This is a genomic window from Weizmannia sp. FSL K6-3076 (assembly GCF_038007245.1).
Classification (GTDB): Bacteria; Bacillota; Bacilli; order Bacillales; family Bacillaceae_C; genus Weizmannia; species Weizmannia faecalis.
Genome location: NZ_JBBOWU010000001.1, coordinates 3,049,225 through 3,510,597 on the forward strand (window position 1 = coordinate 3,049,225; position 461,373 = coordinate 3,510,597).

Annotated in this window: 401 protein-coding genes, 15 tRNA genes, 6 rRNA genes, 15 pseudogenes and 4 riboswitches (2 of these 441 cut by a window edge); of the genes and pseudogenes, 127 read left to right on the forward strand and 310 right to left on the reverse strand. The window is 45.2% G+C overall.

The features are described 5' to 3' along the window. The 6 genes in view from NSS95_RS14430 to gnd are tightly spaced (at most 29 nt apart) and all read right to left on the reverse strand, a layout consistent with a single transcriptional unit that may run on beyond the window. Positions 1-501 carry the 5' portion of a PTS system mannose/fructose/N-acetylgalactosamine-transporter subunit IIB gene (locus NSS95_RS14430; RefSeq protein ID WP_061577249.1) on the reverse strand. It extends 6 nt beyond the left edge of the window, so only the first 501 of its 507 coding nucleotides appear in the window; the start codon lies at positions 499-501; its stop codon lies beyond the left edge, outside the window. 29 nt (positions 502-530) lie between these two features. Then, entirely contained in the window at positions 531-1,406 is an 876-nt protein-coding gene (locus NSS95_RS14435; protein WP_340713999.1) for a PTS system mannose/fructose/sorbose family transporter subunit IID, read from the reverse strand. Positions 1,407-1,432: 26 nt separating this feature from the next. Then, complete coding sequence (locus NSS95_RS14440) at positions 1,433-2,260, reverse strand: PTS mannose/fructose/sorbose/N-acetylgalactosamine transporter subunit IIC (RefSeq protein ID WP_340714000.1); 828 nt, start codon at positions 2,258-2,260, stop codon at positions 1,433-1,435. Positions 2,261-2,274: 14 nt separating this feature from the next. After that, positions 2,275-3,375 carry an iron-containing alcohol dehydrogenase family protein gene (locus NSS95_RS14445; RefSeq protein ID WP_340714001.1) on the reverse strand — a complete coding sequence of 367 codons (1,101 nt, stop codon included), beginning with the start codon at positions 3,373-3,375 and terminating at the stop codon, positions 2,275-2,277. Positions 3,376-3,387: 12 nt separating this feature from the next. Next, positions 3,388-4,389, reverse strand: coding sequence for a D-isomer specific 2-hydroxyacid dehydrogenase family protein (locus tag NSS95_RS14450; protein WP_340714002.1), 1,002 nt, complete (start codon positions 4,387-4,389; stop codon positions 3,388-3,390). A 12-nt stretch (positions 4,390-4,401) separates the two neighbouring features. Next, positions 4,402-5,298: a phosphogluconate dehydrogenase (NAD(+)-dependent, decarboxylating) gene (gene gnd / locus NSS95_RS14455; RefSeq protein ID WP_340714003.1), complete on the reverse strand. Its 897-nt coding sequence runs from the start codon at positions 5,296-5,298 to the stop codon at positions 4,402-4,404. Positions 5,299-6,209: 911 nt separating this feature from the next. Between gnd and NSS95_RS14460 the strand changes: the two genes are divergently transcribed. The 3 genes from NSS95_RS14460 to NSS95_RS14470 all read left to right on the forward strand — a co-directional run bounded on the left by NSS95_RS14460 (position 6,210) and on the right by NSS95_RS14470 (position 8,891). Beyond that, on the forward strand, positions 6,210-7,088 hold the full coding sequence (locus tag NSS95_RS14460; protein ID WP_340714004.1) for a MurR/RpiR family transcriptional regulator: 879 nt from the start codon (positions 6,210-6,212) through the stop codon (positions 7,086-7,088). Continuing rightward, entirely contained in the window at positions 7,085-8,011 is a 927-nt protein-coding gene (locus tag NSS95_RS14465; protein WP_340714005.1) for an HAD family hydrolase, read from the forward strand. The genes NSS95_RS14460 and NSS95_RS14465 overlap by 4 nt, the downstream gene beginning before the upstream one ends. 538 nt (positions 8,012-8,549) lie before the next feature. Continuing rightward, on the forward strand, positions 8,550-8,891 hold the full coding sequence (locus tag NSS95_RS14470) for a hypothetical protein (protein ID WP_340703024.1): 342 nt from the start codon (positions 8,550-8,552) through the stop codon (positions 8,889-8,891). A 490-nt stretch (positions 8,892-9,381) separates the two neighbouring features. Here NSS95_RS14470 and NSS95_RS14475 read toward each other — a convergent pair whose 3' ends face one another. From NSS95_RS14475 to adhP, 6 genes and pseudogenes are all read right to left on the reverse strand, one after another. Continuing rightward, the gene (locus NSS95_RS14475; RefSeq protein ID WP_035183366.1) at positions 9,382-9,987 is read right to left on the reverse strand and encodes a class I SAM-dependent methyltransferase; all 606 of its coding nucleotides are present in this window, start codon (positions 9,985-9,987) and stop codon (positions 9,382-9,384) included. Positions 9,988-10,029: 42 nt separating this feature from the next. Beyond that, positions 10,030-11,151, reverse strand: coding sequence for an NAD(P)/FAD-dependent oxidoreductase (locus tag NSS95_RS14480; protein ID WP_340714006.1), 1,122 nt, complete (start codon positions 11,149-11,151; stop codon positions 10,030-10,032). 3 nt (positions 11,152-11,154) lie between these two features. Continuing rightward, positions 11,155-11,570, reverse strand: a pseudogene (hepT, locus tag NSS95_RS14485) (type VII toxin-antitoxin system HepT family RNase toxin). 47 nt (positions 11,571-11,617) lie between these two features. Next, the gene (locus NSS95_RS14490; RefSeq protein ID WP_340714007.1) at positions 11,618-11,824 is read right to left on the reverse strand and encodes a nucleotidyltransferase domain-containing protein; all 207 of its coding nucleotides are present in this window, start codon (positions 11,822-11,824) and stop codon (positions 11,618-11,620) included. After that, on the reverse strand, positions 11,818-11,946 hold the full coding sequence (locus NSS95_RS14495; RefSeq protein WP_230951708.1) for a nucleotidyltransferase domain-containing protein: 129 nt from the start codon (positions 11,944-11,946) through the stop codon (positions 11,818-11,820). Before NSS95_RS14495 ends, NSS95_RS14490 begins: the two co-directional genes overlap by 7 nt. 123 nt (positions 11,947-12,069) lie before the next feature. Next, the gene (gene adhP / locus NSS95_RS14500; RefSeq protein ID WP_017551576.1) at positions 12,070-13,092 is read right to left on the reverse strand and encodes an alcohol dehydrogenase AdhP; all 1,023 of its coding nucleotides are present in this window, start codon (positions 13,090-13,092) and stop codon (positions 12,070-12,072) included. Between the two features lie 200 nt (positions 13,093-13,292). Between adhP and NSS95_RS14505 the strand changes: the two genes are divergently transcribed. Then, positions 13,293-13,658, forward strand: coding sequence for a hypothetical protein (locus NSS95_RS14505; protein ID WP_014096950.1), 366 nt, complete (start codon positions 13,293-13,295; stop codon positions 13,656-13,658). A gap of 1,132 nt (positions 13,659-14,790) precedes the next feature. Here NSS95_RS14505 and NSS95_RS17020 read toward each other — a convergent pair. Next, positions 14,791-15,163 (reverse strand): annotated as a pseudogene (locus NSS95_RS17020) (DUF2750 domain-containing protein). A 480-nt stretch (positions 15,164-15,643) separates the two neighbouring features. On the opposite strand from NSS95_RS17020, the gene NSS95_RS14520 reads away from it, so the two are divergent. Further along, the gene (locus NSS95_RS14520) at positions 15,644-16,417 is read left to right on the forward strand and encodes an acetoin reductase (RefSeq protein WP_014096948.1); all 774 of its coding nucleotides are present in this window, start codon (positions 15,644-15,646) and stop codon (positions 16,415-16,417) included. A 521-nt stretch (positions 16,418-16,938) separates the two neighbouring features. Beyond that, positions 16,939-17,769: a DUF1835 domain-containing protein gene (locus NSS95_RS14525; RefSeq protein ID WP_061086800.1), complete on the forward strand. Its 831-nt coding sequence runs from the start codon at positions 16,939-16,941 to the stop codon at positions 17,767-17,769. A 270-nt stretch (positions 17,770-18,039) separates the two neighbouring features. Here the strand turns inward: NSS95_RS14525 and NSS95_RS14530 are convergent, their stop codons facing one another. Beyond that, positions 18,040-18,744, reverse strand: coding sequence for a glycoside hydrolase family 172 protein (locus NSS95_RS14530; RefSeq protein WP_014096946.1), 705 nt, complete (start codon positions 18,742-18,744; stop codon positions 18,040-18,042). 81 nt (positions 18,745-18,825) lie between these two features. Between NSS95_RS14530 and NSS95_RS14535 the strand changes: the two genes are divergently transcribed. Beyond that, positions 18,826-20,511 (forward strand): IS1634 family transposase, encoded by a 1,686-nt coding sequence (locus tag NSS95_RS14535; RefSeq protein ID WP_265115552.1) that lies wholly within the window; start codon positions 18,826-18,828, stop codon positions 20,509-20,511. A 111-nt stretch (positions 20,512-20,622) separates the two neighbouring features. Here NSS95_RS14535 and NSS95_RS14540 read toward each other — a convergent pair whose 3' ends face one another. The 11 genes and pseudogenes from NSS95_RS14540 to NSS95_RS17025 all read right to left on the reverse strand — a co-directional run bounded on the left by NSS95_RS14540 (position 20,623) and on the right by NSS95_RS17025 (position 30,533). Continuing rightward, complete coding sequence (locus NSS95_RS14540) at positions 20,623-21,114, reverse strand: DUF2961 domain-containing protein (protein WP_225620946.1); 492 nt, start codon at positions 21,112-21,114, stop codon at positions 20,623-20,625. A 44-nt stretch (positions 21,115-21,158) separates the two neighbouring features. After that, positions 21,159-22,778, reverse strand: a complete 1,620-nt coding sequence (locus NSS95_RS14545) for a hypothetical protein (protein ID WP_014096943.1) — start codon at positions 22,776-22,778, stop codon at positions 21,159-21,161. Positions 22,779-22,952: 174 nt separating this feature from the next. After that, complete coding sequence (locus tag NSS95_RS14550; protein WP_014096263.1) at positions 22,953-24,263, reverse strand: transposase family protein; 1,311 nt, start codon at positions 24,261-24,263, stop codon at positions 22,953-22,955. A 185-nt stretch (positions 24,264-24,448) separates the two neighbouring features. After that, entirely contained in the window at positions 24,449-25,126 is a 678-nt protein-coding gene (locus NSS95_RS14555; protein WP_014096941.1) for a hypothetical protein, read from the reverse strand. Positions 25,127-25,148: 22 nt separating this feature from the next. After that, a complete protein-coding gene (locus tag NSS95_RS14560; RefSeq protein WP_014096940.1) occupies positions 25,149-25,970 on the reverse strand; it encodes a PTS system mannose/fructose/sorbose family transporter subunit IID in 822 nt (273 codons plus the stop codon). Beyond that, positions 25,967-26,767, reverse strand: a complete 801-nt coding sequence (locus NSS95_RS14565; RefSeq protein WP_014096939.1) for a PTS mannose/fructose/sorbose/N-acetylgalactosamine transporter subunit IIC — start codon at positions 26,765-26,767, stop codon at positions 25,967-25,969. The genes NSS95_RS14560 and NSS95_RS14565 overlap by 4 nt, the downstream gene beginning before the upstream one ends. Before the next feature lie 12 nt (positions 26,768-26,779). Beyond that, the gene (locus NSS95_RS14570; RefSeq protein ID WP_014096938.1) at positions 26,780-27,271 is read right to left on the reverse strand and encodes a PTS sugar transporter subunit IIB; all 492 of its coding nucleotides are present in this window, start codon (positions 27,269-27,271) and stop codon (positions 26,780-26,782) included. 11 nt (positions 27,272-27,282) lie between these two features. Then, positions 27,283-27,723: a PTS sugar transporter subunit IIA gene (locus NSS95_RS14575; RefSeq protein ID WP_014096937.1), complete on the reverse strand. Its 441-nt coding sequence runs from the start codon at positions 27,721-27,723 to the stop codon at positions 27,283-27,285. A gap of 173 nt (positions 27,724-27,896) precedes the next feature. After that, positions 27,897-28,469: a PRD domain-containing protein gene (locus NSS95_RS14580; RefSeq protein ID WP_179234739.1), complete on the reverse strand. Its 573-nt coding sequence runs from the start codon at positions 28,467-28,469 to the stop codon at positions 27,897-27,899. 38 nt (positions 28,470-28,507) lie between these two features. Continuing rightward, positions 28,508-30,114: pseudogene (locus NSS95_RS14585) on the reverse strand (sigma 54-interacting transcriptional regulator). Then, positions 30,105-30,533 (reverse strand): HTH domain-containing protein, encoded by a 429-nt coding sequence (locus NSS95_RS17025; RefSeq protein ID WP_081092977.1) that lies wholly within the window; start codon positions 30,531-30,533, stop codon positions 30,105-30,107. The pseudogene NSS95_RS14585 and the gene NSS95_RS17025 overlap by 10 nt, the downstream one beginning before the upstream one ends. A gap of 134 nt (positions 30,534-30,667) precedes the next feature. Between NSS95_RS17025 and NSS95_RS14590 the strand changes: the two genes are divergently transcribed. Next, positions 30,668-32,029, forward strand: coding sequence for an IS4 family transposase (locus tag NSS95_RS14590; protein ID WP_043052472.1), 1,362 nt, complete (start codon positions 30,668-30,670; stop codon positions 32,027-32,029). Between the two features lie 160 nt (positions 32,030-32,189). On the opposite strand, the gene NSS95_RS14595 is transcribed toward NSS95_RS14590, so the two are convergent. Next, positions 32,190-32,414 carry a hypothetical protein gene (locus NSS95_RS14595; protein ID WP_013860568.1) on the reverse strand — a complete coding sequence of 75 codons (225 nt, stop codon included), beginning with the start codon at positions 32,412-32,414 and terminating at the stop codon, positions 32,190-32,192. Between the two features lie 255 nt (positions 32,415-32,669). On the opposite strand from NSS95_RS14595, the gene NSS95_RS14600 reads away from it, so the two are divergent. From NSS95_RS14600 to NSS95_RS14610, 3 genes are all read left to right on the forward strand, one after another. Then, entirely contained in the window at positions 32,670-32,873 is a 204-nt protein-coding gene (locus tag NSS95_RS14600) for a hypothetical protein (protein ID WP_014096932.1), read from the forward strand. 14 nt (positions 32,874-32,887) lie between these two features. Beyond that, positions 32,888-33,424: an isochorismatase family cysteine hydrolase gene (locus NSS95_RS14605; protein WP_017550765.1), complete on the forward strand. Its 537-nt coding sequence runs from the start codon at positions 32,888-32,890 to the stop codon at positions 33,422-33,424. A gap of 184 nt (positions 33,425-33,608) precedes the next feature. After that, positions 33,609-34,115, forward strand: coding sequence for a S4 domain-containing protein (locus NSS95_RS14610; protein ID WP_013860569.1), 507 nt, complete (start codon positions 33,609-33,611; stop codon positions 34,113-34,115). A gap of 221 nt (positions 34,116-34,336) precedes the next feature. Here the strand turns inward: NSS95_RS14610 and NSS95_RS14615 are convergent, their stop codons facing one another. The 5 genes and pseudogenes from NSS95_RS14615 to rlmD form a co-directional block, all read right to left on the reverse strand. Then, positions 34,337-35,236: a hypothetical protein gene (locus NSS95_RS14615; RefSeq protein WP_340714008.1), complete on the reverse strand. Its 900-nt coding sequence runs from the start codon at positions 35,234-35,236 to the stop codon at positions 34,337-34,339. Between the two features lie 210 nt (positions 35,237-35,446). Then, on the reverse strand, positions 35,447-36,757 hold the full coding sequence (locus NSS95_RS14620) for a transposase family protein (protein ID WP_014095824.1): 1,311 nt from the start codon (positions 36,755-36,757) through the stop codon (positions 35,447-35,449). A 170-nt stretch (positions 36,758-36,927) separates the two neighbouring features. Next, a complete protein-coding gene (locus NSS95_RS14625) occupies positions 36,928-37,074 on the reverse strand; it encodes a hypothetical protein (protein WP_340714009.1) in 147 nt (48 codons plus the stop codon). Between the two features lie 426 nt (positions 37,075-37,500). Next, positions 37,501-37,998, reverse strand: a pseudogene (locus tag NSS95_RS14630) (LURP-one-related/scramblase family protein). Between the two features lie 362 nt (positions 37,999-38,360). Continuing rightward, positions 38,361-39,734, reverse strand: coding sequence for a 23S rRNA (uracil(1939)-C(5))-methyltransferase RlmD (gene rlmD, locus NSS95_RS14635; protein ID WP_014096928.1), 1,374 nt, complete (start codon positions 39,732-39,734; stop codon positions 38,361-38,363). Positions 39,735-39,925: 191 nt separating this feature from the next. Between rlmD and putP the strand changes: the two genes are divergently transcribed. Then, positions 39,926-41,404, forward strand: a complete 1,479-nt coding sequence (putP, locus tag NSS95_RS14640; protein WP_014096927.1) for a sodium/proline symporter PutP — start codon at positions 39,926-39,928, stop codon at positions 41,402-41,404. 440 nt (positions 41,405-41,844) lie between these two features. Here the strand turns inward: putP and NSS95_RS14645 are convergent, their stop codons facing one another. Then, a complete protein-coding gene (locus NSS95_RS14645) occupies positions 41,845-42,759 on the reverse strand; it encodes a diacylglycerol kinase (RefSeq protein ID WP_014096926.1) in 915 nt (304 codons plus the stop codon). A 357-nt stretch (positions 42,760-43,116) separates the two neighbouring features. Continuing rightward, positions 43,117-43,917, reverse strand: a complete 801-nt coding sequence (locus NSS95_RS14650; RefSeq protein ID WP_014096925.1) for an arylamine N-acetyltransferase — start codon at positions 43,915-43,917, stop codon at positions 43,117-43,119. A gap of 658 nt (positions 43,918-44,575) precedes the next feature. Here NSS95_RS14650 and NSS95_RS14655 point away from each other — a divergent pair. Next, positions 44,576-44,962: a con-10 family general stress protein gene (locus NSS95_RS14655; RefSeq protein ID WP_035183339.1), complete on the forward strand. Its 387-nt coding sequence runs from the start codon at positions 44,576-44,578 to the stop codon at positions 44,960-44,962. 236 nt (positions 44,963-45,198) lie between these two features. Here the strand turns inward: NSS95_RS14655 and NSS95_RS14660 are convergent, their stop codons facing one another. From NSS95_RS14660 to NSS95_RS14725, 14 genes and pseudogenes are all read right to left on the reverse strand, one after another. Further along, on the reverse strand, positions 45,199-45,405 hold the full coding sequence (locus NSS95_RS14660; RefSeq protein ID WP_013860577.1) for a hypothetical protein: 207 nt from the start codon (positions 45,403-45,405) through the stop codon (positions 45,199-45,201). A gap of 102 nt (positions 45,406-45,507) precedes the next feature. Continuing rightward, the gene (gene gatB, locus NSS95_RS14665) at positions 45,508-46,941 is read right to left on the reverse strand and encodes an Asp-tRNA(Asn)/Glu-tRNA(Gln) amidotransferase subunit GatB (protein WP_014096922.1); all 1,434 of its coding nucleotides are present in this window, start codon (positions 46,939-46,941) and stop codon (positions 45,508-45,510) included. Between the two features lie 12 nt (positions 46,942-46,953). Continuing rightward, positions 46,954-48,411 carry an Asp-tRNA(Asn)/Glu-tRNA(Gln) amidotransferase subunit GatA gene (gene gatA / locus NSS95_RS14670; protein WP_340714010.1) on the reverse strand — a complete coding sequence of 486 codons (1,458 nt, stop codon included), beginning with the start codon at positions 48,409-48,411 and terminating at the stop codon, positions 46,954-46,956. Positions 48,412-48,423: 12 nt separating this feature from the next. Then, a complete protein-coding gene (gene gatC / locus NSS95_RS14675; RefSeq protein ID WP_013860580.1) occupies positions 48,424-48,714 on the reverse strand; it encodes an Asp-tRNA(Asn)/Glu-tRNA(Gln) amidotransferase subunit GatC in 291 nt (96 codons plus the stop codon). Positions 48,715-48,957: 243 nt separating this feature from the next. Beyond that, the gene (gene aceA / locus NSS95_RS14680; RefSeq protein WP_340714011.1) at positions 48,958-50,235 is read right to left on the reverse strand and encodes an isocitrate lyase; all 1,278 of its coding nucleotides are present in this window, start codon (positions 50,233-50,235) and stop codon (positions 48,958-48,960) included. A 212-nt stretch (positions 50,236-50,447) separates the two neighbouring features. After that, the gene (aceB, locus tag NSS95_RS14685) at positions 50,448-52,043 is read right to left on the reverse strand and encodes a malate synthase A (RefSeq protein WP_328229389.1); all 1,596 of its coding nucleotides are present in this window, start codon (positions 52,041-52,043) and stop codon (positions 50,448-50,450) included. A gap of 175 nt (positions 52,044-52,218) precedes the next feature. After that, positions 52,219-53,385: a CamS family sex pheromone protein gene (locus NSS95_RS14690; protein ID WP_035190011.1), complete on the reverse strand. Its 1,167-nt coding sequence runs from the start codon at positions 53,383-53,385 to the stop codon at positions 52,219-52,221. A gap of 42 nt (positions 53,386-53,427) precedes the next feature. After that, positions 53,428-55,434: an NAD-dependent DNA ligase LigA gene (gene ligA / locus NSS95_RS14695; RefSeq protein ID WP_061577488.1), complete on the reverse strand. Its 2,007-nt coding sequence runs from the start codon at positions 55,432-55,434 to the stop codon at positions 53,428-53,430. 72 nt (positions 55,435-55,506) lie between these two features. Beyond that, positions 55,507-57,048: pseudogene (locus NSS95_RS14700) on the reverse strand (3'-5' exonuclease); the annotation flags it as partial. Between the two features lie 909 nt (positions 57,049-57,957). Next, positions 57,958-58,641, reverse strand: a pseudogene (locus NSS95_RS14705) (UvrD-helicase domain-containing protein); the annotation flags it as partial. Positions 58,642-58,678: 37 nt separating this feature from the next. Further along, a complete protein-coding gene (locus tag NSS95_RS14710; RefSeq protein WP_179234839.1) occupies positions 58,679-59,374 on the reverse strand; it encodes a heptaprenylglyceryl phosphate synthase in 696 nt (231 codons plus the stop codon). Between the two features lie 302 nt (positions 59,375-59,676). Continuing rightward, entirely contained in the window at positions 59,677-60,009 is a 333-nt protein-coding gene (locus NSS95_RS14715) for a YerC/YecD family TrpR-related protein (RefSeq protein ID WP_071452148.1), read from the reverse strand. 68 nt (positions 60,010-60,077) lie between these two features. After that, the gene (locus tag NSS95_RS14720; protein ID WP_017550751.1) at positions 60,078-61,085 is read right to left on the reverse strand and encodes a DUF3048 domain-containing protein; all 1,008 of its coding nucleotides are present in this window, start codon (positions 61,083-61,085) and stop codon (positions 60,078-60,080) included. Positions 61,086-61,216: 131 nt separating this feature from the next. Continuing rightward, positions 61,217-62,959, reverse strand: a complete 1,743-nt coding sequence (locus NSS95_RS14725) for an adenine deaminase C-terminal domain-containing protein (protein WP_017550750.1) — start codon at positions 62,957-62,959, stop codon at positions 61,217-61,219. A gap of 105 nt (positions 62,960-63,064) precedes the next feature. On the opposite strand from NSS95_RS14725, the gene NSS95_RS14730 reads away from it, so the two are divergent. Beyond that, positions 63,065-63,295, forward strand: coding sequence for a YgaP family membrane protein (locus NSS95_RS14730; RefSeq protein ID WP_014096909.1), 231 nt, complete (start codon positions 63,065-63,067; stop codon positions 63,293-63,295). Positions 63,296-63,390: 95 nt separating this feature from the next. Here NSS95_RS14730 and purD read toward each other — a convergent pair whose 3' ends face one another. The 14 genes from purD to NSS95_RS14800 form a co-directional block, all read right to left on the reverse strand. Continuing rightward, on the reverse strand, positions 63,391-64,641 hold the full coding sequence (gene purD / locus NSS95_RS14735; protein WP_017550749.1) for a phosphoribosylamine--glycine ligase: 1,251 nt from the start codon (positions 64,639-64,641) through the stop codon (positions 63,391-63,393). Between the two features lie 262 nt (positions 64,642-64,903). Further along, on the reverse strand, positions 64,904-66,433 hold the full coding sequence (gene purH / locus NSS95_RS14740) for a bifunctional phosphoribosylaminoimidazolecarboxamide formyltransferase/IMP cyclohydrolase (RefSeq protein WP_017550748.1): 1,530 nt from the start codon (positions 66,431-66,433) through the stop codon (positions 64,904-64,906). Next, positions 66,430-67,023, reverse strand: a complete 594-nt coding sequence (gene purN / locus NSS95_RS14745) for a phosphoribosylglycinamide formyltransferase (RefSeq protein WP_017550747.1) — start codon at positions 67,021-67,023, stop codon at positions 66,430-66,432. The genes purH and purN overlap by 4 nt, the downstream gene beginning before the upstream one ends. Further along, positions 67,016-68,059 (reverse strand): phosphoribosylformylglycinamidine cyclo-ligase, encoded by a 1,044-nt coding sequence (gene purM, locus NSS95_RS14750; protein ID WP_017550746.1) that lies wholly within the window; start codon positions 68,057-68,059, stop codon positions 67,016-67,018. The genes purN and purM overlap by 8 nt, the downstream gene beginning before the upstream one ends. A gap of 19 nt (positions 68,060-68,078) precedes the next feature. Continuing rightward, a complete protein-coding gene (purF, locus tag NSS95_RS14755) occupies positions 68,079-69,503 on the reverse strand; it encodes an amidophosphoribosyltransferase (protein WP_328229388.1) in 1,425 nt (474 codons plus the stop codon). Continuing rightward, positions 69,488-71,737 (reverse strand): phosphoribosylformylglycinamidine synthase subunit PurL, encoded by a 2,250-nt coding sequence (gene purL / locus NSS95_RS14760; protein WP_328229387.1) that lies wholly within the window; start codon positions 71,735-71,737, stop codon positions 69,488-69,490. The genes purF and purL overlap by 16 nt, the downstream gene beginning before the upstream one ends. Next, complete coding sequence (purQ, locus tag NSS95_RS14765) at positions 71,721-72,404, reverse strand: phosphoribosylformylglycinamidine synthase subunit PurQ (RefSeq protein ID WP_110134243.1); 684 nt, start codon at positions 72,402-72,404, stop codon at positions 71,721-71,723. The genes purL and purQ overlap by 17 nt, the downstream gene beginning before the upstream one ends. After that, a complete protein-coding gene (gene purS, locus NSS95_RS14770; RefSeq protein WP_013860601.1) occupies positions 72,401-72,655 on the reverse strand; it encodes a phosphoribosylformylglycinamidine synthase subunit PurS in 255 nt (84 codons plus the stop codon). The genes purQ and purS overlap by 4 nt, the downstream gene beginning before the upstream one ends. Beyond that, positions 72,648-73,358 carry a phosphoribosylaminoimidazolesuccinocarboxamide synthase gene (purC, locus tag NSS95_RS14775; RefSeq protein ID WP_110134244.1) on the reverse strand — a complete coding sequence of 237 codons (711 nt, stop codon included), beginning with the start codon at positions 73,356-73,358 and terminating at the stop codon, positions 72,648-72,650. The genes purS and purC overlap by 8 nt, the downstream gene beginning before the upstream one ends. Positions 73,359-73,446: 88 nt before the next feature. Then, on the reverse strand, positions 73,447-74,742 hold the full coding sequence (gene purB / locus NSS95_RS14780; protein ID WP_026684439.1) for an adenylosuccinate lyase: 1,296 nt from the start codon (positions 74,740-74,742) through the stop codon (positions 73,447-73,449). Next, positions 74,735-75,895: a 5-(carboxyamino)imidazole ribonucleotide synthase gene (gene purK, locus NSS95_RS14785; protein WP_328229386.1), complete on the reverse strand. Its 1,161-nt coding sequence runs from the start codon at positions 75,893-75,895 to the stop codon at positions 74,735-74,737. Before purK ends, purB begins: the two co-directional genes overlap by 8 nt. Then, the gene (purE, locus tag NSS95_RS14790; protein WP_429895601.1) at positions 75,876-76,352 is read right to left on the reverse strand and encodes a 5-(carboxyamino)imidazole ribonucleotide mutase; all 477 of its coding nucleotides are present in this window, start codon (positions 76,350-76,352) and stop codon (positions 75,876-75,878) included. The genes purK and purE overlap by 20 nt, the downstream gene beginning before the upstream one ends. A 141-nt stretch (positions 76,353-76,493) precedes the next feature. Further along, positions 76,494-76,594, reverse strand: a riboswitch (purine riboswitch). Between the two features lie 48 nt (positions 76,595-76,642). Then, a complete protein-coding gene (locus NSS95_RS14795) occupies positions 76,643-76,855 on the reverse strand; it encodes an NETI motif-containing protein (protein WP_014096897.1) in 213 nt (70 codons plus the stop codon). After that, positions 76,852-77,394, reverse strand: coding sequence for a DUF2179 domain-containing protein (locus NSS95_RS14800; protein ID WP_017550737.1), 543 nt, complete (start codon positions 77,392-77,394; stop codon positions 76,852-76,854). Before NSS95_RS14800 ends, NSS95_RS14795 begins: the two co-directional genes overlap by 4 nt. Before the next feature lie 151 nt (positions 77,395-77,545). On the opposite strand from NSS95_RS14800, the gene NSS95_RS14805 reads away from it, so the two are divergent. Further along, positions 77,546-78,274, forward strand: a complete 729-nt coding sequence (locus tag NSS95_RS14805) for a DsbA family oxidoreductase (protein WP_014096895.1) — start codon at positions 77,546-77,548, stop codon at positions 78,272-78,274. Positions 78,275-78,426: 152 nt separating this feature from the next. Here NSS95_RS14805 and rrf (NSS95_RS14810) read toward each other — a convergent pair. From rrf (NSS95_RS14810) to NSS95_RS14820, 3 genes are all read right to left on the reverse strand, one after another. Next, positions 78,427-78,542 (reverse strand): 5S ribosomal RNA (gene rrf, locus NSS95_RS14810). Between the two features lie 372 nt (positions 78,543-78,914). After that, a 23S ribosomal RNA gene (locus NSS95_RS14815) occupies positions 78,915-81,847 on the reverse strand. Between the two features lie 318 nt (positions 81,848-82,165). Further along, positions 82,166-83,733 (reverse strand): 16S ribosomal RNA (locus NSS95_RS14820). The 16S, 23S and 5S rRNA genes sit together here, the layout of an rRNA operon. A 370-nt stretch (positions 83,734-84,103) precedes the next feature. Between NSS95_RS14820 and NSS95_RS14825 the strand changes: the two genes are divergently transcribed. Further along, positions 84,104-85,354 carry a dicarboxylate/amino acid:cation symporter gene (locus NSS95_RS14825; RefSeq protein ID WP_328228172.1) on the forward strand — a complete coding sequence of 417 codons (1,251 nt, stop codon included), beginning with the start codon at positions 84,104-84,106 and terminating at the stop codon, positions 85,352-85,354. Positions 85,355-85,543: 189 nt separating this feature from the next. Here the strand turns inward: NSS95_RS14825 and NSS95_RS14830 are convergent, their stop codons facing one another. The 3 genes from NSS95_RS14830 to NSS95_RS14840 all read right to left on the reverse strand — a co-directional run bounded on the left by NSS95_RS14830 (position 85,544) and on the right by NSS95_RS14840 (position 90,232). After that, positions 85,544-87,526, reverse strand: coding sequence for a beta-glucoside-specific PTS transporter subunit IIABC (locus tag NSS95_RS14830; protein WP_340714012.1), 1,983 nt, complete (start codon positions 87,524-87,526; stop codon positions 85,544-85,546). Between the two features lie 416 nt (positions 87,527-87,942). Then, a complete protein-coding gene (glcT, locus tag NSS95_RS14835; RefSeq protein ID WP_035183309.1) occupies positions 87,943-88,788 on the reverse strand; it encodes a glucose PTS transporter transcription antiterminator GlcT in 846 nt (281 codons plus the stop codon). Positions 88,789-88,903: 115 nt separating this feature from the next. Then, entirely contained in the window at positions 88,904-90,232 is a 1,329-nt protein-coding gene (locus NSS95_RS14840; protein WP_340714013.1) for an NCS2 family permease, read from the reverse strand. A gap of 131 nt (positions 90,233-90,363) precedes the next feature. After that, a riboswitch (purine riboswitch) is annotated at positions 90,364-90,465 on the reverse strand. A 259-nt stretch (positions 90,466-90,724) separates the two neighbouring features. On the opposite strand from NSS95_RS14840, the gene NSS95_RS14845 reads away from it, so the two are divergent. After that, positions 90,725-91,186 (forward strand): hypothetical protein, encoded by a 462-nt coding sequence (locus tag NSS95_RS14845; protein ID WP_035183308.1) that lies wholly within the window; start codon positions 90,725-90,727, stop codon positions 91,184-91,186. 140 nt (positions 91,187-91,326) lie between these two features. Here the strand turns inward: NSS95_RS14845 and NSS95_RS14850 are convergent, their stop codons facing one another. The 3 genes from NSS95_RS14850 to NSS95_RS14860 all read right to left on the reverse strand — a co-directional run bounded on the left by NSS95_RS14850 (position 91,327) and on the right by NSS95_RS14860 (position 96,031). Then, the gene (locus tag NSS95_RS14850) at positions 91,327-93,039 is read right to left on the reverse strand and encodes an ABC transporter ATP-binding protein (protein WP_035183306.1); all 1,713 of its coding nucleotides are present in this window, start codon (positions 93,037-93,039) and stop codon (positions 91,327-91,329) included. Positions 93,040-93,060: 21 nt separating this feature from the next. Continuing rightward, entirely contained in the window at positions 93,061-94,278 is a 1,218-nt protein-coding gene (locus NSS95_RS14855) for an MFS transporter (RefSeq protein WP_328229379.1), read from the reverse strand. Between the two features lie 337 nt (positions 94,279-94,615). Further along, complete coding sequence (locus NSS95_RS14860; RefSeq protein ID WP_211062258.1) at positions 94,616-96,031, reverse strand: ISLre2 family transposase; 1,416 nt, start codon at positions 96,029-96,031, stop codon at positions 94,616-94,618. Between the two features lie 243 nt (positions 96,032-96,274). On the opposite strand from NSS95_RS14860, the gene NSS95_RS14865 reads away from it, so the two are divergent. The 5 genes from NSS95_RS14865 (at position 96,275) to NSS95_RS14885 (ending at position 101,348) form a co-directional block, all read left to right on the forward strand. Next, positions 96,275-96,931: a response regulator transcription factor gene (locus tag NSS95_RS14865; protein WP_340714014.1), complete on the forward strand. Its 657-nt coding sequence runs from the start codon at positions 96,275-96,277 to the stop codon at positions 96,929-96,931. After that, entirely contained in the window at positions 96,916-98,019 is a 1,104-nt protein-coding gene (locus tag NSS95_RS14870) for a sensor histidine kinase (protein ID WP_035183302.1), read from the forward strand. The genes NSS95_RS14865 and NSS95_RS14870 overlap by 16 nt, the downstream gene beginning before the upstream one ends. A 118-nt stretch (positions 98,020-98,137) precedes the next feature. Beyond that, entirely contained in the window at positions 98,138-99,073 is a 936-nt protein-coding gene (locus tag NSS95_RS14875; protein WP_035183301.1) for an ABC transporter ATP-binding protein, read from the forward strand. A 14-nt stretch (positions 99,074-99,087) separates the two neighbouring features. Beyond that, positions 99,088-100,203 (forward strand): ABC transporter permease, encoded by a 1,116-nt coding sequence (locus tag NSS95_RS14880; protein WP_043052466.1) that lies wholly within the window; start codon positions 99,088-99,090, stop codon positions 100,201-100,203. Then, positions 100,203-101,348: an ABC transporter permease gene (locus NSS95_RS14885; RefSeq protein ID WP_035183299.1), complete on the forward strand. Its 1,146-nt coding sequence runs from the start codon at positions 100,203-100,205 to the stop codon at positions 101,346-101,348. Before NSS95_RS14880 ends, NSS95_RS14885 begins: the two co-directional genes overlap by 1 nt. A gap of 276 nt (positions 101,349-101,624) precedes the next feature. Here NSS95_RS14885 and NSS95_RS14890 read toward each other — a convergent pair whose 3' ends face one another. Genes NSS95_RS14890 through NSS95_RS14900 form a run of 3 tightly spaced genes read right to left on the reverse strand, consistent with a single transcriptional unit; the run spans position 101,625 to position 104,198 of the window. After that, on the reverse strand, positions 101,625-102,737 hold the full coding sequence (locus tag NSS95_RS14890; protein WP_035183297.1) for a cupin domain-containing protein: 1,113 nt from the start codon (positions 102,735-102,737) through the stop codon (positions 101,625-101,627). 16 nt (positions 102,738-102,753) lie between these two features. Beyond that, entirely contained in the window at positions 102,754-103,251 is a 498-nt protein-coding gene (locus tag NSS95_RS14895; protein ID WP_014096881.1) for a DinB family protein, read from the reverse strand. Continuing rightward, a complete protein-coding gene (locus NSS95_RS14900) occupies positions 103,251-104,198 on the reverse strand; it encodes a fumarylacetoacetate hydrolase family protein (RefSeq protein ID WP_035183295.1) in 948 nt (315 codons plus the stop codon). The genes NSS95_RS14895 and NSS95_RS14900 overlap by 1 nt, the downstream gene beginning before the upstream one ends. A 266-nt stretch (positions 104,199-104,464) precedes the next feature. Here NSS95_RS14900 and NSS95_RS14905 point away from each other — a divergent pair, with 266 nt between their 5' ends. Beyond that, entirely contained in the window at positions 104,465-105,250 is a 786-nt protein-coding gene (locus NSS95_RS14905) for an IclR family transcriptional regulator (protein ID WP_035183293.1), read from the forward strand. A gap of 506 nt (positions 105,251-105,756) precedes the next feature. Here the strand turns inward: NSS95_RS14905 and NSS95_RS14910 are convergent. From NSS95_RS14910 to NSS95_RS14955, 10 genes and pseudogenes are all read right to left on the reverse strand, one after another. Then, entirely contained in the window at positions 105,757-105,888 is a 132-nt protein-coding gene (locus tag NSS95_RS14910; protein WP_257737701.1) for a hypothetical protein, read from the reverse strand. Between the two features lie 58 nt (positions 105,889-105,946). Then, positions 105,947-106,315 carry a hypothetical protein gene (locus NSS95_RS14915; protein WP_052042138.1) on the reverse strand — a complete coding sequence of 123 codons (369 nt, stop codon included), beginning with the start codon at positions 106,313-106,315 and terminating at the stop codon, positions 105,947-105,949. Positions 106,316-106,341: 26 nt separating this feature from the next. Then, positions 106,342-107,571, reverse strand: coding sequence for an FAD-dependent monooxygenase (locus NSS95_RS14920; RefSeq protein ID WP_035183292.1), 1,230 nt, complete (start codon positions 107,569-107,571; stop codon positions 106,342-106,344). A 17-nt stretch (positions 107,572-107,588) separates the two neighbouring features. Further along, positions 107,589-108,002: an acyl-CoA thioesterase gene (locus NSS95_RS14925; RefSeq protein ID WP_035183291.1), complete on the reverse strand. Its 414-nt coding sequence runs from the start codon at positions 108,000-108,002 to the stop codon at positions 107,589-107,591. A 4-nt stretch (positions 108,003-108,006) separates the two neighbouring features. After that, positions 108,007-109,596 carry a class I adenylate-forming enzyme family protein gene (locus NSS95_RS14930; RefSeq protein ID WP_035183317.1) on the reverse strand — a complete coding sequence of 530 codons (1,590 nt, stop codon included), beginning with the start codon at positions 109,594-109,596 and terminating at the stop codon, positions 108,007-108,009. A gap of 342 nt (positions 109,597-109,938) precedes the next feature. Next, positions 109,939-111,114 carry an acetyl-CoA C-acetyltransferase gene (locus NSS95_RS14935; protein ID WP_035183290.1) on the reverse strand — a complete coding sequence of 392 codons (1,176 nt, stop codon included), beginning with the start codon at positions 111,112-111,114 and terminating at the stop codon, positions 109,939-109,941. A gap of 11 nt (positions 111,115-111,125) precedes the next feature. Then, a pseudogene (locus NSS95_RS14940) lies at positions 111,126-111,879 on the reverse strand (enoyl-CoA hydratase/isomerase family protein). Then, positions 111,876-112,748 carry a 3-hydroxyacyl-CoA dehydrogenase family protein gene (locus NSS95_RS14945; RefSeq protein WP_035183289.1) on the reverse strand — a complete coding sequence of 291 codons (873 nt, stop codon included), beginning with the start codon at positions 112,746-112,748 and terminating at the stop codon, positions 111,876-111,878. The pseudogene NSS95_RS14940 and the gene NSS95_RS14945 overlap by 4 nt, the downstream one beginning before the upstream one ends. Before the next feature lie 266 nt (positions 112,749-113,014). After that, positions 113,015-115,192: a helix-turn-helix domain-containing protein gene (locus NSS95_RS14950; RefSeq protein WP_326244458.1), complete on the reverse strand. Its 2,178-nt coding sequence runs from the start codon at positions 115,190-115,192 to the stop codon at positions 113,015-113,017. A 262-nt stretch (positions 115,193-115,454) separates the two neighbouring features. Further along, positions 115,455-116,809, reverse strand: a pseudogene (locus NSS95_RS14955) (MFS transporter). 235 nt (positions 116,810-117,044) lie between these two features. Between NSS95_RS14955 and NSS95_RS14960 the strand changes: the two are divergent. After that, entirely contained in the window at positions 117,045-117,830 is a 786-nt protein-coding gene (locus NSS95_RS14960) for an IclR family transcriptional regulator (protein ID WP_014096871.1), read from the forward strand. Positions 117,831-117,903: 73 nt separating this feature from the next. On the opposite strand, the gene NSS95_RS14965 is transcribed toward NSS95_RS14960, so the two are convergent. Then, positions 117,904-118,740: a fumarylacetoacetate hydrolase family protein gene (locus tag NSS95_RS14965; protein ID WP_014096870.1), complete on the reverse strand. Its 837-nt coding sequence runs from the start codon at positions 118,738-118,740 to the stop codon at positions 117,904-117,906. A gap of 15 nt (positions 118,741-118,755) precedes the next feature. Then, positions 118,756-119,868: a cupin domain-containing protein gene (locus NSS95_RS14970; RefSeq protein WP_014096869.1), complete on the reverse strand. Its 1,113-nt coding sequence runs from the start codon at positions 119,866-119,868 to the stop codon at positions 118,756-118,758. Between the two features lie 573 nt (positions 119,869-120,441). On the opposite strand from NSS95_RS14970, the gene NSS95_RS14975 reads away from it, so the two are divergent. Next, positions 120,442-121,923 (forward strand): DASS family sodium-coupled anion symporter, encoded by a 1,482-nt coding sequence (locus tag NSS95_RS14975; protein WP_014096868.1) that lies wholly within the window; start codon positions 120,442-120,444, stop codon positions 121,921-121,923. Between the two features lie 156 nt (positions 121,924-122,079). Then, complete coding sequence (locus NSS95_RS14980; protein WP_174719647.1) at positions 122,080-122,283, forward strand: hypothetical protein; 204 nt, start codon at positions 122,080-122,082, stop codon at positions 122,281-122,283. A gap of 61 nt (positions 122,284-122,344) precedes the next feature. Here NSS95_RS14980 and NSS95_RS14985 read toward each other — a convergent pair whose 3' ends face one another. From NSS95_RS14985 to NSS95_RS15010, 6 genes are all read right to left on the reverse strand, one after another. Next, positions 122,345-124,033: a hypothetical protein gene (locus NSS95_RS14985; RefSeq protein WP_340714015.1), complete on the reverse strand. Its 1,689-nt coding sequence runs from the start codon at positions 124,031-124,033 to the stop codon at positions 122,345-122,347. A gap of 170 nt (positions 124,034-124,203) precedes the next feature. Beyond that, positions 124,204-124,845 carry a hypothetical protein gene (locus NSS95_RS14990; protein WP_328229341.1) on the reverse strand — a complete coding sequence of 214 codons (642 nt, stop codon included), beginning with the start codon at positions 124,843-124,845 and terminating at the stop codon, positions 124,204-124,206. Between the two features lie 213 nt (positions 124,846-125,058). Continuing rightward, on the reverse strand, positions 125,059-125,889 hold the full coding sequence (locus NSS95_RS14995; protein WP_328229340.1) for a hypothetical protein: 831 nt from the start codon (positions 125,887-125,889) through the stop codon (positions 125,059-125,061). 12 nt (positions 125,890-125,901) lie between these two features. Further along, positions 125,902-126,600, reverse strand: a complete 699-nt coding sequence (locus tag NSS95_RS15000) for an ABC transporter ATP-binding protein (RefSeq protein ID WP_026684635.1) — start codon at positions 126,598-126,600, stop codon at positions 125,902-125,904. Between the two features lies 1 nt (position 126,601). Continuing rightward, entirely contained in the window at positions 126,602-126,967 is a 366-nt protein-coding gene (locus NSS95_RS15005) for a GntR family transcriptional regulator (RefSeq protein WP_029142962.1), read from the reverse strand. Between the two features lie 236 nt (positions 126,968-127,203). Next, positions 127,204-127,764 (reverse strand): PadR family transcriptional regulator, encoded by a 561-nt coding sequence (locus tag NSS95_RS15010; protein ID WP_340714016.1) that lies wholly within the window; start codon positions 127,762-127,764, stop codon positions 127,204-127,206. A gap of 113 nt (positions 127,765-127,877) precedes the next feature. Here NSS95_RS15010 and NSS95_RS15015 point away from each other — a divergent pair, with 113 nt between their 5' ends. Then, positions 127,878-128,381 (forward strand): phenolic acid decarboxylase, encoded by a 504-nt coding sequence (locus NSS95_RS15015; protein ID WP_017550974.1) that lies wholly within the window; start codon positions 127,878-127,880, stop codon positions 128,379-128,381. Positions 128,382-128,552: 171 nt separating this feature from the next. Here NSS95_RS15015 and NSS95_RS15020 read toward each other — a convergent pair whose 3' ends face one another. Further along, positions 128,553-129,194 (reverse strand): NAD(P)-dependent oxidoreductase, encoded by a 642-nt coding sequence (locus NSS95_RS15020; protein ID WP_014096858.1) that lies wholly within the window; start codon positions 129,192-129,194, stop codon positions 128,553-128,555. Positions 129,195-129,341: 147 nt separating this feature from the next. Between NSS95_RS15020 and NSS95_RS15025 the strand changes: the two genes are divergently transcribed. The 8 genes from NSS95_RS15025 (at position 129,342) to NSS95_RS15060 (ending at position 135,729) form a co-directional block, all read left to right on the forward strand. Next, a complete protein-coding gene (locus NSS95_RS15025) occupies positions 129,342-129,779 on the forward strand; it encodes an Rrf2 family transcriptional regulator (RefSeq protein ID WP_029142964.1) in 438 nt (145 codons plus the stop codon). A gap of 169 nt (positions 129,780-129,948) precedes the next feature. Next, positions 129,949-130,098, forward strand: a complete 150-nt coding sequence (locus NSS95_RS15030) for an epipeptide YydF family RiPP (protein WP_029142965.1) — start codon at positions 129,949-129,951, stop codon at positions 130,096-130,098. A gap of 925 nt (positions 130,099-131,023) precedes the next feature. Continuing rightward, entirely contained in the window at positions 131,024-132,007 is a 984-nt protein-coding gene (locus NSS95_RS15035) for a YydG family radical SAM peptide epimerase (RefSeq protein ID WP_029142966.1), read from the forward strand. Beyond that, entirely contained in the window at positions 131,988-132,746 is a 759-nt protein-coding gene (locus NSS95_RS15040; protein ID WP_035181029.1) for a hypothetical protein, read from the forward strand. The genes NSS95_RS15035 and NSS95_RS15040 overlap by 20 nt, the downstream gene beginning before the upstream one ends. Positions 132,747-132,864: 118 nt before the next feature. Beyond that, positions 132,865-133,494 (forward strand): ATP-binding cassette domain-containing protein, encoded by a 630-nt coding sequence (locus NSS95_RS15045; RefSeq protein ID WP_029142978.1) that lies wholly within the window; start codon positions 132,865-132,867, stop codon positions 133,492-133,494. A 21-nt stretch (positions 133,495-133,515) separates the two neighbouring features. Continuing rightward, positions 133,516-134,238 carry a peptide ABC transporter permease gene (locus NSS95_RS15050; protein WP_029142979.1) on the forward strand — a complete coding sequence of 241 codons (723 nt, stop codon included), beginning with the start codon at positions 133,516-133,518 and terminating at the stop codon, positions 134,236-134,238. A 165-nt stretch (positions 134,239-134,403) separates the two neighbouring features. Continuing rightward, the gene (locus NSS95_RS15055; RefSeq protein WP_029142980.1) at positions 134,404-134,598 is read left to right on the forward strand and encodes a hypothetical protein; all 195 of its coding nucleotides are present in this window, start codon (positions 134,404-134,406) and stop codon (positions 134,596-134,598) included. Positions 134,599-135,513: 915 nt separating this feature from the next. Then, the gene (locus NSS95_RS15060; protein WP_029142982.1) at positions 135,514-135,729 is read left to right on the forward strand and encodes an IS66 family transposase; all 216 of its coding nucleotides are present in this window, start codon (positions 135,514-135,516) and stop codon (positions 135,727-135,729) included. 619 nt (positions 135,730-136,348) lie between these two features. Here NSS95_RS15060 and NSS95_RS15065 read toward each other — a convergent pair. The 4 genes and pseudogenes from NSS95_RS15065 to NSS95_RS15080 all read right to left on the reverse strand — a co-directional run bounded on the left by NSS95_RS15065 (position 136,349) and on the right by NSS95_RS15080 (position 139,618). After that, positions 136,349-137,047 (reverse strand): Crp/Fnr family transcriptional regulator, encoded by a 699-nt coding sequence (locus NSS95_RS15065; protein WP_029142983.1) that lies wholly within the window; start codon positions 137,045-137,047, stop codon positions 136,349-136,351. Between the two features lie 471 nt (positions 137,048-137,518). Next, positions 137,519-137,733: pseudogene (locus NSS95_RS15070) on the reverse strand (sulfurtransferase TusA family protein); the annotation flags it as partial. An 18-nt stretch (positions 137,734-137,751) separates the two neighbouring features. Next, positions 137,752-138,103 (reverse strand): annotated as a pseudogene (locus tag NSS95_RS15075) (YeeE/YedE thiosulfate transporter family protein); the annotation flags it as partial. A gap of 51 nt (positions 138,104-138,154) precedes the next feature. Further along, entirely contained in the window at positions 138,155-139,618 is a 1,464-nt protein-coding gene (locus NSS95_RS15080) for an aminotransferase-like domain-containing protein (protein ID WP_029142985.1), read from the reverse strand. A 165-nt stretch (positions 139,619-139,783) separates the two neighbouring features. On the opposite strand from NSS95_RS15080, the gene NSS95_RS15085 reads away from it, so the two are divergent. Further along, positions 139,784-140,407 (forward strand): LysE/ArgO family amino acid transporter, encoded by a 624-nt coding sequence (locus NSS95_RS15085; protein WP_026684643.1) that lies wholly within the window; start codon positions 139,784-139,786, stop codon positions 140,405-140,407. Positions 140,408-141,131: 724 nt separating this feature from the next. On the opposite strand, the gene NSS95_RS15090 is transcribed toward NSS95_RS15085, so the two are convergent. The 5 genes from NSS95_RS15090 to NSS95_RS15110 form a co-directional block, all read right to left on the reverse strand. Then, positions 141,132-141,323 (reverse strand): hypothetical protein, encoded by a 192-nt coding sequence (locus NSS95_RS15090; protein WP_234969536.1) that lies wholly within the window; start codon positions 141,321-141,323, stop codon positions 141,132-141,134. 33 nt (positions 141,324-141,356) lie between these two features. Then, the gene (locus NSS95_RS15095; protein WP_237682111.1) at positions 141,357-141,572 is read right to left on the reverse strand and encodes a hypothetical protein; all 216 of its coding nucleotides are present in this window, start codon (positions 141,570-141,572) and stop codon (positions 141,357-141,359) included. Between the two features lie 33 nt (positions 141,573-141,605). Further along, positions 141,606-142,550, reverse strand: a complete 945-nt coding sequence (locus NSS95_RS15100; protein ID WP_328229339.1) for an Rpn family recombination-promoting nuclease/putative transposase — start codon at positions 142,548-142,550, stop codon at positions 141,606-141,608. Positions 142,551-142,922: 372 nt separating this feature from the next. Further along, entirely contained in the window at positions 142,923-143,147 is a 225-nt protein-coding gene (locus NSS95_RS15105) for a sulfurtransferase TusA family protein (RefSeq protein ID WP_014096852.1), read from the reverse strand. Between the two features lie 13 nt (positions 143,148-143,160). Continuing rightward, positions 143,161-144,222, reverse strand: a complete 1,062-nt coding sequence (locus NSS95_RS15110) for a YeeE/YedE family protein (protein WP_046721781.1) — start codon at positions 144,220-144,222, stop codon at positions 143,161-143,163. A 276-nt stretch (positions 144,223-144,498) separates the two neighbouring features. On the opposite strand from NSS95_RS15110, the gene NSS95_RS15115 reads away from it, so the two are divergent. Continuing rightward, entirely contained in the window at positions 144,499-145,701 is a 1,203-nt protein-coding gene (locus NSS95_RS15115; protein ID WP_014096849.1) for an AGE family epimerase/isomerase, read from the forward strand. A gap of 105 nt (positions 145,702-145,806) precedes the next feature. On the opposite strand, the gene NSS95_RS15120 is transcribed toward NSS95_RS15115, so the two are convergent. After that, positions 145,807-146,706 (reverse strand): SDR family oxidoreductase, encoded by a 900-nt coding sequence (locus NSS95_RS15120; RefSeq protein WP_061577785.1) that lies wholly within the window; start codon positions 146,704-146,706, stop codon positions 145,807-145,809. Between the two features lie 229 nt (positions 146,707-146,935). On the opposite strand from NSS95_RS15120, the gene NSS95_RS15125 reads away from it, so the two are divergent. Continuing rightward, the gene (locus tag NSS95_RS15125) at positions 146,936-147,151 is read left to right on the forward strand and encodes a DNA-binding protein (RefSeq protein WP_017551808.1); all 216 of its coding nucleotides are present in this window, start codon (positions 146,936-146,938) and stop codon (positions 147,149-147,151) included. Between the two features lie 81 nt (positions 147,152-147,232). On the opposite strand, the gene NSS95_RS15130 is transcribed toward NSS95_RS15125, so the two are convergent. The 7 genes from NSS95_RS15130 to NSS95_RS15155 all read right to left on the reverse strand — a co-directional run bounded on the left by NSS95_RS15130 (position 147,233) and on the right by NSS95_RS15155 (position 153,992). After that, entirely contained in the window at positions 147,233-147,424 is a 192-nt protein-coding gene (locus tag NSS95_RS15130) for a YbxH family protein (RefSeq protein ID WP_017551807.1), read from the reverse strand. Between the two features lie 263 nt (positions 147,425-147,687). Beyond that, on the reverse strand, positions 147,688-149,427 hold the full coding sequence (locus NSS95_RS15135; RefSeq protein ID WP_340714017.1) for an ABC transporter ATP-binding protein: 1,740 nt from the start codon (positions 149,425-149,427) through the stop codon (positions 147,688-147,690). Between the two features lie 41 nt (positions 149,428-149,468). Further along, a complete protein-coding gene (locus tag NSS95_RS15140; RefSeq protein ID WP_168986136.1) occupies positions 149,469-150,227 on the reverse strand; it encodes a hypothetical protein in 759 nt (252 codons plus the stop codon). Between the two features lie 3 nt (positions 150,228-150,230). Then, a complete protein-coding gene (locus NSS95_RS15145) occupies positions 150,231-151,115 on the reverse strand; it encodes an ABC transporter ATP-binding protein (RefSeq protein WP_211161999.1) in 885 nt (294 codons plus the stop codon). Further along, positions 151,102-151,545 (reverse strand): Msa family membrane protein, encoded by a 444-nt coding sequence (locus NSS95_RS17030; protein ID WP_368027835.1) that lies wholly within the window; start codon positions 151,543-151,545, stop codon positions 151,102-151,104. Before NSS95_RS17030 ends, NSS95_RS15145 begins: the two co-directional genes overlap by 14 nt. A 6-nt stretch (positions 151,546-151,551) precedes the next feature. Next, entirely contained in the window at positions 151,552-152,127 is a 576-nt protein-coding gene (locus tag NSS95_RS15150) for a type II CAAX endopeptidase family protein (protein WP_168986137.1), read from the reverse strand. Positions 152,128-152,681: 554 nt separating this feature from the next. Next, positions 152,682-153,992 (reverse strand): transposase family protein, encoded by a 1,311-nt coding sequence (locus NSS95_RS15155; protein ID WP_014095824.1) that lies wholly within the window; start codon positions 153,990-153,992, stop codon positions 152,682-152,684. Positions 153,993-154,171: 179 nt separating this feature from the next. On the opposite strand from NSS95_RS15155, the gene NSS95_RS15160 reads away from it, so the two are divergent. Continuing rightward, positions 154,172-155,515 (forward strand): IS4 family transposase, encoded by a 1,344-nt coding sequence (locus NSS95_RS15160; RefSeq protein WP_340714058.1) that lies wholly within the window; start codon positions 154,172-154,174, stop codon positions 155,513-155,515. A gap of 1,179 nt (positions 155,516-156,694) precedes the next feature. Then, positions 156,695-158,380, forward strand: a complete 1,686-nt coding sequence (locus NSS95_RS15165) for an IS1634 family transposase (protein WP_260832243.1) — start codon at positions 156,695-156,697, stop codon at positions 158,378-158,380. Between the two features lie 341 nt (positions 158,381-158,721). On the opposite strand, the gene NSS95_RS17035 is transcribed toward NSS95_RS15165, so the two are convergent. From NSS95_RS17035 to NSS95_RS15185, 4 genes are all read right to left on the reverse strand, one after another. Further along, complete coding sequence (locus tag NSS95_RS17035) at positions 158,722-158,961, reverse strand: DUF5370 family protein (protein WP_429890436.1); 240 nt, start codon at positions 158,959-158,961, stop codon at positions 158,722-158,724. Positions 158,962-159,094: 133 nt separating this feature from the next. Then, positions 159,095-160,102 (reverse strand): ABC transporter substrate-binding protein, encoded by a 1,008-nt coding sequence (locus NSS95_RS15175; RefSeq protein ID WP_014096845.1) that lies wholly within the window; start codon positions 160,100-160,102, stop codon positions 159,095-159,097. A 15-nt stretch (positions 160,103-160,117) separates the two neighbouring features. Then, positions 160,118-160,819 (reverse strand): ABC transporter ATP-binding protein, encoded by a 702-nt coding sequence (locus NSS95_RS15180; protein ID WP_205421988.1) that lies wholly within the window; start codon positions 160,817-160,819, stop codon positions 160,118-160,120. A 65-nt stretch (positions 160,820-160,884) separates the two neighbouring features. Further along, a complete protein-coding gene (locus NSS95_RS15185) occupies positions 160,885-161,958 on the reverse strand; it encodes a FecCD family ABC transporter permease (RefSeq protein WP_014096843.1) in 1,074 nt (357 codons plus the stop codon). 231 nt (positions 161,959-162,189) lie between these two features. On the opposite strand from NSS95_RS15185, the gene NSS95_RS15190 reads away from it, so the two are divergent. Continuing rightward, entirely contained in the window at positions 162,190-162,750 is a 561-nt protein-coding gene (locus NSS95_RS15190) for a hypothetical protein (RefSeq protein ID WP_013860643.1), read from the forward strand. A 194-nt stretch (positions 162,751-162,944) separates the two neighbouring features. Here NSS95_RS15190 and NSS95_RS15195 read toward each other — a convergent pair. Together NSS95_RS15195 and NSS95_RS15200 are read right to left on the reverse strand one after the other, a co-directional pair. Continuing rightward, positions 162,945-163,251 (reverse strand): annotated as a pseudogene (locus NSS95_RS15195) (hypothetical protein); the annotation flags it as partial. Between the two features lie 115 nt (positions 163,252-163,366). Then, positions 163,367-164,215, reverse strand: a complete 849-nt coding sequence (locus tag NSS95_RS15200; RefSeq protein ID WP_052749699.1) for an MFS transporter — start codon at positions 164,213-164,215, stop codon at positions 163,367-163,369. A 248-nt stretch (positions 164,216-164,463) separates the two neighbouring features. On the opposite strand from NSS95_RS15200, the gene NSS95_RS15205 reads away from it, so the two are divergent. From NSS95_RS15205 to NSS95_RS15220, 4 genes are read left to right on the forward strand one after another with little or no spacing between them, the layout of a single operon-like run. Next, on the forward strand, positions 164,464-164,976 hold the full coding sequence (locus tag NSS95_RS15205; protein ID WP_258435362.1) for a DUF6431 domain-containing protein: 513 nt from the start codon (positions 164,464-164,466) through the stop codon (positions 164,974-164,976). 42 nt (positions 164,977-165,018) lie between these two features. Then, the gene (locus NSS95_RS15210) at positions 165,019-166,371 is read left to right on the forward strand and encodes a DDE-type integrase/transposase/recombinase (RefSeq protein ID WP_328229178.1); all 1,353 of its coding nucleotides are present in this window, start codon (positions 165,019-165,021) and stop codon (positions 166,369-166,371) included. Continuing rightward, positions 166,364-167,164, forward strand: a complete 801-nt coding sequence (locus NSS95_RS15215; RefSeq protein WP_326242890.1) for an ExeA family protein — start codon at positions 166,364-166,366, stop codon at positions 167,162-167,164. The genes NSS95_RS15210 and NSS95_RS15215 overlap by 8 nt, the downstream gene beginning before the upstream one ends. Beyond that, positions 167,161-167,394 carry a DUF5348 domain-containing protein gene (locus NSS95_RS15220; RefSeq protein WP_052123382.1) on the forward strand — a complete coding sequence of 78 codons (234 nt, stop codon included), beginning with the start codon at positions 167,161-167,163 and terminating at the stop codon, positions 167,392-167,394. The genes NSS95_RS15215 and NSS95_RS15220 overlap by 4 nt, the downstream gene beginning before the upstream one ends. A gap of 145 nt (positions 167,395-167,539) precedes the next feature. Here NSS95_RS15220 and NSS95_RS15225 read toward each other — a convergent pair whose 3' ends face one another. The 3 genes from NSS95_RS15225 to NSS95_RS15235 are packed head-to-tail and all read right to left on the reverse strand — an operon-like array spanning position 167,540 to position 171,644. After that, positions 167,540-169,159, reverse strand: coding sequence for a glycoside hydrolase family 13 protein (locus NSS95_RS15225; RefSeq protein WP_151681018.1), 1,620 nt, complete (start codon positions 169,157-169,159; stop codon positions 167,540-167,542). A 21-nt stretch (positions 169,160-169,180) separates the two neighbouring features. After that, on the reverse strand, positions 169,181-170,059 hold the full coding sequence (locus tag NSS95_RS15230; protein ID WP_151697918.1) for an ROK family protein: 879 nt from the start codon (positions 170,057-170,059) through the stop codon (positions 169,181-169,183). A 28-nt stretch (positions 170,060-170,087) separates the two neighbouring features. Further along, positions 170,088-171,644 carry a PTS beta-glucoside transporter subunit IIBCA gene (locus tag NSS95_RS15235; RefSeq protein ID WP_340714059.1) on the reverse strand — a complete coding sequence of 519 codons (1,557 nt, stop codon included), beginning with the start codon at positions 171,642-171,644 and terminating at the stop codon, positions 170,088-170,090. A 167-nt stretch (positions 171,645-171,811) separates the two neighbouring features. Between NSS95_RS15235 and NSS95_RS15240 the strand changes: the two genes are divergently transcribed. After that, a complete protein-coding gene (locus NSS95_RS15240; protein WP_013858128.1) occupies positions 171,812-173,122 on the forward strand; it encodes a transposase family protein in 1,311 nt (436 codons plus the stop codon). A gap of 187 nt (positions 173,123-173,309) precedes the next feature. Here NSS95_RS15240 and NSS95_RS15245 read toward each other — a convergent pair whose 3' ends face one another. Continuing rightward, complete coding sequence (locus tag NSS95_RS15245; RefSeq protein WP_340714018.1) at positions 173,310-173,768, reverse strand: glucose PTS transporter subunit EIIB; 459 nt, start codon at positions 173,766-173,768, stop codon at positions 173,310-173,312. Between the two features lie 213 nt (positions 173,769-173,981). On the opposite strand from NSS95_RS15245, the gene NSS95_RS15250 reads away from it, so the two are divergent. Further along, the gene (locus NSS95_RS15250; RefSeq protein WP_328229177.1) at positions 173,982-175,463 is read left to right on the forward strand and encodes a sucrose-6-phosphate hydrolase; all 1,482 of its coding nucleotides are present in this window, start codon (positions 173,982-173,984) and stop codon (positions 175,461-175,463) included. Between the two features lie 16 nt (positions 175,464-175,479). After that, complete coding sequence (locus NSS95_RS15255; protein WP_328229176.1) at positions 175,480-176,475, forward strand: LacI family DNA-binding transcriptional regulator; 996 nt, start codon at positions 175,480-175,482, stop codon at positions 176,473-176,475. A 241-nt stretch (positions 176,476-176,716) separates the two neighbouring features. Here the strand turns inward: NSS95_RS15255 and guaA are convergent, their stop codons facing one another. The 5 genes from guaA to NSS95_RS15280 all read right to left on the reverse strand — a co-directional run bounded on the left by guaA (position 176,717) and on the right by NSS95_RS15280 (position 182,751). Further along, positions 176,717-178,270 carry a glutamine-hydrolyzing GMP synthase gene (gene guaA, locus NSS95_RS15260; protein WP_328229175.1) on the reverse strand — a complete coding sequence of 518 codons (1,554 nt, stop codon included), beginning with the start codon at positions 178,268-178,270 and terminating at the stop codon, positions 176,717-176,719. Between the two features lie 271 nt (positions 178,271-178,541). Further along, on the reverse strand, positions 178,542-179,372 hold the full coding sequence (gene nadE / locus NSS95_RS15265; RefSeq protein WP_328229174.1) for an ammonia-dependent NAD(+) synthetase: 831 nt from the start codon (positions 179,370-179,372) through the stop codon (positions 178,542-178,544). A gap of 175 nt (positions 179,373-179,547) precedes the next feature. Further along, positions 179,548-181,014, reverse strand: a complete 1,467-nt coding sequence (locus NSS95_RS15270) for a nicotinate phosphoribosyltransferase (protein WP_061565641.1) — start codon at positions 181,012-181,014, stop codon at positions 179,548-179,550. Between the two features lie 28 nt (positions 181,015-181,042). Continuing rightward, complete coding sequence (locus NSS95_RS15275; RefSeq protein WP_014096834.1) at positions 181,043-181,597, reverse strand: cysteine hydrolase family protein; 555 nt, start codon at positions 181,595-181,597, stop codon at positions 181,043-181,045. An 89-nt stretch (positions 181,598-181,686) separates the two neighbouring features. Further along, a complete protein-coding gene (locus tag NSS95_RS15280; RefSeq protein ID WP_014096833.1) occupies positions 181,687-182,751 on the reverse strand; it encodes a dipeptide epimerase in 1,065 nt (354 codons plus the stop codon). 213 nt (positions 182,752-182,964) lie between these two features. Between NSS95_RS15280 and NSS95_RS15285 the strand changes: the two genes are divergently transcribed. The 3 genes from NSS95_RS15285 to NSS95_RS15295 are packed head-to-tail and all read left to right on the forward strand — an operon-like array spanning position 182,965 to position 186,097. After that, entirely contained in the window at positions 182,965-184,641 is a 1,677-nt protein-coding gene (locus tag NSS95_RS15285) for a DUF6044 family protein (protein ID WP_061565642.1), read from the forward strand. 30 nt (positions 184,642-184,671) lie between these two features. Beyond that, positions 184,672-185,676, forward strand: a complete 1,005-nt coding sequence (locus NSS95_RS15290; RefSeq protein ID WP_014096831.1) for a glycosyltransferase family 2 protein — start codon at positions 184,672-184,674, stop codon at positions 185,674-185,676. A 31-nt stretch (positions 185,677-185,707) separates the two neighbouring features. Then, entirely contained in the window at positions 185,708-186,097 is a 390-nt protein-coding gene (locus tag NSS95_RS15295) for a GtrA family protein (protein WP_014096830.1), read from the forward strand. A 453-nt stretch (positions 186,098-186,550) separates the two neighbouring features. Here the strand turns inward: NSS95_RS15295 and groL are convergent, their stop codons facing one another. Together groL and groES are read right to left on the reverse strand one after the other, a co-directional pair. Further along, the gene (gene groL / locus NSS95_RS15300) at positions 186,551-188,176 is read right to left on the reverse strand and encodes a chaperonin GroEL (protein ID WP_014096829.1); all 1,626 of its coding nucleotides are present in this window, start codon (positions 188,174-188,176) and stop codon (positions 186,551-186,553) included. A gap of 53 nt (positions 188,177-188,229) precedes the next feature. Beyond that, the gene (gene groES / locus NSS95_RS15305) at positions 188,230-188,514 is read right to left on the reverse strand and encodes a co-chaperone GroES (protein WP_014096828.1); all 285 of its coding nucleotides are present in this window, start codon (positions 188,512-188,514) and stop codon (positions 188,230-188,232) included. A 368-nt stretch (positions 188,515-188,882) separates the two neighbouring features. Between groES and NSS95_RS15310 the strand changes: the two genes are divergently transcribed. Both NSS95_RS15310 and NSS95_RS15315 read left to right on the forward strand, forming a co-directional pair. After that, positions 188,883-189,611, forward strand: coding sequence for a CPBP family intramembrane glutamic endopeptidase (locus NSS95_RS15310; RefSeq protein ID WP_014096827.1), 729 nt, complete (start codon positions 188,883-188,885; stop codon positions 189,609-189,611). After that, complete coding sequence (locus tag NSS95_RS15315; RefSeq protein ID WP_013860661.1) at positions 189,608-189,805, forward strand: YdiK family protein; 198 nt, start codon at positions 189,608-189,610, stop codon at positions 189,803-189,805. Before NSS95_RS15310 ends, NSS95_RS15315 begins: the two co-directional genes overlap by 4 nt. Before the next feature lie 36 nt (positions 189,806-189,841). Here the strand turns inward: NSS95_RS15315 and tatC are convergent, their stop codons facing one another. The 3 genes from tatC to NSS95_RS15330 form a co-directional block, all read right to left on the reverse strand. Then, positions 189,842-190,606 carry a twin-arginine translocase subunit TatC gene (gene tatC, locus NSS95_RS15320; RefSeq protein WP_014096826.1) on the reverse strand — a complete coding sequence of 255 codons (765 nt, stop codon included), beginning with the start codon at positions 190,604-190,606 and terminating at the stop codon, positions 189,842-189,844. A gap of 150 nt (positions 190,607-190,756) precedes the next feature. Further along, positions 190,757-191,440: a redox-sensing transcriptional repressor Rex gene (locus NSS95_RS15325; RefSeq protein ID WP_014096825.1), complete on the reverse strand. Its 684-nt coding sequence runs from the start codon at positions 191,438-191,440 to the stop codon at positions 190,757-190,759. A gap of 517 nt (positions 191,441-191,957) precedes the next feature. Beyond that, on the reverse strand, positions 191,958-193,373 hold the full coding sequence (locus NSS95_RS15330) for an ISLre2-like element ISBco6 family transposase (RefSeq protein WP_043052495.1): 1,416 nt from the start codon (positions 193,371-193,373) through the stop codon (positions 191,958-191,960). Positions 193,374-193,585: 212 nt separating this feature from the next. Between NSS95_RS15330 and NSS95_RS15335 the strand changes: the two genes are divergently transcribed. Beyond that, the gene (locus tag NSS95_RS15335; RefSeq protein ID WP_035190160.1) at positions 193,586-195,505 is read left to right on the forward strand and encodes an ABC-F family ATP-binding cassette domain-containing protein; all 1,920 of its coding nucleotides are present in this window, start codon (positions 193,586-193,588) and stop codon (positions 195,503-195,505) included. A 302-nt stretch (positions 195,506-195,807) separates the two neighbouring features. On the opposite strand, the gene tsaD is transcribed toward NSS95_RS15335, so the two are convergent. The 21 genes from tsaD to NSS95_RS15440 form a co-directional block, all read right to left on the reverse strand. Further along, positions 195,808-196,824, reverse strand: coding sequence for a tRNA (adenosine(37)-N6)-threonylcarbamoyltransferase complex transferase subunit TsaD (gene tsaD, locus NSS95_RS15340; RefSeq protein WP_017550684.1), 1,017 nt, complete (start codon positions 196,822-196,824; stop codon positions 195,808-195,810). Next, a complete protein-coding gene (gene rimI / locus NSS95_RS15345; RefSeq protein ID WP_014096821.1) occupies positions 196,825-197,280 on the reverse strand; it encodes a ribosomal protein S18-alanine N-acetyltransferase in 456 nt (151 codons plus the stop codon). A gap of 2 nt (positions 197,281-197,282) precedes the next feature. Further along, the gene (gene tsaB, locus NSS95_RS15350) at positions 197,283-197,984 is read right to left on the reverse strand and encodes a tRNA (adenosine(37)-N6)-threonylcarbamoyltransferase complex dimerization subunit type 1 TsaB (RefSeq protein WP_035190162.1); all 702 of its coding nucleotides are present in this window, start codon (positions 197,982-197,984) and stop codon (positions 197,283-197,285) included. Further along, positions 197,981-198,436, reverse strand: a complete 456-nt coding sequence (tsaE, locus tag NSS95_RS15355; RefSeq protein ID WP_014096819.1) for a tRNA (adenosine(37)-N6)-threonylcarbamoyltransferase complex ATPase subunit type 1 TsaE — start codon at positions 198,434-198,436, stop codon at positions 197,981-197,983. The genes tsaB and tsaE overlap by 4 nt, the downstream gene beginning before the upstream one ends. Positions 198,437-198,631: 195 nt before the next feature. After that, positions 198,632-198,705, reverse strand: a tRNA-Met gene (locus NSS95_RS15360). A gap of 16 nt (positions 198,706-198,721) precedes the next feature. After that, positions 198,722-198,837: ribosomal RNA gene (gene rrf / locus NSS95_RS15365) — 5S ribosomal RNA — on the reverse strand. 267 nt (positions 198,838-199,104) lie between these two features. After that, positions 199,105-202,037: ribosomal RNA gene (locus NSS95_RS15370) — 23S ribosomal RNA — on the reverse strand. A 165-nt stretch (positions 202,038-202,202) separates the two neighbouring features. Next, positions 202,203-203,756 (reverse strand): 16S ribosomal RNA (locus NSS95_RS15375). Positions 203,757-203,876: 120 nt separating this feature from the next. Next, positions 203,877-203,950: transfer RNA gene (locus NSS95_RS15380), tRNA-Gly, on the reverse strand. A 7-nt stretch (positions 203,951-203,957) separates the two neighbouring features. Continuing rightward, positions 203,958-204,031: transfer RNA gene (locus NSS95_RS15385), tRNA-Pro, on the reverse strand. 136 nt (positions 204,032-204,167) lie between these two features. Continuing rightward, positions 204,168-204,241, reverse strand: a tRNA-Arg gene (locus NSS95_RS15390). Between the two features lie 5 nt (positions 204,242-204,246). Then, positions 204,247-204,331, reverse strand: a tRNA-Leu gene (locus NSS95_RS15395). 62 nt (positions 204,332-204,393) lie between these two features. Next, positions 204,394-204,468, reverse strand: a tRNA-Gly gene (locus tag NSS95_RS15400). A gap of 15 nt (positions 204,469-204,483) precedes the next feature. After that, a tRNA-Leu gene (locus tag NSS95_RS15405) sits at positions 204,484-204,565 on the reverse strand. A 7-nt stretch (positions 204,566-204,572) separates the two neighbouring features. After that, a tRNA-Lys gene (locus NSS95_RS15410) sits at positions 204,573-204,648 on the reverse strand. A gap of 5 nt (positions 204,649-204,653) precedes the next feature. Then, positions 204,654-204,728 (reverse strand) — tRNA-Gln (locus NSS95_RS15415). Between the two features lies 1 nt (position 204,729). Then, a tRNA-Asp gene (locus NSS95_RS15420) sits at positions 204,730-204,805 on the reverse strand. Positions 204,806-204,829: 24 nt separating this feature from the next. Beyond that, positions 204,830-204,901 (reverse strand) — tRNA-Glu (locus tag NSS95_RS15425). A gap of 21 nt (positions 204,902-204,922) precedes the next feature. Next, positions 204,923-205,013 (reverse strand) — tRNA-Ser (locus tag NSS95_RS15430). A gap of 4 nt (positions 205,014-205,017) precedes the next feature. Continuing rightward, positions 205,018-205,092: transfer RNA gene (locus NSS95_RS15435), tRNA-Asn, on the reverse strand. Between the two features lie 111 nt (positions 205,093-205,203). Then, a complete protein-coding gene (locus NSS95_RS15440; RefSeq protein ID WP_017551126.1) occupies positions 205,204-205,695 on the reverse strand; it encodes a SprT family protein in 492 nt (163 codons plus the stop codon). Positions 205,696-205,844: 149 nt separating this feature from the next. On the opposite strand from NSS95_RS15440, the gene cmpA reads away from it, so the two are divergent. Further along, entirely contained in the window at positions 205,845-205,961 is a 117-nt protein-coding gene (gene cmpA / locus NSS95_RS15445; RefSeq protein ID WP_088775937.1) for a cortex morphogenetic protein CmpA, read from the forward strand. 22 nt (positions 205,962-205,983) lie between these two features. On the opposite strand, the gene NSS95_RS15450 is transcribed toward cmpA, so the two are convergent. The 14 genes from NSS95_RS15450 to acpS all read right to left on the reverse strand — a co-directional run bounded on the left by NSS95_RS15450 (position 205,984) and on the right by acpS (position 217,226). Continuing rightward, the gene (locus tag NSS95_RS15450; protein WP_071452165.1) at positions 205,984-208,161 is read right to left on the reverse strand and encodes a Tex family protein; all 2,178 of its coding nucleotides are present in this window, start codon (positions 208,159-208,161) and stop codon (positions 205,984-205,986) included. A 74-nt stretch (positions 208,162-208,235) separates the two neighbouring features. Beyond that, positions 208,236-208,829, reverse strand: coding sequence for a PP2C family serine/threonine-protein phosphatase (locus NSS95_RS15455; protein ID WP_026684338.1), 594 nt, complete (start codon positions 208,827-208,829; stop codon positions 208,236-208,238). Between the two features lie 5 nt (positions 208,830-208,834). Next, positions 208,835-209,614, reverse strand: a complete 780-nt coding sequence (sigB, locus tag NSS95_RS15460) for an RNA polymerase sigma factor SigB (RefSeq protein ID WP_014096815.1) — start codon at positions 209,612-209,614, stop codon at positions 208,835-208,837. Continuing rightward, positions 209,592-210,062 (reverse strand): anti-sigma B factor RsbW, encoded by a 471-nt coding sequence (rsbW, locus tag NSS95_RS15465; RefSeq protein ID WP_014096814.1) that lies wholly within the window; start codon positions 210,060-210,062, stop codon positions 209,592-209,594. Before rsbW ends, sigB begins: the two co-directional genes overlap by 23 nt. Positions 210,063-210,065: 3 nt before the next feature. Then, on the reverse strand, positions 210,066-210,401 hold the full coding sequence (locus NSS95_RS15470) for an anti-sigma factor antagonist (RefSeq protein WP_026104587.1): 336 nt from the start codon (positions 210,399-210,401) through the stop codon (positions 210,066-210,068). A 69-nt stretch (positions 210,402-210,470) separates the two neighbouring features. Continuing rightward, on the reverse strand, positions 210,471-211,481 hold the full coding sequence (locus tag NSS95_RS15475) for a PP2C family protein-serine/threonine phosphatase (protein WP_017551130.1): 1,011 nt from the start codon (positions 211,479-211,481) through the stop codon (positions 210,471-210,473). Between the two features lie 14 nt (positions 211,482-211,495). Continuing rightward, positions 211,496-211,897: an anti-sigma regulatory factor gene (locus NSS95_RS15480; protein WP_061565065.1), complete on the reverse strand. Its 402-nt coding sequence runs from the start codon at positions 211,895-211,897 to the stop codon at positions 211,496-211,498. Positions 211,898-211,901: 4 nt separating this feature from the next. Then, the gene (locus tag NSS95_RS15485; protein ID WP_014096810.1) at positions 211,902-212,258 is read right to left on the reverse strand and encodes an STAS domain-containing protein; all 357 of its coding nucleotides are present in this window, start codon (positions 212,256-212,258) and stop codon (positions 211,902-211,904) included. A gap of 3 nt (positions 212,259-212,261) precedes the next feature. Further along, complete coding sequence (locus tag NSS95_RS15490; protein ID WP_014096809.1) at positions 212,262-213,089, reverse strand: RsbT co-antagonist protein RsbRA; 828 nt, start codon at positions 213,087-213,089, stop codon at positions 212,262-212,264. Between the two features lie 490 nt (positions 213,090-213,579). Continuing rightward, positions 213,580-213,930 (reverse strand): type II toxin-antitoxin system PemK/MazF family toxin, encoded by a 351-nt coding sequence (locus NSS95_RS15495; protein WP_013860680.1) that lies wholly within the window; start codon positions 213,928-213,930, stop codon positions 213,580-213,582. Between the two features lie 4 nt (positions 213,931-213,934). Further along, positions 213,935-214,213, reverse strand: a complete 279-nt coding sequence (locus NSS95_RS15500; RefSeq protein WP_014096808.1) for a CopG family ribbon-helix-helix protein — start codon at positions 214,211-214,213, stop codon at positions 213,935-213,937. A 152-nt stretch (positions 214,214-214,365) separates the two neighbouring features. Further along, positions 214,366-215,517: an alanine racemase gene (gene alr / locus NSS95_RS15505; protein WP_014096807.1), complete on the reverse strand. Its 1,152-nt coding sequence runs from the start codon at positions 215,515-215,517 to the stop codon at positions 214,366-214,368. Between the two features lie 201 nt (positions 215,518-215,718). Then, positions 215,719-216,735 (reverse strand): LolA family protein, encoded by a 1,017-nt coding sequence (locus NSS95_RS15510; protein ID WP_014096806.1) that lies wholly within the window; start codon positions 216,733-216,735, stop codon positions 215,719-215,721. 140 nt (positions 216,736-216,875) lie between these two features. Further along, positions 216,876-217,226 carry a holo-ACP synthase gene (gene acpS, locus NSS95_RS15515; RefSeq protein WP_328229069.1) on the reverse strand — a complete coding sequence of 117 codons (351 nt, stop codon included), beginning with the start codon at positions 217,224-217,226 and terminating at the stop codon, positions 216,876-216,878. A 280-nt stretch (positions 217,227-217,506) separates the two neighbouring features. Here acpS and NSS95_RS15520 point away from each other — a divergent pair, with 280 nt between their 5' ends. After that, positions 217,507-218,106, forward strand: a complete 600-nt coding sequence (locus NSS95_RS15520; protein WP_014096804.1) for a rhomboid family intramembrane serine protease — start codon at positions 217,507-217,509, stop codon at positions 218,104-218,106. 323 nt (positions 218,107-218,429) lie between these two features. Here the strand turns inward: NSS95_RS15520 and NSS95_RS15525 are convergent, their stop codons facing one another. Together NSS95_RS15525 and NSS95_RS15530 are read right to left on the reverse strand one after the other, a co-directional pair. After that, on the reverse strand, positions 218,430-219,857 hold the full coding sequence (locus NSS95_RS15525) for a DEAD/DEAH box helicase (RefSeq protein ID WP_014096803.1): 1,428 nt from the start codon (positions 219,855-219,857) through the stop codon (positions 218,430-218,432). A 233-nt stretch (positions 219,858-220,090) separates the two neighbouring features. After that, complete coding sequence (locus NSS95_RS15530; protein WP_017551134.1) at positions 220,091-220,447, reverse strand: hypothetical protein; 357 nt, start codon at positions 220,445-220,447, stop codon at positions 220,091-220,093. A gap of 401 nt (positions 220,448-220,848) precedes the next feature. On the opposite strand from NSS95_RS15530, the gene NSS95_RS15535 reads away from it, so the two are divergent. The 11 genes from NSS95_RS15535 (at position 220,849) to NSS95_RS15585 (ending at position 236,088) form a co-directional block, all read left to right on the forward strand. Then, entirely contained in the window at positions 220,849-221,469 is a 621-nt protein-coding gene (locus NSS95_RS15535; protein ID WP_014096801.1) for a LysE family transporter, read from the forward strand. Between the two features lie 366 nt (positions 221,470-221,835). Further along, entirely contained in the window at positions 221,836-222,519 is a 684-nt protein-coding gene (pgmB, locus tag NSS95_RS15540) for a beta-phosphoglucomutase (protein WP_328228206.1), read from the forward strand. Between the two features lie 6 nt (positions 222,520-222,525). Beyond that, positions 222,526-223,482: a LacI family DNA-binding transcriptional regulator gene (locus NSS95_RS15545; protein ID WP_276210656.1), complete on the forward strand. Its 957-nt coding sequence runs from the start codon at positions 222,526-222,528 to the stop codon at positions 223,480-223,482. A 160-nt stretch (positions 223,483-223,642) separates the two neighbouring features. Then, a complete protein-coding gene (locus NSS95_RS15550; protein WP_328228205.1) occupies positions 223,643-225,337 on the forward strand; it encodes a glycoside hydrolase family 13 protein in 1,695 nt (564 codons plus the stop codon). Positions 225,338-225,356: 19 nt separating this feature from the next. Continuing rightward, positions 225,357-227,162: an alpha-glycosidase gene (locus NSS95_RS15555; RefSeq protein ID WP_328229070.1), complete on the forward strand. Its 1,806-nt coding sequence runs from the start codon at positions 225,357-225,359 to the stop codon at positions 227,160-227,162. A gap of 195 nt (positions 227,163-227,357) precedes the next feature. Then, complete coding sequence (locus NSS95_RS15560) at positions 227,358-228,629, forward strand: extracellular solute-binding protein (protein ID WP_328229071.1); 1,272 nt, start codon at positions 227,358-227,360, stop codon at positions 228,627-228,629. A gap of 382 nt (positions 228,630-229,011) precedes the next feature. Continuing rightward, positions 229,012-230,319 carry a carbohydrate ABC transporter permease gene (locus NSS95_RS15565; protein WP_014096795.1) on the forward strand — a complete coding sequence of 436 codons (1,308 nt, stop codon included), beginning with the start codon at positions 229,012-229,014 and terminating at the stop codon, positions 230,317-230,319. A gap of 1 nt (position 230,320) precedes the next feature. Next, positions 230,321-231,172, forward strand: coding sequence for a sugar ABC transporter permease (locus tag NSS95_RS15570; RefSeq protein WP_061577677.1), 852 nt, complete (start codon positions 230,321-230,323; stop codon positions 231,170-231,172). Positions 231,173-231,269: 97 nt separating this feature from the next. Then, complete coding sequence (locus NSS95_RS15575; protein ID WP_328229072.1) at positions 231,270-232,112, forward strand: DUF1189 family protein; 843 nt, start codon at positions 231,270-231,272, stop codon at positions 232,110-232,112. Positions 232,113-232,141: 29 nt separating this feature from the next. Beyond that, positions 232,142-234,424, forward strand: coding sequence for a glycoside hydrolase family 65 protein (locus tag NSS95_RS15580; protein WP_104851677.1), 2,283 nt, complete (start codon positions 232,142-232,144; stop codon positions 234,422-234,424). Beyond that, entirely contained in the window at positions 234,421-236,088 is a 1,668-nt protein-coding gene (locus NSS95_RS15585) for a glycoside hydrolase family 13 protein (RefSeq protein ID WP_104851678.1), read from the forward strand. Before NSS95_RS15580 ends, NSS95_RS15585 begins: the two co-directional genes overlap by 4 nt. Positions 236,089-236,769: 681 nt before the next feature. Here the strand turns inward: NSS95_RS15585 and NSS95_RS15590 are convergent. The 4 genes from NSS95_RS15590 to NSS95_RS15605 form a co-directional block, all read right to left on the reverse strand. Continuing rightward, a complete protein-coding gene (locus NSS95_RS15590) occupies positions 236,770-237,945 on the reverse strand; it encodes an IS256 family transposase (RefSeq protein ID WP_017551449.1) in 1,176 nt (391 codons plus the stop codon). Between the two features lie 776 nt (positions 237,946-238,721). Beyond that, positions 238,722-240,098 carry a UDP-N-acetylmuramoyl-tripeptide--D-alanyl-D-alanine ligase gene (locus NSS95_RS15595; protein WP_017551146.1) on the reverse strand — a complete coding sequence of 459 codons (1,377 nt, stop codon included), beginning with the start codon at positions 240,096-240,098 and terminating at the stop codon, positions 238,722-238,724. Positions 240,099-240,225: 127 nt separating this feature from the next. Then, on the reverse strand, positions 240,226-241,293 hold the full coding sequence (locus tag NSS95_RS15600; RefSeq protein WP_017551147.1) for a D-alanine--D-alanine ligase: 1,068 nt from the start codon (positions 241,291-241,293) through the stop codon (positions 240,226-240,228). A gap of 419 nt (positions 241,294-241,712) precedes the next feature. Continuing rightward, positions 241,713-242,486, reverse strand: coding sequence for a hypothetical protein (locus tag NSS95_RS15605; protein ID WP_014096788.1), 774 nt, complete (start codon positions 242,484-242,486; stop codon positions 241,713-241,715). A 433-nt stretch (positions 242,487-242,919) separates the two neighbouring features. Here NSS95_RS15605 and NSS95_RS15610 point away from each other — a divergent pair, with 433 nt between their 5' ends. The 3 genes from NSS95_RS15610 to NSS95_RS15620 all read left to right on the forward strand — a co-directional run bounded on the left by NSS95_RS15610 (position 242,920) and on the right by NSS95_RS15620 (position 246,288). Beyond that, on the forward strand, positions 242,920-244,233 hold the full coding sequence (locus NSS95_RS15610; protein ID WP_014096787.1) for a hemolysin family protein: 1,314 nt from the start codon (positions 242,920-242,922) through the stop codon (positions 244,231-244,233). A 161-nt stretch (positions 244,234-244,394) separates the two neighbouring features. Beyond that, positions 244,395-244,823 carry a MerR family transcriptional regulator gene (locus NSS95_RS15615; RefSeq protein ID WP_017551150.1) on the forward strand — a complete coding sequence of 143 codons (429 nt, stop codon included), beginning with the start codon at positions 244,395-244,397 and terminating at the stop codon, positions 244,821-244,823. Between the two features lie 82 nt (positions 244,824-244,905). Then, entirely contained in the window at positions 244,906-246,288 is a 1,383-nt protein-coding gene (locus NSS95_RS15620) for a hemolysin family protein (protein WP_014096785.1), read from the forward strand. 97 nt (positions 246,289-246,385) lie between these two features. On the opposite strand, the gene NSS95_RS15625 is transcribed toward NSS95_RS15620, so the two are convergent. Continuing rightward, positions 246,386-246,529: an Lmo0850 family protein gene (locus NSS95_RS15625; RefSeq protein WP_013860706.1), complete on the reverse strand. Its 144-nt coding sequence runs from the start codon at positions 246,527-246,529 to the stop codon at positions 246,386-246,388. A 337-nt stretch (positions 246,530-246,866) separates the two neighbouring features. Between NSS95_RS15625 and NSS95_RS15630 the strand changes: the two genes are divergently transcribed. From NSS95_RS15630 to NSS95_RS15640, 3 genes are all read left to right on the forward strand, one after another. Continuing rightward, on the forward strand, positions 246,867-248,282 hold the full coding sequence (locus NSS95_RS15630) for an ISLre2 family transposase (protein WP_340714019.1): 1,416 nt from the start codon (positions 246,867-246,869) through the stop codon (positions 248,280-248,282). Positions 248,283-248,710: 428 nt separating this feature from the next. Then, positions 248,711-250,309 (forward strand): SWIM zinc finger family protein, encoded by a 1,599-nt coding sequence (locus NSS95_RS15635; protein WP_168985767.1) that lies wholly within the window; start codon positions 248,711-248,713, stop codon positions 250,307-250,309. Further along, a complete protein-coding gene (locus NSS95_RS15640; RefSeq protein ID WP_017550307.1) occupies positions 250,293-253,094 on the forward strand; it encodes a DEAD/DEAH box helicase in 2,802 nt (933 codons plus the stop codon). The genes NSS95_RS15635 and NSS95_RS15640 overlap by 17 nt, the downstream gene beginning before the upstream one ends. Positions 253,095-253,112: 18 nt before the next feature. Here NSS95_RS15640 and NSS95_RS15645 read toward each other — a convergent pair whose 3' ends face one another. Beyond that, a complete protein-coding gene (locus NSS95_RS15645) occupies positions 253,113-253,535 on the reverse strand; it encodes a YwpF-like family protein (RefSeq protein ID WP_014096780.1) in 423 nt (140 codons plus the stop codon). A 306-nt stretch (positions 253,536-253,841) separates the two neighbouring features. On the opposite strand from NSS95_RS15645, the gene NSS95_RS15650 reads away from it, so the two are divergent. Both NSS95_RS15650 and NSS95_RS15655 read left to right on the forward strand, forming a co-directional pair. After that, positions 253,842-254,201, forward strand: a complete 360-nt coding sequence (locus tag NSS95_RS15650) for a single-stranded DNA-binding protein (protein ID WP_014096779.1) — start codon at positions 253,842-253,844, stop codon at positions 254,199-254,201. Positions 254,202-254,207: 6 nt separating this feature from the next. Further along, positions 254,208-254,372 (forward strand): hypothetical protein, encoded by a 165-nt coding sequence (locus tag NSS95_RS15655; RefSeq protein ID WP_013860712.1) that lies wholly within the window; start codon positions 254,208-254,210, stop codon positions 254,370-254,372. Between the two features lie 184 nt (positions 254,373-254,556). Here NSS95_RS15655 and fabZ read toward each other — a convergent pair whose 3' ends face one another. From fabZ to rpoE, 46 genes are all read right to left on the reverse strand, one after another. Continuing rightward, a complete protein-coding gene (gene fabZ / locus NSS95_RS15660) occupies positions 254,557-254,982 on the reverse strand; it encodes a 3-hydroxyacyl-ACP dehydratase FabZ (RefSeq protein WP_014096778.1) in 426 nt (141 codons plus the stop codon). 127 nt (positions 254,983-255,109) lie between these two features. Next, positions 255,110-255,940 (reverse strand): flagellar hook-basal body protein, encoded by an 831-nt coding sequence (locus NSS95_RS15665; protein WP_014096777.1) that lies wholly within the window; start codon positions 255,938-255,940, stop codon positions 255,110-255,112. A gap of 27 nt (positions 255,941-255,967) precedes the next feature. Beyond that, a complete protein-coding gene (locus NSS95_RS15670; protein ID WP_014096776.1) occupies positions 255,968-256,756 on the reverse strand; it encodes a flagellar hook-basal body protein in 789 nt (262 codons plus the stop codon). A 38-nt stretch (positions 256,757-256,794) separates the two neighbouring features. After that, on the reverse strand, positions 256,795-257,796 hold the full coding sequence (locus NSS95_RS15675; RefSeq protein ID WP_014096775.1) for a rod shape-determining protein: 1,002 nt from the start codon (positions 257,794-257,796) through the stop codon (positions 256,795-256,797). A 428-nt stretch (positions 257,797-258,224) separates the two neighbouring features. Further along, positions 258,225-259,640: an ISLre2-like element ISBco6 family transposase gene (locus NSS95_RS15680; RefSeq protein WP_340713910.1), complete on the reverse strand. Its 1,416-nt coding sequence runs from the start codon at positions 259,638-259,640 to the stop codon at positions 258,225-258,227. 377 nt (positions 259,641-260,017) lie between these two features. Further along, complete coding sequence (gene spoIIID, locus NSS95_RS15685; RefSeq protein ID WP_014096774.1) at positions 260,018-260,284, reverse strand: sporulation transcriptional regulator SpoIIID; 267 nt, start codon at positions 260,282-260,284, stop codon at positions 260,018-260,020. Positions 260,285-260,612: 328 nt separating this feature from the next. Continuing rightward, on the reverse strand, positions 260,613-261,383 hold the full coding sequence (locus NSS95_RS15690) for a M23 family metallopeptidase (protein WP_014096773.1): 771 nt from the start codon (positions 261,381-261,383) through the stop codon (positions 260,613-260,615). Between the two features lie 82 nt (positions 261,384-261,465). Beyond that, positions 261,466-262,476, reverse strand: a complete 1,011-nt coding sequence (spoIID, locus tag NSS95_RS15695; protein WP_017550311.1) for a stage II sporulation protein D — start codon at positions 262,474-262,476, stop codon at positions 261,466-261,468. 396 nt (positions 262,477-262,872) lie between these two features. After that, positions 262,873-264,186, reverse strand: coding sequence for a UDP-N-acetylglucosamine 1-carboxyvinyltransferase (murA, locus tag NSS95_RS15700; RefSeq protein WP_014096771.1), 1,314 nt, complete (start codon positions 264,184-264,186; stop codon positions 262,873-262,875). A 32-nt stretch (positions 264,187-264,218) separates the two neighbouring features. Continuing rightward, positions 264,219-264,959, reverse strand: a complete 741-nt coding sequence (locus NSS95_RS15705) for a YwmB family TATA-box binding protein (RefSeq protein ID WP_061577332.1) — start codon at positions 264,957-264,959, stop codon at positions 264,219-264,221. 232 nt (positions 264,960-265,191) lie between these two features. After that, complete coding sequence (locus tag NSS95_RS15710) at positions 265,192-265,428, reverse strand: DUF1146 family protein (RefSeq protein ID WP_014096769.1); 237 nt, start codon at positions 265,426-265,428, stop codon at positions 265,192-265,194. Between the two features lie 133 nt (positions 265,429-265,561). Then, complete coding sequence (locus tag NSS95_RS15715) at positions 265,562-265,972, reverse strand: F0F1 ATP synthase subunit epsilon (RefSeq protein WP_014096768.1); 411 nt, start codon at positions 265,970-265,972, stop codon at positions 265,562-265,564. A 22-nt stretch (positions 265,973-265,994) separates the two neighbouring features. Next, positions 265,995-267,416, reverse strand: a complete 1,422-nt coding sequence (atpD, locus tag NSS95_RS15720; RefSeq protein WP_014096767.1) for a F0F1 ATP synthase subunit beta — start codon at positions 267,414-267,416, stop codon at positions 265,995-265,997. 75 nt (positions 267,417-267,491) lie between these two features. After that, entirely contained in the window at positions 267,492-268,349 is an 858-nt protein-coding gene (atpG, locus tag NSS95_RS15725; protein ID WP_014096766.1) for an ATP synthase F1 subunit gamma, read from the reverse strand. Between the two features lie 146 nt (positions 268,350-268,495). Next, the gene (atpA, locus tag NSS95_RS15730) at positions 268,496-270,010 is read right to left on the reverse strand and encodes a F0F1 ATP synthase subunit alpha (RefSeq protein ID WP_014096765.1); all 1,515 of its coding nucleotides are present in this window, start codon (positions 270,008-270,010) and stop codon (positions 268,496-268,498) included. 23 nt (positions 270,011-270,033) lie between these two features. Beyond that, positions 270,034-270,570: a F0F1 ATP synthase subunit delta gene (locus NSS95_RS15735; protein ID WP_014096764.1), complete on the reverse strand. Its 537-nt coding sequence runs from the start codon at positions 270,568-270,570 to the stop codon at positions 270,034-270,036. After that, a complete protein-coding gene (gene atpF, locus NSS95_RS15740; RefSeq protein WP_014096763.1) occupies positions 270,567-271,088 on the reverse strand; it encodes a F0F1 ATP synthase subunit B in 522 nt (173 codons plus the stop codon). The genes NSS95_RS15735 and atpF overlap by 4 nt, the downstream gene beginning before the upstream one ends. A 183-nt stretch (positions 271,089-271,271) precedes the next feature. Then, on the reverse strand, positions 271,272-271,484 hold the full coding sequence (atpE, locus tag NSS95_RS15745) for a F0F1 ATP synthase subunit C (RefSeq protein WP_026104500.1): 213 nt from the start codon (positions 271,482-271,484) through the stop codon (positions 271,272-271,274). Between the two features lie 65 nt (positions 271,485-271,549). Next, positions 271,550-272,266 (reverse strand): F0F1 ATP synthase subunit A, encoded by a 717-nt coding sequence (gene atpB, locus NSS95_RS15750; protein ID WP_014096761.1) that lies wholly within the window; start codon positions 272,264-272,266, stop codon positions 271,550-271,552. Between the two features lie 16 nt (positions 272,267-272,282). Continuing rightward, positions 272,283-272,657 carry an ATP synthase subunit I gene (locus NSS95_RS15755; protein WP_014096760.1) on the reverse strand — a complete coding sequence of 125 codons (375 nt, stop codon included), beginning with the start codon at positions 272,655-272,657 and terminating at the stop codon, positions 272,283-272,285. 491 nt (positions 272,658-273,148) lie between these two features. After that, positions 273,149-273,778 (reverse strand): uracil phosphoribosyltransferase, encoded by a 630-nt coding sequence (gene upp / locus NSS95_RS15760; RefSeq protein WP_061577331.1) that lies wholly within the window; start codon positions 273,776-273,778, stop codon positions 273,149-273,151. Positions 273,779-274,027: 249 nt separating this feature from the next. After that, a complete protein-coding gene (glyA, locus tag NSS95_RS15765; protein ID WP_061577330.1) occupies positions 274,028-275,272 on the reverse strand; it encodes a serine hydroxymethyltransferase in 1,245 nt (414 codons plus the stop codon). 135 nt (positions 275,273-275,407) lie between these two features. After that, positions 275,408-275,971 carry a TIGR01440 family protein gene (locus NSS95_RS15770; protein WP_014096756.1) on the reverse strand — a complete coding sequence of 188 codons (564 nt, stop codon included), beginning with the start codon at positions 275,969-275,971 and terminating at the stop codon, positions 275,408-275,410. Positions 275,972-275,985: 14 nt separating this feature from the next. Beyond that, complete coding sequence (gene rpiB, locus NSS95_RS15775; RefSeq protein WP_014096755.1) at positions 275,986-276,426, reverse strand: ribose 5-phosphate isomerase B; 441 nt, start codon at positions 276,424-276,426, stop codon at positions 275,986-275,988. A 268-nt stretch (positions 276,427-276,694) separates the two neighbouring features. After that, positions 276,695-277,984, reverse strand: a complete 1,290-nt coding sequence (locus NSS95_RS15780; protein WP_061577327.1) for a methyl-accepting chemotaxis protein — start codon at positions 277,982-277,984, stop codon at positions 276,695-276,697. Positions 277,985-277,987: 3 nt separating this feature from the next. Next, positions 277,988-278,437, reverse strand: coding sequence for a low molecular weight protein arginine phosphatase (locus NSS95_RS15785; protein ID WP_081106229.1), 450 nt, complete (start codon positions 278,435-278,437; stop codon positions 277,988-277,990). A gap of 117 nt (positions 278,438-278,554) precedes the next feature. After that, positions 278,555-279,106: a manganese efflux pump MntP gene (locus NSS95_RS15790; protein WP_061577326.1), complete on the reverse strand. Its 552-nt coding sequence runs from the start codon at positions 279,104-279,106 to the stop codon at positions 278,555-278,557. Between the two features lie 144 nt (positions 279,107-279,250). After that, on the reverse strand, positions 279,251-280,312 hold the full coding sequence (locus NSS95_RS15795) for an L-threonylcarbamoyladenylate synthase (RefSeq protein ID WP_340714020.1): 1,062 nt from the start codon (positions 280,310-280,312) through the stop codon (positions 279,251-279,253). A 199-nt stretch (positions 280,313-280,511) separates the two neighbouring features. After that, positions 280,512-281,273: a stage II sporulation protein R gene (gene spoIIR, locus NSS95_RS15800; protein ID WP_340714021.1), complete on the reverse strand. Its 762-nt coding sequence runs from the start codon at positions 281,271-281,273 to the stop codon at positions 280,512-280,514. A 74-nt stretch (positions 281,274-281,347) separates the two neighbouring features. After that, entirely contained in the window at positions 281,348-282,199 is an 852-nt protein-coding gene (gene prmC / locus NSS95_RS15805; RefSeq protein WP_340714060.1) for a peptide chain release factor N(5)-glutamine methyltransferase, read from the reverse strand. A gap of 11 nt (positions 282,200-282,210) precedes the next feature. Further along, positions 282,211-283,281: a peptide chain release factor 1 gene (prfA, locus tag NSS95_RS15810; RefSeq protein WP_026683928.1), complete on the reverse strand. Its 1,071-nt coding sequence runs from the start codon at positions 283,279-283,281 to the stop codon at positions 282,211-282,213. Positions 283,282-283,431: 150 nt separating this feature from the next. Continuing rightward, complete coding sequence (locus tag NSS95_RS15815) at positions 283,432-283,821, reverse strand: hypothetical protein (protein ID WP_014096747.1); 390 nt, start codon at positions 283,819-283,821, stop codon at positions 283,432-283,434. Positions 283,822-283,886: 65 nt separating this feature from the next. Further along, positions 283,887-284,459: a thymidine kinase gene (locus NSS95_RS15820; RefSeq protein ID WP_029142835.1), complete on the reverse strand. Its 573-nt coding sequence runs from the start codon at positions 284,457-284,459 to the stop codon at positions 283,887-283,889. A 116-nt stretch (positions 284,460-284,575) separates the two neighbouring features. Then, complete coding sequence (rpmE, locus tag NSS95_RS15825) at positions 284,576-284,776, reverse strand: 50S ribosomal protein L31 (RefSeq protein ID WP_013860746.1); 201 nt, start codon at positions 284,774-284,776, stop codon at positions 284,576-284,578. Between the two features lie 159 nt (positions 284,777-284,935). Beyond that, entirely contained in the window at positions 284,936-286,216 is a 1,281-nt protein-coding gene (rho, locus tag NSS95_RS15830; RefSeq protein WP_061086448.1) for a transcription termination factor Rho, read from the reverse strand. 434 nt (positions 286,217-286,650) lie between these two features. Then, entirely contained in the window at positions 286,651-287,616 is a 966-nt protein-coding gene (gene glpX / locus NSS95_RS15835; protein WP_014096744.1) for a class II fructose-bisphosphatase, read from the reverse strand. Positions 287,617-287,725: 109 nt separating this feature from the next. Further along, a complete protein-coding gene (locus NSS95_RS15840) occupies positions 287,726-289,012 on the reverse strand; it encodes a UDP-N-acetylglucosamine 1-carboxyvinyltransferase (protein WP_014096743.1) in 1,287 nt (428 codons plus the stop codon). 179 nt (positions 289,013-289,191) lie between these two features. Continuing rightward, positions 289,192-289,839, reverse strand: a complete 648-nt coding sequence (gene fsa, locus NSS95_RS15845; protein ID WP_014096742.1) for a fructose-6-phosphate aldolase — start codon at positions 289,837-289,839, stop codon at positions 289,192-289,194. Between the two features lie 301 nt (positions 289,840-290,140). Further along, positions 290,141-290,998 carry a class II fructose-bisphosphate aldolase gene (locus NSS95_RS15850; protein WP_014096741.1) on the reverse strand — a complete coding sequence of 286 codons (858 nt, stop codon included), beginning with the start codon at positions 290,996-290,998 and terminating at the stop codon, positions 290,141-290,143. Between the two features lie 211 nt (positions 290,999-291,209). After that, the gene (locus NSS95_RS15855; RefSeq protein WP_013860752.1) at positions 291,210-291,575 is read right to left on the reverse strand and encodes a response regulator; all 366 of its coding nucleotides are present in this window, start codon (positions 291,573-291,575) and stop codon (positions 291,210-291,212) included. A 191-nt stretch (positions 291,576-291,766) separates the two neighbouring features. Further along, positions 291,767-292,915 (reverse strand): hypothetical protein, encoded by a 1,149-nt coding sequence (locus NSS95_RS15860; protein ID WP_035183228.1) that lies wholly within the window; start codon positions 292,913-292,915, stop codon positions 291,767-291,769. 12 nt (positions 292,916-292,927) lie between these two features. Further along, entirely contained in the window at positions 292,928-293,761 is an 834-nt protein-coding gene (locus NSS95_RS15865) for a hypothetical protein (protein ID WP_035183226.1), read from the reverse strand. Then, positions 293,758-294,447: an ABC transporter ATP-binding protein gene (locus NSS95_RS15870; RefSeq protein ID WP_035183224.1), complete on the reverse strand. Its 690-nt coding sequence runs from the start codon at positions 294,445-294,447 to the stop codon at positions 293,758-293,760. Before NSS95_RS15870 ends, NSS95_RS15865 begins: the two co-directional genes overlap by 4 nt. Then, positions 294,444-294,845: a GntR family transcriptional regulator gene (locus NSS95_RS15875; RefSeq protein ID WP_035183223.1), complete on the reverse strand. Its 402-nt coding sequence runs from the start codon at positions 294,843-294,845 to the stop codon at positions 294,444-294,446. The genes NSS95_RS15870 and NSS95_RS15875 overlap by 4 nt, the downstream gene beginning before the upstream one ends. Positions 294,846-295,116: 271 nt before the next feature. After that, positions 295,117-296,718, reverse strand: a complete 1,602-nt coding sequence (locus NSS95_RS15880; RefSeq protein WP_026683935.1) for a CTP synthase — start codon at positions 296,716-296,718, stop codon at positions 295,117-295,119. A 230-nt stretch (positions 296,719-296,948) separates the two neighbouring features. Further along, positions 296,949-297,533, reverse strand: coding sequence for a DNA-directed RNA polymerase subunit delta (gene rpoE / locus NSS95_RS15885; protein WP_014096735.1), 585 nt, complete (start codon positions 297,531-297,533; stop codon positions 296,949-296,951). 1,011 nt (positions 297,534-298,544) lie between these two features. On the opposite strand from rpoE, the gene NSS95_RS15890 reads away from it, so the two are divergent. Both NSS95_RS15890 and NSS95_RS15895 read left to right on the forward strand, forming a co-directional pair. Beyond that, entirely contained in the window at positions 298,545-299,225 is a 681-nt protein-coding gene (locus NSS95_RS15890; RefSeq protein ID WP_035183217.1) for an ABC transporter ATP-binding protein, read from the forward strand. Next, entirely contained in the window at positions 299,218-301,683 is a 2,466-nt protein-coding gene (locus NSS95_RS15895) for an ABC transporter permease (protein WP_328228485.1), read from the forward strand. Before NSS95_RS15890 ends, NSS95_RS15895 begins: the two co-directional genes overlap by 8 nt. A 258-nt stretch (positions 301,684-301,941) precedes the next feature. Here NSS95_RS15895 and icmF read toward each other — a convergent pair whose 3' ends face one another. The 6 genes from icmF to NSS95_RS15925 all read right to left on the reverse strand — a co-directional run bounded on the left by icmF (position 301,942) and on the right by NSS95_RS15925 (position 312,301). Further along, positions 301,942-305,196, reverse strand: coding sequence for a fused isobutyryl-CoA mutase/GTPase IcmF (icmF, locus tag NSS95_RS15900; protein ID WP_340714022.1), 3,255 nt, complete (start codon positions 305,194-305,196; stop codon positions 301,942-301,944). A gap of 65 nt (positions 305,197-305,261) precedes the next feature. Continuing rightward, the gene (locus tag NSS95_RS15905; RefSeq protein WP_035190054.1) at positions 305,262-305,897 is read right to left on the reverse strand and encodes a TetR/AcrR family transcriptional regulator; all 636 of its coding nucleotides are present in this window, start codon (positions 305,895-305,897) and stop codon (positions 305,262-305,264) included. 19 nt (positions 305,898-305,916) lie between these two features. After that, on the reverse strand, positions 305,917-307,059 hold the full coding sequence (locus NSS95_RS15910) for an acyl-CoA dehydrogenase (RefSeq protein ID WP_035183210.1): 1,143 nt from the start codon (positions 307,057-307,059) through the stop codon (positions 305,917-305,919). A 33-nt stretch (positions 307,060-307,092) separates the two neighbouring features. Further along, positions 307,093-308,229 carry an acyl-CoA dehydrogenase gene (locus tag NSS95_RS15915; RefSeq protein WP_013860764.1) on the reverse strand — a complete coding sequence of 379 codons (1,137 nt, stop codon included), beginning with the start codon at positions 308,227-308,229 and terminating at the stop codon, positions 307,093-307,095. Positions 308,230-308,270: 41 nt separating this feature from the next. After that, the gene (locus NSS95_RS15920; RefSeq protein ID WP_035183208.1) at positions 308,271-309,449 is read right to left on the reverse strand and encodes an acetyl-CoA C-acetyltransferase; all 1,179 of its coding nucleotides are present in this window, start codon (positions 309,447-309,449) and stop codon (positions 308,271-308,273) included. A 734-nt stretch (positions 309,450-310,183) separates the two neighbouring features. Beyond that, entirely contained in the window at positions 310,184-312,301 is a 2,118-nt protein-coding gene (locus NSS95_RS15925; RefSeq protein WP_340714023.1) for a (Fe-S)-binding protein, read from the reverse strand. Positions 312,302-312,539: 238 nt separating this feature from the next. Here NSS95_RS15925 and NSS95_RS15930 point away from each other — a divergent pair, with 238 nt between their 5' ends. Then, positions 312,540-313,739, forward strand: a complete 1,200-nt coding sequence (locus NSS95_RS15930; protein ID WP_179234776.1) for a phospholipase D-like domain-containing protein — start codon at positions 312,540-312,542, stop codon at positions 313,737-313,739. 278 nt (positions 313,740-314,017) lie between these two features. Here NSS95_RS15930 and argS read toward each other — a convergent pair whose 3' ends face one another. The 3 genes from argS to speB form a co-directional block, all read right to left on the reverse strand. Further along, a complete protein-coding gene (gene argS, locus NSS95_RS15935) occupies positions 314,018-315,688 on the reverse strand; it encodes an arginine--tRNA ligase (RefSeq protein ID WP_035190068.1) in 1,671 nt (556 codons plus the stop codon). Then, entirely contained in the window at positions 315,685-316,125 is a 441-nt protein-coding gene (locus NSS95_RS15940; protein WP_035190070.1) for a DUF1934 domain-containing protein, read from the reverse strand. Before NSS95_RS15940 ends, argS begins: the two co-directional genes overlap by 4 nt. Positions 316,126-316,280: 155 nt before the next feature. After that, positions 316,281-317,153, reverse strand: coding sequence for an agmatinase (gene speB / locus NSS95_RS15945; RefSeq protein WP_017552682.1), 873 nt, complete (start codon positions 317,151-317,153; stop codon positions 316,281-316,283). 180 nt (positions 317,154-317,333) lie between these two features. On the opposite strand from speB, the gene NSS95_RS15950 reads away from it, so the two are divergent. Beyond that, entirely contained in the window at positions 317,334-319,385 is a 2,052-nt protein-coding gene (locus tag NSS95_RS15950) for a transglycosylase domain-containing protein (protein WP_035190088.1), read from the forward strand. A 102-nt stretch (positions 319,386-319,487) separates the two neighbouring features. Here NSS95_RS15950 and NSS95_RS15955 read toward each other — a convergent pair whose 3' ends face one another. Together NSS95_RS15955 and NSS95_RS15960 are read right to left on the reverse strand one after the other, a co-directional pair. Then, positions 319,488-320,000 (reverse strand): YwhD family protein, encoded by a 513-nt coding sequence (locus NSS95_RS15955; RefSeq protein ID WP_340714024.1) that lies wholly within the window; start codon positions 319,998-320,000, stop codon positions 319,488-319,490. A 30-nt stretch (positions 320,001-320,030) separates the two neighbouring features. Continuing rightward, the gene (locus tag NSS95_RS15960; RefSeq protein WP_179234777.1) at positions 320,031-320,693 is read right to left on the reverse strand and encodes a site-2 protease family protein; all 663 of its coding nucleotides are present in this window, start codon (positions 320,691-320,693) and stop codon (positions 320,031-320,033) included. A 145-nt stretch (positions 320,694-320,838) separates the two neighbouring features. Here NSS95_RS15960 and NSS95_RS15965 point away from each other — a divergent pair, with 145 nt between their 5' ends. After that, positions 320,839-321,024: a 2-hydroxymuconate tautomerase gene (locus NSS95_RS15965; RefSeq protein WP_035190072.1), complete on the forward strand. Its 186-nt coding sequence runs from the start codon at positions 320,839-320,841 to the stop codon at positions 321,022-321,024. A gap of 14 nt (positions 321,025-321,038) precedes the next feature. Here NSS95_RS15965 and NSS95_RS15970 read toward each other — a convergent pair whose 3' ends face one another. Together NSS95_RS15970 and NSS95_RS15975 are read right to left on the reverse strand one after the other, a co-directional pair. Then, on the reverse strand, positions 321,039-321,557 hold the full coding sequence (locus tag NSS95_RS15970) for a YwgA family protein (RefSeq protein WP_035190074.1): 519 nt from the start codon (positions 321,555-321,557) through the stop codon (positions 321,039-321,041). Positions 321,558-321,574: 17 nt separating this feature from the next. Beyond that, positions 321,575-322,891: an HD domain-containing protein gene (locus NSS95_RS15975; protein WP_017552678.1), complete on the reverse strand. Its 1,317-nt coding sequence runs from the start codon at positions 322,889-322,891 to the stop codon at positions 321,575-321,577. 598 nt (positions 322,892-323,489) lie between these two features. Between NSS95_RS15975 and NSS95_RS15980 the strand changes: the two genes are divergently transcribed. Further along, the gene (locus NSS95_RS15980) at positions 323,490-324,200 is read left to right on the forward strand and encodes an RsfA family transcriptional regulator (protein WP_168985776.1); all 711 of its coding nucleotides are present in this window, start codon (positions 323,490-323,492) and stop codon (positions 324,198-324,200) included. A 445-nt stretch (positions 324,201-324,645) separates the two neighbouring features. Here NSS95_RS15980 and NSS95_RS15985 read toward each other — a convergent pair whose 3' ends face one another. The 3 genes from NSS95_RS15985 to pta form a co-directional block, all read right to left on the reverse strand. After that, entirely contained in the window at positions 324,646-325,479 is an 834-nt protein-coding gene (locus NSS95_RS15985) for a lipoate--protein ligase family protein (protein ID WP_013860779.1), read from the reverse strand. 31 nt (positions 325,480-325,510) lie between these two features. After that, the gene (locus tag NSS95_RS15990) at positions 325,511-325,690 is read right to left on the reverse strand and encodes a hypothetical protein (protein WP_017550341.1); all 180 of its coding nucleotides are present in this window, start codon (positions 325,688-325,690) and stop codon (positions 325,511-325,513) included. Between the two features lie 383 nt (positions 325,691-326,073). Further along, on the reverse strand, positions 326,074-327,075 hold the full coding sequence (pta, locus tag NSS95_RS15995) for a phosphate acetyltransferase (RefSeq protein WP_100228779.1): 1,002 nt from the start codon (positions 327,073-327,075) through the stop codon (positions 326,074-326,076). A gap of 140 nt (positions 327,076-327,215) precedes the next feature. Between pta and hemQ the strand changes: the two genes are divergently transcribed. Continuing rightward, a complete protein-coding gene (gene hemQ / locus NSS95_RS16000) occupies positions 327,216-327,971 on the forward strand; it encodes a hydrogen peroxide-dependent heme synthase (protein WP_014096713.1) in 756 nt (251 codons plus the stop codon). Between the two features lie 160 nt (positions 327,972-328,131). After that, the gene (gene gerQ, locus NSS95_RS16005) at positions 328,132-328,578 is read left to right on the forward strand and encodes a spore coat protein GerQ (RefSeq protein WP_014096712.1); all 447 of its coding nucleotides are present in this window, start codon (positions 328,132-328,134) and stop codon (positions 328,576-328,578) included. A 42-nt stretch (positions 328,579-328,620) separates the two neighbouring features. On the opposite strand, the gene NSS95_RS16010 is transcribed toward gerQ, so the two are convergent. From NSS95_RS16010 to NSS95_RS16020, 3 genes are all read right to left on the reverse strand, one after another. Then, positions 328,621-328,992: a DUF423 domain-containing protein gene (locus NSS95_RS16010; RefSeq protein WP_017550344.1), complete on the reverse strand. Its 372-nt coding sequence runs from the start codon at positions 328,990-328,992 to the stop codon at positions 328,621-328,623. 163 nt (positions 328,993-329,155) lie between these two features. Next, the gene (locus NSS95_RS16015; protein ID WP_017550345.1) at positions 329,156-329,401 is read right to left on the reverse strand and encodes a YwdI family protein; all 246 of its coding nucleotides are present in this window, start codon (positions 329,399-329,401) and stop codon (positions 329,156-329,158) included. A gap of 344 nt (positions 329,402-329,745) precedes the next feature. Beyond that, positions 329,746-330,432, reverse strand: a complete 687-nt coding sequence (locus NSS95_RS16020) for a uracil-DNA glycosylase (protein ID WP_017550347.1) — start codon at positions 330,430-330,432, stop codon at positions 329,746-329,748. Between the two features lie 149 nt (positions 330,433-330,581). Between NSS95_RS16020 and NSS95_RS16025 the strand changes: the two genes are divergently transcribed. Then, entirely contained in the window at positions 330,582-330,929 is a 348-nt protein-coding gene (locus NSS95_RS16025) for a general stress protein (protein ID WP_017550348.1), read from the forward strand. A gap of 124 nt (positions 330,930-331,053) precedes the next feature. On the opposite strand, the gene NSS95_RS16030 is transcribed toward NSS95_RS16025, so the two are convergent. Continuing rightward, entirely contained in the window at positions 331,054-331,326 is a 273-nt protein-coding gene (locus NSS95_RS16030) for a helix-turn-helix domain-containing protein (protein ID WP_017550349.1), read from the reverse strand. A 542-nt stretch (positions 331,327-331,868) separates the two neighbouring features. Between NSS95_RS16030 and NSS95_RS16035 the strand changes: the two genes are divergently transcribed. The 9 genes from NSS95_RS16035 to bshB2 all read left to right on the forward strand — a co-directional run bounded on the left by NSS95_RS16035 (position 331,869) and on the right by bshB2 (position 341,066). Beyond that, positions 331,869-333,227, forward strand: a complete 1,359-nt coding sequence (locus tag NSS95_RS16035; protein WP_179234778.1) for an IS4 family transposase — start codon at positions 331,869-331,871, stop codon at positions 333,225-333,227. Positions 333,228-333,375: 148 nt separating this feature from the next. Further along, positions 333,376-333,603, forward strand: coding sequence for an uberolysin/carnocyclin family circular bacteriocin (locus NSS95_RS16040; protein ID WP_017550351.1), 228 nt, complete (start codon positions 333,376-333,378; stop codon positions 333,601-333,603). 74 nt (positions 333,604-333,677) lie between these two features. Further along, on the forward strand, positions 333,678-335,303 hold the full coding sequence (locus NSS95_RS16045) for a hypothetical protein (protein ID WP_017550352.1): 1,626 nt from the start codon (positions 333,678-333,680) through the stop codon (positions 335,301-335,303). 45 nt (positions 335,304-335,348) lie between these two features. Continuing rightward, on the forward strand, positions 335,349-335,867 hold the full coding sequence (locus NSS95_RS16050; protein WP_017550353.1) for a stage II sporulation protein M: 519 nt from the start codon (positions 335,349-335,351) through the stop codon (positions 335,865-335,867). Positions 335,868-335,884: 17 nt separating this feature from the next. Next, positions 335,885-336,550 (forward strand): ATP-binding cassette domain-containing protein, encoded by a 666-nt coding sequence (locus NSS95_RS16055; RefSeq protein WP_035316509.1) that lies wholly within the window; start codon positions 335,885-335,887, stop codon positions 336,548-336,550. A gap of 722 nt (positions 336,551-337,272) precedes the next feature. Then, positions 337,273-338,562 (forward strand): IS1380-like element ISBco1 family transposase, encoded by a 1,290-nt coding sequence (locus NSS95_RS16060; protein ID WP_315958905.1) that lies wholly within the window; start codon positions 337,273-337,275, stop codon positions 338,560-338,562. Positions 338,563-339,083: 521 nt separating this feature from the next. Further along, complete coding sequence (gene pdxK / locus NSS95_RS16065; RefSeq protein WP_017550998.1) at positions 339,084-339,902, forward strand: pyridoxine/pyridoxal/pyridoxamine kinase; 819 nt, start codon at positions 339,084-339,086, stop codon at positions 339,900-339,902. 119 nt (positions 339,903-340,021) lie between these two features. Beyond that, the gene (locus NSS95_RS16070) at positions 340,022-340,369 is read left to right on the forward strand and encodes a YojF family protein (protein WP_017550997.1); all 348 of its coding nucleotides are present in this window, start codon (positions 340,022-340,024) and stop codon (positions 340,367-340,369) included. A 13-nt stretch (positions 340,370-340,382) separates the two neighbouring features. Beyond that, complete coding sequence (gene bshB2, locus NSS95_RS16075) at positions 340,383-341,066, forward strand: bacillithiol biosynthesis deacetylase BshB2 (protein WP_019720390.1); 684 nt, start codon at positions 340,383-340,385, stop codon at positions 341,064-341,066. Positions 341,067-341,183: 117 nt separating this feature from the next. Here the strand turns inward: bshB2 and NSS95_RS16080 are convergent, their stop codons facing one another. The 4 genes from NSS95_RS16080 to NSS95_RS16095 form a co-directional block, all read right to left on the reverse strand. Further along, positions 341,184-342,050, reverse strand: a complete 867-nt coding sequence (locus tag NSS95_RS16080; protein WP_017550996.1) for a Cof-type HAD-IIB family hydrolase — start codon at positions 342,048-342,050, stop codon at positions 341,184-341,186. After that, positions 342,043-344,229 carry a DNA helicase RecQ gene (gene recQ / locus NSS95_RS16085; protein WP_168985778.1) on the reverse strand — a complete coding sequence of 729 codons (2,187 nt, stop codon included), beginning with the start codon at positions 344,227-344,229 and terminating at the stop codon, positions 342,043-342,045. Before recQ ends, NSS95_RS16080 begins: the two co-directional genes overlap by 8 nt. 101 nt (positions 344,230-344,330) lie before the next feature. Beyond that, the gene (locus NSS95_RS16090) at positions 344,331-345,602 is read right to left on the reverse strand and encodes an alkaline phosphatase (protein WP_340714025.1); all 1,272 of its coding nucleotides are present in this window, start codon (positions 345,600-345,602) and stop codon (positions 344,331-344,333) included. Positions 345,603-345,728: 126 nt separating this feature from the next. Then, positions 345,729-346,577: a MurR/RpiR family transcriptional regulator gene (locus tag NSS95_RS16095; RefSeq protein ID WP_168985780.1), complete on the reverse strand. Its 849-nt coding sequence runs from the start codon at positions 346,575-346,577 to the stop codon at positions 345,729-345,731. Positions 346,578-346,830: 253 nt separating this feature from the next. Here NSS95_RS16095 and NSS95_RS16100 point away from each other — a divergent pair, with 253 nt between their 5' ends. Then, positions 346,831-347,697 carry an alpha/beta hydrolase gene (locus NSS95_RS16100; RefSeq protein WP_168985781.1) on the forward strand — a complete coding sequence of 289 codons (867 nt, stop codon included), beginning with the start codon at positions 346,831-346,833 and terminating at the stop codon, positions 347,695-347,697. 977 nt (positions 347,698-348,674) lie between these two features. On the opposite strand, the gene NSS95_RS16105 is transcribed toward NSS95_RS16100, so the two are convergent. The 5 genes from NSS95_RS16105 to NSS95_RS16125 form a co-directional block, all read right to left on the reverse strand. After that, positions 348,675-348,851 (reverse strand): SE1832 family protein, encoded by a 177-nt coding sequence (locus tag NSS95_RS16105; RefSeq protein ID WP_164931355.1) that lies wholly within the window; start codon positions 348,849-348,851, stop codon positions 348,675-348,677. Positions 348,852-348,927: 76 nt separating this feature from the next. Then, a complete protein-coding gene (gene ybaK / locus NSS95_RS16110; protein WP_035183165.1) occupies positions 348,928-349,407 on the reverse strand; it encodes a Cys-tRNA(Pro) deacylase in 480 nt (159 codons plus the stop codon). Between the two features lie 107 nt (positions 349,408-349,514). Then, on the reverse strand, positions 349,515-349,661 hold the full coding sequence (locus NSS95_RS16115; protein ID WP_164931356.1) for a hypothetical protein: 147 nt from the start codon (positions 349,659-349,661) through the stop codon (positions 349,515-349,517). Between the two features lie 69 nt (positions 349,662-349,730). Further along, the gene (locus tag NSS95_RS16120; RefSeq protein ID WP_026684575.1) at positions 349,731-350,414 is read right to left on the reverse strand and encodes an LrgB family protein; all 684 of its coding nucleotides are present in this window, start codon (positions 350,412-350,414) and stop codon (positions 349,731-349,733) included. Beyond that, the gene (locus tag NSS95_RS16125; RefSeq protein ID WP_013860811.1) at positions 350,404-350,781 is read right to left on the reverse strand and encodes a CidA/LrgA family protein; all 378 of its coding nucleotides are present in this window, start codon (positions 350,779-350,781) and stop codon (positions 350,404-350,406) included. The genes NSS95_RS16120 and NSS95_RS16125 overlap by 11 nt, the downstream gene beginning before the upstream one ends. Positions 350,782-350,883: 102 nt before the next feature. Here NSS95_RS16125 and NSS95_RS16130 point away from each other — a divergent pair, with 102 nt between their 5' ends. Then, positions 350,884-351,825 (forward strand): LysR family transcriptional regulator, encoded by a 942-nt coding sequence (locus tag NSS95_RS16130; protein ID WP_035190683.1) that lies wholly within the window; start codon positions 350,884-350,886, stop codon positions 351,823-351,825. A 149-nt stretch (positions 351,826-351,974) separates the two neighbouring features. Here the strand turns inward: NSS95_RS16130 and asnB are convergent, their stop codons facing one another. Continuing rightward, positions 351,975-353,822, reverse strand: coding sequence for an asparagine synthase (glutamine-hydrolyzing) (gene asnB, locus NSS95_RS16135; protein WP_026684578.1), 1,848 nt, complete (start codon positions 353,820-353,822; stop codon positions 351,975-351,977). Positions 353,823-354,176: 354 nt separating this feature from the next. Between asnB and NSS95_RS16140 the strand changes: the two genes are divergently transcribed. Then, positions 354,177-355,190, forward strand: a complete 1,014-nt coding sequence (locus tag NSS95_RS16140; RefSeq protein WP_014096687.1) for a DUF1646 family protein — start codon at positions 354,177-354,179, stop codon at positions 355,188-355,190. A gap of 850 nt (positions 355,191-356,040) precedes the next feature. Here the strand turns inward: NSS95_RS16140 and NSS95_RS16145 are convergent. The 14 genes from NSS95_RS16145 to NSS95_RS16210 form a co-directional block, all read right to left on the reverse strand. Next, positions 356,041-357,402 carry an IS4 family transposase gene (locus NSS95_RS16145; protein ID WP_340714026.1) on the reverse strand — a complete coding sequence of 454 codons (1,362 nt, stop codon included), beginning with the start codon at positions 357,400-357,402 and terminating at the stop codon, positions 356,041-356,043. Positions 357,403-358,174: 772 nt separating this feature from the next. Continuing rightward, entirely contained in the window at positions 358,175-358,621 is a 447-nt protein-coding gene (locus NSS95_RS16150; RefSeq protein WP_014096684.1) for a threonine/serine exporter family protein, read from the reverse strand. A gap of 75 nt (positions 358,622-358,696) precedes the next feature. Next, positions 358,697-359,446: a threonine/serine exporter family protein gene (locus tag NSS95_RS16155; protein WP_014096683.1), complete on the reverse strand. Its 750-nt coding sequence runs from the start codon at positions 359,444-359,446 to the stop codon at positions 358,697-358,699. Positions 359,447-359,899: 453 nt separating this feature from the next. Then, entirely contained in the window at positions 359,900-360,973 is a 1,074-nt protein-coding gene (locus NSS95_RS16160) for a branched-chain amino acid aminotransferase (RefSeq protein WP_014096682.1), read from the reverse strand. Positions 360,974-361,312: 339 nt separating this feature from the next. Beyond that, positions 361,313-363,115 (reverse strand): carbon starvation protein CstA, encoded by a 1,803-nt coding sequence (gene cstA / locus NSS95_RS16165; protein ID WP_035183153.1) that lies wholly within the window; start codon positions 363,113-363,115, stop codon positions 361,313-361,315. Between the two features lie 267 nt (positions 363,116-363,382). After that, a complete protein-coding gene (locus NSS95_RS16170) occupies positions 363,383-364,696 on the reverse strand; it encodes an IS1380 family transposase (RefSeq protein ID WP_340713771.1) in 1,314 nt (437 codons plus the stop codon). Between the two features lie 225 nt (positions 364,697-364,921). After that, positions 364,922-365,638: a LytR/AlgR family response regulator transcription factor gene (locus NSS95_RS16175; protein ID WP_035183151.1), complete on the reverse strand. Its 717-nt coding sequence runs from the start codon at positions 365,636-365,638 to the stop codon at positions 364,922-364,924. After that, entirely contained in the window at positions 365,613-367,394 is a 1,782-nt protein-coding gene (locus tag NSS95_RS16180) for a sensor histidine kinase (protein ID WP_328228969.1), read from the reverse strand. The genes NSS95_RS16175 and NSS95_RS16180 overlap by 26 nt, the downstream gene beginning before the upstream one ends. Before the next feature lie 234 nt (positions 367,395-367,628). After that, the gene (locus NSS95_RS16185; RefSeq protein WP_328228968.1) at positions 367,629-368,471 is read right to left on the reverse strand and encodes a MetQ/NlpA family ABC transporter substrate-binding protein; all 843 of its coding nucleotides are present in this window, start codon (positions 368,469-368,471) and stop codon (positions 367,629-367,631) included. A 60-nt stretch (positions 368,472-368,531) separates the two neighbouring features. Next, positions 368,532-369,194: a methionine ABC transporter permease gene (locus NSS95_RS16190; RefSeq protein ID WP_071452180.1), complete on the reverse strand. Its 663-nt coding sequence runs from the start codon at positions 369,192-369,194 to the stop codon at positions 368,532-368,534. Continuing rightward, positions 369,184-370,224, reverse strand: a complete 1,041-nt coding sequence (locus NSS95_RS16195; RefSeq protein WP_061565294.1) for a methionine ABC transporter ATP-binding protein — start codon at positions 370,222-370,224, stop codon at positions 369,184-369,186. The genes NSS95_RS16190 and NSS95_RS16195 overlap by 11 nt, the downstream gene beginning before the upstream one ends. A gap of 72 nt (positions 370,225-370,296) precedes the next feature. Beyond that, a riboswitch (SAM riboswitch) is annotated at positions 370,297-370,404 on the reverse strand. Positions 370,405-370,485: 81 nt separating this feature from the next. Then, positions 370,486-371,265, reverse strand: a complete 780-nt coding sequence (locus NSS95_RS16200) for an ABC transporter ATP-binding protein (RefSeq protein WP_061565295.1) — start codon at positions 371,263-371,265, stop codon at positions 370,486-370,488. Positions 371,266-371,324: 59 nt separating this feature from the next. After that, positions 371,325-371,897, reverse strand: coding sequence for a hypothetical protein (locus NSS95_RS16205; RefSeq protein WP_061565296.1), 573 nt, complete (start codon positions 371,895-371,897; stop codon positions 371,325-371,327). Between the two features lie 11 nt (positions 371,898-371,908). Next, positions 371,909-373,087, reverse strand: coding sequence for a ParM/StbA family protein (locus NSS95_RS16210; protein ID WP_061565297.1), 1,179 nt, complete (start codon positions 373,085-373,087; stop codon positions 371,909-371,911). A gap of 417 nt (positions 373,088-373,504) precedes the next feature. On the opposite strand from NSS95_RS16210, the gene NSS95_RS16215 reads away from it, so the two are divergent. The 3 genes from NSS95_RS16215 to pepT all read left to right on the forward strand — a co-directional run bounded on the left by NSS95_RS16215 (position 373,505) and on the right by pepT (position 377,138). Beyond that, a complete protein-coding gene (locus tag NSS95_RS16215; protein WP_061565298.1) occupies positions 373,505-374,866 on the forward strand; it encodes an MATE family efflux transporter in 1,362 nt (453 codons plus the stop codon). A 182-nt stretch (positions 374,867-375,048) separates the two neighbouring features. Further along, positions 375,049-375,843 (forward strand): glycosyltransferase family 8 protein, encoded by a 795-nt coding sequence (locus NSS95_RS16220; RefSeq protein WP_061565299.1) that lies wholly within the window; start codon positions 375,049-375,051, stop codon positions 375,841-375,843. A gap of 62 nt (positions 375,844-375,905) precedes the next feature. Beyond that, complete coding sequence (gene pepT, locus NSS95_RS16225) at positions 375,906-377,138, forward strand: peptidase T (RefSeq protein WP_061577768.1); 1,233 nt, start codon at positions 375,906-375,908, stop codon at positions 377,136-377,138. Between the two features lie 520 nt (positions 377,139-377,658). On the opposite strand, the gene NSS95_RS16230 is transcribed toward pepT, so the two are convergent. Beyond that, positions 377,659-379,161 (reverse strand): DHA2 family efflux MFS transporter permease subunit, encoded by a 1,503-nt coding sequence (locus NSS95_RS16230; protein WP_328228967.1) that lies wholly within the window; start codon positions 379,159-379,161, stop codon positions 377,659-377,661. A gap of 1,121 nt (positions 379,162-380,282) precedes the next feature. Here NSS95_RS16230 and uraA point away from each other — a divergent pair. Continuing rightward, on the forward strand, positions 380,283-381,563 hold the full coding sequence (gene uraA, locus NSS95_RS16235; protein WP_046721054.1) for a uracil permease: 1,281 nt from the start codon (positions 380,283-380,285) through the stop codon (positions 381,561-381,563). Between the two features lie 207 nt (positions 381,564-381,770). Here the strand turns inward: uraA and poxB are convergent, their stop codons facing one another. Then, positions 381,771-383,495: a ubiquinone-dependent pyruvate dehydrogenase gene (gene poxB / locus NSS95_RS16240; RefSeq protein WP_071452182.1), complete on the reverse strand. Its 1,725-nt coding sequence runs from the start codon at positions 383,493-383,495 to the stop codon at positions 381,771-381,773. A gap of 426 nt (positions 383,496-383,921) precedes the next feature. Between poxB and deoC the strand changes: the two genes are divergently transcribed. Together deoC and NSS95_RS16250 are read left to right on the forward strand one after the other, a co-directional pair. Continuing rightward, the gene (deoC, locus tag NSS95_RS16245) at positions 383,922-384,626 is read left to right on the forward strand and encodes a deoxyribose-phosphate aldolase (RefSeq protein WP_260832158.1); all 705 of its coding nucleotides are present in this window, start codon (positions 383,922-383,924) and stop codon (positions 384,624-384,626) included. A 142-nt stretch (positions 384,627-384,768) separates the two neighbouring features. Continuing rightward, a complete protein-coding gene (locus NSS95_RS16250) occupies positions 384,769-386,514 on the forward strand; it encodes an ABC transporter ATP-binding protein (RefSeq protein ID WP_340714027.1) in 1,746 nt (581 codons plus the stop codon). A 519-nt stretch (positions 386,515-387,033) separates the two neighbouring features. Here NSS95_RS16250 and NSS95_RS16255 read toward each other — a convergent pair. The 3 genes from NSS95_RS16255 to NSS95_RS16265 all read right to left on the reverse strand — a co-directional run bounded on the left by NSS95_RS16255 (position 387,034) and on the right by NSS95_RS16265 (position 390,685). Beyond that, positions 387,034-387,690, reverse strand: a complete 657-nt coding sequence (locus NSS95_RS16255) for a queuosine precursor transporter (RefSeq protein ID WP_014096662.1) — start codon at positions 387,688-387,690, stop codon at positions 387,034-387,036. Between the two features lie 11 nt (positions 387,691-387,701). Continuing rightward, positions 387,702-388,202, reverse strand: a complete 501-nt coding sequence (gene queF, locus NSS95_RS16260; protein ID WP_014096661.1) for a preQ(1) synthase — start codon at positions 388,200-388,202, stop codon at positions 387,702-387,704. A 278-nt stretch (positions 388,203-388,480) separates the two neighbouring features. After that, a complete protein-coding gene (locus NSS95_RS16265) occupies positions 388,481-390,685 on the reverse strand; it encodes an MMPL family transporter (RefSeq protein WP_340714028.1) in 2,205 nt (734 codons plus the stop codon). A gap of 288 nt (positions 390,686-390,973) precedes the next feature. Here NSS95_RS16265 and NSS95_RS16270 point away from each other — a divergent pair, with 288 nt between their 5' ends. Next, on the forward strand, positions 390,974-392,437 hold the full coding sequence (locus NSS95_RS16270) for an alpha-amylase (protein WP_061086813.1): 1,464 nt from the start codon (positions 390,974-390,976) through the stop codon (positions 392,435-392,437). A gap of 38 nt (positions 392,438-392,475) precedes the next feature. On the opposite strand, the gene NSS95_RS16275 is transcribed toward NSS95_RS16270, so the two are convergent. Then, a complete protein-coding gene (locus tag NSS95_RS16275; protein WP_110134276.1) occupies positions 392,476-392,736 on the reverse strand; it encodes a diguanylate cyclase domain-containing protein in 261 nt (86 codons plus the stop codon). A gap of 26 nt (positions 392,737-392,762) precedes the next feature. Between NSS95_RS16275 and NSS95_RS16280 the strand changes: the two genes are divergently transcribed. The 5 genes and pseudogenes from NSS95_RS16280 to NSS95_RS16300 form a co-directional block, all read left to right on the forward strand. Continuing rightward, a complete protein-coding gene (locus tag NSS95_RS16280) occupies positions 392,763-393,488 on the forward strand; it encodes a GntR family transcriptional regulator (RefSeq protein WP_014096657.1) in 726 nt (241 codons plus the stop codon). 140 nt (positions 393,489-393,628) lie between these two features. Beyond that, positions 393,629-396,013, forward strand: a complete 2,385-nt coding sequence (locus NSS95_RS16285; protein WP_153013161.1) for a phosphoketolase family protein — start codon at positions 393,629-393,631, stop codon at positions 396,011-396,013. A 243-nt stretch (positions 396,014-396,256) separates the two neighbouring features. Continuing rightward, positions 396,257-397,081, forward strand: a complete 825-nt coding sequence (locus NSS95_RS16290) for an STAS domain-containing protein (protein ID WP_035188747.1) — start codon at positions 396,257-396,259, stop codon at positions 397,079-397,081. A gap of 606 nt (positions 397,082-397,687) precedes the next feature. After that, on the forward strand, positions 397,688-398,887 hold the full coding sequence (locus NSS95_RS16295; RefSeq protein WP_340714029.1) for a saccharopine dehydrogenase family protein: 1,200 nt from the start codon (positions 397,688-397,690) through the stop codon (positions 398,885-398,887). Next, positions 398,887-399,282, forward strand: a pseudogene (locus NSS95_RS16300) (carboxynorspermidine decarboxylase); the annotation flags it as partial. The gene NSS95_RS16295 and the pseudogene NSS95_RS16300, both read left to right, overlap by 1 nt. Before the next feature lie 154 nt (positions 399,283-399,436). On the opposite strand, the gene NSS95_RS16305 reads toward NSS95_RS16300, so the two are convergent. Then, a complete protein-coding gene (locus NSS95_RS16305) occupies positions 399,437-401,122 on the reverse strand; it encodes an IS1634 family transposase (RefSeq protein ID WP_260832243.1) in 1,686 nt (561 codons plus the stop codon). Between the two features lie 110 nt (positions 401,123-401,232). Between NSS95_RS16305 and NSS95_RS16310 the strand changes: the two are divergent. The 3 genes and pseudogenes from NSS95_RS16310 to NSS95_RS16320 all read left to right on the forward strand — a co-directional run. Then, positions 401,233-401,970, forward strand: a pseudogene (locus tag NSS95_RS16310) (carboxynorspermidine decarboxylase); the annotation flags it as partial. A gap of 275 nt (positions 401,971-402,245) precedes the next feature. Continuing rightward, entirely contained in the window at positions 402,246-403,322 is a 1,077-nt protein-coding gene (locus NSS95_RS16315) for a DUF1611 domain-containing protein (protein ID WP_061565307.1), read from the forward strand. Beyond that, positions 403,322-404,482: an alanine/ornithine racemase family PLP-dependent enzyme gene (locus tag NSS95_RS16320; protein ID WP_014096651.1), complete on the forward strand. Its 1,161-nt coding sequence runs from the start codon at positions 403,322-403,324 to the stop codon at positions 404,480-404,482. The genes NSS95_RS16315 and NSS95_RS16320 overlap by 1 nt, the downstream gene beginning before the upstream one ends. A 34-nt stretch (positions 404,483-404,516) precedes the next feature. On the opposite strand, the gene NSS95_RS16325 is transcribed toward NSS95_RS16320, so the two are convergent. The 5 genes from NSS95_RS16325 to NSS95_RS16345 all read right to left on the reverse strand — a co-directional run bounded on the left by NSS95_RS16325 (position 404,517) and on the right by NSS95_RS16345 (position 409,549). Then, entirely contained in the window at positions 404,517-405,359 is an 843-nt protein-coding gene (locus tag NSS95_RS16325) for a cysteine ABC transporter substrate-binding protein (protein ID WP_046721059.1), read from the reverse strand. Positions 405,360-405,386: 27 nt separating this feature from the next. Further along, the gene (locus tag NSS95_RS16330) at positions 405,387-406,124 is read right to left on the reverse strand and encodes an amino acid ABC transporter ATP-binding protein (protein WP_014096649.1); all 738 of its coding nucleotides are present in this window, start codon (positions 406,122-406,124) and stop codon (positions 405,387-405,389) included. Next, on the reverse strand, positions 406,117-406,806 hold the full coding sequence (locus NSS95_RS16335; protein WP_014096648.1) for an amino acid ABC transporter permease: 690 nt from the start codon (positions 406,804-406,806) through the stop codon (positions 406,117-406,119). The genes NSS95_RS16330 and NSS95_RS16335 overlap by 8 nt, the downstream gene beginning before the upstream one ends. Beyond that, positions 406,787-407,446 (reverse strand): amino acid ABC transporter permease, encoded by a 660-nt coding sequence (locus NSS95_RS16340; RefSeq protein ID WP_026683527.1) that lies wholly within the window; start codon positions 407,444-407,446, stop codon positions 406,787-406,789. Before NSS95_RS16340 ends, NSS95_RS16335 begins: the two co-directional genes overlap by 20 nt. Before the next feature lie 600 nt (positions 407,447-408,046). Continuing rightward, positions 408,047-409,549 (reverse strand): malate:quinone oxidoreductase, encoded by a 1,503-nt coding sequence (locus NSS95_RS16345; protein ID WP_035183112.1) that lies wholly within the window; start codon positions 409,547-409,549, stop codon positions 408,047-408,049. Positions 409,550-409,922: 373 nt separating this feature from the next. Between NSS95_RS16345 and NSS95_RS16350 the strand changes: the two are divergent. The 7 genes and pseudogenes from NSS95_RS16350 to NSS95_RS16380 form a co-directional block, all read left to right on the forward strand. Continuing rightward, a pseudogene (locus NSS95_RS16350) lies at positions 409,923-411,235 on the forward strand (IS1380-like element ISBco1 family transposase). A 332-nt stretch (positions 411,236-411,567) separates the two neighbouring features. Next, positions 411,568-412,899 carry an MFS transporter gene (locus NSS95_RS16355; RefSeq protein WP_061577823.1) on the forward strand — a complete coding sequence of 444 codons (1,332 nt, stop codon included), beginning with the start codon at positions 411,568-411,570 and terminating at the stop codon, positions 412,897-412,899. A 187-nt stretch (positions 412,900-413,086) separates the two neighbouring features. After that, positions 413,087-413,443 (forward strand): PadR family transcriptional regulator, encoded by a 357-nt coding sequence (locus tag NSS95_RS16360; RefSeq protein ID WP_061086809.1) that lies wholly within the window; start codon positions 413,087-413,089, stop codon positions 413,441-413,443. After that, positions 413,427-413,693: a DUF1048 domain-containing protein gene (locus NSS95_RS16365; protein ID WP_328229026.1), complete on the forward strand. Its 267-nt coding sequence runs from the start codon at positions 413,427-413,429 to the stop codon at positions 413,691-413,693. The genes NSS95_RS16360 and NSS95_RS16365 overlap by 17 nt, the downstream gene beginning before the upstream one ends. A 103-nt stretch (positions 413,694-413,796) precedes the next feature. Beyond that, a complete protein-coding gene (locus NSS95_RS16370) occupies positions 413,797-414,150 on the forward strand; it encodes a DUF1048 domain-containing protein (protein WP_061577824.1) in 354 nt (117 codons plus the stop codon). Next, on the forward strand, positions 414,147-414,479 hold the full coding sequence (locus NSS95_RS16375) for a DUF1048 domain-containing protein (protein WP_061086807.1): 333 nt from the start codon (positions 414,147-414,149) through the stop codon (positions 414,477-414,479). The genes NSS95_RS16370 and NSS95_RS16375 overlap by 4 nt, the downstream gene beginning before the upstream one ends. Positions 414,480-414,667: 188 nt before the next feature. Then, positions 414,668-415,047 (forward strand): annotated as a pseudogene (locus NSS95_RS16380) (ABC transporter permease); the annotation flags it as partial. A 693-nt stretch (positions 415,048-415,740) separates the two neighbouring features. On the opposite strand, the gene NSS95_RS16385 reads toward NSS95_RS16380, so the two are convergent. The 25 genes from NSS95_RS16385 to NSS95_RS16505 all read right to left on the reverse strand — a co-directional run bounded on the left by NSS95_RS16385 (position 415,741) and on the right by NSS95_RS16505 (position 439,888). Beyond that, entirely contained in the window at positions 415,741-416,916 is a 1,176-nt protein-coding gene (locus NSS95_RS16385) for an IS256 family transposase (protein ID WP_017551449.1), read from the reverse strand. A gap of 317 nt (positions 416,917-417,233) precedes the next feature. Further along, positions 417,234-417,713 carry a 23S rRNA (pseudouridine(1915)-N(3))-methyltransferase RlmH gene (gene rlmH, locus NSS95_RS16390; protein WP_340714030.1) on the reverse strand — a complete coding sequence of 160 codons (480 nt, stop codon included), beginning with the start codon at positions 417,711-417,713 and terminating at the stop codon, positions 417,234-417,236. A 297-nt stretch (positions 417,714-418,010) separates the two neighbouring features. Beyond that, the gene (locus NSS95_RS16395) at positions 418,011-419,273 is read right to left on the reverse strand and encodes a S1C family serine protease (RefSeq protein WP_026683520.1); all 1,263 of its coding nucleotides are present in this window, start codon (positions 419,271-419,273) and stop codon (positions 418,011-418,013) included. Positions 419,274-419,490: 217 nt separating this feature from the next. Continuing rightward, positions 419,491-420,285, reverse strand: a complete 795-nt coding sequence (locus NSS95_RS16400; protein ID WP_026683519.1) for an MBL fold metallo-hydrolase — start codon at positions 420,283-420,285, stop codon at positions 419,491-419,493. 16 nt (positions 420,286-420,301) lie between these two features. Continuing rightward, a complete protein-coding gene (locus NSS95_RS16405; protein ID WP_026683518.1) occupies positions 420,302-421,084 on the reverse strand; it encodes a two-component system regulatory protein YycI in 783 nt (260 codons plus the stop codon). Continuing rightward, a complete protein-coding gene (locus NSS95_RS16410) occupies positions 421,071-422,354 on the reverse strand; it encodes a YycH family regulatory protein (protein WP_035188740.1) in 1,284 nt (427 codons plus the stop codon). The genes NSS95_RS16405 and NSS95_RS16410 overlap by 14 nt, the downstream gene beginning before the upstream one ends. Then, entirely contained in the window at positions 422,351-424,171 is a 1,821-nt protein-coding gene (gene walK / locus NSS95_RS16415; RefSeq protein ID WP_035188742.1) for a cell wall metabolism sensor histidine kinase WalK, read from the reverse strand. The genes NSS95_RS16410 and walK overlap by 4 nt, the downstream gene beginning before the upstream one ends. Positions 424,172-424,175: 4 nt before the next feature. Continuing rightward, complete coding sequence (gene yycF, locus NSS95_RS16420; RefSeq protein WP_014096628.1) at positions 424,176-424,886, reverse strand: response regulator YycF; 711 nt, start codon at positions 424,884-424,886, stop codon at positions 424,176-424,178. A 381-nt stretch (positions 424,887-425,267) separates the two neighbouring features. Then, positions 425,268-425,340 (reverse strand) — tRNA-Phe (locus NSS95_RS16425). Between the two features lie 31 nt (positions 425,341-425,371). Beyond that, positions 425,372-425,447: transfer RNA gene (locus tag NSS95_RS16430), tRNA-Asp, on the reverse strand. A gap of 349 nt (positions 425,448-425,796) precedes the next feature. Continuing rightward, a complete protein-coding gene (locus tag NSS95_RS16435; RefSeq protein WP_340714031.1) occupies positions 425,797-427,086 on the reverse strand; it encodes an adenylosuccinate synthase in 1,290 nt (429 codons plus the stop codon). Between the two features lie 174 nt (positions 427,087-427,260). Next, complete coding sequence (dnaB, locus tag NSS95_RS16440; protein WP_014096626.1) at positions 427,261-428,616, reverse strand: replicative DNA helicase; 1,356 nt, start codon at positions 428,614-428,616, stop codon at positions 427,261-427,263. A 219-nt stretch (positions 428,617-428,835) separates the two neighbouring features. Beyond that, complete coding sequence (gene rplI / locus NSS95_RS16445; RefSeq protein WP_014096625.1) at positions 428,836-429,279, reverse strand: 50S ribosomal protein L9; 444 nt, start codon at positions 429,277-429,279, stop codon at positions 428,836-428,838. Then, entirely contained in the window at positions 429,276-431,249 is a 1,974-nt protein-coding gene (locus NSS95_RS16450; RefSeq protein WP_061565616.1) for a DHH family phosphoesterase, read from the reverse strand. The genes rplI and NSS95_RS16450 overlap by 4 nt, the downstream gene beginning before the upstream one ends. A 35-nt stretch (positions 431,250-431,284) precedes the next feature. Further along, positions 431,285-432,226 (reverse strand): YybS family protein, encoded by a 942-nt coding sequence (locus NSS95_RS16455; RefSeq protein ID WP_014096623.1) that lies wholly within the window; start codon positions 432,224-432,226, stop codon positions 431,285-431,287. 156 nt (positions 432,227-432,382) lie between these two features. Further along, positions 432,383-432,622, reverse strand: a complete 240-nt coding sequence (gene rpsR, locus NSS95_RS16460) for a 30S ribosomal protein S18 (RefSeq protein ID WP_013860883.1) — start codon at positions 432,620-432,622, stop codon at positions 432,383-432,385. A gap of 44 nt (positions 432,623-432,666) precedes the next feature. After that, the gene (gene ssb, locus NSS95_RS16465; RefSeq protein ID WP_014096622.1) at positions 432,667-433,161 is read right to left on the reverse strand and encodes a single-stranded DNA-binding protein; all 495 of its coding nucleotides are present in this window, start codon (positions 433,159-433,161) and stop codon (positions 432,667-432,669) included. A 61-nt stretch (positions 433,162-433,222) separates the two neighbouring features. Next, on the reverse strand, positions 433,223-433,510 hold the full coding sequence (gene rpsF, locus NSS95_RS16470) for a 30S ribosomal protein S6 (protein ID WP_014096621.1): 288 nt from the start codon (positions 433,508-433,510) through the stop codon (positions 433,223-433,225). Positions 433,511-433,763: 253 nt separating this feature from the next. Continuing rightward, positions 433,764-434,234 carry a 6,7-dimethyl-8-ribityllumazine synthase gene (gene ribH / locus NSS95_RS16475; protein ID WP_071452204.1) on the reverse strand — a complete coding sequence of 157 codons (471 nt, stop codon included), beginning with the start codon at positions 434,232-434,234 and terminating at the stop codon, positions 433,764-433,766. Between the two features lie 11 nt (positions 434,235-434,245). Next, positions 434,246-435,439 (reverse strand): bifunctional 3,4-dihydroxy-2-butanone-4-phosphate synthase/GTP cyclohydrolase II, encoded by a 1,194-nt coding sequence (locus NSS95_RS16480; RefSeq protein ID WP_071452205.1) that lies wholly within the window; start codon positions 435,437-435,439, stop codon positions 434,246-434,248. Between the two features lie 17 nt (positions 435,440-435,456). Further along, positions 435,457-436,104 carry a riboflavin synthase gene (locus NSS95_RS16485; RefSeq protein ID WP_014096618.1) on the reverse strand — a complete coding sequence of 216 codons (648 nt, stop codon included), beginning with the start codon at positions 436,102-436,104 and terminating at the stop codon, positions 435,457-435,459. Further along, positions 436,085-437,197, reverse strand: a complete 1,113-nt coding sequence (gene ribD, locus NSS95_RS16490) for a bifunctional diaminohydroxyphosphoribosylaminopyrimidine deaminase/5-amino-6-(5-phosphoribosylamino)uracil reductase RibD (protein WP_179234842.1) — start codon at positions 437,195-437,197, stop codon at positions 436,085-436,087. The genes NSS95_RS16485 and ribD overlap by 20 nt, the downstream gene beginning before the upstream one ends. A 116-nt stretch (positions 437,198-437,313) precedes the next feature. Beyond that, positions 437,314-437,453: riboswitch (FMN riboswitch) on the reverse strand. A 74-nt stretch (positions 437,454-437,527) separates the two neighbouring features. Beyond that, on the reverse strand, positions 437,528-438,628 hold the full coding sequence (ychF, locus tag NSS95_RS16495; RefSeq protein WP_014096616.1) for a redox-regulated ATPase YchF: 1,101 nt from the start codon (positions 438,626-438,628) through the stop codon (positions 437,528-437,530). A 158-nt stretch (positions 438,629-438,786) separates the two neighbouring features. Beyond that, positions 438,787-438,987 (reverse strand): DUF951 domain-containing protein, encoded by a 201-nt coding sequence (locus tag NSS95_RS16500; protein ID WP_026683515.1) that lies wholly within the window; start codon positions 438,985-438,987, stop codon positions 438,787-438,789. Beyond that, positions 438,977-439,888: a mechanosensitive ion channel family protein gene (locus NSS95_RS16505; protein WP_061086643.1), complete on the reverse strand. Its 912-nt coding sequence runs from the start codon at positions 439,886-439,888 to the stop codon at positions 438,977-438,979. Before NSS95_RS16505 ends, NSS95_RS16500 begins: the two co-directional genes overlap by 11 nt. 214 nt (positions 439,889-440,102) lie before the next feature. Between NSS95_RS16505 and yyaC the strand changes: the two genes are divergently transcribed. After that, on the forward strand, positions 440,103-440,726 hold the full coding sequence (gene yyaC / locus NSS95_RS16510) for a spore protease YyaC (protein ID WP_017550665.1): 624 nt from the start codon (positions 440,103-440,105) through the stop codon (positions 440,724-440,726). Positions 440,727-440,943: 217 nt separating this feature from the next. On the opposite strand, the gene NSS95_RS16515 is transcribed toward yyaC, so the two are convergent. The 11 genes from NSS95_RS16515 to rpmH all read right to left on the reverse strand — a co-directional run bounded on the left by NSS95_RS16515 (position 440,944) and on the right by rpmH (position 451,329). Beyond that, on the reverse strand, positions 440,944-441,660 hold the full coding sequence (locus tag NSS95_RS16515; RefSeq protein ID WP_026104532.1) for a DUF554 domain-containing protein: 717 nt from the start codon (positions 441,658-441,660) through the stop codon (positions 440,944-440,946). A 39-nt stretch (positions 441,661-441,699) separates the two neighbouring features. After that, positions 441,700-442,560, reverse strand: coding sequence for a ParB/RepB/Spo0J family partition protein (locus NSS95_RS16520; protein WP_035183075.1), 861 nt, complete (start codon positions 442,558-442,560; stop codon positions 441,700-441,702). Then, a complete protein-coding gene (locus NSS95_RS16525) occupies positions 442,553-443,314 on the reverse strand; it encodes a ParA family protein (protein ID WP_017550668.1) in 762 nt (253 codons plus the stop codon). Before NSS95_RS16525 ends, NSS95_RS16520 begins: the two co-directional genes overlap by 8 nt. A gap of 355 nt (positions 443,315-443,669) precedes the next feature. Next, positions 443,670-444,527: a nucleoid occlusion protein gene (noc, locus tag NSS95_RS16530; protein WP_017550670.1), complete on the reverse strand. Its 858-nt coding sequence runs from the start codon at positions 444,525-444,527 to the stop codon at positions 443,670-443,672. A gap of 144 nt (positions 444,528-444,671) precedes the next feature. Next, entirely contained in the window at positions 444,672-445,388 is a 717-nt protein-coding gene (gene rsmG, locus NSS95_RS16535) for a 16S rRNA (guanine(527)-N(7))-methyltransferase RsmG (RefSeq protein ID WP_260832179.1), read from the reverse strand. 64 nt (positions 445,389-445,452) lie between these two features. Continuing rightward, positions 445,453-447,342, reverse strand: coding sequence for a tRNA uridine-5-carboxymethylaminomethyl(34) synthesis enzyme MnmG (gene mnmG, locus NSS95_RS16540; protein ID WP_035188771.1), 1,890 nt, complete (start codon positions 447,340-447,342; stop codon positions 445,453-445,455). 206 nt (positions 447,343-447,548) lie between these two features. Next, entirely contained in the window at positions 447,549-448,934 is a 1,386-nt protein-coding gene (gene mnmE / locus NSS95_RS16545) for a tRNA uridine-5-carboxymethylaminomethyl(34) synthesis GTPase MnmE (RefSeq protein ID WP_026683509.1), read from the reverse strand. Positions 448,935-449,236: 302 nt separating this feature from the next. Then, on the reverse strand, positions 449,237-449,860 hold the full coding sequence (jag, locus tag NSS95_RS16550; protein WP_014096606.1) for an RNA-binding cell elongation regulator Jag/EloR: 624 nt from the start codon (positions 449,858-449,860) through the stop codon (positions 449,237-449,239). After that, positions 449,857-450,645 carry a membrane protein insertase YidC gene (gene yidC / locus NSS95_RS16555; protein WP_014096605.1) on the reverse strand — a complete coding sequence of 263 codons (789 nt, stop codon included), beginning with the start codon at positions 450,643-450,645 and terminating at the stop codon, positions 449,857-449,859. The genes jag and yidC overlap by 4 nt, the downstream gene beginning before the upstream one ends. Positions 450,646-450,751: 106 nt before the next feature. Then, on the reverse strand, positions 450,752-451,096 hold the full coding sequence (gene rnpA, locus NSS95_RS16560) for a ribonuclease P protein component (RefSeq protein WP_014096604.1): 345 nt from the start codon (positions 451,094-451,096) through the stop codon (positions 450,752-450,754). Between the two features lie 98 nt (positions 451,097-451,194). Next, positions 451,195-451,329, reverse strand: coding sequence for a 50S ribosomal protein L34 (gene rpmH, locus NSS95_RS16565; protein ID WP_003397591.1), 135 nt, complete (start codon positions 451,327-451,329; stop codon positions 451,195-451,197). A gap of 679 nt (positions 451,330-452,008) precedes the next feature. Here rpmH and dnaA point away from each other — a divergent pair. The 8 genes from dnaA to NSS95_RS16605 all read left to right on the forward strand — a co-directional run. Then, positions 452,009-453,358, forward strand: a complete 1,350-nt coding sequence (dnaA, locus tag NSS95_RS16570) for a chromosomal replication initiator protein DnaA (RefSeq protein ID WP_014096603.1) — start codon at positions 452,009-452,011, stop codon at positions 453,356-453,358. Positions 453,359-453,557: 199 nt separating this feature from the next. Next, positions 453,558-454,703 carry a DNA polymerase III subunit beta gene (gene dnaN / locus NSS95_RS16575; RefSeq protein ID WP_061565612.1) on the forward strand — a complete coding sequence of 382 codons (1,146 nt, stop codon included), beginning with the start codon at positions 453,558-453,560 and terminating at the stop codon, positions 454,701-454,703. Between the two features lie 150 nt (positions 454,704-454,853). Next, positions 454,854-455,072 carry a S4 domain-containing protein YaaA gene (gene yaaA, locus NSS95_RS16580; RefSeq protein WP_017552554.1) on the forward strand — a complete coding sequence of 73 codons (219 nt, stop codon included), beginning with the start codon at positions 454,854-454,856 and terminating at the stop codon, positions 455,070-455,072. Positions 455,073-455,105: 33 nt separating this feature from the next. Beyond that, a complete protein-coding gene (recF, locus tag NSS95_RS16585; protein WP_061565611.1) occupies positions 455,106-456,218 on the forward strand; it encodes a DNA replication/repair protein RecF in 1,113 nt (370 codons plus the stop codon). A 9-nt stretch (positions 456,219-456,227) separates the two neighbouring features. Continuing rightward, positions 456,228-456,506, forward strand: coding sequence for an extracellular matrix regulator RemB (remB, locus tag NSS95_RS16590; RefSeq protein WP_061565610.1), 279 nt, complete (start codon positions 456,228-456,230; stop codon positions 456,504-456,506). A 206-nt stretch (positions 456,507-456,712) separates the two neighbouring features. Then, positions 456,713-458,638 carry a DNA topoisomerase (ATP-hydrolyzing) subunit B gene (gene gyrB, locus NSS95_RS16595; protein WP_340714032.1) on the forward strand — a complete coding sequence of 642 codons (1,926 nt, stop codon included), beginning with the start codon at positions 456,713-456,715 and terminating at the stop codon, positions 458,636-458,638. Positions 458,639-458,657: 19 nt separating this feature from the next. Next, the gene (gyrA, locus tag NSS95_RS16600) at positions 458,658-461,132 is read left to right on the forward strand and encodes a DNA gyrase subunit A (RefSeq protein ID WP_340714033.1); all 2,475 of its coding nucleotides are present in this window, start codon (positions 458,658-458,660) and stop codon (positions 461,130-461,132) included. A gap of 87 nt (positions 461,133-461,219) precedes the next feature. Continuing rightward, positions 461,220-461,373, forward strand: the 5' portion of a protein-coding gene (locus NSS95_RS16605) for an HD-GYP domain-containing protein (protein WP_061577293.1). Its footprint extends 917 nt past the window's final position; only the first 154 of its 1,071 coding nucleotides appear in the window; the start codon lies at positions 461,220-461,222; its stop codon lies beyond the right edge, outside the window.

Genomic DNA, 461,373 nt, shown 5'->3' on the forward strand with positions numbered 1-461,373 from the left:
TTTAAATTTACTTAATACCTCTTTCAAGCTGGTACGGGATGCTGAGGGCGTTGCTTGAAAATAGATATTTTCAACACCATATTTTTCGTTTAATTCTTTTAATTTCAGTGCATTTTCTTTATTTAAATAAACAGATTTGGTGACTAGCAAGTCTTTCTCAGGATCCTTTTGAGCAATGCCGCCGATATTTAATTCTTTCATCGGAACCCCATGTTTTACTAACTCATACATTACATCAATGGTTTTTGCAATTAGTATACAACTGTATTCCTTAAAACGATATTCATCCCAATAATACTTACATTTATCCAGAGTCATTACAATTGTTTTTTGTCCTGTACGACTGCCCGCACTCTTATAGAGGTCTTTCATAAACTTATCTTTTGCTACAACATCATCCACCACGAATATGGAGTTAACACCGTTGCGTTTCGATAAAGTCATCATTACTTGTCCATGGATTAACCGTTCATCTACACGAGCCAGATTTACAACGCCCATTCATCCTATCCCCTTTGCAATAATTTTTATTATAAAATTCTAACAGCTGCAAGAACACCCAATATGACGGTTAGCCAGATTAATGCCTGGGTAACTTTCAACCCCTTCTTCGTATAGTACCAATATACTCCTAATACTACTGCCAGAGGCAACATTCCAGGCAGAATAGAGTTTAATGTTTCTTGTATATTAAACTCGCGCCCGGATAACTCAAACTTCAGAGACGATGAAACTTTTACATAGTTTCCGGCCAGAATACCCATCATGAACAAACCTAAGATTGAAAGCAAGTCAATGATATTTTGAATCCCTGAACTTTGCATCAATGTAGTCGCATTACGACCTCTCGTAAACCCTTGGCGTGCGAAAAACAAACCAATCAATACTTGGTAGGTAGCAAAGCAAATAAACGGGAAAAGTGCACCAAAGGCGCTACCGTGTTGAGCCCAAGGAATGGCAATTGCAATAAAAATATATTGAATCGTACCTGAGTCAATGGAATCACCAATACCTGCTAAAGCTCCCATTAACCCAGCCTTCGTATTGTACATTAAATCGTCGGTCATTTTTATTTCTTCACGGTTATACTCTTCTCGTGCACGCTCTTGTTCCATTGAAGACATTAAACCGGTAATGATACCTCCGCCCCAGGTTAACTGAGTGTTAAAGAACAACAGCTGCCTCTTATATGCTGCACGTAAAGCTTCATCATCTTTATATAATTTACGCAGTATTGGCATCATAGCCCATAATAATGAAGCTGCGAGATAACGGTCAAAAGAGTGCGGGATTTCATTCGCAAAATGCCATCTTAAATAGGATTTTGATACATCTTTATTTGTAATTTGTTCAGGTTCCAGATTTGAACCTGATTGTTTCGGTAAATTATTCCCTGTATCCTGCATTTTAAATTCTCCTTTCTTTTAGCCTGTTAGAAGTCATCATCGTCGTCATCAAAACCACTTGTATCATTTGCATTTGTTGAAGCCGTTCTATTATTCGAGCCACTTTTAACAAGCACAAACATCGCGGCAATTAATGCACCCAGGATTGCATATGTTACCATTGTGATTTTTAAACTTGCAAAAATAACACTCATGAAAAAGGCTAACAAGAAGAAGACAATGTACTCCCGACGCCCGATGACATAGATAGTTGTTGCAATACCAATTGCAGCTAAACCGCCTCCAATGACTTCAAGGATATGAAATACTACAGTTCCTTCCAGTGTTTTAATAACATCGGCGATAACAGGGGCACCAAAATATAATGCGATAAAGACCAACGGAACGAACAGGATAAAGGACGCGATGGTAGGATAAAGAACAATACTGCGAGTAATTGCACCATCATCCAATTTTTCTACAGCCCTATCAGTTATTTTGCCTAAAAAAGTATTGATAAAAAAGCGGAATTGGTATAAATATGCACCTAACAATCCTACGGGAACTGCTACCGCGATGGCTGCTTCCGGTTTTAGATTACCTAATAGCGCTACCGGGACAGCGATGGCTGCTGCAATTGAGGGCTCTGAAGGCATTGTCCCTCCAGGAGAAAATACCCCCATATAAATTAACTGAATGGCTGCTGTGATGATCATTGCTTCTGCTACATGCCCCATTACTAGCCCTACTACTAAACCTGTCATTAATGGGGAAAAACGTAATGTTAATGTTGCTCCTCCTAAAAACGCGCGTGACATTACGGCTGCTACCCAAAGCGCTATGATCAAACTTTGCCAAAATGTTAATGTTTCCACGCTTTGCAACCTCCTTATTTATTAATATAATTTTCCAATTTTATTAGCGCTTCCGTTAAAACGTTTTCATTTATTTCAATTGGAAGTAAGTGCACTTTTTGTTTGCTATTAACAAATTGAATAATATCTTTCAATAAACTTTCAGACATAGGGTATACTCCCATTTCCGTTAAAGACTTCGGTAAATTCAATTTCTCATAAAACGGGATCAATTCATCAATGACTTTCCATTTTCCTTCCAATGCCAATTGGTAAAATATCCCGTATGCTACTTTTTCTCCATGTAAATATTTGTGCACTTCCGGTATATAGGCAGAGATCGCATCATGGATCGCGTGTGCTGCAGTATTGCGTGCATATTTATCACCCAATCCCCCAACCAAACCAGAAATGGCTATAATAATTTCTGAAACATGAGTGAATTCATCGGAGATTGTTTTATTTTTCATATCTTCAATTGCCTTCATTGACTCATTTAAAATAGTATCCTTGCACATCCTTGCTGTATAACGTGCCAGCTGTGGAAATGGTTCTCTACTAAATTTGTCTTGTTCCAAAATTAAATCAGATTCATACCATTTAGCCATAGTGTCTGCAATACCAGCAATAAAATATTTTACTGGCGAATCAATGACAAGTGCCGGATCCATAATGAGAAATGCAGCTTGGCGTTTAACATGCTCCGTTTTTCCTTCTGCTAAACCATTATCTTTATACATAACAGAAAGTGGCGTCCATGCCGCACAGTTGCTGGCTAGCGTGGGAACGAGGCCAAATGGTGTGCCTGTTAAATGACTGGTGTATAAAACCAGATCACTTAACTTTCCTCCCCCCACTCCTATTACAAAATCAATTTCATTTTCCCGGATGATTTCTGCAATCCGGTGGCATTCATTATAACTGCATTCACCATGATATTGTTCATAAATTATTTTATTATCTAAACTCATTACCTTTTTCATAAAGGGTTTTGCTTTTTCCCAAGATACCGTCCCATGGACAATCATAATGTTTTTAGCTTGATATTCTTGGAGTATCTCAGGTATAATGTCTATTGAACCCTTGCTATATCGATAGAATTGAGGACCAACTTTCACATTTAAATCTTGGATCATTTTTAACCCCCCCTATTTTAAATAGCAACTAACTGGTTGTACAGAACGGTTCGGAAGGATTCCTTTTGCTATCATTTCACAGTCCTTAACGCACTTATCCCCCATACCTCTCAAACATTCCATTGTATACGCAGAAGTATGCGGAGTCATGATAACGTTATCAAAAGTTAAATAAGGATGATCCGATCTGCCAGGTTCATCTTCTAGTACGTCTGTTGCAAAACCAGCCACTTTCCCGTCTTGCAATGCTTTTACCATAGCTTCTTCTTTAATTAACGCCCCCCTGGCAGTATTCGATATATAAACATGATCTTTCATCCTGGCAAATTCCTGTTCGGATAACATATGATAATTATCCTTGTTGAGACTTGCACATATACTAATGATTTCAGCTCTTTCCAACAGTTCATTCAGCTCAACTTTTTTAACACCAAATACCGCCAAGTCTTCCTTGGTCTTATAAGGGTCATATCCCAATACTTCACATCGGAATCCATAATATAATATTTCGGCAACACGGCTGCCTATATTTCCTACTCCAATGACCCCTGCTGTTTTACCACTGATCTCATGGCCAATAAAATTTGCCCGTTCTTCCCATTTGTCTTTTATAACTTTTTGATGCGCTTTATTTGTTTGCCGCATCACATTTAATAAGTTAGTAACATTATTTTCAGCAACTGCATCACGTTCCGTTAAAGGCGGTACAATGGAAACAACTGTATTATGTTCTCTTGCGGCCTCAAGGTCGATATTATTAAAGCCGATCCCATGGCGTGTAATTAACTTCAACTCATCTTTGTACTCAAAAAATTCCTTTGTAAAAAAGGGCGTTATACTTGCAATGATCATGTTGAAGCCTTTTAACTCTTTCGCCAGTGTTTTCCCATCAATTTCACTGTCCAAATTAAATCTTTCAACCTCCCCTAACTGATGCAATCTTTCCATATGATCCGGAAAAATTTTACCAAAACTGCTTGAATTTACGATAGCAATTTTATTCTTTATATCCATAATGACTACTCCTTAGTGTTCAACTATTTCATGTCCACCAAACTGATGCCGAATCGTTGATACAACTTTGGCAGAGAAACTATCTTCAATTTTTGAAGCATTCCGTACGAACAAGGAACTTGCAATAACCGGTGTAGGAATATCCAAATCAAGCGCCTCTTCTACAGTCCATTTACCTTCTCCGCTTGCGTCAATAATCCCGCGTAAGTGATCCAGTTTTGGATCCTCTTTAAAACTTTTTTCTGCCAATTCCATCAGCCAGGAGCGAATTACAGAACCGTGATTCCAGACTGACGCAACCTTTTCAAAATTGTAATCATATTGGCTTGCATTCAAAACATCGAATCCTTCTCCAATGGCTTGTAACATGCCATACTCAATCCCATTATGAATCATTTTTAAATAATGGCCACTTCCTGGTTTACCTGTATAGATATAACCCTTTTCACATGCCAATTTAGAAAAAATTTCTTCAACTTGATCAAAAGTTTCTTTTTTCCCGCCAACCATCAAGCATGCGCCGTTTCGGGCTCCTTCTATTCCCCCGGACGTTCCGCAATCGAGGAACTCGATTCCTTTTTCTTGTGCCAATTCAAAGTTTTTGACACTGTCTTTGTAATAGGAATTCCCGGCATCTATGATAATGTCACCAGGGTTTAGTTTATTTAATAGCGTCTTTACTAATGTGTTAGTCACCTTGCCGGCAGGGGTGCTTAACATGACAACTTTCTTCTTTTCTAAAACATTTAATAATGCATCAAGTGAATCTTGAACAGGCAAGTTTTCCTCGAAAGCTATTTTTCTAACACTTTCCGAAGCATCATATCCTACAACATTCACCCCTTTTTCCTGCAAATTTAGCAGCATATTCCATCCCATTTTACCTAACCCTACAATACCTACTTTCATCGGACCAACCTCCATTAATCAATTTACTCAGCGGAAACAAAATCAACCTCCCAAAAAATACGTGGCTTGTGTTGGAAAAATCCATGTCAAAATGAACGATTAACCTAACAAAGCAGTTTTGAATAATCCATTCCAAGATTTTTTGGCTTTTTTATCACTTCCCTGAGAAATTCCAAGGTATACCAACGATCAAGTTCATAATAGCAAATATTTTTTTACTTGTAAAGGATTACAGGAAAAAATATTTTTTACAAAACTGTGAGTGTGATATCATGGCTTTGAGGGCTGAAACCTACAATGATTAAATTGAATTTCTTCCTCTCCCGCTTCTCCAAGATTTTAGAGGACAAAATAAGAAATTTCTCTCCATAAGTCTTGTATAATGGAAATTGATTAGATGAAGAAAAAGAGATTGAAGTGACACTTGCTTCTGACCATCTACCACAATGCATTCATTTGGAAAAAATTTTCCAGGAATTGAGAATAGATACGACAAAAACAGCCCATTGGCGTGTTTCTTTATTTTAAAGTGCCACACCACTTGCAAGGATTTTATTTTGGTACACCGGGAGAGATTAACCTATAGGGCACCCTTGTGAAACGATTAGTGAAGACACTGCTTTCATCTGTCCTTATTTCCGGCTCATTATCTCCAAATAAATTGAGCCATTGCTAAAGCATTTTCCATGGGTTTCACAGGCATTTGAAGATCATGAGCACACACTAAAATATTTGGCAGTAAGCTAGAAGAATAAACGTAATCAGTAGCTGTTGAAAAGGCTAAAAAAGTCACAGACCGATAAATGATTTTCATTCAAGCACATAAGGGCATATGGAATGATAGCTGTTTATAAAGGGCTATTATGAAATAGATTCAATTATGATATTATACTTTCAAGAGGTGAAATATTATGGCCTATGATTATTTGAGAAATTTACTTCGCCCTCGTTTAAAGGGTTTTACTGACACCGAAAAAATTATTGCAGAATATTTCATACAACTTGGTAATAAAGTTGTAAACAAAACCCTTTCCAATATCGCTGAGGATACTGGGGTCTCGGAATCTACAATTTTTAAATTTGTAAAAAAAATTGGTTTTGAAGGTTTTCAAGATTTTAAAATTACTGTTGCCTCAAACTTTCGCACGGACGAAGAACGCAGCCGAGAGATCGTTGTTTTTCCTGATGTTTGTAAATCTGATTCTACGCATGTTATTGCACAAAAAATTATAAATTCAAATAAAGGGCTATTAGAAAATTTACTCCAATCTTTGAAAGAGGAGCAGCTAAATAAAGCATTGAACTTAATTTATCAGGCAAAGTGCATTTACTTTTTTGGCCAGGGGGCTTCATCCGTCATTGCCCTTGATGCTTACCATAAATTCCTGCGAACCAAATATCATTGTAACTATGTTGCTGATTTGCATATGCAACTAAGTTATGCAACAAAGTTAGGTCCCAATGATTGTGTCTTTCTATTTTCACATTCAGGAGAGACACTTGATACCATAGAGATAGCAAAAATTTCGAGGGAAAACCAAGCGAAAATTATTACACTAACAGGAAATTATGATTCGGAATTAGTCAAACTCTCGGATACTGCCTTTGTTGTTTATTCTGAGGAATCTGCTTTTCGATCGGAAACACTAACTGCACGTATTCTCTATTTAACTATTATTGATATTTTGTATGTATCTGTCATGTATCATGATGAAGAGGAAAATAAGAAGTCGCTTGAAAACATAAGGAAAGCGCTATATTTCACAAAAAAGAGTGGTGTACAAGAATGACAATTAAAGCGATCGTTTGTGATATGGATGGGACACTGTTAACATCCGAAAATAACATATCATCGAAAACATTCCATAAGTTGATCGAACTGCAAAAGAAAGGGGTTAAGCTCATATTGGCCAGTGGCCGTAGCTATATCAGACTTCTTCCGGATGCCTTAAAACTTGGTATGGATAAATACAATGGAATTTTGATAGATGTGAATGGTACTTCCATCTTTCACCTTAAAACCCGTAAACGAACTCGAATAAGCGTTTTAGACACTGCAAACATTAAAGAAATTAACGATTTCTTTTCTTTATTTAACGTTGAATTGCAGTACAGTCAAGATGATACCATCTATACTTATTTGCCTGAATCCATTTATAATATCAAACGTAACATTCGAGCGGAAATGCGGCTTCCTGAAGATTACCCATGGACAGGTGGCATGTACAGTTGGTTATGTGATACCCGTGATGGATATCCAAATCAAATTTTGATCCGGGACCTGAAAGACTCGCCAGATTTTTGTAATAAAATTTCTATTGTACAGGACCCTCTTTATATGGGGTTTGTCCGTCAAACATTAATGAACAATCGTTTTTATCAGAAATATGAATTTGTTTTTTCAGATGAACGAAAAATGGAAGTTACCAACAAGGGAATTTCAAAAGGAAAAGCATTAGATATCATTATGGAGAAATACGGGATTCGTGATGATGAAATAGTTGTATTTGGCGACAGTGAAAATGATATTTCCATGTTTAACAGAAAAAAATATTCCATCGCTATGGCAAATGCACTTCCTAATGCAAAACAGTTTGCCAATTACCATACCGACAGCCATAACCAAGAAGGAATTTTCAATATGCTGGTCCGTTTAGAAAAAGAAGGGCTATTTGAAGAAAACGGTTTTGGGTATTCACCTGATAGTGAATAGCTGAAGAGTTGGACCTCAACTATAATTGGTCAGAGATGGCCAAAAACAAAGGGATTTAGGAAAAATACGTACAAAAGGGGCCATGCGATGTGCCCCTTGCTATTTTTGAAAAATCATTTTGATTGCTTTTTTTACAATTCAATGGCGTATTAGTTTTTTCTCCATTCATCTTGCTAAATATGAAATCCATTCTCCTGAAAAACAAGCTCTTCAGATTTTAAAAAACCATTATTGATTCAGCTTCCGATACCTGACCCGGACTGGGGAGGCGCTATCAGGGAGCTTCCCAATGGGGAAAAGGTGCCTGTCATCAATACAGCGCAGCCCCGTTTATATCAATACTTTATTTGCTGGCATGAAATTTACCATTTAACGGAAGACAATTTGCCCGTTGTTTCACATGAAATTTCTACTGAATTTGATTTAACAGAACGCAAGGCGGACTATTTTGCGAGTCAAATGCTGATCAGTAAAGATTTGTATCCTTATTTTTATCCATTTAAAAGAAGAAAAATTTATTCATCGTGCGGCGATATGCATGGACTTATTCAAAGCCCCTTATAAAGCAATCCTTATCCAGCTGTATGAATCCGCAATAACGTATCAAAACACGACACTCCAGGAAGAAATCAAGGCAAATTTTGATCTTACTTTTAGCGTTACAGACTGGATCCGCTTATTTAAGGAGCTGTCTTTAAATGAAAATTTGGTCAAGCCGTCTTACACCGTAGACTTTGGGCTCCTTAAGTACCTGGCAGAAGAAAAAGAAAAGGAAAGACCGGATGACCGTGTGTATGAGGAGACAGGACAATACATTTTGGAGCTGGAGAAAAAATTTCTTGCCGTGAAGGGGAAACTCGAGCGTGGGAAACTATCATGATTTGTATGTGCAGCATTAAAGAGGAAAAAAGGCAACCATCTCCTTATTACGGGTAACAAACTGAATTTAATGAGAATCTGGAGAAGAGAAAAGGACATTCCCCGTATCGCTGTGCCACTCATGATACAGGGAATGTCCTACATTAATGATCATATAAGGATTAGTCTCATCGCTTCGCAATCAATGCCATATTTCGGAAATAGGGAGAAACGACAGGCACCGCTTCTTCCGTGTCCCCTTTATGCCCCGGCAGTTTCCGTCACGTTCTGATTAATATAGCAAAATATTGCAGCTCTGTTGCCGGCTGTAAAAAATACTCAACGTGTTAATGGGTGCTCGGATTTGATGTAAAAACTTAAGTTCACCTTATATAGCTTCAATGATGCCGGGTCGTCCATATTGTCTTTGAAAATCCCAGCATGCTGACGACGTTGAACGGTTCCTGCCATCGCTGTCTCTCTTATTCGCACCGTAAAAATGTCCATCATAATCATGCAAGCCGGTACACGACAAATTTTTCGTATGGATTATGCTCATATAAAAATGTTAGCGGGACTTCGAGCCTTTTTTCAAATGGCGTATGGTCTTCAAGGAAGTAAATATAGTCCTGTGACGGATAATATAAAATAATGTCTGTTTCCCGGTGTGCTTCTTCCACCGAGCGTAAAATATTTTGCACAACCTTCATAAAGATTTGTACGGAAAACGGATTAAAAAAGTAAAAACGGTTGTCTTCCGGCAGTATCTTATAATTTTCGGCAAGACAGCATTTAAAACGAATACGGGCAGGCTGGACCGGGAATTTTCTCTCATAGCGTTTCTTGTTTTCGAGGGCTTCCCGGTACAACCATTCATTCATTTCAATACCGGTCACAGTTGCACGAAACAAATGATGGATATAAAAATTGAGCCGCCCTTTGCCACAACCGAAGTCTACCACATGGTCGCTTTTGTCCAGTTCATAATGATCGAACAGTTCGCAAAGCGCATGATAAGGCGTCGGCTCATAACGATTGTAATGTAGTGATGCATTAAATCCTTTCTGCTCACCGGTTGTTTTAATATGCAAAATTCCGTCAAAGTAGGAATCGTTCATTGTTTCGCTCCTGTTTTTTCTTGATAAAAACCAGCCTGCCGTTTATAAAGGGGCAATTGCCTGTTTCAGCCCGTACGGTGACAAATCCAGATCGGTTTTCCGGCCGAGTGCAAGCCTTGCAAGCTCTGCGCCGAGAAAAGGGCCGGCCGTTAAACCGGATGCCCCGAGGCCGTTTGCGCAAAGAAGCCCTTCGTAACCGGGCCAGGCACCGATCACCGGCAAAAATCCCGGCGTGAACGGCCGGAATCCGACTTTCACATCCATAAGGGACGCTTCAGCCAAGCCCGGTGCAACCGGCAGCACCTTACTTAAAACTTCGTGGAGCCCGCCGGCTGTTGTGCGCAAATCAAAAGCTTCCGTGTTTTCATGGGTGGCGCCGGCAATGATACGGCCGCCATCGAATGCCAGCAAATACTGATCATTCGGCGGCATGACGACCGGCCAGCTGCTTGTGTCCATACCTTGCAGTTTTAAATGGAGAATCTGCGCTTTTTGGTGGCTGACTTGAAATGCCGCACCGAGCGGTTGGAACAAATCTTTTGCCCATGCACCCGCTGCCACAATCGTTTTGTCCGCATGCAGCGTATGGCTGCCGGCTTCAACCCCGATGACTTTTCTACCTTCCACAAGCAGCCTGGCACTGCCTTGAATGACTTTGGCCCCGCGTTTGCAAGCAGCATTTAACAGGCAATTGCGCAATGCCTTCCCGTTTACGCGCGCGGCACCGCCTGCATAGACCGCACTGAACCGTTCGTCCAGAATCGGGAACATGTCATGCGTTTCGGCCGCAGACAGGCGTTTCACTTCCCCGATTTCAGGCGCATCTTCCCTTCGCTTTAACGCGCGTTCCTGCATTTTATCGAGCTTTTCTTCATCTGTATGTATGCTGAGGGCGCCGGTCCGTTTATAACCGGTTTCCGTTTCCCCGTCTTTTTCCAATTGGGCAATTAAATCAGGGTAGTATTTTGCACCTGCTTTTGCGAGCCGGTACCAGTTTTTGTTGCGTCGCTGCGACAGCCATGGGCAAATGATTCCGGCAGCCGCCTCTGTTGCCTGCCCTGGGTCAGCCCTGTCAACCAGTGTAACAGCTGCGCCCGCTTTTGCAAGATGATATGCAGCAGAAGCACCGAGCACTCCGCCGCCAATTACAACATAAGATGGCATCAGTCACGCCTGCTTTCTGTAAAATAAGATTTGCTTTGTATATGAAGTAAAATCCTCAAGATGTTTCTCTATGATTTGCTTTAAAATATCCAAATCAATAGCCTGGTCATCGTGAACAGCGATATTCCGAAACCCAACCATTGCCTTTAATTTTGCGGCCGTTTCTTCATTGATTACTCCGTTCGCTTTCAGCAGATCAAAAGCCTCTCTGCTCGTCTGTGGAAGCCCGAGCTGTTCTTTTGCAGTAATATGCAGGCCAAGTCAATCGATGCTTCACAGGCACGCAGAATATTGAGAATGATGGAGTCCTGTTTCGTAAAATCCTCCAAACTTGCAGGAGAGCCGCTGTACACTTCCCGGACACGTTTCAGACAGCGCTCAATAATACTTATCTTATTGAAGACCGCTTCATCTTCCATACATAGCCCCGCTTTCTGCAATGTTTTTTAAGATTTCGGCACGTTCCTCATTTAGCTTTGCATACAAACATATATGCCAGCATGCGTTTTACATTCAGTGCATTTTCATTTTTTATATCCATACCGATGCCGGTTGCAAAAATCTGCGCCTGAAATACAGTAGACGCATGGTTCAGGTCAATAAGATCCACGTCCTTATTTAATCTATCTGCAAGTTCCTGAGCATACAAAAAACATTCATAGGGTGTCAGCATACCGCCTTCTTTGTAAAAAGCGATGTCAACATCCGGGCATATCCTTTTGCATACGAACCGAACAAAATGATAAAATCCGGATCTATTTTCTCTTTTAAAAAAGCAATGATTTCCCTCCGCAAGTTTGGCGCCCCCCTGTACACGATACTCATCCCTATTATACGAACAAACCGGCAAAAAAGCGAAAAATCCCCGTTCAAACGGGGATTTCCATTTCCGCCAATGTCATAAGGTTTTGTCCACGCTTATTTCAACGACATATCCAGAACCATCCTGCCCTGTATTCTGCCTTCTTCCATTTCTTTAAACACTTCTCCCACTTCTTCCAGTCTGCGCGTGTGCACAACCGGGACGACTTTTCCTTCCGCCCCGAACATAAAGGCTTCCTCAAGGTCTTTTCTCGTGCCGACCAAAGAGCCGACGACTTCTATTCCGTCAAGAACCGTCTTCACAATTTCAAGATCCATTGTTTCCGGAGGGAGCCCGACAGCAACGACTTTTGAAACCGGCCGTACAGAGTGGACAGCCTGGTTAAAAGCCTGTTTTGAAACAGCCGTTACCACTGCAGCATGCGCGCCGCCAACTTCTTTTTGGATCCATTCAGCCGGATCGCCTTTCGTTTTGGAATTAAAGGTGAGATCAGCACCGACTTCTTTTGCCAGTGAAAGTTTGTCGTCATTGATATCGATCGCAATGACTTTCGCATTAAATACATGTTTGGCGTACTGGACAGCAAGGTTACCAAGACCGCCGGCTCCATAAATGGCAATCCATTCGCCCGGCTTCACATCTGCGACTTTAATGGCTTTATAAGTGGTGACACCTGCGCAAGTAATGCTCGTCGCCTGCCTTGGATCCAGCCCTTCAGGCACTTTTACGGCGTAATCCGCTTTGACAATGCACTGCTCTGCCATGGCTCCGTCGACACTGAAGCCTGCATTTTTCACATCACGGCAAAATGTTTCATTTCCCGTTAAACAGTACTCACAATGCCCGCAGCCTTCAAAAAACCAGGCAACGCTTACACGATCGCCCACTTTAAGAGAAGTGACACCATCCGCGACTTCCCTGACAATGCCGACTCCTTCATGGCCGAGAATGCGTCCCGGCACATCGCCAAAGTCGCCCTTTGCCACATGCAGATCCGTATGGCAGACACCGCAGTATTCGATATCCACCAAAGCTTCCCCATATTCAAGTGGACGCAACTGCACATCTTTGACCTCTACCAGTTTTTGCTTATCAGAACTGACGACTGCTGCTCTCATGCGCATCCCTCCAAAACATATTCGTTGGATATTTCGCAATCTTGGTTTTATTATAATGGCCTCTCTCCGGGCAATCAAGATTTTTTTGAAAAATTTTCCGGTTTTTCCACCCGGTATATGTCTGGCTTACCTTCTTTGAAACAGGGTATAAATATAGAAACCTTTCTGCCATACTGCGATGAGAAAATAGGTGAGTACGTATGAATATGGACAAGCTGAGTCAAGTGACACCTGGTGTTTACAAGATTGAAGAAAATTATGTTGGCGAAGCCATGAAGAACCTTCGGGAAAACCAATTGATCATTCAAGGCGATATTTTTTGGCACAGCCATGAAACAAAAAAAGTGAAACTGTTGAAGCGTGCCAGTTATTTAGTCGGATACAACCCGTTCATGAAAATGGATTACGACTATTTAATAGAATTAAAAAGTTTGCTGGAAATTTTGCTTGAAGACAAAGATCCTGACCTCGTCCACTGCATAATTAAAAATGCCAGATGGATTACAAAAGATTATATATACACGATCACGGATAACAAAATCAATATTGAAGTGAACCTGGCTTAGGTTTCAAGGCAGGACCTTTGTGAAGGTTTTTACAAAGCAGGGGGCCGGGAACTTCTGCACCCCACGTCGAATGACAGATCATGAAAGGGAACGCAGGCAAGACAGGTCGTAATTTAAACATACTTGAATGAACAGACAGGCTTGGTGGTTTAACTCCGGGCCTGTTTTCATTATATAAAGTGAAGTAAGCTTCGGACTTTTAAAACACTGAAACAAAAAATTTATCATTTTTTTGTTTGCTTGCCGCTATACCCTTTGACCAAATGTTCAGCTTTGAACTTACTTTAGACAAAACCTACAGGCCTGGCGGTTTAACCCCAGGCCTGCTTTTCATTATTATAAAGTGAAATAAGCTTTGCGCTTTTAAAACACTGAAGCAAAAAACTTTTCATTTTTTCCATGCTTGTCGTTGTACCCTTTGACTACGTGCTCAGCTTTGAACTTACTTTAGCCACATCCCACTGGCTTGGCAGTTTAACCCCAGGCCTGTTTTTAGGATATAAAGTGAATCAGATTTTGGATTTTTAAACCACCGAAACAAAAAATCATCATTTTTTTATGCTTGCCGTGTACCCTTTGACCAAACACTCAGATTTGAACTTACTTTAGCCAAAACCCACAAGCTTGGCAGTTTAACCCCAGGACTATCTTCATGATATAAAGTGAAATAAGCTTCGAACTTTTAAAACACTGAAACAAAAAATTTATCATTTTTTGCATCTTTGCCGTTGTACCCTTTGACCAAATGTTCAGCTTTGAACTTACTTTAGCCAAAACCAACAGGCCTGGCGGTTTAACCCTGGCCTGTTTTTAGAATATAAAGTGAAACAGGTTTCGGTTTTTTAAACCAACAAAACAAAAAAATTTATCATTTTGTTACGCCTCTTTTTAAGGTCTTGCAGATACAATAGGCCTTATTTTTTTAGTGTGGGAACGATGTCATCCTGCATAAGCTTTCCTGATTGTGATTTTGGCATCTTCCAGTATAGATCCAACTGTATGCAGTTTTTCTCAGGGAAGGTAAGATGTTGTCCGAATAAAAGGTTCATGGATATAGCCGCTCGGATCTGGTTCAAAGGCGGTTCGATCTTTAAAAATCCTGATAAAAAAAGGAAAAACGGTTTTGGTTCACCTAATAATTCTCAAGTTCTTCATCCAAGTCTTTTTTTAGTCTTTCTGTATCTACTACGACTGAATCAACGTTATTCCAAAATATGGATGGCTTAATACCGTCTGATTTCATCCCAGGTAACCATTCGTTCATAAATTCATAAAGGTCAATTTTTTTTGCATGGTACTCTTTCCATTCTTCTACTGCACATTTTTGTGCAATTTTTTTTGGGCCAAAAATTTACAAGCGGACATCCGTTATCATCCTTAGACATCGCCCAGCCATGGTGGTATAGTCCCCAAATTTCTTCATAATCAACACTCTTTTTAATAAAATATTCATATCTTTTAAACACTTGGAGTGTAAAAACTGCTTCAACTTCTTTTGAATTCATAGATTCCACTCCTTGTTAATTTTCATATATCTGATCCAAAGTTATTCCTTTCTGGTTCTTTCTATTGTTTCAATCGTTTCGATATTAATATCAGTCTTCATTTCGAAAGCCGTATTAGCTAAGAATTTATAGGAGAGCTCAAGGTTTTCCCTGTTAGCTCAACAATGTATGTACAACCTGCTACTTGATGACGTTGTGAGTTGCTGCGATGCATGTTGAACGAATCTTAACCGAGTATAAAGCATTATAGGAATGGGGGGAAGCTATAGAACCGGGTGGGAAGGCATAAAATAATGAGGAACTCGATTGTTGGAATAGTCTTCTAGGTAATCACCGGATTACAAGGTTCGATGTGGAGATTGGTTCAAGCTCCACTTTGGATATGGAAGAAGACTGGAGAGACTTTGGTTGCACATGCTTCATAGAAACTGTTATTCTATATTATGAATAATTTAAATTATTGTAAAGGAGATCTTTTTTATGTCTAAAGTTGCAATTGTAACAGGATCAGCTGGTGGGTTAGGAAAAGGCATTGCAGAAAGATTATGCTCAGATGGTTTTAGTGTTGTTGTTCATGATATTAACGAACAACTATTAAATGAAACCGTCAACGAATTTAAAAATAAAGGTTATGATGTTATTGGCGTCAAAGGTGACGTGTCTAAACGAAATGACCAATTTAATCTTGTTAAAAAAGGTGTTGAGAAGTTTGGCCATTTAGATGTATTTGTAAATAATGCTGGAATTGATGCAGTATCCCCATTCTTAGAAATTACAGAGGAACAGCTGAATAAGCTCTTTAGTATTAATGTAAATGGCGTTGTTTTTGGAACACAAGCAGCAGCCGAACAATTTATAAGCCAGAAATCAAAAGGGAAAATTATCAACGCATGCAGTATAGCTGGACATGAATCCTACGAAATGTTGGGTACATACTCAGCTACGAAACACGCAGTTAAATCCTTTACTCATTCCGCTGCCAAAGAATTAGCCAAATATCAAATTACAGTGAATGCATACTGCCCTGGTGTCGCTAAGACGAAAATGTGGGATCGAATTGATGAAGAAATGGTCAAATATAGTGATGATTTAAAACCTGGTGAAGCATTTGAAAAGTTTTCTTCTGAAATAGCATTAGGAAGATATCAAACCCCGGAAGATGTAGCAAACTTAGTTTCATTCTTAGCATCAGATGACGCTGATTATATAACAGGACAAGCAATTTTAACAGATGGTGGACTTGTATATAGATAATAAAGGTAAGCTATTACTTCTTTTTTATATTAAAGTCATAGGGGAAGCCGCGGTATTACAAGATGGCTTCCCCTATGAGTGACAATAATGCCGTCAACGTTCGGACAAATGATCCCATCAGTTTCTCGCCATTTTAAAGTGTCAGTGACAATATGAGATTTTTCCTACCTTTGCTTGTGTTGTTAACTTATTTTTTAATGTTGCACCTCAAAAGGGTACCCGTTATACAGTAACAGGTCCCCTTTTCTTCTCAGCTAATTTCGGTGATGCAAGGATACCAGCGTTTGGTAAGCTTTCAAATGGTAACCTGTGAATGGGGTATGAGGAAATGTAAATGGGTGAATGATTGATCCAACTTACCTGAAGACTAATCTTTCTCTCTCATTATCATGATGCAGCGATTACATATACGACGCATGAGGGATTGGGCGGGTTTTCTATTCAATCCGTGTCGCATAGAACGTGATCGACTGGTTTGGATTTGGTGGAGGGAGGAAAACGAAACTAAAGGGGATGGATAAATGATACATATTCTATTTGGTGCAGCAGCTTCGGGCAGCTTGAAACATACATTAAGGAAAATGGGACTTGATAAGAAGGATACGGTCATCTCTTTTTGGGATATATTTTCCGTTGGCCCCATTTATAAGTTAAATGAAGAAATCGGAGTTAAATCCAGATTGAAGTGGATGGAAAAGTGCATGAGTGATGAATTTGATGAAATTCCGGATTATCTCAAAGAATTTAAAAGATCACTCGATCAGATCAACTCAGTAGCTGATGAGGAGCATGTAACAATTTGGACCTCTGATAATGCGCACGAACAAGTAGGATTGCGATTCGCTGTGTATCTATTAAAAGATAAAAATATGGATATAACCGTTATAAACACGACAAAGGAGTATGAAAAACGATTCCCGGTAAAAAATGTAAAATATACATTGCTTCATTCAGGCGAAATGATCCCTGAAAAGTTCCAACACATATATGAACATGGCGCTGGAAATCTGTTGACGGACCATGATAGAACAGGTTTGAAAAAAGAATGGCTTAGTCTTGCAGAAACCCGGGAGACTTTAAGGATCTGGCAGAACGGAAAAATATTTAGCGTTTCTGAAGACTATTTCGATGAATTTATTATCGACAAAGTAAAAAAGCTGCATGGTAAAGGCAATGCAAGGAAGTTTATAAATTCAGCCAGGGTCATTGGCGAGGTAATCGGGCATTTAGACCAATACGTGGGGGATACATTTCTTGAATATCGCATCAGAAAGCTAATTGAAGCTGGCGTATTCGAAACGAAAGGCCGTCTTGAAGCGATGCGGTTTTACAGCATAAGACTTAAATGCTGACATGATGGATGCAAAGTATAAGCTGCTTTCTGAACGGAACCCAGACTAGGAACGCCGCAGAATCATAACATAAAAATGTTCCCCGTGATCTTGCACAAAAACTGCATTAGAGAATCGGATTCTAAAAGGGCAGGATGGATTACCAGCAATAGAGGAAACAGAGATCTTTTTTCCTCTTTCCAAACTGGCCTTTATCCTCTAATGATTCCATGAAAACCCCTTCCCCGGTTTTTCCGAGGAAGGGGTTTTCGTATACCCAACTTTTGTGAATTAACGCGGCAGCCTTGCCCGCCTGTCCGGAATCGGGTCCATTGCTCCTTCTGCACTATTTTGATACCAATACGCAACGGTTGACACGTCATCTTCCCTTTCAAATAATTGAATGTCATCATTTCCTATTTGCTGTAATGTTACTTTCAAATTTTCTTTAAACGCAATGGGATCCAGGAGATGCCACCGGTATAATCCATGCCGGGGCAATCCGTCGTCACCAAATGCATGAACCGCATTCAGTTTGCCGGTTTCAAAACGGTCTCTTGTAGCATCCCGATTGGAATGGAATGGATAGCCCAAGAATAATGTTGAGTAATTTTTTGCAGAAGGTCTGCCATATAGATCCTTCTGATGAAAAGCCCAGGCTCCCCCGAAATAATCTTCTGTTCCTGTAGAAGAGATGGTGGGATACTGTTCGTCGCCATCAATATAAAATTTAAATTCACCTTCTCCCCACCAATATCTTTCCAAAGCAGTCAGAGCAAGAAAAGTTCCCACATAATATCCATGTCCATGAATATTGTCAATTACCACATAATCTTTTTGTAATTTGGTTTGTCTTTCCCGATTCCAATATGCATGGAAGTAAAGTACATCATTATCCAATTCATCTACTAAATTATAATTAATGGTATAAAAGAAGGATGAAATATCTTTAGGATGCTCATTTGTAACGCATATTCCGCACGTAAATTTTTCCATTTTATGATTTTTTTAAAGGAATTTTCTCCTTCTTTGTAGAATTGAATGATTATCTAATTACGGGAAGATGAGGAAATTTTTATGTCAGATCAAATTTTAACCTTACATGTGGGGCCGTCTCAACTTTTATCTAAACTGTGTGATGAAATAGAACTCGAAAAAACCATTAATGATTTAGTCAAATGGGATTCTGTCCGTTGTCATATCTCACCCGGAACAAGGATTAAAGCCCTTGTCTTAAACATTTTATGCAGTGGCAAGCCCCTTTATAAGGTTCATGAATTCTATCAAAACCTAGATTCTGAGATGCTTTTCGATACATCGGTTTCACCCGATCAATTAAATGATGATGCATTAGGAAGAGCATTAGATTACTTGTATGAAGCCGAAGCATGGAAAGTCTATTCCACCCTTGCATTAAAAGCACTAAAAAAATTGAATCTTCCTATTGGTATACTGCATAACGATACAACCTCAATTTCTGTTTACGGCGAATATAAGCAACCGAAGGAAGATGGACTGCAAATTACGTACGGGTATAGTAAGGCCCATAGGCCTGACTTAAAACAAATCGTTCTGGGGATGGGGGTCACACCTGAACGAATTCCTATCCTTGCAAAAGTAGAAAATGGGAATACTTCGGATAAATCTTGGAATGTGGAATTCATTCAAAAGATGAGAAAAATCCTTTCCCATGAAGATTGGAAAAATCTCATTTATCAAGCCGATTCTGCATTAATCACAACGGAAAATCTAGCGGAAATTCAACAACAAAATTTATCGTTTATTTCCCGTTTACCTGATACATTCGGTTTAAGCACAGAACTAAAGAAAGAGGCATGGTTGCTCAATAACTGGGAAAGGGTAGGCTCACTTAGCAATAAAAAAGACGCAGCTATTTACCAAATTCAAGCTTTTGAAAGACAAATTCAAAACCTTCCTTACCGGTTTCTTGTTGTCCACTCAAACAATTTAGATCAACGAAAAGAGAAAACCCTAAATCGGGCGATCGAAAAGGAAGAAATACAATTAAAAAAAGAGATAGAAAAACTGAGTAAAGTTATCTTTCATTGTAAAGAGGACGCACTAGAAGCAATTCAATCTTTTAAGAAAAAACAAAAGGCTTCATATTTCTGTTATAAACTAAACGTCCAGATGAGTGATCAACCTATCAAACGAAAAAAGAGAGGAAGACCTAAAAAGGACGAACAGACAAAACGAGAACAAATCTATCAGATACAACTGGAATCGTTTGAAAAAGATCATGATTTTATCGAAAATAAGAAAAAAATGCTCAGCACTTTTGTTTTAATCACAAATAAATTAGATGAGGAGACACTATCCAATCAAGAAGTTTTGAGGGTTTATAAAGGACAGTCGGCCGCTGAGACCCGTTTCCGATTAATCAAAGATTCACAAATGATTGATGCCATTTACTTGAAAACCCCAGAAAGGGTTGAGGCCTTAGGTATTGTGTATGTGATGGCTTTATTAATCTATGGAATTTTAGAATATCGAGTTAGAAAAGAACTGAAAGAAAAGAACCTATCTCTAATCTTGAAAGGAAAAAGGAAACTCTATCAACCCACAGGCCAAGCATTGTTAGAGCAATTAGAAGATATTACCGTGATCCTTATAAATCAAAATCAACAAAAAATAAGGCTCTTACCCGATAATATTGATTCACAAGCCAAAAAAATCATTGAATTATGCGGGTATGATCTATCAATATACGCGTCAAAAAATGTCGAAAACCAAGGCAAATAACACACAACAGGAGGAATTCATGAAAAGAATGTCGAATTGAAAAGAACTTTATCGAAAATTCCTCAAAAATAAGAAGATATCATCCCACTAAAATGTTTAAATATAGTTCATTCAAAAATTAAAATGAATTTTATTTAAGACGTGCGAAATGTGGGTTGTAATGGTGATTTTTGCTTTTTTTCTAAAAGGCATTTCAAAATAAGAATTCATCCCACCATTTGGATTGACGACGATTGGCAAAGAATTTACATCGTATCTTTCGCCGAATCCGTTACAAAAGAAGTCTCCGAGCGGTGTTTCTACAGCTGGTGTTCGAGCCCCATCCCAATATATTCTTAAAATTACATCCCTGAGCACAAAGCTGCCTTTTTCAGTATTTTCCCGAATGGTCATCCACATATGTTTGATGATGCCTGTGCCGGATATCTCAGCAATGACTGTTTCTTTCCCTTGCGGCAGTGATATGCTTCCTCTTCCTTTTCTGCCCGGGCCAAGTTTACTGTCAAACATGCATGCCTTCCCTTTTTCTCCAGTAGGATTCTCCGGAGAGATGGTTCTGGACTGTTCTCCTTTGAATCTGGTTACATTATTTAAGATATTCATATTTCACACCCCAATACACATTTTGGCACAGCGTAAATGTAAATTTAGTCTTTCGTTATCATTTCAAAGGTTTCATGAGGCGGTATTTTTACTTTGACCAGCACGGTTTTTTGGTTAAGAAAGCTGGATTCTTGAAATGGCAAAAGCATCTTTTTCGTTTGATCATAAGGCTTTTTCTCGGTAATGATTTCAACGAAAGCTTCGACCAAGTCTTCATTCTTGTTTGTAATACGAATAGAAACCTCATCGTCTTTTTCAAATGACAAGTCGAATTTAGAATAGCCATACATCAAATTTTCCCATTTAAAACTGCCGGATGGTGAAAAAGGCCTGAAATACAGCGTTTTAGCAAGCGCGTTATATTGAATGCCTAATATTTGTGTTACAAATAACGTGGCAAATGTGCCAGATGCCCAGCTGCACTTTCCGCAGCTGTTCATTCTTACCACATCCCCCCGCTTACAATTTAGCTGGTACGGCCACCACCACCATGATCCATCTAAGTCGGCAAGACGTTTTAGCTCACGTAAATATCCTTCTTCTCCATTCATACTTTCCTCATCTGTAATGCCTAACATGGCAGTAATGTAACCCGGAAAAGTTGCACCGGATTCATTTCCCCATTTAATCCCTTTATTTTCCGGATTATAAGTCGGATTTTCATGACTCATGCTGAAGGCTATATAGTTCCTTAATATGGGATCACTATAGGATTTATATCCGTAGTAGGGCATTAAGGTCGTGTCCGTTTCTTCCCCGTCATGCATGACAAGATTTATACTTCCATTTTCAATGACATCCGTAAGAAAAATTAATCCTTGTTTCGTAATGTCGTCCTGGTAGGGTTGCAGAGGATAAACAGTTTTTGTATCATTTGTTAATCCGCCAATGCCTTCTAGATACTGTTTCCCGTGAGTTCCATCTATTGTCATGTATTTTTCTATATCTTCTTTAATGAAGTTTGCTATATTTTTTAATTCATTCGCTTTTTCCATGTCATGGTATACGAACGCTGCGATTGTTGATAATGACTGGCAACCTTTCCAGACACAAATATTTGTACCAAGGTGATATTTTCCCAGTGAGTAAGCATCTGACAGCCAAAGTGAGTGAAACAAGTAAGGTTCGGATGCTTGTCTGCTGTTTAGGATTTCCTCTAATATATTTAACATTTTCGGATACACCTCTGGATGCTCCAGGAAAAATGTTCGGTCACCGGTTGCTTCGAAATACATCCCTGCCATCATAATCGAAGACAGTGAATTGCTAAGGGAATGAAATAATCCCCCTCTAAATTTGCTTCCAGGAAATTTAATTCCGTATTGCAGGAACCATAAGATGCCTTTTTTATACAAATGGGGTTCAAAAATCGAGAACGGAAGATAAGCGTAATACATATCCTTATTCCATATCCTATTCGTTACCGGTGTTGTTCCCCAATTCGCCCCGACAATCTCATCCTTCGAATTCATCGTTAAAGCACCCAAACTTTGATACAACGCCCTTTGCAAAAGATATGCTGCCATTGGATCATGCTTTATGGAAAGCGTTCCAAAGCGTTCTTTATAATATGAATAGGTTTCATATATTCCGTATTCCTCATTGGCGTTTTCTGCTTTGTCAAGATCTTCATAAGCATTCGCAGTTCTGAAGAGTAAATTCATCAATTTTTAGATGTTTTATGATAAAATGACTTATCCACATTTAGAAAATTTTTCCATCTATTTTTTCTGCTTTCAAAGTCAAAAAGAGCCGAATTTGCAAATTTCTTTTTTAAAATTGTGGATAACTTCAAAAAAACCTTTTTTTACATCACATCCTTTGCTATAATATAACCATTAAGTAAACCTTACTTGTATTGGCTTACTTAAATGGGTGAAATCCTCGTCTGTTAAAATGCGTGTCCGAAACGATTCCAACAGATTTGAGGATTTTTCTTTTGCCGTTTTTTTGAGTGCTTTTAAGATTGACGAACCTTTTTCAAACAGCTGTCTAATAATATCTGTTATTTGAACTAATAAATAATGATTTTTCATGGCTGTGTAGTTTTGGCTATTGGCATGTTCTATATTGTAACGATTATTTTTTTGTTCGTTAAATCCTTGATTTTCAATCTTCCAGCGGCTTCTTCCTGCAGCGATGAGTCGTTCCACGTTCTTTTTCGTGATTTTAATATCCGTTATAAATACATACTCTTTCGATTTCCCATCCTCTGTTTTCATTGTGGCCTCCATCAGATTGACCGTTCTGTCTTTGTAGGCAATATCATTCACCCAAACTAATGAATTCTGATCCTTACTTTGTTCCAGCTCTTTTATTGCCCTAAACTCCGTCGAGATACTTTTAATTCTCCCTTCCTTAAATCTGCATATATATTTCCATTTGTGCGCCCTGCACAGATTAAATACCGTTTCACATGCATAGAGACTATCTCCCAAGATACAAATCGGTAGTCTTTTAAATATTTTTTTTATTTTCTTTGCCAGCCTGTCGAAGGCTTTTAATTCACAATCTTGCTTAGAAACATTTTCTGATTCATTTTCGATAAATTCGGAGGCAATACTGAAGACCATATCCCCCACGACAAGCTTGGCTTCAAGTACATGGTGCATATAAAGTACGTTCGTTTCTCCTGTTTCTTTATTTGTATATGCCCGTCTCAGGCAGTGTTTACAATGTTTCTCATGAAAGGTGTGTAATCCAGTTCCATCAATGATGACACCCCAGTACTTTCCTTCAATTCGATAAGACTCGAGAGACCTTTTTTTCAATAATTCTTTAATCATATACGTTCTAATTTTTTCTAATTCATTTACATCTAAGCCAGATAAAAAGTCGTTAATTGTATCATAATGTGGAAGTTCTTCAAGAGAATCTAAGCCTAACACCTTCCCTACATTTTTAATACATTCTTCTTTATTAAAACTCTCACTCATGTTTCTCATGGATTTTAGGCCGGTCATATTTTTCAACATCATCGTAAATAAAAGGACCTCTGGACCATAAGTGATATAGCTTTGATGTCGGTGGTCTGCTACCTTTTTTAGGTTATTCATCAGGTCTTTGAAAAAATGCTTCTGAATTTTAAGGAACTCGAAAAAATAATTTGCTTCTTTTTCACGATTTCTTTTTTCTTTTCTAGTAACCAAAATAAAAACCCCCTCAAAACAGCCAAGTTTAATTAGGGCTTGCTGAACGAATCAAATTTTAGCTTGTATTCGACTTGTCACTAAGCCATGCCAAAATATTCGTCCAGCAAGCTCTAATTATTTAAATTATTACATATTTAGCCGCATTTTTGGGGGGGGAATAGTTAAATTATCACGAAAAATTTTTACTCCTCAGAGCTGTAAGCATTCGGATCACATAAGATGAATGGTATGAACTTTGCTTTACCCGGACTTATAGAAAAATGGACTGTTTTTTTATCCGCGCTTTGCGGGCAATGCATTAAAATATTGCGCCGATCCGAGTATTTCTTTTCATACAACTTTGGCAATATGAGTTCGCCTGTAAGATTTGTTGGCTTCAAATTTTCAATATAGATCCCATAGACAAGGCAGCTTAGTCTTGCACCCGTTCTTCCGACGGGTGCATACACAATGATGGTGCATTTTAAATCTTTTAAGTCGTGTTTAATTCTTGGAAACAAATTAAACACCAGGTCTGCCTCAACCCTGTTTTTGGAATTTTTAAAGTCATAAAGTTTATCATCATAACGTATTTTAAATGATAAGTCATTTTCCTGAACAAAATCCTTTGATACCCATACCCCGGGTTTGTCTTCCGTTAAATAATTACCATGATAAAACGATATGCTTTTAATGGTTCCAAACTCATCTATACTGGATGTCACTTTATTATTTGTAACATCAAAAGAAAAAGATTGATCCGGCAGTTGCTTGAGATAATAACTTTCTTTATTTGTACTAAAATATTTTCCGTTCTCAATTGTTAAATTGAAATAGGGATTGACCGATTCATCGATAAATTGAGTTATGTTTTTTGCCATATTATTTTCTCCCGAATTTTTTTTAGACAATGCCCAAGACAGACAACAGTACGCCTAAAACCATGATCCCGAAGATAATTGCGATAACATTTACTTTTTTCTTCAATAAATAGAAGCAAAGAAAAGTGATCAGCAAAGGAATGATTCCTACAAAAATACTATCCAATACATTTTGGACGTTCATGATTTCTTTTCCATGCATATGAAAAGCTAAGACTGTTTTAAATTTAACCATTTGGACAGCCATCGCACCAACCATGATCAGCCCTAAAATACTGGCAGCTTTTGTTAAAACTGCGATAATGCCTTCTGAATACATTTTTTCAATATACTTGGACCCAAGTGAATATCCTAAAAATGCGCCGTAATACCGGATTAAATAGTTGGGTATATTAAACGCCAATAAAAAGATAAGCGGTGCCAGGAAATTCCCCGCATTTGCAAGCCCGATTGCCAGTCCGGCACATACAACACGCCATACACCCCAAAAAAGGGAATCACCAATGCCGGCTAACGGCCCCATCAAACTTAATTTAATGGCATTAATACTTTTCGGATCAAAGTTAGGTTTCTCACTGTTTTCCTTTTCCATTGAACCGGCAATTCCCATCACAAAAGAAGCAAAGGGGATAGTTGTACTAAAATAAGCTGTATGCCTTTCAAGCGCTAATTTCCGGTCTTCTTTATTTTTATAGAAATGGTGAATAAACGGTATCATAGAGTAGCAAAAACCGCCTCCTCCCATCGTAATCGGATTGACCGAAATATACATGGTAGCGGAACGCCAAAACATTTTTCTAATCATTTTCTTTTCGTCTTTACTAAGGTTCTGTGTTAGTTTCATTTGAAAAAGTCCTCCTCTTCATCCGAGATGGCGGCATTTACATCCGGGGCACTTGCCGTTGCCATCTTTTTCAATTGAAGATCTCTTGGAGAAACAACGACAGCAATGATAAACGCGATTGTAGCGACAGCAATTAAAGGAAGTTTTAAATATGCAACCAATACAACGCCTAAAAAGAAGTAAGCAGCAATTTTATTATCCCATAGCATCATTAACAGCATTGCCATCCCTACGGCAGGCAACATGTTCCCGGCAACTGTTAAACCATTCATAATCACTTTCGGAATACTGTTTAATACATCTCTGACAACATCCGATCCAAACAATACCGCGAAAAATGGGATGAGCGCATATAAACCATAGTGTAAGAACCATAATCCATAGTGAAGGCCGACGATTGATTTTTCTTTTCCTTCAAGCGCGAGCTTTCTGAATTTCGGTGCAAATGGCCCGATAACAAAAGAAAAGATCAAGTTCATCAATTGCAGTCCTAAAATGGCTAATGGAAAAACCAACGGGATAATCGCGCCCATATTCCCGCCCATGTTGATTGAAAAAACAGTGGCTAATCCTGCTGCCAGTGAAGGCTCTGCTGTACTGGATATGCCAATATTGACGACGCCCATAAATATTGTTTCCAGAGACGCCCCTACAAGGAGTCCTGTGTTTAAGTACCCCAGTAATAAACCCGTAAGAGGAGCGACAACGATTGGGCGGCTTAGCATAGACATGCCAAGCAATTCATGTCCTGCAACTCCTGCAAATACTGCAAACGCGACGACAATTGCATCATACACAAGGTATTCCTCCTAACGTCTTATGTTTTTAAGGATATTTACAGCTAACTTTTTTTCCATGGCTGGAGTAGGCTGAAATTCTGTATTTGGATACAGCTTTACCAATGTTTCTAAATGATCAATTTCTTCTTGTGTGAGCATGACTTCTTTTGAGAATGTGATCTTTTCCCCATCTGTCATTTTTCCGGCGTTTCCGATATTTACGAGTTCAATGTCCTGAAATCTTTCGCAAATTGTAACAGCATCTTTCACAGTTGTGACCAATACCATAAGCCTCATTTTTTGAGCCCTTGGGTCGTTCAGCAGTTGTATTGCAGACTCCACCGTTTTAATAATGCATTTTATCTCTTGAGGCACAGCCATTTTCAAACTCATTTTTTGAATTTCATTATTTGCTGCCTCATCATTTGCAACTACTAAACCATCAAGTTTTAACGCCTTCGTCCAAGTCATGGCTACTTGTCCATGTATTAATCTTTCATCCACTCTCAGAGCAACGATCATCTTAATCCCTCCTAATTAAAAAATAAATCCTCATTGTTATCTTTTTCCGTTTCCTGTTTGGAAAGATTGCTTAGTTCGATTAATTTCATTTGTTTCTGAGAATCGGCAACCATTTCCTCTAGCAGCTGATCCGTCAGTTTTTTTGTTGAAAGCACGACTTCAAGGATGACCGGTAAGTTAAAACCGGAAATGAGATGCACTTTTCTTTTTATGGAACTGGCGTAAGCAATGATCTTCTGGGTTACACTTCCTCCGTATAAATCAGTAAAGATAATAATTTCATTTTCTTCACTTGCAGATTGGAAAAAATGTTCAATTTGTTTGTCAATGCTCTCATCATTGACGTATGCATTCAAAAAATAGATGTTTTCTTCCACACCCGTAAGAAGTTTAATACTGCTTTTGATGCCGTTTGCAAAATAACCATGAGTGGCAACTAATATTTTGTTCATTTCTCTCCTCCTTTCGTCTCATCGGTTTTTCGTATATTATTAATGCAATTTCCGTGCCAGTCTTTTAAAAAACAGGTATGCCAGGCATTTCAATTGTAAAAAATAATGTGTCCAAAAAATTGGACACAACAGGAACACTGGATAGACAGATTACGGGATTCACGAAAGCCCTCTCATTTTTGAATAAACGGGCCAATTAATTGGTATAACAACGAGATTTCGTATTGGCTGACCATAATGTTGTAATTATTTTCCATTGGCTTAAAAATATTTTTTGAAGTAACGTAGAATTCCGCTTCGGGTTCTGACAATTTCTCTTTAATATCCTCTTTTTCTTCTCGAGAAATAAAAAGACGTTCTATCATAAGAGCGATGTGCATATACAAATTTAACTTTACTTTTCCAGTAAACGTAATACGATAATAATTTTCATATTTTGTCAAAACATTTTCCACTTCATTGATCACAACAACGGGATTTAAAAATTTCAGCCGGTCTACCACGCCTTGTATTGAAAATAGTTTTAGCAATTCCTGAATCATTTTATCAAAGGAATTTCTACTGATATCGTTATAAATTAAACTCCATAAATTGGAAATACCCTCTGCATCCAGCATATTGTATATATTGACATGGGGAATGGAAAAAGAGCTTGGTAAGTCCGTTGTGGTAATGACAAGCTTTGTTTTGTCAAAATAATTTTTTGAATTCCTGTCAATTGTATTTTTCAATTCCCTGTATTCCATCGTTAATACTTCTATCTTTTCTGTAGATAAATACTTGCTCATGATATCTTTAATTTTTTCCGATATGCCCATGCCGGACATACAAGAAATAATGATGTTTTTTGTTTTTGAGAAGCCTTCAAAATACTGGGTTTCAATTTTATATTTTTCGACAGACTGTTCTCTGCTATGGTTTTAAAAGGCACCCTGTTTTTTATTTTAAGCCCTATGTCCAGTGCAATCGAGGTGGTTAAGTTGTCGACTATTAATAAATCACCCTGCAGAGCGTTCTTAATGGATGAATACAGTTTGCTGAGCGAACCCATATCAACTAATAAAGTAAGCCCGTCCGGATTCGCCTGATGATGAATAAACATACGTGCTTCTGTAATAATATTTTCCAGTGCTGTATTGATCGGCATATCAATGGCTTCAAAAACATATGTTTCACATAATCGGTTGACCACAGACTGGATACTGCTGGCCGTGCTTTCTCCATGAGCGATGAGCAAACCCTTCAGTTCAATATCTTCTTTCACATAATCAGATAGCAGGAGGGAGATCACTATTTTTAGGAACGCACTTTTTTCGCTTGTTAAGTGCAGGGAACTGACAAATTTATCGGCAATATAACTCGTTCTTGGATAAACCGTTTGAATTTCTATATTTAAATCCTTTAAACAGCCTAAAAAGGGTATCTTTTTCTCATGAATGTAATAATAAAAATCAAAGCTGATTTTGTCTATTGATACACTGTTTACAATCCCGTACCGGTTCATAATGATATCTTCCCATTTTTGAATAAACATGTTCTTTACATACATTATGCTTTGATTGGATACATTTTCAAAGTAAGAAAAGTTACCCAAGCTTTTTAAATGAAGCGTCTGTAATCTGTTTTTTAATTGTTCCAATGACGCCTTTGAACCCGTGCCTTTAGCATCGTGCAAATCTGACATGATTTTTTTCAATTCCAGCATGAAGCCATCTGCATGCTCCTGGTCAAAATCAAAAGGGAATGCATATTCAATCAAGAGATAATTGTGCGGATACTTGCTTGTTTCCGCTTTCCGAACAGGCATATCAGAAATGGTACCGGGGCTTATCAGTAAAGTATCATGGTCGGGATGATGATTATAAGCATCAGCACAACTCAGCTTAATCATATTTTTTAACTTTCCGATGTTGCCATTAAAATGGCTGTTTAATAATAATTGTACGGACTCTCCTTTAACCAATATATTTTTTTGAAGGATGTTTGCTTCTTGATAAAACATATATTTTATTAACTGTATTTTTTCAGCCAATGGCCGGTTATTGAAATTAGAAATAGTAACATGTACTTGAATCCTTCTCAGAAATGTTTCTAAAAATATATTTTCCTCATTTTCTGTGGTTGCGAAAATAAATCGGACTTTCGATTCATTCCATGTCTTATTTTCCCCGAGCGGTCTGTATTTGCCGGTATCCATGAACAAAAAAAGCTTTTCCTGGTTTTCTTTAGATAATCTATGGATCTCGTCTAAAAATAAAAAGCCACCGTCCGCCTCTTGGATAAGCCCGTCTTTTTCCGGGTTGCCCCCGTAAAAGCACCCTTTTTATAACCAAACAGAACAGAAGATAATAATTCTGCATTGTCTGCGTAGTCTGCACAGTTTAAAACAATGTAAGGGGCGTTTTTTTAATAACCTCTTGATTTATGGCATACTGATAGATTAACGACGCGAGAAAACTTTTGCCGACACCTCTTTGTCCGGTGATCAATATATTTAAACCGTTAGGAGGGTATTTAACCGCCGCCTGGCAACGTTGTATGATTTCACTCTGGCTGCCATGATATCCAATAAAAGATTCGAAGACGTCTTCCGTTTTCATCTTGCTTATAACAGACCAATAGACAGGTTTTGTGGCTGTTTTTGCCACTTTTCCTTCTTCAAGTAACCTGGAAAGATAATGACTTACTACTTGCCTTGAAAGGGAAAGCTTTTCTGCAATTTCTGATGCAGTAATTCCATCTTTGGCGGTATTTAATTCGCTTAGTAATTTAAATACCTCAACTTTCGCACCTAGAAAATCATAATAAATTCAGTGCTGGCTAATGTCTATTACGTCTCAGATACAGCACTTGACAGTAAAATTAATATATGAAAAAACACCTCTACTTTTGGTATAGTTGATTTATCGAAAATCACTACCAAATAGAAGAGGTGTCTCCTACTATGATAGCGAAAAACAGCCTGAATAATCAACTACCAAATGAAATAAAATCAACATTTAAAGAGTTGAATATGTTGAAACACTTGCGAATCGCCGGTATTACGAAGTCCTTTGGTTTTTCTTGTGCCTACATTTTTCAATTGATTTTTTGTATGATCTTTGAAAACAAAAACTGGTTCAGGATGTTGGAAAGTAAGAAAGCTACAGACATTCCAGCCAAAGATACCGTTTATCGGTTTCTCAACCAATCAACGTTCAACTGGCGTCGTTTCCTCCTTTCACTGGTTGCCTCAGTGATTGGAAAAGTTTCGAAATTGACACGTCATGACCGTCCGAAAGTATTGATTTTAGATGATTCATCTTATGACCGGAACCGAAGCAAACACGTTGAGCTTCTGGCTCGCTGCTTTGATCATGCATCTCAAAAAATGCGTTTTTACAAAGGATTCCGCATGTTGACATTAGGATGGTCTGATGGCGCAACATTCCTACCCGTTGACTTCTCATTATTGAGTTCGAAAAAGAGCCAGATCAACGGCATATCCGAAAATATCGATAAACGTAGCTCCGGTTATAAGCGCCGAAAAGAAGCATTACAAACGGCACCAGAACAGATTCCCGGCATGATTGCCCGGGCGATGAATTCTGGTATCGATGCTTCCTATGTTCTAATGGATTCGTGGTTCACCCAACAACCTCTCATCAAGGAGATTACAGAACAAGGTCTTGACGTAATTGGTATGGTCAAAAAATTAAAACAACGCTATTTTGTCGATGGTAAGCGTGTTAGCCTAGATGAATTGTATCGTCTAGCTAAACCGACTAGTGGAAAGAAAGGAATCTTGCGTTCCATCCATACAACGCAGGCCAATGGCGTGCCAATTAAAGTTGTCTTTGTTCGCAACCGCAACAAGAAAAGCGACTGGTTGGCGATTTTGAGTACAGACTGTACACTGAGTGACCAGGAAATCATCCGTATTTACGGGATGCGTTGGGATATTGAGGTTTTCTTCAAAACAACAAAGTCCCTATTAAAACTACAAAAGGAATTCCAGAGTCGTTCATATGACGCGCTTATCAGCCACACGACCATTGTGTTTGCAAGGTATATTGTCTTGTCATGGCAAAACCGTTGCAGTGTAGATGACAGAACATTAGGTGGCATGTTTTATGAATTATGTGATGAAATAGATGACCTTGATTGGGCTGTTGCATTGCAGCAGTTAGTCGAGATTCTTGAAGATACTCTGGATAAAAGTAATAAGAAAATTCAACAACTGATCAAAAGTCAACTACAACAATGGATTGCGGGTCTGCCGAATTATATCAAGGTATACCTACCTGTTTCAGTCTGCGAAAGTTGAGTAAATACCTTATCTTGCGCTGATATTTTCATTTTGCTCACTCCCGGCTGGAACTCTATATTGATAGCACAATCATACCATTTGAAAAATATATTACAAATTCAGAAAAAAGCAAGAGATATGGCCGGAGTGGATATAACTTATCTTAAAATCTCTTGATTCAAGGATAGCAACGCCAGGCACTCCACGGAAAAAAGCGGTTCGGGCTGGTGTTGTTTAGTCGGAAAGTATCAACGGCAGTTAATAACAAGTGATCAATGAGACCATTCTCCAGTTCCTTTTTCAACTCCGGAAAAGTGGCTTCTTTGAACTCTTTTTTTGTCCAGATCAGCTTTATCAAAGTATACGTTGCCATAGAGTAGCTGAATCCAAGCCTGTTTAACATCTTAGAAACACCCTTTGGAGTAAAAGTATTAGGAAAAATTAGATTTTTATTTACTTTTCTCCCTAAACTTTTTGGCCTTTTGAGGGATTCGAAGTATTTTGGAGGACCCATTAAAAATAGGGAGTAATATGAGAATGGGGTTTTATTTCCTGATGGAATATTGCTAAATTTAAGTCTAATAGGGATTTACAAATATTTATATTTAGTGTACAATTCTGTATATAAGATGAAACACAAAGACTGGGGGAAGGTATTGTGAAGTATCCATTAGTACGTAAGCATCTCATGATGGTACCCTTCGGTAAGAAATTGTCTATAGGAACTATTCCTAATGGCGCAATTGAAATTGAAGATCCTGATAGAGCGATTGATTCTGTATTATCCATTTATGATGGAAAAAGAACAGTAGAGGAAATACATAGATTGAATGTTATGGATAATATTAAAAAACTAATTTAAAAGGAGATTCTTTTATGAAAGCACTACTTGTTTTAGATATGCAAAATGGAATATTAGAAATGAAGGACTTTAGTGAAGAAAGGAATAAAATCAAGAACATTATAAAAAGGTTTAAAGATGCAAAAGATTTGGTGGTATTAACAAAACATATAGATAAGGATCCAAATAGTCCACTAGCTGAAAATACTGAAAAGAGTGATATTGATAAGGAATTTGCTCAATATGCGGATCTTACTATAACCAAAAACACTCCAAGTGCATTTTTTGGTACAAAGTTAGATTCTATTTTAAAGGAAAAAAATATTGATCATCTATATATTACAGGATTTAATACAGAGTATTGCTGTTTATTTACTGCTATAACTGCATTTGAAAGGGGATATAAAGTCACTTTTATCGAAGATGCAACAGGAACTGTTAATGATGATGATACCTATGAAATGAAGGGATTGGATATAAACGATTTTGTAGGTTGTATATTGGATTGGTCAGGTATAATTGAGGTTCTTTACTACGAGGAGTTTGAAGAGCAATATGCTGCATCAATATGAGAAGGCTATTGTATCAACAATAGTGACCAGGGGTATCTTGTGAATGTCTTTTGATTCTTTATGAAAACGGATTTATCCTACGTAATAGTAGAAGTATTATTCTTCATTTATTTCATTTTGAGAGATAAATATAAACAAAAGAAGCACTTTAATAAAATGAAAATTTCCATTGAGGTGTGTAACTATGAATATTATTACCTACAATTGGTCCGTTCATAATGGGGAAAAAGTTGAAACTGTAGTCAAGTATTGCCCAAATTGCGGAAAGGTAGTAAATTTTTATGACACTTTAATGAGAAGACATAATTCAAACGGAAAAAATATTTATAAATTTACTATTTTTAAATGCGAAAAAAACCACACTTGGAATAGAAAAGAGAAAATCTTTAAATCGTATGACCCTAAGTTGGAAATTAAAAATAGGGATTTTCCGAATGAAGCACCCCAGAATGATAACGAAAAAATTAATTTGGTTACACACTTAAAAAACGGATTTAATAAGATTTGTATTAATATAAATTATTTAGATGAACCTGTTCGTATCGATAAGTTGCTTGGAAATCAACTCATTGATATAAGTAGGAATCAAATTTGTTCGTTAATTAAAGAGGGGAAAATACTATTGAATAAAAATACAATTAAAAATCATACTGCTGTTAAAGAAAAAGATACAATAGAAATATTTATTTGATAAAAAATTAAATGATATTTTCACGGGATCAGTTCTATATTTTTATATTTAACCTGTGAAACTGAATAAGGAGATACCAAATCTTTACAGTATCCTTTTTAACTTCTGGTTACGGATACAGGAATCTACCACCACCCTACCAATTACCAACCTTCTTACAGGTGAATATACGAAAACCAAGGATTGGTGTGCCAATCCTTGGTCCTTGTTGAAGAACGTTACTACATGTCTTCATCAATGTTAAATTCGCCGTTTTCTTTTAAATATTGATAGGTAAATTGCAGTTCTTCCCTCGGCCTTATGCCTTTTTTTATAGCCTCCTCGTATTCTCTTAGCCAATAATCTTTCTGATTGTATGTTTTAAGCTTATTGAGCAAGCTAAACAATGCGTCTTCTTTAGATTCTTCCTGAATATTGCTTTTAAAATAACGGATAGCTGACTCATATTCACACAGTTCCATCTTTAGTTTGAAAACCGTTTCAATCAATTCATTTATATTTCGCTCCCGGCTATATTCATCATCCTTCCAAACCCATGTCTCTTCTGGCGTTATCGTTCGCTGCTTCAATCCCATTAGAAAATGATGGCATTGTTCGATTGCTATTTCTTTAGCATCCACAGTTCTCAAATTCGCAATGAACACGTTGAATAAAGATGACCGCAGTGTATCCATGTCGAGATGATAATTAATAATTTGTTTCAGGGCAGAACTTATAGTTTCTTTGTTAATCCCCATACTGAATTTTCTTTTTAGGAGAATATCGAATAATTCCACTTGCTCCATACCAATAGATCTAAAGGGATTGTCTGTGTTAAAGATGTAATAGCCACACCCATAACATAACATTTCATACAGTGCATCGAGTAAATCTGTAGCACGCTTCCCTTCGTTTCCTTCAACGGGTACCTGTTGCAATTGTTTTATGTATGATTTGACCTTGAATCGCCACTTGGGACGTTCCTTTTTGCTAACATACCGATTTGGGGCAATGTAATTTTGTTTATAAGCATTTTGAATGAATTGCGTAATTTCACGTTCCAAATCATTAAGGTCAACATGTTTTTCTTTCTCTTTTTTTATCTTTTCAGCTTCTTTGTACTGCTGAAAATCTTGCAACATCCCATCAATTTCTTCAGTTCTGAAGAGTAAATTCATCAATTTTTAGATGTTTTATGATAAAATGACTTATCCACATTTAGAAAATTTTTCCATCTATTTTTTCTGCTTTCAAAGTCAAAAAGAGCCGAATTTGCAAATTTCTTTTTTAAAATTGTGGATAACTTCAAAAAAACCTTTTTTTACATCACATCCTTTGCTATAATATAACCATTAAGTAAACCTTACTTGTATTGGCTTACTTAAATGGGTGAAATCCTCGTCTGTTAAAATGCGTGTCCGAAACGATTCCAACAGATTTGAGGATTTTTCTTTTGCCGTTTTTTTGAGTGCTTTTAAGATTGACGAACCTTTTTCAAACAGCTGTCTAATAATATCTGTTATTTGAACTAATAAATAATGATTTTTCATGGCTGTGTAGTTTTGGCTATTGGCATGTTCTATATTGTAACGATTATTTTTTTGTTCGTTAAATCCTTGATTTTCAATCTTCCAGCGGCTTCTTCCTGCAGCGATGAGTCGTTCCACGTTCTTTTTCGTGATTTTAATATCCGTTATAAATACATACTCTTTCGATTTCCCATCCTCTGTTTTCATTGTGGCCTCCATCAGATTGACCGTTCTGTCTTTGTAGGCAATATCATTCACCCAAACTAATGAATTCTGATCCTTACTTTGTTCCAGCTCTTTTATTGCCTTAAACTCCGTCGAGATACTTTTAATTCTCCCTTCCTTAAATCTGCATATATATTTCCATTTGTGCGCCCTGCACAGATTAAATACCGTTTCACATGCATAGAGACTATCTCCCAAGATACAAATCGGTAGTCTTTTAAATATTTTTTTTATTTTCTTTGCCAGCCTGTCGAAGGCTTTTAATTCACAATCTTGCTTAGAAACATTTTCTGATTCATTTTCGATAAATTCGGAGGCAATACTGAAGACCATATCCCCCACGACAAGCTTGGCTTCAAGTACATGGTGCATATAAAGTACGTTCGTTTCTCCTGTTTCTTTATTTGTATATGCCCGTCTCAGGCAGTGTTTACAATGTTTCTCATGAAAGGTGTGTAATCCAGTTCCATCAATGATGACACCCCAGTACTTTCCTTCAATTCGATAAGACTCGAGAGACCTTTTTTTCAATAATTCTTTAATCATATACGTTCTAATTTTTTCTAATTCATTTACATCTAAGCCAGATAAAAAGTCGTTAATTGTATCATAATGTGGAAGTTCTTCAAGAGAATCTAAGCCTAACACCTTCCCTACATTTTTAATACATTCTTCTTTATTAAAACGCTCACTCATGTTTCTCATGGATTTTAGGCCGGTCATATTTTTCAACATCATCGTAAATAAAAGGACCTCTGGACCATAAGTGATATAGCTTTGATGTCGGTGGTCTGCTACCTTTTTTAGGTTATTCATCAGGTCTTTGAAAAAATGCTTCTGAATTTTAAGGAACTCGAAAAAATAATTTGCTTCTTTTTCACGATTTCTTTTTTCTTTTCTAGTAACCAAAATAAAAACCCCCTCAAAACAGCCAAGTTTAATTAGGGCTTGCTGAACGAATCAAATTTTAGCTTGTATTCGACTTGTCACTAAGCCATGCCAAAATATTCGTCCAGCAAGCTCTAATTATTTAAATTATTACATATTTGGCCGCTTTTTTGGGAGGTATATTTAAATTATCACGAAAAATTTTTACTCCTCAGAGCTGCAATTTCTTTTTCATCACGCACTTTTTTCGGTATCGCCTTATACAATTCAATCATCATTTTGCTTAAGTCGTCCTTACTGTATTTTTCAAGGAGCTCTCTCAGCTCAGTGACACGCATTTAACATCCCTCCCATTCGTTTAAAAAACTCCCGGATTCCCGGCATTTGCTTGTTTCAATCAACAAATGTTACTCAATGGTATCTATTTTATTTACCATGTAACCCTCTGTTTAAATAAAAATTTTAAGTGATAAACTTCGAAGGTAAATTACTTATAACAAACTGTTTTTATGTTTTCATTGGATATAGTTTTTTCCTATCTGGTTCTTTCATTATATTTACGCTCCTTTCATTTTTCAATATATCTTTTATAAGTTCACATTTTTATTTGAATTACATAATTAATCCGCTTTCATCCAGCTTTTAATCCTTTTCTTCGGTATCACACTCTTCACATCTGTCAAATCTATGGAAATGTGTATGTGCAAACCATAAGTTTAAAAAAGGGTGTGAGACCCAGAGTGATTAAAGTGTCACTTTTCCCTTTAATATGTTGCTGGCGAGTTTGCAGCTGCCTGATCAGCCTTTACACAATCGATGGCGACAACGATAGCTATGAGAATCGTTTCCATTTCTTCTTTTAAGATTTGAATTTTGTAACTATCGCCCCAAGTAAACCATTCCTTACTAACTTTACCGACCACTTCACCGTGCCGCAACACTTCAAAATCCATATCCAGCCAATTCCCACGCACTTCAATTCCTGCCGCATCAATCGTATAGCGTGCCTTAAAGAAGGATAGCTCTTTCTTTATTGTTAACACTTCTCGTCCATTTACCTCGACAATAAACTTTGGAAGAAAGCTAAACGCCTTTTTCGTAATAAGCGCGACTTCCTCTCATTTTGTATTCATAATCGAGAACGTCTTAGGGATTTGCAAAAAGCTGCCCTCAACATAATAAACATCTCGTTCCTGTTGATCCTTGACCGTAAATTTGCCGCTTAAACTAAAAACCTTCTGCTTCATATATAGCTGCTTCATACCCGTCCTCCTTTATTTTAAAGGAATTTTTTATGATTCTATTCTCTCACATTATACCGAATCCACCAATGGGTTGACATGGCTGTTTGTACTAGAATAGAAAAATAATCTTGAATATAGAAGTTAAATTAAATGCTCGTTTGTTTAATAGTCTTTGGACACTATATAAAATGCACTAAACCTTGTTACTCTGTTTCCTAGCCCTGAAGTTACAAAGGCTCAAGACATTCCTTTTGCACAAAAAATAATTCGATAAGATATTGTAGGAAAAGTAATCGAAAGAGACATCGTAATTTAATATGAAAAAGACCCAGAAATCGAAAATGAAATCCGGGTCTGAATGGGAAATGTTTTATATTATTCTACATCCCAAACAGCAATTTTGTGACGACTTCCACATGTGTCGTATGCGGAAACATGTCAACAGGCTGTACTTCCACTGTACGGTATCCTCCCGTTTCCAGGAACCGCAAGTCTCTTGCCAATGTTGCCGGGTTGCAGGAGACGTAGACGACTTTTTGCGGTTTCATCTCCAGGATGGTTTTGAGCAGGGCTTCGTCACAGCCTTTGCGCGGCGGGTCAACCACTAAGACATCTGCCTTGTTGCCTGCCTCGTACCATTTTGGGATGACCGTTTCCGCTGTGCCCGCTTCAAACTCCACATTCGTGATACCGTTGAGCGCCGCATTTCGCTTTGCATCTTCAATCGCTTCCGGCACAATTTCTACGCCGAATACTTTGCGGGCCTTCTGTGCAAGGAAAAGCGAAATTGTCCCGATGCCACAGTATGCATCAATGACCGTTTCGCTGCCGGTAAGTTCCGCGTACTCGAGCGCTTTTTCATACAGCACTTTCGTCTGAACGGGATTGACCTGGTAAAAAGAAGGCGCGGAGATGGCGAATTTTATATCCCCGATTTTGTCGTAAATGACCTCATTTCCCCACAGTACTTTGGTTTTCTCCCCTAAAATCACGTTTGTGCGCTTCGGGTTGATATTGTGCACGATCGACTTAACTTGCGGCAGGCGCGAGACCACTAAATCCACGAGTTTTTTCCGATGCGGCAGTTCCACTGTTCTCGTGATCAGGACGACCATCAGCTCGCCGGTCTTCCTCCCGTAACGCACCATGATGTGGCGGAGGACGCCGCTGTGATGTTCCTCATCGTAAGCCGGGATGCCAAGTTCCCGGCAAATTTCTTTTACCACTTGGACGGCTTCGTTTACCGCCGGAAGCTGGATCACGCTCTCATCGGCATCTAGTATTTCATGGGTTCTCGGTTTAAAAAAGCCGGCTACGAGTTTCCCATTTTTTTCGCCGACCGGCACCTGGGCTTTGTTCCGGTAATGCCACGGGTTGTCCATGCCGATCATCGGATGGATGCGGGCGCCTTCAATTTTTCCAATCCGGGCGAGTGCCTGGCGCACCTGATTTTCTTTGTACATAAGCTGGCCATCATAGCGGATATGTGCAAGCTGGCAGCCACCGTATTTCGGTGCGTCTTCTTTCGGGATGTCGACGCGGTACGGGCTCCTTTCGTACAGTTCGAGGAGGCGACCGATCCCGTAGTTCTTGTTGGCTTTAATGACTTTAATGCGGGCTTTCTCCCCTGGCAAGCCGTTTTTGACAAACAGCGGATAGCCGTCCACCTTTGCCACCCCTGCACCGTCATGCGTCAAATCTTCAAAAACAACCTCTATTTCTTCGTTCTTTTGAACCGATAATGTTTTTTTCATGCCTGTCTTCCTTTTCGTCTTAATGGCTACGGAAATTTTAACATAAAGCGGCTTTGAATGCGAAAAACAATCAGTTGCCGCGGACTGTTTTCTTGAATATTCGACCGTTTTTAAAAATACACCTTTATTAAACAGATATTATGATGATAAAATGTTGTTGAAAGGACCAAAAACAAAGGGGGAAACGCTTCTTGAGTGATCAAACATTAAAAATGATTTCGATCGCCATTTATATGGTGCTGATGCTCTGGATCGGCTGGGTGGCTTACCGGCGGACGAGCAACCTCGATGATTATATGCTCGGCGGACGTTCGCTCGGCCCTGCAGTTGCTGCTTTAAGCGCAGGCGCTGCCGATATGAGTGGATGGCTGTTGATGGGCCTGCCGGGCGGTATTTATCTGACCGGGCTTGCTGATGCATGGATTGCGATCGGACTTACGATTGGGGCCTATTTAAACTGGCGGCTTGTGGCACCGCGTCTCCGCTCCTATACAAAGGTGGCCGGTGATTCCATTACGATCCCTTCTTATCTTGAAAACCGTTTCAAAGACCCGACCAAAATGCTGCGGCTTGTTTCTGCACTTGTCATTTTAATTTTCTTTACGCTTTATGTATCTTCCGGGATGGTATCCGGGGCCGTCTTTTTTGAAAACTCATTCCATACGTCCTATTATTTAGGGCTGATCATCGTTGCGGGCGTTGTTGTGTTGTACACGCTTTTCGGCGGGTTTCTCGCTGTTTCATGGACCGATTTTGTCCAAGGGCTGATCATGGTCATCGCGCTCGTTCTTGTGCCGATTGTGGCTTTTACCAAAACGGGCGGGCCGGTTGAAACTTTCCATACCGTGAAATCGATCAATCCGGATTTGCTGGACTTTTTCAAAGGGACAACGGCATTGGGGATCATTTCCGCGCTCGCGTGGGGGCTCGGCTATGTCGGCCAGCCGCATATTATTGTCCGTTTCATGGCAATTAAATCGGTAAAAGAAACAAAAAGCGCGCGCAGAATCGGGATCAGCTGGATGATTTTATCGCTGATCGGCACATCCCTTACTGCGCTGATCGGGATCGCTTATTTCCATCAGCCCGGCCATAAATTGGATAATCCGGAAACGGTTTTTATCCAGCTTGGGCAGATTTTATTCCATCCGCTCATTGCCGGATTTGTGCTGGCAGCAGTGCTTGCGGCGATTATGAGCACCGTCTCGTCCCAGCTGCTTGTCACTTCAAGTGCGCTGACAGAAGATCTGTATAAGCTCTTCTTCCGTCGCAATGCTTCGGATAAAGAGTCGGTATTTTTCGGAAGGCTCGCGGTGCTTGTTGTTTCTGTTGTCGCTGCATTGCTCGCTTTAAACCGCGATTCCACCATTTTGCAGCTTGTCAGCTATGCATGGGCCGGGTTTGGCGCATCATTCGGGCCGGTGATCTTTTTGAGCCTGTTCTGGCGCAAGATGAACCACTGGGGCGCCCTTTTCGGTATGATTGTGGGTGCCGTGACAGTGATTATCTGGACCGTGTCAGGAATGGATGCCAAATTGTACTCCATGGTACCGGGTTTTGCCTTTAACCTGATTGTCAGCATGGTGATCAGCATCGCAACCTACAAACACCATGCAGGCATTGAAGAAGAATTTAATGACAGCCTTTCCGCAATGAAAAAGGAAAGTTGATTGTAAAAAACGTCGGAAGCTTTTTATACTGCTTCCGGCTTTTTCAATGGAGCAGGGGTTGCACAAAATGCCGGGTTGGACTACAGATTTAAAAAACGCCGGCAGTCTGCGTGTATGCTTCCGGCGTTTAATCTTGTCCTACAGGCATTATTTCCAATCAGAGATGGCTCAGACTTCCAAAATCTGGGACTTCTTTCCGGTCTTTTCACCAAGGCGGTTGGTGCTAAAAACCCGCAATGGCAGTGTTTTCAAAAGCCGGCAACCTGCATACCCGCTTCCCGTTCTTTTGTCAGTCAGCCTTGTCCGGCGGGCGGATGTTGCCAATCAGAGATGGCACAGATTTTAAAAACCGGGACTGCTTCCGGTTTTTTACCAAGATGGTTGTTGCTAAAAACCCAGGATGACAGTGTTTTCACAAAAGCCCGCTTCCCGTTCTTTTGTCAGTCAACCCTGTCTTGCGGGCGGATTTTATCAAGCGGCGCAAAGACTTCGAGATGGCGGTACAGGTTTTCAAAAACAGCAGGGGCTTCTCCGCCGAGTTCGCCGTCCAGATTTAATAAAATTTTATCCGGTGAATGAACTTTTACGCGGCTGGCGGAGGTGTAAATGACGTTCGGGTCATTCAAATGTTCACCGCGCAGCGCAAGGGTAACAACCCGGATGAACTCAGCCAGGTTCGTTTTTTTCAAAATCATTAACGTAAACAGGCCGTCATTGATTGAAGAGTCCGGAGCAAGTTTTTCAAAGCCGCCAATGGAATTCGTCAGGCCGATTAAAAACATCATCGCTTCGCCTTCAAACAGCTTCCCGTCATATTCAATCGTCATCTGAGTCGCGCGGATCGAAGGCAGCATTTCAATCCCTTTTAAATAATAGGCGAGCTGGCCGAGCATCGTCTTCAGCCGGCTTGGCACATCATATGTCAGTTCCGTGAGCCGCCCGCCGCCACCGATATTGATAAAATATTTCTCATTCATTTTCCCAATATCGACCGGAAGGGTATCGCCTTTTACGATAATTTCCGTTGCTGCCTGCACATCACGCGGGATTTGCAGGGCGCGCGCAAAATCATTGGTCGTACCCATTGGGATGACGCCGAGTTTCGGCCGGTAATCCTGTTCGGCAATGCCGTTGACGACTTCATTGATCGTGCCGTCCCCACCGGCTGCCACGACAATATCATACTTGCGTTCAACCGCTTTCCTTGCTGCTTTAATGGCATCCCCGCCGCCGGTTGTGGCATGGCAGGACGTTTCATATCCGGCCACCTCCAATTTTTGCAGCACATCCGGGAGATGGCGCTTAAACGCTTCACGGCCGGAAGTCGGATTATATATGATTCTTGCTCGTTTCATTCGCATCATCCTTATTTATGTTGATGTACATGCGTATTTATGTAATCCCGTTTCGCGCAGGCAAAGGACAGTTTCCCCAAAACAGACCCGGATAGGGAAACTGCTCGATATGTTGTCCGTTCTTTCTGCATGGGGCAAATCCTTCATACATCCACCGAATTATCATACAACTTTTTTGAAAAAAAATCCACTAACAGCAAGGTGCGGCGTGCGCCTTGGCCGCAAAAAGGCACATTTTCGGCTGCCGTGTGCGTAGGGACTGCCTTTGCCTTATACCAAAGTGGTTCAAGGAAAGGGGGACGTGCAGGCATGGATGATTTGTGCATGCACCCTAAAATTTTCCATACTTCCGCATCATCACGGGCTGAACAAACGGATGCCGCGCTCATTCAGAAATTGTATCGTTTCCAGCAGAGCATCTTCGCCGATCTTGTATACTTCCCCGATGGTATCTTTCCAGCGGGCGAAATCCCGCATGTGCAGCTCGCGGATATTGCGGTAGTTCATAATTTTTAATGAGCGGTCGCGCAAATAGTAGCATTCCCGCCCGTTGAAGCGAACGGCGGTCACCCTGCGCATCGTCTGATTGGCGTTGTCGTCAAGGTATGATGCACGAATATCTTCTTTCAAATCGTCTTCCGTAAGCGGCAGCCATTCAATTGTTTTTTTCACAAAAGATTTCCCATTTGAACGGCGGTCGATTTCGTAACGGCCGGGCTCAAGCTGCGTAAAAATGATATCTTCACCAAAACCATGGAGCACGTGGCGCCGTTTTGCCTCAAGTTCAACCGGCTTCATGATCGGGGAGCCGTAGCCGACATCCACGTACAGTTTTTTTTCGTTTAATAAAACCATCAGCGCGACATGGCCGGGCACCACACGCACAAACGAGCATTGAAAACCCAAGCCACGCAACAGCCGCGCAAAATTGATGTTTAATGTAAAACAGGTGCCGCCCCATCCTTTTTCCCATAAATGCTCCACAAAAGTCTCAAACGGAGGTATGTAAATCCCCTCACGGAAGTAATGAAACTTGCTGAACGTTTCATAGGGGACACAAGAAAGATGGTGCTGGATGAGCCGCTGCAAAAAATTCAGCCCCGGCTCTTCACGTTCAAGCTTTAAGTAATTCAAATAAGCCTCCACCTGTTCTTCCATTTTCTTTTCCCCTTTCAAGTGCTTTATCCGTTCTTTTCGCTGCCCGGCATGAAAAAACCTTTTTTTCGCAACAACAGGGATGAAAAAAGTGACTCGACATGCATCCTTATTCTATTTTAAACGTTTCTGCACTAGACGCACAGCTTACAGGCTCTTTATTTCCTTATTGGAGTTTTTAAAAGGACAGTTTGCTCCCGGTCCGGTACTCTTTTTTGTCTTTTTAAGCCCTCCAAAAGGACAATTGGCCCCGGGTCTGGCTCTCTTTTGTCTTTTTGAAGCCCCCAAAAGGACAATTCGAACGGATTCCAGTTCCCTTTTGTCTTTTTAAACCCTCCAAAAGGACAGTTCGACCGGATTTCAATCCCCTTTTGTCTTTTTGAACCCTCCAAAAGGACAATTCGACCGGATTTCGGCTCTCTTTTTGGTCTTTTTTTGAAGCCTTCAAAAATCAATTTGCCCATCCCGGTTTCCACCCCTCCAAAACCTGTCTCTCAAAGGGTGCATGCCCATTTTTACAACGTTTTCCGGACGGGCGCTGCTTAAAAGATGATTCCATTTTTGTCTATTATTTTTTGGTGAAAGTTTATTCCTGCTAGATCGTGGTATATATGACACCGTAAGCGATATTCAAAATCACCGAACAAAGGAGAGATTTGAAATGGCAGACAAAGATAAAAAAATGACAGTAGAAGAAGCAGGTCGCAAAGGCGGAGAAGCTACTGCTGACAGTCACGATAAAGAATTCTATCAAGAAATTGGTAAAAAGGGTGGAGAAACCACTTCCGAAAAACACGGCAAAGAATTCTATCAGGAAATTGGTAAAAAAGGTGGAGAAGCCACTGCCGACAGCCATGACAAAGATTTCTATCAGGAAATCGGTAAAAAAGGCGGAGAATCTACAGCGGAGAATCATGATAAAGAATTCTATCAAGAAATCGGCAAAAAAGGCGGAGAAGCCACTGCTGACAGCCATGACAAAGATTTCTATCAAGAAATTGGAGAAAAAGGCGGTAACGCAAGAGCGAAAAACAACGGTGAAGATTAAGAGGAATGGTTTCACCCAAACCGGTTCAGCCCGCACGCTGAACCGGTTTTTTGCCGTATTCGTACTCTCTTTCTTTTTCTCCAATTGTTACCCTTATTATAGCACAGCCTACGTTATTTGGCAGTACATTTTGAAAAGACACGCAATTTGGATGCGCTTACATAAAAAGAGCCGGCATCCACTTTGCCCGCTCTTTTTATGCATTCTATTCAACTGGCAACTTTATCGCAAGTGTTTTAAGCTTCTACCGGATTTGCCTGTTTTTCAACAGTTTCTTCGATCAAATTCCGGATTTTCACTTTTAAAAAATGTTCTTTGCAATAATAACCGAGCAGTTTATTTGTTTTCCAGTCATACACCGGATAAACAGCATCAATTTCTTTGCCGGCTTTTCTCAAACAATATGCACACGTGGTTGTCAGTTCAAATAAGCAATCACACATTGTTTGCAGCCTCCTATCGTCAATTTCACCCTTTCGTTATATACCCGGTCACCAAATTTTAAAACAAAAAAAGCGGTGGGGCACACCGCTTTTTTTGAAAACTTAACGTTTATTCATTTCCTGAATCAGCAGTTTATTGACAATCGGTGGGTTGGCCTGCCCTTTTGTTGCTTTCATGACCTGTCCGACCAAAAAGCCGAGCGCCCGGTCTTTTCCGTTTTTATAGTCAATAATGGATTGTTCGTTTTTATCCAGCACTTCTGTTACAATTTTTAAAAGCTCGCCTTCATCAGAAATTTGCACAAGTCCTTTTTCTTTGACGATTTTTTCCGGGTCGCCGCCTTTTTCGACCAGTTCGCGGAACACTTTCTTCGCCAATTTTGAAGAGAGCGTGCCGTTTTCGATCAATTTGATCATGCCGGCAAGGCTTTCTGGTGTCAGAGCAATATCATGCAGTTCTTTCTGGGCTGAATTCAAGTACGCGGACACTTCGCCCATCAGCCAGTTCGATGCCTGTTTTGCATCGGCGCCGGCTGCGATCGTCGCTTCAAAGAAATCGGACATTTCTTTCGTGAGTGTGAGCACCATGGCATCATAAGCCGGGAGCCCGAGTTCTTCCGTGTAACGCTTTTTCCGTTCATCCGGAAGTTCCGGGATTTCGGCGCGCACCCGTTCTTTCCAGGCGTCATCAATATACAGATCCACAAGATCCGGTTCCGGGAAATAGCGGTAATCGTCCGAGCCTTCTTTCACCCGCATCAAAATCGTTTTGCCGGTTGCTTCGTCAAAACGGCGTGTTTCCTGTTGGATCACACCGCCTGCAAGCAGCACTTGTTTCTGGCGTTCCTGCTCATACTGCAGGCCTTTGCGCACATAGTTGAACGAGTTCAAGTTTTTCAGTTCGGTTTTCGTGCCGAATGTTTCCTGCCCGATTGGACGGATGGAAATATTGGCATCGCAGCGGAGTGACCCTTCTTCCATTTTGCAGTCGGAAACGCCGGTATATTGAATGATGGATTTTAATTTTTCAAGATACGCATACGCTTCTTCCGGCGTACGAATATCCGGTTCCGAAACAATTTCAATTAGTGGCGTGCCTTGGCGGTTCAAATCGACGAGAGAATACCCTTCATTTGCCGCGTGGAACAGTTTCCCGGCGTCTTCTTCCATGTGAATACGGGTAATACCGATCTTTTTCTTTATGCCGTCCACTTCGATTTCAATCCAGCCGTTTTTCCCGATCGGTTTATCAAATTGGGAAATCTGATAGGCTTTCGGGTTGTCCGGGTAAAAATAGTTTTTCCGGTCGAATTTCGTTTCGGTTGCAATTTCGCAGTTCAGCGCCATGGCCGCCTTCATTGCGTAGTCAACCACTTTTTTATTCAGTACCGGAAGCACCCCCGGATAGCCGAGATCAATAACATTTGTGTTCGTATTCGGTTCTGCCCCGAAATGCGCAGGCGCCGGCGAGAAAATTTTCGTATTGGTTTTGAGTTCAACGTGCACTTCAAGTCCGATCACTGTTTCAAAATTCATCTTTTTCACCCCTTACAATTGCGGTTTTTGGTTATGGAAGTCCGTCGCCTGTTCAAATGCGTGGGCAACGCGGTACACGGTGCTTTCGTCAAAATGCTTCCCGATGATTTGCAGCCCTAATGGCAGCCCACCTGCAAACCCACATGGAACAGAGATCCCCGGAACGCCTGCCAAGTTGACCGGAATGGTTAAAATATCATTCGCATACATCGTTAACGGATCTTCTATTTTTTCCCCGATTTTAAAAGCCGGCGTCGGCGTGGTCGGCCCGATGATGACATCATATTTTTCGAGTACATCGTCAAAGTCTTTTTTGATCAGGGTGCGGGCCTGTTGTGCTTTCTTGTAATACGCATCGTAATAGCCTGCACTTAGCGCAAAAGTTCCAAGCATGATGCGGCGTTTTACTTCGTCCCCAAAACCTTCCGAACGGGTCTTTTTATATAATTCTTCGAGGTTCGTGGCGTTTGGCGAACGGTAGCCGTAGCGGACGCCGTCGAAACGGGCCAGGTTGGAAGACGCTTCGGATGAAGCAAGCAAATAATAGGTGGCCACGCCGTATTTCGAATGCGGCAGCGACACTTCTTCCCATGTGGCACCGAGCTTTTCCAGCACTTTCAAGGCATTGAGAACAGCCTGGCGTGCTTCTTCGCTGACGCCTTCACCTAAGTATTCTTTTGGCACGGCAATTTTCAAGCCTTTTACATCACCTTTGAGCGCCTCCACATAGTTCGGCACTTCCACATCGGCGGAAGTGGAGTCATGCCGGTCAAGCCCGGAAATTGCCTGTAACAGATAGGCATTGTCTTCCACGGTCCGGGTAATCGGCCCGATCTGGTCAAGAGAAGAGGCGAATGCGACAAGGCCAAAACGGGAAACACGCCCGTAAGTTGGCTTCATTCCGACAACCCCGCAAAATGCGGCCGGCTGGCGGATCGAACCGCCTGTATCAGATCCAAGCGCAAACGGCACTTCCCCCGCTGCCACCGCTGCAGCCGAACCGCCGGAAGAACCGCCCGGCACCGTATCCAGGTTCCAAGGGTTGCGGGTGATTTGGAATGCGGAATTTTCCGTCGACGAACCCATCGCAAACTCATCCATATTCAATTTGCCGATTGTGATCGTATTTTCCTTATGTAATTTCTCCATGACCGTGGCATCATAAATGGGATCGAAGTTTTCAAGGATTTTGCTAGCACAGGTTGTCCGCAAATCTTTCGTGACAATATTATCCTTGATTCCGATCGGCATGCCGAACAGCATATTTTCAGCTTCCGGCGAGCCGATTTTGCCGTCCAGTTCCGCTGCGGTTTTGCGGGCCCGTTCTTCATCCAATGTTAAAAAAGCTTTCACTTTGCCGTCTGTTTCTGAAATCTTTTGATACGCTTCATCAACAAGTTCTGAAACTTTAACTTCCTTATTATGTAAAAACTCGTGAAGTTCCGAGATTTTATGGTCAAATAAAGACATGCTTTCCCCTCCTTATTCTACGATTGTCGGCACACGGATCATTCCGTCCTGGGTATCCGGCGCATTTTTCAACACAAGCTCGCGCGGCAGTCCTTTTTCCACCGTATCTTCGCGCATGACATTGCGGATTTCAAGCACGTGCGTGGTCGGCAGAACCCCTGTTGTGTCAAGTTCATTTAATGATTCCGCAAAATGGATAATATCCCCCAGCTGTTTCGCAAATTTCTCCGTTTCCGTCTCATTCATTTCAAGGCGTGCCAGGTCGGCAACGTGTTGGACTTGTTCTTTTGAAATATCAGGCATAGCCTTTCACCTCCGTTATAAAAGTCGCATCAATTGTACGTGGAACCAATCGGGCGTGCAGTTCATTGCCCCGCAGCACGGCCCGGAAAGCGGGGCCTGACTGTCCGTTCATATGGGGCGAATCGAACCCTGCAATACTATTGATCATAGCAGAAAAGCCCGCCCTTAAGCAAGGGGGGCGCCGGGGGTTGCAAAAAAGAAAACGGAGAAGCTGCTTCAGCCTCTCCGTTTTACGGGTCCCCATTAATGGGTGAATTGTTCTTGCTCGGTCGATCCTGTAAGTGCGGTAGTAGAAGAAGTGCCGCCTGAGATGACCATCGATACTTCATCGAAATAGCCGGTGCCGACTTCGCGCTGATGGCGTGTTGCCGTGTAACCATATTGTTCGTTCGCAAATTCTGCCTGCTGCAGTTCGGAATAGGCCGCCATGCCGCGGTCGCGGTAGTTGCGGGCCAGTTCAAACATGCTGTGGTTCAAGGCATGGAAGCCGGCAAGCGTGACGAACTGGAATTTATAGCCCATGCGCGCAATTTCTTTCTGGAAGTTCGCGATCGTTTTGTCATCAAGTTTCTTCTTCCAGTTGAAAGACGGCGAGCAGTTGTAAGCCAAAAGTTTGCCCGGGAATTTTTCATGGATCGCTTCTGCAAACCGGCGTGCTTCATCCAGATTCGGCTCGCTCGTTTCGCACCAGATCATATCGGCATATGGCGCATAAGCAAGTCCGCGGGCAATCGCCTGGTCTATGCCTGCCTGCGTGCGGTAAAAGCCTTCCGCTGTCCGTTCCCCGGTGATAAATGGCGCATCATACGGGTCAACATCGCTTGTGATCAGATTTGCCGCATTTGCATCCGTACGGGCAATAATAACGGTCGGCACGCCCATGACATCAGCAGCAAGGCGGGCTGCAATCAAGTGGCGGATGGCTGTTTGTGTCGGCTGCAACACTTTGCCGCCCAAATGGCCGCATTTCTTCTCGGAAGAAAGCTGGTCTTCAAGATGGACAGACGCGGCGCCCGCTTCGATCATCGCTTTTGTCAGTTCGAATACGTTTAACGGGCCGCCAAAGCCGGCTTCTGCATCGGCAACGATCGGTGCAAACCAATCAATCCGTTCGTCCCCTTCTGCATGGTGGATCTGGTCGGCGCGCTGCAAGGCCTGGTTGATCCGTTTAACGACATTCGGCACGCTGTTCGCCGGATACAGGCTTTGGTCCGGATACATTTGCCCGGCCAGGTTCGCATCAGCTGCAACCTGCCAGCCGCTTAAATAAATGGCTTTCAATCCGGCCTTTACCTGCTGGACAGCCTGATTTCCCGTGAGTGCGCCCAATGCATGGATATAATCTTCCGTATGCAGCAGATTCCAGAATTTTTCCGCCCCCCTGCGCGCCAAAGTATATTCAATTTGAACAGAACCCCTCAGTTTGAGCACGTCTTCCGGAGCATACGGGCGGACAATCCCCTGCCACCTTTCATCTTTCTCCCAGCTTCGTTTCAATTCAAGCGCTTTTTCGTTTACCATCAAAAATTCCTCCCATTTTTTCAATATAATGTAAATCCGCAGGCAAAATAAGGCTTTCCCGAGGTTCAAACGATTCTCCTTTATACGGCTGCGGCTAAAGCAGCTAACATATAGAGCTTACGATATTCATATGATTCCTCTCTGCATGACTGCAGAGCTTTCCATTGTACGTCTCCCCTTGTTGCGCTCATGCTCCGCAATTTGCCATTCGATCAGCCCAGCAGTTCATACGCCGGTAAGGTTAAAAATTCAATAAATTCGTCTTCTTTAACAAGCCGGTCAAATAAGGCTACTGCTTCTTCAAAACGGCCGGCCCGGTAATATTCCTCCCCGATTTCCCGGCGGATGCGTTCCAGTTCTTCCGCTTTGATTTGTTCATATAGCTCAATCGTCACTTTTCTGCCGTCTTGAAGTACGCCCTTCGGATGGCGAATCCAGTGCCAAAGCTGGGTGCGAGAAATTTCAGCCGTCGCCGCATCTTCCATTAAGTTCGAGATCGGCACAGCACCCCTTCCCCTGAGCCAGGATTCGATGTACTGGATGCCGGCATAAATGTTTTCGCGGATGCCTTTTTCCGTAATTTCCCCTTGCGGCACAGCGAGCAGATCATCTGCCGTTGCCGTAAAATCCATCTGCTTGCCGGAGTGGATTTGGTTCGGCTCAGGCATTTCTTTATTAAATGCTTCCAAGGCGACTGGCACAAGCCCAGGATGCGCAACCCAGGTGCCGTCATGCCCGTCTCTTGCTTCCCGCTCTTTATCGGCGCGCACCTTTTGGAAGGCTTCTTCATTTTTTGCCGGGTCGTCTTTTACCGGGATCTGCGCGGCCATTCCCCCGATTGCCGGCGCATTCCGGCGGTGGCACGTCTTAATGGTTAAAAGCGAATAAGCGCGCATAAACGGGACCGTCATGGTGACGAGAGACCTGTCTGGCGTAATAAACTGCGGATTGGTACGCAGTTTTTTAATATAGCTGAAAATATAGTCCCAGCGCCCGCAGTTGAGGCCTGCCGAATGCTCTTTCAGTTCGTAAAGGATTTCATCCATTTCAAAAGCGGCCATAATCGTTTCAATCAGGACAGTCGCTTTAATGGTGCCTTTCGGAATGCCGATATACTTTTGTGCAAAGATAAAAACATCATTCCAAAGACGCGCTTCCAGATGGCTCTCCATTTTTGGCAGGTAAAAGTACGGGCCTGTGCCGTTTTCAAGGAGCCTGCGGGCATTATGGAAGAAATAAAGCCCGAAATCTGTTAAACTGCCGGATATAGGTTTGCCGTCTACTAAAATATGTTTCTCTTCCAAATGCCATCCGCGCGGCCTGACAATTAAGACAGCGGGGTGATCGGTCAGCTTGTATTCTTTTCCGTTCGGCCCGGTAAAAGTAATCGTCCGGTTGACCGCATCACGGAGATGGATCTGGCCTTCAATGATATTCTCCCATGTCGGGGAAGTGGCATCTTCAAAGCAAGCCATAAATATTTTTGCGCCTGAGTTCAAGGCATTGATCACCATTTTCCGGTCAACCGGCCCGGTAATCTCCACACGCCTGTCCTGCAAGTCTTCAGGAAGCGGGGCAATGGTCCAGTCGGATTCTCGGATGGAGGCCGTTTCTTCGAGAAAATGTGGAAGCTTGCCCGATTTGATTTCTTCATCGCGCTTTTTTCTGTAGGCCAGCAGTTCACGCCGCCTTTCGCCGAAATGCCGCTCCAGCTGTTCCAAAAATTGCAGCGCTTCCGGGGTCAATATTTCGTCATACCCGTCATGGATGGATCCCGTTACGGTAATGCCTGGTGCTTTGGTCTCCATATTTGCACTCCCTTCCCTTGTTATAATACAGTGTGCTTTGCATGTTTTTATTATATAACAGAGTTTTCAAAAATGGTAGCCTTTTTTTGAAAAAAATTTAAAAAATGTTTCCCTTTTTTTGAAATGTGACATACTAAAAAAGAGCAGATACATTTTTCATGTATCTGCTCTTTTTTCAGTTATAAATATGGACGGTCGGGTCTTTTGCTTTTGAATTCCTTACAATGAGCGCTTTTGCTTCATTGTTGGCCGTGATGTTCACTTGTAAATTGACATAATCCGGGAAGGTTTTGACCACCAGGCCGGCGACATATTGCGTAAAAGCAATGACTTCCGCCTGTCCGTAAAACTGGATCGGAATGTCGATGCTTAAATCAGCAAGCTGCCCATCGTTGTATCTTGCCCTGCCAATGCATCCGGTATAATTTGGGAAAAAGTCTTCAATGTCCGTTTTAAAATTCTCAAATGTTTTCTCATCATCACGATGGGCTTTTTCCGCATCGTCGGACGGGAACAAATAATATTTTTCATTGATGTTTTTCCAATCGTCTGCAGAGGTGCTGTTTGCCGGAACAGTAGCGTAAGCAAAGTAATTCCCGGGAATAACGGAATCCTTGCTCTGCTGTTTGTACAGCCCGATCGTAATCGGGACATTTTTCAATCCATTCATCTTGCGCAGGCGCTGGACGACTTCCGATGCAATCTGCTTCCCTTTTTCGTCCAGCGTTTTTTGGGAAATATTAACGTCATACGTGGAACCGTACTTTTCCGTCTGATAGTAATAAACCGAGTTCAGGGCAAGCCCGATGGCAACGCCGGACAGTTTGACGTTCCCTTTGCTGTCTTTTGTTAAATAATCCTGTTCGAGAATTTGCGCCAAATAAATCGGGTTTTTCTCATTTTGCTGCTTTGCCGATCCTTTTTCGTCATTCACCGGATTCAGCCCGACATTGTCCTGTTCTTTCAGGCCTTTCTTTTTCAACTGGTCTGCCGTATATTTTCGATTCAGCCATTTTGTAATGGTGTCGGAAGTCAAATACTGGCCTTCCTGAAAAAGATAGTCATCCGGCGGGTAATTTTTCTGCGCAACCCGCATCAGGCCGGTTTCAAATTCCTCGATATCATATGAAGTGTTTAAGTTGCTGACAACGAGCCCCCGCGATTTGCTCGTTTTATACGGGTAAATATTTTTATAATACTGGTCGGAAATTTGGTAACTCGAAACAACGGATGTTTCTTTTTTATTGTTGCTTTTCTGGACCACTTTGTTATCCGAGCCGAAACCCGGTGAACAGCCTGCCAGTAAAACCATCGATATGATGAGGGGGTACCATTTTTTCATACTGCCTTTCCACCTTTTTGATTTCTCGCTTTCCCTTGCAATTTATGAATGGAACCGTTCCAAAAACGCTGCTTCATCCCATACTTCAATGCCGAGCTGTTCCGCTTTGGTCAGCTTTGTGCCCGCATCTTCTCCGGCGATGACAAGGTCGGTATTTTTGCTCACGCTGCCGGTCACATTTGCCCCGAGCGCTTCCAGTTTTTCTTTTGCTTCGTTGCGGGTCATGTTCACCAGTTTTCCGGTTAAAACGACCGTCTTTCCGGCAAAAGGCGAATCTGCATTGCGCTTTTCCGCACGTTTGGGGCCTTTATAAACCATGTTGACCCCGAGTGCAGCCAATTCCCGGACCAGGCCAAGCGCTTCTTCATTTTCAAAATACGCAGCAATGGAATCCGCCATCTTTTCGCCAATATCGGGTATGGCCTCCAGTTCTTCACGCGTTGCTTTCGACAGCCGTTCCATTGTTTCAAAATGCGCTGCTAAAATTTTCGCAGCTTTGGCGCCGACATGGCGGATGCCGAGGCCGAACAGCAATTTTTCCAGCGAATTCTTTTTTGAGGCTTCAATTGCGGCAAGCAAATTGGAAACCGATTTTTCCCCCATTCTTTCTAATTGTAACAGTTCTTCTTTTTTCAGTCGGTAAATATCCGCAACATTGTGGATCAATTCATGCGCGAACAGCTGGCTGATGACCTTTTCCCCCAGCCCTTCAATATTCATCGCATTCCTTGATACGAAATGGATCAGCCCTTCGCGGATCTGCGCCGGGCAGTTCGGGTTAATACAGCGGAGCGCCACTTCATCCTCAAGGCGGACAAGCTCGCTGCCGCAGTCCGGGCAGTGGGACGGCATGGAAAATGCCTGCTCTTCGCCTGTCCTCCGTTCGGGAATCGGGCGGACCACTTCGGGAATAATGTCACCCGCTTTTTTCACCACCACATAGTCCCCAATCCGGATATCTTTTTCACGGATCAAATCTTCATTGTGGAGTGTGGCCCGCTGGACGGTTGTTCCGGCCACCCTTACCGGATTTAGTATCGCAGTTGGTGTGACGACCCCGGTACGGCCGACTTTTACTTCAATACCGGTCAGTTTAGTGACGACTTCTTCAGCAGGAAATTTATAGGCAATAGCCCAGCGCGGACTTTTCACCGTTGTGCCAAGGGCGGCTTCCTGGGCATAGTCATTTACCTTGATTACAATGCCGTCAATTTCATACGGAAGGGCCGGCCGTTTTTCCGTCCATTCCGCGATAAATTTAAGCACTTCCCCGATATCCCGGCATATTCTTGTTTCTTTATTGACCTTAAGGCCGAGCCTTTTCAAATACGCAAGCCCTTCGCTATGGGCGGAAATATCGAGCCCGGTTGTATCACCGATTGCATACATAAACGTATCAAGGTTCCGCGATGCCGCAATTTTCGGATCGAGCTGGCGAAGCGAGCCGGCTGCCGCATTGCGCGGATTGGCAAACGGTTCTTCCCCGTTTTCTTCTTTAATACGGTTCAATGCCTCGAAAGACTTTTTCGGCATAAAACATTCCCCGCGCGCCTCGATGGTAACCGGTTCATTCAACCTGAGTGGTATCGAGCGGACGGTTCTGAGGTTGGCCGTGATGTCTTCACCGATCGTCCCGTCCCCTCTTGTGGACCCTTGGACGAATAAACCATTCTCATATTTAAGCGAAATCGCCAGCCCGTCGATTTTCAGTTCGCACACGTATTCATATCGATCGCCAGCCGTCTCCCGGACTCTGCGGTCGAAATCGCGAAGGTCGGCTTCGTTAAAGGCATTTGCCAGACTGAGCATCGGTGTATCATGGACCACTTTGGCAAATCCGGATAAAGGTTCTCCTCCGACCCTTTGCGTTGGCGAATCCGGCGTGATCAACTCCGGATGCGCATTTTCAATCTCCTGCAGTTCACGCAAAAGCCTGTCGTATTCCGCGTCCGGAACGCTCGGGCGGTCGAGCACATAATATTCATAACTGTACTGGTTCAGCAGTTTGCGCAATTCGGCTGCCCGGGTGGCTGCCGCGTGATTATCCATGTGCAACAATCCTTTCCATCAGGGCAAAAGAGGCAATTGCCGCCTGTGTCCCTTTCGTTGTCCAGACTTATTCTATTCTACTTTTGTAATCGGCGCAAACTCGGCTAAAAGCCGTTTGATGCCGACAGGGCTCGGGAATGCAATGTCAAGTTCGGCTGACTTGCCTTCTCCCTTGACACTGACAACCGTGCCGATCCCCCATTTTTTATGTTCGGCTTTATCGCCCACTTGCCAAGAAAGATTGCCGGCCCTGTTTTGTTGCCAGGCAGGAACAACAGGCGGCCGTTTCTCTTTTCTTGCCGTATTGCCGCGCGAAACCTGGCGGAAATCGAGCCGGTCTTTTTCCTCCTTGCGAATATCCTCGATCAGTTCTTCCGGGATTTCATTGATAAACCGTGAAACAGGATTGATGTTCATGCGCCCGTAAAGCGTCCGCACTTCGGCATTGGTCAGGTACAGCTCCTCTTGTGCCCGCGTGACGCCGACATACATGAGCCGCCTTTCCTCTTCCATTTCCGCTTCGTCCATGAGGGAACGGCTGTGCGGGAAAATGCCCTCTTCCATGCCGATCAGGAAGACAACTGGAAATTCAAGCCCTTTGGCGGCGTGCAACGTCATTAAGACAACGGCATCTTTTTGTGCATCATCTTCTTCAAGCCGGTCAATATCGGCGACAAGCGCCAAATCCGTCAAAAAGGCGACAAGGCTTTTGTCATCGTTCTCTTTCTCAAATTCCTGGGCAACCGAAAGAAATTCATCGATATTTTCAAGCCGGCTTTCGGCTTCGAGCGATTTTTCCAGTTTCAGCGCATCCCGGTAGCCGGACTTGTCCAGCAATTCTTCCACCAGTTCGGTAACGGATAAATATTCCTGCATCCGGGTAAAATTGCTGATAAGCTCGTAAAATTCTCGGCAGGCTTTGGTAATTTTCGGACTGAGGCCGATAAAATCAATTTCCTGAAGTGCCGTAAATAAGGAAACATCCTGGTCCGCCGCATAACGCACGATTTTATCCAATGAAGTCTGACCGATCCCGCGTTTCGGCACATTGATAATCCGGGTCAGGCTGAGGTCGTCATCCGGATTGGCGATGACCCGCAAGTATGCCAGAATATCTTTAATTTCTTTCCGGTCGTAGAAACGGGTGCCGCCGACGATATTGTAGGCAATGTTCGATTTCATCAATACTTCTTCGATGACACGGGACTGGGCGTTCGTGCGGTACAAAATGGCAATATCGGAGTACCGGCGTTTACCCGATGCAGTGAGTTCCTTAATTTTTCCGGCAACAAACTGCGCTTCCCCCTGTTCGCTGTCTGCCCGGTAATAGACGAGATTTTGCCCCTCATCGTTTTCCGTCCATAAATTTTTCTTTTTCCGGTTTGCGTTGTTTTCGATGACTTTATTGGCCGCCTGTAAAATTTTCTTCGTTGAGCGGTAGTTTTGCTCGAGCAAAATGACTTTCGCGTTCGGGTAATCTTTTTCAAATGACAGGATATTGGCAATATCCGCACCGCGCCAACGATAAATCGACTGGTCATTATCCCCGACAACACACAAATTCTGAAACCTTGAAGCTAACAATTTCACAAGTGTATACTGGGATTTATTGGATATGGATAGGTGAGCCTTTGAAGTCATCTCCAGCTTTTCCCCCCATTCACACCGTACATGAGAGTTTCCCCTCATACGGCGTTCCATCAATTTGTTATCGCGTTATAATACCTACTATTTTATCGTTTCCAACCAAATCGCGAAGTTTGTTGATTTTATCTAGGGCATTCTCGTCTTTCTTTAGCTTTTGGTTGTTATCAGTCAACTAATCACCACCCGGTTACTGGCAGCTTTCGTTTCTCTTAGTCATACTCGAACCTGATAGACGATAAATGTAGTTGCTTTAACAAATTGACTAGTGGCTATCCCTCCATGATGTTTCCATCACCTCAACGGTACTGTGCCACCACTTTCACTGACATAAAGATAAGTTATAGCCTTCGCTTTTCCTTATCACCGCTTCATTGGCCGGTAAGTCCTCCGCGTTGTCAGCTTCCCACGTTCCGATGATTCTATCTGTACATACACTTTTAGGTGAATCCTCTAGTCCTGCTAGCTTGGACGTGCCTGTAACACGTCAAGGTGTTTCATAAAGACAATTCTTACTCCACCTCACTAGCGCCACGTACCGTGACAATGCCATTTCTAGCATCTATACCTCTAGAACCGTACATTCGGATTTTCGTCAGTTAGTTGTTGTTCACTAACATTCTCACCATGAGTGTTTTATAGACCCCCGGCTTATTTGCTGCACCTTCCACCTCTGGAAAGCTTTCGTCAACTTGACTTGTTACGGCAGCATTCAGCCGACTTCACCGAGCTTATAACCTCAAGATCCTTACCTATCTTGACGCTATTCGGAGGATCAGGGAGAGCCTTTCCGGGCGTTACTCCTTCATTCGACTCTTCGAATCATCAGTTCTCCCAGCTTTCGCTGGTGGCTAATCTTTTCAATTAGCAACGTGTCGCACTATCCTGATACTCATCAACGTGGATGTATTGGAATTTTCTTTGGTAATATTCGAGGACTTCCGGGACGCGCTTGAACAATTGGATTGTCATCATGATCAGATCGTCAAAGTCAAGCGACTGGTTTTTCCTCAGGCGTTGCTGGTAAGCTTCGTATACATCACTGACAATTTGGTCAAAAAAATCGCCCGCTTGTTTGGCGTACTGTTCAAAATCAATCAGTTCATTTTTCGCGCTGCTGATTTTCCCTAAAATCGCCCGCGGGTCAAATTTTTTCGGATCCAGATTTTTTTCTTTTAAAAGGTTTTTAATGACCGATAGCTGGTCGGTCGCGTCAAGGATGGAAAAATTGCGGTTAAAGCCGATCCTGTCGATATCCCTCCGCAAAATGCGCACGCACATCGAATGGAAAGTGGATATCCACACTTCCTCAGCGGCACCGCCCATGATCCCGGCAATCCTGTCCTTCATTTCGCGGGCGGCCTTATTGGTAAACGTAATCGCTAAAATATTATACGGATTCACGCCTTTTTCCACCATTAAATAGGCAACGCGGCGGGTCAGCACCCGTGTTTTGCCGCTTCCCGCCCCGGCAAGAATCAAAAGCGGCCCTTCCGTTGTTTTGACCGCTTCTTTCTGTTCGGGATTTAGCCCGCTCAGAATACGGTCGGTTAAAAATTGCATGATTTCACCACCACATGAGAATGTTTGTTCTATTTTATCACAAACCTGTTTGCTTTACAACCCGGACCGTTTTCACAGCCTCGTGTATATCTTCATAAACCACATTGCCGACGACCACTACATCTGCAGCCCGTGCCATCTCCGCAGCCTGTGCTGCAGTGCGGATGCCGCCGCCGTAAAACAAAACGGTATCTTCCAGTACTGTTTTCACTTTTTCGACAAGCTTTGGATCTCCGTAAGTGCCGCTGTATTCCAAATAAAAAACCGGAAACTTGAACATATGCTCCGCCATGCTTGCATAAGCGAGAACGTCGTCGTCATCAAGGCCGGTTGCTGCTTCTGCAAGCTGAGCGGCTTTACAGTCCGGATTTAAAATACAGTAGCCTTCCATGACGATCTCATTCCAATTCATCCATTCCCCGTATGCTTTCACTGCTTTATGGTGGGCACCGGTGATCCAAGTTGTATTTTGGCTGTTTAAAACCGCCGGAATCAAGTAAAGGTCATAAGCTGGTGCGATTGCGTCCGGATCCGATACTTCGAGGCAGCACGGTACGGCGTATCTCCTCACTCTTGACATTAACTGTAACGTGTTATCAAGGGTGACGCCGTCCGTTCCGCCGATAATCACTGCATCTGTGCCGGACTCGCAAACTTTTTCCAAATCATTTTCCGAAATATCTTTATTCGGATCCAATTTGAAGGCATGCCGCCATTCACGCACATCATACATCAACCGGAAATCCTCCATTCTTCATCCATCATAGCCCATTATAGCATTTGAAGGTACAGGCAAAAAAGCTTTTCATCAGAACGGGAAAATATAACAGGCCTGCTCGGAAACACCGCGCTTCCCCCCGTTAAATCCGGAAAATCTCTCCTGTATGCTTATGCAAAAAAAGCGGTGCCGGTAGAAGGAAAAATGAAAAGCGCAACTTTTCTAGCAAGATGCGCCAAACCCCGGGATTCTATCACGAAAAAGCCCTTTTTCTTGCGTAAAAAAGCCCTTCTTTTAAAAGAAGAGCTTTTTTCTTTTTATTCTGATGGTTCTTCTTCTGGACGGTTTTCCTGCCTTTGTTTTTTTTCGATCCGGTCGAGGACCATCTGGTAGGAATCGTTGCCATAATTCAGGCAGCGTTTGACACGGGAGATAGTAGCTGTGCTCGCGCCGGTTTCCGTCTCAATCGCATGGTACGTCTTATCGTTGCGCAGCATTCTCGCCACTTCCAGGCGCTGCGTCATCGCCTGAATTTCGTTGACGGTGCATAAATCGTCAAAAAAACGGTAGCACTCTTCAATCGTTTCAAGCGACAGGATCGCTTCAAACAGCTGATCCAGCGCTTTTCCGCGTAATTTGTCTATTTGCATAAACGTTTTTCTTCTCCTTTACTCTATTGCTTTCCAGCACGGCTCTGCCGGACTGCCCGAACCCCTGCCTAATCTGTAACGGTAACACTGCTTAAAGTTGGTACAATATTGATCCATGTTTTTCCCGGCACCAGTTTGACCGGTTCCCCGTTTTGATACGGAAGAATCCTGCCGTTGTCATTTTCCCATTCGACTTCCCGGAGCTTTCCCTTTTGGATGAGATACGCTTTGCCTCCAGATGTTAAATCAATATCCTTGCGCCCGTGACTGTCAATCAGCTTATGTTTAGCAGCAACAATGAACAAATTGTCGATGAGGACCGGTTGATCGTTATTTGCATCCACCGTCTCCACCCCGCCAGAGTAGCGGTCATACTTTCCTTTTTCTGCGTTATACCGGTACACGGCATTTAAATTGTCCCGGCTTGAATAACGGATACTGACTTTCCCCGCAGAAATGCCCGAAATGTTTTTCACTTCATTGGCAGAGGCAAAAGAAAGAGGAAACGGAGGCTGGTTCATTACATAGCCTTTTTTCCGTGCGCCCTTTAAAATATTTTGATAAGTGATATAGGAATTATGGGGCGCTTTTCTGGCCGCCGACCGTTTGAACAAAGTGCCGTCATACTGCATGCCGTTCAGTTCATCGACATAGCCCGAATCGAGCAGCTTTTTCGCGCCCGGGCTGTAGCCGTGGGCAATATATAAAGCATCGTATCCTTTTGCCAGCTTGATGAAATACGGTCTGGCGCTCCGGACAGGCCCGAATTTGGCCGGCATATGGCTCTCAAAAATTGCGACAAACCGGGTGATTTCCCCTTCTGCCAGGGCTTCATAGACCACATCGGCTGAACTTAACCCTGACTGCGGGCGTGCAAGCGGATGATTATTGATCATGACGGCAACCGCCCGTTTTGCCGGCCTGTTTGTTGTCCGAAGCCCTGTCAGCGGCGCTGTCCACCGGTGTGCCGCAGATTTTCCGGCTCCCTGCTGCTGACTGCCTGTACCATGCTGGCGGCCGCATGCCGATAGCACCAACAGGAGAAACATCAGGCCAATCAGTCGTTTCTTTCCCATTTTTGCAACTCCCATCGCGCTTTAAATACACCGAACGGCAAACCGCAACCTGCCGTACAGAAAGAGGTTTTTTAGAAACGAACCATCTCCCTTTTTACGCCATGCTTAACCATTTCCATTACTTTATTATTTTAACGCATTATTGTTGGAAAGAGTATCGTTTTCTTCATCACATCGTACATTCCTTTGGAAGTGATCCGGATATAGGGCAAATGGGTCGCGCATAAAAAGAGCAAAGAATACATCGGATCATCATATGCATAGCCGCGGTCCCTTAAAATACTGGAAAATTTTTTCATATCCCCGATCAGTTCATCCATGCTTTTATCCGACATGATGCCGCCGACCGGGAGCGGAATCTCATGGATGATTTTCCCGTTTTCCGCAATCACGATGCCGCCGCCCATTTCTTTCATCCGTTTAAATGCAAGCAGCATATCGCTCTTTGATTTTCCAATGCAAAGAATGTCGCCTGTTGATGAATAAGAAGAGGCAAGGCCCATCAGATTTTTGGCAAATCCTTTCACCAGTGTGTTGATCCGCCATTTTCCTTTTTTATCCATTAACATGAGAAAATTATCTTCATAGTTGTCCGGAAGCACTTCATACGATACGTCATACGAAATGGAGTACGGCCTTGTAATGACACTGTTGGACATCTCCAGTCCGAATGGCATGGAAAATTGCAAATCGTCCGGTTCGAGATCCCAATCCAGTTCAAGCGGGCCTTGACCGTACAATGCCCAATCGACCGGTTCTTCCGGTTCGATTCCTTTGCCATCTTTTTTCAACCAAACTCCTTTCGACAGAACCGAAACAGGCACCGGATTTGTTTCGCTCTCCAAAAAATTGATACTTGCCACCCGGCCTGTTGCAATGATACCGTGCAAATGCTGGATATTGTAGTAACGTGCCACATTGTAGCTTGCCATTAAGTATGCGTCCACCGGGGGCACCCCGTGTTCCATCGCGATTTGAATCATCCTGTCGATCACGCCTTCTTCGTAAAAAGCAGGCGAGCTGCCGTCGGTTGTAAAAAACATTTGATCATACTGGTCAATGCCGAGCGCTTTCATTTCATCCAGTAACACAGGCAGATCGGGGCGGATGGATGAGTGGCGCAAAGACACCGTGTATCCCTGCATCAGCCGGTTCAGTACTTCCTTGCCCGTCATCGCTTCATGGTCACAGTCTGCCCCAAACAGCATCATTTTTGCCAATGTTTTCTCGGAGGCACCCGGGAAATGGCCTTCAATTTTTTTCCGCATCCGCTTGGCTTCCTGAATCCAATGGAGCATTAAGTCGTCGCCGTCCACCAGTTTCGGCCAGCCGGTCAGCTCCCCTCCCTGCAGGACAGCATCATGCTCGAGCCACGATTTTACACACTCGTGAGAAAAAACCATTTCTTCGTCCACAAGCTCCGTCTGCCCGTCGAACCGGGCCCACCAATACATCGTAACCGGTGAATGGCGGAGCTTTTGCATTAGAGAAAACGCTTTCTTTTTGTCTGTTAATAAAACGAGCATGAGGTTATCGTTGATCAATGTTGTTGTCCCTTTTTGCGCTGCATAATGGGCAAAGGTTTGGGGATTATAAAGTTGAAACGGATGGACATGCGGTTCAATATACCCGGGCACAAGCCACTGCCCCGAGCAATCGGTGATTTCGCATCCTGATGTCTTTTCAGGCAGTTTTTCCCCGGTGTATATAATCCGGTCCTGATAAATCCAAATATTGCCCGTAACCCATTTTCTTAACGTCGAATGAAGAAACCGGGCATTTGTTAAAACCATGTCTGGCGAAAGCTTGCCGTCCAGCACGGCGACATGTTCCCTGATTTGTTTGTTTTTCCATCTGTAACGTTGGTCAAGCATTGTCTCATTCCTCCCTAGGGAGACCCTAATATATTCATATATTACCATATTTTATCCATTAAAGCAGTAAAGAAGTTCGAAAACATGGGAAAGGAGATGTTCATCATGAAAATCGCACCCAATATTGGCATTTTAAATGCCTTAATCCGAATTACGTGCGGGCTCACTTCGCTTGCATGGGCCACAGCTAAATTATCGAAAAAACCGGGGCGCTGCAGCTATTTATGTGTTGCGCTCATGGGTGCCATGAAAGTGGGAGAAGGGATTGTCCGTTACTGCCCTGTGACGGATCTCATTCAAAACCGGCAAATGAATGGCGGCCAGGAAGAAGTGTAAACGAGAAGGTAATATAAGGAATAGGAAACATTACCAACTGTGCAAAAAACATACCAGGCAAAAGGCCGGGATTTTCCAGCCTTTTGCCTCAAGGGCTAAGCCTGATTTCTTTTGCCGATATCTCTCCGGTAAAAAAAACCATCCAAACGGAGCCTTTCCAATTCGTGATACAGCGCTTTTCCCGCTTCTTCCAGCGTACCGGCTTTCCTTCCGATGAAAAGAACCCTTCCACCGTTTGATACAAGCCTTTCCCCCTCCAAACGCGTGCCAGCATGGAAAACAAAAGACTGCAATTTTGAAAGCGACGGAATGGGAATCCCTTTTTCGTACGCATCCGGATAGCCGTTTGCCGCAATCACAACCCCTAATACAGCTTCCTTGCGCCACTTGATGCTAGGGGTTTTGTCGTCCAACAGATCGAGAAAAATCTCTGCCAGATCCGATTCAAGCCTTTCGAGCACAACCTCCGTTTCCGGGTCGCCGAAACGGGCATTGAATTCAATCACTTTCACACCTTTTTTCGTCAGCATCAAGCCGGCATACAGGACGCCGGTAAACGGGCAGCCTTCCTCTTTCAACGCTCTGGCTGCCGGGCGCAAAATATGTTCCACTGCCTTTTTCACTTCTTCATCCGGGATTTGCGGGACCGGGGAGTAGGCGCCCATTCCGCCTGTATTCGGACCGCTGTCGCCGTCATATGCACGCTTATGGTCGCGCGCGATGACCATGGGATATACTTCTTCTTCCCGGACAAACGCCATCAGGGAAAATTCTTCCCCTTTTAAAAATTCTTCTACAACCACTTGGTTTGAGGCTTCCCCGAATTTCTTCCCGATCAGGGCGGCACGGAGCGCATCCTTTGCTTCTTCCGGTGTCATCGCAACGGTTACACCTTTTCCGGCGGCGAGGCCGTCTGCTTTAATGACGATCGGTGCGCCTTTTTCTTCAATATATTTTTCTGCCCCCGCATAGTCGGAAAAAACGCGGTAATCCGCAGTCGGAATGTCATATTTTTGCATCAGTTCTTTTGCGAATGCTTTGCTGCTTTCAATCCGAGCCGCTTGTTTTGTCGGCCCGAATATTTTCAAGCCGGCATTTTGAAATTCGTCGACAATCCCTGCGCTTAAAGGGGCTTCCGGACCGACAACTGTCAGTTCAATGCCCTTGTCTTTTGCAAAAGCAAGCAAAGAAGCCGTGTCCGTTTCATGGATCGGAACGATTTCGGCGATTTGCGCAATGCCGCCGTTTCCCGGTGCGCAATAAATTTTATCAACGCGGGCGCTTTCCAATAATTTTTTGCAGACGGCATGCTCGCGGCCGCCGCTGCCGATTACAAGTACTTTCATTTTAACGTGGCCTCCTCTCTTTGTCCATCATTTTGTAAGGTCTTCTGACTAATTTTATGATCTGATATAACGGGCACCCAGGGACAAATTTCCTGCCGAAACGTTCGCCGGTCCTGGCCGGACAGTGGCCTTCTCTTTTCTGTTTATCCGGCTCTGCTTCCCCGACTTTCGTACTTCTGCGCCTTTTCCCTATGATAAGCGGGCATCGGTTCTCCTGCAGTCATTGTGTCCGCCAAAGTAAGCCGTACGCTGCGCTTTTCTGTTAGTGCTTAAAGTGGCGGATGCCGGTGAAGACCATGGCGATGCCGTATTCATCGGCTTTTTTGATCGAGTCTTCGTCGCGGATGGAGCCGCCCGGCTGGATGATCGCGGTAATGCCAGCTTTGGCAGCTGCTTCGACAGTGTCGTCCATCGGGAAAAACGCATCGGATGCCATCGCGGCTCCTTTTGCTTTTTCGCCGGCCTGGGCCAACGCAATTTCTGCCGCACCAACGCGGTTCATCTGCCCGGCGCCGATGCCAAACGTTTTTTCAGTATCCGTCACCACAATCGCATTTGATTTCACATGTTTTACCACTTTCCAGGCCAGTTTTAAAGCCTTCCATTCCTGTTCTGTCGGCTCACGTTTTGTGACAGTTTTCACTTGGGCTTCATTCAAAGTATAGGTATCCTGATCCTGGATCAGCAGCCCGCCTTCAACGGAAGTAATGATTTTTTCCGGTTTGTGCGCTTCCGTAAAAGGCACAGTCAAAAGGCGGATATTTTTCTTACTTGCCAAAATGTCAAACGCTTCGTCCGCAAACGACGGGGCAATTACAATTTCGAGAAAAATTTCATGTAGCAGCTTGGCCGTTTCCGGGTCAACAGGCCGGTTGAATGCGACGATGCCGCCGAAAATCGATTTCGAGTCTGCCTCGTACGCTTTTTTATACGCTTCAAGCGCCGAATCTCCGACCCCGATGCCGCACGGATTCATATGCTTTACGGCTACAGCTGCCGGTTCCTTGAAATCTTTTACAATCTGCAGGGCGGCATCTGCATCGCGAATATTATTGTACGATAATGCTTTGCCGTGCAGCTGCCTTGCGTGCGCAATCGAAAACGGCGAACCAAGCGGGTTGATATAAAAGCTTGCTTTTTGGTGCGGGTTTTCCCCATAACGGAGCGTTTGCTTGAGCTCATATGTAAATGTGACATTCTCCGGGGCCTCTTCGCCAACAAGCGTTGTCATATAACCGGCAATCATGGCGTCATACGCTGCTGTATGGCGGAAAACTTTTGCAGCCAGCGCTTTTTTCGTATCTTTCGTCACATCGCCGTGCGTTTTAATTTCGTCAATCACTTTGTCGTAGTCCCCTGCGTCCGTAACAACGGTGACATATTCGAAATTTTTTGCAGCCGCACGCAGCATTGACGGTCCGCCGATATCAATATTTTCAATGGCCTCTTCTTCCGTGACATCCGCCTTTGCAATCGTCTCTCGGAACGGATAAAGGTTGACACAGACAAGGTCAATCGGTTTGATCCCGTGCGCTGCGATTTGCTGTTCATGTTCCGGCGTCCGTTTTGCCAAAAGCCCGCCGTGGATATTTGGATGGAGCGTTTTTACCCTGCCTTCCAAAATTTCCGGGAAACCTGTTACCTCTTCCACCCCCGTAACAGGCACGCCGGCTTCTTCCAGCGCTTTTTTCGTGCCGCCGGTTGAGAGAATTTCAAAGCCGAGCCCGCTCAAACTTTGTGCAAATGCCGTTACCCCTGTTTTATCCGATACACTGATTAATGCTCTTTTCATTCTGGTAAAACCTCCATGTTGGTTTGATTTTCCACTAGCTTCCTGAGCACATCCGGATACAGCATATGCTCTGTCTGATGAATTCTTGCCGCCAGTGTTTCGTATGTGTCCCCGGCAAGCACAGGGACAGCCGCCTGTGCAATAATCGGCCCGGTATCCATGCCTTCATCGACATAATGAACGGTTACACCCGTTATTTTCACGCCTGCCGCAAGCGCCTGCCCGATCGCATCTTTGCCCGGGAAAGCCGGCAGCAACGACGGATGGATATTGATGATTTTCCGTGGATACTGATTCAGGAGCACCGGCCCGATCAGCCGCATATAGCCGGCCAGAATGATCCATTCAATCTGTTTCTCCTGTAACTGCGCCAAAATTTCCTGCTCATACGCCCGCTTATCTGGGTACGTTTTCGGATTGAACACAAACGCCGGGATGTTTTCTTGTGCTGCCCGGCGGATGACATACGCATCTTCACGGTCACATACCAACAGTTCAATCGCGGCATCAAGTTCCCCTTTTTTGGCTGCATCACATATCGCCTGGAAGTTTGTGCCGCTGCCCGATGCGAAAACAGCCATTTTATGCATTGCCTCTGCTCCCTGCTGCAAAACGGACACCCGCCGTATTTGTAACATGGCCGATGATGAAAGCTTGTTCCCCGGACTGGTTGAAAAAGGAAACAGCGGCCTGTGCCTCTTCCGCCTTCACCGCGAGGACAAACCCGATGCCCATGTTAAAAACGTGAAACATCTCATCGCGGCTGACGTTACCGTAAGATGCCACTGCGGAAAAAACGGGCGGGACCGGCCATGAACCAAGGCTGATTTCAACACCGAGCCCGTCTCTGTGCATACGCGGAATATTTTCATAAAACCCGCCGCCTGTTACATGTGCCATTCCTTTAATCTCAAATTTTTTCAGCGCGGAAAGCACCGGTTTGACGTAAATTTTGGTCGGGGTTAACAGCACTTCTCCAAGCGGCCGGCCCAGTTCCGGCAAAATCGTATCAACGGTCATCGCATGGTCTTTGAAAAAAATTTTCCGGATCAGCGAATAGCCGTTACTGTGAATGCCACTTGAGGCAAGGCCGATTAAAACATCTCCGGGTGCGGTGTTACCCGTGACAAGCGCATCTTTTTCACATGCGCCAACCGCAAATCCCGCCAAATCGTATTCGCCTGCTTCATACATATCCGGCATTTCCGCCGTTTCTCCGCCGACGAGTGTGCACCCTGCCTGCACGCACCCTTCTGCCACGCCTTTTACAATTTGCTCAATCGTTTCCGGGTTCTGGCTGCCGCAACCGATATAATCAAGGAAAAATAGCGGTTCCGCCCCCTGGACAATGATGTCATTGACGCACATGGCGACACAGTCGATGCCGATCGTATCATGTTTATTTGTTAAAAAGGCAAGTTTCAGTTTCGTGCCGACGCCGTCCGTTCCGGAAACAAGCACGGGCTTCTGGTAATGGAGCGCGGATAAGTCAAACATGCCGCCAAATCCGCCGAGTGCACCGATTGCCCCCGCCCGGTTTGTCCGCGCCACATGCTTTCCCATCCGTTTGACCGCTTCATAGCCTGCTTCGATGTCGACGCCTGCATCCCGGTATGTGTTTGCCATAGGAATCCTCCGTTAATTGCTATTTTTGAATCAGTTCTTTTTCATGCGGCAGCACCGTATCCGGATAAATTTCCGTCGGATACTTGCCGGTAAAACAGGCGAGGCACTGGCCGCATGTTTCATTAATGGCCGGCCTGCCGATTGCTTCGAGCATATTGTCAACCGTCAAAAAAGTGAGGGTGTCTGCGCCGATCATCTGGCGGATTTCCTCCACGCTGTGATGGGCTGCGATCAGTTCTTCATGCGTCGATGTGTCAATGCCGTAAAAACACGGATGTTTCATCGGCGGCGAGCTGATGCATACATGCACTTCCGTTGCCCCGGCATCGCGGAGCATGGTGACGATCCGTTTGCTTGTCGTTCCGCGCACGATCGAATCATCGACCATGACCACCCGCTTTCCTTCGACGATGGCGCGCACCGGCGACAGTTTCATTTTCACACCCTGTTCGCGCAGCGACTGCGACGGCTGGATAAACGTGCGTCCGACATAGCGGTTTTTGATCAGGCCCATTTCATAGGGGATGCCGGATTGTTCCGCATAACCGATCGCCGCCGAAATGCTTGAATCGGGCACGCCGGTTACGACATCCGCTTCAATGCCTGCCTGGATCGCAAGCCTTCTCCCCATACTTTTGCGGGCGGCATGGACGTTGATACCGTGGATATTGCTGTCCGGCCGGGAAAAATAGACATATTCCATTGTGCAAATGGCCGGATTCGCAGCATACGCATACTGCTCCGACTCAATGCCGTGGATGCTGATCGATACGAGTTCACCAGGGCGAATGTCGCGGATAAACTCTGCCCCGACAATGTCAAGCGCGCATGTTTCCGAAGCAACGCAATAAGCGTCGCCGATTTGTCCGAGTGAAAGTGGGCGCAAACCGTTCGGGTCAAGGGCGACAAGCAACTCGTCTTCAGTCATAACAGCAAATGCATACGCCCCCTTTAGCATCGTGAGTGCGCTTTTCATCTGTTCTTTCATGGTACGGTAGCCGCTTCTTTTCATTAAATGGGCGAGCACCTCTGTATCCGATGTCGTCTGAAAAATGCTGCCCTGCATTTCAAGCTGATGCTTCAATGTATGTGCGTTGACGAGATTGCCATTATGCGCAAGCGCAAGGCTGCCGTTTTGCGAATGGAACAGAAGCGGCTGGACGTTTTCAATCCCGCCGCCGCCCGCTGTTGCGTAGCGGACATGCCCGAGGGCCGCATCCCCGTCAAGCCCGGCAAAAGACTGGGCTGAAAATACTTCCGTCACAAGCCCTTCCCCTTTTTTGCCAATGAGGCGCCCGTTTTGTTTGACTACGATACCCGCACCTTCCTGCCCCCTGTGCTGCAGGCTGTGGAGCCCGTAATAGGTAAGCTGTGCTGCATCTTTGTGGCCCCATACCGCGAAAATCCCGCATTCCTCATTTAATCCCTTTATTTCAGCAAGCATCTTAAGGCTCCTTTCCAAGCCGTTTCACATTCCGCTATATCCGCCAGAATCCACGTCTCCCCGTTTTCCCCTTTGATGGTCATTTGCTTATCATCCGTGACATGGCCAATCCAAACAGCCTCATTCACCAAATTTTGAAACGCCTGCTGGTGCTCTTTCTTCACTGACACAATAAATCGTGACTGGGTTTCACTGAATAACGCCGTAACCGGGTTGCCCTTTAAAACGACATGGGCCCCCAAATTTTCCGTCCCAAACAGACATTCGGCGAGTGCCGGTGCAAAACCGCCTTCTGAGACGTCATGGGCGCTTTGCACAAGGCCGGACTGGATCGTTGCAAGCAGTTGGTGCTGACGCCGGGCTTCGGTTTCCAAATCGAGTGCCGGCGGTTTTCCGGAAATTTGGCCGTCTGTAAGCTTTTGCAGTTCGCTGCCACCGAATTCCGGTTTTGCTTCCCCGATTAGATAAATGAGGTCACCAGCCTGTTTAAATGTCTGCGTGGTCGCATGAGTAATGTCTTCGAGAAGCCCAACCATGCCGACAACCGGTGTCGGATACACGGCCTGTACGGAGACTTCCCCATTTTCCGTTTTTTGCCATGTTTCATTGTACAGTGAGACATTGCCGCCAATGACCGGGGTTTCAAGCGCGCGGCACGCTTCGCTCATGCCATCTGCTGCTTTTTCGAGTTGCCAGAAAATTTCCGGTTTTTCCGGTGCGCCGAAGTTCAGGCAGTCTGTCACGCCAAGCGGCTGGGCCCCGGAACAGACAATGTTGCGCGCCGCTTCCGCCACTGCGATTTTCCCGCCCGTTTCCGGATCCAAATAGACGTAGCGGGCGTTGCAGTCCGTTGTCATCGCGAGCGCTTTTCTTGTCCCGCGTATCCGGATGACGGCTGCATCTGATCCCGGCATGACCACCGTGTTCGTCCGCACCTGATAGTCGTACTGTTCATACACCCATTCTTTGCTGGCAATGGTTGGCTGTTTGAGCAATTGGAAAAAGGTTTCCTGAAGATTTTCCACCGCCGGAATTTGCGGTTTCATCACCTGATAGGCCGCAAAGTAAGCCGGCTCTTTGGACGGTTTATGGTAGACGGGCGCATCCTCTGCAAGCGCATCGGCCGGCACATCTGCGACAAGTTCGCCGTGGTGGTACAGTTTCAACCTTTTATCATCGGTTACCGTTCCGATGGCAACAGCATCGAGCCCGTATTTTTGAAAAAGGCGGATGATTTCCGGTTCCCGGCCCTTTTTTACGACAATCAGCATCCGTTCCTGCGATTCGGAGAGCATCATTTCGTATGGTGTCATCCCGGTTTCGCGTTGCGGAATGCGGTCAAGATTCATCACAAGCCCGACGCCCGCCTTGCTGGCCATTTCGGAAGAGGAGCTGATGAGCCCGGCCGCCCCCATATCCTGGATGCCGACGAGCGCATCATGGCGGACAAGTTCGAGGCAGGCTTCAAGGAGCAGTTTTTCCATAAACGGATCGCCAACCTGGACTGCCGGACGCTTTTCATCCGAATCTTCGCTGAGCTGCCCGGAGGCAAAAGTGGCGCCGTGGATGCCATCCCTTCCTGTTTTTGCGCCGACATACATGACCGTGTTGCCGATGCCGCGCGCCTGCCCTTTTTGAATGTCTTTATGTTCGATCAGGCCGACGCACATCGCGTTGACGAGCGGATTGCCGTCATAACACGGGTCAAATGCCACTTCTCCGCCGACTGTCGGAATGCCGATGCAATTGCCGTAGCCCGCAATTCCGGCAACGACTTCTTTGAAAAGATGTTTCACCCGCGGAGAATCGAGTTCGCCGAAACGGAGCGAATTGAGGAGCGCAACCGGCCTTGCCCCCATCGAAAACACATCGCGGATAATCCCGCCGACACCCGTTGCCGCGCCCTGGTACGGTTCAATCGCAGACGGGTGGTTATGGCTTTCAATTTTAAAAACAACCGCCAGCCCGTCGCCGATATCGATGATGCCGGCGCCTTCCCCGGGCCCCTGGAGAACGCGTTCGCCTTTTACCGGAAACTTTTTTAAGACCGGCTTAGAATTTTTATAGCTGCAATGTTCCGACCACATGACGGCAAACAGCCCTGTTTCGGTATAATTCGGCGTCCGGCCGAGAATCGCTTCGACCCGTGCGAATTCTTCGTCTGTCAGCCCGATTTCACGGTAAATCTTTTGGCTCTTGATTTCGGCCGGTCCTGGTTCAAGCAATAACGGCATGGGATTCCCTCCAGTTTTTCACAATGGATTTGAACAGCTTCAAGCCGTCCGTGCTTCCGAGTAATGTCTCAACGGCCCGTTCCGGATGGGGCATCATCCCGAGTACATTACCTTGTTCGTTCATAATTCCCGCAATATTGGCAATACTCCCGTTAGGATTTTCCCCGTACGCGAACACAATTTGCCTATTTTCTTTCAGCTTTTCGAGCGTTTCTTTATCACAAGTATAGTTCCCTTCCCCGTGGGCAACTGGAATCCGGATCGTTTCCCCATGTTCATACAGGGAAGTAAACATCGTTACGGCATTTTCGACCACAAGCGGTACCGTTTTGCAGACGAATTTCAAGCCTGCGTTCCGGAGCATGGCCCCTGGCAAAAGGCCGGCTTCAAGCAAAATTTGAAACCCGTTGCAGACGCCGAGCACCGGTTTGCCTTCTTCAGCAGCTCTTGCAACAGCCTGCATAACCGGCGAAAAGCGTGCGATCGCGCCTGTCCGCAAATAGTCGCCGTACGAAAAACCGCCCGGCAGGAGGATCCCGTCAAATCCATCTAAACAATCCGCATCATGGCGGACGTATGCCGCTTCTTCACCAAGTGCATCTTGAATCGCATGAAACATATCGGTGTCACAATTGGATCCCGGAAAAACGATGACAGCAAACTTCACGGCGCAACACACTCCTCAATTTCATAGCGGTAGTCTTCGATGACAGGATTTGAAAGCACCCGCCCGCACACTTCCCGGATGACGTCATCCAGGTCCCGGTCCGTTTTTTCTATAAGCAGCTCCAAATATTTTCCGGCCCGCACGTCCTGCACTTCGCTGTAGCCGAGCTGGGCAAGCGACTGTTTGATGGCAACCCCCTGTGGATCAAGGATGCCTTCGCGCAAGGTGACATAGACTTTCACTTTATACATGCGAAATATCTCCTCTCAAGCGATTTAAGATTTCCTGGTAAACTTCCGTTAAACTGCCCAAATCCCGGCGGAACACATCTTTATCCAACTTTTCATTCGTTGCCCGGTCCCAGAGCCTGCACGTATCCGGGGAAATTTCATCAGCCAACAGGATCGCCCCGTCACGTCCGCGTCCGAACTCGAGTTTGAAATCCACAAGGCGGACGCCGATTTCTGCAAACAGCGCCTTTAGGCTCTCATTTACAGCCAGTGCCTGTTTTCTTAAAAACTGCAAATCTTCCGAACTTGCAATCCCTAAAAGCCGTACATGGTCTTCTGTAATGAGTGGGTCGCCGAGTTCATCCTTTTTATAATAAAACTCGACAACCGGCTGCCCGACCGGCGTTCCTTCTTCAAGTCCGAGGCGTTTTGCAAGGCTGCCCGCCACGACATTGCGGACGACTACTTCAAGCGGGATGATCTCCACCCGGCGCACAAGCTGTTCGCGTTCCGATATTTTACGGATAAAATGGCTCTTGACCCCTTTTTCCGCAAGCCGCTTAAAGATCAGGCTGGAAATCTCATTGTTCAGCTGCCCTTTTCCTTCAATCTCCGCTTTTTTCACGCCATTAAACGCGGTGGCCGAGTCTTTATACTCAACGCGCAATACATCCGGATCCTCTGTTTCATACAACCGTTTTGCTTTCCCCTCGTATACAAGCATGCGCCTGCCTCCTTAAGCCTGCTGCAAATTTCGCAGCCGCTTTTTATTTTCCGGGACAGCCGGGCTGAATTCACCCGGCCGCCCCGGTTCAGTTCAGCCCGAGACGGTCAAAAATCGTATCGACATGTTTCAAATGATAATGGTAGTCAAAGCATGCCTCGAGTTCCGCTTCCGTGAGCCTGCTTTGGATGGCCGGGTCTTTTTTCAACAGTTCCTTAAACGGTACCTGTTTCTCCCACGACTCCATCGCTTTCGGCTGCACCGTATCGTATGCCGCTTCACGGGACATGCCTTTATCAATCAAAGCAAGCAAAACCCGCTGTGAATAAATGAGACCGAGCGTTTTGTCCATGTTCCGTTTCATATTTTCCGGGAAGACGGTCAGGTTTTTCACAATATTGCCGAACCGGTTCAGCATATAATTAATAGCAATCGTTGCATCCGGCAAAATAATCCGTTCCGCGGAAGAATGCGAGATGTCGCGCTCATGCCAAAGGGAGACATTTTCATACGCCGTTACCATATAGCCGCGCAGCACCCGCGCCATCCCGGTCATATTTTCCGAACCGATCGGGTTGCGTTTATGCGGCATCGCGGATGATCCTTTTTGCCCTTTGCTGAAAAACTCTTCCACTTCACGGGTTTCGCTTTTTTGCAGCCCCCTGATTTCCGTAGCAAATTTTTCAATCGATGTCGCGATCAAAGACAAGGTCGCGATGTAATAAGCGTGGCGGTCGCGCTGCAGCGTTTGCGTGGAGATTGGCGCCGGCTTTAAGCCGAGTTTCCCGCAGACATACTGCTCAACGAACGGGTCGATGTTGGCATAGGTCCCGACAGCACCGCTTAATTTCCCGTAACGGATGCCGTCCGCCGCTTGCCTGAAGCGTTCGAGATTCCGTTTCATTTCTTCGTGCCAGAGCGCCATTTTCAGGCCAAAAGTGGTCGGTTCGGCATGGACGCCGTGGGTACGGCCCATCATGACGGTGTATTTATGTTCAATTGCTTTTTGCTTTAAAATTTCAATAAAACGTTCAAGGTCTTTTTCAATGATTTCATTTGCCTGTTTGATCAAATAAGAAAGCGCCGTATCGACCACATCCGTGGACGTCAGCCCGTAATGCACCCATTTTCTTTCTTCGCCGAGCGACTCCGAAACGGCCCTTGTAAAAGCGACAACATCGTGGCGCGTTTCCTGCTCAATTTCTAAAATTCTTTCAACATCAAATCTGGCATTTTCACGGATTTTTTGCACATCTGCTTTCGGGATTTCCCCAAGCTCCGCCCATGCTTCACAGGCAAGGATTTCCACTTCAAGCCATGCTTTGTATTTATTTTCGTCTGTCCAGATGGCGCCCATTTCAGGCCTTGTATAGCGTTCAATCATTCACTGCTGCCTCCGATCGTTTCTGTACATCCTGCCATACACCGGATTGTTCAAGGGAAAGCAAAGTCTCTTCGATTTCCTCTGTCAGCACTGTAACATGGCCCATCTTTCGCTGGAATTTCGCTTCTTTTTTGCCGTAAAGATGGACCGACCATTCCGGCTGGTAAGGAATTTGCGTAAGCGCCCTTTCGACGTGCTGGCCGAGCAGATTGACCATGACAGCCGGCTTCAAAAGTTCCACTTTGCGGAGCGGCCAGTTGCAGATCGCGCGGATATGCTGGCCAAACTGCGAAATCGAACAGGCTTCAATCGAGTAATGCCCGGAATTATGCGGGCGCGGTGCCAGTTCATTGACATAAAGCGTACCGTCCGCTTCTAAAAACATTTCGACTGCAAGCGTGCCGGTTAAATGAAGCTGCTCTGCCACCTTTAGGGCGAGTTGCTCCGCCTCTTTTTTCACCGTATTTTCCACCCGTGCCGGCGCGATTGTTTGATGCAAAATATGGTTGTGATGAATATTTTCAACTACCGGAAAAAGGCTCGTTTCCCCTGCTTCATTCCGGGTGATGATGACAGAAAGTTCTTTTGTAAATGGAATCATTTTTTCAAGGACACATGCGCCGTGGGCAAGAAGCGGATCCGTTTCATTAAAATCCCCTTCATGCCGGAGCGTGATCTGCCCTTTTCCATCATAACCGCCGCGCGCCGTTTTTAAAATACATGGATAGCCAATTTCCGCAACAGCTTCTTTCAAATCCGCTGCGTTTTCAATGACGCGGTACGGCGCAACCCGGACGCCTGCTTTTGCAACTGCTTCTTTTTCAAAAATACGGTTCTGCGTGATCCGGATCAGCTCCGCTCCCTGTGGGACATGGGCAAATCCGGTGGCCTTTTTCAATGTTTCATAATCGATATTTTCAAATTCATAGGTGAGCACATCGCATCGTTCCCCAAGCTCCCGCAATGCCGCTTCATCATCATATGGCGCCGTGATTTGCCCGTCCGCTACCTGCGCACACGGGCAATCCGGCACAGGATCAAGGACAATGATCCGGAAACCCGCCTCTTTTGCGGCAAGGGCCATCATTCTCCCGAGCTGGCCGCCGCCGATGATGCCGATTGTACTCCCCGGTTTAATCATTTTCCTGTTCAAGTTGATCACTGCTTTCATATACGGTTTTCGAAAGTCTTTCCCGCCTTTGTTCAAGCCTTTTGGCAATATGTTCGTTTGTTATGGATAAAATTTGGGCGGCAAGCAGTCCAGCATTCGTTGCGCCCGCTTTTCCGATCGCGACCGTTGCAACCGGGACACCGCCCGGCATTTGCACGATTGAAAGCAAAGAGTCAAGGCCGTTCAACGCTTTCGACCGGACCGGCACGCCGATGACTGGCAACGTCGTTTTTGCTGCGACCATCCCCGGCAAATGGGCCGCGCCGCCTGCTCCCGCAATGATGACTTTTACGCCCCTGCTTCTTGCCTGTTCTGCATATTGAAACATCAGATCCGGCGTCCGATGTGCAGAGACAACTTTTTTCTCATAAGGCACGTCCAATTCATCCAGCACGCTGCACGCATGTTTCATCGTTTCCCAGTCTGAAATGCTGCCCATAATGACGCCAACTTCAACTGCCACCTGCATCCCTCCCCTATTTATGTACAAAAAAACCCGGACGGATCTGCCCGCTCTATTTTAGAGAGAAAGCAGTCCATCCGGGTGCAGCACAAATAAGCATGGAAAACCTTGTGATTCCCAACTTCCGCTTTCCCTCATAGTCCGATTATTTACGGTAACCGGGTAGAGACGTATGGGCCGTATTCCCATTATATATGAGGGTCATATTCACTTTGTATTTTTATCTTAACAGGGAGGCTTGTTGCTGTCAACGAATAATTCATGTTTTACAGGTCGGGAATGTTCGGGTCTGAACTTGTTTTTCTTCCTTCAAAAATAATTTTTCTCGTGACCGGCTCATATTCTTTCTTGCCGTTTTTCTTGACTTCCCGGAACACCGGCTTTTCGATTCTTCTGACCGGTTGGAAGCCTTCTTTTTCCATTCTTGCCAGACAGTCCGCAATGGTCTCATTTTCAAACACTTCAAACTGTTTTTTCATTTGTTCAATTTTCCTTTCTTCACCGCTTTTACCCAAAAACCGCCGTAAATGGTTTTCGGCTCGTATGCAATGATAAAGGCCTTTGGATCAATCGTCTTTATCGCTTGGTATAATTTCAGCTCATATTTCCTCGGCGTCAAAACCTGGAGGGCAATCCGATCCCCTTCAAGCCCGTGCGCATCCCATGTAGTCACGCCGTAGCCGCTTTCCCGCAATTTTTTTGCCAAATCCAGATTTGCCCCTGTTGTAATGACATTGACCGTAATATAGCCGAGCGCCAGTTTTTCTTCAATTTTCATCCCCACCATAACACCGATTCCGTAACCGGCCGCATACGCAATAATGTTTTGGATCTTATTCAGATTGTCAAGAACAAGCCCGAGACCGATGATATACACGATAATTTCAACCATGCTGACAAAAGCGGCAATATACCGGTATCCTTTTAACGTTAGAATCATCCTCGTTGTCGAAAAGGATACATAGATAATATTAACAACAAAAATAATCAGTACCATGACAATACTATTGTGGAGCAATGATTTTCCCCCTCCTCATCACACATTCATTTTGCTTCTTTTCCATCATATCACGGCCGGAGCAAAGTAAACGTGTCCATAAGCATGATTTTTTATGATAAAACTTTTTTGTGATACGATAGGGGGTAATCGAAAGAAATGGGGTGTTCATATGAAAATTGAAGTGTGGTCTGACTTTGTCTGTCCATTTTGCTATATTGGAAAACGGCGTTTGGAAATGGCACTGGCACAATTTCCGCACCGGGACCAGGTGGAAGTTGAATTTAAAGCTTTTGAACTTGACCCTGCTGCTGAAAAAGGCATTGGAAAAAATATCCATGAAGCGATTGCCGAAAAATACGGCATCAGCATGGAAGAAGCAAAACAGGCAAACCACGGCATCGGTGAACAGGCGGCAACGGTCGGGCTTCGTTATGATTTTGACAACATGAAGCCGACAAACACGCTGGATGCACACCGCCTTGAAAAATTTGCCGCGGCTGAAGGCAAAGGAGCGGAACTCGCCGAAAAACTGTTCCACGCCTATTTTACAGACGGCGCATATATCGGTGACCACGAAACACTTGCCACGATCGCCGAATCTGCAGGTCTCAGCCGGGAAAAAACTTTGGAAGTGCTTCGTGACCCGAACGCCCACTTAAATGATGTACGCGTAGATGAAGCCATCGCACAGCAATACGGCATCACCGGCGTCCCGTTTTTTATTCTCAACCAAAAATACGCCATCTCCGGCGCCCAGCCGCTCGAAACCTTTACAAGCGCCCTTCAGAAAGTATGGCAGGAAGAAGCCGCAGCACCGGTGCTGCAAGACCTGTCCACCGAAGAAGACGTTGCCTGTGCAGATGGAAGCTGCATTATACCGGGGAAGGAAGAAAAGTAACCATGTTATAAAAGGCAGGGATATTCCCTGCCTTTTTAAAATACGCCTATGGGCACTCTTTCTGTATCCGCTGATGGTTAGAAAAATTTGTTCGCGGATTTAGAAAAAGCAAATAAAAAAACGCAGACGATTTGTCTACGTTTTTTTATTTGGCCCGGCAACGTCCTACTCTCGCAGGGGGAAACCCCCAACTACCATCGGCGCTGGAAAGCTTAACTTCCGTGTTCGGGATGGAAACGGGTGTGACCTTTCCGCCATCATCACCGGACCAGTATAATTTTGGGATGTGTTCCCTGAAAACCGGATGGGAGAAAAAACTGTAAACTGAGAATAGCTTTGGTTTCTAACTTTGAGAATTGTCTAGCTCCAGCGCCTATCGGCTAGCGTATTTCTGCGCTTTCTCCCTACGATAAGTCAACATCGGCTCGCCTTTAGGGGCTCGCCGTGTTTCCTTTATCTCAGTCGAAAGCTCCGAAATCCGTACGCCGATGACCAAGGCGCTTCCGCTTTTCTATTGTCCAGCTTCGGTGCCTAGCCCCTCGAGGTCGAATAACCTGCCCGTCACGGATCCAAAAGACGGCTCCATGCCGGTCAGAACATTCGCTTGTCGGGGCTAATCAAGGCACCTCCGCTTTTCTATTTGGTTAAGTCCTCGATCGATTAGTATCCGTCAGCTCCACGCGTCGCCGCGCTTCCACCCCGGACCTATCAACCTGATCATCTTTCAGGGATCTTACCAGTATAAACTGTGGGAAATCTCATCTTGAGGGGGGCTTCATGCTTAGATGCTTTCAGCACTTATCCCTTCCGCACATAGCTACCCAGCGATGCCTTTGGCAAGACAACTGGTACACCAGCGGTGCGTCCATCCCGGTCCTCTCGTACTAAGGACAGCTCCTCTCAAATTTCCTGCGCCCGCGACGGATAGGGACCGAACTGTCTCACGACGTTCTGAACCCAGCTCGCGTACCGCTTTAATGGGCGAACAGCCCAACCCTTGGGACCGACTACAGCCCCAGGATGCGATGAGCCGACATCGAGGTGCCAAACCTCCCCGTCGATGTGGACTCTTGGGGGAGATCAGCCTGTTATCCCCAGGGTAGCTTTTATCCGTTGAGCGATGGCCCTTCCATGCGGAACCACCGGATCACTAAGCCCGACTTTCGTCCCTGCCCGACTTGTAAGTCTCGCAGTCAAGCTCCCTTATGCCTTTACACTCTGCGAATGATTTCCAACCATTCTGAGGGAACCTTTGGGCGCCTCCGTTACCTTTTAGGAGGCGACCGCCCCAGTCAAACTGCCTGCCTGACACTGTCTCCCACCCCGGTAAGGGGTGCGGGTTAGAATTTCAATACAGCCAGGGTAGTATCCCACCGATGCCTCCGCCGAAGCTGGCGCTCCGGTTTCCAAGGCTCCTACCTATCCTGTACAAGCTGTACCAAAATTCAATATCAGGCTGCAGTAAAGCTCCATGGGGTCTTTCCGTCCTGTCGCGGGTAACCTGCATCTTCACAGGTACTATAATTTCACCGAGTCTCTCGTTGAGACAGTGCCCAGATCGTTACACCTTTCGTGCGGGTCAGAACTTACCTGACAAGGAATTTCGCTACCTTAGGACCGTTATAGTTACGGCCGCCGTTTACTGGGGCTTCAGTTCAGAGCTTCGCCTTACGGCTAACCCCTCTCCTTAACCTTCCAGCACCGGGCAGGTGTCAGCCCCTATACTTCGCCTTGCGGCTTCGCAGAGACCTGTGTTTTTGCTAAACAGTCGCCTGGGCCTATTCACTGCGGCTTCCCGGGGCATACACCCCAAAAAGCACCCCTTCTCCCGAAGTTACGGGGTCATTTTGCCGAGTTCCTTAACGAGAGTTCTCTCGCTCACCTTAGGATTCTCTCCTCGCCTACCTGTGTCGGTTTGCGGTACGGGCGCCTTTCACCTCACTAGAGGCTTTTCTTGGCAGTGTGGAATCAGGAACTTCGGTACTAAAATTTCCCTCGCCATCACAGCTCCGCCTTGGCGCGAAGGATTTGCCTCCGCACCGGCCTAACTGCTTGGACGCGATCAACCAGTGTCGCGCTTGCCCTATCCTCCTGCGTCCCCCCATCGTTCAAACGGTGAAGAGGCGGTACAGGAATATCAACCTGTTGTCCATCGCCTACGCCTTTCGGCCTCGGCTTAGGCCCCGACTAACCCTGAGCGGACGAGCCTTCCTCAGGAAACCTTAGGCATTCGGTGGAAGGGATTCTCACCCTTCTTTCGCTACTCATACCGGCATTCTCACTTCTAAGCGCTCCACCGGTCCTTCCGGTCCGGCTTCAACGCCCTTAGAACGCTCTCCTACCACGGACACCAAACGGTGTCCATCCGCAGCTTCGGTGATACGTTTAGCCCCGGTACATTTTCGGCGCAGCGTCACTCGACCAGTGAGCTATTACGCACTCTTTGAATGATGGCTGCTTCTAAGCCAACATCCTGGTTGTCTAAGCAACGCCACATCCTTTTCCACTTAACGTATACTTTGGGACCTTAGCTGGCGGTCCGGGCTGTTTCCCTTTCGACCATGGATCTTATCACTCACAGTCTGACTCCCAAGCATAAGTTTTTGGCATTCGGAGTTTGTCTGAATTCGGTAACCCGATGAGGGCCCCTCGTCCAAACAGTGCTCTACCTCCAAAACTCTTCGCTTGAGGCTAGCCCTAAAGCTATTTCGGAGAGAACCAGCTATCTCCAAGTTCGATTGGAATTTCTCCGCTACCCACACCTCATCCCCGCACTTTTCAACGTGCGTGGGTTCGGGCCTCCAGCAAGTGTTACCTTGCCTTCACCCTGGACATGGGTAGATCACCTGGTTTCGGGTCTGCGGCCTCATACTCTTTCGCCCTGTTCAGACTCGCTTTCGCTGCGGCTCCGCTTCTTCAGCTTAACCTTGCATGAGACCGTAACTCGCCGGTTCATTCTACAAAAGGCACGCCATCACCCGTTAACGGGCTCTGACTACTTGTAGGCACACGGTTTCAGGATCTCTTTCACTCCCCTCCCGGGGTGCTTTTCACCTTTCCCTCACGGTACTGGTTCACTATCGGTCACTAGGGAGTATTTAGCCTTGGGAGATGGTCCTCCCGGATTCCGGCGGGATTCCTCGTGTCCCGCCGTACTCAGGATCCACTCGGGAGAGAACGAAGTGTCAGTTACAGGGCTTTTACCTTCTCCGGCAGGCCTTTCCAGGCCGCTTCACTTAACCTGTTCTTTTGTAACTCCCATATGAGTGTCCTACAACCCCGGAAGGCAAGCCTTCCGGTTTGGGCTGTTTCCTGTTCGCTCGCCGCTACTTGGGAAATCGCAATTGCTTTCTCTTCCTCCGGGTACTGAGATGTTTCAGTTCCCCGGGTGTGCCCTTCCTGCCCTATGGATTCAGGCAGGAATCCTGTCCGATTAAAGACAGGGGGTTTCCCCATTCGGAAATCTCCGGATCAAAGCTTACGTACAGCTCCCCGGAGCATATCGGTGTTTGTACCGTCCTTCATCGGCTCCTAGTGCCAAGGCATTCACCGTGCGCCCTTTCTAACTTAACCATAAAAAGGTTTAAATCCAAAAATAAGCGATTCTCGGTTTACTTGGTTTGTTTCTCCTATCCGGTTTTCAAAGAACACATGTTGAAGGATTGAACCTTCAAAACTGAACAAAACGGAAACGTCAAACTTGATTTTGGAAAACGAAGTTTTCCTTTTCTGTCTAGCTCCGGGCGCTATCGGCTAGCGTATTTCTACGTCTTCTCCCTACGATAAGTCAACATCGATTCGCCTTTAAGGCTCATCGTGTTTCCTTTATCTCAGTCGAAGACTACGAAATCCGTACGCCGATGAACGAGCGCCCTACGCTTTTCCCCTTAGAAAGGAGGTGATCCAGCCGCACCTTCCGATACGGCTACCTTGTTACGACTTCACCCCAATCATCTGTCCCACCTTCGGCGGCTGGCTCCGTAAAGGTTACCTCACCGACTTCGGGTGTTACAAACTCTCGTGGTGTGACGGGCGGTGTGTACAAGGCCCGGGAACGTATTCACCGCGGCATGCTGATCCGCGATTACTAGCGATTCCGGCTTCATGCAGGCGGGTTGCAGCCTGCAATCCGAACTGGGAATGGTTTTCTGGGATTGGCTTAACCTCGCGGTCTCGCAGCCCTTTGTACCATCCATTGTAGCACGTGTGTAGCCCAGGTCATAAGGGGCATGATGATTTGACGTCATCCCCACCTTCCTCCGGTTTGTCACCGGCAGTCACCTTAGAGTGCCCAACTGAATGCTGGCAACTAAGGTCAAGGGTTGCGCTCGTTGCGGGACTTAACCCAACATCTCACGACACGAGCTGACGACAACCATGCACCACCTGTCACTCTGTCCCCCGAAGGGGAAGGCCCTGTCTCCAGGGAGGTCAGAGGATGTCAAGACCTGGTAAGGTTCTTCGCGTTGCTTCGAATTAAACCACATGCTCCACCGCTTGTGCGGGCCCCCGTCAATTCCTTTGAGTTTCAGCCTTGCGGCCGTACTCCCCAGGCGGAGTGCTTAATGCGTTAGCTGCAGCACTAAAGGGCGGAAACCCTCTAACACTTAGCACTCATCGTTTACGGCGTGGACTACCAGGGTATCTAATCCTGTTTGCTCCCCACGCTTTCGCGCCTCAGCGTCAGTTACAGACCAGAGAGCCGCCTTCGCCACTGGTGTTCCTCCACATCTCTACGCATTTCACCGCTACACGTGGAATTCCACTCTCCTCTTCTGCACTCAAGCCTCCCAGTTTCCAATGACCGCTTGCGGTTGAGCCGCAAGATTTCACATCAGACTTAAGAAGCCGCCTGCGCGCGCTTTACGCCCAATAATTCCGGACAACGCTTGCCACCTACGTATTACCGCGGCTGCTGGCACGTAGTTAGCCGTGGCTTTCTGGCCGGGTACCGTCAAGGCGCCGCCCTGTTCGAACGGCACTTGTTCTTCCCCGGCAACAGAGTTTTACGACCCGAAGGCCTTCTTCACTCACGCGGCGTTGCTCCGTCAGACTTTCGTCCATTGCGGAAGATTCCCTACTGCTGCCTCCCGTAGGAGTTTGGGCCGTGTCTCAGTCCCAATGTGGCCGATCACCCTCTCAGGTCGGCTACGCATCGTTGCCTTGGTGAGCCGTTACCCCACCAACTAGCTAATGCGCCGCGGGCCCATCTGTAAGTGACAGCCGAAGCCGTCTTTCCTTTTTCCTCCATGCGGAGGAAAAAACTATCCGGTATTAGCCCCGGTTTCCCGGCGTTATCCCGATCTTACAGGCAGGTTGCCCACGTGTTACTCACCCGTCCGCCGCTAACCTTTTAAAAGCAACCTTTTAAAAGCAAGCTTTTAAAAGGTCCGCACGACTTGCATGTATTAGGCACGCCGCCAGCGTTCGTCCTGAGCCAGGATCAAACTCTCAGTAAAGATGTTTGATAAAAGCTCAAAAAGAATTTGACGTTTCGTTTTGTCCAGTTTTCAAGGAACAATCTTTGCTGTTCTTAACAGCGACTTAATTATTATATCAAAATATCAATTCGCTGTCAACATCTTTTTTATCAGACTCCCAATATTTATCAGTTCCTGTCGAGTCAGCTTTATTATCATACCATCCGTGTTATCCTAAGTCAATATAAATTGGCATGAAATTTTTTCCAAACCCAATCCATCAAATTACCAACAAAAAGACCGACACACGGGGATCTTTTGGGCAAAATCAAATTGACTTCTTTTTGTTATCAGTGGAAAATGAAAACGTGTAGGAGCGATGCATTTTCCGATTAAGGAGAGGTTGATTTTGAAAACATTTTTTCGCAATTACAAATCCACTGCCATATTGTTGGCTGCCATCATCATTGGCGGCATTGCGGGCGTGGTTGCAGGCTCAAAAGCAGAAGTTGTAAAGCCATTCGGGGATTTATTTTTAAATTTAATGTTTACGGTTATTATTCCGCTTGTCTTTTTCAGCATTTCTTCTGCCATCGCAAATATGACCGGTCTTGGCCGTTTGGGCAAAATTTTAGGAAGCATCATTCTTGTATTTCTTGGCACTTCCCTCTTGGCAGCCATCATTGGTTTTGGCGGCACTTTCATCATCAAGCCGCTTGCACATACAGATACAACCGCCATAGAACAGATGATGGCAAAAGCAGACGGCAGCCGGCAAAGCAGTACTCATCCGTCTTTTCTCGAACAACTTGTTCAAACGTTCACAGTGCCTGATTTTCCAAATTTATTTACCAAAACGAATATGCTTCAGCTGATTGTTTTTTCTGTTCTGTTCGGCCTGGCTACCACATTGGCCGGGGAGAAAGGAAAGCCTGTTGCTGTTTTTTTGGCATCAGGAACAGCCGTCATGATGAAATTTGTTAAAATCATCATGTATTATGCGCCAATCGGGCTTGGGTGTTACTTTGCTTCCATCATCGGCACACTTGGCCCGCAAATTTTGGAAGGATATGCGCGTTCGTTTGGTTTATACCTGATCTTAACGATCATTTATTTTTTCGGCTTTTTTACCTTATATGCCTTTATGGCAGGGGGGAAGGAGGGCATCAAAGTGTTTTGGAAAAATGCGGTCCCCCCTTCTGTTACGGCCATTGCGACCTGTTCAAGTGCTGCCTGCATTCCGGTTAATTTGGAAACCGTTCAAAAAATGCATGTGCCTTCCGACATCGCGGAAACGGTGATTCCTTTAGGTGCGAACACGCATAAGGACGGCTCTGTGTTTGGCGGCGTGCTAAAGATTGTTTTTTTGTTCACCTTGTTCGGGAAAGATTTGACAAGCCTGCCCTATATGCTGGCCGTCATTGCTGTTGCATTTCTTGTCGGCGCGGTAATGGGGGCGATCCCGAGCGGCGGTATGATCGGGGAGATGCTGATTTTAAGCGTTTTTGGATTCCCGCCGGAGTCGCTGCCGATTATTGCAGTAATCAGTACGATTATTGATGTCCCGGCCACACTTTTAAACTCAACCGGAAACACGGTAAGCGCCATGCTCGTTTCCCGGCTCGTAGAAGGAAAACATTGGCTCAGCCGCACGCAGTAAAAGAAAGAACAAGGCAGCCCGCTTCTCAGGCGGAAGCCGTGGCGGCCGGAGAAGGAGCCGGATTTCCGCCGGTTTCTTAAAAGAAACGCTGTTTCAGAAAAAGCATGACGGAAATGGAAAAGCCGCCGGGAAAAATGATTTTCCCGGCGGCTTTCTTGTTTAAAAAGGGGCAGCCCCTTGCCCGTAAAATTAGTTTGTTTTCACAGCTGTTTCCTGTTTTTTATACAGATTCAGCAAAGCTTCGTCCGCATATGTTTCGTCGACTGCGGCTTGTTCAACTGCATCATATGCCATCGTGTTGGTTACGATCACCATCGTTGTCGTGTCATAGCCGGCTTCTTTTATTTTTTCCGGGTCAAAGGTGCCGAGTACATCACCCTTCCTGATGCGGTCCCCGGCTTTTACATTGGATTGGAAATGTTCCCCGTTTAAGTTGACGGTATCAATGCCGACGTGGATCAATACTTCTGCCCCGCGGTCGGATTGCAATCCGTATGCGTGACCGGTCGGAAAAGCAACAGATACTTGTCCGTCAAATGGAGCGACCACTTTTCCTTCTTCCGGCACAACGCCAACCCCTTTCCCCATCGCTTCCGAGCTGAAGACCGGGTCATTTACAGAGGTTAACGGAACAACGCGGCCTTTTACCGGATTGTAGACAATTTCTTTCAGCTCCATGCCGGCTGTATCCACTTTTGGCAGTTCTTTTTGTTCCGCTTCCATTTTGCTTTCCACAGCTGCCGTTTTCTTTTCCGTCAGGCTTTTCTTGCCCATTTGTACGTTTGCGAGCATTTTTTCATTGTTTTCTTCATTAAAACCGAAGATCAATACAAGTACGAACGCAATCGCCCATGCGGCAACACCCGCAACAGCTTCCATGGCAACGCTTGAACCTTTGCCGATAAACAGCGGAAGTTCAAAGAAATTCATAATCGGCGTGTACTGAAAAGCTTTTACACCGGCAAAACCAGCAATAGCGCCGCCGATCGCACTGCCGGCCAAACCGAAAATAAAACCTTTTTTATATTTCAAGTTGATGCCGTATATCGCAGGCTCTGTAATGCCGAAGAAGTTACTGATTGCAGCGGAAACGGCGATTTCCCTGTTTTTCGATTTTTTTGCTTTGAAAATCGCGCCTGTCACCGCCCCAAACTGTCCGAAAACGGCAACAAACATCATCGAAAGCAGCGTATCATAACCATAGTTTTGAATGTTAATCAGTGAGATCGGCAAAATCCCCCAGTGCAGCCCAAAGACGACAAACACCTGGAATAACCCGGCCAGAATAAATCCGGCAACAGCAGGACTTAAGCTGTACAAGTATTGATAGCCGTAAGCAAGTCCCATGCCGATCGCATTGCCTAATGGGCCGATGACGATAAAAGTGAGGGCGCCGGCAACAAGCAATGTGAAAAACGGCACAAATACAAGCTGGGCAACAGCCGGTAAATGTTTCTTAAACCATCTTTCAATATAACTCATCATCCAAATGGCCAAAATGGTCGGAATCACTGCACCGCCGTACTGTTTAAAGTTGATGGCGTAATCGGCAATGTGGCCGATTTTTGGAATCGCGCTGTCTGTCAGCGGGTAAATCATCGCTGCAGCAAGAGCAACAGAGATAAACCGGTTTGTGTTAAACTTATCCGCCGCCGTAATCGCAATAAAGATCGGCAGCAATGTAAACACACCGGTTGCAAGCGCGTCCAGGATGCTGTACCAGACGGATGATTCAGACACGATATGGGTGTTTGCCAAAAGGATGGCAACGCCTTTTAAAACGCCAGCACCAGCCAGGACGGAGATAAACGGCGTAAAAATACCGGAAAGCACTGCCACAAAGCGGTCGAAAATATTGCCTTTTTCTTCGCTTTCTTCTGCAGCCGCGTCGTTTTCAGCGCCCGCATCGGAAGCCGTAAAATGATACTGGTCCATAATGGCGTTATAAACAGGAACGACTTCATCCCCGATCACGACCTGGTACTGTCCGCCTGCATTCACCGCCGTCAGTACATTTGGTAAGCCTTCCAGCACTTCTTTGTTTGCCTTGCCTGCATCTTTTAACCGGAAGCGCAAACGGGTGGCACAGTGCACAAGCGACTTTACATTATCAGGCCCTCCGACATTTGCCACAATATCGCGGGCAAGCTGCGTATAATCTTTCTTTGCCATGCAAAATCCTCCTCATATCATGATGGTTTCCGGAAACAGACGTGCAGCAACTCCCCAGGAAAATAAAAAGGCATGAGGAAAAAGCGGGAAGACTATGGCGGTTGCCACTCCCGACATCTTTTTCACTCATGCCTGATCGAATCAGTAACACGTTATGATAACTATTGATTATTTTTTTATGGAACCCGTTTCAGACGCATGCTGCCAGAAAAACGGCTTTCTGCATCGTATACCGGTTTTTTACTGTTTGCTGCATCATTCACAATTTCCACGACAAATTATAGCACCACAGGTTTCCTGTTGCAAGAAAAAAATTAAAAAAGCATTCTACATCCCGGCATGAAAAATTACGGTGTTTTGGCATGTATCAGCCTTTCATCACGCATGCCATGTATGCCCGCAATCAGGATGGCGTTTCATGATTCCAATTTGGTTTGAATCCGCTGCAGATGCATCGTCAGGTAAACGGCTTCTGCCTCGTACACCGGTTTTTGCAATGCTTGCTGCATGATTTTGATCAATTTCCACGACAGATTATAACACCGCGGGTATTCCTGTTGCAGAAAATGATTCAATTTCTCGGGCTCCTCCACTTTTTCCCCCGTCAGCACGCGGTCAATCGTATAGCGCAAATGGCGGACAAGGCGCATGTAATGAATACTGTCTTTGTCAAAAGTCATTTTAAATTCATGCTCAACCGTGGAAATGAGCTGCCCGATCAGATGGGAATGCCGGCTTAATTCGGAAAGTTGCTTATCCGTTACGGCACTGTGGATGTGCAAGGCAATAAACCCGGCTTCCCCTTCCGGCAAATAGACGTCCGTTGCTTCATTGATATAATCCACTACTTCGCAGGCAATTTCGTATTCGCGCGGATAGAGAATTTTCGTTTCGGCAACGAACGGATTTTTGACAGCCAGCCCTTTCCGGATCCGGTCGATCGCAAAAGCAATATGGTCTGTCAAGGCAACATGGATATGTTCATTTAAAGGAGAATCCGCCCGGCTGCGGATCATCTCAATGGCCGAAATGACCACTTCAAGGGTTTGATTATCAATAGAAGGAATCAGCTTCATATACTGTTCCTGTTCTGTTTCGTTTTTCAGCACAAACATTTTTTCAGCGGATGCCTGCGGGATGGGCTCCCCTTTTTTTCGGTTAAAACCAATCCCCTTTCCAATCAACACCGTTTCTTCATAGCGGGGGTGGGAGGCAACAAGTACATTATTGTTTAAAACTTTTTTAACGATAAAAGCTTCCATTTCAATCCCCCTCGGCTATAGTACAATATGATTAGTTTAAATGAAATGCGCCGGTTTTTCAATTTCAAGCGCCATAAAAAAACTTGCAGAGCGCGCTCTGCAAGTTTTTTGGGCACTATTTTAAGAAAATAAAATACAGTAAGAAGACGACAAAGAAGAAATACATGACCGGATGGATTTCTTTGATTCTTCCTTTTACAATCATCGTAATCGGATAAAAGATGAAACCAATGGCAATCCCGGTTGCGATGCTATAAGTGAGCGGCATGGCAATCAATGTAAGGAAAGCCGGTACGGCAATTTCGAATTTATCCCATTCAATATGACGCAAGTTCGATACCATCAGCACGCCGACAATGATGAGCGCCGGTGCTGTGACGTTGGTAGTAATGACTGATAAAAGCGGGAAGAAAAAGATCGATAAAATAAAGAAACAGGCCGTAACAAGAGAAGCAAAACCGGTTCTTGCCCCTGCGGCAACCCCTGACGAAGACTCGACAAAGGAAGTTGTCGTCGAAGTCCCGAGCACAGCCCCAATAATGGTCGCAATGGAATCTGACAGAAGCGCCCGTCCTGCATTCGGCAGTTTGTTGTCTTTCATGAGCCCTGCCTGGTTTGCAACCGCCACAAGCGTTCCGGCATTATCAAAAAAGTCGACAAAGAAAAACGTTAAAATAGCACCAATCATTTGCGCCGACCAGAAAGAGGAGTCCCCGAATGAACTGAACAGCGCGCCGAACGTCGGACTTAAACTTGGAACCGAACTGACAACTTGATGCGGCACCTTCAACAATCCAAAAATCATCCCGACAATACTTGTAAGAATAATGCCGTAAAAAACGGAACCTTTTATCCCTCTTGTCATCAGAATAACGGTGACCACAAGCCCGAAAATGGAAAGCAGAACAGGCCCTTTTGACAAATCCCCCAAGGCGACAAACGTTGCATCATCCCCGACAATAATGCCGGCATCTTTCAGCCCGATAAATGTGATGAACAGGCCGATGCCTGCGCCGATCGCGTGTTTTAACTGGATCGGAATGGCGTTGATCAATTTTTCGCGGATGCCCGTCAGTGTAAGTAAAAAGAAGAAAACACCGGAAATAAAGACAGCGGCAAGTGCGTGCTGCCAAGGAATTTTATAGCTCAGGACGACTGTATAAGCAAAAAAGGCATTCAATCCCATACCGGGCGCAAGCGCGAGTGGATATTTCCCAAAAAGGCCCATCACAATCGAACCGATCGCGGAAGCAATGGCGGTGGCCACAAATACAGCCCCCTGGTCCATATGCATGGAAGCCGGAAGCCCCTTTACGCTGGCAAGCGATAATGTCAGCGGGTTTACGGCTAAAATATAGGCCATAGCCAAAAAGGTTGTCAGTCCCCCAATAAATTCTTGGCGGTAACTTGTCCCCATTTTTCCAAACTCAAAATAGTTCTTCATTTTGCCTTATCCCTCCTATGGAATTTCCAAATTCGCCATAACAGAAAAACGTTCCGAACGTAAACGCCCGAAACGCCAGACTTAAGGAATGAGGAGGGGCAAAGGTTGCTAATTTTATACAAACGCCCTCTGACTCTATCTCATTACCTCGTAGTCAAGCTATTTACGGCAGCTTGGTAGAAACGTTCAGGCCATATCCCTGAATATATACGATGGTATTGCATATTGAATTGACAAGATTGATTGTAACGGGAAAGTGAAAAGAAGTCAATAGAAAACACGAACATTTTCCTCTTGCTGCAGGTTAATATTCGTTCGTTTGCGGGCCGCCATTTTGTTAAAAATAAAATTTTTGGGCTGGCAGAGAACCGATTTTTCATTTATCCGCCCCCAATTCACGAAATAGAGAGCCCCATTTTTCGCTTTTCGCCAGTTGCAGGAAAGGACATCATCCCTTAGAATGAGCATATATTCGACAAAGGAGGTGGAAAAATGGCAGAAGTCACAAACGAAATGCTGCTTACGGCCATCAAAGAACTGTCCGGCGAAGTCCTTTCAATGAAGGCAGAGATGAAAGAAATGAAAGCAGACATCGCCGGACTGAAAGAGGATGTTGCCGAGCTGAAGCAAGATGTTACAGTGCTAAAACAGGATGTTGCTTCCCTGAAAAGCGAAATGGCAGAAGTAAAGCAGGATGTTGCAGGTTTGAAACAGGATGTCGCAGTGCTAAAACAAGATGTTGCCGAGCTGAAGCAAGATGTTGCAGTGCTAAAACAAGATGTTGCCGAGCTGAAAAGCGAAATGGCAGAAGTAAAGCAGGATATCGCGGGCATGAAAAAAGATTTGGACAACCTCGACAACTATTATGCCAGGCTGGATGATAAAATGGACGTCTTGTTCGAAGACTTAATAAATGTCAAGACGGATATCCGCCACTTAAAAAAAGCCCGATAAGAAGCTTCCATTTTGCGCAGCGGACAGCCTGCGTTTTTTTCTTTTAAAAACCCCGCCATATACACGGAATAAACCATGCCAGCAGGCGGGGACCAACATTTTTTAAAACCACTCCGTACCAAAAGGCAGGCCCGGATCTACTATTGGTACTGGGCCTCGTGCAGTTTTGCAAAAATCCCCCCGCGGGTAAGGAGCTCATCATGGCGCCCTTGTTCGGCAATTCCATCCTTGGTGACGACAACAATCCGGTCAGCATTGCGAATCGTCGCCAGCCTGTGCGCAATGACAAGCGTTGTCCGGTCTTTTGCCAGTTCATCCAATGCCGCTTGGATTTGCCTTTCGGTTTCCGTATCAAGGGCAGACGTCGCCTCATCCAGGATTAAGATGGGCGGATTTTTCAAAAACATGCGCGCAATCGCCAGCCGCTGCTTTTGCCCGCCGGAAAGCTTAAGGCCGCGTTCGCCGATTTGCGTATCAAACCCGTCAGGCAGCGCACGGATGACCTCTTCCAAATGGGCGCGCCGGGCTGCTTCTTCAATTTCTTCATCTGTAGCATCCAATTTTCCATACGCAATGTTTTCGCGGATGGTGCCGGCAAAAAGGAAGACATCCTGCTGGACAATTCCAATCTGCGAGCGGAGCGATTTTTTCGTCATATTGCGGATATCCATTCCGTCAATGGTAATGCTGCCGCTTTCCACATCGTAAAAGCGTGGGATCAGGGAGCAAATGGTCGTTTTCCCTGCACCAGAAGGCCCAACAAATGCAACCGTCTCCCCGGCACGAATTTTGAGATTCAGCCCCTTTAACACAGGCTGGCCGCCCGGATAAGCGAAGCTGACATTGTTGAACGCGATGTTGCCGTTTAACGCCGGAACCTCGACCGCATTTTCTCTGTCCCGGACATCCGGCGTGCGGTCCAGTAATTCCGTAAACCGTTTAAAACCGGCCATCCCTTTCGGATACAGCTCCATGATCGCACTGATTTTATCAATCGGCTTGAACAGCACGTTCACATACAGCACAAAACCGACCAGCTCGCCGTATTTCAATTCCCCGCTGTATACCAGCCATGCCCCGTATACAAGGACGACAAGGACGATCAGCCGGCTCATCATATACGTGCTGGAATTGGTCAGCGCCATCGTTTTATACGCAAGCAATTTCGCCTTTCGGAACCGTTTGTTATTTTTCTGGAACTGCGTGATTTCATAATTTTCATTCGTGAATGACTGGACGACGCGGACCCCTGCAACACTATCCTCGACACGCGCATTCACTTCGGCAATCTCGCCATACATCTTGCCCCATGCCTCGTTCATTTTCATATTGCAATACGTGATGATCCAGACCAAAAACGGCACAATAATGAGGGTGACGAAAGCCAGTTTGGCATTGACCGTAAACATAATGCAAAACGCGCCGAAAAACGTCATCACGGCAATAAAAGCATCTTCCGGGCCGTGATGGGCAAGTTCGCCGATGTCAAAAAGATCGTTTGTGATCCGGCTCATGACGTGGCCGGTTTTCACATTATCAAAAAATGAAAAAGACTGCCGCTGCACGTGTACAAACAATTCTTTGCGCATATCCGTTTCAATATTGATGCCGAGCTGGTGTCCCCAGTAGGTGACGATGTACTGCAAATACGTACTAATCAAATAGAGGACCAACAGAGCAATGCTGACGCTCGTAATCGTTGCCCATTTTCCGCTTGGCAGCAGGCTGTCAATAAACCACTGGACACAAAGCGGAAAGGCCAGTTCAAAAACAGCTACAATCACCGCGCTCGTAAAATCAAGGATAAACAGCTTTTTATGCGGTAAATAATAGGAAAAAAAGCGGCGTAACATATGTCCCCTCCTGTCACAAAATTAGTTGGAAGCATGCCGTGTGGAAACAAGCCATTTTCTTTTTGCAATCACGGCCAGCCGGATTGAAAACACGATGGCCAGCACCGTGAGCACAGCGATCATCAGCACAACCCCGTTCCATCCGACCCGGCTGTAAAACACGCCCCCGATCGTCCCGCCGATGCTCGAGCCGATATAATAAAAGAATAAATACAATCCGGACGCCTGCGCTTTATCATGGGAGGAAAGGCGGCCAACCCAGCCGCTTGCGATCGAATGGCCGGCAAAAAAGCCGAATGTAAACACAGCAATGCCGAAAATTTTCAGCCATAAAGACGGAACAAGCGTAATCGAGGCCCCGAGTAGCACAATAAGGAGTGAAAGCTGTAAAATTTTCCGCCTGCCGTGCCGGTCCGCAAGCATCCCCATCCATGCCGAGCTGAATGTACCGACAAGGTAGACGATGAAAATGAAGCCGACGACCGTCTGGCTCAGCGAATACGGCGGCGCAATCAGCTGGAATCCGATATAATTATACAGCGAAACAAAACTCCCCATTAATAAAAATCCAATCAAAAACAAATAAATCAGACCCGGTTCCACAAGCTGGCGGACGAGGCTCCCTGTCAGTTTCCCAATCTCCAATTTCCGGGCAGTAAAGTGGGAAGACGGCGGCAGCACGACCCAAAACAGGATGCTTGCGAGCAGGCTGATCACCCCGATCGACGCCAGCGCCACATGCCAATTGAAAAAATCGGTCAAAGTCCCGCAGATGATCCGTCCTGCCATGCCCCCGATCGAATTTCCGCTGATATATAACCCCATCGCAAGTCCGAGGCTTGACGGCAAAATCTCTTCTCCCAAATAGGCCATGGCAACAGCCGGCAACCCGGCAAGCACAAGGCCCTGCAGCACCCGACAGAGAATTAGCAAATGATAAGTCGGGGCAAAAGCGGTCAAGATGCAAAGAGCAGACGAAGCAATCAACGAAAAAGACATCACGGATTTTCGCCCGAACACTTCCGACAACGATCCGGCAATCAGCATGCTCACCGAGAGTGTTACGGTTGTAGAAGACAGGCTCAGGCTCGACATTGTCGGCGACAGGTGAAACTGCTCCGCAATATCTGGCAAAAGCGGCTGCATCCCCCAGAGAATCGCAAACGTATTGAATCCCCCGGCAAATAGCGCAAGATTTGCCAGGCGGAATTTTCTTGTCCCTTGCTCGATGTATTTCATGTCTGCACAAACCCCTTTGCTGCAAATTCAAAAATTCCGTACCATACTATCTATCATAACCTTTTTTTCTTTCTGTTCCAATCATTCAATCCCACACGTATGTGTCAAGTTTTTCTCGATAAGGTTTAAATATCGGGATTCCAAGACACTCTTTTTGTACACTTTCGTATAGATTGATAACGGGGGTGTTGATGCGCGCGAAATTCACTCGCTTTCCGCGGGCGGCCGGCGAGCCTCCTCGCTCGTACCTCGCTGCGGGGTCTCTCCTGGCCCGCTTTTCCCGCAGGAGTCTCGTAAATTTCGCGCGCATCAACGATCAGTCCCCCACATACCAGGCTTAAAACGAAAGCTCTAATATTTTGCTTAAATGCCCCATTGCCGATGAACGGCTTGAATGCAGGGAAACTGATCCGTGCTTTACGCCGATTGACGGGCGTACAGGCTGCTTGAATAGTTGAGACATCCTGATGGATTGTTGCAAGCTCCGTTGCTTTCTCGCGCTTCTTGAACGGTGTTTCAGATAGGTTTCCTGCAATGTCCCATTAAGCATGCCCTGTTTCACCTTTACCATGGCTTCGGCGCCAGCTTTACTCCAATGCATCCCCCTTTTCTTCATTCTGAATGAGATATGCCTTTGATTTGATTCCATTGCCCCCAGGCCTCTCGCACCTTCCGGCACGTTCTCTACCTTGTCCCTCCAGTCAAAAATGCGGTCCCAGTTTTTTAGGATGTACGAACGAAACTCCTTGACTTTCTTAAGGCTCTTTTCATCCGTCAATGTGCTTTCATGCGTATCCAAATACAATGTGAATTGGTCTAGGTCATGCGTTCTAATCGCTTTTCTAATTTGCTCTTTGATCTCGCTCTTTCCGCCCCCGAATGTCCTTACGATGGCTTGTGCAACATGGTAGGTATCCAGCTGGTTGAGCACCGGAAATTCCGACTGTGAGAATGCTGTTTGAAACCGTTCAGCTGTATACCCTGCACCTCCATCGCTGTTTGTAATGACATGCGCTTTTTCAAGAGAGTAGGTGTTGGCAGCTTTGGCTTGCACTTCATCCCAAAATGTCTGGATTGCTTCCGTCGTCATGATAACTGTTGGCTGACGCAGGGAGACCCTTTTGCCATTGGCTTCCCATCCCTCATAGAGAATGGCGTGGTGGACTTCCATACTCTGTTTCTTTTTCAGTCCCCGTACAAATACACCATCTGCCTCGGAAAACAGATAGTCTACCTTCTTCCCACCAGGCAGTGAGGCAGCTACTTCCAGCTCTTCTACAAGTGCCCTGTCAGCTTCCGCCTGTGTTTTTCCTACGCGTTTCACCATTTTCCCTACAGTTGTGTGACTAAGGCTCACTGCTGTCCATTCTTTTAAAACATCAGCTACCTTCCGATAGGTGTTCTCGCTTGCCAGCTCTGCCACCTTCAATTCCACTAACGGGCTGTATCTCTGATGTGGTACCAGCCCCAAGCATTCATCCAGAGGGTAATGCGAACCCCCTCTCTTGTCATGCATGAATGAGCGTTTAAAATTCACACTTCCAAATAGAAACTGAACGCTCCTGTAATCACTCCGGCAGTACTGCCAGCCTTCCGCCTGTTTCTTCAGTCTAATCGTTTGATCTAACTTCTCAAATACGTCCCCAACCCATTGTGTAAAAACTTTTTGCATCAGAATTTTAACCTGTTCTTCAAATTCAATAAGACTCTTTGTATCCTTTAATAATCCAGCAATTATTGATATAATATCCATGGGAAGACCTCTCTCTAGATGTTCATTTCATGGTGTACATTTAGATGATAGAGTGTCTTCCTATTTTTTTCCACTCATCTGCCCCTGCGAGTAAAATTTTACACATACATCCCACACGCCCATGCCGCAAAGAATGCGCCCGCAAAATAGAAAGAACAAAGCGGAAAGATAAAAAACAGAATGTATGCCGGGTGCAATTCAGCTATAATGGAAAGAAGAAAAGGCGGGGACGGAGGGAAAAGGATGGATAAAATTAAAATTGTGATTGCCGATGACAATTCCTTTATACGCGAAGGGTTAAAAATCATTTTATCGTCATACGAAGAGTTCGAAGTCATGGCAACAGTCGGAAACGGCAAGGAAGCGGTAGCATATTGCCTTAACCAACCGGTTGACATCGCCCTTTTGGATGTGCGGATGCCGGAGATGAACGGCGTTGAAGCTGCGAAAATCATTGCAGCCCAAACATCTGCCAAACCTATGATCCTGACCACCTTTGACGATGACGAATATATTGTCGATGCATTAAGAAACGGGGCAAGAGGCTACTTGTTGAAAAATAATGATCCCGAAAAAATCCGTGACGCAATCAAAAGTGTCTATAACGGCAACAGCATTTTCCAGGATGCGGTTCTCGATAAAATTAAATCCAATTTAAGTGGCAGAGAACCGGAACCGAAAATAGACCTGAAAAAGTTCACGGAAAGAGAGCGTGAAATCATGTCCCTGATTGCAAAAGGCTTTTCCAATAAGGAAATTGCCAAAACCTTATACATTTCAGAAGGGACAGTCGCAAATTACATCACCTCAATTTTTGGCAAAACAGGGCTTGAGCACCGCACCCAAATTGCCGTTTATTATCTTACAGGGAAAGGGAACGAAACATGGAATCCCGGCTGATTGCGGCAAAACTGGCACTCATTGGCTGGGCCGCTTTTATGGCTATTCAGGAAGATTTGTCTCTTGCTCCCGCTGTATTCCTGCTTCTTCTCTATTTTATTGCAAATATCGCGATGTACATTTGGAATAGAAAGGCATTGCCTGCTTTTTTTGCGGCCTGCTCCATTGGCATTGCCGGTTTCGGCGCTTTATATGTAGCTCCCCTGTTTGTCATCTTCGCGCCGCTATCCGTTTTGGAGCTCGCCGCAAAGTGGCCCGTGCCAAGATCGATACAGGCACTCATCCTGCTTGTACCCCTTTTTTATTTAAAAACCGGGACAGCCGGCCAGTACGTTTTCTCGTCAGCCTTTAGCTGGATCATTTGGGATACGGCCGTTACGTATGCAGACCGGCTGGAAAAGAAAGAACAGCAGCTTGACCGGCTGCGCGCTTCAGTCCAGAGACTCACGCGCCGCCTGAATGAAAACGAGGAATTCATCCGCCAATCCGAATACACCTACCGGCTGGAAGAACGGAACCGGATTTCGCAGGAAATTCATGACAATATCGGCCACGTGATGACTGGCGCACTCATCCAGATGGAAGCGGCAAAAAGCCTTCTGGAAAAAGACCCCACCCGCGCACGAGCGTTACTGCAAAACGCAATCACCATTACAAAAGAAGGAATTGAAAGCATCCGGCTGACGCTGAAACAAATGAAACCACCCGTTGAACAAGTCGGCATTCACCGGCTGCAGCTTGCTTTAGATACGTTTTCCGCAAGATATGAACTTGAAACGATGCTCACTTACAGTGGCAATCTCGACTGCATTACCCATGTACAATGGAAAATCATTCATGAAAATGTGAAAGAAGCGTTGACCAATGCGCGCAAATATGCCGATGCATCACAGATTACCGTCAACATTCAAGTCCTCAATAAAATCATCAAAGCAGAAGTAAAAGACAATGGCAAAGGTGCCGCTAAAGTTAAAAAAGGGCTTGGCATTACCGGCATGGAAGAACGAGCAGCCACACTTAGAGGCCATGTCATCACCGACGGTTCGCACGGTTTTTCCGTGACCACCCTACTTCCCATTGAGCCGTGAACAGCCTCACCTGCAAAATATGAATTTTTTCATATGAAAGTCATGAACGATCCCACTTACCAGGAATCGTTCCTTTTTTTATACTAAAGATACAACGGAAGTCAGGGGGAAAGAAACCATGAACGTACTGGAAATCCGAAATTTGACAAAAAAATTCGACGACTTTATTGCGGTTGACCGTATCTCACTGCAAGTAAAGAAAGGGGAAATTTTCGGTTTTCTCGGGGCAAACGGCGCCGGCAAAAGCACGACGATCAACATGATTGCCGGCTTGTTAAGAAGCAATGACGGGACCATTGAAATCCTCGGAAAAAACATCATGAAAAACAAACGGTTTGCGAAAATGAATCTCGGCATTGTCCCGCAAGATCTTGCCATTTACGAAGATTTAACCGCTTTTGAAAATGTCCGGTTTTTCGCCGGGCTCTACGGTCTGCGCGGCAGTGAACTGGATGCAAAAACAAGGGAAGCACTCGCTTTTGTCGGCCTTGGGGACCACCATAAAAGCACACCGGACAAGTTTTCCGGCGGGATGAAGAGGCGCCTCAATATTGCATGCGCGATCGCCCATCAGCCGAAACTGATCATCATGGATGAACCGACAGTCGGGATTGATCCGCAGTCGCGCAATTATATTTTGAATTCCGTGCGCAAACTGAATGAAATGGGCTGCACCATCATTTATACGAGTCATTACATGGAAGAAGTGGAAGAAATCTGCACAAAAATCGCGATCATTGACCACGGCAAAATCATCGCAGAAGGCTCAAAGGAACAATTGAAATCGATCATTACAGACAAAAAAGAGGTCCGGATTGAAGTGAAAACAACAGAACCGGTTGATCCCGCGGAAATCAGGAAGATAAAAGGCGTTGAAACGGTATCCGTCCAAGAAAATATCATTCGGATCCAGTCTGATGCAAGCATCAACAATTTAAATTTGATCCTTGAATTTTTAATCAGCCGGCATATTGAAATTAAGGCCCTGCAGGAAAAAGAACCGAACCTTGAAACGGTATTTTTAACTTTAACCGGCCGGAATTTAAGGGATTAGGGAGGAAAAACGCGATGTCAAGCATCCTGCACATCTTAAAAAAAGAAGTGATTACCGTATTCCGCAACAAACGCACCCTTATATTTATGCTTGCCTTTCCGCTCGTTTTAATGCTTGTGCTCGGTTCCGCCCTTTCGAATGCGTTTGACAAGACGGTTTCGGTCGGCGAGATTCACGTGTTGTACAAAAATGACCTTAATAAAGATGCCGCACCCTATTTCCATACATTCCAACAGTACGCGGAAAAATCGGATATCCATTTTGAAAAGGCCGGCAAAAACACGGACGGCTTGAAAGAAGTAAAGCTCGGCAATGCGGATGGATATGCCGTTTTAAATGGCCATGGCATCCGGCTATATACGAATGGAAGAAACAGCATAAAAGGCAGTATTTTAGAAGGCGTATTTTCGGCTTTTGCCGACCAGTACAATCTTGCCGCAGAAGTGATGAAAACTGCGCCGGAAAAAAGTGGGGCTGCCTTCGAAAAGATTAAACACAATTACATTCAAACGGAATCTCTTCTTCCGAATAAAGAGCCCGGCGCGATGGATTATTATGCGATCGTGATCACGACAATGATTTGCCTGTACGCATCTTTAGGATCGAGCGCTTTTATGCAAGTGGAGCGGACACGGAAAACAGCTGACAGGCTCATTGCCGCCCCGGTCAGAAAAAGCAGTATTTTTATCGGAAAGCTTTTCGCAGATGTTCTCATTTATACCGCTTGCATAGCACTTATCATCATTGTGAGCAAGGTCGTTTACAAAGCGAATTGGGGAAACCATCTTCCGCTTGTATTCCTTGTGCTTTTAACAGAGATTATTCTTTCGGTCAGCATCGGCATCGGCGTCAGTATATTCAGCAAGTCTGCCGCCACAGGAGCGATTTTGAACCTTTTTATCCAGCTGTCGGCATTTTTTGGCGGTGCCTACTTCAAAATTGAAAACCCCGGCAAATTACAGGCTGTAATGGACCTTTCGCCGTTGACATGGATCAATCAGGCGATTACGAAAATCATTTACAACAATGTTTTATCTGCCGCTACCCCGGTCGCTGCAGCAAATCTTGGCATTGCCCTATTGATTCTTTTCATCTCTGTAACGGCACTGCAAAAAAGGGAGGGTTTGTAATGAAAGACGTTTTATGGCTGGTCCGTAACACATTAAGCAAAACCTTTCGAAAGAAAAGAAATGTTCTCCTTTATATCGGGTTGCCTTTTATCAGTATCTTCATCGCTTTCCTTGTATACGGGGGGAGCGGTGTAAAAACCCTTCACGTTGGCATCGTGGATAAGGATCACAGCCAAATCGCCACTGACACGGCCCATTTCCTGAGCGGGCTGGGCAATGTCAAAACGGCCGCTATTCCGCAATCCGAATTGAAAAGCCAGTTGGCAGACGGAAAGCTTGACTGTGCCATCATTTTTGAAAAGGGGTTTGCCGCAAGTGTCAGGAGCGGAAATCCTGCTCATATCCGGATGGCTTCAATTAAAGGAGCAGAAGTAACAAAGTTTGTGCAATCCTATTTATATCAATACATCGATCATATCGTATCCATCAGCAAAGTATCGTCAGGAAACGAACAGACTTTTCAAACGATGTATGATGAATTCCAAAACGCTTCCTATAAAGTAAAAACCATTCATTTGCAGGATCTTTCCCAATCTAGTGATTTAACCTATCAGACGATGGGCGTGCTTATCCTGTTTATGCTTATGTCTGCCTTCAGTTTGTCTGAACTGATTCTTGCCGAAAGAGAAAACCGCACGTATTTCAGGCTATTGTCTTCGCCGGTCAGCGCGGGCAAGTATGTATTGTCCAATGTACTTTGCAACCTGATCGTGATGGCGGTTCAAATTGCATTGATCACAGCGGCCATGAAATATGTTTTCCATATGACGATGAATCTTTCCATCTGGCAGCTGTCAGCCGTCATGTTCCTGTTTGCCTGGATTTCAACCGGCATTTCCTTAATGATGGTGTCGCTGTCAAACAGCCGGAGTGCTTTTAACTCGCTGCAATCCTTAATCGCCGTACCGACGTGCATGCTTTCCGGCTGCTTCTGGCCGGTGGAAATCATGCCGAAAGCCCTGCAGAAAGTTTCCGATTTTCTGCCGCAGCGCTGGACATTGGAAACCTTGGACAAATTGCAAACCGGCCATCCGCTCAGCAGCCTGTATTTAAACATTTTGATCCTGATTGCCTTTGCGCTTTGTTTCTTCCTGTTTGCCATTTACCAGTTAAGCAGAAACCGCAATACCCATAACTTTGTATAGTTCTTGCAAAAAGAGAGGCAGATCCGCCTCTCTTTTTGACATGTTGCCGGCTATGTTGTATTTGCGTTTGGCAGGTTAGGTTGCTTTGCTCCATCAACAGACCCGCAACGGAGCAGGAACACCCCATTCACCTGCTTTTCAATTCCGGAAGTTTCGGTTCGGATCCCTGTCCCGCTTGCCCCAAACCTGCGGGATAGGCATCCATTTTTTCAGCTTCGCTTCCATGGATTTTTTTCTTCATCTCATGGAAGCGGTGCCAAATTTTCCAATGCACTTTTATGCCAGGACCGGTTTGAATTCCCCTTTCACCGTTTGGTGGCCGTTATTTTCTTCCAGCGCTTGTGATTTTTCAAGGTTGAATTTTTCCATGATTGGTAGGTCACTACAAGAGAACAGGAACGAATCTTCCAATGCCACATGCTCATGCCATGCCCAATTCGGAATGACGAAATAATCACCTTTTGACCAGTCAAAGCGGACGCCGTTAATGATGCTGTAGCCGGAACCGCGGAAGACGTTATAAATTGACGCATGGGTATGGCGGTGCGCTTTCGTATGGAATCCTTTCGGCAGTTTCTGCATCCACGAAGCAATCGTTGCATTTGCCGTTTCACCAGTTGACGGATTGATGTATTCAACCGCATAGCCGTCATACGGATCCGGCTCAAACGCGCTGAGCCCATCGATTGCTTTGACCGTCTGGCTCCATTTATAATCGGCAAGCGGCGCCACACTTGCATAGCGGTCGGAAATCGGGCGCACCATACCGCCTTGATAGCGCCTTGACGTAAAGTTATCCGGCTTTTTCGGTTGTTGAAGCTGATCCGGGTACGGCTCGAAAAACGTTCCGCCCATCGAATAAATCACCGGTATGTCAAGCGCATCCATCCAAATCATCGGCTTATCCCCGACATGTGCGTGGCCGTGCCAGAGACCAGCCGGCGTAATCAGAAAATCCCCTTCTTCCATAAAAATGCGTTCGCCCTCGACAATGGTGTAAGCGCCTTCCCCGTTTGTAATAAACCGAAGCGCCCCTTGCGAATGGCGGTGGGAAGGCGCTTTTTCACCCGGCAAAATCAATTGTGCCGCCGCATACAATGTTTGCGTCGTGGAAGCCCAACCCCAAGGCTGACGATAAGTAAGCCCCGGATTTTGGAAATAAATGGCGCGGCGTTCGCCTCCGCGTTCCGGCGTGAAAATTTCAGCAGATTCCATCAATTTTTTATAAATCAGGTCCCATTTCCACAAATACGCTTCTGCCTGCGGTTTCGGTTCATGGTTCATAATAGCGGGAATCGCTTCCCAAAGCGGCCCGAGGTGATATTGTTCCAAATCCCGGTTAAAATCCTTTACTATCTGGCTTTGCATAAATTCCGTTGTTTCTCCCATCCTCATCTTCTCCCCTTTATTGATTAATATGAAATTTTGATAAATTCCGGTTGATCTGCCCGTAATGTTTGGCAATATGTTCGACAATTAAGTGATCGACAATAAACGAAACCGGCTTGGTCCCAAAGTTCGGATTTTTGCTTTCCGCTTCGATCTGCAGGGTGTCTTCATCCAGTTTTTCCAGCCGGCCGGAAAGCTCGGTTTTTAAGCTGCGGAGTCCCGCCAAAACTTCTGAAACGGACTGGCTGTCTGTTGTGTTCACGGCTTCAAGCCGCGCTTCGTCGTTCAGCCCGCGACCCCATTTGATCTGCGGATTTTCTTTGATTTTTTCAATTTCCCCCATCCAGTAAGGCCCGACTTCCAGGACATGGCATAGGATTTGCATGATCGACCATTCTTCTTCACTCGGTTTTTTGCGGATGATGTCTTCGGAAAGCCCCTCCGCCGTTTTAATGATCTGATCAAGCGATTTGTGCACAGACCGGATTGCGTTTTCCATATACGGAATTGCCATTACACCATCACCTCAGTCGTTTTTTTCACTTTGTTCTCAAGGGCACCGATTTTGTCAATTTCAATCCGGACCACATCCCCGTCTTTCAGGAACACTTGCGGATCGCGGGCAAATCCGACTCCCCCGGGCGTTCCGGTTAAAATGACATCGCCCGGTTCAAGTGTCATTAAGTTTGACAAAAATTCAACCAAGTATGGGACTGTGAAAACAAGATTGGCTGTATTCGTATGCTGCCTTTCTTCCCCGTTGACAGTAACAACCATTTCAAGGCCGGACGGATCAGTGAGTTCATCACCCGTAACAAGCCATGGCCCCATTGGCGCTGTGCCGTCCACCGATTTACCTTGAAGCCATTGCAATGTTCTGCGCTGAATATCCCGGTACGTGACATCATTGACAATCGTGTAGCCGGCAACATAGTCGAGTGCCTCTTCCTGTGAAACATTTCTTGCCTTTTTTCCGATGACAAAAGCAAATTCCCCTTCGTAATCCAGCTGCTCCGAGATCGGGAAGAACGGAATATCATCCTGCGGCCCGATGACCGTATTTGCAAATTTGGCAAACACAACCGGATACGGAGGCAGTTCCCGCTTCATTTCAAGAATATGCTCTTTGTAGTTGTGCCCGACGCAAATCATTTTCCCCGGTTTCGGTACAGGCGCTTCCAGTTTCACTTCTTCAGCCGGAAAAACAAGCCGCCTTTCTTTATCTGTCTTTACTTTCAAGGCATAGTCCACCGCTTCTTTTGCGTATGCCATGCTTTCTTTGCCGCCCTCTAGAAATCCGTTCATATCATTTGGAATGTAAGCTTCCGCAATTTGCCGAGCGCGGCGTTTCCCCTTTGATTCCAAAAGTGCCGTAAAAGCCGTATGCAAGTCTACGGCAAGCCCGTCTACGTACGCGCCAATTCTAGCCACACCTTCATAACGGAAGGTCAAAAGTTTCATCCCATCATCCCCATTCCTGTTTTGTACACGGTTACATTTTTAACCAGACATCTTGAATGAAAGGCAAATCTTACATTTGCACCCATTCTTCCCTTTTTTGTATTATAACATTAGTAATCGATGTTCACTTATATGATACAAGGTGGACGATTCGGTTGTCAATACTTTCTATTCTGATTTTTTCAAACGACAAAACCACGGTAACATGATCCATGCTATAATGGGTTTTGTCTGCAACTTTTTCGAAATTTATAGGAGGCCTTTTTATGGATATCATCAAAAACGGCTCGACCATTCAATCGCTCCAAGTTGGGAACAGTATTCTGGATGCCCTGTCAAAGCAAAGAAGGCCGTTAAAATTCTCCGATATTCAGGAATTAACCGGGATTACCAAAAGCAATTTGTACAAATATTTAAATACATTTGTCCAACTCGGCATTTTATACAAAGATGACGCCGGCCTTTATACATTCGGGCCAAAATTGATTGAATACGGCATGGCTGCGGTGGATCAGGAAAATGTATTGGATAGGGTTGTGCCTTTTCTCGAAAAACTCAATCATGCAACACGCTGCTCCACGCTTTTTGCAGTCTGGACGCCAGAGGGACCGATGATCATCAAACTTGTCAACAGCAATCCGGGGTTTAATATTGGGGCACAAATTGGCACCATTCCGCCGCTAGCTTCCGCTGTTGGAAAAATTTTTCTCGCTTTTATGGATCAGGGCACCATCCGGGAGTGGAAGGAGCGGGAATCGGCAAAATTGGACCACAACGTGAAGGCGGATTTGGAAAAAGAAATCCGGTCTGTCCGTAAACAGAAAATCGCCTTTGCGAAAGAGCCAATTTTAACTTCAGTCTCCTCGATCGCCATCCCGGTTTTTAATTATAAGAAAACCTTGCTTGGCGCCATCGCGGTTGTCGGCTTCTCGGAACAGATTCCCGCGGCGGAAGGAGAGAATGTGGCATTTATCATTAACATTAAAAAAACAGGGCTTCAAGTGTCACAGGTATTCGGGTACAGCGAGGATTCCGTGACCCCTTCCAAATAAAAGCATTCTCCCGGAAAAACATGTTGCTGATCCGGTATAGATGTCCAAATAGCAGGATAACCCCTGCTATTTTGTTTTTTCTGATTGTTATACAAAATAGTCTTGCTATGCGATACCCCTTCAAATATAATCAAAATAGAGAACCGAGTTTTCTATTTTGATAAAAATTGTAAGCGATTTCTGATTTGGGGGGATGTGCAAATATGAATTTTTACCCGTCTTGAGAAAAAAAGCAAACTTTTTCTTGGTTTGGGAATGGGAACGGGCAATAGTGAAAGCAAGACGGGTTTTTCCCGGTAACAGAACACGAAATTTTTTGCACGGATAGGGACGAAAGGGAGAAATTGACAATCATGGAGGTCAACAAATGAACAGTGGCACATCACATAAAACGGGCGGAATTCTATCTGTATAAAATGAACAAAACATCGCAGCTCTGTTGCCTGCTGTAAAAGTAGTCACCATGCAAATTGCTGTTCCTTCCATCCCCAAACCAGCACTAGAAATCAGACGAGATAAAAGATATTCCCATCCGGCCCGAGCGGAATATTGCCTGCTTCCAAAATATCCAACAAAAAGGAAACCGGGTTTTCTTCTTCTGCCAGTTCATACAGGCAGTAAAGCAAACCGATGTACATGGCATGCCCGATCAAAAATTGTATCGTTTCCTGGTCCCCAAAAATGGCATAAGCCTGATCAAATGTACGGTGTAAAAATGGCTTCCGGCATTTTATACACAAGCTCTTCTAGAATTTTCTCCTTGCCGTGGGCGTCTATTTTTATTTTTAATTGATCCGGAATGTCTTTTAAAACATTCCATAGCTCACATCCTTCAAATGTAAGCTGTTTAGCCGTATCCCCCAGTTTTTCTTTTGAAATCCACTTTACATCCAGTTTCCGAGTACCGAAACAGGCGGCAAATTCCTTTATTTTCTGCTCCGCATACGGATTCTTCCTACCGGCATTGCTGTACCACAGAACAGAGACAAGGCGGGCAATCATCTCATTAACGGACCTGGCAAGCGATCCGTACTTTTTTTCACTGACGACTTCGGCAACAGCCATGGTGCACACTCCTTTCGCCTGGACATTTAATATTTCGTTGTCAGTTCTGGCGGTCCAAACTTCGGCCCATATGGCCCCTCGTCCAGCCACCTTCCCATGCTCGGCACGACAGAAACGAGCGATGCGGCAATTTCCCGTTTCATATTCATTTCGCGCGAATCCCCTTGCAAATGGTGTAACGCCGTTGAAGAGCCGTCCCGGTTCCAAAGCGCGGCAATTCTGCGTTCCTTGGCAGATGCGGCGATAGCTGCTTTTCTTTCTTCCTCAGAAGGAGCAGAAAGCGCCTTTTCAATGCCGCGGACAGCAATCACGGCATCCGGCACACCCGAATTCAGGCCGCGCGCGCCAAACGGGGCAAACAGGTGGGCGGCTTCTCCTGCGAGCAGGACACGGTGGTGCTCGTCCGTAAATGCATTGACGACCACCTGATGGAAACGATACGAAGAAACCCATGTAATGCTGTCTGCATATTTAGGATCCATCACTTTCGGAAGCCATTTTTTTACATTTTCAACGCTCATGTAATCTTCCGGCTTGTCGGAAGAGAGCAATTGGAGATCAATTCGCCAGCCGTCTTTGAACGGAACAAACATGACATTTCGTCCTCCCATAGCCGGGTGTTGGTAATGGAAAGTCCGCTCTAGTGGAAGTGGATTGTCCGGATCTTCCTTGACATCGACGACAATAAATGTATCCGCTGTCCGCGGTCCTTCAAACCGGAGGCCGGCCTGCTCTCTGACAACCGAGCGCGCGCCATCACAGCCGATCACATATTCCGCCTCCCATACATTCCCGTTTGCTGTTACCAAGCGGACACCGCTTTTTGAAATATCCATGGTTTGGACCGGTTCTCCCCACACAAATTCAACACCGGCATGTACACACGCTTCATACAGATATTTTTCAATTTCATGCTGGTGGAGCGATGTAAAATGCGGCAGATGATGCGGGTCTTTGTTGTCGGTCACACCGTAGTTGCGCACATACACTTGTTTGCCTTTATAAAGCGTGCGCTTCACCGGCCAAATAATCCCGTTCCGTGCCAATGTAAAACCTAGCCCTCTTGATGTTTCTTCAAGCAGTTTTAACGTCGCATTGTGCAAATAGATGGCCCTGCTTCCGGCGCGGGGCCTGCCATACGGTTCTGCCTCGATCACAACAGAAGATATGCCTTTTTCTTTTAAAGCAAGGCCGGCCACCAGTCCGACCGGCCCGGCGCCGACAACAACCACATCCGTTTTTTTCGTTTCTCCCATCGTTGCATGTCTCCTTTTTATCGATTTGAAGTCTCGGCAAGCAATATTTCTTTGATATCTTCAGGAATCGGGAAGGCTTTCGGCTTTTCATCGAAAAGTGCCCACGCCCTAATTTCATACCCTTCTGCAACCGGCTGCCCGTCTTTTATAAAGCGGTGACCGATTTTAAAGACTTTCTTCCGCAGTTCTTGTATTTCGCTTTGCACTTCTACCTCATCCTCAAATTGAAGCGGGCTTTTAAACTGGCAGTGAGCTTCGAGAAGCGGGATAATCGTTTGCCGTTCAGCCAATATTCTAGATGATGAAAACCCTGCCGTGGCAAAAAAGTGATGTGTCGCTTCATCCATCCATTTGTAAAAATTCGGGTAAAACACAATCCCTGCCGCATCCGTATCGCCCCATTTCACATCAAATCGGTATATGGCCGGCATGGATTCACTTCCTTTCCAGTGATTTTGGATTGCTTTGAACAGCGGTTTTCAGCAGCTGCTCCCGGAGTCTGACTTTTTGAATTTTGCCGCTTGCCGTCGTTGGAAAATCCTGTGTGAACAAAATGCGTTGCGGTACTTTATAAATCGCAATTCGCTCTTTCAAATAGGTGAGGATGTCTTCCTCCGAACAATCCGCCCCTTCTTTGAGACGAATGACAGCGCATACAATTTCACCCAGCACTTCATCCGGAAATCCAATTACCGCAGACTCAAGGATATAGGGATGCTTCGACAAGACGGCTTCAATTTCCTGTGGGTAAATATTAAATCCGCCGCGGATAATCATTTCCTTTTTCCGGCCGACAAATTTCAGATAGCCATCCTCATCGAGCATGCCTAAATCTCCTGTATAGAACCAGCCTTCGCTGTCAAGCACCTGGTCCGTCTGTTCCGGCATCTTATAGTACTCTTTCATAACCGCAAAGCTTCTAACAGCAATCTCTCCGACCACACCATGCGGAACCGTCTCCCTTTTGTCATTGACAATCTTCAGTTCGACACCGGGGATTGGCCGGCCAAGTGTTTCCAAAATTTTATCTTCATCATCTTCAAAGGTGGTAGAAGTGACAGTCACGGCTTCTGTAATGCCAAAAGACTGATTCAGTTCCATTCCCATTTTCTCCCTGATTTCTTTGACTTTGTTGGGAGGAATAGGGGAGGCACCGACAATCCCGGTTCGAAGCGAAGAAAGATTATAATTTTCCAAATTTTCCACTTCCAATTGTTTCAAAAACATGGTTGGGACCCCTTGCTGAACGGTTATGCTCTCCTGTTCAATCAGTTTCAACGTTTGCTCCGCCCGGAATTTTTCCTGCAACAGGATCCGAGCTCCGGCGGAAATGGCGCAAACCAGGTTAATCGCCAGCCCAAATATGTGGAAAAGCGGGGCTGAGATGATAAAGGCATCCTGATCCGTGCATTTCAAGACGGATGCAATGGTACGGGCAGATTGGACTACTGCCCGGTGTGTGATCATGACACCTTTTGGCTTGCCGGTCGTTCCGGATATATATAAAATACAAAAGACATCATTGTCCGCGTCTATTTTCGCCTTTTGGACGGATCTATAGCTTGCCGCCCCACCGGTATACTCATCAAACGAAGGAAAACCCATCAGCGGGAACCGTACGGTAATGGATTCTTTTACCCATTGTAAAGATTGTTGGAAGCCAAGGTTTTTTTCCAAACTTTCGGAAGCAATTAAAAGAACAGGTGCTGCATTATCGAGAATGTATTCCAACTCATGAGATTTATAAAGCGGATTGATTGGAACAAGAATTGCGCCTATTTTGGCTGCGGCAAAATTGATGACAGCCGTTTCATACCAGTTTGGCAGGCTGACGGCAGTCCGGTCACCTTTTTTCACGCCCTTTGCTGCCAGTACATTGGCGAAATGATCTACAGCTTGTAAGAGTGCCGAATAAGAAACTCTATTTTTCAGATCATATATCGCTTCTTTTCGCCCGTATTTTTCCGCCGTAAAAACCAATTGTTCGTATACGCTGAAAAGATTCGGATCTTTCTCCACGGCCATCCCCCTGTTCATGTAAAATAAAGAAACCGGCACCATGACAAAAAGGTCCACCATCGTGGCCAAACCTTCAAAAAAACAAATCGGGATCTGTTTTTGGCTCAATTGTCCGCTTGTGCCTTTCAAAGAGACAAATCATTCCCGCAATGCAAACCAAATGTCTTTGGGGACTCCTGCTAAAGACAAATCGTTGCGGAGCATCCTTTTGTGCTTCTCTAAAACGCAAATCAAATCTGCAACATAAGCCAAGTGTTTTTTGAACCCCCAAAAATAGCAGCTGCCTTTTTACGGTCGGCTTGTGCAAGCGTCTGAACCTGTCCTATGCGCTCCTCCTTCAGGTAAAAATTACAGGGCTTCCCAGACTGCTGCGATTCCCTGCCCGCCGCCGATGCACACAGCAGAAGCACCGTACTTTTGTTTTCGCCTGCGCATTTCATATATCAGGGCAGTGGTGATCCTCGTGCCACTTGCTGCAAGCGGGTGCCCGAGCGCAATCGCACCGCCGTTCACATTCCCGATCTCAAGATCAAAACCGAGTTCTTTCTGGCACGCCAAATACTGTGCAGAGAAGGCTTCATTGATTTCAATTAAACTTAGATCACTTATCGTAAGCTTTGCTTTCTGTAAAGCGTTTCGGATTGCTGGAACCGGGCCAATCCCCATATATTTCGGCTCCACGCCGACAACATTCCAGGACACAAGGCGGGCAATGGGCTTTAAGCCTTTTTGCTCCGCATAGTCGCTTGATGCCACTACCACTGCACCGGCGCCGTCCACCATCCCGCTTGCATTCCCTGCTGTGACCACGCCGTTTTCTATGAATCTCGGTTTCAGCCGGGCGAGCTGCTCCATGCTCGTGTCGCGGATATGTTCATCGTCTTTCACGACAATGTCCCCTTTCCGCCCTTTTACCACAACCGGCACAATCTCTTCCTGCAAGTACCCCTTTTCCCGTGCCCGTTTCGCCCGTTCGTGGCTGGAAAGGGCATGCTGGTCGATTTCTTCTCTCGTAATCCCGTATTTTGCCGCCAGGTTCTCGGCCGTTTGTGCCATCGTGCAGTCCCCGTATGTATCATACAGACCGTCCCACAGCCAGTCCTCCACTTTCGGGGAACCGAGCGGGCTGCCCCAGCGCATGCCCCGAATGACATGCGGCACCTGACTCATATTTTCCGTTCCGCCGGCAAGAACGACTTCCGCTTCCCCGGTTAAAATATAGCGCGCCGCTGTTACGATCGCTTCAAGCCCCGTCCCGCACAGCCGGTTAATTGTAATAGCAGGCACATCAATCGGCGTCCCTGCCTTCAAGCCGACATGCCTTGCGAGCAAATGGGCATCTTTGCTCGATTGCTGTACATTGCCGAAGACGACATGGTCAATTTCTTCAGCTGAAATATTCGATTTTTTAATGGCTTCTTTTGCCGCAATCGCCCCCAGATCGGTGGCCGTGATTTCGCGCAATGAACCCGAAAGCTCTGTAAACGGCGTTCTTGCGCCTTCAAGCAGTACAATATCGGTCATTTGATCCCCCCCTATCTGCCAGAAAAAGCCGGTTTCCTTTTTTCAACAAAAGCGTTTAATCCTTCTTTTCGGTCTTCGGTGGAAAAAGCATTGCCAAAGCAGGCCGCTTCAATCGTAAGCCCGGTTTCTATATCGGTATTCGAGCCGGCATTGACCGCTGTTTTCAACATTTGCAGTGCGACCGGCGGCTTCTGTGCAAGTTTCCGGGCCCACTCTTTCGCTGTATCTAGCACTTCATCCGGCGGCACAACTTTATTCACAATATGCAGCGCAAGCGCACGGTTTGCGTCTATCATCTCCCCGAAGTAGAGCAACTCCTTTGCGACCCCCTGCCCGACGATTTTTTGCAGGCGCTGGGTACCGCCGCCGCCCGGAATAATCCCGAGGCCGGCTTCCGGAAAAGCAAATTTAGCTTTTTCGGAACTGATCCGCAAATCACAGACAAGTGCAAGTTCAAAACCGCCGCCCAATGCAAGGCCGTTTAACGCGGCAATGACCGGTTTCGATGTATTTTCGATTTGGGTAAAAACCGCCCGCGACATTTTATTGCCCGGCCATTTCATTAATATCGGCGCCGGCCACAAACGCTTTTTCCCCGCTTCCGGTCAGGACAATGGCGCGTACTTCATCGTCTGCATCCAGTTCATGAAAAATATGCGATAACTCCTAGAATACTTGTGTGCTGAGCGGATTGACAGGCGGCCTATTGATTGTGACGACTGCAACCGACTCTTCTTTTTCGCATAGCAAATATTGATGACTCACGCTTTGACCTCCTCTTTGTTGTAATCATAAAATCCCGCGCCAGTCTTTTTCCCGAGCCGGTTCGCTTTTACGAGCTGTTTTAACAAAAGCGGTGGTGCAAAATGCGGGTCGTTCAACTCTTCTTTTAAATAATTCATGACATGGTAGCCGATATCAACGCCGGCAAAATCTTGCAGCGTAAACGGCCCCATCGGATAGTTCAGCCCAAGTTTTACCGCCTTGTCGATATCTTCCGCCGTTGCCACGCCTTCTTCCAAAATTTTAATGGCTTCGATAAATTGCGGAATCATAATGCGGTTGACAATAAAGCCGGGAGAGTCTTTTTTCACCTCCACCGGTTCTTTCGATAGCGCTTTGGATAACGTTTTCAATTCTTCCACCGTTTCATCGCTCGTGTTGAAACCCCTAACAACTTCCACGAGTTTCATCAACTGGGCCGGATTGAAAAAGTGCATGCCTGCAACGCGATCAGGCCGGGTGGTGGCGGAGGCGATTTCCGTAATCGACATCGAAGACGTATTTGTAGCAAGAATGACATGGTCTGGGACAATCCCGTCAAGCTGCGAGAATACTTGTTTCTTCAATTCCAAGTCTTCAAGGACAGCTTCAATGACAATATCGGCATCTTTCATGTCATCCAGATTGGTTGTCGTCCGGATTCGCGCAAGCGTTTCCTGTTTTTCCGTCTCCGTCATTTTTCCTTTTGCAACACTTTTGGACATAAATTGGTCCATCCTCGCCAAAGCGCCGTCAAGAAAACGGTCTTCAATGTCCCGTAAAATGACCTGGAATCCCTTCATGGCTGCTAAATTGGCAATGCCGGATCCCATTGAACCGGCGCCTACTACCCCAATGGTTTGAATTGACATATTTTTATCTCCCATCCTATTATACTTAACTTTCTGTTAATTTATTGTAAGCCTTTTCGATTTGGATGGGTACCTGCAGACTGTATGGTTTTTTTAAAACTTTTCCTACACTTTGTAGGAGTGTTTCCGCCTTCCAGCGTTCCTGATCGGCTAGGCCGTACTGTCAAAAACAAACCGTTTAAAACGCTTGCCTTTTTGGATCCTTGTCTGTGACAGGTTTTTTCAAAGAAAAAACACCTTTCATCTAAAAAGGTGTCCATCTCTGTTTAAGCGTCTTCATCGGGAAGACGTTTTTTACGATATCCGTACATCTCATATAACTTAAGGGCCATCATCAAATTGAAGCGCGTTTCCGAGTCATTCAGCCTAATGTTCAACAGCGACTCAATTCTTTCAAGCCGGTAGAGCAGCGAGCTTCTGTGCATGAACAACTCCTTTGAGGTGCTGTTGACGTTCCCGTTATTTTTTAAATACACATCCAGTGTGTGGCAAAGATTCATGCTTTTTGAATCAGAATACTCGATTAAAGGACCCAGCTGTTTTCTTAAAAACAAGTCAATGGCAGTGGGGTTGTTCAGATGATGCAGAATGGTATAGGAACCGAGCGCTTCAAAAAAAGCGAATTTTTCCTTTCGCAGGCGAGCCTTTACGACTTTATGCGCCTGCAATGCCTGTTTGAAGCTTTCTTGATAATCTTCTACATTTGCTGTTTCAGACCCGATTCCCATAAACAGCGCACAGTTTTTCCATTCATCCGCTGCCCAATGTTCCATTTTTTCATGCAAGGCTGGCCAGTCATGCCCTTTTTCGCGTGTTGCCGGGGCAATGACAATAAACATGCCTTCCACGCTTGCCGTTAGGATGTCTTTGTCCCACTCCAGCAATTTTGATTTGATAAAATCCCATATTTGTGCCGTCTGATCTTCCTTTTGTCCGTCCGGCGCAATGGATAGAACAGCAACTCGGTGACTTTTAAATAAATCCCACTGCAAAAAATTGGCATATTGCAGGACGGACTTTTTATTTTTGATTTTACCGGTTAAGATCTGGCTGACAAAACTGTCCTTTTCCTGCTCTTTCGCTTCGAGGACGAGCCGCTGCTTCATAAATTGGATCGAGCATATATTTTTGGACAAATCAACGGTAAGCCGGTCAAATTCATCGAAACCATCCGGATTTCTTCCTATTGCCAAAAATCCGAGCAGGCGGTTTTCAGCGCTGATCCGCCAAAAGGAAAAAACAGATTCATCCGGGTTTTGAACCGTAAATCCATCTTTAAAAGATTTTTTTAGCTTTTTCGCCTCCTGTGCGAGCGCTGTAACGTTAACCGGTTTTTCTGGGCTTATGGTTTGAATGGCAATTGGTTGCATGAACTGATCAAATAACACAATAGAGCTTTTAAAAATTTCCGCGAACGCAAAGAGGATCGCATCGAAACTTTCATTTTTAACGGTTTCTTTGATCAGCTTTTGCTCATAGTCGAGAAGACTGAGCAATCGGTTTTTGCGTTCTTTTTCATTGTTGTAAAGCCGGGCATTTTCAAGCAGGGCTGCAATATATTGGGAAAGAAAGTCCAGCACGGCCAGGTCTTCTTCCGTAAATCGGCCGGAATACTTTTTTTCAATATGCAGCACCCCTACTGTTTTGACGTTCACAACAAGTGGGATAGTCAGCTGGCTGCTTCCCGGTTCTTCAAGATAAGGAAAGGTATCTTTTAAACGGTAATTATCCATCGGAATGATTTTCGGGTAGTCCATCTTCCCGTAGGCCGGGGGTTGAAAAACAAAGCTGTTTTCTTTCTCGCTATAGGCGTAAATGCAGGCAAAATCCGCTTTTGTCCACAGGCCTGCCTTTGAGGTTAAATCCGCAATATAATTTTCGAACGGTTTTTCCAAGGAAAGGCTCTGGCTGATCCACTCCATCCCTTTTATTCTTTTTGATTGCATTTCTTTTTGCTTCACCATTTTTAAAATGACGGCGATGTCTTTTCCAAACTCCTCAAAAGACTGTTCGAGGTCAAGGAGGGGGACATAATGGTCATACCCGAAAATGCAAAGCCCGAACGGATGGTTTTTTTCCGCCAGCGGAACGGTAAACCACGTTTTTGCCCCCATCTCTTTTAATTTGCTGATAAGCAGGCAGTTTTCATCCCCGTCCTTTTGCGAAGTTAAATTCTGCGCCAGCAGTTTCGGCGTACAGCGCCCAACCGGTATCGGGAATGCGGCGGCAATCGAATCCAGTTTTCCGCTCCAGGCCTTGCAGATCAAAGCGTCCGTTTCGATTAATGCAACCCCTACAAAATCAAAGTTTATTGCTGCATGAAAATAATTCGTCAAATATTGAAGCGCTTCTTCTTCCGTATCAAATTGGATTAACTGGCGCGATGTATTTCTTAAATGCTCCTCCACATCTTTCATCAGCCTGTTCAGCTTAATGTCATGCACGATCCTCCCCTCCTTTTGAATTTTCACGGCTCGTTTTTGACGCTTTGTACACATTCAAGCCTTCCTGTAAAACGCGTGTTCTTTTTGTGCAATACTGTCCCCGACTTTTAACTTTTTGCCGGCTCTTTCGCGATGGAAACGCTAACTTTATTGTATAGAATACCGTGGATCTTGTCACACCATTATTTATTATCTGAATTTACTGCTAAAAATGAGCAAACGGACAGAGAACCTCTTTTCCCTGCCCATTTTGTGTAAACGGCTAATGTGTCGCTTTTATTTCTGAATCCAACTTTTCCTGCTCCCCGGCATGATCGTGCACCCCATACTTCTCCTGGACGAAAAGCATCGCAAGCCCTCCAAGGACTGCCGCTACGGCAATGGCCGAAAAATTGTATTGCGGAGAAAGCTGCAATGAGAGCAAAAATCCGACAAATGTGGGCGCGACGATTCCTCCTATCCTGCCAAATGCCATTGTGCTGCCTAAAGCGGTTGACCGCATTTGGACAGGATAATATTGCGAAACAAAGGCATTGGATAAATTTTGAACACCTACAGAAGCCGCACCCACGATAGCAATTAAACCGGGTGCAAGAACGGTGCTGTTGCTGAAGCCGATAAAAGAAAGCGACAGTGCGCCGACAAAGAATAAAGGCACAAGCACTTTTTTAAAGCCAAGTTTATCGACGAGCGGTCCGAATACAAGGGTTCCCGCGATGGCTCCAACCTGCATCACAGCGGTAAAAACCAAACTGGAACTTAAATCATAGCCGGCCTGCATCATGAGGCGGGGAAGCCATGTATTCATGGAGTAAATCAATACGAATGCACTGAAGCAGGAAACCCAGAACATGCAAGTACTAAAAGCACGCTTTTGTTCAAACAGCTTGACAACCGGAGAGCCTTTCTCCTTAAACGGAACTTCTTCGTATTGTAAAGAAACTGTCTCATCTAAACTTGGGTTCACTCTCCGCAGAACCTGCCTCACTTTTTCTTCATCCCCTTTTGCTAAAAGAAAACTGATCGATTCCGGGAGATGCTTGATGAAAAATGGCGTTAAAAGAAGCGGCAAGCCCTCTATCCAATAAACCGCTTCCCAACCGGCTATAGGAAGCAATGCCCGTGTTGTTAATGCGGCTGCAATGGCGCCGGCAGAGTAACCGCAAAATACAAAGGACACGACTGCAGACCGGATATATTTCGGGGAAAATTCAGTTGCCAATGCAATAACGTTCGGCATAACCCCTCCCAGGCCGACGCCGGCGAGAATGCGAAATACCGTAAACATTACCGGCCCTTGCGCAAACCCGGATAGAAACATAAACAAACTGAAAAGAACCGTCGTAAAAATAATGACATTCTTCCTACCCATTTTATCCGCAAGAACACCAAACGCGATCGCACCGACTGCTGTCCCGATTACCGTATAGCTGCCAATCGCACCAGCTAAAACATCCGAAATTCCCCATTCTTTGATTAAAGAAGGAACAGTCGCGCCGTATACCACAACGTCATACCCATCAAACATAATGGCAAAAAAAGCCAAAAAACCAGCAATCCGTGAAAAGAGTGGAAACGGCTTTGATCAATAACCCGGTTTGGATTCACAAATTTCATTTTTTACCTCCCAATATAATAGTAAATGCTTATAAAATGCATCGATTCAACTGCCTTTTATTTATTTAATTGAATTTTAACAATTTGTTAAATAAACTTTTACATCTGATTTGTAGGAAATCGTTCCTGCCGTTTTAAACAACTTGTTGGAACCATTAACAGCATTCTCTTTTAGTACCCCTCTAAGAATGCTAAAATAGAGAGAAATAACATCGGCAAAAAGGATGCTTGCCTTATGTCTGAAGCAAAAACAACTGTTAAAATCCAATCCCTCCTTGTTGGTTTTTCTATCATTGATGTGATTGTAAAGCATGGCAAACCGATTAAGTTTAATGAAATTCATGCCCGTACAAATATTACAAAAAGCAATCTGTATAAATACTTAAATACACTGATTTCCATTGGTGCCATTCACCGGAATAAAGAAACCGGGTTATACTCCCCCGGAAGCACATTGATCCAATACGGTATGGCCGCAGTCAACCAGGAAGATATTGTGGCCAAAACTGCATATTATCTTGAAGAAATTAATCATACTTTCGGGGAGACGACTTTGCTGGCCGTATGGACGCATGGCGGCCCGATGATCGTAAAAATGATACACAGCCGGGCCGGACTCAATCTCGGCGGGCAGGTAGGAACCATTCTTCCTGTTCATTCAGCAGCCGGGATGCTTTTTGCCGCCTATAAAAAAGGGCCAATGATTGAAGAATGGATTGGAAAGGGCATTGCCAACATGGTTCCTGATGAGAGGAGTAATCTGAGGGAGAAGCTTAAAGCCATTCAAAAAGAAGGCATTTCATTTGCCAAAGATGCCCTGGCAAAATCAATTTCATCAGCTGCCATTCCAATTTTTAATTACGATCGCCATCTGCTCGGTGCAGTTGTCATTGTTGGTCTTGGGGATACGGTTCCATTACGGGCAGAAGAGGAATCCAGTCGTTACCTTTTGCAAAAAAGCCTTGAAATTTCAGCTGAATTCGGATATGAGTCGGGACAGTCACCAGCGGAGGAATCTTAACCGCAAAAACTTTACGGAATCTATCAGAAAAAGGACCGTCAACTGTGATGTTTTGGCGGCCCTTTATTTTAAATTAAATTGTTACATCCACAGTAAATTCCCCAATCTGCTCAATGCTGATTTTAACGCGGTCCCCTTCCCGGATCGGGCCGACTCCCTCCGGCGTGCCGGTTGCAATAATATCGCCCGGATGAAGGGTCATATGGTCGCAAGCCAGTTCAAAACATTTATAGCAGTCATAGATTAAATATTTCGTGCTGCCGCTCTGGCGCAGTTCATCATTTACCCAAAGTGAAATTGCCAGATCATTGGGATTTTTAATTTCATCCTCCGTCACAATCCAAGGGCCAATCGGGGTAAATGTATCAAACGATTTTCTCCATGTCCGCTCTTCATTTCCGCGGATGGAAATATCCAGCAAAGCAAAATATCCGAAAATATAATCCTTTGCTTCCCTTGCTTTTACATTTTTTGCTTTTTTGCCGACAATGTATCCAAGCTCCGCTTCGTGGTCCGTCCGCCTTTCCGGGAATGGGAGAATTATCGGGTCCGTCGGTCCTGACAGCGATTGCGGAGATTTTAAGAACAAGGACAGCTCTTCAATTGTTCTCGGCGCATTGTTAAATTGGTGGTTCATTTCTTCCTGGTGTTTAAGATAATTTACCGGCGCTGCCCATATCTTCCCTGCTCCCGGCACAGGGCATTTGAGTGTAACCCCATTTAAGGGATAAGAAACACCCGAAGCAATTTCCTGTTCAATATTTTCCTTCCATTCATCATAATGTGCCATGAGTTTGAGGAAGGAAGCATGCGGGTCATTGCGATCCCAATTCGTCACTTTTGAAATATCTGTAATGCGATCCCCTGTTACCGCGCCAAGCAAGTCTTCGTTAAAAATTGCGATTTTCACAAATTTCCGCTCCTCTCAGGCAAGTCCGTCCGGTACGAATTCCCTTTCAATTTCCTGGTGCCCGCCATGCTCTTCGTATGCCTCACTATATTCCAGCTCCAGTTTTTCCATAATCGGTTTGTCATTAAATGAAAAGAGAAGGACATCTGCATTTCCGGTATTCACATGCTCATGAACACTCCATGGTGGCAGAATGAAAAAGTCTCCTTTTTCCCACTCAAATTTCTGGCCGTCTATCACCGTATAACCTTTTCCTTCTAACACATGATAAATTGCACTGTGGACATGGCGGTGCGCTTTCGTCTGCCGGCCGGGGCTGAGTTTTTGCATCATGGTTCCGATGCGCGCATCCGCCGAACCACCCGTTTTCGGATTGATGTATTCAATGGCATAGCCGTCAAAAGGATCCCAGTCTTTTTCCGTCATACAATCCAACAATGCACTTACCTGGTTAAACTTATAGGCAAAAACAGGGGATGGATAATCCGGTGCTGGTTTCTCATGCAGTTTTTTAAACGCGTTCCTTGCAAATTGGCCATTGGAATCACTCTCTGAATCTGCCAGCGGATATGATTCTTCTTCGTACGGTTCAAAGAAAGAGGCAGCCAGCGTACGGACAAGGCCTACATCCAATCCATCCATCCAGATCACCGGCCCAGTCCCCTCATGCCTGTGTTCATGCCATGTCCAAGCCGGTGTCAATACCATGTCGCCACGCTCCATGTAAGCTTTCTCGCCGTTCACTGCCGTATAGGCACCAGTTCCTTCGAGAATAAAACGGATAGCTGACTGGGAATGGTGATGGGACGGGGCATACTCGCCCGGCAGAAGCAGCTGGATCCCGGCATACAATGTATGCGTGCCATAACCAACCAGCCCGCGTTTCAGCAAACTTGGATTCTGCAGATAAACAACACGGCGTTCCGCATCTTTTCCCGGTTCCACCAATTCACCGGACTGAAGCACATAATCTTTTATCGTCTGCCATTTCCATAAATAAGATTCAACCTCATGTACCGGTTCCTTTGTGACCATATGTCCCAGATCAAACCATAAAGGGCCAAGATTGTGTTTTTTTAATCCTTCATAAAACTGATTTGCTTTTCCATGCACCTTACTTTCAACCATCCGCCCCACTCCTTTTTCTATATAGTTAATTTAATTATCTATACAGATCTTATTTGATGATATAAATCCTGTCAACTATTTTATTTTATTTTTCTAAAAATTTTTAAGTAAAAAGCCTGCTGGCATCATGTATGCAGGCAGACAGGGCTTTTTCACAATATCAAATGCAGAATTTTTGGCATGGATAGCCGGCCCGAAAATAAGTAAAATCTACGGAACGCAGCATCCGTTCTTTCTAAAACGCATGGAACGGCTGGATAATCTTCTCCGCAACTTTCCAGCATATCCATTTCATTAGACACATCTTTCACGCCTGCAGCCGCCTTAAGCAATCATGTCAAATAAAAAGGGGTTCCAGTTGATGAGAGTACGCTCCCTTCCCCCCAGACTTCTCTTATATACACCTGAGAGTTTAGAAAATTTCATATTTTATGCATCCAGCTGAACCGAGTCCCAACAAAATATCGGAATCACTTACAAAATTACACCAATCTTTAACATTTTCTCCTATATCGCTTTGCTACAATTAAAGTAGGATAAATATTTGGAAGAATTCAAAAGGGAGGGGTCAAAATGAATGCTGCCAACCAGCAAACGAAGAAGATGAAATGGCAATGGGTTTGGATCGCTGCTGCTTTTGCCGCTCTGATTGCGATTACGCTTCTCCCCCACATGAAAGGCCTGCCGATAGCCGGCCAACGTGCACTCGCCATCCTCGCCTTTGCCCTGATATTATGGGTGACAGAGGCTGTTTCCTACCAGGTTAGTGCCGCCATGATTGTTGGTTTAATTGCCCTCTTAATCGGACTTGCGCCAAGTATCCAGGATCCTTCACAAATGACGGGAACAGGCAATGCCCTGGCCATGGCCCTCAGTGGATTCAGCAGCTCTGCCGTTGCTCTTGTAGCCGCAGCCTTATTTCTGGCTGCTGCCATGCAGGTGACCAATCTTCATAAACGGCTTGCCCTCTGGATCTTGTCCCGCGTCGGCACGAAAACGAGTAACCTCGTCTTTGGCGCTATCCTTGTTTCCATCGTATTGGCATTTTTTGTTCCAAGCGCCACTGCCCGCGCCGGTGCCGTGGTCCCGATTTTACTCGGAATGGTAGCCGCATTCGGGCTGCCGAATAACAGCAAACTCGGCGCATTGCTGGTGATTACTTCCGTTCAGGCAGTTTCCATTTGGAACATCGGCATCAAAACGGCGGCCGCCCAGAATATGGTTGCACTCGGGTTTATTCAGAAAGAATTTGAAACGGACATTACATGGAGTTCCTGGTTTTTATATGCGGCTCCGTGGGCATTCATCATGTCCATCCTTTTGTTTTTCGTGATGACCCACTTAATTAAGCCGGAAACAAAAGCCCTTGAGGCAGGAAAAGATTTAATCGAAAATCAATTAAAAGAACTTGGCCATTTAAAAGCTTCTGAGATCCGTTTAATCGTGATTTCCTTGCTTTTATTGCTTTTCTGGACGACGGAAGGAAAACTTCATCCGTTTGATACGACCACTGTCACAATTATCGCGATTGGGATTTTACTGGCACCAAAGATCGGGGTTTTTGATTGGAAATCAGTTGAACATCTTATTCCGTGGGGAACCGTGATTGTGTTTGCAGTCGGCATTTCGCTCGGTACGGTTTTGCTGGACACCCATGGGGCACAATGGCTGTCTAACAAGATATTCGGCTCGCTCGGTCTGGAAACGATGCCGCTCATTGCTACGATTGCCCTTGTATCTTTGTTCAATATCCTGATCCATCTCGGCTTTGCAAGTGCGACCAGCCTGTCTTCAGCGCTGATTCCGATCTTTATTGCCCTCACTTCCACGATCCATCTGGGTGACAACCAAATCGGTTTCGTCCTGATCCAGCAATTTGTCATCAGCATCGGCTTCCTGCTTCCGGTCAACTCACCGCAAGGAATGCTCGCATACGGGACAGGCGCTTTTACGGCAAAAGATTTTCTGAAATCAGGCCTGCCATTGACCATTATCGGTTATCTATTAATCTTATTGTTCAGCATGACATACTGGAAATGGGTCGGATTGCTATAAGCAAGCTCTTTAATATGTAGACGAATGGGGATGGTGAAATGGACAGCAACCGGGATCTCATTTTGGAAAAAATCAGGAATAACCAAGCATGGTATGAATACGGTACTGCCCGGTTCAAAAGGATTTTGTCAGAGAATAAAGGAAGGATGCAGGCGGATGGCACGCATTATTATGATGAAAAAACAGACCGGCTTGAGCAACAGCGTTATTACCGGAAAGCCCGAAAGCACCCTGCATCTGGCCCGGCGTTATTTGCACTTTACCATGATCTCGTGCAAAAAACGCACAAAAACCGGCTGCCGTACCATGTCAGCAAAAACCAGTATTTGGTACATGTGTGGGCCTGCATCCGGACCATGAACGGCCGCACAGCTCATTTTTTGCCTAAAAAAACAGGGGTTTTCTGGCCCCTGTTCTGCTTTTACTTCCCAATCCCCTTTATCTCCATTGCCTTCACTGGTAAAAAGGTTTCGCCGGTACTGAGGTAAGTCACTTTCACCTGATCTCCTTCTTTCAAATAAATGGCCATTGGGACGGTATCCGAGCTGACGGTAAAGTTTTGGCCGCTAGCAAGCAGGAAGGAGACACTGGTATAATCGCCCGTTTTTTCTTTATATACACGGAGCACCTTGCCGGAGACGGTTTTCGTTTCCGAACCCGATGAGCCGTCAACACTGCTGCCGCCGCGCCGGAGGGCAATTTTATACAACTTAAGCGCAGCATCGGGTGTCGAAGCATTCACCGAGATTTCCGGATTGGCCGCGGAAACGATAAAATACGTCTGCAGAAAACCGTTGGAGTCAAGCACAGGCGTCAGCCAGCTGGCTTCTCCGTAAAAATTGTACAAAATCGGCATCGAGCCTTTCCATTTCTTCTCGATAAATTTTTTCTCGACAATTTGCAAATTGCCTTGCGAATCCATATACGATTCCTGCAAATTACCTGTATAATATGTAGCCTTCCCGGTCCGCGCGTTTGTAAGCGAATAGCCAAGCATCGAGTCCACATCTTTTTTCGGGCTGGTAAAATCGGTAAAATAATACATCGTCCCTTTATCATCAAAAATCGGGCTGACATTTGCTTCTGTTCCTTCATCCGTTGGGAGTTTCACATCCCGCTTGCCGAACAGAGTGTTCCAGTAACCGTGGACAAATTTGCCGAAATAACTGTTTTGCAGGCTGACGGCTTCCGGAGAAACAGCACCGTCAATAAAAGCAGGCGCCTGTTTTAAAGAATAGGACTTCATGGCCCCTGATTCCGGATCCACAAGTACAATGCCTTCCGCCTTAAATCCGTTCCTTGCCGATATAAAATGGCCGTAAGTCCGGATATAATACGATTTGCCGTGATCATCCACTTCCACTTGCGGCTCGCCGTAAAAAATCTTTTTCGGATAATGGAGGCGAATGTGGCGGGACAGGTTCTTCTGTAAGAAAGAAGAAGGCGTATAGCGCATATTTTGCTTTACAAATTTTGGATTGTCATCCGCATCTGTTGCGCTCATCACAAAATATCCGGGTGTTTCCCTGCCTTTTAGCCATTTAAAAAATCCGGAAAATTCCACCGGCGCAATATAAACGTATTTGCCGTTCACTTTCTGGATTTGCAGATTTCCCAACTGGTAATAACTTGCATTCGGAACCTGGCCGAATGACTTCTTCATTTTATTGCGCGCAAACTTCGGCGGCACGCTCGCCGGTGTTTCCCGCTCATCAAACGGCTCAATTTCCGTTTTTTGCGCCATTTTCGCTGTGTGATATTTTTCCCCGGCATTCCAAAGCGGCGCTGTCAGCATATACCCGGCGATGCCCAAGGAAACGAGCAAAACGAGCCCCTTTGCGAACTGTTCTTTTCCACTGGCGAGAAAAGCACCGGCAAGAGAAGCAAAAAACAGTGCCGGCCAGAAAACGGATGGATTCAAATCCCTTTTCGTCACGTAGAAAAAAACAGCAGAAAGCACCCACACTAACAGGAATAAAGATAAAAATGTCTTCAGTTTTTCTCCATTTTGCGGCTCGCCGGCGTGTTTCAATTTTTTATCTGAAAAAGGAAATACCAGCACCGCGGCAACCATCGCAAAAATGGCCGTAAAAATGATGAGTAACCCCACATCAACCACCCTTTCTGATCATCTATACGAAAAACTGGAAAAGAAGTTTCATTAAAATAGAAGATGGATGGCATGCGGGGGAGGACTTTTGAAACGGTTTTTGTCAATCTCCAGTTTTAAGCCCCTCTAGCTTCTGGCCGCACAATGGATCATCATGCGGGTCCCGTTACTCAATGCATGCGGCCCGACAGCAGTAAAATGGCCAGCCAAACCGTCCATAAAAAGGCCGGGCCTGCCGTAACCGGAATCACGAAATAGCCAAAATCAAAATGCAGGCACGTGATGATAATGCCAAAAAAGGCGAGCAGGCCGGACCACCGGGCAGAAGCAGAAAACCATTTCGGAAAAGTGCCGCCGGACTGTTTCATCGCCATGCCGTAGCAAAAAATGCCGATCCAGCTGCAGGCAAAACCGAAATAGCCGGACAAAAGCCCGAAGGAAAAAACCGCTTCCCACACTTTGACATCTGTGCCTTTGTTGCCGAGAATCGGGAGAATGGTTAATTCCGAGGCAAGGATCAATATCCAGGCTGCCAGTGCCACAAACATCATCCCTGCGCCAAAATCGGAAGTTTTATTGTTCCTTGCCATGTATGCTTTACTTGCTGCAAGCCCGGCCAGCCATAAGCTGATCGCAATGAGCATGAGGATATGGTCGCCTATCCAAAACTGTGCATGCTTGAACGCGTGATAAGCTTTTTGAAGGTCATATGGATCGACAAGCGGCGGATGCAAAATCGTAGCGGCGAGCATCAAAACCGCGCCAAGCAAAATGAGCCAACCTTCCGGGCGTGCTTTTTTGAATGGATTCATCATAAGCCTCCGCATTCCAGGTTTCTTTCCATTATTTTCCCCTCCGCGGCCGCGCTTCAAACCCACCCCCGGATGTTAAAAACAGGCGTTGAATTTTCATCGCCATAAAAAAGGGGGGCATGCCTGCTCGCGGCACCGCCCCTCCTGACATGTTAGCAGCAGAAGTTGATAAACGCCCGCTGACACAGCTTTATCATCACTTTTCCTGCGCGATTACAAGTCTATTTTCTTCTCAATCAGATACCCTGTCCCTAAGAATAAGGCGATCATCAACGCCAAATGATAAACAAAAGATGCGATATTTGTGGCGGCAGATCCTGCAATTGCATTAAAGTGCAGCCCGGCGCTATGGTAGTGCATCTGAAGCAGATCATGGTAGGAAGCGGGTGTTTCCACATGGAAAGTGCTCAGGTCTAAATAATACGGAATCCATTGGCTGATTTCGGCGTCAATATAGCCGAATACGCCGCTTAAAATGATGAACACGACGAACCATAAACCGCCAATCTTTTTATGGCGGAACGTTACTTTGCTGAGTGCCATTGAAAAATAGATCAGCAATAACACACTGACAACGCTAAAAACCATAGATAATGTCATGTAAATGCACGCTTTTATGGATAGAACTTTTGAGATCGCAGAGAAAAGTTTTGATATGTGATCAATATGGAATGGGCTGAAAATCATCACCATTAAGAAGTTGAATAGCACAACGCCAATGCCTAACACCATAAACCAAAACAAAGCAGCGATGAGTTTAGATCCAAGTATTTGGTTCCCTGTCAGCGGCAATGTAAAGGTAAGGTAGCCGCTGTCATCATACAATTCTTTTCGAAACGAGCCGACGATGTAGAGGAATGCAGTGAGAGCCGCACCAAATAATAGCATAACGCCAATCGGCATAAAGATTTGCACTGAATGGAACAGCGAGCCTTCCTGATTAGAGGAGGCGTACATGCCGGCCAAGAGGATGAATACCAAAGCCAATATGCCCAAAATAAACTTGTACGTTCCTCTTATTTCATACTTTACATATTTCAACATCCGGTTTCCCTCCTATGCCCCGAATACTTCTTTATAGATTCCGTCGATTTGCTTGCCCTTTTCTTCCCGTAATTGCTCTGCATTTCCCGTCAAAACAATTCGGCCATTTTTTAAAAAGACCACTTCATCCAGCATGCTTTCCATATCCCTGACTAAATGCGTCGTAATGATCATCGAACTGTTTTCGCGAAAGTTGCCGATAATCGCATCCAATATTTGGTCTCTTGCAACCGGGTCGACGCCGGCGATTGGCTCATCTAGAATATATAATTTTGCATTTCTTGCCAGGACAAGCGAGAGGTTCAGTTTTTCATGCATGCCTTTTGACAACGTATCAATTTTCATGTCTTTTTCCAATTTCATAAAATCAAGTAATGCTTCGAACTTCTTTTCATCGAAATCCTCATAAAAATCCTGATATAATTTTAAAGCATCCTTGATCCGCATCCATTTATACAGAAAATTACGGTCAGGCAAATAAGAAACAATGGATTTTGTTGCCACGCCCACTTTGTGTCCGTCAATCCGTACTTCTCCGCCTGTTTGCCGTAAAAGGCCGGTTAAAATTTTAATCAGCGTTGTTTTTCCGCTCCCATTCGGGCCTAATATTCCAACGACTTTTCCTTCCTCTATCGTTAAATTCAACTGATCGAGGGCTTTTTTACGAAAATAATGCTTTGTCAGCCCGTTCATTTCTACAATATTCTTCATTTTATTCATTCCCTTCCATAAACCTTTCCGATATCATTTTTTTGATTTCATCGGGCTGGAAACCCAAATTTTCCATTTCTCTGAAAAAACGATCTATGACCGCGGCAGCCATGCTTTGTTTTAACTGGCTGATGATAAGGCTGTCCTCTGTTACAAAAGTTCCCATTCCTCTTTGCGTTTTCACCAGCTCTTCCCGCTCCAGTTCCTGATAAACTCTTTGGATCGTATTCGGATTGACCCTCAATTCCTTTGATAATTCCCTGACCGATGGCAGTTTTTCCCCTCTATCGATTTCACCGGAAACCACCTTTGTCTTAATTAAATTCATGATCTGTATATAAATGGGCAAAGAACTGCTAAATTCCACCTTTTCACCTCCAGTACTGTCAACGGCATATTCTCTTTCCGGAGCTGACCCGGCAAGCCCAAACGAAAAGACCCTGAAATCGGAAAAGATTTTTCACGAAATCAGGGCCTTATTTGAAAACCAAAATGCCTTTTTACGCAAGCCGGGGCAACGATTCAATGATCCTATCCTGAAAATATAGCCAGCTGAATTTGGATACCGCCTTCACTGCGGTTTGTCTTATGGCTAAGGAACGTTCACTTTTTTTGCCTGATAAACCGGATGCTTTTTTTCAGCCAGTCTACATAACTTTCTTCCCGGGAGATCGCTTTTGTCAGGACAAGATAATGCCCTAACTCATCTGCTGCAAGTCCCATTTTCTCTTCTCTTTGCGCAAAAATAAGCTGGTAACGGGATTTCAGCTCCGATAATTTTTGCTCCCGCTGATCCAATTGGTCCTGGAAAAGCGGAAGAATTTTTTCTTCGGGAATGTATTGGATAAAATAAACTTTTAAAGCAAATGTATCTTTCTCCGTCTCGGGAATTTGTTCCGGGTGCATCAGCCACTGTGCCAGTTCCTTTTTTCCTTCTTCTGTCAGCTTGTACATCTTTCTTTCCAGTTTGACGCCCGATATTTCAATATATTGTTCGATCAGTTTTTCATCCAGCAGTTTTTTTAATTCGGTATAAATCTGGCTGTGTTTGGCACTCCAAAATTGGGAAATTTCCTTTGTAAACTCGGCCGTAATATCATAACCGCTCATATCTTGTTTTCTCAACAATCCCAGAATCGCGTGTTTAAGGACTCTTTTTGCCATCGGCTAACCTCCGTCACGATTTATTGACATTATTATAGCATAGGTATAAAATAAAACATGTAAATATTGACATGTTTAATATTGAATGATTTATTAAATACAGGAGGTTTATAATGAAAACATTAGAAGAATTTTTAGGCACCCATATGATCTATACGTATGAAAATGGCTGGGAATATGAATTTTATGTAAAAAATCAAAATACCGTTGATTATCGCATCCACAGCGGAATGGTTGGCGGCCGCTGGGTCCGCGGCCAAAAAGCAGATATCGTGAAGATCACGGATGGCGTTTTTAAAGTTTCCTGGACAGAACCGACAGGCACAGACGTTTCCCTGAACTTCATGCCGGATGACAAACGGATGCACGGAGTGATCTTTTTCCCGAAATGGGTACATGAACACCCGGAAATCACGGTCTGCTATCAAAATGACCATATTGATTTAATGGAAGAATCACGCGAAAAATACGAAACTTACCCGAAATATGTTGTTCCGGAATTTGCGGATATCACCTATATTAAGAATGAAGGCATCAACAACGAAAAAGTGATTTCAGAAGCGCCTTATGCAACGATGGCCGATGACATCCGCTCAGGAAAACTAAAATTTTCATAAGCGAAAAGCCCACAAAAACAAAAAAACGGCGAGACATCGTGTCTCACCGTTTTTTTGCAAATAAAAATAAACGATCACTTTTTCAGTGCCTTCACTTGATTTTCTTCTAACATATTGGCTGTAGAAGGTCAGAATCACGCAAATGTGATAGCCTCTTTATACAACCAGTTGTTATTCTGCTTCGCCGACAACAGAAAATCGTTCATTTTTATGGTGCGGATTTTCAATTTCATCCAGGATTGCAACCGCAAAATCTGCATAGCTGATGTAGCTTTCCCCTTTTGAGTTTAACGTCAGCACATCCCCGCCTTTTTTGTAGGATCCGGTTCGTTTGCCTGCCGGATCAAAGAACGCGGCCGGGCTTACAAAAGTCCATTGGATACCGGTGGAATGCTGCAGGTCTTCTAAATTTTGTGCCTGGCTTTTCGCAGTTGGCAGGAATGCAGCGGGAAAATCGGGTGTGTCCATGACGCGAACGGTTTTTGATTCATCCGCAAACAGGCTGCCGGCACCCCCTACAACGACGAGGCGTGTGCCGGGCGCCCCTTTTAAAGCTTCAATTAAAACCCGGCCGGCTTCCACATGCTGGTGTTCCTTTCCTGGAGCAGCACCAAATGCATTGACGACCACATCATATTTTTGAAGATCTCCGGATTTGATATCGAAAATATTTTTTTCTACCACATCAACCCGTTTGTCTTGAATTTTCGCTGCATTCCGTACAATTGCCGTCACTTCGTGGCCCCTGTCAACCGCTTCTTTGAGAATAAGGCTGCCGGCTTTCCCGCTGGCGCCAATGATTCCAATTTTCATATGGCATTCCTCCTGTAATATGTAATCAACTTTATTACATGTAATTATTATAATTACAAGATGGCAGGCATGTCAATGATATTTATTTCCTTTAGGAGTTATACTATACTTGTAATTATATGAATTACATGAGGATGGTGACTGGAAATGTCGATCAGCAGTCGTTTTGCTGTTGGAATCCATATATTGGCATTGATTGAAATGAATAAAGATGGCGTGAGTTCTTCCGAGTTTTTAGCGGAGAGTGTGAATACAAATCCTGTTGTCATCCGGAAAATCATGGGGATGTTGAAAAAATCCGGCTTAATAGAAGTCCATCCGGGAAAAGCAGGGGCAAAGCTGGCAAAAGCGCTGTCCGATATTACACTCCTTGATGTTTATAAGGCCGTGAATGTCGTCCAGGATAAAGCGTTATTCAGCATTCACCGTAACTCGAACCCGAAATGCCCTGTGGGAAGAAATATTCAGAACACCATTGAACCGATATTTGAAGCATCCCAGATTGCAATGGAGAAAGTTTTGGAGCAAGTGACATTGGAAGACGTGGTAAAAGACATTGCTAAAAAAGAAAACACCATCTGTTAAAGTCCAAACAATTAAGCAGCTATTTCTCTATTGGAGAAAAAAGTTCTCTGTGAAAATTTTTGCTTTAGTATAAGGTTTAGAAAAATATATTATTTCTGTGACTATAGTCACAGAAATAATGAATATAATGAGATAATATTTATAGTATAAGAGAAGGAGGTGATAGATAATGAGTAAGGAAAATACACAAAATAGTAATGTGAAAAATTTGGAATTTAAGAGCTTGGTAGAAGAATCTCAAAAGTTGGCCAAAGTTAACGATCTTTGGTACTTTGTGAAATCAAAGGGGAACCGTTGGATAGTTGGAAGTGGACATTGATAAAAGTCACATATAGTAGACTTTGTCTCTTATACTTAACTAGCAAAAAATTTCTTTCTTAAATCATGAGTTTAGAAAGGGCCAGGGCTTTGCAGAAATCAAAGCCCTGAGCCATACTTGTTTTTAATTTTGATTCCTACACTTCACTGTCTAAATCAAAGAATAAGGAGGAAATCGTCCGATTGGATCCGAGATCGCTTTAAGCTAAATTCTCCAGTGTATCTTATGAATCTTTGTCACAAAAAGAAGAGATGACAATATAAAATTTAGATAAGTTTTTCGCGCCAAAATTAATCATGACCCGGATAGATATTGACTTCTGGCAATACATAGGCAATGGCAAAATTTAGTTCAAATTATATAACAAAAAAGTCATTCTCAAAACATGAAAGCACTAGTAACATAGTAAGACGAATAGTATCTTATTTTGAAGCTTTACTCTGCTATATAAAGCGAACTTAAGTTATTCGCGTCAAAATCAGTTATAGTCAGGACAGATGACATTGCTTCTGGCTACACATCATGAGTAGTAATGTTTAGTTCAAATTATATAGCGGGAATTTTATATACCGACTATCTTTGTTTTGTTAAAGCAAAGACAGTTATTTATATTTTCGATACTAAAAGTATACACACTTGTAACAATCCATATTGAAGAACGATTAAACTCAATTGATGGGATTCGTCATAAAGCTAAAAAACAATTCTGTATAATCATATTTTTATGCAGCTGTTTCCTTCTAAATAGGAATGAGGCTTTTTTACGATATTTGGAGTCTATGGCACGGGGGCTTATCAACAAATTTGATATTTTTACAACGGCTGTTTTTTGTTCGTGCAAAGACTAATTTAGGAAAACAATGATTAGTTTTTCTAAGCTTAACATGGTCAGTAATTTTTGACTATTAAAGGGGATGAATATTTAATGTATAATAAGACAGTAGCAATTAATTTAGATTCAAAATGTAATGCATCTTGTGATCATTGCTGCTTTTCTAGCTCACCAACTTCTGAAGTAAAAATGGAAAAAGACTATATAAGGAATTTAGTAAATGAATTTGCAAGAAGCAAAACAATAGAGGTAATTTCATTCACAGGCGGGGAAATCTTTTTAGATTATAAATTTTTAAAAGAATTAATGGAAATAATAAAGCCTTACAAAAAACAAATAACATTGATTTCTAACGGGTTTTGGGGAGGTAGCCAAAATAAAGTTGAGGAATATTTTAAAGACATGAACTCTTTAAATGTGGTAGCATTAACTATAAGTTATGATGAGTACCATGCTCCTTTTGTAAAATTATCCAGTGTCAAGAGAATATTTGAACACAGTAGGAAATATCCAGATATTGACGTTTCTCTAAATATGGCAGTCACCAAAGATAAGATGTCAAATCGTATTTTGGAGGAATTGGGTGACTCAATCTTAGGAATTAAGATTACAAAATTTCCATTGATCCCGGTTGGTGCTGCTAAAAATAGAATTAGCCAGGAAAATATACATAAATTTTATAATCTTGATGATGAAGATTCTCTGCAATGCCCTGGCTACGAAATTGTTTATCACCATGATGGAGAGATATATCCATGCTGTTCCCCTGCTATTTTCGAAACAAAAATAACTTTAAGAGAGGAATATAGTCAAACTTATGAAAGAACTGTAGAAAAATTGCAGTCTAACCTACTCCTGTTTATTATAAGAAAAGAAGGATTTAAATGGTTTTTAAATATTTTAAAAGAGAATAAAAAAATAGAGGAATTTGGTATTCCCTATGAGTTTTCTTCTATTTGCAGTTTGTGTGTTTCATTATTTAATTCCGAAGACAAAATAAATTATTTTCATAATTTTATGGAAGATTACTACTACGCAAACTATGGAAATAAAGATCATGAAACCGCTAAAATTTGAAGATGAAGACTATGAAATTTTCGTGCAAAAACATGTTTTTATAAAAGACAAAAAAAGTGGGGAATATTATAAAAACAGGCTAGACTCTCTTACTGAGAAGCAATTAACACGCTTGAAGACTTATAAAGAAAAAGTACCAACAAAATTATTTTACGCCTTTTTATGCGTTATAGCTATATTATTTGTATTTAATTATACTCATTTAATGAAATTGCAACATGAATTATCCCCTCTAATTTATGGTTGGAAAATGTGGATAGTTATAGGCGGTTATTTCATAGTAAATATATTTTTTCATGAACTGGGACATATCTTGTCTTTGAAATTCTTTGGGAAAAAGTTTGATAAATTTGGATTTAAACTGAATTTTTACGTTTTCCCTGCATTTTATGTTCAAATGAATGAGACTTACATGCTTTCTAGGAATGAAAAGATTATTGTTCATGCAAGCGGTTTGTTTATCAATTATCTTTTTGTTAATATTGTTGAGACCGTGAATCAACTTACTTTTTCTTTTGAACCTTTAACAAAAGCATATATGTTTTTCTCAAGCACTTTATTGTGGAATTTAGTCCCCGTATTGAATTCTGATGGTTACAAAATTGTTCTAGCCTTTCTTGATTTAGACGAATATAATAGTATTAAAAAAAACCATTGGCTTGTACTTACTATTCAAATTATTGGGGTATGCATTGCAGCAAACACCATTGTACATTGGATATTGTATTTTGCAAACTAGTGATAAAGAGATAAACAAAAAAATTTATTGTGTTTATAAAAGCAATCATTAATAATGAAAAGAAGAAATAATCATCCCATTTTGTTTAAAAAGTTATTTGTTTAAAAGGAGCTCGTGTATGAACATTTCAAACTACACTTTAAGAGTAAAAGGTAAGACGTTACTTAAGAACACGAACCTACATTTCTCAAATGGAAGAATCAGTCACATCTTAGGAAAAAACGGAGTTGGAAAATCTCAACTTGCCAAGGACTTTCTATTAAACAATAGTGGACGGATTGGAAAAGATATTAGTCAGAACATTTCTCTAATATCCAGTTCATCTAATATACCTAATGATGTTTCCAAGGACTTTTTAATAAACTTTTTAAATAATAAATTTGATTCCAAACTGATAAGTAAAATTGCTGTCTTACTGAACCTTGAAAATATTGACGGAAAAGTTCTAATTAAAAATCTTAGCGATGGTCAAAAGCAAAAACTAAAATTACTTAGCTTTTTGTTAGAAGATAAAAAAATTATCGTTTTAGATGAAATAACAAATGCCTTAGACAAAAAAACAGTAATGGAAATACATCGTTTTCTGAATGAATACATTCACGAAAATCCGGAAAAAATTATTATAAATATTACACATAACTTATCAGATTTGAAAGCCATTACAGGAGATTATTACTTATTCAATAATCAATCAATTCAAAAATATGATTCTATAGATAAGTTGATCGAAGTATATATAAATGAGTAAGTATATTGTGGGAGGGCAACGATGAAACTGGAGTTTAAAAAAAGTATTAATAACAAGGTTTTAATTATACTGGGATCTATGTTTCTGTTTGTTTTTTTACTCGGGTATTTTCTACCGATTGGAATAGACAGGGTTAGCAAAGTTACATATCATATATTCTTCTTTAGCTCCTATACAGTTGCTACAGAGTTTGGTTTTATGTTGTTTTCATTCGTTATAGCTTTCTTTATCAACAGGGAGTATACTAATAAAAATATTTTATTTTATAAGTTAATAGGGGAAAATATTTTTACCTTCTTTTATAAAAAAGTGGCGGTTTTGTTCATAGAATGTTTTGTGTTTATATTGCTCGGCTTATTTTTGATATCAATAATATATCACAACTTTTCACATTTTACTTTGTTGCTATTTTTATTTTCAGCTGTTGTTTTTCAATATATCGTCATTATTGGAACGTTTAGTATATTAAGCCCAAATATATTGATTAGTATTGGCATAAGTATTGTTTATTGGATAACGTCCGTTATTTTAGTAGCCATAAGTACGAAAATTTTTGGATTTATCGCTCCCTTTGAAGCAGGTAACACGATGTACGCACGAATAGATAAGGTGCTTCAAAGGGATAGTATGACACTTGATACCAAGGATATCTGGTCTATTGTGATATATTTAGCCTCTATTGTTATTATAAATATTATTATCCTAAGTCTTTCTAAAAAAAGATGGATTAAATTAGGAATCTAATAACCTATAGGAACTCGGCTAATATATTGTTCAACCATCAACGCAAAATTACTTTTTAACTAATAGGATGGAGATTAGCCACAATAAATTGGGATATTGTCTAAATTAATTTGAGGCTGCACCTCCTGGTACTATGAACGTATCAATTAAAGGAGGTGCTTTTCTTTGCCAAAACAAAAACTAACCATTGTCCCCGTAACATTACAAACTGAAAATGAAAATACTCCTGGAATAACCCCGCCCGTGCTGTCCTCGAAGCCTGCTTGCACGATCAAAACGGCAATCGCAGAGATTTCCATCTTCAACGACGTAGATAAGCACACCATTCAAACGGTCATGAAGGATTTGAAAAATCTATGAGATAGGACAACACAAGCATGAAAAACATTCATATAAACTTCTGGAAAACAGATATGCGGAAAGGTATTGATGGACTATATAAAATGAACTTAAGTTTTTTACATCAAGCCCGGGCGCCATTTGCATAAGGGTTACTTTGTACAGCAAGCAACAGAGCCGTGATATTTTATTCATTTTATATAGCAACGCTGATTCAATTAACCAACACCAAAAGGTGTATTCTAAATTTGCATATTTTTATCCCGCTTTGTCATTCGCTATGGTATACTAACGTTAACTTATATGCGAAAATTGGTGACTTTTATGGTTAATGCCTCTCCCAATAACGAGAAAATAATTTGACTTCTCGAGGAACAACTGACTTATTTAAATCAACAAAACAAAGATTTATCAAAAAAGCTTGATCAGTCGAATAAACAGATTGGAGCGTTAACCGAACAAATTCGCCAATTAACAAAACTTTTATATGGATCTAAAACAGAGAAATAAAAATACAATGTGCCCGATGGGCAAGCTTCCTTATTTGAGGATGGCCCTTCTTTTAATGATCCTGAGCATACAGAAGGACAAAGCCAACAGACGATTTTTTAAACTGTTGTACGGAAAGCAAAAATTAAAAAAAGAAACGAATCCTTGTGTGATGACATAGAAGTAGAGGTCATTCATTCTCACCCGGAAAGTAGGATTCGTAACCGTTGTCAGAAAAAATGTTCGAAATCGGCAGCACTCTCGTACGTGAAGAGGTAGAGTTCAATACTGGGATGACTTATTCTAACTCGAAAGGCAATTCAAGCATTTGCCTCCGAGTAAACGAAGAAAAAATCGCCACTCGAGGCCAATTGTCGAAAAGTTTCTGGACGGGTGGAAAAATCGTCATTTTAACGAAAGAGCGCACTTACAAAGGCAGCAGAATACATGCTCAATAGAGTGAATGGACTAAAAGCGTTTTTGAATGATGGACGAATTGAAATAGATAATAATCTAGCTGAAAACGCCATCCGTCCGAATGTCATTGGCCGAAAAAATTGGCTGTTATCCGTATGCGAGGCCGGTGCAAAAGTAAACGTCATCTGTTTAAGTATCGCAGAAACGGCGAAAACAAATGGGATAGTTTCTATTGGTACCTTGTGAAACTACTAACGGAACTACCGAATTTAGAAATTCATAGAAATCCGGAAATTTTAAACCAATATTGTCTTGGTCAAAACGATCCAGGCAGTGGAAAATATCCGTTGATTTGCAAAAAAATCCATGATAAGCGGCTATTTGTGATGCGTACCGAAAAGGTCCGCTTATTTTTATATAAGTAGGGCTTCCTGAAAGAATCATTTATAAAAATTTAATCAGAAAGCTCTACTTCAATATTTGTCAATCGGAGAGATATTTGCAAGGACAGGCTAATTTTCTCTTCTTCCTCCATTAAAATGGCTTCCGAGTCCAGAGTTTTAAACCATTGCTTTTAAAATTTCGTTAAAGCTCTGTCAGAATCATTATCCTACTGTTCTTGACTTGTTGAAATGAAAACCGTGGATATATCCATGAGCTGTGGAGCAACGCCATTTGAAGGCAAGCAGCGGAAGCCACGCACCTTCAAAAATTGAGTCCGTAAGCAATATCCTACTTTCGCAAAACAATCACAGTTAGTGTCTCGAAAAGTCAAAAAAGTAATTGCAAATAGCTTGAGTTAAGGATTCAATACTATGCCGTTTGCTCAATTTAAATAGTGAAAAAGTGAATATTTTACCATTCTCTATGAAAGTTCACAATAATGTAAAGGACAAGATTCGCAGTGTATGTAATTCCTTAAAAAGGTTATATTTTTGACGATAATACAATGATCCACACTATCATATGAAATAATTCCGTCTTTTTTTAACTGGTTCATATTTCTTGAAATAAATTCACGTGTTGTTCCACAAATCTGGCTTAGTTCTTCATGAGAAAGTTTTAATAAAATTTTATATCCATGTTCTTTTGGAACACTACATGTATTTACTAAACGAATTAATGTTGAATACAGTGTTCCCTTTTTCCCAAATAAAGTAAAGTCTCTTATTATAAGATTCTTTTTGTTTACCTGATTGTAAATGTATTCCTCCCATTTTTCTTTTAACATCTTGTTATCGCCTATCGCCTTACTGAAAGTTTCTTTAACTAGTTTTACCAAACGGCAATCTGTTTTTGCTAATGCAAAGTATTGGTAATTGATACTTTCATAGTCGGATATATCTAGCAAAAAGAAATGGCCAGGGTTCATGATTTTTATGATTAGTTCCTTCCCCTGACATGATAACTGTTTAACAAACATATAGCCATCTATCAGAGCATATATAAAAGATTGCTTTTCCGTATCCATATTGATGATCTGTCCTTTTTCATAGAAACAGGAACGCCCTTTTTTTGAAATAAAATTGAATATTTCTTCGTTTATAATTTTGTTTGTATACATAATACAGACCTCCGTTTCATCGTTTATTATACTTTTTATTTATTCCCTATTTAGGGCAACCTGAACGAATCGGATTTTGGCAATTTATCCGATCCTCCCAGCAAGCCGGTTTTAATGTTTACCACCAATAGAAGAGATATTTGCAAAAGGGGGGATTCTGTCCTCTTCTAACCATCGAAATAGCTTTCAATCGCATTTTTTTCTGTATTTTCTTTAAAACTCTTGCGTTAAAGTTCTGCAAAATCTTAAGAATCCTTGCCAATTCTGAGAATCTCGCTTATTCATCAACCTCTATTTATATTGGCTCTAAAAGTCCTTGTCTGGTGGTTTTTACAATGGTCATCAGCCAACCATAAACCTGAGAGGCTCAAACAGCAATATTCCCGAGCAGCCCAAAAATTCCTCTACTAATGATTATAAAAGATAAAGAATGGAGATGAAAGCAATTACAATAAATTGTTTAAAAATTTTATTTTTCCGGACTGTAATCGCTATGCTGCTTCATCAAGTTGTTCAAAGTTTGTGACAGTTTAGCCTGCTTCAGCTCGCGGGATGCTTACCGTTGCTTGCGTGCAGTCAAAGTGGCTGACAAGGTCATCCCCCGACTGCATTTCTTCAATGGCTTTCTTTGCTTCAATTAACGGGAACGGGCAAAGTTGGCCCATGACTCCCAATACTTTTTCCATCTTGCATTCCTCCCTACGCTATGGGGACGGCCTTTTCACCGCGGTTTTTTGGCGCTTTATTTGCGGACGGATAAACATGAAATAGGAAGCCGTCCATGCGCCAAATATCATAAACAGCAGTGCCAACCAGCCCTGCCATGTCATCATTTCCGTTTTGACGAGGCCGTTGCCGATCGAACAGCCACCTGCGACACTGGCGCCGAATTCCATCAAAGATCCCGCCAAGGAAACTGCGGATACCTGTCTTTGCGTCCGGCATTCTAAAACGAAATTCGCGGCTTGCTTTTGCGGCGATAAAAGAATCGAGAAAAATGCCAAGCACGAGAAAACGCCCCAGTTCTTCAAACGTTTGGTCGCCCGTTACAAGGAACGGTTACCACTATCGGCAGCTCGTGAAAGCGAGAACTTTCCGTCTTTCTTACTATTGTTTTGTTTCTTTTGCTATTTGTTTGACTATAATGGCTAGTCGGGCAATGGCGTCTTCAATGTCGGATAAAGGTGCATAAGCATAGGAAATTCGCAAGTACTGTATTGCATCGCGATCATACAGATTTCCCGGATTAAGTAATATCCCTTCTTTTAATGCTTTTTCAAAAAGTTCGCGAATCGATAAAGATGGAGTGAGATGGACCCAGACATAGAATCCCCCCTTTGGAAAATTCCACGTAGCGATATCGGTAAAGTGTTTCTCGAGTGACCGAACCGTTGCGTTACGACGAATTTTTAACTGTTCCCTAATATAACACATATGTTCATCATATAAGCCACTAGAAAACCATTCGGCAGCTGCCCATTGAGATAATGAACTTGAACCATAATCTGTTTGCATTTTTATATCTGCAAGTCGTTCGATTACAGCTTCCGGCCCCACAATCCACCCAATTCTTAACCCTGGACTTATTGTTTTTGACATACTTCCTAGGTACAAAACCATTCCATTCTTATCCTCTTTCTTTAAAGGATTTGGGGGTGGAGAATCGATCCATAAATCACGATAAACATCATCCTCGATAATAGGAAGACTCTCCTGTTCACATATCGCCATCAGTTGCTTTCGTTTTTCTTCCGTCAACAGTACCCCTGCTGGATTATGGAAGGAGGGGATCGTGTATAACAAGGAAGCATTATATTGTTTTTTATACTTTTTGATTAATGACGTTTGAAGACCAGTCTCATCCATTGGCACTCCATATAATCTCATACCAGCAGATTGAAATACTTGAACAGAATACAGGTAAGAGGGTTTTTCAAGTAAAATATTTGACCCCCTATTTAATAGACCAATGGAAATCAGTTGTAATGCTTGAAGCGCTCCTGAGACAATTAATATCGATGCGGGAGAGGCATTAATCCCTATCTTTTTTAAGTGTTCCGTTAGTTGCTGTCTTAAAAACAAGTCGCCTTTTGGCTCTTCGTATCCTAATGAGGCCATTCTATTAGGAAGTCTCTGGAATACATCTTGCATTTTTTTATACGGTAATAGTTCCGGTGAAAGTTCTCCGGTTCCTAAACGAATGATATTTGGCCTGAATTCTGCTTCATTAATATCTTGAATTGCAGGTAAATTGGGTTGATAACTCCCTGCCTTCACATACGAGTTCCAGTCGGGAGGATGGTTGGATACTAACAGATTCCATGTATTATTTATCACTTTTGTCCCACCCCCGGTTTTTCCTTCGATTAAACCAAGGGCAGTTAATTCATCCAATGCTGTTACGACGGTACTACGATTCACCCCAAATGTCTCGGCTAGTACCCTCTGTGAAGGTATTTTTGTACCGACAGTCCATTCTCCGTTTATAATCTTATCTTTTATGTACTTTTCAATCTGCTTATATAAAGCGACTGAAGACGACCTATTCGGTTTCCACTCTAAATGTTGCATGTCTTTTTCTCCCATCCATTTTATATTTTCATTATAAAATTTGGTTGGTTTAATATCCATCAAATTTGGATGGATACATATGGGGGATTCTCCTCTAAAATAGTCATAGGTTAATCAATCATAAGGAGTTACCCTTTGAATTTTCTTTTTGAAAGGAGGGAGAAGATGTTAGAAGCATTTTTACATGGATTTGTTTTAGCCTTTGGTCTCATTTTACCTTTAGGTCCACAAAATGTTTTTGTCTTTAACCAAGGTGCTTTGCAATCAAATCTTATAAAAGCTCTACCAGTAGTAATCACAGCAGCAGTTTGTGACACAATCTTAATTACTTTGGCCATTCTAGGTGTTTCAGTTATTGTTTTATCATTTTCATGGCTTCAAACCATTGTTTATGGGATTGGGTTTTTATTTTTAATTTACATGGGATGGTCGATTTGGAAATCTGCTCCTTCAAAGGACGAACAAGTAGAAAGTAAGATGTCAGCAAAAAAACAAATGACTTTTGCAATTTCTGTTTCCTTATTAAATCCTCATGCCATATTGGACACAATTGGGGTGATCGGTTCTAATTCAATAAGCTATACTGGTTTAGATAAACTTGTTTTTACAATAGCCTGTATAGGTGTGTCCTGGATATGGTTTTTTAGTTTAGCTGTAGCAGGTAGCGTGTTAGGTAGGGTAGACACAACCGGTAAATGGATGATTCGGTTGAACAAATTGTCTGCACTTATAATTTGGCTAGTTGCTATCTTCATTGGGAAAGAGCTAATCATCTCGCTATTTAAATAAAGAATATAAAATGAACTGAAGTTTTTACATTGACAAGTTCATCCATTTGCATGATGATTTTTTGCAGCCGGCAACAAAGTAGCAATGTTTAGTTCATTTTACAAAGGAGCATTAAAATGGAGGTTACCCTCAAACCTTATGTGTCCTATTAAGCATACGGCTTTTGAACAAATATTATTTTGCGGAGGAAGGCAGCAGTATCCGCATATTGGTTTTATGACCAACCAGAACTTGAAAAGTCAGAGGCCGTCTCGTGATCAACATTGGCAAAAAGACGGCCTCTGATTATAACGGTGGAGTAAAAGACGTTGTTAACAATGGATTCTTTGCTCCACTTCCAAAGTCGCTCCCGTTGCAATACGTACATTTGTTGTGTAACCTTTATTAAGAAAATTAATTGTTGTTGCTAATGTTGACGTTGGCGAAATAGGATTTCCATATGAATCATGTTGGACTACGCTAACAGCAGTTGGAGCAACTTCTGAACGAACATTGTCAGTGTTGGTTTCGTTAGTAACTGTTTGGTCTGAAGTCGTGTCATCCTAATGTAAAGGTGTCATCTGTTAAAGCTTGATCAGTTGAAGAACGTTTGATCTTTAGTTGTTGGATCAGTATCGGTATTTCCAATTCCGCTAGCTTTTGCAATTCTTCTTTTCTCCCTTCTTATCTTAGTTCATCCGCATACGTTTCATCGTGCCGCCCTCCCGTTTCAATACCATTCGCCTTATTCTTTTTCCAGCTCCTCCTTTATTTCAAGGATCTTTTTTTCAGAAAAGCCAGTTGCTTTTTTGATAAAATCGAGGGGTATCCCAAGTTTAATAAGGTTTCGGGTAATTTCAATTTTTTCTTCTTGTCTCCCTTCTTCTCTTCCTTCTTTTCTTGCTTCTTGCTTTAGTTCATCCTCATACGTTATCATCGTGCCACCCTCCCATTTCAAAGCCATCAGCCCTTATTCCTTTTCCAACTTCTCCTTTATTTCAAGGACCTTTTTTTCGGAAAGGCCTGTTGCTTTTTTGATAAAATCGAGGGATGACCCTAGTTTAATGAGGTTTCGGGTAATTTCAATTTTTTCTTCTTGTCTTCCTTCTCGTTTACCTTCTTCTCTTCCTTCTTCTCTTCCTTCTTTTCTTGCTTCTTGTTTTAGTTCATCTTCATACGTTATCATCGTGCCGCCCTCCCATTTCAAAGCCATCAGCCCTTATTCCTTTTCCAGCTTCTCCTTTATTTCAAGGACCTTTTTTTCGGAAAGGCCTGTTGCTTTTTTGATAAAATCGAGTGGTATCCCAAGTTTAATAAGGTTTCGGGTAATTTCAATTTTTTCTTCTTGTCTTCCTTCTCGTTTACCTTCTTCTCTTCCTTCTTCTCTTCCTTCTTTTCTTGCTTCTTGTTTTAGTTCATCTTCATACGTTATCATCGTGCCGCCCTCCCAATTTTTGATTTCCTGGTTAAACTCCTGTTGGTATTGACTTTCGAGTTTTATCATGTGGTCCATGAAAATGAAAAGTGTCAGTAAATCCTTTTTATCGAGCTGCAAGCGATCTTTCATAACAGCTAAAACCCGGAGCAGCTGCTTTTTCAATTCTAATTTGGTTGGCTGTGCAGCTGTTTTTCCATACAGGGCTTTTTTTGTCGCAAGGATTACAAAAGCAAATGGATTAGTCGATTGCAACAATTCATTTTCATCTTGTTCCGCTATTTTATACACATTGTATTCATAATTCAATTTTGTCCCGAAAAAGTTGTATTCATAACGGGGTGGGGTATACGTTTCGGAGTAATCTTCGGTGTAAATCACAAGCGCAAATATCTTTTTATCATACGCATCAAAAATCCGGTAGAAGTATTGAAACATTCTTTCTGCAAAACCAGTATCTTTCCACCCCTGCACTTCGATATGGACAAGTATCCACTGTTCGCTACCATTTTTCAAATACACTTTAAAAAGCCCGTCTGCTTCCCGGTCACGGCTTTTGCCGTCCGGATTCAGCTTTTGGAACTCCTTATCCAGGTCGTCAGGTGGCTTGTCCCAATCAATCATCTCATACAAGCCTGGTGAAAAAAACGCAACAAAATCTTCAAACAGCGAATGAATGACCCGCTTCCAATGACGGTCATATTCATTGCGCCCAGTCCGCTTATCCATCCCATTCCCCCTTTTCAAGTATTAAAACTATTCCGTTTTTATTATACAACATTTTTGAAATGAAGGGAACACCAATTCGACAAAAATGATGATTTCAAAATTTTTCGTCTTTTGATCCAAAACGTAGATGGGTGTGAAAACGCGACTATATTTCAGATGTCTCCGCTGATTTCCGTGAAAATAGACGTTACCCATGGAAAACGCCGCAGATTTTATAAACCAGCCTTCTTGAGACCCACTACAAGCCTGTCGAGCATCGGTAGCCAAGCTTTCTCCTTGCTCAAATTTCATCGGCGAGCGCCAAGCAGCCATGCACGGCGCACCGAAAAACAGGCTGCCCCTTGTGAGACAGCCTGCGTTAGAAATCAAGATTTATTTTTTCCGGACTGTGATCGTCCATGCTGCTTCATCAAGTTGTTCAAAGTTTGTGACAGTGTGGCCTGCTTCAGCTGCCCAGCGCGGGATACTTTCCGTTGCTTGCGTGCAGTCAAAATGGATGACAAGGTCATCTCCCGGCTGAATTTCTTCAATGGCTTTTTTTGCTTCGATTAACGGGAATGGGCAAACCTGGCCCATGACTTCCAATACTTTTTCCATCTTCCATTCCTCCTTATGCAGTGGTGACAGCCGTTTTCGCCGCGGTTTTTTGGCGCTTTGTTTGCGGGCGGACAAACATGAAATAGGAAGCCGTCCATGCGCCAAATATCATAAACAGCAGTGCAAACCAGCCCTGCCATGTCATCATTGCCGTTTTGACGAGGCCGTTGCCGATCGAACAGCCGCCTGCGACACTGGCGCCGAATCCCATCAAAATACCGCCAAAGAAACTGCGGATACCCGTTTTTGCATCCGGCATTCTAAAACGAAATTCGCGGCTCGCTTTTGCGGCGATAAAAGAACCGAGAAAAATGCCGAGCACGAGAAAAACGCCCCAGTTTACAAATGTTTGGTCACCCGTTACAAGGAACTGCAGAAGATTGGCAGTCGGCGTTGTAATCCCGAGGCCATCCATTCTTCCGGTTGCTTCGCTTAAAGGCCACGCTAAAATCGCAATAAGTCCGATAAGTACTGCTGTAAAAAACGGGTGCCAGCGTTTTTCAAACAAAAGATGCGCAAGCCCTTTGCGTTTTGCCTTCATCGCCGGAACCGCCACTTTCGGCTTCCGCATTTCCCTGATTAAAATGGTCAGTACAATCAGGGAAAAGACTGCGATAATGATCCAAATGTTAATCCCCAGTGTATCTGCAATCGCGTTTTTCGGAAGCTGTACGGACTGAAGGGAAGTGGTTACCGGTAAAAGCACGCCGGATTTCATCACGGCACTCATGACCATGTAGCCAAAGAGCGCGATCCAGCTGCCCAAAAGCCCTTCGCCGGCACGGTACCATGTCCCGGTTGCGCAGCCGCCGGCCATGACAATCCCTATCCCGAAAATATATGAACCAATGATAGCAGCAACCCACGGGAATGTGCCTGCAGCATATTTGATCATGCCAAGCTGAATAAGTGCGTAAACTCCGATGCTTTGAACGGCGATCGCAATTAACAGCGCGTAAAACATGCGATTGTCTTTTGCAATATACATATCACGGAAGCCGCCCGTCAGGCAAAACCTGCCCCTTTGCATCACAAAGCCGAGCAATGCCCCGCAAATTAACCCTGTTAAAAGCATAAAACTCCCCCTTTAATCCTCACTAAATTTATGGGATTAATTATAGTAATATTCCGCCCCATTTTCAAGTGTTATACATCAAAAAAGGGCAGCACAAATTTTCCCAGCCCAGGTTTGCTTTTACGGCGTTTACAAAAAGCCCCCTCAAAGTACGCCTCCATATTTTGCGGGTTCCGGTATTGGACCAGCAGCAAAGCCCCTGCTTATTGCCGTTTGCTGCTCTCATATTTGCCGGAAGCGGATCATAAAGTACTTTTTATAAGGAGTGATGCGAAGATGGAGCAAAAATTGCCGGATTTTACATCCACCCGTTTTCTGAAACAGCATATTCTGGATACGATAAACTTTTATGCACCGCGCTGTATAGACAAAGTGTCCGGCGGATATATCAACTGCTTTCTTGATGACGGCACAGTATGCGATTATGAAACGAGACAACTTGTAGGCCAGGCAAGGTTTGTGTTTATTTTCAGTGTGGCGGCGTTGCTGGAGCCCGGCCAAGCGTACCGGGAACTGGCGGAACACGGCATTTCGTTCTTGCAACGTCACCAGCGCGACCACAAACACGGCGGGTATTATTGGGAATTAAAGGGCCAGTCTGTATCCCATTCAGTGAAAAGAGCATATGGTCATGCCTTTGTTTTGTTAGCCGCAGCGATGGCAGCGAAAGCAGGCATATCATCTGCTTTTCCGATGATTGCGGAGACATTTGAAGTATTGGAACGCCATTTTTGGAGGGAAAATGAGGGGCTGTATGTTGATGAAATCTCAGCCGACTGGTCAGAAGTATCCCCTTACCGCGGACAGAATGCCAATATGCATCTGTGCGAAGCGATGATGACAGCATATGAAGCAACCGGCAACAAGCGATATCTTGAAAGAGCAGAACGCATTGCCGAGTCGGTCATGTTTCGTCTACTTCCCCAATCAGGAGGACTGATTTGGGAGCACTATCATGAAGATTGGACAATCGATTGGACGTACAATTACGGCATTACGAAAAGTGAGCTTCGGCCTTATGGCTTTATTTTCGGCCATTCGATTGAATGGAGCAAGCTGTTGCTGTTATTAGATCGGCTTGCTCCCGGCAATTGGCGGAAACCGTTGGCACAATCTTTATTCCAATCCGCTATTCACTTAGGCTTGGACCGGAAAAATGGAGGCATTTTTTTCAGCATGGCTCCAGGCGGGCGTATGATCGATTGTGATAAATATTACTGGGTCATGGCTGAAGCGATCGGTGCATCATCCCTGCTGGCCGCATCTGACCGCAATGCCTTGCAACTGTATCGTGATCTGTTTACCTATTGCTGGACCTATTTTGTTGATCAACAAAGAGGCGGCTGGTATCAACTGCTTAATCCGTGCAACCGCCGTTACAGCAATATAAAAAGCCCGCCGCCCAAAACAGATTACCATCCTGTAACGAATTGCCTCATCGCGCTTACGTCTTTTTCCCCATCCGGACTTACCGAATAGGGTTTGGGCACTGGTTCTGCATGTAAAAAAGCTACAGCGTAGCAAAACGGAGGTTAACCCATTTGGCAGCAGGTTTTTTAGGATACGGACAAAAACAAACCCCGGTTATGAAGCGACAAAACCTCCGCCGTTCACATGAATGGTCTGGCCTGTGATATAAGAGCCGTCGCTTGAAGCAAGCAACACATAGACAGGAGCCAGTTCATAAGGCTGGCCTGCGCGTTTCATTGGTACGTTATTTCCAAACGTTTTTACCATATCTGGTGAAAAGGATGCAGGAATAAGCGGTGTCCAGATTGGGCCTGGGGCAACAGCATTCACCCTGATCCCCTGGTCAACGATGTTATTGGCAAGCGCGCGCGTAAAGCTGACGATTGCCCCCTTCGTAGCTGTATAATCAATCAAATCTTTCCGGCCGGTATAGACATTAATCGACGCAGTATTAATAATGCTGCTTCCTTCAGTCATATAAGGAAGTGCGGCCTTTGTCATGTAAAAAAACGGATGCAAATTTGTATCAAACGTCGTATGCCACTGTTCGTCGCTAATATCCAAAAACCGGTTTTGAACAAATTGAACCGCTAAATTATTGACAAGAACATCTATTTTTCCGAATGTTTCAAGGGTGCAGGCAATGACATACTGACAGTGGTTTTTGTTGCGCAAATCCCCTGGAATCAAAAGGCAACGCTGCCCCAAATGCTCAATAGCCTGCTTCGTTTCTCTGGCGTCTTCATGTTCATCAAAATAAGCAATGACAATATCTGCTCCTTCTTTTGCAAAAGCCACTGCTACAGCCCTGCCAATTCCGCTGTCACCCCCACTAATGATCGCAACCTTGTTGTTCAGTTTTCCTGTTCCAATATAATGGGGATTGTCATAAACAGGACGGGGAATCATCAAATATTCAAATCCCGGCTGCCTCGTCTGGTGCTGGGGCGGAAATGTGTTCGAGACTTCTTCACACTTGATTTCTGATCCATAATAAGAAGATTTTGAATCCATGATTACACCTCTTTATCCATTTTCCTTAATGTATTCAGGCGAAAAAATAACGTTAATGCTCTATGCTCGGAACGGCAGAATGGATGGCCCCGATCCGCCGGTATGCGGGAGCTGGGCAAACATGGCCGTGTGGGGGATATAGCACGGTTATATTTCTTAATGGGCAGCTAAAAAATTCTTTTAAAGGGTATAATCAATCATAATGGCACCTTATTGAAGGAGGAATATTATGGAAAATATGACCGTTTACGCCAAAAATGCAACCGATCCATCCCAAATTCAGTTGATCGAGCATGAATTGAAAAAGATGGACGGGATTGAGCGCGTATTGTCTGATACAAATGACGGAGAGATCAAAATTGAATTTAACCCCGGACAATTGACGCAAAGAGAAATCATCACAAAAATGCAGGAACTGAACGTTCATCTGATCCTGGAAGAATAGGGTAATGCCTGGCAGAGTGCAGTAAGGAAAAACCCAATTTGCCTGTATGGATTCAGGTAAATTGGGTTTCGTTTTGACGAACTAGAGATGTTTTTCATGCAGATAATGATTTACCAATTCTTCTATTAAATCATGCTGGGGATAGTCACCATTAAATTCGAATCGGATTTCTTCAATAAATTTTTCTCCATGATAAACATGAATGGCACCGGTTTGGCTGACCACACTGAACTCCGGTTCAAAGGTATACCCATTATGCTTGATTGCACCCATCCTGTATCGTTTCCTTTCCACCATCATTTTTGGTTTTACCTATAGGATGCTGGAAATTACAAAATGCATGCATCGTAATCATATGGGCTAATGTTCTTCCCTTGTTTCCCTTTTTTCTTCAGTCCCTGATCCTTTCTTTTGAAAATATGTAAAAAAATTCGTTACTCGTAAATCGCTGATCATTTATCAACAAAAATATTTAAGGCTGAATAGGTTTAGAATTCCACAACATTTCAACAGGACGTTCATTATTGAAAATATTTCTAAATTTTACTATCCTCGTAAATTTTTTGATAAGTGGAGCTTTTTTGGAGTAATTCATCATGTGTTCCTGAGAACTTAATAGTACCGTCCTTTTCCATTACAAAAATAATATCCGCTCTCAAAATGGTTTTGAGTCTATGAGCCACCATGATTGTAGTAGCTGTTTTGCTGATTGCTTTGATTGCATCAATAACTTCTTCCTCTGCAACTGCATCTAAATTTGCAGTTATCTCATCTAAGAGTATTATCTTGGGGTGCCTTAAAAATGCTCTGGAAATATTTAATCGCTGTCTTTGGCCTTCGGATAAGCCAATACCATCTTCACCAATTTTTGTGTTTATCCCCTGTGGAAATTGATTCACAAAAGTATTTGCACCAGATAATTCCAACGCTGCCTCAATCTCGGTTTCTGAAGCGTTACTATTCTTACCATAAAGCAAATTATCTCGAATTGTACCTGAAAATAAACTATTGCTCTGTAGAACAAAGGCGCATTGATTTCTAAGAGCAAAAGGTGAGATTTTACTAAGTGAAATTCCATCTATTTCTATACTTCCAGTATACCCAGTATAAAACTTCATTAGCAGTGATAGTATAGTTGTTTTCCCAGCACCACTTGGTCCAACAATTGCAACAAACTGTTTAGGTGCGATCGAAATACTAACACCATTTAAAACTTGTTTTTCCAATTCATAGCCGAAGGTGACATGATTAAAACATATTCCCCCATCATGAATTCTAAAATTGGAATCACCCTGATTAAGATCTTCATTAGGGAGCGACATAATATAAGTAATTCTGTGTAAAGCCCCCTTTGTCTCTGAAAGCTCTGACAAATTATTTATAATATCTATCATGGGGTTTACCATTTGCACAATATATAAAATAAACGTGATTAAGGCACTGAACGTCATAAGACCTTGTGTTACACTCAAACTTGCAGAAAGCAAAATTACGATTACAAACAACATCATCAGAGCTGACATAAATGTATTCAGCGCAGCAAGAACCTTTACAATTTGAACTAAATTGTTGGCTAACGCATTGAATCTAATCCTAAAATTACTTTCCTCTTGCTTATGCCCCAAAAAAGCTTTTATAATCTTAACGTTTCTAATTTTTTGCGTAAATTCACCACTTATATTTCCCAAGTAAGTTTGATGTGCATTGTATAATTTCTCTAATCGGTTATTTATCGGTGCAATAATTATAAAACATATTGGAATTATTAAAAGTGAGATTAAAGTTAATTTAAAGTTTATCTTTAGCAGCATCAGGACTGACCCACAAACAATAATCAAGTTGATGGTTAATTGTGGAAACAAAACTGTCACTATTTTTGTGACCTCTGAAATATCATTGGTCAGTCTGCTTGCCAAATCACCTGCAGACTGATGATCTATTTGCGAAAGTGGGAGCGAGAACGTGTAATTTGTAAACTCAGTTTGTAGTCTATTCATGGCATCTGCCCCTACACGCCCCAGCAAATAAATAGCAATCCCTTGAATCAAATATATAATCAGGAAGAACGCAGCTCCCCCAAGCATAATTAATTTATTATCTAAAATGTAGTGCATTGTTTTTACATCTACTATTCTACCAATCATTTGTGGTATAATAAGTTCAGCTAACGCTCCAAGGACGCTACAAAAAACTCCCAATATTAACAAGCCCTTATGTGGCAGACAGATTCTAAAAAGCTTTTTAAAATCACTTGCTTCTGATACATTAGTGTTCATTGTAATCGCATCCTGACATACCTAGTAGAATTTGCATGACTTTAATACTCCAAATTTTTAAAAGTGTGATTGGCAAATCCGTAAATAATTAAGGCATAAGCCAAAGACATAAATATCATAACAGACAAAGCCGTACCAAAGCCCATCTGTGTAACTAAGTTCGAATATCCATTAGGCAAGAAATATCTTAAGCCCTTTAAACTAGGCGCAATAAAAGTGACAAGCGCAAAAATAATGCCAATCAACATCGTAAAGCCATTACTTAGTTTAATCGAACTAGCTACTGCAATCAGGATACACAACTGTGTTACGACAAAAATTCCGAGTACAGAAATAATTACATATTGCAGATCCGCAACATGCCTTGGGAAAAAGGTTCCTGACGTGTAAGACATATGAACCAAGTGCAAATAATAGGTAACCAGGCTGGTGACAAATGTGAAAATAAAGTAAGTAAAATAAATGCTAAAAATTGACCAGATTTTAGCATTTAAAATTTCTGTCCGGTTAATATCTTTAAAAAGAAACATTTTCCCCGTAGTAATTTCATCATGAAAACAAGAAATTACCAAATAAATGAAAGCAATAATCGGCAAAGTCAACTGATACTGAACTGACTCAACCGCCCCAAAAAATTCAACAAAGCTCATAGAACCTTCAGGTGCACTTAATTGCATAAAATTAGTGTTAAAAAGATCAACAATTAGTAAGAGTAAAGGAAAAATACTAAACCCTACACACAGCCACGCTTCTTTTCTTTTAACAACAGTTCTAAAAACTGGCTTCCATAAATAATTCATCAGCTATTCCTCCGTAAAGTAACTTTCTAGTTCATCTTTAGTTGTGTAAATCTTCTCAACTAACTTTTGAGAAGATAGTTGTTCTAAAATTTCATTTAACTGATCTTTCTCAATCGCTATTGGTAGTTCTAACAGTTGTCCTCTGAGTTCAAGTTTATACTTAGAGGCAACACTATTCGCTATCCGCTGTGATTGAGAGTCTTGCAAATCCAATTGAATTACTAAGAAATTCTTTTTATCATCAAATTGTGTTTTTAATTTCCCGGACTCAATAAAGATATACCGATTGCAAAGATCCTCTAGCTCATTTAATTGGTGGCTTGAAATAATCATTGATGTGTGCTTAGTAGTAGACCATTGCTGTAAAATTCCGATGAGTTTCTTTACACCAATTGGATCTAACCCCACAAAAGGTTCATCTAATATCATAAAATCAGGTTCCGTTATTAGAGATAGCGCTAGCGAAACCCGCTGTTTCATTCCAAATGAAAAGTCCATTGGTTTGCGATCTTTTGCATGCCACAAATCGACTAGCTCTAAAATACTTTTGATATTATCCACATACTGTTCTTTTTTGTGAATTTCCAAGAAAAACATCAAGTTCTCATATACCGTTAAATGTGGATAAAAAATCGGTTCTATCATAATACCAAATTTATCAAGAATATTATCACTTTTCGAAATATCCTTGCCTTTAAACTTTATTGTACCAGTTGTAGGTTTTTGAGCCTTTGCCATTAACTTTAATAATGTGCTTTTGCCAGCTCCGTTTTTGCCAATTAAGCCGACTATATCGCCTTCTTCAATCGCAAAATTTATATCTTTAAGCGAATAGAATGAATTTGATTTATATTTCTTGCTAATATTTGTAGCTTCAATTATTTTCATGATGTGTACCTCTCAACTTCTTTATAATAGTTAATAGTAGGAATTCAATACTGAAATATAAAATAATGACAAATATCATCTGAGAAATACTTGTCAGGTGAGGATTAATTTTGACGTATGTATCACCTGTACTTACACTATTTTTTGCTACAAAACTCATCCATTTTTTAGTTCCATCAAGCGCATTTCCCAATAACCAGTACGTAATTATTGAAATCGTGGGGAAAAAAGTAGCACTAATTATCGTTGATTTTTCCAAATTTTGATGTCTCATTAACAGCGTCAATATACCATTAATTATCAACGGCGCCAAATATATTAGCAGAACGAATATTAAAACTGACATATGAGCTAACAGCTGTGTGCTAACAATATACAATATAATATTGAAAAGAATGGTTAAAACTGCCACTAAAATCAATTTTTTCACCTCGTATCAAACAATTTGCCCGATTACCATATTATAAAGCCAGTGAAATGCAATTGAACTTTGCAGTCCAAAAGTATCAGCCAAGTAGTACAATAAAAGCCCTGCTGGAAATTTAATTGCCAAATTAATTATAAAATTCCCATTCAAATGTAACAAAGATGCAAATAAGAGCGATCCAATAATGAATGTGGCTTTTTTATCAAACTGCGAGCTTAAAATGTTGAAGATGACATATCGAAATAAAAACTCTTCACAAATTGCAATTATCAAATCGTGTATAATCTCCTTAGAATGAAAAAAATAGAGCGCTAAAATTGCGATAACAACAAATAAAAGAACTGCCTGCATTAGATTGAATTTTATTTTAAAATGGATTAGATTTAGTACTCGCGACAACAAAAGCGGTAGAATAATGAATCCTATTGGGGCAGACACGGCAAGTATAACGACCTCAAGTAAACCTTTATTTTGGAATGGAAAGATAATTGCAAAAACATTGCCAACATTGATTATTAGCCCAGCAATCATTATGAGAGCCATAGATAAAAACAACATTTCTATTTTTTGAAAGTTTACTCTCATATTTTATCAACTCGCATTACATTTTAGAACTAAAAAATAACCGGAAAGATATCTGTTTAAGATCCTTTCCGGTTACGTTTTGTCCATTTATTTATATACCGGTAAGGTTCTCAAAAGCCATAAATGAAACTAACAAATATATAACTCAACTTTCGCGCCTAGAAAATCATAATAAATTCAGTGCTGGCTAATGTCTATTACGTCTCAGATACAGCACTTGACAGTAAAATTAATATATGAAAAAACACCTCTACTTTTGGTATAGTTGATTTATCGACAATCACTACCAAATAGAAGAGGTGTCTCCTACTATGATAGCGAAAAACAGCCTGAATAATCAACTACCAAATGAAATAAACAGCTCTGAAGAGTAAATTCATCAATTTTTAGATGTTTTATGATAAAATGACTTATCCACATTTAGAAAATTTTTCCATCTATTTTTTCTGCTTTCAAAGTCAAAAAGAGCCGAATTTGCAAATTTCTTTTTTAAAATTGTGGATAACTTCAAAAAAACCTTTTTTTACATCACATCCTTTGCTATAATATAACCATTAAGTAAACCTTACTTGTATTGGCTTACTTAAATGGGTGAAATCCTCGTCTGTTAAAATGCGTGTCCGAAACGATTCCAACAGATTTGAGGATTTTTCTTTTGCCGTTTTTTTGAGTGCTTTTAAGATTGACGAACCTTTTTCAAACAGCTGTCTAATAATATCTGTTATTTGAACTAATAAATAATGATTTTTCATGGCTGTGTAGTTTTGGCTATTGGCATGTTCTATATTGTAACGATTATTTTTTTGTTCGTTAAATCCTTGATTTTCAATCTTCCAGCGGCTTCTTCCTGCAGCGATGAGTCGTTCCACGTTCTTTTTCGTGATTTTAATATCCGTTATAAATACATACTCTTTCGATTTCCCATCCTCTGTTTTCATTGTGGCCTCCATCAGATTGACCGTTCTGTCTTTGTAGGCAATATCATTCACCCAAACTAATGAATTCTGATCCTTACTTTGTTCCAGCTCTTTTATTGCCTTAAACTCCGTCGAGATACTTTTAATTCTCCCTTCCTTAAATCTGCATATATATTTCCATTTGTGCGCCCTGCACAGATTAAATACCGTTTCACATGCATAGAGACTATCTCCCAAGATACAAATCGGTAGTCTTTTAAATATTTTTTTTATTTTCTTTGCCAGCCTGTCGAAGGCTTTTAATTCACAATCTTGCTTAGAAACATTTTCTGATTCATTTTCGATAAATTCGGAGGCAATACTGAAGACCATATCCCCCACGACAAGCTTGGCTTCAAGTACATGGTGCATATAAAGTACGTTCGTTTCTCCTGTTTCTTTATTTGTATATGCCCGTCTCAGGCAGTGTTTACAATGTTTCTCATGAAAGGTGTGTAATCCAGTTCCATCAATGATGACACCCCAGTACTTTCCTTCAATTCGATAAGACTCGAGAGACCTTTTTTTCAATAATTCTTTAATCATATACGTTCTAATTTTTTCTAATTCATTTACATCTAAGCCAGATAAAAAGTCGTTAATTGTATCATAATGTGGAAGTTCTTCAAGAGAATCTAAGCCTAACACCTTCCCTACATTTTTAATACATTCTTCTTTATTAAAACGCTCACTCATGTTTCTCATGGATTTTAGGCCGGTCATATTTTTCAACATCATCGTAAATAAAAGGACCTCTGGACCATAAGTGATATAGCTTTGATGTCGGTGGTCTGCTACCTTTTTTAGGTTATTCATCAGGTCTTTGAAAAAATGCTTCTGAATTTTAAGGAACTCGAAAAAATAATTTGCTTCTTTTTCACGATTTCTTTTTTCTTTTCTAGTAACCAAAATAAAAACCCCCTCAAAACAGCCAAGTTTAATTAGGGCTTGCTGAACGAATCAAATTTTAGCTTGTATTCGACTTGTCACTAAGCCATGCCAAAATATTCGTCCAGCAAGCTCTAATTATTTAAATTATTACATATTTGGCCGTATTTTTGGGGGGGATACTTAAATTATCACGAAAAATTTTTACTCCTCAGAGCTGTGAAATAAAATCAACATTTAAAGAGTTGAATGTGTTGAAACACTTGCGAATCGCTGGTATTACGAAGTCCTTTGGTTTTTCTTGTGCCTACATTTTTCAATTGATTTTTTGTATGATCTTTGAAAACAAAAACTGGTTCAGGATGTTGGAAAGTAAGAAAGCTACAGACATTCCAGCCAAAGATACCGTTTATCGGTTTCTCAACCAATCAACGTTCAACTGGCGTCGTTTCCTCCTTTCACTGGTTGCCTCAGTGATTGGAAAAGTTTCGAAATTGACACGTCATGACCGTCCGAAAGTATTGATTTTAGATGATTCATCTTATGACCGGAACCGAAGCAAACACGTTGAGCTTCTGGCTCGCTGCTTTGATCATGCATCTCAAAAAATGCGTTTTTACAAAGGATTCCGCATGTTGACATTAGGATGGTCTGATGGCGCAACATTCCTACCCGTTGACTTCTCATTATTGAGTTCGAAAAAGAGCCAGATCAACGGCATATCCGAAAATATCGATAAACGTAGCTCCGGTTATAAGCGCCGAAAAGAAGCATTACAAACGGCACCAGAACAGATTCCCGGCATGATTGCCCGGGCGATGAATTCTGGTATCGATGCTTCCTATGTTCTAATGGATTCGTGGTTCACCCAACAACCTCTCATCAAGGAGATTACAGAACAAGGTCTTGACGTAATTGGTATGGTCAAAAAATTAAAACAACGCTATTTTGTCGATGGTAAGCGTGTTAGCCTAGATGAATTGTATCGTCTAGCTAAACCGACTAGTGGAAAGAAAGGAATCTTGCGTTCCATCCATACAACGCAGGCCAATGGCGTGCCAATTAAAGTTGTCTTTGTTCGCAACCGCAACAAGAAAAGCGACTGGTTGGCGATTTTGAGTACAGACTGTACACTGAGTGACCAGGAAATCATCCGTATTTACGGGATGCGTTGGGATATTGAGGTTTTCTTCAAAACAACAAAGTCCCTATTAAAACTACAAAAGGAATTCCAGAGTCGTTCATATGACGCGCTTATCAGCCACACGACCATTGTGTTTGCAAGGTATATTGTCTTGTCATGGCAAAACCGTTGCAGTGTAGATGACAGAACATTAGGTGGCATGTTTTATGAATTATGTGATGAAATAGATGACCTTGATTGGGCTGTTGCATTGCAGCAGTTAGTCGAGATTCTTGAAGATACTCTGGATAAAAGTAATAAGAAAATTCAACAACTGATCAAAAGTCAACTACAACAATGGATTGCGGGTCTGCCGAATTATATCAAGGTATACCTACCTGTTTCAGTCTGCGAAAGTTGAGTATATAACTAAACATTCTACCAATTTCATTTCTTGCCTTTGTAGCCAAACGAGATGATCCCTAAGTTAAATTCATTCCGCGAAATAGTTTCTTCAATTATTTCATGATATTCATATCCCAAAATAAACCCTTCATCTCTTACTTGACGCAATTTTACCAGTGCCACTTTTTGCCCTTGTAGCCAAATGAAATGATCCCCAAATTAATTTCATTTCGTGTAAACAACTTCTTCAAATATTTCATGATATTTACCTCCTAAAATGAAGTACCCATTAGACCTTACGCCGTTCTTAGTATGCGCTTTCATTTAATCTAAAATAATTCCACCAACTTAGGCAACTACTGATTATTTCAATTGAACCACCCTCCTCATTACCAAAGTCTGATCTTGAAAGGATTGCAATTCCTTTCATAATTTTATGATAATCATATTTATTCCATTTTTCAAGTGTTTTAACAAAAAATTCACATTTTATTTGAATTGACTTTCTTTTGCGAGACTTGCAAACATGCAATTGAACGAGAAATGTTCTTAAAAAACATCTCAATTTGTGCTCCTGTATGATATGAGTCACGAATTTTTGCGGAGAAATATCTAATTACCCGCAAAAACTGTCTTTGTATCTTAACCAAATGCTGTTAAATCAACATTCTGGCTTCAAGTTTGATATTTACTTTAATCCCACTCGATCGTAATGGGTGGTTTGTTTGTAATTACAGGATTGGAAACAAATTTGACTGAAAAAACACCGCAAATCCAGATTGTATGTTAAATTAAATGATCCCATTTTTTTCTTCTGGCCTTTGGAGCATGACAACAACGCCTGAAAGACCAGTACCAATTAGCAATTCCTTGATCATACGATTCCACAAAAACCGAGCCCATTATTGACCCGCCAACCGAAGTAGCTTTCCAGATTTTCCGGGAACCAGCTTTGCGTCGCTTAGCGACAGAAAGATAGTCCTTACGGGGCCTTTTTCTGTAGGTCCGTGGCTTTTGTAACCTTCCTTTGTGTGGTTCATGCAGCACATCAATGATATGTCTCAGGGGCTTTGTTCAACAGTCCAACGCATATTCCGCACGTAAATTTTTCCATTTTATGATTTTTTTAAAGGAATTTTCTCCTTCTTTGTAGAATTGAATGATTATCTAATTACGGGAAGATGAGGAAATTTTTATGTCAGATCAAATTTTAACCTTACATGTGGGGCCGTCTCAACTTTTATCTAAACTGTGTGATGAAATAGAACTCGAAAAGACCATTAATGATTTAGTCAAATGGGATTCTGTCCGTTGTCATGTCTCACCCGGAACAAGGATTAAAGCCCTTGTCTTAAACATTTTATGCAGTGGCAAGCCCCTTTATAAGGTTCATGAATTCTATCAAAACCTAGATTCTGAGATGCTTTTCGATACATCGGTTTCACCCGATCAATTAAATGATGATGCATTAGGAAGAGCATTAGATTACTTGTATGAAGCCGAAGCATGGAAAGTCTATTCCACCATTGCATTAAAAGCACTAAAAAAATTGAATCTTCCTATTGGTGTACTGCATAACGATACAACCTCAATTTCTGTTTACGGAGAATATAAGCAACCGAAGGAAGATGGACTGCAAATTACGTACGGGTATAGTAAGGCCCATAGGCCTGACTTAAAACAAATCGTTCTGGGGATGGGGGTCACACCTGAACGAATTCCTATCCTTGCAAAAGTAGAAAATGGGAATACTTCGGATAAATCTTGGAATGTGGAATTCATTCAAAAGATGAGAAAAATCCTTTCCCATGAAGATTGGAAAAATCTCATTTATCAAGCCGATTCTGCATTAATCACAACGGAAAATCTAGCGGAAATTCAACAACAAAATTTATCGTTTATTTCCCGTTTACCTGATACATTCGGTTTAAGCACAGAACTAAAGAAAGAGGCATGGTTGCTCAATAACTGGGAAAGGGTAGGCTCACTTAGCAATAAAAAAGACGCAGCTATTTACCAAATTCAAGCTTTTGAAAGACAAATTCAAAACCTTCCTTACCGGTTTCTTGTTGTCCACTCAAACAATTTAGATCAACGAAAAGAGAAAACCCTAAATCGGGCGATCGAAAAGGAAGAAATACAATTAAAAAAAGAGATAGAAAAACTGAGTAAAGTTATCTTTCATTGTAAAGAGGACGCACTAGAAGCAATTCAATCTTTTAAGAAAAAACAAAAGGCTTCATATTTCTGTTATAAACTAAACGTCCAGATGAGTGATCAACCTATCAAACGAAAAAAGAGAGGAAGACCTAAAAAGGACGAACAGACAAAACAAGAACAAATCTATCAAATACAACTGGAATCGTTTGAAAAAGATCATGATTTTATCGAAAATAAGAAAAAAATGCTCAGCACTTTTGTTTTAATCACAAATAAATTAGATGAGGAGACACTATCCAATCAAGAAGTTTTGAGGGTTTATAAAGGACAGTCGGCCGCTGAGACCCGTTTCCGATTAATCAAAGATTCACAAATGATTGATGCCATTTACTTAAAAACCCCGGAAAGGGTTGAGGCCTTAGGTATTGTGTATGTGATGGCTTTATTAATCTATGGAATTTTAGAATATCGAGTTAGAAAAGAACTGAAAGAAAAGAACCTATCTCTAATCTTGAAAGGAAAAAGGAAACTCTATCAACCCACAGGCCAAGCATTGTTAGAGCAATTAGAAGATATTACCGTGATCCTTATAAATCAAAATCAACAAAAAATAAGGCTCTTACCCGATAATATTGATTCACAAGCCAAAAAAATCATTGAATTATGCGGGTATGATGTATCAATATACGTGTCAAAAAATGTCGAAAACAAAGGAGAATAACACACAATAGGAGGAATTCATGAAAAGAATGTCGAATTGAAAAGAATTTTATCGAAAATTCCTCAAAAATAAGAAGATATCATCCCACCAAGCCATTTAAATATAGTTCATTCAAAAATTAGAATGAACTATATTTAAGACGTGCGAAATGTGGGGTCCAAGATCTGTAGGGTAAGCAATATCGGCCAGTGCACAGGTTGCATTGAGAATGAGCTTTCCTTTGTTCCTCGTTTTAGCAGAGTCCGAGTCAGTTGAATTCTCTTCCGAAGTAGGGTCGGAAGATTGAGGTCGCCACTCCAATATCGTCATCATCATGACGATAATTATCGTAGTCATTTTCCTTAGAGACCTCTTCCAATTGGCGCTCTTGTTCTCCCAGAATGATTCACGTTTGCACCCAAACGTGGTCCAAAACGAGTCATCAGAGAATGATCGAATGGGGCTTTTTGATAGTCGCCATTAAATTCGAATCGGATTTCTTCAATAAATTTTTCTCCATGATAAACATGAATGGCACCGGTTTGGCTGACCACACTGAACTCCGGTTCGAAGGTATATCCATTATGCTTGATTGCACCCATCCTATATCGTTTCCTTTCCACCATCATTTTTGGTTTTACCTATAGGATGCTGGAAATTACAAAATGCATGCATCGTAATCATATGGGCTAATGTTCTTCCCTTGTTTCCCAACTTTGGGTTACGGAGAAAAACCTATTTAAATTGATCAGGGTACATTTCCTTTGCCAGTTGTTCTATTCCATCGAGTGTGTTGTAGCTGTAGCCGAAAAGCTCATTATAATCCATCGCGTAAACTTGCTTATTTTTGATTGCTTTCATACTCGATAATTTGGGATTTTCATAAAGAGCCTTTTTGACCTTATCGGCATTGTTTTCCCAATTCAGTACAATCAATACATCGGGATTGGCTTTTACTAATTGCTCTACACTAACAGTCCCCCGCACATTTTGAAATATGTTTTTGAGTTTTAACATACCAAAAGCATTATTGAAAAAAGTTTCATTATAAGCAGAGTAGATGTTGATTTCTTTCGGATCGGACATGTGTAAATAGGCGAATGTCTTCGTTTCTTGAATGCCTGACAGTTCCGATGTAATCTTCTTCTGGCGCGCCTTTAATTTGTTGGAAAATAGTTTTGCTTTTTCCTGGACATTAAAAATTTTTCCGAGATTGTCAATATCTTTATATATTGAGTCATAGGTCCCGCCCGGAATGGATGATTCAAGAATATAGGTATGAATCCCCATATCATTCAGAGAATCAACCGTTCCGACACCCCAGTCGGCATTATCGAATAAGCCGCCGCGACTGACAATTAAGTCCGGGTTTGTCCCAAGCGCCGCTTCTTTTCCGACATACGAATTACTGAGTATCTTTAATGAAGCATAGTCTTTTTCAACCGATTTGTCCGGGGCGCCAAAATTCCCGCCTACCCCGACAATCTTATCTTTCAGGCCAAGATGAAGGAGCAGTTCCGCCGCCGTTCTTGTCGTAACCATCACCCGTTTCGGGGCTTCCTTGAATACCTGATCCTTTTTCTTATATGTAGTGCCGCCCTCTGCTTTTGTATAATTATGAATCGTCAGCGGATAATTCGACTTGCTTTTCATATTTTTTTCCGACCCGGTCGTTTCCCTGTTCCCGCAACCCGCAAGGACAAGCAGTGCGATGAGGCAACCGGCAAAGATTCCTTTTTTCATGTCTGTCCATCCTCCTTAAAGTTCGTATGCAAATCCAAGCCGGTTGGTCACAGGATTCACATAAGTTTGACATTTGATTTCATACAATTCCTCAATTAATTCCGAGGTCAGCACTTCTTCCGGTTTTCCATGTGCATATACTTCTCCGCCTTTCACGGCATATAAATAATCGCAATAGGCGACAGCCAGATCCAAATCATGGAGAGCCGCCAGCACACTAATGCCAAACTGCTTGACACAGGAAAGAATTTCGATTTGATGGCGAATATCCAAATGGTTGGTCGGTTCATCGAGAATCATTAAGTCCGGCTGTTGGGCTATGGCACGGGCAAGAATCACCCGTTGCTTTTCCCCGCCTGATAATGACAAATAGCTGCGTGTTTTATATTCAAGCAATTGCGTTTTCCTTAATGCCTCTTCAACAATTTTGTAATCGTCCGGCTGGTCCGATTCCAGTAACTTCTTGTGCGGTGTCCGCCCCAACAGCACCATTTGCTCGACTGTTAAATCAAAATTCATTTCATTGAACTGCCCTACTACGCCTAAATGCCTTGAAACTTTTTTTGCCGAGCTTTTCAGTACATTAAGGTCATCTAAAAAAACGCTCCCATTTTGCGGCACAAGACTTTTATAGATACTTTTGAGCAAAGTTGACTTCCCGCATCCATTCGGGCCTACTAAACCGACAAACTGTTTATCTTTGACAAACACGGACATGTTTTTGATGATCTCTTTCCTGCCTCTTTTTACTTGCAGCTTTTCCGCCGTTAATTCCACTTCCCTCAACCTCCAAATTGATAGCCTTTTTTCACAATCATATAGATAAAGAGTGGGGAGCCGATCACTGATGTAATGATGCCGATGGGCAATTCTACATTTTGGATTAGAATTCGGGACAAAATGTCCGCCCATATTAAAAAGAGCCCCCCTGAAAGGATTGTTGCCGGAAGCAGCTGTTTGTGATCTGCGCCGAAAATACCCCGGCAAATATGCGGAATGATCAGACCAACAAATCCGATTGTGCCGGCATAAGCAACCATCGTACCCGTTATCAATGCTGTGACCACCATGTAGAGCTTGCGGAATAAACTTAAATGAATGCCCAATGTGACGGCAGACTCATCACCGAGTAGCATCGTATTTAACACACGGTGCTGAAAAAGAAAAATCAAAGAGCCGATCAGGACCACAACAGACAAAACCGGCACCTTTTCCCAGCTCGCCGATGCAAGGCTTCCCATTGTCCAGAACGTAACGTCTTTAATCCCTTCTGCATTGTTGGCAAAGTAAATCACAAGGCTGGAAAAAGAACTGCACAATGCTCCGACAACGACGCCTGACAATACCAGTTTTACAGATGTTGCTTTTCCGCCAACACTTGACAAAAGCAATACTGCTACGGATGTTGCCATCGCACCCATAAAAGCGCCAAATGCAATGCTAAATGTGCCAAACAAGGCATTGCTTCCAAACCCGATCAAAATGACAATGGTCGCACCAAGCGTTCCTCCTGAAGAAATCCCGATAATATATGGATCAGCGAGCGGGTTTTGCACAACTGCTTGCATCACAATCCCGCACAAAGAAAGGCCCATCCCAATCAATAAAGCAAAAATAACTCTGGGCATTCTGATTTGATAAATGATATTAAAATAGGAGGAGTTTTCCATCCCTTTAATGTGCCCCATTTTGCCATTTGTCAGGACGTGCAGCAAAACATTCATTGATTTTTCAATTGGTATGTGGACCGTTCCAATTGAAACCGAATAAATGGCGGAAAACGCAATCATACAGATAAGGAGAAAGATAACAGGATAATAAATTTTCCCGATTACACCGTTGCTCGTCCCTTTCAAAAAAACACCTCCTTTTTTGCTTCTAATGATAATGAAAATCATTATCATTTATACATCCATTTATCATTATAAATGCTTCCTTGTAAACGTCAAGCAGATTTTTGTGTATTCATAAAACTTTTTAGGTGCCTAAATTGCAACATTAAATGCAATACTTAATGAAATACCCGTAAACCTGTGATATAATAAACTGTGTTATGAAGCAATAAAACTAAATAGATAGGGGATATAATGAAAAAGCAAATTATTCATGTCACAGTTGCGAGTTCTATTTTGTTTAGTGTGTCTGTTCCTTTTACAACTCATATAAAAGCAGCAGAAGTATCTAATCAGCAAGAAAATGTTCATTTAACAAATACTGAAACTCAAAACTTATTAAAGTTACAAAATGAATTGCAAGCTCATGGAATTGCTGAGACAGACATTGTAAATGGGATTCAATCAAGTTTATCTGGAGAAGACACTGAAAACCATGTTGTTACAACATTTGGCGTGAAATCGAAAGCAGCTAAAGTAGCGGCAAAGTCCATGATAAAAAAACTCAAAAAAATTGGTAGAATCTCATGGGATAGAACTGTAAGGAATTATGTTAATAAACTGCCTATTTCAAAAGGCTCGAAAAGTACCCTGAAAAAATATTTAAGTTACGAATTTGTAATGAAGACCCTTAATATTGTGGTAGACTTTGAGGGCACAATAACGAATGCACTAACAACTCAATTAAAAAATATGGGTGTACCTAGTTGGTTAGCTGGAACAGCTGCAAGAGCATTGGTAACCTTATTACTTTGAGAGAATAAGGATATAGGAGTGGGTATTCTATGGAGTGGTTCTTAAAATCATTGATAATCATAACAGGAGTATATGTTATTGCCAATATCCTTTTTGATTTAAATTTCAATCCTGAAATACATATTGTAACAAAAATCATTCAAGCTTTGTTCTTTCTATTGTTATTAATCTATGTTGTTTTTTTTAAGACCGGATCAAAAAATAAATAATTGGAGCTTGCTGAACGAATCAGATACAAGCCCAGTTTTAAAATATAAAATAGTAAAGTGCAAATATTTCAAAAATAGCCCTGAGGTTTCCCTCCAGATTCATTTTGAGAAACTGAAGGGCTACTACTGTTTCACTGGTCTCCTGAAAGCATGTTCGAATAAGGCTTAACCCGCACCTGTGCTTACCTTCGCAAAAATCTTCCTTCAGCGGCGCTACGTTCAGAGGTATCCTGTCCTGCAACACGTTCTAAGGTTTTTCTTCCGTTTTGTATGGACGCCCCAACTTTGCCCCCCCAAAGAAACAAAAACAGGTGAACCGCACCCTCAGTGGGTTAAAATAGTTTTAGGATTAACATCTCACACTGGGAGGTTCACCTATACATAGCATAATTAAATATAAAGAAAATTTATTTTACTTCGTTGGTTGAAAGTCGCTTTGCATTTTTTCGTACAAAAGCGCATGCTATACAAGCCAAAGCAATAGCAGCCATCGGCAATAATAAACTTTCACGCAATGCTGTTAAATAACCACTTAAATGGCCGCCAAATTTTGTTGAAATATCAAAGACCGATTCAAATTCCGAACCATGATTCATGGCAGAAATTCTATTTTGTAATAAAGCCCCAACAGCCGCACTGCCTCCAACTGTTCCCAATTGGCGGACAGTATTCATCACCCCGGATGCTGCACCTGCAACTTCATCCTTCACTTCTTTCACGGCAACTGCTGCCGTCGGTGAAATTAATAACCCGTTTCCAAACCCAGTAATCACCATCGACAACATAAATTGCACCCAATAGTTATGGCCATTCATGATAAAAATAACCCATATCATCCCGATCAGGGTCAGCGCTAATCCTGCAAGCACAAGGTATTTCCCACCTATTTTATTTGAAAATTTTCCGGCAAATGGAGATACACACATGGAAATAAGTGATGCAGGAACTAACGTAAGTCCCGCCCTAAATGCATCATATCCCAAAATGGACTGAAAATATATCGAGAGAAGCAGCATTAACCCAAGGACGCCAATAGAAAAAAAGACTCCTACCACATTCATTAACGTGTAATTACGATCTTCAAACAAAGCAAATGGAATTAACGGATCCCGCTTCTGACGCAATTTTTGTTGAACATAGAATATGATAAAGATAACTACGGAAATAATAAGAATGCCGACAATGTACATGGACCATTTAAAGTGTTGGCCTTCAATTAATCCATAGGTTAAAAATAAACACGATAAAGAAACCAAGAGAACCCCCCATCAAGTCAAGCTGTTGTGTTTCTGACATTCCAAAATAGCCGAAAGTTGACGGAGTTGCCTGTCCGGAATTTGGCGGGTATAATGTCCTCATATTTATTATTCTGGAGAAAGGAAAAGGACATCCCCCACAACGTATAACTGTACTATCAGCTACACGGGGAATGTCCCACCAAAAACAACGATTATGGTTATTGTATCAGATTATAAGCTAATTGAAAACACTCAACTTGGAATTTTTGGTTAGGGGTGCGAAAAAAGTTCCTTCCCCTTGTTGTGGTAAACATATGAAGGTTATTGGGACAAGAGATCGAAAAGCCATTGATAGATCCGGAAAGAAGCATATTTATAATATCCGGCGGTTGCGATGTGAACAATGCGGAAAGATTCATCACGAACTCCCAGAGTTTCTGGTGCCTTATAAAAGATATAAAGCAAAATGTATTGAAATGGTTTTAACTAATCCATCCAACCATGATGTTCCGGCAGATGAATCAACCCTTTATCGTTGGCTAGACTGGTTTTATTTTTATGTAGAATACTGGATACATTGTCTTGTTTCCATTAAACGTCAGACCCAACAAGATGGGGAAGACCTTGAAGTTTTGCCCGAAACTGCAGGGACCGCACTCCAAAGATTAGAGGGATTGGTGGGCAATGAATCCGGATGGCTGGCACGTGTTGTCCGGCCCCTTGTAAATTTTTATTTATGGATACATACCCGTTCTGCATTCTTGTCCGGTGGGGGTTAATTTACACTCATGATAGATAAAGAGGAAAGGAGTCTATCATGAATGGATCATAAAAAAGCAGATGAAATTGCAGCCCAAAGGTTCCAACTTATTTCTCCTTTATTGGCGGAGGGGTTGGATGCCGGAAAAGCAAAGGAACTAAAGGAACAAATTTGTAAGGCCTCCGGTCTTTCCGAAAGGACGATCAGACGTTATTTAACGCAATTTCGAAAAGAAGGATTTTCAGGATTGAAGCCAAAAGGAAAGCAGTCTCAAATGAAGATTGGGACAATCCCGTCACATATTATCGAACAAGCTATTCTGCTTAGAAGGGAGATCCCCAGCCGAAGTGTGTCGCAAATCATACAGATCCTTGAATGGGAAGGTCTTGCAGAACCAGGGCAAATCAAGCGCTCAACCCTTCAAGACAAGCTATCGGAAAGAGGATACAGTTCTCGGCAAATGCGGCTTTATTCCCAGTCAGGAGTGGCAGCGAGAAGATTTCAAAAGAGGTATCGGAATCAACTTTGGCAATCTGATATTAAATATGGCCCCTACTTGCCGATTGGCCTAAACGGTACCAAGAAGCAAGTATACCTGGTCGTTATTATTGATGATGCGACAAGGTATGTTTTGCACGGTGAATTTTATCCAGCGCTTGACGCCCGGATTGTGGAGGATGCTTTTCGGCAAGCCGTGCAAAAATACGGAGCTCCAGAAGCTGTTTACTTTGATAATGGCAAGCAATATCGGACAAGGTGGATGGGGCGGACTTGTTCAAAACTTGGGACCCGGTTGGTTTACGCAAAGCCGTATTCACCTGAAAGCAAAGGAAAAATTGAGAGATTCAACCGTGTGGTCGACTCTTTCTTAGGGGAAGTTTCTCTAGATAAGCCACAAACGTTGGAGCGTTTAAATGAACTGTTTCAAGTCTGGCTGACAGAATGTTATCAGGAGAAGCCGCATTCTGCACTTGGAGAAAAAATCAGCCCCGGATCAGCTTTCAGAAGTGACCGAAAAGCACTTCGGTTTATTGATGCGGAAAAATTAGCAGATGCCTTCCTGCATTCTGAAACTCGAAAAGTGGATAAATCCGGCTGTATCAGTTTCATGGATCAAAAATACGAAGTAGGCCTGGCATTTATTGGGCAGAAAGTCGAAGTTATCTATGATCCTGCGGATCTGGAGGAACTCACCATTGAGTTTGAAGGGTATTCGCCATGGAAAGCTCATAAACTTGAAATTGGTGAAAGGTCAGGGAAAAGGCCATCCCTTCCAGATCACTTTCAAACTCAAGAAGCCGAATCATCAAGATTACTAAAAGCTGCGGAACAAAAGTATCGGGAACGACAGATAGAACAAACACCAGCCGTCTCCTTCCGCACAGTATGGAAGGAGGACGATGAAAATGTTTGAATCCTTCTATAATATGACTCATACGCCTTTTTCACGGGATATTCCGACTGAAAAGCTTTATGATTCTCCCATGATGCAGGAAATACTGGGGCGGTTAAAATATACAGCCGAAAGGCAGTTATTTGCGGTTTTAACTGGGGATTGTGGAACAGGAAAAACAACAACGATCCGTAAATTTGTTGACCGGCTCGATGACGGGAAATATAAAGTACTGTATCTTTCTGATTCCAAATTAACACCCCGCCATTTCTACAAGGGATTATTAGAGCAACTGGGATGCGAAGCGAAATTTTACAGGGGGGACGCAAAACGGCAGCTTCATCGAGAAATTGAGCTGATGAGAGGGATTCACGGCGTCCAGCCGGTAGTGATCGTAGACGAAGCACATCTCCTGGCTCGTGAAATGTTAGAGGAAGTCAGATTTCTACTGAATTTCAAAATGGATGCGCAAAGTCCAATGAGCTTGATACTTGTTGGACAAAGCGAATTATGGGACCGGCTGCGCCTCCAATCCTTCGCAGCGATCCGCCAAAGGATCGATATTCAGTTTAAGCTGGGATATTATGACAGAGCACAAGCTACAGAATATATCACCATGCATTTACAATATTCAGGAGTAACTGAACAAATTTTCACAGACGTAGCTTTGGATGAAATCCATCGCTTTTCCGGTGGAACTGCAAGGCTCATCAACAAAATTTGTACCCACTGTCTACTTTATGGGGCGCAAAATAGGCATCGAATTATTGACGACCATATGGTGAAACGTGTGATTGAGGGGGAACTCTCTTGAAAAATAAATGGATTGAAATGAAATATGATACAAAATTAGAAAGTTGGTTTGTTAATCAGGGAACTCGATCATTCGTCATGCATTGCGGAGAAAGTTTTACCCTTAAAATTAAGCAAAACGAAGGAATAGGTTGTCGTTTAGAGTTGGGAAGCAAATGGTACATCATTTTGGGTCCGGAAGGAGTTAGGTTGGATTTAAATCCTTACCAAGTTTATCAAATTCAGTTTTAGACTCATAGGGGAAGCCACGATCAATTGCGAACTGGCTTCCCCTTAATGGACAACGATTCCGTCAATTCTTGGACAAACAACATCGTCCATTTCATGCCATTTTGAAACGTTAGTAACACCCAAACTGCATTTGCTCAACTAATATTTATTCTTTCAACTGATAAATCACTGCTTCAAACGGCCTTAACTGGAGATGATTAATATTCTTAGATGAATCTTTATAATTACTTAGCAAAATTTGAATTTCAAGCGGCGCTTTCTGCTGATACTCAAACAAGGCCGGTTTGCTGTAAAAATTACAAACAACCAACAGTGCTTGGCGGCCGAGCACACGCTTATAAGCGTAAACATTCGGATGATCACGGTCAATCAGTTGATAAGTTCCCTCAATAAAAAGATTGTTTTCTTTTCTTAGGCGTATGAGTTTTTGGTAATGATAAAAGACCGATTCAGTATCTTTTAAATCTTTTTCTACGTTTATTTCTTTATAATTTGGATTAATTTTCATCCATGGCTCTCCTTGCGTAAAACCTGCATGTTTGCTTGCTTCCCACTGCATCGGGGTTCTCGCATTATCCCTTGCCTTCTTCTGGACGGAAGCCATGATGTCTTTTTCAGGATACCCTTTGCTGATTCTTTCTTTATACATATTCTGTGTTTCAATATCAGGATAATCGTGAATGGAATCAAAATATGCATTTGTCATACCGATTTCCTCACCCTGATAAATAAAAGGAGTTCCTTTCATGCCATGAAGCAAAGTAGCCAGCATTTTTGCCGACAATTTACGATACACCTTGTCGTCCCCCCATCGCGAGACAATTCTAGGTAAATCATGATTGTTCCAGAATAAACTGTTCCATCCGTCTTCAGCAAAAGTATCCTGCCATTTCGACAAAACATCTTTTAAATCGATTAAATTCAGTTCTTTTAAATCCCATTTATGCATACCCGGCTGCTTATCGAGCTGCATATGTTCAAATTGAAACACCATATTCAACTCGCATCGGGATTCATCTGTAAAAAGATGCGCATTATCCACTGTGGCTCCCCAAGTCTCACCTACTGTCATTGTATTTCTTGTACCAAAGGTAGCTTGATGCATTTCCTGTAAATACTCATGCAGATGAGGACCATTTTCTTTTATCATTTGATCAGGAACTTTCCCCAATAAATCAATCACATCCATGCGAAAGCCGCTAATTCCCTTATCCAGCCAAAAATTCATCATTTTCCATATTTCTTGACGCATCTTCGGATTTTCCCAATTCAAATCCGGCTGTTCCTTGCTAAAGAGATGCAGGTAATACTGCTTTGTCGTTTCATCGAAGGTCCATGCAGAACCGCCAAAATTGGATTGTAATTCGTTCGGATGATCTCTCCAAATATAGTAATCACGATAAGGGCTATTTTTGGATTTTCTTGCTTCTTGAAACCATCGATGCTGGTCAGAAGTATGGTTGACAACTAAGTCCATGATAATCTTGATTCCGAGCGCACTGCTTTCTTCAATCAAATTTTCCATATCTGACATGGAGCCGTATAATTCGGAGATCTGATAATAGTCACTGATGTCATAGCCATTATCAATTTGGGGAGATTCATAAACCGGGCAGAGCCAAATCACATCCACCCCCAATTTTTTTATATACGGCAATTTTTGAATAATGCCGTTTAAGTCCCCAATCCCATCGCCATTGCTGTCCATAAAACTTTTAGGATAAATTTGATATACAACACTTTTTTTCCACCAGTCTTTTCCCATCATCTGCCGCACCTTTCCACTTTAAAGGACAAAATTCGTTTTTGACGCTTCCTCTTTTGCAAGCAATAAACCGCCGATAATTCCAGCTTTATTTTGTAAACCCACAGGCTGAATATACTTTTCTACATCTGGAACATCCACATAACCATTCAGCATTTCCTTAAATTGCTGCCGGATGAATTGGAAAATCTGCTTCTGATTCATGATACCGCCGCCTAAAATAATTCTTTCCGGCCGGAGCACAAGTGTATAACTGACAAGTGCCTGGGCAATATAATAAGCCTCCAGTTCCCAAACTTTTGGATTGGTTGAAAGCTCAACCCCTTTCTTTCCCCAGCGCTTTTCCACGGCAGGTCCGGATGCCAGGCCTTCCAAGCAATCATGATGATACAGGCACATCCCTTCAAATTGGTCATCAGGATGGCGCTTCACTAAAAGATGCCCCATTTCCGGATGGCCGTATGCATTTAATATTTTGCCACTTTGGATAAACCCCCCGCCGATCCCTGTTCCAATCGTAAGATAAAGACAGCTTTCGGTTCCTTTAGCATTCCCTAATTTATATTCACCGTATCCTGCAACATTTACATCTGTTGTCCATGCAACCGGAACGGAAAATTTTTCCTTCAGTGCTCCTACAAAGTTATAATGGCGCCACGATAGTTTAGGTGTAGTTGTAATAAAGCCGTATGTGGGAGACTGACGGTTCACATCAATCGGTCCGAATGATCCTACACCAATCCCCTCTATTTTATATTGATTTAAAAATTGCAAAATTTTTGGCATAGTTTCATCAGGCGTGGTTGTTGGTATTGTAATTTCTTCTATTACTTCGCCATGTTCATTTCCTACGGCGGCAACAAATTTCGTACCCCCGGTTTCAATTGCCCCAAGTAGCATTTCGATCCCCCTTATCAAACGTTTTAAATTAAAGAGTAGCTTTCGGTGTTAAAGTGATGAACTGGCTCCCCTGTTTTACCTTATCATGATTAAATTCTTCAACAGCCGCATAATCTGCTGTGTTGGTCACGACGGTGATCACGGTTGGATCATAACCAAGTTCTTTAATTTTCTCCAGATCAAAACTGCATAGTTTGTCGCCTTGGTTTACCGTCTGACCTTTTTTTACGTAACTTGTAAAATATTCGCCTTTCAGATTAACCGTGTCAATACCAATGTGAATTAAAATTTCTGCTCCATCTTCCGTTTTAATGCCGTATGCATGATGTGTATCAAATACCGTGGTCAAAATTCCGTCACAAGGAGCATAGACATCGCCGTTTTTCGGCATGATGGCTGCCCCTTTACCCATTAATTCAGATGAAAATAATTTATCCTTCACATTTTTTAAGCTAATTGTTTCACCTTCAACCGGGGCAAAAATGATGCTATTACCAGCAGGGGCCGTAGCCGAAGCAGCCGTTTCTCCTATTTGTTCTTTTCCAGATACCCGTTCATTCGTAATCGTATTTTGTTCCTTTGCCGCCGCCCGTCTTCCATATATATACGTTGTTGTGAAGGCGATAACAAAACTTATTGCGCCACTCATGACAAAAGGCAAGATAGATTGTGAGCGAATGCAAATAAAACCAATTACACTTGCAGGTCCCATTGAAACTGATAACACATGGAACATGCCAATAAATATAGAAGCAATACCGGAAGCAACCATTGCACAAAAGAACGGATACCTTAATTTCAAGTTAATCCCGAAAATAGCCGGTTCTGTAATCCCCAAAAGAGCTGAAATACTTGCTGAAGAAGATAAGCTTTTTTGTTTTTTACTTTTTGTAATAAAGAATACGGCAAGACAAGCAGCACCTTGCGCAATATTAGCCATAGAGGCGATTGGGAATACAAACGATCCGCCGGTTTTTGCAATATCAGCCAAAAGTGTGGTTTCAATTGCAGGAAAACTTTGATGCAGACCGGTAATGACAATCGGTGAATAAAACAGTCCAAAGATTGCAGTTCCAACCGCGCCTGTTGCATTATATAACCACATAATTCCATTGGTTAACCCATCACTCACATCACGCATAACAGGCCCAACAAATGTAAACGTTAGAGATCCTGTAATGATAATGGCAAGCATCGGTGTGAACGTAAAATCAAATGCATTTGAAATATATTTATGGAAAAATTTCTCTAATTTAGCTAAAATCCATGAAACTACCAATACCGGCAAGACAGAGCCTTGGTAACCGGCCTGCGCGACTTTTAATCCAAAAATGTGCCAATAAGCCAACTCCCCTGATGCTTTTGCGCTAACAACATCATACCCGCTTGTCAATGCAGGAGATACCATGATCATCCCCATAGCAGCTCCTAAATACGGATTCCCACCAAACCGTTTGGTTGCGGAATATCCGATTAAAACCGGCAAGAAAGTAAATGGGGCAGCCGACATGGTATTGATAAATGACGCTATATCTTTCAGTCCCGGGTACAACAGCTCTGAGGAGTAAAAATTTTTCGTGATAATTTAACTATTCCCCCCCAAAAATGCGGCTAAATATGTAATAATTTAAATAATTAGAGCTTGCTGGACGAATATTTTGGCATGGCTTAGTGACAAGTCGAATACAAGCTAAAATTTGATTCGTTCAGCAAGCCCTAATTAAACTTGGCTGTTTTGAGGGGGTTTTTATTTTGGTTACTAGAAAAGAAAAAAGAAATCGTGAAAAAGAAGCAAATTATTTTTTCGAGTTCCTTAAAATTCAGAAGCATTTTTTCAAAGACCTGATGAATAACCTAAAAAAGGTAGCAGACCACCGACATCAAAGCTATATCACTTATGGTCCAGAGGTCCTTTTATTTACGATGATGTTGAAAAATATGACCGGCCTAAAATCCATGAGAAACATGAGTGAGAGTTTTAATAAAGAAGAATGTATTAAAAATGTAGGGAAGGTGTTAGGCTTAGATTCTCTTGAAGAACTTCCACATTATGATACAATTAACGACTTTTTATCTGGCTTAGATGTAAATGAATTAGAAAAAATTAGAACGTATATGATTAAAGAATTATTGAAAAAAAGGTCTCTCGAGTCTTATCGAATTGAAGGAAAGTACTGGGGTGTCATCATTGATGGAACTGGATTACACACCTTTCATGAGAAACATTGTAAACACTGCCTGAGACGGGCATATACAAATAAAGAAACAGGAGAAACGAACGTACTTTATATGCACCATGTACTTGAAGCCAAGCTTGTCGTGGGGGATATGGTCTTCAGTATTGCCTCCGAATTTATCGAAAATGAATCAGAAAATGTTTCTAAGCAAGATTGTGAATTAAAAGCCTTCGACAGGCTGGCAAAGAAAATAAAAAAAATATTTAAAAGACTACCGATTTGTATCTTGGGAGATAGTCTCTATGCATGTGAAACGGTATTTAATCTGTGCAGGGCGCACAAATGGAAATATATATGCAGATTTAAGGAAGGGAGAATTAAAAGTATCTCGACGGAGTTTAAGGCAATAAAAGAGCTGGAACAAAGTAAGGATCAGAATTCATTAGTTTGGGTGAATGATATTGCCTACAAAGACAGAACGGTCAATCTGATGGAGGCCACAATGAAAACAGAGGATGGGAAATCGAAAGAGTATGTATTTATAACGGATATTAAAATCACGAAAAAGAACGTGGAACGACTCATCGCTGCAGGAAGAAGCCGCTGGAAGATTGAAAATCAAGGATTTAACGAACAAAAAAATAATCGTTACAATATAGAACATGCCAATAGCCAAAACTACACAGCCATGAAAAATCATTATTTATTAGTTCAAATAACAGATATTATTAGACAGCTGTTTGAAAAAGGTTCGTCAATCTTAAAAGCACTCAAAAAAACGGCAAAAGAAAAATCCTCAAATCTGTTGGAATCGTTTCGGACACGCATTTTAACAGACGAGGATTTCACCCATTTAAGTAAGCCAATACAAGTAAGGTTTACTTAATGGTTATATTATAGCAAAGGATGTGATGTAAAAAAAGGTTTTTTTGAAGTTATCCACAATTTTAAAAAAGAAATTTGCAAATTCGGCTCTTTTTGACTTTGAAAGCAGAAAAAATAGATGGAAAAATTTTCTAAATGTGGATAAGTCATTTTATCATAAAACATCTAAAAATTGATGAATTTACTCTTCAGAACTGCGGGTACAATTCCACTATTGCCTTCTTTGTGAATAGGTGTTCCGCTGTCAATACATTGTTTAAAGCCATCAGCAAACCGCCGGCAACAAGTGCAGGAATAATTGGAACAAAAATATCAGATAATACCTTGATTAATCTTAATAATACATTTCCCTGTTTTTCATTCGAAGTTTTTTTCACATCCTCCGTTGTCATATCCGGAAGGCCGGTTAATTTGATCAACTCAGCATAAACTTTATCGACATCCCCCGGTCCTATAATAATTTGGTACTGGCCGTTTGTTTTAAATGTACCTTTTACATCCGGATGCGCATCCAATGCTTTTTGGTCTATTTTTGATTCATCATTGATAACTAAGCGCAGCCTTGTCGCGCAGTGGGCTGCAGCTTTTATATTATCTTTGCCATTTAAAGCGTTTAACACGTCTTTTGCAACCTTTGCATGGTTCATCGTGTACACCCTTTCATATTTTTGTAACCGTTTCACATACTAATATACTATCTTTTTATTATATGTCAATCGTTTATCATATTTTTTATTATTTTTTTATGTTTTACCATCATTTAAGATATTTTGTATGTTATACGATTGACATATCACTTTGTTTACAGTACATTAAATCCAGGAGAACGCTTTCCTTGAATTTGGGGAGGTTTTATATATATGGAATGGAATCGAGCATTACGTTATAAAAATCTAAATGAGTGGTCTGAGGAAGAAAAAAAGCATTTACTTCTTCAAATAGAAAATTCTCCGTGGCGGCTGCATTACCATATTCAACCTGAAAGCGGATTGTTGAATGATCCAAACGGATTTTCTTTTTTTAATGATGAATGGCATCTATTTTATCAAAATTATCCGATGGGGCCTGTCCATGGTTTAAAATGCTGGTATCATCTTAGTTCAAAAGATCTTATCCATTGGAAAGGGAAGGGGCTGGCCATATTGCCGGATACAGAGTATGACAGTCACGGCTGCTACTCCGGATCTGCAATCCCGGTTGAAGACCGTTTATTTATCATGTATACAGGAAACGTCCGAGATAAAAACTGGAACAGATTCCCTTACCAGCTTGGAGCGTGGATGGATAAAAAAGGTCGGATTTCCAAATTAAAAACTCCATTAATTGCAAAACAGCCAGAAAATTACACGGACCATTTCAGGGATCCGCAAATTATCCGTTATCATAATTCTTACTATGCTTTGATCGGTGCCCAGACGAAACAAAAAGAGGGGAATATCTTGGTTTACCAATCCAAAGACCTGAAAAACTGGGAATTCAACGGACCGCTTGAATTCCCGTTAAAGAATTTGGGATATATGATTGAATGCCCGAATATCGTATGGGTGGATCAAAAGCCGGTCCTTATATTCTGCCCGCAAGGCCTCGACCAAAATATTTTACACTATCAAAATATTTATCCCAACACTTACTTAATTGGGGATACGTTCGACCCTGAGAAAAACCGTTTTGAATCTAAATATCTCCTGCATAATTTGGATGAAGGATTCGATATTTACGCTACGCAGGCCTTTAACGCACCGGACGGGCGCACACTTGCAGTCAGCTGGATCGGCCTTCCTGAAATCGATTATCCGACAGATCAGTACGGTTGGGCGCATTGCTTGAGTTTAATCAAAGAATTGAAAATACAGGACGGCCATCTTTATCAATTTCCTGTAAAAGAAACAGAGAGCCTTCGCGGAAGGAAAATTGAATTGGACGGGGTCTTAACAGAACAGACCCAGCTGATATTGAATCAAAATGAGACAGCTTATGAATTGGAAATCATTCTGAAAGGGAACGGGGAAGGTAAATTACAATTGGCTTCGGACGGGCATCAAGCGTTAAATCTTATTTTCAACTTTGCTGATGGAACATTGGTCCTGGACCGCAGCCATGCGGGTATCCCTTTTGCACAGCAATACGGAACTTCCAGAACCGTCCAAATTCCAAAAAATACCCCGCTGAACCTGCGTATTTTTATGGATGCTTCTGTCGTTGAAATTTTTTTAAACCATGGACACGATGTGTTAACATCTCGTCTCTTTCCAAGCAAAAAACAAACAAAGATCTTCTTGGAAACAAACCATCATTTAGCTTATAATGGGAACTACTGGAGTCTTCATTCTATTAATAAATAGAGAAGGATAATGAAAATTGAGACCAAAATTAACAGATGTAGCTAAAGAAGCAGGAGTTTCCCCAACAACAGTATCCCGGGTCATCAATAATTATGGATATTTAAGCGAAGAAACGAAAAATAAAGTGTTCCAGGCTATGAAAAAACTGAACTATCAGCCGAACACTGTTGCACGTTCGCTTCACGGTAAGCAGACCAATCTGATTGGCGCCATTTTTCCTTCCGTCAGCAACCCTTTTTTCGGGGAACTGATTGAAAAAATAGAAAATAGGCTTTTCCTTTCCGGATATAAAACAATTTTATGTAATAGTGCAGATAATAGAGAAAAGGAACGTTCCTATATTAATATGCTTATTGCCAATCAAGTGGACGGCATTATTGCGGGTGCCCATAATTTAGGGATAAAGGAATATGACCAGTTTGGGCTGCCCATTATCTCTTTCGACCGATATTTATCCGATAATATTCCAATTGTAAGTTCCGATAATCATCAAGGCGGTGAGCTTGCAGTTCAGGAACTCTATCAAAATGGTGCAAGAAATATTTATTTATTTGCAAGCAGCAATAAGCCGAACAGCCCGACACACAGACGGAGAACCGGTTACTTGGAGGCAATGGTCCAATTATCTTTAGAGCCCCATGTAAAAGATATCCCTTTTGAAATGCTACCAAGTGTAAAATCGCTAACCATCAGGCAAATTTTGAGCTCAGAAAAAATCGATGGCATATTTTGTACAGATGATTTGACTGCCCTTATTGTATTGCAGCAGGCAAAAGAGTTGGGAATAAAAGTTCCACAAGAATTAAAAGTTATCGGGTATGACGGAACAAAATTTATTCAAAATTATCATCCTGAACTTTCCACAATTGAACAACCGATCGAAGACATTGCGCAACTATTGGTTGAATTACTCCTTAAAAGAATTACGGACAAAAAAGTGCAATTAGAAAAACACTATATGCTACCGGTAAAATTAATCCGCAGCAAGTCCACATCACAATTTGTCGACTGAATTAATTTGAAGAGCTATTCCGCTGGGGACTAAGCTGTTTAAAGAGGGAAAGACCAGATCACAGAGAAAAACCCGTTAAGAAAAATTCTTTTTCTCAACGGGTTTTCCTATTTAAGTTGCATTTGGGGAAAGCTCTAACTCTCATTTAGAGTAAAATCAATATCGGTCAGGCAACTTTTTGGCAAATTCTTTAAAAAAGAATTTGCCAAAATTGTTGTTACAAACAATTGTCCCGCGCTTCCTACTCCCACTCAATCGTTGCCGGCGGTTTGCTCGTGATGTCGTAGACGACGCGGTTGACGTGCGGGACTTCGTTGACGATGCGGGTGGAGATTTTTTCGAGCACTTCCCATGGAATGCGCGCCCAGTCGGAAGTCATGCCGTCGATGGATGTGACAGCACGGATGCCAATGGTGTAATCATACGTGCGCGCATCGCCCATGACGCCGACGCTGCGGATGTTCGGCAGCACCGTAAAATACTGCCAGATCTCGCGGTCGAGGCCGGCGTTTTTGATTTCTTCGCGCAAAATAAAGTCAGATTCGCGCACCATCTCGAGTTTTTCTTCCGTAATCTCGCCCAGCACGCGAATGCCGAGGCCCGGGCCCGGGAACGGCTGGCGCCAGACGATTTCGTCCGGAATGCCGAGTTCGGTGCCGACTGCGCGCACTTCGTCTTTAAATAATGTGTTCAGCGGCTCGATTAACGTAAACTGCATGTCTTCCGGCAGGCCGCCGACATTGTGGTGCGACTTGATTGTCTGGGCAGTCGTTGTCCCGCTTTCGATGACATCGGTATACAATGTTCCCTGGGCAAGAAAATCAATCCCTTCGAGTTTTGCCGCTTCATCATCGAAGACATAAATAAATTCATTGCCGATGATTTTCCGTTTTTGTTCCGGGTCGGAAACACCTTCCAATTTTTTCAGGAACCGTTCTTTCGCATCGACTTTAATGACGTTCATATTAAAGCCTTCCGAGAAAGTTTTCATCACACTCTCTGCCTCGCCTTTACGCAAAAGGCCGTGGTCCACAAAAATACACGTGAGCTGGTCGCCGATTGCTTTATGGATCAATACTGCGACAACGGAAGAGTCGACCCCGCCGCTTAAGGCGCACAGCACTTTTTTGTCCCCTACCGTTTGCCGGATTTTTTCAATTTCCATCTCGATGAAGTTTTCCATTGACCACGTTCCGCTACAGCTGCAAATTTTAAAAGCAAAATTGCGCAAAAGTTCATTGCCGTAAACAGAATGGCGTACTTCCGGATGGAACTGGACGGCATACAATTGTTTGTCCATGTTGCTCATTGCGGAAATCGGGCAGTGGCCACTGCTTGCATCCACCGTAAATCCGGCCGGCACTTCCGTCACAAGATCCCCGTGGCTCATCCAGACCACCTGATCTTCCGGAAGCCCGTCAAACAACCGCCCCCCGTTTTCTGCATGGATTGTTGCTTTTCCGTATTCACGCCGGCTGGCGGGTTCAACTTTGCCGCCGTATTTTTTTGCCATCAGCTGCATGCCGTAGCATATTCCCAGAATTGGCACGCCAAGATTAAAAATTTCTTCATCCACATGGAATGCGTTTTGGTCATAGACGCTGTTCGGGCCGCCCGAGAAAATAATGCCTTTCGGGTTCATGGCCTTGATTTCCTCCGCTGTCAAAGTGTGCGGATGGAGCTCGCTGAATACGCCAAATTCGCGGATCCGGCGCGTAATCAGCTGGTTATACTGGCTGCCAAAATCCAAAACCACAATTTTTTCTATATCTTTCACATCGAATGCTTTTGCCATTGAATTTCCCCCATGTACTTTTATCCAAAAAACGGAACCTGATCTTTCAAGCAGGATTCCGGCCTGATTTTTTTAAATAGGTGAGACTCCTCAGCCGGGTCCCTGTGCTCCCTTCCCGGCGGAATTTTCCCGCTTCCTTCATCTGGAAGCCCTCTATATTCACTTTTCACAGAAATTTTGCTTCCTTCGCCTGGAAGCCGGCTGCTTTCACTCGCGGCCAAAAATTTTGCCGGGTTCCTGCACTTGGAACCGCTTTGGGAGGCCGGCTTTATCATGATTTCCAAAAATCATCAAAAATCGTAATCGGCATATGGCGTTTGTGCTGCCCTTTTACATACCAGGACTCGATGGTGGCTTTTGCTTTCGGGGAAATTTCTTTGCCTTCCAGGTAATCATCAATGTCATCATAGGTTACCCCTAATGCCACTTCATCGGCAAGCTGCGGACGATCGTCTTCAAGATCAGCTGTCGGCGTTTTTAAATAGAGCCGTTCCGGACAGCCGAGTTCTTTCAAAAGCATTTTGCCTTGACGCTTGTTTAACCTGAAAATCGGAACAAGGTCCGAGCCGCCGTCGCCATATTTTGTATAAAATCCGGTCACATTTTCAGCTGAATGGTCGGTACCGAGCACGACACAATTTTCCATCGCAGCAATGCTATACTGGACTTTCATTCTTTCACGCGCTTTTTCATTTCCTTTCGCATAGTCGGAAAGGACGATGCCCGCTTTTTCCAGGGACGCTTCGCTGGCATCAACGGCCGGCTTGATGTTCACGGTGATGTCCTTGTCCGGCTGGATAAACTGGGCGGCCAGTTCCACATCATCCGCATCTTTCTGTTCGCCGTAAGGAAGGCGTACTGCAATAAACTTGTATTCCTGGTTGCCGGTTTCTTCTTTCATTTCGTTGATGGCGATCTGCGCAAGCTTCCCTGTCAAAGTGGAATCCTGGCCGCCCGATAAACCAAGCACGAATCCTTTCAGGAACGGGTATTTTTTTAAATAACTTTTTAAAAAATCAACACTTTTACGGATTTCTTCTTTCGGGTCAATGACCGGTTTTACTTTCATTTCTTCCACAATTCTTTTTTGCATTGCGTCCATTTTTTTATCCTCCTTATCCGCATCTATATAAAATGAACGTAAGGATTTACATCAAGCCCGGTCGCCATTTGCATAATGGTTACTTTTTACAGCAGGCAACAGAGCCGCGATATTTTGTTCATTTTATATATTGTTCTTTTGCCACAAAACAGATGGAAAAAACCACCATCATCATTTAATCTTCTTCAAGCCGAATCACTTTTTGCCGCACTTCTTCTATATTGCGCATTTTGTTGTCCCAGCATTTTTGGCTCAAATCGACCGGGTATTCTTCAGGATTGAGAATGCGTTTATATTCGTCCCACAACAGGTCCAAATTATCTCTCGCATATTGTTTGATCGCATCCAGCGGCGGAAGTTCGTATACGAGCCGCCCCTTTTCATAGATGGTTTCATGGATATTGATGGCTTCAAAGTTTGTGACATATTTGCTGATAAAGGTATGGACAGGATGAAACATCTTCAGCCGCTTTTCCGCTGCCGGATTTTCGTCCTGCATGGCAATATAGTCGCCCTCCAGCTTGTTTGTCCGTTTGTTTAAAATACGGAATACTTTTTTCAGCCCCGGTGTTGTCACTTTTTCGGCATTGCTTGAAATTTTAATCGTATCCTGCATTTCCCCGTTCCCGTCTTCGATGGATACCATTTTATATACCGCACCGAGCGCCGGCTGGTCAAATGCCGTAATCAGTTTCGTCCCAACGCCCCATGCATCAATTTTCGCACCCTGGGCTTTTAAATGGAAAATCGTATATTCATCCAAATCACTGGATGCAAAAATTTTCGCATCCGTAAATCCGGCTTCGTCGAGCATTTCCCGTGCCTTTTTCGATAAAAAAGCCATGTCGCCGCTGTCCAGGCGGATACCAAGAAAATTGATTTTATCGCCAAATTCTTTTGCCACTTTGATGGCGTTCGGCACGCCCGAACCCAGTGTATCATATGTATCGACAAGAAAAATGCAGTTCTTATACGTTTCCGCGTATTTTTTAAAAGCGGTGTAATCATCCCGGTATGCCTGTACCATCGCATGGGCGTGCGTGCCACTCGTCGGCATGCCGAACACTTTCCCGGCCCGGACATTACTTGTTCCGTCAAATCCGCCGATGTAAGCCGCTCGCGTTCCCCACACGGAAGCATCCAGTTCATGGGCGCGCCTTGAACCAAATTCGAACAAGGCAGCATCATCACCGGCGACTGACCGGATTCTCGCAGCCTTTGTCGCAATCAGCGTCTGGTAATTGATGATATTTAAAATGGCGGTTTCGATGATTTGTGCTTCAGCCAAAGACGTTTCCACCTGGATCAGCGGTTCGTTGCCAAAAACGAGTTCCCCTTCGCGGACGGAGCGCAACGTTCCGGTGAAGCGCATTTCTGACAAGTACTGCAAAAAATCCTCGCTGTAATGGCCGGTGCTGCGCAAATAGGCAATATCTTCTTCAGTGAAGTGAAAGTGGTTCAAATAATCCACAATTCGCTCAAGCCCCGCAAAGATGGCGTAGCCATTTCCGAACGGTATTTTTCTGAAAAATGCTTCGAACACCGCTTTCCGGTTGTGGATACCGTCTTTCCAATAGGCCTGCGCCATGTTGATTTGGTATAAGTCTGTGTGAAGCGCTAAACTGTCATCTTTAAAACGCATGCTCTCGAATCACTCCTACCTAATGGGTTTACCGCACTTCCGCTCCGAGCGAACCTTTAAAATGGCTTAATGCCCATTTGTGCCCGTCCGGATTAAAACTTGCCACCGCGTTTTCGTGGACCACCAGCTTGAATCCTTTATTGTAAGCATCCACTGCCGTATGCAGCACGCAAATGTCTGTGCATACCCCGCATAAATGGATTTCTTCTATGCCCCGTTCCCGCAGCCGCAGCTCCAGATCCGTCCCGCAAAAAGCGCTGTAGCGGGTTTTATCGATCACATGAACGTTTTTCTTCCCTTTCCACGCTGTAAAAAGCGGCTGCAGTTTCCCGTACAGGTCGCGCCCGGGTGTGCCTTTGAGATTATGGGGAGGGAACAATTTCGTTTCCGGATGATAAGGATCATCTTGTTCATGGCAGTCGATTGCGAAGACCACGTAATCGCCGTTTTCAAGGAATGACTTCGTAAGCGCCACAATGTTTTCTTCAATCTGCTGCCCCGGTTTGCCGCATGTCAACCGGCCGTCGTCAGCTACGAAGTCATTGGTATAATCAATATTGATTAACGCTTTTCGGGCACCCATATGGATCCTCCGTTCATTTTAAATTATCCTTATTGTACACGAAAGATGGCTTCCGGCAAAATGTTTCATGCCGGAAGTTTATGGATAACCTACACAGGCTGGACGATGCCGATACCAGGCTGATCAGAGAGCAGGACGTCCTCGCCGTCATAGGTTAAATGATCCGGTTCTTCAGACAACCAGAGTGGCGCGTCCAGATCCATATAGACAACATTCGGATGGGCGGCCGCAAAGTGGGCAGCTGCCGCCACGGAAAGTGATGGCTCCATCATGCTGCCAACCATGCATTTCACACCGTTTGCTTCTGCAATGTCGGCAATTTTCCACGCTTCAGAAATTCCGCCGCATTTCATCAGCTTAATATTGATAAGATCGGCAAATCGGCCCGCGATCAATTTCAGCGCGTCTTTTGCCGAAAACAGGCTTTCATCTGCCATGACCGGCAGCTTTGTTCTTTCCGTTACAAACTTTAACCCTTCCCAATCATCGGCACGTACCGGCTGTTCGACAAACTCAATCCCGAAATCCTTTTTTTCCAGCTCTTGTAAAATTTGCACCGCTTGCTTCGGTTCCCACGCCTGATTGGCATCAAGGCGCAGTTTGACATCAGGCGAAACAGCGCGCCGGACCGCTTCAATCCGTTCGAGATCGATTTCCGGATATGTGCCGACCTTGATTTTCAACAGATGAAACCCGGCCTCCACGCTTTTTTCCGCATCCCATGCCATTTTTTCGGGCGTATCCACTCCGATTGTCATGGAAGTCCGGAGATTTTTCTGCCCGCCAAGATAGGCATACAGTGGAATGTTTAACCATTTGCTGTATGCATCGTAAAGGGCAATGTCGGCAGCAGCTTTTGCACTTGTGTTGCCCGTACAGCACCGCTGCACTTTTTTCAGGGCTTCCTGGAAATCACGCAAATCATGCCCGGAGAGCGCCTCCTTGATAGGCCCTGCCGCAACAGACATGATGCTTTCGGTTGAATCGCCTGTAATGACAACAGTTGGCGCAGCTGCCCCTGTACCTTTTATGCCATTGTCCAGTGTGATTTCCACTTCAATGCTGTCAATTTCATTGGCTTGCCGCAATGCTGTTTTAAACGGAACGAGCAGCGGAATGTTCCGGTAATGCACTTGCACATCTTTTATGATCATGGCAGCTTCTTCCCTTCATCCTGGCATTTCAAAGCCAATTTATGCTGGTTTTATTATATCATTAATAACGGGCCGGTGATTTAAACCCCGCATCATTTTTGCCTGTATTTTTTTGTGTGAACTTTTCCCTGGTTGCCCGCGTCTATTCAAACGTGCTTATGGAGAGAAGGGACCATACATCCAAAAATAGAAACGGGATGGTGTCAGACCGGAATGAAAATCAGTAATCATGAAAAAAATGCTTTATGGCTGGCCGTATGGATGCTGGCCGTCTACCTTTCGCCAATGTTTATTCTTGGCGGCAATATGCATATCCGGGTCCACGACAACCTGGATTCGAATATCGCCTGGTACCGGGTGCTCGACCGCAGCGGAGAACTGTTTGGCCCTCTGAATGCAACGATTCCGCAAATCATGAACGGGTTGCCGCGAAATGCGTTCGGGACGGAATTCAGCGGAATCCAGTGGCTTTACGCCCTGTTCCCTCCGGTCATCGCTTATACATTTAGCCAGACGATTACAAGAGTCTTTGCTTTTTTAGGAATGTACCTGTTACTGAAACGGCATTTCGTGCAAGGGCAGGACGGTTACTTCATCAGGGTATGGGTTTCTCTTGCTTTTGCGATCACCCCGTTTTGGCCGTCCGGCATGTTAAGCACATTGGGGATGCCGCTTGCGCTTTGGGCTTTTTTAAACATCAGGAACCGGCAGGCCACATGGAAAGAGTGGCTGGCGCTGACCCTTTTGCCTTTTTACTCCAGCTTTGTGCTCGGGTTCTTCTTTTTTCTGGCGGCGATGGGACTTTTGTGGATACGGGATGTGCTTGTGAAACGGGAGCGCAACTGGCCGTTCTTTTTTGCAATCGGCTGGATGCTGGTGCTGTATTTAGGGATTGAATACCGGCTTGTGTATTCCCTTGTCTTTTCCCATGAGCCGACAAGCCGGAATGATTTTGTTAGCTCGAAACTCGGCTTTTGGCACACGCTCCGGCTTGCGCTAAAAAATTATGTGTTCGGGCATACACATGATATGACCGTGCACACGTTTGTCATTCTGCCGTTCTCTTTTATCGCCATGTGGCTGATTTATAAAACAAAAGCATGGAAAAAGGAAAAACGGTATGTGCAGCTTTTTATGCTGAATGCCGTTTTATCGCTCTGGTATGCTTTCTGGTTCAACAAGGCATGGGAACCGTTAAAAGAAAAGATCAGCCTGCTGAATACGTTTAACTTTGCACGGTTTCATTTTTTGCGGCCGCTTATCATTTATACGATGTTTGCAGTGGGGGCATGGTTTCTTTGGAAACGCGGCAGAAAGTGGAAGGCATTCGTAAAATTTTGCCTCATCGCCCAGGTGGTTGTCCTGTTTGCGTTTAATCCTGAAATTTATTATCGTGTTGCCGGGAAACCTTCGTTCAACCAGTTTTACGCGACGGGCCAGTTTCACGAAATCGGCCGCTATATCGGCAAACCGAAAAGCGCTTACCGCGTCGCCAGCATCGGGATCCATCCGGCCATTGCCCAGTACAACGGTTTCTACACCTTAGATTCTTACAATAATTATTATCCGTTGTCTTATAAAAGGAAATTCCGAAAAATCATTGCCGGGGAACTGGAGAAAAGCCCGCAATTAAAAACGTATTTTGACCAGTGGGGGAACCGCTGTTATATTTTTGTCAGCGAACTGGGCAAGCATTATGAATTCCGGAAAAACAGCGGCGTCAAAATCCATCATCTTGCCATCGATACAAAAGCGTTTGAAAAGCTTGGCGGGCGGTATATTTTCTCGGCTGTCCCGATCCAAAACGCAGAAGAAGAGCATTTGCGGTTTTTAAAAACTTTCCGCAATGCCGACTCGGCGTGGACCATTTATTTATACGAAGTAAAGTAAGCATCATGCTGGTAAAGGAGATGCTGTAGAATGAGTCAATATCCGAAATTAACGATTGTTGTTCCTTGTTATAATGAAGAAGCCGTATTGCATGAAACGATGAAGCAGCTGTCAGAGGTGCTCGAATCTCTGATCCAGTCCAAACTGATTGCAAAAGACAGCACGCTCTTGTTTGTCGATGACGGGAGCCGCGACAAAACCTGGCAGATCATTGAATCCGCTTCGGCCCGCCATCCGTTTGTAAAAGGCATTAAACTGTCGCGCAATGCCGGGCACCAGAATGCGCTGCTTGCAGGGCTTACGGTCGCCAGTGAGCATTCCGACTGCGTCATCTCCATTGATGCCGATTTGCAGGACGATATCCGGGCGATTCGGGATTTTATGGAAAAATATTGGCAAGGCTACGATATTGTATACGGCGTCCGCGACAGCCGGGAAACGGACACTTGGTTTAAACGGACAAGTGCGCAAGGGTTCTACTGGCTGATGGGAAAAATGGGGATTCAGCTGGTGCCGAACCATGCTGATTTCCGGCTGATGAGCAAGAGAACATTGGAGGAACTTTTAAAATATAAAGAAGCAAATCTGTTTTTGCGCGGGATTATCCCTTTGCTCGGGTTTCCTTCTACGAAAGTGTATTATGACCGAAAAGAGCGGATGGCCGGGGAATCAAAATATCCGTTAAAGAAAATGCTCGCTTTTGCCCTGGATGGCATTACGTCTTTCAGCATAACCCCGGTCCGCTTTGTGACGGCCCTCGGGTTTGTCACGTTTATTTTAAGTGCGTTTGTCGGCCTTTATGCCCTTATAGAGGAGCTTGCCGGCCATACCGTCTCCGGTTGGGCTTCCCTGATCATCTCTATTTGGCTCCTTGGCGGCCTAGAGTTGATGGCGGTGGGGCTGATCGGGGAATACATCGGCAAAATTTTTAAAGAAGTCAAAAGGCGCCCGCGCTATACCATTGAAACGAATTTATATAAAAACGAGAAATCTTCTTTCGTCTTAAGCCAAAACAGTGATACAATGAAAACTTGAAAACACAACTTACGAAAGGTTTGCTGGACCCATGCTCAAACAATATGCCGCTTTTCTTAAGTTTTGCATTGTCGGCGCCGGAAATACGCTTGTTGATTTTCTCGTATTTTTTCTGCTCACCTCCGTCCATGTGCCTTATCTGGTTGCACAGGCATGTTCTTATACGGCCGGCATGGCAAACAGCTATTTGCTGAACCGGTTTTGGACGTTTCAAGTAAGAAAAAAAGCAACATGGGCTGAAGCTTCACGGTTTATCGCCGTCAATTTAATTGTCTATGCGCTGACTTCCCTTCTGCTTTTCCTCTTTCACGAGCAGTGGGGCTGGCCGCTTTTATACGCGAAGATCATTGCCACACTGGCAGGGATGGCTGTCAATTTTCTTGGCACAAGGCTCTGGGTATTCCGTGAACACGCGGAATAACCGGGCCGGCATCCCTAAAAAAACCGGCTTGCCTTCTTTCTGTCACCTGTTCAGGCCCTTCATTTCGCGCCCACCACGCTTACGTTTGCCGCTTGCCTCACCCGCCATCATTAGCGGCTTATGGGCATAGCCTTCATTCCGCAATCACTTTTCTCAAACACTTCCCTCTATTTTGCAACCATCTTACTTACGGTTTATACGCTTCCCTTCATTTCGCAATCACCCCGTACAGGACTCATGCCGCTTCCCTTCTTTTCGGCTTTTGCCATTTCAACACCCCTGTTCATTTGTAAGCATACACAAAGCGTGTATGAGAAACAGAAAAAAGAGGCTCCCGGTCACTTCCCGGGAGCCTCATTAAAAATGTAACGATCTAAAACATGAACCGAAACATGGAATGGTACAGTTTTGAACGTCTGTAAAAGCCGTTATCCCAGCATTTTCAGGCGCTTATTACATCATGCCGCCCATGCCCATGTCAGGGGCGCCGCCGCCTGCAGGTGCCGGCGGTTCAGGTTTGTCGGCAACAACTGCTTCTGTTGTAAGCAGCATTGCAGCAACAGATGCAGCATTTTGAAGTGCGGAACGGGTTACTTTCGTCGGGTCCACGATACCCGCTTCAATCATGTTGACCCATTCTCCATTGGCGGCATTGTAACCAATGCCGACATCTTCTTTTTTCAGGCGTTCGACAATGACTGAACCTTCAAGGCCGGCATTTTCCGCGATTTGGCGTACAGGTTCTTCTAAAGCGCGTGCAACGATATTGATGCCTGTTTGAACATCGCCTTCTGCTTGAATGGAAGCAACTTTCTTGATGACATTGATCAGCGCCGTGCCACCACCAGCTACAATGCCTTCTTCAACAGCAGCGCGCGTAGAGTTCAAAGCATCTTCAATGCGCAGTTTGCGTTCTTTTAATTCGGTTTCTGTCGCAGCACCGACTTTGATGACCGCTACGCCGCCGGCCAGTTTTGCAAGGCGTTCTTGTAATTTTTCACGGTCAAATTCGGAAGTCGTTTCTTCCAATTGCATGCGGATTTGGTTTACACGTGCGGAAATTGCAGCAGAGTCGCCTGCCCCTTCAACGATTGTCGTTGTTTCTTTTGTAACAACCACTTTTCCGGCACGGCCGAGTTGGTCAATGGTTGCAGATTTCAAATCAAGGCCGAGTTCTTCTGTGATCACTTCGCCGCCTGTCAGGGTTGCAATATCTTCGAGCATCGCTTTGCGGCGGTCACCGAAGCCAGGCGCTTTTACCGCAACGGCATTGAATGTGCCGCGCAGTTTGTTGACAACGAGTGTTGCAAGAGCTTCCCCTTCAACATCTTCCGCAATCAGCAACAACGGTTTGCCTTGTTGGACAACTTGTTCCAGAACAGGCAGGATTTCCTGGATATTGGAAATCTTCTTGTCTGTAATTAAGATGTAAGGGTTATCCAGAACAGCTTCCATTTTGTCGGAATCCGTTACCATGTAAGGCGATGCATAGCCACGGTCGAACTGCATTCCTTCCACAACGTCCAATTCCGTTGAGAAGCCTTTTGATTCTTCAATGGTAATAACGCCATCGTTGCCCACGCGTTCCATTGCTTCAGCGATCAATTCGCCGACTTCTTCGTCAGCAGAGGAAATTGCAGCAACTTGGGCGATGGAAGCTTTGCCTTCGATTGGTTTCGAAATGGCTTTTAATTCTTCGACAGCAGCCGCAACTGCTTTTTCAATCCCTTTGCGGATGCCAACCGGGTTTGCACCTGCTGTTACGTTTTTCAGGCCTTCACGGATCATTGCCTGTGCCAGAACAGTTGCAGTGGTTGTACCGTCACCAGCTACATCGTTCGTTTTGCTGGCCACTTCGGAGACAAGTTTGGCACCCATGTTTTCAAACGCGTCTTCGAGTTCAATTTCTTTTGCGATCGTGACACCGTCATTTGTGATCAGCGGAGAACCGAATTTCTTTTCCAGAACGACGTTACGTCCTTTCGGGCCCAATGTCACTTTTACAGCATCTGCCAGTTTATCCACACCACGAAGCATACCGCGGCGGGCTTCTTCGCCGAATTTAATTTCTTTTGCCATTTATAAAACCTCCTCATGTCATATCGTTATTTCTATGTTTCAACAAGCCAGGCTTATTCCACAACCGCCAGAATATCGCTTTCACGAAGGATTAAGTATTCTTTTCCGTCATATTTCACTTCAGTGCCGGCATATTTCGAGAAGATGATGCGGTCGCCTACTGCTACATCGATGGCAACACGTTCACCGTTATCAAGGGTACGCCCGGAACCGACAGCCACAACTTTGCCTTCCTGTGGCTTTTCTTTTGCCGTGTCAGGCAGGACAATACCGCTTGCTGTTTTTTCTTCCGATTCAACTAATTCAATGACAACGCGATCACCCAGTGGTTTTAACACGTGAAACAACCTCCTTAATTCGTATTATGTAAAATTTTGTCCATTATTAGCACTCGCATAAGTTGAGTGCTAACACATTTATTATAATAAATAATTCCTTGCTTTTTTGCAAGTCTCTCATCCAACTTTTTTTATTTTTTTCGGGCCCTGCATCCTTTAAAGAGCCCCGTCAAAGGATGCCGGTTGCGCGCCTCCATTTCAGCCGCTTGCCCTTTTATAAGTATGCTTGATCACCATCCGGATATGCAACTGAAAAGGCTGGCTCTGCGCACGGCATTTGAACCCCGCCCGGTTCAATAGTACAATGAACATATTGGACGAATTTGCGATCCTTTAAACTTTGAACTGGCAAGAAAGGAAAAGAACGCGTGAAAAAAGAGTATGTGTATATTCTCGTGACGTACATCCTTATGCTGCTGTCCGGCGCCGTCGGGTATCCGTTGCTCTACTATGCCGGGGTGAACGTTTTCCACGAACCGGCAGACAGCATGCGGACATTGACGCCCCCGCTTTGGACCGTCATCAGCTTTATCATCGGGCTGATCATCGTCCTGTACTTTTTAAGAAAAGCCGCAAAGAAAGAAACAGACCGGACTGAACCGCTTCCGGCCGCGCCATCCGCCATATGGGCAATAGGCGGCGTCTTTCTTTGTTTCTTTGCCCAGACTGCAGCCGCGATCATTGAATCATTATTCGGTGCCCCGGCTGCCTCCAACAATACGCAGCAAATCATGGCGCTGATTGAAAGATTTCCGCTCGTCATCCTCATCAGCTCGATCGCAGGGCCGATTCTCGAGGAAATCGTTTTTCGGAAAATCATTTTCGGCACGCTGCGCAGGCGCTTTTCATTCCTTTTATCCGGTATTGTCAGCTCGGTTATTTTCGGACTCGCGCATACCGAACCGAGCCACTTGTTTTTATATTCCCTTTTAGGGCTGACGCTCGCTTATTTATACGAGAAAACAAACCGGATCACCGTTTCCATGTTTGCGCATGTTTCCATGAACACGATTGTGGTCGTGAGGCTGCTTTTGCACCCGTCCGTTCTGCAGACATCCGTACATGAAATTTACAGCTCAATTGGAGGACTTCTATGATGAGACCACTTTTTTCAGGGATTGTAAACTGCCTGCTCGGGGCTTTGTTCACTTATTTTGCCATTCAGCAGGTACAAGTGGGCGGCTGGGGCTTTTTTTCTTATTTACTGCTGTTGATTGCAACATTGGATCTGGGTTCCGGCATCAGGCTGATCTTTCTCCATTTCAAGCTGAAAAACTCAGTGAAAAAATAAAAGCCGTTTTCCGGCTCCGTCCGGAAAACGGCTTTCTTATTCAGAAGCAATCGTCTGTTCATCCATTGGCATTTCTTTTGCCGCTTTTTTGGCATTGCGGTACGCCATTTTCGAAATCAGTGTGCTTGCTTCATACAGCAAAACGAGTGGAACAAAGGTAATCAGCTGCGAAAACACGTCCGGCGGGGTGATGATGCCGGCAGCTGCAATCAAAGCAAGATACGCATATTTTCTTACCTTTTTCAACAGTCTCGGCGTAATGATGCCAAGCCGGGTCAGAAACAGGACCACGACCGGCATTTGGAACACAAAGCCAAACGGAAGCGTGATCTCTAGCAGAAACTGAATATACTCCCGGATCCCGATCACCGCACGAATGCCCATTTCATTTGACAAGCCCATCATAAACTTCACCATCAGCGGACAAAGCACGAAATAGGAAAAAGAAACGCCGGCTATAAAAAGCAAGATGGAAACAGGAATGTAACTTAATGTCAGTTTCTTTTCTTTCTCATACAGCCCCGGGCTTATAAACGCCCAAAGCTGGTACAAAATCACCGGCAGGGTCAATAGGCATGCGATCACAACCGAAACTTCCATAAAAACCTTAATAGGATCGGTTACCCTGAAGGCATTCATCGTGAACATGCCGGCATTTTTGGCATGCTGCAAATAACGTATAACAGGTTTTGCGGTAAAAAAGCCAACAACCAGGGCAAACAGAAAGAAAATGAGAACGGTAATTAACCGCTTTCTCAATTCCTGGATGTGTCCGGTAACCGGCATTTTTTTCGTATTCATCGCCGTTCCCCTTTAAGTGCCGGCGTTGAATCCGCCCTTTTCCCTTTGCACGCCACAGCCAAATCCGGCCATTGCCATTTGCGCCTGCATTCCGTTTTCAATCGGGCCACCCCCTGTACCCACTATGATAACGGAAAAAAAGCTTTTTGGCTATGGCTTCGCAACCGGCTCTTTTGTTTCTTTCAAATTTTCTTCATCATTTGAATAATGTTTTAAAAAATAGATCAGTGCCTGTAGTTCCACGGCCAGGTCAATATGATGGACGCGGATATCCGGCGGCACGTTCAGCCGGGCAGGTGTAAAGTTTAAAACGCCTTTTACATTTGTACTGGCAAGCTCGTCTGTCACTGCCTGGGCACTGGAAGCGGGGACCGTCAAAATCACAACCGTCACATCTTCCGCGCAAAGCCGTTCTCTTAATTCGTCCATGCTGTAAACAGGCACATTGCCAACATGGCTCCCCACCTTCCCGGGGTCATTGTCAAATGCCATCACAATCCGTGCGCTGTTATTCTTCGAAAAATTGTAATTCAAAAGGGCTGTACCGAGGTTCCCAACGCCAACCAGCGCTACATCTGTGATCTCATCCTGGTTCAGCGTCTTGCCGAAAAAAGACAATAAATATTTTACATTATAACCATAACCTTTTTTTCCAAGTGCCCCGAAGTAGGAAAAATCCCTGCGTATCGTAGCGGAGTCGACTTTCACCGCTTCACTCAGTTCCGCCGAGGATACCCTTTGCTTGCCAAGTGTATATAAATTTCTCAGGTACCGGTAATATAATGGAAGCCGTTTTGCAGTGGCTTGCGGTATTTTTACTGATTCATCCTTCATGTGAAATCCCCCAAGTTGAAAGCTTAAGTTTTTTGTGCTGTTGGTTCCAATCGTGCGTCCATTCCAGAATGGCAGCGCTGCCATTCTTCATTATAATATTACTCCTATCTGAGCAAAGAAAAAATATGTTTTAAAAAAATGCCTGCATGCGTCTTTTTCTCTCTCCAACTATGTTAAATATATCACAAGTAAGCATTTTTTTCATGGGTTTTTACGAATTGTATGTGTCAAGTTTTTCTCGACAAGGTTTAAATATCGGGTATTCCAAGACACTCTTTTTGTACACTTTCGGCTACCGTGCTTTACTTGCTCGGTGTAATTTTCGGAAAAGATGTAATATTTCCGTATAAAGATGGATAACGGGGATGTTGAGGCGCGCGAAATTCACTCGCTTTCCGCGGGCGGCCGGCGAGCCTCCTCGCTCGTACCTCGCTGCGGGGTCTCTCCTGGCTCGCTTTTCCCGCAGGAGTCTCGTAAATTTCGCGCGCCTCAACGATCAGTCCCCACTGAGCCAGGCTTAAAACGAAAGCTCTAATATTTTGCTTAAATGTCCCATTGCCGATGAACTGCTTGAATGCAGGGCAACTGATCCGTGCTTTACGCCCACTGACGGGCGTACAGGCTGCTTGAGTAGTTGAGACATCCTGATGGATTGTTTCAAGTTCCGTTGCTTTCTCTCGCTTCTTGAACGGTGTTTCAGATAGGCTTCTCTCAATGTCCCATTGAGTATGCCTTGTTTGATTTTCACCATGGCTTCTGCGCCAAGTTCACTCCAATGCATGCCCCTTTTTTTCATCCTGAAGGAGATATGCCTTTGATTCGATTCCATCGCTCCTAGGCCTCTCGCACCTTCCGGCACGTTTTTCACCCTGTCTCTCCAGTCAAAAATGCGGTCCCAGTTTTTCAAGATATACGAACGGAATTCCTTGATTTTCTTGAGAGCCTTTTTATCCGTCAAGGTGCTTTCGTGCGTATCCAAATATAACGTGAATTGGTCCAGGTCATGCGTTCTAATCGCTTTTCTAATTTGCTCCTTGATCTCGCTCTTTCCGCCCCCAAATGTCCTTATGATGGCTTGTGCAACGTGGTAGGTATCCAGCTGGTTGAGCACCGGAAATTCCGACTGTGAGAAAGCTGTTTGAAACCGTTCAGCTGTGTATCCCGCACCTCCATCACTGTTTGTAATGACATGCGTTTTTTCGAGGGAGTAGGTGTTGGCAGCTGTGGCTTGGACTTCATCCCAAAATGTCTGGATGGCTTCCGTTGTCATGATGACTGTGGGCTGACGCAGGGAGACCCTTTTACCATTGGTTTCCCATCCCTCATAGAGAATGGCGTGGTGGACTTCCATACTCTGTTTCTTTTTTAGTCCCCGAACGAATACACCATCTGCTTCAGAAAACAGGTAGTCTACCTTCTTCCCCTCAGGCAGGGAAACAGCTATTTCTAGCTCTTCTACAAGTGCCTTATCGGCTTCCGCCTGAGTTTTCCCTACGTGTTTTACCATGTTCCCTACAGTTGTGTGACTAAGACTCACTGCTGTCCACTCTTTTAAAATATCAGCTACTTCCCGATAGGTGTTCTCACTTGCCAACTCTGCCACCTTTAATTCCACTAACGGGCTGTATCGTTGGTGTGGTACCAGCCCTAACCATTCATCCAGAGGATAATGGGAATTTCCTCTCTTGTCATGCATTAATGAGCGTTTAAAGGTCACACTTCCAAATAGAAACTGAATGTTTCTGTTATCACTCCGGCAGTACACCCAGCCCTCCTCTAACTTCTCCTGTTTAATTGTTTTATCTAACTCTTCAAATATTTCCCCAACCCATTGTGTAAAAGCCTTCTGCATCAGAAGTTTAAGCTGTTCTTCAAATTCGATAAGACTCTTTGTATCCTTTAATAATCCAGCAATTATTGATATAATATCCATGGGAAGACCTCTCTCTCTAGATGTTCATCTTGAAGTGTACAATTAGATGATAGAGCGTCTTCCCATTTTTTTCCACTCATTTGCCCCTTCGAGTAAAATTTTACACATACTACGAATTTATGTGAAAAGTTTTTTGACAAATTCCGATCACGCCGGTTGAGTTGCAGTTCGCCTTCCTGTACACTTACAATGGTATAGAGGTGAACATAAAGATGATGTTGCTGCAAGTTCAACAAGTCACAAAATATTATGGCGCTGAACTTATTTTATCGGATATAAAATTAGAAATTCAAACAAAAGACCGGATTGCCTTGGTCGGGAGAAACGGGGCCGGCAAATCGACCCTCCTGAAAATCATCGCCGGCCAGCTTTCTTATGATGAAGGTTCCATCATTATGCCGAATGGTGTCGAAATCGGTTATCTCGCCCAAAATACCGGACTCGAATCGGATCTGTCCATTTGGGACGAAATGATGTCGGTTTTTAAAAATTTGCTGGATATGGAAAAACAGCTTCGCGAATACGAACAAAAAATGGCCGACCCTAAGATTTATAACCGCCCGGCGGAGTATGAAAAAGTGCTGCATGCTTATGATACTTTGCAGACACGTTTTAAAGATGAAGGCGGATATCAGATCGAAGCGGATATCCGGTCCGTTCTGCATGGCTTCCGTTTTGACCAGTACGACTACAACACCCCGATCCGGACATTAAGCGGCGGGCAAAAAACACGCCTTGCATTGGCGAAATTGCTGCTCACAAAGCCGGACATCCTCATTTTGGATGAGCCGACAAACCATCTCGATATCGAAACGCTCACCTGGCTGGAGCAATATTTACAAGGCTATGAAGGCGCCATTCTGATCGTGTCCCATGACCGTTATTTTCTGGATAAAGTCGTCAACCAGGTCTACGAAATTTCAAGGCATTCCATTAAAAAATACCACGGCAACTACAGCCGGTATCTGGAACAAAAGGCCGCCCAGTACGAGCGAGAGGTCAAACAATATGAAAAGCAGCAGGAAGAAGTTGCGAAATTGCAGGCATTCATCCAAAAAAACATTGCCCGTGCCACCACGACAAAGCGGGCGCAAAGTAGGAGGAAACAACTGGAAAAAATGGAATTGATGGACAAGCCGCTTGGCGATGAAAAATCTGCCCGGTTTTCGTTTGAAATTGCCAAACAAAGCGGGAACGAAGTCCTTCATGTCCGGGATGCTGCCATCGGCTACGACGGGGAGCCGGTTGCCAAAAACATCCATCTTTCAGTCAAAAAACAAGACAGTGTTGCCCTTGTCGGCCCGAACGGCATCGGCAAGTCAACGCTTTTGAAATCGATTATCCGGAGAATCCCGCTGATATCCGGCACGATCGAATATGGCTCCAACGTTATGACCGGCTATTACGATCAAGAACTGGCCGACTTATCTTCCAATAAAACGGTCCTCCGGGAATTATGGGATACATACCCGCTGAAAACAGAAAAAGAAATCCGCACGGCACTCGGGAATTTTCTTTTTTCCGGCGATGACGTTTTAAAAACCGTCTCATCCTTAAGCGGCGGCGAAAAAGCCCGGCTTGCCCTCGCCAAATTGATGCTGGAAAAGGCGAACTTTCTAATTTTAGATGAACCGACAAACCACCTTGATTTGGACAGTAAAGAAGTACTGGAAAATGCGCTCATCGATTACCCGGGAACGATTTTGTTCATTTCCCACGACCGCTATTTCATTAACCGGATTGCCACAAAAGTGGTGGAGCTCTCGCCGGAGGGAACCCGTGAATTTCTCGGCGACTATGATTATTATGTGCAAAAAAAAGAAGAAATGCTGGAAATTGCACGCCTGGAAAACACGAAACAAGAAAAGGTTAAAGCGGAACAGCCGGCGAAAAACAACTACCGGCAGGATAAAGAAGCAAAAAAACGCGAGCGGCAAAAAAAGCGGAGGATTGAAGAAATTGAAACAAGAATTGAAACGTTGGAAACAGAAATTCATGACCGGGAAGAAAAAATGGCCGACCCGGAAATCTTTCAGGACCATATTAAAATCCGCGAGCTGACAGAAGAACTGGAGCAACGGAAATTGGAGCTGGACGCGCTGATGGAAGAATGGGCAGAACTGGCGGAGTAATGTTTGGACCTGTGTGGAAATTTTCTGCACAGGTTTTTATTTTGGCATCTCGCGCCATGCACAGATTTATGCACAGGCGGTATATTGATTTCTTGCTTTCCAAAACGTTTTTCCACAAAATCCACAATTATCAACAGATTTATCCACAATACCCACAACCTGTCCGGAAAAATTTTAAAAGTTTTACACAAGTCCAATCATTTATCAACAACTTTTCCACAGATTGTGCACAATTCCCCTGCATATCTCCAAAAAAACCGGTGTATGGACGATTCCCATACACCGGTTTTTCACAACCCTGTTTAAAAGTTTTCAATGTCCAGCCCGGGATAAGCATTTAAGTCAAGGGAGCTTCTTTTTCCCTTTTCAAAAAGCACCGTCCCGCATGCGGCAATCATCGCCGCATTGTCTGTGCATAACTGGATCGGCGGGATGCGCAACGCCACTTCAGGGAGATCCCGGAATGCTTCTGAAAGGGCAGCGCGCAATCCTTTGTTCGCGGCAACACCGCCGGCGACCAGCACTTCTTTGACGCCAAACGCTTTTACCGCCTCCACGGTTTTACCGACCAATACATCAATCACACTTTGCTGGAAGCTTGCGGCCATATCTTCAGGCCGGATGCTTTCCCCGCGCTGCGCGGCATTATGGAGGGTGTTAATGACGGCTGATTTGAGCCCGCTGAAACTGAAATCATAAGTCCCTTCCAGCCAGGATCGCGGCAAATCAACATTTGGCTTTCCTTCATGGGCAAGCCGGTCAATCTGCGGACCGCCCGGATAAGGAAGGTTCAACGTTCGTGCTACTTTGTCATAAGCTTCCCCTGCCGCATCATCTCTCGTTTCGCCGATTACTTCAAACTCGGCATGGCCCTTCATCAGCACAAGCTCCGTATGACCGCCTGAAACGACAAGCGCAAGCAGCGGAAACTTCATTTCATGCCCGATCCGGTTCGCATAAATATGGCCGGCAATATGATGGACACCGACAAGTGGAATCTGATGCGCGAAACTGAGCGCCTTTGCGGCATTGACGCCAACAAGCAACGCGCCCACAAGCCCGGGCCCTTCTGTCACGGCGATCGCATCCAGGTCTTTAAAAGCCGCGTCTGCCTGCTGCATCGCTTCCTCAATGACAATGGTAATTTGCTCGACATGGTGGCGGGATGCAAGCTCTGGCACCACCCCGCCGAACCGTTTGTGGCTTTCAATCTGGGAAGCGACCACATTGGAAACAATTTCCGTCCCGTTTTTAATGACAGCTGCAGCCGTTTCATCGCAGCTCGTTTCTATGCCTAATACCAACAAATCTTTTTCCATTTATAAATTCACCCACATCACAATTGCGTCTTCATAATTATCCGTGTAATAGCCTTTCCGGATGCCGCCTTCCCGAAATCCGAGCTTCCTGTATAAGGAGCGCGCAATCATATTGCTGACGCGTACCTCCAGGCTGAGCGTTTTGGCATGGTTCAATGCGGCGTAAGCCATCACATTTTTTAACAGCGTCTCTCCCAGTTTCCGGCCTCGGTACTCCGGGAGCACCGCAAGATTGGTCACATGCGCCTCATCGACAATGACCCACACGCCGCAATAACCGATAACCTTTTCATTCTCGACAAGCACAAGATACATGGCAAAATGATTATGAACCAGTTCGTTGTAAAATGCTTCACGTGTCCACGGCATTGTAAAAGAATGCATCTCCACATTGTAAATTCCGTCCAAATCTGCAAGCGTGGCTTTTCGCAGCGTTATTTTCCCCGTTTTTTCCATTTTTAGTGACTCTCCCGTTTATGCTTTTCAAGCCATTTGGCTTCTGCCTCTACTAACCGTATGTAATTTGGAACGAAAGTGTGTATCTCCGCGTCCGGTTCATCCATCCCAAGCCTGGCCAGTTCGCCCGGCCTCGGATTATGCAGGGTCCAATCTGCTACCGCCATTTTATCTCCCAGCTTCTTCGCAAGAACGGCTTCATGAAGGGCAACATGCTGGCCGATCAATAATACGGGCGCCTCAAGCGCACTTAACCGGGTTCCCCATTCAGCGGATGATACATTGCAATCTTCCACTACTGTTTGCAAAACCCCGTTTTCATAGCGGTACAAACCGGTATAAATCCGCCCTCTGCGCGCATCAAAAAGCGGGGAAATATACCCGTCAAAATAACGGCCGGACGCCGCCAACAACTTCAGGCTGGAAACCCCCACCAATGGAATTTGAAGGCTCCAGGCCATCGTTTTTGCGATCGTGACGCCAATCCGTATGCCGGTGTAAGATCCGGGCCCTTTTGCCACCACAATCTTATCCAGCTCAGCCGGTTTTATCCCGCATGTCTCCATGACCTCCTGCACAGCCGGCATCACGCGGACACTATGATTTTTTTTCAAGTTTGTCATATATTCGGCCAGCACAACATGATCATCAGCCAATGAAACGCCCAGCACTTCATTTGAAGTATCGATTGCCAAAACTTTCATCCAAAAATCTCCTCACATAATGATACATAACGGTCCCCAAACGGTTCCGCTTCAATAAGCCTGCGGTCTCCTTCAAGGCGGAGAATGCGGATTTCCAAATAGCTCTCAGGCAACAGATCTTTGATAAAATGTGCCCACTCCACAACCGTCACGCCATCACCTTCAAAATATTCATCAAAACCAAGGTCCTCCTGCGCATCCTCCAAACGGTATACGTCCATATGATACAGCGGCAGGTTCCCCCGGTACTCTTTTATAATGGTAAAAGTCGGGCTGTTCACGGTACGGCGAATGCCCAGCCCGTTCGCAATCCCTTTTGTAAAAGTCGTTTTTCCTGCCCCCAGGTCACCCTCCAGCAAAAGGACATCCCCCGGTTTCAGATGGGCAGCCATTTTTTCTGCAAAAGAAAAAGTCTCTTCAGGGCTGTTGGAAACGAAACGATAACTCCCCATTTGCCGCCTCTCCTCTACAACTTTATCGCAAATTGCCGCCAATCCAAAGTACGGCGCGCCTTATAAAAAAAGCCTTAGGAATGTTCCTAAGGATGCTTCAATCCAATTCTAGTTTAACCGATTTTGGACAAATACGCAAAAACAGGATGAAAAATATAAAGAACAAGCAGTCAAACCACTGCTTGTTCTGATCGATTGCGGGGGCAGGATTTGAACCTGCGACCTTCGGGTTATGAGCCCGACGAGCTACCAGACTGCTCCACCCCGCGATAATAATATATTCAGGCCCGGCAGCGTCCTACTCTCGCAGGGGGAAACCCCCAACTACCATCGGCGCTGGAAAGCTTAACTTCCGTGTTCGGGATGGGAACGGGTGTCACCTTTCCGCCATCGCCACCGGACCTTAATGACAAGAAAAATTATAACACAGTTGCTGTTATTTATCAAGAGGAATAATTGTATTCCTTCAAAGCCGGATGGGAGAAAAAACTGTAAACGGAGAACGCGTTTCTAACTTTGAGAATTGTCTAGCTCCAGCGCCTATCGGCTAGCGTATTTCTACGCTTTCTCCCTACGATAAGTCAACATCGGCTCGCCGTGTTTCCTTTATCTCAGTCGAAAGCTCCGAAATCCGTACGCCGATGAGCGAGCGCCCTTCACTTTTCTATTTGGTTAAGTCCTCGATCGATTAGTATCCGTCAGCTCCACGCGTCGCCGCGCTTCCACCCCGGACCTATCAACCTGATCATCTTTCAGGGATCTTACCAGTATAAACTGTGGGAAATCTCATCTTGAGGGGGGCTTCATGCTTAGATGCTTTCAGCACTTATCCCTTCCGCACATAGCTACCCAGCGATGCCTTTGGCAAGACAACTGGTACACCAGCGGTGCGTCCATCCCGGTCCTCTCGTACTAAGGACAGCTCCTCTCAAATTTCCTGCGCCCGCGACGGATAGGGACCGAACTGTCTCACGACGTTCTGAACCCAGCTCGCGTACCGCTTTAATGGGCGAACAGCCCAACCCTTGGGACCGACTACAGCCCCAGGATGCGATGAGCCGACATCGAGGTGCCAAACCTCCCCGTCGATGTGGACTCTTGGGGGAGATCAGCCTGTTATCCCCAGGGTAGCTTTTATCCGTTGAGCGATGGCCCTTCCATGCGGAACCACCGGATCACTAAGCCCGACTTTCGTCCCTGCCCGACTTGTAAGTCTCGCAGTCAAGCTCCCTTATGCCTTTACACTCTGCGAATGATTTCCAACCATTCTGAGGGAACCTTTGGGCGCCTCCGTTACCTTTTAGGAGGCGACCGCCCCAGTCAAACTGCCTGCCTGACACTGTCTCCCACCCCGGTAAGGGGTGCGGGTTAGAATTTCAATACAGCCAGGGTAGTATCCCACCGATGCCTCCGCCGAAGCTGGCGCTCCGGTTTCCAAGGCTCCTACCTATCCTGTACAAGCTGTACCAAAATTCAATATCAGGCTGCAGTAAAGCTCCATGGGGTCTTTCCGTCCTGTCGCGGGTAACCTGCATCTTCACAGGTACTATAATTTCACCGAGTCTCTCGTTGAGACAGTGCCCAGATCGTTACACCTTTCGTGCGGGTCAGAACTTACCTGACAAGGAATTTCGCTACCTTAGGACCGTTATAGTTACGGCCGCCGTTTACTGGGGCTTCAGTTCAGAGCTTCGCCTTACGGCTAACCCCTCTCCTTAACCTTCCAGCACCGGGCAGGTGTCAGCCCCTATACTTCGCCTTGCGGCTTCGCAGAGACCTGTGTTTTTGCTAAACAGTCGCCTGGGCCTATTCACTGCGGCTTCCCGGGGCATACACCCCAAAAAGCACCCCTTCTCCCGAAGTTACGGGGTCATTTTGCCGAGTTCCTTAACGAGAGTTCTCTCGCTCACCTTAGGATTCTCTCCTCGCCTACCTGTGTCGGTTTGCGGTACGGGCGCCTTTCACCTCACTAGAGGCTTTTCTTGGCAGTGTGGAATCAGGAACTTCGGTACTAAAATTTCCCTCGCCATCACAGCTCCGCCTTGGCGCGAAGGATTTGCCTCCGCACCGGCCTAACTGCTTGGACGCGATCAACCAGTGTCGCGCTTGCCCTATCCTCCTGCGTCCCCCCATCGTTCAAACGGTGAAGAGGCGGTACAGGAATATCAACCTGTTGTCCATCGCCTACGCCTTTCGGCCTCGGCTTAGGCCCCGACTAACCCTGAGCGGACGAGCCTTCCTCAGGAAACCTTAGGCATTCGGTGGAAGGGATTCTCACCCTTCTTTCGCTACTCATACCGGCATTCTCACTTCTAAGCGCTCCACCGGTCCTTCCGGTCCGGCTTCAACGCCCTTAGAACGCTCTCCTACCACGGACACCAAACGGTGTCCATCCGCAGCTTCGGTGATACGTTTAGCCCCGGTACATTTTCGGCGCAGCGTCACTCGACCAGTGAGCTATTACGCACTCTTTGAATGATGGCTGCTTCTAAGCCAACATCCTGGTTGTCTAAGCAACGCCACATCCTTTTCCACTTAACGTATACTTTGGGACCTTAGCTGGCGGTCCGGGCTGTTTCCCTTTCGACCATGGATCTTATCACTCACAGTCTGACTCCCAAGCATAAGTTTTTGGCATTCGGAGTTTGTCTGAATTCGGTAACCCGATGAGGGCCCCTCGTCCAAACAGTGCTCTACCTCCAAAACTCTTCGCTTGAGGCTAGCCCTAAAGCTATTTCGGAGAGAACCAGCTATCTCCAAGTTCGATTGGAATTTCTCCGCTACCCACACCTCATCCCCGCACTTTTCAACGTGCGTGGGTTCGGGCCTCCAGCAAGTGTTACCTTGCCTTCACCCTGGACATGGGTAGATCACCTGGTTTCGGGTCTGCGGCCTCATACTCTTTCGCCCTGTTCAGACTCGCTTTCGCTGCGGCTCCGCTTCTTCAGCTTAACCTTGCATGAGACCGTAACTCGCCGGTTCATTCTACAAAAGGCACGCCATCACCCGTTAACGGGCTCTGACTACTTGTAGGCACACGGTTTCAGGATCTCTTTCACTCCCCTCCCGGGGTGCTTTTCACCTTTCCCTCACGGTACTGGTTCACTATCGGTCACTAGGGAGTATTTAGCCTTGGGAGATGGTCCTCCCGGATTCCGGCGGGATTCCTCGTGTCCCGCCGTACTCAGGATCCACTCGGGAGAGAACGAAGTGTCAGTTACAGGGCTTTTACCTTCTCCGGCAGGCCTTTCCAGGCCGCTTCACTTAACCTGTTCTTTTGTAACTCCCATATGAGTGTCCTACAACCCCGGAAGGCAAGCCTTCCGGTTTGGGCTGTTTCCTGTTCGCTCGCCGCTACTTGGGAAATCGCAATTGCTTTCTCTTCCTCCGGGTACTGAGATGTTTCAGTTCCCCGGGTGTGCCCTTCCTGCCCTATGGATTCAGGCAGGAATCCTGTCCGATTAAAGACAGGGGGTTTCCCCATTCGGAAATCTCCGGATCAAAGCTTACGTACAGCTCCCCGGAGCATATCGGTGTTTGTACCGTCCTTCATCGGCTCCTAGTGCCAAGGCATCCGCCGTGCGCCCTTTCTAACTTAACCATAAAAAGGTTTAAATCCAAAAATAAGCGATTCTCGGTTTACTTGGTTTGTTTCTCCTATCCGGTTTTCAAAGAACACATGTTGAAGGATTGAACCTTCAAAACTGAACAAAACGGAAACGTCAAACTTAATTGTGGAAAACGAAGTTTTCCTTAATTTCCTTAGAAAGGAGGTGATCCAGCCGCACCTTCCGATACGGCTACCTTGTTACGACTTCACCCCAATCATCTGTCCCACCTTCGGCGGCTGGCTCCGTAAAGGTTACCTCACCGACTTCGGGTGTTACAAACTCTCGTGGTGTGACGGGCGGTGTGTACAAGGCCCGGGAACGTATTCACCGCGGCATGCTGATCCGCGATTACTAGCGATTCCGGCTTCATGCAGGCGGGTTGCAGCCTGCAATCCGAACTGGGAATGGTTTTCTGGGATTGGCTTAACCTCGCGGTCTCGCAGCCCTTTGTACCATCCATTGTAGCACGTGTGTAGCCCAGGTCATAAGGGGCATGATGATTTGACGTCATCCCCACCTTCCTCCGGTTTGTCACCGGCAGTCACCTTAGAGTGCCCAACTGAATGCTGGCAACTAAGGTCAAGGGTTGCGCTCGTTGCGGGACTTAACCCAACATCTCACGACACGAGCTGACGACAACCATGCACCACCTGTCACTCTGTCCCCCGAAGGGGAAGGCCCTGTCTCCAGGGAGGTCAGAGGATGTCAAGACCTGGTAAGGTTCTTCGCGTTGCTTCGAATTAAACCACATGCTCCACCGCTTGTGCGGGCCCCCGTCAATTCCTTTGAGTTTCAGCCTTGCGGCCGTACTCCCCAGGCGGAGTGCTTAATGCGTTAGCTGCAGCACTAAAGGGCGGAAACCCTCTAACACTTAGCACTCATCGTTTACGGCGTGGACTACCAGGGTATCTAATCCTGTTTGCTCCCCACGCTTTCGCGCCTCAGCGTCAGTTACAGACCAGAGAGCCGCCTTCGCCACTGGTGTTCCTCCACATCTCTACGCATTTCACCGCTACACGTGGAATTCCACTCTCCTCTTCTGCACTCAAGCCTCCCAGTTTCCAATGACCGCTTGCGGTTGAGCCGCAAGATTTCACATCAGACTTAAGAAGCCGCCTGCGCGCGCTTTACGCCCAATAATTCCGGACAACGCTTGCCACCTACGTATTACCGCGGCTGCTGGCACGTAGTTAGCCGTGGCTTTCTGGCCGGGTACCGTCAAGGCGCCGCCCTGTTCGAACGGCACTTGTTCTTCCCCGGCAACAGAGTTTTACGACCCGAAGGCCTTCTTCACTCACGCGGCGTTGCTCCGTCAGACTTTCGTCCATTGCGGAAGATTCCCTACTGCTGCCTCCCGTAGGAGTTTGGGCCGTGTCTCAGTCCCAATGTGGCCGATCACCCTCTCAGGTCGGCTACGCATCGTGGCCTTGGTGAGCCATTACCCCACCAACTAGCTAATGCGCCGCGGGCCCATCTGTAAGTGACAGCCGAAGCCGTCTTTCCTTTTTCCTCCATGCGGAGGAAAAAACTATCCGGTATTAGCCCCGGTTTCCCGGCGTTATCCCGATCTTACAGGCAGGTTGCCCACGTGTTACTCACCCGTCCGCCGCTAACCTTTTAAAAGCAAGCTTTTAAAAGGTCCGCACGACTTGCATGTATTAGGCACGCCGCCAGCGTTCGTCCTGAGCCAGGATCAAACTCTCAGTAAAGATGTTTGATAAAAGCTCAAAAAGAATTTGACGTTTCGTTTTGTCCAGTTTTCAAGGAACAATCTCAATTAGCAACTTATTTAGTATAACATAACAACAAGTCACTGTCAACATAAAATTTGGAGCGGGTGATGGGAATCGAACCCACGACAACAGCTTGGAAGGCTGTGGTTTTACCACTAAACTACACCCGCATGCAAATCGGGAAAACAGGATTCGAACCTGCGACCCCATGGTCCCAAACCATGTGCTCTACCAAGCTGAGCTATTTCCCGCATTTCCCTGGTCTAAAAACTATCAAACCAACTTACAATAAGAAAAGGCCTGTTTTTTATAAAGTTTTCAACTGCCCGGTAAGCTCTGGAGCCTTTTACGCAGCTGTTAACAGATCTTTTTTGCATGAAAAAATAGCGCGCCCAAGAGGAGTCGAACCCCTAACCTTTTGATCCGTAGTCAAACGCTCTATCCAATTGAGCTATGGGCGCGTAAATGCGGCCGAGAGGACTTGAACCTCCACGGGATTTAACTCCCACTAGGCCCTCAACCTAGCGCGTCTGCCATTCCGCCACGACCGCGTTATTAACTTGACACCTTTATATTATATCAAAACCTTTTATGGATGTCAACTATTTTTTTATGGAGCGGAAGACGGGATTCGAACCCGCGACCCCCACCTTGGCAAGGTGATGTTCTACCACTGAACTACTTCCGCGATTTATCAAATCAATGCGGGTGAAGGGAGTCGAACCCCCACGCCGTGCGGCGCCAGATCCTAAGTCTGGTGCGTCTGCCAATTCCGCCACACCCGCGGATAAATGGTGAGCCATGCAGGATTCGAACCTGCGACCCTCTGATTAAAAGTCAGATGCTCTACCAACTGAGCTAATGGCTCAAAAATGGCTGGGCCAGCTGGATTCGAACCAGCGCATGACGGAGTCAAAGTCCGTTGCCTTACCGCTTGGCTATGGCCCAATGGCGGTTCCGACGGGAATCGAACCCGCGATCTCCTGCGTGACAGGCAGGCGTGATAACCGCTACACTACGGAACCACTCATGATATGATAAATTTTAAATGACCCGTACGGGATTCGAACCCGTGTTACCGCCGTGAAAGGGCGGTGTCTTAACCGCTTGACCAACGGGCCGCGATGACTGCTTTGTATGTATGGCGGAGAAGGAGGGATTTGAACCCTCGCGCCGCTTACGCGACCTACGCCCTTAGCAGGGGCGCCTCTTCAGCCACTTGAGTACTTCCCCAAAATGGCTCCGCAGGTAGGATTCGAACCTACGACCGATCGGTTAACAGCCGATTGCTCTACCACTGAGCTACTGCGGAATAACAAGCAACATCTTGTCGACTCTTAACATTATAATGACGGGACACGAAGGTGTCAACCCTGTTTTAAAATTTATTTTTAAAGCTTGTTTCGAAGATGCTGCATGCCCATTATTTCCGGCCCGGTTCAGCATACGTTTTGTGCAGCACCAGTTTTCCACCGCATCTCCCGCAAACGTACCGGTTGGTGTTGACCTTTCTTTGCCTTTTATACAGGATGCCACACTCCGTACAGACATATTCGTAACGCGGGGACGGGCGGCTGGTCATGCGGGAAGCCGCTTTACTCGGCAGCACGGCACAATAGCGGGGCGCGTCCGTTTCCTTTAACAATTGTTTGAAGTCCGCATCCCGGTGCCTGTACCCTTTCCCTTCCAGATGAAGATGGTAATGGCAAAGTTCGTGTTTGATAATGCCGATCAGCTCTTTTTCTCCAAGTTCTTCTAAATATTTTTTATTGATTTCGATATTGTGGCTTTTTAACAAATATCTTCCCCCGGTGGTCCGCAGCCGGGGATTAAATGAGGCTGCATGCCGGAAAGGTTTGTGAAAATACTCCATCGATATTTTTTCCACAAGGCCTTGCAATTCCTTGTTATCCATGGCCGTATGCCTCCTTACTCATAATGAAAAATGGATGCCGCGGGCACCTGCGCTTTTCTTTTCACATGACAAGTTATTATAGCATATACTTTAGTAAAAGTGCGGGGGATTGGTTTTGTTTCAGCATTCAGGAACAAGGGGGCGTTTGTGTGCCGGTATGGTTTCAAAACCAAATACGGAGAGCTTTTTGCGAGAAAAGGCGCAGTGAAATTAAACTGCTGAATGAATGCTGGTTTTTTTACAATGAAAAGAAGATGCGCGTGTAACTGGCGCATCTTCTTTTCACTTTTAATCATTTGGAAGCATGGTGAGCGATAATCTTCCTTTTTGGACGTCCACTTTCTCCACCCATACGGTGACTATATCGCCGACTGAGACGATATCAAGCGGATGTTTAACAAAACCTTTACTTAATTTTGAAATATGGACAAGCCCGTCTTCTTTCACGCCGACATCGACAAACGCCCCGAAATCGACGACATTCCGGACGGTTCCTTGCATCTCCATCCCCGGTTTCAGATCTTCCAGTTTCATAATATCCTTTTTCAAAAGCGGTTTTGGCAATTCATCACGCGGGTCGCGGCCCGGTTTTTTCAAGGCTTCGAAAATATCTTGCAGGGTCAGTTCGCCGATGCCGAGTGTCTTTGCCATTTCCGGGACAGACAGTGTTTCGAGCGATTTGATCAGCTTTTCTGTCCCGATATCTGCTGTCGTCATGCCCAGTTCATTCAGCAAAGCTCTGGCCGCATCGTAGCTTTCCGGGTGGATCGGTGTTTTATCAAGCGGTTCTTCCCCATCCGGTATGCGTAGAAAGCCGATACTTTGTTCGTATGTTTTTGCGCCGAGGCGGGGAATTTTTTTCAGTTCGGCCCGGTTTTTAAATTTGCCGTTCTCATCGCGGAATTTTACAATATTGCCCGCTACAGTGCTGCTGAGCCCGGACACATATTGCAAAAGAGACGGGGATGCGGTATTGACATCGACCCCGACCTGGTTGACGGCTGTTTCAACGACGAAAGTGAGCGATTCATTCAGTTTCTTTTGCGAAACGTCATGCTGGTACTGCCCGACACCGACCGATTTCGGATCGATTTTCACAAGCTCTGCCAGCGGGTCCTGGAGCCTGCGGGCGATGGAGACGGCGCTCCGTTCTTCAACATGCAAATCCGGAAATTCTTTGCGGGCAAGGTCGGATGCAGAGTAGACGCTTGCCCCCGCTTCATTGACAATCATATAGAAAACATCTTCTTCTATTTCTTTTAAAATACCGGCAATCCATTGCTCGGTTTCCTGTGAGGCTGTGCCGTTTCCGATCGCAATGACCTCCACCTTAAAATCCCGGATGATGCTTTTTACAATCGCTTTGGCTTCTTCTGTTTTCGGTTTTGGCGGATGCGGGTAAATCACGCCGATTTTCAGCACTTTGCCCGTTTCATCCACGACTGCGAGTTTGCAGCCGGTTCGGTACGCCGGGTCAACCCCGAGCACCGTTTTTCCTTTTAAAGGCGGCTGAAGAAGCAGGTTCCTTAAATTTTCGGCAAAAATATGGATCGCCCGGTCTTCCGCTTTTTCGGACAGTTCGTTGCGGATTTCCCTTTCAATGGCGGGCTCAATTAGCCGTTTATAGCCATCTTCCACCGCTTCCTTGACGATGCCTGATGTAATGGAGGCTTCACTTCGGATCACTTGCCGGTTCAAATACGCCAAAATCCGCTCGGTGTCGGCCTCAATGGATACGCGCAAAATGTTTTCTTTTTCGCCGCGGTTAAGGGCAAGCACGCGGTGGGGAACGATTTTGCGGACCGGTTCTTCGTAGGCGTAATACATTTCGTATACTTTCTTCTCATCTTTTTCCTCGTCTTTGACGGTGCTTGCCATCACGCCTGTTTTAAACGTTTGGCCGCGGATCCAGCCGCGGTATTTCGGCTCATCCGAAACCATTTCGGCAATTATATCTTTTGCACCCTGCAATGCTTCTTCGGCAGATGCCACCTGCTTTTCCGCTGATACGTACGCTGCCAGTTCAGCATCCAGGTCGCCTTCAGCCGGAAACGAAAGCATCCAGCGGGCCAGCGGTTCCAGCCCTTTTTCCTTTGCAATCGTGGCCCTTGTCCGGCGTTTTTGCTTATACGGGCGGTAGAGGTCTTCTACCAGCTGAAGCTTTTCTGCCTGTAAAATTTTTCCTTTCAGTTCTTCTGTTAATTTTCCCTGCTCATCGATCAGGCGGATGACTTCCTCTTTTCGCTGCTCAAGATTTTGCAAATAGTTCCACCGCTCCATAATGTCACGGATCTGCACTTCATCGAGCGCACCGGTCATTTCTTTCCGGTAACGGGCAATAAAAGGAACGGTATTGCCGTCTTCCAGCAAACCGATGACATTCCGGATGCTCTTTTCCGGGAACTGCAATTCTTTTCCCAGCCGGCTGATAAGCCTTGCCTGTTTTTCTTCCAAATTAAACACCACACTTCTGATTACTCTTCTGTTATTTTATCATGCTTTACGGGCTGAAAAAAATTGCAAAATAAAAAAGCTTGCCTTTACTGCAAGCTCCCAATAATAAATGTAGCATCATCATCCATGGTCTGTTGTTCTTTTAACCGGTCGGCAATCCGTTCGATGGACTCACATTTCTTCAAAAAAGATTGGACATTCCGCTCTTTCACGCCGTCTGAATGGATGACGAACCTGGAACCCGGTTCATAGTCAAAAATCTCGGTTTTGAATTGCTGCGGCTTGCCGGACAAGTACCCGGTAATCGGGATCGGATAAGTCAGTTTGCCGCCCGGTGCCACCATAAAAAAGCGGATGTTGCCGACACAGCTGTAAACAAATTGGCGTGATTTAAAACAGGCTTTGAAAATGGCAACCGCTGCGCCCCGCTTCCGGTACAAAGCACGATTGCATGCGTCCATCAGCGTGTCAACATCGTCATCCGATTGTTCTTTCACGACTTTCGCAACAGCCTGGGAAGAGTAGTAGGCAAATTCCCCGCTCCCCAGCCCGTCTGCCAGCACACAGAGGAAATAGTCATCCGTTGCCTTCATAAAATAGGCGTCTCCGCACAGGTCCCGGCCGGCCTTTGTTGTCTGAAATCCATATACTTCTACTTGCTTTGAACTAAGATAATTCATAATGGCTAATTCTCCACATGTTGCAGTTCACCTTCTATGGCGTCCCGCAGTTTTTTGATCGCACGGCGTTGCAGGCGCGAGACGTGCATTTGCGAAATCCCCAATTTCTCGCCTGTGTCCTTCTGGCTTAAATTTTCAATATACGTGTAGTGGATGACCTGGCGTTCCCTCTCGCTCAGTACGTGCAACACTTTTTCAAGCACAAGCCGCTGGTTGACTTTTTCATATCCGTCATCTTCACTGCCGACCATATCCAGCAGGGTCACGGTACTGCCGTCTGAATCCGACTCAATCGAATGGTCAACGGAAAGTGCGTGGTAGCTTTTGCTCATTTCCATTGCTTCCAGCACTTCTTCTTCTGAGATTTCAAGATGTGCAGCAATTTCAGCGATTTTTGGCGAGCGTTGCAGTTCGTTCGTCAGTTTTTCAACAGTGGATTTAATCCGCGGGCCGAGTTCTTTAATCCTTCGGGGGACGTGGACACTCCATGTTTTGTCTCTCAAAAACCGCTTAATTTCTCCGATGATGGTCGGAATCGCAAAGGATTCAAAGCTTTTTCCAATATTCGGGTCAAAGCGCTGAATGGCGCCGAGCAGGCCGATAATCCCCACCTGGAAAATGTCCTCCTGGTAGGCTCTTCCTTTCGAATATTTGCGGGCAAGCGACTCCACAAGTTTCTGGTAGTGCGCGACAAGTATTTCCTGCGCCTCTTTGTCGCCGTTTTGCTGAAAAGATTGTATCAATTGATTGACATCAATCTGATCAGGTTGAGGCAGTTTTGACATTCGTCTCCACCTGCTCCCCTTGAAGGTACTTGGTCATCATGACTGTAATCCCGCCATCATAATGTATGCGGACTTCATCCATTAAACTTTCAATGAGATAAAGGCCCAATCCTCCTTCTCTCATAAATTCGATCTGCACATCTTCCGTGTAAGGCCCAGCAAGTTCCCTTACTTTTTCCAGATCAAAACTGTCTCCGTTATCGGAAACCATGACTTCAAGGCGGTCCGGATAGAGGCTGAAATCGATGCTGACTTCCCCGTCCTCCTTGTCCTTATAGGCATGCTGGACAGCATTGGTAATAGCTTCGCTCGCGGCGATCTTCAAATCCTCGATGAGTTCGTAATCAAATCCCATGCGGCTTGCAATACCGGAAATGGTGAGGCGGATGACTCCGACATATTCCGCTTTGGCAGGGATTTTCATACTGATATGATCAAACTCCTCCATGTCTCACACTCCACCTTCTATTTCGGTATTAATCTTCATGATGTCGGAAAGGCCTGTAATATCAAACAGCCGTTTCAAACGGTCGGAAAGCCCCGTCAACGTGAGCATCCCACCGTTTGCCCGCAAGCTTTTAAACAAACCGACCAGAACACCCAGCCCGGTGCTGTCCATATATGAAACATTGGTTAAATCTATTAAAACTTCCAAACCTGCTTTTCCTTCATATGGTTCAAATGCTTCTCTTAATTTTGGAGCTGTAAATGCGTCAATTTCCCCCGAAATGGTTACGTTTAAGGTATTTTGACTTTCCTTTTCCTTTACATCTACTGCAAAGTCCATTTCTTTCACCTCTTTAACATTCATCACTAAGTGGTTCATACCCTTTCCGGGCTGATGGCAAACCTGCTTTTAGGCAGTTCTTTTTAAAATCAGCAAGGTAAAATCATCACACAATTCAAATTCCTGCCATCTTTCCAGCTCCCTGTACACATTTTCCACGATTTCCTGTGCGCTCTTGCGAATATTTTTCCGGATCAGGCCGGTAATCGTTTCCCGGCTGACAAATCCTTCCTTTGTCCGGCATTCCGTTACACCGTCTGACAACAGCACAATCATATCGCCGAGCTGTACATCTTTTATATATTCATGATACTTCGATTTTTTTTCAATGCCCAAAAGCAGCCCTTTTGCGATTAAATCCTCAAATTCATCCGTTTCCGCATGATAGTAAAAACCGGGCTCGTGCCCGGCGGATGCGTAGGAGAACTTATGTACTACCGGGTCATACATACCGTAAAACATCGTGATAAACATACTCGGGTCGACATTCTGTTCAACGACGCGGTTCAGATTTTCCAAAATGATATGGGGTTGGTGGCTGTATTCCGGCAAACTGTCCATCGCGTATTTGATCATGGACATGCAGAGCGCCGCCGGGATCCCTTTCCCGATCACATCCGCGATTGCAATGCCGATACGGCGGTTCTCATCTTCAATAAAATGATAATAATCGCCGCTCATTTGTTTGGCCGGCATGCTGATCACGCCAATATCAATGCCATCCTGCTCCGGGACATTCGCCTTGAGCAGGGTTTGCTGCATGCCCGCAGCAATCTCAATTTCGCTCTTCAGTTCTTTTTGTTTTGTCCGGAGGCTTTGCTGTTCCCTGTAAACGAGCCCGTAGGCAAGCATAACTTCCAGCAGGACATCAAAGGACTGCTGCACCGTTTTGGAAAGCCCGGGTTCGATTTGCTGCAAAACAGAGCGGTGGCACATAATCATGTCTTCAGGAGAGATCCGGTTTTCAATCAGTTTGCGGCTGAACTTCTCGCACTGGTACAGCGCCTGTTCATCCGGATGCTGTAAAAAATGGCTGAGAATCTCTTTATATTCCTGCTCCATTGCATCGCGGAAATCCATCTTTTTTCCTCCTATCATCGTATCCACTTGATTGCGGTAACGGTTGTTCCCTCATTCGGCGCCGAAACGATATCAAATTCGTCCATCAGGCGTCTTACTCCCGGCAGGCCTGCCCCAAGCCCTCCGGATGTGGAATAGCCGTCTTCCATTACTTTCCGGATATTTCCAATCCCCGGCCCTTTATCTGTAGCGATCACTTTCAGCCCTTTTTTCCCGTCTTGCAGAACTTTCTCAATCCGGATTTCCCCTTGTCCTGCGTATATAAAAATATTGCGGGCGAGTTCGCTGATGGCCGTTGTGATTCTTGCCTGGTCGACAGCACCGAAATGGAGCTCCCTTGCAATGTTTCTCCCAAGCTGGCGGGCGGCCACAATATCCCACTCATTCAAAATTTTTACACAGGAATGGTTATCCATACAGCTAGTCCCCCAATTCCTGTTTTAATTTCTCCAGGCCGCTTTCCAAATCCAGTGCCGTCATGACGCCCTCCATCGTAATTCCCAACTCGATCAGGGTAATGGCGACTGCAGGCTGGATTCCGGTGATGACCACTTTTGCGCCCAGCATTTTGGACATATTGACCACATCGCCCAGCACTTTTGCGATGAATGAGTCAATAAAATCGATAGAGGTGATGTCGATGACAACACCGCTTGCATTCGTTTCGTATATTTTTTTAAGCAAATCTTCCTGAAACTCCAAAGCTGTCTGGTCATCAAGCTCCCATTGGATCGAGACCAGCAGGCAGTTTCCCAGCTTTAAAATGGGTATGCGCATCAATCAACCCTCCCATTCTACGATTTTCCTCCCTGTCATTTCAAGAGCCTGTTCAATTCCTCTTTGCAGTGTACTCGTTGTTGTAATATGATTTAATTTGATTCCCAAATTTGTTAACGTATGTGCAATTTCAGCACGGATGCCGACAAGCATGCAGCGGGAGCCGACAAGCCGGACAGCATTTGCCGCCTGAATGAGATGATGGGCAACAACCGTATCAACAACTGGCACGCCCGTAATGTCGATCAGTACCACCTCCGACTTGTTTTTCACAATGCCGTACAGCAGGTTTTCCATAATCTGTCTTGCCCTTTCCGAGTCAATGGTGCCGACTAATGGAAGGACGGCAATTTTGTCAAACACCGGAATCAAGGGGGCGGACAATTCCTTTAACGCACTTTGCTGAAGCGAAATGGTTTTTTCCCAGATGGTGGTGTAGGCATTGACAAATTCATTTTGAACGGCATTGGTCCATTCCCGGAAGATTTCCCAGAATTCCTGGTGCTTTTCAAACACGACATCCGGGTTGTTATTCATCATCAGGTTGTAAACAATATCCCCGAGAATTTGAATGCCAGTCGTTGCAAAAGTGAGCGGCCAGCCCAGTGTCACGATTCTTTCGGAAAACTCGCCGAGCTGTTTCTCGTATTCGTGATTGCCTTTCGTCAACCGCGCAAGAATCACTTCGACAAAATCCCGGCTTGTTTTTTCAAACACCACCCCTTCATCAAAATGAAACGGGGCACCGCCTTTTGCTTTCATGCTTTTCATCCATTCATCCAGTATTTCATCTTTATGTTCTGGTATAAATTTCGCTAAATATGATTGCATGATCAACCCTCTTTCCTCCGAACAGTTTGAAGCGCCCTTCTTTGACAGCCTGCTTTAGACATGCCGGGCTTTTCCGGAAGGCTTGCACAAAAACAAATGAATTGCTCCCTTTCGCCCCGGCGGATGGCTTTTTTCTGAACCGGTTTGTTGAAAAAACACAGAAAAATCCATTTGATTTATAAGTTATTATATCTGTTTTTGCCGGCAACCGGAAAATATTTTTTATGTAAATGGCACAGAAATCGGGCAAAAGCAGCATTTTTCCGGAAAATTTCTTCGGTTTATCTTATAGCGTTATCATATACCCGTTTTCAGATAGGGTTAAACCACATTCGTTGTATTTTTTTTGAAGGTGGGTTTCGCATGTTTGACCGCAGCACGTGAAAAAATATGCTAAAACGGGCGACGGGATGATCTCTCTTTTGTTCCAGCTTATTTTAAGAATGGCAAAGCCTGCCGAATGAAAAAACGCCCTTTAAAAAGAGCGTTCCTAAAATTCGACCAGTCCCAGGCTGATTTGCAGGGCGTCGTCAATTTTTTCCATGACTTCTTCATCAAGATGCGTAATCTTATCCGTTAAGCGTTGTTTATCGATTGTGCGTATTTGTTCAAGCAATATCACAGAATCCCTTTCCAAACCGTAACGCTTTGCATCAATTTCCACATGCGTGGGCAATTTTGCTTTCTGGATTTGCGCTGTTATCGCGGCAACAATGACAGTGGGGCTAAAACGGTTTCCAATGTCGTTTTGTAAAATGAGGACAGGACGTACGCCTCCCTGCTCGGAGCCGACCACCGGAGATAGATCGGCGAAGTACACGTCTCCACGCTTAACAATCAAAGGATTACCCCCCGCTTACTAGGCTTTCAACTGTATGTTCTGCTTCGTATTCAGCCTGGATCGCTTCGGAGGCAATCGCCAAATTAATTTTTGCCATTTCCATGTAACCACGCCTCATCGTTTCGCGGATTTGGCGTTTTTTCCGTTCTTTTAAATACATTTTTGTGGCACGGTAAATTAATTCATTGCGATTCATATTTTCAGTTTCAGCAAATCCGTCCAATTCCGTCAACAGCTGCTGCGGCAAGCGGACTAAAATTTCTGTTGAAATAGGTTCAGACACCTGCTACACCTCCACGCACTAGACACCGTTTCTACTTTCCATTCCCTTTTCATCATACCATCAAATACACTATATGCAAAGGCCAAATCACCATTCCTGTCTATTATCGGCAAAAAAATCATGTCATTATTCAAAATTCGCCAAAACATTTTTCAACCTTCAAGGACCGGATTCGACACGTCCGCGACATCGTTCCCGTTTTTCAGGAAAATGCGCGGCACCCGGCTTGAAATGGAACAGGTAACCTCGTAGTTGATGGTTTCGAGCTTTTCGGCAATTTCGTCAACAGGAATGGACAAATCTCCCTGCTTTCCAATCAAGGTTGCTTTTGTCCCGACAGCAACCGGACGGGCAAGCTTGACCATGCATTGATCCATGCAAATCCTGCCGACAATAGGCGCTCTTTCCCCGTCAATGATCACTTCCTGACCTGAAAGCCTGCGGATCCAGCCATCTGCATATCCAATCGGCAGCGTGGCGATCCATTCATCGCCGGAAGCCTGATAAGTGGCACCATAACTCACCGTGTCCCCGGCATGGATTTGTTTCACATGCGTCACCTTCGTATGAAGGGAGAACGCCTCTTTTAACGGAAACGGCAAAACCGGCTTGATGGCGGGCGAAGGGGAGAGCCCGTACATTGCAATGCCGAAACGGACAGCATTAAACGGAGACTGGTCAAATCTCAAAGCGGCGGCGCTGTTTGCGCAGTGCACATACGGCGGGCGGTGTTCGAGGTTTAAAACCATATCCTGAAACTGGCTATATTGCTTTTCATACAAAGTCGTATCGATTTCATCCGCTGTCGCAAAGTGGGTAAAGATCCCTTCAAAATAGAAACAGGATTGTTGGTTCACGATTTTTTCCACTTCTTTTAATTCCTGTAGGGTTCTTACGCCAATCCGGCCCATTCCGGTATCACATTTAAGATGGACGGATAGTTTCCGCCCGGTTAAATACCGGCCTGCTTCCTCAAGCCAGTCTTTTTGAAAAACAGTCAGGGAGATGTTTTCTTCAGCCGCGACTCCGGCATCTTCCGGACGGGCTGCCCCCAAAACAAGTATCGGAGCGGTAATCCCTTTTTTTCGTAACGCGAGCGCCTCGTCCAAAAATGCAACCGCAAGCGCTGAAGCTCCGGATGCAAGCGCGGTTTTCGCCACATATTCCGCGCCGTGCCCGTAGGCGTTCGCTTTTACAACCGCAATGATTTGCGTATGCTCGGGCAAAAGCTGGCGCATATTTCCGACATTTTCCGAAATGGCATCCAAATCGACTTCCACCCATGTATCCCGGTAAAAAGCCATGATTACACTTCCTTTATGATTCCATATCCTGATTATCGAACGCGTAGCCAGCGTTGTCAATGGTTTTTAAAAGGAAGTCTTATCAAACCGGTTTGGGACGGATTGCCGAAAGCAACATGCTGTAACCGCATCAAGAAAAAAACCCGCAGAGAATGGCTGCGGGCTTGTGCTTTTAGTGCTTACGAACGGGTTATCCGCATTTTATTTTTCCGGTTCTCCTCCGACAGACTGGGCGACTTCCATCATTTCCGCAGCCGTGAGCGATTTGGAGGCAAGCGTATATTCGACACCGTTCACCGTCCAGGACAGGGAGTCGCCTGTCTTGATCCCGAACGCAAACCCGAGATCCGCCATTTCCCCGTTTGCAGGAATCGGTTCTGTGGAAGCAGCAGGGAGTACCTCTGCCTTTTCCTCAATCAGCGTATACGTTTTATCGCCCGTATAGGTCAAAATAACGCGCTTGCCGTTTGCAACGGCAACTTCCTGTTCATCGAGCAGCGTCGTCCCCCCGATTTTTGCCGTCGGATATTTTACCGAAAACTCTTTGTTGCCGACCTTTCCGTCCACCGGCACTTCGAGTTTCGCCCCTGTCATATTTTTTTTCGTGTCAAACGCGTTGCTGTCGAATTTTGCATTAAAATCCACTTTCGTAAAAAGCACACTGACAAGCGTATTGCGGTCCGTGTCCATCACTTTCACACTGACTGGTGCAAGCGTCCTTTTGTCAAAAGTAATTTGCTGGTACGGCAGCATCTTATGGTTTTGATAGCGTGTCTTCGTCTCAAACACATATCGGTTCTTTTTCACCGTCATCTTTGCCTCTTTATCTTTCAATATGTCTTTCACAAGTGATTCATAAAGGTACGCCTGGCTTGTGTTGTTCGGCCAGTCGCTTTGAAATTTGTAGCTTTTGTTGAGGGCGGGCGTGACCACAAACACGCCTTCTTTATTGCGCAAAATCATCTGGCTCTGCCCCTCGCCCGCATTTTTCAGGTTGACACGGTAATATCCCGGCCGGTTGTGCCAAACTTCAATATTGTATGTCCGCGGTTCATTGCCCGTTTTCAGCGTCATTTTCGCATTCAGCTTGTAGCCGTCCATCTTCTCCACTTTTTCATTTAATTTTCCGGCCACATCCTGCGGTTTTTTCGCTCCGCAGGCGGAAAGCAGAAAAATGGCAAACAGCGCCGCAAACAAAACCCAGTACTTTCTCTTCATCCTTTCAACCCCTTTATTGTCTCAAATCTTATGAAGAGAAAGGCTTCATCAAAAGCCCGTGCCTTGTCTCTCCTCTCTTACTCTGAATATATGAGACAACCCGGGCCTGTATGATGGGGAATTGAAAAAACGTTATAGCTTCAGTCTTCCAGAATCACTTGGGCGAATGCATATTCACGGCTGTGCGTGATCGACAAATGGGCATGGGGCTCTGCCGGCTTTGAAAAATACGGGCGGCCATTTTCATCTTTTGCGATTTCAATTTCCTGAAAAGACAACGCGCCCCCGATCCCCGTGCCAAAAGCTTTGGAATAAGCTTCTTTCGCCGCAAACCTGCCGGCCAGGAATTCAATTTTCCTTTTTTCTGTCAACTTGCAGAACTTTTGCTGCTCCGCTTTTGTTAAAATCCGCACCGGAAACCGCGGCTGCCGTTCATACAGCTTTTTTATCCTTTCAAGCTCGACAATATCAATGCCAATTCCTTTGATCATGTGCTCACCTTCTGTTTTTCCAGAGTATAAACCACAAAATTTCCGATACCCGATTTTCACGCTGCTGCGGTGCCTCTGCCTTCCGTGAAAATATGCGCCGGTAAATCGTTCTGCTGGTATCCATGATGGCGGTTCGGCCCTTTTTGAAAATACGCGCCGGATTTGGGCTATCCCTTTTTCCATCCTGCTGGCGGTTGCGGTTAGAAGCAGGCCGGACGTCTAATTCGTCATTTCCGGCATATGTATAAATAGAGCTTTTCCATTGAAAGGAGTATTTGCAATGCTGATCCGCCCGATCCGCTTTTCTGCTTTTATTGGTTCCTATCCCGTCGTATCTGCCATTTTCCTGGCCCAGTGCCTCTTGTTTGCGGCCATGCGGCTTCCGGTTTTACCAACACAAACCCTTTATGAAACACTGTCCGGTGTGAACCTTTATATTGCCCAAGGGGAAATATGGCGGCTTGTCTCCCCTGTTTTTGTCCATATTGATTTCAGCCACCTGCTGTTGAATTCCTTCTCCCTTTTGCTGCTCGGCCCCTGTCTCGAACGGCTGGCCGGAAAATGGAAGTTTACCCTATTATATTTTGGCTGCGGATGCTGCGCCAATCTCGCTTCTTTTTTTCTGCTTCCGCTTACCTATTCCCATGCCGGTGCGAGCGGTGCCCTGTTCGGCCTGATCGGCGCATATGTCGCCCTTGTCTGGGTCGGGGAAGATGTGCCAAAAACAAGCCGGCAAACCATTTTATCGATTGCGGTCATTTCCGTTGTAACGGCTATGATGCAGCCTGGTGCCAACCACACAGCCCATCTTTCCGGACTCGTTGCCGGCATGCTGCTCGGAGGCATGCTTTTGCAAAGAAAAGCGGCTTCTCCTGCTTAGAAAAAGTCAATTCTCCGGACTCATTGCCGGCGTGCTGCTCGGGGGAATGACTTTTACGAAAAAAACGGATTCTTCCGCTTTAAAAAAAGCCAATTCTTTTCAGCCGCATTACCGGCGTGCTGCTCGGGGGAAAGGCTTTTACGAAAAAAAGCGGATTCTTCCGCTTTAAAAAAAGCAACGGGAGCTGCCGTTGCTTTTTTAATGGGGCGCCGGCAACTTTTGCCATACCGGCATTTTTACTTGTAAAGAGTCGCAGCCGGATACAAACCGACCCGCTCGTAAAGCTGATGATGCTCTATTTTTTTGGCCCCGCCTTCGTTTGGTTAAAATGGTTTGCGGTTTGTTGTTGTTCTTCTCGGCTTTCTTCCCTTATTGTAAGACCCTTTGTAGGACCCTGCAGGCTTGCCCCGTCTGCTATGGTCTTTTTTATGCGGAAGCGGCCGTTCTTCTGAAATATGAACCGGTGTTTTATCCGGCTCTTTCGTCATCAGTTTCAAAGCAGCTGCCGTGACCTCAGCCGGGTCATATTCTGCAAGCAGCTCCTTCGCTACCGACATATATTCATCAATATTGCCTTCTTTGATGGTTTCCCCGATCCGTTCCATGGTGACGCGCTGCTGCCCTTCAAACGCTTCATCCCAGGTCGGCGGGCGCATCGGGAGCATTCTCTTTTTCGTTGTCTGTTCAACCGTTTTGAGATAGCCCATTTCCCGCGGCGTGACAAAGGTCATTGCCATGCCTTCCCGTCCGGCACGGCCCGTTCTTCCGATCCGGTGCACATAGGATTCCGGATCCTGCGGAATATCGTAATTGTAAACATGGGTTACACCCGAGATATCCAGCCCGCGTGCGGCAACATCGGTGGCAACAAGCACATCAATTTTCCCGTCTTTAAACTTCCGGAGTACCGATAAGCGTTTCGCCTGGCTCAAATCACCGTGGATACCTTCTGCAAGATAGCCGCGCAAGTTCAGGGCATTCGCCAGTTCATCAACTCTCCGCTTCGTGCGCCCAAACACAATCGCAAGGTCCGGAGACTGTACATCCAAAAGCCTTGACAATACATCGAATTTTTCGCGTTCCTGGACTTTGACGTAGTATTGTTCAATAGACGGAACGGTCATTTCTTTTGCTTTCACACGGACAAGTTCCGGGTTGTTCATGAAGCGTTCGGCAATTTTCCGGATCGGATCCGGCATGGTTGCCGAGAACAGCATCGTTTGGCGGTCTTTCGGCACGGTGGAAAGAATGGCTTCAATGTCATCAATAAAGCCCATATTCAACATTTCATCCGCTTCGTCAAGCACAAGCGTATGCACATGGTCGAGTTTCAAGGTTCCCCGGTGTATATGGTCAAGAATCCGTCCCGGTGTTCCGACAATAATTTGCGGATGGTTCTTCAGCGCACGGATCTGACGCGAAATATCCTGGCCGCCATAAACAGCCAGCACATGAACGCGCGAATCCTGGCCGATCCGGTACAATTCTTCAGATACTTGAATGGCAAGCTCGCGGGTTGGCGCGATAATGATTCCTTGAATATTACGGCTTCTATGATCAATCTTTTCAATTAACGGTATGCCAAATGCTGCAGTTTTTCCCGTACCTGTCTGCGCCTGGCCGATAATATCCTTCCCTTGCATGGTGAGCGGAATGGTGGCTGCCTGAATCGGCGATGCCTCTTCAAATCCCATTCTTTTCACAGCTTTTAAAATCGCCGGGCTTAAATTTAATTCTGAAAACTTCGTCAATCTTCTCAATCTCCTTCTAAACGTTCAACAGGGCCGCATGTCTTCCTTAGGGTTTTACCCTTTTCGGCAAAAAAATATACTCTTTTGAGCATTGTCAGCTAAAAGCGTAAACGATGTACGGTAATCGTAACATGAATACGGCAAGATTTCAACGAATATGGAGCCGTGGTTTTTTCACAATCATTTTGGGACTTTCAATTTTTCGGTACAATGGTCGCCGCTATACAATTTTTCTAAAAGATATCTAATCTCTGGCACAAAAAAGTGATAAAATCGCCATCATTTATATCTCCAGGTATTTCATTATCCAGTTCTAGAATAAATTTGCCAACCAACACTTTCTCTTTATGCACTAATTTCCCTGTAAATCTATAGGAAAAATATTCATCCAGTTTTTCAATTGTGTACTTTGGCTTTTCCGCCTTCATCAAATCAGAAACATTCAAACAGTAAATCGGGTTCTTTAATACATAGCCTTCTGTGTAATTTAACGGTTGGGCAAAGCATCTGATTTCGGTTTCTCCATCCGTCACGATTACTTCAGCTTCTAAAGCTTCTTTGGAAATCCACTCTATATTTTTTATTTTCAATTTAGCACATCCTTTCTATTTATTCTAAACCATATGCTTTGTACTTTCTTTGCTCGTTCTTTGTATGGGTAATATTTTACTCGAAGGAGCAAATGAGCGGAAAAATAAAGGGACATAGGCTTCAAATTTTTAAACCGCTGAAACAAAAAAATGATCATTTTCAATTCCCGTGCCTGCTTTTCCATCCATCATTCGATCAAACCCTTTTAGAAGCCATGGACAGAAAAGCAATCCATGGAAGAATAATGGCGCACTTTTAACCCATCGACTCTGTTTATGCACTTTCATCGTTTGGGTTCATTTTTTCATTTATGGCATCCATTTTGCTTTTATTAGTTGTACAGGCTATGGTTTCTGAATACAAATATATCAATCGCATGATGGAAAGGCTGAGGAAAATGATGGAAAGCATGATTAGTTATATTTTTCTTGGGCTGTCGCTTGCTGCGCCGATCGGGCCGGTGAATGCCGCTCAAATTGACAAGGGGATTAAAAATGGCTTTCTCCACTCATGGCTGCTCGGAATCGGTGCCATGGCAGCGGACGGTTTGTATATGCTGCTCGTTTATCTCGGTGTCGTCCATTTGCTCAGCATCGGATTTGTAAAATCATTCCTTTGGTTTTTCGGATGCTTTGTCCTTACATACACCGGCATTGAAAGCATGATTGCAGCCAATCAGCCGATTTCCGGTTTGATGAGAAACAAAGAAAAATTGTCCAAATCATTCCTGACCGGTTTTCTGATGTCTCTGACCAATCCGCTCACCATTTTATTCTGGCTCGGCGTTTACGGTTCCGTGCTTGCAAAAACAGCTGAATCTGTAGGCCCGCAGCAGTTTCTCCTCTACAGCCTGGCCATCTTTATCGGAGTGGCGCTGTGGGATTTTTCGATGGCTGCCGTCTCAAGCAGCTTCGGAAAACTGCTAACCAACCGTTTGATTCTTTTCATTTCGAGGCTGTCCGGCCTGTCTCTTGTCGGTTTCGGCATTTATTTCGGCATTCAGGCGGTCAAGAGTCTATAGCATAAGCAAACAAAAGTCCCGCCGAACTCTTGTACCTTTTCGCTGGTTTTCCGGAAAAAATCAGCACGTTCTTGCTTTCCGCCCGCTTTTTTACCGTCCGGCCCTTTTTGCCGATTCAGTCACCTTTTTTTCAAATAAAGGGATGATTTCTGAAGTGGGCATGGAATCCTTTCATTTATACCGCGTTTTTCGAAATGCGCCGGATTTTTCCGGCTTTTCGCCAGTTCTTTCGCTTTTTCTGAATCTTTTTCGCCTTTTCTGCTGGTTTCGACAAGCAACTTATATAGTTCCATAGTTTTCAAGAGAAATTTCCCGTATACTAATCATAACAGCAATCAAACTTTATAAGTTGGAGGAGAATTGTCAATGGCAGCTTCACATATTCAAGCCTTTCTCTTTGATTTAGACGGGGTCATCACAGATACTGCGGAATACCACTACTTAGCATGGAAAAAGCTGGCTGATGAGCTGCAGGTTCCTTTTGACCGCCATTTTAATGAAGCGCTTAAAGGGCTCAGCCGCATGGACTCTTTAAAGAAAATATTGGAGAACGCCCGGCCGGAGCCTTCCTTTTCTAAAGAAAAGCTGAGCGAGCTCGCGGACAGGAAAAATGAATATTACAAAGAACTGATCCGCCAAATTTCCCCTGCCGATTTGCTTCCGGGCATCCACAACCTGCTCGAAGATATAAAGGAAAGGGGAATCAAAACAGCGCTGGCTTCCGCGAGCAAAAACGCCATGTTTGTCATCGACAGACTGGGGGTGGCTTCCTTTTTTGATGAAATCGTGGACGCTGCCCGCATTCAGCACGGCAAGCCGGATCCGGAAATCTTTTTAACCGGCGCCCGCAAGCTGGACGCGGATCCGGCATTTTGCATCGGCATTGAAGACGCGGAAGCCGGCATCCAGGCCATTAAAGCGGCCGGCATGTTTGCAGTCGGGGTCGGCACGCCGGAAAACATGAAGCAGGCGGATTTCCTTGTTGAAGGGACGCAGGATCTTGACTTTGAAAAAATCGAAAGCGCATTTCTTCTGAAAAATAAAGGATGAGGCGTGATGGTTACCATTTCCGATGTCGCAAAACAGGCGAATGTTTCAAAGATGACGGTTTCACGGGTCCTTAACCACCCCGAACAGGTTAGAGATGATTTAAAAAAACTGGTATATGAGGCGATGGAGCAGTTGAACTATGTACCCAATTATGCGGCACGTGCCCTCGTCTCCAACCGTACCCAGGTCATCAAGTTCCTGATATTGGAAGAAATGGACACAACAGAGCCGTATTATATGAACTTGCTGGCCGGCATTGCCAGGGAGCTCGACCAAAACCACTACTCGCTTCAGCTGGTCACACGGAAATCGAAGGACATCGGCCAGTGCGACGGTGTGATTGCGACGGGTGTCCGCAGCCAGGATTACGATACCATTTTAAAAGAATTTTCCAAACCGGTGATTTTATTCGGGCAAAATGACAGAGGGTTTGATTTTATTGATGTGGACAATGAAAAAGGCGTACGGCTGTTAACAGAGCATGTCATTCGCCGCGGGTTTAAAAAAATTTATTTTTTCGGCATTGACCTGCAAGAGCCCTTTATGTTTGCGAGACAAAAAGGTTATCTGGATGCAACCGAAGCAAACGGGTTGCCGCCGTTTCTTTGCAGGGTCAAAAACAGTTCAAGCGCCGCCCAGCAAGAAGCGGAAAAAATTTTATCCAGCCGGAAGGAAAGATGCGCGTTTGTATGCGCAAGCGACCGGATTGCCCTCGGTGTGATCAGAGCCGCCCAATCGCTGCGGCTATCCATACCAAGTGAGGTTGCGGTCACCGGTTTTGACGGGGTGTTTCTTGACCGGATTTCCGCTCCCCATATTACAACCGTGCGCCAGCCCGTTGTAAAAATGGGAGAAGCATGTGCACGCATGCTGTTGAAAAAAATTCAGGAAAACGGGAAATCCCAAGGGCACCAGTTTTTTGAACCGGAAGTGATCATCCGCCCCTCCACCGTCTGTGAATAAGCAGCCTTACACCGGTTGCTTATTTTTTTCAGGATGGGCTTGGGCCAATCAAACCCGTAAAAAGCATTTTGTTAACGGTAACATCGCTGAAAAATTTGTTCCGGATAAAGGGGTGATGATACGTTGAAAGGGTATAGAAGAAACGTGGAGGTGAACCGCTTTGCAAGATGCGTGGTGGAAAGAAGCTGTCATCTATCAGGTATATCCGCGCAGTTTCAAAGATGCAAACGGGGACGGCGTGGGCGATATCCCGGGCATCATTGAAAAGCTGGATTATATCCGTGATCTCGGGGCAACGGCCATCTGGCTCAATCCGATTTTCGCATCGCCGCATGTGGACAATGGCTATGATGTCAGCAACTACGAAAAAATCGACCCGGTTTTCGGCACGATGGAAGATGTGGAACACCTGATCAAGGAAGCGAAAAAACGCGGGCTTAAAATCATTCTGGACCTCGTGCTGAACCATACGTCAGACCGCCACCCGTGGTTCCAAGAAGCGCGGAAAAGCAAAGAAAATCCGTACAGGGATTACTACATTTGGCATGACCCTGTCAAAGGGCGTGAACCGACGAACTGGGCGAGCTTTTTCGGCGGCAGCACATGGACATTGGATCAACAAACCGGGCAATATTATTTTCATCTGTTCAGCGACAAAATGCCCGACCTGAACTGGGAGAACAAAAAAGTGCGCGAAGAAATGGCAAAAATCGCCCTATTCTGGCTGGATAAAGGTGTGGACGGATTCCGGCTGGATGCGGTCATTCACCTGGCAAAGGACACCCGTTTTCTTCCCGTTAAAACAAAATCGGAAGAAGCCTTTGTGCTTGCAGAACAGTATTATGCCAACCTGCCGCGTGTCCATGATTATATCCGTGAATTTAACCGTACGATTAAAGCGAAGCATCCGGAAGCTTTTTTAATCGGGGAAACAGCTTCCGCCGACACGAAGCTTGCCCGGCTTTATTCAAGGCCGGACCGCGAAGAATGCGACTGCATCATTACCTTTAACTACTTAGGGTTTGACACAGAAGCAAAAAAACCTGGCATTCCGCAAAACTGGCAACAGGGAAAATGGGACTTGCTTGCTTTTAAAAAAGCGATGTCCCAGTGGCAACATGACTTGTACGGGGAAGGCTTCAATTCGCTCTACTGGAATAATCATGATATGCCGCGGGCCTTGTCGCGTTTCGGGGACGAAGGTAAATACCGGGAAAAAAGCGCAAAGATGCTTGCTACTTTGATGTATTTGCAATGGGGGCTGCAGATTTTGCTGCAGGGCGAAGAAATCGGCATGGTGAACTTGAAGCTCCCGCGGCTCCAAGACTATGAGGACCCAAGTATCAAAGGGCTTGCCACAATTGCGAAAAAGAAAGGCTATGCGGAGGAAGAAATTTTAAAAATGGTGCAACAGCGCTCTAAAGATACGTCAAGAGGCGCCATGCAGTGGAACAATGATCGATACGGCGGCTTTTCTACATATGCTCCGTGGCTCGGCATCAATGAAGATACGCGGACCGTGAACGTAGCGGCGCAGGAAAAAGATCCCGGCTCCGTGCTGCATTATTACCGGAAGCTGATCGAACTGAAAAAATCAATGCCTGTCTTTACGGCCGGCAGCTGGGAAATGCTGGCTGATGAGGACCCGGACATCTACGCGTATATACGGAAGCATGAAGGCAGCTGTGCCATGATTGTCTGCAATACATCGAAAAAGCTGCAGACCTTTACCTGCCCGGAGCTTACCCGCCACAGATGGGCATGCCTGCTCAATAACAACGGCTATCATAGCAAAGCGGTGCCAAGCAAACTGGTGCTATCGCCTTTTGAATGCTTTGTTTTATTACAGGAGTAGCATAAGAGGAGGAGAAAAGATGGAACACGCAGGAATTTTTCATCAGCCGTTCAGCGCGGATGCATATGTATATGACAAAAAAACGATGCACCTGAAGCTGCGCACGAAAAAAGGGGATATTCAGAAAGCCGTCCTCATTTGGGGAGACCCGTATTTATTTAAAAAAAAGCAAGACGGGGAATATCACTGGGAATCTGAACGCCTCGAAATGGAAAAAAAGGCTGAAACAGAGGCGCACGATGTCTGGTTTGCCGAAGTCCGTCCGCCGCACCGCCGCCTGCAGTACGCCTTTATCCTTACCGGCACGGATGGCAGCAACATTTTTTATGGCGGGCGCGGCTTTTACCCGGCAATTGAAGATACACTGCGGGTGCCTGACTATTATTTTAAATTTCCGTTTATGCACGAAATCGATATGTTCAAGGCGCCTGACTGGGTGAAGTCCACCATTTGGTACCAGATTTTCCCTGAACGGTTTGCAAACGGCAATCCCGCCATTTCTCCGGAAAATGCCCTGCCGTGGGGAAGCAAAGACCCGGGCGTGGACGACTTTTTCGGCGGCGACCTGGAGGGGATCATCGGCCATCTCGATTATCTCACCGATCTAGGCATTAACGGGATTTACTTGACGCCGATTTTCGAAGCCCCTTCCAATCATAAATACGATACATTCGACTATTTTACGATTGACCCGCATTTCGGCGATAAAGAAACATTCCGCAAACTGGTGAAAGAAGCCCACAAGCGCGGGATCCGGATTATGCTCGATGCGGTGTTCAACCATATTGGGAAAAATTCAAAACAGTGGCAGGATGTGCTGAAAAACGGGGAGAAATCGCGCTACAAAGACTGGTTCCATATCCACTCTTTCCCGGTCCGCGAAGGCGAAAACGGGAACATTGACGGGCATGATACGCTCTCATTTGACACGTTTGCTTTTACGACAAGCATGCCGAAGTTGAATACGGCCAATCCCGAAGTCCAACAGCATTTGCTCGATATTGCGACATACTGGATCCGTGAATTTGACATTGACGGCTGGCGCCTTGATGTCGCCAACGAAGTCGACCATGCTTTTTGGAAAAAGTTCCACCAGACCGTTGTAAGCGAGAAACCGGATGTTTTTATTCTCGGCGAAATTTGGCATGATGCATGGCCTTGGCTTTTAGGCGATGAGTTTCATTCGGTCATGAATTATCCATTTACGCAGACGATAATTGAATACTTTGTGGATGAAAAAATTTCCGCTGAAAAACTGATGCACAGCCTCAACCAGCAGTTTATGCATTATATGCAGTCCAACAACGAGGTTTTGTTTAATATGCTTGACAGCCATGACACCCCGCGGATTTTGACAAAGGCAGGCGGCGACAAGCAAAAGGTGAAGCTTGCCCTTGCCTTTACGTTCGCGCATACCGGTTCGCCGTGCATTTATTACGGCACGGAGGTCGGAATAGACGGCGCAGGTGACCCGCTTTGCCGGAAATGCATGGTCTGGGATGAAGACAAGCAGGACCGCGACATGCTCGCATTTATGAAAAAGCTGATCCGCTTCCGGAAAGACCATCAACAAACCTTGACATACGGCGATCTCGTCTGGCTGAAAACCGATAACGAAAAACAAGTGGTCAGCTTCCTGCGCAAAGGGGAAAAATGCACCTTGCTGTTTGCCTTTAACCGGTCGGACCAAGAACAGGCCATCCCGTGGAGCGAGCTGGATGTAAAACCGGACACCGTAAAAGACGCTTGGGAAAACAAACCGGTTTCAAGCAAAACCCTTGTCCTCCCGCCAATGGACTTTGCGATTCTGGAAATCACAAACTGACCCTGACCGTAGCGTTCTTGAAACCCATTCGTCGCTTCCCATTGCGATTTTAAAAATCACAAACTACCCCTCCCCCCTGCCGGATAATTGGCAGGGGGCTTTTCATTTTGTTACCGTTAACAGAAAATTTTACATTGTAACCGTTTTCCACTCTCTTCTATAATAAAGTTGTACCAAAAAAGGGAGGTTCATGAAATGAAAGTATTCAAGAAGCTGTTCGTGCTTACGCTTGTCTTGGGCGTCATCATGGCGCTCGCCGCGTGCGGGGGATCGAAAAAAACAAACAGCGGATCTTCTCAAGACAGCGGTGGCAAAGAGACGCTCACGGTTTCCGTGGAAGAATCTTATGCCGATTATGTCAACAGTATTAAGGGCGATTTTGAAAAGAAAAACAATTGTACTGTAAAAGTGGTCAAAAAGCCGATGTTTGACCAGCTGGAAGCACTGCCTTTGGACGGCCCGGCAGGAAAAGCCCCAGATGTGATGCTCGCTTCTTATGACCGGATCGGCGGACTCGGCCAGCAGGGGCATCTGCTTAAACTGTCCAAAAAAGATGTTAGCGCCTATGATGCAAAAGACCAGCGCCAAGTCATGATCGACAACAAAGTTTACGGCGTCCCGTTCGTCATTGAAACGCTCGTCCTTTATTACAACAAAGATTTGTTGAAAAGCCCGCCAAAAACATTTGCCGATCTTGAAAAATTGGCGAAAGACAGCAAATATAATTTTTCATCCGAATCCGGAAAGAATACAGGATTCCTTGTTAAATGGACGGACTTCTACTATTCTTACGGCTTGCTCGCGGGTGACGGTGGCTATGTGTTCGGCGATAACGGCACAAACACAAAAGATATCGGGTTGAACAATGCCGGTTCCGTAAAAGCCATTACGTACGCCACACACTGGTTTAAAGATATTTGGCCAAAAGGAATGAAAGATACAAAAAGCTCCGGCGACTTTGTAACAGAAGAATTCTCAAAAGGCAAAGCGGCTGCCGTCATTGACGGTCCTTGGTCGGCGGACACCTACGCGAAAGCAAAAGTAAATTACGGCGTAGCCCCGATCCCGACGCTTCCAAACGGCCACAAGTACGAAGCATTCGGCGGCGGAAAAGGATGGGTTGCTTCCAACTATACGAAAGAACCGAAACTTGCGGAAAAATGGATTCAATACGTCACCAACTCCGCAAACAGCTACAAATTCTATGAAAAATACAAAGAAATCCCTGCCAACCCGACTGCGCGCGAAAAAGCGGCTGCGACAAATGATGAACTGACAAAAGCGGTTGTTGAACAGTACAAATCCGACCAGCCGATGCCGAACGTTCCGGAAATGGCAGAAGTCTGGACCGGTATGGAATCGACGATGTTTGACGCAGCGAGCGGCAAGAAAACACCAAAGCAGGCAGCCGATGCAGCGGTGAAGACGATCAAAGACAATATTTCCCAAAAGTATTCCAATAAATAATCCGCTTTATCCATTTCCAGGTGGGGATACGCTCCACCTGGTTTTCAAAATATGGTGCTAGGCCGTTAGCAGGTTGAAAGCCGTGTAAACTTCCAGGTTTGGCGTCCATGTTGCAAAAAGCACCAGTAACATAAGTCAACTGCGCGTATTTTCAAGATTGGCATCCGGACCACAAAAATCTGCTGCCAACAAAAAATGAAATATTTTCAAAAAGGTGTCCCTGCCGCAAAACTGCAGCGCTGTATCACATGGACGTAAGACCAAGTCATCCATTTGCAAAAGGCACAAAGTAGCCATGTTTCGCTCATTTTCTATAGCTGCAGCATGAAAATCTGCCAGCGGGATTTTTTGGAAAGACCAATATAGAAACGAGGTAATCAAAATGGAAACCGAACCGAATAAACTGAAGGATGTCCGAAAAGCCGGCTTCTTCTCCCTGATCCCGGGGCTCGGCCAGTTTTATAACAAGCAGCCTTTTAAAGGCGTCCTTTTTCTGGCTATTTTTATCCTTTTTGCCATCCAAATGATCGTAGCAGGCATCCCGGCAATAAACGATTTTATCACGCTGGGTTCTGTCCCGCGGGTTGACCATTCGCTGTTTCTGATGATCAAGGGTTCCCTGCAAATCATTTTGATCGCAATTTTTCTAGCTTTTTATTTGCTGAATATTTATGATGCCCGGCGTGTTGCCGCCATCTGGAACTTAAAGGGGACAGCCAACACATCCACCAAGGCCATTTTAAAAAACGCATGGGATGCAGGCTTTCCTTATTTGCTGACGATTCCGGCCTATGTGGCCATGACATTCGTCATCATTTTTCCTGTGCTTGTGACGCTGTTCACTGCTTTTACAAACTATGATTTTTATCATATTCCGCCTTTCCGCTTGATTGACTGGGTCGGGATCAAAAATTTCTTAAATATTTTTTCGCTTAGCTCGTATCGGGCCACGTTTACAAGTGTGCTCAGCTGGACAATCATCTGGACATTATGCGCGACCACCGGCCAGATTGTGCTCGGCATTTTAACAGCCTGTGTGGTAAACCAGCCTTTTATCAAAGGGAAAAAGCTGTTTCGGATCATTTTTTTGCTGCCATGGGCGGTGCCGGCCTTTATTACCATTATGAGCTTTTCCAACATTTTCAATGACAGTATCGGTGCCATCAATGCCCAGGTCATTCCGCTGCTCAACCATCTTCTGTTTACCGACATTCCGGCCATCTCGTGGAAAACGGATCCGTTCTGGACAAAAGTGGCCTTGATCATGATCCAGACATGGCTCGGTTTCCCGTATATTTATGTGATGGTCACCGGCGTTCTGCAGTCGATCCCGGGCGATTTATACGAAGCCGCCATCATTGACGGCGCAAATTTCTGGCAAAAGTTCCGCAGGATTACCCTGCCGATGATTTTATTTGCCACCGCGCCTGTTCTGATCACCCAGTACACATTTAATTTTAATAACTTCTCAATTATTTATCTCTTTAATAACGGCGGGCCGGGCAGTGTCGGAGCGGGGGCCGGGTCGAGCGATATTTTAATTTCCTGGATTTATAAACTGACGACCGGGACATCGCCGCAGTACGCGATGGCCGCGGCGATTACCCTTATGATTTCATTTATTGTAATTGCCGTCTCGATGATCGCCTTTAAAAAGACAAACGCTTTCGGCAATGAGGAGATGATGTAGGATGAAGGCGTTAATGAAAAATCAAAAATTTACCCGTTTCTGGAACCGGTTTTTCACCTATGCATTTTTAATCCTATTAAGTGTGATCATTCTGTACCCATTGCTCATTACAGCGTCGTCTGCTTTCCGGGAGTCCAATATCGTTTCCTTCCAGCTGGATTTTCATTCCCACTGGACATTGGACAATTTCCGCCAGCTGTTTACCCAGACGCTGTATCCGGAATGGTATAAAAACACGCTTATCATCGCGGTAGCAACGATGGTTTTACAGGTCGTCATCGTGACGCTTGCCGGCTACACTTACAGCCGCTACCGTTTTAAAGGAAGAAAGTACAGCCTTGTCTTTTTCCTGATCATCCAAATGGTTCCGACAATGGCGGCATTGACCGCATTTTATGTCCTGGCGAATATCCTCAACGCGCTCGATACGTACTGGTTTTTAACCTTGCTTTATGTTGGCGGCGGCATTCCGATGAATACGTGGCTGATGAAAGGTTATTTCGATACGGTGCCACGCGATTTGGACGAATCGGCAAGAATTGACGGGGCCGGCCATTTGCGCGTATTTTGGCAAATTGTGCTGCCGCTTGTTAAACCGATGCTTGCCGTCCAGGCACTCTGGGCATTTATGGGGCCGTTCGGGGATTATTTGCTAGCCAAATTTTTGCTCCGGACACCGGAACATTTAACCGTAGCGGTCGGCCTCCAGCAATTTATTTCCAACCCGACCCAGCAAAAGGTGACGCTCTTTGCTGCCGGAGCCATTTTAGCCGCGTTGCCAATCTGTATTTTGTTTTTCTTCCTACAGAAAAACTTTGTATCCGGGCTGACGTCGGGCGGCACAAAAGGATAAAGTACGTAACGGGATGGACAGCTTTAACAGCTGCCGGCCCGGGCGGAAAAAACTTGTAAAAAAACATAGCATACTTTATTGAAATGTGGGATTGCTTATGGAACAGATTCAAAGATTCCCTGCTGGTTATTTTGCGATGATCGTTTCACCTGTAAAAATTTTCCGGCATCGGGGCGCGCTTGGCGTTTGGAAACTGATTCTCATTTTTCTCTTTTTAAACGCCTGCCTGATTGCCCCGCTTTCACTCTCTTTTGCGCGGGCAGGAAATATCAGCTTAGAGCAAGTGGCGCCGCATTTATACGAAGCAGTGCAAACCGGGTATACCGGGCAGAACGCCGTCCTTTCCTTTCAAAACGGCGTGCTCCAATCCGGCAACGCGTGGACAAAGGAGCACGGAGATACGATTATCTCCTTTGACCCAGGCAAAACCGCTGCCGTTTCAGAAAGCCATTACCATACAAAAGTCACGCATTACAAAAATGCGCTCCTTTTCCGGAAAGACCGGCTCATTCTGGCTGATGAAAACGGCTTTGGCTTTTCCGTCCGCTACCCGGCCGGAAACGAGAAGATCACGATCCAAAACGGCCGTGACCTTGCTTCTTTTGCCGGCGCTCTCTGGTTCCGGCAATATAAAGTCAACCTGATTCCGCTTGTTTCATGCCTGATCGGAATCCTGTTTCTTTTCAGCAATATACTTTTAATGGGGGCAGTGTCCCTGATACTTTGGCTGACACGTTTTTCAAGTTCTTCCGGCATCCGGTCATTGAAACAGGCTGCAACCATTACACTATCTGCAGCAGGAGTTCCGTCCATTATTGCCATGTTGGCAGGCTTTGCCGGCGCAGGTGCTGCAACAATGATGATGATCCAATCACTGGGCATGGTGCTTTTCATTGCGATGATTTTTTTAAAAACAAAATTTCTGGCGGACGACATGTAAATACAAGATGCTGACGAGGAGGATTTCTCATGTATTATAACCGGCTTTTCGATGTAGATGAATGGACTTTAAAAACAACGAAGCTCCACCGTGAACATATTCGGCTTCAGGAAAGCATCACTTCTTTAGGAAACGGCTATATGGGAATGCGCGGGAATTTCGAGGAGTCTTATTCCGGGGACCATCACCAGGGCACGTATATTGCAGGGGTCTGGTACCCGGATAAAACAAGGGTGGGCTGGTGGAAAGTCGGCTATCCCGATTATTTCGGAAAGGTCATTAACGCAGTCAATCTTGTCGGGTTGCGCGTCTGGATTGATCAAGAGGAAATTGACCTGTTTCTGGACCCGCTCGAACAATTTCAACTGGAACTTGATATGAAAAATGCCGTCTTGCGCCATTCCTATCTTGTCGAAAAGTCTGGCAAGAAAGTCAAAATTGAATTTGAACGTTTTTTCAGCATTGTCTATAAAGAAATTGCCGCGATCCGAATCCGTGCCACCAATCTTGGCAATCCGGCCGTCCTCACGTTAAAACCTTTCCTGGACGGCAATGTCAAAAACGAAGACGCCAATTATGATGAAATGTTCTGGACGGAAATCCAGTCTGAAGCAACGGAAGACAAGGCCGCGGTTGTCACGGAAACAATTGAAAACCCGTTCGGTGTTCCCCGTTTTACCGTAGCTGCCGCCATGGGCAATCTGACGGAGGCAACGCTTGCTTCCTGTGAGTCGGATACGCTTTATGCCGGCCACGTATATGAAAAAACGCTCGGCGAAAACGAGTCGCTCCTTCTGGATAAAATCGTTTCTGTCACGACAAGCCGGGACTATGAAAAAGATGCGCTCCTCCCCCGCGCCTACGAATTGCTTGAACAGGCTTTGGAAAACGGGTACGAAAAGCTGTACGAGGAGCACGCAGCAGCCTGGCATAAACGGTGGGAGAAAGCAGACGTCCGCATTTCCGGCGATCCGGAAGCCCAGCAAGGGATCCGCTTTAACCTATTCCAGCTTTTTTCGACCTATTACGGCGATGATCCGCGCTTAAACATCGGCCCGAAAGGTTTCACCGGCGAAAAATACGGCGGCGCGACGTACTGGGATACAGAAGCCTATGCCGTACCCATGTATCTGGCCGTTGCCACGCCGGAAGTCACAAGAAATTTACTGCTCTACCGCTACCATCAGCTTCCAGAAGCGTATGAAAACGCAAAAAAACTCGGGCTGAAAGGCGCTTTATATCCGATGGTCACCTTTACCGGGATCGAATGCCATAACGAATGGGAAATCACATTCGAAGAAATTCACCGGAACGGCGCCATTGCTTATGCCATTTACAATTATGTCAATTACACCGGCGACAAAGACTACATCAGCCAGTACGGGATTGACGTCCTCGTCGGGATCAGCCGCTTTTTCGCCGACCGTGTCCATTTTTCCGAGCGAAAGAAAAAATACATGATCCATGGCGTCACCGGCCCGAACGAGTATGAAAACAACGTCAACAACAACTGGTACACAAACCGGATTGCCGTCTGGACGCTTAAATATACCCTTGCGTCCCTTGATTTTACCGGTGCGGAAAAAGCAGCCGCGCTGAATATTACGGAAGAAGAACGCGCGCATTGGCAGGATATTATCGACCGGATGTATTTTCCGTATGATGAAGAGCTGGGCATTTTTCTACAACAGGACGGCTTCCTGGATAAACCGATCAAACCAGTTAGCTGCCTCCCGAAAGAAGATCTGCCGCTCAATCAGCACTGGTCATGGGACCGGATTCTGCGCTCCTGTTATATTAAGCAGGCTGACGTACTGCAAGGGTTTTATTTCTTCAATGATGCGTTTACAATAGAAGAAAAGCGGCGCCATTTTGAATTTTACGAACCGCTCACCGTCCATGAATCGAGCCTCTCCCCGTGCGTCCATGCGATTCTAGCGGCTGAGCTTCGAAAAGAAGACAAAGCGGTCGAACTGTATAAGCGCACGTCCCGGCTTGATCTTGACAACTATAACCATGATACGGAAGACGGGCTGCACATCACGTCCATGACCGGAAGCTGGCTCTCCATTGTTCACGGGTTTGCCGGCATGCGCACCTTCCATGAAACATTGTCGTTTGCGCCGTTTTTGCCGAAAGACTGGGATGAATACGCATTTAAAATCAATTACCGGCACCGCCTCCTTGAGGTGAAAGTGAACAAAAAAGAAGTCACCATCTCCCTTCTGGAAGGCGAACCGCTTGAATTGAAGTTATATGGGGAATTCATCCATCTAACAAATACGTACACGAAGGAGTATGAGCTGTCATGACAGAATGGTGGAAAAAAGCCGTTGTTTACCAGATTTACCCGCGTAGTTTTTATGATACAAATGGTGACGGAATCGGCGATTTGCGGGGAATTATGGATAAGCTCGACTATTTGAAAACACTCGGGATCGACTGCATCTGGATCAGCCCGGTGTACGACTCGCCGCAGGATGACAATGGCTACGACATCCGTGACTACCGCAAGATCGACAAGATGTTCGGGGCAAATGAAGATATGGACCGCCTGCTTTACGAAGCCCATGCACGCGGGATTAAAATCGTGATGGATCTTGTCGTGAACCATACCTCCGATGAACATGCCTGGTTTGTCGAAAGCCGGAAATCGAAGGATAATCCGTACCGCGACTTTTATTTTTGGAAAGATCCGAAACCGGACGGCACCCCTCCGAACAACTGGGGTTCGATGTTTTCCGGTTCCGCCTGGGAGTACGACGAAACAACCGGGCAATACTATTTGCACTATTTTTCAAAGAAACAGCCCGACTTAAACTGGGAAAACGAAAAAGTGCGGAAAGAGATTTACGATATGATGAAGTTCTGGATGGATAAAGGGGTGGACGGCTGGCGCATGGATGTGATCGGCTCGATTTCCAAGTTCCTTGATTTTCCTGATTATGAACTTCCGGAAGGGCAAAAATACGGCATTGGCAAGTATCATGCAAACGGGCCGCGCCTCCATGCGTTCATCCAGGAAATGAACCGCGAAGTGCTGTCGAAATACGACTGCATGACTGTCGGGGAAGCCATTGGATCCGATGTTGAAATCGCCAAGAAATATACGGGACCGGACCGCCATGAACTCAATATGATTTTTAACTTTGAACATATGGATGTCGATACGAAACCAGGCAGCCCTGCCGGCAAATGGGCTTTGAAGCCTTTTGACCTCATTGAATTGAAACAAATCCTTTCCCGCTGGCAATATGCGCTCGCGGATACCGGCTGGAATGCGCTCTATTTTGAAAACCATGACCAGGCGAGGGTTGTATCGCGCTGGGGCAATGATACAACGTTCCGGGCGGAATGTGCAAAAGCGTTTGCCACCATTTTGCACGGGCTGAAAGGGACCCCTTTTATTTACCAAGGGGAAGAAATCGGGATGGTGAATGCCGCGCTCGAACTCGAAGAATATGATGATATTGAAATCCGGAATGCTTATCAAGAGCTCGTGCTTGAAAATCAAATCATGACGAAGGATGAATTTTTAACAGCTGTCCGAAAAAAAGGACGTGACAATGCACGGACGCCGATGCAGTGGGACAGTGGTCCGAATGCCGGATTTACAACCGGAAAACCGTGGCTTAAAGTGAACGCCCGCTATCCGGAGATCAACGTAGCAAAAGCGCTTCAAGATTCGAATTCGATTTTTTATTACTATCAATCTCTGATCAAGCTGCGGCATACATATGATGTGTTTACAAACGGCCGGTATGAGCTGCTGATGCCGGACCATCCGCATTTGTACGTATACACGAGGGAGAATGAATCGGAAAAGCTGCTCGTTGCCGCCAACTTAAGCGAAAACACGGTAAGCTTTGATCAACCGGATGGCAACTGGAAACTGCTGCTTGGAAACTATGAAGATACGCGCTCCAGCACGCTGTTCCGCCCGTATGAAGCAGGAATTTATTATCTGGAAAAATAGATTTTTGTGCTATGTTCACCCGATTGCCTTTGGATGCAAAGAGCGTGTTTGTACGGCGGTTGCTCCGCCATACGCCTCCGCTTTGCCCGGTTGCTTTTTTATGCAAAGAGCCCTCTATCCTGCGTATGAGGGGCTCTTTGCTGTTTCTTTGGTTTGGTAGATTTTTGGCTGAAAGTCTAGGCACGTTTCTTTCGCAGGAGATATGGCTGGAATTTGTCCCGCTTCTTATCGCAGACGCCTCCCTACGATCACTTTTGAACGAAATTCTGACCGCTTTCTTAACGTAGATGCGGCCTATGTGAAGAAAGGCCGGCTTTTTCCCCCGCTTGCTTCACTTAGAGGTAGTCTATGTGAAGGAAGAGATCCTTTTTGGCTCGGTTTCTTAATGTGGACGCGCTCTATGTTAAGAAACAAGCTCATTTTCCTCCGCTTCCTTAACGTAGACGCGCTCTATGTTAAGGAAGCACCTCATTTTCCCTCGCTTCCTTAACGTAGACGAGTCAAGTCCAGGTTATTGTGTAAATTTATGGGCAAATGTTTTCAACCACCCCTTCATTTTTTCGGCTTAACTTCCATGGATTTTTTTCTTCATCTCCGGGAAGGGATGTCAAATGCCTTTCAATTTGACATCCCTTCCCGGAGATGAAATCATCCATGATGGAAGTTAAGCTGAAAATGCTGCTAACTATTCTTTCCCATAAGTGACTTCCTCTTCGAGTATTCTGTATCTTGATACTGCATTAAAACGGCACCAACCAAACGAAAAGCAGATTGGGTATTAGGAAAAATGCGAATGACCCTTTCCCTTCTACGAACCTCTTGGTTAAGCCGCTCGAGGGAATTAGTACTCCGTATGTGCATACGGATATTCTCAGGAAAGTTCATGTATTGGATAGTATCTTCAAAACCTTCATCTAAAATGGCCAGGGCTTTTTCAAATCTTGCTTCTGTACCAAATTTGTTTATTAATTCATCTTTAAACTTGCGTATGTCCTCAATCGTAACGGCCTCAAACACGCGCTTAATCATCACCCGGATTTCTGCAGTATCTTTTTTGGGCAGTTTTTCAATGATATTGCGTTTAAAATGAACATTGCACCTTTGCCAAGCAGTGCCAATGAATTCCCGTTGTATTGCTTTCTGAAGGCCCATGTGAGCATCGGAAATAACGAGTTTTGGTGATTGGAGTCCACGTGATTTAAGTTGTTTAAAAAATGAACTCCAACTCTCCAAACTTTCTGCATGGTCAACGCTTAAACCCAGTATTTCACGTGTATTCTTCTCTGTAATGGCAGTCGCAATATAAACAGCCTTTGATATGACCTTATGGTGCTCCCGTACTTTTATATACATGGCGTCCACAAACACATAAGGGTAGTAGGTTGTATTCAACGGTCTCTCGGCCCAAGCATTCACAATGGGATCCAGTTTTTGCGTAAGGGAAGAGACAAACGACTTGGATACATTCTTACCGCAAAGCTGTTCTACGACATTTGTGACCTTACGGGTAGAGACGCCATTGATGACCATCTCCAACATTGAAAGGACGAAAGCTTGGTCACATCTGGCATACTTTTCAAATAAGGTAGTTGAGAATTCGCCATTACGTGTCCGGGGAACTTTTAATGTAACATTGCCGATGCTCATCAACAGCTCGCGTTCATAGTAACCGTTCCGGTAATCCCGGCGTTCAACAGCGCGTTCATAAGGGCTCGTTTTTAAATAGTCATCCCTTTCCTTTTCCATAAACTCGTTTAACACGAGGACAACCGCTGATTTAATTACCGCGTCAAGATCGGAAGTCATGATGGCTTCTTTTAAAACATCCAAATTTAGGTTAAACTGTAAGTGAGTCATTTTATCTCCTCTTTTCATTGTTTATCGTCGTTGAAAACAGTGTTGCCAAGAGTTGATAAAATGACTCCTTCTTTTTACACAATTATACGGACTTAATCCGTAGACACGCTCTATGTTAAGGAAGCACCTCATTTTCCCTCGCTTCCTTAACGTAGACGCGCTCTATGTTAAGAAACTATCTCATTTTCCTCCGCTTCCTTAACGTAGACACGCTCTATGTTAAGAAACTATCTCATTTTCCCTCGCTTCCTTAACGTAGACGCGCTCTATGTTAAGAAACAAGCCCATTTTCCTCCGCTTCCTTAACGTAGACGGGCTCTAAGTTAAGAAACAAGCCCATTTTCCTCCGCTTCCTTAACGTAGACGCGCTCTATGTGAAGGAAGCACCTCATTTTCCCTCGCTTCCTTAACGTAGACGTGCTCCATGTTAAGAAACTATCTCATTTTCCCTCGCTTCCTTAACGTAGACGCGCTCTATGTTAAGAAACAAGCTCATTTTCCTCCGCTTCCTTAACGTAGACACCTCTATGTTAAGAAAGCATCTCATTTTCTCTCGTTTCCTTAACATGGACTCGTTCTATGTTAAGGAACAAGCTCATTTTCCCCAGCTTCCTTCACATAGACACACTCTATAGCCAAGTTCCCGACCGCTTCCCTTACATTGAACCCGTCCAGTCTCCATTCCACATGACAAAGCTTGCCGGAAAATATCCTTTGCCAAAAATGAAAGACAGCCGCCGGAAAAAACTGGCAGCTGTCTTTCACGTATCATCTATTTAGGAAACCGTAATGGCCTTGACCACTTCTTCCAGCTGCATGCCTCTTGAGGCTTTGACCAAAACCAAATCGCCGGCTCCGATTTTTCCTTTCAACATATCGATCAGCCTCTTCTTGTCCTCAAACGCAAACACACGGTTGTCCGGAAAATCGCAAGCATCCGCAATCAAACGGCCCAACTTGCCATATGTAAAAACAAAATCAATTTTTTCGGGATTCAAGTCGCAGCCAACCTCCCTGTGAAACGCCGCTTCCTTTTCGCCCAGTTCAAGCATATCCCCGAGCACGAGGATTTTCCGGCCCGTTCCTTCAAACTGCTCCACAAGCCGGATGGCCGCACGCATCGACGTCGGGCTTGCATTATATGCATCGTTGATAATTTTTGAACCGTTGATGCCGTCCGCCATTTCCATCCGCATTTCGCTCAGCCTCGTTTTCCCAAGCCCTGCGCGGATTTCCTCAAATGGCATGCCAAACTCGCGGCCGGCAAGAATGGCGGCAAGCGAATTGATGACATTGTATTCACCAAGGACCGGCAGATAAAAATCGATATCTTCCGATGCATTTGTCCGGAACGCGCTGCCGCTTGTCTCTTGTTTCCATTCCACCGGATAAAGATCATTTCCGTGCCCTTTGCCAAACGTCTTTGTTCGGATGCCGGTAATGTTTGGCACCCGTTCCTGCAAAAGCGGTTCATCCCCCATATAGATCAGCAGCCCGTTTTCCGGAAGGCCTTCTGTAATTTCGAGTTTTGCATCGGCAATCGCTTCACGGGAACCGAGATTTTGAATATGCGCCTCACCGATATTTGTAATAATGGCCACATCCGGGCGGGCAATCGATGTGAGGAAAGAAATTTCCCCTTTTGCACTCATGCCCATTTCCACTACGGCGATTTCCGTGTCTTCATCAAGGGACAAAAGCGTTAACGGAACGCCCTGGTGGTTGTTAAAATTGCCTTCCGTTTTTTGCACTTTAAATTTTTCGGAAAGGACGGAGGCGACCATATCTTTTGTTGTCGTTTTGCCGTTGCTGCCGGTAATGCCGACAACTTTTGCCCGCAAGGCGTTCCGGTAGCTTTTTGACAGTTCTTGCAAGCTCTTCTCTGTGTCTTCCACGATAAGAAGCGGCACGTTCGCCGGCGGGTTTGGCACATCTTTTTGCCAGAGGGATGCAGCTGCGCCTCTGCGGAACGCGTCTTCCACATATTGATGGCCGTCCGCATGTCTGCCAGTAAGCGGCACATACAGATTCCCTTTTTCGATTTTGCGCGAATCAATGCATACGCCATGTACAAGCGTTTCGTTGTGCTGCAGTTGTTCCCCGTTTTCCACATGGATCATTCCGGTCATTTCCCGGATCGTCCGTCTGATCATTTTCGCTCTTTTCCTCCTTGAAAACAGAACGGGAACCATTCAGAATGGTTCCAAACTGAGATTCGGAAAGCTATTTCGTCCGAGTAAAATTCAGAACAGAAACCATTAATAATGGTTCCAAACCCCGTTACAAAGTATATTTAATCCGCTGTTTTTCCGCATGTCGCTCCAGGGCAAGTTCAATCAGCTTTTCGATCAGCTGCGGGTAATCCAGCCCTGCCTCTTTCCACAGAAGCGGAAACATGCTGAACGGTGTAAATCCGGGCATCGTATTGATTTCATTGATGATCACCCGTTCGTCTTCTGTCACAAAAAAGTCAGCACGCACCAGCCCCGAGCAGTCGAGTGCTTTAAATGCTGTAATCGCAGCTTCGGTACATTTTTTATACACTTTTTCGGGAATATCGGCCGGAATGATTAACGCCGTTTCCCCGTCTTCGTATTTCGCTTTATAATCGTAAAAATCTTTTTTCGCGACAATTTCGCCGGCAACGGAACATTGCGGATCGTCATTCCCAATCACGCCAAGTTCAATTTCCCTGGCCGTGACGCCTTCTTCGACAATGATTTTCCGGTCGTACTGAAAGGCTTCCTTAAATGCTGCTTCCAACTCCGTGCGGTTTTTACACTTACTGATCCCGACGCTTGAACCGAGATTCGCCGGTTTGACGAAACAAGGGTAGCCGGTCTTTTCTTCCACTTGTTGAAAACAGGTTTCGGGCGCATTTTCCCATTCACTCCGGATAAAAGAAACATATTTCACTTGGTCGAGCCCGGCTTGTGCAAACAGGTTTTTCATAATTACTTTATCCATTCCGGCTGAAGAGGCAAGCACGCCGTTTCCGACATACGGCAGGTTTAACAGTTCAAGCATGCCCTGTACGGTGCCGTCTTCCCCGTTTGGCCCGTGCAGCAGCGGAAAAATGACGTCATAGCCGCCTTTTTCACCCGATACAGTGGTTGACAGCGCATTGGGGGCCATTTTCTTTCCGTCACGGAACTCAAGCTGTTTCACGGTTTCAACAGGTCCGGTTAAAAGCGGCCCTTTTATCCAGTCCCCTTCCGTTGTAATGAAGATGGGGTAAATATCGTATTTTTCGTGATCCAAGGCCTGTATTACAGCTTTGGCGGTTTGCAGGGATACTTCGTGTTCAGCGGATTTCCCGCCGTAAAGCAAACAGATTTTCTTTTTCATTGTCATCCTCCATCATACGAACAGGATATTCCTATTTTAACATTTTACACACCCGGTGTGCGCCAAATTTGCCATTTTGATTTGTTCAGTTTCTTCCCTATTGTATGGCAAAACGGGCATTTGTGTAACACGATTTGTTCAGGATTTTTTTAACAGGGGGCTGTTTCCCGTTGCGCTTTGCGACTTGAAAGATGGTGCCCGTTAAAAAACGCCGTCGTCTGCAGCCCTAAAGATGGTTTTACTAAAAAGGTTTTCCGCCGCTATCCATTTTAAAAATAAAACAGGACCCGATACCATTGAAATGCGGGGGATCGGCCCTGACGTTGAAGAGGATTTTGCATCATGAAAAGCGGGGTGGCTTCCTTCCCCGCTTTTCTATCGTAAAACGCGCCAGCTACTTTTCACTGCAGCATGGACGTCTAATGAATTAAAATTTTCCATTCCTGCATCCTGCGGTCATAGACCATTTTTCCATCGATTGGCGTGCCGGAGATGGCGGCATATTCTTCGTGCATTTCATCCATATCATGAAAATCGCCGATCGTCCAAAACGGGATTTCAATTTGCACCCGGGTCTGCACGGCATATTCCATCGAAATAACCATCCCTTCCTTCATCTTCTCCGAAAGCGGCAACAGCACCTCCACCGGGATAGCGGGCAATGCTTTCCGCTTTTTCCGCCCGAACAGAAACGGTTTCTCTCCTTTGATCCTGTTGATCCGCTCGGCAACCACATAGCCAAGCATCGCATAAAAATCACGGAAAGAACGGAAATAAATTTTGCTGTAGTAGCCGTCATCCTGCGATAAATAGACGAAATGGTTATTTAATTTCCGGTAAAAAGGCATCCGCAAATGATGTTTCATATGGCTCAGATACAGCAGTTCCGCAATTTCATACCCCTCCAGCAGATCGAGCCCTTCCTCATCCTCAAAATCCACCCAGCAAAAATCCCCGTAGCTGTAAATGTCTTCTTCTAGCAGGCGCCCGATCGTTTCCTCATCCGCATATTCAAACAGCGTATGTAAATTTACAGTGCCTGCCTCAAATTGATGACGGAGAAGAAGGAGATTCGTCAAATTGGGAAAAGCATGGTAAAATTCATAAAAACAGATGCCGTGCAATAAAACATAGTGATTCACTTCATTCGCGTGAACATATATGAGCTCCCTGTTGCCACCATGGTTTTTCAAACGATTACCCCCGATTGTGCAGAACATGTTATGGACTAAAACCTGCCAGTTCTCATAATTTTATTTTAACAAATTTGGCAAAAAAATTGGATTTTTATTTCATTCCTATCTGAAAATCGTGCATCCTTTATCCTCACTGATGATTATAATGTATTTCCACTAAATGCAAAACCATATACCCCCTAAACCAGTATGATCATTTTTACCGGGAGAAGATGCGCCTTGTGCTTGCAGTTCTGATTGAAATGATTCAAAATATGGATAGGAATATACAGAAAACGACGAATTACTTTCTTGTTCCCGGGCAAGCCCCGTTTTTTCTCCTGTTTTTCGGGAACAGTATACAGGAAGAGTCTCTTAAGGAGGTGCATGTCTTGCCGAATCAGGGGCCATGTAAAACGATTCGTTTTTGCATCTCTTGGCAGGACAAACCATGCTGACGATCAAATTGCTTATTATTGTCTTATTAATCGGGGCCAATGCGTTTTTTGTCGCCTCGGAATTTTCTCTCGTAAGGGTGCGAACATCGAGAATTGACCAGCTCATTGCGGAAGGCAACAAAAAAGCCGCTTCCGCCAAAAAAGTAATCTCCAGCCTGGACAGCTATCTGTCGACAACACAGCTGGGCATCACCGTGATTTCTCTTGTTCTTGGGTGGCTGGGCGAGCCGACATTAAGGGTGATTTTTAATCCGCTTTTAATCAAACTCCATGTTCCCGGTACACTCATCCACGTGGTGACCTTTATTCTTTCTTTTCTCATCATCACCTTTTTCAGCGTCGTGGTTGGGGAGCTTGCACCGAAAAATATTGCTATCCAGACAGCAGAAAATATTGTGCTGCTCGTCGCCAAACCGCTGATTTTCATCAACAAAATCATGTATCCCTTTACGTGGACGCTGAACAAGTCTTCGCGGCTTGTGACAAAAGCGCTCGGTTACGACATGCAATCGGACAATGAAATCACCCATTCGGAGGAAGAACTGCGGATTATCCTGTCGGAAAGCTTAAAAAGCGGTGAAATTAACCAGTCCGAATATAAATATGTCAACAATATATTTGAATTCGATAACCGGATCGCAAAAGAAATTATGGTTCCCCGCACAGAAGTAGTCACGGTCGACAAGAGTGACCGGATTGCCGATCTCATCCGGCTGGCACAATCTGAAAAATATACACGCTACCCGGTTACAGACGGGGACAAGGACAATGTCATCGGCGTGCTCAACATGAAAGAAGTGCTGACGGATTGTGTTTCAAACCCGGATCTCAGGGATGATGCGACGATTGAACCGTATATTAATCCGATTATCCATGTCATTGAAACGGTACCGATTCAGGGTGTTCTTGCTCGCATGCAAAAGGACAACACCCATATGGCCGTTTTACTGGATGAATATGGCGGGACTGCCGGCATTATTACAGTCGAGGACATTTTAGAGGAAATCGTTGGTGAAATCCGGGACGAGTTTGATACGGATGAAATCCCGCTTATCCAAAAGATCGGGGATGCGCATTATATTTTGGACGCCAAAGTGCTGATTGAAGATGTAAATGACCTCCTTGCGATCGAAATTCCCGATGATGATGTGGATACGATCGGCGGATGGCTGTTGACACAGAAATACGATTTAAAAAAGGGCGATTCCGTGCCGTTCCAATCGTATGACTTTAAAGTAAAAGATATGGAAGGTTCGCACGTCCTGTATGTGGAAGTATCAAAAAAACAGGAAGCAGCTTCCTCCTAACGGGGGCTGCGCAACCTGGTTTTTCCTGCTTTTGAATAAATTGAATTTTCCTAATTACATTTTATTTCTAACCGATACGTTTGACTGTATGGTATTTATGTTTTATAATAGTCGTAATATAAGTGTGCTTTTTCAGAGATTGGGGTGATTCCAATGGGGCTTTGTACCGCATCGGGGAATTAGCATCCATTGCCAATGTTTCAAAACGGACCATTGATTACTACACCCGGCTCGGGCTGTTAAAACCACAACGTACCGGTGCAAATTACCGGATTTATGACGAAAACGCCGTAAACGAACTGCAGTTTATAGAAGAATGCAAAAAAATGCATCTTCCGCTGAAGGCGATCCGGGCCAAACTGGAATGCAGAAGGAACGGCATATTGAATGCACATGCCTTAATCCAGCAATTGAACCTCTTCTCCGAACAGCTAAAACAGCTCAATACGGAACTGAAGGATATAACACCGAATCTGGAAAAACTGCCGGAAGCGCAAAAAGAAACATTGCGCAATCAATTATCGGGAGACAGCCTGGCACTCGTCCAGTCCCTTTCCTCCATTTTAAACAGGGAAGTGGTTTGGCACTAAAATCGGGAATAGAATCATTCAATTTTGTAAAAATACAGGAGGTGACTCCTGCCCCGTCTCTATTCGGAGCAGGGAAACTTATTTGGACATATTTAAATTGGTGCTGATTTTTATATTAATCGCACTTTCCGCTTTTTTTGTAGCTTCAGAGTTTGCAATCGTAAAGATTAGAAGTTCCCGGATTGACCAACTCATCGAAGAAGGAAACAAAAAAGCGATTTCGGTAAAAAACATCATCACAAATCTTGATGAGTATTTATCGACCTGCCAATTGGGCATCACCATCATTTCGCTTCTGATCGGATGGATCGGAGAAGAAACCGTATCGCATCTTCTCGCCCCCGTGTTCGGGCTGTTGCATCTTCCGGAGTCTTTTGGCGCCGTTTTCTCCGTCATCCTTGCCTTTGCTGTCATTACCTTTGTGCATGTTGTGGCAGGAGAACTTGCACCAAAAACAGTTGCGATTCAAAAAGCGGAAACCATTACGTTTCTTGCAGCAAAGCCGTTAATTTTGTTCCACAGGCTGATGTACCCGTTTATTTGGCTATTGAACAGTTCTGCCGGCCTGATTACAAAAATGGTTGGGATGGAATCCGCATCCCGGCATGACGTCGCCCATACGGAAGAGGAATTGCGGTTTATCCTGTCTGAAAGCTATAAAAATGGTGAAATCAATCAATCAGAGTTTAAATATGTAAATAAAATTTTTGAGTTTGATAACCGGATTGCGAAAGAAATTATGGTGCCAAGAACCGAGATTGTCTCCCTTTCCAAAGGTGATTCCCTCCGGACGTTCATGGACCTCGTGCAGGAAGAACGGTTTACCCGCTACCCTGTCATTGACGGAGATAAGGACCATATTATCGGGATCATCAATTTAAAGGAAGTCTTAACCGATGTACTGAAAAAACAGGCTCCCCCTTCGTCACTGGAAGCGTATGTCCGGCCGATTATCCGCGTGATCGACACGATTCCGATTAATGAGCTGCTCGTCATGATGCAAAAAGAGCGCATTCACATGGCCGTCTTGCTTGATGAATACGGCGGCACGAGCGGCATTGTGACGGTCGAGGATATTTTGGAGGAAATCGTCGGTGAAATCCGTGACGAATTTGACATGGATGAGGTGCCGCTGATCCGGAAAGTCAAGGACGGTCACTTTATTATCGACTCGAAAGTACTGATCAGTGAAGTGAATGACCTGCTCGGCACACAAATTTCCGATGAAGACATTGATACCCTCGGCGGCTGGATTTTAACCAAAAAGATCGAGGCGAAGCAGGGCGACACGGTTGAATTCGGGGATTACACCTTTACGATCAGTGAAATGGAAGATATGCATATCCGCTATATCGAGGTGAAAAAGAAAGCGGCACGGCCGGCGGTTCAAACTGCAAAACAGGAACCCGTGTCCATGCTTCAAAATGAATCCGGACATCCTGAAATGTTAAAAGCTTTTGAGTAATGGAAGGCAGCAAAAACCTGCCTCGGTGCAAGCCAAAACCAAAAAAACGCGGACGATCGCTTGGTCGCCCGCGTTTTTCCGCTCCGCAAAACAGGAATTAATGTTTTTTGTAAACCGGTTGCAACTTTCTCCCTTCCAGCACTTCGAACAATTCCAGCCGGGATTTCGTAAAAGAGGTTTTAATTCCCATTTCCGAAAAGGCCGATATCATCTTTATTAAATGATCATGGTTTTTTTTCATACGACCACCTCATCTATCATGGATTTCCGTACTGTTTCCTTATCTGTATATGTATTCCCATCTATATAGGATTTTACACGGCATTTCTTAAAGTTTTATGAAAATTTTCTTGTCTTACTCTTAATATAGCAAAAAAATTAAAAAAATATAAGGGTTTTCATCAAAATTGTTTGATTTCCTTTCATAAGTCTGCGAGAAGAACAAATAGACCGGTTGCAGCTGTCTCCTTGTATGTGTAAAATTTTACTCGACGGGGCAGATGAGTGAAAAAAAATGGGAAGACGCTCTATCATCTAATTGTACACTTCAAGATGAACATCTAGAGAGAGGTCTTCCCATGGATATTATATCAATAATTGCTGGATTATTAAAGGATACAAAGAGTCTTATCGAATTTGAAGAACAGCTTAAACTTCTGATGCAGAAGGCTTTTACACAATGGGTTGGGGAAATATTTGAAGAGTTAGATAAAACAATTAAACAGGAGAAGTTAGAGGAGGGCTGGGTGTACTGCCGGAGTGATAACAGAAACATTCAGTTTCTATTTGGAAGTGTGACCTTTAAACGCTCATTAATGCATGACAAGAGAGGAAATTCCCATTATCCTCTGGATGAATGGTTAGGGCTGGTACCACACCAACGATACAGCCCGTTAGTGGAATTAAAGGTGGCAGAGTTGGCAAGTGAGAACACCTATCGGGAAGTAGCTGATATTTTAAAAGAGTGGACAGCAGTGAGTCTTAGTCACACAACTGTAGGGAACATGGTAAAACACGTAGGGAAAACTCAGGCGGAAGCCGATAAGGCACTTGTAGAAGAGCTAGAAACAGCTGTTTCCCTGCCTGAGGGGAAGAAGGTAGACTACCTGTTTTCCGAAGCAGATGGCGTATTCATCCGGGGACTGGAAAAGAAACAGGGTATGGAAGTCCGCCATGCCATTCTCTATGAAGGTTGGGAAACCAATGGTAAAAGGGTCTCCCTGCGTCAGCCCACAGTCATCATGACAACGGAAGCCATCCAGACATTTTGGGATGAAGTCCAAGCCACAGCTGCCAACACCTACTCCCTCGAAAAAACGCATGTCATTACAAACAGTGATGGAGGTGCGGGATACACAGCTGAACGGTTTCAAACAGCATTCTCACAGTCGGAATTTCCGGTGCTCAACCAGCTGGATACCTACCACGTTGCACAAGCCATCATAAGGACATTTGGGGGCGGAAAGAGCGAGATCAAGGAGCAAATTAGAAAAGCGATTAGAACGCATGACCTGGACCAATTCACGTTATATTTGGATACGCACGAAAGCACCTTGACGGATAAAAAGGCCCTCAAGAAAATCAAGGAATTCCGTTCGTATATCTTGAAAAACTGGGACCGCATTTTTGACTGGAGAGACAGGGTGAAAAACGTGCCGGAAGGTGCGAGAGGCCTAGGAGCGATGGAATCGAATCAAAGGCATATCTCCTTCAGGATGAAAAAAAGGGGCATGCATTGGAGTGAACTTGGCGCAGAAGCCATGGTGAAAATCAAACAAGGCATACTCAATGGGACATTGAGAGAAGCCTATCTGAAACACCGTTCAAGAAGCGAGAGAAAGCAACGGAACTTGAAACAATCCATCAGGATGTCTCAACTACTCAAGCAGCCTGTACGCCCGTCAGTGGGCGTAAAGCACGGATCAGTTGCCCTGCATTCAAGCAGTTCATCGGCAATGGGACATTTAAGCAAAATATTAGAGCTTTCGTTTTAAGCCTGGCTCAGTGGGGACTGATCGTTGAGGCGCGCGAAATTTACGAGACTCCTGCGGGAAAAGCGAGCCAGGAGAGACCCCGCAGCGAGGTACGAGCGAGGAGGCTCGCCGGCCGCCCGCGGAAAGCGAGTGAATTTCGCGCGCCTCAACATCCCCGTTATCCATCTTTATACGGAAATATTACATCTTTTCCGAAAATTACACCGAGCAAGTAAAGCACGGTAGCCGAAAGTGTACAAAAAGAGTGTCTAGGAATACCCGATATTTAAACCTTGTCGAGAAAAACTTGACACATACTGTCTCCTTTCCGCACTGGACATCAACAGAAATGTGTATTATGCTAAATAGTTGAATTATCACTTGCCACAAACCGAAGCAGCCTGTCTGCTTTTCGTTTTACATATTTTTCCAAGGAAGTGTGTCGCCCTATGGCCGCCTTACTGAACGATTATGCCACAAAACTTCAGAACCGGTTGCAGCCGGAGCGCGAATCCCACCAGAAACTGGTGCAAAAAGGGCTGCTGTTGTACCGCCAGCATCTCGTCCATGCCAAACGGGTTTCGGGGCGGTTTTTGCGCGGGAAAGTCCAGGATGTGACACCGGTGGATTGCGAGCTGGACCTGCTTGACCCGTTGAATTTTGACTGTGCCTGCCCCCATGACGGTTTTTGCCGCCACCTGATGGCTTTGTTTTTCTCTGCCTACAGTGAAGCAAACAGTGTATTCGACTGGGTCCGCGAGTGGAAGCGCCGCAGTACGGACGGGGACATCCTGCAATCCGTGAAGCGGGCAAGCGATTTGCTGGAGAAAAAAAAGCCGGAAACAACCGGGCAAACCATCAGCATGTGGCTGGATGATTTCCATACCGCGTTTGAAGAGATCAATGTGAAGGATGAATTTCTTCTCGATCTCTCGGCAAGGGAAGTTTACCGCCGGCTCACCCTTTTTTTGCCGGTCGAACGGGAATGGGAACCGCTTTACAGACTGGCCGCTGCCTATGAATTGTTTAAATACCTTCACACGGTTTGTTTGAAAAATGGCTTTTTTTCGTCCGCGGCTCTCATGCAGTTTTTGGCCGGCGAAGCGGAAGAGGCGGCAAACCGGCTGTCGTCCGCAGCGCTCCCGTTTGCTTTTGATCCGTTTATTGCTTATTTTCGCGAGAACACCCGCGAGCTGGCGGACAGTGCATCCATCTATGAACTGGAAACCGTTGATTTTTACCGGATGCTCTGGTCGCGCCTGCTCAAGAAAGAAAATTGGCGGAAAGAGGAAGAGGCGCGTTTAAGAAAGGAAATTTTAAACAGCATTGACGCCGGTGAAAACCTCTCCACTCTGAAGGTGCTCTGCTTTATACATCTCGCCTTTTTGCTCGGGAATGACGACACCGCGCTGTTTTTTCTCGGGCAGCTGGCTGCAAGCGGCGCCCATACAGCCGTATATATGCCGTACTGGTTTTTGGAACTGAAAGCAGATGAGAGGCTGTCCCGCTATATTTCCGCCGCCGTGCCGATGATCCCGCGCCTTTTGGAAACATGCGGGGATGACTATGACAAGGCTGCCTATATGCGAATGTTTTTCCGCTCCATCAATGAACAGGCGCTCTCCGCCCAGCAGCTGAAATTACTGGAAAAACTGTACCGCGCCTTTTTGCCTGTCAGCGCCCCGAAATACGGGGATATTTTATTTTTATCCGCAAGATACAGGGAGTGGGCGGAACTCCAGACACTGATCGGCAATACACCCGAGGATATGGCAAAAGAAAAACTCGAACGGGTTGCAAAGCAAGCACCTGAAGTCCTCCTCCCTCTTTACCACCGGGCGGTCGGCATCTGTATCGGGGAAAAAAACCGGAAGTCCTATCAAAAAGCCGTCCGCTATTTGAAAAAATTAAAAGCCATTTACCGGAAACGCCATGAAGAGGAAAGGTGGTACGCATTCTTTGACGAAATCAAGGAACGGACAAAACGGATGCGCGCTTTTCAGGAAGAATGCAGGAGGGGAAATTTGACCGATGCAGATGGAATATGATGTAAAAATCAATATACAACCGGATCCGGGCGGGCGTTATTTCTTATATGCCGAAGACCGGGCCGGAAACGAAGCCGATCCTTCCTACTGGGCGCCGTCTTTGTTGATGTGGCATGAAGAAAGTTTTTATGGCGCCTTCATACCGTACACGCGTTTCGGAAACCGCAGCGGGATTTTGGCCGACAGCTTTACGCTTTTGTCCCTGCTCGGAAAAGAAGGTTTCAGTTCGATGTTGCGATGGGATTGGGATGAACGCGGGCAAATTTATCTTGCTGTGGCTCCCGTGCTGCTTGATGCCGTTTTAAGCGGCGGCTGGCTTGCGACAGCGGCTGCACTTCCGGAAGAAGAAGCATGGGCGATAGAGCTGCCTGATACCGTCATCCACGAGTTCAACCCGTCATTTTGGGACCGGGAGCTGGATGAAAAACCTTTGTCGCGCGTGCTCTCCGAATGGTACGGAGAAGCGGCCCGTTCTTTTATCGCCAGCCGGCCGCAATTGAAGCGGCAATTCATGGAGCTGAAAAAATCAGGCTTTACAAACCAGGAACTCACCTCCTATTTTGACAAGCGACGCTTTCAACTATGGGCGGGCGAAGCGTCCCTCCCCTTTACAATTGGGATCCGCCTTTTTGAACCTGACACGGATGGGGGGTACTGGAAGCTTGAGACCGTGTTGCGCGACCGTGATAAACCGGAACGGCTGCTCGTCTACCCTCGGCAAAAGCTGTATAAAAAATGGCAGCCATTTGAAGAAGAGATCCGGCTCGAACAGGCAAGATGGGGAAAATTGTTCCCTTGGCTTCATGATGAAAACGGGCAGCTGCGCAATGAACTCGAAGAAAACCAAGCATGGGCATTCTTCGTTCACGCCAGCGAAAAGCTTCTCCCGCTCGGTGTCGAAATTATGCTGCCGTCCTGGTGGTCATCCGTTAAAAACGCCAATATGCGGCTGAAAGCTAAACTGAAAAAAAACACAAGCTACCGGTCTTTTTTTAATCTTAATACGGTGCTCGAATTTGACTGGCGGATTTCCTTAAATGGGGCAGAAATGAGCGAAGAAGCGTTCCAAAATCTGATCAACAAGGGGCGCCGCTTTGTGAAAGCGGGAGACGAGTGGATCACACTTGATCCGAAGATGATTCGATCGCTGCAGGCGCTTATGGAAAAAGCCAAAAAAGAGGGGCTCCATCTTCAGGATCTGCTCGCACAAACTTCCGAATCCGAAGAGGAAACGGATGAAGAAGAAACAGAGGATGTGCAGGCGCTCGCCCGGATTCAAATTGAACTGAACCAGTCATTAAAAAAGTTTATCCGAAAGCTTTCCAATCTGACCGAAATGCCATCCGTCCCGATCCCGCCCGGATTTCAGGGCGATTTGCGGCCGTACCAGCAGCTCGGCTTAAACTGGCTTGCCTTTTTGCGTGATTGCGGGTTTGGCGCCGTACTGGCAGACGATATGGGGCTTGGGAAAACCGTGCAGCTGATCGCTTACCTTCTCCATGTGAAATATACGAAACAGCCGGAAAAACCGGCGCTTATCATCTGTCCGACATCTGTCCTCGGCAACTGGCAGCGGGAAATCGAAAAATTTGGAAACAGCTTAAATGTCGCCCTCCATTACGGACCGAACCGGGAAAAAGAAAAACTGGGGGATTACTATCAACATGCCGATGTTGTACTGACGAGCTACGGGATTGCCAACCTTGATTTCGAGGCATTGTCAGCTGTGGAATGGAGCACGATCGCCCTTGATGAAGCGCAAAACATTAAAAATGCGGAGACGAAACAGTCGCGGGCGATCCGGAAACTAAAGGGCAGGCACTATATTGCTTTGACCGGCACCCCGATGGAAAACCGGCTCTCAGAACTGTGGGCGATCTTTGATTTTACCAATAAAGGCTATTTGGGCACGTTCAGGCAGTTCCAAAAACGGTTCATCGCCCCGATCGAAAAGGATGGATCGAAAGAAAAAATCCGCGAGCTTAAGCGCCTCATTCAGCCGTTTTTGCTACGCCGGACGAAAAAAGATCCGGATGTGGAACTGAATCTGCCCGAAAAGCTGGAGCAAAAAGAATATTGCCCGCTGACGGCGGAGCAGGCGGCTCTGTATGAAGAAACGGTGCAAAATGCTTTTAAGGGGATCGACCAGCTGAGCGGGCTTGGCAGAAGAGCGCTGATTTTGCAGATGCTGAACCGGCTGAAGCAGCTGTGCAACCATCCTGCCCTGTTTCTGAAAGAAGAAAAACCGGCGCACCTTTTGGAACGGTCATTTAAATTGGAAAAACTGGCCACGCTGACAGAAGCCATTTTGAATACGGGAGAATCATGCCTGATTTTCACCCAGTATATCGGGATGGGCCAGATGATTCGGCAAATGATGAAGGAGCTGTTCGGTCTTGACGTTCCGTTTTTAAACGGAAGCATGCCGAAAGCAAAACGCGACCAGTTGATCCGTGATTTTCAAAACAAGGCGTTCCCTGTTTTTCTCCTGAGCTTAAAAGCCGGGGGAACGGGCTTGAACTTAACAGCGGCCAATCATGTCATTCATTATGACCGCTGGTGGAACCCGGCTGTTGAAAACCAGGCAACAGACAGGGCGCATCGCATCGGACAGCAGCGGTTTGTCCATGTCCATAAATTGATTGCGACCGGCACACTTGAAGAAAAGATTGACGCCATGCTTGAAAAAAAACAGGCACTGAACGACGAAATTATCCAAAGTGACAACTGGGTAACTGAGCTGTCCGATGACGAATTGAAACATTTGGTTTTGCTGCAAAGTTAAGGAAAAAGCCGCTCTGTTTTATGACGCAGAGCGGCCTTTTCCGTTTAATCTTTCTTTAAATGCCTCAATTAATTGCTCGCCTTCATACCCTTCGCGGACCAGCTCCTCGAGCAGTTTTTCCGCATACGCGATCCGTCTCGAGCGCATTTTCCCTTCGAGCAGAACGCTGATCGTCCCGTCAAATTCTCTTATTCCCCTAACCCGGGTCGAAAGCGGTGCCGGATCATTGTTCTCGTAAGTGATCACGACTTCGGTATCAAGCTCCGTCTGCTGCTTTTCTCTTTCCGCAAAAAACGGCAAATACTTGCGCTCCGTGTACGCTTCAATCAGCCAGGTGCCCCTTCCGTCTTCCTTGTTCAGAATCAACCCGTCAATCAACGGAATCGACACCCGTTCGCCGTCATTCAAAATGGTAAGTGACAGGATCTTAAATGTTTTCATCCCTTTCCTCCCTATTCGTTTGTAAAAATTATAACATACATCCAACCTACGATCACCGATCACGCCAAGTTTCTCCCCTCGTCTCAAAAGACCGGTGACTGCCATGTTTTTGCCGGCCGACAATGCCCATCTCCATACGAAAAAAATTTTAAATTATACCATATCCCTTTTTTGTCGCCGAAATTTGTAAAAATCACGCGTGAAAAATTGATTTTTGCCCGAAAAAAGGGGGCGATTTTTGAAAAATGACGATTTTACACGAAAATGGAAAGCCGGTAAGATAAATGCAGGAAGGGGGTGGCACAGTTGATTAACCAGGTCACATTAGTTGGAAGGCTTACAAAAGATCCGGATCTTCACTACACGGCAGATGGAAAACCGGTGTTAAATGTTACGCTTGCCTTAAACCGCCATTACCGGAACCAATTTGGCGAAACGTTAACCGATTTTGTCCAATGTACCCTTTGGAATAAAATCGCAGAAAACACAAGCAAATATTGCGCAAAAGGTTCCATGCTCGGCATTACCGGTCGGATTCAGACCCGCCATTATGATAATAAAGAAGGAAAAAGGGTTTATGTCACCGAAGTCATTGCCGACACAGTCCAATTTTTAAGCAAACGGCCGGAAAACAAGCCGCTGCAAAAAACCGGTCAGGGAGGGTAGCATGCAATGGAAGATGCAGCAAAACGGTTGGATGCACTTGAGCGGGTCTTAGCGGATATGATCGTCAAGCAGGGCATGCTGAACCGGCAGCTTGCACTTTTGATGCAGGAAGTAAAACGGATAGAGGAAGAGAGCCGCAAAATGCCCGCACTCGTGCCACACCTGAAGTAACGTAAGAGTTTTCCTTTCCTAACTTTTTTCCATTTACCAGTTCCTAAATGTTTCTCCTATTTTGCCCCATCAGAGAGAATGTGTTTGTTATCAATACCGATCCTCTTCTTATCCCCTTTTCTTTTTTGTCAGCTGGACATCCGGCTGATTTTTTTTCGGGAAAAAGCGGCCTGGTGCCCCGTCTTTATTTTTCAAGCGCAAACATGATTTCCGCTTCACAGGCAAGCTCCCCGTCGACGGTGGCAACCGCTTTGCCTTTTCCGACCGGCCCTTTCAAGCGGATGATTTCCACTTCGAGATGAAGCTGGTCTCCCGGTTTCACCTGGCGTTTAAACCGGCATTTGTCAATCCCTGCAAAAAGCGCAAGTTTCCCGCGGTTTTCTTCCTTTTTTAACATGGCGACAGCGCCCACTTGTGCGAGCGCCTCCACAATCAATACACCCGGCATGACCGGATAGGACGGGAAGTGGCCGGCAAAAAAGGGTTCATTTCCAGATACATTTTTGATTCCAACCGCACGTTTTCCTTCTTCCACTTCAAGAATACGATCAATCAATAAAAAAGGATAACGATGCGGGAGAATGTCTTTAATTTGTTGCAAATCCAACATTGGCAAAAATCCTCCATTTTCAGTTTCAATCCGGGAGCGAACAAGGCGGGGGCAGGATCCAAACAGCTGCCTTCCCCGGGATCCGCCTTAAAGTGCAAGACAGCTGTTTTCCGTAAAAAACGAATCATCAGGAACGGATGTTATTTACAAGGCCCATCATCTGGTCGGACAATGTAATCGTCTTTGACTGGAACTGATACAACCGTTCTGTTTTCGTTAGCTCCGTTATTTCAGTGGAAAGGTCGACATTCGATTTTTCAAGCACGCCCTGCTGCATAGAAATCTGGCTGCGGGTTGCACCTGTCAAATCTGTGTACACATTTGCCGCATTAACGTTTTGCGGCAGTCTCAGCAAGTTGTTCCCGACCTGTTCCAGCACTTGCGGATTGCGCATTTGGACAACGCCGAGGTTAAAGCTTTCCCGCGTGCCATCACTGTATGCCACCTGCAAGGTCCCGTTTGGCCTGATCGCGTAATCTGCTACATTGCCCCGAAATGTAATCATCGCGTTATGCTCATCCAGGACAGGGTTCCCGTTCGCATCAGTGAGCACACTTCTATTGTTTCCGAGCGGGGACACTTCCAATGCGCCATTGCGCGTAAATGCCACTTCATCACTGCCATTTGCCCGGGCAAGCACTTTTAAATACTGGTTTTCTTTTGTAAAGGCCATATCAAGGGCGCGTCCGGTATGTTCAAGTGCCCCCTGCGATGGGGAAATGACCGCTTGTGCCAGTTTTGCCCCCGTGCCGGTCCGGATGCCGTACGGCGTTTTTCTGCCTGTTTCTTTGGATGTATCCGGCTGGTTGTTGATTTGCTGGACGAGCAGATCGGTAAAGCTCGCCTGTTTGCTTTTATAGCCGTTTGTATCCACATTGGCAACATTATGGCTGATGGTATCGATTTTGTCCTGCAACTGCCTGAGCGTGTTCGTTGCTGTCAGCATGGATTGATTCATGGCGCTATTTCACCCTACCATTCTCCGTTATACTTTTCCTACGTCGTTTACGGCTTTGCCGAGGCTTGCATCATAAGCCTGCAGTACTTTTTGATTGGCTTCAAAAGAGCGGTAAGCACTCATCATATCTGTCATTGTTTTTGTCTCATCGACATTGGAAGATTCCAGGAAGCCCTGCTTGATTTGAAAGCCGTTTTGGCCTGCAGCCGGCAGCGCACCGTTATTCGCGAGCGTATATAAACCGTCGCCTGTTTTCTCAAGCTGTGCCGGATTTTGGGCGTAAGCAAGGCCGATCGTACCTGCATAGCGCCCGTTCTCCGTTACCGCGCCAGCCGCATCGACGGAAAAATCGGTTCCCCCTGTCCGAATCCGGCCCCCGTTTTCATCCAGCACATAATGGCCGGAAGCGGTCGTTAAATAGCCTTCCGGGTTTACCGTGAAATTCCCGTTCCGCGTATAGACTTCATGGCCGTTGCCATCATCGATGCGGAAGAACAGGCTCCCCTCCGGTGAAGCTTGATCGAATATGGCCAAATCGGTCCGGTTGCCTGTTTCTTCAAGGTCGCCCTGTTTAAAAAGCGGCAGTGTTTCCTGCATGTAAACACCGGTCGCAAGTGACCCGACCGATTTCACCACTTCGCCTGTTGTCCCGTTTTTATCCATATAACTGAGCAGCATTTTCGGGAAAGAGCGGATCGATGACTGGTCCGTTTTATATCCCGGCGTATCTGCGTTGGATAAATTATTGGCGAGCAAATCCGTTTTCCGCTGCTGGGCGATCATCCCGGAAGCCGCTGTATACAAACCCCGTAACATTGCCATTCACCTCGCTGGAGCATTCATCAAACGTTTGATTAAACGAGTTTTCTTTTTGAAATTTTATCGATATTTTCAAGCATGACGCCTGTTCCGATCGCTACAGAACTCATCGGATTTTCGGCAACAAGGACCGGTACTTTAATTTCTTCGGCAAGCAATTGGTCAATACCGTGCAAAAGGGCCCCACCGCCTGTTAAAATGACACCACGATCAATGATGTCGGCTGACAGTTCAGGAGGCGTTTTCTCCAAAACGTTTTTCGTGGCGTGGACAATGATGGATACGGATTCACGCAGCGCTTTTTCAATTTCAGCAGATTTAATCGTAATCGTCCGCGGCAAGCCGGAAACCATATCCCTGCCCCGGATGTCCATTTCTTCATTGCGGGCGCCCGGAAATACCGTGCCGATATTCATCTTGATATTCTCCGCCGTCCGTTCGCCGATCAGCAGTTTGTACTCCCGTTTTATATACTGCAGAATTTCATTGTCAAATTTGTCACCGGCCATTTTGATGGACGAGCTTGTCACGATGTCCCCCATCGATAGTACCGCAATATCCGTCGTGCCGCCGCCGATATCAACCACCATGTTCCCGCTCGGCTGGAAAATGTCCATGCCTGCACCGATGGCCGCCACTTTCGGTTCTTCTTCCAGGTAAACATTTTTCCCGCCGCTTTTTTCTGCTGCCTCGCGGATCGCTTTCTGCTCCACGCTCGTAATATTTGTCGGGCAGCAAATCAAAATGCGCGGTTTCGATAAGAATCCCTTTACATTCAGCTTGTTAATAAAATACCGCAGCATCGTTTCTGTTACGTCAAAATCGGCAATGACACCGTCTTTCAACGGGCGGATGGCGACTATATTGCCTGGTGTCCTGCCTACCATGCGGCGCGCTTCCTCCCCGACTGCGAGCACTTTATTGGCTGTTTTCTCAATCGCCACAACAGATGGCTCATTCAGCACAATTCCCTGGCCTTTTACGTGGATCAGTACATTCGCGGTACCCAAATCAATTCCGATATCCTTTGCAAACATGTATGTGCTCCTTCCTCATTTTTCAAACTTTTTTAGGACGATTTATCTATTCGAAGTCTATCATTGTCTGTTATCCCTGATTATTTATTTTAGCATATTTTTGCCGGGTTTCGGGATCATTTGTCAAATTTGTATGTGTCAAGTTTTTCTCGACAAGGTTTAAATATCGGGTATTCCAAGACACTCTTTTTGTACACTTTCGGCTACCGTGTTTTACTTGCTCGGTATAATTTTCGGAAAAGATGTAATATTTCCGTATAAAGATGGATAACGGGGATGTTGAGGCGCGCGAAATCCACTCGCTTTCCGCGGGCGGCCGGCGAGCCTCCTCGCTTGTACCTCGCTGCGGGGTCTCTCCTGGCTCGCTTTTCCCGCAGGAGTCTCGTGAATTTCGCGCGCCTCAACGATCAGTCCCCACTGAGCCAGGCTTAAAACGAAAGCTCTAATATTTTGCTTAAATGTCCCATTGCCGATGAACTGCTTGAATGCAGGGCAACTGATCCGTGCTTTACGCCCACTGACGGGCGTACAGGCTGCTTGAGTAGTTGAGACATCCTGATGGATTGTTTCAAGTTCCGTTGCTTTCTCTCGCTTCTTGAACGGTGTTTCAGATAGGCTTCTCTCAATGTCCCATTGAGTATGCCTTGTTTGATTTTCACCATGGCTTCTGCGCCAAGTTCACTCCAATGCATGCCCCTTTTTTTCATCCTGAAGGAGATATGCCTTTGATTCGATTCCATCGCTCCTAGGCCTCTCGCACCTTCCGGCACGTTTTTCACCCTGTCCCTCCAGTCAAAAATGCGGTCCCAGTTTTTCAAGATATACGAACGGAATTCCTTGATTTTCTTGAGAGCCTTTTTATCCGTCAAGGTGCTTTCGTGCGTATCCAAATATAACGTGAATTGGTCCAGGTCATGCGTTCTAATCGCTTTTCTAATTTGCTCCTTGATCTCGCTCTTTCCGCCCCCAAATGTCCTTATGATGGCTTGTGCAACGTGGTAGGTATCCAGCTGGTTGAGCACCGGAAATTCCGACTGTGAGAAAGCTGTTTGAAACCGTTCAGCTGTGTATCCCGCACCTCCATCACTGTTTGTAATGACATGCGTTTTTTCGAGGGAGTAGGTGTTGGCAGCTGTGGCTTGGACTTCATCCCAAAATGTCTGGATGGCTTCCGTTGTCATGATGACTGTGGGCTGACGCAGGGAGACCCTTTTACCATTGGTTTCCCATCCCTCATAGAGAATGGCGTGGTGGACTTCCATACTCTGTTTCTTTTTTAGTCCCCGAACGAATACACCATCTGCTTCAGAAAACAGGTAGTCTACCTTCTTCCCCTCAGGCAGGGAAACAGCTATTTCTAGCTCTTCTACAAGTGCCTTATCGGCTTCCGCCTGAGTTTTCCCTACGTGTTTTACCATGTTCCCTACAGTTGTGTGACTAAGACTCACTGCTGTCCACTCTTTTAAAATATCAGCTACTTCCCGATAGGTGTTCTCACTTGCCAACTCTGCCACCTTTAATTCCACTAACGGGCTATATCTCTGGTGGGGTACCAGCCCCAAGCATTCATCCAAGGGATAATGTGAGTTCCCTCTCTTATCACGCATTAATGAACGTTTAAAAGTCACACTTCCAAATAGAAACTGAACGCTTCTGTTATCACTCCGGCAGTACACCCAGCCCTCCTCTAACTTCTCCTGTTTAATTATTTTATCTAACTCTTCAAATATTTCCCCAACCCATTGTGTAAAAGCCTTCTGCATCAGAAGTTTAAGCTGTTCTTCAAATTCGATAAGACTCTTTGTATCCTTTAATAATCCAGCAATTATTGATATAATATCCATGGGAAGACCTCTCTCTCTAGATGTTCATCTTGAAGTGTACAATTAGATGATAGAGCGTCTTCCCATTTTTTTCCACTCATCTGCCCCGTCGAGTAAAATTTTACACATACGTCAAATTTTATTTTCGGGTATTTTTCAAGCGGGGTAAACGGAGGGGATTTTACAGGGGCCGGTCTTTCAAAAAAGCGGCTTCCGCATGGGTGTCCTTTTTAATTTTGCGACAGCTGTTTACCGGATGGAAGCAGCTGCGCACTGTCACCGGAATCGTTCCCCAAACCGATCCGGTCCGTAAAAAGAAGCAACCGCGCAATTCGATTGCTTCTTTCAGGGATCATGGAGCCCTCATGAGCCGGAAAGCGCTGCTAACGGTTTTGCTGTTATTCTGTGACTGGATACTCTTCTTTTTTATATTTTTGCTTCGTTGCTTCCCCTCCGCGCAAATGGCGGACAGATTTATGGTAATCGAGGATATCCTTTACCTCATTTGCCAGTTCCGGATTGATTTCCGGCAGCCTTTCCGTCAAATCTTTATGGACAGTACTTTTGGATACGCCAAACTCTTTCGCAATTACGCGAACTGTTTTCCTCGTCTCCACGATATACTTCCCAATCTTGATAGTCCTCTCTTTGATGTAATCGTGCACACTACTCGCCCTCCCCAAAAATTGGATGTGAGGCGTGTGAAATGAGACTCGCTGGATTCAATTTTGTACTGGGTCCCGCAGGCTGTTCATGCTTGCGGCAGAAAGTGAAGCCTTTCTGATGGTGCAGAATATAATCAAGTCTGTAGCGAAGATGTTCCCGTCATTAACGATTCCTCACCTCAAACACTCTCGCTTTTTTGTCAAGTTTGTAACAGTTTATTAGCTTGTGTACCATTTTATGCAAGAAACTGCTTTTTTACGGGAAGCAGGCGGAAAACATAAAAAAAGGACAGAGGTTTTCTGTCCTGTTTACAGCGCGGGCTGTGTTTTAATGACTTTTCTGGCTGGTTGATGTTTTTTCAGAAGACTGGCTTTGCTTAGACTGGCTGCTATCAGATGAAACTTCCGGCGTTTTGACGTCGCTGACCGTTTTATTGAAGTAGCCTTCCGGATTGACCGCTACATCATCTTTGCGGATTTCAAAATGAAGATGCGTCCCGGCTGCTTTGTTCAGCTCGCTCCGGCCGGCTTTTGCGATCGTTTGTCCTTGCTTAACCGTATCGCCTTCTTTCACCGCAATGTCTTTTACCGATTGGTATTCGGTCGTCACACCTTTGTCATGTTCGACTTCAATGACATTGCCCAAAACAGCGTCTTCCTGCACTTTTGTAACAGTGCCGCCCATTGCAGCGACAACGTCAAATGTTTTGCCATTTTTCATCGTAATGTCGACTCCCTGGTTCGGCTGGTACGTGTTGCCGTATACAACAAGTGCGGCTTCCTGGTCCTTGACGGAAGCATTCGCATCGTAAAACTTCTTCTCAATCGTGGCCAGTTCAGGTTTTTGTACCGGCATTCTGAAGTTTTCTACCGCTTTGTTTACTTCGATTGCTTCATTGCCGGATCCTTTCTGGCTGATGGATACATCGTTTTTAAATTTTTCTTTTGCCGAATGGGTTCCAAGCGACTGATACCAAATAATCCCTGTAATCAACAGCACCGCGCTTACTAAATAGATTGCCGGATAGACCCAGCGTTTTTTGAAGAAATTTTTTATGTTCTTTGGTTGAGAAGGCCGTTTCTTTTCTTCCTCTCTCATTTATCATCACCTCAGCAACCATTCTGAACATTTCTTCATTTGTTTATACATCAAGTTTAAAAAATTTTTGTCTCGAAAGGGGTTATTTTTTTGCTAGGGCGCCGGCTCCGGCAATTTGGCTGAATGGCTGAACCGTGACGCCTTGATAATAATACGCCACAATCGCTTTATAATCTTTCCCTTCCTGTGCCATGCCGTTTGCCCCGTACTGGCTCATGCCGACGCCGTGCCCGTATCCTTTCGTTGTAATTTCAATTTCATTTCCTTTTCTTTCCCATGTAAAATCTGAAGAAGGCAGCCCCAGCTTTTCCCTCACCTGCCTGCCGGTGAAAACTTTGCCGGCAATTTTGATTTTCGCCACTCTTTTTCCTTCTGTCCTGGATAAGACGGTTCCCGTATCATTCGCTTGCATCCGGACCCCGAGTTTTTGTTCAAACGCCGTGACAGGGATGGATGTGACTTTCTTGAATTTTGGCGAGGTTTGATCCCACGGGCTTTTCACGCTTTTTAAATATGGAACGGCATTGGACCAGTAATCGCCGGCATTTTCTGTGTAACCGTTGCTGGTTGAGAAAAACGCTGCATCGATCGGCTTGTTATGGTAAGTGATAATTTCGCCTTCTGTTGCAGCGACCGCTTTGTTGATTTTCTCCATTTTTTCCTGATACGCTTTCCCCCAAACGTTTTTCAGTTCATCCCGGCTCAAATATACCTGGTCGTTGACCGTATCTGTCACATTGGCATTATCCGGCAAATCCCTGTTTCCGCCATTTAACATCCGGTTGACGATGAAAGTGCGGGCAGTCAGTGCCTGGGCTTTTAATGCCTCAAGTTTAAACGTTGCAGGCATTTCAGCTGCGACCACGCCTGCAACATAGTCTTCCATTGGCACGCGGTCAACCTTTTTCTCCATGCTTCTGTATACGGATACCTGGACGGATGCCGCTTTTTTCTCCTCCTTTGCCGGTTTTTTTTCATGCAATTTTCCGCTCACCTTGTCGTTGTGGAACGGAAGGACGACGAGGGCCGGAATAAGGAAGGAAAAGGCGAGTACGAGGATCGCTGCGACTACAACAGGTTTGATTGGTTTCATGCTGACGCCTCCATATGGTCGAAGTGGTGAAAAGCCTATACTCCAATTTATGGGACGGGACAAGCATTTATGATTAAAAATGCATGCTAGAACGTTGTGGGGGACAAGCACGGGGCAAGCATTTGCCGGCACTGAAAAAAAAGCCACCGAACCGTCCGGCGCGCTTATGGGCAAAGGAGGAGAGATGCACATCGGAAAAGTTGCGGGGCGCACGCTTGGGGCAGGAGAGAACGCACTGGCCGGCGTTTCAGCATAAACTGTTCAACAACTATATGAAAAATCAGGACCTATACGTTTGAAACCGGCCCGTTTTGTCCATAATGGGAACAGCGGCAGAAAAATGGCGAAAAAAAAAACCCTGCACATGGGGAATATGTACAGAGGTTTTTATACAAACTAGAGATTGGCGTCAGCAAGCAACTGATCTTGTTTTGCCGGCGCAACTTCCGCTTCATCGTCGACCCTTTCAATGTTGGCCCCAAGTGCAGCCAGTTTTAAATGAAAGTTCAAATAGCCGCGATCCAGATGTTTTAATTCGGTCACCCGGGTGATGCCTTTTGCCGCCAGCCCGGCAATAATTAAAGCGGCGGCTGCCCGCAGGTCTGTTGCGGCAACTTCAGCCCCCTGCAAATTGCACGGCCCGTTCACAATAACCGAACGCCCTTCTATTTTTAAATCCGCATTCATGCGCCGGAATTCTTCCACATGCATGAATCGGTTTTCAAATACCGTTTCCGTAATCACGCTCGTGCCTTCAGCACACAAAAGGAGCGCCATCATTTGCGACTGCATATCGGTCGGAAATCCCGGATAAGGCATTGTCTTGATGTCTACTGCCTTTAATGTTTCCGGGCCGATAACCCGGACGCCGTTCTCTTCTTCAATGATGGTTACACCCATTTCCTCCAGTTTTGCAATTAAGGAAGAAATATGCTCAGGTACCGCACCTTTTACCAACACATTTCCCTTTGTAATCGCAGCAGCAACCATAAATGTCCCTGCTTCAATTCTGTCCGGTATGATGGTATGATCAGCAGCATGCAGCTTCTCCACACCTTCGATCTTGATGGTTCCCGTGCCGGCACCTTTTACATTCGCGCCCATTTCATTCAGGAAATTGGCAAGATCCACAATTTCAGGTTCTTTTGCACAGTTTTCAATGACCGTTTGTCCGTCAGCCAGCGATGCGGCCATCATAATATTCTGGGTTGCGCCGACGCTTGGAAAATCCATATATATTTTCGCGCCATGCAAGCGGCCGGATACCGACGCTTCAATAAAGCCGTTTCCCACATCTACTTTGGCGCCCATTGCTTCAAATCCTTTTAAGTGCAAGTCAATAGGGCGGGATCCGATGGCGCAGCCTCCCGGTAATGCGACCCTTGCTTTCCCGGTTCTTGCCAGTAACGGCCCCAGCACTAAAAAAGATGCCCTCATTTTGCGTACATATTCAAAAGGCGTTTCAATTGATAACTCCCTTGATGCATCTACAGTGATTTCATTCTCCAGAAACGTAACTTCAGCATTCAGGTGGCGCAGCACTTCACTGATTGTAAATACATCGGAGAGTTGTGGTACATCACGTATGATGCTTTTTCCTTCACTTGCCAATAACGATGCAGCGATCACAGGCAATACGGCATTCTTTGCGCCTTCCACTTGAACGGCGCCCTGAAGCCTGTTTCCGCCGCGGACGATGATCTTTTCCAAGAGTATTCCCCTCCGCGTCCATATTCTCTATATTAATATTCAATCGTAATGATGGGTGTGCCAATTACGACCGTTGTCTTACCGCTCAAACCGCTGTTTCGCAAACCGATTTGCACATTCATTTTCCGGTTTTTGGCATGGATATTTTCAGAAAACTTAGGCGAGTATCCGGAAACTGCATAAAAGTTCTTTTCTTCCATTGTTTCAGTTTCTTTCGCATCAAGACGTTTCAGCAGTTGTTCTTTTTTTTCATGTAACAAAACACGATCCATTTTATCACTGAATTCGCCTTTGATACAAGAGAAAACCATGGGCTTTTTCGTAAAAAGCGCTCGAGTGCGGGCAGATACCAGTTGATTGACTTTACGCATTTGCGCGCGGTCCCATCCTTTGCCATTCACTTCATAAATGATATACGAACCGTTTTCAGCATTTGATAGGGTCGACATCAATTTTACGGTTTCGACATAATGGCTTTTTTCCAGCTTGCCCGTGAGCACCTTCACATGCCTGTCCGTTTTTACCGACCAGTGCATTTCAGGGAATGTATCCTGCAATGTCTGCACTTTTTCGGCCCATTCCGGTTCGGACGGCGCCCTCAGGGGTTCTCTTGTATATAAAGACCATTCAGTGACTTTGCCGTTTAATTTTGCAATGGACGCCTGAAATAACTGCAATTGATCCGTAAAATTGGCCGCATCTGTCTTATTCCCCATGAAAATAAGTGTCAAACCTACAATTGCCAAAACCGGATATACAAATCGGAATTTCATCTTTGCGCTCCCCTCTCTCTTATTAAAAGTGTTAACAAGAGAGACGGCAGAAATACCAGGTAAAAGTCGTCAAGTTTTGACACCCTATACACTAGTATAATGAATTTTGTCAAAAAAGCATACCTAAATTGTATGCAACAGATGATTTTTTGGAAACAGGAAAAATGAACCATTTTCCAGCCTCAAAAGAACCAATCAATTGGAATTTTGAAACAATGCTTGACGACACCCGTCATTGGAACAGGAAATGCAGGCGCTGCGCCCACAGCAAATAATCAAGGAAAAAATTGCTGACGCTGTATCCGATTGCGACAGAAAGGAAAATATACAAGAGCCTTGCCTGGACAATGTGGTTTTTCTTTATGATCTTTTCAATGTGGACGGCTTGGAGGATCCAAAACGTCATGCCAATAAAAAATAAATTCACAAGGATGCTGAGCACTGCCTGCGTTCCGAATTCGGCTGTCATCTGTCCTCATTCCCTTCCTGTTTTAGTCCGTTCAGGCGCCTGCCCGGTAAATCAGCCGCTTAAAGAAAAACACCTTCCGAAAAAGCAGAAGGTGCCGTTATTTTGATCATAAAATGACAATATGGAAAAGCGGTTATCTGGAAAAGTGGCGGTAGACATCAATCCGGTTCATCGCGCGTTTTAACGCAAGCTCTGCCCGTTTAAAATCAACATCATCCTGATGGGACTGATGCAATCTTTTTTCTGCGCGCTGCTTTGCTTCTTCCGCCCGCCGGATGTCTATCTGTTCGGGGGTTTCGGCAGCCTGCGCCAGAATGGTCACTTGATTGGACCGTGTTTCCAAAATGCCGCCGCTCACTGCAACCACTTTTTCCTGGTCGCCGTTTTTAAACCGGACAACGCCGATATCAAGCGGCGCAACAAGCGGAACATGCCCGTACAGGATGCCGATCTCGCCGCTTTTGGCCTTTGCAATAACCATTTCTACTTCCGCATTGTATACCGGGCCGTCCGGAGTGACAACACTGGCTTCAAATGTCCTCATTTTGCTTCCTCCCGGTCCCGTATTATACTTTTACACCCATGGCTTCCGCTTTTTTCACAGCATCCTCGATCGTGCCTACGAGGCGGAAAGCATCTTCAGGAAGATGGTCGTATTTCCCTTCAAGAATTTCTTTAAAGCCGCGGACGGTTTCCTTAACCGGCACATAAGATCCAGGCTGGCCTGTGAATTGTTCCGCAACGTGGAAGTTTTGCGACAGGAAGAACTGGATGCGCCGAGCCCGCGCAACAATCATTTTGTCATCTTCGCTCAGTTCGTCCATCCCGAGGATCGCGATAATGTCCTGAAGCTCGCGGTAACGTTGCAATGTTTGCTGTACCTGGCGGGCAACATTGTAATGCTCTTCCCCGACAATTTCAGGGGACAATGCCCTTGATGTCGAAGCGAGCGGATCCACAGCAGGATAAATCCCCATTTCCGACAAACGCCGTTCAAGGTTTGTCGTCGCATCGAGGTGGGCAAATGTTGTGGCCGGAGCCGGGTCAGTATAGTCGTCAGCAGGTACGTAAATCGCCTGAATGGAAGTAATGGAACCTTTATTGGTCGACGTAATCCGTTCCTGCAGCTGACCCATTTCGGTTGCAAGGGTCGGCTGGTAACCTACGGCTGACGGCATACGGCCGAGCAGCGCAGAAACTTCAGAACCTGCCTGTGTGAAACGGAAAATATTATCGATAAAGAGCAATACGTCCTGCCCTTGCTCATCACGGAAATATTCAGCCATCGTCAGCCCTGTTAAAGCGACACGCATCCGTGCGCCAGGCGGTTCGTTCATTTGTCCGAACACCATCGCTGTTTTGGCAATAACGCCGGAATCTTTCATTTCGTAGTAGAGGTCGTTCCCTTCACGTGTCCGTTCTCCTACGCCGGCGAATACGGAAATACCGCCGTGTTCCTGTGCAACGTTGTTAATCAGTTCCTGGATTAACACGGTTTTGCCAACGCCGGCACCGCCGAACAAGCCAATCTTCCCACCTTTGATGTAAGGCGCCAAAAGGTCAACGACTTTAATGCCGGTTTCAAGAATTTCAACCTGCGTGGATAATTGCTCGAAAGAAGGCGCCGGTTTTTGGATCGGGTCGCGTCGCACATTGCCTTTCAGTTCGCCGTCAAGGTCAATGACTTCCCCGAGGACATTAAATACACGGCCAAGGGTTGCTTCCCCTACCGGTACAGAGATCGGCGCACCTGTGTCCACCACTTCCATGCCGCGGCGGATGCCGTCTGTGGAAGCCATCGCAATCGTGCGGACGGCATCATCGCCCAGGTGTAATGCAACTTCCAGTGTGACATTGATATCCACTTCATTGGCATTTTTTGCTTTATAATTGATTTTTAATGCGTTATAAATATCAGGGAGCTGACCATTTTCAAACTTTACGTCAACTACCGGACCCATTACTTGCAGAACGTGTCCAATGCTCATACTGTTCCCTCCTAACTTGCTTGATGGCACATGCCCGTTCCGTTTCGACAAAAGAGCGGTTTGCCAAAACGGAAATTATTCCAGTGCAGCTGCTCCACCGACAATTTCCGTAATTTCCTGTGTGATGGATGCCTGGCGGGCACGGTTATATGTCAATGTCAACGAGTCGATTAATTCAGTTGCATTGTCCGTCGCATTTCTCATTGCAGTCATGCGTGCCGCGTGTTCACTTGCTTTGCTGTCCAGCAGTGCGCCGTAAATGAGGCTTTCTGCGTATTGCGGCAGCAAAACACTCAGGATTTCTTCTGCAGACGGTTCAAATTCATAGGAAATGAGCCGGTTTGTCGTCGTTACATCCGTAAGCGGCAGCAGCCTTTTTTCCGTCACATCCTGGCTAATGGCGCTGACAAAATGGTTGTAATACAAATACAACTCATCAAATGTCCCGTCTTCATACATCGCGACCGTTTTCTTTGTAATATTTTCGATATCCTGGAATGTCGGATGGTCAGACAGGCCGACAATCTGCAGCACAACATTCATCTTTAGACGCCTGAAAAATTCGTATCCTGTACGGCCGATAACAATAATCGCATATTCATCATCAGATTGATGGCGTTCCCGAATGGTCTGGGTTACAAGCCTTAAAACGTTGCTGTTAAAAGCGCCGGCCAGTCCGCGGTCAGATGTGATCACGAAATAACCGGTCCTTTTAACCGGGCGGGAAACAAGCATCGGATGCCGGACGCCGCCTGTCCCCTGGGAAATGCTGACCACTACATCCTGCATTTTCTCCATATAAGGGACAAATGATTTGGCGGACAATTCCGCACGGTTCAGTTTTGCAGCCGACACCATCTGCATGGCCTTCGTAATCTGGCTTGTTTTCTGCGTAGAGTTGATCCGGTTTTTTATATCGCGTAAGGATGCCACTTCACTTCACCACCCTTGTGAGTTAATCAGGATTCCAATCCCGGATTGAAATCCTTTGTCTTATCCGGCCCGTTTGCCCCGGGATGATGCTACAGTGAAAAAAGAACGCATGCTGCATAAGGGTAACGGGGTTCTCTGTCCAATTATTATTGCTGTTCAGATGCTACGAAGGTCTTTTTAAAGGCTTGAATAGCTTCTTTCATTTTTTCATCGTCAGGAAGATTTCCGGTTGTACGGATTTCTTCGAGCAGGGATGCCCGGTTCTGGTCCAGCCAGTCATAAAGTTCCGATTCAAAACGGAGAATGTCTTCCACTGGAATATCGTCCAGCAACCCTTTTGTTAATGCATACAGGATGCATACTTGTTTTTCCACTTTGATTGGCTTGTTCAGATCCTGCTTCAATACTTCAACCGTACGCTGCCCGCGTGCCAGTTTTGCCTGGGTGGCTTTATCCAGATCCGACCCGAATTGGGCAAATGACTCAAGTTCACGGTAAGATGCCAGGTCAAGACGCAGTGTACCGGAAACTTTTTTCATTGCCTTGATTTGTGCGGCACCGCCGACGCGGGATACGGATAACCCTGCATTGATCGCCGGACGGACACCTGAGAAGAACAAGTCGGACTGCAGGAAGATCTGCCCGTCTGTAATCGAAATCACGTTTGTCGGGATGTAAGCCGAAATATCGCCGGCCTGTGTTTCAACGAACGGCAATGCAGTCAATGAACCTCCGCCTTTTGCATCGCTTAATTTGGCAGCACGTTCAAGCAGGCGGGAGTGCAAGTAGAATACATCGCCAGGATAGGCTTCACGGCCCGGCGGACGGCGCAAGAGCAAGGAAAGTTCACGGTAAGCAACAGCCTGTTTGGATAAGTCATCATATACAACAAGCACGTGTTTTCCGTTGTGCATGAATTCTTCACCCATCGCAACACCGGCATACGGAGCCAGGTATTGAAGAGGCGCCGGTTGTGAAGCGGAAGCCGTTACCACAATCGTATAATCCAAAGCTCCGAATTTGCGGAGCGTTTCAACTGTACCGCGGACGGTCGATTCTTTCTGGCCGATCGCAACATAAATACAAATCATGTCCTGGTCTTTTTGGTTTATAATCGTATCAATCGCAATGGTTGTTTTACCGGTTTGGCGGTCGCCGATAATCAATTCCCGCTGTCCGCGGCCGATCGGCACAAGTGCATCGATCGCCTTAATCCCCGTTTGCAGCGGTTCGCTTACCGATTTCCGGTCCATTACGCCAGGCGCTCTTGATTCAATCGGGCGGGTTTTCGTTGTGTTGATGGGTCCGAGCCCGTCAACCGGCTGGCCGAGCGGGTTGACGACACGACCGATCAGTTCCTCCCCGACCGGCACCTGCATGATCCGGCCTGTACGCCTTACTTCATCGCCTTCATGGATTTCGCGGTAAGGACCGAGAATAATGATCCCGACATTACTTTCCTCAAGGTTCTGCGCAAGCCCCATGACGCCGTTGGAAAATTCCAGCAGTTCCCCGGCCATCGCCTGGTCAAGACCGTGTGCACGTGCAATCCCGTCACCGACTTCGATAACGGTACCGACATCGCTCACTTCAATTTCAGACTGGTAATTTTCAATCTGTTTTTTTATCAGCAAGCTGATTTCTTCAGCCTTAATGCTCATAAATCCAGCACCTCATTTCTCACTTAACTGATTAATGTTTTTTCAAGCCGTTCCAATTTTCCGCGCAAACTGCTGTCAAAAATAGAGTTTCCAATTCTGATTTTTAATCCGGCTAGCAGACCGTCATCCACGATATTCTCAATGTTTAAAGACAGCTTTCCGACTTTTTTGGCAAATACTTCGGATATCGCTTTGCTCTCGTCTGCAGAAAGCGGGCGGGCAGAGTAGACAAGTGCATCTGCAATGCCGCGTTCATCATTCACCCGTTCAATAAAAGCACGGCACACCCTAGGAATGAGCTCGTCCCTGTGCCGCTCAGTCAAGAGCAACAACAAATTCAAAGTGAAAGTGGATAATCCGGAAAAAATGTTTTTAAGGATTTCTTGTTTCTTTTCTATCGTCAATTTCGGAGATTTAAGGAGCTTTCGGAACGGTTCGTTTTCCTCAAAAACCTCTTTTACCGCCCGGACTTCTTTTTCGATCTCTTGAAGCTGCCCGTGCTCTTTTGCAAGCTCGAAAAGTGCCGAAGCGTACCGTTTTTCTACCGCCTCATTACTCATTTCATTTCTCCTGCCTCTTTAATAGAATCGAGTATGAATTTCTCGTGGTCTTTCTCGGAAATTTCTTTTTCAATCACTTTAGAGGCAATCATCACGGACAAGGATGCTACCTGTTCACGCAAAGCAGCAACAGCTTTTGCTTTTTCCTGTTCGATTTCAACTTTGGCTGCATCTTTCATGCGTTCTGCTTCCTGACGCGCTGTTGCAACGATATCATCATGCTGCACTTCTGCTTGTTTCCTTGCGTTTTCAATTAAATTCTGACCTTCAACGCGTGCTTCTTTCAGCAACTTGCGCTGTTCTTCCAAAAGCTTGGCTGCTTCTTCGCGGTTTTTTTCCGCCGTTTCAATTTCTTTTGCAATATGTTCCTCACGTTTCCTCATCATTTCGACAAGAGGACCGTAAGCAAATTTTTTCAATAGCAGAAGCAACACAACAAAGATGATGGCCTGGAATAAAATATCGCCTGTGTTGAGCTTCCCTAGCACAAATCCGAGTACTAAATCAGTCTGGGACACCCGGGTTCACTCCCTTCCACACGTTCTTAAAACATTCTTTCGCACCCTTTACCAAAAAAGAAGCAAAATGGTTCAAAGAAGATGGCCTTGAACCGCTCAAAACAAAAGCCACAACGATTCTTGGCTAAATCATAAAGGAAAGGCGAAGGTTTCTTAGAATCCGCTTCGCCGTCAACATTTTCCTTATCTTCCCAGTGCAATAAATGCGATAACAACCGCAATGATAGGAAGAGCTTCAACTAAGCCGATGCCGATAAACATTGTTGTCTGCAAAAGGCCGCGTGCTTCTGGCTGCCTTGCAATCCCTTCAACTGTACGACCGACAATAAGGCCGTTACCAATACCGGCGCCCAATGCTGCCAAACCAACTGCGATTGCTGCTGCAAGAATACCCAAACTCATGATAAGATTTCCTCCTTTGGAATATATAAATAGGTGATTTTTCAAAAATATAGAAATGGTTATTCCTCATGGGCAATCCTATGAGAAATATAAACCATTGTTAACATGGTAAAGATATATGCCTGGATCGTGCCGACAAAAATAGAAAATCCTTGCCATACAAGGGTCGGAATAATTGCTCCGATTGTCCCCCAAATGTTTGTATGCATCGCCAAAGTGCCCGCAAGCAGCGACAGCAACACTTCGCCGGCATAAATATTCCCATAAAGCCGGAGCCCTAATGTTAATGTGTTGGCAAACTGTTCGATCAGGTTAATCGGGACCAGAAACCATAACGGTTCAGCATAGCTTTTCAGATATCCGCCAAACCCCCTCTTTTTGACACCGTAAAAGTGGGACAGGCCCATGACCAGAACAGCCAGCGTAAGGGTAACAACCGGGTCGGAAGTAGGTGACTTCCACCAGGAATAATGGTCATAAACAACCATAAACGGCAATCCAAGCATATTGGAAACAAAGATATACATGATCAGTGTTAGACCCAGAATGTGAAAGACGCCGCCGGTTTTCCAGTCCATATTGCTTTTAATGATCCCTCTTACAAAATCCATGACCCATTCCATAAAATTCTGCATGCCTGTAGGTTTCAACGCCAACTTTCTTGTTGAGATGACCGCAATGATGAACACGATCAATGATGAGACAGTAATCATCATGACGTTGGACAGGTTAAAATACAACCCCATGAATTCAACTATCGGTTGCTTATGTTCCACCGAAACTCACCTCACTTTACTTTTTTCTTTGTTGAAGCAAACCTACAAAAAAATCTATCATAATGACCAGATAAGATGTCATTACGCCAATCACTACAGCTAAAAGATGAAACAAATCCGGAAAACGGAGCGCCACCGCCACCGCGAGGACAGCAGTCGCCATTCTCATCCCGGTACCGAGCGAGACCCTTTTTTTGCCTGAGGAAACATCGGTAACCGCCAATGTTTTCTTCACCATAAGCCATAAGTTAAAGAGGCTAACAGCTGTGCCAAGCAAAAGCCCGAGGAAAACAGAGCGGCAACCGGGAAACATCGCCCCCGTCAAATAAAGGCACAAAAGAATCACCAAATACTTGCGCAGCCTTTTGTAGATACGTAGAAGTTCCGGCATGCCTTAAACACTCCTGACAAGGGACGCCGATCAATTGCAGCACAGCAGGAAAGCGGTATGTCACTTCACCTGGCAAATCGCAACATTCTTAACCAAAACTCACAATTTGTTAAGGTTACGAGTAGCCTGCAGCTCCGGCTTTACTGGTTTTTCAGATTTCCGGCATATAAATAGTAGAATCCCAACCATATGAAAACCTTCTCATTATGTACACTTTTTTAGCATACAATAGCGCTTATCCAATGTCAATAGGAGTTTCCTTGATATAGTCATTAGAACTTGTTTTTTCGAGAAAAGGTCATCCCGCCTCCCGAAATAGGAAGGAAACGCCTGCACTGGCGTAAGCTTGCGCCCTTTTTCCAATCGTTTACATACCTGGCATTCATCTATATACCGAAAACATACCGTTATTATAGACCCTTTTTATTTTTTTACCAGCCTGTTTCTGCAGGGTTAACAAAATTGTAAAACACGAAGCGCATCCATACATTTTATTTTGTTCCAAACAGGCGGTCCCCCGCATCTCCGAGGCCCGGCACAATATACCCTTGCTCATTCAGCTTCTCATCAAGGGCTGCTGTATAAATATCAACGTCCGGATGGGCTTTCTGTACGGCTTTCACACCCTCAGGGGATGCAATCAGGCACATGAATTTAATGTTTTTTGCGCCTCGCTGTTTTAAAGACTGGATCGCATCCACGGCAGAACCGCCTGTAGCCAGCATCGGATCCACAATGATAAAATCACGTTCCTCTACATCGCTTGGAAGTTTTATGTAATATTCAACCGGCGTCAGTGTCTTCGGATCGCGGTACAGGCCGACATGTCCGACTTTCGCGGCCGGGATCAGTTTCCGCACGCCGTCGACCATGCCCAGGCCCGCACGCAGGATCGGGACAATGCCAATTTTTTTGCCGGTTAAAATTTTTGATTTTGCCTTGCAGACCGGCGTTTCAATTTCAATTTCTTCAAGCGGCATATCGCGGGTAATTTCAAATGCCATCAAAGTCGATACTTCGTCGACAAGTTCGCGGAATTCTTTTGTCCCCGTATGTTTATCGCGGATATACGTCAACTTGTGCTGGATCAGCGGGTGGTCAATGACATGAAGTGTGCTCAAATGAATTCTCTCCTTTAAAGGTTGGTATCAGGTTCGGCAAATGCTTACCCCAACCATTTTACACGAAAAAAGCGCCCAATCTCAAGGAAAGCCAAAAGAAAATCCTGAGGCCGGGCGAAAGGATCCAGCCCCGCGTTTTACGGGGCCATCCTGCTCAATTTTTTTGCCGGTTCTGACTCGAATTTGTTTTTATGCCACATTGGAAGCGGACCAGCCATCCGTCCGGAAAAAGCGGGATAAAACCCCTGCTTAGTTTTGGCCGGCGTACAGCGGAAAGCGTTCCGTAAGATGCTTGACGCGTCCTGCCGCTTCTTTTAAGACTGCTTCGTTATCCGGATTTTTCAATGCCGATCCGATAATGGATGCCACCTCATCCATTTCTTCCAGGCCGAATCCTCTTGTTGTGACTGCGGGCGTACCGATTCTGAGGCCGCTTGTCACAAACGGGCTTTCCGGATCATACGGAATCGTATTTTTATTGGCCGTAATGCCGATATCATCGAGCACTTTCTCCGCATCCTTCCCGGTAATGCCGAAAGAACGCAAATCAATGAGAATCAGATGATTATCTGTTCCACCGGATACAAGGTCAAATCCCTCTTTTTGGAGCCCTTCCGCCAGCCGTTTTGCGTTATCCACCACTTTTTGCGAATAGATTTTGAACCCGTCTGTAAGCGCCTCTCCAAAAGCGACGGCTTTAGCCGCAATCACATGCATAAGCGGGCCGCCCTGGATCCCCGGGAAAATCGATTTGTCCACTTTCTTTGCAAATTCCGCTTTGCATAAAATCATGCCGCCGCGCGGTCCCCGCAATGTTTTATGCGTTGTGGTCGTCACAAAATCCGCATACGGCACCGGGTTCGGATGTAACCCGCAAGCCACAAGCCCTGCAATATGCGCCATATCCACCATTAAATAGGCGCCGACTTCATCCGCAATTTCCCTGAACTTTTTAAAATCAATCGTGCGGGGGTATGCACTTGCACCGGCAACAATCAGTTTCGGCTTATGTACGCGCGCTTTTTCCAATACATCTTCATAATCAATATGCTGCGTTTCCTTATCCACACCGTATTCCACAAAATGGTACTGCATGCCGCTGAAATTGACCGGGCTGCCATGTGTCAAATGCCCGCCGTGGGACAAATTCATGCCAAGCACCGTATCGCCGTGCTCCAGAATGGTGAAATAAACCGCCATATTGGCCTGTGCGCCAGAATGCGGCTGGACATTGACATGTTCGGCACCAAAAAGCTGTTTTGCCCGCTCCCGCGCAAGGTCTTCCACAATATCCACATATTCGCATCCGCCGTAATAACGGTGCCCCGGATAGCCTTCCGCGTATTTATTGGTCAGAACGGAGCCTTGTGCTTCCATCACCGCTTCGCTGACAAAATTTTCGCTGGCAATGAGTTCAATCTTGTTTCTTTGCCGGTTCAATTCCTGCCGGATCGCCTCGTAAACTTCCTTGTCTTGATTTGCAATATGGCTCAATTCGGTACCCCCTCAAGATTGTTTTCATATTCTTTTTTATTTTACCATAATGCTTTGCAAAATTTGTCCATTTTTTTGACAGGAAGAAAAAAAACATGCCCCGCATACAACATGCAGGGCAGTATGGGTGGTCCCTTATTCCGGCTGTTCTTTTTCGTAAACCGCCCGCACGCCGCCGATCAGTTTCGGCCGCGTTTTGGCAAATGTAACATGGGCTTTTCCCAGCTCTTTTTCGGAAACCCTTACAGGTACGGCAACATGCTTTAAGTGCATGCCGATCAATGTATCCCCGATGTCGATGCCCGCGTCAGCCCGGATATATTCGACGACAACGGGATCTTCCATGTGAGCGTATGCATACGCAGCCATCGCGCCGCCCGCCTTCCGAACAGGCACGACCGTCACTTCTTCCCACCCCTTTTCATCGGCGAGCGAACGGTCAACCACAAGCGCCCGGTTCAGGTGTTCGCAGCATTGAAATGCCGGTTGGAATCCGAACTGGCGTGCAAACTTCTGTACACTGTCATAAATAATGGCGGCGACATCCATTGCCCCTGCTGTCCCGATTTTTTTCCCGGTTACTTCGGATGTCGAGCAGCCAACAACAAAAACCTGTCCTTTTTTCATTGGCACCTGCCGGAAAAATTCATCCAGCATGCGGTCCAACTGTTCTTCCAAACGTGCCGAATCTGATTGCAACAAAAACACCTCTGTTATTTTTGTTCATACTGCGCGATTTTCTCAATCCTGCGTGCATGACGGCCGCCTTCAAACGGCGTTCCGAGCCATTCTTTCACAATTTCACAGGCCAGCCCCGGCCCGATGACCCGCTCTCCCATGGCGAGGACATTGCTGTCATTATGGGCCCTTGTAGCCTTCGCGCTGAAGACATCATGTACAAGCGCGCAACGGATACCCTTTACTTTATTGGCGGAAATACACATCCCGATTCCGGTGCCACAAATGAGGATCGCACGGTCAAATTCCCCTTTTGCCACCTTTTCCGCAACCGGAAGCGCGTAATCCGGATAATCAACCGACCCTTCACAATCGCATCCGAAATCTTCGTAGGCAACACCCAGATCCTGAAGCAAACCGGCAATTTCCTGTTTAAGATGCTTACCGCCGTGGTCTGAAGCCAATGCCACTTTCATGTTCTTCCCCCTCCTTCATGCTTCTGATTCTATTGTGGCACAGAACGTCGAAAAAGAAAATAAAGCGTCTTAGAGGCCAGGTTCCATGGCTGTTAAAATTTCCGGCCCGTTTAAAACGTCCATCGTCCCCGGAAAAATGCCAGGCATACGGCCGCATGTTCCCGCATCTCCTCTTGTCTTGCGGGATTTCCCGGCACAAAACCTGAATTGCCGCGCTTCTTCCAGCCAAAACCGGTGCTCCCCGTCCAAAACCAGGCGGGCGAAAAACTCACCGGATATGAAAGCGGCGGGTGCTCCCTTTTAATTTCTCCGCATCCTGCTCGAGCTGCGCGATAAGCCTTTCAATCAATTCCATGTTCTGCGCCTGCTCATTTGTAATCGCCGTGACTTCTTTTGCCCCGGCAGAAGTCTGTTCGGTAATGGCCGCCACTTCCTGCGACTGGCTCGAAGCTTCGTGAATCGCATCCATTTGGTTCTTGGCCATACCGGCAATTTGATCAACTGCCCCCGCAACCAAATGGATTGATTCCGTCATTCTGTCCATCGCTTCATTGGCCTTTTGTCCTCTGTGCACTTCTTCATTGGCTTTTTGAACTTGTACAGCCATTTGTTCGACAACCCGTGTACCTTCCTGCTCAATGTGCTGGATCATCCCGGTAATGCCCTGAACGGCCTGGGCACTTTCATCCGCAAGCTTCCGGACCTCATTTGCGACCACCGCAAACCCGCGCCCGTATTCCCCGGCGCGTGCCGCTTCAATAGAAGCATTCAACGCCAGCAAATTGGTTTGTGCCGCGACTTCACCGACAAAAGAAATGATCCCCTCCACTTTCTTCGTTTCTTCCGCAAGATCCCGAACGGCTTCCAGCGAGATGGTATTTTCTTTTGCCAGATTTTCAACACCTGATATAAGTGAGTCCATTGTCTCTTTGCTCGTCTTTAATTCGCTCAGCATGTGATCAGAAGATTTTTTGCAAGTATCCGCTTTCCCGCGGACTTCGGATGCAAGCTGATAGGTTTTTTCAACGAGGTCAGCCGTAGATTGGGTGGCAGCCGCGGATTGCTCGGCGCCAAGTGAAATCTCTTCCACCGTCTTGTTTACATGTTCCGCCTGGCCCGCAGCCAGTGCCGTTTTCTCCGATATTTCCGACACACTTTCTTTGGTGCGTTCCACATTTTCATCAATTTGTTCAACCGTCTCCCGCAAATTGGAAAGCAAGGAATTGAAAGCCGCTGCGAGCGACTCAATTTCATCGCCCGATTTTGGCACGGGGACTTCATCTCTTAAATCCCCGCGGCTCGCTTTAAGGGCTGCATCTTCTAACTTGCGCATCGGGCCTGCAATCAGGAATGAACCGAAAAAGCTTAAAATCCCGGACCAGATAATCCCTAATGCAAGTGTAATGACAATAAACCACGGCAGCTTTATCCAGTCGGAAAAAAACGGATAAATAAGATAAATGAAAAGACCGCTTGCCGAATATGTAATAAAAGACAGCCCGGTTACGAACAATACAATTTTCTTCGTTAAACTGAATCTGTAGCTTCGCTTTTCCATCCGTCACACCCGCCCCTGGTTTCCCGTTTTCCTGTTTTTAATCAAACGATTGATCAATGCATGCAATTGTTGATAAGTTTCTCTGTAAGCATCCAGGCTGCCGCCGTACGGGTCCGGTACATCCCCGCTGCTTCCGGCATACTCCGCGATGGTAAACGTTTTATTGCGGGCATGCGGATACCGTGCTGCCACTGCCTGTTTGTGCCCGGACGTCATCGTAAGAATCACGTCAGCCCAACCCGCCAAATTCTCCGAAAGGTTCCGGGCGTGGTGGCGGAAATCGATTCCATTTTCTTTCAGCACCTCGTAGGTATGGACAGAAGCGTCTTCACCCTCGGGCGCAAAAAGGCCGGCTGATTCCACTTCAATGCCCGGCAGCTGTTTCGCTTTTAAAATGGCCTCCGCCATCGGGCTCCTGCATGTATTCCCGGTGCAAACAAAAAGGATATTCAAAGGCTGTCCCCCTATCCTGAACGATTTAAATCTACTATTATTATAGTAAAAAAGACCTTAATTACAAGGTTAATCTGTAGATAGATAAAAAAAGCCGGAAAATTGAAACCGGCTTTACTAAATAGAAAACAACAATTTGAGCCCAAAAACAACGAGGATCGTTCCCCCAAGCACTTCGCCGTACATCCCGATCCAGCCCTGGAATTTCCTGCCGATCAAAAGGCCGAGCCAGGTTAAAAATGTAGCAGCAACGCCGAAGCAAATCATAACAGCAACAGTCCGCACGCCGAAAATGCCAAGTGATAGCCCGGCAGAAAAACTGTCCAGGCTTACACTCAACGCAAACAGCATCGTTCCCCATCCGGACGGGCTGACAGCTTGCGCCCCCTCCTTTTTGAAGACCCATACAATCATCTGTATCCCCATAATCACGAGCAATATGCCACCAATATACTGGGCAAATAGGCCAAAAGTACGGGAGAGAAGATGGCCCGCAAAAATGCCGAGAACCGGCATCAACACATGAAAAATGCCGACCGTTAAACCTATGTAAAAGATTTGCCTCAGTCTGGGCTGCATCATGCCCACGCCGAGGCTTACCGAAAAAGCATCCATACCGAGCGCCAAAGCCATGATCGCCAAAGTTACCATTTCTGCGATGACTGCCATCTCTTTTTCCCCCTTTGGACGTGCCTACTCCAGCTTATGCACGTCCGGGGCGTTTTAGAAGCCGCAGATCATCCGAAACCGCCCGCGCACCCGATCCGCAATAAAACAGCACCAAGCGATAAGGACAGTTTAAAAGCGTCCGGGTTACTGAACATCCTCTTCTTTTACATAACGATGCCCCGCTGCTTTCTCAAGCCGATTCATAATCGCCCGGCCGATGCCTTCACGCGGAAAAATTTCAGAAAATATCACATCCACTTTTTGCGCATTAAACGACCGAAGTGTATCATACAAGTGCTGGGCAACGGTCTCAAGGGATGCCCGCCTGCCACAAACTGCCACCACATCAGCACGGACGATACCGGACGTTTCTTCCGTCACAATCGCCCCTGTTACTTCCCCTTTTTCCCGGTGCGCATCGATCATTCGCTGCATAAAAGCCGTGCTGCCATCCACAAGATAAACCGGCGCATCCGGCGCATAATGCGTATATTTCATGCCAGGTGCTTTCGGCCGGGTGCCAGCACCAGTCCCCTTTAGTCCCGGATCAAGCCTCACTTTTCCAATCCGTTCTTCGAGCTGTTCTTTCGTAACACCGCCCGGGCGCAAAATCACAGGCACTTCCGCTGTCACATCGAGCACGGTCGATTCCACTCCGACACCCGTTTCTCCGCCGTCCACAATGCCGGCAATTTTACCGGCAAGGTCTTCCCGGACATGGCGAGCTAATGTCGGGCTCGGCTTGCCGGACCGGTTGGCGCTCGGGGCGGCAATCGGCAGCCCGCTCATGCGAATAAGCGCCAGTGCAACCGGATGCCGGGGCATGCGGATCCCGACCGTGTCCAGCCCGGCCGTCACCTTTTCGGACAATGCCCCTTTCTTTACTTTTACAACGAGCGTAAGCGGGCCCGGCCAAAAAGCTTTCATCAGCACTTTCGCCGTTTCCGGTATTTCTTCCGCCAATTCTTCCAGCTGCTTTTCCTCCGCAATGTGGACAATCAGCGGATTATCGGATGGCCTTCCTTTTGCCTTGAAAATCTTATCCACCGCTTCATCGCTTGTTGCATCGGCTCCTAAACCGTATACCGTTTCAGTCGGAAAAGCGACTGTCTGCTTCTCTTTCAGTAACTGCGCTGCTTCTGCAAGTTGTGGATAAGCACCGGGATTCTCCACAGTTTTATCCACAACCCAGTATTTTGTTTCCATTCTTTTTCACCTTTCTCCATCCAATCATCGGTCCTGCCAGAATATTTATTTATCAAGTTTTCTCCCGGCAAGTATACAAAAGTTCGAAAAATGAAACAAGTATTATCCACAACTTGTGGATAATACTTCGCATTTTGTTGATAACCCGTCTTTGTTCCAGCCCGTTTGTCCGGCTTTTCCACAATCCGGGTGGAAAATGTTAAAACAGTTCTTTGATCACTTTCACAATCAGCAGCTTTTTCTCCACCTCGCCATCCTCTCCGGCGTAAACAGCGCTAGTGTGGTTTGCTGTTTCACCGACTGGCTGTTTCGTTTTGCGGTCTTGTGCCGCTGGTTGATTTTCATGCGGTTTCCGGTTCACTTTTTCAGCTGCCGGCTCTTCCGCAGGTTTTGTGCGGGCATTGGAAGGTGCAACCTTCTTTGTTTCCGTCTTCTTTTCTTCACCCCCGCCGGTTGTTGCAACGCCGTTTGAAAAATCGAGAAAACAGAGGGGCGGATACAGGACGCACCACCAATTGGCGCCCTTGCCTTCCCCAAGCGTAATCAAAACCGCTTCATACTTCCCGGCCGGATATAAGTACTGGCCGTATAATTTTGTCGGAAAGGCGACCTTACCAAGTTCGGCTTTTACCGGTTCGTCCAGCTGTTCTTCCGCCATCACCCTTCTTGCAATGCTTTCAATTTCCGGCAAGTGGGAGCGGATGACTTTTTCCGCTTCTTTTTTGGAATTTAAGTGGCCTACCCATTTGGCGATGTTCGTATTTACTTCATCGCGGATTTTCCGTTTTACTGCCTGGTCTTCCGGCTTGTCACTGTTTGCCAGAATGCGCAGCCGGATCGCATCTTTCGGAATAACGATGGTTTCAGCCTCCACCGCTTTTTGTTTCGGTGCATATAAACTGATGATCGTTGCGATCGATAACATGAAAATATACAATGAAACCACTGTTTTTCTTTTCATTTTCTTCCCCCGTCCCTTCATATTCCCATTGTGGGCAGGAACAGGGGATTTTAAACTATGAATCTGAAAAAAAGCTAATTTTTTTCGCAAAACACCATCCGCTCATGGCCGTTGATATCGCGGACCACTTCCACAACGCTTTCCGGAAATGTATCCCGCAACAAGCAGGAAACGCGCTCCCCCTGGCCTGACCCGATTTCAAAACCGACGAGCGCCCGCTTGCTTAAAACAGACGGCAATGTTTCCATAAAGCGCCGGTAAAACGCAAGGCCGTCTTCTCCGCCAAACAGGGCCGTTTCAGGGTCATGGTCGCGCACCACAACGGATAACGAGCTCCGGTCCGTTTCCGGGATATACGGCGGATTGGATAAAACAATGTCCAATTTCTCGCCGTGTATAAACGGTTGGAGCAGATCTCCGTGCACAAACCGGATATCCGCATGCAGGGCTTCAGCGTTTTTTTCAGCTACGGCAAGCGCTTTTTCCGAAATATCGGAGGCGTACACCAAAAGCTCCGGAAACTCCAATTTAATTGTGGTCGCGATAATGCCGCTCCCTGTCCCGATATCTGCCAATTTAAGCCCTTTTGTTTCCCCGAAATGACGGCGGATCCGTCCGATTGCACCCTGCACTAGTTCTTCCGTTTCCGGGCGCGGAATGAGCACATCCCCGTTGACAAAAAATTTTCGTCCGTAAAAGGTTTCATAGCCCGTAATATGCTGGACCGGAACCCCTTTTGCATGGGCTTCTGCCGCTTGCCGGAACTTCGCCTCCACATCCGGAGGCAAAACCATCCGCAAGTTGGAAAGCAGGCGGGTGCGATCCATATCCAGAAAATGTCCGAGCAAGATCTCCCCGGCTTGCGCGTCGCGGCCGTTTTCCGTTAAAAAAGAAGAAGCCCACTGCAAGGCTTCATACACTTTTATGTTCCTATCCATCAGCCATTCACACTCTCCAGTTTTTTTGACTGGTCTTCAAGAATGAGGGCATCAATGATTTCATCGAGTTTGCCATCAAGCACCTGGTCAAGCTTTTGGATCGTTAACCCGATCCTATGGTCCGTCACACGGTTTTGCGGAAAATTGTACGTACGAATCCGCTCGGAACGATCCCCCGTTCCAACGGCAGATTTCCGGTTGGCGTCATATTCCGCCTGCGCTTCCTGCTGAAATTTATCATAAATGCGGGCACGAAGCACTTTCATCGCTTTTTCTTTATTTTTGATCTGCGATTTTTCATCCTGGCAGGACACGACAATCCCGGTCGGAATATGGGTCAGGCGCACAGCCGACATTGTCGTGTTGACGCTTTGCCCGCCCGGCCCGCTTGATGCAAATGTATCGACGCGGATATCTTTTTCATTGATATCCACTTCGACTTCCTCCGCTTCCGGCAAAACCGCAACCGTTGCCGTAGACGTATGAATACGCCCGCCCGATTCCGTTTCCGGCACACGCTGCACCCGGTGGGCCCCGTTTTCAAACTTCAATTTTGAATACGCGCCCTTGCCGTTCACCATGAAAACAATTTCTTTGTACCCGCCGATCCCCGTGACATTGGCTTCAATCACATCGATTTTCCAGCCTTGCGATTCGGCATAACGCGTGTACATACGGTACAGGTCGCCTGCAAACAACGCGGCCTCATCCCCGCCGGCAGCCCCGCGGATTTCCACAATGACGTTTTTTTCGTCATTCGGGTCTTTCGGCAGAAGCAAAATTTTCAGGCGTTCTTCGTATTCCGGGATTTTTGACTCGAGTTCATGGATCTCTTCTTTCACCATGTCCTTCATTTCAGGATCGAGTTTTTCCGAAAGAAGCGACTTTGCATCCTGGAGCTGTTTTTGCACTTCTTTATATTCACGGTACACCTGCACGGTTTCCTGTAAATCCGACTGCTCCTTCGAATACTCCCGCAGTTTTTTCGGATCATTGACGATCTCAGGATCACTTAACAACTCGTTCAGCTTTTCGTACCGGTCTTCCACGGCCTGCAACCGATCGAACATCGAACCCCACCTCATTTCACAACGTATTCCCGTTCCGATAACAGCAAAATCCGCCCTCAGACATAACAAATTTATTATAGTATACGCACGGGGAAACTTAAAGCGGAACATGAAAACAGCTGCTGAAACGCCTTTTTCCGGGATGATTTCCTATTTCACGTCTATTCGGACATGAACGTTGTAGCGGGGCGCCACTTTCAAAAGCTGGCTGCGGATGTCCGCTGCTTTTTTCATTCTTTCCCTGTGGTTCAGCTGTTCCTCCGTGTGAACATTGACCCACATATCTTTCCCGTTCACATATACCGAATGGGGGACGGCGCTGTCCATCTTCCAAACCGCTTCCCGCACCCTTTCGATATCCGCATTTACAGCGGTTGCCCTGCCAGCATCCCCGTTTCTTTGCCCGGCCTTTTGCGTATCCGCCGTGCTTAACGGCCTCGTCTCAATACGATCCGGCGCAGCTTCACGGGTCCGGTTTTGGGCCGTACAACCTGCTAAGAGCAGCATGGCCAGGCAGAGGAAAATCAGCTGTTTTGCCATAAAAAAAACCTCCTTTTCCAGTAGGTTTCCCTTCGGACGGAGGTTTATTTACGGACCACGTGCCGTCACAGCGGCGGATGGTCGTGGCATTTGCGGCAAACAGGATAATACGTGTCGTTCCCGCCAATCTGGATCTGGTCCCCTGTATACACCGGCTTCCCGTTCTCGTCGACGCGCAAATTCATCGTCGCCTTCCGTTCGCAAAACCAGCAGATCGTTTTCATTTCTTCGATTTTATCGGCATACAAAAGCATGTACTTGCTGCCCTCAAAAAGCTCATTTTGAAAATCATTTTTAAGGCCGAACCCCATTACCGGGATATGCAAATCATCAACAATGCGGGCAAGCTGCAGCACATGCCTTTTTTTCAAAAACTGGACTTCGTCGATCAGGACGCAGTATGGCGCGGGATTGTACCCTTTCACCATTTCAAAAATATCCGTATCATCGTAAATCGGGATCGCTTTCCTGCGCAAGCCGATTCTGCTCGAAATATAGCCTTCTTCATCGCGCGTATCGATGCCCGATGTAAAGATGAGAACCGGTTTATTCTGCTCTTCATAGTTATGGGCAACTTTCAATATTTCAATCGATTTGCCGCTGTTCATTGCGCCGTATCTGAAAAATAGCTGTGCCATCGTTCCCGCTCCTTATTTCAACAAATATGGTTTTAGGATCAGAAAAATCCGTCCGGGCAAACCGGCATCCCATAAAAAAAACAGGCAAACGCATCGCCTGTTTTTCATGGATTCTTTTATTTAAGTCCGTATTTTTTATTAAAGCGATCAACACGTCCGTCAGCAGTCGCGAATTTTTGGCGTCCTGTATAGAATGGATGGCATTCGGAACATACTTCCACGCGCAGTTCATCTTTTACAGAACCACTTTCGAATTCGTTGCCGCACGCACATTTGACCATTACTTTTTTGTATTCTGGATGAATTCCTGGTTTCATGCTTTTCATCTCCTTCAGCCCTGAGTCATTGCGAAACAGAGTTCTATTGTTTTACGGGACACGCCCTGTAAAATTTCATAAACACACTATGCTTAGTATAGCAAGTCCGAAGTGGAAATGCAACATCACTGCCTGAAAAAAGTTCTTCCTTATTTTTCCTTATATTACACGCCTTGACGATGATACTTTCAAGTCTGCTTTGATCATTTCCACAAACTCGTCGTTTGTTTTGGATTGTTTCAGCTTGCGCAAGAATTTTTCGACAAAATCCGGAGAATCGGACATCGATTTGCGGATCGCCCACAGCACTTCGAGATGGTCTTTCGAAAGCAGCAGTTCTTCTTTCCTTGTACCGGAACGGCGGATGTCGATGGCCGGGAAAACGCGCTTTTCAGCGAGGGAGCGGTCAAGATGGAGCTCCATGTTCCCGGTGCCTTTAAATTCTTCATAAATCACATCATCCATGCGTGATCCGGTATCGACTAGCGCGGTGGCCAAAATTGTCAGGCTGCCGCCTTCTTCAATATTACGCGCCGCCCCGAAAAACCGTTTCGGACGATGGAACGCAGCCGGGTCAATCCCGCCTGAAAGCGTTCTCCCACTCGGCGGAATCACAAGGTTATAGGCGCGTGCGAGGCGCGTAATGCTGTCCATTAAAATGACGACATCGCGCTTATGCTCGACAAGGCGCATCGCTCTTTCCAATACGAGTTCCGCAACCTTGATATGGTTTTCCGGCACTTCGTCAAAGGTCGAGCTGACGACATCCGCATGCACGGAACGTTCAATATCTGTTACTTCTTCCGGCCGTTCATCAATCAACAGAACGATCAATTCCGCATCAGGATGGTTCACGGTAATAGAGTTGGCAATTTCTTTCAGCAGCATCGTTTTACCGGCTTTCGGCGGCGCCACAATCAAACCGCGCTGCCCGAAACCAACCGGGGTGATTAAATCCATAATCCGGGTGGACAGTTTTTCGGGAACCGTTTCAAGGATAATCTGCCGGTTCGGATAAAGCGGCGTAAGAGCCGGAAAATGAACCCGTTCCTTAGCGGTTTCCGGGTTTTGGCCGTTTACCGCTTCCACATGCAGCAAGCCGTAATAGCGTTCGTTTTCTTTCGGCGGCCGGACTTTGCCGGAAACCTTATCGCCGTTTCTTAAATCAAAGCGGCGGATTTGCGAAGCAGAAATATAAATGTCCTCCGAACTTGGGGAGTAGTTGATCGGGCGCAGGAATCCGAATCCTTCCGACTGGATGATTTCGAGCACGCCTTCCATAAAGAAATACCCTTCTTGCTCTGCCCGTGCTTTTAAAATCGCAAAAATTAACTCTTTTTTCGTCAGTTTGCTATAGTAGGATACTTTATACTCTCTTGCAAGGGCATAAAGCTCTTTTAACGTCATATTTTCCAGACTTGATATTGATAAACTTTCCATAAAAACACCACACTTTTTCAATTTACAGTCGGGTAGAGCAGTCTGTTTCTTCCGTTACATCAAAATTTTCCATTTGTTCCCGGCGCTTAAAACTATACCGGTATACCAATGGAACAGAACAGGCTAAAAATAAAGGAATGTGAAGGCAAGATATGAACATCCACAGTTTTGCTTTGCGCATAGATAGAAAACATGAGCTGTCTGCAAAGAGGCAATGTTGCAGCACGTGCATCTATGGAGCCGCACCATGTACGGAAGAAAAAGAAGACAAACAATTGAATATTTATAAATAAAATCATAATCATTTTAACCCTGAAACAGAAGAGAAATCAACTAAAAATAGCATAAGAGGTAAAAAACTTTGTTGAAAATGGGAGGGAAGGCGGCACTTCCGCCCTTCCCCCGCCGCTATAGCTGCATGGTCCCCCGGAGATTTACGCTTTGATCACAAGGTTCGGCTTTTTCTTCAGACTGTGCTGCCCTTCAATAAAGCGGACCGTCCCCGACTTTGCACGCATGACGACAGAATGGGTGGATCCGTACTGGCCCTTAAATTGGACACCGCGCAAAAGTTCCCCGTCGGTTACGCCGGTCGCAGCAAAAATGGCGTCATCCCCGCTCACAAGGTCGTCCATCATCAGCACTTTATTGATGTCAACCCCCATGCTCAGGCAGCGTTCTTGCTCCGCGTCGTTTTGCGGCAGAAGGCGTCCCTGGATCTCGCCGCCGAGGCATTTCAGCGCAACTGCTGAAATAACCCCTTCCGGCGCGCCGCCCGATCCGAACAAAATATCTACACCGGTATGGTCGAATGCCGTGTTAATGGCAGCTGCCACATCCCCGTCATTGATCAGTTTGATCCGGGCGCCTGCAGCACGGAGCTGCGCAATAATTTCTTCATGGCGCGGACGGTTCAGAACTGTTGCCACCACATCCTCGATATCTTTATTTTTTGCCTTTGCCACAGCTTTTAAATTATCGATAATCGGCGCATTAATATCAATCATGCCGACTGCTTCAGGGCCGACAGCAATTTTATCCATGTACATATCCGGCGCATGGAGCAAATGTCCGTGATCTGCTATCGCCAGCACACTGAGCGCATTCCAGCCGCCGGATGCAAGAATATTCGTTCCTTCCAGCGGGTCAACTGCAATGTCAACGCGGGGGCCGTATCCGTTCCCGAGTTTTTCCCCGATGTACAGCATTGGTGCTTCATCCATTTCCCCTTCACCAATGACGACAGTGCCTTTCATCGGAATGGTGTCGAACACATCACGCATCGCGGACGTTGCCGCATCATCCGCTTCATCTTTCAATCCGCGCCCCATCCATCTTGCGGATGCAAGTGCTGCAGCTTCCGTGACGCGAACCAATTCCATTGACAAACTTCTTTCCAATTTCACTACCCCCATAAATAGATTTTTAATTAGTATATCACATTTAAAAAATTATTGTGTCATAATTTCTCTGTTTTTTTCTATTTATGGGGGAGCCGGCAGTTGTTCGCTAGGAATGGTTCAGGTGTTCCATCTCCTTTTCGGACATGCCTTCCCGCCAAACAGCAGCACCAAGTCCGGTTAGTTTTTCCACGAGGCAGCTGTATCCGCGGTCGATATGTTCAACGCCTGTCACTTCTGTCACGCCTTCTGCCATCAGGCCGGCAATGACAAGGGCAGCACCCGCACGCAAATCACTCGCTTTCACCTTTGCCCCTTGAAGCCGGACCGGACCGTTTACAATCGCAGACCGTCCTTCCACTTTAATATTGGCGCTCATTCTCCGCAACTCGTCAATATGTTTAAAGCGGGCGGAATAGATTGTATCGGTTACGATGGACGTCCCTTCTGCTCTTGTCAGAAGCGTGGTGAACGGTTGTTGCAGATCTGTCGGAAACCCCGGATAAACGAGCGTTTTAATATCAACGGGTTTCAGCTTGTCTGCTTTCCCGATAAAAATCTGTTCATCCCCGGTTTCCACAGGTATGCCCATTTCCCTGAGCTTTGCGGTCAGCGACTCGAGATGATGCGGAATGACATTGTCAACAAGTACTCCTTCACCCGCGGCCGCCGCCAGGATCATAAACGTACCGGCTTCGATCCTGTCCGGAATAATCGTATGCCGGCAGCCGCTCAAATGGTCTACGCCTTCAATCCGGATGACATCTGTTCCGGCGCCTTTAATTTTTGCGCCCATATTTGTCAAAAGTGTGGCTACGTCAATGATTTCCGGCTCTTTTGCAGCGTTTTCAATGATTGTCCTTCCCTTTGCTTTAACGGCAGCCAGCATAATATTGATCGTTGCCCCGACACTGACAACGTCCAGATAAATACGGGCACCTTTCAATTCATCCGCCCTTAAATAGATGGCACCCTGCTCATTTGTCACTTTTGCGCCCAATGCTTCAAAGCCTTTAATATGCTGGTCGATCGGCCGCGGTCCGAGATGGCACCCGCCCGGCAGCCCGATGACAGCTTTTTTGAACCTGCCGAGCATCGCGCCCATTAAATAGTATGAGGCACGCAGTTTCTTCACCCTGCCATTGGGCAGCGGCATCGAGATCATATGGCGGGGATCGACCGTAATTTCCCCGTCCTCTGACGTAACCGTTGCCCCGATCTCTTCCAGCAGGCCGGTCAATGTCCGGACATCGGAAATTTCAGGCAAGCCTTCTATTGTTACAGGAGATTCCGCGAGGATGGTCGCAGGTATTAAAGCGACAGCGCTATTTTTTGCGCCGCTCACTTTAATGGTGCCTTTCAAAGGATATCCCCCGGCAATTTTTAGCTTTTCCATATTAAGCTCCCTTCTTTAGCGGGTATGGATGTACATTCCGGCTGTAAATGGCCGTTCGCAAACTGAGTCCGAAAGCTCCGAAAAACAATATGAATCCCAGCAACAGGATTGCCGAACAGGCGGAAAATCAAACTGTCCCGGAGAAAGCAAGAAATAAAGAGCAATTTTAAATATTTCCGTTATTTTGCTGTACGGCTGTTCCAGTCGCGTGTAAATTGTTCAATCCCTTTGTCTGTTAACGGATGCTTGAACAGCTGTGTGAGCACTTTAAACGGGACGGTTGCGATATGCGCCCCTGCGAGCGCCGCTTGTGTAATATGTTGCGGGTGGCGGATCGAAGCTGCGATAATTTCCGTATCAATTTGATGGATGGAAAAAATTTCGGCAATCTCGGAAATCAGGTGGATGCCGTCATGACCGATATCATCCAGCCTGCCAAGGAACGGCGAAACATACGTTGCACCCGCTCTTGCCGCCAAAAGCGCCTGATTGCTGCTGAAAACCAAGGTAACATTTGTGCGGATGCCTGCCTGTGCCAATTGATGAACGGCTTTCATTCCTTCCGGCGTCATCGGCACTTTGACTGTAATATTCGGAGCAATAGCCGCCAGTTCCTTTCCTTCTTTCACCATACCTTCCGCATCTTCGGAAACGACTTCAGCACTGACAGAACCAGGCACGAGCGCCGTAATTTCTTTTAACCGGTCATGGAATGAAACATTTTCCTTTGCCACAAGCGACGGATTTGTCGTTACACCGGACAAAATCCCCCATTCATTTGCGGTTTTGATTTCCTCGAAATTGGCAGTATCAATAAAAAATTTCATTCTGCTTCCATCTCCTTTTATGGTTCCTATGTATCCATTTCCACTATACCACGGAACGAAAAGAAAGTTCAGAAAAACAACCGTTTTTTTCACTGGCGCCTATCCAAAAAAACTATAAATCCTCTTGTTTCGCACCTTTGAACCTTGTTTCCCTAAAAAAGCCCAAATCTAAACGCCTGAAGCCATTCGCATTTTAAAACGCCATACCAAAAAAGCCCGGCACGCACGGGGCAGCGCCAGACCTTTTTTATCTTGAACACTCATCCTTAAGGCATGCGTGTTCTCGGCTAATCTAAAACGATCATGCTTTTTGGTTAGAACCGAACTCGCGGATTTTGCCGATAACGGTTTGTTTAATCGTTTCGCGTGCAGGCCCGAGGTATTTGCGCGGATCGTATACATCCGGATCAGCTGCCAATACTTCACGAACCGTTTTCGCGGAAGCAATTTGGTTTTCCGTATTCACGTTGATTTTCGCAGTACCTAAAGAAATAGCTTTTTTAATATCAGCTTCAGGGATGCCTGTCCCGCCGTGAAGTACAAGCGGCATGCCGGTAATTTTGCTGATTTCTTCCATTTCTTTGAAGCCAAGGTTTGGTTCGCCGTGGTAAGGGCCGTGAACCGAACCAAGAGCCGGTGCTAAAGCGTCGATTTTGGTCGCGTCAACCAGCTTTTTACATTCTTCAGGATCCGCATAAATGATGCCTTTTCCGACAACATCGTCTTCCTGGCCGCCGACAGTGCCGAGTTCTGCTTCCACAGATACGCCGTGGGCATGCGCATATTCCACCACTTTAGAAGTAATTTCCACGTTTTCATCAAACGGATGGTGGGAAGCGTCGATCATTACAGAAGTAAAGCCTGCATCAATGGCTTTCTTTGCATTTTCAAAGCTTGAACCGTGGTCAAGATGGATCGCGACCGGAACCGTAACATTCAAGTCTTCCATTAAACCTTCAACCATTTTTACAACGGTTTTAAAACCGCTCATGTAACGGCCTGCTCCTTCGGAAACACCGAGGATGACCGGGGATTTTTCTTCTTCTGCAGCCATCAGAATGGCCTGGGCGTATTCAAGGTTATTGACGTTGAATTGCCCTACCGCATATTTCCCTTCTTTTGCTTTATTCAGCATTTCAGTCATGGAAACTAAAGGCATGAATTTTCCTCCTTATCATTTGCGTTAAAAAGATTGCCCGAGGTTATCATTTTTATGATATACAATCTTCATAACATCATACTAGCCTATTGATCATTCCTTAACAATCATAACAAACAAAACCGGCATTTACCAATGAACTTTATTTGTCGGTAAAAAGAAATAAAATTATCAAAATTTTACGGTTTAGCACTTTTTTCACTTCATGCGCTTACATTGCCAAATATTTTTTCACTGCCTTGCGGATGTCGTCAATATCAAACGGCTTTGCAAAATGGGTCAGTGCCCCGAGCTCCTTCGCTTTCTCAATCAAGTCCAGTTCGCCGTAAGCGGTCATAATGATGGCCCGGATATCCGGTTTCATTTCTTTCAGCTTTTTTAAAATTTCAATGCCGTCCATGCCGGGGATTTTCATATCCAGCAAGACAAGGTCGATTTCATGGTTTGCAGCCAGCGAAAGTGCCTGGGGGCCGTTTGCCGCCTGAAAGGTTTCGTAGCCCTCTTTCTGCAGCACTTCCGTAAGCAAAACCCGGATGCCAAATTGGTCGTCAACAATTAAAATATTCGGCTCTCTCATTTTTCTCCTCCATCAGCTGATCAGTTTTAACAAAATTTGTATGTATTTTTGCCTAGCAATGCCCACTTGCTTTATGTATGTTAAACTATTTCTACTTCTCGTTCCTTTTTTCCTGCTTATACAAGTGGCAAATTGAATGATCATAGACGGAGGCGGAAAAGCAGCAAAAAAATAAAAGGGGAAGGCCCCTTTTATTCTATCGTCAACTCAACCCCTTCCACATACCGGGGGTTAATTCGTTTTCCTTTTTGAACCACTTTTCCACTGTACAGCTGCTTGCCGCTTGAAATGTCAAACACATACAGGAGACACGCTTTTTCCCGGGAATCGTTCGGGATAAGGAAGTACAACCTGCCGTTTTTGATTTCAGGGATGGGGTTGCCCGTACTCTGGTACTTGATAGCAAATGTCTTATCTGCTTTCAGCTTTCCATTCCCGTCAAAGGTTAAAAGGCGCGCGCCTCCGTTCTTTTTTTCGGTTGCCATATAAACTGCCTTTCCGTTGTAAACAGATTTCCAATCATCGCGGTTTCGTAGCGGAATGTTTATCGGTGGCTTGAGTTTTTTCGTTTCATTTGTGCAATATTTGTAAATAAAGGTATTCACTTCCTTTACTGAACCGTCACCGTCCACTTTCTCTTCTTGATATGCCAGTATATGGTTGGGCTTGTTCACGTCGGTTTCTGCGAGCTGGGTATATTGAGCCATTCTCCCCGTCTGTCCTCTTTGTGTAATCCATTTGCCTCCGGTTATTTTCTTGTCCGGCAGGCTGACACGATATACGCGGATATCTCCATCTGTGGCTGCCGCTACTTTCAGCTCATTTCCAGTTTTTTGCACATCCCAAACCGATGGAAAAGATTGTTTTGAAAAACCTTGCACCTTCCTCTTCATTGTTTCTGTTTTTCTTGTTTTCTTATCCAGCACCTCGACATACAGTTCTTTATCGAACCGGTGAAGCGGCTGCGGAATGATGTCCGCATAAGCAATCATTTGTCTATCCTCATAAAAGCCGCCATGATTGGTCTTTCCCCTCATAAATCGGGGATACTGCTTGACATACTGCTTGTACCAATCCGGGTCTTCATCTAGTAGCGAAAAAGAAGATTCCCTTCCTAAATAGCGGCTTCCAGATGAAGTAATCGAAAACATGCGATTCAAAAGGTTATCTTCCTGGTTATCCAGAGCAGTAATTTTAACATTCCGGATTTCTTTTTCATTTCCGCTTATCTTTTTCAGCACAAGCCCCGGATCCTTGTCAGCAGCCAATGCGGTATAAAAAAGGGGGATCGCTGCCACAACCGCAACCAAAATCACCAATAAATTTATATAACGTCTCATCGTATCTCTCCCTTACACCGTTACTTTGTATTTGATCAAGTATCCCCCCAGCAGGATAGAATACCCCGCAATGATGGCCGTCATGGCCACTTCCATCCATAATACTTCCGTTTCGTATAAAACACCGGGCAGCAATATATCAAAGAGCAATTCCGGCGTCCAAAATAAAACGAACGAGAGAAAACCGAAAAGCAGGCCGAGCAAGACCCCCTTCATGCGGAAACTTCTTTCCAATAAGATGGCCGTAAAGATCACAAGGACCACTGTAAACCCTAACCCGTAATGTAAGAGAAAGTCTATCACTGTACTAGGAAGCAACAGGTTAAACAAGGGAAAACTTAAGACAGCATCTATGACCGTCATATCCATCCTGTAAATGCCCGGTGTAATGGCATTAAAAAAGAAATGTTCAACCGGCAGCAAAACAATCTGAACAGCAACAAATCCAAACACCATCAGCAAAATGCTCGCCGCTTTCGCCAAATAGAGATTCCATCTTTCAACAGGAAGCATCAAAAGCCGGTATATAAACGTATGCTTACCGTACCAGTCCCTGTACCAAATCAGGAATATATAAAACATCATGGCCGCCGCACAAAGCGCAATCGGCCCCATGAACCAAACCGAACCAAAGCAGTCGATAAAGCCGATCGAACCATAATGCTTTACGTATGCCAGTTTTGGCAGTGACTGATGATACATGATCTCATTTGCTTGCGTGATGTAACGATGCACCGTCAAAAAAACGGACGTAAATTGTGAAAGGATGGTGATTGCAACCAAAGACCAGTAGATTTTCGCAAAACGGTTAATTTCGAAGTTGACGAGTTTTACAAAACTTTTCATTGCCGGTATACCTCCCTCATTATATCGACAACGGATTTCCCTTCGCTTTGGCGAATGTCTTCCGTGTAAAATTCCTTTAAAACCTTCCCGTCCCCGAGCAGCACCACTTTGTCCAATAGATGCTCAATATCATTGATTTCATGTGTGGTAATCAACACCCCGCGGTTTTCAACCAGGTCGCTCGCGAACACATTTGCAATTTGTTCCCGGCTGAAAATATCAATGCCCGAAAAAGGTTCATCCATCAGCACATAATCTACATCGAGCGATAGCCCGAGCAGCAAATTCACTTTTGCCATGTTTCCTTTTGAAAGGTCACCGATCCGGTCATTTTCATTCAGTTTGAAAAAATAAAGCAAGTCTTTTGCGCGCAATGTATTCCAGTCTGGATAATAATCCCGCATAAAAAGAATGGCATCTTTGATTTTCATCCGCGGCAGCATGATGGGCGCATCCGGAATGAATGCCAGCTTCTCGTAAATATGTTTGTTGTACGGTTCCCCATCGATCAGAATCTTTCCTTTGCTGACCGGGACAAGCCCTGCAATCGCTTTTAAAGTGGTTGTTTTGCCTGTCCCGTTCACCCCGATCAAACAGGTAATTTCCCCTTTTTCTGCTGTAAAAGAAAGCGAATCAAGCACTTTTTTTCGCCCGTATTTTTTCGTAACTTCCATAACTTCAATCATGCCCGGCCCCCCTTTTGCCCGCGGTATTGCCTTTTTACCAGCTCCAACAGCTCCTCCAGCGGAATGTCCATCGGGCGGATCGCATCCAGAAAATCAGCCAATGCTGACTGGATCAGTTCTTCCCGTACCCCGGCAAGCACTTCCCGGTCTGTTGTAATCCGGCTCGGAAGATTGCGTTCTGTGTGGATCAAACCTTGCTCCTCCATTTCTTTATACGCTCTTTGCGCGGTATTCGGATTTATTTTTAACATGGCTGCAAGTTCGCGCCGCGATGGAATTTCCTGTCCCGCCTCAAGGCTCCCTGACGCAATCCGGGTTTTAAAATAGTGGATAACCTGGATGTAGACAGGATCGCGGTTATTCCATTTAATCTCTGCGATGATCTGAATCGCCCCCATCCTTTTTCATCTCTCCATGTGTATGAAGGGCTTCATACACGAACGCCAAAATGATCGTATTAATACATTCATACATCTGATATGTGTATCATATCGTTCATACACTTCTCCGTCAATGGTTTTTTATAAAAAACCCGAAAAAATTTCCGGGCTTTTGTATGAAAAAAAACGAAATGCAAAAAAGCGGTGAGAAACCAAGCATAATGGTCTCTCACCGCTTTTTTCATTTAGGTGCCTTTGGAAAAATGGGGCACTATCCGAAGGGCCAGGTTTATTGTTTACCCTTGATCGACGCTTCGATAAACCCTTTAAACAAAGGCTGCGGGCGTGTCGGGCGCGAGGTAAATTCCGGGTGGAACTGGGAAGCAACGAACCACGGATGGTCCTTCAGCTCGACAATTTCAATGAGCCGGCCGTCCGGGCTTGTCCCTGAGAACGTGAATCCGGCATTTTCCATCTGTTCACGGAATTGATTGTTAAATTCATAACGGTGGCGGTGGCGCTCATAAATGACTTCATCCTGATAAGCATCATACGCTTTCGTACCTTTCACAAGCCGGCAAGGATAAAGCCCAAGGCGAAGCGTACCGCCGAGGTCTTCAATTTCTTTTTGCTCCGGCAAAAGGTCAATCACCGGATAAGGCGTATCCGGGTTGATCTCCGAGGAGTGTGCATCTTTCAATCCGAGGACATGACGGGCAAATTCGACCGATGCAAGCTGCATACCAAGGCAGATGCCGAGAAACGGAATCTTGTGTTCACGGGCATACTGGATGGCAAGAATTTTCCCTTCGATGCCGCGATCGCCGAAACCGCCCGGCACTAAAATGCCGTCTGCATCTTTCAGCAGATCTGCCACATTTTCCCCGTCCACCTCTTCGGCATTGATCATGTCAATATCAATATCTGCATCAAACTGGTAGCCGGCATGTTTGAGCGCTTCTGCAACGGAAAGATAGGCATCCTGGAGTGCCACATATTTGCCGACAAGCGCAATTTTTACCGTCTTTTTCAGATTGCGCACCCGGTCAACAAGCCCTCTCCATTCGGCCATATCTGCTTCCGGGCACTGCAGTTTTAAATGGTCGCAAACAAGCTGGTCCAGTTTTTGCTCCTGCAGCATGAGCGGGATGGCATATAACGTATCGGCATCGATGCATTCGACTACTTCACGCGGCTGGATATCGCAGAACAATGCAATCTTGTCCTTCATATCCTGCGAGATTGGCATTTCCGTCCGGACGACAATGACATTTGGCTGGATTCCGAGGCCGCGCAATTCTTTTACGCTATGCTGCGTCGGCTTCGTCTTCATTTCGCCCGATGCTTTTAAATAAGGAATTAATGTACAATGGATGTACATGACATTGTCAATCCCCACGTCCGTTTTGATTTGCCGGATTGCTTCCAGGAACGGAAGCGATTCAATATCACCGACCGTCCCGCCGATTTCGGTGATGACGACATCTGCATTGGTTACTTTTCCGGCACGAAAGACGCGTTCTTTGATTTCATTGGTAATATGCGGGATGACCTGTACGGTGCCGCCGAGATATTCGCCGCGTCGTTCTTTCCGGATGACTTCGGAATAAACTTTACCGGTCGTGACGCTGCTGTATTTTGTTAAGTTAATATCAATAAAACGTTCATAATGGCCGAGGTCAAGGTCGGTTTCTGCGCCGTCGTCCGTTACAAACACTTCCCCGTGCTGGTACGGGCTCATCGTCCCCGGATCAACATTAATATACGGGTCAAATTTCTGGATCGTAATATTCAACCCGCGGTTTTTTAACAACCGCCCGAGCGATGCCGCAGTAATCCCTTTTCCCAGCGAGGAAACGACCCCGCCTGTTACAAAGATATATTTTGTCACGTGTTGTCCCCTCCTGTAATGTAACATTATTGTTGCCCCAATACACGGCTTCATCCATTTTTAAGGACTTGGGTCTGGTATGAATCGTTTTTTAAATCAGTCCTGTAAAAAACAAAAAGCCCCTCTTGCAATACGGGTTGCAAGGGGGAGCTTGATTTATTTTGCGATATTCCGTCCTTTTCAAAGGAGCCCAAACATAATACTACCGTTGTCCTGGAAAGAAGTCAAGACTAATCTTTGTCGTTAGCGTCTTCCTCTTCTTCGTCTTCAGTAATGTCGAAATCATCCGTGAGCAGTTCATCGTCTTCGAAAGTTTCATCATCATCTTCATCTTCATCGATATCAGAAAACTCATCGTCAGCCAAATCTTCGTCTTCGGCCAAATCTTCATCTTCCTCGTCTTCGTCGGCAAAATCCTCATCATCATCTTCGACGACATCATCGATATCCTCAAGATCGAGGTCCTCATCATCAATAATGTCCTCTTCTTCCTCGACAACTTTCGCTTTTTTCCGCTTCGTTTTTGTTTTCACGGTGTGGGTCACTTCTTCGTCAATCTGGTCAACCGGGTACCAGGCGCGGAGACCCCAAGTGTTGTCCCCCAGGCTGATAAATCTCCCGTCAATGTTTAAGTCCGTATAGAACTGGATCATTTTTCTTTCGGTCTCTTCTTCCGGCAATCCTAAAACCGCGCCGATTTCCGCAAGCAAGTCCTGGAAGGAAGTCACTTGTTTCTTTTCCTCCAATATTTGTTCCGCCAACTCGATAAAAGACATTTCCTTCAGTTCTTCTTTCGGCAACTGTCGCAAGCTCACGCGTCGCACACCCTTTCTCATTGATCAAAACTGCTATATGGCAGGCAAATGCTAATCTTTGCATGATTTAATAGAAAACATATTTACCATTATATACAAAAAGCAAACGTTTATGCTAGCCCCGCGGCCTTTTCCGGCTTTTTTTATCCCGGATTTTTAAGCGGCCCGGTGTCCTCATCAGCCGGTATGCAAGATAAAACAGAAAAAAAGAGAGGATTAAAAAAGGGATGGCACCAAGTTCTTTACTGTATAAATAATACCCAGCCAGCAAAAAAACGATCATACCGCTGCATGATAGTAAAATTTTGATGAAAGAAAACAAACAGTCCACATCCCTTGAAAAAATAAGCGATTGACGAGTCCTACTCCCACCTTCCGCCTATTCAAGCACATCTCCTATATCCTTGTCCATTTTACATCCATCTGGTAGAAAGAAACAACAGAATTCTATGTGGAAAGAAAATTTATTTTCGTACTTGCCATTGAGCGAAAGCAAAAAACCGGCATTCAGCTGCCGGTTTTTTGCTTTTGGAAGCACACGCTGCATTTTTGTCCAGCGGCAACTCCTAGCGGAAAATGCTATTTGGGTCGTTCAGCTTTGCTGGCACTGTAGTTTTAGCTGTATCAGTATCCAACTTATCCTTTGTTGGCCCGGTAACGTTTGCAACAATACTAAAAGAATGGCCAGAACGCTTGGCACCTGCTTCAGTCGGAATATATAATGCTAATATCAATATTGTCGGTATGAGTAAACTCACATTATAATTGGAATATTATGTTAAACAGATTCTTTTTTAAAAAGTTCCATCATTATCAATATACTGGAAACTTCAAAATTCAGAGAGTAGTTTTACTTCTCCCATTTTGCCAGCCATTCACAAAAAATGGCAACCACTATGCCGCGAGGAGATCTCTTCTATGAATAATGACTTACGATGCAGATCCATACCTAAAATGACCATATGAATACATAGCTCAAAAATATTATCGTTTTTATTGAAGGAGAATATTATGGAAGCATTAATAGAAGCTAATCGAATTTGTAAAAGATATAATCAAAAGAGCAGTAACATGGAATTGAAAGAAACATCCCTTACCATTCAAAAAGGAAAGATTTATGTCATTGAAGGGAAAAGTGGAGCAGGGAAATCAACCTTGTTAAATATTCTGGGAGGAATGGAGAAACCCACATCTGGAAAAGTATATTACAAAGGAAAATCCTTTTATGATCTAAAGGATTCAGAACAGGCTGCTATTAGAGGGGAACAATACGGATTTATATTCCAATCTTTTCAACTTATTCCGGAATTGACTGTAAAAGAAAATATAGAACTTCCACTCATGTTTATAAATAGGCATGAAAGAACAAATAAAGTGGAAGAATTAGCTGGATATTTAGGGATTGAAAATCAATTACATAAGCTTCCTGACTTTTTATCAGGAGGGGAACAACAAAGAGTAGCCATTGCTCGGGCACTTATTACTGATCCCAAAATTATATTTGCCGATGAGCCCACCGGTAATCTTGATGGAGAAACAACCAAAAAAATGATCCATTTATTTACAAGTCTGTGTAACAAAAAAAATATAACACTGATTGTTGTTACTCACGAAAAGAATTTATTCGAATTTCCAGACACTTTGTTTCTTATGAAAAACGGGAGATTGCAGGTGATACAAGAAAATGTTTAATTTAAGCATGAAAATTCTTTTATCGCGAAAAAAATGGTTATTTCTCATCGCTGGTTCAATTGCCATTGTTCTATCATCCGTAGCTTCTATATTTATTGCTTCTGAATCTGTAAGATCAGCAATTAAACAAAAGGCTCAGAATACTTACGGAGAACATACCGGTGTGTTAACAAATATTACAGAAACAAAAAAATCATTGTTGAAGAGAAATAAGGGGATATCGGTAGGAGTATATCAAATTATTGGTAAAACTAAAGTTAGTAGTGATAGATTTGCAACGGTGGGCTGGATGGATAAAAAATCAATATTATTGGGACATTTAAAATTAATAAGTGGGAGATTTCCGGAGAAGCCAAATGAGGTTGCGATAGAATCTGCGTATTTACAAGGCCCTTTAAAAAATTGGAGAATCGCGGAAAAAAGAACAATCAAAATTGGAAACAGCACGAAAAGCTTACGCCTTGTTGGAATAGTAAAAAATTATTCATCACAATGGTCAGTAGCCGAGGATTTTGAGAAGGGTGTCAATGACTTCCCGAATATATTTATATCTAAACAGTTAACTACCAATTATAAGAAAAATAATAGTTTTTTGTTCAAATATAACGGAAGCACAAAAGATTCGTTTGAAAAATCAATAGATCTTATTAATCACTATGACCAACAAGGCACTGTTAATAGTCGATTATTTAATAACGGACTAAATCAATGTGATACGATCAGGACCTTATCGATTACATTTCAATTATTAATTGTGATTCTTTCACTATTTTCTATAAACAGTCTCATTTTATATTTTACCCAAGATCAACATAAAAAATTGGGTATTATGAAATCCGTAGGTGCAAGTCAACGAGCTTTATACCGCATATACATTTACCAAGCTGTTATTATTTTTGTTTTAAGTGCCTTATTTTCATTTCCTATAGTATATTCTATTCAGTCACTAATCATTCATTTCTCATACAGAGAGTATTTTTCTAACTTTATGCTGATGATTGAAATGGTTGGAATGAGTATATTACTATACATTGGATTATTCTTTATGATCTTATTTTTATTCCTTAAAAATGTTAAGGAGTCCGGCACATTACATGTACAAGAACTATTGAACCAGCAAAATCGTGTAAGTTTCAGCGAACGATATAAAAGCGTTTTTAAAGGCTTTCATTCTAGCTATGGAAAATTATTAGTGAAAGAATTATTTTCAAATCCGAAGCAATTCTACCTTACTGTATTAATTTTATGCTTTTCATCTTTAACATTCACATTTACAAATTATATTCAAAAAGATAATTTGTATGGTTGGGAAGGGCTTAAATCCAAGTATTATTTAAACTCCCAAGAAGCTTTTAGCTTTAAAACACAACAAAATTTAAAAGTATTAAGTCACCAGGGATTAACCTTTACAGAAGCTGAAGTAAAAAAACTGGAAAAAACACCCGGGGTTTTATACATAGATAAAACTCCATTCATGGAAGATGTCGAAACGCTAATTGATCGGAAAATGATTACACCTTCCATTAACAATTGGATCTTTAATGAAAACTCTGCTTATAAAACTTATAATAATAAAATTATTATTCCGGATGTAAAATACGTTCTTCTCAATAAAGACGACTGGAAAAATATTGAGGCTCCAAAGAAATATAAAGATCTTGATGGCAAAGCATTCATTTATAATCCAGTTAACAAGAAAAACACAAACGAGGATAAAATCTTAGTTGGAAATACATTGACTTTAGTCAGATTGTATAAAACGCCAACCGGAATGAAAACCAGTCAAAAAAAGTTAAAAATTCTAGATGTTATTCATAAACCATTTAAATATAGAGTCAGCCCTTCTGTAGAAATAAAAAAAGATGACTTTATTATTTTGATGGACACTCAAACCGCAGTAAAATCCGGTTTGTTCCATGGGTTTAATGAACTTGAGATTTACACGAAAAAAGATATCTCTCATAAAGAAAAAATGAATCTTGATAAACAAGTAAAATCCTTATCGTCAACATTTCCTGGCAGCTTAGTGCAGAATACTTCTCAATTAATAAAAGACGATAATAAAATTTATAATTATCTCAAGGTGCTTGGCATGCTTTTGTTTTTTGTCTCTCTTATCCTCACTGCGATTTCCGTCACGATCATGATCTTTAGCAAATATCAAACTCAGAAGAGACAGTGGGGCATTTACTTATCTCTTGGGATGAGTAAAAGAAACATCATGCAACTCGTTTTTAGCGAAATATTCATTTATGTTTTTGTCTCTATGATTTTAAGTATGTTAATTTGTTGTATTGGATTGATAATGTTACCGCGTCAGTATCCCCTTGTTTTCTATTTTAAATATTTTCTGTTGTCTATTTTAATTGAAATCAGTTTTCTCATTATCGGGGGCTATATAATAAATCGTTCCTTACAACGTCAATCAATTGCTTCTTTCCTTAGAAGGGATGAGTAACACGCCTTGGACATAAATAAAGAAGCGAAAAGCTATCGTGATATGATGCAATAGCTTTTCGCTTCTCTTTCTTTTTTCTAATTCATTCGCAATATGAATAGAACGCGTGTATAATCGAAATTTTTGCCAGTTTTTTAAGAACAATACTTCTTGCAGCCGGCTCCTCGGATAGCATAACCTGCCCGTAATAAAGCCCTTAGCTTATTCCGGCCAGAACATTTGCCTGTCGGATACGGGCAAGGCGGCGGGACTTTCTGTTCACATATTCCTTCTGTATTGCCCGCCAATTTGGTAGAGGGTGTTGGTGATTTGGCCGAGACTTGCGACTTTGACGGTTTCCATAAGCTCGGCGAAAATATTGCCTCCTGAAACCGCGGTTTGCTTTAATTTTTCCAGTGCGGCTTCCGCTTCTGCTTTGTGGCGGGCCTGGAAATCACGCAAATTTTTGATCTGCAAATCTTTTTCTTCCTTTGTTGCGCGTGCAAGCTGCATATTGTTCAGTTCGTCCTCGTTTTTCGGGTTTGGATTCAGGAAGGTGTTGACGCCGATAATCGGGAGGGCGCCGGAATGCTTTCTGACCTCATATTCCATCGACTCTTCCTGAATTTTTCCCCTCTGATACTGGGTTTCCATTGCGCCGAGCACCCCGCCGCGGTCATTGATACGTTCAAATTCCTCCAAAACGGCGGCTTCGACAAGGTCTGTCAGTTCTTCAATGATAAAAGAACCTTGCAGCGGATTTTCATTTTTCGACAATCCATGCTCTTTTGTAATAATCAGCTGGATCGCCATCGCACGGCGCACCGATTCCTCAGTCGGTGTCGTAATCGCTTCATCATAAGCATTGGTATGGAGCGAATTGCAATGATCCTGAAGGGCCATCAGCGCCTGCAGCGTCGTGCGGATATCATTAAAATCAATCTCCTGTGCATGCAGCGACCGGCCGGATGTCTGAACATGGTACTTCAGCTTCTGGCTCCGCTCATTTGCCCCGTATAAATCGCGCATCACAACCGCCCAGATTCTTCTTGCAACCCGCCCGATCACCGTATATTCCGGATCAAGCCCGTTCGAGAAAAAGAATGAGAGGTTCGGGGCAAAGTCATCCACCTTCATGCCCCTTCCTAAATAATACTCCACATAGGTGAAACCGTTTGCAAGTGTGAACGCAAGCTGTGAAATTGGATTGGCACCTGCTTCTGCGATATGGTATCCGGAAATCGAGACCGAATAATAATTGCGCACTTTATGGTCAATAAAATACTGTTGGATATCACCCATCATCCGGAGTGCAAATTCAGTTGAGAAAATGCATGTATTCTGGCCCTGGTCTTCTTTTAAAATATCCGCCTGCACGGTGCCCCTGACCGTCTGCAACGTTTTTTCGCGCACCTCCGTAAATTCCTCGACGGTTAAAACGCGCCCGAGCTCCGCTTCTTTCTTTTTCACCTGCTGGTCAATCGCCGTATTCATGAACATTGCCAGAATGACCGGCGCCGGGCCGTTAATCGTCATGGAAACAGAAGTCGAAGGCGCACAAAGGTCGAACCCTGCATACAGTTTTTTCATATCATCGAGCGTGCACACACTTACCCCTGACTCGCCGACTTTTCCGTAAATATCCGGGCGTTCGTCCGGATCTTCGCCGTACAGCGTTACCGAGTCAAAAGCCGTGCTCAGCCGTTTTGCCGGATCATCTTTTGATAAATAATGGAAGCGTCGGTTTGTCCGTTCCGGTGTCCCTTCCCCCGCAAACTGCCGCTTCGGATCTTCTTCCTGTCGCTTAAACGGGAAAACGCCGGCCGTAAAAGGAAATGCCCCTGGCACATTTTCTTTATACAACCATTTTAAAATCTCGCCCTTGTCTTCCCAATCCGGCAGCGCCACTTTCGGGATCGGGAGCCCGGACAAGCTTGTTGTTCTGATCCTCGTTGTGATCTCTTTATTGCGGATTTTGACAGTGACCGTCTCCCCGCTGTATTTTTGCTTTACATCCGGCCAGCTTCTCAAAAGGGTTTTCGATTCTTCTATCAGCCCTTTTTCCGCTTCCGCACGAAGCGCTTCAAGCGATGCGATCACATCCTCTGCTGCCCCGGACTCCTTTGCAGCCGTAATGGCGCCTTCCAGTTGAAACATTCTCCGTGCAAGAGAAGCCTGCGCTTCCGCCTTTTTATGGTACCGGCGGACGGTTTCTGCAATTTCCCGCAAGTAATGGCTGCGGCTTGCCGGAATGATGGTATGCCGGTTACCCGCTTCCAGTTTTTTCGAAAAAGACGGGCGAAAAGCCGTTCCGCTCTTTTCATTGATTTTTTCCATCAAGGCGCCATATAAGGCGTTCGTGCCCGGATCATGAAACTGGCTGGCAATCGTACCGTACACCGGCATCTCATCCAGGCTTTGGTCAAACAGCAGATGACTCCGCTGGTACTGCTTTTGCACCTGCTTTTTCGCATCCTCTGAACCTTTCCGCTCGAATTTGTTGATCACAATAAGGTCCGCATAATCGATCATATCAATTTTTTCAAGCTGGGAAGGCGCTCCGAATTCGCTCGTCATCACATACATGGCGACATCGGAAATATTCGTAATTTCGGCGTCTCCCTGGCCGATCCCGCTTGTTTCGATCAAAATTAAATCAAAGCCGGCAGCCTTTACAATCCGGATGGCGTCATGGATGGCAAGGGAAAGTTCGGAACGGGAGGCCCTCGTAGCCATGCTCCGCATAAAAACGTTCGGATGGAAAATTGCATTCATCCGGATCCTGTCGCCAAGCAATGCGCCCCCCGTTTTTTGCTTCGTCGGATCGACCGAAAGAACGGCAATTTTGCTTTCCGGATGGTCGTGCAAAAAACGGCGAATCAGTTCATCTGTCAAGGAGCTCTTTCCCGCTCCCCCGGTACCGGTTATGCCCACGACCGGCGCTTTCTTCACAGCCGACACCGCAGCTTCAAGGGCAGCGAGCGCTTCCTGATGGTTCAAATGGTTCTCGGCATAAGAAATCAGCCTGGCAACAGAACCGATCCGCCCTTCGCTTAAGCGCTCCACCTCTTTTACAAAATCCGCTTCCGTTACCGTCGGGTGGTCGCACTCCCGGAGCATGATATTGATCATCCCCTGAAGGCCGAGCTTTCTGCCGTCCTCCGGTGAAAAAATCCGCGCGATCCCGTAGTCATGCAGTTCTTTCATCTCACGCGGGATGATGACGCCTCCGCCCCCGCCGTAAATACGGATTCCGGAGGCGCCATTTTCCTGGAGCAAATCATACATATACTTGAAAAACTCGAGATGCCCTCCCTGGTAAGAAGAAACGGCAATGCCTTGGACATCTTCCTGAATCGCCGCCTGGACAATTTCGCGTGCCGAGCGATTGTGACCGAGATGAATGACTTCCGCACCGCTTGCCTGCAAAATCCTCCGCATAATGTTGATGGAAGCATCGTGACCGTCAAACAAACTGGACGCTGTGACAAAACGGACCGCATGTTTCGGGCGGTAAATTTCTGTATCAGCCATCATATCCTCCTTGTCTTCATCAGGATTAAGTTAAAACGCATAAATGAACCCCGGGATGGAAAAATTTATGCCATCATATCCCTTGTCTCAAGGCCGGAAAACAGCAAATGGGTTTGCAGACGGATATAATCCTCAATTGTAAACTTCTTTTTAAATGCCCAGCGGCGGAAAGCCCACATTTCACCCTGAACAAAAATATTGTGGGCGAGCATCTCCATCTCTTTTTCATCCAGATCAAGTTCGCCGTTTTCCGCGCATTTTCTGATCATTTTTTCAAATATGCCGACCATTTCCATTTCCTTTTTTAATACATATGGCAGTGCTTCTTTTGTCAGTGATTTTGCTTCCTGGTACATGACAAGTACTTCATCTTGCAGTTCGTCAACAATCCGGAAATAATGGGCAATCGCGAGTTTCAAACTTTCAAGCGTCCCCTGACCGGCATCAATGCGAATCAGCCTGTCGCGCACTTCATCATAAATCCGGTCGCACACCAAATAGAGGACATCCTCTTTTGCCCGGATATATTCATAAAGCGTCCCGATGCTAAAGCCGGATTTCTTGGCAATTTCCCTCGTTGTCGTCCGGTGGAACCCCTTTTCCTTAAAAAGCGCGACGGCGGCATTGATCATTTGGTTTCTGCGCTTTTCAATCAGCCTTTCATCCCTGACCGATGCCGGCACAAACTTTTTTTGGCTCACAAACGGCCTCCCCTCTCCGTCAGTCCTTTGTCAACATTCTTGAAATAACAAGCCGCTGGATTTCCTGCGTCCCTTCGTAAATTTGCGTAATTTTGGCATCGCGCATGAACCGCTCAACCGGATAATCTTTTGTATAGCCGTAGCCGCCAAAAATCTGCACGGCTTCCGTTGTGACTTTCATCGCCGTATCACCGGCAAACAGTTTGGACATGGCGGATTCTTTTCCGTACGGCAGCCCGTTTGATTCAAGCCAGGCCGCCTGGTACGTTAACAGCCTTGCCGCTTCGACTGCAGTGGCCATATCGGCAAGTTTGAAAGACACGCCCTGGTTCGCTGCGATCGGTTTGCCGAATTGTTTCCGCTCTTTCGCATAAGCTGTAGCCGCATCCAGTGCGCCTTGGGCAATGCCGACTGCCTGGGCCGCAATGCCGTTACGCCCGCCGTCCAGCGTCATCATCGCGATTTTAAATCCCTGTCCTTCTTCCCCGAGCCGGTTTTCTGCCGGGACCATGACATTGTCAAAAATGATTTCCGTTGTGGTAGAAGCCCGGATGCCCATTTTCTTTTCTTTTTTGCCGGTTGAAAACCCGGGAAAATCTTTTTCAATGATAAACGCGCTTGTACCATGGTGTTTGCTTTTCGGGTCGGTGAGGGCAAACACAATGTAAATATCCGCCACGCCGCCGTTTGTAATAAAAATTTTGGAGCCGTTTAAAACATAGTGGTCGCCTTCACGCCTGGCCGTTGTCACCATCGCGCCTGCATCGGAACCCGACCCCGGCTCCGTCAAGCCGTACGCACCGATTTTTTCCCCGCGGGCAAGCGGAACGAGATATTTCTGTTTTTGTTCTTCTGTGCCGAATTTAAACAGCGGCCAGCTGGCAAGGGAAGTATGTGCGGAAAGGGTCACGCCGGTTGAGGCGCACACACGCGACAGCTCTTCCACCGCAATGCAGTATGCCAGAAAATCGCTCCCGATCCCGCCGTACTGCTCCGGCCATGGAATCCCGGGCAGGCCGAGCGCCGCCATCCGGTCAAAGATGCTACGGTCAAACCGTTCGTTCTCATCGCGTTCCGCTGCTGTCGGTGCCACTTCCTTCACGGCAAAATCGCGTACCATTTTCCGGATCATTTCATGTTCTTCACTTAAACGAAAGTCCATTTTTCTGCCTCCAATTTTTTTATCCAAGACAACTTAAAGCCTTTTCTCCCGCAATAATTGATTGCTGATCACGATTCTTTGGATTTCACTTGTCCCTTCATAAATTTGCGTAATTTTCGCATCGCGCATGAACCGTTCAACCGGATAGTCTTTCGTGTATCCATATCCGCCGAAAATCTGAACGGCTTCAATCGCTGTATCAACAGCTGTTTGGGAAGCGAGCAGTTTGGCCATCGCCGCTTCTTTTTTGCAGCCCAGGCCGTTGCTCCGCAAAAAGGCTGACCGGTAGACAAGCAGTTTGCTGGCTTCGATGTTTGTTGCCATGTCGGCAAGTTTAAAACCGGTACCCTCAAATGCGTGGATGGGTTTTCCGAACTGGCGCCGGTTTTTTGCGTATTGAAGTGCCAGTTCATAGGCGCCTTCCGCAATCCCGAGGGCCTGTGCCGCGATCCCGATCCGGCCGGCATCCAGCACCGCCATTGCGATCTTAAACCCTTCCCCTTCTTCCCCCAGCCGGTTCTCAGCCGGAACCTGGAGATTTTCAAAGTGAAGCTGGACAGTTTTTGACCCGTGCAGCCCCATTTTTTTCTCATCCTTGCCGGTCCGGAAACCCGGCATGGTCTTTTCAATAATGAAAGCGGTGATGTTGCCGTCTTCCGTGCGGGCAAATACAATATACGTATCCGCCTCGCCGCCGTTTGTAATGAACATTTTTGAACCATTGAGCACATAATGCCCGCCCTGTTTTACCGCTTTTGTTTTTAAATTCTTCGCATCCGACCCCGCCTCGGCTTCCGTCAGGCAAAAAGCCCCCAGGTATTCCCCGCTTGCAAGCTTTGGCAAATATTTTTGTTTTTGCGCTTCACTTCCGAAATATAAAATCGGCGCGGTCCCGACGGATGAATGGACGGAAAGGATGACGCCAATGGTCGCGCTGGCTTTGGAAATTTCATGAACAGCTATAACGTATGCAGTAAAATCCAGCCCCGCACCGCCGTATGTTTCCGGAATGGTGATGCCCATCAGACCGAGGGTTGCCATTTTTCCAAGTATTTCACGCGGGAACATGCCGCGCTCCATGTCGCCCGTAGCCGGCAAAATTTCTTTTTCTGCAAAATCCCGTACGGTTTTTCTTAACAAAAGCTGTTCTTCCGTAAACTGAAAATCCATGATCAGGTCCCCTTTTTTGGGTGGTCATACACGTTGAAGTTTTATTGCACTTCAATCATGACGGCATCGCCCTGGCCGCCACCGGAGCAGATGGCTGCGATCCCGGTCCCGCCGCCGCGCCGTTTCAGTTCGTATGCAAGGGTTAAAATAATGCGCGTGCCGCTTGCACCGATCGGATGGCCTAACGCAACCGCGCCGCCGTTTACATTCACCTTATCCAAATCGAGCTGTGCGATTTTGCTGCTGGCAAGGGCCACAGCGGCAAATGCTTCATTGATTTCAAACAAATCAATGTCATCAAGCTTTCTTCCTGTTTTTTTCAGGATTTCGTTGATCACAAGCCCCGGCGTCTGCGGAAAATGCTGCGCTTCCACCGCCACTTCTGCATGCGCCACAATATTTGCGAGCGGTTTCAATCCTGCTTTTGCAGCCCGTTCAGCACTCATTAACACGAGTGCTGCTGCCCCGTCATTCACGCCTGGTGCATTGCCGGCCGTGATGGTCCCGTCTTTGTCAAAAGCAGGCGGCAGCTGGGACAGTTTTTCAAGCGTCGTATCCGCGCGCGGCGGCTCATCCTGTTCAACAAGCAGTGCAGGACCTTTTCTTTGCGGGATTTCTACCGGAACAATTTCTTCGGCAAACTTGCCGGAATGGATCGCTTCCAATGCTTTCTGGTGGCTTCTTAATGCCCAGCGGTCCTGAAAATCACGGGTCAGCCCAAACGTTTCTGCCGTACGGTTTCCGTATGTGCCCATATGGACGCCGGAAAATGCGCAGATGAGTCCGTCATGGGTCATCATGTCTTTCAGCTGGACATCGCCCATTTTCAATCCCCATCTCGCCTTAGGCAGGAAGTAAGGGGCGTTTGACATCGACTCCATCCCGCCGGCAACGATAACTTCCCCGTCTCCCGCGCGGATGATCTGGTCCGCCATGGTCACACTCCTCATACCGGAAGCACACACTTTGTTCACCGTTTCCGTTTTAACTTCCCACGGAATGCCAGCGTGCCTTGCCGCCTGCCGGGATGGGAGTTGCCCCTGGCCGCCCTGCAGGACATTCCCCATAATCACTTCATCTACTTCCCCGTTTTCAACGCCTGCTTTTTCCAATGCATGCCGGATCGCAATCCCGCCTAACGCGGACGCCGGAAGTGCAGCCAGTTTTCCCCCGAATTTCCCAAATGGCGTACGCGCCCCATCGATGATCACCGTGTTCAACCAACTTCTCCCCTTTTACAATGGATTTATGATAAGCGCCGGCCATTTGCGCGAACGCTAATCATCGTTCATTCATCGTTCCTTTGCCATTCGTTGCCAAACAGCAGTGAGCCTTGTCATGTTTTTGGTATGGGTAAAGAATGCCTCTGAATCGCGTAAATACGCAATCCCCTTTCTTTGACTTGCTCTTTTGCCATCCCTGCTAAATTTGCAGCGAACCTCCCGATGCTTTTAGGATGGAGGAAAAGCGCCTCCCAATCGAGCGAACGCTCAATCATCATTCATGGCCCTTTGCCATAGATGAGCCTTGTCATGTTTTTGGTATGGCCTCTAAATCGCGTAAATACGCAATTCCCTTTCTTTGACTTGCTCTTTTGCCATCTGCTGCCAAATTTGCAGCGAACCTCCCGATGCTTTTAGGATGGGTGAAAAGTGTCTCCCAATCGAGCGAACGCTCAATCATCGTTTAATCATGGCCCTTTTGCCATTCGCTACTAAAAACAGCAGTAAAGTCTTGTTATACTGCGTGATTTATTTAAAAGCGCCAGCAATCTGCATGAACGCTTACATTCCTAACACCCTTTGTGATCTGCCGCAAAAAAGCGGCGGAGAACCTACCCAAACTTTTACATATCCCGTTCCCCGCCGTTTTTGCGCAGATGATTTGCCGGTTTAAAATCTACCATGATCTGCTTTTCCTGCCGAGCATCCCGTTTTGCGGCGGCATCACCCGCTTAAGAAACTGCAGCCGTCTGCCCCGGCGCCCCGCAGACCGAACGTTCCAGAATTTCGGCGACATCCAAGGTTTTTACAGTGTCTTCCACTTCTTTCGCTTTTGTGCCATCAGAAAGCATTGTCAAGCAGTACGGGCATTCCGTGCTGATAACGGTCGGATTCACAGCAAGTGCCTGTTCCGTCCGCGCCACATTAATCCGGTGCCCGGTATCTTCTTCCGTCCACATTAATCCGCCGCCAGCCCCGCAGCACATCGCTGTTTCACGGTTCCGCTCCATTTCCACAAGCTTTACGCCCGGGATCATTTTTAAAATGTCACGCGGCTGGTTATAAATATCATTGTACCTGCCGAGGTAGCAGGAATCATGGAAGGTAACCGTTTCATTGACTTCGTATTTCGGCTTTAAGCGCCCTTCTTTCAGCAGCTCGTAAAGCACTTCGGTATGATGGTACACTTCCCCTTCAAAGCCAAAATCTTTATATTCTTTCTTAAATGTATTGTATGCATGCGGATCGATCGTCACGATTTTTTTCACGCCGTTCTTTTCAAACTCGGCGATGTTCTGACCGGCCAGTTCTTGGAATAAAAACTCATTGCCAAGCCTGCGTGCCGTGTCACCGGAGTTTTTCTCCTTGTTGCCGAGAATGGCGAATTTCACGCCCGCTTCATTCAGCAGTTTCGCAAACGACTGCGCGATTTTCTGGCTGCGGCTGTCGTAAGACCCCATTGATCCGACCCAGAATAAACATTCGAATTCCTCATCTGCTTTCTTCATTTCTTTGACCGTCTTGACCTCGATATCTTCGCGCCCTTCACGCCACGTTTCGCGCTCTTTCCGGTTCAGCCCCCAAGGATTGCCCTGGCGTTCGATATTTTGAATCGCCCGCTGTGCATCCGGCTTCATTTTTCCTTCCGTCAAAACGAGATAGCGCCGCAAATCGATGATCTTATCGACATGTTCGTTCATAACCGGGCACTGGTCTTCGCAATTCCGGCAAGTCGTGCATGCCCAGATCTCTTCTTCTGTTATGACATCGCCGATCAGGCTCGGGTTATAATCGAGCGCTGCAGCTGCCTCTTCCGCCCCGCGACTTGCACTTTCCCGGGCGAGCCTATTTCCTGTCGTGTTGGCAAAAGCAAACGCCGGAACCCACGGTGCTTTAGACGTAACGGCCGCGCCGTAGTTGGTCAAATGGTCCCTTAATTTAATGATCAAGTCCATCGGTGAAAGCATTTTTCCTGTTCCGGTTGCCGGGCACATATTCGTGCAGCGGCCGCATTCCACACAGGCGTAAAGATCGACAAGCTGAAGCTGCGTGAAGTCCTCGATTTTGCCGACGCCAAAACTTTCCTGCGATTCGTCTTCAAAATCGATCGGCCGTAATTTCCCGGTATCCCCGAGCCGGTTCAGATACACATTCGCAGGCCCTGCAATCAAATGGGCATGCTTCGACTGCGGGATATAGACAAGGAAAGTAAGCAGCAGCAATAGATGGATCCACCATGCGACGTAAAACACAACAGCCGCTGCAGTTGGTCCAATCCAATGAAAGGCCGCTGCAATCCCGGCTGCCACCGGTTCCGTCCATGACGGCTCCTCAAAGTGCCAAATAATTTCCATGCCGCCCCCGACCAGAACAGAAACCATTAGCCCGCCGATAAAGATGAGCACAAGCCCCGCTTTAAAATCTCGTTTTAAGCGGACGAGCTTCTCAATGTAGCGGCGGTAAAACGCCCAGCCGACCGCAAATAAAATGACGAGCGTAACGATTTCCTGAAAGAAAGTAAATCCGGGGTAAAGCGGCCCGAGCGGCAAGTGCGAACCCGGCGCAAGCCCCTTCCATATGAAATCGATCGCGCCGAACTGGACGAGAATAAACCCGTAAAACATCATCACATGGATGGCGCCGCTCTTTTTATCCTTAAGCAGTTTTTTCTGTCCGAAAACGTATACCCATATTTTTTTGAGCCGCGCCTTGACATTGTTGTCGAATTCCTGTTTTTTCCCCAATTTGATATACTGGATCCTTGTCCTTACCAAATACGCAAAAAGGCCAATGCCGTAAGCGGTTACAGACAGAAACAACAACCAGTTTAACCATAATAAGATGTGCATTTTTCTCCCGACGCTCCCTTCGTTCATTCGTGCTCGCACAAAAAAGCAGGTAATTTTCCGAATCTTGCTTACCTATATTATATAATGAATGAGCATTCAGTCAATCCTTTTTTCTTTATTTTTTTGAATTTCTTTGTGCCTGTTTCCGGCTTTTGTAAGTAGAATCGGCCGCATTTGGGGAAGAATAAAGACATGGACTCGGCCACGGAAAAAATCGATTGAAGCGGGGAAAAAAGATATGATTTTGCTCTTATTCCTTTCTGCCGTCATAGTACTCATCATCTGGCTTTTCACCGATTACACGCTTGGAAAAAGGCATTTCCGCAAAACTCGCAAACAGCGCCAATATCCCGTACGGCACGGAGATTTTACTGTTTTTACATGCGGAGAAAATCTGTTTCCCCACTACTTTTCCGATATCCTGCATGCCAAAAAAAGCATATACGTCCTGTTTTATATTGTAAAAAATGATGAAATCAGCCGTGAATTTTTCAGCCTGCTCGCAAAAAAAGCGCGCGAAGGGAAAGAAGTAAAAGTATTGCTCGATTGGGCGGGCAGCCGGAAGGTCACAAAACAGATGATTGCACAGCTGAAAAACGCTGGCGCCTCGTTTGCCTTCAGCAACCGGCCGAAGTTCCCTTTTTTCTTTTACACGCTCCAGCAGCGGAACCACCGGAAAATAACCGTCATTGACGGGGAGACAGGCTATCTTGGCGGTTTCAATGTGGGGAAGGATTATATCAATGGCAACAAGTCGCTGTCTCCTTGGCGGGATTACCATTTCCGCTTAACCGGCGGAAGTATCCGCGACTTGCAGGAGGAATTTATCAGGAACTGGGAAACGGCTACAGGAGAAAATATGCCATTTGAAACACATCTCTCTCCCCATGAGGAGAAAAGCGGATGCCGCCACCGGATCATCCCGACTGCGGGCGATGAGCTTGAGCACCTGGTTTGCAGCCTGATTGATGAAGCCCGTGAATCGATTTTTATCGGTTCCCCGTACTTTATCCCGACTCCGGCCATCCACAAAAAACTGGTACAGGCTTTGGCACGGGGCGTAAAAGTCACAGTGCTCACCCCCGATAAGGCGGACCATCCGCTTGTCAAAGAGGCCGCAAGCCGCTATTTCCGGCAGCTGCTTGAAAATGGCGCAGACATTTATTTGTTCAAGCCCGGATTTTATCACGCGAAAATTATGATCATTGACCGGACCGTCTGCGATATCGGAACGGCTAATTTTGACCGGCGCAGTGTCCGTTTAAACTTTGAAGTCAACTGTCTTGTATACGACAACGCGTTTATCCAAAAAATGTGTGCGATCGTAAAAGAAGATATGTGCCACGCTGTCCCGCTTACAGCAGACGACCTGAACCGCCCCGGATTGGCAACGAGGCTGGCTGAATGGGGTGTGAGGGCAATTGAAGGATTTTTGTGATAAAAGACCGGCTCTGGGTCAGTCGGCGCGATCAAAAAAAATTGCTCCCTGAAGACTGGGGCACTGCCAGGCACATTAGGTGGTTAACAGCTAAACCATCGTTTGGGCTGTCCTTGAATACCATCGCCCCTTAAAAGCTGTCACGGAACCCCAGGCACGTAACTGCACGTCATCTTGCTATTTGCATTCCATTTTGCTTTTCTTAAACCCAATAAACCATTGCGCACCAAAAAAAGCCGCCCCCTGAACCTGTAAACGGATGGGGACGGCTTTTTTCTTTACATTTTTTCCGGTGCGGAAACGCCGATCAGCTGGAGCGCGTTTTTCAGCGTAATTTGCACGGCCTTCACGAGGGCAAGGCGCGCTTTGGTGGCGTCCGCATGCGCCGGCTCGATCACTTTCACAGCATTGTAAAAGCTGTGGAAGTTGGCGGCAAGTTCGTTAATATAATTTGTAATGCGGTGCGGGATCCGCTTTTCGGCCGCATCAGCAATCACCTGCGGGAATTCTCCGAGCTTTTTCAGGACATCCGTTTCCTTTTCAGACCGGATCACGGAAAAATCGGCGCCTGTATCCGGCACAAACCCTTTTTCTTCCGCCTGGCGCAAAATACTGCAAATACGGGCATGGGCATATTGCGCATAGTAAACCGGGTTTTCATTGGACTCTGAAACGGCAAGATCAAGGTCAAAGTCCAAATGCGTATCCGAACTTCTCATCGCAAAGAAGTACCGGGTTGCATCAAGCCCGACTTCGTCAATGAGTTCACGCATCGTGACCGCTTTCCCAGTCCGCTTGCTCATTTTCATTTTTTCGCCGTTTTTATACAAGTGAACAAGCTGGATGATCTCCACTTCAAGATTGCCGCTGTTATAGCCGAGCGCTTCCATTGCCGCTTTCATCCGCGGGATATAGCCGTGGTGGTCAGCGCCCCAAATATTAATCACCGTATCGAAGCCGCGGTCAAATTTGTCTTTATGGTAAGCAATATCCGGGGTCAAGTACGTGTAAGTCCCATCGTTTTTGATGAGCACGCGGTCTTTGTCGTCGCCGAAAGCCGTCGAGCGGAACCACGTTGCCCCGTCCTTTTCATAAATATGGCCTTTTTCGCGCATCAGTGTCAGCATTTCGTCAACTTTTCCGCTCTTATAAAGAGACGTTTCCGAATACCAGACATCAAAACGAACGCGGAAGTCTTCAAGGTCTTTTTTCAGTTTCGCCATCTCGTAATCGAGGCCGTACTGGCGGAAAAATTCGTAGCGCGTTTTTTCATCCGCGTCCACAAATTTCCGGCCGTATTCATCGGCAAGTTTTTTTCCAAGGTCAATAATATCCTGGCCGTAATAGCCATCTGCCGGCATTTCCTTTTCCATCCCGAGCGCCTGGAAGTAGCGCGCTTCGACTGACAAGGCCAGATTGTGGATCTGGTTGCCGGCATCGTTAATATAGTATTCACGGGTCACCTCATACCCTGCTTTTTCAAGAATATTGCACAGTGAATCCCCGACAGCGGCGCCGCGCGCATGTCCGAGGTGAAGATCACCGGTCGGGTTCGCCGATACGAATTCAACCTGGATTTTTTTGCCCCTGCCGGCATCTGAACGGCCGTAATCCGCACCATCGTGAAGGATAGAAGGGATCAGCCGGGTCAAATACGTATTGTCCAAATAAAAATTAATAAAGCCGGGGCCTGCGATTTCCACTTTTTCAATCGACGTTTTCGATTTGTCGATATGTTCGACAATCGCTTCCGCAATCTGGCGCGGCGCTTTTTTTGCCGCACGCGCAAGCTGCATTGCAATGTTTGCGGCATAATCGCCGTGTGCTTTTTCTTTTGGCTTTTCCAGCACAATAGCCGGAATATCCGCTTCCGCAACCAAGCCGGTCTTCATCACCGCTTCTTTGATTTCCGTTTTCAGCGTTTCCTGCATTTGTTCCGCAATGTTCATTTTGCTGCTTGTACCTCCTCATAATGGATCTTCATTTTATATGTACCGACCGAACCCCCATGCATATAAAGCCTGTATCTGAGGGAAAGCTGCCCGGAAAGCGGGCCTGTGCGCGTGTGCACAATCTCATCTGCCGCCGCTTCAATCGGGAATTGGCCATAGCCGTTTTCGTAAGTCCCCGGGCGCCTTGTCCCGGCACGCAAATCAAGCCGCATGGAGACCGCACCGCTTCTCAATACAAGCGCCCTTCCGCTTGCCATTTTGACAACCGTATAAATTTTGCCGGCTTCCTGCACTTCCTCGTACTTTAAATAGGCCGAACCGCCTTTTTCGTAATAATGGCCGAACAAAACCAGTTCGATTTTTTCCGCTTCTTCCTGGAAAATCTCCGTGGTCATATGTATTTTTACAGGGCAAGAAACGGTTTCCCCCGCCATTTTCCCACATCCTTTATTTCATCCATTATAACCTTTCCGGCGGAAAAATAATATGGTAACTCTCCTCATTTTATCATATATAATGGAGCTGCTATCCCGCAAGCTTAACTTTAAAAACCCGGCACCCGCCCCCGCAGCCGGTGCCGGGTTTTCCGTTACTTCACCCAGCCGAGCATCATTTCGCGCACGAGCTTGCTAGCCGTATTGGCTGTTTGCTCGGAATGATCATATACAGGTGCCACTTCAACAAGGTCACAACCAATGACATTCACGCCGGAACGGGCAATCGCATGAATCGATGCCAGCAGTTCTTTTGAGGTGATCCCGCCGGCATCCACCGTCCCTGTCCCCGGCGCAAAAGCGGGATCGAGCACATCAATATCGACCGTCACATACACATGGCGGCCGGAAAGCGCCGGCAACACTTTTTTGAGCGGCTCAAGCACTTCAAACTTTGCGATATGCATGCCGTTTCTTTCCGCCCATTCAAATTCCTCTTTTAAGCCGGACCGGATACCGAATGAATACACATTCGCGGGCCCGATCAACTCCGCCGTTTTCCGGATCGGCGTAGCATGCGAAAGCGGCTCGCCTTCATAATCCGTGCGCAAATCGGTATGGGCATCAAAATGAATGACAGCGAGATCCGGGTATTTTTTGTAAACGGCGCGGATCACCGGCCATGTCACCAAATGCTCGCCGCCAAGGCCGAACGGAAATTTCCCGTCGTCGAGCAATGTCCCGACATAATTTTCAATCATATCAAGGCTTTTTTGCGGATTGCCGAACGGCAGCGGCATATCTCCGGCATCAAAATAGCTGATTTCAGCAAGTTCCCGGTCAAGATACGGGCTGTATTCTTCGAGCCCGATTGAAACTTCCCGGATGCGCCCCGGGCCGAACCGTGAACCCGGGCGGTAGCTGACTGTCCAGTCCATCGGCATGCCGTAAAGCACCACCCGGCTTTTTTCATAATCCGGGCTTGCCCCGATAAAAACATGGCCTGAATAAGCTTCGTCAAATCTCATCTTTTTCTCCTCTTTTTCACAATTTCGGACACATGGAAAAAGTATAGTGAAATTCCGAAAAAAAGCAAGAATCTTTTTACAGCGGGCCACCCTTCCCATAATCCTTTTTTCGGTTCCGGTGTTTAAAATTTCCTCTCTTACTAAATACTAAGGAAATAAGGAGAAAAAGAGGTGCGGATGATGGAGACACAGACAACACCAAAGATCCGGAAAGCCAAATGGGGCCTGCGCCTGATGCTGTTTGCCCTGATTACTTTCGCCATCCTGCTGTCTGCCTTAACGGCAGCTGTCTATCTGTATGCAAAAATTCTCGGTCCGCCGCCGCTGTCCGTACCGCAATCAACGCTTTATTATGCACAAAACGGCAAACAAATCGGCGAGTCGAACAGCGGCCAGCAAAGATACTGGGTGCCGCTTGACGGCATCTCCGAAAACGCCATTGACGCGACCATTTCAATCGAAGACCGAAACTTTTACCATCACCACGGCTTTGATTACCGGCGCATGGCCGGGGCGGTCGCTGCCGATATGAAAGCAATGGGAAAGGTGCAGGGCGCAAGCACCATTACCCAGCAATACGCCCGCAACCTGTTTTTAACGCTTGATAAAACATGGGAAAGAAAATTAAAGGAAGCATTCTACACGGTCCGGCTCGAGTCCAGCTACAGCAAAGACCGGATTCTGGAAGGCTATTTAAATACGATCAATTACGGGCATGGAAAATACGGGATTGAAGCCGCAAGCCGGTACTATTTCGGGAAAAGCGCCAAACAGCTGACACTTGCCGAAGCCGCCATGCTTGCCGGGATTCCAAACGGACCCGGAGTCTACTCCCCTGTCATTTCGCCGGAAAAAGCGAAAAAACGGCAGCTTGCTGTTTTGCAATCGATGGTGAAAAACGGCTATATTACAAAAAAACAAGCAGCAGCAGCCGCCAATGAAACGGTAAAAATCATGCAAAAAGCGGATCCGGATACAAACCGGATCGCCCCTTATTTCCAGGACCTTGTGAAAAAACAGCTGAAAACAAAACTCGGGTTTGATGACCGGACGATTGCGCTCGGGGGATTAAAAGTATATACCACCCTTGATGTGAAGCAGCAAAAAATTGCCGAAGAAACAGTGAAGGAAATCATTCCGGCATCTTCGCAAATCCAGCTCGGTTTTGCGGCAATCAATCCGAAAAACGGCTTCGTAACCGCACTTACCGGGGGCCGCGATTATGCGGAAAGTTCCTTTAACCGCGCCACACAGGCAACGCGCCAGCCCGGTTCCACCATGAAGCCGCTCCTTTATTATGCTGCATTGAACCACGGATTCACGCCGGCAACGATGCTCAAAAGCGAACCGACCGTTTTCCGGCCGGGCGGATCTTCATACAGGCCGCATAATTTCAACAGCCAGTATGCCAATAGGGACATTACGATGATGCAGGCGCTCGCCGTTTCAGATAATATTTACGCCGTGAAAACCCATTTGCTGCTCGGACAGGATGTGCTCGTCCAAACCGCAAAACAATTCGGCCTTACAACCCCGATGGAAAAAGTGCCGTCACTTGCGCTCGGCACATCCGGAGTGCACCTGCTCGATATGGTGAACGCCTACAGCCTGCTTGCAAACGGCGGCACTCAAAACGGGCCTGTTTTCATCACAAAAGTGGAAGATTATAAAGGTCACGTCCTGTATGCATACGACAAACACGAGAAAAAACGAGTGCTGGACAAAGCGGCGGCGTTTGTCACCTCGCAAATGATGACCGGTATGTTTGACAAGCGCCTGAACGGCTATGCCCGTGTCACCGGCGCCTCCATTGTCAAAAGCCTCACCCGCCCGTACGCCGGCAAATCCGGCTCCACCAACACGGACAGTTGGATGATCGGGTTTTCGCCCCAGCTCGTGTCAGGCGTTTGGGTCGGATACGACAACGGGCAGGAAATCACGTTGGCCGCTGACAAAATGTACGCCAAAAAAATATGGGCCCGGTTTATGGAAAAAGCACTTGCCGGGCGCCCTGCCGCGGAGTTTAAGCCGCCCAAAGGCGTAACCGGCGTTGAAATCGATCCTGAAACCGGGAAAATTGCAACCGAAAACTGCCCGGTGGCAAGGCTGACATACTTTATATCCGGTACCGAACCGGCCGAGCCCTGCAGCAAACATCCCGCAGCAGGAGAAAATGAGTTGTATCCGAAAAAGCACCGTAACTGGCTTGAAAAACTGTTCCCGTTTTTTTAAAAACAGCAAAAAGAAAGGCCTGGCCGCTTTGCGGTCAGGCCTTTCCTGCTCTTTCAATCCATCTTGAAATTCCGGCCGGTTCCTCGCACAAAATGCGCGGGGTCAGGCCTTTAATGCTTCTTTCAATTCATCGCTGGATAAATCCCACATCTCGCTGCTGTGGCCTTTTAAAAAGTCTGCCAGCACTTTTTTGGACCGGTCGTCCATATGGTCTACAATGATATGGCCCTTCATCGACTTGTCGAGGCGGTTGACATGTTCCGGCAGCGATTTGTAGCCGCGGCGTTTTTCCTTGTTGACCACCATTTCGCAGGCTGTCACCCCGTGATAATAAGGCCCGTTTTCGCCGCGTTCAATTGTCACCCACACAAGCCAGTACGGTTTTGCCCCCTCTTCTGGGACTTCCGAACGGTCGGGGAAAAATCTCACCCGTTTTTCCACGGCGCTCCTTGCATGCATCGCCCCAATATCGACAACCGCCGTGCCTTCATTGACATCAATGATCACCGGCGAGACATTTTCAAGGTTCAGCGCCCCGGTGCCAAAACTTTTATGGCCGTCAGTCGGCGCATTTTTAATAATATTAAATTCTGCTTTTTTCTTTTTTTCAGCCATCTTGCACATCCCCTTTCTCTCAATGGCAATCTATCCGAATACGGAAACAATGGTCTGGAATCCCTTCATAATCGACGGAACCGCACTGTTAAGCAGCGGCGAGATCGTATACCGGCCAAGCGGCGTGACCAAAAGGACCAGAAATACAACGATGCTGTACTGCTCGTACTGCGTCAATTTTGCCCGTACCCCCGGCGAAACCAAATCTTCTATGATCCGGTACCCGTCCAGCGGCGGAAGCGGAATTAAATTGAAAATAAACAATACGAGATTCAGCCAGACAAAATAATTGAAAAAGGAAAGGACAAACCATGGCAGGCCTGCGCCAAGCCCGGTTGCCACGAGCACATAAAAAATGATTTCCCCGATAAACGCCATCAAAAAATTGCTGGCAGGGCCCGCAAAGGATACCGTCACCCCTGCCAGGCGCGGATTTTTGAAATGGTAGCGGTTTACCGGGACAGGGCGCGCCCAGCCGAAGCCGGCGACAAAAATAAGCAGCGCGCCGAGCGGGTCAATATGCTGCGCCGGGTTCAATGTCAGCCGCCCCTCGCGTTTAGCAGTCGGGTCGCCGCACAGATAAGCCGTATAAGCATGGGAAAATTCATGGACGGTAAAAGCAATGATCAACACCGCCGCGACAATCGGGATATCCCTCAACGGATATGCCAAAAACTGTTGTAATTGTTCCACGTACCGGTCTCCTTTAAAAACAATATATTGACTATAGTATACAAAATTTTCATTCGGTATTCACTTGTTTTAAAAGTGCCACTTGCAGGCGGGCAAAAAAGACTTTACAATTTTTATGAAATCATCTAAAAGGAGATGCACCCGCATGCCATATGTAACCGTCAAAATGCTGGAAGGCCGTACAGACGAACAAAAGAAAGCGCTGGTCGAAAAAGTAACGGCCGCGGTCAGCGAAACCGTAGGCGCCCCAAAAGAAAACATTACCGTGTTCATTGAAGAAATGTCAAAAAACCATTATGCCATAGGCGGCGTCCGCAAAAGCGACGAATAGGGGCGGAAAAATCGCTATGCCTGCTGGACAGGGCTAGCGATTTTTTTCAATTTTTCTATGTAATCGTACGCCTCGTTGATTTCTTCCTCCGTATAACGCTGCTTCGCCTTTAATGTAAAGATTTTCTCCTTTACTTCCTCTTTCGGAAGCATATCAAAATACATGACGGTTGAAACAAGCTCAAGGAAGCGTGCATTTTGCCCATTCATTTCTGCCAGGCACGCATCCAGCCCCGACAGATCCGGTTCGTACATTTCCAGAAATTCCCGGCCTTCGTCTGTCACCGTATACCGGTATTGGACATATCCGCCTTTTTTCTCTTTTACTTCGTTTACAAACCCGAGATTGGTCAGTTCCTCTACTTTGAGCGTCAACTCTTCAGAATACGGGCCGTAAAAGTGGAACTCGAATTTTTCCTGAAACGGGAAGGATAATTTTTTCGCAATATAAATCATTTTTTGCAGCTTTTTACGCCCGACAATCTCTCCGCTTATGGCAAGCGCACCCATTATTTTCACATGATCTTCTAACACAAACCATTCACTCCTGACTAAATTTCCGAACTCCGGGGCAGTTTCAGCAAAGCGGCAATTTCCCTTTTCTTTTCCCCGTGTGTCGTTTCGTCTTCGATCAAATCAAGCGGAAAATACAATTTATGATCCGTTCTTCTTTTCCCCGAAATGGCGTCCACAATATCCGATTCCCTTGATAATTCCTTCAGGTCGCCGTTTCGCATCAGCAAATTGATCGGCAGCCGTTCCCCTTCCTCGCCCGGCCGGTAAAAATCGTACGGAAGGTCTGAAGACGAATCAATGACCAAATAATAGTTCGGGTCGATCCCGGCTTCTTCAAAAAGCTTTTCAAGCCGGCTGTGCACCTTAAATTCTTTTGCCGGGTCAAACTCAATGTATTTAAACAGATTCCGGTTTACAAAGCGGGCGCAAAGATCCCGCAAAACCGGGTCATCTTCTTCCTGCCAAACTTCAATATAATACAGCATGATGTGCTCATCCAGCTTTAAATAATCTCGCAGGGTAAGCCTGCCTTCAAAAAGCGATTGGAAATGGCTGGGCCCGTGTTTGAACGGATAACGGGCATCGTACAACGTTTTCGCGCGCTGCAAAATTTTTGTTAAAATCACTTCCGCACTTCTTGTCACCGGGTGGAAATACACTTGCCAGTACATTTGGTAACGGCTTAAAATGTAATCTTCGACCGCATGCATGCCGCTATATTTAAAAACGGCCTGGTCTTCATGCGGGCGCATGACGCGGAGCAGCCGTTCAATGTCAAAATGGCCGTAGCTTACCCCTGTATAGTACGCATCGCGCAGCAAATAATCCATCCGGTCCGCATCAAGCTGGCTTGAAATCAGGCTGACCACCAGCTTGTTTTCTGAAGTTTTCGCAATCACTTCCGCCACTTTTTTCGGGAAATTTCTGCCGACCCGCCGCAATACTTCATTGACTTCCGTCTCCCCGAGGATGATTTGCCTTGTAAACTCCTCATGGTCCATACCGAACACTTTTTCAAACGAATGGGAAAACGGGCCGTGGCCAAGATCGTGCAAAAGCGCAGCGCAAAGCGACAGCAGCCTGTCCTTTCCGTTCCAGTTCACCCGGTCTTTAAAAACATCATCTGTAATTCTCCTGACAATTTCATAGACGCCGAGCGAGTGGCTGAAACGGCTGTGTTCCGCCCCGTGGAAAGTCAGGTAAGTCGTGCCGAGCTGCCGGATCCGGCGCAAACGCTGGAACTCTTTTGTTCCGATCAAGTCCCAGATCACCCGGTCACGCACATGGACATAGCGGTGGACAGGGTCTTTAAACACTTTTTCCTCACTGAGCTTACGTTTGGCGTATTCCATGCTTTACCCTCTTCCTGATGTCGTAATTCTATTATACCGGGACAAGCCCGAGAAAAAAAGCTTGTAATATGCGGACGGGCAGCTTTTGGAAATGCGCGGGGCTAATGAATACCCCCCGATGGAAGACCGCCTCTTTCGAAAATGCTTGATTTTGCCGTTTCTATAGGGGAACCAGCTTGTGGCGCTGCATTTTTTTAACACCGGCCGGGCGCGGTAAGCGTAAAACAGCGGCTCGCACCAGCTTTGACTCTGCACTTTTTAAACCGGCCAGGTGGTTGGAGAGCATTGGCGGTCTCCATGCCCACAGCTTGTGGCGCTGCACTTTTTAATTAGGAAACCCGTTCTTCTCTTGCCATATTTTCCAATCCCCGCCAGCGTGTGGCTGCGCTTTTTAAACCCCTTGCATTTATCCGTGCCCGGGCAGACGCTAACGGGGCTTTTTGGCTTCCCCCGTGTACCCGCCTGTCTGTGTTGTCGAAAGCAAAAATCCGTTTGCGCGCTAAAATTCTATTATTTTTTTACCATATTGGTATAAATTGCGTGTTTTTTGTCCATTCTCTTAGTACAAACAAAAAATTTACATTTGGGGGTAATGAGAATGAAAACACGTCAAGATGCGTGGAGCGAAGAAGATGATTTGTTGCTGGCTGAAACAGTGCTCCGCCACGTGCGCGAAGGAAGCACACAGCTGAATGCTTTTGAGGAAGTCGGCGATAAGCTGAACCGTACATCCGCCGCCTGCGGTTTCCGCTGGAATGCGGTTGTCCGCCATAATTACGAACAGGCGCTGCAGCTTGCAAAAAAACAGCGCAAACAACGCCAGCGCCTGCTTGGAAAAGACCAGGGCGGGAAAAAGAAACTGCTGTACCAGCCACCGGTTCCAACACTCGAGGAAATTGGCGAAATGCCGCTTGCTGAATTTCCAGAACAACCGGCTCCGGACGGGGAAGAAGCTGAAAACGGCAGCCCGCAAGTTTCACAGCCGACCGAAAGCAACGGGGATATGAGCCTTGTCAAGGTCATCAGCTATCTGCAATACTTGAACAATACGCAATTCCAAAGCACGATTTTAAAAAGTGAGAATGCAAGATTGAAGCACGAAAACCAGGAATTGAAAAAGGAAACGGAAGAATTGAAAAAACGTGTCCAAGAGCTCGAAGAAAGTTCGGTTACCATGCAGGAAGACTACGAAACCTTGATGAAAATCATGAACCGCGCGAGAAAATACGTCCTTTTCGAAGAAGACGAAACCGGCGCGACTAAGTTCAAAATGGACCGCAACGGCAACCTCGAAAAGCTGGCAGAATAAGTTCCGGGCGAGCAAACAACAAAACCCATTGGGCGGTGCATGCTCAATGGGTTTTTAATGCCCGGGGCAGGCAATCATCCGGGCATCGGCTTTTTGACCCCGGTGTGTTTTGTCTTTTGGAGCCATTCTAAAAAACAATTGGACGTTGTTACCCGGGGGTCTTTTTCAGTGCCCTCCCAGCCGCGTATCAAAATGTCTTTCATCCGCTTCATGAAGGATAAAACAGAGGCCATCACCGGCCCCAAATGTCCTTCATCCGCCCCATGAAGGACAAAACAATCTCACCACAACCTCCAAATGTCCTTCACTCGCCCGATGAAAGACAAAAACGGGCTACCGCCACTTTAAATTGTCCTTCATCCCGCACATGAAAGACAATGGACTCCGGCCACACCTCAAGAATGTCTTTCATCAGATCAAGGAATGGCCCATTATCATCCATTCTTTACAAAAACCGGGCGTTTCTTTCCAGCATGCGTTCATAATATTTGCCGTACCATTTTGTTTCCTGTTCCGAAAGCGGGCGGGACACAAGCCGGCTCCCCAGCGTCTTCAGCGTTTGCAAAAGCCGCATGAAAACGTCCTGGACCGTGAGTATTTCCTGTAAAAGCTCCGACAAAGAAGCCATCACTTCAGGACGGACACACGGGTATTGCAACTTTGTCTCCGCGCCCTGTTTTGCCCGCTCATAAAAATCCTGAACGAGTTCTGCCCTGTCGGCGCCGCTGCCCGTCACGCATAAATAAATCTGGACAGCCACCCCTCTCCTGACCCGCCGCTGGGAGATGCCGGCGAATTTTTTCCCGCCAATGCTCAAATCATAACTCCCCGGGCAGTACGAGCCTGCTATTTCCCCCGCTTCAATTACAACCGGAAAATCCGAAAACATCATTTGGACCAGCTTAAACATCGCTTCGTATCCGCGGTTGATATCCATCCCCTTTTCCGTATCCGGCATAACAAGCGAAATGTTCAGCACGCCCGTATCCAATACAACGGCAAGCCCGCCTGAATTACGGACAATATACCGAAATCCTCTATTTTTAAGAACAGCCAGCCCCTCCTCAAAAAAGGGCAATTTTGTATCCTGAATGCCCAGGCTGACGGTGTCGTGATGCACCCATGTCCGGACAACAGCCGGGGAGGCGTTTGCCCCTACAGAGGTGCACAATGTGTCGTCCATCGCAAATGACTGGGCCGCTTCAAACTGCGGGCCCAACCCGGACTGGTCCATCACCCGCCACTCGGGCTGCTTCAGCAATTGCAGCGCTTCTTCCATGTTGATCCTTCCCCCATTTATTTTACTACTATCATATCATGCCGGATTGACTACCAAAAAGCTGCTCTCGAAACCCCTCTATTGGCAAGGATTCGAGAGCAGTGCTGAACCATCGGCTATCGCATGCCTTAGTAAAAATTGCCCCGGCTGCACATAAATTCCCAATACGATCAAATTCAGCCTTTTCCCTTTTCTCCCCAAATTCTTCCATTATAAAATGCCTTCCCTCCGGCCGTATAAAACATAAAAAAGGTTTGGCATCATGCAAAAGCCAAACCAAAAGAAGGCAAGCACTCTAATCCCCGGCGCTTCCGGGGGGTGCAAGCCGGAAAAGAGGAGTCCCGGCCACATACCAAAGGCCATTTTCCCCCGCAATGTCCAACAGCTTTACTACTGTGCCGGCTGTTTGCCACTTTTCCGCTCATGCCGAATCATTGCGGCATGGATACACAGTTTTATTTCATTTTGTTAAAAAAATCACAATGCTGCCGGACGCGGACATTGCCGGCAATTTGCCTGCCGGGCTGCTCCCAAGGATCAACCCGTTCTCCTCCAAACTTTGTCCACCCAACAGCCGGAAGCCTGGCAACTCCCTTACAAACTTTGTGCCGCGGAAATCAAAGCCAAATGATAAACATCTTCCGCATTGCAGCCGCGCGACAAATCATTGACAGGCGCATTCAGCCCTTGCAAAATCGGGCCAACTGCCTCAAAACCGCCAAGACGCTGGGCCATTTTATAACCGATATTCCCCGCATCCAGATTTGGAAAAATAAACACGGTTGCATTGCCCTGAATCACGGAATCCGGCGCTTTCTTTTGTGCAACAGCCGGCACATACGCAGCATCAAACTGCATCTCGCCGTCCACCACAAGCTCCGGATCGCGTTCTTTTGCCAACCGGACAGCCTGCGCCACTTTCTCCGTCTCATCGGAATGGGCGGAGCCTTTTGTTGAAAAGCTCAGCATCGCAATCCTTGGTTCAATATCAAATGTCCGGGCAGTTTTTGCGCTCTCCGCGGCTGTTTCCGCCAAATCCTGGCTGTCCGGTGAAATATTGATTGCACAATCTGCGAAAACAAATTTCTCTTCGCCCCTCACCATAATGAAGACGCCGGAAACTTTTTTCACGCCCTGCTTTGTTTTAATGATCTGCAATGCCGGCCGGACTGTATCAGCCGTCGAATGGATGGCACCGCTTACCAGACCGTCCGCCTTTTTCAAATAGACAAGCATGGTGCCGAAATAATTGACGTCTTTTAATATTTGGCGCGCATCTTCCTCCGTCGCCTTGCCTTTTCTCCGTTCCACAAAAGCCTGCACCATTTCTTCAAAACCGGCATAGTCTTCCGGGTCATACACTGCAACGCCCTCGACGGAAACACCGATGTCCCGTGCTTTTGCCTGGATTTCGTCCTTGTTCCCGATTAAAACCGGCCGGATCACTTCATCGGATGCAAACCGTGAGACAGCTGTTAAAACTCTTTCATCCGAACTTTCCGGGAAAACAATCGTTTTGTTGTGCCCCCGCACTTTTTCTTTTATCCCGTCAAAAAATGTACTCACGCTCAACACTCCTCGTATAACGGTATCCATTTTAAGGATAATCCATTTTTCCGGAAAATCAAAGGCAAAAGAAGGCTTCTTTTAGACAATTTCGCGGTAGCCGTAATATTTTTTCCCTTTTCTAACCTGTGTTATAGTAAGGGAAGAGAAAAACATTTGGAGGGAAAAAAATGAGCGAAGCAGCAGAAACACTGGACGGCTGGTACTCACTGCATGATTTCCGTTCTCTCGACTGGGCGGGCTGGAAGGCGCTGCCTGCCGAGGAAAGGGATGCTACGGTGAAAGAATTCCGGCAATTTCTTCAGCAACTGGATGCCATCCAAAGCAAACACGAAGGGGCTTATGCTTTATATACCATCACCGGCCAGAAAGCCGACTTTGTTTTATGGACGATGCGGCCGGCCCTGGAAGACCTCGAAGAAATTGAAACAGCCTTTAATAAATTAAGGATTGCTGATTTTACCATTCCGGCATATTCGTACATCGGTGTAAATGAACTGAGCAACTATGTGCGCGGCGGGAAAGCGGACGAGTCTGCGTATGAAAATCCGCGTGTCCGCGAGCGCCTCTACCCGACATTGCCGAAATCCAAATACTTCTGTTTCTACCCGATGGATAAACGGCGCGAAGGCAATGACAACTGGTACATGCTGCCAATGGAGGAACGCAAGGAGTTAATGAAAAGCCACGGATTGATCGGCCGCAAATATGCCGGCAAGGTAAAACAATATATTCTCGGTTCCACCGGGCTTGACGACTACGAATGGGGTGTGGCTTTATTATCCGATGATGCCCTGCAGTTTAAAAAAATCGTCTATGAAATGCGGTTTGACGAAGCCAGCGCAAGGTACGGAGAATTCGGCCCGTTCTATGTCGGCAGCCTGCTTGACGAAGAACGGTTAACCTCCTATTTGCATATTGGTTAAGAAAAATCCTTCCAGCCTGCTGGAAGGATTTTTTCACGAGAGATCTTAAGCATAACCCGTTTCCGGCCGGCATACACATAAATGTAGTGAATGCCCTTGTTTTTTGTGCATTTTACAAAAACCAGGGCAGACCGATATGCAAAATGGAGGGGGAAATCAGTTGGAAAACGGCAATTACACACCGCCCGTATACGGATATCCTTATTATTACCGGCAGTCCGCACAGCCTTATTACGGAGGATATTATCCGCCGTACCAGGTTCCCGGGGGGCAGCAAGCGCAGGCACCCTCACAGAACCTGCCCGGCCAGCTTCCGCTTGAACAATCGTATATTGAAAATATTTTGCGGCTGAATAAAGGAAAACTGGTCACGCTGTACGCCACGTTTGAAAACAACCGGGAATGGAATGCTAAAGTGTTCAATGGCATTATTGAAGCTGCCGGACGGGACCATGTCATCCTTAGTGATCCGCAAACCGGGCAGCGTTATTTAATCCCGATGGTCTATGTTGATTACGTTGTCTTCTCTGAAGAAATCGAATATGAATACCCATATGGTAGCACAACGCAAGCCGGTCAGCCGCTGGCAACCTATCCGCCGCGGTGATCAGCGAAAGAAAAAACAGCTCCGAAACCGGGCTGTTTTTTCTTACATCCACTTTACCGCCGCTATAGCAAGCAGTATCCAGGAAGCAAGGAACGCGACGCCTCCGATTGGCGTAATCGCACCAAGCACACTGATTTTCGTTAAGCTTAAAACATAAAGGCTGCCGGAGAAAAGGACGATGCCAATCAGCATCAACCATCCTGACCAGCTGAGCAGTGCGGATGATTTGAGGATGCCGGAAAGAATGCCGATCGCAATCAACCCGAGCGCATGGTACATTTCATAACGGACGCCGGTCTCCCAAATATCCAGATACTTCTGATCCATGATCCCTTTCAACCCGTGGGCCCCAAAAGCCCCGAGCGCAACAGATATACATGCGTTAATTGCTCCGAGAAAAACAAAAATATTCATGCGATGCACTCCCGTTTTTTAATATGAAACGCTGCCAACGTAAATGTTCACCATACAAAGCTGGATACCAATAGGAAGCTATGATGGCAGTGCAAACCGTATAAGAAGCTGCAGAGGAAAACAGGGACTCCCGCTTGGCTGGCGTTGTTTCAATTGTTTGCGATTAAAAGTCAAAAATAGAGTCCCCGTTTGCACCATCTTCCGTTTTCAACGGCTCCGGATTAAGCACCGGTTTCGGCACAGAAGGACCGGCAGGCAATGGCTGTTCAGGCTGGCTTTCCAATAAAACTTCGCACAAAGCTTTTACCGCATAGATATGCTCCCTGAGTTGTTCCGCCGGCATTGCCTGTTTTGCCTTTGCCAATTCCTGCTCCATTTTTTCCAAAAGCATTTCCGTTGTAATGGCCATATCCGCACCTCTGTTCAATTTCCAGCCTGAAAATTTGTGCCCTGTTGTTTTCCATCCCACTGCTGGTGCCGCGTTACGTGCAGCATGGGTGAAGATTGGTGATGGCTGAGTTTCATTCTTCCGATCGCATCATGGCGGCATGGTGCCGGCCCTGACAATGTTTCCTTCCTTTGATAGCCGCCTTTGCCGTCTGCTAAAATGACAGCTGCCAAAAGAGATTCCGTTTCTTACATTTATTTTAACAGAGGCCGTCTGTCCGAACAATGCGGAACGCTGTCATACTTTGCAAAAAAGCCGCCATGTTTCACGTGGAACATTGTCGGATTTCCTCGATGGAATGCGTTTTAAAGCTTTTCCTGTTCCGGCAGCTGCCAGTCGATCTCTTTTTCTCCCAACTTGCGCAAAATATTGTTGGTTTTTGAAAACGGGCGGCTCCCGAAAAAACCGCGATGGGCGGACAACGGGCTTGGGTGGGCAGCAGTTAAAACGAAATGTTTGTTGGTGTCGATCAGCGCTTTTTTGCTCTGTGCAGGCCTCCCCCATAACAGAAAAATGACAGGTGTTTCTTTCGCATTGATTTTCCGGATCACTTCGTCTGTAAAAATCTCCCATCCCATTCCCTGATGCGAATGGGCCTGCCCCTCCCTGACAGTCAACACGGTGTTTAACAGCATCACGCCCTGCTTTGCCCAGCTGACCAGGCACCCGTGCTGCGGAATCCTGCACCCAAGGTCGTCATGCAGCTCTTTGAAAATATTCCGGAGCGAAGGGGGAATCTCCACCCCCGGCTTTACTGAAAAACTGAGCCCGTGCGCCTGGCCCGGTCCGTGGTAAGGGTCCTGGCCAAGCAGGACAACCTTAATATCCCGGTAAGCCGTATAATGGAAAGCATTAAAGATATCGTACATATCAGGGTGAATCCGCTTTGTTGCATATTCCTTTTTGAGGAACTCCCTCAATTTTAAATAATATGCTTTTTGGAATTCCTCCTTTAAAAGCGGGCCCCAGTCATTTTTAAAGATGTCTTTCATTCCGTTTACAGCCCCTTTCTATCATCTAATTTAATTTTACCAGTTTCCCTGTCCGGCGGCTGTAAAACTTTTCTTTGTTTAAGGACGGCAGGAAGCGGTTATATAAATGTCAAAAGAAGCATCACCATTTTTCGGAAGGAGGAAGACAGATGCATAAAATAGAAGTTGTCGAAAACGGGCTCGAAGCGACAAATAAGACAACCGAGTTTGAAAATGAAGGATTTTCGAAAGACAATATTTATATTTTCTCGCATGACAAAAACCGGTCAAAAGATTTAACCGATGCAACGGAAACCGGATCGGTCGGCATGGAAGAACAAGGGGTCGTTGATTCGGTCGGCAATCTGTTAAGGGAGCGGGGAGATGAGCTGCGTTCGAAAATGCAGGCGCTCGGATTGTCGGAGATGGAAGCCGTACAGTATGAAAAAGTACTCGACGAGGGGCGCGTTGTCGTCATCGCCACGGATAACCAGGAGGGGCCTGAACACCTGCTATAAAACCGGACCGGGCCGGCGTTCCTTAAGCCGGCTTTTTTCTGCTTTTATTAGGTTAAATGGCTCATATTCAGCCATCCTGGGACGTGTCTTTAAACCAGGCCAATTAAACTAACAGTTGCAAAAATTATAAAAACAGATCACTTAAGAGAGACAAAAAACTGTCAGCTGATAATTCTAGTCTGCTCAATATGTAAAAAAAGGTAAACAGACTGGGTAGTACTTGACCTTTTTCAATCCGATGAACCGTTTTTTCGGATAATATGTTGCCTGCAAGATCCTTTTGCGTCAAACCCTTTTCTAATCTGGCAGTTTTTACTGCTACCCCTACATTTTCGGCATTTATGATTTTTTGTAAAAACATTTCCTCTGATTGAAATTGTTTGTCTTGATATACCATCAGCTCCCACCCCATATGATTTGAGTATTCTATTTTTGATTTACAAGTTTTGATTTACAAGCTTATCATTTCAAATTAAAAAAACGAACAATTAAAAATTCAAATCAATCACAAAATCTTTCGATACTTTTTATTTTAATAAATTACTGACTGTTGTCAACGAAAAATTTTTCGGCATCACTAAAGATATATGCTGAAATCTATCAGACACTTTTTCCAAAAGCTTTACTTCATCACCCATCCTTCTGTTTTCAGGTATAACTGGACACATGTGTCTATTGTCAACAAACACACATTTTAATAACATACACTTGAACAAATTGATAATTTCCAAGCAATAAATGATATAAATGTGCATAACATTTATATAAAAGTTATTAAAATAGGCCCTTCGGGTTAAATTAAAATCTAAAACTTGAAACACTAAAATTCATTCTCATTACTTGTCTTACAAGGGTTTAGAGCAAAAATAAAAGCATGAACACTGGAAACTCGGTATAATTGAAGTGCTAACTAACAATTAATCGAGGAGTGTTCATGTTATGAAAATTATAACACAAAACGACCATCAATCTCTTGAAATTTTATCTTCAATCGAAGCATTTTTTTTGCGTTTCCGCTTATCTCAAATTGCGAAGGTTTCAAACGCTGTAAAGACAAAAGGTGTTCCATTTCAAACACTGTTCTGTTATTTGATCAGTACACTTTTCTCAAACAGATCTGCATACCGTGATTATTTGAAGCATCAAGATCAGCTCGGATTCTCAGATAAGACTTTCCGTAATCTACTGAATAACGGCAAAATCAATTGGCAAAAGTTCTTGGTTTTGCTCTGCCGCCGTATCATTGTGTTCATCGAACCCTTGACCGAACCAACACGCCGGAATGTATTCATTGTGGATGATTCCATGTATGAGCGAGCCAGCGCAAAGCACGTTGAACTTGCGGCGTTTCAGTTTGACCATGCGAAACACAAATATACCCGTGGCTTTCGGTTTCTTCAACTCGGTTGGAGTGACGGCAATACATTCCTCCCTGTTAACTTTTCCTTGCTTTCTGGCAAGAATCAAGTGTGCAGCCCAAAATCCATCGACGGCCGTACACTTTCAGGAAAGCGTAAGATTCAGGCACAGCGCAAAGCAACCAATGTAGTGTTGGAATTGTTATCATCAGCCTTGTCTCAAGGAGTGAATGCTTCCTACGTCTTGTTTGATTCCTGGTTTTCTAGCCCTAAGATGTTTCATCAGTTGCGTGAACTGGGACTTCATGGAGTAGCCATGGTGAAACGTTCTAAGAAAGTTTATTACCAGTTCAACGGTGGACTGATTGATGTGAAAACGATCTTTAACACCCAGAAGAAACGTCGCGGACGTTCACGCTATCTGTTATCCGTTCTTGTTGAAGCAGTTGACGGGGAAACGTCGGTTCCAGTCAAACTTGTTTATATCCGCAACCGCAATAAACGAAATGATTACCTTGTCTTGGCGACAACGGACACCCGGCTCTCTGAAGATGAAGTTATTCAGCTTTACGGAAAGCGCTGGTCGATTGAAGTATACTTCAAGATGTGTAAACAGTACCTCCGCCTGGCAAAATATCAAGGATTGTCTTATGACGGTATCTTTGCACATACCGCTCTTGTCGCAATTGGTTACTCAATCCTTGCAGTCCAACACCGTGAACAGGTAGATGATCGGACCCTGGGTGAGTTGTTTTATCTCATGGTTGATGAACTTACTGACATCACCTTCGCAGAAGCGATTCAACAATTGATTGATTTATTTAAAGAAGCTTTTAAGGATGAGTATATCCTTTGTGAAGAAGTACTAAATACTATTATTGAGCAATTTTTAAAAAAATTACCTGTCAGCTATCAAAAACACCTAATTAAAGCAGCTTAGCTCTAAATTAGCCGGGGTAACCGCAGTGGTGACAAGGGGTTTGCACGATTTTCGTACTTTCAAGTTTTAGTTAAAATAATAAAAATATTAAATTTTAAAAATGTAACTAATCCCGAGGGTCTACTTTTAAAAGGGAGGTGAATATAATATGGGATTATTCCACGTTGCATCTAAGTTTCATGTTTCTGCAGGAATAGCATCTGGTGTTGTTACAGCTGTATTGCATGCTGGTACTATAGCATCTATAATAGGAGCCGTCACAGTAGTTATGTCAGGTGGCGTTGATGCAATCCTCGATATGGGATGGACAGCGTTTATTGCAGAAGTAAAACATTTAGCTAAGGAATATGGCAAAAAAAGAGCTATTGCTTGGTAAAAACTGGAACAGCCAGGATCTACAGTCCTGGCTGTTAAAAAACATTTATTGATTTTTATTGTGGAGTGATGTTTATGGGGATTTTTAGGCTTGTTATGCTATATATCATAAATACATACTCAACCCGAGGTTTTTTAATAAAAAAGGTACTGAAAATAAAGAGCACTAAAAAATACATTCTATTGAGTTTTTTGTTTGAAGTCTTTATATCTGTATTTTTAATTTCTATTTTTAACAGGATCTTTTTACCGGACCATAAAAATATTCTTATTGGAGTGGCTCTGATTCTGACTGTTGGCGACCAAGTGAAAGCTGTTATGACAACAAGAAAAATGTTAGATGAAAGGTACTTGGTCTATCATTTTAGCAGGTATCTCGGGAAGAATAACAATTTAATGAAAAAGGTTATACTGCTCGACTGGATGGTTAGCATGGTGCAAAGTTTAACCAAAATCGTGCCGTTTGGGGTGTTTTTTTATTTACACAGGATGGGAACGAAGTACATATTGATTGTGATTTTGTTCGAACTGCTCCTGTTTTGTATTCATTTACTTGGAAAATCGTTATCTTATCATAAAGGTTTCCGTATTGTACTAAACCTGACAACAAAAGCTTTGTTATGCTGCTTCGTTTATACCGTTGCTTCCATCTTCATGCAAATCATTTATGAATCAAGACGTAACATATCTACTTATGGATATAAATTAAAAGCCATCACAAATTTAAATAATCAAGCAAAAGAAATACTTCTAAGCTCAAATTTGTTTATCATTTTTAAAAATGCAGCCTTGTTTGTTAGCCATATGCATATTCTCACGGCTACTTTAACCGTGGTATTGCTATTCATCATTAGTATTATCATTTTTGCTTTCTCAAAAGATACGAAGGAAGTTTATTATCAAACGCCCTTCTTTGGTTTTTTATATAAAACATTGAATAAGGAGCACTATTATACCTATGCTGACTACTATTCTTTAAAAGCAAACTCAAAAGAATTACTGAACAATCCTTTTGACCTGTTTATCACGGGAGAACTTTCTGTCAGTACAGGAATTTCATTGGCCTCGGCACCTTATATTCATAATATCATCGTTACCCTTATTTTTATGTTTTTTCAGCTCCACATCATTCTGAAGGGAGCGATAAACACTACAAGCTTTATCTACAAAAAAATTTTTAAGCTTGAACAAGAATGTTCTATGATGGAAATTTTTAAAATATATGAGTTAAAAAAGAATGGTATTCTATTCTCAAAATATGAATTATTAAAAAGAACGATCAATATATATTTATTTTGTCATTTGTTTTTGTTCTTTATTGCAACTTTGTTTATTTCGTTTCAACAAAGTCTATCTTTTTTGATTTTAATTCCATTTTTTTATGCAATAAAAAACGAATATGTTTTATACTCACTTAGAACCAATTATGACGTTTTTGTTTTATTACTTAGCAAAAGTAATCCTCCCAAAATTAACAGGCTGAATGAATTCGATGGATTCTCTTTAATTGCTACAGCGAATAATGTATTATCTAAGCTTGTAACCCAATTTACAATATTAGGGTTGATCATAATAGCGATGTTCAAATTTATCTCGGGGATTTATTGGCTCTGCCCCTTCTTGGCTATCGCCTTTACTCTTTTTGGACAAGTAGTTTACAGCAACAAGGATTACAAAAAAATCAAACAGTCCTGTCAATAGGTTTATTAAAACAAAAAATAACTAAACACGGGGATTTAAGAATTTATGAAAAATATAATTACCACATATAAAAAATACTTTTTTGTTTCTTTAGCCGTTTATTGTATTAGTTTTATAACCGGAGCATTCTTATCAAAATTTTTAAGTTTCAAGTATACCGAAAATGAGCAAAGATTTGTTGACCTGTTTCTTCATAATTATACATTGGGGCTTAAAATCATGGTATTAGGTTGGATTAGTTTGGGTGTAATTAGTATAATATATTTGGGGTATAATGGGGTTTTTTTAGGTGCTTTCTCATTTGCAATTATAAGAAACCATGGGCTCAAACCTGTATTAACCGGAATAATCCCACATGGGATTATAGAAGTAATTGCATTTTTGCTTTTTGCAACAATTGGCTTTGAAAGCCTGCGTTGCATTAACATTTTAAAATTGAATTCTAAAAGTGAACAAGAGTTAAGATATAAAGTTGAAATTATAAAGTTAGTATCGATTTTTCTTTTCGCAACCATTTTATTGGTAATTGCTGCATGGATTGAAGCGGACATATCACATGTATGAACGGAAGTGAAATAGATATGGAAAGGATATCAATAAAGCATTTAACTTATGGTTATGAAAATCAACCCAGGTTATTTAATAACGTAAATATCGAGATAGATCAAAACAGTATTGTAAGATTATATGGAAAAAACGGTTCAGGAAAGACTACTTTGCTGAAAATCATTGCAAATATTATAGACGATCCTCATCTGTCTTATGAGTTGCGGTTTTTTGGTGAAAAGCTAAGTTTTGCAGACATTCGCAAGCGTAGAGTATTTGTTGGAGACTCTCCTGTATTTTATGAAGAATTAACAATGGAACAAAATATTCAATTTTACAATTTGTTATTTCATTACGGCCCTGTATTCAGCAAACAAGTATATGAATACTGTAAAAAGTTTGATGTTGATGCCTATAAGAATGAGCAAGTGAAAAATTTGTCATTAGGGACCCGGCAAAAAATCTTTTTATCCATTAACTTATCGATCCCTTCAGAATTGGTCTTATTGGATGAGCCGTTTAATTCCTTGGACACTTCCAGTAGAAAAGTTTTATCTGACATCATCACACAAAGTAAGCAAAAAACGTTTGTTATTGTGTCACATGAAAAGGAAGCAAGCCTGTCTTTCACACATGAATTAAATAGCGAAAATTGGCAGTTAAAAAGTTTAAATAACACGGATGGGGGTGTGAGAGAATGAAATCCGCCATGTTCACGCTGGTACTAATCGCCATTTTTGTTTTTGTCTATATTAAAAAAACGGGGATTTCAAATATATCTATTCCAAAGTTATTGTTTATACCGGCGATTTTTATCGCAGCCTATTTTATAGACAAAAAGTTGCAACAGAAATTACGAAAATAAGCATTCATACCAGCAATTTCCTGGGCCAGTTGCCAGATTAAACATAGGTAAAACAACGATGGGAATGCACTTTTAGAAGAAGCTGGTCCGGAATTGCGCAAATTCATCGTTGTGGAACGCGACGTGAAGCAGGAGCAGTTTCCTCCCATAAACTAAAAACGCCGCACAAGATTGTTTCTTTTCACAAAGGGCATTGAAAAAAAACACCCATTTTGTAAAAGAAGGATACGTATGCCCTTTTTGAAGAAAAATGCCCTTTTTATTTTTATTGAATTTGAAAACCTGGAAGGAAAGCCAAAAATACGGGATCATTCATTTTCCAGCGCCTCGATTAAGGGTAATTTTTAATTCAAATAATAACATTTATGGAATCCTCATTTTTATCATTTTTTCAGTTATAAACCTGAATTATTCACAGAAATTCAGAAACTTATTATAACTTATGGATTACCAAGCCTTTTCGGCTTTATTGTAATTCATTAAAAAAATGAAAAAAGAATCCATTTCTGTTAAAGTTAAAGTAACCAAAACAAAAACCAAACAGAAAGGACTCTTTATATGGTTACTTTAACGCAAAAAACACTTGATTTCAATCATAAAATTAAATTGTCAAATGATGGAGGTTCTCTTTCCTCCGATACAGGTGAGTTTCTTTTTAGAGAATTCGATGAAAAAATTGGTTTTTCAAAGACTTTAGTTAAGTACTTGAGACTTAACGATTCAAGGAAATATTATCTTCATTCAAATGAAAACTTGTTACGTCAAAAAGTCTATCAAATCATTGCCGGGTATGCGGAAGATGATGCGGCTGATCAGTTGACTCATGATCCTGTGTTTAAGGAAATCATTGAAACTCCAACACTTGCTTCCCAGCCCAGTTTGTCTCGCTTTTATACACGATTTGATAAAGATTCAATTGAACAATTAAATCTGGCTAACCAAGAAATGCTTGATAAGATTCATTGTTTTCGACAATCGAAAGAGTTATTTATCGACTTGGATTCGACTCATTCGGATACATATGGGGACCAAGAATCTTCGTCATATAATACTCATTATGGCACGATGGGTTTTCATCCATTAGTCGCCTTTGATGGTGCGACTGGTGACTTTTTGAAAGCACAACTCCGTCCCGGAAATGTTTATACATCAAATGGTGTGGTGGAATTTATTCGGCCTCTCATTAAACATTATAACGAAATGTTTCCGGAAACTACCCTGTTTCTTCGTGGAGATAGCGGGTTTGCTGTTCCGGGATTATACGATCTGTGTGAAGAAGAATCTGTTTTGTATATTATTCGGTTGAAATCGAATTCACAACTACAAAGTTTAGCGAAGGAATACCATCCTTCTTCCGCACCTTTAGATGTTTCCAAGACGGAAACCTATTATGAAGAAACGATTTACCAAGCAAAATCATGGTCAAAACCAAGAAGGGTGATTATTCAATCGGTACGTCCTGCAGGTGAGCTGTTCTTTACCCATTCCTTTTTTGTTACTAACTTTGAATTAGCTTTTCCTCAAGATATCGTCCGAGCTTATCAAAAAAGAGGGACGATGGAAAACTATATCAAAGAAGCAAAAAATGGCTTTTACTTTGATCATATGAATAGCCACGCTTTTCTAGTGAACGAAGTAAAAATGATGTTAACACTTCTTGCATATAATTTGACCAATTGGTTACGAACTCTTTGTTTTCCGGAAGGTCAAAAAACTATGCAAATTGATACGATACGTACTCGGTTAATTAAAGCGGCAAGTAAAGTCGTGAAATCAGGCAGATCCCTTTACTTCAAACTATCATCGAGTTTTGTGTATCAAAATTTCTTTTGGGATGTACTGAATTGAATTCAAAAGCTACAATTGGAATGACCAATAGAATACTTCTCATAACTGAAAAAATAAATTTTTCAGTCAAGGGGCAAGTATGCCCAAAATACCAGAGTTGTTCTATTGAAAATTCAGTTATTTTATGAATTGGCTACGGTTCTTAATTAAATACCGTTATTTTCAACTAATTTAACAAAATTTATCAAATGGGATTTGTAGCTATGAATATTTCAGGTAAAATATTGTTTTCACAAGACATGGTTCTTTATCATGAAATTCTTATTTTTCTCAAGTTAAAATATAGTACAGATGATTAAATAAGTCAATATTTACTTTCTATTTTAAATATTACAATACCTTCTTTTGAAAGCCGGTCATTCTAAAGTTCGGTTCGCGGCCCTGCTGTGTGACTGGCAGATCATCCCCTGTTCCATCAAGCATCCGGCCGCTTTTGTACCCGTCCCCGGGATTTGTATTTTTTATGGCAGTATTATATTCTAAAATAGTGTAAAGCTTATTTTAAAGGAGATGGGTGCGTGATGGGTTTAAAGAAAACTTTTACGCTGGCCGGTTCTGATTCGAGCGGCGGCGCGGGACTTCAGGCGGACTTGAAAACATTCCAGGAACTCGGGGTTTACGGCATGTCCGCGATTACTTCCATCGTTGCGATGGATCCTAAAAACGGATGGCATCATCATGTTTTCCCGATTGATGTCAACATTGTTGAACCGCAGCTTGAGACCATCCTTTCTGTCGGAATTGATGCCATGAAAACCGGTATGCTCGGTTCAGTGGATATTATTGAACTGGCCGCCCGTAAAATAGATGAATACCATCTCGACAAAGTGGTCATTGACCCGGTTATGGTATGCAAAGGCGAAGATGAAGTATTGCAGCCGGAAAATACGGATGCAATGCGCGAGCTTTTGCTGCCGCGGGCGACGATTACAACGCCGAACTTGTTTGAAGCCTGGCAGCTGGCACAAACCGGCCCGATTAAAACCGTTGAGGATATGAAAGCAGCAGCGGTCAAAATCCATGAACTGGGCGCGAAAAATGTTGTCATCAAAGGTGGCAGGGGGCTGGATACGGATCAGGCCATCGACTTGTTCTATGATGGGGAAGATTTTGAAATTCTCGAATCAAAAAAAATAAAAACAACATATAACCACGGTGCAGGCTGCACATTTGCCGCAGCCATCACGGCTGAACTGGCAAAGGGCAACACAGTGTCCGGCGCAGTGAAAGTGGCAAAAGAATTTGTCCATATGGCGATTGAACACGGCTTTAAGCTGAACGAATATGTCGGCCCTGTGATGCACGGAGCCTATACCCGTTTTTCGCATACCAACTCTTAAGCCAAACCGGGCCCTGCCGGAACATTCCGCCGGGGACCCGGTTTTTAATTTTTCCTTAAAGCGCCGCCGGTTGGTATAATGGAAAGAAACAGGAGCGGACGGCCAAAAGGAGGAAAAAAATGGAACCGATACAAAAACAAACAGCCCAAAAATGGCTGGACGAACTTGCCGGAAAACCGGTGTATATCCATTTGGAAACAACCAATGGCGCCTATGCCTCCCATGTCAATGAGTCATTTTTCTCTGCAGGCGCCTATATCCGCAATGCGCAAGTATCCTATGAACACGGAAAAATTGTTGGGGACGGCCCGTACCGGATCGGCCTGAAAATGAAAATCGGCTGGATTTATGCAGAAGGCCTGACCCACTTTGAAAAAGATGAATTCGACCGCCTGCTTTTTGCCGGCCACGGTTTTGACGGGAAGCTGGCCGTTGCCCTCGAATTGAGTACAACACCATTTGAGTGAGGAGATGAGAAAAATGGAAAAAGAGCGCCATGTTCTGGTGATTTTCCCGCATCCCGATGACGAGGCTTTCGGTGTATCCGGCACGATCGCAACCCATGTGAAAAACGGCACGCCGGTCACTTATGCCTGCCTTACGCTCGGGGAAATGGCGCGAAATCTCGGCTATCCCCCTTTTGCCACAAGGGAATCGCTGCCGCATATCCGGAAAAGAGAACTGCAAAAAGCGGCCGAAATCATGGGGATCCAGGATTTGCGCATGATGGGGTTGCGCGATAAAACGGTAGAATTTGAAGATGATGAGAAGATGGCCAAAATGGTACTCGACCTCGTCCATGAGCTGAACCCGTCACTTGTCATTACCTTTTACCCGGGCTACTCTGTCCACCCTGACCATGAAGCAACCGGAAGAGCCGTTGTCCGCGCGCTCCGCCGGATTCCTGAAGACAAACGCCCGAAACTCCACTGCGTTGCCTTTTCCAAAAACCATGAAGCGGAGATCGGAAAGCCGGATGTCCGCAATGATGTGAGCGGTGCAGCCGAGCAAAAAATCGGCGCCATGAAAGCCCACCTTTCCCAGACCGGCTGGATGATGGCGGAACGGGAAGAAAAACTGAAGCAAAAGGACCCGGAAACCCTGGAATGGCTCCATTATGAATACTTCTGGACGTATGACTGGGAAAACGACCGGGTCCGGTAATGGTGAGAAGCGAACCCGTAAAGGCGCCATCGGCTGAGTGGTGCAAGGGGCTCTGACGCCGTCATTGCAATATAATTGCCCCCCGGTTTACCAATATAAACGGGGGGCAATTATGTTCTAACACATTTCAAGCATTCTGTAAATCGCTTTTGCCACGCCGTCTTCATCATTTCTTTTCGTCCGGTAGCGGCAAATTTCCAATACTTCATTTTCGGCATTTCCCATCGCAAACGGGTAGCCCACCCTTTCGAGCATGGAAATATCATTTAAGTTGTCCCCGATGGCCATCGTTTTTTCCATCGAGAGCCCGTGTTTTTCCGTGTATTCCTTGAGCGCAATCCCTTTTTGCGCCGACACATGGTTGATTTCAATATTGCGGAATCCTGATGAAGTCACTTTAATATCTGGAAAGTCTTTTTCAAGATCCTTGCCGATTTTCCGCAGCCTTTGTTCTTCTTCATTGAAGGCCAGTATTTTGTAAAACAAAATGGACGGATCGTGAAAAATATCCTTTGTATCTCCAATATTATGGACGTATCTCCGGATGCCGCGCTGCTCAATATAATTCCGCACTTCTTCCACCGGCACTTCAGGGTTTGCGGAATGGAACAAATCGACCAGCATATCCATGTTTTCCTCGTAATCTTTCGTATAAGTGCCTTTATTTGTAAAAAATTCATAATAAATGCCGAGTTGGTCGAAAACATCAGCAACCCGGGAAGCTGTCAGGGGATCCAGCCCGCTTGTTTTGAGTAATTTTCCCTTTTCATCCCGCACTTCGGCCCCGTTCAGCCCGATGACCGTACAGTCAATGCCGACAGGATCGAGCACAAGCCGCGCTTCTTCATAAGACCGGCCAGTTGTAACGACAAAGTGAATCCCTTTTTTCTGTGCCAATTTAATCGCTTCGGCATTTGCCGGGCTGACTTCCTGCCTTGAGTTGAGCAAAGTTCCATCCATATCAGACGCGATACATTCAATCATGATGCCAATCCCCTCCAGAAATATATGATACTGTTTTTCCTTGGTCCGGATGATGCTTCCTTTCCTGTAAGAAAGCCCGGATCATAAAATAACTGACCTCATCCGGCAGCAATTCCTTTATCGGCGTAAGCCGCCCGGTACCTGCCCGGCTTGCGGCATCGGCGATTCGCTCCCGGTACCTTTCGGGAATAAAGCGGCTCCATTCTACCGGAAATCCCTCGTCTGAACATTTGATCACATGCGTTTCAATCGTTCTTTCCGACATGCCGCGGATTTCCGCAATTTCACGGATCGTTTTGCCTTCTTGTAACAGGCGGTATGTCACATGATGGCTTTTTTCTTTCCCGTCTTCACGCGCTTTTTTTGTTTGTGGCAATGCTTTCGGCTGCGCTTGCGCTTGTATCCCTTCTTCTTCCATGTATGTCCGGATCACGTGCATAAACAGCTCGGCGTACTGTTCCGCCTTTCTTTCCCCAACCCCTTTCACCTGCAGGAAAGCCTCCCTGGTTACCGGCATCCTGGCACTCATTTCCCTCAGCGACTGGTCGGAAAAGACAATATAAGGCGGTATTTTTTCACGGTCAGCAATCTCTTTGCGAAGTGTGCGCAGTTTTTCAAATAAAAGGTTATCGGTTGCAATTTGCTGCGCCCTGACACTTTCTTTCCGGAAAACCTGTTTTTTTGAAAGCAGGACTTCCACTGCCTTTTTTGTCAGCATAAGCACCGGGTATGTACCGTCTTTGGCACGCAAAAAACCGTCAGCTGTCAGAAAATCAATCAGTTCAGCCACTTCTTTTTGCGTTTTGTCTTTCATAATGCCAAAAGTGGACAGCTTGTCAAAACCGAATTGCCTGATTTTCTGGTCGTTTGACCCGGCCAGCACTTTTGCAATCATGGTTTTGCCGAACCGTTCCTGCATCCTTTTGACACAGGAAAAAACCATTTGCGCTTCTTTTGTCACGTCTGTTTTTGCGCGGGTATCCAAGCAGTTGCCGCATTTGCCGCACGGCTGTGCCTCTTTTTCGCCGAAATAATGCAAAATGAACTGCTGAAAACAGCCTTCCGTATGGCAGTAGTCAATCATTTTTCGCAACTTGGCATACTCGCCCGGTTTTCTGTCTTCGTTGGCTGACTGCTCAATTAAAAAAGTTTGCGTATGGATATCCTGGGGAGCAAACAACAAAATACAGTCGCTTTCTTCCCCATCGCGCCCGGCCCGTCCTGCTTCTTGGTAATACGCCTCCATATTTTTCGGCATATGATAATGGATGACAAACCGCACATTGCTTTTGTCGATCCCCATCCCGAAAGCGGAGGTGGCGACCATCACGGAAATATCATCGTATAAAAACCGGTCCTGAAAGCTGCCGCGCTCCGCTTCTTTCATCCCTGCATGATATTTTCCCGCACGAATGCCATTTTTAACAAGAAAATGATAAATGCGTTCGGCCTCTTTTCTCGTTGCCGTGTAAATGATCCCGGACTGGTTTTTATTTTTCAGGATGTAGTCCAGCACAAAGGCATCGCGGTCCTGGCCTTTCACCACTTGGAAATGCAGGTTCTCACGGGCAAAACCTGTAGCCACTGTGTTTTCTTCCGGAATCATGAGCAGCTGGCAAATGTCTTTCTTTACCTGCGGCGTCGCTGTAGCGGTTAAAGCAAGCGTCACCGGTTTTGGCTTGAATTGTGAAATTAGTTTTTCGATTAAACGGTAGCTTGGGCGGAAGTCGTGGCCCCATTGTGAGATGCAATGCGCTTCATCGACAGCGATAAGGGAGACATTGATGTTTTCGAGAAGATGCAAAAAAGGAGGAAATTCGAGCCGTTCCGGTGCGAGATAAATTAATTTGTATGCGCCCTTTGATGCAGCCGCAAGCCGCTCATTGATTTCTGTCGGATCCAGGGAGCTGTTCACATATGTTGCCGGTATCCCCATGCCTGAAAGTGTATCCACCTGGTCTTTCATCAAGGAAATCAGCGGCGAAATGACAAGCGTGACCCCTGATAAAAGCATGGCCGGCACCTGGTAGCAAACCGACTTCCCCCCGCCGGTCGGCATCATGCCCAGTGTATCCTTGCCATCCATGATCCGGCTGATAATGGCTTCCTGCCCGCGGCGGAAATGATCATAGCCATAATATTGCTTTAAAACCTGTTTGGCTTTTTCCATTGCTGCCACAAGGCTCCCATCCTTTCCGCAAAATTTGCCTCTATTATAACAGATTTTGCCGGGGTGGTATACGGAGAAAACCACCCCGGCAGTTGTCCGGCCGGTATATATTATTTTTTCAGCCCCATCGCTCTCAGCAAAGCATCATGGATATATGTGTTTTCATAAGTGCCTTCAAACAACGATGCGCCGCTGCCTATCGCCGTGAGCGGGATATCGGCTGCCGTATGGCCGGAAGTTGTCCAGTCCACGACAAATTGCGCGCTTGAACCCGCCACCTGGAACGGTCCGTCTTCTTTTGAAATGCCGTCCCCGGATTCGTCGCTGTTATCGACATTTTCAACCGTCATGCCGCCGCAGTCATGGTCGGCCAGGACAAGCACAAGTGTATCCGGGTGCTTTTTCGTATAATCTTTTGCCACTTTAACGGCATGATCCAGTTGCCGGCCCGCCCTGATCAGCTGGGAGGCGTTATTTTCATGGGCCATTTCATCGATGGCTTCTTCTTCAACCATCAGGAAAAAGCCGTTTTTATTTTTTGACAGCGTGCTGATTGCTTTTTTTGTCATTTCCGGAAGTGAAACAACCGGGTCGTACTGGTCGCCATGGCCCTCCTCTCGCTGTTCAAACATTTCTTCATTGGCAAAAAGGCCTAAAAGCTTATTCCCGCCTGCCTTTTTCAGTCCGGAAGCATCTGAAACATACTGGTAACCGAGCCGTTTCGCTTCGTCGACAAGATTTCCTTCCGTGCCTTTGCTTGCTTCGGAAGTATCTTTTGCCGGGTGGTCTTTATAAGCGCCCTGTGTGCCTTGCGGGTACCAGTAATCTTCCCCGCCGCCGAGCAACACGTCCACTTTGCTGTTTTTCAAATATTGCTTTGCAATTTTGCTCTGTTCAGAACGGTTTTCGACATGGGCACCGAAAGCGGCAGGCGTTGCATCTGTGATTTGGCTTGTCGTGACCAATCCTGTTGACTTGCCGGCTTGCTTTGCTTCTTCAAGGACGGTCTTTTTGCTTACTTTATTGGCATCGACACCGATTGCCCCGTTATACGTTTTAACGCCTGACGCCATAGCGGTCGCAGCCGCAGCTGAATCGGTCACCACGGAGGTGGAGCTTGTATGTACAACCCCCGTATACGGCATTTTGTTCATTTCAAGGTCCCCGCTCAGGCCGGTTGAAGCAAGGCGGATCGCATCCCGCTGCGCAGCCCCCATACCATCCCCGACAAACAGAATCACGTTCTTCGCCTTCGCGGAAGTTACGTGACCGGTGTGTTGCGAAGGCTTGTAAGCTTTTGCATTTGCAATCCCGGATATCCCCAATACCGCCACTGCAGACAAGGCAATTGCCGCTTTCATCATACGGTTCTTTTTACCCAATGTTCTTCCTCCCCTTTTTCGTTTTGTGCTTACGCCTCTTATTGTAAAAAAGGATTTTGAAGGAAGTATGTTGGATTTGTAAAAGAAAGATATAAATCTTGTGTAGGGGCTTTTACAAAATTCCCGTTATCTTCGCAGCCTGAGGTATTCGTTTCTCGTTTCATTGTAATACTTCAAAATGTCTTCCCCCTTGCGCTGAAAAACACTTAAATAGAGCGCGTCAATGATATTCAGCTGCGCCATTCTCGAAGACGTCGTTCCGATCCGGAAATCTTCCTCGGTTACCGGCGTGCAAAGCCTAATATCCGCTTCTTTGTACAGCGGGGATTTCTCCATATTCGTGATGGCAATCACTTTTGCCCCTTTCCTTTTCGCAAAATCAGCGAGTTCGAGTACATCCTTCGTCCGCCCGGAAACGCTGAGCGCCACAAACACATCCATTTTATTCATATAGGGAATCAGGGAGATCAGGTAATGGTAATCCTGGGAAAAAATAGACTGGCAGCCCAGCCTTGTAAATTTATAGCATGCATCGACTGCGGCGGTTACCGACCCGCCGACACCGAAAAACACCACTTTTCTGGCATTTTCAAGCACATCGGCGGCTTTTTCCAGCTCTCTCCTGTCAAGTGAAGAAACACACGATTCTATCGCCTTTTTATTCCCATAAGTGACTTTTTGGAATAAATCATAAGGAGAATCTTTTTGTTGCAAAATTGAAAAATCTGTCATATGGCTTTCGGTTAAAGTTAAATTTTTCACAAGCTCCAGCTTAAACGTTTTAAAACTTGCCATGCCGATTGTTTTGCAAAACCGGACAACGCTTGACTCACTTACGCCGGTTTTTTCTGATAAATCTTTTGTGGTCATCGTCGGAACCATCTCAGAATGCTCCAAAATATATGTGCCAATTTTCTTTTCAGTGCCCGTAAGGTGATGCATTTCCTTTTGAATTCGTTCAAGTATTGAATCCACAACTTTTCCTCCATTTATAACCATCATCGTATACACGAGGCAACAGGAGTTTTCCCGCCTTTACGCCTGCCTATTCACCAGTAAAGAAACCAGCGTTTTCCACATCATAGAATGAAACTTTTTCTTCGTCAATGGCATCGGAAAAATTCTGTTACAACCGCTTTCTCCCTATTCCCTTTCGCTATTTTGTATGATAAAATGAACATCATTTCGCAGGAAAGTTACACCATGACTTCCATCAAGGGGTGTTAGCATGCCATATATCCAACATCGGAATGCGATTCTGGCCATGATTTGTTTGTTTCTTATGCTCAGCCTTTCAACTGTATGGTTTTCCCATCGTACGGACAAAAGCAATGCTGCTGCGACCCCGCCGGCACAAAAACCCGTTCCGACTGTGTTCGTACACGGCTATAAAGGAACGGCTCGATCGTTTAACGGGATGCTCGGCCGGCTGGAAAAAAGCGGAATTGCTGAAAAAGCAATGGTGATTCGCGTCACAAAAGACGGGATGATTGTGGTCAATGGGGAAATTTCCAACCGGGCCCGGCATCCGATGATCCAGGTCATTTTTTCCGATAACCGTGCCAGTTTCCGGCAAACGGCCGGCTGGCTTGAAAAAACCATGCACATTCTTTATACGAAATACAATGTGAAAGAAGCAAATCTCGTCGGGCATTCGATGGGCGGTTTGATTTGCACAAAATATATTGAAGATACTTCCGGCAGGCGGCAATATCCGGTCATTCAAAAGCTTGTCACGATTGGCAGCCCTTATGAAGGCGTGCTGACTCGTGTTTTTAAGCAAAATCCGAATAATACCGGCGATGCGGCGCGCGACCTGCTTCCGGGTTCCGTAGCGTTCAAAGCTTTATATGCCAACAAAAACCGCTTCAGCCCGCATATTCAGGTGCTTGCCATTGCAGGCGTTGTGGAAAAACCGGCATTGGGGGATTCCCTTGTTTCCCTGGACAGCGCGCTTGGCGGCAGGTTCATCGTGCCGAAAAAGCAGTATACGTCCAAAATTGTTTACGGCAAAAATGCGCAACACAGCAGCCTTCATGAGAATAAGCGCGTGGACCGGATTGTCACGGACTTTCTTTGGGATGCAAAAAAATAGAAAAAAGCGGCGATACCTGCGTAAAAGCAGCATTCGTCGCTTTTTTATTTATATAAAATGAACTTAAGTTTTTACATCTAGTCCGGGCATCCATTTGTTTGAGCACTACTTTTTGCGGTAAGCAAGAGAGCAACAATATTTTGTTCATTTTATATAGCCCGAAGAAACCGCTTTCTATTTGCTTCCGGAACCGGTTCTTCAAGTTTGATTAGGGCTTGCTGAATAAGCAAAATTTCTAGATTTGGCAAGGATGTTCACGGCTTTTGCTTAAATTGAATGCAAGGGTTTATAAAAAATACAGGGAAAAGCTTGCACTTGAAACGCACCCTATGTGAAGGAAGACCTTCATTTTTCCGTGCTTCCTAACGTAGACAGCCTCTATGTGAAGAAAGGCCGTCAATTTTTTGTTCTTCCTTAACATAGACACGCCCTAGGTTAAGGAAGGCCTTCATTTTTCTGCGCTTCCTTAACGTAGACGCCCTCTATGTGAAGAAAGGCCTTCGTTTTTTCGTGTTTCCTTAACGTAGACAGCCTCTATGTAAAGGAACAACGTCATTTTTTCACGCTTCCTTAACTTAGACGCGACCTATGTGAAGAAAAGCCTTCAATTTTCCGCGCTTCCTTAACTTAGACGCGCCCTATGTGAAGGAAGACCCTCGTTTTTTCGTGCTTCCTTAGCGTAGACGCGCCCTATGTGAAGAAAGACCGTCCATTTTCCTCGCTTCCTTCACATAGGGATTGCTGAGAATAAGCAAAATTCCTAGACTTGGCAAAAATTTAAGCTTGCACTTGAAAGCTGACTCAAAGTATAGAGCAGACATAATCGCATTTCCAAAGATGGATTCTTCTATATTTTTAGACAAATCTTGTTGACAAATTGGGTACAAACTCAGAGTCGGATTCGTTCAGCAAGTCCTTATTAAAGTTGAAGCGATCCGGTGAAAAAGCAATCTGCCCCGTCTTTGCAAGCAAAAGAATTAAAAGCGGTCCAATTGCTGGTACAGTTTCTTTAATGCCTGTTCAATCTCCGCGAGCTGCTTTTCAAGCGGGTGAAGGTTGCCCTTTACATACTCCAATTTCTCCAAATCTTGCTGTAGGCGAACATAATCCGCTTTCAAATCGGCAATTTGGTACTCTACATCCCGTTTATCCATGTTCCTCACCCCCTTAAAGAAAATGATGGAACACGTCACACATTTGAAAAGTCTCATGTCCCTGGCATGCATCCTTTTAATGCGTTAAATCAGCATAGTTTGCGTCGGCGGCTTTTAAAAGATCACCAGGCGCCAAAACAATTTGCGTGCCGATCCGCCCGGCGCTTACGATCACCTCATCAAGCGTTGCTGCGCTCTCATCGACAAATGTCACATAGTGCTTCTTCATGCCGATCGGGGAACAGCCGCCGCGAATATAGCCGGTATATTTTTGGATATCTTTCACATGGACCATTTCGATCTTTTTCTCGCCCGCTGCTTTTGCGGCTTTTTTCAGGTCGAGTTCTGCCGCAACCGGGATGACAAACACATAAAGTTCGCCGCTGTGCCCCTGCGTGACCAGCGTTTTATAAACAGCTTCGGGCGGTTTTCCAATTTTTTCCGCAACGGAGATGCCGTCGATTTTCCCGTCCTTCACCTCATACGACAGCATGCCGTACGGGATTTGCTGCGCATCAAGCAGCCGCATCGCGTTTGTTTTTGTTGTTTTTGCCAAATTCACCACTTCCTCCAGAGGCCTGTTACTATAAGTGTACCGGTTTCGAGGCGGATTTTCCATCAAAACAAAAAAGCCGGCCTGCATGGGGCGAGGCCAGCTTTCCTTTATTTACGCACACCTTTTTTCTTTTTCTGGTCGATTTCATCTTTTCTGCCCGTGGAGAATTCCACGAGTTCTTCTGCAATCTCATTTCCAAGCTTGGCATTTTTATTCCGCTCAGCATTCTGGTTTCCGTATTTCTGCCTGCCCATTTGCACGCTCCTTTCCTTTTTTACAGCTATATTTTGCATTGAAAAAGGAAGAATATGCGGCGTTTTAGATTAATGAATGATATGGGATACCATCCACGGCGTAACAAAAATGGAAATAGCCGCAACGATAATCATGCTGACGCTGGAAATGGCGCCTGACCGGGCACTGAGTTCGAATGCTTTAGAAGTGCCGATCCCGTTCGCATGCGTTCCAAGCAGGATGCCGTGGGCAATTTCGTTTTTAATGCGCAAATGCTTGATCAGCCACGGCGCCATCACAGAGCCGATAATGGCGTTCAAAATCACAAAGACAGCCGTAACAGACGGCACGCCGCCGATTTTTTCAGATACGCCCATTGCAATCGGGGTTGTGATCGTAAACGGGATGATACTGTGCTCCAGGCTTTTGCTGAAATGAAAAAGCGTAGCGATGGCCGAGGAAAGGAATACTGCCATCAGCCATCCCGCCCCGATGCCGATTAAAATTTCAACCGCATATTGGCGGACGATTTTAAAATGGCGGTAAAGCGGCACAGCAAAAGCAACAATGGCCGGCTGCAGCAAATCCGTTAAAACAGAGGTGCCTTTCTGGTAGTCCCGGTACGGTATATCTTCCCCGAGTAAAAAGGCGCCTAATAATACCGGCGTGACAAGTAGCGGGGAAACAAAGATTTTTTTGTATTTCCCGTACAGTTTTTTGAAAATCCAGTAACTTCCAACCGTTAACAGCAGGCACACGATTTTAACGATCACGCATTCTCACGCTCCTTCGATTTGCAATTTTGTCCGCAAGCCATCCCGAACAGGCCATCGCGGCAATCAGGCTTATCAGGATCACAACCAAGATTTCCGGGCCGTTATGGACAAGCAGGTTTCTATACTTCACCATACCGACTGCTGACGGGATAAAAAACAACAGCAGCTCCGCCATCAGGAAATTGGCCCCGATTTCAATCCAGCCCATTTTGACGATGCCGAATTGCAGCAGGAGAAAGAGGGCAATCATTGCCAGCATGCTGCCCGGCAGCGGGATGTGCAACAGTTTTGCAGCTGCGCCCATGACTTCAGCGAACAGATACAAACCGACAATCTGTAACATTCCGATCAGGATTTTTTTCAATATTTTCACCTTCTATAACTAGTTTACCGCGCCGGCGATAATAGGTAAAATGAATATATAGAATGGTAAAAATGCCTTTTATCTATACAAGGAGGGTTCCAGTTGGATATCCAGCATCTCCAGTACTTTGTTTCCGTTGCCACTCACGGCAGCTTCACGAAAGCCGCCCGGGAATGTTATGTATCGCAGCCGACAATCAGCAAAATGATAAAAAGCTTTGAAGAAGAACTCGGCGTCCCCTTGTTTAACCGCGCCGGGAAAAAAATCGTCCTCACCGATGCCGGACAGGCCGTTTTTCAGCAGGCGCAAAAAACGCTGAAAGCTTTTCGGCAGCTGACAGATGCGATCAATGATGTGGCCGGCCTGAAAAAAGGCAAAATCCGGATCGGGCTGCCGCCAATGATCGGGTCGCGCTATTTTCCCCGGGTCATTGATGAATTTCATCATGCCTACCCGGACATTAAAATCCAGCTCGTGGAAGATGTTACAAGAAAAGTGGTACATGATGTTGAAAATGGGACATTGGATCTCGGCGCCGTCGTGATGCCGGTTGATGATGAGGTGTTCGGGCATTTTTCGTTTGTCCATGACCGGCTTGTGCTGCTTGTGCACCCTTCCCACCGGCTTGCAGGCTGCTCAAGCGTCCGGCTGAAACAGCTGAAAGAGGAGGAATTCATTTTTTTCCATAGAGATTTTGCCCTTCACGACCAGATTATAAAGGAATGCTTGAAGCTCGGGTTTATGCCGAACATTATTTACGAAAGCACCCAGTGGGACCTCATCTGTGAATTGGTAGCGTCCAATCTCGGCGTTGCCCTGCTGCCAAGTACAATATGCCATGCGTTTAACCCGGAACGCGTCAAAATCATTCATCTGGAAGAACCTGTCCTCCCGTGGAATCTGGCAATCATCTGGCCGAAACACCAATACCTTTCTTTTGCGGTAAAAGAGTGGATCCGGTTTACAAAGAATTTATTCGGCCGCGGGATCCCGCCTGCCGTGCCGCAACCGGAAGAAGCCATGAAAAAAGAAAGTGAAAAATAGGGGCGCGGGTTCAAAAAAGGGGCGGGTTTTGAGGCACTGCGAAATACTTCTGAAAGGCAGGTGAAAGGTGTCTACATAATAGCCGTAGTGATGTTTGAGACAATGCGAAATGCGTCTGAAATCCAAAAAAACCGGCTTGAGGCAGCCGGCTAAGCCTTAATGTCAATCCTGTATGTTTCAAACCAGTAATGGATCTGGGCGAGGTAGGCAAGCAGCTGCGGGCCCGTCATCAGCTGTCCGAACCACGGTGTCCGGAATGCTTTCCCATCTGTCTCCATCAGCTCCATTAATTGATCGCGATGCAGAAATTCATACAAAATGGAATCTTTCTGTTCCAAAACTTCACCGAGCCACCGCTTCACTGCTGCCGTGTAAGCCGGATGGTGCGTTTTCGGATACGGGCTTTTTTTCCGGTATAAAATCTCTTCCGGCAAAATGCCTTCCAGTGCTTTCCGCAAAATGCCCTTTTCCCTGCCGCCGTACATCTTCATCTCCCACGGTATATTCCAGACGTACTCCACAATCCGGTGATCGGCAAACGGTACGCGCACCTCGAGGCTCGCCCCCATGCTCATCCGGTCTTTCCGATCAAGGAGTGTTGCCATAAACCAAAGCATATTGATGTAAAACAGCTGGCGACGCTTTTTTTCCAAATCGGTTTCGCCATCTAAAAGCGGCGTTTCCGCGACAGACGCTTCATATTTCGACATCACGTAATCTTTTAACTGCAATTTTTCCTGCCAGCCTTCTTTTAACAGGCCGATCCGTTCATCGAGGGACCGCATCCACGGGAAGCCTTCACGGTTCAAATCATCTTCGCGCCGGAACCACGGATACCCGCCGAAAATTTCATCCGCGCACTCACCCGAAAGGCTGACGGTAAAATCCTTTTTGATCTCGCGGCAAAACCAGAGCAGCGATGAGTCAACATCCGCCATTCCCGGCACATCCCGGGCGAGAACAGCCGCTTTTAAAGATTCGGCCAGTTCTTCCTGCGTGATCACGCAATGATGGTGGACTGTATCAAATGCTTCTGACATCTTGCGGATAAATACCCCGTCAGCATCCGGCTGAAAATCATTCGCTTTGAAGTATCGGTCGTTCCCTTCGTAATCAATGGAAAAAGTATGCAGCCGCCCTTTTCCTTCCCTTTGAAAATGGCCTGCAGCAATGGCGGTAATGGCGCTTGAATCGACGCCGCCGGATAAAAACGTGCAAACCGGGACATCCGAGACAAGCTGGCGGACAACCGCATCCTGAATGAGCGAACGGATCGTTTCCGCCGTTTCCTCTGCTGCCTCCGTATGCGGCGCGCTTTTCACGTTCCAGTACCGCCACACTTTTAATCCGTTACGATCCATCTTCAGCGCATGTGCCGGGCGCAGTTCCGCCATGCCGCGAAATATTCCCGTCCCCGGTGTTCTCGACGGCCCGAGCCCCCATATTTCGGCAAGCCCCGCCTCATCCACTTCCGCTTTTACATCCGGGTGAGCGAGCATCGCTTTTACTTCCGAGCCGAACAAAAGCCCGCTTCCGTGTGCTTTGTAAAAAAACGGTTTTACCCCGAGGCGGTCGCGTGCTGCAAATACCTGTTCCTTGTTCCCGTCCCAGACCGCAAACGCAAAAATGCCGTTTAGGCGGTCCACACATGCCTCTCCCCACTCGATATAAGCGGTTAAAAGCACTTCCGTATCCGAGTGGCCTTGATAAGTATAGCCTTTTTTCAAAAGCTCCGCGCGCAAATCTTCCGTATTGTACAATTCGCCGTTATAGCAAATTGTATACATCTTTCCGTCCTTTTGTCGCGTCATCGGCTGCACGCCGCATAAAGGGTCAACAACGACGAGCCGTTTATGGCCGAATGCCGCATGCGGCGAAAGCCAGTAATTCGTATCATCCGGTCCCCGTTTGGTCAACGTCTCTGTCATTTTTTTGACCGTTTCCAGTTCACTCCGCAAGTCTTTTTGAAAATCGACCCATCCGGTTATTCCGCACATTCCGGCTCACCCTTCCTGAATTTCTCTTCTTCCTGCAGCCCATAAAAGCCGCTTTGCCGTGCCATTTTTCTTACCGGCTGTATTAGTATATAGGCGCATGCCCGGAAATGTGCATGGCCCGTATGTGTAAAATTTTACGTGAAGGGGTAACGGGGTGGAAAAAAATGGGAGGCTGTGGTGTGAAACGAAGTGAAAATGTCTTTTATGGTAAAATAAAACTATATAAAATGGACAAAATATTGCCGTTCTATTGCCTGCCGCAAAAAAGTAGTTCTCATGCAAATGGATGCTCGGGCTTGATGTAAAAACTTAAGTTCATTTTATATAAGTTTTTTTACAGAAAGGGTTGAGCCGATGATTTCCGCTTTGATCATCATCCTGGCGCTCGTCTTGTTATTGCCTTTTTTTGTGCCATTTGTCGAGCGCAATTTGGAAATATTTTTGTTTATCATGGGATGGGCTGCGGCCATTGCCGGCGGTGTCCTAGACAAGCCTCTGTTGAGAAAGGCTTTGGAAGACCCGGTTAACATCACCATTGCCGTATTTGTAGCCGGCCTGTTGTTCCGCTGGCTGGAGCGGCCGCTTGAAAAAGTAATTTCCGCCATTAACCGGGGGATACCGTTTCCGCTTCTGGCTGCCTTGACGGTAATCATTCTCGGGTTGCTTTCGAGTGTCATCACGGCCATTATTGCCGCTTTAATTTTAGTCGTGATTGTCAGCGTGCTGCGGCTTGACCGGAAATCGGAAACACAGCTCGTCGTCTACTCCTGCTTTTCCATCGGGCTCGGCGCCGCACTGACGCCGATCGGCGAACCGCTCTCCACCCTTGCGATCAGCAAGCTGGGGGAGGACTTTTTCTATTTGCTTCGCCTGATCGGGCCGGAAGTCATTTCGGCAGTTGTGATTTTCGGCATTCTGGCTGCCATTGTGATCAAACCCGAACAGTCGGCGATCGGGCTGAAAACGGCGCATAAACGAGAGTCGTATGTGGAAATTGCGGGGCGGACAGTGAAAATTTACTTGTTTGTGATGGGGCTGACCCTGCTCGGCGCAGGGTTTGAACCGCTCATTAACCGCTTCCTGCTCGATTTGAGCCCGTTTATTTTGTACTGGATCAATATGATTTCAGCCGTGCTGGACAATGCGACACTGGCAGCAGCAGAAATCAGCCCGAAAATGGCGGACAAAACGGTACAGGCCATTTTGCTCGGACTGCTGATCAGCGGAGGCATGCTTGTACCCGGCAATATCCCGAATATTATCTCCGCCGGAAAACTCCGGATCACAAGCCGGGAATGGGCCCGGTTCGGCCTCCCAATCGGCCTCGCCGCCATGGCCGTTTATTTTGTCGTGATTTTGTTTGTATAAGAGGGTTGAAGACAGGTTTACAAAAGGATAGGGATGGCTCCCGCTTTGTTCTTTTTCTGTTATGGAAGACAAATTGTGCGGCGGGCTATCCCTTTTTTCTTTATCCCTGTTGTGAAAGACATTTCGGGAGGCGGGGATTCTCTTTTTGTCTTTCATCCCCGTTATGAAGGACATTTGGGGCGCCGGCGATTCTCCTTTTGTCCTTCATCCCCGTTATAAGGACATTTGGCTTGGCGGAGCTTTTCCGTGTGTCCTTCATTCCCGTAGTGAAAGATATTTTCCGCAGCGGGATTCTTCTCTGTGTCCTTCGCCCCTATTGTGAAAGACAGGTTGCATGGCGGTATCCTCATCGCCATTGTGAAGGACAATGCTGGTTCCCTCCACAAATTCTATACAAAATGAAAGCTCCAGTACAGAAGACATATTACTATAATAACTCCGAAAATAAGAGCGCCAATATAAGGAATCATTTTTAACTTTCCAGGCTCTTTTCTAATAAAAGAAACAATACTTGCTAAGAAGCTAATACCCCAAGCAAACCAACCCCAATGGTGAAAACGAGTATAATATTTTATATCTTGGCCTGTTAAAAATAGGGTAATAGCAATTATAAAAAGAATAAGCCCAAGGATAAACATAAAAAAGGAAACTTTAACCTGAATTATTCACAGAAATTCAGAAACTTATTATAACTTATGGATTACCAAGTCTTTTCGGCTTTATTGTAATTCATTAAAAAAATGAAAAAAGAATCCATTTCTGTTAAAGTTAAAGTAACCAAAACAAAAACCAAACAGAAAGGATTCTTTATATGGTTACTTTAACGCAAAAAACACTTGATTTCAATCACTCAACTTTCGCAGACTGAAACAGGTAGGTATACCTTGATATAATTCGGCAGACCCGCAATCCATTGTTGTAGTTGACTTTTGATCAGTTGTTGAATTTTCTTATTACTTTTATCCAGAGTATCTTCAAGAATCTCGACTAACTGCTGCAATGCAACAGCCCAATCAAGGTCATCTATTTCATCACATAATTCATAAAACATGCCACCTAATGTTCTGTCATCTACACTGCAACGGTTTTGCCATGACAAGACAATATACCTTGCAAACACAATGGTCGTGTGGCTGATAAGCGCGTCATATGAACGACTCTGGAATTCCTTTTGTAGTTTTAATAGGGACTTTGTTGTTTTGAAGAAAACCTCAATATCCCAACGCATCCCGTAAATACGGATGATTTCCTGGTCACTCAGTGTACAGTCTGTACTCAAAATCGCCAACCAGTCGCTTTTCTTGTTGCGGTTGCGAACAAAGACAACTTTAATTGGCACGCCATTGGCCTGCGTTGTATGGATGGAACGCAAGATTCCTTTCTTTCCACTAGTCGGTTTAGCTAGACGATACAATTCATCTAGGCTAACACGCTTACCATCGACAAAATAGCGTTGTTTTAATTTTTTGACCATACCAATTACGTCAAGACCTTGTTCTGTAATCTCCTTGATGAGAGGTTGTTGGGTGAACCACGAATCCATTAGAACATAGGAAGCATCGATACCAGAATTCATCGCCCGGGCAATCATGCCGGGAATCTGTTCTGGTGCCGTTTGTAATGCTTCTTTTCGGCACTTATAACCGGAGCTGCGTTTATCGATATTTTCGGATATGCCGTTGATCTGGCTCTTTTTCGAACTCAATAATGAGAAGTCAACGGGTAGGAATGTTGCGCCATCAGACCATCCTAATGTCAACATGCGGAATCCTTTGTAAAAACGCATTTTTTGAGATGCATGATCAAAGCAGCGAGCCAGAAGCTCAACGTGTTTGCTTCGGTTCCGGTCATAAGATGAATCATCTAAAATCAATACTTTCGGACGGTCATGACGTGTCAATTTCGAAACTTTTCCAATCACTGAGGCAACCAGTGAAAGGAGGAAACGACGCCAGTTGAACGTTGATTGGTTGAGAAACCGATAAACGGTATCTTTGGCTGGAATGTCTGTAGCTTTCTTACTTTCCAACATCCTGAACCAGTTTTTGTTTTCAAAGATCATACAAAAAATCAATTGAAAAATGTAGGCACAAGAAAAACCAAAGGACTTCGTAATACCGGCGATTCGCAAGTGTTTCAACACATTCAACTCTTTAAATGTTGATTTTATTTCATTTGGTAGTTGATTATTCAGGCTGTTTTTCGCTATCATAGTAGGAGACACCTCTTCTATTTGGTAGTGATTGTCGATAAATCAACTATACAAAAGTAGAGGTGTTTTTTCATATATTAATTTTACTGTCAAGTGCTGTATCTGAGACGTAATAGACATTAGCCAGCACTGAATTTATTATGATTTTCTAGGTGCGAAAGTTGAGTACTTAACTAAACTATTTAAAAAAGCACTTTGCTTCCATATTTTCAACTGCTGTTTGGATTAAATACCAGCAAGCTGCACCAGCGGCAAGCGCTACCGAAATACATGCTATATAACTGAAAAAAATACAAGCCCATTTAAATGCTGCCTTATTAATACCTGACGCGCTAAGGTGTACGGCATGCTGGTCATTATATACCTTTTCACTAACAAGATTCCCCTGTTGATCAACTTCTGGAACTCTTCAGGATTTTGGGAATTTGCCAAGCGTTTTGATTAATATTTGAAGGGGCTGTTTGCAGATAGCTTTTTTTAAAAGTTTTCCTCAAAGTAAAGAGTTATCTGTAGTGTGGATTTCTTGAAGTGCTCTCACTAAATTTTTAAAACGTTATCTAAACGTTTTAAAGTTATCTTTTTAAAGATACTGTTTTCTAATTTTATCTCGCAAAAAAACTGGCTGCAATCGGGAAATCATGCTGCCTGCCGCCGATTTTGCAAATATACGGGATATCCCTAATACTCTTACCGTCAATATTCGACATCGTTCGCAGAAAAACGAGCAGAATAACAAGCGTTAGCCGGGCTGTCAGGCAAACCCGGCTTAAGGCTACTTCATTCTTTTTGGCCGTCTATCCGGTAGTTTTTTGATAAACTGGTTCGCCACTTCCGAAGCCACCAGCCCGATCGCAATTGCAATAGATAGAAGCAGCACTTTAGCGGCAAGCGATACGGCGCCGTTATAATCGTTTTGGACAAAGTGCCGCATGGCGTCATACGCAAGGCCGCCTGGCACAAGCGGAATAATCCCGCCGACCGTAAAAATCAAGATCGGCGTCTTATAAAAACGGGCAAACACCTGGCTGATCACCCCGACGAAAAAAGCTGCAATAAACGTGCCATACACGACGTTCTGCTCATACATGTAAAATAGAAAATAAATACCCCACCCGATCATGCCGGTAATCCCGCACTGGATCAACAATTTTCTCGGTGCATTGAAAAGAATGCCAAATCCCGCCGAAGCAAAAAAGCTGGTTAATAGCTGTTGGAACAACTTCCGTCACCCTTTTAAAAAACTGTAATCTTTGATGTGTAAAAAACGCAGGGGCCTTAAAAAGCAGGCGGCCTTTTAAAAAATCGTGAGTATAATCGCGATCCCGGAACCGATGGCAAATGAGGTTAAAAAAGCTTCTGCGCCTTTTGTGACACCGGAAAAAAGATGTCCCGCCATCAGATCGCGCAGTGCGTTGGTAATCGCCAGCCCCGGAACAAGCGGCATGACAGAACCGATAATGATTTTATCCAGTTCCCGGCCGATGCCTGCATGGACAAGGATGTAAGCTGTAATCCCGATCACAAGCGAAGCGACAAATTCAGCAAAGAAACGCACCTTTACGAACCGGTGAATGTAATGCGTGCTGAGGAAGCCAAGGCCGCCTGCAATACATGCGGGCAGAAAGTCAATCCAGCCGCCTAAAAAAATGATGACAAAACAGCCACTTGAAATCGCCGCAGCCACAAATTGTAGCCAGAGAGGGTAAGCTTCCTCTTCCGTTTCAATTTTTTTCAACTGTCCATACGCTTCCTTAAGGGTAATGCCCCGGTTGCTGATTTGCCGCGAGATGCTGTTGACCTGGTCGACTTTTCTCAAATCCGTTGAACGTTCGGAGATGCGGATCAGCTTTGTCAGCTCCGCCCCGTCCAGTGAAAAAATAATGGCAGTCGGGGTGACAAAGCTGTGTGACCCACTGATCCCGGCAGCCGCAGCAATTCTCGACATCGTATCTTCCACACGGTACGTTTCCGCGCCGCTCATCAGCATGATTTTTCCGGCTAATAAGCAAACCCTCATGACCTGCTGGGCTTCATTCTGATACATGCTCATTTCTCCCTATCGATTCACCTGCAATTATTTAACCACAGTTTGCCGGTCAATAAAATAGCCGGGCCATTTTTCAGGGCCGGCTTCTTAAATCATTTCCTTTAACGCAGCGAATTTCGAGGTCACCCGCTTATGCTGAACAAACGAATTTTCAAACGGTCTATATTTATGTTAAGGAAGAACTTCGGTTTCATTCGCTTTCTTAACGTAGACGGCCTCTAGGTTAAGGAAGAACCTCATTTCCCACCGCTTCCTCAACGTAGACGCGCTCTAGGTCAAGAAAGTGACCCCATTTCCTCCGCTTTCTTAATGTAAAGTCCATACAGCTTAAACTTGCGGCATGGACGTTTCATTGCGCTGAAAATAAATGGGCGTGATGCCCTTGTATTTGATATAAGAATTCCATTTCCGATGAAAAGCTGGCTAAATGCGCCATCTTTACGATCATCATTATTTTATTTCGACCGTCCAATTGAGCGGGTCTTCCGTTTTTCCGAGCTGGATGCCGGTTAAAGCATCATAAAGCCGGTTTGCAATCGAATCCGGCGCTTCAGCATGTGGAAGCTGCATCGCAACATCCTTCCAGCCGAGTTCGCCAACAGGAGAAATTACAGCTGCCGTTCCTGTGCCGAACACTTCTTCCAGCTGTCCATTTTTATAAGCATTATAAATTTCGTCTATGGAAATTTTCGTTTCCTTTACAGGGACGTTCCAGTATTTCAGCAACTCGATAACGGAGTCTCTTGTGACACCACCGAGAATACTGCCGTTCAGTTTCGGGGTGACGACTTCTCCGTTGATTTTAAAGAAGATGTTCATGCTGCCGACTTCTTCAATATATTTTCTTTCAACACCGTCCAGCCAAAGCACCTGGTCGTAGCCCAACTCCTCTGCTTTTTCCTGTGCTTTCAAGCTTGCTGCATAATTGCCGCCTGTTTTTGTAAATCCGACGCCCCCTGGGACAGCTCGGACATATTCATCTTCCACATAAATGCGGACAGGTTTCAGCTGGTCGCCGTAATACGAACCAACAGGAGAAAGGATGATCATAAATTTATATTCATGTGCCGGATGTACGCCAAGGCTAGGCTCTGTCGCAATAATGAACGGGCGAATGTAAAGCGATGTCCCTTCCCCGTCCGGAATCCAGTCTTTTTCAAGTTCAACAAGCTGCTTAATGGCATCAAGCACAATGGTCTCGTCTATTTGCGGGATGCTTAATCTCGCGCAAGACACATTCATCCGGGCAACATTTTTTTCAGGCCTGAACAACAGAACCCTGCCGTCCTTTGCGCGATAGGCTTTTAATCCTTCGAATACAGACTGGCTGTAATGGAATACCATTGCCGCCGGTTCCAATACAAGCGGTGCATACGGTGTTATTCTTGGTTGGTGCCAGCCTTCTTCCTCATTATAGTCCATGACAAACATATAGTCCGTAAAATGTTTGCCAAACCCCAATGATTCAACAGCCGGTTTTTCTTTTTTCACATCTGCTTTAACGAATTCGATAACCTGATTCAAACCGATAGCATCCCTTTCCAATACGTGAAATTATTATTTTCGATCTATTATAACAACTTTATGAAGAAAAGACCAGAGGCTTTATAAAATTTTTAAAATTTTTTGAGTGAAGCACTTTCCGAATCAATAGCAGATGCAACCTTAGCCCCCTTGTAAAATAGACTGCAGCAAAGGGCTGTATACATTAAAAGCGGAGAGACCACGGAAAATCGTGTCTCGCCGCTTTTTTCTAATATTCTTCCTTGCGCTGAGCAAATTTGCCAGATTATACAAGAATGCATGTAGAAAAAGGGCTCCATTACTAGCTGGTGCATGCAAAGTTTTCCCTTTAAAATGGCATCAAGCTTTCCTTGCCGATACCTCCAAATCCGGCATGGCAGGCGTTCTCAGCAGGTCGTACCAGTTCTTTAAAGCGGAGATCATAATGACGATCCCGAGAATGAGCATAATGATCGACAAAATGCCGTTCAGTACATTGTATCCCGCTGCGGCATGGTTCAAGTAAACATTTTTTACCATCCAATAACCGGCATAGTTCACCGTAACATACAAATACGCAAGCGGAATCAGGCAAGTGAACATATACCGCTTTTTATCGGCAATTTTCAAAATGACAGTTGCCCCGACAATCAGCCCAATCGAGGCCATCAGCTGGTTCGATACGCCAAACAACGCCCAGACGGAACCGATATCGCCGGAGTAGAGCAAATAGCCCCACATAAAGCAAGCCGCAGCACTTGTGAGAATCGATCCTGGCAGCCAGTCGGTCTTTTTGAGTGGTTTATACAATTCTCCTAAAAAGTCCTGCAGCAGGTAGCGTGCCACCCGTGTCCCCGAATCGATCGCCGTCAAAATAAACACGGCCTCAAACAAGATAACAAATTGATAGAAATAGGGTGCAAGATTGCTAAACCAGTGGATTTTTGTAAAAATATACGTCATGCCGACTGCAAGCGTTACTGCTCCCCCAGTTCTGCCGGCCAGGTCCATTCCGATTTCACTGCTTAAATGCGGAAGGTTGACAACATGCATGCCGAGCGTCTTAAAGACTTCCGGCGTGGAGTTGATGGCAAAATAGTCGGCAGGCTGCAGGGCGGTCGCAGCGACAAGTGCCATCACGCCGACAAGCGATTCGACAAGCATGGCACCAAATGCAACCGGCTTGATATCCGTCCATTTATCGAGCATTTTCGGCGTTGTGCCGGAGCCGATAAAGGCATGGAAGCCGGAAATCGCACCGCAGGCAATCGTGATCGAAATAAACGGCCAAACCGGTCCTGTCATTGTCGGGCCGCCGCCGTGGATAAATTGCGATAACGCCGGCATATGAATCGGCGGATTAATGATAAATACACCAATAATGAGGGCAATAAACACGCCGATTTTCATAAAGCTGCTCAAATAATCACGCGGTGCCAACAGCAGCCATACCGGAAGCGCCGCGGCAAAAAATGCATAAGCTGGAAGAATAATGGCCAATGTTTTCGGATCAAACGTAAGCCATTCGCCAATCACAGTATGCCGGATCCACGGCCCGGCAAAAACGCCCGCTACGATTAGGAGGAAACCGATCGTTGTCGTCAACTTCAAATTGCCGGTTTTTTTGTAAAACAAGCCAACGCCCATTGCAACCGGAATGGTGATCCCCACGGAAAAGGTGCCCCATGGGTTATTTTGCAGGGCATTTACGACAACCATGGAAAGACCGGCCATTGTAATTACAATAATAAACAGCATGGAAAGGCCTGTACAGAACCCGGCAACCGGTCCCATTTCCTCTTTTGCCACTTCGGAAAGCGATTTCCCTTTCCGGCGCATGGAGGCAAAGAGCACGACAGCATCGTGGACGGCACCGCCGATAACAGCGCCGATCAAAAGCCATAAGAGGCCCGGCAAATAGCCGAACTGCGCTGCCAAAATCGGTCCGACAAGCGGGCCTGCAGCCGCAATCGCCGCAAAATGGTGGCCGAACGTCACCCATTTATTGGTCGGCACATAATCTTTCCCGTCGTTAAACTCATGTGCCGGCGTCGGCGTATCATTATTCAGCTTTAAAACCTTTACGGCCATAAACGTGCCATATAAACGATAAGCAATCATTAAGATACAGATGGAGCCGATTACAATTGTAATCGCATTCATTTGGTGAAAGCCTCCTTTTTGTCATTCTCATCGCTTATATTTTATAAGTTTTGCACGCTGTAAACCTGAATTATTCATACCTGCGGGCGATGTTGTAAATTGAAGCAGAAAACCTTCATTTGTTTCTTCGTTGCCAAAGATTTAAAGCTGTTTTTTTCAATTTGATAAAGTCTGGCCTTTCAGTTCCAATAAATTACCGTTTTTGGGCAGACTAATCCCTTGGTCTGCCAATTAAATTTTTTTGAAGTTAATAACAGTATTGCTGGCTTATTCAAGTTGTAGGTATTGAATTTTCCGAAGTACCGCCCAAAAGAATTCCTGGTACACAAAACTAGAGGACAATTTAAAGTAAAAGGATCGTCCTGATTTTACTAATTTACTGGCCACTTTTATGATTCTTGTCCGAATCGTTTCAATTTGCATCGTCTGTTGCCCCTCTGGAAAGCAAAGGGTTCGCAGCCAATTCGTTAGATTATAAGCTAACAGGCTCAACATCATCTTCGCTTCATTCATTTGGAAAGCATGGCTGCTCATTTTATCGAGGCCGAAGCCATTCTTGGCTTCTTTGATATAGTTTTCCATTGTTCCACGTTTTTTGTACGCTTTAACAATATCCTGCGGGGAGAATGCAGCAATGTTCGTTACAAAAAATGAATGCGTGAAAAATAATTCTCCAGCAGGACGGACAGACTGAATGATCACTTTTCTCGGCTTGGACCATGACTTTGCTTGATACTCGCTTTCCTCGTAATAACATTCTAATTTCGTTGTATCAGTCGGTGTAGAGGCAGGATGCAGCTCATCGGCGAGACGTTGCAAATTGGCATTTGACTTTAAACGAATCACGTAATAGACCGATTGTTCTTCACATAGTTCATACAAAGCTGGGACAGCAAAACCACTGTCTCCCCGTAAGAATGGGAGGGTTTCGGGAAATTTCTCGTTATAATGTTCAATAAGAGGTTTCACAAAGTCCACAACCCCATTCGAAGTATACACATTTCCCGGTCTCAGCCGGGCTTTAAGGAAATCACCCATCATACCGTCGAAAGCAACTAATGGATGGAAACCGACTGTACCATAATGTGAATTGTAAGCTGCGGATTCTTGCTTTCCGTACGTGTCAGCGTGTGTTGAATCCAAGTCTATGATAAGAGCCTTTGACTCTCTGAATTGATGTACTTTGTCTAAAAGTTCCTGATTGGCTTGATTTAATTGAGCGATCGATTCAGCATCAAATCGTGAAAAAAAGCGAGATAAACTAGGCTGGGAAGCTAATGCATCTTTCCCCACGACTTTTGTAAAAACCGGGTCATTTGTCAATTGATCGGCTGCGTCATCTTCGAAATACCCGGCTATGATTTGATAAATCTTTTGGCGGAGTAAATCTTCATTCGAATGGATAAAGTAATGTCGTTCGTCTTTTAAATGAAGAAATCGAGCGATTGTTTTTGAAAAACCTATTTTCTCATCGAACTCTCTAAAGATGAGTTCCCCTGTATCAGAGGAAAGAGAACCTCCATCATTTGACAATTTAATTTGACGATTGAAATCTAGCGTTATTTGCGGTAAAGTAGCCATTATAAGAATCCTTTCTGATGGTTATTTCGTAGTTGCTTTAACCTTATCAGAAATGGATTCTTTTTGCATTTATTTGATGCATGAACAACTTAGGTTAATTCCATGGTAGATTAACGTTTGTAGATTATTTTGGTATTTCTATGAATAATTCAGGGTAAAAGCTGTTTTCCGGCAAAATGCAAATATCCTAGGATAAGAGGGCGAATCCAGAGGATGAAATGCATTTTAAATTCGAATAAACTGTTTTAACACATGCTTGTAAGTTCGGCTGACCGGAATTTTCGCCCCGTCCCGCATGATTAGATTATAAGTGGAATGGAACCATGGCCGGATCTCGACAATGCCATCGAGATTGACGAGATAAGCGCGGTGGACGCGGGCAATCGACGTAGATGGCAGTTTCTTTTCTACATTTACCAGTGATTCTGTTATGGTATATTTTTTATCATCTGTCGCAATGACTGTCCGCCCGTCAACCGACTCCGCGTACAACAGTTTTTCAACCGGGATGATGACAATGCGCTCATCTGTTGTGACCGCCAGTTTGCCGGGATTTTTCGGAACAGCAGGACGGTCCCCTTCCAACATTTTTTTCACCTTTGCGACTGTCTGTGCTACCCTTTTTTCTTCAAACGGTTTTAAAATGTAGTCTGCAGCATTCAGTTCAAACGCTTTTACGGCATATTCATCATAAGCGGTCGCAAATACAACGGCCGGATGCTGCGGATAGCGGCTGATTTCCTTCACGAGATCTATGCCATGCTCGTTTGTCAGCATCATATCGGCAAACACAATATCCGCCTCGGTTTCTTTCAGCTTCGCAAGCGCTTCCTTTACGGATCCGGCTTCGCCCGCCAATTCCACCTGCCCCGTTTTTTTCAGCAAGTAAATCAATTCATCTCGGGCCGGGGCTTCATCATCCACTACAAATGCCTTCAGCATATTCTCCCCCCCATATTTCCTCTAATGGCATCGAAATGGCCACTTTGGTTCCGCCGGTTTTTCTGTTTTCAATCCGGAATACAGCACTATGCCCGTAGATTTCCTCAATTCTTTTCCGGATGTTCCACAAGGCTGTCCCAGTCCCCTCGGCCGAGTCGACAGCCACATTGCCAAGCGACTGCACCTGTTCTTTAGAAATGCCTTTTCCGTTGTCCTCCGTTTCCATGATGAATTTTCCGTTTTTCACACGTGCGCGGACAACAATAAACGGATTTTTCGTAAATTGTTGTGTGAAAGCATGGTGGACGGCGTTTTCCACCAAGGGCTGCAGTGTAAATGGCGGCACCATCGCTGTGTGTAAAAGCGGATCAATATCAAAATGAACATGATACCACCCCGGAAACCGTGCCTGTTCAATGGCCAAATAAGCTTTCACATGTTCCAGTTCTTTTTCAAGGGGGATCAGCATTTTTCCCGCCCCCTGCAGGTTGCTGCGGAAAAAGGCCGCGAGCTGCACGAGCAGTTCCCTTGCTTTATCCGCATCTGTCCGGACAAGGCATGTAATCGTGTTAATCGCATTAAAGAAAAAATGTGGGTGAACCTGGGCCTGGAGCGCTTTAATCTCGGCATCTTTCAAAAGTTTTCTTTGCAGTTCCGCCTCCGCCAGTTCAAGCTGGTTGGAAAACAACTTGCTCAAACCTTCCGCCAGTTCCTGTTCGACCGCGCTTAATTGTGATGCTGATGTAAAGTAAAGCTTTAACGTGCCCGCAACTTGTTCGCGGACAAACAGCGGCAGCACGATCGCCGCCTGGAGCGGGCAGCCTTCATGGTTGCACTGGATTTCCTTAGCCGTTCTGGCGACCATGATTTTCCCGTGCAAAAGCACCCTTTCCGTCAGCTTTGTCGACATGCTCTCAAGCGGAATATGATGGTCCGATGCTACCCCTGCATGCGCCAGCACTTTTTCCCGGTCCGTAATAGCGACGGCATCAGCTGCTGTATGCTTCAAAATTATTTCTGCCGCTTCTTTGCATGATTGCATGTTCAGCCCTTTCCGGAAATGGGCTAGCGTTTCCTGTGCAATCTGCAGCGCTTTATGGGTCTGCACCGCCCTTGTCCGTTCTTCTTCCAGTAAAATCGTCTGGATAATCAAGATAAAAATAAACGTACCAAAGCCGTTAATCGAAATCATCGGTACCGCGATGAGGCGGACGAGCGCCACTGCTTCTTCAAAAGGTTTTGCTACTGCCAGGATGATGCCCATCTGTAGCATTTCCATTAAAACCCCAGCAGCGACCGCTTCAAGCGCAGCATACTTCCCGCGCACGTTAAAGCGTCTGCCAATAAAGCCCATGATAATGCCGGCAATCATCGTCGACAGGCTGCAGGCAATATCCGTATAGCCGCCGAGAGAGAGGCGGTGGATGCTGGCAAGCAGGCCTGCGCCGATGCCGACAACCGGCCCGCCCAAAAGGCCTGCAATCCCGACGCCCATGATTCGGGTATTGGCAATCGCACTTTCAACCGATAAATGCCCCTGCCCGAAAGCATGCGAGACTTTCCCATGCTCAATAACGATGCCGGTATAGTTACTAATGATACCAAAAATTCCAAAAACAATAATCAGCACCACTTTTTCTTTCCGTCCGTATTCCTGATGGATAATTTGCCGGAATGTCTTCAGCCGCGAGAGTAAAAAAGCAGCAATGACAAGAATCCCGGCCCGCTCAAGCATTACCGGCAAAAGTGTTGCCATAAAGGATCCCCCTTTGTTTTCCACCCGTCCGTATTGAAAACCCTTTCTTTTATTATAAAAGACTTCACCGGTTTTAGGAAAGCAAAAAAGCAGTGTTTCAAAAAGCCCAGCCAATAGAAAAACGGCGGGATACCGTTCGAACTGTATCCCGCCGTTTTTTTCTGCTATGGGGCGGATAAACCGCCTGTCTGAAAGCCCGCTGTTTTTAGGGGGCTGCTGTGAAACTTTTTGCCGTCATTGTGTTTGCTTATAATCTTTTAAATACGATACCGGTTTATTGACCGGGACGGCTGCACCTTTATAATGCTTTTTGATAAAGTCAGAGACTTCTTTTGAATGATAAATGTTTACGATTTCTTTCAACGTTTTGTCATTCTTGTCTTTTGTCCGGGCTGCAATAATATTGATATACGCTTTGTTGCCCGCATCTTCACGGAAGATGGAGTCATTCGTCGGGTTTAAGCCGGCATTAATGGCCATATCGCAATTGATCACAGCGAGTGCCGAATCATCCAGGCCGCGCGGTGTTTGGGCGGCATCCACGGCAGTAATTTTCAAATGTTTCGGGTTTGAAGCGACATTTTCAAGCCCGCCTTTGCCTGTGAAACCTTTTTTCGTCGTAATCAATCCGGCTTTTTGCAGCAAAAGCAAAGCCCTGCCGAGGTTTGTCGGATCTTTCGGAATCACAACTTGGTCGCCGTCTTTCACTTCACTGACCTTTTTATATTTTTTCGAGTAGATCCCCATCGGCCAAATATTGGTTGTGCCGATCGCCGATAGCTTCAGATTGCGTTGTTTGATAAAATCATCGAAATAAACAACCGTCTGGAATGCGTTAATATCAATTTCCCCGTCGTTTAGTGCGAGGTTCGGCTGTACATAGTCGTCAAAGCGGACAATCTTAATATTGATATTTTTCTTTTTCGCGAGTTTCTGGATTAAATTCCATGTCGGAACTTCAGAAGTGGTTGTCCCGACTTTGATTGTCTTTGTGCTTGTACTGCTCGAATTGTTTTTGGCCCCGCATCCTGCCAAAACCAGGATCAGTCCCAATAATAGAATCGCAAATTTTTTCATCGCTGCTAAGTCCCCCTGAATTGAATTTTTTTAAAAAAGGTGTAACCCTTTTTTCCAATATTATTTTCTCCGGATTTTTTTGGAGAGAAAGTTGCCCAATGTCTGGACAAGCTGGGTGAAAATGATCAGCGTGATCACGGTAACGATCATGACGCCTGTCTGAAACTGGTTGTACCCGTACGTAATCGCCAAATCCCCGATCCCGCCGGCACCGACCGCACCTGCCATCGCGGAAGCCCCAATCAGCCCGATGGTGGCAATCGTCAAATTGAGTACCATGGATGCCTTTGCTTCCGGAAGCAAAAACCGCCAAATAATCTGCCAGTTCGTCGCACCCATTGACTGCGCAAGTTCGATTGTACCTTTGTCAACTTCAAGCAGTGAACTTTCAATGAGCCTCCCGATGTAAAAAGCAGTGTACAACACGAGCGGCACAATCGCTGCCGTTGTTCCGATCGCTGTCCCGACAACCCAGCGTGTAAACGGAATGATCGCGACAACGAGAATAATAAACGGGATCGACCGGAAAATATTGATAATCACATTTAAAATATTAAAAATCCATTTGTTTTCCCAAATGCCGTTTTCCCGGGTAATAACGAGAATGACGCCGACCGGAATGCCGATGATGATGGAAATGAGTAATGATACAGCCACCATGTACAGCGTCTGGCCCATTGCCGTGAAAAATTGCGGCCAAAACCATGACCAATCAAATGCCATTTTTCTCCACCTCCCGAATGATCGCTTCGTGGTCGTTGATGTACTGAATGGCCCGCTTCATTTCTTCCGGGTCGCCTTTCAATTCGACAAGCAGGTTGCCGAAAGGGATGCCCTGCAGTTCGGTGATCATGCCATGAAGCACATTCAGGTCGATTGAAAAATGTTTTGCCGTATTGGATAAGAGCGGCATATTGGTGGAAGCGCCTTTAAACAGAATCCGGTAAATACCATGCGGATTGTCTTTGCTGCTTTCATCGATCAGTTTTTGCACCGATGGCGGAATCGAATCATTCAGCACAGTTTTCACAAAGCTTCTCGCAATTTGCGTTTTCGGTTCTGTGAAAAGGTCGATTACAGGGCCCTGCTCCACAATTTTTCCGCCGTCCAGCACCGCCACTTTATCACAAATATCACGAATGACATTCATTTCGTGGGTAATCATCAGGATCGTAATGCCCAGCTCGTCCCGGACTTTCCGCAAAAGGTCCAACACGGCTTCGGTCGTATTCGGGTCAAGGGCAGACGTTGCCTCGTCACAAAGCAAGATGTCCGGATCTGTCGCAAGGGCTCTTGCAATACCGACCCTTTGTTTCTGGCCGCCTGACAACTGGTCAGGGTAGTGATGCATTCTCTCTTCCAGCCCGACAAAAGACAATAATTCTGCCACTTTTGCCTTTATTTCCTCCTTCGGGCGATGTTCCAGCACAAGCGGCATGGCCACATTTTGAAAAATCGTCTTTGACTGAAGCAGATTGAACTGCTGGAAAATCATGCCGATTTTTTTTCGCTCTTGACGTAGCTTGGCAGGCGGCAGGCGCACAAGGTCGACCCCGTTAACGAGCACTTTCCCGGAAGTCGGCCGCTCGAGCAGATTGACGCACCGAATCAGTGTGCTTTTCCCGGCACCACTGTAACCAACCACCCCGAAGATTTCCCCTTTTTCAACACGCAGGTTGATGCCTTTTAACGCTTCAACCTTTTTGTCCTTCCCTTTTCCGTATACCTTATGAATATCTTCTAATACCAGCATGTTGAAAACTCCTTCTGTTCCTTTTGGCAAAAAAAAACCTTCTTTCATTCGAAAGAGGTTTGCCGGTCAAGTGACTTATCTCTCAGAATGAACCATTCTGCAGGAATTAGCACCTTTCAAAAAAGATTTGAAGGTTGCTGGACGTCATCGGGCCTGTCCCTCAGTCTCTCTGGATAAGTTATTCATTTGTTATATTTAAATATTAGTGGACGGCTCGGGATTTGTCAATTCATTATTTTACATTTTTTTGTTTTTCAATCGTCAGACAACTTGAAACAATGCCCGGTTTCCGCGCCACTCCACGTGAATTTCATGCTCAAAAAAGCGGGAAAGCACTTGTTTCTCAATCATCTCGGAAGTCCGGCCCTGCCGGAAAACTTCCCCGTTCCTGATCAGCAATGTTTTTTGGAAAGCGGGAGAAATTTCTTCCGGATGGTGCGTGACATATACAAGCGTCGGTCCGTTCTTATCTTTCGCCAGCTCCTCCACACTTTCTAGCAAAATTTCCCGGGCAAACAAATCCAGCCCGTTGCAAGGCTCGTCCAAAATTAAGATGCGCGGTTCCGCCATTAACGCGCGCGCAATTAAAAGCTTCTGCCGCTCTCCTTGCGAACAATGTTCATAAGCACGGCTAAAAAGGGAAGCACAATGTAATTGTTCCATCAAGTGCAGGGCTTTTTCTTCGTCTTGTGCATCCACCGCTTCATACAGCCCGATGGATGCATATTTGCCGCTGATAACCACATCGCTTGCAAGCTGGGTGCGCGGTATTCTCTCCTGGATGGAGGAGCTGACCCAGCCGATTGATTTCCGCAGTTCCGGCAGGCTTGTTTTTCCGAACGTTTTTCCGAGCACCTTGATGCTCCCCTTTGTTGGCCAAATATACCCATTGATCATATTAAGCAAAGTGGTTTTGCCGGAACCGTTTAAGCCGAGGATAGCCCAGTGCTCCCCTTTTTTGACCGTCCAGTGAATGTCCGAGAGCAGTTTTTTGCCGTCGCGCACAAGGCTCACATCGGCAACTTCGATTACATTTTCCATCTGTGCCATCCCCTTACATTTCGTACAAGTTTTAAACACAGGGGTTCACCCTGCGCTCTTTATTTATTCATGCTGGCGAGAAAATCGCCGAGCAGGTCTTCCGCATCTTCTTCTTTTTCCGGCGCTCCCGTTTCGGGCGGTGCCGGTTCGACGGCGGCAGTTCTCCAGTCGAATGCATCAAGATCATCCGATCCAGGCGGCTCACCACCGGATCGAACCGGTTTCGCGTCCGCTTCTTCGCTGGTTTGCGGCAATTCGTCTTCCTGTAAAAAAAGCGTCTCATCCATAGATACAGGTTGTTTCGACAGGGCCGCAAAGAGCGAAGTCGCCCGGAGTGGATCCTGAATCAGTTCGTAAACAATGCTGCCGAGCATCGCTTCCGAATGTTCATGCTTCAGCCAGTCATGTTGCACTTTTGTCAGTTTGCGCGGCAGCGGGATTGTAATGGTTTCTTTGTCCTTTACGAGCGACTGGTTGATGCCCTGTAAGACATATCCGGCTATTTTGGCGGAGAAGTTCCGTTTCTCTTTTTCTTTTAACTTTGACAGTTCTTTTAAAATATGATCGGGCGTATCCTGGGGGATCCGGAACGCAATCGTCTGGCCCCGCTTCATCCCGCTTTGTTTTTCCATATTTTTTCACCTTATTTGGATTCGACCGGTTTCTTTCCTTTGTCTTCCGGTTTATTGTTTTTCCTCACATAATCCGAAATTAATTTGTAGTAAGCATTGGCCATCATCCAGATGCTCTCTTTTTCATCTTCAAAGAAATCAATATTGTAGCCTTCAAGGCTGTTGTTCAGCGTTTTTAAGTAATCTTTCAGGACAACAGAACCGCCGCCGACAAAATAGCAAATCTCTGTTTGTGAGTTTTTCTGCCACACGTTCCGGAGCAGGCGGTATTGTTTCTTTGCAAGGTCAAACAAGATACGGTCTGTAATGTCGTGCACGCTTGTCCGGCTGCCTTTTACCATAATATGGTTGCGGTCATGCTTTTTCGTGATAATATCGACCACATCACGGCGGCTGTCCAATTCGACCCCGTATTTGACGCGGATTTCTTCACGGATCTGTTCAAGCGCTTCTGATACGCCGAGATTAAATCCCTGCGCCCGGTCATCATCGACTGTCCTGTTTTTGATCACGGCGATATCCGTTGAGAGGCCGCCGATATCCTGGATTAAAATGCGTTTGTCAATCAATTCGCGGTTAATAATGTTTAAATCGTTATCCATGACAAGATTGATAAAAGCGGCAAAGCCTTCCGGATACACTTTGATTTCGTCAAATTTCAGATTGACTTTCAACCCCTGATATTTCGGTGTGACAAGAAATTCCACCTGGTGGACGGATCCAAGCAGCTGCGAGCGGTAGCCCGCATCTTTTCCCTCTTTTACTTCGCGGAGCGGCAGGCCTGTCCCAAGCGTGTAATTGGCATCAATGACATTCTGGTTGCGGGTAAAAACTTTGGCGTTTTCCTCCCTTACTGCGTCAAGCGCAAGGCTTGTAAAAAGCAGGACGAGGGTCTGATCCTCTTCCGACTTGCTGCTTCCCGGGTCAAGTTCGGTTGCATTATCGCTTTTGGTTGCGAGATCCCCGACACGGTAAATCACGTTATTTTCCTTTAAAGCAGGGGAGTGGACTTTTACATGGATGCCTTCAAGCGGATCTTTGCTGTCCAGTTCCTCAATGCCAATTACCGGCCGGTCTTCAATATCCCGTGCAATGACGTTCGGGATATTGAGTTCATACTCCATTTTTCCAAAAATGCCTTTTAAAGAATCGTTGCCTACATCGACTGCGGCAATCCGGGTCTTCCCCATTCACTTTTCCTCCCTGTATCGCTTTCTTTGGCTTACTCTAAGAATATCTGAGTCTATAAAAATAATCAATACTCTGAACTTTTTTAACGAAAATGTAAACTTGTTTGCGGCTTGTAAACTTTTGAAAAGTGTTGTTATAAAGCCATGCTTACAGGTTTGCAAACATGTTTGCGTTTTTGTTTACAAATGTTTGCGTTTGTGTAAACATGCAAACAGATTTGAAAACATGTAAACAAATACGCAAACACAGCCAATATCCCTCATCCATAAAAAATTCACGGGTTTTTTTTAAGATTCCAATTGACAGCACGACAATAAAGACTACAATGTTTCATAGTATTGAAGAATGAACATCCGCCAGACCCGGCAATATAACCGGTTTAAAAGGCTGGGGTATCAGATAAAGGGGGGAAAGTGTTGACAGCACAACAGCAATATTACAAAGAGCAGACCCTGTTTCAAATTTCTTGGCCGCTCTTTATTGAGCTTTCTTTGCATATGGGAATCGGAATCATCGCAACCCTTATGCTCGGCCACTACGCCGATGATGCAGCTGCCGGGGTGGGCGTGGCCAACCAGCTGTTGAATATGTTTATACTCATTTTTAATGTCACATCCGTCGGCGCGATTATCCTGATCGGGCAAAATCTTGGCGCAAGGAAAATGAAAGAGGCGCGCCAGGTCGCCCATTCCGCTTTCGGTCTCAATTTTTGGTTCGGCCTTGCCGTCGGGCTTTTTGTTTTTCTGTTCGGGCAACTGCTTCTCGGGTTTTTCGACATCCACGGCAAGGTTTATCAATACGCGCTGACATTTGTCAAAATTTGCGGGGCTTCCCTTTTTCTCGAGTCCATCTCCCTCGCTTTAAGCGCAGTACTGAGGAGCTACGGTTTCACAAAAGAATCGATGCTTGTCACCGTTTTAATGGATTTAATTAGCATCTTTGGGAACATTTTGGCCATTACGGGGATTTTCGGGCTCCCGGTTACCGGCGTCATCGGGGTATCGTGGGCCATTGTTATTGCACGCGTTTTTGCGGTATCGGCACTTCTTTTTCTTGTCTACCGCAGGCTTGCAATGAAAATGGGCATTCGCGATATCATCACCATAAAGAAAGAAGATATCCGTGCATTGCTTGAAATCGGCATTCCCTCAGCCGGCGAAAATTTTTCCTACCAGTTTTCCCAACTGGTGATTACCGGGTTTATTGCCTTACTCGGGGAAGCATCCCTGGCTGCACGCGTTTATTTAAATAATATTTCGATGATCTGTTATTTGCTCACCCTCGCCATTGCATCCGGCACCCAGCTGCTTATCGCCCGGTATGTCGGTGCAAAAACGTATGAACGTGCTCTGAAACGCGGGATGAAAACTTTAAAGATTGCCATGATGGCTTCTTTCTTTACTTCACTGGTGATTGCGCTCATCGGCTCACCTGTTTTGCACATATTTACGAAAAGCGAAGACATTCTCGCCGTCAGCATCCCGATTCTTTGGGCCATTGTTTTTACAGAACCAGGGAGAGCGATGAATATCGTGCTGATGAGTTCGCTGAAATCAGCAGGCGATGTCCGCTTCCCGGTCATGATTGGCATTTTTTCCATGTGGGTATTTGCAGCCAGCTTAAGCTATGTCCTTGGAGTGCATTTCGGCCTTGGGCTGCTCGGGATTTGGATTGCCCAAGGCGTTGATGAATGGTTCCGGGGCATCTTTGCCACCCGACGCTGGCTTTCAAAGCCGTGGGAAAGACTATCATTAGAGCCAGAGCCTGACCATTTTTAATGGCAGGCTTTTTTTTCGGTGGAAACGCCAGGGGTGCTCTGTTTTTTCACTTATAAGGGTACGGGCGGACGGAGGAGGGTACAATGAAAAAGGCCCCTCCCCAAAATCCAAAAAATTGTTAGCGGAAAAGGAAACCTGTATCATGGAAGTAGTTGAAACTACAGCCAAAAGGTGGAAAAGCCATGAATATCCTTGTTACGTTAAATAAAAATTACCTACCTCCTCTTAAAGTGTTAATAAACTCTCTTGTCCAAAACAATCCTGAAGAAGCGTTTTCGATCTACCTGCTTCATTCCACCATTTCTGAAGAAAAACTATCCGGGTTACATCACTATGTTGAAGAGAAAGGACACCATTTTTTCCCAGTCCGGATTCCGCCAGACCTATTTAAAGATGCGCCTGTTCTCAGGCATTACACTTCAGAAATGTACTACCGGCTTACTGCGCACTTGTTTTTGCCGGCGCATCTTGATAGAATTCTATACCTCGATCCTGACATTGTCTGTATCAACCCCGCCACTGCATTTTATTATACAGATTTTGATGGGCATTTTTTTATTGCATGCGAACATGAACACTCGGCAAAAAAGACCCGCCTGATCAATAAAATGCGCCTGCGGACACCGAATGCAAAAGGATATTTTAACACCGGCGTCCTCCTCATGAATTTGGAACTGATCCGGCAGCATGTTAAAGTGGAGGAGATCTTTCACTTCATTGAAGAAAATAAACTGAAACTGCTCCTACCCGATCAGGACGTATTCAACGCCTTGTTTTGGAACAAAATAAAACCTGCCGAAAGCTACCGATATAACTATGATGCCCGGTTTTTTGAACGTGCCGCACTGCTCAAAAAACAGAATATAGAGTGGATCAAACAGCATACCGTCTTTATCCATTATTGCGGAAAAGACAAACCGTGGCACCCGAATTATAAATACGCGCTCGGCACTTTTTACCAAAAATATTGCGAATAAATACAAGCTTTTGGGCTGGGTTTGGTAAAATATAGACATACTGAAAATGAGGAGTGAAGATAATGAAAGAAGCGTTAATGAAAAGATTTACTACATACGTGAAAGTGGACACCCAGTCTAACGAAGACAGTGAAACCTGTCCTTCTACTGACGGGCAATGGACACTCCTCCGCATGCTTCGCGATGAGCTGGAATCAATCGGCATGGAAGAAGTCCATCTGGATGAAAACGGCTATCTTTTTGCCACTTTGCCAAGCAATACCGATAAGGAAGTCCCGGTAATTGGATTTTTGGCACATGTCGACACGGCGACCGATTTTACAGGGAAAAACGTCAATCCGCAAATTGTCGAAAACTATGACGGGAAAGCCATCGTTTTGAACAAAGAACAAGGGGTTGTCCTGTCTCCGGATGAATACCCGAACTTAAAAAATTATATTGGCCAAACTTTGATTACAACAGATGGCACAACCCTGCTCGGCGCCGATGACAAAGCCGGCGTAACGGAGATTGTGACGGCCATGGACTATTTGCTTAAGCACCCTGAAATCAAACACGGCAAAATCAGGGTCGCTTTTACTCCGGATGAAGAGATCGGCAGAGGGCCGCATAAATTTGATGTGAAAGCGTTCGGTGCCGATTTTGCCTATACGATGGATGGCGGCCCGCTCGGTGAACTCGAGTACGAAACGTTTAACGCTGCTTCCGCTAAAATTACGGTTCGCGGCAATAATATCCACCCGGGGAGCGCAAAGGGGAAAATGGTCCATTCAGCAAAAATTGCGATGGAACTGCACAGCCTCCTGCCCGAGGATGAAGTACCGGAACGGACGGAAGGTTATGAAGGATTTTATCATCTCCTGTCCATCCACGGAGATGTCGAGCAAACAAAACTGTATTACATTATCCGCGACCATGACCGCGAAAAATTTGAGGCAAAAAAGGCAAACCTCCAGTCGATTGTCAACCGCTTAAAAGAAAAATACGGTGAAGAAAATATTACGCTAGAGTTGGCCGACCAATACTACAACATGAAAGAAAAAATTGAACCGGTGAAAGAAATTGTCGATATTGCGCATGATGCCATGAAAAGCCTCGGCATTGAACCGGTTATCTCTCCTGTCCGCGGCGGCACGGACGGGTCACAGCTGTCTTACATGGGGCTGCCGACACCAAACATTTTTGCCGGCGGAGAAAACATGCATGGCAAATACGAATACGTTTCTGTGGAAACAATGGAAAAAGCCGTCCAGGTCATTGTCGAAATTGCAAAACGGTTTGAAGCAAGAGCGTAAACAAAACAGCAGCAGATATTTCGACTGCTAGGGCTTTTAAAAAAGCCAAAAACGAATAAAACCGTTGGAATAGGTGAATTTCCAACGGTTTTTTTGTATTTAGGGCTTGCTGAATAAGCGAAATTCCTAGATTTGGAAAGGATGCTGACAGCTTTGGCAATCATTTAAATGCAAGGGGTTTACAACAAATCCAGGGAAATGCCTGCACGCGAAAGCCGATTCAACGTCCGGAGAAGATCAAATCACCCCTTTTCGCAAATGGATTCTTCTATATTTTGAGACAGAGGTTGCAGATAAATTGGGCACAAACTCAGCGTCGGATTCGTTCAGCAAGCCCTATTTATATTTTTCCACCAAAACCAAACAGGCATTTGCAGAGATTTTAAAATCATTTCAGAGAGGGCTAGTTTGAACACCCCGCTGCACCAGAATAAAAAGGCAGGCCTCTTTCATGCCGTTGGACAAGATAAAAAGGTGTCCTTTCGCCAGCTACTGCCGGCTTTAGGACACCGCATTTTGATTATGATTCCGTTATCGGTTTTACCTGCTGGGCTGTATTTTCCGGAAGGCTGTCGCGCGGGATGGTTTTCCGGATAAAGAAAGCAAGAATAAAGGCAATCACAGCCAGGTAGGTGGCAACCATAAAGGCATCATTGATCCCCATCACCGTTCCCTGCCTTGCAGCAAGCGCCGCATGAATTTTATCCGCAGGGGAAATTTGACTGGAGACCATAATATCCTTCGTATGCGCAATCCCTTTATTCGTCATGACCGAGACAAAAAAGGCCGTCCCGACAGCGCCTGCTACCATCCTGAAGGTGTTTACCATCGCAGTGCCGTATTTATTCATCGCAAGCGGCAGGTCATTCAACCCGGCCGTAAAGATTGGCATCATCAAAATAGAAATCCCGAAACTACGGATCGTATAAACAGTGACGACATAAGTAAAAGAGGTATCCAATTTCAGACGGGTCAATGCAACAGTAGTCACAATGGTAATGGCAAGCCCGATTAAAGCAAGCCATTTTGCACCATAGCGGTCAAACAGCCGACCTGTAATCGGCGACATAATTCCCATGATGACCCCGCCCGGCAAAAGCATCAGCCCGGACATAAGCGGCGAGAAACCGCGCACGTTTTGCATATAAATCGGCATTAAAATCATACCCGAAAACAATGCCATCGTCACAATAATATTAATCACCATCGTTAACGTAAACACCGGATAACGAAAAATGCGGAATTCCAAAATAGGATGGTCTATGACCCACTGGCGCCAGACAAACAAGCCGAAAGCAATCACCCCGACTGCCAGCGTCGTCATTACTTCCACACTGTCCCAGCCTTTCGTGCCGCCGGTTGAAAATCCGTATAAAATACCGCCGAAACCGAGCGAAGACAAAATGACACCGATTTTATCGAGTTTCGGCCGGCTCGTTTCCGTCACATTTTTTACAAAAACAAAAGCGAAAATTAAGTCAATGATTGCGATCGGCAAAATGATGAAAAACAGCGTCCGCCACGAATGGGTTTCCACAATCCACCCGGAAAGCGTCGGGCCGATTGCCGGTGCAAAGTTCATTGCGACGCCGAAAATCCCCATCGCAAAACCACGCCGGTCAGGCGGAAACAGCACGAAAATAACGTTAGTCATCAGCGGAAAAATAATCCCCGCTCCGGCCGCCTGGACCACCCGGCCAATGAGCAGCACAGAAAACCCGGGTGCGACTGCACAAATCAGCGTCCCGGCCACAAACAGCCCAATCGAAAACAAAAACAGCTGCCTTGTTGTAAAGCGGCTCATAAGGTACGCCGTGACCGGAATGACAATCCCGTTTGTGAGCATGTAGATCGTAGAAAGCCAGTTTGCCGTAGAAGCAGAAATGTGTAAATGATTCATAATTTGCGGGAGGGCAACATTAATCAGCGTCTGGTTTAAAAATGCCACCAGTGCGCCGGCCATCATCACCGCAAAAAAAGGGACAATCCTGACAGAACTATTTTTTGTATTCATTGTTTCCATTCCAATCCCCCATTCATGATGTTAGTGTAAACGTTGTATACCGGAACTATGCCGGAAATGCAGATGGTTTTCTTTTGGCAGAAGTTTTGAAGAAAACTCCCGCCACTCAAGCGGGAGAAAGAAAGCGTTTCGATTATTTAGAGAGGGTAAACTTTCGGTACTCTAACTATTTTATTCATTTTAAGCCTGAAGTCAAGAGAAAAGTTTACTTAATTAGGGCAAAGTGCGATTGCGGAAAAAGCGCTGCCCATCAAAATTTTACCGGGTAGAATTACCGTTACATTCGGTAATCAATCTTTTTTGCAATCAAAGACAAGCAAAAGCGGGGGAGCATTTTAACAGGGCTGGTTTCGCGATTAACAGATGTAATATCAATGATGGAAATCAAAATGCGATCACAGTATGTTAAGATTTTAAAGGAGCGTGGAAAGTTGAAGGCCTTCCTTCACATAGAGCCCGGCTATGTTAAGGAAACACGAAAAAAAGATGGTCTTTCTTAACATAGAATGCGTCTACGTTAAGGAAGCAAGCAAAAACGAAAGCCTTCCTTTACATGGAACCCGGCTATGTTAAGGAAGCGTGGAAAATTGACGGCCTTCCTTCACATAGAGCCCATCTATGTTAGGGCTTGCTGAACGAATCCGATTCTGAGTTTGTACTCGATTTGTCAGCAAGATTTGTCTTAAAATATAGAAGAATTCCTCTCCGAAAATGCGTGATTCTGTCTTCTCTATACATTGAATCAGCTTTCAAATGCAAACTTAAATTTTTGCCAAAGCTAGGAATTTTTCTTATTCAGCAAGCCCTAAATAACCAGAACCAGACCCGATAAAGCATCTGGAAAGAGGGGCGCGGTGGTGACAATACTTGGCGCACCCGCGGTCCCAAAGCTGGCAAATGCAAAATAAGAATTGACAAACCCGGTTGGAACTGCCATAATAGCAAGGACAAAAGATGAATGAATGCCTTTAAAACAGTCCCGTGAGGCTGGCAAGGTTCCGGATAAATGTGCACTTCCATGCACCTTGCTTTCATTCGGGCAAGGTGCTTTTTTTTGCCAAAAGGGCACTTCCTGGAAAACCCCTGCCTCGCATTTTACCAATCCATTGAGGGGGAGAAATATGGAACAGCATGAAATTCAAGTTAACCAAAAACTACCTTTTCTCAAAAGCCTGCCGCTAAGTTTTCAGCATTTGTTTGCCATGTTCGGTTCAACCGTTCTCGTTCCTGTCCTGTTTAAAATTGATCCTGCGACCATTTTATTCATGAACGGGATCGGGACGCTACTTTATATCCTGATCACAAAAGGAAAAATCCCGGCCTATCTCGGGTCCAGCTTTGCTTTTATCTCGCCGGTATTTGCCGTTCTTGCAAAACATGCGGGCCTTACCGGATACAGTTACGCATTGGGCGGATTCCTTGCAGTCGGCATTATTCTTGTCATCATTGCACTTATCGTTAAAATTGCCGGCACGGGCTGGATTGAGGTTGTCTTTCCGCCTGCTGCAATGGGTGCGATCGTAGCCGTGATCGGGCTCCAGCTTGTCCCGACTGCGGCACAGATGGCAGGCCTCGTCCAGTCGGATGCTTCCGTAAAACACTGGAGCCCGGACCCTGATACCATCACGGTTTCCTTATTAACACTTGCAATCACTGTGGTCTGCTGGGTTACCCTGCGCGGCTTTCTTAAAATTATTCCGATCTTAATCGGGATCATTTGCGGCTACCTGATTTCCCTGGCATTCGGGATTGTCGACCTCAAACCTGTCCAAGAAGCAGCCTGGATTTCATTGCCGACGTACTATCCGATCAAACTGAACTGGTCCGATATCATGATGATCGTGCCGGCAGCGCTCGTCATCATTCCGGAACATATCGGCCACTTAATCGTCACGGGCAATATTGTCAAAAAAGATTTAACCAAGGACCCCGGGCTTGACCGGTCTTTGCTCGGAAACGGCATTTCCACGATTCTGTCCAGTTTTGTCGGTGCCACACCAAATACGACGTACGGTGAAAATATCGGTGTGCTCGCGATTACGCGTGTCTACTCCACATGGGTGATCGGCGGCGCTGCGGTTCTCGCCATTATCCTTTCCTTCTGCGGAAAATTGGCGGCGCTCATATCATCGATTCCGCAGCCGGTTATGGGCGGCATCTCTCTCCTCTTGTTCGGTGTCATTGCGGCAAGCGGACTCAGGATGCTGGTCGAACAAAAAGTGGATTACGGAAAATCGCAAAATTTGATTCTCACCTGCCTTGTTCTCGCTGTTGGCTTAAGCGGCGCAACGATCAATATCGGCACCGCCTCATTAAGCGGGATGGGGCTTGCAACAGTCGTTGCCATTATAGTAAGCCTGTTCTTTAAACTGCTGAACGTGCTCCATTTGGAAAACGAATAAATAAGGGGCGCCCCAAAAGCCGGAAACTGGCGGATGGGACGCCCCTTCTGTAATATTGGACGGGGTGCGCGAGAGCCCGCATACCATTTGCCCGGCCCGCTTTTCCGATAGCTTATAGCAGCCACAAACACCACTCCAAAATATGAAAAAACCTTTGTTTAAAAGAAAAAGCCCGGTTTCCCATACGGATACCGGGCTTACTTTTGATTATCGAATCAAGTTTGTTTTAGCCAAATCAATTAATTCATTGGCACGGCCGTTTAATACGGCTTTCAGCATCCACAGCGTAAAGCCGTGTGCTTGTTCATAAGTAATTTTAGGCGGCAAGGACAATTCCTGGCGGTTTACAGCAACGTCAATAACGGCCGGTCCGTCATGTTCGAATGATTCACGGAGTGCCCCTTCCAGATCAGCTGGGTCTTCCACACGGATCCCTTTCATGCCCATCGCTTCGGCAATCGCTGCATAGTTCGGGCTGTCAAGGCCGGTTCCGGTTTCCGGATAACCGGCTGCTTTCATTTCCAGTTCAACAAAGCTTAATGCCGTGTTGTTAAAGACAACGACTTTAACTGGCAGCTTATGCTGGCGGAGCGTTAACATGTCACCCATCAGCATCGACAGACCGCCGTCCCCGCTGAGCGAAATAACTTGCTTACCAGGTTGTGCAACAGCCGCGCCGATCGCTTGTGGAAGCGCATTGGCCATCGTACCGTGGTTAAATGAACCGAGCAGGCGGCGTTTGCCGTTCATTTGCACATAACGTGCTGCCCACAACGTTGGTGTACCCACATCGCAAGTGAAGATAGCATCTTCATCTGCCAGATCACTGACCAGCTTTGTCAAATATTGCGGGTGGATCGGTTTGCGTCCAGGTTTGCCAACAGCCAATTCATCGAGATCTTTTCTTACTTTTTGATAAGCTTTGACATGTTTTTCAAGATGCTTGCTGTTGTCTTTTTCCTGAATCATTGGCAGCAAAGCTTCAACCGTATCTTTTACATCTCCGACAACGCCGAGTGTCAGCGGGGTCCGGCGTCCCAAATGTTCGGAACGGATGTCAACCTGTAACACTTTTGCGTTTTTCGGATAGAATTGGCGGTACGGGAAGTCTGTACCGAGCATCAGCAGCGTATCGCATTCCATCATGGCGTCATAGCCGGAAGAATATCCGATCAAGCCTGTCAACCCTGCAAAGTAAGGATTATCGTATTCCAAAAACTCCTTACCGCGCAGTGCAACGACCATTGGCGATTTCAATTTATTGCACAGTTCCATAATTTCGTCATGGGCACCTTGGCAACCCGCACCGCAAAGCAGCGTTACTTTTTTCCCGTCGTTTAAGTAAGAAGCAAGCTGTGTTAAATCTTCTTCTGACGGTTTCACGACCGGTTTGGCAAAATGGACCGGTACTTGCGGCACTGCTACGTTGTCATCCAGGCCTGCAACATCACCAGGCAAAACAAGAACGGAGACGCCTTGGTTTGCGACCGCTTGTTGCATCGCCATATTTACCATTAAAGGCATTTGTTCCGGGCGTTGTACTGTTTCAATAAAATGCGCACAGTCTTTGAAAATCAATTCAGGCCGTGTTTGTTGGAAATACTCGCTTCCAATTTCACTGCTCGGAATATGGGCGGCAATCGCCAAAACCGGCACACGTGACCGGTTGCAGTCATACAGCCCATTGATAAGGTGCAAGTTTCCAGGACCGCTGCTTCCTGCGCAAACCGCAATGCTGTTATTTAAGGTAGCCTCTGCACCGGCTGCAAAAGCAGCCACTTCTTCATGGCGCACGCCGACCCATTCAATCCGCCCTGAACGCCGGATAGAGTCGAGCACTGCATTTAAAGAGTCCCCGACGATCCCATAAATTCTTTTTACACCTGCATTTAATAATGAATCAATCAGCAAATCCGCTATCGTTTTTGCCATTTGTCAATCCCCTTCTTTTCCATTTATTTTTCGTTAGTATCTCCTAAATGCCGGCTTTCAATCTCCTAATTCCTTTATCCGCATTGCGGCAAACCTAGCCAATGATCCCTTCCTTCTTCGCTGTTCTTGCACCCTTCGGCATTTGGCATACAAACTGTTATAGTAAAAAATAAATCTGTACTATATTTGTTCATAAAAAGTTCACATTTATATATTAAACCTATATATGCGGTAAAAACAAGGTTTTTGCATGAAAAAAATTATAAAATGCTTGTTTTGCACAAAACTGTATTAGTCCATATGTAAAAGATATTAATACACATTTTTAAAGCGGTTGCATTTTTTCGCTGCCGCAAAACAGACAAACCCTTTTTCATGCAATTTGCGTTATGATGGTATTGATGGATGATAAAAGGAATGAAGAATATGAAACGTTATACAATTGACCAACTGGCACAAATGATTGACCATACCAATTTAAAACCGTTTGCGGATCAAGCGGCAATGGAATCACTTTGCAGGGAGGCGCAGCAGTTCCATTTTAAAATGGTGGCAATTAACTCCGTCCAAACTGCCCTTTGCAAACACTTGCTGGAGGGTACAGATATCCATGTCGGCGCAGCCATTTCTTTCCCGCTCGGGCAGACCACGCTTGAAACCAAAGTGTTCGAAACACAAGATGCGATCGAAGACGGGGCAGACGAAATTGACTATGTCGTGAATCTGTCCGAAGTAAAAAATAAGAACTACCGTTATATCGAAAAAGAGATGGAAACCATTACGGACATTTGCAGGGAAGAAGGTGTCATTTCAAAAGTGATCTTTGAAAACTGCTATTTGGAAAAAGATGAAATCGAGGCGCTGGCCCGGATTGCCAGAAAGGTAAAGCCCGATTTTATTAAGACTTCTACCGGGTTCGGAACAGGCGGGGCCACAATAGAAGATGTCCGGTTTATGAAAGAAATTGTCGGGGACGATGTAAAAGTGAAAGCTGCAGGCGGTATACGCGACGCTGAAACGTTCCTGGCGATGATTGAAGCAGGCGCCGAACGGATCGGCACAAGGTCAGGCGTACAAATCATGGCCAGTCTCCAGACAAAAGCAACAGATGGCGTGATGACGATCGAATAATGGTAAATCTAGAGCCTTAGTTATAGATTCATTTCGCATATCTTTTTTAAAGCCATCCTTTAAAAAAGATATGCTCCTTTTAGTTCATTAGAGATTTATTTCTAAACTATCCGTATATTTAAAAAGGAGACAATTTAAATATATGAATGATAATAGCAACGGAAGCAGCCTTTCGTTCGTAGATATAATTAAGACAACTAAACCATCTAAGATTCTCTTTTTTTCAGCATCTGTTCTTTCCCTTTTGGGATGTGTGATCAGTCTTACTGTCCCTCTGCTTATTGAAAGATTAATTGATCAGTTAAAATCAAATATAGACATCAAACTGATCGTTTGGATTATTGTTTTTTCATTACTAGAGAGTGTGGCATCTTCAATTTCACAATTTTTACTTTCCGTATCTGCAGAAAAAGTAATATTTAATCTACGGGAAGCACTGTGGAATAAAACATTACAATTGCCCATGAAATACTACCAGAAAAATAAATCTGAGGAGCTTGTGAGTAGATTAACAAATGATACAACTACTGTAGCGTCGATTGTAACGGATGAGATGGTTGATCTAATATCCTCATTTTTTACGCTCTGTGTTTCTATCGTCATTTTGTTGTTTTTAGATATTCCAATGACGCTTGCTCTCATTATTGTTGTCCCGCTATCCCTTTTTATTATTATTCCATTTGGTAAACGTTTTGGGGAGATTGCCTACAAATCACAAGACAGAATATCTGAACTTACAATGTTCTCTTCACAAATATTGAGGAATATTAAAATAGTAAAGTCATTTGGAGCCGAAACAAAAGAGTTGCAAAGTGGGAAAGATAAATTTTATTCACTTTACAAACTGGGAGTTAAAAGTTCGATTCTTAATGCTGTTATTGGTCCATTTCTAGGTACATTTGGTTTCTTATTACTCATTTCAGTTGTCGGATTAGGGGCCTTGCGGGTCAGCAACGGGGATATTTCAATTGGAAAATTAGTAGCATTTATTATTTACTTATTCCAAGTGATTGCCCCATTTATAAATATCAATATGTTTTTTACATCTTATCAGGAAGCAAAAGGCTCTCTAAAAAGGATTTTTGAAATCCTAAATGAGGATGTTGAACCTGATCGCTTCTTAACAAATTCCGTTAAGAATAAAAATTCATTTAACACCTTAATATTGTCTCATATTACATTCTCTTATCATGAGGAGCAAGTTTTAAAAGATATTTCTTTTCATGTCAATAAAGGAGAGATCGTTGCATTAATCGGAGAAAGTGGGGCTGGAAAATCAACAATCTTTAATCTTATTGAATGCTTTTATGAACCGCAATCAGGAGAAATGTACTTAGATCATGTTTCTTTTAGAGAAGTGGAGCCGGGATTATGGAGACAGTCCTTTAGTTATGTACCACAGGATTCACAACTTTTTGACGGCACGGTAAAAGATAATATCACTTATGGTTTATCATCAGTAACGGAAGAAGAAATTGTTCATGCAGCAAAACTTGCCAATGCTCATGGTTTTATATTAGCACTTCCTGATGGATATGGAAGTGAGATAGGGGAGTACGGGAATCGTCTATCAAGCGGGCAAAAACAAAGAATTGCAATTGCCAGGGCTTTTCTAAGAAAACCTGATTTTATACTAATGGATGAATCAACCGCCAATTTAGATTCAGAATCTGAATATTTATTACAAGATTCTTTGAAACATTTATCTGAACATGTGGGCGTCATTTTAATTGCCCATCGTTTATCAACCATCATGAATACAGACCGGATTTTGGTATTGGAAAATGGTAAAATTACTGGAGATGGCAAGCATGAGACTCTATACCAAACCAACGCTTATTATAGAAATTTGATTCAACATCAAGGACTGAATAAGAATCAATCCTGAATTTCGAAAGAAAAATAGAAGTTTAAAATGAAAAAGTTCCCAAACCTGCCTTATTCCCAAAAATGTTAGGATCTGCTTCTCTCCTAAGCCAAATATAATCCTCAGCTGCCTCTGTGTAGGCAGCTGGAGCTAAATGGTGAGCTAAAATGATTTTTTAACCAATTTTATATAAAGCATACTTGTTTCCTCATTTTCCAACTATAATACCACGTTCATGGACAAATTGTTGCCCTTATCATAGTAGTGTTCGTTTGGTTCCGCAGTCCGTTTTCGTCATATTCATACTGGGCAATAGTTGTCCCGCTGATTGTCGTGACTTTTCCTCATTCTGGTAATTAGCAAGATTGCTATGTGCTGCTTTTTATGCTGCAATATTTCATTTCCGGTTGGTGCTGGGAATGATTTTTTTATCGGTAAATCGGCATTCGCAACCCGTTAATTTCGCCGGAAACAGTTGCGGCTTCTTTCATACCCGACCAGGCCGGGCACAAAAGAAGCCACTTCCGTTCGTGTAAAGTTTTATGCGTTTCCTTTTTCCACTGCTTCCGGGACGGTTTGCAACCCATTTTCGCTCCGGGTTTTGCGGATCAGGCCGACAAGCAAATAGACAACCGGGGTCATGATGATCGAAGCTGCAAATTTAAAAATATACTGGGTGAGAATCAGCGTTCCAATCATCCCAGGCGGCACCGTTCCGTAAAAAGCAATCACGATAAAAATAGACGTATCGATCAACTGGCTGAACATCGTGGAAGCATTGTTGCGCAGCCACAGTTTTTTTCTGCCGTGCCTTGTTTTCAGCTTATGAAATACAAAAACATCGAGATTTTGGCTGACCCAATACGAAATCAGGCTGGCCAACACGACGCGGAAACTGCCGCTTAAAATCGTTTTAAAGGCATCTTGGTGCTGAAAAGAAGGGGCAGCCGGGAGATGGATGGCGGCCACGATAAAAACCAGGGCAAGGATTTGGGTGAGAAAACCTGCCTGGACCGTTGCCCGGCCCGCCTTTTTCCCGTAAACTTCCACTGTAACATCAACAAGGGGATACGTAAAAATGTAAATGATGGCGGCAGCGGGCAGCACAATCGCATCGCCAATATGAAACAGCTTCACAGAAATGATATTCGATAAAATCAGCAGCCCGACAAACATGCCATTTAAGTATGCATTCATCTGTATCCCCCTCACCGGTTATCCACTTTTTCAGGATACAGATCGTGATGCATCAGGCGAAAATGGGCCATGTCTTCATATTTGGTGCCCGGCTTCCCGTAATTGCACCACGGATCGATGGAAATACCCCCGCGCGGCGTAAATTTTCCCCACACTTCAATGTAGCGGAGATCAAGCAGCTTGATGAGATCGTCCATGATGATATTGACGCAGTCTTCATGAAAATCGCCATGGTTGCGGAAACTGAAAAGATACAGTTTCAGAGATTTGCTTTCGACAATTTTTTTGTCCGGTATATAAGAAATATACATGGTTGCAAAATCCGGTTGTCCGGTAAGCGGGCACAGACTTGTAAATTCCGGACAATTGAATTTTACAAAATAGTCACGGTCCGCATGCAGATTGTCAACCGCCTCCAATACCCCGGGATCGTAATCCGCCGGGTATCTTGTTTTTTGGTTGCCGAGCAACGTTAAGTCCTGCAATCCTTCTTCTTGTTTTCTTCCAGCCATAAAAAAACCTCCTGTCAAAAATGTTCCCCTCATTTTTTCCAAGAGAGGCGCAGACCCGTGCCAGAATAAGATGAAAAAAGCCACATCCCGTATGGACATGGCTTTTTGATCCATTTATCCATAGTTTTTTATAGAGGGTTTGCTATGAACCTCATGCTTATGCAACTGTTCAATACCTCTCCCGGTCGGGTAGGTGTTCCTTACCATTTTAGAAAATGGTGAGGCGCCTGTAAACCCTTTGAACGAGAGAATCTTTCATTCATTCGAAATAAAAGCGATCAGTCTTCACTTTTTACAGGTTCCGCTTTCGCAAATAATTTTCCCGGCCAGAAGGCATAGCGGCCGAGCACGGTGGTAATCGCCGGCACGAGCAGCGGGCGGACGACAAAGGTATCCAGCAGAACGCCAATCGCGGTTACAATGCCGAACTGGACCAATATTTGGATCGGGAGCACCGTTAAAACCGCAAACGTTCCGGCTAAAATCAGCCCGGCTGAGGTAATGACGGCACCTGTTTCTGTTACGCCAAGGGCAATCGCGCGCCTGTGCGGCAAATGCTGTTTGTTTTTCCAAATGCCCGAGATCATGAAAATATTGTAGTCTTCCCCAAGAGCGACAAGAAATACAAATGCATAGAGCGGAATAAGGTCCTGGATGGCAGAAATGCCCAACCCATAATGGATCAGCAGCCAGCCTGCGCCCAATGCCGCCACATAGGAAAGCAGAACTGTCACAATCAAGTAAACCATGGCAACGAGTGACCGCAAATACAGCAGCAACAAAATGGCAATGATGAAAATGACAGACGGGACAATGACCTTCATATCCCTTTCAGTCACCTTTGCCGTATCATAAAGGGAAGAGGTAACGCCGCCGATCCAGATTTGGTTTTTGGACAGGCCGGCCTTTTGCAATTGCTTTTGTATCACCGGGATGGATTGAATTGCTTTTTCACTGTACGGGTTATCTTTTAATCTTACATTGTAAGATTCATATTGTTTATTTTTTTTCCCGTATTGCGGCCCGGTTACGGTGTCAACAAACGGCAGTTTTTCAAGCGCTGCCTTTACATTCGCGCCTTTTCCTTCCGTATTTGCGATTACCTGGACAGGCGCCAGCTCGCCCGGCGAAAAATGGTCTGCGATGATTTCATAGCCTTCACGCGATGGCATATCTTTCGGGAACGACTCAATCAAGTTCTGCGTATACGCGATTTTAGGTGCGAAGGAAGCGAGCCCGCCGAGAATGATGACGCTCAGCACAATGATCAGCCACGGCTTTCTTGTGACCGCTTCTCCCACTTTCCGGCTCCATTTCCCATGCGCAGCATGACGGCGGATCTTTTTCCCTTTTTTCGCTTCCAGGGCGCGGGCCATTTGTTCTGTTCTCGGGATAAACGGAAAGAAAGAAGCCCGGCCTAAAATGGAAAGCAGCGCCGGCAGCAGTGTCAATGCAGCAATGCCCATGATAAAAATGGCAAGGCTGAACGGAACGGCAAACCGCTGATACGTCCCGTAGTGCGCAAAAAGCAATGTGAACAGGCTGAGCACGACCGTAATCGCACTGACCATGATCGCGCCGCCTGAATGCCGGATGGCCGTGTGCAGCGCTTTTATCTTATCTTCTTCTTCCAGCAAACATTCACGGTATTTCGAAACAAGAAATAAACAGTAATCCGTGCCGGCCCCGAATAAGAGGACAGTCATGATCGAAGTGGCCTGGGAATCCACTGTAATGATGCCTTCTTTTGCAAGAAAACCCAATATCGGCCCGATTGCCCCATAAGCAAATACGACACCGATAAGCGGAACAAGCGCCAAAATCGGCGACCGGTACAATACAATCAAGAGCACTAGCACAAGCAGCACGGTAGAAATCAACAGGGTGATATCCGCTTTGCTAAATAGGGACACCGCATCCGTGGATATGCCCGCAGGCCCTGTGAAGCGGACATGCAGGCCGGTATCCGCCAGTTTCTTATTCAAAACGGCTTTCGATTCGAGGGATGTCACTCTCTTTTTCAATTCTTTCAAGTTATCAGCGAGTTCATCCGTTCCTGCACTTTTTTCCATAAATACCGGCGTAACCATCGTAGTGCCGTCTTTTGAAGCCTGCCCGCCTAGTGCCTGCGGCGGCATTTTTTCGTACGGTGGGATAAAACTTTGTGCGGGAAGCGGGTTTTTCTTTAAATCCCCGTACAATTTAGCAATCGTTCCGTAATCCTGCTGCGTGAGTCCGCCTTCACGGTACCAGGCGATAAGAAGCGGCGTGCCCGCATTCGGGAACTGTTTTTCAGCCACCTTTTCAGCCCGGACGGACATGGCTGAATCCGGCAGATTTGCTGCGCTGTTATCCGTGACTTTATTCACATTCGGAAAAACAGCAGACAAAACGGACACGACCAGGATCCATGCGGCAAGCGTTACCCATCTCCCTCTCCTTCCTGCACATGCTCCCGTGAACTTTACCAGTAAATTTTTCATTGGTTCCCCACCTTTTTTACAGACTTATCACTATATTATTATAGATAAACCGGCCAAACAACCAAATCGGGGCGCAAAGGAGAGCCGGGGGCTGGATTTAAACCATTTTTGGAAAAACAAAAGGAAAACCTGCTTGTAAAAAGATGTTTTCGCGAAACGAAAGCGGGAATAGTACCTTTGTTCTCTTCGCCTTTTGTCATGCTTAAAATCATAATTGATTGAAAATTTTTTCATGTTCACTTATACTAAACGCATCAACTATTACTTCTTTTGGAAGGGGCAGTTTTCTTGGAACGGAATCATACAATCATGCAGTTTTTTGAATGGAATACGCCAGCAGACGGCAGCCATTGGAACCGGCTGAAAGAAATGGCGCCTGAATTAAAGAAAAGCGGGATTGATGCCGTCTGGCTTCCGCCGGTGACAAAAGGACAGTCAGACATGGACAATGGTTACGGGGTGTACGACCATTACGACCTCGGGGAGTTTGACCAGAAAGGCACCGTCAGGACAAAGTACGGGACAAAACAGCAATTACATGAAGCGATCAACGCCTGCCACGAGCACGATATCCAGGTCTATATCGATGTCGTCATGAACCATAAAGCGGGCGCGGATGAAACCGAATCTTTCCAAGTGGTGGAGGTCGACCCGATGGACCGCAACAAAGAAATTTCCGAACCGTTTGAAATAGAAGGCTGGACAAAGTTCAATTTTACAAACCGGAAAGGCAAGTATTCTGATTTTACGTGGAATCATACCCATTTCAGTGGCGTCGATTACGACAACCGGACAGGGCGGAACGGCATTTTCCGTATTGTCGGGGAAAATAAGCATTGGAGTGAGCATGTCGACAACGAATTTGGAAACTTCGATTATTTGATGTACGCGGACATTGATTACAACCATCCGGATGTAAAAAAAGAAATGATCGAATGGGGAAAATGGCTGGCCGATACGACCGGTTGCGACGGCTACCGGCTCGATGCCATTAAGCATATCAACCATGACTTTATCCGCGACTTTGCCGCTGCCTTAATGGAACACCGCGGAGACCATTTTTATTTTGTCGGCGAGTTCTGGAATCCGCAGCTGGAAGCGTGCCAAAAATACCTCGACCATGTACAGTTTAAAATCGATTTGTTCGATGTTGCACTCCATTATAAATTGCATGAAGCATCTAAAAAAGGGCGCGCGTTTGACCTCACGACGATTTTTCATGATACACTCGTTCAAACGCACCCGCTGAATGCTGTTACGTTTGTCGATAACCATGATTCACAGCCGAACGAATCGCTGGAATCATGGGTGGACGACTGGTTTAAGCAGAGCGCCTATGCTTTGATTCTGCTGCGAAAAGACGGTTATCCGTGCGTCTTTTACGGGGATATGTACGGCATCGGCGGCGACAATCCGATTCCCGGAAAAAAAGACGCCCTTTCCCCGCTTTTATCTGTTCGGCGGGAAAAAGCGTATGGCGAGCAAGATGATTATTTCGACCATCCGAACACAATCGGCTGGGTGCGCCGCGGCGTTCCGGAGATCCCGCATTCCGGCTGTGCCGTCGTTATCTCAAACGGCGAGAACGGCGAAAAAAGAATGCTTGTCGGAAAAGAGCGCGCTGGCGAGGTTTGGGTGGACGCTACCGGCAACCGGCAGGAAAAAGTTACAATTGGCGAAGACGGCTATGCAGGATTTCCGGTTAACGGCGGCAGCGTTTCTGTCTGGGTACAGGAAACGGATGAAAACTAAGGAGGGGTACTGTTCCATCTTCCGGAACGGTGCTTATTTCATTCTTTCAGCTTATAACTGTTTTTGCCGCGTTTTTTAATTTCGTACATCGTTTCATCCGCTTTTGCAATCAAGGTTTCTTCATCGCTGCCATGGTCCGGATACAAACTGATCCCGATGCTGCCTGTTGCTTCTATTGAGTGGGGGCCGATTTGGAACGGGCGGCTGAACGCTTCCACCATCCGGTTTTGCAACGCGGTCAAAACTTGGCGCCTGTTGTGATTCATTGAACCAAAAAGAATCTGTGGTAAACTGTTCATACAGAAACCTTTAGAAGGGATACGCCATGGCACAATTCGTATACAAGCAAATTATCGATGATTTGAAACAAAAAATTTTTGCCGGACAGTTCCCCGATATGAAACTGCCGGATGAACGAAGCCTGAGTGAAGCCTATCAGGTCAGCCGCAGTTCCATTAAGCGGGCGCTCTCGAAAATGGCCAACGACGGCATTATTTTTAAAAAACGCGGTTCCGGAACATTCATCAATCCTTTGTATATAAAAAACGCGTCCATTTTTAATTACGAAGGCACAAACCTCGGTGTCACCGACAATTTTCACATGTATGGCCAAAAGCCGGCCACAAAAGTGCTCTGTTTTGAGGTCATTCCGCCGACAGAAGAATTGCAGCGGAATTTGTTTTTGAACCCCCATGATTTTGTTTATAAAATACGCCGGCTCCGCTTGTTTGATGAGGATCCGTTTATGATCGAGACCGGTTATATTCCGATAAAAATCGTCCAAAATTTAACGCCCGAAATCATTGAAGGCTCCATTTTCAACTATCTGGAAGATGTCCACAATATGGCCGTAACGAAATCTTTTTTATCTATTTTTGCAGAACCGTCCAACGCGAAGGACCGTGAACTTTTGCGTTTAAAAGAACATGAACCGGTCGGTATTATGGAAGGCATCTTTTTTCTCGACAACGGCACGCCGTTTGAGTTTTCCCATATGCGGCTCCACTATCAATATTTAAAGTTCAATACATTTGTATCGGTGTCAGAGTAGGCTGAATGCATTTCAGCTTTTTTAGACATGATATGTTCATAATTTCACGAATTTGGACCGTATTAATTTGTAAAAAGATTGATTTTTTAGGTGTAAGCGGTATGATGAACGTAGATGATAAATGAAAGGAAGCGGTTGAAATGGCAATGGCAGCTTCGCAAGTCGCTTATTCCTCCCCTGCTTATCTGAAAAATTTAGATGCATACTGGCGTGCAGCCAACTATATTTCGGTTGGCCAGCTTTATTTAAAAGACAATCCGTTATTAAAAGAACCCGTAAAGCCTTCTGATCTGAAAGCAAAACCGATCGGGCACTGGGGGACGATTTCAGGGCAGAACTTTATTTACGCCCATCTGAACCGAGTGATCAACAAATACGATTTAAATATGTTTTATATTGAAGGGCCGGGGCACGGCGGCCAGGTGATGGTATCCAATTCTTATCTTGACGGCAGTTATACTGAAATTTATCCGAATGTAACACAGGACATAGAAGGGATGAAGAGACTGTTTAAACAGTTTTCATTCCCGGGCGGCATTGCTTCCCACGCGGCACCGGAAACGCCGGGATCGATCCATGAAGGCGGCGAACTGGGCTATTCCCTTTCACACGGCACCGGCGCCATTTTGGACCAGCCCGATTTAATGGCCGCTGTTGTCGTCGGCGACGGGGAAGCGGAAACCGGGCCGCTTGCCACTTCCTGGTTGTCCAACCGGTTCATCAACCCGGTAACGGACGGCGCCGTTCTGCCAATTTTGCTTTTAAACGGTTTTAAAATCAGCAATCCGACCATGCTCTCCCGTATGTCTGATGAACAACTGGCGCTTTATTTTGAAGGGCTCGGCTGGCGGCCGTATTTCGTTGAAGGAGAAGACCCGCAAGAAATGCACCGCGATATGGCGTATGTAATGGACCAAATGATCGAACAGATCCAAGCCATCCAGTCACATGCCCGAAAAACCGGTGACACCACCCGCCCCGCTTGGCCAATGCTTGTTTTCCGTGCGCCAAAAGGGTGGACCGGCCCTAAGGAATGGGACGAGAAGCCGGTTGAACATTCATTCCGCGCCCACCAGATTCCGGTTCCGGTCGACCAGGACCATATGGAACATCTCGATGTTTTAATCAACTGGATGAAAAGTTACAGGCCGGAAGAATTATTCAATGAAAACGGGCGGCTGAGACCGGAAATTGCCGAGATCGCCCCGAAAGGCAGCAAACGAATGGCGATGAATCCTGCCACCAATGCCGGCTTCCATATCAAAGACCTTGATCTGCCGGATTTCCGCGATTATGCGCTGGACAACAAGGAACATGGAAAACAGATGGCGCAGGATATGACCGTTTTAGGGACATATTTAAAAGACGTGATTTTAAAAAATGAAGCCAAACGCAACTTCCGGATTTTCGGCCCGGATGAAACGATGTCGAACCGCCTGGCGCCAGTATTTGAGGCCACAAAGCGGCAATGGGTGGAAAAAATCAAAGAACCGAATGATGAATTTTTGGCACCGGACGGCCGTGTCATTGACTCGCAACTGTCTGAGCACCAGGCGGAAGGATTTTTGGAAGGCTATGTTTTAACCGGCCGCCACGGTTTCTTTGCAAGTTACGAAGCGTTCCTGCGTGTCGTCGATTCGATGATCACCCAGCATTTCAAATGGCTGCGAAAAGCAGCAGAACAAAAGTGGCGTGCGGATATCCCGTCATTGAATGTGGTCGCCACTTCCACTGTATTCCAACAAGATCATAACGGCTATACCCATCAGGATCCGGGCATTCTTGGCCACCTGGCTGATAAAAAACCGGAATTTATCCGCGAATATTTGCCGGCCGATGCCAATACGCTGCTCGCTGTATTTGACAAAATCCTGAACGACCGCGGGAAAATCAATCTGATTGTTTCTTCCAAACACCCGCGCCCGCAATGGTTTACCGTTGAAGAAGCGGAAGAGCTGGCAGACCGCGGACTGAAAATCATTGACTGGGCAAGCACAGACGAAGACGGTGATCCGGATATTGTCATTGCCGCATGCGGGACAGAACCGTTGCTTGAAAGCCTCGCTGCTGTTTCGATTTTGCACGAAAAACTGCCGAAATTGAAGATTCGCATGATCAATGTGCTCGATATTTTGAAATTAAGAAGCCCGGCATTGGATCCGCGCGGCCTTTCGGATGAAGCGTTCGACGCCTATTTTACAAAGGACAAACCGGTTGTTTTTGCCTTCCACGGTTACGAAGGCCTGATCAAAGACTTGTTTTTTGACCGTGCAAACCACAATCTGCATGTGCACGGCTACCGTGAAAACGGGGATATCACAACGCCGTTTGACATGCGCGTGATGAACCAGATGGATCGGTTTGACCTTGTAAAAGAAGTGGTGTCAAGCCTGCCTGATACAGCCCGGCACGCAGCCCTCATCAGCGAAATGGACAGCATGCTGCAAAAACATCATGCGTACATCCGCGAAGAAGGCACAGATCTGCCGGAAATCGAAAACTGGCAGTGGCAAGCGATAAAATAACAGCAAGAAAAACCGGGCGGACGTATCGAAACCGCTGAAAAAACCAATGAAATATAAAACGGCGGGACACCATCATGAATCGTGTCCCACCGTTTTTTCATTCTATAGAGAAAACGGGTTTTTTCTTTTCCAAATCCAACATTTCTATTTCAATAAATAGAATTTTATTTTAAAATAGAAAGACAAGAAATGGCGAAAACGATCATGACCATCAATTCAATCTTACATCATGCGGGTGATAAAATGGAGCTAAGACAGGCATTGCATCATTTTTTCCTTGAAAAAACATGGCAATTGACGGAAGACTGGTACGCATCTCTCGACAAAAACAGCGTGCAGGGGGTTTATGCGTCCACCGACCCCGAAGTGGTTGCAAGACTGAAAGAGCAGAACCACGAGTTCCACGTCCAGTTTTGTGAAGTGTTTTTAAAAGATGAAGATACCTTTTTACACCATTTTGAAAAGTGGGTAATGAGCGTTGCACAAGATGAAGAGCATCTTGCCACACCGAACCACTTCATTTTGCGTGAGTTCTTCCACACGCAGGAACAGTATCTCGACCTGTTCGATTCATTTGTTGCAGCCCACGAAGGAGAGTATACATATGAGGAATTGAATTTTTGGCGCAGGGCGATCATCCGTACATTCGAACATGTCATGATCTGGTTTATGAAAGAAAACCACCACTATTCCTTAAAGCGGCTGGAGTCCCAGCAAGAAACGATTAAAGAGCTAAGTTCCCCTGTCATTATGGTCGGCAAAAATACCGCGCTGCTGCCGCTTGTCGGGGAAATTGATTCCAACCGTGCGAAAATCATTCTGGAAAAAACCCTTGAACAATGCGCAGAAAAAAGCGTTCTCCTTCTGTACATTGATTTATCCGGCGTGGTCGTCATCGATACGATGGTCGCCCAGCAAATTTTCCGGCTGATTGAGACGCTGCGGTTAATCGGGGTAAAATGCATTCTTTCCGGCATCCGGCCGGAAGTAGCACAAACTGCCATTCAATTGGGCATTGATTTTAATGATGTAACGATCCACTCCAAACTGGAACTCATGCCGGAATGATGAAAAATCTATCAATCTACTGCAAAAAGGATGCAACAGAGCGTTGCATCCTTTTTGCTGTTTCCCCAACCGCCCGCTTATGATTATTTTCATAGGAACAGGGTAAAAAAACGATGAGCCAAGGCGCCATGAAAAATTTTCTTCTTGCTATTTTAAGTTCGTGCTGATACGATAGAAGAGCATGATTTGGAAAGCATATATAGAGCATCAGGAGTCTTTCCAAGCAGATAATTTTGGCCAGTGGAGTAAAGGCATCGGTGTGCCGGGCCAAATGCCGAATCGGCAACTTTTGGTTGCCTTATTGATTGAGTGGGAAACTCAAATTTTATAAGTTGGTTACTTTACAACCGGTGCTTGTGCACATCAACTTGTGAAACGATCAATAAGAGTGGTAAAAGTAATTATTTGCTATATAGACTCTGATCCTATAGGAATATAAAGCTTTCTTCCATATTGTCCACGGACTTTTATGGCAGGCGTATATCCGTTTTTTTGCAGATATGCATGCTTTTTTAGGATGATGATTTCAAGCAAGTGTTGTGCGCACGTATGCGGATTGCACTTGCTTTTTATTATGCAAAAATTCTTTTTGAAGGAGACAGAAGAATGGGAAAAGCGTTGATTATCGGGGCCGGCGGCGTAGCATCGGTCGCTGCGCATAAATGTGTCCAAAACAGCGAAGTCTTTGAAGAAATCTGCATCGCAAGCCGTACGAAATCAAAATGCGATGCGTTAAAAGCAAAGCTTGACGGCGGCAAAACGAAAGTGACGACTGCACAGGTCGATGCCAATCATGTCGATGAACTGGTTGCTTTAATTGAAAAAGTGAAACCGGATGTCGTCATGAACCTGGCGCTGCCTTATCAGGATTTAACCATCATGGAAGCCTGTCTTCAAACCAAAACAAACTATCTCGACACCGCGAACTATGAGCCGGAAGACACGGCCAAATTTGAATACAAATGGCAATGGGCGTACCGCGAACGTTTTGAAGAAGCCGGCATTACCGCCCTTCTCGGCAGCGGCTTTGACCCGGGCGTAACAGGCGTATTTTCCGCTTATGCCCTAAAACACCATTTTGACGAAATCAATTATATTGATATTTTGGACTGCAATGCCGGCGACCATGGCTATCCGTTCGCAACAAACTTCAACCCGGAAATCAACATCCGCGAAGTTTCCGCCAATGGCAGCTACTGGGAAAACGGCAAATGGGTCGAAACAAAGCCGATGGAGATCAAACGCGTATATGACTTTCCTGAAATCGGCGAACGCGATATGTACTTATTGCACCATGAAGAGCTGGAGTCGCTTTCCGTAAACATCCCTGGCATTAAACGGATCCGTTTCTTCATGACGTTTGGCGAAAGTTACCTGACCCATTTGAAATGCCTGGAAAACGTCGGCATGACTTCGATTGAGCCGATTGAATTTGAAGGCAAGCAAATCGTGCCACTGCAGTTTTTGAAAGCTGTGCTGCCGGACCCGGCTTCCCTCGGCCCGCGCACAAAAGGGAAAACGAATATCGGCTGCATTTTTCACGGCAAAAAAGACGGCAAGGACAAAACCTATTACCTTTACAATGTGTGCGATCATGAAGCCTGCTATAAAGAAGTCGGCTCGCAGGCGGTATCGTACACAACCGGCGTGCCGGCAATGATCGGCGCGATGATGCTGATCCAGGGTAAATGGGACAGAAAAGGCGTTTATAATGTGGAAGAATTTGATCCCGATCCGTTCATGGAAGCCCTGAACAAATGGGGCCTGCCGTGGAAAGAAAGCTTTAATCCGGAGCTTGTCGACTGATGAGATTTGAAGAACTGCCGACGCCTTGCTATGTGATTGATGAACAAAAGCTCGAAGACAATTTGAAAGTTTTAAACGGCGTGATGAAACGGACCGGATGTAAAATTGTTTTAGCGCAAAAAGCTTTTTCGATGTTTGCTTTGTACCCGCTCATCGGCAAATACTTGAGCGGGACAACAGCAAGCGGCTTGTATGAAGCACGCCTCGGGCATGAGGAAATGGGAAAAGAAAACCATATTTTTTCCGCCGCTTACCGTGAAGGTGAAATCGATGAGATCGTCTCGATTTGCGACCATATTATTTTTAATTCATTTTCACAGCTTGAGAAATTCAAAGGCCGTGTGCTTGCAGGCGGAAAAAAGGTGGGCCTGCGCATCAATCCGGAATGCTCGACCCCACATTTCGCACGTCTTAAATATAGTTCATTCTAATTTTTGAATGAACTATATTTAAATGGCTTGGTGGGATGATATCTTCTTATTTTTGAGGAATTTTCGATAAAATTCTTTTCAATTCGACATTCTTTTCATGAATTCCTCCTATTGTGTGTTATTCTCCTTTGTTTTCGACATTTTTTGACACGTATATTGATACATCATACCCGCATAATTCAATGATTTTTTTGGCTTGTGAATCAATATTATCGGGTAAGAGCCTTATTTTTTGTTGATTTTGATTTATAAGGATCACGGTAATATCTTCTAATTGCTCTAACAATGCTTGGCCTGTGGGTTGATAGAGTTTCCTTTTTCCTTTCAAGATTAGAGATAGGTTCTTTTCTTTCAGTTCTTTTCTAACTCGATATTCTAAAATTCCATAGATTAATAAAGCCATCACATACACAATACCTAAGGCCTCAACCCTTTCCGGGGTTTTTAAGTAAATGGCATCAATCATTTGTGAATCTTTGATTAATCGGAAACGGGTCTCAGCGGCCGACTGTCCTTTATAAACCCTCAAAACTTCTTGATTGGATAGTGTCTCCTCATCTAATTTATTTGTGATTAAAACAAAAGTGCTGAGCATTTTTTTCTTATTTTCGATAAAATCATGATCTTTTTCAAACGATTCCAGTTGTATTTGATAGATTTGTTCTTGTTTTGTCTGTTCGTCCTTTTTAGGTCTTCCTCTCTTTTTTCGTTTGATAGGTTGATCACTCATCTGGACGTTTAGTTTATAACAGAAATATGAAGCCTTTTGTTTTTTCTTAAAAGATTGAATTGCTTCTAGTGCGTCCTCTTTACAATGAAAGATAACTTTACTCAGTTTTTCTATCTCTTTTTTTAATTGTATTTCTTCCTTTTCGATCGCCCGATTTAGGGTTTTCTCTTTTCGTTGATCTAAATTGTTTGAGTGGACAACAAGAAACCGGTAAGGAAGGTTTTGAATTTGTCTTTCAAAAGCTTGAATTTGGTAAATAGCTGCGTCTTTTTTATTGCTAAGTGAGCCTACCCTTTCCCAGTTATTGAGCAACCATGCCTCTTTCTTTAGTTCTGTGCTTAAACCGAATGTATCAGGTAAACGGGAAATAAACGATAAATTTTGTTGTTGAATTTCCGCTAGATTTTCCGTTGTGATTAATGCAGAATCGGCTTGATAAATGAGATTTTTCCAATCTTCATGGGAAAGGATTTTTCTCATCTTTTGAATGAATTCCACATTCCAAGATTTATCCGAAGTATTCCCATTTTCTACTTTTGCAAGGATAGGAATTCGTTCAGGTGTGACCCCCATCCCCAGAACGATTTGTTTTAAGTCAGGCCTATGGGCCTTACTATACCCGTACGTAATTTGCAGTCCATCTTCCTTCGGTTGCTTATATTCTCCGTAAACAGAAATTGAGGTTGTATCGTTATGCAGTACACCAATAGGAAGATTCAATTTTTTTAGTGCTTTTAATGCAATGGTGGAATAGACTTTCCATGCTTCGGCTTCATACAAGTAATCTAATGCTCTTCCTAATGCATCATCATTTAATTGATCGGGTGAAACCGATGTATCGAAAAGCATCTCAGAATCTAGGTTTTGATAGAATTCATGAACCTTATAAAGGGGCTTGCCACTGCATAAAATGTTTAAGACAAGGGCTTTAATCCTTGTTCCGGGTGAGACATGACAACGGACAGAATCCCATTTGACTAAATCATTAATGGTCTTTTCGAGTTCTATTTCATCACACAGTTTAGATAAAAGTTGAGACGGCCCCACATGTAAGGTTAAAATTTGATCTGACATAAAAATTTCCTCATCTTCCCGTAATTAGATAATCATTCAATTCTACAAAGAAGGAGAAAATTCCTTTAAAAAAATCATAAAATGGAAAAATTTACGTGCGGAATATGCGCTCGACACAGACCGGGCATGCGATTTATGACCCTTGTTCGCCAGGCTCGCGCTTCGGTGTGACGCAGGCACAGTTCCGCCCTGCGCTTCTGGACGGCGTCACCGGCCTCCATTTCCACACGCTCTGCCAGCAAAATGCGGACGATCTGGAGACAACGTTGGATGCCGTCGAAGAAAAGTTCGGGGAATGGCTGCCGCAAATGGAATGGATCAATTTCGGCGGCGGCCACCATATTACGAGGGAAGACTATGACATTCCGCTCCTCGAAAAATGCATCAAGCGGATGCAGGACAAATACGGTTTGGAAGTCTACCTTGAGCCGGGCGAAGCTGTTGCTTTAAATGCCGGCTATCTTGTCACAACAGTGCTTGACACGGTGAAAAACGGCATGGACATCGCGATCCTCGATACCTCCGCTTCGTGCCATATGCCGGATGTGCTGGAAATGCCGTACCGCCCGCCGCTCATCGGGGCTGGGGAGCCGGGCGAAAAACCGTATACGTACCGGCTTGGCGGCCAGACATGCCTCGCCGGCGATACGATCGGCGATTATTCCTTCGATAAGCCGCTTAAAGAAGGCGACCGCCTTGTATTTGACGATATGGCCATCTACACCATGGTGAAAAACACCACCTTTAATGGCATGCCGCTTCCGGCCATCGCGATCCAATACAAAAACGGCGATTGCACAATTGTCCGTGAGTTCGGTTATCACGACTTTAAAATGAGACTCGGGTGAATGCCGAATGCCCGCCGTTCCAAATGCAAGGGGCTTTTCCAAATGCCGGATTGGCAGCGGAATTGCCCCTTTTTTTGCTGTCCTGGTTGCATGCTTCCTGCTTCCCTTTTTACTCCGTCATTGTTATAATAATATTTGGAAGCTTCCAATAACCTCAGGTTTTCCGGCATGCCCATACGTAAACGCGGACAGCTAACTTCTTTAGTATTTTACTATTTGAAGCCATTAGGTGTTCTTTTTGTGTTGCCTGAATTTCAATAAATGGAGGGATGGCAATGAAAAAGCGGGCAATTGTATATTGCGAAAACCAATTTGGCACAACAGATGGCAAAACAGCAAACGGACTCATCCGTGAACCCGGGAATTACACCATTACGGCTGTCATTGACAGCAGCAAACACGGGCAGGATGCCGGCATGCTCCTCGACAACAAATGGAGCGGCATTCCGGTTTGCAAAGACCTGGAAGACGCACTCATCCACTCCGGCCCGAAAACGGATGACTTCATTTTCGGCATCGCGCCGGCGAACGCCTTTTTAAAACCGGAAGAAAGAAAAGTCATTCTGCAGGCAATGGAAGCCGGATTGAACATCATCAACCCGCTCCAGGAATTTTTAACAGAAGATGAAGAAATGGCGGCCCACGCACAGGCTTGCGGTGTCACGATCCGCGATATCCGCAAACCGCGGCCGAAAAAAGAATGGACTTTGTTTACCGGAGAAATTTTGAAAATGAACACCCCTGTCGTTGCCGTGCTCGGAACAGACGGGGCCTGCGGAAAACGGACAACTGCCAAATGCATTGAAAAGGCATTCATGGAAAAAGGCTACCGCCCGGCATTTATCGCAACCGGGCAGACAGGCTTGATCCAGGGCGCCAAGTACGGGTTTGCGATGGATGCTTTCCCACTCCAATATTTAATCGGTGAACTGGAGCGCGAAATTTTGCGGGCCAATAAAGAAGAACATCCGGATATGATCATCGTGGAAGGCCAGGGCGCGCTCAGCCATCCGGCATATGCAAGCTCAACCGGCATTTTAAAAGGGGCAAGGCCGCAAGCAGTCATTTTACAACACGCCCCGAAACGAAAATATTTATCCGATTTTCCATTTGCCGAAGTGCCGAAAGTGGAAGATGAAATCAGCCTGATTGAACATTTCGGAAAGACAAAAGTCATCGGCATTACGCTCAACCACGATGGGATGTCAGAGCGCGAACTGGAAGAAACCATCCGCCGCTATGAAGAAACTTACCATCTTCCGGTTACGGATGTGTTAAAAACCGGCACAGACAAAATTATAAACGCCTTGCTCGATTTCTTCCCTTCCCTGAAAAAGGCAGTGGTTTCCTGATGGCCGTTCTTCCACGGGTGGAAATCAATCTGGAGAAGATCCGGCACAATGCCAAAACGTTAAAACAATTATTTGGGAGGAAAGGAATCAGCATTACAGGCGTTGTGAAAGGCGTTACAGCCGATTTAAACATTGCCGGCGCCCTGGTGGAGGCAGGCATCACAAGCCTCGCAGACTCGAAGATTGCAAATATCGAAAAAATGAGAAAAGCGGGGATCAAAGCAGATTTGATTTTGCTTCGTTCCCCCGGGATCAGCGAAGTAGAAAAAACGGTCCGGTATGCGGATATCAGCATGAACACGGAGCTGGATACGATCCGTGCATTATCCGCTGAAGCGGTGCGGCAACAGAAAACCCATAAAATCATCCTGATGGTGGAAATGGGAGATTTGAGGGAAGGCATATTATTAAAAGATGCCCCTGCGATGATCAGAGAAATATTCACCTGCCCCGGGATTGAACTGGCCGGAATCGGGACGAACTTTGCCTGCTTTGGAGGCGTGCTCCCGACCGAACAGAAGATGCAGACGTTTTCCCGGTTTGTCCAAGCTATGCAGGAGCTGTTTTCCCTCAAACTTCCTTATGTTTCCGGCGGCAACTCCGCCAATTACAACTGGGCCGTGAAAACAAAAGATGCCGAGGCCGTAAACAATGTACGGCTCGGCGAGTCCATTTTGCTGGGCCGCGAAACATCAGGCGGGCATATCATTCCGTCATTATATCAGGATGCCTTTTGCTTTGTTGCCGAAGTCATCGAATCAAAAATCAAACCTTCCGTGCCATATGGGACAATTGGCAAAAATGCATTTGGGGAACAAGTCACCTTTATCGACAGGGGCAACAGACGGCGGACCATTATCAGTGCGGGCCGGCATGATGTGCTTGTTTCAGGCCTTACCCCTGTCCGGCCGTTCCATATCATTGGCTCAAGCAGCGACCATATCATTTTGGATACAAAGGATGCGGTTCTCGTGCCGGGCGATGAAGTAAGGTTTTATATGAACTACGGCGCGATGCTGAGAGCCATGACGTCCCCGTATGTTTATAAAACGTATGTCCATGGCGCGGCCACAACCGAGCCTTACAAACAACAGTTTCTGCTTTCGCGCGGAACAAGGCAAAACCGTCCCCCAGAAACCGAAAAAAACCCTGCAAATTAAAGAAAGACAGGCTGCGAGCACAGCCTGCCTTTTTTTACTTCGTTATAATAATATCTTCCGCGCGGATATCACTGCCAAAGTATGGCGCCAGATTGTTGTTGTAATCATTTTTGAAAAAGCCATTGTTGTTTAACTTCGTAATTTCTTTGTTCATCCAATTAAGGAGCGATTTGTTGCCTTTTTTCACAGCAGGGGCAATATATTGGTTCGGCCCGAGCGTTTTAATGCCGACCGTATAATCCGGATGGTTTTTCACCCAAGCATACAGATAGGAATTGTCGTCCGCCAGTGCAACGGCCCGCCCGTTTTTAAGCGCATTGAACTGTTCTGTTTTGGAATCGTACTTTTGCAATTTCACATCTTTTTGCTTGCTTGTAAAATAGTTTTCCGCAGTAGTGCCCTTGTTGACGATCAAAGACTTGCCCTTTAATTGGCTGACATTTGTGATCGGGTTTTTCTTCGGTGAAACGACACCGATGGAAACTTTCATGTATGGCTTGGCAAAATCAACAACTTGCTTCCGTTCCGGTGTGACTGTGAAATTTGCCAGAACAAGATCCACTTTATTCGATTTCAATGCATCCACACGGCTGTTGGCGTTCACTTGCACGAATTTCACTTTTACCCCAAGATCTTTGGCAACCTGTTTGGCGAGCGCAACATCATATCCTTGCCGTCCCCCGTTTTTATCGACCCATCCGTACGGCGGAAGATCTCCAAATACGGCAATTTTGATCGTGCCATTTTTCTTAATTGCTGAAACACTGGACGGATTGCTGCTTGAAGAATTGCCGGAACTTTTGCCGCAGCCTGCAAGCGCCAGCGACAAAATCAATAAAAATGCTGAAACCAAACCAAACAAACGATGCTTTTTCATAGTCTAACCCTCCAAAATATTTTTCTTTTAAAAATCCATGCTTTCCAAAAAGCTTTTCGCCCGCTCTGTCTGCGGTTTAGTGAAAAATTGGCGCCCCGGGGTTTCTTCGAGAATCTTCCCGTCTTCCAAAAACAAGATTTTATCCCCGATTTGCCGGGCAAAATTCATTTCATGCGTGACGACAATCATTGTCATCTTTTCTCTTGCCAACCGCAGGATGATCTCGAGCACGCCGCGCACCATTTCCGGGTCAAGCGAGGCGGTCACTTCATCAAACAGCATCAGCTTCGGGTTCAGCTCAAGCGCGCGGACAATCGCCACCCGCTGTTTCTGCCCGCCGGAAAGCTGGCGCGGGTAGGCATTGGCATACTGCTCCATGCCGACTTCCTTTAACAGGCTCATGGCCTGGCGCGCTGCTTCGTCTCTTTTCCGTTTCTGGACTTTCACTGCACCGAGCAGGATGTTCTCCAACACCGTCATATTCGGAAATAAATCATAGCTCTGGAAAACCATTCCGATCTGCTGCCTGAGCCTGCGCCAGTTTTTCGGCGACGGCCGTACGGTTTCCCCATTAAACATAATGGTGCCACCCTGGAAGGCTTCGAGACCGTTTAAGCAGCGGATCAATGTACTTTTTCCCGATCCGGACGGCCCGAGGAGAACAACGACACTGCCTTCCTCCACTTCGAAAGAGATATCCTCCAGCACCCGTTTTTCGCCGTACGACTTTTTTAAATGTTCGACTTTCAGTAAAGGTTCAGCCATTAGCCCCTGCCTTGCCCCTCCTTTCTAATCGCCTTGCCAGCCGGGAAAGCGGATAGCATAAAATGAAATACAGGATAAAGATAAAACCGTATACCCAAAACGCGCCGTCCTGATAACGGTGGCTGTTCGCTTCGATAATTTGCTGGCCGACATTGATGACATCCACGACGCTGATCAATAGCAAAAGGGAAGTCGTCTTAATTATTCTGGTCATCAGGTTAATGGTCGCCGGAATCATTAAGTGGACCGATTGCGGCACAAGCACGTACCGGTAAAGCTGGACCGTGCTTAAACCGATCGCTTTTCCAGATTCCACCTGATGCATCGGAACAGAAATCAGCGCGCCACGGACGATATCGCTCATTTCGGCAGCCATCCACAGGCTGAAAACAATGGTCCCGACCGTATCCGCCTTATAGTTGATGTTAAAGCTTTGCGGCAGAATATAGTAAAACAAAAATAACAGGACAATCGTCGGCACAATGCGAAAGAACTCCAGATACAGCCTAAGCAAAAGGCGGAGCAACGGATTGTGCAATGTCCTTAAAACCCCCAGCACGATGCCGAGGATACCGCCGAAAAAGATGGACAGAAAAGCAATTTTTGCCGATACATATAATCCGCCCAATAAACGTAAAAAATTGGCTCCTTCAAAAAAGATACTAATTCCCGAATGTCCCATAACGCACCTTCTTCTCCAGCCATGTCAGCAAGATGGACAATGGAATTAAAATGATGGCATAAGCCACAACGAGCATAAACAGATACTCATTCGTGTTGTAATACATCCCGATCAAGTCAAGTGCCGTGTTGGTTAGTTCCGGAATCGCCAGCACGGTAAAGATGGATGTTTCCTTGATTAAAAAAATAACATTTGCGGCGAATGCCGGGACACTGAGCATCAATCCCTGCGGAAAGATGACGTAACGTGCCAGCTGGAACCGGCTCAGACCGATCGCAAGCCCGGACTCAATCTGCGTTTTGGAAACGCCTGCAAGCCCTCCGGAAAACCCTTCTGCCATATAACTGCCGCCAAGAAAAATAATCCCGATAATCCCGCAAACCTCGGCAGAAAATTTGATCCCGACTTGCGGAAGCCCGTAAAAAAGGAAAAATAACTGGATCAATAAAGGCGTATTGCGGGACAGTTCCACATAAGCCGTTACAAGTTTCCGTAAAACCGGCACCTTAAAATACTGGATAAAACTGCATATCAAGCCAAGAACACCTGCCCCGATAATGCCGAAAAAGGAAAGCCGCAAAGTGAGCCAGAATCCTTTTTCAAACATGGGCAGGCTGTTTTGCACAACGGTCCAGTCCATCTCACCCCTCCTTTTTTGAAAAATTCTCTTCAATCCAGGCGGGCTTGCACCAGCCGCCCGATATGTATACGTTGCTGTCCCGATTCAGGACCCAGTGCATTTCAAAGGCCGGACGACAAAAAGCCGTTTCCTAAGAAAACGACTGCCCTTTTTCAGGTATTGCTGCGGTTTTCTTATCTTGATAGACGATCATGAACTGTAGCTATATAAAATGAACTTAAGTTTTTCGCGGCAAAATCCATGACGATCAGAATAGACATGGCATGAAAAAGGAATAGAGTTCAACTTATATATTAGGATGCCGGTTTCCAAAGAGAGCCCTTCTGCCGCCCGGGATAAGAAATATTCAGCATTTTAGCAACATCTTTATTTTACTGAACGCCGGGGCAAAAATCAATATATTCCTATCGACTTGATAGGGTTTTCTTTGGATGGCACCCAAAAAAGAAAACAGCATGCCGAAATTGTCCCTTCGCTTGCACCTGTGCTGTTTTCCGGCTGCCTGCAACAGGAGTGCTGATTGAGCCTGCGTTACAGCCAAAAAAAAGGCCTTCAATCCGCTTTAGGATCAAAGACCTTTCATTTTAGCGCTCAAGCGTGTTACCGGTAGGCCGGTTCTTTTTCCGTCAGGCCGAGCGTCTCTGCCGTTTCAGCGTGAATTTGATGCAGCAGTTCCGGATTTTCCGCGAGCCGCACTCCATAAGATGGGATCATTTCTTTTATTTTTGGTGCCCATGCATTTTTCCGGTCCGGGAAGCATTTTTCAATGACTTCGAGCATAACATGGACAGCAGTAGAAGCACCCGGCGAAGCGCCGAGCAATGCTGCGACTGAACCGTCAGCAGCCGTTACCACCTCCGTGCCGAACTGAAGCGTGCCTTTTCCGCCTGCTTCCGTATCTTTAATTACTTGGACCCGCTGCCCGGCTACGACAACATCCCAGTCTTCCAATCTCGCATCCGGAATGAATTCCTGCAGCGTCTCCAGCCGTTTTTCGTCTGACAAGAGAAGCTGCCCGATCAAGTATTTCACAAGCGGCACATTTTTTGCTCCGGACGCAAGCATGGTGACGACATTATTTGGCTTCACAGAACCAATCAGGTCTAAATTTGACCCTGTTTTTAAAAACTTCGGCGAGAAGCCGGCAAACGGGCCGAACAGCAAACATTTTTTATGGTCAATATATCTTGTGTCCAAATGCGGCACAGACATCGGCGGCGCACCGACTTTCGCTTTCCCGTACACTTTTGCATGGTGGCGGTTGATGACTTCAGGATTGTTGCACACCATAAATAACCCGCTTACCGGAAACCCTCCAATATGTTTGGACTCCGGAATGCCGGTTTTTTGAAGCAACGGCAGGCTTCCGCCACCGGCCCCGATAAAAATGAATTTCGCCGTATGGTATTCGATTCTGTTGTGCTCAATATCATGCACTTTCACTTCCCAGTTTCCTTCCGGGGTGCGTTGAATATCTTGAACAGCATGCTTGTAGTTTATTTCGACATCTTGGCGTTCCAAATGGTCAAACAGTATGCGGGTCAAGGCGCCGAAGTTCACGTCCGTCCCTGCATCGCTTTTCGTTGCTGCAATCGGTTCGTTAGACGTCCGGCCTTCCATCACAAGCGGAATCCATTCCTTTAATTGTTCAGGGTCGTCGGAAAACGTCATTCCTTCAAAAAGCGGATGGGCTGACAGCGCTTTAAATCGTTTTTTAAGAAAAGCAACGTTCGCCTCCCCTTCTACGAGGCTCATATGCGGGATCGGCCGGATAAAGTCCTGTGGATTGTGGATCAGCCCCTTGCTAACCAGGTAGGACCAGAACTGCCTTGAAAGCTGGAATTGTTCATTTACATTTACAGCTTTTGTAATGTCTATTGAGCCGTCCGGTTTTTCAGGCGTATAATTCAGCTCACATAATGCCGAATGCCCGGTCCCCGCATTGTTCCATTCATTTGAACTTTCTTCCCCCGGTTTTGCCAGCTTCTCGTATACGGTGATTTCCCAATCCGGGGCTAGTTCTTTCAGCATGGTGCCCAGCGTTGCACTCATAATGCCGGCACCGATTAAGATGACGTCTGTTTTTCCCTGTTTGATGCTCATGATTACCTTCTCCTTATCCCTGTATTTATTCCTATTATTCCGGAAACAATGCCTCTTTTACAGAATGAGGAAGTCCCCGGGAAAACGCTTTACAAGTCTTAATATTATAATATCATATTTTATGATAATTCTTTAGAATAATGATACACAATTTGACAATGTAAATTTCAGGAAATCCTTTTATCTGCTGAATGATTCATTCTTCATTTTATTTAAACCTGAATTATTCACAGAAATTCAGAAACTTATTATAACTTATGGATTACCAAGCCTTTTCGGCTTTATTGTAATTCATTAAAAAAATGAAAAAAGAATCCATTTCTGTTAAAGTTAAAGTAACCAAAACAAAAACCAAACAGAAAGGACTCTTTATATGGTTACTTTAACGCAAAAAACACTTGATTTCAATCATAAAATTAAATTGTCAAATGATGGAGGTTCTCTTTCCTCCGATACAGGTGAGTTTCTTTTTAGAGAATTCGATGAAAAAATTGGTTTTTCAAAGACTTTAGTTAAGTACTTGAGACTTAACGATTCAAGGAAATATTATCTTCATTCAAATGAAAACTTGTTACGTCAAAAAGTCTATCAAATCATTGCCGGGTATGCGGAAGATGATGCGGCTGATCAGTTGACTCATGATCCTGTGTTTAAGGAAATCATTGAAACTCCAACACTTGCTTCCCAGCCCAGTTTGTCTCGCTTTTATACACGATTTGATAAAGATTCAATTGAACAATTAAATCTGGCTAACCAAGAAATGCTTGATAAGATTCATTGTTTTCGACAATCGAAAGAGTTATTTATCGACTTGGATTCGACTCATTCGGATACATATGGGGACCAAGAATCTTCGTCATATAATACTCATTATGGCACGATGGGTTTTCATCCATTAGTCGCCTTTGATGGTGCGACTGGTGACTTTTTGAAAGCACAACTCCGTCCCGGAAATGTTTATACATCAAATGGTGTGGTGGAATTTATTCGGCCTCTCATTAAACATTATAACGAAATGTTTCCGGAAACTACCCTGTTTCTTCGTGGAGATAGCGGGTTTGCTGTTCCGGGATTATACGATCTGTGTGAAGAAGAATCTGTTTTGTATATTATTCGGTTGAAATCGAATTCACAACTACAAAGTTTAGCGAAGGAATACCATCCTTCTTCCGCACCTTTAGATGTTTCCAAGACGGAAACCTATTATGAAGAAACGATTTACCAAGCAAAATCATGGTCAAAACCAAGAAGGGTGATTATTCAATCGGTACGTCCTGCAGGTGAGCTGTTCTTTACCCATTCCTTTTTTGTTACTAACTTTGAATTAGCTTTTCCTCAAGATATCGTCCGAGCTTATCAAAAAAGAGGGACGATGGAAAACTATATCAAAGAAGCAAAAAATGGCTTTTACTTTGATCATATGAATAGCCACGCTTTTCTAGTGAACGAAGTAAAAATGATGTTAACACTTCTTGCATATAATTTGACCAATTGGTTACGAACTCTTTGTTTTCCGGAAGGTCAAAAAACTATGCAAATTGATACGATACGTACTCGGTTAATTAAAGCGGCAAGTAAAGTCGTGAAATCAGGCAGATCCCTTTACTTCAAACACATCCGAGTTTTGTGTATCAAAATTTCTTTTGGGATGTACTGAATCGAATTCAAAAGCTACAATTGGAATGACCAATAGAATACTTCTCATAACTGAAAAAAATAAATTTTTCAGTCAAGGGGCAAGTATGCCCAAAATACCAGAGTTGTTCTATTGAAAATTCAGTTATTTTATGAATTGGCTACGGTTCTTAATTAAATACCGTTATTTTCAACTAATTTAACAAAATTTATCAAATGGGATTTGTAGCTATGAATATTTCAGGTTAAAAATATAATATAATGAATCTTGTAAATAGAAATTTTTCTGGTATATTTCTTGCGTTTGCAAAAAGGGGGGATGCCAGGGGATATTTTTCACGGTTTGAAAACGGGGATTTTCATTTACAAAGGGGGAAGACAAATTGGCACAAACAACCGGACTCACATCCAGACATGTTACTGCCAACATCTTTAAAGGATCACTTGGCAATCTGATCGAATGGTATGATTGGTATGTTTATTCTGCGTTTGCGGTTTATTTTTCATCAGCATTTTTTCCGAAGGGGAACCAAACTGTCCAGTTGTTAAATACTGCCGGGATTTTTGCCATTGGTTTTCTGATGCGGCCGCTCGGGAGCCTGATCATGGGCCGGTATGCAGACCGGTACGGCCGCAGGGCTGCGCTGACCCTTTCTGTTGCCATTATGGCACTCGGTTCGCTTGTCATTGCCTGTACACCGGGATACAGCAAAATTGGTATGCTGTCACCGGTTATTTTGGTCCTGGCCCGTCTCGTGCAAGGGATTTCGCTGGGCGGGGAATACGGCACTTCCGCAACTTATTTGTCCGAAATGGCAAGCAGCGGCCACCGCGGCTTCTATTCCAGTTTTCAATATGTCACGCTTGTATCGGGACAATTGATCGCACTTGGTGTCCAAATTGTGCTCCAACTCGCATTAAATGAAAGCGAAATGACCTCGTGGGGATGGCGGATCCCGTTTGTGATCGGCGCGATTGGCGCATTGGCGGTCTTATGGCTGCGCCGGACGATGGACGAGTCCGAACAATTCGAGGAGATGGGATCGGAAACGCGTAAAAATGCCGGAACGCTAAAAGTGCTGATGAATTATCCGAAAGCGGTGCTGACCGTTGTCGGCCTTACGCTTGGCGGCACTGTCGCATTTTACACGTTCACCACCTATCTGCAAAAATTTATGGTGAACACGTCGGGCATTGATAAAGAAACCGTCAGCTGGATCAACTTTATTGCCCTGTTGATCTTTGTTGTTTTCCAGCCGCTTGCCGGAAAACTGTCCGACTGGATCGGGCGCAGGCCGCTGTTAATCGGCTTTGGCATTCTCGGGACCCTTTTGACTGTGCCGATATTTTTATGGTTGAGGCAAACGCAAAACCCGGTTTTTGCTTTTCTTCTCATGATGGCAGGGCTGATCATTGTAACCGGCTATACTTCCATTAATGCCATTGTAAAAGCTGAGCTGTTTCCGACTGAAATTCGCGCGCTTGGTGTCGGGTTTCCCTATTCATTAACTGTTGCGATCTTTGGCGGAACAGCCGAATTTATCGCGCTTTGGCTGAAAAATGCCGGCGTGGAATCCGCCTTTTTCTACTACGTCGCCGGCTGTATTGCCATCAGCCTGCTCACCTACTTATTCATGAGCGAATCCTCGAAGCATTCCCGGATCGAAGCAGAACTTCAATCCCGCCCGGATTCGAAAAACAAAATTATCACCTGAATGCCAAACAGCTGCAGCGTGGCAGGCTGCAGCTGTTTTTATGCAGTTTAAAAACAAGCTTTTTTGCCGAAAATTTATTGACAAAGGCTGGTATTTAGTAATACTATATAGGTGTAGCTAGTAATACTGAATACCACCCCTCCGAAAAACATGTATATACTATGGCAATTGAAATAGAGGTGTAATATTGGAAAATATCACAGAAATGCTGAAAGGCGTGCTTGAAGGTTGTGTTCTTGAAATCATCAGCCGTGGCGAAACCTATGGCTACGAAATTACGCAACGGCTGCGAAAACTGGGCTTTACCGATGTTGTTGAAGGTACCGTTTATACGATTACCATGCGGCTTGAGAAAAAAAATCTGGTGAACGTCGAGAAAAAGCCCTCCACAATGGGGCCGCCGCGAAAATTTTATACACTCAACGAAACAGGCCAAGAACAACTTGAAATTTTTTGGAGAAAATGGGAATTCATCTCAAGTAAAATGAATGAACTAAAAAAATTTAACCAAAAGGAGAAGCCATCTAATGAGCATTTTGGATAAATTTTTTGGCGATTTTAACGAAAAAAAAGCATGGCGTGAAATGGAAAAACGTGCAAAAGCCTTGCCTGAAGACTACTACAACGCCTACAAGGCGATGCAAAAGTATCTCTGGAACACAGGAGGCGTGATGGATTGGCAAGAAACGAAATTTATTTTTACCCACATCATCGAACTGCTTGGAGAAGCCGCAGCAAATGGCAAGCACGTTAAAGAAGTAACTGGCGATGACGTAGCAGCTTTCTTTTTGTGACGATCTCGCCATTGATGCAAAATCGTAGATCGACAAGCAGCGCCAAAAACTGAATGATGCGATTAGATAATAGCAATTTGCTGAAGAAGAGAGGGAGACTTCCATGAACTTTTTCGAAAAAATAACCGGTAGCGATATGACAAAAGCAATAAAAAGTTTTGAAGCACGAGCAAAAGTCTTGCCAGCTGAATATCAAACGGCGTGGAACGAAATAAAAAGCAATCTCTGGGTTTACGGAGATTTCACCGGCCGTAATCTGATACCGATCTTGGAAAACGCTCTTGAACTGCTTGAAGTTGCATCAGCAGACAAACAGAGCATTGAAGAAGTACTGGGAGATGATATTAAAGGCTTCTGCGCAGCGCTTGTTGGTGATGAAGGCGCAAAAACTTATCGAGATAAATGGCGTGAGCAGTTGAACAGGAACGTAGCAAGAAAATTAGGAGGTCTGAAATGAATATCAAAAGTATCATTGAGGGCAAAAAAGAATGGAGAGCCCATGTTGCACGTGTCAAAGCGCTGCCGCAAGATTACCAAATTGTTTATAAAGAGATTCAAAAATATCTCTTCAAAGTCGGTGTTGTTGAGGTAAACGAAAGTATTGGGCTGCTTTCTGAAATTCTTAACTTCTTTGAAGAAAGTGCAGCTGCGGGGAAAGGAGTGCTTGAAGTCACAGGACCAGACGTCGCTGCTTTCTGCGATGCGCTGATTGAAGGATCAAAAACTTATGCTGATCTCTATCAAGAATCGGTCAATCAAAAAACCGATAAAGCCAAGAAAAAATAGTTTGATCCAATAGATCCGACTGAATAGTTGGTTACAAATAGGAATGTGCCACCTTCACCATTCAAATTTATTTTTTAATTACGTAGTAAGTAATACAGAATATCTGTATTACTAAGTAGTGAAGCGGAGCACCTGATATCCCGCTGACTTTTAAAGGAGGAAAAAAGATGAGCCCTGCAGCGATTTCTGTCGCGGTAGCTGGCATTCTTGGCCAGTTTACGCTGCACTTACATGGCTGACGGTTATCCCGGCTTAACAGCGAAGTCGATGGAAGGGGCAACAGCCTACTCTTATCCGCTGATATTCCTGCCGTTTATCAGCTCGGCTTTTGTACCTACCGACACCATGCCTAAAATTGTCCGTATGTTCGCTGAAAACCAGCCTGTAAATTCCAATTGTGAATGCGATTCGGGCCCTCCTGAATGAAGGATCTGTTAACAATGATATTTGGAGCGCGCTAGCCTGGTGCATCACGATCATGGCCATCGCTTATTTCTTCGCTAATAAAGCATTAAACGCCAGTTACGGTAAGCCTATCCTGAGGAAGGTCAATAGTCAGACGCTGTGATCCATGCATTGGGTTTCCATTTTTTAGGAAAATTTTAAAGTGTACCCTCCAAATAGGCATGATAGGTGGCCTCGATCACTTTTCCCAAGGTGTGGTTTGGCAAGATAGGATGAATAAAGCCATAAAAGGTGAAACTTTTATTGATCTTTGCACCTTTTATGGCTTTTTATTTTTCTGAGAAAACTCATTTACTTAGGGCTTCCTGAATAAGCAAAATTCCCAGATTTGGCAAGGATGCTGACAGGTTGGCAAAAATAGAATGCAAGAGTTTTATAAAAGTCCCCACTTCCTTAACATAGACGCACTCTATGTGAAGAAAGACCTTCACTTTTTCTCGCTTCCTTAACGTAGACGCACTCTATGTGAAGGAAGACCTGCGTTTTTCCGCGCTTTCTTAACGTAGACGCACTCTATGTGAAGGAAGACCTGCGTTTTTGCTTGCTTCCTTAACATAGACGCACTCTATGTGAAGAAAGACCTTCACTTTTTCTCGTTTCCTTAACATAGACGAGTCAAGTCCAGGTTATTGTGTAAATTTATGGGCAAATGTTTTCAACCACCCTTTCATTTTTTCGGCTTAACTTCCATGGATTTTTTTCTTCATCTCCGGGAAGGGATGTCAAATGCCTTTCAATTTGACATCCCTTCCCGGAGATGAAATCATCCATGATGGAAGTTAAGCTGAAAATGCTGCTAACTATTCTTTCCCATAAGTGACTTCCTCTTCGAGTATTCTGTATCTTGATACTGCATTAAAACGGCACCAACCAAACGAAAAGCAGATTGGGTATTAGGAAAAATGCGAATGACCCTTTCCCTTCTACGAACCTCTTGGTTAAGCCGCTCGAGGGAATTAGTACTCCGTATGTGCATACGGATATTCTCAGGAAAGTTCATGTATTGGATAGTATCTTCAAAACCTTCATCTAAAATGGCCAGGGCTTTTTCAAATCTTGCTTCTGTACCAAATTTGTTTATTAATTCATCTTTAAACTTGCGTATGTCCTCAATCGTAACGGCCTCAAACACGCGCTTAATCATCACCCGGATTTCTGCAGTATCTTTTTTGGGCAGTTTTTCAATGATATTGCGTTTAAAATGAACATTGCACCTTTGCCAAGCAGTGCCAATGAATTCCCGTTGTATTGCTTTCTGAAGGCCCATGTGAGCATCGGAAATAACGAGTTTTGGTGATTGGAGTCCACGTGATTTAAGTTGTTTAAAAAATGAACTCCAACTCTCCAAACTTTCTGCATGGTCAACGCTTAAACCCAGTATTTCACGTGTATTCTTCTCTGTAATGGCAGTCGCAATATAAACAGCCTTTGATATGACCTTATGGTGCTCCCGTACTTTTATATACATGGCGTCCACAAACACATAAGGGTAGTAGGTTGTATTCAACGGTCTCTCGGCCCAAGCATTCACAATGGGATCCAGTTTTTGCGTAAGGGAAGAGACAAACGACTTGGATACATTCTTACCGCAAAGCTGTTCTACGACATTTGTGACCTTACGGGTAGAGACGCCATTGATGACCATCTCCAACATAGAAAGGACGAAAGCTTGGTCACATCTGGCATACTTTTCAAATAAGGTAGTTGAGAATTCGCCATTACGTGTCCGGGGAACTTTTAATGTAACATTGCCGATGCTCATCAACAGCTCGCGTTCATAGTAACCGTTCCGGTAATCCCGGCGTTCAACAGCGCGTTCATAAGGGCTCGTTTTTAAATAGTCATCCCTTTCCTTTTCCATAAACTCGTTTAACACGAGGACAACCGCTGATTTAATTACCGCGTCAAGATCGGAAGTCATGATGGCTTCTTTTAAAACATCCAAATTTAAGTTAAACTGTAAGTGAGTCATTTTATCTCCTCTTTTCATTAGTTTATCGTCGTTGAAAACAGTGTTGCCAAGAGTTGATAAAATGACTCCTTCTTTTTACACAATTATACGGACTTAATCCATAGACGCACTCTATGTGAAGAAAGACCTTCACTTTTTCTCGCTTCCTTAACGTAGACGCACTCTATGTGAAGAAAGGCCTTCGTTTTTCTGCGATTCCTTAACATAGACGCCTTCAATGTTAAGAAAGGCCGCCTTTTTTCCACGCTTCCTTATCTTAAGACAGAGCTTGCTGACAAATTGGGTACAAACGCCGAATCGGATTTGTTCAGCAAGCCCTACTTATGATACGGTTCCCCCCTAATAATCCGAAATGCGCGGTAAATTTGTTCGACTAAGATGAGCCGCATGAGCTGGTGGGGGAAGGTCATTTTTGAAAAAGAGAGGCTTTCGTTGCCGCGCTGCAGAACCGCTTGGCTTAAGCCGAGACTGCCGCCGATCACAAAGACTATTTTGCTTTTGCCGTATGTTGCAAGGCGGTCGAGTGAATCGGCCAGTTCCTCTGACGACTTCATTTTCCCATCGATCGCCAGAGTGATGACATAGGTGTCCGGGCTGATTTTTGCAAGAATCCGCTCGCCTTCCTTCTGCTTTACCAGCTCCATTTCCGCTGCACTCAGCATTTCGGACGCTTTTTCATCCGCTACTTCGATGATTTCAACTTTTGCATAAGCGGAAAGACGTTTTAAATATTCCTGAATGCCTTGTTTCAAATATTTTTCTTTTAATTTTCCCACTGTAACGATAGAGATATTCACAACTTACACCCACCTTACCCACAAGCTATTGACAAGAGTTATCCACATATCCACAGAAACTATCCACATTTTGTGTGGGAATAACCGTTCCATACAAGATATATTTCACCATTTTTCGCTATTCACAGCCTGTTTATAACCTTCTTTTCGAGCAATTTCCACAAATATCGCCCGTACAAAAATTTTTTTCAACAAAATGTTCATTTCCGCTGCAGTCCGCAGCACGCTTTGCCCTGTTGATAACTGAATGCCGCAAAAAAAGGAAGGAAAAGCTTTCCGCCTTTCCTCCGCAGTTTGTTAATTGCTTCCCGAAGCGGTCCCGAGTGTTAATGTGAATGTTTTCGGCTGGCCGTTCCGGTATACCGACACTTTCACCTTATCGCCGGGCTGTTTATGCTCATACAGATATTTCCTTAATTCCACGGTGTTGTTAATTTTTTGATCGTCCAGTTTGTAAATGACGTCAAATTCTTTCAAACCGGCTTTACCGGCAGGGGACCCGTTTTCAATAGAGCCAATCACAACGCCGGTCGTCACATTGGTAGGCAATTTTAACGTTTCCTGCTGCTGGTAAGCCGAGATATCCGAGACGTTTACAATCCCGACACCCATTGCCGGGCGGGTAATTTTCCCTTTTGTTTCCAACTGGTGAATGACCGGTTTTGCTGAATTAATTGGAATCGAAAATCCGATGCCTTCAACCGACTCATTTGAAATTTTCATGGAGTTGATCCCGACAACCTGGCCGGAAATATTGATTAAAGCACCACCGCTGTTGCCAGGGTTGATCGCAGCATCGGTTTGAATAACTTCTTCCTGCCAATCTTCCGTTCCATCTTCGTCGATATCCACCGGAACAGTCCGATTCAACCCGGAAACAATCCCTTCTGTAACAGATCCGGCAAATTCTTCACCAAGCGGGTTACCGATCGCAATAACAGATTCTCCAAGTTTTAATGCATCCGAATCACCGAATTGAGCAACCGTTGTCACATTGCTGCCGTCTATTTGTAGAACGGCCAGATCCGTATATTTATCGCCGCCGACAAGTTTGGCAGAAAGCTTTTTCCCGTTCGATAAGGTCACCTCCAGCGCATTTGCCCCTTCAATCACATGGTAATTGGTGACGACATAAGCTTTATCACCGGCTTTTTTGTAAATAATCCCGGAACCGGATCCGGCTTCCTGAGAAGAAGAGGAAGAAGATTTTGAGTCCTGCCCAAACATATCATCAGACCAAATACTTTGTTTTTGAATGTTTGAGACGCCGACAACCGCTTTCTCCGTCTTTTCCACTGCTTTTGTAATATCGGTTGTCACCTTTAACGAGACGGTTTTCGTTGTTTTTGCCGTTGACGTGCTGGTATTTGCCACAGAATTTGAATCTACCGCAGAAGAGTCTGAGTTCGTTTTTCCAAAAATATTTGGAAAAAGAAGGGCTACCACAAGCGCCCCCACAATCACGCCAATCAGCCCGGAAAGAAAATAACCAAATTTTCCGCCGCTCCGCCTGTTTTCTTTTCCACGCCGTTGGCCGTCCTGATCATCATAATATCCCATTGCGCACCACCCTTTCTGTACTGATGAGGAAAATAGAAGTTAGATGAAGGAGCTCTTTTTTGCCCGTTCTGATTCCATTATAATGGCTGATAATTAAAAATTACTAAAAATCAAGCGCCAAAATAAAAAAAAATATGGCCCGCCTGCCGATTAAACGCTGCCCCGGTTGTTGGCGGCGGGCCCCACAGCGACAGATTCTGCCACCGGATTGCTCTGGTTAAACAGCTGTTAAGGCCGTTGGAATTTTCGGATCCGTATCATATAATGAAAACGTTTCGCCGACCGCCAGGCCCTGTTCCTGAAGCGTTTGGGAAACCGCCATCCGCGCGAGGTCTTTCATATTGTTATCTTTGCTTAAATGGGCAAGGTATATTCGTTTTGTCCGGTCCCCGATCACTTCGCTCATCGCAAGTGCGGCATCTTCATTCGACACATGCCCGACATCGCTCAAAATGCGCTGTTTTACACTCCACGGGTACCTTCCCATCCGGAGCATTTCCACATCGTGGTTGCTTTCAAAAACAAAAATGTCCGCATTGGAAATCGTCCCTTTCATCCGATCGCTGACATAACCTGTATCCGTAATGATGACCAATTTTTTGCTGCCTTCATGAAAAATATAAAACATCGGCTGGACGGCATCGTGGGAAACGCCGAATGACTCAATCTCAAGGCTTCCGAACGATTGGACAGATTCCATCCCGAATGAAAACTTCAAATCTGTTGGAATCTCTCCAATCATGCCTTCCATCGCCGACCATGTTTTGTCATTGGCATAAATCGGGAGCTTGTATTTCCGTGCCAGCACCCCGATTCCTTTAATATGGTCACTGTGTTCATGCGTAACAAGGATTCCGCTTAAATCGGCAATATTGCGGCCAATCTGTCCGAAAAGCTGTTCCATTTGCCTTCCGCTTAAACCGGCATCCACTAAAAAAGCATGCTGCTCTGTCTCCACATAGATCGCATTTCCCGTGCTTCCGCTCGCAAGTACACTAAATTGCATCCCCATCGTATCCTCTCCAAAATTATTGTGCATTTTCCATTTCGTTGACCTGACCTTCAAATGCATTGATAAATAATTGCTCTGTTTCATTCCCGTGTTTTACTGTAAAATGCCATGTCGGCACAAGCACCTGGAGTTCCGGCACCCTCGTATAGTAACCGAGTTCCGCCTTCGTCACTTTGCTGTTCGGTTTCAGCGTTCCTTTCTTATATAAGGCTTCCACCGCCTTTACCGCCGACAATGTCTCTTCTTCTTCTCGGTAGATTTTAATATTGGTCAAATACGTCTGGTCATAGGAAATGATTTCATTCTGGTCATTTAAATACACGGTCAATTTCGCGTTCTTATTATTAAAAATCATTTTTCCGTTATATGTCTCATAAAAGACGGCCTGATTCAAGTCTTTATCATAGTTCCACAGTTTATAGCGGCTGCCGTAAAGCATATTTTCTTGAATAACCGCCTCCAGCTGGTCCGTTTTGATTTTTGTTCCCAATTTCACCGGCTTATCAAAAGCGGAACTGAGTTGATACCCGTTCACGATTTCCGCCTGCTGGTTTTTCAATTTTTTCAAGTCTTTTGCGGTAAATACTTTTTCTTCCGCGCTGATATACGGCCGTTTTGCCTTTCCTTTCGGCAGGTTCACGAACGTAATGTTTGCAGCCTTTAAGCTTTGTTCCGCTGTCGGGCTGCCAATGACTTCATACTGATTTTTGACATGTTTGAAATACAACTGGCAGGAAAGGTAAATATCAAGCACCAAGAAAACAAGAATAAAGATTGTTTTTGTTTTACTCCAGTCCATCTTCATCCCCCCCTGCCATTTTCCAAATTCCGTCTTCGCAATAATACCAGGCCGGCTGCAGCGAAAGGATATCGTCACTGTCTTTTTGTAAACGGTACCCGACTGCAATATCTCTCACCTTGTTCATTTGAACGGAAGGGTTTGTCTGCAAGCCGGCGATTACATCCTGAGCCGGCGGGAGTTTAACAGCAGCCGGTTTTAACGTCAGGTTGAGCGACAGGTTGAAGTACGGGCGGACATACTTGTAAATTTCCGATTTGCCCAAGTATTCCCGGATCTCCGCCATGCCGTCATCGTTAAAAACAGGATAGCCGTCTTTAAAAAGCCGGAACGTGACTTCATTTTCCCGCTCATTGATTTCGAAATACTGGTACTGGTCCGTCCAGCCGCTGTGCTGGTTAATAAAATCAATGGCCCGCGTCAGCAGATGGTTTGGATCGGAGCTGTACCCGATGTCTTCCCCTGGATTCACGAAGGTTAAGACTTTATTGGATTCATCTGTCCGCAACAGGCTGATACCGTTTGTATATTCCCCCGCCACTTTCTTTACAAAGTTTGGATCGGCAAACAGCGCTTTTTTAAATTTATCAATTTCAATATCGGTTGTCGCATATTTGTACTGGTTCACCACCGGATTTCCGGCAGGCAGGTAGATTCTTCTCGGGCCGGAAAGGGCAAAGGCAGTATACGGCTTGTACAAAGATTTGTTGTCGTTCAGTTTTGAAATGAACACCTGAATGGATTTTTGATCTGTGCTTGCCTCATATACTTTATTGGACGCCGTTGAAATAAAATAAACATGGTTTAAGTTTTTGGTTCCTTTGTTTAATTCGATAACAATATGGTCAAAATCGGCATCCGGCACTTTTTTATTGGCAAAGTTCAGGACCGATTGATAGACACTGAACGGGACAGGGGCCGGAAAGTCCAATTCAATCCTGTTTTTTCCGTACATTAAATTATACAGGTCTTTTTTTTGCAACAGGCGAGAGCTGCTCATATCAAATGTCCATGTTCGAAGCAGATTCATCACCCGTGAAATTTCCCCGTCATGAACCGTGCCGGTTGTTCCGTCATTCTCATGGTAAAGTACTTTGTCAGGGAGGATGATGCCGGGCACCTTTTTTTCCTTTGCAATCGCGATATTGTCCAGATCTTTTAAGTTGAGCAAGTCATAATTCGGCTGGTTGTTCCAGATCAGCCACGTTAACAACAAGCTCAGAAGCACGAGCAACGTCAATATGATGGTTTTTGCTTTTTCAAGACTCATAGCCACTCATCCTCTTGTGCCGGTTCGTAGGGAAGGGTAAAGTAAATGGTCGTTCCTTTTCCTTCTTTACTGCTTGCCCAAATGCTTCCGCCGTGCATTTCCACCATTTCTTTTGCAATTGCAAGGCCGAGCCCTGTTCCGCCGAGTTTGCGGCTGCGCGCTTTATCAACACGGTAAAAGCGCTCGAAAATTTTCTTTACGTTTTCTTTCGGGATGCCTACACCCTGGTCAGAAATGCTGACTTCAATTTTTTCGTTCAGTTCCCTCAGCTTAAACGTAATCTGGCCACCTTCAGGGGAGTACTTCAACGCATTGGATATAATGTTGTACAACACCTGGGTCATTTTATCTTCATCGATTTCCACAAAAATTTCCGTATTCGGCAACTTGCGTTTGAACGTGACATTCTGCTGCTTTGCCATTTCAAACCGGTCAATGACATGGTGGAAAAACTCCACAAAATTGACCCACTCTTTATTTAAATGTTCGTCTTTGCTGTCCATTTTTGAAAGCTTCAGCAAATCATTCACCAGCCGGATCATTCGTTCCGTTTCATTTTGCGTCACGCCTAAAAACTGCGGTGCAATTTTCTCATCTTTCCATGCCCCGTCTGTTAAAGCTTCCAAATAGCTTCTCATCGTGGTCAGCGGCGTTCTCAATTCATGGGACACATTGGCCACAAATTCGCGGCGTTCCATATCAATTTTCTCTTGCTCGGTGACATCGTGCAAAACCGTAATCAGGCCGCTGACAAAACCGGCTTCATTTTGAATCACCGAAAAATTCGCTCGTAAAATATACGGTTCTTCATCCGTACTGAAGTCAAGGATAACGGAATCCTGCTCTGTCAATAAATCATCAAACTTATGTTCATTCTCAATTTTTAAAACCGATATAAGCGGCTGGGAAAGCACTGTTTCACGTGAAACATCCAGCATCTCGGCAGCCGGCTCGTTAATTAAAATAATCCTTCCTCTCCGGTCGGTCGCAATTACACCGTCTGTCATATGGGTCAGGATGGAGTCGAGTTTTCTTCTCTCGCCTTCCGTGCTGGCCTGCGCCTCCTGCAGCTTTTTTGTCATATGGTTAAACGAATAAGCGAGCTGTCCGATCTCATCATTCCCGATCACTTTGACTTTCCGGGCAAAATTGCCGCGTGCCATCGCCATCGCCTGCTTGCGGATCTCACTGAGCGGCTTTGAAATCGTGCGTGCGGTAATGATGCCAAGCAGGGCTGTAACCAGTACGGCAATAACCGTCCCTGTCATAAAAATCTGGTTAATCGCCTGCACCTGGCGGTAAACCGTTTCAATTTTGGAGACAAGGTAAATGATTCCGATCAGCTCACCATTTGCTTTAATCGGGGAAGCCAGCACCCACATTCGGTCGCCAGTCTGCTTGTCCAAATAAATCTGATCTTCCGGCTGGCCGGTTACACGGACGCTTTTGACAATATCTTCGGTTGTTTTTTGGCCGACAATGCTCTGGTCATTGGAAGAAGTACCCAAAATAACGCCGCTGTGCGCGTCGATCAGCCGGATTTCAGATACATCCGTGCTTTTAAAATCGCCCAGTACTTTCCTCACTTTTAACGTAATATCCGCCGCCTGGTTCTGCTTTTTCGTCAACAGGTCTTCAATACTGTATTCAAGCACATTGACCTGGTCGTATATCGATTTTTTAAAATTCGTCTCGAGCTGGTTTTCCAGCTTATTGATAAAATACACCCCAATAATCTCCATCGCGACGACGATCAGCAGAATATAAATCAGGACAAACTTAAAGTGAATAGACTGGAAGAATTTCACCTTATTCATTTGGCTACTCCTGTTCAGGGTTGCGCAAATAATAGCCGACACCGCGCCTTGTCACAATCCACTCTGGGTGGCTCGGGTTATCTTCCACTTTTTCGCGGAGCCGTCTGACCGTTACGTCCACTGTCCGGACATCGCCGTAATAGTCATAACCCCACACGGTTTCAAGCAAGTGCTCACGCGTCATCACTTGCCCGATATGCTTCGCCAGATAGTGGAGCAGCTCAAATTCGCGGTGCGTCAGTTCAATCGTCTCGCCGCGTTTTGAGACGACATAAGCATCCGGATGAATGACAAGTGAACCGATCGCAATTTCATTGGATTCCTCTTCCTCACCCGGAGCCGCGGGCGTCTGCTGGTGCCGCCGCAAATTCGCTTTGACACGGGCAATCAGTTCACGGGTGCTGAAAGGTTTTGTGACATAATCATCGGCACCGAGCTCAAGGCCGAGCACTTTATCAATTTCCGAATCTTTTGCCGTTACCATAATGATCGGCATATTGTATTTTTTCCGCACTTCGCGGCACACTTCCATGCCATCCCGCTTCGGCAGCATAATATCAAGGACAATTAAATCCGGCTGCACCTCTTCCACCTTTTCCAATGCTTCCTCACCGTCATAAGCGCAATACACCGTATAACCCTCTTTTGTTAAATTAAACTGCAAAATATCGGCAATCGGTTTTTCATCATCCACGACCAAAATTTTTTTATCCATCGTCCATACTCCTTCATTTAAAATGCGCCATTCTCATTGATTGACATCTATCTACAACTTTCTATCATCTTTAGTCTTTATGTTCCTAAAAAATCTCATTTTCCCCGCATCATGGCGAACAGCAATGCCCCTGGAAATCCAGAAGCATTGCTGCTCTGTATCAAAGGATTCACAGGCAGCTTCCAGCAGCCATACTATTACAATTTTAACTTACTTGCATAAAAATTGTCCAATTCTACTGAAACCATGCCCCCTGGTAATATCTATCAAGAGTGCCGGGGGATACGGCTTGCATCCTGTTTTCCATTCTGGCGGGTTAGAAGAGCCATATAATAAAAAAGCACTACGAGAGTCTAAGTCATCGCAGTGCTTTTTAGTAAATGGCCCGGGACGGAATCGAACCGCCGACACAAGGATTTTCAGTCCTTTGCTCTACCGACTGAGCTACCGGGCCCGAACCGAAAACAAATATGTATAATTAAAAATGGCGGTCCCGACGGGAATCGAACCCGCGATCTCCTGCGTGACAGGCAGGCGTGATAACCGCTACACCACGGGACCATTGTGCATTTTGTAACAACAGAAGTAATGTTATCATATCTATCATCCATTTTGCAACACATTTCTACAAATTTTTTAAGTGAATGGCAATTGAAATTTCAGCAAATGTTCATTTTCAAGCATGGCCGCCGTAAAAGATGGAAAATCATGACCCACTTTAAAACAATATAAAAACGGCGAGAAACCCCTTTTATGGGATCTCGCCGTTTTTTCCGTTCTAGTGGACATTCTGGGATGAAAATCGCTTTTAGCAACCTCACCCGATGATGCTTTTTCATCGGTTTTCTTTTCGACGTGGTTCCACTACCGTTTTTCCGGCAGCCCAAATCCGATTCGTCCGGGTTTTCCGTCACACCCGCCAGACACTTTGCACCACAATCGTCTGCAGGCGGTCCGGACCGACGGAAAACATGGAAAGGGGAACCCCGGTCAGTTGGGAAATGCGCTCTAGGTAATGGCGGGCATTGTCCGGGAGCTCATCAAGGGAACGGCAGCCGGTAATATCTTCCGTCCAGCCCGGCAGTTCTTCGTAAACCGGTTCGCATTCAGCCAGCACTTTTAAGCTGGCCGGGAACGCTTCAAGCACTTTCCCTTTATAGCGGTAGGCGACACAAATTTTCAACGTTTCAATGCCGGTCAGTACATCGAGCAGGTTTACGGACAAGTCTGTCAGGCCGCTCACCCGGCGCGCATGGCGGACGACAACACTGTCAAACCAGCCGACACGGCGCGCTCTTCCTGTCGTTGTGCCGTATTCATGTCCGGTTTCGCGGATCCGGTCGCCGGTTTCATCCAAAAGCTCTGTCGGGAACGGGCCATCGCCAACACGTGTCGTATAAGCCTTGGCAATGCCGACAACATGGTTGATTTTCGACGGGCCGACACCGGAACCGATTGTGACGCCGCCGGCAATCGGGTTGGATGATGTGACAAACGGATAAGTTCCCTGGTCAATATCGAGCATGACCCCTTGCGCCCCTTCAAAAAGGACGCGTTTGCCCGCATCAAGCGCGTCGTTTAAAACAACCGACGTATCGCAGACATATTGTTTAAAGCGCTGGCCGTATTCGTAATAAGGCTCCAAAATTTCTTCCAGCGTAAAGCCTTCCGTTTCGTATATTTTTTCAAACAGACGGTTTTTTTCCTCAAGATTGCGCGTCAGTTTTTCTTTGAATTCTTCGTAATCAAGCAGATCAGCAATCCGGATACCGGTCCTTGCTGCTTTATCCATATACGCCGGGCCGATCCCTTTTTTCGTCGTGCCGATTTTATTGCTGCCTTTCCGTTCCTCTTCTGCATCGTCCAGTTTAATATGGTAAGGCAGAATGACGTGCGCACGGTTGGAGATGCGCAAGTTTTCCGTTGAAATACCCCGTCCGTTCAGATAATCCAGTTCCTCGACGAGCGCCTTTGGATCGACGACGACACCGTTTCCGATAACACAAATTTTGTCTTTATAAAAAATCCCCGACGGAATCAAATGTAGTTTATACGTTTCCCCATTAAAACGGATGGTATGGCCCGCGTTATTCCCGCCCTGATAGCGGGACACCACTTCCGCATTTTCAGAGAGGAAGTCGGTAATTTTTCCCTTTCCTTCGTCCCCCCATTGTGTACCTACCACGACAACTGACGACATTGAGTGCACCTCCGCATATTTTACAAATCATGATTTCCATCCATCATTTTACCAGCTTAAACCGCCAACAGTCAATGTAAATCCGAACATTTATATATTTTTTCAGCGTTTTTATTCGTAAAACGCACAAAAAAAGCCTTTCCCCGAAAAGGAAAAGCTTCATATCGATACTTGCTATGCCGGAACAGGCGCATCGTCAAACCGCCGTTCCAGGTTCACAAATTTATTGTACTCTTTTATAAAAGCGAGCTGGACGGTGCCGACCGGGCCGTTCCGCTGCTTCGCAATAATGATTTCAATGATGTTTTTATTCTCCGTGTCCTGTTCATAATAGTCTTCCCTGTACAGAAAAGCCACGATATCAGCATCTTGTTCAATGCTTCCCGATTCACGAATATCGCTCATCATCGGGCGCTTATCCTGCCGTTGTTCGACGCCCCGGGAAAGCTGGGAAAGGGCAATGACCGGCACTTCAAGTTCACGCGCCAGCGCCTTCAGCGATCTTGAAATCTCAGAAACTTCCTGCTGCCGGTTTTCCCGGGAACGGGCGCTTCCTTGAATCAGCTGCAAATAGTCGATGACCACCATGCCAAGCCCGTGCTCTTGTTTCAGGCGCCGGCATTTCGAGCGGATTTCCGTTACCCTTACTCCAGGGGTATCATCAATATAAATGCCGGAATTAGAGAGGCTTCCCATTGCCATCGTCAGTTTCCGCCAGTCTTCGTCTGTCAGCGCCCCGGTCCGGAGCCGCTGGGCATCGATATTGCCTTCCGCGCACAGCATCCGCATGACAAGTTGTTCAGCGCCCATTTCAAGGCTAAAGATCGCCACATTTTCCTCTGTCTTCGTGCCGACGTTTTGCGCGATATTGAGGGCAAATGCCGTTTTCCCGACAGACGGGCGCGCCGCCACAATAATCAAATCATTGCGCTGGAAACCGGCTGTCATCCGGTCAAGCTCGTAAAACCCTGTCGGTATCCCGGTGACGTCGCCTTTCCGGTTATGGAGCATTTCGATGTTATCATATGTGCTGACAAGGACATCTTTGATATGTTTAAAATCGCCGGCATTTTTGCGCTGGGCCACTTCCATAATGCTGCGTTCGGCTTCATCAAGCAGTTCATCGACATCGTCTTCCCGCGTATAGCCTTCCTGGGCAATATGGGTGGCAGTCCGAATCAGGCGCCTGAGCAAAGCTTTCTCAGCTACAATTCCGGCATAGTAAGCGATATTGGCCGCTGTCGGAACGCTTGCGGCCAGTTCGCTCAAATAAGAGAGGCCGCCTGCATCTTCAAGCTGCCGGGTGGCTGATAATTCTTCCGCCACTGTTACAAGATCGACTGCCTTGCCGGCATCATTCAGCTTCGCAAACACCTGGAAAATTTTTTGATGGGCATTCCGGTAAAAATCCTCTGCCGTCAAAATTTCCGAAGCTGTTATAAATGCAGAAGGCTCCAAAAAAATGGCACCAAGCACTGCCTGTTCCGCCTCAATATTTTGGGGGGGAATGCGGTCTTGCAATTCATTCATTTTGAATCCTCCATTTTATCCTAAATCATCCAGTTCCGGCACCAAACATAAGCATGCCGGGGAGAATGGCAGTTTAACCGGTAACCCGTTTGCCGTAAGAGAACCGCACACTTATTCCAAATAGAAAAAATGTGATCACGATAAAATGGATCACATTTTTCTGCACGTACTATTATTTTAACACGCGGAAAACAAAAAGAAAGCTGGTAAAATACGTTTCTATTCGGAAACGTGGACATTGAGCACTGCCGTTACGTTATGATGTAATCTGACCGGCACTTTCGTGTAACCCAAAGTGCGGATCGCATCCGGCAGCTCTATTTTTCTTTTATCCACCTGAATCTGGAAGCTTTTTTTCAGTTGTTCAGAGATTTGTTTGCTTGTAACCGAGCCGAACAGTCGCCCGTCCTGGCCCGATTTGGCTTTGATTTCAACCGTTATGTTCTCAAGTTTCTCTTTTAATTTTTTGGCTTCTTCCAGTTCTTCCTGCGCCAGTTTTTCTTCTTTCCGTTTTTGGGCTTCCATGCTTTTCAGATTGGCAGGCGTCGCTTCTATTGCCGCCCCGTTTTTGAACAAATAATTGTGGGCATAACCATCCGCCACATTTTTAATGTCTCCTTTTTTTCCTTTGCCTTTTACGTCTTTCAGGAATATGACCTTCATGATTGCTGACTCCCTTCCATATACTCTTCTATCACTTGAATGAGCTTTTCTTCTGCCTCATCAACCGTTATATTTTTCATCTGGGTGGCTGCATTGGAAAGGTGCCCGCCGCCATCCAGCGTTTCCATAATGATTTGCACATTGACGCTTCCAAGCGACCTTGCGCTGATCCCCACTTCATTCTCGCTGCGCCGTCCGATGACAAAAGAAGCATCGACGCCGTTCATCATTAAAATCGTATCGGCAGCCTGCGCCATTAAAACAGGGGAATAAATGGTATCATTTTTCCCTTTTGCCACCGCGATGCCGTTTAGCGGAAATTTAACGGTTTCCACAAGCTTGGCGCGCTGGATATACGAACGCAAATCTTCTTTTAAAAATTTTTGTACAAGCACCGTATCGGCGCCCTGGGCACGAAGATAGGATGCTGCATCAAACGTCCGTGAGCCTGTCCGCAATGTAAAACTTTTTGTATCCACTATTATACCAGCAAGCAGGGCAGTTGCTTCAAGCATATTGATTTTGCCGTTTTTCGGTTGGTATTCCATCAATTCGGTTACAAGTTCGGATGTCGAAGAGGCGTACGGTTCCATATAGACAAGCAGCGGGTTTTTAATAAAGTCTTCCCCGCGGCGGTGATGGTCAATGACAACGACATTTTCAATCCGCCTGACGATTCGTTCATCGATGACAAAGGAAGGCTTGTGCGTATCAACGACAACAAGCAATGTGTCATCCGTCGCCATTTCAAGCGCCTCATCCGGTGTAATGAAGCGGGCATACAAATCCGGATACTGTTTTATTTCCCCAAGCAGCCGCTTGACACTTGTGTCCGTTTCACTCGGATTTAAAATAATATAGCCGTCTTTTTGGTTGATTTCCGCCACTTTCCGGATGCCGACAGCCGCTCCGATGGCATCCATATCCGGAAATTTGTGGCCCATGATCATCACTTTGTCTCTTTCCATCATGAGTTCCCGCAGCGCATGGGAAATCACGCGGGCCCGGACCCTTGTCCGCTTTTCAACCGGATTTGTTTTGCCACCGTAAAATTTCACTTTTCCGTTCGCCTGCCGGATGGCAACCTGGTCACCACCGCGCCCGAGGGCAATGTCGAGACTCGATTGGGCAAGCTCCCCAAGTTCGGGGAGGGACGGGACACCTGCGCCAACCCCGATGCTCAAAGTCAGCGCCACGTTTTGCTTCGCTGTGGCCTCCCTGACTTCATCAAGAATCGAGAATTTATTGTCTTCCAATTCATGCAAAATCCGTTCATTAAATACCGCAATAAATTTATCAGACGAAATTCGTTTAAAAAACAGGCCGAACTCCATTGTCCATTTGTTTAAAATCGAGGTCACGAGACTGTTCAGGCTGCTGACAGACTGGTCGTCCATGCCTTGTGTCACTTCATCATAGTTGTCCAAATAAATAATGGCGATCACGGTCCGTTCATCTTCATACAACTGCTCGACTTCGGCCTGTTCCGTAATGTCGAAAAAATAAAGCAGCCGCTCTTCCAGTTTCAGGACAACCCTGTACTTCCTTTCATTCAGACTAATCGTCTCGGAATGCATTTCCTGCTTAATCAGCGGTACGAGCACTTCCGCTACATCATAAAGGGAACGCCCGACAAGTGTATCTTCATTAAAGCAGGAGGCCATAAACGGATTTGTCCATTCAATGATGTAATCTTCATTGTACAGCATGATCCCGATCGGCATTTCCATCAGCGCTTCTTCACCGACGCGTTTGACCCGGTAGGAAAGATTGGAGATATAGCGTTCGATTTCTTCGCTCGACCGTTGTTCCACGTAAAATGCGCAGTAGGATAACGCCCCGAGCACAACAATGCCGGCTGCCGTTATCCACCAGTGGTAAAAGAAAATAATACCGAGCAGGATGAGAGACACTGCAATTAAGCCGTATAACGGATAGCGCATGAACCGTTTATTGTAGTAAGAAGGCATACCTTCAGCTCCTATATTGAGAAACTAAGAAAGGGTCACTTTTGAATCATCCGCCTGAAATCAAATCCTAAATCCATTATACCGAATATCATAACAAGATAAAGCAGCGGGCTGAATATGATTGATAAAATGACGGCGAAAGCCAGTAACCCTTTTGGCCATTTTTTCTCGTGGCTGACAAAGCTTATAAAAGCGTACCCCTGCAGCAAAATGAGAATTTGGAAAATCAGCATCAGATTCAGAACCGCTTTTGCAAAGAAGCTGCCCGTGTCCCCGCGCATCAGCAGGTTGGCTGCCATTGCCAGAATGAAATACCATAAGATATTCCCCGGCAGCCGCATTTCACGGAAAGGTGGAAAGGACGGAACCGGGACACCGAAACGTTTGGCGATTGGAAAGTTCACAGAAATGAGCACAAAAACGGCAATAAAGGCAGACAGCAATAACAGGCTCGGCAAATAGACAGAATACATCTGGCTTGCGGCATCGGCCATTTGCGCAAACCGGTCCTCATAGGCCTGTGGTTCCCCAAGGCTGTTGACAAGAGATTTCGACTGTTCGATTGACTGCTGCATGATTTTTAAGTTTTCCGCGATGATATTCAAGTGGAAAAACTTCAGGGTGGCAAACAGCCCGATGATCGTGATGGCTAAAAAGGTCAGGCTGGTTGCTATGTATATAAATAATTTAGATTTTTTTCGCTGAATAGCGTATCCCATAACAAATCCAATACAAACGAAAAAAACGGCCATCGGGATTGCCATGACTGTTCCCATAATGGCAGACACAAGCAAACAAACCAGACAGAAGACAAGAATTGAACGCAAAGAATATTTGGCACAAAACAGGATAAAAGGCAGCGGAAGAAAAACCAAAACAATTATCCGGATCACCGGGACATGCAATGCAACAAGCAGCATGACGCCGAAAACCGCTGCAAGCATCGCCCCTTCTGTCAGCATTCTTGTTTTTTTCACACGCATGCTCCCTTCAAAAAACCATCATTTCCCCTCATTTTACCATAACCATTCCATGAAGCAAAAAGATAATAAAATGAAAAAAGACAACCTGAAAACAGGGTGTCTTTTTTCATTCATATATTGAAGGAAAAATCCGGGTGATTTTTCCGCTGCTTATTTGTCTTCTGCAACATAAGGAAGCAACGCCATTTGACGTGCGCGTTTGATTGCAGTTGTCAATTTACGTTGGTATTTTGCACTTGTACCCGTTACACGACGAGGAAGAATTTTTCCTCTTTCAGAAATGAACTTTTTCAGCAAGTCCACATCTTTATAGTCGATATGGGTAATATGGTTCGCGGTAAAGTAGCATACTTTCCGGCGTTTCCGTCCGCCTCTGCGTCCACCTGCCATTTTTTCACCCTCCTTTTTATCACAACTTTACGGGTCTTCCCGCATTAAAACGGAAGATCATCATCAGAGATGTCAATCGGTTGTCCATCATTTGAGAACGGATCTTCATCAGGCTTTGAATCATTACGCTGATACTGATTTTGATTCTGATTGTACCCCGGGAAAGCACTCCCTTGGTTGTTCCCGTAATTCTGGCTGCTGCCGCGTTCCTGATTCGCACTTCTCGGTTCAAGAAACTGGACGCTGTCTGCCACGACCTCTGTGACATACACGCGCCGGCCGTCCTGAGCTTCGTAGTTGCGTGTCTGAATCCGGCCGTCTACGCCTGCCAGACTTCCTTTTTTTAAGTAGTTGGCCACATTTTCAGCCTGCTTTCTCCAAACAACACAATTGATGAAATCCGCTTCCCTTTCCCCCTGCTGGTTTGTAAACGTACGGTTTACAGCCAGGGTAAAAGTAGCAACCGCTACTCCGCTCGGCGTATAGCGCAAATCGGGATCTTTTGTCAGCCTGCCTACGAGAACAACACGGTTCAACATCAGAATCAACCCCTCTCATGATTCAAAATCCGTTTCACGTGAAACGTTTTATCGTTAAAAATTATTCTTCTTCTCTTACAACAATGTGGCGGATAATATCACCATTAATCTTCGCCAGACGGTCAAATTCCTGGACTGCAACCGGTTCAGCATTCACGTTGATGATATGGTAGTAACCATCACGGAAGTCCTGAATCTCGTATGCAAGACGGCGTTTTCCCCACTCTTTCGATTCGATGATTTCCGCACCCTGGTTGTTGAGGACATTGTCAAAACGCTCAACAAGCGCTTTTTTTGCCTCATCCTCAATATTTGGGCGGATAATGTACATAATTTCGTACTTTCTCATCTGTTTGTCACCTCCTTATGGACTATGCGGCCCTTTTATTCAAAAGGGCAAGGAGCAATGGTTCATGCATTCATTACTCACAAGTCGTAAGTATACCATATCCCGCAGGCAAAATCAATTGTCTTAAGACTCCATCCCGCTTTTTGCTATCGCTGACATCCCTATTTTATCAAACATACGTTCCTTTCGCAAGGGCTTTTTTATAAAACGGACTTAAGTTTTTACATCAAAAGCAATAACACCCTTTTCAAATTTATGCTTCTATTTTCCGGATGACATTCGCCATTTCGATCGCGCTCACTGCCGCATCCCAGCCTTTATTGCCTGCTTTCGTCCCGGCTCGCTCAATCGCCTGTTCAATCGTGTCGGTTGTCAGAATCCCGAAAATGACAGGTGTTTCTGTAGAAAGGCTTGCATGGGCGACTCCTTTTGCCGCTTCTGCACTTACATATTCAAAATGCGGGGTCGCGCCGCGGATCACCGCGCCAAGTGCCAATACGGCATCATATTTGTCCGTTTCTGCCATTTTTTTTGCCGCCAGCGGGATTTCAAACGCGCCCGGTACCCAGGCAAGATCAATTGCTTCTTCTTTAACGCCATGCCTTAATAATGCATCCTTTGCCCCGCTTACAAGCCTTGTTGTAATGAATTCATTAAAGCGGGCAGCAACCATGCCGATTTTTAAGCCGGTTCCAACCAGATTGCCTTCAAATACTTGTCCCATTTGATCTCCTCCTATATATGCAGCAAATGCCCCATTTTTTCCGCTTTCGTACGCAAATATCCTTCATTTTCACGGACAGGTGCGATTTCAACCGGCACTCTTTCCGCAATTCGGATACCGTAACGCGTTAATGCCTCCACTTTATCAGGATTGTTTGTTAAAAGCCGGACTTGTGTTGCCCCGAGATCTTTTAAAATTTGCGCAGCGATGCAGTAGTCGCGCATATCTGCCGGAAATCCAAGCCGTCGGTTGGCCTCCACTGTGTCCAATCCTTTTTCCTGCAGCCGGTAAGCTTTCAATTTATTCAGAAGCCCGATCCCCCGCCCTTCCTGCCGCATATAAACGAGGACACCGCGCCCTTCTTTTTCAATCCGCGCTAGGCTCCGGGCAAGCTGCGGGCCGCAGTCGCAACGGAGGGAACCGAAGCAATCACCGGTCAGGCATTCGGAATGGATCCTTGCCAGCACCGGCTCTTCGCTGTTGACTTCCCCTTTTATAAGGGCAACATGTTCTCCCCCTGACAGCAAATCTTTGTAGCCGGCAGCCCGGAACGTGCCGTAACGCGTCGGCAGCGTGATTTCCGCTTCTTTTTGAATCAGTTTCTCATGTTTTTTTCTGTACTCGATTAACGATTGGATCGTCACCAGTTTGATGCCAAATTTTTTGGCCATTTCCTCCAGTTGAGGGAGTCGTGCCATCGTGCCGTCTTCATTCATGATTTCGCATATCACGCCGGCCGGATTTGCGCCTGCCAGTTTTGCCAGGTCAACGGCTGCTTCCGTATGGCCGGACCGTTCCAGGACGCCGCCTGCTTTGGCCACTAACGGGAAAATATGCCCCGGCCGGTGAAAGTCTTCGGCTTTTACCGCGTCTTCTGCCAGGTGCCGGACCGTTTTGGCACGTTCAAATGCGCTGATGCCGGTCCGGGTGGCAGCATGGTCAATGCTCACGGTGAAGGCCGTTTCATGGCTGTCGGTATTTTGCCGTGCCATCGGGTAAAGATCGAGCTGCCGTGCTTTTTCCGCCGTAATCGGTGCACAGATGAGCCCGCGTCCTGCTTTGGCCATCAAATTGATCATTTCCGGTGTCGCTTTTTCCGCAAGGCCGATAAAATCACCTTCGTTTTCCCTATTTTCATCATCGACGGCAATCACGACTTTTCCGGCCTTTAAGTCTTCTACTGCTTCTTCAATGGTATGAAACAAGTTTTTCACCCCTTTGTTTACATAAAACCTTGGTCTTTTAAGAGCGCCATCATGCCGCTCTCTTTTTCCGCCCGTTCTCCGTTCCTGAACAGCCCTGCCATATACTTGGCCAAAATATCGCATTCAATATTCACGGCATCGCCAATCTTTTTTTCCGGCAATATCGTATGCTGCTGCGTATGCGGCACCAATGAAACGGTTAATTGCCCGTCCGCAGCCCCGAACACAGTCAGGGAGGTGCCGTCGAGTGCAACCGAGCCTTTTGGGATCAGAAAGGCGGACAGGGAGGAGGGAACAGAAATCGTGATATAAACGGCATTTTCCATCCTTTGTTTCAAACAGACCGTGCCCGTGCCATCAACATGCCCTGTGACAAAATGCCCGCCGAACCGCCCGCCTGCAGCCATTGCCCGTTCAAGGTTGACCTTGCTGCCGATGTTCAGCCCGGCCAATGCCGTGCTGAAAAATGTTTCAGGCATGACATCAGCCGTAAATGCATTTGGCGTATAGGATGTGACGGTTAAGCAAACACCGTTCACTGCAATGCTGTCGCCAAGCCGTACATCTTGGAGAACCGTCCTGGCCTGTACGGCAAGCTTAAGGGAGCGGGGGCCTCTTTCCACACGTTTCAATATGCCGATTTCTTCAATAATCCCTGTAAACATGCGCCGGCACCTCCTTTTGGACGGCAGCCGTGATTTTTAAATCAGGCCCGATCTGTTCCACTTTTTCAAACCGGAGCGGCAAAGCATCGGCCACCTTGCCAAACCCGTGTCCACCGAAAGGGGACGGCGCGTTTTTCCCGCCGATCACTTTCGGGGCAATGTAAAAAATATACTGCTGCACTGCGCCTTCTTTTAAAAATGAGCCGTTTACTGCCGCGCCGCCTTCGACGAGTAAAGTCATGATGCCTTTTTCCCCGAGCGCTGCTAACACGTCACGGATCAAGAGGCGGGCATGCGGCATGCGGACCACTTCGACATCAAGCTGCTTCAGACATTGTTCTTTTTCTTTTGGTGCATCGCTTCCGCAAAAAATAATGGTTGGCGCATCGCCGTTTAGCACTTTCGCTTCCGGCGGGATGCGCAAATGGGTGTCTAATACAATGCGAATAGGATTTTTCCCGGAATGGGGCAAACGTGTGGTGAGAAGGGGGTTATCATGGAGAACGGTTTGTATGCCGACAAGTATTGCATCATGCCTGCTTCTTAACCGGCGGGCATCACGCCTTGCTTCTTCACTTGTGATCCATTTGCTGTCACGGGTTTCAGATGCAATTTTTCCGTCTGCCGTCATGGCGGTTTTGACAGTGACAAACGGTGTTTTCGTTTGAATAAAGTGGAAAAAAGGGCGGTACAACTTTTCCGCTTGTTCCTTCAATATCCCGGTTTCCACTTTTACTCCGGCTTGCCTGAGCTTTTCTATTCCTTTGCCTGCGACAAGCGGATTGGGGTCCAATGCAGCGATATATACTGTTTTGATGCCTTTTTCAATTAAAAAATCTGCGCACGGCGGCGTCTTTCCGTAATGGGCACACGGCTCGAGCGTCACAAAAACTTCAGCACCCTCTGCAAGCGGCCCGGCCTGTTCCACCGCAAGCCTTTCCGCATGTTTTTCTCCCGCCTTTAAGTGGGCCGCCATCCCGGCGATCGTGCCGTTTTTCACGACGACACTTCCAACCGGGGGATTCGGGGAAGTCTGCCCGGCCACACTTTCGGCCAAATGGAGTGCAAGCTGCATATAATCTTCTTTTTGCAATCCTTTCATGCCTCCTGTATGCAATTTCCGCCAACATATACCCGTGAAAACAAAAAACCCGCACGAAGATGTGCGGGGCAAAACGGCATCATGAAATACACGTTCCAATGAAACGTTTGATCCTTCTCCCATCCAGACTGTCACTGTCGGCTTTGGAATTTCACCAAATCCACCGCATTCCGGAGAATACGGGTCACGGGCTTTGAGTTTCCTCATCACCGCCGGTCGGGAATTGCACCCTGCCCCGAAGGAAAATATTCGACTGATACCTATTTTAACGGATGATTTGAATTTTTTCAATACAATTTGAATATTCGTCCAAAAGTCCTGTTATACATTAAACCTGAAATGCATGACATCGCCGTCCTGGACAACGTAGTCTTTTCCTTCCAGGCGCACTTTTCCGGCTTCTCTTGCTGCTGCCACGCTGCCATATTTGATTAAATCTTCATACGACACCGTTTCAGCCCGGATAAACCCTTTTTCAAAATCGGAGTGAATAATGCCTGCGCATTGCGGGGCTTTCATGCCTTTTTTGAATGTCCACGCGCGGACTTCCGGTTCCCCAGCCGTAAAATAAGTCGCAAGGCCAAGCAGGCTGTAAGCAGCTTTAATCAGCTGGTCAAGTCCGGATTCCTGGATGCCGAGTTCGGTTAAAAACATCTTTTTCTCATCGTCATCCAGTTCGGCAATTTCTTCTTCAATGCGGGCACAGATGACAATCACTTCCGCGCCTTCCTGTTTGGCATATTCACGCACCTTCCCGACATACGGGTTTGCAGACGGATCCTGAATGTCATCTTCCCCGACATTGGCCACATACAAAACCGGCTTGCTTGTTAAAAGCTGGAACCCTTTGACGATTTTTTGCTGGTCTTCGGTCAGTTCCACCGCCCGTGCCGGTTTTTCCGCTTCAAAAGCCGCCTTTAATTTGGTCAGCACTTCATATTCGGCAACGGCTTCTTTATCCTTCTGTTTTGCGATTTTCTCTACACGCCCGATCCGCTTGTCCACCGTTTCAAGATCGGCCAGGATCAATTCAAGATTGATCGTTTCGATATCATCAATCGGATCGACTTTCCCGGAAACATGTGTAATGTTCTCGTCCTCAAAACAACGAACGACATGGCAGATTGCATCCACCTGGCGGATATGGGAAAGAAACTTATTCCCGAGCCCTTCCCCTTTGCTCGCGCCTTTGACGATCCCGGCAATATCAGTAAATTCAAAAGTGGTCGGGACCGTTTTTTTCGGATGGTACAGTTCTGTTAATTTTTCCAGCCGTTCGTCCGGCACTTCCACCATGCCGACATTCGGGTCAATTGTACAAAACGGATAGTTCGCAGATTCGGCCCCGGCTTTTGTAATCGCATTAAATAAAGTCGATTTTCCGACATTCGGCAAACCGACAATTCCGGCTGTTAACGCCATTTTATGTCCACTCCTTCAAACATTCTCGTATCTTTCAAGTTTTTCCCGGCTGTATCAAAAACCCCGGGGTGCTGCCGGATGCGCCCGGTTAACGACTTCGTTTGCCGGCCTTATTTTAACCGCACCCCGGCTCCCAAAAAAAGACACCCGTAAAAGGGCTATTGTTCTTCGTGCTTAACGAGGATTTTTTTCAGTTTGCGGGCAAATTCCCTGCGTGGCAGCAGCACGCTGTGTCCGCATCCTTCACATTTAATGCGGATATCCGCCCCCATCCGGATGATTTTCCAGCGGTTTGTGCCGCACGGATGCTGCTTTTTCATTTCCACAATATCATACAACCCGAAATTTTTATCTTCCATGTTCATCCCCCTTTAGAAATTGGCCGGCCAATGCCTCTTCTTTCTCAGTACGGGAATAAGTCACCATTTTCGGATAAGGTGCATGGATGCGATTTTCGTCCAATGCTTTTTTAATTTCTTTTTTCAGCACTCTCGCAATATACCAGTGTGCCATCGGGAGGGTTTCCGCTACCACCCTGAGTGTAACATCCGTGGTGCCGAGCTGCTGGACGCCCAACAGTTCAGGCTCTGACACGACCTCTTCGTGCTGTCCGGCAAATGACACCAGTATTTCCTGAATGGCCGCTTCCGCTTTGTCAATATCCTCTTCGTACGGAATACGGACATCTACAACGGCGACGCTGTTATGAATGGACAAATTGGTGACTTCGGAAATATTGCCGTTCGGAATGATGTATAATTCGCCGGTCCAGTTTTTGATTTTTGTTGTCCTGAGCCCGATTTCTTCCACAACGCCTTCGTATTTCCCGACCTGCACCGTATCACCGACCGAAAACTGGTCTTCAAAGATAATAAAGAATCCGGAAATAACGTCTTTTACAAGGCTTTGCGCCCCGAACCCGACAGCCAGCCCGACAATTCCGGCACCGGCCAGAAGCCCCTGGACATTGATGCCGAGAATGGACAAAATCGTGACAATGGCAACAAACCAGACGAGATAGGTCAGTGTGTTCACCATCAGCCGCAACAACGTGGCCTCGCGCCGCTCTGAAAACCGGAGAGGGGCTTTGGCACGGACTGCAAAAATTTTGCCAATCGCCTTTTTGCCGAATTTAATGACAAGCGATGCGACAAGCATCACCACAATGATCTTCAGCACTGTCTCCCCGATTCCGATCCATGTATCTTCATTTAACCACTTGGATGTGAGGTGTTTGAGATATGTCTCAAAATGGCCCATATTCCACCAACCTTCATTTCTTTTAACGTTATTGTAACAAAAAAACCGCGCTTGCTCGACAACCGGCTCCGCTTTTCAAAAATTACCTTTTTGATTGGCGGCTGAATCAAGTGTAAAACTGCCGGTTGCGGGTATCAAAAAAGAGATATGTTAAATGTATAGATTTTTTTGATTTTCCGTATACTGGTACTATTACAAAGAGGGAGTGGCTGATATGAATCTGAGAAAAGGACAATTGGAATTCAGCGGCAATCGTATCAAGGTATTTCATGATGATGTTCTGGCAAAAGAAATTATATCCAATCATATTTTATCAGCACTTCCGAAAAGTACAAACAGGGAATTGGTGGTGGTCTGCATCGGCACCGACCGTTCCACCGGGGACTCGCTCGGGCCTTTAACGGGCACTTTTTTGGAAGAAACAGGTCTGTCCTGCTTCAACGTATACGGAACGCTCGATAAGCCGGTTCATGCTTTAAACCTTGAAGAAAATATGGAAAGGATTTATCAAAAGCACCACGACCCCTTCGTCATTGCCGTCGATGCCTGCCTTGGAAAAATGAAGAGCGTCGGCATGATCCAAATCGGCGACGGTCCGGTGAAACCGGGGGCGGGTGTAAAGAAAGATTTGCCTCCTGTTGGCGACATCCACATTACAGGAATTGTGAACATCAGCGGTTTTATGGAGTTTACCGTCCTTCAGAATACCCGTTTAAATCTTGTTCTGAAAATGGCAAAACTAATCGCTGCAGGCATCAGCCGTGCCAATCTGCATCTTCAATATCAAAACGCCATGATTTCCATGAACAGCGGACAGGCGAAGGAGAAAATGATTTAAGTGATCCAGAAACAGCAACATTTTTGAAACCGTTTATCCGAAATTCCCCGGTGAACGCAAACTTCTATACCATAAAAATCGGAATCAGATGAATGAATAAGCCGGCAACCTGTATGGCCCGGGATCCGGCAAAAAGGATCCGCAACTTCAGTAAGTTTCTGCCGGTTCACATTCATACTTCAACCGATAAACAGGTGTTGCTTCATTCCTGTAAAATTCAGCCAAAAACCGTATGATAAGCATGTAACAGGCCGATGAGCACGGCAACCACCACGATGCCCGGCAATAAATTCGCCACCCTGATTTTGGCAAGCCCCGCAATATTTAAACCGATAGCAAAAATCATAATTCCGCCGGTTGCCGTCATTTCGGTAATAAACGAATGCAGCACCGGTGCTGGGACAAGCCGGTTAATTTGCGTGGCAAATAACGCAATGGCACCTTCATAAAGGATCACCGGAACAACCGAAAAAATCACCCCAAAACCGAGGGTTGAAGATAAGATCAGTGCTGTGAAACCATCCAGAACAGATTTCGTGTACAGTACCGTATGGTCGCCCCTGATTCCGCTGTCCAATGCTCCGAGAATGGCCATCGCGCCAATCACAAAAACGAGCGTTGCCGTCACAAAGGCTTCGGCCGTACTGCCCTGTCCGCTGTTTCCAAACTTTTTTTCCAGCCAGGCACCGAGCCCGTTCAAATGGGCTTCGAGCCGCAGCATTTCGCCGATGACTGCGCCAATCACAAGGCTTAATATTACGATAATATACTGTTCACTTTTCAGCCCCATTCCGAGCCCCAGCACCATCACCGCAAGCCCGATCGCCTGCATCACGGTGCCTTTCATTTGCTCCGGAATATGGTTTAACAGCCTTCCGATAAAAGAACCGACCACAATGCTCAGCCCGTTTACAATTGTCCCCAGCAATACCATCTTTTTCACCCGTTTTTATCTCTTTATCTTTGTATATCGTTACGGTTCCTGTTCAAAACCGGCATCCAGCAATTGTAAAATCCGCTCTAAATCTTCATTGGACATAAATTCAATTTCAATTTTTCCTTTTTTCTTTGTCCGCTTAATATGGACGGTTGTCCCAAACTTTTCGCGCAGAACCGTTTCGTGTTCCTGGATAAAAATATCTTTTTCCTGCTTGTCTTTCTTCGTTTCACGTGAAACATTCCGGTTCAGCTGCTGGACAAGCTTTTCCAGCTGGCGGACACTTAATCCTTCGGCAATAACCTTTTCCGCAATTTCCTCCATTTTTTCTTTCTTTTCCAGGCCAAGCAGCGTACGGCCGTGTCCCATCGAAAGTTTGCCTTTAGACATGGCCTCCTGGATGCTGACCGGCAAAGACAAAATACGGAGGTGATTGGCAATATAGGGCCGGCTTTTTCCGAGCCGTTTCGCCAGCTCGTCCTGTGTGACATTTAGTTTCTCAAGCAAAAACTGGTACGCATTGGCTTCTTCAATCGGCGTTAAATCTTCCCGCTGCAAGTTTTCGAGCACGGCAAATTCCATCATCTGCCGGTCGTTTAAATCGCGGACGACAACCGGCACCGTCGTAAGTTTTGCTTGTTTTGCGGCTCTGTATCTCCGTTCCCCGACAATGATTTCGTATCCTTTAATGCTCTTGCGCACAATAAGCGGCTGCAGGATGCCATGCTGGAGAATGGATTCTTTTAATTCATTAAGCGCTTCGGGTTCAAAATTCTTCCGCGGCTGATAAGGATTCGGGCGCAATTCTTTAATATTGACTTCCTGCACGGCATCTTCTTTGTCAACGTCCATATTGGCAAACAACGCGTTAATGCCTTTTCCAAGTCCTTTAGCCATTTGCCGCCACTTCCTTTGCTAAGTCTAAATACACTTCCGCACCGCGCGATTTCGGGTCGTAAAGAATAATCGGCTGTCCGTGGCTCGGTGCTTCGCTTAACCGGATATTGCGGGGGATAATGGTACGGTACACTTTGTCCCTGAAATATTTTTTCACTTCTTCAATGACTTGGAGTCCTAAGTTGGTACGGGCATCTAGCATCGTCAGCAGCACGCCGTCAATCATCAGATTGTGATTCAAATGCTTTTGGACAAGCCTGACCGTGCTGAGCAGCTGGCTTAACCCTTCCAAAGCGTAATATTCGCACTGGACGGGGATAATGACGGCATCCGACGCGGTTAGCGCATTTAACGTCAATAGGCCGAGAGAAGGAGGGCAGTCAATGATAATATAATCATAATCGTCTTTAATGGCGCTGATCGCCCGCTTTAACCTGACTTCCCTTGAAATGGTCGGAACCAGTTCAATCTCCGCTCCCGCCAGTTGAATCGTTGCCGGCACGGAATAAAGCCCGTCCACGGCCGTTGCCCTGATTACTTCCTTTATATTCGCATCTTCCACTAACACATCATAAATACACTGCTGAACTTCGCCTTTATCAATTCCGGCTCCGCTTGTTGCATTTCCCTGGGGGTCGGTATCGACAAGCAAAACCTTCTTCCCGATATATGCTAAGCAGGCACCCAAGTTGACAGAAGTGGTTGTTTTTCCTACGCCTCCTTTTTGATTGGCGATAGAAATCACTTTTCCCACGGTTGCCACCTACCTTTTTTTGTCACGCTCGTCACGGCCCGTCTGCAAATGGCTACTCATTTGCAAAACGGCAAACACGTAACTTTATTGTATCAAAGTTTGCAAGATTCGTTTACTGAAAACCGAAAAAAGGTTGTTTCAAGTTTTTTCGGCAGTCAAAAATCAGAAGGCGCGGCTTCCATGCCAAAGCTTGCGCCCATGCTAAAAAAGAACGCAGGACCACCGCCGAAACCAGGAAAAAGGGCTTTGTAAAGCTAAGGCAGGCAGCACAAACCTGGCAGTTTTATTTTATCGGAATAGGATAGGAAATGACCTGCACCTGAAAAAAAGAAACCTGTCATCCAAGTTTCTTTTATTAGGATTTCGCCTTTTTCGGGATCCGGATCGTAATTTGATAGTAGTCCTCGAAATCTTCTTCTTTTGAATCGAGATTGATCCCGGAATCGGTCACCATGGAAACAGACTGGCGGATCGTATTGACAGCAATGCGCATATCTTTGCTGAACGCCTGTCTGCGCGGCTTTGCTTTTTTTTCCGGCTTATTCATCATACGGGTAACATACTCTTCCGTTTGTTTCACATTTAAATTTTTTGCGAGTATCTCATTGAGGACGCGAACCTGTTTTTCTGCCTCTTTTAAAGGAATCAATGCCCGTGCATGGCGTTCCGTGATCTGTTTTTGCAAAAGGGCTTCCTGCACTTCCGAGGGCAATTTCAAAAGGCGCAGTTTATTTGCAACGGTTGATTGCCCTTTGCCAAGGCGCTGTGCCAGTGCTTCCTGGGTCAAATGGTGAAGCTCCAAAAGTTTTCCGTAAGCCATCGCTTCTTCAATCGGCGTCAGTTCTTCGCGTTGCAGGTTCTCAATTAAAGCAATCGAGGCTGTTTCTGTATCGCTCATATTTTTTATGATGGCAGGCACAGTATCCCAGCCCAGTTTCCGGACAGCCCGGAATCTTCTTTCCCCCGCAATGATTTCATACTGGCCTGCTTCGTATTCGCGGACAACGATTGGCTGGATGATGCCATGGGTGTGGATCGTTCTTGCAAGTTCATCTATTTTCTCTTCATTAAAAATGGTCCGTGGCTGAAACCGGTTCGGAATAATACAGGAGACGGAGATATTTTTAATCTCTTCATTTTCATTCTCTGCTTCCAGTTCTTCTTCTCCGATTTCTTCCTCCACTCCGAAAAAACGAGAGAAAGGATGCTTCATTCACTGTACACCACCTTATAAATTCTCCCTAACTACTTATTCTCTATTATAAGACAAGTTCCTGCCAAACTCCCGGCGATTTTTCGAACAATCTCCCTCATTTTAGCGCATCATCCCGATTTTCGGCACGGTAAAACGCCCGCCTTATTCAAGCGGGAGTTTTGCCGGGGTTCCCGGTTTGCGCGGGTATTTTTTCGGCGTTTCCTTTACCTTTTTGACGACAATGAGGTTTCTTTCACTTTCTTCAACCGGCAAGGTAAAGTTGTATACGTTCTCCGTTTTTCCGCCGAGGAGACGGATCGCTTTTTCCGCTTTTTCGAGCTCTTCTTTGGCATGCTGGGCTTTCATCGCGATAAATCTGCCACCGGGTTTCACAAGCGGCAGGCACAGTTCGGAGAGGACGGACATTCTGGCGACCGCCCTTGCCGTGACCACATCGTATTGTTCGCGGTGTTCCGGTTTTTTGGCAAAAGTTTCAGCCCTGTCGTGAAAAAGAGAAACTTCTTTTAAGCCGAGCGCTTCTGTTAAATGCCCGAGAAACGTAATCCGTTTTTGCAATGAATCGACAATCGAAAGCCTTAGTTCCGGAAAACAGATTTTTAACGGGATGCCCGGAAAGCCTGCGCCGGCGCCGACATCGCAAACGTGCAGCGGGCCGTTAAAATCGGTAAAAAAGGCGGCTGTCAGCGAATCATAAAAATGTTTGAGATACACTTCCCCTTTTTCCGTAATCGCCGTTAAATTCATTTTGTTGTTCCAGTCAACAAGCCATTTATAATACGTTTCAAACTGCTGCTTTTGTTCCTCGCTTAAGGGAATGCCTTTTTCAGCCAATAATGGAATGAATTGTCCGCTGTCCATTTTTCCATCCTTTCGGTTGATATGTAAAAAAAGGGAGAAGCCGGAAAAACCCGGGCTTCATGCCTTATCCAGGGATTTTTGCAATTTTCCCCTGTTCAATGTAGACAAGTAAAATTGAAATATCAGCCGGATTTACGCCGGAAATGCGTGATGCCTGGGCAATCGAGATCGGGCGCACTTTGTTTAATTTTTGGCGCGCTTCCGTTGCCAGCCCGTGGATCGCATCATAATCAATATCAGACGGGATTTTTTTGTCTTCCAGCTTTTTCATCCGCTCAACTTGCTGCAATGATTTTGCGATATAGCCTTCATATTTGATCTGGATTTCCACCTGTTCTTCCACTTCAGGCGAAAGTTCCGTTGCAGGCGGCACAAGCGCTTTGATATGTTCATACCGCATTTCCGGCCGTTTTAGGAGATCAGCGGCGTGGATGCCGTCTTTCAGTTCGCTTCCTCCCGCTTCCCGGATCAGTGTCTGTGTTTTTTCATCCGGTTTTAGAATGACGGATTTCAAACGCTTGATTTCTGCTTCAATCGCCTGTTTTTTCGCCGTAAATTTCCGGTAACGTTCTTCGGAAATCAACCCGATTTGATAGCCGATTTCAGTCAGCCTGAGATCCGCATTGTCATGACGCAACAGCAGGCGATATTCAGCACGGGAGGTTAAAAGGCGGTACGGTTCGCGCGTTCCTTTTGTGACCAGGTCATCAATTAAAACACCGATATAAGCATCGGAACGGCCGAGGACAAGTTCTTCTTTCCCCAGTGCTCTTTGCGCTGCGTTGATGCCGGCAATAATCCCCTGTCCGGCTGCTTCTTCGTAACCGGACGTCCCGTTGATTTGGCCGGCTGTATAAAGGTTCTTCACTTTTTTCGTTTCGAGTGTCGGCCACAACTGCGTCGGCGTGATCGCATCATATTCGATTGCATAACCGGGGCGCATCATTTTTGCATGCTCCAGCCCTTCAATGGAGGCCAAAATTTCTCTTTGCACTTCTTCCGGCATGCTTGTTGAAAGCCCTTGTACATACACTTCTTCCGTGTGGCGGCCTTCCGGTTCCAGGAAGAGTTGGTGGCGGGGCTTGTCATGGAAGCGGACGACTTTGTCTTCAATCGATGGGCAATAACGCGGCCCGGTGCCTTTAATCATGCCGGAAAACATCGGCGCGCGGCCGAGATTGGCGTCAATAATGGCATGGGTACGTTCATTGGTGTAAGTCAGCCAGCAAGGAAGCTGGTCCGTGATCATCTTCATCGTTTCATAACTGAATGCCCGCGGTTCCAGATCGCCCGGCTGGATTTCCGTTTTGCTGTAATCGATCGTTTTGCCGTTTACGCGCGGTGGCGTCCCGGTTTTAAAGCGGACGAGGTCAAAGCCGAGTTCTTCCAGTTTTTCAGCGAGGGCAATGGAAGGCTGCTGGTTATTCGGGCCGCTTGAATATTTCAGTTCCCCGATAATAATTTCGCCGCGCAGGAACGTGCCGGTCGTCAGCACAACCGTTTTGGCTGTATATTTTGCGCCGGTTTTTGTAACAACGCCTTTGCAGACACCGTCTTCAAGTACAAGTGCTTCGACCATCCCTTGCAAAAGCGTCAAATTTTCCTGGTTTTCGATGGTTTTTTTCATTTCACGCTGGTATTCGACTTTATCCGCCTGGGCCCTGAGCGCCTGAACGGCCGGCCCTTTTCCGGTATTGAGCATCCGCATTTGAATATAGGTTTTATCGATATTCCTGCCCATTTCACCACCGAGTGCATCGATTTCGCGGACGACGATCCCTTTTGCCGGACCGCCGATCGACGGGTTGCACGGCATGTAGGCAATCATATCAAGGTTAATCGTGATCATTAACGTTTTGGCACCGATTCTTGCGGCGGCCAGGCCTGCTTCACAACCGGCATGCCCGGCGCCGACTACAATGACATCATAGTCTCCTGCATCGTATTGCCGCATGCTTATCACTCCTTTATTTTATAAAATCAACGGGCAAACGCCCTCCGCTTTTCTTTGTCTAGCTGCGGCTCCTAGCGGCGTACGGATTTTTACGTCTTCTCCTTTCGATAAGCGGGCATCGATTCGCCTACCGGCTCATCGTGTTTCCTTTATCTCGGTCGAAGACTACAAAATCCGTACGCCGCTATACAGTCGCCTCCGCTTTTCTATTTCCCGAGGCAGAATTGGGAGAAGAGTTGGTTCAGTAAGCTTTCCTGGACGGTGTCGCCGATGATTTCGCCGAGCAGGTCCCATGTCCGGGTCAGGTCGATTTGGATGATATCAATCGGGGTGTTGGATTGAATGCCGTTTTGCACATCTTGAATGGCTTCCAATGCCTGGTTCAAAAGCGCAATATGGCGGCTGTTTGATACATATGTCAGGTCGCCTGTTTCCATCTGCCCTTCAAAATACATCGCAGCAATCGCATCTTCCAATTTTTCCATGCCTTCCTCTGTTACAAGCGACGTGGTAAGGATTTTCGCGCCTTGTGCAAGTTCGCGGACGCTTTCCATCTCCACTTGATGCGGCAGGTCCCACTTATTTAAGATGACAATCACATCCATGCCTTCCACCGCTTCAAACAATGCCTCATCTTCCGGGCTGAGCGGCTCGGATGAGTTGATAACAAGCAAAATCAAATCCGCTTCCTTGAGCGCTTTCCGCGAACGTTCCACACCAATTCGTTCCACGATATCTTCTGTTTCGCGGATGCCTGCGGTGTCAATCAGGCGCAGCGGCACACCGCGGACATTGACGTATTCTTCGATCACATCGCGTGTCGTGCCGGGAATATCGGTGACAATTGCCTTATTTTCCTGGACAAGGCTGTTTAACAATGATGATTTTCCAACATTCGGGCGGCCGATAATAGCCGTTGACAACCCTTCCCGCAAAATTTTTCCCTGGTGCGCTGTCCGCAACAGTTTTTCGATTTCATTTTTGATGTACTGTGCTTTCTCTTCCAGCATGCGGTGCGTCATCTCTTCAACATCGTCGTATTCCGGATAATCAATATTGACTTCGATATGCGCGACGACTTCCAATATTTCCTGGCGCAACTTTTTGACCAGTTTCGACAATCTGCCTTCCATCTGGCCGATCGCCACGTTCATCGCTTTATCCGTTTTGGCGCGGATTAAATCCATGACTGCTTCCGCCTGTGAGAGATCAATGCGTCCGTTCAAAAACGCCCGTTTTGTAAACTCGCCCGGCTCAGCAAGGCGCGCACCGTTGTTTAAAACGAGCTGCAATACCCGGTTTACAACGACAAGCCCGCCATGGCAGTTGATTTCCACGACATCTTCGCGCGTGAACGTTTTCGGCGCTTTCATCACGCTTACCATCGCTTCCTCAACGGTTTCTCCAGTGTCCGGGTCGACAATTTTCCCATAATGGATCGTGTGCGAAGGGACATCCGCCAGTTTTTTTCCGCCGACACCTGCAAATAATCGGTTCGCAATTGCAATCGCATTTTCACCGCTTAGCCGGACAATCGAAATCGCTCCCTCTCCCATCGGCGTCGAGATCGCCGCAATTGTATCCATTTCCATTTTTTCACCCCGCTTCCTTTTTTGGTCATTTATATAAAAGATTGGCACTCTGTTTTCTTTTTTTTCACCTAACGTAATAGAATACCAAATTTTTTCGCAAATACAAGCGATATGTTCTTTTCCACAATCCACAAAAAGCCGATAACTCCATTTTAACTTATCCACATGTGAATAACAACGGCAGAAAAAGCTGATTACTCCAGGTTGTGGATATGCTGGTTTTTTTCAACCGGCAAAAAAGCTTTCCGTCCAGAGAGTGCGGCTAAAAAAAAGCCTCCCCCGGTTTCCCGGAAGGAGGCCGTTCAACGCTTTGCCAAATCAATGACAACATAACGTTTTGGTTCATTTCCTTCTGAATAGGTGATGACCTGTTTATGATGAGCGAGCGCACTGTGGATGATTTTTCTTTCATAGGATGGCATTGGCTCGAGCTTTACCGGCCGTCCGGTGCGCAAAACCTGGGCAGAAAGCCTTTCCGCAAGCCGGGTTAGCGCCTCTTCCCGCCTTTTCCGGTAATCGCCGATATTGAGCATCACTCTTTCATAATGCGGATAATACCGGTTCGCTGCCAGCTGCGTGAGAAACTGCAAAGCGTTTAATGTTTGTCCCCTTTTTCCGATCAGCAGTGGAAGATTTTCGCCTGTCACGTTAATATGCAATGTCCGGTCATGTTCTTCGAATTGAAGGCCGGGGGAAACCCCCATTTTTTCGATAATATTGCGCAAATATGAGAGCACTTGCTCAACCGGCGTCTCTTTCAGCCGGACATGGACCACTGCCGGTTTCGCGCCGAGCAGACCGAATATGCCTTTTTTGCCTTCATCAAGAATCTCAATCTCCACATTTTCTTTTTCCGTTTCAAGCTCGCGAAGGGCCTGGTTGACAGCATCTTCTACATTTTTCCCTGTTGAAGTCGTTTCCTTCATTTTTTCGTCCCCCTGGCTTTCGCGTTTTGGACAGGCATACTTGCAGTAGGACTTTTAATGAAATACGACTGGACAATCATGAAGATGTTCCCGACAATCCAGTACAGCGGCAGCGCGGACGGGAGCCCCACGCCGATTACAATAATCATAATGGGCATAAACCAAAGCATCATGTTCATTTGCATTTTCATTTGCGGATTTGCATCATAATTTCCCCCGGACATCATCACTTTTTGCTGGAGAAAGGTGGTGATCCCGGCAATCACAGCAAGCACATAATCCACGGATCCGAGATCAAACCAAAGAAAAGCGGATTCGCGGATAGCCGGCGTCCGGTTGATGGCATGGTAAAATCCGATTAAAATCGGCATTTGAATTAAAATCGGCAGGCATCCTGCGGCAGGATTGATATGGTACTCCTGATACAATTTCATCATTTCCTGCTGGAGTTTTTGCCGTGTTACCGCATCTTTTGAGGCATATTTTTCCTGCAGTTTTTTGATTTCAGGCTGGAGTGCCTGCATGGCTTTCGCACTTTTTAACTGGGTGATATTCAGCGGCAAAATGGCAAGGCGGATGATAATCGTAATCAAAATAATGGATAGCCCATAGCTGCCCCCCAGAAATTGGGCTGCCTTTATAATCAGCCAGGATAAGGGATATACAATATACTGGTTCCAGATTCCTTTGCTTTCCGGTGTGATATCCTGATTAAATTCCGTACAGCCGGCCATCACGGCGGCAAGGGCAAGTACCATTCCTGCCAGAAAAAACTTTTTTCCCAATCGTTTGTCCTCCCCTGTGTGAGATTTCAGCAAAAAACGCTTACTTTTTTAGATGATCCAAAGCAGCCGGATGCTGCCACACGCCCTGGCACTTCTTTCTTTTATTCTAACTTTTTTTAAGGACATGGGCTATTTTCAGGACATGGATTAAGCTCTTCTTGACTTCATGGTAATTCATCTCGGCCGCCGGTTTTCTGGCGATAATAATATAATCATATCCGGGCGGGATGTCTTCTTTCAACTCTAAAAACACTTGCCGGATATATCTTTTGATTTGATTTCTTTTGACGGCATTCCCCAGCTTCTTGCTGACGGAAAGCCCGATTCTGAAATGTTTTCGGTTTTCCTTTTCCAGCACGTATACAACAAACTGGCGGTTTGCGAACGACTTCCCGTGCTTGAAAACCTCCTGAAATTCTGTATTTTTTTTTATCCGATAAGATTTTCTCATATATACTCCTTCTGACCTGCCAACAGTGATGCAGTGAAAAAGCGGTGACCCCGAAACCGCCTTTTTTGTTAAAAAAAACCACTGAGACTTTTCAGTGGTTATGCGGATAATACTTTTCTTCCTTTGCGGCGCCGTCTTGCCAATACTTTGCGGCCGTTTTTTGTACTCATGCGCGCACGGAAGCCGTGGACTTTGCTTCTTTTTCTTTTATTAGGCTGATAAGTTCTTTTCATGTATGACACCTCCTCGAGGGAATTCGTTCGAATGATAAACGACAGTCTATATCATTATAATGACGAACTTTCCTGCTTGTCAAGGCTCTTCAAAACTTCTCACGTACCAGACTTTCATTTTCCCGCAGAAATAACGAGCCGTTTTTCCGGTTCCGCTTCCTTGCTTTTCCGGTCAAAACGGCTCGGGTTTCCGAAAAGAACGGGACATGATGATCACCCTTTGTCATCAGCCGCCATTTTTCCACATATCCGGTATGTGGATAATTTTTCGGTGAATTTTTAACTGTCCACAACAATTATTGACAAGTTTCACACAAATTCAGAGCGTGTGGATAATGTTTTTTCACACCTTTTGCGAATTGTGGATAATTTACAAAGATCATTGCAACACCTAAGATTATCTGTTATGATTATTGTGTTTTAACCCTGAATAACCGGTTGTGCATAACTTGTTCATCCACAGTTTGTGGATAACTTGTGGACAGTTTATCCAGACCAATGGAGTAAAGTTGTCCACAATTGGTGGATGCTGTCGAAAAACCGTATTTATTCCTTATTATATATTTTTCCACTATACAAACATATGCATGTTTATAAATGGCCGTAACCTTCGCCGAAACATTGTTACACAGACAGAGAGAATGGTTATTTTTCGTTTGATAAAAAGGAGGGATTGGCGTTGGAAAATATCGCTGATCTTTGGGAAAAAGCATTGTCCGTGATTGAAAAAAAGATCAGTAAACCCAGCTTTGACACCTGGCTGAAATCGACGAAGGCATACTCGCTCAAAAACGATACGTTTGTCATTTCCGTGCCGAATGAATTTGCCAGGGATTGGCTGGAGGGCCATTATATTCCGCTCATCACAACGGTCTTGTACGACATAACCGGAGAAGAGCTTGAAATTAAATTCGTTATTCCGCAACAGCAGGACAGTGATGAACCGGAACTGTTCCCGTCCCCGAAAAAATCAGCGGAAAAATTGAATGATACCCGCGACTATCAGAGTATGTTGATTCCAAAGTATACATTCGATACCTTTGTCATTGGTTCCGGTAACCGTTTTGCACACGCTGCTTCCCTTGCCGTTGCCGAAGCGCCGGCAAAAGCCTATAACCCGTTGTTCATATACGGCGGGGTGGGCCTTGGAAAAACGCATTTAATGCATGCGATCGGCCACTATGTACTAGAGCATAATCCAAAAGCCAAAGTGGTGTATTTGTCTTCTGAAAAATTCACGAATGAATTCATCAATTCCATCCGGGACAATAAAGGAGGCGAATTCCGGAACAAATACCGGAATGTGGATATCCTTCTGATAGATGATATTCAGTTTCTCGCCGGAAAAGAATCCACGCAGGAAGAATTTTTCCATACATTTAATGCGCTGCATGAGGAGAGCAAGCAAATCGTCATTTCAAGCGACCGGCCCCCGAAAGAAATCCCGACGCTTGAAGAAAGGCTGCGTTCGCGGTTTGAGTGGGGATTAATCACAGACATCACACCGCCTGACCTTGAGACGCGCATCGCCATTTTGCGAAAAAAGGCGAAAGCGGACGGTTTGGATATTCCGAACGAAGTGATGCTTTACATCGCGAATCAAATTGACACGAACATCCGTGAACTGGAAGGCGCATTGATCCGTGTTGTCGCCTATTCTTCGCTGATCAATAAGGATATCAATGCCGACCTTGCCGCAGAAGCACTGAAAGATATCATCCCAAGCGCCAAGCCAAAAACGATTACGATCGAGGACATTCAAAAAGTTGTCGGGGAAGAATACCATGTGAAAATGGAAGATTTTAAAGCGAAAAAGCGCACGAAATCCGTTGCATTTCCGCGCCAGATTGCCATGTATTTATCAAGGGAACTGACGGATTTTTCGCTGCCGAAAATCGGGGAGGAGTTCGGCGGGAGAGATCATACAACCGTGATCCATGCCCATGAGAAAATTGCCAATTTGATTCAAACGGATGCGCAATTTCAAAAGAAAATTGAAGAACTGCAAAATTTGCTGAAAAATGGGTAGCCCACGGTTCAAAAAGCGGGCTAGAGCATATTGTGCATAACAACGGATAATGTATGAACAGTCTGTCCACATGTGGATAGACTGTATTTCATTGCACCGGCAACGTTATCCACATGTTCACAACCCCTATTACTAGTACTACTGTTTTTTAAAAAAAGATTAAGTATAAGTATATGCGTCACACGATGGAGGAATAACCATGAAATTTTCTATTTTGCGGAACCGCCTAATCGAAAGTGTCCAAGATGTGTCAAAAGCCATTACGTCCAGAACCACGATTCCGATTTTAACCGGCATTAAAATTACTGCTTCAGAAGAAGGCATTACTTTTACGGGCAGTGATTCCGATATTTCCATTGAGTCATTTGTGCCAAAAGAAGAAGACGGGGATGAAATGGCTGTGATTCAGCAAACAGGCGGCATTGTGCTGCAAGCAAAGATTTTCGGGGAACTGGTCAAAAAGCTGCCGATGGATATTGTAGAGATAGAGGTTGTCAATCAATTCCAGACCATCATTCGCTCAGGCAAATCGAACTTTAATTTAAACGGGCTTAATGTGGAAGAGTACCCGCATTTGCCGCAAATTACGGAAGACAAAGTGATCCGGATTCCGGCAGATATTTTAAAAAATCTGATCCGGCAAACGGTATTTGCCGTTTCCACCGCGGAAACCCGCCCGATCTTGACAGGTGTAAACTGGAGCATTAAAGGCAACAGGCTGAACTGTATTGCAACAGACAGCCACCGCCTGGCGCAAAGGACAGCGGAAATCGAAACGGCCGCAGATGCCGAGTATAATATTGTAATTCCGGGGAAAAGTTTAAATGAGTTGAATAAAATTTTGCCGGATTCGAATGAACCGGTGGGAATTGTCATAACGGATAATCAGGTTTTATTTAAAGCAAAGCATTTATTGTTTTTCTCGCGTCTGCTGGAAGGAAATTACCCGGATACATCACGGCTGATCCCGACAGATGGAAAAACGGAAATCGTTGTGAATACAAAAGAGTTTCTGCAAGCCATTGACAGGGCATCGTTACTCGCAAAAGAGGGGCAAAACGCAAATGTCGTGAAACTTTCATCCGTTACGGATATCCCGGGCACGATTGAAATCACATCCAATTCGCCGGAAATCGGGAAAGTGACGGACAGGGTAAACTGTAAATCCATTGAAGGGGAAGAATTAAAAATCTCGTTTAGTTCCAAATATATGATGGACGCGTTAAGAGCGCTGGAAGGAACGGAAATCACCATCCGTTTTACCGGCGCGATGAGGCCTTTTATCATCCGGCCGGTGCATGATGATACGACACTGCAGCTGATTTTGCCGGTAAGGACGTACTGATGAAAATTGCCTGTTGAAAAACAGGCTTTTTTCATCTCCGCTGCATGCGGAAAACTGCGGGCGGCAACGGGAATTCCTTGGTATGCTTTGTGTTTCTGCCTGATTTTTAGTAAAATAATATGTTAGTGAGTACATGAAAAGAGTGAAGAAATGGCAAAAAATGTAAAAATCTCAACAGATACCATTACGCTTGGCCAATTTTTAAAATTAGCGGATATCATTCAAAGCGGCGGAATGGCAAAATGGTTTTTAACCGAACATGAAGTGCTCGTCAATGGAGAACCGGAGCAAAGAAGAGGGCGGAAACTGAAAGAGGCGGACCGGGTTGAAATTGGCGGAATCGGTATGTTTCAAATTATCCGCGGTTGACCGGCGCTTTTTCCGCATAAAGGATGTTGGCATATGTACCTGCAGGAACTGGAACTTCACAATTACCGCAACTATGAAACATTAACCATTCCGTTTGAAAACAAAGTCAATGTGATCCTCGGGGAAAACGCCCAGGGAAAAACCAACCTGATGGAAGCCATTTATGTTTTGGCACTGGCGAAATCCCACCGGACGTCAAATGATAAAGAACTCATCCGCTGGGACGCAGAATATGCTAAAATAAAAGGGAGACTTCACAAAACGCATGGTACTGTCCCCCTTGAACTGACCATCTCCAAAAAAGGCAAAAAAGCAAAGTACAATCATATTGAGCAAAAAAAACTAAGCCGGTATATCGGCAATATGAATGTGGTCATGTTTGCGCCCGAAGACTTGAATCTCGTAAAGGGGAGCCCGCAGGTCAGGCGGCGCTTTATCGATATGGAGATCGGGCAAATTTCGCCGGTTTACCTGTATGATATGAGCCGGTTCCAAAAAATATTGCAGCAGCGGAACCACTATTTGAAGCAGCTGCAGATGAAAAAACAGACAGACCGGACGATGCTCGATATTTTAACCGAACAGCTAATTGAACAAGCCGCTAAAATTGTCATGCGGCGGTTTGAATTTGTGCGGATGCTCGAAGAATGGGCCCGCCCGATCCATCATTCGATTTCCCGCGGTCTTGAACAACTTGAGATCCAATATAAACCCTCTGTGAATGTATCAGAAGAGCTCGATTGGTCAAAAATGATAAAATCATACGAAAATAAATTTGCCGAAATAAGGGAGCGGGAAATTGACAGGGGCGTTACGATGGCCGGTCCGCACCGCGATGATTTAGTCTTTGCAGTAAACGGCAGGGATGTTCACACATTCGGATCACAGGGGCAGCAGCGGACAGCCGCATTATCTGTTAAATTGGCCGAAATTGAACTGATTTATTCGGAAATCCGGGAATATCCGATCCTGCTGCTGGATGACGTGTTATCGGAGCTGGATGACTACCGCCAGTCCCATCTGCTGAACGCGATACAGGGAAGGGTGCAGACTTTTGTGACAACGACAAGCGTGGATGGGGTGGATCATCAAACTTTACGGGAAGCATCCATGTATACAGTGAAGGCAGGACAAATTGTCAGGTGAGGTGTGCCTATGTATCTCCATCTCGCGGAAGATGTCATGATCCGAAGCGATGATATTATCGCCATTATGGACGAGAGATCGCTCAACAGCTCCATAATCAACGAAGCCTATTTGCAGGCTTTAGAAAAAGCCACGGTCAATTTGGCAAAGGGCAGTTTTAAATCAGCCGTGATTACCCAAAATGCGGTCTATTTATCGCCTTTTTCCCCAGGCATTCTGTTCAAACGGGCAATCGGTCTTTTTCCGGCGGGGTTTTTAACCGAACATTTTACCGGAAAACCGGTTTAACATAAGAGAATGTTGCTTACTCAACCGGTGCTTGCTTGTAACACCCGTTACAGGTTGAACCGGCTTTATGCAAGGCGTGTTTTTTGGCACGTCTGTTTCCGGCTAACCGCAAAAACGGCGGGTACAGCCTGCCGGGATAACCGGAGGGTGCTCCAGTATCCGCAGGAATCCCGCAGGTTCAATTTAAGAGAGTGCAGGTGGTATAATTGGAACAAGAACAATTACAGAAGCAGTCTTATGGTGCCGAGCAAATCCAGGTTCTTGAAGGGCTGGAAGCGGTGCGCAAACGTCCGGGGATGTATATTGGCTCGACAAGTGCGAGAGGTCTTCACCATCTTGTCTGGGAAATTGTCGACAACAGCATTGACGAGGCACTGGCCGGTTTTTGCGATGAAATCAATGTTTTTATTGAAAAAGACAACAGCATTACCGTGAAGGACAACGGACGCGGCATCCCGGTCGGCATCCAGGAAAAAGTGGGCAGGCCTGCCGTTGAAGTCATCATGACCATTTTGCACGCCGGCGGGAAATTTGGCGGTGGCGGATATAAGGTGTCCGGCGGTCTGCACGGGGTTGGTGCGTCTGTTGTGAATGCCCTGTCTACAGAGCTCGATGTCTATGTCCACCGCGACGGGCATATTTACTACCAAAAATACCGCCGCGGCAAACCTGCCTTTGACTTAAAAATCATTGGCGAAACGGATCGTACCGGCACAACGACTCACTTCAAGCCGGATCCGGAAATTTTTACGGAAACGACCGAGTTCGACTTTGATATTCTTACAACCCGGCTCCGTGAACTTGCCTTTTTAAATAAAGGGATCAAAATCACCATTGAGGACAAACGCGAAAAAAATCCGCGCAAACAAGAATACCATTACGAAGGCGGGATCAAATCGTACGTGGAGCATTTGAACCGCTCGAAAGAAGTGCTCCATAAGGAACCGATTTATGTAGAAGGCGAAAAAGACGGCATAACCGTTGAAGTATCCCTTCAATACAATGACGGGTTTGCCAGCAATATCTATTCTTTTGCCAATAATATTCACACCTACGAAGGCGGCACACATGAGTCCGGTTTTAAAACGGCTTTAACGCGCGTCATCAATGATTATGCCCGGAAAAACAATCTGATCAAAGAAAATGAAGCCAATTTAACGGGCGAAGATGTCCGGGAAGGCCTCACTGCGATTGTTTCCATCAAACACCCGGATCCGCAGTTTGAAGGACAAACGAAAACGAAGCTTGGAAATACAGAAGCAAGAACGATTACAGATGCGGTATTTTCCGAGACGTTTGAGAAGTTTATGATGGAAAATCCTCAAGTGGCGCGGAAAATTGTCGAAAAAGGGCTGATGGCTGCCCGGGCAAGGTTGGCTGCGAAAAAAGCGCGCGAACTGACACGGAGAAAAAGCGCGCTCGAATCGACAAGCCTACCGGGCAAACTTGCAGACTGCACATCACGCGACCCGGCTGAGAGCGAGCTCTACATTGTCGAAGGAGACTCGGCCGGCGGTTCTGCCAAGCAGGGAAGGGACCGGATGTTTCAGGCGATCCTGCCTTTAAGAGGGAAAATTTTAAACGTAGAGAAAGCGCGTTTGGATAAAATTTTGTCAAATGCGGAAATCCGGACCATTATTACCGCGCTTGGCACAGGTGTCGGAGAAGATTTTGACATCTCGAAGGCGCGTTATCATAAAGTCGTGATTATGACGGATGCGGATGTCGACGGTGCCCATATCCGCACGTTATTATTAACGTTTTTCTACCGCTATATGCGTCCATTAATCGATGCAGGCTATATCTATATCGCCCAGCCGCCGCTTTATAAAGTGCAGCAGGGAAAAAGGGTCGAATATGTATACAGCGACCGCGGTCTTGAGGAATTGCTTAATACGCTACCCGCCCAGCCGAAGCCCGCTATCCAGCGTTATAAAGGTCTCGGCGAAATGAACCCGGAACAGCTTTGGGAGACGACGATGGAACCTGCCAACCGGACGATGCTGCAAGTGAGCCTTGACGATGCGATTGAAGCGGACGGCACATTTGAAATGCTGATGGGCGATAAAGTGGAACCGCGGCGGAATTTTATCGAAGAAAATGCCATTTACGTGAAAAACCTGGACATTTAAAGAAAAGGAGGTTGCATAAATGGCTGACACACCGGAATCAAATATTGTGGAAGTAAACTTAACCCAGGAGATGCGCACATCCTTTCTTGACTATGCGATGAGCGTCATCGTTTCCCGGGCCATTCCGGATGTACGGGACGGATTAAAGCCTGTGCATAGGAGAATTTTATATGCGATGCACGATCTCGGGATGACTCCTGATAAAGCGTATAAAAAATCGGCGCGTATCGTCGGGGAAGTCATCGGGAAATATCACCCGCACGGCGATTCGGCCGTGTATGAAACAATGGTGCGGATGGCGCAGGATTTCAGCTACCGCTATATGCTGGTTGACGGGCACGGCAACTTCGGATCGGTTGACGGCGACCCGGCTGCTGCCATGCGTTACACGGAAGCGCGCATGTCAAAAATTTCCCTTGAACTGCTGCGCGATATTAACAAAGATACAATTGATTTTCAGGACAACTATGATGGTTCGGAAAAGGAGCCGGCTGTCCTGCCTTCCCGTTTTCCGAATCTGTTGGTGAACGGTTCTTCCGGGATTGCGGTCGGCATGGCAACGAACATTCCACCGCATCAACTCGGTGAAGTCATCGACGCGATTCTTGCTTTAAGCAAAGACCCGGATATCACGATCCAGGAATTGATGGAATATATCCCAGGGCCGGATTTCCCTACGGCCGGTTTAATTGTCGGAAGAAGCGGCATCCGCCGTGCTTATGAAACGGGAAGAGGCTCTATCACACTTCGCGCAAGGGTGGAAATTGAACAAAGATCAAACGGCAAAGAATCCATCATTGTGACCGAACTGCCTTACCAGGTCAACAAAGCCAAATTGATCGAACGGATTGCAGAACTTGTGCATGAAAAGCGGATCGACGGCATTACCGATCTGCGTGACGAGTCCGACCGCAACGGCATGCGGATGGTGATTGAAGTCCGCCGTGATGCAAATGCGAATGTGATTTTGAACAATTTGTACAAGCATACCGCCATGCAGACGACATTCGGTATCAACCTGCTGGCGCTTGTTGCAGGCCAGCCAAAAGTGCTGAATTTAAAACAGGCGCTTAAGTTTTACCTTGACCATCAGGAAGAAGTGATCCGCCGCAGAACGGCTTTTGAACTGAAAAAAGCGGAAGCGCGCGCCCATATTTTGGAAGGTCTGCGCATTGCACTCGATCATATTGATGCGATTATCCAGCTGATCCGTTCCTCGCAAACAACGGATATTGCCCGCAACGGCTTAATGGAGCAATTTTCCCTGTCCGAAAAGCAGGCACAGGCAATTCTCGATATGCGGCTGCAACGTTTGACCGGACTGGAACGCGAAAAAATTGAAGAAGAATACCGGGGCTTGATCCAACTGATTGCAGAACTGAAAGCCGTTTTGGCAGATGAAGAAAAAGTGCTTGAAATCATCCGTGAAGAGCTGCTCGAAATTAAAGAACGGTTTAATGATGAACGGCGCACGGAAATTATAGCAGCAAGCGTTGACCAGATTGAGGACGAGGATTTGATCCCGCAGGAAAGCATCGCCATCACCCTGACCCATAACGGCTATATCAAACGCCTGCCGATTTCGACGTACCGGAGTCAGAAACGCGGCGGCCGCGGCGTGCAGGGGATGGGCACGAATGAAGACGATTTTGTTGAACATCTCTTAACGACATCAACACATGATACGATCCTTTTCTTCACAAATAAAGGAAAAGTCTATAAGAAGAAAGGATACGAAATCCCGGAATACGGCAGAACGGCAAAAGGCATTCCGATTGTCAACCTGCTTGAAATTGACAGGGATGAATGGATCAATACGATGATCCGTGTGGAAGATTTCGTAGAAGACTGGTTTTTATTTTTTACCACAAAAAAAGGCATTTCAAAACGCACGCCTGTAACTGAATTTGCCAATATCCGGACGAACGGCCTGATTGCCATTCATCTGAAAGAAGAAGATGAGCTGATTTCCGTAAAACTGACGGACGGCCATAAAGAAATCATTATCGGTACGAAGAACGGCATGCTGATCAGATTTCCCGAAACGGATGTCCGTTCAATGGGAAGGTCGGCAACAGGGGTAAAAGGCATTACCTTAAGCGGCGATGATGAAGTGGTCGGCATGGAGATTCTGGAAGAAAACGATGATGTGCTTATTGTGACCAAAAACGGCTATGGAAAACGGACAAAGGGAAGCGAGTACCGCATCCAGAGCCGGGGCGGAAAAGGTTTGAAAACCTGCAATATCACAAGCAAGAACGGGCCACTTGTTGCTGTGAAGACGGTAACGGGAGAAGAAGACATCATGCTCATTACAGCAGGCGGCGTGCTGATCCGGATGGCTGTCGGGGATATTTCGGTGCTCGGCAGAAATACAATGGGTGTCAAACTGATCCGTCTTGGTGACGAAGAATATGTTGCGACAGTCGCAAAAGTGGAAAAAGATGAAGAAGAAAATCATGTGGATCCGGTGGAAGAAACCGGGGAGGAATAAGAAATCTCAGGAAGCATTGCACACAATGCTTCTTTTTTTTGATAAAATATGGGCAGCACAGTTGCTTGTTGACGGAGGGAGAAAAACTTGAAGATAAAAGTAGTCGATCTCGTCCCCGGCTATTGTTTGGCTGAGGATGTTATGGGGAAAACGGCTCACCCCATTATGCCAAAAGGAACCCTTTTAACGCAGAAAATGATTCATATTTTGAAAGCATTCGGGATAGAAGAAGTGGATGTGG

What these genes read in the sequence shown, in the direction of transcription:
- NSS95_RS16370 (WP_061577824.1), top strand. Translation starts at nt 413,797, where the DNA reads ATGAACTTTTTCGAAAAAATAACCGGTAGCGATATGACAAAAGCAATA.
- NSS95_RS15870 (WP_035183224.1), bottom strand. Translation starts at nt 294,447, where the DNA reads ATGATTGAAGTTATGGAAGTTACGAAAAAATACGGGCGAAAAAAAGTG.
- NSS95_RS16275 (WP_110134276.1), bottom strand. Translation starts at nt 392,736, where the DNA reads ATGAACAGTTTACCACAGATTCTTTTTGGTTCAATGAATCACAACAGG.
- NSS95_RS16330 (WP_014096649.1), bottom strand. Translation starts at nt 406,124, where the DNA reads ATGGCTGAACCTTTACTGAAAGTCGAACATTTAAAAAAGTCGTACGGC.
- NSS95_RS15670 (WP_014096776.1), bottom strand. Translation starts at nt 256,756, where the DNA reads ATGTTACGGGGTTTGTATACAGCGGCTTCCGGGATGATCGCCCAGCAG.
- NSS95_RS14870 (WP_035183302.1), top strand. Translation starts at nt 96,916, where the DNA reads ATGGAATCCCGGCTGATTGCGGCAAAACTGGCACTCATTGGCTGGGCC.
- NSS95_RS14520 (WP_014096948.1), top strand. Translation starts at nt 15,644, where the DNA reads ATGTCTAAAGTTGCAATTGTAACAGGATCAGCTGGTGGGTTAGGAAAA.
- recF (WP_061565611.1), top strand. Translation starts at nt 455,106, where the DNA reads ATGTACCTGCAGGAACTGGAACTTCACAATTACCGCAACTATGAAACA.
- aceB (WP_328229389.1), bottom strand. Translation starts at nt 52,043, where the DNA reads ATGGAGACCAAAGCACCAGGCATTACCGTAACGGGATCCATCCATGAC.
- NSS95_RS14945 (WP_035183289.1), bottom strand. Translation starts at nt 112,748, where the DNA reads ATGTCAATTCAAACCATTGGGGTAGTAGGCGCCGGTTCAATGGGATCC.
- NSS95_RS15690 (WP_014096773.1), bottom strand. Translation starts at nt 261,383, where the DNA reads ATGAGAGAGGAAGAAAAGAAACGGCCTTCTCAACCAAAGAACATAAAA.
- NSS95_RS14880 (WP_043052466.1), top strand. Translation starts at nt 99,088, where the DNA reads ATGTCAAGCATCCTGCACATCTTAAAAAAAGAAGTGATTACCGTATTC.
- NSS95_RS15280 (WP_014096833.1), bottom strand. Translation starts at nt 182,751, where the DNA reads ATGATCATAAAAGATGTGCAAGTGCATTACCGGAACATTCCGCTGCTC.
- NSS95_RS16190 (WP_071452180.1), bottom strand. Translation starts at nt 369,194, where the DNA reads ATGGCATTTGATTGGTCATGGTTTTGGCCGCAATTTTTCACGGCAATG.
- purS (WP_013860601.1), bottom strand. Translation starts at nt 72,655, where the DNA reads ATGTATAAAGTGAAAGTCTATGTCACCTTGCGCGAAGGCATCCTTGAT.
- NSS95_RS16280 (WP_014096657.1), top strand. Translation starts at nt 392,763, where the DNA reads ATGGCACAATTCGTATACAAGCAAATTATCGATGATTTGAAACAAAAA.
- NSS95_RS14860 (WP_211062258.1), bottom strand. Translation starts at nt 96,031, where the DNA reads ATGGATATTATATCAATAATTGCTGGATTATTAAAGGATACAAAGAGT.
- cstA (WP_035183153.1), bottom strand. Translation starts at nt 363,115, where the DNA reads ATGAATGCGATTACAATTGTAATCGGCTCCATCTGTATCTTAATGATT.
- NSS95_RS16385 (WP_017551449.1), bottom strand. Translation starts at nt 416,916, where the DNA reads ATGACTCACTTACAGTTTAACTTAAATTTGGATGTTTTAAAAGAAGCC.
- NSS95_RS16100 (WP_168985781.1), top strand. Translation starts at nt 346,831, where the DNA reads ATGCCATATATCCAACATCGGAATGCGATTCTGGCCATGATTTGTTTG.
- NSS95_RS16170 (WP_340713771.1), bottom strand. Translation starts at nt 364,696, where the DNA reads ATGGCTACTTTACCGCAAATAACGCTAGATTTCAATCGTCAAATTAAA.
- NSS95_RS14645 (WP_014096926.1), bottom strand. Translation starts at nt 42,759, where the DNA reads ATGAAACGAGCAAGAATCATATATAATCCGACTTCCGGCCGTGAAGCG.
- NSS95_RS14905 (WP_035183293.1), top strand. Translation starts at nt 104,465, where the DNA reads ATGGATATCATCAAAAACGGCTCGACCATTCAATCGCTCCAAGTTGGG.
- NSS95_RS15735 (WP_014096764.1), bottom strand. Translation starts at nt 270,570, where the DNA reads ATGAGTAATGAGGCGGTAGAAAAACGGTACGCTTCGGCACTTTTCGAG.
- NSS95_RS15190 (WP_013860643.1), top strand. Translation starts at nt 162,190, where the DNA reads ATGAAAAAGCAAATTATTCATGTCACAGTTGCGAGTTCTATTTTGTTT.
- NSS95_RS15140 (WP_168986136.1), bottom strand. Translation starts at nt 150,227, where the DNA reads ATGAATTATTTATGGAAGCCAGTTTTTAGAACTGTTGTTAAAAGAAAA.
- atpD (WP_014096767.1), bottom strand. Translation starts at nt 267,416, where the DNA reads ATGAGCATTGGACACGTTCTGCAAGTAATGGGTCCGGTAGTTGACGTA.
- NSS95_RS14710 (WP_179234839.1), bottom strand. Translation starts at nt 59,374, where the DNA reads ATGTATGATGTGCGTGAATGGCGGCATGCCTTCAAATTGGATCCGAAT.
- NSS95_RS14570 (WP_014096938.1), bottom strand. Translation starts at nt 27,271, where the DNA reads ATGATCGTTGCTCTGAGAGTGGATGAAAGATTAATACATGGACAAGTA.
- NSS95_RS16230 (WP_328228967.1), bottom strand. Translation starts at nt 379,161, where the DNA reads ATGGAAACAATGAATACAAAAAATAGTTCTGTCAGGATTGTCCCTTTT.
- NSS95_RS14725 (WP_017550750.1), bottom strand. Translation starts at nt 62,959, where the DNA reads ATGCTTGACCAACGTTACAGATGGAAAAACAAACAAATCAGGGAACAT.
- NSS95_RS15020 (WP_014096858.1), bottom strand. Translation starts at nt 129,194, where the DNA reads ATGAAAATTGGAATCATTGGCGCCAGCGGGAAAGCCGGCAGCCTTATT.
- NSS95_RS14650 (WP_014096925.1), bottom strand. Translation starts at nt 43,917, where the DNA reads ATGGAAGAACAGGTGGAGGCTTATTTGAATTACTTAAAGCTTGAACGT.
- NSS95_RS15060 (WP_029142982.1), top strand. Translation starts at nt 135,514, where the DNA reads ATGCTCAATAGAGTGAATGGACTAAAAGCGTTTTTGAATGATGGACGA.
- NSS95_RS16285 (WP_153013161.1), top strand. Translation starts at nt 393,629, where the DNA reads ATGGCAATGGCAGCTTCGCAAGTCGCTTATTCCTCCCCTGCTTATCTG.
- NSS95_RS16485 (WP_014096618.1), bottom strand. Translation starts at nt 436,104, where the DNA reads ATGTTTACAGGGATTATTGAAGAAATCGGCATATTGAAACGTGTGGAA.
- NSS95_RS15135 (WP_340714017.1), bottom strand. Translation starts at nt 149,427, where the DNA reads ATGAACACTAATGTATCAGAAGCAAGTGATTTTAAAAAGCTTTTTAGA.
- NSS95_RS15180 (WP_205421988.1), bottom strand. Translation starts at nt 160,819, where the DNA reads ATGTCCGTGTTTGTCAAAGATAAACAGTTTGTCGGTTTAGTAGGCCCG.
- NSS95_RS15640 (WP_017550307.1), top strand. Translation starts at nt 250,293, where the DNA reads ATGCAGATGGAATATGATGTAAAAATCAATATACAACCGGATCCGGGC.
- NSS95_RS15150 (WP_168986137.1), bottom strand. Translation starts at nt 152,127, where the DNA reads ATGAGAGTAAACTTTCAAAAAATAGAAATGTTGTTTTTATCTATGGCT.
- NSS95_RS15325 (WP_014096825.1), bottom strand. Translation starts at nt 191,440, where the DNA reads ATGAAGGATGAATCAGTAAAAATACCGCAAGCCACTGCAAAACGGCTT.
- purB (WP_026684439.1), bottom strand. Translation starts at nt 74,742, where the DNA reads ATGATTGAACGCTATACAAGGCCTGAAATGGGCGCCATCTGGACAGAC.
- purL (WP_328229387.1), bottom strand. Translation starts at nt 71,737, where the DNA reads ATGCCGTTATTGCTTGAACCAGGACCGGCCGAAATCAAGAGCCAAAAG.
- NSS95_RS16015 (WP_017550345.1), bottom strand. Translation starts at nt 329,401, where the DNA reads ATGGCCATTACAACGGAAATGCTTTTGGAAAAAATGGAGCAGGAATTG.
- NSS95_RS14930 (WP_035183317.1), bottom strand. Translation starts at nt 109,596, where the DNA reads ATGGCCGTGGAGAAAGATCCGAATCTTTTCAGCGTATACGAACAATTG.
- NSS95_RS15715 (WP_014096768.1), bottom strand. Translation starts at nt 265,972, where the DNA reads ATGAGGACATTTGAAGCCAGTGTTGTCACTCCGGACGGCCCGGTATAC.
- NSS95_RS14560 (WP_014096940.1), bottom strand. Translation starts at nt 25,970, where the DNA reads ATGAAACTAACACAGAACCTTAGTAAAGACGAAAAGAAAATGATTAGA.
- NSS95_RS15480 (WP_061565065.1), bottom strand. Translation starts at nt 211,897, where the DNA reads ATGGATAACCATTCCTGTGTAAAAATTTTGAATGAGTGGGATATTGTG.
- argS (WP_035190068.1), bottom strand. Translation starts at nt 315,688, where the DNA reads ATGAACATTGCGGAACAAATGCAGGAAACGCTGAAAACGGAAATCAAA.
- NSS95_RS14615 (WP_340714008.1), bottom strand. Translation starts at nt 35,236, where the DNA reads ATGTTGCAAGATTTTCAGCAGTACAAAGAAGCTGAAAAGATAAAAAAA.
- deoC (WP_260832158.1), top strand. Translation starts at nt 383,922, where the DNA reads ATGAAACGTTATACAATTGACCAACTGGCACAAATGATTGACCATACC.
- NSS95_RS15950 (WP_035190088.1), top strand. Translation starts at nt 317,334, where the DNA reads ATGGAGACACAGACAACACCAAAGATCCGGAAAGCCAAATGGGGCCTG.
- rlmD (WP_014096928.1), bottom strand. Translation starts at nt 39,734, where the DNA reads ATGAAAAAAACATTATCGGTTCAAAAGAACGAAGAAATAGAGGTTGTT.
- NSS95_RS14730 (WP_014096909.1), top strand. Translation starts at nt 63,065, where the DNA reads ATGAAAATCGCACCCAATATTGGCATTTTAAATGCCTTAATCCGAATT.
- NSS95_RS16410 (WP_035188740.1), bottom strand. Translation starts at nt 422,354, where the DNA reads ATGAGTCTTGAAAAAGCAAAAACCATCATATTGACGTTGCTCGTGCTT.
- NSS95_RS14855 (WP_328229379.1), bottom strand. Translation starts at nt 94,278, where the DNA reads ATGAAATACATCGAGCAAGGGACAAGAAAATTCCGCCTGGCAAATCTT.
- poxB (WP_071452182.1), bottom strand. Translation starts at nt 383,495, where the DNA reads ATGGCAAAAACGATAGCGGATTTGCTGATTGATTCATTATTAAATGCA.
- NSS95_RS14865 (WP_340714014.1), top strand. Translation starts at nt 96,275, where the DNA reads ATGGATAAAATTAAAATTGTGATTGCCGATGACAATTCCTTTATACGC.
- NSS95_RS15910 (WP_035183210.1), bottom strand. Translation starts at nt 307,059, where the DNA reads ATGGACTTTCGTTTAAGTGAAGAACATGAAATGATCCGGAAAATGGTA.
- NSS95_RS14660 (WP_013860577.1), bottom strand. Translation starts at nt 45,405, where the DNA reads ATGTGTGATTGCTTATTTGAACTGACAACCACGTGTGCATATTGTTTG.
- NSS95_RS15485 (WP_014096810.1), bottom strand. Translation starts at nt 212,258, where the DNA reads ATGCGCATACCCATTTTAAAGCTGGGAAACTGCCTGCTGGTCTCGATC.
- NSS95_RS14525 (WP_061086800.1), top strand. Translation starts at nt 16,939, where the DNA reads ATGATACATATTCTATTTGGTGCAGCAGCTTCGGGCAGCTTGAAACAT.
- NSS95_RS14795 (WP_014096897.1), bottom strand. Translation starts at nt 76,855, where the DNA reads ATGAAAAAACAGTTTGAAGTGTTTGAAAATGAGACCATTGCGGACTGT.
- NSS95_RS14925 (WP_035183291.1), bottom strand. Translation starts at nt 108,002, where the DNA reads ATGCCGGCCATATACCGATTTGATGTGAAATGGGGCGATACGGATGCG.
- NSS95_RS14655 (WP_035183339.1), top strand. Translation starts at nt 44,576, where the DNA reads ATGGCAGACAAAGATAAAAAAATGACAGTAGAAGAAGCAGGTCGCAAA.
- NSS95_RS16220 (WP_061565299.1), top strand. Translation starts at nt 375,049, where the DNA reads ATGAATATCCTTGTTACGTTAAATAAAAATTACCTACCTCCTCTTAAA.
- ligA (WP_061577488.1), bottom strand. Translation starts at nt 55,434, where the DNA reads ATGGATAATCACGCGGCAGCCACCCGGGCAGCCGAATTGCGCAAACTG.
- NSS95_RS15095 (WP_237682111.1), bottom strand. Translation starts at nt 141,572, where the DNA reads ATGATAACGTATGAAGATGAACTAAAACAAGAAGCAAGAAAAGAAGGA.
- gnd (WP_340714003.1), bottom strand. Translation starts at nt 5,298, where the DNA reads ATGAAAGTAGGTATTGTAGGGTTAGGTAAAATGGGATGGAATATGCTG.
- NSS95_RS14830 (WP_340714012.1), bottom strand. Translation starts at nt 87,526, where the DNA reads ATGGCAAAGAAAGATTATACGCAGCTTGCCCGCGATATTGTGGCAAAT.
- NSS95_RS16105 (WP_164931355.1), bottom strand. Translation starts at nt 348,851, where the DNA reads ATGGATAAACGGGATGTAGAGTACCAAATTGCCGATTTGAAAGCGGAT.
- tsaD (WP_017550684.1), bottom strand. Translation starts at nt 196,824, where the DNA reads ATGGAAAAAGATTTGTTGGTATTAGGCATAGAAACGAGCTGCGATGAA.
- NSS95_RS15275 (WP_014096834.1), bottom strand. Translation starts at nt 181,597, where the DNA reads ATGGGTGCCCGAAAAGCGTTAATCAATATTGATTATACCAATGACTTC.
- mnmG (WP_035188771.1), bottom strand. Translation starts at nt 447,342, where the DNA reads ATGCGGCAATACGATGCAGGAGACTATGATGTCATTGTAGTCGGCGCC.
- jag (WP_014096606.1), bottom strand. Translation starts at nt 449,860, where the DNA reads ATGAAGGAAACGACTTCAACAGGGAAAAATGTAGAAGATGCTGTCAAC.
- NSS95_RS15860 (WP_035183228.1), bottom strand. Translation starts at nt 292,915, where the DNA reads ATGAGACGTTATATAAATTTATTGGTGATTTTGGTTGCGGTTGTGGCA.
- NSS95_RS15705 (WP_061577332.1), bottom strand. Translation starts at nt 264,959, where the DNA reads ATGAAATTCCGATTTGTATATCCGGTTTTGGCAATTGTAGGTTTGACA.
- NSS95_RS15065 (WP_029142983.1), bottom strand. Translation starts at nt 137,047, where the DNA reads ATGTATACAAACAAAATTATAAACGAAGAAATATTCAATTTTATTTCA.
- NSS95_RS16030 (WP_017550349.1), bottom strand. Translation starts at nt 331,326, where the DNA reads ATGGTATATCAAGACAAACAATTTCAATCAGAGGAAATGTTTTTACAA.
- NSS95_RS14970 (WP_014096869.1), bottom strand. Translation starts at nt 119,868, where the DNA reads ATGGTTGAAAGTAAGGTGCATGGAAAAGCAAATCAGTTTTATGAAGGA.
- NSS95_RS15820 (WP_029142835.1), bottom strand. Translation starts at nt 284,459, where the DNA reads ATGGCACAGCTATTTTTCAGATACGGCGCAATGAACAGCGGCAAATCG.
- spoIIR (WP_340714021.1), bottom strand. Translation starts at nt 281,273, where the DNA reads ATGAAAAGAAAAACAGTGGTTTCATTGTATATTTTCATGTTATCGATC.
- NSS95_RS14960 (WP_014096871.1), top strand. Translation starts at nt 117,045, where the DNA reads ATGTCTGAAGCAAAAACAACTGTTAAAATCCAATCCCTCCTTGTTGGT.
- NSS95_RS14980 (WP_174719647.1), top strand. Translation starts at nt 122,080, where the DNA reads ATGGCACGCATTATTATGATGAAAAAACAGACCGGCTTGAGCAACAGC.
- tsaB (WP_035190162.1), bottom strand. Translation starts at nt 197,984, where the DNA reads ATGAAAGTTTTGGCAATCGATACTTCAAATGAAGTGCTGGGCGTTTCA.
- NSS95_RS15565 (WP_014096795.1), top strand. Translation starts at nt 229,012, where the DNA reads ATGGAAACCGAACCGAATAAACTGAAGGATGTCCGAAAAGCCGGCTTC.
- NSS95_RS16145 (WP_340714026.1), bottom strand. Translation starts at nt 357,402, where the DNA reads ATGATAGCGAAAAACAGCCTGAATAATCAACTACCAAATGAAATAAAA.
- NSS95_RS15570 (WP_061577677.1), top strand. Translation starts at nt 230,321, where the DNA reads ATGAAGGCGTTAATGAAAAATCAAAAATTTACCCGTTTCTGGAACCGG.
- NSS95_RS15225 (WP_151681018.1), bottom strand. Translation starts at nt 169,159, where the DNA reads ATGGGAAAAGACTGGTGGAAAAAAAGTGTTGTATATCAAATTTATCCT.
- fsa (WP_014096742.1), bottom strand. Translation starts at nt 289,839, where the DNA reads ATGAAATTTTTTATTGATACTGCCAATTTCGAGGAAATCAAAACCGCA.
- NSS95_RS15795 (WP_340714020.1), bottom strand. Translation starts at nt 280,312, where the DNA reads ATGGAAACAAAATACTGGGTTGTGGATAAAACTGTGGAGAATCCCGGT.
- gatB (WP_014096922.1), bottom strand. Translation starts at nt 46,941, where the DNA reads ATGAATTTTGAAACAGTGATCGGACTTGAAGTGCACGTTGAACTCAAA.
- NSS95_RS16320 (WP_014096651.1), top strand. Translation starts at nt 403,322, where the DNA reads ATGGCCGTTCTTCCACGGGTGGAAATCAATCTGGAGAAGATCCGGCAC.
- yaaA (WP_017552554.1), top strand. Translation starts at nt 454,854, where the DNA reads ATGGCAAAAAATGTAAAAATCTCAACAGATACCATTACGCTTGGCCAA.
- NSS95_RS14545 (WP_014096943.1), bottom strand. Translation starts at nt 22,778, where the DNA reads ATGAATTTACTCTTCAGAACTGCGAATGCTTATGAAGATCTTGACAAA.
- rho (WP_061086448.1), bottom strand. Translation starts at nt 286,216, where the DNA reads ATGGAAAGTTTATCAATATCAAGTCTGGAAAATATGACGTTAAAAGAG.
- NSS95_RS15330 (WP_043052495.1), bottom strand. Translation starts at nt 193,373, where the DNA reads ATGGATATTATATCAATAATTGCTGGATTATTAAAGGATACAAAGAGT.
- NSS95_RS14590 (WP_043052472.1), top strand. Translation starts at nt 30,668, where the DNA reads ATGATAGCGAAAAACAGCCTGAATAATCAACTACCAAATGAAATAAAA.
- NSS95_RS15215 (WP_326242890.1), top strand. Translation starts at nt 166,364, where the DNA reads ATGTTTGAATCCTTCTATAATATGACTCATACGCCTTTTTCACGGGAT.
- NSS95_RS15875 (WP_035183223.1), bottom strand. Translation starts at nt 294,845, where the DNA reads ATGGGGGCGATTCAGATCATCGCAGAGATTAAATGGAATAACCGCGAT.
- bshB2 (WP_019720390.1), top strand. Translation starts at nt 340,383, where the DNA reads ATGGAAAAAGAGCGCCATGTTCTGGTGATTTTCCCGCATCCCGATGAC.
- fabZ (WP_014096778.1), bottom strand. Translation starts at nt 254,982, where the DNA reads ATGTTGGATTTGCAACAAATTAAAGACATTCTCCCGCATCGTTATCCT.
- rsmG (WP_260832179.1), bottom strand. Translation starts at nt 445,388, where the DNA reads ATGGACAGCGGACAATTCATTCCATTATTGGCTGAAAAAGGCATTCCC.
- NSS95_RS14575 (WP_014096937.1), bottom strand. Translation starts at nt 27,723, where the DNA reads ATGAACAAAATATTAGTTGCCACTCATGGTTATTTTGCAAACGGCATC.
- alr (WP_014096807.1), bottom strand. Translation starts at nt 215,517, where the DNA reads ATGGCTTTTTACCGGGATACATGGGTGGAAGTCGATTTGGATGCCATT.
- NSS95_RS16195 (WP_061565294.1), bottom strand. Translation starts at nt 370,224, where the DNA reads ATGCTGGTATTAGAAGATATTCATAAGGTATACGGAAAAGGGAAGGAC.
- NSS95_RS15630 (WP_340714019.1), top strand. Translation starts at nt 246,867, where the DNA reads ATGGATATTATATCAATAATTGCTGGATTATTAAAGGATACAAAGAGT.
- NSS95_RS16345 (WP_035183112.1), bottom strand. Translation starts at nt 409,549, where the DNA reads ATGAGCATCAAACAGGGAAAAACAGACGTCATCTTAATCGGTGCCGGC.
- NSS95_RS15315 (WP_013860661.1), top strand. Translation starts at nt 189,608, where the DNA reads ATGATGAGACCACTTTTTTCAGGGATTGTAAACTGCCTGCTCGGGGCT.
- NSS95_RS15245 (WP_340714018.1), bottom strand. Translation starts at nt 173,768, where the DNA reads ATGAACCATGCAAAGGTTGCAAAAGACGTGTTAAACGCTTTAAATGGC.
- NSS95_RS15955 (WP_340714024.1), bottom strand. Translation starts at nt 320,000, where the DNA reads ATGGCTGAAAAAAAGAAAAAAGCAGAATTTAATATTATTAAAAATGCG.
- NSS95_RS15545 (WP_276210656.1), top strand. Translation starts at nt 222,526, where the DNA reads ATGGTTACCATTTCCGATGTCGCAAAACAGGCGAATGTTTCAAAGATG.
- NSS95_RS15815 (WP_014096747.1), bottom strand. Translation starts at nt 283,821, where the DNA reads ATGGCAAAACAGCTGATTTTCCTCTGCCTGGCCATGCTGCTCTTAGCA.
- NSS95_RS14480 (WP_340714006.1), bottom strand. Translation starts at nt 11,151, where the DNA reads ATGCCATCTTATGTTGTAATTGGCGGCGGAGTGCTCGGTGCTTCTGCT.
- NSS95_RS15030 (WP_029142965.1), top strand. Translation starts at nt 129,949, where the DNA reads ATGAGTAAGGAAAATACACAAAATAGTAATGTGAAAAATTTGGAATTT.
- NSS95_RS14625 (WP_340714009.1), bottom strand. Translation starts at nt 37,074, where the DNA reads ATGCGTGTCACTGAGCTGAGAGAGCTCCTTGAAAAATACAGTAAGGAC.
- NSS95_RS14995 (WP_328229340.1), bottom strand. Translation starts at nt 125,889, where the DNA reads ATGTTGAAATATGTAAAGTATGAAATAAGAGGAACGTACAAGTTTATT.
- NSS95_RS15895 (WP_328228485.1), top strand. Translation starts at nt 299,218, where the DNA reads ATGTTTAATTTAAGCATGAAAATTCTTTTATCGCGAAAAAAATGGTTA.
- NSS95_RS16450 (WP_061565616.1), bottom strand. Translation starts at nt 431,249, where the DNA reads ATGCCTTCTTACTACAATAAACGGTTCATGCGCTATCCGTTATACGGC.
- acpS (WP_328229069.1), bottom strand. Translation starts at nt 217,226, where the DNA reads ATGATCAAAGGAATTGGCATTGATATTGTCGAGCTTGAAAGGATAAAA.
- NSS95_RS15490 (WP_014096809.1), bottom strand. Translation starts at nt 213,089, where the DNA reads ATGCAATCATATTTAGCGAAATTTATACCAGAACATAAAGATGAAATA.
- NSS95_RS15295 (WP_014096830.1), top strand. Translation starts at nt 185,708, where the DNA reads ATGCTCAAACAATATGCCGCTTTTCTTAAGTTTTGCATTGTCGGCGCC.
- NSS95_RS15865 (WP_035183226.1), bottom strand. Translation starts at nt 293,761, where the DNA reads ATGAAAAGTTTTGTAAAACTCGTCAACTTCGAAATTAACCGTTTTGCG.
- NSS95_RS15965 (WP_035190072.1), top strand. Translation starts at nt 320,839, where the DNA reads ATGCCATATGTAACCGTCAAAATGCTGGAAGGCCGTACAGACGAACAA.
- NSS95_RS16395 (WP_026683520.1), bottom strand. Translation starts at nt 419,273, where the DNA reads ATGGGATATTATGATGATCAGGACGGCCAACGGCGTGGAAAAGAAAAC.
- NSS95_RS15470 (WP_026104587.1), bottom strand. Translation starts at nt 210,401, where the DNA reads ATGGACTTTGCAGTAGATGTAAAGGAAAAGGAAAGTCAAAATACCTTA.
- adhP (WP_017551576.1), bottom strand. Translation starts at nt 13,092, where the DNA reads ATGAGAGCAGCAGTCGTCAGTTCTGATAAGCAAAAACTGGTAGAGGTC.
- NSS95_RS14595 (WP_013860568.1), bottom strand. Translation starts at nt 32,414, where the DNA reads ATGTTAAACAGGCTTGGATTCAGCTACTCTATGGCAACGTATACTTTG.
- guaA (WP_328229175.1), bottom strand. Translation starts at nt 178,270, where the DNA reads ATGGCAAAAGCATTCGATGTGAAAGATATAGAAAAAATTGTGGTTTTG.
- NSS95_RS14465 (WP_340714005.1), top strand. Translation starts at nt 7,085, where the DNA reads ATGACAATTAAAGCGATCGTTTGTGATATGGATGGGACACTGTTAACA.
- NSS95_RS15510 (WP_014096806.1), bottom strand. Translation starts at nt 216,735, where the DNA reads ATGAAGAGAAAGTACTGGGTTTTGTTTGCGGCGCTGTTTGCCATTTTT.
- NSS95_RS14895 (WP_014096881.1), bottom strand. Translation starts at nt 103,251, where the DNA reads ATGGCAATTCCGTATATGGAAAACGCAATCCGGTCTGTGCACAAATCG.
- NSS95_RS14535 (WP_265115552.1), top strand. Translation starts at nt 18,826, where the DNA reads ATGTCAGATCAAATTTTAACCTTACATGTGGGGCCGTCTCAACTTTTA.
- NSS95_RS14555 (WP_014096941.1), bottom strand. Translation starts at nt 25,126, where the DNA reads ATGGCAAAAAACATAACTCAATTTATCGATGAATCGGTCAATCCCTAT.
- NSS95_RS14885 (WP_035183299.1), top strand. Translation starts at nt 100,203, where the DNA reads ATGAAAGACGTTTTATGGCTGGTCCGTAACACATTAAGCAAAACCTTT.
- NSS95_RS15110 (WP_046721781.1), bottom strand. Translation starts at nt 144,222, where the DNA reads ATGCTTTTAACAGGGTTAATTTGCGGGGCATTGCTCGGCTTTGTGATG.
- NSS95_RS16050 (WP_017550353.1), top strand. Translation starts at nt 335,349, where the DNA reads ATGAAAAATATAATTACCACATATAAAAAATACTTTTTTGTTTCTTTA.
- gyrA (WP_340714033.1), top strand. Translation starts at nt 458,658, where the DNA reads ATGGCTGACACACCGGAATCAAATATTGTGGAAGTAAACTTAACCCAG.
- NSS95_RS16040 (WP_017550351.1), top strand. Translation starts at nt 333,376, where the DNA reads ATGGGATTATTCCACGTTGCATCTAAGTTTCATGTTTCTGCAGGAATA.
- NSS95_RS16290 (WP_035188747.1), top strand. Translation starts at nt 396,257, where the DNA reads ATGGAGCTAAGACAGGCATTGCATCATTTTTTCCTTGAAAAAACATGG.
- NSS95_RS15675 (WP_014096775.1), bottom strand. Translation starts at nt 257,796, where the DNA reads ATGTTTGCAAAGGATATCGGAATTGATTTGGGTACCGCGAATGTACTG.
- prfA (WP_026683928.1), bottom strand. Translation starts at nt 283,281, where the DNA reads ATGTTCGATCGGTTGCAGGCCGTGGAAGACCGGTACGAAAAGCTGAAC.
- NSS95_RS15610 (WP_014096787.1), top strand. Translation starts at nt 242,920, where the DNA reads ATGCTGACGATCAAATTGCTTATTATTGTCTTATTAATCGGGGCCAAT.
- NSS95_RS15040 (WP_035181029.1), top strand. Translation starts at nt 131,988, where the DNA reads ATGAAACCGCTAAAATTTGAAGATGAAGACTATGAAATTTTCGTGCAA.
- gatC (WP_013860580.1), bottom strand. Translation starts at nt 48,714, where the DNA reads ATGCCTGATATTTCAAAAGAACAAGTCCAACACGTTGCCGACCTGGCA.
- icmF (WP_340714022.1), bottom strand. Translation starts at nt 305,196, where the DNA reads ATGGCTGATACAGAAATTTACCGCCCGAAACATGCGGTCCGTTTTGTC.
- purF (WP_328229388.1), bottom strand. Translation starts at nt 69,503, where the DNA reads ATGCTTGCTGAAATAAAGGGATTAAATGAGGAATGCGGGATTTTCGCG.
- NSS95_RS16505 (WP_061086643.1), bottom strand. Translation starts at nt 439,888, where the DNA reads ATGGGCCATTTTGAGACATATCTCAAACACCTCACATCCAAGTGGTTA.
- NSS95_RS15655 (WP_013860712.1), top strand. Translation starts at nt 254,208, where the DNA reads ATGGAAGATGCAGCAAAACGGTTGGATGCACTTGAGCGGGTCTTAGCG.
- NSS95_RS15100 (WP_328229339.1), bottom strand. Translation starts at nt 142,550, where the DNA reads ATGGATAAGCGGACTGGGCGCAATGAATATGACCGTCATTGGAAGCGG.
- NSS95_RS15575 (WP_328229072.1), top strand. Translation starts at nt 231,270, where the DNA reads ATGGAACAGATTCAAAGATTCCCTGCTGGTTATTTTGCGATGATCGTT.
- NSS95_RS16175 (WP_035183151.1), bottom strand. Translation starts at nt 365,638, where the DNA reads ATGCTGAAGGCATTTGTAGTGGATGATGAAGCCCCGGCCCGAGATGAA.
- rpiB (WP_014096755.1), bottom strand. Translation starts at nt 276,426, where the DNA reads ATGAAAGTGGCATTGGCTTCAGACCACGGCGGTAAGCATCTTAAACAG.
- NSS95_RS16045 (WP_017550352.1), top strand. Translation starts at nt 333,678, where the DNA reads ATGGGGATTTTTAGGCTTGTTATGCTATATATCATAAATACATACTCA.
- NSS95_RS14450 (WP_340714002.1), bottom strand. Translation starts at nt 4,389, where the DNA reads ATGGATATAAAGAATAAAATTGCTATCGTAAATTCAAGCAGTTTTGGT.
- NSS95_RS15175 (WP_014096845.1), bottom strand. Translation starts at nt 160,102, where the DNA reads ATGAAAAAAGGAATCTTTGCCGGTTGCCTCATCGCACTGCTTGTCCTT.
- NSS95_RS14915 (WP_052042138.1), bottom strand. Translation starts at nt 106,315, where the DNA reads ATGGCTGTTGCCGAAGTCGTCAGTGAAAAAAAGTACGGATCGCTTGCC.
- NSS95_RS16070 (WP_017550997.1), top strand. Translation starts at nt 340,022, where the DNA reads ATGGAACCGATACAAAAACAAACAGCCCAAAAATGGCTGGACGAACTT.
- NSS95_RS16025 (WP_017550348.1), top strand. Translation starts at nt 330,582, where the DNA reads ATGCATAAAATAGAAGTTGTCGAAAACGGGCTCGAAGCGACAAATAAG.
- NSS95_RS15125 (WP_017551808.1), top strand. Translation starts at nt 146,936, where the DNA reads ATGGAAAATATGACCGTTTACGCCAAAAATGCAACCGATCCATCCCAA.
- rnpA (WP_014096604.1), bottom strand. Translation starts at nt 451,096, where the DNA reads ATGAGAAAATCTTATCGGATAAAAAAAAATACAGAATTTCAGGAGGTT.
- NSS95_RS15840 (WP_014096743.1), bottom strand. Translation starts at nt 289,012, where the DNA reads ATGGAAAAGCTAAAAATTGCCGGGGGATATCCTTTGAAAGGCACCATT.
- NSS95_RS16115 (WP_164931356.1), bottom strand. Translation starts at nt 349,661, where the DNA reads ATGGGCAGGCAGAAATACGGAAACCAGAATGCTGAGCGGAATAAAAAT.
- rpmH (WP_003397591.1), bottom strand. Translation starts at nt 451,329, where the DNA reads ATGAAAAGAACTTATCAGCCTAATAAAAGAAAAAGAAGCAAAGTCCAC.
- NSS95_RS16340 (WP_026683527.1), bottom strand. Translation starts at nt 407,446, where the DNA reads ATGGACTGGACCGTTGTGCAAAACAGCCTGCCCATGTTTGAAAAAGGA.
- NSS95_RS16210 (WP_061565297.1), bottom strand. Translation starts at nt 373,087, where the DNA reads ATGGGGAAGACCCGGATTGCCGCAGTCGATGTAGGCAACGATTCTTTA.
- NSS95_RS14435 (WP_340713999.1), bottom strand. Translation starts at nt 1,406, where the DNA reads ATGCAGGATACAGGGAATAATTTACCGAAACAATCAGGTTCAAATCTG.
- speB (WP_017552682.1), bottom strand. Translation starts at nt 317,153, where the DNA reads ATGAGATTTGACGAAGCTTATTCAGGCCATGTTTTTATCGGGGCAAGC.
- asnB (WP_026684578.1), bottom strand. Translation starts at nt 353,822, where the DNA reads ATGTGCGGAATAACCGGATGGGTCGATTTTCAAAAAGACTTGCGGAGT.
- NSS95_RS14490 (WP_340714007.1), bottom strand. Translation starts at nt 11,824, where the DNA reads ATGCTGACACCCTATGAATGTTTTTTGTATGCTCAGGAACTTGCAGAT.
- NSS95_RS15010 (WP_340714016.1), bottom strand. Translation starts at nt 127,764, where the DNA reads ATGGCAAAAAGAGTCCTTAAACACGCGATTCTGGGATTGTTGAGAAAA.
- NSS95_RS15560 (WP_328229071.1), top strand. Translation starts at nt 227,358, where the DNA reads ATGAAAGTATTCAAGAAGCTGTTCGTGCTTACGCTTGTCTTGGGCGTC.
- tatC (WP_014096826.1), bottom strand. Translation starts at nt 190,606, where the DNA reads ATGAATACGAAAAAAATGCCGGTTACCGGACACATCCAGGAATTGAGA.
- purM (WP_017550746.1), bottom strand. Translation starts at nt 68,059, where the DNA reads ATGGCAAACACATACCGGGATGCAGGCGTCGACATCGAAGCAGGCTAT.
- NSS95_RS14990 (WP_328229341.1), bottom strand. Translation starts at nt 124,845, where the DNA reads ATGAATCCATTCAAAAAAGCACGCCCGGAAGGTTGGCTCATTTTGCTT.
- NSS95_RS16375 (WP_061086807.1), top strand. Translation starts at nt 414,147, where the DNA reads ATGAATATCAAAAGTATCATTGAGGGCAAAAAAGAATGGAGAGCCCAT.
- dnaB (WP_014096626.1), bottom strand. Translation starts at nt 428,616, where the DNA reads ATGAATGAATTGCAAGACCGCATTCCCCCCCAAAATATTGAGGCGGAA.
- NSS95_RS14805 (WP_014096895.1), top strand. Translation starts at nt 77,546, where the DNA reads ATGAAAATTGAAGTGTGGTCTGACTTTGTCTGTCCATTTTGCTATATT.
- purH (WP_017550748.1), bottom strand. Translation starts at nt 66,433, where the DNA reads ATGAAAAGAGCATTAATCAGTGTATCGGATAAAACAGGGGTAACGGCA.
- NSS95_RS15230 (WP_151697918.1), bottom strand. Translation starts at nt 170,059, where the DNA reads ATGCTACTTGGGGCAATTGAAACCGGGGGTACGAAATTTGTTGCCGCC.
- NSS95_RS14975 (WP_014096868.1), top strand. Translation starts at nt 120,442, where the DNA reads ATGAATGCTGCCAACCAGCAAACGAAGAAGATGAAATGGCAATGGGTT.
- sigB (WP_014096815.1), bottom strand. Translation starts at nt 209,614, where the DNA reads ATGTCAAAACTGCCTCAACCTGATCAGATTGATGTCAATCAATTGATA.
- NSS95_RS16250 (WP_340714027.1), top strand. Translation starts at nt 384,769, where the DNA reads ATGAATGATAATAGCAACGGAAGCAGCCTTTCGTTCGTAGATATAATT.
- ssb (WP_014096622.1), bottom strand. Translation starts at nt 433,161, where the DNA reads ATGTTGAACCGTGTTGTTCTCGTAGGCAGGCTGACAAAAGATCCCGAT.
- NSS95_RS15520 (WP_014096804.1), top strand. Translation starts at nt 217,507, where the DNA reads ATGCTGATCCGCCCGATCCGCTTTTCTGCTTTTATTGGTTCCTATCCC.
- NSS95_RS14690 (WP_035190011.1), bottom strand. Translation starts at nt 53,385, where the DNA reads ATGAAAAAATGGTACCCCCTCATCATATCGATGGTTTTACTGGCAGGC.
- NSS95_RS16010 (WP_017550344.1), bottom strand. Translation starts at nt 328,992, where the DNA reads ATGAATATTTTTGTTTTTCTCGGAGCAATTAACGCATGTATATCTGTT.
- NSS95_RS16365 (WP_328229026.1), top strand. Translation starts at nt 413,427, where the DNA reads ATGAGCATTTTGGATAAATTTTTTGGCGATTTTAACGAAAAAAAAGCA.
- NSS95_RS15980 (WP_168985776.1), top strand. Translation starts at nt 323,490, where the DNA reads ATGAAAACACGTCAAGATGCGTGGAGCGAAGAAGATGATTTGTTGCTG.
- NSS95_RS15145 (WP_211161999.1), bottom strand. Translation starts at nt 151,115, where the DNA reads ATGAAAATAATTGAAGCTACAAATATTAGCAAGAAATATAAATCAAAT.
- NSS95_RS16500 (WP_026683515.1), bottom strand. Translation starts at nt 438,987, where the DNA reads ATGGAAGATAAAAATTTCGGGTTGTATGATATTGTGGAAATGAAAAAG.
- NSS95_RS16325 (WP_046721059.1), bottom strand. Translation starts at nt 405,359, where the DNA reads ATGAAAAAGCATCGTTTGTTTGGTTTGGTTTCAGCATTTTTATTGATT.
- NSS95_RS16435 (WP_340714031.1), bottom strand. Translation starts at nt 427,086, where the DNA reads ATGTCGTCAGTTGTCGTGGTAGGTACACAATGGGGGGACGAAGGAAAG.
- NSS95_RS15025 (WP_029142964.1), top strand. Translation starts at nt 129,342, where the DNA reads ATGTCGATCAGCAGTCGTTTTGCTGTTGGAATCCATATATTGGCATTG.
- NSS95_RS15595 (WP_017551146.1), bottom strand. Translation starts at nt 240,098, where the DNA reads ATGATCAGACGGACGATCCGGGAAATGACCGGAATGATCCATGTGGAA.
- NSS95_RS15665 (WP_014096777.1), bottom strand. Translation starts at nt 255,940, where the DNA reads ATGAATCAATCCATGCTGACAGCAACGAACACGCTCAGGCAGTTGCAG.
- NSS95_RS14875 (WP_035183301.1), top strand. Translation starts at nt 98,138, where the DNA reads ATGAACGTACTGGAAATCCGAAATTTGACAAAAAAATTCGACGACTTT.
- NSS95_RS15455 (WP_026684338.1), bottom strand. Translation starts at nt 208,829, where the DNA reads ATGAATTATCTTAGTTCAAAGCAAGTAGAAGTATATGGATTTCAGACA.
- NSS95_RS16140 (WP_014096687.1), top strand. Translation starts at nt 354,177, where the DNA reads ATGATTTCCGCTTTGATCATCATCCTGGCGCTCGTCTTGTTATTGCCT.
- NSS95_RS14850 (WP_035183306.1), bottom strand. Translation starts at nt 93,039, where the DNA reads ATGTTACGCCGCTTTTTTTCCTATTATTTACCGCATAAAAAGCTGTTT.
- NSS95_RS14540 (WP_225620946.1), bottom strand. Translation starts at nt 21,114, where the DNA reads ATGAATATCTTAAATAATGTAACCAGATTCAAAGGAGAACAGTCCAGA.
- NSS95_RS14605 (WP_017550765.1), top strand. Translation starts at nt 32,888, where the DNA reads ATGAAAGCACTACTTGTTTTAGATATGCAAAATGGAATATTAGAAATG.
- purC (WP_110134244.1), bottom strand. Translation starts at nt 73,358, where the DNA reads ATGCTTGTATACGAGGGGAAAGCAAAACGGTTGTATGAAACAGAGGAT.
- rplI (WP_014096625.1), bottom strand. Translation starts at nt 429,279, where the DNA reads ATGAAGGTCATATTCCTGAAAGACGTAAAAGGCAAAGGAAAAAAAGGA.
- NSS95_RS15710 (WP_014096769.1), bottom strand. Translation starts at nt 265,428, where the DNA reads ATGACAGCCGAATTCGGAACGCAGGCAGTGCTCAGCATCCTTGTGAAT.
- glcT (WP_035183309.1), bottom strand. Translation starts at nt 88,788, where the DNA reads ATGGAAGCTTTTATCGTTAAAAAAGTTTTAAACAATAATGTACTTGTT.
- queF (WP_014096661.1), bottom strand. Translation starts at nt 388,202, where the DNA reads ATGGCTGGAAGAAAACAAGAAGAAGGATTGCAGGACTTAACGTTGCTC.
- NSS95_RS15475 (WP_017551130.1), bottom strand. Translation starts at nt 211,481, where the DNA reads ATGGATTTCCGCGATGCAATGGAGCAGGAATATAAAGAGATTCTCAGC.
- tsaE (WP_014096819.1), bottom strand. Translation starts at nt 198,436, where the DNA reads ATGGGGAGTTATCGTTTCGTTTCCAACAGCCCTGAAGAGACTTTTTCT.
- NSS95_RS15090 (WP_234969536.1), bottom strand. Translation starts at nt 141,323, where the DNA reads ATGATAACGTATGAGGATGAACTAAAGCAAGAAGCAAGAAAAGAAGGA.
- aceA (WP_340714011.1), bottom strand. Translation starts at nt 50,235, where the DNA reads ATGGTAAACGAAAAAGCGCTTGAATTGAAACGAAGCTGGGAGAAAGAT.
- NSS95_RS14505 (WP_014096950.1), top strand. Translation starts at nt 13,293, where the DNA reads ATGAATATGGACAAGCTGAGTCAAGTGACACCTGGTGTTTACAAGATT.
- NSS95_RS15915 (WP_013860764.1), bottom strand. Translation starts at nt 308,229, where the DNA reads ATGGATTTTCAGTTTACGGAAGAACAGCTTTTGTTAAGAAAAACCGTA.
- NSS95_RS14890 (WP_035183297.1), bottom strand. Translation starts at nt 102,737, where the DNA reads ATGGGAGAAACAACGGAATTTATGCAAAGCCAGATAGTAAAGGATTTT.
- rpsR (WP_013860883.1), bottom strand. Translation starts at nt 432,622, where the DNA reads ATGGCAGGTGGACGCAGAGGCGGACGGAAACGCCGGAAAGTATGCTAC.
- NSS95_RS15250 (WP_328229177.1), top strand. Translation starts at nt 173,982, where the DNA reads ATGGAATGGAATCGAGCATTACGTTATAAAAATCTAAATGAGTGGTCT.
- NSS95_RS17035 (WP_429890436.1), bottom strand. Translation starts at nt 158,961, where the DNA reads ATGGGTGCAATCAAGCATAATGGATATACCTTCGAACCGGAGTTCAGT.
- NSS95_RS14900 (WP_035183295.1), bottom strand. Translation starts at nt 104,198, where the DNA reads ATGAAACTTTTGACCTTCCGTTATGAAGGTGTGGCTAGAATTGGCGCG.
- NSS95_RS15085 (WP_026684643.1), top strand. Translation starts at nt 139,784, where the DNA reads ATGTTAGAAGCATTTTTACATGGATTTGTTTTAGCCTTTGGTCTCATT.
- NSS95_RS15645 (WP_014096780.1), bottom strand. Translation starts at nt 253,535, where the DNA reads ATGAAAACATTTAAGATCCTGTCACTTACCATTTTGAATGACGGCGAA.
- NSS95_RS15050 (WP_029142979.1), top strand. Translation starts at nt 133,516, where the DNA reads ATGAAACTGGAGTTTAAAAAAAGTATTAATAACAAGGTTTTAATTATA.
- purN (WP_017550747.1), bottom strand. Translation starts at nt 67,023, where the DNA reads ATGCATAAAATGGCTGTTTTCGCATCGGGCAGCGGCACAAACTTCCAG.
- NSS95_RS16315 (WP_061565307.1), top strand. Translation starts at nt 402,246, where the DNA reads ATGAAAAAGCGGGCAATTGTATATTGCGAAAACCAATTTGGCACAACA.
- hemQ (WP_014096713.1), top strand. Translation starts at nt 327,216, where the DNA reads ATGAGCGAAGCAGCAGAAACACTGGACGGCTGGTACTCACTGCATGAT.
- NSS95_RS15590 (WP_017551449.1), bottom strand. Translation starts at nt 237,945, where the DNA reads ATGACTCACTTACAGTTTAACCTAAATTTGGATGTTTTAAAAGAAGCC.
- NSS95_RS14840 (WP_340714013.1), bottom strand. Translation starts at nt 90,232, where the DNA reads ATGAAGAACTATTTTGAGTTTGGAAAAATGGGGACAAGTTACCGCCAA.
- NSS95_RS15580 (WP_104851677.1), top strand. Translation starts at nt 232,142, where the DNA reads ATGTATTATAACCGGCTTTTCGATGTAGATGAATGGACTTTAAAAACA.
- pgmB (WP_328228206.1), top strand. Translation starts at nt 221,836, where the DNA reads ATGGCAGCTTCACATATTCAAGCCTTTCTCTTTGATTTAGACGGGGTC.
- NSS95_RS15120 (WP_061577785.1), bottom strand. Translation starts at nt 146,706, where the DNA reads ATGGATTCAAAATCTTCTTATTATGGATCAGAAATCAAGTGTGAAGAA.
- pepT (WP_061577768.1), top strand. Translation starts at nt 375,906, where the DNA reads ATGAAAGAAGCGTTAATGAAAAGATTTACTACATACGTGAAAGTGGAC.
- NSS95_RS15585 (WP_104851678.1), top strand. Translation starts at nt 234,421, where the DNA reads ATGACAGAATGGTGGAAAAAAGCCGTTGTTTACCAGATTTACCCGCGT.
- NSS95_RS16295 (WP_340714029.1), top strand. Translation starts at nt 397,688, where the DNA reads ATGGGAAAAGCGTTGATTATCGGGGCCGGCGGCGTAGCATCGGTCGCT.
- NSS95_RS15440 (WP_017551126.1), bottom strand. Translation starts at nt 205,695, where the DNA reads ATGGATAACAAGGAATTGCAAGGCCTTGTGGAAAAAATATCGATGGAG.
- NSS95_RS14530 (WP_014096946.1), bottom strand. Translation starts at nt 18,744, where the DNA reads ATGGAAAAATTTACGTGCGGAATATGCGTTACAAATGAGCATCCTAAA.
- uraA (WP_046721054.1), top strand. Translation starts at nt 380,283, where the DNA reads ATGGAACAGCATGAAATTCAAGTTAACCAAAAACTACCTTTTCTCAAA.
- NSS95_RS15635 (WP_168985767.1), top strand. Translation starts at nt 248,711, where the DNA reads ATGGCCGCCTTACTGAACGATTATGCCACAAAACTTCAGAACCGGTTG.
- NSS95_RS14720 (WP_017550751.1), bottom strand. Translation starts at nt 61,085, where the DNA reads ATGGGAAAGAAACGACTGATTGGCCTGATGTTTCTCCTGTTGGTGCTA.
- NSS95_RS15680 (WP_340713910.1), bottom strand. Translation starts at nt 259,640, where the DNA reads ATGGATATTATATCAATAATTGCTGGATTATTAAAGGATACAAAGAGT.
- NSS95_RS16200 (WP_061565295.1), bottom strand. Translation starts at nt 371,265, where the DNA reads ATGGAAAATGTAATCGAAGTTGCCGATGTGAGCCTTGTGCGCGACGGC.
- NSS95_RS15210 (WP_328229178.1), top strand. Translation starts at nt 165,019, where the DNA reads ATGGATCATAAAAAAGCAGATGAAATTGCAGCCCAAAGGTTCCAACTT.
- NSS95_RS16185 (WP_328228968.1), bottom strand. Translation starts at nt 368,471, where the DNA reads ATGAAAAAATTTGCGATTCTATTATTGGGACTGATCCTGGTTTTGGCA.
- NSS95_RS16400 (WP_026683519.1), bottom strand. Translation starts at nt 420,285, where the DNA reads ATGGGGATGCAATTTAGTGTACTTGCGAGCGGAAGCACGGGAAATGCG.
- rimI (WP_014096821.1), bottom strand. Translation starts at nt 197,280, where the DNA reads ATGGAAAAAACGGGGAAAATAACGCTGCGAAAAGCCACGCTTGCAGAT.
- NSS95_RS15270 (WP_061565641.1), bottom strand. Translation starts at nt 181,014, where the DNA reads ATGCGTTTTAAAGATGACAGTTTAGCGCTTCACACAGACTTATACCAA.
- noc (WP_017550670.1), bottom strand. Translation starts at nt 444,527, where the DNA reads ATGAAGCATCCTTTCTCTCGTTTTTTCGGAGTGGAGGAAGAAATCGGA.
- NSS95_RS15890 (WP_035183217.1), top strand. Translation starts at nt 298,545, where the DNA reads ATGGAAGCATTAATAGAAGCTAATCGAATTTGTAAAAGATATAATCAA.
- NSS95_RS15925 (WP_340714023.1), bottom strand. Translation starts at nt 312,301, where the DNA reads ATGCACATCTTATTATGGTTAAACTGGTTGTTGTTTCTGTCTGTAACC.
- NSS95_RS16020 (WP_017550347.1), bottom strand. Translation starts at nt 330,432, where the DNA reads ATGAAAGACATCTTTAAAAATGACTGGGGCCCGCTTTTAAAGGAGGAA.
- NSS95_RS15990 (WP_017550341.1), bottom strand. Translation starts at nt 325,690, where the DNA reads ATGGAAGAATTTGGGGAGAAAAGGGAAAAGGCTGAATTTGATCGTATT.
- mnmE (WP_026683509.1), bottom strand. Translation starts at nt 448,934, where the DNA reads ATGGAAATGGATACAATTGCGGCGATCTCGACGCCGATGGGAGAGGGA.
- NSS95_RS15555 (WP_328229070.1), top strand. Translation starts at nt 225,357, where the DNA reads ATGGAACACGCAGGAATTTTTCATCAGCCGTTCAGCGCGGATGCATAT.
- NSS95_RS15290 (WP_014096831.1), top strand. Translation starts at nt 184,672, where the DNA reads ATGAGTCAATATCCGAAATTAACGATTGTTGTTCCTTGTTATAATGAA.
- NSS95_RS15105 (WP_014096852.1), bottom strand. Translation starts at nt 143,147, where the DNA reads ATGGAAAAAGTATTGGAAGTCATGGGCCAGGTTTGCCCATTCCCGTTA.
- NSS95_RS14910 (WP_257737701.1), bottom strand. Translation starts at nt 105,888, where the DNA reads ATGTACATCGGTTTGCTTTACTGCCTGTATGAACTGGCAGAAGAAGAA.
- NSS95_RS15975 (WP_017552678.1), bottom strand. Translation starts at nt 322,891, where the DNA reads ATGGAATACGCCAAACGTAAGCTCAGTGAGGAAAAAGTGTTTAAAGAC.
- yyaC (WP_017550665.1), top strand. Translation starts at nt 440,103, where the DNA reads ATGAATCTGAGAAAAGGACAATTGGAATTCAGCGGCAATCGTATCAAG.
- NSS95_RS15780 (WP_061577327.1), bottom strand. Translation starts at nt 277,984, where the DNA reads ATGGAAAAGCGAAGCTACAGATTCAGTTTAACGAAGAAAATTGTATTG.
- NSS95_RS14715 (WP_071452148.1), bottom strand. Translation starts at nt 60,009, where the DNA reads ATGCAAATAGACAAATTACGCGGAAAAGCGCTGGATCAGCTGTTTGAA.
- NSS95_RS16205 (WP_061565296.1), bottom strand. Translation starts at nt 371,897, where the DNA reads ATGGAAAAACAAAGCGGGATGAAGCGGGGCCAGACGATTGCGTTCCGG.
- rpmE (WP_013860746.1), bottom strand. Translation starts at nt 284,776, where the DNA reads ATGAAACCAGGAATTCATCCAGAATACAAAAAAGTAATGGTCAAATGT.
- NSS95_RS16305 (WP_260832243.1), bottom strand. Translation starts at nt 401,122, where the DNA reads ATGTCAGATCAAATTTTAACCTTACATGTGGGGCCGTCTCAACTTTTA.
- NSS95_RS14845 (WP_035183308.1), top strand. Translation starts at nt 90,725, where the DNA reads ATGGCAGAAGTCACAAACGAAATGCTGCTTACGGCCATCAAAGAACTG.
- NSS95_RS15115 (WP_014096849.1), top strand. Translation starts at nt 144,499, where the DNA reads ATGGAGCAAAAATTGCCGGATTTTACATCCACCCGTTTTCTGAAACAG.
- NSS95_RS16080 (WP_017550996.1), bottom strand. Translation starts at nt 342,050, where the DNA reads ATGATTGAATGTATCGCGTCTGATATGGATGGAACTTTGCTCAACTCA.
- NSS95_RS16255 (WP_014096662.1), bottom strand. Translation starts at nt 387,690, where the DNA reads ATGAATGCATACTTAAATGGCATGTTTGTCGGGCTGCTGATTTTATCG.
- atpA (WP_014096765.1), bottom strand. Translation starts at nt 270,010, where the DNA reads ATGAGCATTAAGGCTGAAGAAATCAGCTTGCTGATAAAAAAACAGATT.
- NSS95_RS15850 (WP_014096741.1), bottom strand. Translation starts at nt 290,998, where the DNA reads ATGCCTTTAGTTTCCATGACTGAAATGCTGAATAAAGCAAAAGAAGGG.
- NSS95_RS16515 (WP_026104532.1), bottom strand. Translation starts at nt 441,660, where the DNA reads ATGGTATTGCTGGGGACAATTGTAAACGGGCTGAGCATTGTGGTCGGT.
- NSS95_RS14470 (WP_340703024.1), top strand. Translation starts at nt 8,550, where the DNA reads ATGGACTTATTCAAAGCCCCTTATAAAGCAATCCTTATCCAGCTGTAT.
- NSS95_RS15045 (WP_029142978.1), top strand. Translation starts at nt 132,865, where the DNA reads ATGAACATTTCAAACTACACTTTAAGAGTAAAAGGTAAGACGTTACTT.
- NSS95_RS16405 (WP_026683518.1), bottom strand. Translation starts at nt 421,084, where the DNA reads ATGGACTGGAGTAAAACAAAAACAATCTTTATTCTTGTTTTCTTGGTG.
- NSS95_RS15930 (WP_179234776.1), top strand. Translation starts at nt 312,540, where the DNA reads ATGATTTTGCTCTTATTCCTTTCTGCCGTCATAGTACTCATCATCTGG.
- NSS95_RS16060 (WP_315958905.1), top strand. Translation starts at nt 337,273, where the DNA reads ATGGTTACTTTAACGCAAAAAACACTTGATTTCAATCATAAAATTAAA.
- NSS95_RS15015 (WP_017550974.1), top strand. Translation starts at nt 127,878, where the DNA reads ATGAAAACATTAGAAGAATTTTTAGGCACCCATATGATCTATACGTAT.
- NSS95_RS15940 (WP_035190070.1), bottom strand. Translation starts at nt 316,125, where the DNA reads ATGGCGGGGGAAACCGTTTCTTGCCCTGTAAAAATACATATGACCACG.
- NSS95_RS15035 (WP_029142966.1), top strand. Translation starts at nt 131,024, where the DNA reads ATGTATAATAAGACAGTAGCAATTAATTTAGATTCAAAATGTAATGCA.
- NSS95_RS14920 (WP_035183292.1), bottom strand. Translation starts at nt 107,571, where the DNA reads ATGGGAGAAACGAAAAAAACGGATGTGGTTGTTGTCGGCGCCGGGCCG.
- pta (WP_100228779.1), bottom strand. Translation starts at nt 327,075, where the DNA reads ATGGATACCGTTATACGAGGAGTGTTGAGCGTGAGTACATTTTTTGAC.
- purE (WP_429895601.1), bottom strand. Translation starts at nt 76,352, where the DNA reads ATGGGCAGCATTTCAGACTGGGAAACGATGAAACATGCGTGCAGCGTG.
- spoIID (WP_017550311.1), bottom strand. Translation starts at nt 262,476, where the DNA reads ATGAAACCAATCAAACCTGTTGTAGTCGCAGCGATCCTCGTACTCGCC.
- NSS95_RS15080 (WP_029142985.1), bottom strand. Translation starts at nt 139,618, where the DNA reads ATGCAACATTTAGAGTGGAAACCGAATAGGTCGTCTTCAGTCGCTTTA.
- NSS95_RS15535 (WP_014096801.1), top strand. Translation starts at nt 220,849, where the DNA reads ATGGAAAGCATGATTAGTTATATTTTTCTTGGGCTGTCGCTTGCTGCG.
- NSS95_RS15790 (WP_061577326.1), bottom strand. Translation starts at nt 279,106, where the DNA reads ATGGCAGTCATCGCAGAAATGGTAACTTTGGCGATCATGGCTTTGGCG.
- NSS95_RS14445 (WP_340714001.1), bottom strand. Translation starts at nt 3,375, where the DNA reads ATGATCCAAGATTTAAATGTGAAAGTTGGTCCTCAATTCTATCGATAT.
- NSS95_RS16335 (WP_014096648.1), bottom strand. Translation starts at nt 406,806, where the DNA reads ATGGGACATTCGGGAATTAGTATCTTTTTTGAAGGAGCCAATTTTTTA.
- NSS95_RS14475 (WP_035183366.1), bottom strand. Translation starts at nt 9,987, where the DNA reads ATGAACGATTCCTACTTTGACGGAATTTTGCATATTAAAACAACCGGT.
- NSS95_RS15335 (WP_035190160.1), top strand. Translation starts at nt 193,586, where the DNA reads ATGATGTTGCTGCAAGTTCAACAAGTCACAAAATATTATGGCGCTGAA.
- ychF (WP_014096616.1), bottom strand. Translation starts at nt 438,628, where the DNA reads ATGGCGTTAACAGCCGGAATTGTCGGTTTGCCGAATGTCGGAAAATCG.
- NSS95_RS15000 (WP_026684635.1), bottom strand. Translation starts at nt 126,600, where the DNA reads ATGAAGAATATTGTAGAAATGAACGGGCTGACAAAGCATTATTTTCGT.
- ribH (WP_071452204.1), bottom strand. Translation starts at nt 434,234, where the DNA reads ATGGGACAAGTATTTGAAGGCAATCTGGTTGGAACCGGCTTAAAAATC.
- NSS95_RS15985 (WP_013860779.1), bottom strand. Translation starts at nt 325,479, where the DNA reads ATGGAAGAAGCGCTGCAATTGCTGAAGCAGCCCGAGTGGCGGGTGATG.
- NSS95_RS16155 (WP_014096683.1), bottom strand. Translation starts at nt 359,446, where the DNA reads ATGTATCAGAATGAAGCCCAGCAGGTCATGAGGGTTTGCTTATTAGCC.
- NSS95_RS14610 (WP_013860569.1), top strand. Translation starts at nt 33,609, where the DNA reads ATGAATATTATTACCTACAATTGGTCCGTTCATAATGGGGAAAAAGTT.
- rsbW (WP_014096814.1), bottom strand. Translation starts at nt 210,062, where the DNA reads ATGGAGGAGTTTGATCATATCAGTATGAAAATCCCTGCCAAAGCGGAA.
- pdxK (WP_017550998.1), top strand. Translation starts at nt 339,084, where the DNA reads ATGGGTTTAAAGAAAACTTTTACGCTGGCCGGTTCTGATTCGAGCGGC.
- rpsF (WP_014096621.1), bottom strand. Translation starts at nt 433,510, where the DNA reads ATGAGAAAGTACGAAATTATGTACATTATCCGCCCAAATATTGAGGAT.
- NSS95_RS15755 (WP_014096760.1), bottom strand. Translation starts at nt 272,657, where the DNA reads ATGCCGGAACTTCTACGTATCTACAAAAGGCTGCGCAAGTATTTGGTG.
- NSS95_RS15600 (WP_017551147.1), bottom strand. Translation starts at nt 241,293, where the DNA reads ATGAAAAAGAAAATCTGTTTGCTTTACGGCGGGAAATCCGCTGAACAC.
- purD (WP_017550749.1), bottom strand. Translation starts at nt 64,641, where the DNA reads ATGAAAGTACTTGTAATCGGCAGCGGCGGCCGCGAGCATGCCGTCTGC.
- remB (WP_061565610.1), top strand. Translation starts at nt 456,228, where the DNA reads ATGTATCTCCATCTCGCGGAAGATGTCATGATCCGAAGCGATGATATT.
- NSS95_RS14935 (WP_035183290.1), bottom strand. Translation starts at nt 111,114, where the DNA reads ATGACCGATATTGTACTGCTTGAAGGCGCAAGAACGCCGTTTACAGAG.
- NSS95_RS14460 (WP_340714004.1), top strand. Translation starts at nt 6,210, where the DNA reads ATGGCCTATGATTATTTGAGAAATTTACTTCGCCCTCGTTTAAAGGGT.
- NSS95_RS16035 (WP_179234778.1), top strand. Translation starts at nt 331,869, where the DNA reads ATGAAAATTATAACACAAAACGACCATCAATCTCTTGAAATTTTATCT.
- walK (WP_035188742.1), bottom strand. Translation starts at nt 424,171, where the DNA reads ATGAATAAGGTGAAATTCTTCCAGTCTATTCACTTTAAGTTTGTCCTG.
- gatA (WP_340714010.1), bottom strand. Translation starts at nt 48,411, where the DNA reads ATGTCTTTATTTGACCATAAAATCTCGGAACTTCACGAGTTTTTACAT.
- nadE (WP_328229174.1), bottom strand. Translation starts at nt 179,372, where the DNA reads ATGGACGCAATGCAAAAAAGAATTGTGGAAGAAATGAAAGTAAAACCG.
- NSS95_RS16520 (WP_035183075.1), bottom strand. Translation starts at nt 442,560, where the DNA reads ATGGCTAAAGGACTTGGAAAAGGCATTAACGCGTTGTTTGCCAATATG.
- NSS95_RS15855 (WP_013860752.1), bottom strand. Translation starts at nt 291,575, where the DNA reads ATGAGAGAGCCGAATATTTTAATTGTTGACGACCAATTTGGCATCCGG.
- groL (WP_014096829.1), bottom strand. Translation starts at nt 188,176, where the DNA reads ATGGCAAAAGAAATTAAATTCGGCGAAGAAGCCCGCCGCGGTATGCTT.
- yycF (WP_014096628.1), bottom strand. Translation starts at nt 424,886, where the DNA reads ATGGATAAAAAAATTTTGGTCGTGGATGATGAAAAACCGATTGCCGAT.
- dnaN (WP_061565612.1), top strand. Translation starts at nt 453,558, where the DNA reads ATGAAATTTTCTATTTTGCGGAACCGCCTAATCGAAAGTGTCCAAGAT.
- NSS95_RS15165 (WP_260832243.1), top strand. Translation starts at nt 156,695, where the DNA reads ATGTCAGATCAAATTTTAACCTTACATGTGGGGCCGTCTCAACTTTTA.
- NSS95_RS15130 (WP_017551807.1), bottom strand. Translation starts at nt 147,424, where the DNA reads ATGGGTGCAATCAAGCATAATGGGTATACCTTTGAACCGGAGTTCAGT.
- NSS95_RS15625 (WP_013860706.1), bottom strand. Translation starts at nt 246,529, where the DNA reads ATGAAAAAAAACCATGATCATTTAATAAAGATGATATCGGCCTTTTCG.
- NSS95_RS15285 (WP_061565642.1), top strand. Translation starts at nt 182,965, where the DNA reads ATGAAAATCAGTAATCATGAAAAAAATGCTTTATGGCTGGCCGTATGG.
- NSS95_RS16265 (WP_340714028.1), bottom strand. Translation starts at nt 390,685, where the DNA reads ATGAAAAATTTACTGGTAAAGTTCACGGGAGCATGTGCAGGAAGGAGA.
- NSS95_RS16180 (WP_328228969.1), bottom strand. Translation starts at nt 367,394, where the DNA reads ATGGCAACACTTTTGCCGGTAATGCTTGAGCGGGCCGGGATTCTTGTC.
- NSS95_RS14580 (WP_179234739.1), bottom strand. Translation starts at nt 28,469, where the DNA reads ATGGAATACAGGGAATTGAAAAATACAATTGACAGGAATTCAAAAAAT.
- NSS95_RS16055 (WP_035316509.1), top strand. Translation starts at nt 335,885, where the DNA reads ATGGAAAGGATATCAATAAAGCATTTAACTTATGGTTATGAAAATCAA.